Origin of the sequence: Pedobacter sp. (genome assembly GCF_037719805.1) — a bacterium.
Lineage (GTDB): Bacteria > Bacteroidota > Bacteroidia > Sphingobacteriales > Sphingobacteriaceae > Pedobacter.
On sequence record NZ_JBBJLZ010000004.1, the window covers coordinates 115343 to 576715 of the forward strand.

Below are 461373 nucleotides of genomic sequence, written 5' to 3' on the forward strand. Positions count from 1 at the left end.
AATCGCCATACCCTTGTATCACACTAAGCAATTAAATTTATGGAAATTAGTCTTCTCTTAACTTTACGTCACATGCCAGGAAATGAGGGAATGTTGACTTTTAAGAATCAACGCGACTGCGTACGCATTAGCAGGCTCTCAAACTCCCTGCGCTTCATGGGTAACATGAAACATTTAAGCCATGCGATTGACCATCAGGGGAAGCAGGATTGTGCTTACGAACTAACCAACTGGCTAGGTTTACAATGGGTGCTCAACTGCACCGTTAAAAGAGGAATCGTTGCCCTGGATCTGTGGTTCCAAAACCTTGGTTTTAAGGAGCAATTGAACACCCTGTTTTCCTGGGAAGGTACAGGCGAAGAATTAAGAGAAAGCATCAATCTCATGATTGACGGCGCAGGAAAATATAAATACTTCGTGAGAGGTTAAAGGAAAGCTGATACATATCGTCGTTAACCACAGCATAACAAGGTTACGGTCGCCATTCACCCATTAAAAAAAACAAAATATGGGAAAGTACAAAAAAGGCATCCTCGGCTATTTCAGAGGAAAAGTAGGAACCGTAATCGGTTCAATTTGGAAAGGTATTAACTACATGAAAAGTTTACCTGACGTGAGTAACAGCGAACCGACACCAGCACAGCTGAATGTGAGACTCAAGTTTGCCCTGATCATGGCCTGGTTCTCAAACATCAAAGGGTTGATCAACATCGGTTACCAAAAGTTCAACAAAGGGATTACGCCGATGAACGCGGCTACCTCTTACCACTTGAAGGCTGCAGTATCTGGGGTTGCACCAAACCTCATCCTCAACTTTAACAAAATCATCGTTAGCGTTGGTGATTTGGAAGACCTGCCAGGCATCACCATCACCGGTGGATCCGACGAGCTGATCTTTACCTGGAATGAAAATGTTGCCATGGAATATGGAAAGCCAACAGACCAGATCACCATCTTGGTCTACCATGAACTCACGTTCAAGTTTGCCCAGGTGCTTAAGGTGGTTCCAAGGTCTGCGCTGGGCTATACCATGTCTCTTCCGGCTGAGTTTGCCGGATCCGCTCTGCACTGTTATCTGGTGGTGACAAGCCTTGACGGCAAAGAGTGTAGCACAAGTCAGCACTCTGGTGCAATGGCGCTATAGTCTTTAACGCAGCACTTCAATAGCGCTGCTCTTTAAGCAAGCATGGCAGATGAATAGCATAACTGCCATGCTTGTTCTCTCATCTTTTAAACTAAATAAAATGAAAATCTTAAAATTAATAACTTCCAATGAGGGCTTCTCCTGGAGGGGCATGGAAAAATATCTGGTCGGTATTATCGGGATTCTTTCCTGGATAACGCTCCAGCGGGTCATCCAATCCGGAGATGTTTCCGTGGCTGTGATCGATCAAAGTATCTGGCTGCTGGTTTTGCTTAGCCTGATCTGTTTTGTAGCTGTTACCGGCATCAGCTACTGGATGCTAAAACGCTTCGCCGTTGTTATGGGCTTACCTACGGTAGGGAACCTGATCGTACAATTTAATTCACTGGAACTATGGCAGCAGCTAGGCTTCTATTGGGCATCCTTTGCTTTACTGCTATTGGCAGGAGTGGGGTCCCTCAGCGCAATCCTGTAGATGAGCTGATGAACGTTTCCCGCTCTCAACTGGGCGTCAGGGAGCTAACAGGGAAGAACGACGGGGTCAAGGTAGAAGCGTATCTTAAATACGTCGGCTTTCCTAAAGGGAATCCATGGTGTGCCGCTTATGTGAGCTGGGTGTTCAAAAAAGCGGGTTATCCAAAGCCTAAAACGGCATGGTCACCAGCACTGTTCCCTGCTGATCATGTGGTAAAAGAACCGGCTGCCGGGATGGTGTTCGGAATCTACTTCAGCGATTTGAAAAGAATCGCCCATTGCGGATTTGTTGAAAACACCCAGGGTGATTTCGTACTCACGATAGAGGGGAACACGAATGTGGAAGGGAGCCGGGAAGGGCAGGGGGTTTACCGCCGGCTCAGGCACAAAAGAACAATTAATAAATACGCGAACTGGTTATGACAATTGAAAAAATTATAGAGGCATCGGCCGTTAGCGTGCTGAACCTTGTCATTCGCTCCATGATGGAGCATTGCTTTTTACTTGCCCACGAAAACGAACTCTCCTTTCTGAAAGGTCTTATCCCGGCTGAACATATCGGCGAATTCAACGACGAAGCGGTGTTGGACTGGTCGGCCGATCTGGCGCTGTTAGCGCTCGTTCAGGATAAGCCGGTGGTTTACCTGGTGAATATGATCCGTAAGATCGAGCAGCACATCGGGATTTACATTAAAAACAACGGTCTGGACCGGGCAGAAATAGCCGACGATGAGGAGATTTCCGAACAGTCGCGTTCCACCTGGATGTATGTGATCGGAGAAATGAGGTACCAAAATTATGGAGAAATCCTAAATACACTGGGCTGGTTGATCGAATGCTACGGTATGGTCATCTGGAACCTTGCCCATCAGCAGATCCTCGGCCTGGATGATGTGTTCCTACAAACCGAGTTGGAGTACTATACCTGGGACGGCGACGTACCGGCGTTGGACATCAAAAATGAAAATGCGCAGTTCCTGTTGGGGATCTATACCGACATCCAGTTGGATGCGGCTCAAATTGAACAATTTAAAACTGACTATAATGGGAAAGTATAAAAATGGAGTAAACGGCGCCTTTTCTGGTAAAGTCGGAAGTGTGGTAGGCGTTACCAGGGCCGGAGTGGATTACATGCGCAGTGTTCCAGACTTCCGGGTTGATAATCCTTCGGAAAAACAGATCAGGCAACGAAACGTGATGGCCATGATCAGCCGCTGGCTCAGGCCACTCAAGTCACTGATTGCCATTGGTTTCAAGGTGCTTTCTGGAAGTAAGACTCCACTCAATGAAATATTCGCCTTGATTTCTAAAGAAGCGTTGATCGTTGACGGAAACGAAGTGAGCATTGATTATAAAAAAGTAGTGTTGAGCAGGGGAGAGCTATTGGTTTCTTTTGTATTTGAGATCCTTTCGCTTATTGATTCCCTGTTGCAGATCAAGTGGCAAAATTTGAACGCTTCGATCTACAATCAAGGTAACGATAAGGCCACATTTGTGTTAAACAATCCTGCCAAGGAGAAGTTCGTCACCTTCGTAGGTGTGGCAGAACGCGAAGCGGAGCAGGCAGAGTTGAAACTGCCGCCTGAGTTTTCAGGCGATACCGTGCATTGCTGGATGCAGTATGCAAGTGCAGCGGGCGACAAAGTAAGCACGAGTGCTTATTTGGGTGAAATTGTAGTAGGCTAAACAGGGGTGGTGTGTTTAATGCCTGCTGTGAAGCGGGCAAAAACGTTCTTTGACGTATTTTTTCTTTTATATTTTTAACCTGCCGGTAGTTCTACCCAAAAGGTAGTGCGCTCGTTAGGAGTACTCTCAAACCACATCCGACCCTTATTCTGCAGCACGGTATCGCGGCAGAGAATCAGTCCGAGGTGATTACCCTTTTCGCCCTGACTGCCTTCACTCATGGTCTGCGTCAGGTTGAATAATTTTGCCTGTTGTTCCAAACTAATTCCAGGCCCGGTATCACTGATGCTGATCAGCGTCTTGTCATGGGTTCTTTGCGCATTCAAGGTAATCTCGTCGCCGGGATTACAAAACTTTACACTGTTGGCTAATAAGTTACGGATAACCATATTGATCATATCCGGATCTGCCAGCACAAGCGTTTGCGGTTGCGCGTTATTTTTTACATTCAATTTCTTGTGTTCAATACGCCCGCTCCATAAACGAATATTCTCTTCAAAATAAGTATTCACATCAAAACTAACTGTATTGATCACCAGCCCTTCGAGCTGACTTTTCGCCCATTCCAATAGCGTATCGAGGAAGTCGCTGGTCGCTATCACATTATCCTCCAGGCTCGTCATGAGTTTAGACATTTCCTGCTCATCTAAATAACCTTCCCGATAGATCTCAAACATGGTTTGTAAATTGGCCAATGGCCCTCTTAGGTCGTGGGAAATGATCGCTAAGAACTTCGTCTTAATTTCATTGAGTTGTGCCAATTCCTGATTGATCACTGCGATTTCTTCTGCTTGCTGTAGCAGTCTTTGATTAGCGAGGTGTTTTTCCCTGTTGCGACGATACTGCAGGAGGATCAGCAATCCAGCGCCGATCATGATGATCAGGCACAGGACAATCAGATAGCCATAACGTTTAATTGTTGCGGCATTGCCAATATTTTGTCTACCCTTACTTTCAATGTCTTTCGTCAAATCCAGGTTTTCAGACCTGACCCGCCCATACTCCACCATGGTGATGTCTTTCAAGGCCTTTCTGGCAAGGACACTGTCTTTCGTAGCGATATAAGCAGATTGGTAACGAAAGGCGCGGGGTATATCATTTTTCAGTTGGTAAACCCTAACCAGTTTTTCCATGGATTCCGAAACACCTAATTCCGCTTTTATCTCGCGACAATCTGCAAGCGCTTGTAAAGCGCTTTTTTCTGCGTTGCGGGTATCTCCAGTTGCCAAGTACAGGTCTGTGAGGTCTAACAAAACCGCAGCCTGTTCATATTTATCTTGAATGGCCGAAACCATATTGTAAGCTTTTTTCAGGTGCAGCAAAGCCTGCGGATATTCCTTTTTGGAGGTATTTAAAAGCCCTAAGCCTTTATGAACCAATGCGACGCCATTGCTGTCGCCCTGTAGTTGCTTGATTGCCAAACTACGGGTATAATAATTTTCCGCCTTTGTAAAATCTCCTAACTGCGTGTAGCAATTCCCTAAGATTAAGAGAGAATAACCTATGCCAGAGGTATCCTTGCTGGCCATATAGCTTTTGTAGCATTGCTCATAATAGCTTTTGGCGAGCTTATATTGTTTAAGGTCATAGTAGATGGCACCAATGTTAATGCTACTTTGATTAATACCTTTTACAAAATTTAGTTTCTTAAAGATTGCGAGTGCCTCGAAATGATATTTAATAGATTCCCTGGAATCGTCCATTTTGTCGTACGCGAATCCTATATTGTTAAGGGCTCGTCCCATTCCTTCTAGATAATTTATCTTTTTAGCAACGTTATAACCCAGCTTCATGTTTAGAATTGCACTGTCGCCCAGGCCACGGATCCCATAGGACACGCCGATAGCGACAAGTGCGTCTGCGAGTGCTTCGTTGTCGTGTAATTTTATGGCAAGAACTTTTGATTTGGTTGCATACTTAAATTTAATAACCGGGTCTACGGAGGTATAGGCTGCACTGATCTCCCCGAGGAGACGTAGCCGCGTGGTATCAGGTATCTGTTGTTTTAGCTGGGTTTCGAGGGATTTAATCCTGGTAGTTTGAGCGAGGGAAACGTTTGCAAAGAGGAACAGATAGCATAAAAGGAGTGTCTTGAGATGTTTTGCAACGATGAGCATTTATTTTATATTGGTTAATAGCGCCCTAAAGATAACCGTTTTCTTCATGGGCTAAGCTTTAATTTTCTATTTAACAATATGTTCTTATTCTAAACGAAGGTAAAGTGCCGCAAAAATATTCATGTCATAACAAATCCAGGACTTAGGTTCTTATATTTACTTTATGGAATCACAGTACTCGCCAATGATCAAAACCGCTTACGAGGGATTTAATGAGAGAGACATAAATAAAGTCTTCTCTGTTATGGATGCCAATGTACTTTGGCCAAAGGCTTTTGAGGGAGGATATGTTGAAGGCTATGATGCAGTACGTGAGTACTGGTTAAGACAATGGAGTGAAATCAATCCGAACGTTGAACCAATATCTGTGAATGAGCGCCAGGATGGGAGGGTGGAAGTTATGGTCAATCAGCTGGTAAAAGACCTTGAAGGAAACGTTCTGTTTGATGGTCCAACGAAGCATGTTTACACCTTTGCTGGTACCACGATTTTACAGATGGACATTGAGGTTATTGACTGATTTCGTCGCTAATTAATGCCCGGTAGGCTGGGTCCGTATGTTTAAATATTTCTTCACCATCCAATAAGTAGGCACTCATGAAATGCGTTTTTGCTTTCTCGAGGTTATTCTGGACATAGAACACTTCACCCAGACAGAACCAGATGTAAGGATTGCCGGTCCCATCAGGAGACTGTAAAGCTTGCTGATAGGCGTCTAATGCTGCTTCAAACTCCTTTTGACTGAAGTGTGCATCTCCTAAGGCAACGTAGAGCCAGGTAGCCGCTTCCCAATCCGTTTTAGGTTCAGGAAGGAGTTCCAAAGCAAGCTGATATTTGCTGATCGCTGATCCGAAGATCTCGTTTTCCGCAAACTCATCACCGGCCTCTGCAAGAGTTACTATTTGCTCATAGACATCGTCGTTAAGTTCCATATCTTAATACTCATAAGGTGTTACAGGCAACAAAGATAGTTGTTTGACTCGTCTTCAAAGAAAATGCAGCTAGACTGTCCAAAGTAATTCGTGGGCGCTTTCGACTTTGATTTTCACTTTTAGAAAACCATTAAATTGTCTTACTTTAATATTCAGGTTGAAACCTTTGATAATTATAAATTAATTAACTTTAGTCTGCAACCTTTTAAATTTATCAACTAAGCAATGAAATTTAATTATTTACTTCTTTTCTTTTTTTTAACTTTTACGGCGTGTGATCCAGGTGGCCGGCATTATATTTTAATTAATGAAACCGGACATAACATCACTACATACCAGCCAAGAAACTTGCCATTAACGAATGACGTCCTCTACCAGGCGTTCAAACCCCGTGGTTCAGATAGTACGCAAATTCGATTTGATTTTTTCGTAAAAGCATTTTCTACTCGAGAAAATTTTAGCATGGGTTCTTTTGGGAGTCAATTTACTACTTCTGATGGTAAGTTGCATTTGTTTATACTTGATATGGACACCTTAAAATCACTCGCAAAAAATCATGCTTTGGACTCTATGTCTATTAAACAGGCAATTTTAAAGCATGCGGTTTACTCGCAAGAAGAATTAGAATCTACAGAAAGGAAGATAAAATATAGCAATTAGAAAAACATGCAAGAGCTAAAATACAATTGTCTTAAACAGGCATCAGAACATCATGATAGATTAACTGATTGATAAACCCTTCGATGAACCACCAACAACAAAACCTAATTCTTGTACACAGAGGATTCTATTCTAAAAATCAGCAAATGCATCCCGGATTTAAACTTACTTAGTAATTGACTGTAAATTTAAAACGTTTGGACACTATTTTAATATATAAACCTAACAAGCTATGATATTGCAACTCCTGACTCAAGAATTTGAACATGAAGTCACCGGCAGCCGCAAAATGTTACAAGCGTTCCCTGAAAAAGACCTGGGGTACAAGCCGTCAGAGATTTCCTGGTCCATGGCCGAACTGGCACAACATATTGCCACGATATATTACAGGTATGAAGGCGCGTGTACATTAGATAATTATGACCCGTCAGCAGACAATATGGAACTGAATGACCCTAATGATCTTAAAGCAACCCTTAAACTTTTTGAGACTAATGTTGAGAAAGCGAGAACTGCGTTGAGCGCAGTAACCGAAGAAAGTTTGAATGACCAGTGGAACCTGTCAGTGGGCGGACAAGTTATGTTTGGACCACTTCCTAAAGCAGTTGCAATCCGTAGCTTTTTATTTAATCACCTTTATCACCACCGCGGTGAAATGGTTGTCTATTGGCGTAGCACCGGGAATAAGGTTCCAGGTATGTATGGCCCGACCTATGAAGAGATCCAGGGAAGGTAGTGACTGTTGCAAGATGGCTCGTCACATTGCATCTATTTTGGATTTTAATTGTTTAAAGCCTCTAAGCAGGTAATGCTCCCCATCTGGCCATAAGGTTTGTCCTTTTACTAGCCAGGAAAAACCGAAGGCTTCCACTGCAATAGTTTCGAAAACATACACTATAGGAAATGGGTCTACATTTAGATTCGTATACGATTTAGCAATGAAGTATATTCCTAAAATAGACAGTGAGGCTATTATGGTCCATCCGCATATTCTAAATACCCGGTTACGTATCGTTTTTTGAGTAAGTGATCCATTGGATTTGAATGTATGATCTCCCGGGCGGCCTTTGGTAAAAAACATGAGGGACATAATGGCCAGACAAAAAAGGAATGTTGCTGCAAATGCAAAATGCCATCCTGTTCCAGCAAGAGTTTTGAACACCCCGCCATTATTGGTGTGCAAACTGAAATCGCATTTGTCACATCCCATTTTCGTTGGTACAAATGCGACACCGATGCCTGAGATGCCTGCAACGAATGTCAGTAGCCATTCTTTAAAACTGTAGCCGTAATAAGTGATCAGGAAAGTGCCTATAACACAGAGCATGACCACTAATATATCACCGCGATCCGTAAAATAATAATCACTAATAGATGCTTCCAAGCCGTAATATTTAGACGGTCTTGAAGGTAGAATAGCAAGTACAATAGGCAATAACATCCCGCCGAACCCAATCAGGTTTCTTAAGGTCAGATAGGATAATACCAGTTCATTTTGTTCTTCTTTAACCTTATCTGTATTTGGAGCTGTAGTTGTTAGTATTACTTTGAGTCCCATGTATCGCTATTTAATGACTGATCTACGTCAGAGCTGTGGGGTAAAAGGTTCTATTGGATCGTCCAGCCCTTTAGGATTATCACCATATTCATTAGTACCTTGCTCACCATCTTTAAACAGCATCCATATTCCATAAAACGGAATTAGTTGCCACCAACCACTGTTATCCAAATCATGACATCTTTTAGCGCCCTGAGCCCAAAGAAACCACCAAGCAGGAATGAAGGCTAAGTTAATAATATCGAATTCCCCGGGCTCTTGACGGCCCCTTGCTGCGGTAATCATAAAATAGACAATAGCATATATTATAATGCTTTGCCCGTATTCGCTTCTGCGAATCCGGCCTTCAAATGAAAATGGGTCTTGAAACATATAGAGCGTCTTTTTGAGTTAATCCAAAGTTTAGAATTCTTTTCCATAAAAGCAAGTTATTCTCTAGTGATCCGTCATTAGTTTAAGGAAATGATTTTCATGCTTCGCTCAAAAATTGCATGCAGTGGAATTGAATGATGATAATTTAAATTATTTCTTAACCGAAGTCAACGATTAGAGATCTTGCGATCAGGGAACTTTGATTTATAAAAAAAGAAAATGATCAAGTTTATTATTCTACTCAAAAGACGGTCTGGAACCACACACGATGAATTTGTGTCCTACCACAAGAACATTCATGCGCCATTGTTCGCTTCATTAAAAGAAGTCAAAGAAAATGTACGCAGCTATGTACAATGCCATTCGCTGCAAATCAATATACCAGGGCTTCCGCCTGACAAGTATGATGGTGTTACCGAACTTTGGTTTGACGATTTGGACTCCATTGGAAAAGTCTTTCATTCGGAGCGCTACCTGCAATTGATCAGGCCCGATGAGGAGAGGTTTCTCGATTTACAAGGGTGTGACTTTCTGATTTCACAGGAAAATCTGGTAATTTGATGCTTAACTCTGTCACGACCAATAGCATTTGTGGTATACACATACCGCAAATGCGTTGTAATGAAAATAGTTACCAGAATTTGTTGTTGCTTAAACTGGTATGCCAGAATCCATCAAAATATTTCAGCCCTGTACCGATGGCTCTGTCCATAGTTGAATGCGCGAGTAACATGATTCCAACCAGCATTAGCGTTTTGTTTCCTTTTGCAAGTCCATAAAGCCCGATAGCCACTGCCGTCCCTTTAAAGTGCACGATGTTATAAAGCACGGCGCCAACTGTCGGGTTAACGAGATAACCCCCCATGGCAAGATCAGGCACTAAAACCAGTGCGGGGAACCACCACCATTTCAGATCTAAACGTGAGAATAAATAGAGGCAACCAAGAAACATTGTTAGTTCTTCAATTTGAATAAGAGTTTCCATAATCGTTTTTTAAGTTTTGACGTGTTTAATTTTTAAGCCCGCTTCGCTATCTCGCCATATGCTGATGCTTTGCTGCTGGCTTTGGGGTGTGGAACAAAGATATAATGCGGCTATCGCCAGGAATTGTAAGAAAGCGAAATCAAATAATTAGACGACTAGTCATCATATTTAGAAAAGCAACTCCTACAAGGAGTAAACGGCATTTTTCTGCAATACTTAACACTGATTTAATATAGAATCTTCATTTTTGTATACCTATTGAAATTATATACTAATGAATAAACTATTACTCTATTGCAGCCTGGTTCTGGTAATTTCCGGTTGTTCAAAAAAGAAAGATCAAGCGCCGGAATTCGAGCCAGTTGTTCCAGTAGCTACTTATACAATCGTTGAAGATTTTGAGAATAATGCAGGTAAGCAAGCCTATGCGCCATTAAATATCAGTATGACAACCGGAAGTTGGAATCTTGATGATGCGGTAATCGGAAATTTAGCTACTGACTTAAAGAATGGTGCAAAGAGCGTGAGACTTAGATCCGGTAAATTGACCATGAACTTTGATATCGCTGGTTTAAAAACTTTGTACATTAAACATGGGAAATTTGGTAATGACGCGAACTTCAATTGGCAATTACTGATGTCGACAGATGGGGGAGTCACTTTCACTCAGGTTGGCGCTGATATTGTCGAAAATAATACAGCGTTGAAATTGGATTCATTTCAAGTTACGGCGAGCTCTAAAGTGAGGTTTCAGATCAAGAAGGTTGGAACAACCAGGGTTAACATTGATGATATCACTTTTAAAGGTACCGGTGATCCGGGAATTACAGTCGGCACACCTGATACTGATCCTGGAGATCCTACGCCAACTACCGGAATTCCCACAACTCCGAGAGGTATTACAACCGGGCCAGATGCTCAGCCTGTTATGGGAGACAATAGCAATTCTTTGTTTGGTAATCCTTCTAATGCCACCTTACTCACCCCCGATAACTATTTGTTAGATCAAAGCTATTATGTGGAATCTTACAGCACTAGTCGCAGTACACCTAACTGGGTCAGCTGGCATTTGGATGCAAGCACCTTTTCAGGCGCTACAGAACGACTAAACAATTTTGCAGGCTTTTCGGGGCTGCCCCAGGGCGCATATGTTGCTCAGAGCACCAGTTATCAGAACTCAGGGTTCGATAGGGGACATAATGCTCCCTCAGGAGATCGTACCAGTTCAGCGAACGCCAATAGTGCTACCTTCTTAATGACCAATATGATACCCCAAGCGCCACAAAATAACCAGGGTGCATGGGAACAATTAGAATCCTATTTACGTTTAAAAGTAACCGAGGGTAACGAGGTGTATATTATCATGGGTAGTTATGGACTAGGAGGAGTAGGAAACAACGGCCCTGCCACTACAATTGCAGAAGGAAAGATCGCAGTTCCATCAAATGTTTGGAAAGTAGCGGTAATCATCCCGACCGGAAATACGGATCTTAGCAGAGTAAGTTCTACCACAAGAGTAATTGCCGTCAATACATTGAATATTAACGCAACCGATAAAGACTGGAAGAAATACAGGGTGACTGTGAGAGATATCGAAAAGGTGACGGGATACAATTTGCTATCGAATTTACCACAGTCGATTCAAGATGTGATTGAGACAAAGGTTGATGTACTAAACTAGGCTTGGTGCTATTCAGATAGTATCCTGAATAATTCCATGTTTAGGTAGTAATTACCTTTTCCTATTACTCTTTTTTCAAGTACACCCATGTCTGCTAATTGGTCCAGGTATTTCCTGGCGGTATTTTCTGCATAGGTTTTGGTACCAACCAGATGTTTTACACGCGTATATGGTTGGGTAAAAATGGCGTTTACCAGAGACTCTGGTCTAGCGATATCTGTGTCTTCGACTATGGCATTTAATATAGCATCCTTTGCAGCTATGATGTCGTTTATCTTGTCATAAGTGATGTTTGAGGTTACTTCGACAGCCTTAAGCATGTACAATAGCCAAGTCTTCCAACTGCCTCTTTGAGTAATACCCGCCAGGCTTGAATAATAATCCTCTTTGTTATCCATGATATACCTGCTAAGAAATAATATTGGATAGTCCAATAGTCCTTTTTTTGTCAGGTAATGGATATTAAAGATCCTTCCGGTTCGTCCATTGGCGTCACGAAATGGGTGTATCGCTTCGAACTGGAAATGTGCGATAGCCATTTTAATCAATGGGTCCACGGGCTCCGTTTTGTCGTCGTTGATAAAGTCGATTAGGTTTCTCAATTTAATTTCAAGAATTCCTTTACCTCTGGGTGGGGTATAAGAGACCTTGCCAGAATTTGGCCCTGTGCCTCCTTCTTTAATAACGACCTGTGCAATCGGCGTTCTGATGCCATCGCTAAATTGGCTTATCGTTCTGTACATTTTGATGAAATAATTTTCATCAAAACACTCATTGCTTTTCAAGTACTCATAACCTCCCCACAACGCTTCCCGGTAGAATAATATTTCCTTTGCTGGTCCGCTTAACTGTTTCAGCTGCTCTTCACTGTAAGCTTGGTATAATTCATCATCAGTGGTGAAAATGTTCTCTATTGCGCTTGAGGCCTTAGCTTCTTGTAAGCTGATCGAATTGATCAACAACCCTTTATTCGGAATGGCGATGCTCCGGCCTTGTAATCGGGCTAGAGCCGCCTTTGAATTTCCCAATTGCGTATATAATTCGATATCTTCATAGATAGCTTTATCCACCGGTAATTCGGGTAGACCATTCCAAGGAAGATTTCTGTCTGGATTTATAGGATAAGACATTTCCAAATGTCAGTAAATTCATTAACATTAAAAAATTACAATTTTAATGTCAATAACAAGTGTATGCATTAAATTCCGCTTGCTATTATAAGGAAACCTTAAAATGTCAAGATTTTGAGGTAAATAAGGGTTATTGGCCTTAAAACGTATTACGCTACTCACTCATTTAATTAAGTACTGTAGCGTTTCTTACTATATTACCGTTATATAGTTATTAACCAAGATACTACGTCTATAGTCTTCAATTAAATTGCCTCTTATGAATCAGTTCAGAACTACTACCGCGTTCACATTAACGCTAAATACGGTTTTTACTTTACTAGTCCTTAGCGGACTCTTAGCCAGTTGTAAAAAAGATTACCCTACGAAAAAGGGTAATCCTAAGAACACCGATCTCCCCTTAGCCGGTGGACAGTCCATTTTGGTCATTAATGGGAATGTTCTTGTCAGCGGTTATTATTCAGTGAAAGGTCGGTTAAGTACAAAATATTGGATCAATGGCGAAAGTGCCGGGCAATCTAGATTTACTGAACTTGTAGGTAATCAATTGGGTTACCGCCAAGCTGTGGATGAGAAATATAGAACCGGATATACGTATAAAGACCGGGAAGGAAAAATTCAAACCTACCGCTTCGATCAGGGTTTTGGTGCTGGAGAAGGCCGGATGTTTTACTACAAAGACAATTTGATGGTGCGACTGGAGAATGACAACATTGGAGCCCTGACAACCGTTGCTTTTAATGATGACAAGCCTACTTTTGCTGGTACTTTGGGAGAGATGTCACCTGATATAACGGGTGGCATATCCTATCACCCTAAAACGGCTTTTATATGGGATGGTCGTTCTCCTTTGATCAAATTAGCGCTTCCTGTACAAAGCACTCTTTTCTGGGGGGTAAGCACGATGTATTCAAATAGTCCTAATGAATTTTATGTTGGAGGACTTTGCGGTATTCCTATGTATTGGAAAAATACCGATCCTGTTGTACTGGATGAACGTTTTGGCGAAGTTTGGCAAATCACTAAATCAGGTTCGGATATTTATGCAGTGGGATTAGTTAATAAAATCAATTCCAATAGCACAGGGCATACGGCAGCTTATTGGAAGAATAAAGTGCTTCACGAACTCCAGGACAATGCCCAGGCTTCTGGGATTTTTATTGATGGGGATGATGTTTATGTAACCGGCTCAGTTGGATACGTTCCTATCGATTACAGACCATGCTACTGGAAAAACGGGGTAAGGGTTGACCTTCCGATGTAAGGATTCCTAATCGGAACAAAATAACAGAACATTATCGAAATCACTCCGTATGGATGATTCTGCGTTTAACCGCATTAACACCTGTACGATAATATTTTATGGCCTTAATTCTAAGCAGGTCATACACCAATGCAAAAACCAAGATCAGTACCGGTGCGAAGAAAGACGAGAAACCAAAACGCTGAAACAGGTAGGCACCCGAAAGCGCCCCGGTCATGAAGAAGAAAATGATATACAGCCGCAGCCTGATCTTGGACCATAGGTCAGGCCGCCTGGCTTTATCACCGTGTGCCATCTGCGCGAGGTCAATCCCTAGATCAGTAAAGGTTCCGGTTAAGTGTGTGGTTCGCACCACTGAGCCGGATACCATCGAAACCAGCGCATTTTGCAGGCCCATGGCGAAAAGCAGGCTACCGGCAAAAAACTCTTTAGCGACCAACGTACCATTGTATTGATGTCCGTATAGGGCTGATATGAGCAAGATCAGTATCTCAATAATCACTGGGATAAAGTAAGAAAATCGCTGGTTTTCACCGGTGAAGGAAAGGACGAGGCTGGTAAAGAAGGCGCCGGCTAAAAAGAGAAACATCCAGAGCGAGATTACCGCCACTGTCCTCCAATCCTGGAAAGCTAGCCTTTCGGCAAGAAGGGCGGCATGTCCGGTTACATTGGTTGTAAGTATAGAAAAGCCTAAGAATCCTTCGGCATTCACAAAACCCGCCGTCAGCCCCAAAAGGGTGGCCAACTTCAAGTTATGATTAGGAGTTCTTTTTGCGCCTAAGTGCCTTAACATCTTTTAATTGTTTATGGCGGAAAATGCGTTGTTTTCCGCCAGAGATGAGATCAGCACAAAGATAACGGGTTTATATCTACTATTCAGAAAGTATTAAATGCCCTTATCGACCAGTTGCTTACTAGCTTCATCGTACCGGTCTCCGGTATTGGGATATTTGGCAATTAATTCTTCGATCTGTCGCAGGTGTTGCGCCGACAAAGAAACGTCCACGCTGTCTGCGTTGTCGGTAAGATTTTTTCGCTTTTTAGTGCCGGGAATAGGAATGATATGATCGCCCTGAGCAAGTATCCAGGCTAAAGCGAGCTGTGCCGGCGTGCAACTGATCTGTGTCGCCAGTTCTGCAAAGCCACCAGACAGCCTTTAGTTGTTATCCTGATATTCCTGTTGGTATCGCGGCAGCTTTCTACGGAAGTCATTATCACCCAGCTCACTGATGTTTAAGGTATTTGTCATTAACCCGCGTGCAAGCGGACTAAATGGGACAAAGGCAATACCGAGTTCTTTACAGGCAGGAAGAACGTTTTGCTCTACCTCTCTGGTTAATAACGAATATTCGCTTTGAACCGCAGCAATGGGATGTACAGCATGTGCCTTTCTAATAGAACTTACTGATGCCTCTGATAAGCCAAGATAGCGGACTTTGCCTTCCTGAACCAACTCTGCCATTGCGCCAACCATTTCTTCTACGGGTATGTTAGGGTCGATACGGTGCGCGTAGTAGAGATCAATGGTATCAATGTTCAGCCTTTTCAAACTTGCTTCAACTGCTTTTTTAATGTAAGCTGGAGAGCCGTCGAAAGTCATCTTGCCTGTTGCATCCTGGGTAAAACCAAACTTGGTAGCGATAAAGATCTTCTCCCGGTTAGTGGTTAATACTTTCGAAAGGAGCTCTTCATTCTTGCCACTGCCATAAGCGTCTGCAGTATCCCAAAAGTTGATACCTAAGTCTAACGCTGTATGCAGGGTTGCAATTGATTCTGTATCGTCGGGTACACCATAGGCATGGCTCATACTCATACAGCCGAGACCGATGGCTGATAGTTGTTCGTTGTTTCCAAGTTTCCTGTATTTCATCTGATGGGTTTTTTTAAGATTTCAATCTGTTTTCAAAGAACTGCAGCGTTGTAGCCCATGCTTCTTTCGCTGCCAGCGGATGATAGCTGCTTCTTTCATCGCAGTTGAATCCATGATCCGCGTAAGATATCACTGTACTGATGTATTCTTTTCCTGCCGCTTTTACTGCATTTATGATTCCATCAATGTTTTCCTGCTGAATATGAGTATCCTTCCCGCCCCAGAAGAACAAATGCGGTGAATTCAAGTTTACGGCCCTGTCTGCAAGGGCATCAACTCCACCACCGTAATAGGAAACCCCTGCTGCTAAGGGCAAAACAGTATTGGCTAAAAAAGAAACTCGTCCGCCGAGACAATAGCCCACGCTGCCGGTTTTCTCATGGTCAATATTTTGCTGTTGTTGCAGCCAGTCGTAGCAAGCCTTTAGATCGGCTTCCAATCCTTCGTTTGTTATCGCGGCGAAGTGCGGCTTAACCGAAGCGAAATCTGTATAGCTGACTTCCAGACGCTTTGCTGTACGATAAAACAGATCTGGAGCAATGACCACATAGCCCTCTCTACAAAATCGCTCAGCAACATTTCTTATATGCTGATTGACGCCGAAAGCTTCTTGTAAAACAATAATCGCAGGAAACATGCCTTCGCCGTCAGGCAAAGCGATATAGGCGTCCATTTCTTTGTCTTGAACAGACAGGGTTATAAAATCGTGGTTGGTCATGTTGTTAAGTTGATGGGTCCGGATAGTTTTGAACAGGCAATTTATGTCGAAAAGTACTGCATTTATTCAACTACATTTCTTTAGTGATAATGTTTCTGTTACAGCTCTTCCACCGACTATTAAGGAAGCAGCTCACCACAGTTAGCTACGCTACTATACAGACAAAATAAAATTAATTAGCTAATATGCGTAGTATTAAATTAATTACGATGAAACTGTTCTTGACACTCTTGATGGTACTTGGTTTTCAGATCAATTCCTTTAGCAGTACAATTAGCATAGATACTAATAAAACAGGTGTTGTACAACGAGCTTACCTTATAAAAACACTCTGTAAAATTGCCGATCCTGTATTGGTAGCGTTAAGTAAAAACGAACTTAAGAAAACAATGCCCGTTGAGTGTGCCCCGGGTACATTGGAGGGGAGGAAACAAGTTACCTATCTGGAAGCTTTTGGCAGATTGCTGGCCGGTATGGCTCCCTGGCTAGAGCTGGGGGCAGATGATACGGCAGAGGGAAAGCTTCGTAAAAAGTATTTGGACCTTGCATTAACAGGGCTCCATAATGCGACAAATCCTGCGGCAGCGGATTATATGAACTTTACTAAAGGCGGACAGCCGTTGGTGGATGCCGCCTTTTTATCGCAGGCACTGCTTAGGGCACCCACACAATTATGGGGAAAACTGGATAAGGTAACTCAGCAAAATGTGATCACTGCATTGAAATCGACTCGGGTAATACGGCCTTACGAAAGCAACTGGTTATTGTTTAGTGCAATGGTAGAAGCAGCGCTGTTAAAATTTGACGGTGCCGCAGATCAGATGCGTATAGATTATGCCGTGAGGCAGCATATGAAATGGTATAAAGGTGATGGTATTTATGGTGATGGAGAGAATTTTCATTATGATTATTACAACAGTTTTGTAATCCAGCCTATGTTGGTAGAAATACTGCAGACGACGGGAAATGAGAAAGGAATTTATAAAGAGGTTCTAAAACGCGCTCAGCGATATGCGGCTATTCAGGAAAGGCTAATCTCCCCGGAGGGAACCTTCCCAGCGATTGGACGTTCGCTCGCTTATCGTTTTGGTGCTTTTCAATCACTGGCACAAATCGCACTTTTGAAATCTTTACCAGCCGAAGTTAAATCACAGCAGGTCCGTGCGGCACTGTACACTGTGATCAAAAAACAGATTGAAGCTCCCGGCACGTTCGATGAAAAAGGCTGGCTGCAAATCGGCTTTTATGGTCACCAGCCGTCTATTGGTGAAACCTACATTTCTACCGGCAGTTTATACCTCTGTTCACAAGGATTTTTAATATTGGGATTAAATGCTGCAGATGATTTCTGGAAAGGTCCCGACGCGGATTGGACACAACGTAAAATATGGAATGGAACAGCAATTCCAATTGACCACAGTATTGACCATTGATCAGCAATTATCAAGAAAGAAGACCATAAAAGGAAAAATGATGAGAAGAAACAAGCTACTAAGCGTAATAGGACTGATTCTGTTCTGTATTTCGGTAAATGCACAGCGGTATAAAACCAACCGGCAATTGTCAAAAACAATTGATCAAAGTTTTCATGCGGGTGACGCACAGTATAAAGTGATGATGAAACAGTTAGGTCCCGATCAGTTTCCTAAGAGTTTTGATTCAAAAACCGGAAAGTCAGACAATAGTAATTCTGGCTGGTGGTGTAGTGGTTTTTATCCTGGGACTTTGCTTTATTTGTATGAAGAAACTAAAGATCCCGCATTGCTTACGGAAGCAAACAGGATTTTAAAGGTGCTGGAAAAAGAACAGTATAATAAAACAACACATGATCTGGGCTTTATGATGTATTGCAGTTTTGGAAATGCTTTAAAGATTGATCCTAAACCAGAATATAAACAAATTCTGATTAACAGTGCAAAATCATTGGCAAGCAGATTTGATCCAAAAGTTGGCTGTATCAAATCGTGGGATGGCAAAAAAAAAGAATACCTGGTGATTATTGATAACATGATGAACCTGGAGCTGCTATTTTGGGCTACACGCAAGACCGGCGATTCGAGCTATTACAAGATTGCGGTAACGCATGCAAATACGACTATGAAGAACCACTTTAGAGCGGATTATAGTTCTTATCATGTTATTAATTACAACCAGGAAACTGGGGAGGTACAAAAAAAACAGACCGCACAAGGTTATGCAGATGAATCTGCATGGGCTCGCGGACAAGCATGGGGATTATATGGTTATACTGTAATGTACCGTGAAACAAGAGATAAAAAATACCTGGACCAGGCAAATCATATTGCTTCGTTCCTTCTAAACCACCCTAATTTGCCGAAGGACAAAATTCCTTATTGGGATTTTAATGCACCAAATATTCCGAACGCGCTGCGTGATGCATCTGCGGGTTCTATAATGGCAGCGGCTTTTATGGAGCTCTGTACTTATGCAGATGAAAAAGCAGGAAGTCTGTATTTTAAAACAGGCGAAAAAATGATTAAAAGCCTTTCGGCAGCTCCTTATCAATCACTGCCAGGTACAAATGGTGGTTTTATGCTGCAGCACAGTGTTGGGCATATCCCTCAGAATACTGAAGTAGATGCGCCGCTTACCTATGCAGATTATTACTACGTAGAGGCAATGAAACGGTATGAGAATATAAAATAAAGACTTTGAAGTCATCTTTGTGACTGCCTTTGATAAGGAATACGCGTGTAATAGCTGATAGAATTCATTAATTGTTTCTTTCCAACGCTTTGCGCGAAGTTCCGAGCCTTGGGTTTTATTTGTGCTGGGATTTTGATTATATTTGGATATGCACTCCGCAGTTCAAACAAAACAATCGTTATTAGCACTACTTAAAGCTAATGGACAAAAACTAAGGTCCTTTGGTGTTTTAAACTTAAGTGTTTTTGGATCATTTATTACTGGCAAATTGCATGCTAATAGTGACGTTGACCTACTGGTAGAATTTGACCCACAACAGAAGAGTTACGATAATTTTATGGATTTGTCATTCTTCCTGGAAGATCTTCTAGGAAGAAAGGTTGAAGTCGTCACTCCACAATCTCTTAGTAAATATATTGGCCCACATATTTTAAGACAAGCTGAAAATGTTCCCTTCTAATGTTGAATTGTTAAGACATATTCTAGAAGAGGCCACCTTTGTTCTTGACGCTACGACTGGAAAAAGCAAGGAAGACGTAATTAATGACCCGGTTCTTCATGATTATTTTGGAATAGACTATGATATTGTTTGGGATATTATTAAAGCGAAGCTCCCAGATCTCAGGAATAATATTAGTGATATAATTTCAGGAAACTAATTTCTTTGTTGAACCGACGAGGTAGATGGTTTAGCTTAGGCCAGCAGGTCAGTGTGACTACTTGATCAGTGTTGCGGAATTGAAAAACAACTCGTTCTTTTTAGAAGTGAGCTCTGTAGGTACCCTGCAAATGAGCGTATATAATTTGCTCCCAATAAAGATCATCTGAAGGTATACTGTGTATTTGTTTGTGTTTTCTAGTCCTGAGACATTATAAGTGGTAAACGTATTCCACTTTCCGATTTTAATAGCTTCGAATTTATAATTTGGTCGTTGCAAGGCGATTCCGGACACAAGTTGTTCTGCGAACGTTGGATCGTCTTTTACTGAAGCCAAGGCAGCAGAATCCATCTTTGCAACTACGTTCATATCCATCGCGCCTGCACTATACACTACGCTGTCTTTCTCTTTGGACGTAAAGACTTCAATTCCGGTCCTGGTGACTTTCTGGGGTTCCGAGGGGAATTTTACCGACAGCCTTCCGTCTAGTGCTTTAGTGATCCATTTTTCTTGTGCGTTAGCTGCAATAGAGAACAACAACATGACAGCAAGTACCAATTGTGATTTTTTCAATTTGAACGGTTCTAAGGTTAATTTCCTGAATGTAAGTGTTTAGAGGCATTTAAACCAATTTTAAGATTGCAAAATGGCCTTAAACATCTTAATGGGATTAGCGCCCTGTGACGCCCGAGATCTACACAGTCTAATGAACGATAGCCGCCGGTATGGCAATGGCAAATACCGGCGATTGACTTCGTTATGGCTAATTAAAAAGCAAGCCGGCTTATTATCGTATTATTGTTGAATAGGGTACGATTATGTTCTTTTGACACAAGGTGTAATAGGGTGCTGGTTTTAGTCAAATACCAATCCATACCAGTAAGTTACTAATTACGTGTATGCCAGTTCATGTATAAACTGGATGTTTAAGGAAAATTAAATAATGAAAAAATTGATCATAGCGTTGCTCACTGGTTGCTTGTTAAGTTTACATTCTTTTGCCCAACTAAACGACGGCATTGATACCGCCAAAATCCGCCCTGCTAGGATATCTGAATTTGATCACTTATGGCGGCCAATCAACAGTCAAAAAAGGAATTTTCTAGATTACTTAGCTGTTTTGTTCCAAGAAAAAGAATATGATAAAGAGCTATATGCTGATGTTCAGGTAAAAATCACCAACCTTTCTAAAAATACACCTTATCGGATATATGTGAAAAACTTAGCTACTGATAATTATATCTTTATTTCAGACCGTTTGACATATAATAGTTGCGACTCCAGTGCTAAAATATCAATTGATCGCAAATTATTCAAGAGTCCATTAAGGTATGAAGTCTCCGTTATACCAATGTCTAAATTAGACGGTAAAACTTTTACACCATTAATTAAGAAGGTTACCTATAAAAGCCTTTTTGGGAAACCTGTAGGCTATTTTAATATAAATGAGCAGCACCGGGTGGGACAAAACTTAATATGGTTGTACGCATTTATAGCATACTTAGGGATAGCCCTTTATTATGGTTACAAGTTTAGATTAATAAACATCGCAAAGCAAAAGGAAAAAGCGCAACTTAAATTAGATGCAGTCCGGTCTCAATTGAACCCGCACTTTCTGTTTAATGCACTTGCCGGGATTCAAACCTTAATGAATACAAATCAAACAGAACAGGCAAACAAGTATTTAACTCGGTTTTCCCGTTTAACAAGGGCAGTGTTAAAAAGCACAGACCTTATCAGTCTGGACGAAGAGCGTGGTTTACTGGACGATTACCTTCAAATGGAACAATTAAGGTTCAATTTTAAATATGAGATCACAACAGATCCCAATCTTGATCTCCATAATACGGAAATACCTTCCATGCTATTGCAGCCATTTATTGAGAATGCTGTGAAACATGGCATTGCCAGCTTGGGCAGTGATGGACAAATCAATATTACTATCTTTAGAACCGATGATAACCTCATTCTTAGAATTGAAGATAATGGGAAGGGTTTTGACACCTCCAAAACTTATGAAGGGTTGGGTTTTAATTTAAGTACTAAACGGATTGCGCTTTTGAACAAGCTATACAAAAAGGATCCAATCCTATTAGGAATGGAATCCAAACCAGGAAAGTCAACTATAACTATCACTTTAAAAAAGTGGCTGTAAACTATGAAAGCGATAATAGTTGATGATGAGCCGGCCAATATTATAAATCTTACCGTTTTATTGAACAAATATTGTCCGCAAGTAGATATAGTAGGTGCCGCAAATAATAATCAAGACGCATTATCCCTGTTTGAATTACAGAAACCACACCTTATTTTTTTGGATATCCAATTGGACAATGATTCCGGTTTCAATTTGCTAAAATTACTTCCTAAGAAGGACTTCGAAGTCATCTTTGTGACTGCCTATGATAACTATGGCATACAGGCGATCAAGTTTGCGGCATTAGATTACATTTTAAAGCCTGTTGATATTGATGAGTTGGTTTCTGCAGTAAACAAAGCTGAAACGAAGCTAAAAGAGAAACAAACCATGCAGCTGGAATTTTTAATGAATCACATAAAACGAGATCACACTGTACCTCTCAAAATAGCTTTACCACAACAAAAAGAAATAATATATGTGTTGCTAAACAATATTGTGCGGTGCGAAGCAGAGGGCACTTACACATTTTTCTATCTGCAAAGTGGTGAGAAGATATTGGTCTCTAAAGTGCTTAAAGAGTATTCAGAACTTTTGGAGAATAATGGATTTATAAGAACACACCAAAGCCATCTTATAAATCTAACATTTGTAAAAAGCTGGTTAAAAGAAGATGGGGGTATGCTGCTGCTAGAAACCGGGGAGAAGATACCTGTATCTCGACCACATAAAGACAAAGTTAAGAGCCAACTGACAGGGTCAGCTTTGTAAGTTTAGAGCGATTTGGATGAGAAACAGAGTGATACCTAATAAGGAGTTACCGGAGTTTGTAGTCCCAAAAGCTGATCATTCACATCAATATCTAAACCCAATAACGGCTCCTGTACATACAGGCCATAAAATTTTTGAGGCACCACAATGCTGTCAGTGTTTTCGATAAGCATTATCTTCTTAGCTACCTTTGTTTTGGGAGAAGTTCTGACATAAGTAACCAGCCTTCGCTCCATTGGTTTTTTTGAAATCGCTACTGGTTTATCCTTTGGTTCAGGTCGCACATTGGTTAGGTTATTCTTAGCTTGTACCGGTATGACCTGTGCTTTGTCCGACTTATCAGCGTTGAAAAATATTAGACCTAAAGAGACTACAAAAACTAAGCAAGCTGCGATGGACAACTGCCTCGTCCTTAGACTAAAACCAACCGCAGGTTTCCTTGTTGCATAAAAATGTGCTTTTAGTTTCGCAGGTATTTCTGCTGCAGGCAGCAAGGTTTCATCATAGTCATGCGCACCACGAAGCGTATGTTTCAAAACGAGGTGATAAGCATTGTAACTTTCTTCAGTAAGAAACGCAGACACAAACAGGCGCTCCTCGGCATTCAGTGCTTCGAAAGTTTTACTCATCAAGAGCGATTCCAATTTTGGCTCTAATGTCTCCATTACTTCTTTTCTTTATAAGGATTAAAAATATCAAGTGCCGAGTTCAGCTTCTTTAAGGAATAAAATAATCTCGATTTCACCGTACCTTCTGCGCATTCCATCACCTCGCTGATTTCTTTTACAGAGAGATTGTCCTGATATCGCAATGCAAAGGTAAAACTATGTAAGTCATCCATTTTTGCCAATTCTTCAGCCAGTCTCTGATTGAACAGCTGTTGGTCGAACCTGTTAAATAGGGCAGAAGAACCGGTATCTATGATCGCTGTAAAATCAAAATCCATCACCTTGCTACCCCGGATTTCATTTTTTCTATATTCGTTTTTACACATGTTGCTGGCAATCGCATATATCCAAACCTTGAACCTCTTATCCTGATGATATAACCCGGCCTTTTCTATTACTTTCAGGAACAAGTCCTGCAAAAAATCCTGGGCTTTCTCCTCATCACGGTATAATTGCCTGTAAAAGAATCGCAATAGAGGCTTCGAGTACCTGTCATAGAGCTGTTCGAATGCAGGGTGGCGACCTTTTACCACATACGCCATCAACTCCTCATCGGAGCAAACGGCGTACGCTTTAGGCAAAAGTGAGCGCATCGAGTCTTGTTTCTAATATCAATTATTTAGATTCTTCAAAATTCATATTCCGTGGTTCAGAAATTGACGGTGATGTATCCAGTAGATTAGTGAGGGGCACACTTTTGTCCACCACTTCAAATTTCAAGTCGTCCAGCCAGACTTCTCCAGGGCCAGCTTGCAACACACCGAAAACAAAGCCGGTACTGCTCTCAGGCGCGTCCAATACGATCTCGTATTTTTTCCATGCCGTAGTACCGGTGATTGGTCTTTTCTGCATATTGTCAAAAGCGAGAGACTTAGTTTTGTCGGGACCATCTATTCTGAACCACATACCCGCCCAGTTTTTTACATCTTTAGTTTTGATATAGCCTGTAAGACGTACCCTTTTACCTAAATAGGTTGAAGGGTTGAAGCTCTGCATAATCGTTCCAAAGCCATCCACTTCCTTTTTCGACTTCAAAAAGGCAACGTTACCGTTCCTCTCCGCATCCTTTACCGTGCCGATTTCATAGCTTTCAGGGTTACTTCCCGCAAGGAACCAGCCCTTAATGTCTTCAACTGGTTTAAAAGCGAAGACAGTTGCCAGCGCCAAGAAAGAGGCAGCCACTGCGTAGAATTTCAATTTTTTCATGTTGTATTAGTGATTAATTAAATATAACTGATTATTGGAGGCTTTATACACTGTTTACTTTGTCAGAGGAACACTTTTGTCTACAATTTCAAATTTCAGATCATCCAGCCAAACTTCCCCGGTTCCGTTTTGCAGCACACCGAATGCAAAACCAATACTGTTTTCAGGTGCGTCCAATACAATTTCATATTTTTTCCATGCCGTAGTACCGGTGATTGGTCTTTTCTGCATATTGTCAAAACCAAGCGACTTACCTTTGTCCGGTCCATCTATCCTAAACCACATGCCGGCCCAATTTGTCACATCTTTTGATTTGATATAACCAGAAAGACGTACTCTTTTACCTAGGTAGTTTGAAGGGGTAAAGCTCTGCATAATTGTTCCAAAGCCGTCTACCGCTTCTTTTGACTTCAAAAAGGCAACGTTAGAATTTCTTTCTGCATCCTTTACTAAGCCAATTTCGTAGCTTTCCGGATTACTTCCTGTAAGGAACCAACCCTTGATTTCTTCCATCGGCTTAAAAGCGAAGACACTTGCGAGCGTCAGAAACGAGATGGCAGCAACGGAGTAGAGTTTTAATTTTCTCATGTGATTACGGTTAATTTGATTCTTATTTGATCCTTTATACACCCGAGTCGGACAAACGTTCAATTGAAATTCGAATATATTTACAAGCTTCCGTACGCTTGTATCTGATTCATCATAAACAGGTATAAAAACAATGATAGTACGGAATCCAGGCTATTGATACTCTTATTTGCTTTTCCTGTCAATAATATTTACTATTGATTAAACACAAAAATAATGTACAAATGGAACGATTACAATTAGTGAAGAGTAATACTTTTATATCTAATTTTAAGATTATTATGGTCTTAATACTGACCAGTTGGCTATTACCGGCAAATGCACAATCTTCACGAAATCGAAACGAGATGGAGGATAATAACAGGATCTTTTCCCTACTAACTGAAAAAATTGGTCCTATTGGTAATACTAGTATCACCTACTTCACCGGAGACTTTTATCCTGAAATTAAGGGTAAGATAAAATCGATTGGAAAAACTGATATTGCCTACTATACTGGAGACTTTTATCCGGAAATCAAAGCTAAACTAAAATCTATTGGAAAAACTAATATTATTTATTATACAGGAGATTTTTATCCAGAGATTAAGGGTAGGTTGAAAGCTGTTGGAAATACGAATATTATCTATTATACGGGAGACTTTTATCCAGAAATTAAAGGTAAGCTAAAAGCTGTTGGAGATGCGAAAATCACCTATTACACTGGAGATTTTTATCCAGAGATTAAAGGTAAAGTTAAATCAGTTGATGGAGACTTTCCTGAAAGCATTTTGTTCCTTTTTCCTGAATTGGGCATAATAAATTAATGTACTCAGAAGGCCTGGAGCAATCCTAATAAATGGGGTTTTATTCTTCTCATTTCAGTGGGTGTAATGCCTTCAAAACCTCAAACCCTACGGTATCACCGGTAGAAGCGTTATTTGTAAGCACGACCACCACAATGTGACGCTCGAGATCTACGCAGACTAAAGAACGATAGCCGCCGGTAGCGCCATTGTGCCAAACTATCTTCGGATTTCCACCTAAGAAGTGCCATCCCAGACCTATGCTGGCTTGTTCATCCTTGTAGGTCAATACATGAGTCAGTTTAATTGCTGTTGAAAGGGGAGTAGGAGCATCGCTTAGCTGAAGCTTGCCGTAAGCAAGCAGGTCCATCGCTGAACTTTTAAGCGCTCCGGCCGCTTGCATTGCCTTAAACTCCCAGGGCGCAGCAGGGATAAAAATTTCATTGTAGCCTTGAGCCAGGAGGGTGGTATCAGCTCCTTTGACAGTGAATTTCGTTTCGTTCAGCTTAGCTGGTTTAATAATGTATTTCGCTACCAGGTCAGCATAAGGAGATTTATATATCTTTTCCAGGATGACACCAAGCAGTCCGACAGCCGTATTGCTATATTCATATTTCGTGCCGGGCGAACGAATACTTTTGACGCTTTTTAGATAAGAAAAGAGGTGTTTGGTATCGTAGTTTGCATACGGCTGGCCGATGTGAGTAACAGTACGCTCCCAGTTAGTTACCATTTTGGGCAGTCCTGAAGTATGATTGGCTAATTGTAATAGTGTGATGCCTTTCAATGCAGGGTTACTCGCCACTGAGTCTGGTAAAAACTCTGTAATGGGACTGCTGAGTTTGACTTTCCCTTCGTTTACAGCTAAGGCAAGCAATGTGGACGTAAACGTCTTAGTGACGGATCCGATATCATAGAGCGTGCGGCTAGTCGGCAATTGCGAGTTACCGAGACGAGTCTCGCCATAATTAAAATAATAGTCCTTCCCACCGTAATGGATGCCTACACTTAAACCGACATTCCCTTTGGTTCGGATATAGGAAGATAAAGGCCCATTTACAGCGCTGTCCAGTCTAGTTTTTAAAGAATTATCTGTATTAAACGCTTTGGTAGAAACATCCTCCGTATAAGGCTGCCTATTAAACATTTCTATTCTATCATTTTGATCGATTGATACCAGAACTGAGATTTTCCTGACCTATATTTATTGATCCTGCCCTCGTTACCTAGGAATACGAAGTCAGCGAAAGGGGTGAGGGGATAAATGCTATTCTCCATGATCTTCTTCCAGGCATCGGGAGTAATCCCTTTCCTCGAGTTTTCTCCGGCAAGCAGGTAAGTGCTATCTGTTTTTTTCTCATTAATCAGCCGTATCATTTTCCGGGCTACTAAATCGGTTCTCTTTTCTTCGGCGCTCATTTCTGAACTCCCTGGTTCTTTTTTAACCATTTGAAAAGACATGTTGCTGATCTTGCCGAACCGGTCGATACTGAAGTACATCATCAAAGGCACTGTTCCTTTTATCCGGTATTGACTAAGCGAATCTTTTGACCTTTGAAAAGCAAGACCCCGCATGGGCAGTAAGGGAAATACAACGTCTTTAAATGAGGTTCGCCAGGCAGTAGGCGATAACTTTTTACGAAGTGATTCACCTGTCATTGAGTATAAGCTGTCGGCTAGTTTCTTATTGAGCAGGTCCACTGCGATCAGGGCTACCTCGTGGGTTGTTTTCTCGAGAGGCGTGACTTGTGCTGAAACTGAGAGGTAGTTGATGACAACTAGAGTGGTGACGAAAAAGAACTTTTTAATCATAAGTGAGAGCAGGTTAATTTTAGCAGCTAATTTACTATATTTAAGTATGCAAAATACTGCTATGATATTGCAACTCCTTACTCAAGAATTCGAACACGAAGTCACTAGCACCCGGAAACTGTTACAAGCGATCCCCGAGAAGGATTTGGCATTTAAGCCTTCAGACATCTCCTGGTCGATGGCCGAACTAGCGCAACACATTGCCACAATCTATTTCTGGTATGTAGGTACTTGTACTTTGGATAGTTATGATATGTTAGCAGATCCGATAGAGCGGAATGATCCGAATGACATCAAGGGAACACTTGCACTTTTTGAAAGTAATGTAGAGAAAGCAAGGGCTGCTTTAAGCTCAGTAACCGAAGAAGGTTTAAGTAATCAATGGACCATGAGAATGGGCGAGCAAGTAGTGCTTGGACCACTACCAAGAGCGGTTGTGATCCGTGGGTTTTTATTTAATCACCTCTATCACCACCGCGGTGAAATGGTTGTTTATCTCCGTAGCACCGGGAACAGGGTTCCAGGTATGTACGGCCCGACTTACGAGGAGAGCCAGGGAGGGTAGATTGCAGAGTAAGTTGCGCAAAGGTATCATGTGAATCTTTAAGTTTCCGATGGAGCACGTCCTTACAGCTCTTTAAAAATTATCCGGCTTATAACCGATACGTTGCCTTGAAGGGTTGGGGATTTCTTTCTTCTCCAATAACTCGTCGAGATAGCGAAATACGATTTCCATGTTTTTATCTTGATTGTCTAGCTTGTTTTTTACCTTTTCAATCTCTAAACGGATTTCTGTATTATCAGTAAGCAACAATCTTAGCTTGGTAAAAATGCGTATGATCTGAATACTAACATGGATTGCCCTTTCACTGTTCAATACACTCGACAACATTGCTACTCCCTGCTCGGTAAATACAAATGGTGTCGCTGGGCTAAATTTCGCTTTCTCAAGGAGGTTGTCACAGAGTGTGATAACCTCCTTCCACTCCTGTCTGTTTAATTGAAACATGAAATCTTCTAGAAATCTGACCATATTACGTTTAACGGCCTGCTTTAATGCCCTAGTTTCTACTTGATACAATATTGCCAAATCCATGTCTAGCATGACTTTTTGGTTCCGGATATAATAGATTTTTTCCATTACCATCTGGTCAGGCACTAAAATATTATTAATCGTATTACTCATTATACTATTCTGCTACTATGCTGGTATATCATGCTGTCCTAAATACAAATCTTCGTTAAACAAATAAAGCTATGTGACTAAGTTCCCGCTAAATATTCAGTTTATACAACCTGTGACGCAATTAATTAGGTGCTATCCGGTGAATCATTTCTTATTTATAAGTCCCCGAACTATGCCAAACGTGTTGTATGAAATGTAAATCGTCGCGGCCCCTAAGGACAAGGCAGTCTCCTGAAGTAATACAATGGGTAAAGCGGTATTCTGGAAAATCAGAAATAATACTTGTGTAATCATTGTGTAAGGTTAATATTAGTGGCTAATTTACTATAATTGTGTATACAAAATACTATTATAATAATGGAGTCGAAACAATATGGGCTGTAATAATTAGTAAGAAGAAAGGCCTATATAAACTAGACAGTATTCCCTTTTGCGACAAATTCAGATTTTATTAATGGCCTTTACTTTTATATCAACAATGTATACCAAATTTCTGATTCTGCTTTTTGTGGCATTTACGCATCAGGCATTGTCACAAAACAGTACCGACAGGGTTCCTATTTCGGAAACATTTTCTTCGAACGGTAAATTCTGGTTGGAATCTATTTCTTATGACAGTGAATTTCCAAACCTTAAAGGTGAATCTAAAGTTTCTTATTCTTATTTAAATAATGGGACAGAGGCAGGGAAAAATTATTACGAAATCAATAGGTCGTTTGATCTCTACGACGGGTATCCCTATTTTGCCGCCCTCAGTAATGATGGCAGAAAGATAATCTACATCAAGGATATGGTTTATAGCAAAGGGGATGAACAGAAGGATGTGACTTACTATGTAGATGGCAAGTTGCAAAAAACCTATACCACAGAAGAATTTATCAATTGTGATAGGTCCAAAGAAAAATGTGGAATGTTCTATAACAATCAAAACGAAATGTATACGGCAGTAAGATACTCATATAAACAATTTAGAAATAAGGTAACAGAGGATGATAAATTCTTGATCAAGAATTATGTCTTCAATAAAAACGACACTATTTATCTTGTTGATGCTAGAAAAAAAGTAACAATATACGACTTGGACAAGGATAGGTTTATCGGTAGAAATATTGATTTTGACTCTGTATATCCCCAGATAAGGGGTATTGAGGCTGTTAAGAGCAGTATCTCTTATTATGTATATCCATATAAATGGATCATAGATATCGAAAGTGTGAAATCTAGCGAGAAACTTTCAGAGACGATAAGCAAAACGTCAAACCTCAAATTCGTACACGTAAACGACGAAGATTTCTTCAAGTATAAGCTATACAGGATTTCCCTATCCGGATACCTGAACAGGGACGGGAAATTGGAAATCGAAAACTTTGAAGCCGATAAGATATTCGATAAAGATAAGATAGAAACTTATCTTGAAAATACAGTATTCAAAACCGAATTTATTCCAAAAGAGGTGAATAAGATATATGTAAAAAACTTCTATGGGGGATACAGGAATTTTGATGACAAAATAGCAGAGGAAGAGACACAGAAAGAGAAAGAACGAGCCCAGGAAGAGGCGAAGAAACGTTTAACACTGGAAAAGATTGGTGATGTTTACATTCCTAAGAATCTCCACGAATGCTTGACCGAATTAGATAAGATCGTAGATTTTGAAGGCAAGAAACAAGTACTGGACCCGAAGGATGCTTGGCAGTTAAATTCGCACATGGGTGGATTGGGAATGTGGATTCGTAACAATTGGGGCATTAACGGGGGCTCAAGGTTGTCGAAGTATTTTCATGACAGAAATATCGGTACAGGAACGTCTGGAAACGATGAAATTTCAGGTGTGATTATCACTCAATATATTAAATGGCTAAAAGGGGATAACAAATCGTGGAAGGAATGGGAGAAGGAGTATCCAATAAAACAATAAAAATGCTAAGATACTGTGAGGCCTTTATTTAAGGTAGCGCAAACATCATTCTAATCTTCCTATTTATGAATGATATCATTTACTATCCTAAAGGGGAGCTAGCGAACTCGAACAAAAAAAGTTCGTTTACTCACTTTAAAACAAGTTCGCGAATTACCTAAAAAACAGAAAACCATCTTTAAATAAAATAAAGATGGTTTTTGAAGTACTCTGTGATCCCGCTGGGACATGAACTTCGTTCAATTTTCAGCGTTTAAAGGCTATCTGGAAGATTTTTAAAAAATGACTCACCGAATCACTCACCTTTTTGTCTGTATTTTTTAGCTGCAATTGCTATAGATTAAATTTAGCTAATTATTTCAATAAATCAAATTATAGTTGATAATTATGGTTTTCCGTAAATGAATGACTTTTCTTTAATTAACTTCAACTCCAACCTTTTTAGTATCTATTGATAATTATGATTAGTTAACAGTAGATTAGAAGGGAAGTTTAATTAATACTTCAACGCAAAATCATTTCTGCATAGCTGAATACCATATGAGTTATTTTTCTACGAATTACAGTAAGATTAGCTATGCCATATCTGAAGATGGTGGTGTTGGTCTTCGGAATGCACAAATCGGTGCAATCCATGCAATTGGAGCGCACTTTTCGATCCATTCGAAGGAACCCGCATTAGTAGTAATGCCAACTGGATCTGGTAAAACGGCGGTACTGAATTTATCCGCCTATCTTTTAAGGGCAAAGCGTGTGTTGGTAATTAGCTCGAGTGTTATGGTTAGAGGCCAGATCAAGAATGAATTTACCACGCTTAGAACACTGAAAGGTTCTGGTGTATTTTCAAATAAGATAACACTGCCAAATGTTAAAGAAATCCGATCGCCGATCAGATCAATTGAAGAATGGAATTCATTAAAAGAATTTGATGTCGTAGTGGGAATTCCCAATAGTATCAATGAAGGAATAAATGCAATCTTTAGGCCAGAGGAGGATCTATTTGATCTCGTTTTGGTAGACGAAGCACATCATGTGCCCGCCTTTACATGGACTAACGTAATCAAGGCATTTCCAAATGCAAAAAAAATATTTTTTACCGCCACTCCTTTTAGGAGAGATAAGAAAGAAATCGAAGGTAGATTGGCTTTCAACTATCCATTGGCACGGGCGTACGAAGATAAGATATTTGGCGATATTGGTTATTATCCTGTTACCACAACTGACGCAGATCCAGACCTAGCTATTGCCAAGGAAACAGAAAAAGTTTTTAAAGATGATGCTGAAAAAGGATTTAGACATTTTTTGATGGTAAGGACTGAAACAAAGGATCATGCAGAGACCTTGAATGAACTATATGAGAAGAATACTGAACTAAGACTAAAAAAAGTAGACAGTACACAAACCTATAGTTCCATCAATAAAACTATAGAAAGATTGAAAGCAGGAGAATTGGATGGTATTATCTGTGTGGATATGCTTGGTGAAGGTTTTGACTTTCCAAATCTCAAGATTGCAGCAATCCACAGCCCCAAAAAGTCACTTGCTAATACGTTGCAATTTATTGGACGGTTTGCCAGAACAAATGCTGAAAACATAGGCGAGGCAAAATTCCTTGCTGTGCCCAATGACATAGAAATTGGCAAAAGAAAATTATATGCGGAAGGTGCTGTATGGAATGACATAATTAAGAATCTGAGCCAAGAAGTAATGGATGCCGAGGATGAGATCAAGCAAGTACTGGATACTTTTGAAAGTGAAGTGACGCCTCAGGATACGGAAAAAATCTCTTTTTATAATCTAAATCCGTACTGCCATGTGAAAGTTTACAAAGTAGATGGGGTTGATTTGGATATGGAGCTTGATATTTCGGGCCACGAAACCATACATCATGCTATCAGCACAGAATTGAATGCAGCAATCTTTATTACAAAAGAAACTGAGAAGCCGAAATGGATTTCGTCGGACGAACTTGTCAATGTGAAACACTATTTTTTTCTAGTCTATTTTGATGATGCTACCAAAATGCTTTTCTTGCATTCTTCGATAAAAACGCCACAGTTCTATGATACACTTGTAGAATTATTTGCTGACGGAGACTATGAACGGATATCTAAATATCAGATCAACAAAGTTTTGGTCGACATAACCGAGCCAGAATTTTTTAATATTGGGATGCAGAATAGGTCGGCAAACAGTGGCGAGTCATACCGTATCATTGCAGGACCAAACGCTGAAACGACCATTAAGAAGAGCCATGGTAAGAACTACGCCAATGGACATGTTTTCATGAAAGGGAAAGAGGCTGGTAACAAGGTTACAGTAGGTTATAGTAGCGGTTCGAAGATCTGGAGCAATTCTTACGAGAAGATACCCGATTATATCAAATGGTGCCAGGCGCTTGCACAAAAAATGGTTAGTAACAAGGATGTGAAAACAAATACGGCGTTTGATGATTTACCAATTGGAAAGACGGTTACTACATTTCCGTTGCAAGTACATAGCGCTATCTGGAACGGTGAAACTTTTAGTGATATTCCTCTCTTATATGGTTTGGTAGATGGGGAAATTGTGGAGAGCAACCAACTCTTGGATTTCGATATTGCAATAGATCATGGCGCAAGCAATCTTGGCTCAATAGTTATCCATCTCGCCTTAGATGACATTAGCCTTAAACTGGGCTATTCTTTTCAGGATCATTTTTACTACTTAGATGAGCCTGATATGTTATATGTAGTGGAAATAAATGGACATCAGACAGAATTGCTCTCATATTTGAACGACTCTCCATTGCAGTTCTTCCTAGATGATTTTGCAACAGTGAGCAATCATGAGTATTTTCCTCCACCTAATGAAGAGGATTTTCAGTTTGATAGCGCCAAAATACAGGCCATTAATTGGAATGGAGCAAATACTGATATAACTAAGGAGTTCTATGCTAATGCAGCAGCCAAGGCTGCTAATGGAAACCGAAATTCGATCCATGATACCCTTGAATCCAAATACATCACGAGTGCATATCCTGTTCTAATCTATGATCATGGAACTGGTGAAATTGCCGACTTCATATCCCTAGAAGAACATGCCGATCATATCGCAGTAAATTTGTGCCATGTGAAAGGATCAGGCGGTAATGACCCTGGCGATCGGGTAAATGATGTTTATGAAGTGTGTATGCAAGCAGTAAAATCACAAGCATGGACAGCCAATAAACAAACTTTCAAACAAAAAGTAGCTAATAGAGTAAACGGAAAAGGTCATAAATTTTTGCTTGGGACGCTTAATGAATTTAACAGGTTAATGGATTGTGGGAAAAGAATGGTATATCATTTTACGATTGTCCAGCCGGGTCTTTCAGAACAAGAATTTTCTCCGAAATTAAGCTATATACTTGCTGCGGCTGATGACTCGATTACTAATAATGGATTCGATCCGATAATAGTTATTGGTTCATAAGGTACTTAAAGAGTCAATGTTAAGGAGTGGCGTCAGGGGAGATAGATACATTTTTCTATTTTGACTGCCTTATTGAAAGAGGTTAGTGATGAGCAAATTAATTGACCATACTATAATCAGTTCTTTATATATGTACAATCAGCTTAAGTTCGAACAACAATGCTCTGGCCGGCGACTGCTTGCTGTTAACAAATAGTTTAAATTCTGTGTACTATAATCATTAATTTGTCGATAAGCTTGATAAACATCTTTTAGATTAAGAACCTCATTCTTTGACTTCCCGGGCCTAGAAAAAATAAGATGATCCCCATCTTTGCCGTTATTGTTGTAAATCGTTCCCTCGGGGCAAGAAAAAACTTTAAGTAAGGAGGCATCTTTGTGAAAACTAGAGTAGGACACGTTTTTATTGCTTTTTTGAATTCCAGATTTTTTTTGAGGTGCTTGCTGGTCTGCTAGTTGATATTTTATGCTGATAAACCTTGTCGAAAAAATAATCAACCTCCAACATATCTTTTAAGCCTAGCTCTTTAGCAATGTGTGAAATGTAGCTATAATAGAGTGCATAGTCCTTGTCTTTGTAGGTGTTGGGATAGGCATTGATCCTTGCACCAGCTTCTTTTATAAGAACGGTTACGGGATTGTTATTTAAGTTCGGCAGCCGCTTGTACTGGTAGGTCAGCATAATTTCTCCAATATAATTTGCTCCGGTTCCTTTCAACTGATCTGAGACTTCTTTGGCATAACTATAAATGACCTCCGGATTTTGTTTAAGATTGCTTTTAACGGCTAGAACCAACCTTCGGAATAGGTTTTTGTTGGCAAGGACACGGTTTATCTGTCTTGCCATTCCGCTTGAACTCCATAATTTAGGTTTATCGACACCCTGGTTGATTACCAGTTTCTTGAATTGCTGGGTGAACCTAGCGTCGGAAAGTGGACCACTAGCTATTTCATCTAAGATGAGTTTTGCCTGGTCATACTTTTGCTTCTTTTCTTTTAGCTCGTACTTAATAACGTTTTGATCAAGTTGATTGTAATGCTTTTTTAGATTTTTCAGGTCATAAAACAGATGTTCCCTAACGTCTGGAAACGGATCCGATTTGGTGATGATCGGATGTTGTTTCTTGTGATACTTAATATAAGCATCTAGAACCGGAAAGGTCAGGTAATCTGCATTTTCTCCATACAGGCATTGTTTAAAATACACCGATGCATCTTTCCATATTTGATCTTCTGTAGTGCAGTGGTGGTAGATTGAGCACTCATTGTTGGCCTGCGTTCCTCCATTGGTAAGGTTTGCAGAACCAATGATTATGTGGCACACACCTTTGGATCGAATCAGATAGATTTTAGGATGGAATATGATTTTGGAACTGAGCTTAGATAAGTAAACCCGACAGTTATCTCCATATCCCATCAAACCTTCCAGCGCCGTTGGATCAGTAATGCCAAAATTTGCACCGGCCATTATGGTGAATTTTTTACCTGCATCTAAATAGGGCTTCATAAACTTAATCCTGAATCTTTAAAGAAAGCTACGCCCATAAAAATCTCTGATGCTTTTGGTAGAAGTTTTTGTAGAAGGGAAAGGTGATTGTCTTTACCATTAAAATTATTAATGAGTTTGATCATGCTCGTTATTCAAATGCTTTCAGAAAGCGTTTATTTATATTCAGTTGCTTTATAGAATCTTACCCATTCCCTTTTTGCCATTGTTTTTGGGTCTTTGTCCCAGTCTCCATTTTCAGGGTAGAAATCGCGCTCACCCCAGATTAACCAGAACATTGTCAAACTGTTTTCTTTTAGGTAGGACTCCAGTATTGATTTGTCAAGGTAGGTAAATTCTTCTCCATCCCGATACTTGACTCGTGCCGTATGGGTAAATGCCCTAAGGTTACGATTGTTATCAAAGAGATCAGTGGAGCCTGCTTTAGTACGAAGTTTGGCCGAATCGATTATGTTTTTGCACACGTAATGTTCACCTTCAATGTCCACAACTGGGATAAAGACATCTAGTTTTTGAGTTACAGGCCTTTGTTCGGTGACGATTTCTGTTTCTTCTCTAATCTCTATACCCATGTTGTTTAAAGCTTTTTCATAATCGTCATCTTGGTCACTGGAAAAACTGATCATCACCCTGGGTACTCCGTATAGCATTTTGCGCGGCAGGGCCATAAAATGACTGCTGTTCAAAATGAGTTTCCAAATCCGGTCTGCCTGTTTTTCTGCAAGCTTTTTGCCTTTCCTGTACAGCGAAATGGTGGAATACTTGATCTCCTGCGCCTGATCTTTCAGGGAATAATTCCAGGTGGTGAATTCATTGTGCGGTATGGTATCCGCGTCGGGAATTTCATTCCTAAGGGCGTGTCTTACAGTTGGCTTATGTTCAGGTCCACGGCCGACCGCAGTTGGATGCGCGAAGGCTTCCCTTGCCCGTTTCAGGTTTTTATTCTTAACGAAGACCACATCCATAAGCACAAAGATTTGCCGCTCGTTTGACTCATCGATCTGGGAAATGTCGCCGTTGAGCAATACAAAGTCCCCGGTTCTTTCCCCAAGTCTTTCAATGGTTAGATACTCCATGACATCAGGGACCGAATGATCATTGCAGTACTTTTTCAAATGGATTTTGCTGTCTATAAAGTTACGGGTAACATATCTTTTGTTTGCCTGTACGTCTGTGTTTTCAAAAAGCAGATCAGGGTCGTGTTTGGGTTCAAAAGTCCTGATATAGCCTGAGTCTTCATGATTTCTGAACTTACCCATTCCCTCAAGATAGCCGCAATATTCAAGATGGGCAATTTCGATGTACTTATCTGCGTATCTGTAAGTATGCTGGTTTTCCTCCCCGAACCTTGAAAACCTGGCAATGGATTTATCAATATCTCCGAATAGGCCAAAGTCATACCCCAATTGATAGGCACGCCACCTAAGTTTTGCCTGGGTCTGCTTAAATTCAGGCGTGCGGTTATATTCGCTTCCTTTCCCCAGCATTATTTGCGGCATCTTATTTTTGTTAAAATAGTAGTCGATCAAGGAATTCCCATCCCTGTACTGGTTTTCATTTCTATCTATTTCTTCTTGCCAGTTGGTGATGCCAAGTTTTACAAAGCTACCTTTCAGTTCTTCCGATTGATGTTTTCTTATGCTTTCGCCGCTTCTCCTCTCCAACAGGCGCATTATGCTGTAGTTGTAATTTCGGGTCAGCAGGTGATTTGTCGCATGGAGTCCGTTTGCATGGAGAACGTTTGTTGATATAAAATCATATATCTCAGTCAACAGTTCTGTCGCTAAGGGTTGATTCAATTTAAGTAATGTGGTCAGTACATTGTACAGGATACTGCTCATCCACTCAAAAACCGTCGGATCATTGATACTGGCGCAGTAGAGATATCTTTCAAAGACAATGCCCGGATAACGTAGCCCAAATTCAAATAGACCATCGCTTGCGAGCTGCTTCAGGCTGGGCATGGTGGAGGTCAAAGTCCAGGACAGATAGTCAGCTACCAACCGCATTTTTGTGTATTGCTCCTGAGTATGTTCGGAGAGTTGCTGTAAGTCCTTGAGCTCAGCTACAAATTCAATGGTCTGCTCCTCATCGCACTCCCTAAGGTATTCCGACCAATAAATATCCCTGGTGTTCATAGGCAATCCGAGTAAGATCTGATCCCAGAACGTAAAGTTAAAGGGGTGATCGGAAACAAAACGAACACCTTCAGATCCCCTTAATAGAAGCGTTAGGTTCTGTGGGCGTTTTGCGAGATCCCTGACAAGTTGCACTTGCGCAGGGCTAATGTATTCGGGAGACAATAATATCATTGTCAAAATGGAACGTCCAAAAAGGCCGTTGGTCTTTGGATTCTGGTGTGGCGGCCTGCCCAACATGTCGTGCACAAACGTGCCTTTTTTGATCGGCAGCATGCTTAATAAGGCAGCAAGTATATCTTCATGGTTTGGATGCAACTCATTATATTTCTCGCTGAATAACCTTGTATCCGATTGATTCAAGAAGAACTTCTTAAAATCTGTTATCCCTTCATCGATCAGATGTCGGGCGATAAAGTAGCCTGCTATCATGTCATAGGTCAAGTAGGCAAGATCTTTACCGTCCTGCCAGTTTCTAATCAGTAGCAGCTCTTCATCAAAAAGGGCCTTGGCTACCGAATGCTGGTAGTCTACATTTGTACTCCCATCAGCGATTTCAATAAGCGTTTCTATTTCTATCCCCCTAGAAGGTTGTTCCCAAAGTAATTTCCCCAGTTTTTGCATGACCTGGCTAGCAAGTTTTTGATATTTCTTAATAGGGGCAATCTTACCATAACTAAGCAGGCGCTGATAGATGTTCTGGTTGCAGCGTTCAAGGAAGAGATCGAAGATAGTGTAGATCGAATCATAGCCGAGCGTAAGGGAAATGACTTTATCACGATTGGGATTTACCGATTCGCAGAACATCTTCAGGTAAAGTGGCTTAGTGAACTTTTCCAGTGACAAAAATGACAGGTCTGCCTGTATCTTGTATTCTTTAAAGTAACGGTTGATCAGCTTCTTTTTGTCTGTGATATTCGTAAAGCCGTAAAGACTGTGGAAACGGTCATTGTCCCGGTCCGCATTCCCCCAAATTGCCGCTTGGTAGGATGGCCTGCACGTCGTCAATAACACGATATTCCCATAGTTCAAAATCTCCGCCTCGATGCTGCCAATATCAAGGCGCAACCTTTTGTTCAGGTGGCCATTCTTGTCGATTGCTTCGTTCAGACCGTCCAGGATAAACGGGACGCGGATGTTATGGATTTTTCCCAGCGCATCAAGAGTAGCCAGAAAGTGAGAGAAGGTATAGGCGGAATGAATATCCAGTAGTTCTGTAATCTGGGCACTCAAAGAGTGATCTCCGCTGAACTTGATGGCAGGGATGAAAATCACTGGCAGTTTTCTTGATAGATGCTGCCGGGCAATGGACAGGCAGAAATTGGTTTTACCATCACCGGCATTTCCAAGGTAATGGGCAGTTCTCCATTTTTATGGGATTGTACTATGCGAAACATAGTATTTTAACTCCTCCAATAATTCTTTGAAAGCGGATTCTACTGGGTTGAATACCCTAGCCTGGTCCATATAGTTTTTTTGTTCCTTCTCATCTTCTGACGCAATATTCTTATGGTACCAGTCCCTTTTAAATTCGTCCCAAGAGTTCAGCATGCCAAAAATATTTTCGATTTCTGATACATAATCACCTTCACTGGTCTCAAAAATCCGATTTGGGCAAAGCTGGTTAAGCCTTTCATCGAGCTGGGGTTGTATTTTGATATAAGCGCCACTGATTTTTTCGAATTCCGCTATTGCATGATTGAATAGCGGACGCAGTTTTTCATTGGTATAACGTAGTTTTAGCAACGCGTCGGCTCCTTGCTGATTTAATTCCCTTAGTTTTCTAGGGTAGTAAGCGATCCTGTTTTCCTTATATTCCTCATTGATTAATATCGGGTTCACATACCAGTAAAAGAACTCTGAATTTTCAGTGTAAAGCTCCTCGTCAAATTTCTTTTCGACTAGGACAGATTGGTGATCAAAACGGCTGTCAAACCAGTCGGAAGATAGTTCCAATTCATTAAAAAAGGCCTGTTTTAATCCGTTGAACTCGGGGGTATTAAGATAACTATGTAATTCGTCCTCATGCCAGAGGATAATTTCCACCTTGCGGTTCGCTGGGATAAGTTGTTTCAGTTCTTGATCGATCCACTTATTTTCATCGACCGTCGGTACCATCGGAAGGCATAGGAACCAGTCGGTCATGTTGGGATGGATTTCCAGCGATTTTTTCAAGGAATCCTTGATCTTTGTTTTTCGGCTTGGAGATAGCCTGACGGGGTTCCCTTCATAATATTTGGCCTGCCAGCCATACTGAGTCTGATCTGACAGGGTCAGGTAAAATTCAACACCATCTCCGCCACCGGAATCGTCAATTGAAGTCATCAAACCCTGATCAGCATATAGTTTCCTGGCAATCTGATAACATAGTTGCTCAAAACTTTTGTCTTTTTTGGTTTTATATGGTTGAAGGGCGTTCCAGTTGATTAGCATGAATGGACTGTGGTCTTATAGTTGAAGCTTTAATGAATTTATTTTTGTGTATCCAATCCATGTCTTTGAAGTTGTCGGTTACTTTATCATATATCTTCCCAAGCATGGCCAGATTGGCTTCATATTGATGGTCTGCAGAAAAAATATCCAGACATACGGTATTGATCTCGTGGAAACAGGCAAGTGTCAACTGCATAGGGTCAACATAGCTTTACAGGTCCTGATCATGGCTGGTCTCAGATCTAGCATAGGTTTTAGAATGGCAGGTCGTCATCTTCCCCAGGTATAGAGGAGTCTTGTTGAACTGCCCCTTTTGGCAGGGGCACATTATTAACGATAAACAAATTTAAGATGTCGTTCCGATCCATAAACATTATCTGGCTTCTCTTGGAAGCGTCCAGTTTTCCGCCCAGCCAATTTCTCGCAGACTTTGTGATTTCCCCGCCAGCGATTATAAAGGCATGATCCACCAGTACCCGTTTTCCAATTTCCGGATCAAAAATCTCATGCCCTAGCATCATGCAAACCTGGTTGTGGATTTCTGCTACATTAGTATTGCGCGCTTTACTCATGCCAGATGAGTCAAGTTTGCCCTTTTTTACCTAAATACCAAAATATAGAATATGTTGAGTGGGAAGGGTATACTTCATCCAAATGTCTTTGCCATATTCAAGTGCCTTATCCTTATGTCCAGCGAAAGATATCCGATGGAATCCGATCTGTCTAAATAGTGGCATGAGTACTTCTTCGATTAATTCATCTTCCGAGCTTTTTTCCAAATAGCTGAGTAAAAGCTCTTGTCTTTTCTGTTCAGCAAGCGAAAGCGGTCTATGCGGATTTAATTCTGGCGAAGATATCAGGTTTGTTTTTGGTATTATCGTTACTCGTGATATGCCCTGATCTTCAAGATGGCGGATAGGCAGCGAAAAGCTACGCTCCAGTAGTTCTTCCCATTGGTTTAGATCTGCTCTAAGCTCTATGAATTTATTAACATCCAATTTCAGATAAATGGTATAATAATAAATCCCGCCGTTCCAATTATCATAACTGGTTTGTTCGACTGTAATTTCTGATCGTGAAAGAATTGATAAAATATTTTCATCGTTATCTGCTTCAGCAATCTTCTTAACAGTATCGATTAATGCCCTAAACCCGTGTTCATTATCCAGCATTGAGTAATTTTTGATGTTATTAAACTTAGTTATAAAACTAAAGTTACGTCTATCTTTTTATACACATCATAGTTGGGATACAGATTGGCTAAAATTTGTTAACAAAAGTTTTCCGATCATGAAATCAGAGTTTATTTTGCTAAATCCTAACTTAGCTAATTAAGAATGTTGCCTATGAAAACAAGCTACTTCAAACCACGCAAATCCTTCTCATTTTCTACCCATTCATATGATCTAGGAATATTTGAACTTGTGTAAACGTTGTTTTGAGAAAAGAAATTACAACCTTAAATAGATAGAATTATGGTTAAAGTATTAATTGATACCTGTGCCTGGTTAGATTGCCAAGGACCATAAACAACAGGCAATTCTTTCCGTTTTGAACGATCTAATTGAACTTAACAATATTGAACTAATTTTGCCACAGATCATCATTACGGAGTTTGAGAAGAACAAGGCTAGGATAGTCGAAGAAAATAAAAGAAGTTTGGTGGGGGTATTAAGCCGGGTTAAAGAAATGGTGAATAAGTTCGGAGATGATGTAGAAAGAGAAAAGGTACTTTCTCATCTTTCTGATATTCAACACATATCTCCAATTTTAGGAGAATATGCAGCACAAGGTTCCCTTAATTGGATTGAGACTTTATTCACTACGACAAAGCCTATCAAAATCACAAGTGCAGTCATGGTGAAAGGTCCTGAGCGGGCGATAGGAAAAATTGCTCCATTTCATCGAGCTAAAAACAATATGGCCGATGCGGTAATCATTGAAAGTTATTTTTCGGCAGTCAAATCGGATTATGATGATAAAAACAAGTATTTATTTGTAAACCATAATACGGAGGATTTTAGCCATCCCTTGGATAATAAAAAGCTAGCACATCCTGATTTTGATTCTTATTTTAGCTCAGCTAAATCTAAATATTACATAAACTTATCTGAGGCGCTAAAAAGTATATGGCCAAATCTTATCTCAAATATGCTGGTTGAAAGGGAAGAATTTGCTCAGAACCCACGCACACTATCACAGATTTTGGACGCAAAGAATGAACTTACGTCAAAAATTTGGTATAATCGGCATCAAATCAGAGTGGAGAAAATAAAGAATGGTAGTATTCGAATAATTGAGGATAAGTATTTCGATCCTAAGACAGCCCAAATTACGATTACGAAAAGCATTTGGAAGGGCGCTCAAAAAAGTGCGCTTAATGTGGAAAGGCGATTTAAAGTGGAGCAACTCGTGTGGAACGATTTCGAATGGGCTATGTTAAATGGCAAGCTTTCAGCCTTAAGGTGGGTGCTTGGTGAAGATTGGGATGAACTTTACACCTTGCTTGACTGGAATATAATATCTTTATAGTTGTAGTTAACAAAGAAATAATACGATCCCGTGTATCGTAGTTTTCATCAGATTATAGAATCCTCGAAACCAAAAGTCGACCATACATATTTAATGTATATTTTTATATTAACTAATGAATGCTCAGGAAAAGACAAATTTGATTAAGAACATAGAAAGTTTTGAAAACTGTATGGATGAGCTTTCTCCGCAGGATGCGGAGCTCATGCTTGTTGCTATCCTTACGCCTCTTCTTGGTTCGGAGGGGTATGATGTAAACTATCAAGGCGGTATTGGCGACCAGGGAATAGACTTACTTGCTTCCAAAGGAGAAACTAAAGTGGGTATAGAATATAAGCATTTCAAAGCGAAGTTGGGTGGCGATGCGATAAGGAATCTAGTCGGTGCAGCTGTTTTGAATAGTTTTGATAAGATGATTTTGATTTCTAAATCCGGTTTCTCTGAACACGCAAAAAGATTAGCAAATGTTGTCGATCCAATATCTGTTGAGCTGATAGACATTGATGGACTTAAGCATTGGACATCCAAGATTGAAGCGAATTATGATGAGTCGGAAGTTATCCATGTTATCCGTTCCTGTACTCAGAAGATTATTGAACTTATTACAAGAAGTACCAAAGCTTTAAGCGAATTAGAATGGAGGGATTTGGAAAGGGTGATTGCTGAAGTATTTAGTGGTATTGGTTTCGATGTTGAGTTAACTCCATCTTCAAAGGACGGCGGGAAGGATGTTATACTAGAATGTATTTCCAAAGGTACAAAAAAGACTTTTATAATAGAAATTAAGCATTGGCGCAGCGGCCAGAAAGTCGGTGAAAAAAAAGTGCGTGAATTTGTAAAAGTCTTGGCTACACAAAGTTCTTTTGTCTTTTCATGTAGAAAAGTAGGCTAAAATTGGCCTTCATAATCTAGCAATTAAAGGTTAAACAAAGATAGGTTTGCGACTAAAATTCTACAAGATGTACAGTTTATACGCCTGAATAATAATCGATTATGCTCCATTCGGTGAGTCAATTTTGAACCTTTTGCGTTACTCACCGAATCACTTACCAAAGTTTTGTGAATTCATGCGATTTTTGGCAGTCCATGAAAGCAAAAACCCTGCTAATCTCTCGATTGCAGGGTTCTAACCTTTGAAACTTTGTCTTGTGATCCCGCTGGGATTCGAACCCAGGACCACTACATTAAAAGTGTAATGCTCTACCAGCTGAGCTACGGAATCAAAGTTCTTTTGAGGAACTTTACTTCAAGCGTTTCCGTTTGAAGTGGTGCAAATATAGAAGTCCATTAAGTAATCTGCAAATTATTCTTTTCGAAATCACTTACCGTACTGATTGTTAGCCTAATTAATTATTCTTAGCCGAGAAAATTCAATAATAATTGGTTTAATTCGTCCTTATGAGTCAAGAATAAGCCATGTGGAGCGCCCTCCAAACGGTAGTATGCCGCATTCGGAAGTTGTAAAGATGTCAACTCACTCGTTGCTTTGATCGGAACCGTTTTGTCATCATCTCCATGTACAATCAGCACCGGAATAGTAATGGTACTCAAATCAGTCCTAAAGTCGGTTTCCGAGAAAGAACGAACACATTGTGCTGTGGCACGCGGACTAGCTACAATGGCCATGTTCCACATCCAGGTCTGGATCTCCTGGCTCACCGGCTTATTTAAAACACCTTCGCTAAAGAACTGCTTCCCAAACTCTGCCAGAAATGCTGGTCTGTCTCTATGGATGTTCGCAACGATCTCATCAAACATCTCGCGGGGAACGCCTTCTTCATGGTCTTCTGTTTGTACCAATAGGGGAACCACCGTGCTCACTAGAACCGCTTTAGCTACTCTTCCTGAGCCATAACGACCAAGGTACCTTACTACTTCACCACCACCCATCGAGAAGCCGACAAGGGTCACTTCCGTTAAGTTCAATGCCAATAGTACTTCATGTAAATCATCTGCCAGGGTATCGTAATCGTAATTGTCCCATGGTTTGTCCGACTGCCCGAATCCTCGTCTGTCGTAACTGATGCAACGGTAACCTGCTGCTACCAAAGCATTCACCTGGTATTCCCACATCTCGTGCGATACCGGCCAGCCGTGGATCAGTACTACGGGTTTACCGGTTCCCAGGTCTTCAAAGAAAAGGTTTACAGAATTGCTATTCTCAGCGTTCTTTTTAATGTATGGCATATTTGATTTTGTTTATGTTATTTAATGAACAGACAGCCTACCTTAATTGTTTATTCGGCGACTATCCTTCGCTATATTTATAATATATCGCCATATTTGGCTGCAATAACGAAAAGGTAAGATACAAAAAGAAGCATATGAATAAAGCTATATTTCTGGATAGGGACGGTGTGTTAAATCATGAGATCTACGATTACATCACCAGGGTTGAAGATTTTGAGGTACTTGAATACCAGATTCCCCCACTGAAAAAGTTGTATGATGAGGGCTATATGTTGATCATAATCACCAATCAGGGTGGGATAGCGCTTCAACGTTATACAGAGGAGGAGCTTGCTGAGATGCATGAGATTCTTTTCGATAAGTTCGAGGCCCTGGGTGCAGTGATCACTCACGCTTACTATTGTCCGCATCACCCATCGGTTGGCGGAGAATGTCCTTGTCGCAAACCCGCCTCCGGTATGTTATTCGATGCAATCGCTGCTTATGATATCGATCCTTCACTTTCCATTATGATCGGTGATAAACCCCGTGATGTAGAAGCAGCGAACGGAGCAGGGGTAAAGGGCATCCAGATCGTTCCAGATGAGCAAATCGATTATCATCTTGTTAAACGTGTGCTCTGCGGTACGGACATGATCACTTTTTCTGAAGCGATAACAAACCAAAGCAGCTAGTTGTACTTCAATGCATTCACCGGGTTCATCATCGCTGCACGATAAGCTTGGTGGCTCACAGTAAGCACAGTAAGCATCACGGAGATCAAGGCTGTTCCTGCAAATATCAGGTAAGGCATATCGATTCTATACGCGAAGCCAGACAACCAGTTGTTCATCAGAATGTAGGCGCCTACAAATGCAATACCGTTTGCGATGATCACCAGCACGACAAACTCTTTGTTTAAGAGCTGCAGTATTCCCGTTGTTGATGCTCCCAATACTTTCCTGACCGCAATCTCACGGGTTCTGGTCTTGGCGTTATAGGCTGCCAGCGCAAACAGTCCAAGTAGGGCAACGATCAAAGTGGCTGTGCTGAAGATCGACATCAGCTGTCCTTGTTCCGTATAGGACTTAATGTTTTTAGCGAAAGACTCGTCTACCCACTTGTAACGCATCGGGAAGCCTGGTTCAAGGGTTTTCCAGAGGGATTCCACCTGGCTAAGCGTTTCCTGCGGATGTTCTGTTTTGATGCGGACGAGTACATTGCTATAGTAAGTGAAGTTCCGGTTGAGGAAGAAATGCATTGGCTTTACTTCTTTTTCGAAACCCTTGTCGTTAAAGTCTTTTACCACTCCAATGATGGTGTAGTTCATATTACTTCGTTTGTAGACCTTGCCAACCGGATCTTCTATACCGAAAGCTTTGACTGCTGCCTCGTTGATTACCGCATGGTCTGTGGTATCTGAAAAATATCTTTCTCTGGTGAAATCTCTTCCTTCTTTGATCTTAATGCCCAGGGTTTTGAAGTAGTCAAAGTCAATGAAGTAATCGTTGATGATGCCCTGGTTTTCTTTATAGCTGGCATCTCCCATGGAGGAGTTGTTTGTCCATGGATCCAGACTGGTCCGCGTTACTTCGGATACCCCGTCAATCTTCTTAAAACGTGCTCTGATCTGTTCAAATTTGTCGGCCTCTAGCTCGTTAAACTTAGCAGTCTGCAGGTTTATAGACAACACCTGGTCTCTCGTCATACCAATATCGCGGTTTCTCATGTAATTCAACTGGTTGTACATGATGGCAAAGCAGATGATAAATGTACAGGTAATGACGAACTCCGTGATCACTAAGATTTTTCTAACGAAGATTCCTTTAGCGCTTCTTTCGAAATTGCCTTTCAAGACTTTTACAGGAAGGAAGCCGCTGAAATAGATCGCTGGATAGAGTCCGGCGCTTAAGGTTACGATGGTAAACACAAGAAGCACTTGCGCCATTATGGACCCGAGGTTGCTCGCTCCGAAAAAGCTTATTGAGGTGCCTAAGGTGCTGTTGAAATAGGGTAGAAGTAGTTCAACTAATACCAAACCTACCAGGAACGCAACAGTTGTTTGCATTAAGGTTTCGAACAGGAACTGTCTGACGAGGCCCTGCTTGTCAATTCCGAGTACTTTCTTTACCCCGATCTCTGTTGCTCTTTTACCCGCATGGGCGATGGTGAGGTTGGTGAAATTAATGCAGGCAATAGCAAGCAGAAATATCGCCAATCCGGAGAGTACATACAATGTTGCTCCTTTGCTTTTGCCGCTGAAGGCGGAGCCCAGGTGAATATTTCCCACTGGTTCAAAGATAAGTTTCATGGAAGAGCCTTGTGCAGAGAGGATCTTGTTTGCCTCTGCTTCAGTAAGCAAGCCTGGTGCCGTTATCTTTTTGGAGTCTTTCACAGACCAACGTGCTTTAGCGTCCAGAAAAAGCCTCCGCACTTTGGTAATTGCCGTTTGCGGATCAACGCCATCCTTGACTTTAAAATAGATAAGGTGACTAAAGTTGCCCCAGTGCTCCATATCAGGAGGTGCCAGGTTGGTAAATACCTCGGCTTGCAGGTGACTTGGATTCTTGCGCTCATCCCACACTCCCTTGATTAAAACGCTTTTATCTTCTGTGCCGAGGGATATTGATTTGCCTATTACTTCTTCCGTTCCGAAAATCTTCAATGCTGTTTTTCGATTGATGATGGCGGTGTTGGGATCATGGAGCGCTTTCTTCACATCACCCACGATGAAAGTAAAGGGGAAGCTGCTGAAGAAGCTGCTGTCGGCGCTTACAATGTCAACATCGTAAAAGAACTCTTGATCTTTCTTTACCAGATTTCCACCACCCTGACTACCCGAGATGCTTTCTATCTCAGGCGCCTTCTCTCTAACAAGTTTTACCAAACTGTAAGGCATCGTTTGCCAGGTCTCATCTACGTTTCCTTTTTTGAAACTAACGCCAACTTTGTATACCTGTTTTAGTTCGGGCGACCATTTATCATAACTTGTCTCCTTGTTGATATAAAGCAAGATGATGATGAATCCGGTAAGGCCCAGCGCCAGGCTAATCACATTGATAAACGAAGTGCTTTTGCTTTTCCAAAGGTTCCGCAATGCTATTTTCAGGTTCAGTCTAAACATGGTGTTGTATTTATCGTTGTTGTCTAGCTGATTTCAAAGCTGGTGCCAATGGATTTGTGTTTCGCTTGTTTACTGTTTATCAATTGATTACCAATTTCCTTGTTTTATTTCTGTTCAATTATGAACAGCTGCTGTGCAGTACTGAACAGAGATTCTTGCACAAAAAAAGAAGTGGTAACGATCTTCTCATTACCACTTCTCCATTAAATTATATCGCCTACTGTTGTGTTAATGATGCAGCAGCTTTTTTGTGATCTGATAAGAATGTAGCTAGTCCGTTATCAGTTAATGGGTGTTTCAATAATCCAAGAATTGCTGATAATGGTCCAGTCATCACGTCTGCGCCTAATTTAGCACATTCAATGATATGTAACGGTCCACGGATAGAGGCAGCTAAGATTTGTGTAGTGTAACCGTAGTTGTCAAAAATGGTACGGATATCTTCTACCAGGTTAAGTCCTTCAGAACCTATATCGTCTAAACGACCAAGGAATGGAGATACATAAGTAGCACCTGCTTTTGCAGCTAAAAGCGCCTGACCAGCAGAAAATATTAAAGTACAGTTCGTTTTAATTCCTTTTGAAGAGAAATATTTGATCGCTTTAATCCCGTCTTTGATCATCGGAACTTTAACAACGATCTTCGGATTTAAAGCAGCTAAAGCTTCACCTTCTGTGATGATCTCATCATAAGTAATGGCAATAACTTCCGCACTTACGTTATCGTCTACGATATCGCATATAGCTCTGTAATGTGCAGCGACGTTTTCTTCACCGGAAATTCCTTCTTTAGCCATAAGGCTTGGGTTAGTGGTTACACCATCTAAAACACCAAGGTCTTGTGCTTCTTTGATCTGGTCCAGGTTCGCGGTATCAATAAAAAATTTCATGCTTATTTAATTTAAGTATTTACTAATTAACAATATGGCTAATTTAGGTATTATGTAGTTAAATTACAGAGCCAGGTGTCTGTTTAATTTCATTTTATCCTTTTTCTCTGTCTACTGTTTAGCAACCCTTTTTACAGCCATAAGTTTTTCTACAACTTCTTTTAATTTCTTTGGATCATTTGCGTATTGCTCCAGATTGATGATCTCTACTTTTCTGAAGTCTATCGGGTGACTTTCGCTTTGTAGGGAGATCGTGCCGCTTTTTAATAAAGCACCTTCTTCTGCACCGCCAACAGGATCTTTCTGTGGTTGTTGATATCTTAATACTTCCTCGCCGTTTACGTAATGTACAACGGCTGAATCACCGAGCACGAGTACTTCGGCGCGTACCCATTGGTCTCCGTTGAAAGTAGGAGAGTTGGATTCCACACAGTGTGTTTTGATAACTTTTCCATGCTGAACGTACTGAGTGCCAGGAGTGCAAACGTTACAGGTTGGGCGTTTTCCTTTACCAGTACCACCTAACAGCTGAACTTCAATAGAATTTGGGAAGTCCTGTTCTTTACCCATTGTCTTTGGATCTTGTCCGTGGATCATGATTCCGCTGTTGCGAAAAGCCCATCCTTCACCACCAATTGCTTGATCTCCAACGAAGCGGTATTCCACACCTATAAGGTAATGCGAATATTGTTTTTTGTAAAATAGATGTCCGTATTGCTTGTCAAACTCTGTGTACTTATCATAGCGGACTTCTAATTGTCCTTTTTCTATACGGAACGTATTGTTGTAGTTGTCGTTTAGATCGTGTTTCCTGATTTTTATGTCCCAGCCTTTTAGGTCTTTCCCATTGAACATTTGCTCCCATTTGGGGAGGGGAGGTGTTGGCATTGTACTTCCCATAAATAGGATGGGAGCAGTAATGATGATCGCTGCCTTAAGTAAAGATGATTTAAAGTTTAGTTTCATTGCGTGTGTTTATATTCGACTAATTTAGGGAATATAAGACCAGATAAGCAAGAAGATGTTTTTTTGAAATGTTGTTGGGGTTTAGTGCTCCATTTTTACTTATAGGAAAGTAAAAATGGGCAAGCACCTCTTATCGCATCGCTACAACTTTCTACCCTTGCTTCGTTCCCGACCTGGGGGAGTTCAAAAGGAGCTGATCGTAAAAGACTTGCCCGGGACAAATGTAGCAATAGAATTGAATTCCCAAAAGGGAGAAGCGCTTTTTTTTGCGGTTTGAAGGATGTTGGGGTGTAAAGCGGTGATCAGCAAGGAGATGATTTTTGAGAGAGGGCGCGTAGAGCGATGGTTATGGCCGGTTCGGTATAGCCGGTTCGTTATGGTTCGCTCGTTATGGCCCGTTCGTTATGGTCTGTTCGTCATGGGCCGGTCGTCATGCTGAATTTATTTCAGCACCTCAGAGTAGTTAATACACTTGGCAGGGCCGAGGTACCGGCGTCCGCCGGCATGACGGGGCGGTGACGCACGACACGGCGGTCACACATGACGTCGCTGTTACCCATCACCGCGCGATTACACATGACTGGGCGCTCCCAACCCCCCTTACCTTCTAATCATTCTAAATAACGCTAATCACAATCTCGCAATAAATTAACCGTTATATTGTCAATATGTCAACAGGTTATCCCTACATTTCCAAACTACTGCCTGTATTTTAAAAAGACTGCCATTATTATAATACGTCATTTTTTATCCTTAACTTAGTGTTACAAATACACTACAACCAAACCAATAACTAAACGAGACTTATGGAACTAAACCAGGAGAACCAAGGGTTATACGACCAGCGTTTTGAGCACGACGCATGCGGTATTGGCTTTGTTGCCCACATCAAAGGCAGGAAGTCACAGCAAATCATTTCGGACGCAATAACCATTCTTGAAAATCTTGATCACCGCGGAGCCTGCGGAGCGGAAATTAATACTGGCGATGGTGCCGGTATCATGATCCAAATACCTCACGAATTCCTGTACGACGAATGCCTAAAAATAGGTTTTAGTCTGGAAGAGTCTGGTAACTACGGCGTGGGTATGTTATTCTTACCCAAGGATGTGAGAGCAAGAGAAGAGTGCAGAGAGATCATCTATCGTGCTGCTGAAAAGCTTAACCTTGAAGTACTAGGCTTCAGAAAAGTGATTACCAATACAGAAGGTATTGGAGATATGGCACTTTCTGTAGAGCCCGAAATGGAGCAAGTATTCATCGCGAAACCTAATGCCGTGGCTGCAGGTGCCGATTTCGAACGCAAGCTCTATGTATTCAAGAATTACCTGTTAAAAACGATCAATAATACAGTGAAGGGCATTAATGGCGATTTCTATATCGCTTCGTTCTCTTCCAGAACCATTGTATATAAAGGTCAGCTGACTTCGCTCCAGGTTAGAACTTACTTTACAGAACTTAGCGACAAACGTGTGGTTTCGGCATTTGGCCTGATCCACTCTCGTTTTGCTACCAATACTTTCCCTTCCTGGAAATTGGCTCAGCCGTTCAGGTATATCGCTCACAATGGGGAAATCAATACATTACAGGGTAACCTGAACTGGTTCCGTGCTGGTGTAAAGTCGTTTGCATCGCCATATTTTACGCCGGAAGAATTGAATATTTTACTTCCGGTAATCGATGAGACCAACTCGGATTCAGGATGTTTGGACAATGTTGTCGAGTTGCTATTGCACTCCGGTCGCTCATTGCCTCATGTGTTGATGATGCTGATCCCAGAAGCGTGGGATGGTAACGAGGACATGGATGAACTTAAACAACATTTCTATAAGTTCCATGCTACTTTGATGGAGCCTTGGGATGGACCAGCTGCTGTGTCCTTTACTGACGGAAACTTGATTGGTGCTACTTTAGACAGAAACGGATTACGTCCGCAACGTTACGCCATTACGGAAGATGATATCGTAATCATGGCTTCTGAAGCTGGTGCTTTGGCATTAGACCAAAGTAGGATCATTGAAAAAGGTCGTTTAACGCCTGGGAAGATGTTCGTTGTCGACATGGAGCAAGGTCGCATCATCTCTGATTCAGAAATAAAAGAACAAGTTTGTAGCCGCAAACCTTACGGGGAGTGGATCAATAAATACCAGATCAGACTGGAAGAGCTTCCTGAGCCCCGTGTGGTTTTTAGTGGGCTTTCCGAAGAATCTATTTTCCGTTACCAACAGGTATTTGGTTACAGCAGGGAAGATATCGACCTGGTGCTTAAACCAATGGCTGTTGAAGGTAAAGAAGCGATTGGTTCAATGGGTACTGATATTCCATTGGCAGTTCTTTCTCAAAAACCGCAACATCTTTCTTCTTATTTCAAGCAACTGTTCGCGCAGGTAACTAATCCTCCAATCGATCCGATCAGGGAAAAAGTGGTGATGAGTCTTGCAGGATTTATGGGTGCTAACGGGAATTTATTAGAAGAAGCTGCAATGCAGTGTCACTGTGTCGGCATCAAACACCCGATATTGACGAACAAGGAACTGGAGAAGCTAAGAAGTATAGATACTGGTGTATTCCAATCTAAAACGCTTCAGACGTATTTCAGGGCTGACGGCAAGCCAGGTTCTATGTCTAAAGGCATTGAACGTTTATGTCGTTATGCCGTTGATGCGGTTGAAGATGGCTTCCAGGTGATCATACTTTCTGATAGAGCTCTGGATTCTGAACATGCTGCGATTCCTTCTCTATTGGCTGTTTCTGCAGTTCACCATCACCTGATCCGTAAGGGATATCGTGGTGCTGTGGGTATTGTAGTGGAGGCTGGTGACGTTTGGGAAGTGCACCATTTTGCGACTTTGATTGGTTTTGGTGCAACAGCGGTTAATCCGTATTTGGCTTTAGAAACAATTACTGGTTTCGAAAAAGAGGAAAATGTACCAGCTGCCAAATTGATTAGTAACTATATCTATTCGATAAACGGCGGATTGTTAAAGATCTTCTCTAAAATGGGAATTTCTACTTTACAGTCTTACCATGGTGCACAGATCTTCGAAATCTTAGGGATCAATAAGACGGTAGTAGACAGGTACTTTAGTGGTGCTGTATCAAGAATAGGTGGATTAGGATTAGACGAGATCGCTCGCGAGACTTTGATCAAACACAACAGGATATTTAAGTTGGCAACTCGTCCGGATACTATTCTTCCGACAGGTGGTAAATACCAATGGAAACGTAAGGGAGAGCAACATTTGTTCAATCCTCAAACAATCCATTTGTTGCAAAATGCGACTCGTAAGAACGATTATAATACGTACAAACAATACGCTAAACTGGTTAATGAGCAGACGTTACAAGCTTACACGATTAGAGGTCTGTTTGAATTCAAATACAACCGTCCTGCTGTTCCAATATCTGAAGTCGAGCCGATAGAGAATATCCTTAAGCGCTTTGCAACAGGGGCGATGTCCTTCGGTTCCATATCACATGAGGCCCATTCTACACTGGCAATTGCCATGAATAGGATTGGTGGAAAGAGCAATACTGGAGAGGGGGGTGAAGATGAATTGCGTTATGAAACATTGCCAAACGGCGATTCCATGCGTTCTTCTATTAAACAAATCGCTTCTGCACGTTTCGGAGTAACCAGTTACTACCTAACTAACGCAGATGAATTGCAGATTAAAATGGCTCAGGGTGCTAAACCTGGAGAGGGTGGACAATTACCGGGTCACAAAGTGGATGATTGGATTGCAAAGGTTCGTCATGCTACACCTGGCGTTGGTCTGATCTCGCCTCCGCCTCACCATGATATCTATTCTATTGAAGATTTAGCACAGCTGATCTTCGACTTGAAGAATGCTAATCGTGCTGCGAGAATCAACGTTAAGTTGGTATCGAAGGCAGGTGTTGGCACCATTGCGGCAGGTGTAGCGAAAGCACATGCCGACGTAATTTTGGTTTCAGGCTTTGATGGTGGTACAGGTGCTTCACCTTTAACCTCTATCCAACATGCTGGTTTACCATGGGAACTAGGTTTAGCCGAAGCACACCAGACACTGGTTAAAAACAGATTGAGAAGCAGGGTAGTTCTTCAAACTGATGGACAGCTTAAAACTGGTAAGGACATCGCGATCGCAACTTTACTAGGTGCAGAAGAATGGGGTGTAGCAACTGCTGCATTGGTTACTGCAGGCTGTATCATGATGCGTAAGTGTCACTTGAATACTTGTCCTGTTGGGGTAGCTACTCAGGATCCAAATCTTCGAAAGTTATTTACCGGTGAGGCTGATCATGTCGTAAATCTATTCTATTTCCTTGCGGAAGAGCTTCGTGAAACTATGGCTGAGCTTGGTTTCCGTACGGTTCAAGAGATGGTTGGTCAGTCGGACGCCCTTGGTGTTCGTGCTGTAGCAGCGGAAGACTGGAAACAGAAAGATCTTGATTTGTCAGCGATCTTATTTAAAGCACCAGACAATGGTTTGAGTTTATATCAAACGGAAGTACAGGATCATGGATTAACAGACGTTCTTGATCACGATCTGATCAAAGCGGCTCAGCCGGCATTGGCAAGTAAAGAGCCAATTTACGCGGAGTTTGCTGTTAAGAACACCAACCGTGCGATAGGCACAATGCTATCTAACGAGGTATCCAAAGTATATAAGGGTCAAGGACTTCCGGCCGATACCATAAACTTTAAGTTTAAGGGTTCAGCTGGTCAGAGTTTCGGTGCATTCGCTGCAAAAGGTATTTCATTGCAACTGGAAGGCGAGGCGAATGACTATGTGGGTAAAGGGTTATCCGGAGCTCGCTTGTCGATCTATCCTTTCGGTAACGTGAAGTATGTCCCAGAGCAAAATATTATTTTAGGTAACGTTGCGCTATATGGTGCTACCTCTGGTGAATTGTTTGTTCGCGGACAAGCTGGAGAGCGCTTTGCGGTTCGTAACTCAGGCGCGACATCAGTTGTAGAGGGTTTAGGAGACCACGGTTGTGAATACATGACTGGCGGTGAAGTACTCGTCATTGGCAGTACAGGCTCCAACTTTGCGGCCGGTATGAGTGGTGGAGTCGCCTGGATCTACGATTCGAAAGGTGATTTCGCTGGAAAATGTAATAAGGAGATGGTTGACCTTGATCCGCTCGATGAGCAGGATGAATTGCGAATCAATCATTTATTAAAAATGCATGTGAAGCTGACTGATAGTAACTTAGCTAAGTTCTTGTTAAGTGATTGGGCAACTCAATCTGCACATTTCATCAAGGTATTCCCTAAAGAATACAAAGCAGTTTTATTAAGTAAAGCAAACCAACTAACAATATCTTAGGTAATGGGAAAAGTAACTGGATTTTTAGAATATGACAGAACGGCTCCTGCAAAAGAAGATGCAAGAGAGCGTTTAAAACATTATAACGAGTTTGTTAAGACCTTTGGGGAGGATCAAATAGGTAAGGAAGCGGCCAGATGTATGGACTGTGGCGTACCATTTTGCCAATCCGGTTGCCCATTGGGTAACGTTATCCCTGAATTTAATGATGCGGTGTACTCAGGGGACTGGCATTTGGCATCGAGTATCTTATTGAGTACTAATAACTTCCCAGAATTCACCGGAAGAATTTGTCCAGCTCCATGTGAATCTGCATGTGTATTGGGAATTAACAGATCTCCTGTTTCCATTGAAGAAATAGAGAAACATATTATTGAAATTGCCTTCTCTAAAGGCTATATCAAAGCAGAGCAACCACTGATTCGCACCGGTAAGAAAGTAGCGGTAATTGGCTCTGGTCCAGCGGGTATGGCTGCTGCAGCTCAACTTAATAAAGCTGGTCATGAAGTGGTAGTTTATGAACGTGACGACACGCCGGGTGGATTATTGAACTACGGTATACCTGACTTCAAACTTCAGAAGGATGTAGTTCGGAGACGTATCGCTTTAATGGAAAAAGAAGGTGTGGTGTTCAAGTGTAACTCAAACGTTGGCGTTAATGTTGAATTAAACACGTTATTAAGAGAATATCAATCGATCGTTTTAGCCGGTGGCTCTACAATTCCACGCGATTTACCTGCGCCAGGCAGAGATGCAAACGGTGTTCATTTTGCAATGGATTTCTTGAAACAACAGAATAAACGTGTCAGGAACTTTGATGTTGGCGGTGAACCCTTAACTGCGACTGGTAAAGATGTGATCGTAATTGGTGGTGGTGATACGGGATCTGACTGTGTGGGTACTTCAAACCGTCAGGGAGCGAGGTCGGTCATGCAGTTTGAGATTATGCCGATGCCATCTTCTTCCCGTACTCAAAGTATGCCTTGGCCAACATATCCAATGGTGCTTAAAGTGACTTCATCACATGAGGAAGGTTGCGAAAGAGGGTGGGGAATCAATACGAAAGAGTTTATAAAAGACGAAGAAGGTAACCTTAAAGCCGTCAAAGTGGTTGATGTACAATGGGAAATTGATTCGTTTGGCCGACCGTTGAACTTCAAAGAGACACCGGGAACCGAAAGAGATTTACCTTGTCAGTTGGTACTGTTAGCAATGGGTTTCTTACATCCTCAGAAAGAAGGATTAATCGAGAAGCTAGGAGTAGAGCTTGATGCTAGAGGTAATGTGAAAGCAGAAGAAGGAAAGTTCCAAACGAACATCGCTAAGATCTTCGCCGCTGGTGATATGCGCAGAGGACAATCGCTAGTAGTCTGGGCGATATCTGAAGGTCGTGAAGCCGCAAGAAAAGTAGATCAGTACTTAATGGGACATAGCAGTTTGCCGTCGAAAGATGGGATACCATACGCGTAGGAAGGTTTTATTTACGAAGCGGGTGTCGATGTTTGAGTTGACACCCGATTTTTTATGTGCTATCACCCGTCATCCCGGCGTAGGCCGGGACCTCGGAGTAATGCACTTTTTATGGTCGAGGTGCTGAAATAAATTCAGCATGACGATCGTTTATACAACGTATTACGATTTTTAGCATGACGATTTCAGCATGCGGAGTCGATCACCACCAACCTATTCCAGTTCGTCAAACAAGTCTTTCCAGCTTGGGTTCTCTGCGTTAATCAGATTGATCTTCCAAGCTCTTCGCCAGTTTTTAATTTGCTTTTCTCTTGCAATAGCCTCTTCGATCGAACTAAACTGCTCATAGAAGATCAATATTCCACAATTGTATTTTGCGCTAAAAGACTCTGGATAAAACTTTTCTTTGTGTTCTTTAATCCTAAAATACAATTCGGAAGTTACTCCCGTATAAAGCACAGTGTGCACTTTGTTAGTTAAAATGTAAACGCAGCCGCCTCTGTCCATAAACGAACCTCGACGTTTTAAAACTATAAATTTTACCTGGTTGTCGGGCTTTTCTTCTCAATCGACAACATCTCGATGGTTTTTTGAAGCCTGTTAACCCTTGTCGCCTCTTGTTTTGCGGTTAAAATCCACAATACATATTCTTTCTGGTGCGAATATGCTAACTCCTTGAAAAACACAGCAGCATTAGGGTGCTGCAAAAACATTGTAGATAAATCTGCTGGTGGATAAACTTTCTTATTGTCGACATCAATGAATTCTGAAAACTCATTTGCTTTAATCTGCGTGTTTCCAACTCCCGATGATTTAACATCTAAGATGGGCTTAATTCTGAGTCCCGTCCAGGTGTCATCTATAGATGCAGAACCACAAGGGCTTAACTGGTATTGATCCAACTCCTCCCATTTTGCCATCTTAAGATCTGTAGGTACGCCTGACGATTTCTTTGGATAGGCAATCCAAACGATTACTTCAAAAGTGATTTTGGAAGCCCAGGTGTTTAAAGCCTCTTTCAGCTCTGTGGAGTTTTTGACAAAGAGGAGAAGCGCATTAAAGGGTTCAGTAGGATTATTGATGAGCGTAATAGAAGAGGTATCTCCGAGTAATGACAAACCTTGTTCTGGAAGATTTCCGATAAGCACCTTGGAACCCGGTTTTAGGTACAGTTTCTTAAGCAATGCGTTTTCCATGTTCGATGAGTCTGAAGTAGGCTAAAGTAGCAATTTAAATTTTGATGCAAAGGCAGGGAATGAGATACCGGCCATCGCCGGCAAGACGGTAGTTTTACGTCAGAGCCTTAGCTTTGCGAAGAAATCCCAAAGCACGATACCCGCTGCGATAGTGATGTTGAAAGAATGCTTAGTTCCAAATTGAGGGATTTCTATGCACTTGTCTATTTCTTTCATGACCTCCTCGTCGACGCCGTTCACTTCGTTGCCTAGTATTAAAGCGTATTTTTGATCTTTATCGGGCATGAAGGTGTTGAGCATTGTACTGTTAGAAGCTTGCTCAACGGCGAGGATTTGATACCCATCACTTCTAAGCGTAGTTATGGCCTGTAATGTGGTCTCGAAGTACTTCCAATCGACCGATTGTGTAGCACCTAGTGCGGTCTTTTCAATTTCCCTATGCGGAGGTTGGGCCGTAATGCCACACAAAACGATGCTTTCGATGGAAAAGCCATCAGAAGTCCTGAATATAGAGCCGATATTATGCATACTCCTTACGTTATCTAGCACGACAACTACAGGAAGTTTCTCCTGGTTCTTGAATTCTTCAATTGTGACTCTGTTTAACTGGTCAAGCTTTAATTTTTCCAATAGGTAATGGATTTATTTGAAGTGACATTTTCACTATCGTCGCGGTGAAGACCGGGACCTAAGACTGGGTGGCGTTTCAGGAGCGAGGTCCTGAAATAAATTCAGGATGACGATATCTATAAAGACTGATGACGTCAACAAATAGGGAGCATAAGCAATTTAAATTGCACTTGCTCCGTTGCCGATTTCGCTGAAGTATACGGTTGTTGAGTAGCCTATACGTTCTGTATAATACTCCGCAAGTTCCTTTTCGAAATCTTCTTCATACCCCTTTTTCAGCAAAGCGATAGCACATCCGCCGAAGCCAGCTCCAGTCATTCGCGCGCCGATCACGTGGTCATAATCTCTGCAGAAATCAACAACTGTATCAAGTTCAGTTCCTGTAACTTCGTATAGATCTTTCAACGATTGATGAGAAGCATACATCAGGCGACCAAACTCTTCTAAGGCACCATCATTTAATGCTTTCGCCGCAAAATTAACACGATCGTTTTCTTTAATCACATGCGTTGCACGCTTTAATACAGTTTCATCTTCAATAAGGTGCTTGTGCAATGCAAACTTCTCATAACTGAGCTCGCAAAGATTATTCAGCTTAATTTCCTTATTTAAGTCGGCTAAGGCCTGTTGACATTCCGCAACTCGCTCATTATACTTTGACTCCGCAAGTTTCCGTCCTTTATTTGTATTTATGATTGCAAGCTTATAATCTCCAAGTTCACAAGCAACAATTTTGTATTTAAGGGTATCGCAGTTTAAAACGATTGCTTTATTTGCCTCGCCAAAAGCAACTGCGAACTGATCCATAATGCCACAGTTCACGCCTATAAACTCATTCTCTACCTTTTGTGAAAGCAAAGGGATTTGTATGCGCTCTAAACCAAGGTTGAAATAGTCGTTCAATGCATAAGTCATCACTACTTCAATGGAGGCAGAAGATGACAAACCCGATCCAATAGGAATGTTACCATAGAAAAGCATGTCCAAACCTGTCGGGATTTCATGGTCTTTCAACAACTCATTAAATACGCCCAACGGATAATTGTACCACTCTGGACCAGTTTTGATATATTGTTTTTTCAACTCAATAGCGGCCTCTTCTTCGAAATTCAAGCTTTTGAAGCGAAGCATCTTATCATTATTAGGCGCGATAATTAGCCACGTTCCTAAAGTAATCGCACAGGGCATTACCAACCCACCATTATAATCAATGTGTTCTCCAATCAGATTTACTCTTCCTGGTGTGAAATAATTTGCCGTCGCCTCCTGGTTAAACTTCTCAGAGAATTTTTTGGTTAATTCCGCTTTCATTGCAATTCTTTAAATTAATGTTTTAGTTTTATACAAGTATTGACAGTTAGCTATCGATACCAGAATCGGTCTCTAATATACAACTATGTACCGAATCGCGTAAGTTCATTCCATAAAATTTATAGTAAAGAGATGAAGACTAACTTAGTAAGAACAGGTAAAGCCATAGACGGTAAAGAAATTCTCGGCATAGAATTGACGAACACTAAGGGCAGTTACGTTAAAATATATAACTACGGTGCTATTGTGAACAAGTTTATCGTAACCAATGCCCATGGCGAGAAACAGGACATCGTACTAGGATTCGACGATATAGACGAGTATGTTGATCAGGAATACCTGGACGACTGTCCATATTTTGGTGCAATAATCGGTCGTTATGCCAATCGGATTAAAGGCGGACAATTCAGTATTGATGGCGAATCTTACCAGCTTTACACAACTGCAGATGGTAATTCCTTACATGGAGGAAAGGCTGGCTTCGACAAGAAAGTATGGGAAGTACTGTCGACGATAGACCCAAGCGTCACCTTACAGTATATCAGTCCGGCCGGCGAGGAAGGTTATCCCGGTAATTTAACTGTACAAGTGACTTTCAAACTTTCTGATGAGGACGAATTGATCATGGATTTTAAAGCATCAACAGATGCGCCAACTGCTGTTAACTTAACACATCACGGATATTTTAACCTTGCGCCGAACGGTGGGTCTGTTGGCAGTCATGTTCATAGAATTGCAGCCAGTAAATACTTAGAACAGGACGATGCCTATACCGCTACCGGAAATGTATTAACCGTTGAGGAAACAATCTATGATTTCCTGGGACCAAAACCGATTGGGCAAGATTGGGATCCGACTGAGGGTTACGACCAATCGTTCATTTTAGACAAAGCATATGGAGCAATGGGCCTGGCTTCGGAAACTACCGAAGCGCAAAGCGGCTTGAAATTATCTGTTTTTACAACAGAACCTGTCGCTCATTTTTATACTGCTAAGTATACTGATGTGAAAAATGGCAAGGACGGCAAGCATTATGCGCCCTTTAGTGCGTTCTGTATAGAAACGCAGCACGCACCAAACGCGATCAATATTCCTGAATTCACTGGCACTTTGTTAAGACCGGGCGAGATATTCTCGCAAACGACGATTTATAAAATAGAGCACCTGGGTTAGTTCAACCTACCCAGGTACTTGCTGGTTGCCACCAGAGTTCTATCTGCAGAAACAAACGACAAATAGACTTCCGCGCGAGATGTTCGGTATGGATCGGGCAATTCAACAAGCTGGGTTTTTATTCTGCGCTCAATGCCGTAAAAAAAGGATATTGACTCCTCAAATTCGGGGTAATGGAGTAAGATCATCGTCTGGTCAAAGCCGCTTACTGTTGAGTCTTCAACATTGTATGTCCAGTTAATAATTATTCCAGCTGCATCAGGGATGGCCGTATTTACCAGTGGCATTGGCAAATCGCCAGTACTGATCTGGACTTTCAGATAGTCAATTTCGATACTAGGATATTCCCCCTTCAAAGCGTGCAACTTGTGATAAGAAGTTGCAAGGTTGTGATAGTTTAGCCTGGTGCCATGGGCTTTTTGTCCATAACCTGCCTTTAATAAAGGTTGAATACTATTTAAAAAGTTAGCCGTAACAGCCATTCTTTGACAGTTTACCTTCTGTAAAAAGCTGAGATCTTCAAACTTAATTTCCTTTGTCCGCTTCATTTTCAAGACGTTTTGACCGTTTAGAATGTAGCTGATATTGTTTCCTACAGAACCGATTACCTGACCCTGAGGTCCATTAATTAATTTACCCATGTTTTTTATTTTAATTCAAACTGAACCTCTGCTAATTAAATTAATAAACCAACTTATCCCTAATATTTATTCATGTTTGCTTCTTCCTTTGAAAAGGGTTGTTAAACCGTTGGTAAAGCATCTCTAGGGCCGTGAGCCCTACCAACGCCCTAGCAAGGCCCTAGCAACCCCCTAGCAACGCGCTGGAAACCACAAATAAATGCAGTGTCTCGTCCGGAAATAGCTATACACTATTACCTGTATTTCTCCATTAAGTTGATGACGGGGCTTATAAAAAAAGGGATGGTTCTACGCCTCTTGCTGAACCGGTAGGGTTAGACTGATCAGGCAACGTTCCTCCTCACAATTTTCAAAGTGAAATTGGACGCTTCCTCCATATAACTGTTTATAATTATCTCCATATTCCTGAAGGTCTGCAATGAGGACTGGGTTGGCACGAAGGCTATAGTCCATTTCCAACAGTACACTTTCTTCTTCAATCAAAAGAATCATATTCAGCACAACAGGTTGATTGGAATGTGTCTTACAGAAAGGTTCTAAAATATTAACAAGTGCCAAAGGTGCAATTGACTTATCTCCGGGGTCTCCCTGTGTTTCCAGGTTGATGGTCAGGTTATTTTTATGCTTGTTTAAGTCTATGAAATGAATAAAGCTGTTTAAAGCATCAAGCTCTTCCTTCAATTTTGCACACTGTATGTGCTTGCTGTATAGACGGTACCTTAAAAGATCTGAAAAGGTAAGAATCGCCTCAGGGGTACTTTCCACCTGGTCTGCAGCCGATTGTTTCAATTGGGCCAAAGATCTCATTAAGAAATCAGGACTGATGTTTGTCTTCAGCATATCAAGTTTTACTTGTTCAATCTCCTGCTGTTCTTTCTCCATTTCAGAATCCGTGTGTCCTTCTTCGTTCTTTTCCATAAAGAAAAGCATCATAGAGAATATCAGGAAGTTAAGTAAGTAGTTACTTAAGTTCAAGACATAAGAGGCTATGAAACTGGGATTGGTATTTCTCCGGATACTTAAATGGACAAAGGTTTTATTGAATACTACATCAATTGCGGGTATAATTAAATAGGCAGCTAATACGATTGACCAGAATAAGACGTTTTTATTTCGCTTAAAAAAGTAGGGGATGAGGTAGAGACAATACGTATAGAAAAAGAACGCGATCAGGAGATTGTCCAGGAAAAAGTGATTGAAAAGAACGGACGCAGTGATCGGTACTTTGACCGCTAATAAAGTGCCGACAACGAGCACCCAGATCCAGTAACCAACATGCGCAACCCAGCGGTACCTTGCGAAATATACCAGCCGGTTCTTATTATTGATCTCTAATTCTACAATGTCTGCCATGCGCTAGAGGTTTATGGAAAGGTCTACTTCGAATCTGTCTTTTAGGCTATTGATGGCCAATTCATGTCTTAGCGGATACAAAATCTCCAGCCTGCGCTTCACATTTTTCAGCCCAATACCGCCTTTATATTCAGTGATCGCCTGGCCTACCTGGTCAAACGGCTTACTGTTTTGAAGTTTAAAGTGGATGAAATCTTCCGAAATATCAATTTGGAGGTTGATCCATGACTTTCCAAAACTCGTCTTGGTGCCATGTTTAAACGCATTCTCCAGAAAGTTGATCAACAGCAGAGGCGCGATCTTCTGAAGGCCAATCTCTCCATTAATCTGAACAGAAACTGCACACTGGTCATCTCTGTGCCTTAATTTCTCTAACGCAATATAACTGTCTGTGAATTTAAATTCATTTTCGAGTGGAACAAGGTCGGCTTTGCATTCATAAAGCATGTAATGTAAAAGAGACTCCAACCTTTCAATGATTACCTCTGTTTGCCCTGACTTTTTCATGCTCAGTGCATAAATGTTATTCAAAGTATTGAATAGAAAGTGCGGGTTGATCTGAGACTTCAAAAAACTACTTTCGAGGGCAATCTTTTGAGTTTTGTACGCTTGTAACTGCTTTAAGCTTTTTTGCTGGTCGTAGATGTCAACAAAATAGTAGAAGGCGATGAAGACACATAAAAAGAACAGATAACTCGGATAATGCCTGATTAGAAGATGTGAAAAGGTGTTGGTTTCAGCAGTTTGAGGAAGGGTAACTGACTTCAAGATCACTGTAAGGGCCACTACCAACACCAGGTACCAGAAAAGGATTCCGCCAAGAAGAGAGAACCAATAGGTATACTTGTTTCGTTTTTTGGAAAGCGGTACTACGAAGAACAAAAAAGTATAAGCAACGAAAAAAAACACAAGAAATCGCATTAAGAGAACGGCGAAGAGCGTGTTGTTGTCGTAAACCGGCTTTTTTAAGTTTGCGTTACTGGTATAGTTCAAGTAAAACCCAGCAAATAAAATCAGCCAAAAGACAAGATGAAGAACCCACCTATAGTTTTGAAATGTCCGGAAGGCGTGTTGTTTAAGTGTTGAGTTTGCCATCTGCGTTACCGGCAAATTTATCCATTAGTTTGAAAATAACTAAGGATTTAACATTTTTATCACATTTTTGAAATGGACATCCAGATGGTCCGTAAACTAGAGATAATAACGATAGCCGCCACGCCGATAAACATCTTTTTAATTGGTAGTTTACCGACAAGTTTCGCTGCTATTGGTGCTGCGAATACTCCTCCGATGATCAATCCTAAAATGGATCGCCAATGACTCACGCCGAGGATGAAGAAGAATGTAATTGCACTGGCCATGGTCACGAAAAACTCCGTTAAACTGACCGAACCGATCACGTATTTGGGAGTACGTCCTTTGGAAATTAGCGTTGATGTAACGAGCGGGCCCCAGCCACCGCCCCCAAAGGAGTCCAAAAAGCCACCGGCACCTGCAAGCCAACCCGCACGTTTCACTTTTTGTGGCTTTTGTTGCTTCTTAAATGCGTTGGATAGTATTCTAATTCCCAGTAGAAGCGTGTAGAACGATATAACGGGTCTAATCCATTTCGAAAATTCTTCTCCGGCATAGCCGAGCAATAATGCCCCTGCAATTGCGCCCAGGACACCCGGGATAAGTAGCGTTTTGAAAAGCTTCTTGTTTACGTTTCCAAAACGATAATGGCTGAAGCCGGATGCTCCACTTGAAAACATTTCGGCGGTATGAATGCTCCCGGAAATCACTGCTGGATTGAGTCCGCCGGAGATAAGTAAGGTCGTTGAAATTACGCCGTATCCCATACCCAGGGCGCCGTCTACGAGTTGCGCGAAGAAACCGACAAGTAGCATGTAGTAAAACTTATCATCAAGCTGGGCGTAGAAATCCTGGCCAAAAGTTTTAACGATATCGTAGGATAGATAGGTATAGGCAGCGATTCCAAGGAAGAGCGCAGTAAGTATAAACAAGCAGATGTAAGCTATTTTTCTCCATTTGCGTTCCTGGTATGTGTTATCAACTGTGGTCGTTTCCTCTGTATCGGGGGTAATCATATATTAGTCCTAGAGATTTAGTAGGCAATATTAGAAGAAGTTATTGGATAATCAAATTTAAAGTAGAAATAAATGGGGCGGGGGGGGTGTTTATGCTGCTTTACTTACTTCTCTTAGCAGTCTGGTCTTCTGTTGGAACCTGAAAAACAGCAGCACTGAAGCGGTTAGTAACCCAAACGTCAGGCCATACCAGATTCCATTAACTCCCATATTCCAGACTATTCCTAACAGGTAAGCCAGGGGTATGCCGATGATCCAGTAGGCTACAAACGTGATTACCGTAGGGATGTTCACATCACCGACGCCTCTTAAGATACCTAAGCCTACCACCTGAGTGCCATCGAACAGTTGAAAGAATCCGGCAATGATAAGGAGCTGAGCTGCAATGCCTATCACTGCCTGATCGTTAGTATAGATGTAGGGCAGCAGACCATTCGCTAAAGTAAAGAACACTGCAGTAACCGCCATAAAAACAATGATCACATGGTAGCTAGCAATGGCTGATCTTCTAAGATCTAGGAAGTTTCCCTTGCCAAGATTGTTACCAGTTTTAATGGTTGCTGCAGATGCAATGCCACTAGCCATCATATAGGTTACCGCGGCAAGGTTTATTGCTACCTGGTGAGCTGCCTGTTCTATCGCTCCAATTGTTCCAATTAAAATTGCCGCACCACTGAAGGCGCTAATTTCAAATGAGTACTGCAGCGCTACCGGAGCACCTATTTTAATGATCTTTAATGCCCGGATCCGGTCGATGAAAGTCACCCGGAAGCTTTGAATATATTTTTTGAAGTGGACGGAGCGCATCACATAAGTGGACATCACAATTGCCATAAGTATCCGGTCGACAAGTGTACTTAAACCTACTCCTTTAACTCCCATTGGAGCAATGCCAAACATGCCTCTGACAAATATCACTCCCAATATGACGTTGATGACGTTCCCCCAAATGGAGATGTACATCGCCTGTTTTGTAAAACCAAGTCCTTCTGTAAACTGCTTAAACGTTTGAAAGATCATCAGCGGTATGATAGAAAACCCAAGATAGGCGAGGTAAGGTTTAGCATAGGCGACAACTTCGGGCGATTGACCAATATGATCTATGACGAGTAAGGAGCCAAGTTGCACAAGGGCATAAAGTATAATAGATGTTATAAAATTAATGATCAAGCTGTTCGATAGTAACTTTCCACACTCGTCATAATTTTGACTGCCGTTTTCTCTGGCAATTAGGGGCGTGAGTCCATAAGATAGCCCCATACCCAGCACCAGGATCAGCATAAAAATACTGTTTACAAGAGAGACTGCGGCGAGCTGGATGGTGCCCGCAAAGTGACCTACGATAACGCTATCTGCTAAATGAACAAGCGTATGTCCGAGTTGGGAAACCACGATTGGCAAGGCAAGATGCAGGTTATCCTTATAGTAAGGTTTGTATTTATTGAAAAAAGTGCTCAACATTTTGGCAAAAGTCGGAAATTTTATGCTAAGCCTGACATTAAACTGCGATGTAATACTCTTCTTTTTCTGAAGTAACGGGCTTAATGATTCCACCTAGTATTAAACTTACCAGTACCGTTTGTGCCTGTTTGTAGGAGCTACGCGTAAGCTTACTGAACTGCTTTAACGTAATTCTACCTTCCCTGGTTAAGAATTCGAAAAGCTGTCGCTCCTGATCGGTATACCTGATCACATTTGTAGTGTTTTCATTACTTTTCTTAATCACATCTACAATGATCTTACTGGCAAGAATACTTTTGTCGTTTACCCGGTAATAGACCCACCATTTCTTTTGTTCATCTAAGGCATAGTGTGGTTTCGTGTCGCTTGCAGCGATTTTCACAACCAGCACAAGCTTATGATCAATGTATATCTCCTCGAACTCCGGTTCGATCGCTGGCTTACAATACTGGTGCGCAGATTTAGTGATCATGTAGCGCTCTTCATCTTCCGACTTAACGCCCTTTATTACCCCATCATCGGCTACGCCAATAAGCAATTGCCCGCCTTTGTTGTTCGCAAAAGCCACTAGGCTTTTCGCAATCTTTTCTACGCTGGTGATTGTTTTCTTAAAGTCTAATGTCGTTCCTTCACCCTGTAAAATCAATTTTTTCAGGTTCAAATTATATCCTCCCGATAGTTAATACGCAATACGAGGCTGTTCACCAAGATGCAGGTTTCTAATATAAACTTCATTAATAACGGTTGCACAAAGTTCTCCGGCTGAATTCGTTATCTCCATTGGGTAGGCTTTTATAAACTTACCCGATGTCCTTAACGCCAGAATAGCTTCGTTTAACATGTCGTCACTAACAGTAATTGTAAAAAAAAGATCAGTACGTCCAGGTTTAAGGTATTGAATGGAGGCACTCTTAAGCCAAACCCTCACCTTAAATCCCTCCCTTTGTAGCAGCTGGTCGAACAATAGCGCGTAAAAAGGATCGGTAGCAGCGTATATGGTGCCGCCGAATATGGAGTTATTATAATTTTTATTGAACAGGCTTTTGTTTATTTTGACATCCACTCCTTTAAATCCTTTGTGGAATCTTTTTACCCATATCCTTTGGAAGAGCATTGGCGGGTAAAGGCATAAGCCCCATTTAAGGGTTCTTTCGGAAACGATCATGATGGCTAAATATCTGAAAGTTATTGGCGATTATTAAAAAAATTAAAACTTAATAGGGACGACCTTGTTACTTTTGCAGTAAAACGCGTGAAAAACCCCAAATTATGAAAAAGATAATCTTAAATCTTGCTTTAGCAGGAACTATAATGATCGCAGCAGCATCATGTAACTCAACGAAAAGTGTTTCTGGCGGTGCAGATAGCACTATGACAGATTCAACAACTACTCCAGTAGATACAACAGCAGTACCAGTTGATACTACCAGAACTACACCTCCTGATACTACCATTAAGCCAATGTAATTATTTGCTTAGTGTTAATAGGAGCGTTAGTAATAATAGTCTGATCTAAGATTGTTATTGCTAACGCTTTTTTTGTATTTTCATCGGCCAAATAAACCTTTTATGGGTGCTACCGAAAATAACAAAAAGCTCTTCTTCCTCATTCTTGTAGCTTCTCTAGGCTACTTTGTCGACATCTACGACCTCCTTCTATTTCTTATCATTAAGAATAAAAGCCTCGCCGCACTGGGTGTGCCAGCGGATAAAATTACAGAAACAGGATTGTCTTTAATGAACTGGCAAATGGCCGGGTTGTTAATTGGCGGTATTTTTTGGGGTGTTCTAGGCGATAAAAAGGGTCGTCTGTCAGTCCTCTTTGGTTCCATCATCATGTATTCTATTGCCAATTTTGCTAACGGTTTTGTTACGAGCATTCCTATGTATGCACTTTTCAGGTTTATAGCAGGAATCGGACTAGCGGGAGAGCTTGGTGCCGGCATTACGCTGGTTAGCGAGAGCATGAGTAAAGAAAACCGCGGATACGGTACGATGATGGTTGCTGGTATCGGGCTAATGGGTGCCGTTGGAGCGTATATTGTTGGGGATCTTTTTGAATGGAGAACAGCATTTTTTGTAGGTGGCGGACTAGGGATTATTCTTCTGTTATTGAGATTTGGCGTATTTGAATCGGGCATGTTTGAGAAGATGGCGAAGAAGGATGTGGTGAAGGGAAACTTCTTTATGCTCTTTGCGACAAGAAAACGCTTCTTTAAATATTTGAATTGTATTTTAATCGCCGTACCGCTTTGGTATGTCGTTGGAATCCTGGTAGGCATTGCACCAGTCTTTGGAAAGGCCTTAGGGGCGGTTGATGTACTGGATAATGGCAAGGGGGTGATGTTCACCTATATTGGGATTTCACTGGGAGATTTTGCGAGTGGTGCCCTAAGTCAGATCTTTAAGACCCGGAAGAAAGTGGTGTTTGTTTCCATTACGCTAACGTTTATTACCATGCTAGTTTATCTTTTGAATACAGGCTGGACTGCAAACCAGTTTTATGTGCTCTGTTTATTCTTTGGATTGTTTACGGGTTACTGGGTAGTTTTTGTGACGATGTCTGCAGAGCATTTTGGTACAAATTTAAGGGCTACTGTGACGACAAGTGTTCCGAATATGGTTAGAGGCTCTTTGATTCTTGTGACCTTACTGTTTCAATTTCTAGTTAGCCATTTTGGTGTGGTTAATTCAGGTTTAATCGTCGCTGTGCTTACAGTATCGATCGCTTATATCGCGTTATACAATCTTGATGAGACCTATGGAAGGGACTTAAATTTCACCGAAGAATAGTGTCAGAAGATTGTACTATCTGGCAGTTTTGATCTTTTAAATTTCCATAAAGGTTAACTTTGAGTTCAATCAAGATTATGGCGTTTAGAGATGAAGTAGTAGCTGCTTATCAGAGGATTCAGGACGAGATTTGTCAGGATCTGGAGCTTGCTGATGGGAAGTCGAAGTTTGAAGAAGAAATATGGTCTCGTGACGGAGGCGGGGGCGGTCGTACGCGCGTCATGCAAAATGGAAATGTAATTGAGAAAGGTGGAGTAAACTTTTCTGCTGTTCATGGTAAGCTTCCAGATAATATAAAAAAGGCTTTTAAAGTTGAAAGTGATGAGTTTTTTGCTGCAGGGGTTTCGATCGTTATGCATCCTTCCAATCCTTTCGTTCCAATTATACATATGAACATCCGTTATTTCGAGATGGATGAGCAGACAAGATGGTTTGGAGGAGGAATTGATTTGACTCCTCATTACGTTGTGGATACGGATGTGAGGTACTTTCACCATCTGCTGAAGCAAACCTGCGATAGTTTTGATGCTTCGTTTTATCCTAAATTTAAGAAACAGGCGGATGATTACTTTTTTATCAAGCACCGTGACGAAACAAGGGGTGTGGGCGGCATATTCTATGATCGTTTAAAGCCAGAGAATACGGGCTTGAGTTATGAAGAGATCTTGAATTTCTCCATCGCTGTAGGGGAGACGTTTGCTCCCGTTTATACTGAGCTTATAGACCGAAATAAAGACCTTACCTATACACCAGAACATCAGGAATGGCAGTATTTACGTAGGAGCAGATATGCCGAATTTAACCTCGTTTATGATTCAGGCACCAAGTTCGGTTTGGAGACCAATGGTAGGATAGAGTCTATATTAATGAGTTTGCCTCCGATGGCTAAATGGGCTTACAACCATCAACCGGCGGTAGGGAGTTCAGAATCCGAGACTTTAAGCAAGTTGAAAAAGGGTATCGACTGGGTTTAAAATCTTTCAACATTTCGTCTTGTTGGCAGTTTTTTTAGTAGATTCGCAAGGTTACAGTATAACCAAATTTCAACGTTCTTAAGGAACATTAATATTTATGGCTGAAGATTTAGATAATCAACAAAACGACAAAATAATAAGAATAGATATTGACGAGCAAATGAAGTCGGCCTACATCGATTATTCGATGTCGGTAATTGTATCAAGGGCTTTGCCTGATGTACGCGACGGATTGAAACCAGTACACAGGCGTGTATTATATGGTATGCTTGATCTGGGTTTAGCGAATAATAAACCTTATAAAAAATCTGCCCGTATTGTGGGGGAGGTTCTTGGAAAGTACCACCCGCATGGTGACTCTTCGGTTTACAATACGATGGTAAGGATGGCTCAGGAGTGGAGTCTAAGGTACCTGATGGTGGAAGGACAAGGAAACTTTGGTTCGGTAGATGGTGATTCTCCGGCAGCAATGCGTTATACGGAGGCCCGTTTCCAAAAGATTGCTGAAGATATGCTTGCCGACATCAACAAGGATACAGTTGATTTTCAATTGAACTTTGATGATTCCCTAACGGAACCTACGGTTTTACCATCAAAAGTACCAAATCTACTGATTAATGGTTCTTCTGGTATTGCGGTTGGTATGGCTACAAATATGCCGCCACACAACATTACAGAGGTTATCAATGCCACTGTAGCTTTCATTGACAATAACGAGATTACCATTCCAGAGTTGATGAAGTATGTTAAGGCGCCAGATTTTCCTACTGGAGCTATTATATATGGTTATGCAGGCGTACAAGAAGCATTTGAGACTGGTAGAGGTCGAGTGATGATGCGTGCGAAAGCAGAAATCGAAACCAACAAAGACCGTGAAACAATCATCGTGACCGAAATCCCTTATCAGGTGAATAAAGCGATGATGATTGAGCGTACCGCGGAGCTTGTTAATGAGAAGAAGTTGGAGGGGATCTCCATGATTAAGGATGAGTCTAATAAAGATGGTATCCGGATCGTTTATGAGATTAAAAGAGATGCTAACGCTTCAATCGTTTTAAATAACCTGTTTAAGCAAACAGCTTTGCAAACGTCATTCAGTGTGAATAACATTGCTTTAGTAAAGGGGCGTCCACAGATGTTAAATCTGAAAGACCTGATCCATTACTTTGTTGAACACAGACATGAAGTTGTCGTAAGGCGTACAAAATTTGAGCTTGCAGAAGCTAAGAAACGTGCACACATACTAGAAGGATTACTGATTGCCTTAGATCATATTGAAGAAGTGATCAGATTAATTCGCGCTTCAAACACACCTGAGGAAGCAAGGGTGGGATTGATGGAGAAATTCGGTCTGAGTGACATTCAGGCAAGAGCGATTCTTGATATGACTTTGCGCAGGTTGACTGGACTGGAGCGTGATAAGATCAAAGAAGAGTACGAAGAGTTAATGAAAACTATCGAGTATTTACAGTCTATCCTGGACGATGAGGGTTTGCGTATGCAAATCATTAAAGACGAATTGGCTGAGATGCGTGAAAAGTACGGCGATGAGCGTAGGACTCAGATCATACATTCTGCGGAAGATATGAGCATGGAGGATTTCATCGAGGATGAAGACGTTGTAATCACCATTTCTCATGAAGGATACATTAAACGCACCCCGGCAACGGAATACCGTACTCAGGGAAGAGGTGGTAAAGGATCAAAAGGTAGTGACTCAAGAAATGAGGATTTCATTGAACACTTATTGATTGCATCTAACCATAATTACATGTTGTTCTTTACCGAGGCTGGTCGTTGTTTCTGGTTGAGAGTTTATGAAATTCCAGAAGGCTCCAGATTAAGTAAAGGAAGAGCGCTTCAGAACATCATTAATATCCCTAAGGAAGAGAAAATCAAGGCCTTTATCAAGGTTAAAAATCTTAAGGACCAGGAGTACCTGGAGAACAATTACATCATCATGTGTACCAAGAAGGGCACCATTAAGAAAACGTCGCTAGAGGCGTATTCAAGACCAAGGGTGAATGGTATAAATGCAATTAACATTAACGAAGGTGATCAGCTGATTGAGGCGAGTTTGACAACTGGATCGAGCGAAATTGTGATGGCTTTACGTTCTGGAAGAGCCATTAGATTTAATGAGGCTACTGTTAGACCGATGGGCAGAACTGCGACAGGAGTGAGGGGCGTTACACTGGCTCACGATAAGGATGAAGTAGTTGGCATGATTGCTGTAGAGGATTCGTCAGCAACTGTGCTGGTAGTATCAGAAAAAGGTTACGGTAAACGTACTGATATTGATGATTACCGCGTTACTAACAGAGGTGGTAAGGGTGTTAAAACCATTAATGTTACCGAGAAGACAGGTAATTTAGTAGCGATTAAAAACGTTACTGACGCAGATGACCTTATGATCATCAACAAGTCGGGTATCGTGATTCGCATAGTTGTAAGTCATCTTAGGGTGATGGGAAGAGCTACTCAAGGCGTTAGATTGATTAATTTGAAAGGTAACGATGCCATTGCATCTGTAGCTAAGATTGAACATGAAGACGATGCCGAGATTGACGAAGATGCAATTGTAGCAGTGCCTGAGGCCGAAGGAGATGAGATTGTGGCTGCTGATGACATTTCTGAAGATGCTGAAATTGAAGATGCTGAAGGTGAAGATGTAGACGACGAAGAGGCTGAAGATGATCAGGAAGAAGAAACCGAATAACTAACATAACTGTAGAACAAACAATAATTAAGATGAAGAAAGTACTTTTAAGTTTGATATTTGCCAGTACAGCTTTACTTGCAAATGCGCAAAAGGCAGAAATTGAAGCTGCCAAAAAGAGTTGGATGGATTATGCTAACAGCCAAAACGCTGTTAAAATTGATTTAGGAGCTCTAGCTAGCAAAATGAAAGTTAGCGCAGATAAAAAGAAAGAAGAAGAGAAACCTAAAGCGACTTTAGCTCAGGATCTAGCAATACTTAATGCTGGTTTCGCTCACACGGATCTTGCGATTGCTCATGAGAAATCAAAAGATTTGCCAACCGCATGGTCAATCAGAGCATTAATTGCTTCGAGAATTTCTTTAATCGATACTGCTGACATTCAGAATTCGATTGCTAAACAACAGGCTGCTTCTGAAGCGATCACTAAGGCAGAAGCCTTGAATGTGAAGAAGGATAAATCAGTTGAGAACGATGTTAAAGACGCGAAGGATTTCGTGGATAATGCAGTAGCGAACAGAGGGATGATTGCTTATAAAAAGAAAGATTATGCAACAGCATATAATGCTTTTAATGCAATGACCGTTAAAAATCCGCAAGACACTTCAATGTTCGTGAATGCAGGTTTAGTTGCCCGTTTATCGGAAAAATATCCTGAGGCAGTAGCAAGCTATAGAAAAGCAATCGACTTAGGATATAAAGATTCTTATTCTCTTTATAGCCAGATCGTTGATATCACTGGTACGAACTTAAAAGATAGTGCAAAATATCTGGAAGTTTTAAATGAGGCATCAGCCAAATATCCAGATAGTACTGCGTTTATTGGACGTATTACTGATTACTATACTAAGAAAGGTGACGTAGCTAAATCTCAGGAAATGTTGAAAAAGCTTGCAGAGAAAGATCCAAAGAATGCTGTTTATCAGTATTATATTGGTGAAACTTACTTCAAACAAGCGTTGACGCTTCAAGATAAAAGAAATGGTATTGACCAAAAGAAAAAGAAAGAGTATGATGATATGAGTGTTAAGATGATGGCTAACATTGATCTGGCATTACCATACTACAAAAAAGCACTGGAGATTGATCCAAAGTACGCTGATGCGGTTGATAAATTAAAGTCCATTTATGGCTTTAAGAGCGACACACCAAATTATGAAGCAATGAGCAAGCTGCTAATTGCATTAGACAAAAAATAAGATTGAATGAAAAGAGGGACAAAAAAATCCCTCTTTTTTTTTAGATTTGATATATGAAAAAGATATCTCTGTTAACCATCGTATTTCTGGTAGTCGTAAGCACTAACAGTGCTTTTTCTCAAAAAAGTCAACTACAGATTGCACGTAATAGCATTGGTAAACTTCAAGTTGCTATCAATAACAAAAAGGATAACAAGGCACAGTTAGATATTTTAGGCGAAGGAGTTAAGGCTGCCGAGATTGCCCAAAATGATAAGAAAACAAGGAAGTGGCCAGAAACCTGGGCCATTAAAGCTTATATCAGTTCTTACATTTCTATCCTTGATCCGGATGAAGGAAATTCCGACCGCTTTTACGGAATGGCTTTAGATGCAATTGACTCTGCAAAGAGAATAGATAAGTTTCAGGACAATGCCCGCTTAATTGAGGCATCTACGTATAACATTAACATTAAGAAACAAAATAAGGCGAATACAGCGTTTAAAAACAATGACTTTACCTTAGCCTTTAATTTGCTGAAGGAGGTTAGTGACTTTTTCCCAAAAGATACTTCGTTAGCAATCAACACCGCCTTGTCGGCACAAAATATCCGTGAATTTGACAACGCTTTAATTTACTTTAAACGAGCAAAGGATAATGGAGCTAAAGATCCGGCAATATTCCAGACGCTTTCAAAATTGTATACTTCAAAGTTCGAGCACGATAATTCGATAAAGTCCTTAGAAGAGGGAATTGCGGTTAACCCGTATAATGGTAATCTTACCAATGACTACATCAATTTACTTCTAGACAGTGAGAAATATCCTGAAGCAATCAGGACGATAGAACAGAATCTGAAGGTAACGACCAATAATAAATTATTGTTCTTCTTATACGGTTACTTGCATCAAAAAGCTGCCGGTTACACTACAGCAGAGCTGGCTTATAATAAAGCATTAGAATTGGATGAAAATTACTTCGATGCTTTATATCAATTAGGTTTAGCGTATGTAGATTCTGCGAACGAAGCTTTGAAAGCTAAAGCACCGGATAGTGGTCAGAAATTTTCAGCTTCTATTAATCGTGCTGAAGTAGCTTTATTGCAGGCGCATGAGATTAATCAAAATGATAAGTCTACTGTAGAATTGTTAATCGAGATCTATACCAGAAAGAATAAGTTAGACAAGGTTCAGGAATTGAAGTCTAAACTGGAAGAGTTTTAAATTGTCTGGCAAGTAGGTGCAACCCTGGATATCTAGAATACCTACTTAACATAATATTAATTATAGGACATTTATTATAATGTTACACCGACCCATTAGAAGCATTCAGGACTTCCTGCTTAGCACTTATGTAGCAGATGGTTTAAGGATAACATTTGGTGTACTTTGTCCCTCATTGATCCTTGCGCAGTTTGGAATGCTCAAACTCGGAATGACTTTGTCGTTAGGTGCACTTTGCGTTAGCGTTGTTGATTCTCCCGGACCTATAGTTCACCGCAGAAATGCTATGCTGGTCACCACCGGATTGATTTCAGTTATTTCTTTAGTAGTCGGACTAGGCAATAGTAATATTTATTTCATTGGAATATTATTGGTGATCTGCAGCTTTGTGTTCTCCATGTTCTTTGTATATGGCTTAAGAGCTGCATCTGTTGGAACCGCGTCGTTGCTGATTATGGTGTTAAGCATTGATGACATCAGACCATGGAATGAAGTATTGTTGTATTCAGCACTGATACTTGCAGGAAGTCTTTGGTACACCAGTTTGAGTTACTTGTTTTACCGTTTGCGACCATTTAGAATTGTGCAGCAAACGCTTAGCGATTCCATACATGAGATTAGTGAATTTCTAAGGGCGAAAGCTAAATTCTATCACCAAAACACAGATTACGATAAGAACTATGCAGAATTGCTGCAGTTGCAAGCACTGGTGCATGAAAAGCAAGATGCTGTGCGGGATGTGCTTTTTCGGACTCGAGAGATCATTAGAGATTCTACACCTGAAGGCCGATTTCTACTATTGGTCTTTGTTGACATGGTTGATCTTTTCGAGCAAATCATGTCAACTTATTACAATTATCAACAACTTCATGAGCAGTTTGATCAGTCAGGTATACTTTCGCGTTATGAACAAGTGATTATTCATATTGCAGACGAGTTGGAAGACAACGCTTTTGCGTTAAAAACCGGGGGCACCCCTATCCTACCGAAATCAATGTCTACCGAAGTTGCTAAGCTTAAGGAAGAGATTATTATTTTAGAAAGCAGTAATACCGATGGACGATATTCTACCTTAGGAATCATTGCATTAAAAAATATTGAAGTCAATATTGAAAATATCATTTCCCGGATAAGAACCGTGAATGGATACTTCAATAAGAAAGAGAAAAAGAATCTTAAGGCAAGAGATATTGAAGTCGATCGGTTTGTAACTAGAAAGAGTATTGATTTCAAGGAATTGCTGGAGAATATGACTTTTAGCTCGTCCATTTTTAGGCACTCGCTGAGGGTGGCGATTGTCATGCTGATTGGTTTCGTCGTCGCTAAAAGTTTCAGCTTTTCGCATAGTTACTGGATTTTACTCACAATATTAGTGATCTCAAAGCCTGGATTTAGTTTAACAAAACAACGGAATTATGAGCGATTGATCGGTACAGTCGCCGGTGCTTTTATTGGAATGGGCATTATCATGTACGTACATGACCGGAACTCCCTTTTTGTGATTTTATTAATCTGTATGATTGGCTGCTACAGTTTCCAAAGGAAGAATTATGTAGTCAGTGTGTTGTTTATGACGCCCTATATTTTGGTACTGTTTGATTTTCTCGGGATGGGCGGCCTTTCAGTAGCCAGAGAGCGGATTTATGACACTTTGATCGGTTCGGGTATCGCTTTATTAGCGAGTTATTCTTTGTTCCCTAATTGGGAGCATGAAAAGTTGAAAGAAGGAATGCTTGATATGCTGAAAGCAAATCTTCAATATTTTCAGGAGGTCACCTTGTTTTACAGCGAAAAGGTAACGGATTTCACGAATTATAAGGTTGCGCGAAAAGAGGTTTATGTTGCATCAGCTAACCTGGCATCCTTGTTCCAGCGTATGTTTTCTGAGCCAAAGAGCAAGCAAATCATGATTAAAGAATTACATCAGTTTACGGCACTTAACCATCATTTGTCATCGTACATCGCCACTCTGTCACTTTATAGCAAAGATCACTCCTTTGTATACGGTGATTTTGAGCAATTGAAACCGATTATTCAAAACACTACTTACTTACTAAATCTTTCAACGGACAATTTACTTAAGCCTAAAGAAGAATTAAGCAATGTTCCGTTAATCAGGCATTCTATTGTACCTGATTCAGAGCAAAATGGCGGAGTCGTAATTTTTGAGCAGTTTGAACTTATTCAAAAGGTGTCTTATGATATCTTTAAACTGTCAGAAAAGATCAAGCTGTGAAACTATAAGTCGGTTCTTGTGTTTTAACTACAACTATTAAACAGCAACATTATGGAAAAGTTATATACTGGCTCAGTAACGGCCACAGGTGGTAGAGATGGTCATGTGAAGTCAAGTGACGGTGTTATTGATTTTGAAATCAGAAAGCCAAGAGAACTAGGTGGACAAGGTGGTGCAACGAACCCAGAGCAGCTGTTCGCAGCAGCATGGGGATCATGCTATCTTGGTGCACTAGGATCTGTCGCCGAAAAAGATGGAGTAGACGTTTCTGAAGCAACCGTAAATGTCCAAGTTTCTTTCAATCAGGATGGCAATGCCTACTTGTTGTCAGCAGATCTGGATGTTCATATTCCGGGTATCTCCAGGGAAGAAGCTCAGCAACTTGCAGATAAGGCGCATAAAGGATGTCCTTACTCCAAAGCTACCAGAGGAAATGTAGAAACGAGAATTACAGCTATATAGCTGTAATCTCTTCCTGAGTAGTTATAGTATTAAGCGGTCTGCCATTTTTGAAGGCATCACGTGTTTTAAGGCCTAACAATTCGAACATTGCAATGTCATCTACAAAAGCAGGATTAGGCGTCGTAAGTAGCTTATCCCCTGCAAAAATAGAACTTGCGCCTGCCATGAAGCAAAAGGCTTGTTCTAATGTACTCATTTCATTTCTTCCGGCAGAAAGGCGTACTACTGAATTAGGCATTACTATTCTAGCAGTTGCGATCATTCTGACCATATCCCAAATAGGCACTCTAGGTTGATCTTCAAGTGGAGTGCCTTTTACTGGAACCAAAGCGTTTACTGGCACTGATTCTGGATGGACTTCCATATTGGCTAGTGTTTGCAACATTGAAACGCGGTCTTCTGTTGTTTCGCCCAGGCCAATTATCCCACCACTGCATACGCTGAGTTTAGCTTTACGAACGTTTTTAATAGTGTTTAAACGGTCATCGTAAGTACGCGTAGAGATAATACGTTTATAATCATCTTCAGAAGTATCTATATTATGGTTATAGGCATACAAACCTGCATCCGCCAGCCGCTGTGCCTGGTGTTCAGTTAACATTCCAAGCGTACAACAAACTTCCATGTCCATGTCGTTTACCGCTTTAACCATATCAATGACCCGGTCGAAGTCGCGGTTATCCCGAACTTCTCTCCAGGCAGCGCCCATACAGAGTCGTGAAGCTCCGCCTTCTTTGGCTTTTAAAGCTGCAGTTACCACTTGGCTAACCTGCATTAATGGCTGAACCTGAAGATCAGTATGGTAGCGGGCCGCTTGAGGACAGTACGAACAGTCTTCTGCACAACCACCTGTTTTTATCGATATTAAAGAACTCACCTGAACTTCATTGTAATCTTTATTCTCTCTATGGATGCTGGCCGCTTCATAGACAAGATCAAGAAAAGGCTTATGATATATGGCAGAGATCTCCTCTTTTGTCCAGTTGTGTTTTGTTGGTTGCATATGTAAAAATTATAATAAAAGTTTGCTGGCTAAGCCAAGTAAAAGCAAAAATCCGAAAACATCGGTAAAGGTGGTAATGATAATTGAAGAAGCAATAGCTGGGTCAATACCCACACGTTTTAAAATTAAAGGTATACTAGATCCTGTGATGCCCGCGATGAGCAGATTCCCTGTCATCGATAGGAAGATAACCACCCCGAGCATGAGACTTGAATCAAAGAAATATGCGAATATAAAGACAATTAAACCGGTTACGGCTCCGTTCACGGCACCGACGGTAAATTCTTTAATCACCGTTCTGTAGGCCTGATTGTCTGTTAGATCGTTTAGGGATATACGCCTGACTGTTACTGCCAACGCCTGTGTTGCGGCGTTCCCGCCCATACCTGCGATGATGACCATGTATGCAGATAGCAAAGGAAAAAGTTTAATTGTTGGATCAAAATAGCGGATTACGGCCGAAGCAAGAAAGGCGGTACCAAGATTCAAGACCAACCATGGTAAGCGTGACTTCACGGCTTCAACCCAGTTACCACTTAGTTCCTCGTCTTCGGATACCCCGGATATTTTCAAGATATCTTCGGTGTTTTCATCCTCCAATACATCGATTACGTCGTCAAATGTAACCCTGCCCAGCAGTTTCATTTCGGTATCTAATACTGGGATACTTGTGATGTTATACTGAGATATTAACCGGGCCACTTCCTCCTGATCCGTATCAGGATATACCCAGGCCACTTCGGCCTTAACAAGTTCTGTGATTTGAACATTGCCTTTTGCTTTAATGATATCCTTTAGAGAGACAATTCCCTGAAAAACGTTTTCATCATCTATAACAAAAATGGTGTAGAATTCTTCGATCTCTTCGCTCTGACGAATGATCTCATCAATGGCATCTTTTTTAGTAAGGTTAAGGTTGATCCTAATGAATTCGGTGTTCATCAAACCACCGGCAGTCTTCTCATCGTAACTCATTAGGTTACGAATGTTCAGCGCATCATCTTCATTAAGGTCTTCAAGAATTTCTTGTTGTTCCTGCTCATCCAGCTGAGAAATGATGTCACTGGCATCATCGTAATCCAGCTCTTCAACAATCTCTGTTCTCTTGTCGCGGTGCAGTCCGAGCAGTAGTTCTTCAGGATGGGATTCTTCATGCATCTCTGAAATAACTTCAGAAGCGATCTCAACGTCGAGCAAATTTATTATTCGCTGACGGTTTTCAGGTGTAATGCTTTCGAAAAGTATGGCGATCTCAGACGCGTGGTATTCTTCCAGAATGAACTGAAGTTGCTGATCATCACCACTTAAGGCGAGCTTTATCTTAGATACATCGGTTTTGTCTAGATCAAAGGATTGCATACGATGCGAAGGTAAGAATAATAGCAGCTATTTAAACCATCCCTTACGCCAGAAATATATGATTTGTGCCACTGCAATCGCACCCATAACTATCATTGTGTAGAGATAACCATGTTCCTGATAAAGTTCAGGCATGTTTTGAGGAAGCATTTTTCCGGAGACCGGATCCTGCTGGGCAAAATTCATCCCGTAGATCCCGGCGATAAAAGTAAGCGGTATGAAGATGGAAGAAATGATAGTTAGGACTTTCATTATCTCGTTCATTCTGTTGCTGATCACGGAGAGATACATGTCAATATTGCTGATGGAGATCTCTTTTAACGATTCTACAACGTCAATAATCTGAATGCAGTGGTCGTAGGCATCTTTTACGAACATCTTAGTTTGCTCACTGATGAGCGGACTATCTGTGCGGAGGATGTCATTAAGCTTGTCACGTTCGGGCCAGACTACTCTTCTTACACTAATCAGATGCCGCTTTATTACCTGCGTATCATACATGATGCTCTTATCTGGCTTTTCAAATAGGCGGTCTTCAATGGCATCCAGATCTTCACCCCAGTGTTTCAGTAATTCAAAGTAAGTATCCACTATCACATCCATCAGCGCGTACATCAGATAGCTACTTCCTGCAGACCTAATATTGCCTTTACCTGCAGAAAGTCTATTCCGAACCGCTTCCAGGCAATCCTCATAGTGCTCCTGGAATGTGATGATTGTATTTTTAGTGAGCACAAATGATACTTGTACGTCATCCAGGTCCTTGTTATCATCGAAACGTAGCATCCTGCTGATAGCGAAAACGTAGTCATCATACTCTTCAAGCTTCGGTCGCTGATAAGTTCTGGTAATGTCTTCGAGAATTAACTTATTAATATTTAAACCTGAATTTAGGGCTTCAAACATCTTAGCATCTCCGAAACCTTTGATCTCCAGCCAAAAGGTATAATTCGTATCCTTTATTAACTTAATAGCCTCGGCTATATCCTTAATGTCAGTTACATCGTAAGTGTCTGCATTATACCGGTAAAGCTTAATCTTGGGTTTAAGTGATTGCTCATCAATATAAACCAGACCAGGACTTGACCCCGCTTCAGGTAAGGAAATGCTTTTCCTGTGCTTTCGTTTTTTGAATATCGCCATTGCTTAAAAATAGGACTTTGCCTGAGGGCCTTGATTGAATAACAGGTCTACGATACTTAGGTTTGGTTTGAAGCCCTCCCTATCGTCAAAGACCTGGAAGTAAGGCTTCGCATCGCTCTCCAATTGTTTATCCTTTACCTTGAATTCAGACCGGAAGTCTGATTTATCTTCGTAAGTCTTAAAATATTCTGCTGTAAACTGCAAATCCAGGTTCAGTTTCAGCTGCTTCAGAAGCCATTGAAAGAGTTCCATGTTCAGATCGTAGAGAAATATATACTTTTTTTCGTAAAAGGTAGAGAATTCAGCCTCATAGTATTCAAAGTAGGCGGAGTTGCGGTAACAACTTTCGAAACTTTTCCAATGTAACCGTTGCCATTTGAATTCGTCACTTATTTTAACATCCTTAACTTTTGTATGAACCTTTGAACCCTTGATCACAGGGACCATCAGATCCAGTGTGCCATTGGGAGAGTATATGGATGCCCTGTTTCTGTAAGTTTGTTTGGGGAAGTGCTCTTGTACTTCAAGTTGAAAGTTGTAATTACATTGTTTAATACCAGAAAAGTAGGATACAGGGGGAATATAAAAAATTGGGAATATAGCTGAACTTTCCATCTGATAATTTATGTTTGCACTCTCAACCCGCAAAATAATGATAAAAAAAAGCTTTTCTTATATAGGAATCTCTTTTTTAAACTTTTTGTCGCTATTCCCCCTCTCCTTTCTCCATGTATTAGCAAAGGGAGGATATTACCTCATATATTACGTTTTTGGCTATAGAAGGCTGGTTGTCAGACAAAATTTAACAAACTCATTTCCTGCGAAATCAGCTCTTGAAATTGTGGCTATAGAGAAAACGTTTTACAGGTATTTAGCAGATTTAATAGTTGAGGTAATCAAGCTTTCCAGCATTTCTGAGTCGGCACTACTGAAACGGGTCAAATTCAATAACCTGGAGCTCGTTGAAGATTACTTGAAGACTGGGCAGAGTGTATTGGCATGTACCGGGCACTATGGCAATTGGGAACTTGGGATGGTTGCGCTTGGATTAAGGCTTAAATCTACAGCATACGTGATTTACAAACCCTTGTCAAATGCGACGTTCGACAAATGGTTTTACAAGATCAGGACTAGTACGAGCAATTTCTTTATTCCAATGAGGCAGACTTTAAGATCTATTGCATCAACACGCAATATGCTTACTATGTATTGCTTTGCGGGTGACCAAACGCCTGTGAAAGATGAGGCGAGAGTTTGGGTTGACTTTCTTAACCAGCCGACTCCGGTGCTTCAGGGGATTGAAAAAATTGCCTTACAAACCAACAGGCCAGTAATATATTTTAATATGCAACTGGTTAGAAAGGGATATTATGAAGTTGATTGCTATCTTATTGCAAAAAAGCCCTCCGAAACCAAAGAAGGTGAAATCACACGAAGAAACTTTGAAACGCTTGAACGAATCATAAACAACGAACCCGCTTACTGGCTATGGAGTCATAGGCGTTGGAAGCATAAACCTGAACATTTATAATGGTAAGTCCAAGTGTAGCGGTGGTCATCTTGAACTGGAACGGAAAAGAGCTGCTCAAGCAATTTCTACCAGGTGTAGTAAAATCTCAGTACGACAATTTACAGGTAATAGTTGGAGACAATGCTTCAAGCGATGGTTCTGTAGCGTATGTCGCAGAAAATTATCCCTCAGTGAGAATTATTCAAAACGACAAAAACTACGGTTTTGCAGAAGGATACAGGTTATTATTGGATCAGGTGAGCGCCGACTATTTTGTATTGTTGAATTCGGACGTAGAGGTTCCCGAAAACTGGATCCAGCCAGTTATTGCGATGATGGAGCGTGATCCGTTGATTGCAGTGGCACAGCCTAAAATCAAATGGCAAAAGCGTAAAAACTCTTTCGAATATGCAGGAGCTGCTGGCGGCTACCTTGATATGCATGGATATCCGTTTTGCAGAGGTCGGATATTCGACGAGATTGAGTTGGACAATGGACAGTATGACGATGCGAGGGAGATTTTCTGGGCGAGTGGAGCGGCGCTTTTTATTCGCAGTGATCAATGGAGAGAAGTTGGCGGACTTGATCCGGACTTCTTTGCACATATGGAAGAGATTGACCTGTGCTGGCGATTGAAGAATCTTGGTTACAAAATAGTATATTGTCCTGAAGCCGAAGTTTACCATGTTGGCGGAGGTACGCTCAGTGCCAACAATCCTTATAAGACGTATTTGAACTTTAGGAACAACCTGATTATATTACAGAAGAACCTGCCGCTAAGCGACGCGTATTTTAAAATATTAATCAGATTCTTCATGGACTTTATTGCATGGATTCATTTCATCCTTGAAGGGAAAACGGACTTTGCATTGGCTGTTACCAAAGCACATATCTACTTTTTCAGACAATTTTGGCATAATGCACGAAAGCGAACTGGCAGTCAGAAGCCATTCATGCGGCATACAGGCCAATACCATTCAAGTATCGTTTATGCCTTTTTTATTAAGAAGATAAGACACTTTTCACAGCTTCGATTTTAACTAGCCGTTTGTAGAAAGCTTTCAATAGCCAAACGGTATCCGTCCATTCCGAAGCCGGTGAGAACACCACGGCAATGTTTGCCAGTAAGCGACATGTGCCTGTATTCTTCCCTTGCGTAGATATTAGAAATATGAACTTCAATTACTGGTGTTTTTATGCCAGCAATGGCATCTGCTATGGCAATAGAGGTGTGTGTATAGGCGCCACCGTTAATAATGATTCCATCGTATTCAAAACCTACTGCATGAAGTTTATTAATGAGTTCTCCTTCCACATTGCTTTGAAAATAGTCAATTTGAATAATGCTGTACAACTCTTGTAAACCAATTAGATAGTCTTCAAAAGACTGACTTCCATATATACCAGGTTCGCGCAAACCCAGAAGATTTAAGTTCGGTCCGTTAATAATTTGTATCTTCATCTATCCAAACTTAGCCTTTAAAACTTAAAGATAAAAATTATTACGTGTCCAGTCCCTCCTATTTAAGATCTTTTAAGACCTATCTGCGACTGGAGCGATCGATGTCTACGCATACCATTAGCGCCTATTTGAATGATCTTGCGAAACTCGCTCAATACATGGAATTTGCTCACAAGAGTAATCACCTTGAGCAGGTTACAAATGAAAACATAAAGCAATTTATTACCTGGATTAATGAACTGGGAATGCAGGCGTCAACGCAAGCAAGAGTGCTATCAGGGTTGAAGTCTTTTTTTGGATTCCTTCTATTAGAAGGTGTGATCAAAGAAGATCCTACTCGCTTTATTGAGATGCCCAGGATCACTAAGAAGCTGCCAGATACGCTAAGTGTTGAGGAGATCAACGACATTATTTCAGCCGTAGATGCTTCTAAAGCAGAGGGAATTCGCGATAAAGCCCTTATCGAAGTGCTTTATGGATGTGGATTGAGAGTCAGTGAGTTGACTACGCTTAAAATCTCCAATCTATTTGTAAAAGAGGAATATCTAAAGGTAATTGGGAAAGGTAATAAAGAACGCATTGTACCCATTGGATCGACCGCGCTTAAGTTTCTAAGAATATACCTGGAAGAGGTTAGAGTTCACATTGCTATGAAGCCCAATAATGAAGATTACCTATTTTTAAATAGGCTAGGCACCTCCCTTTCCAGAATAAGCGTCTTCAATATTGTCAAAGACCTGGTATCAAGAGCGGGAATAAAGAAAGTGGTTAGCCCCCACACATTCCGGCATTCATTTGCGACACATTTGATTGAGGGTGGTGCAGACCTTCGCGCTGTGCAGGAAATGTTGGGACATTCCAGCATCATCACTACAGAAATCTACACTCATATTAACCGGGACTACTTAAAAGGAATCATCACAGAGTTTCATTCCAGAAATTAAGCGACTTTTCTAGCTTTTACAAATCTATCCTTCCCCTGCATATCTGAGATGATATGGACGTCGACAAAGCGTTTGATAGTTAACATGTTGGCGACTTCTTTTCCGAAGTTCGCATTGATTTCAAAGTAGAGCAGGCCATCATTTTGTAGATTCCGCATTGCGAAGTCTGCTATTGCAAGATAGAACTCAAGAGGGTTGTTGTCGCTAACGAACAAAGCTAAATGGGGTTCATGGTCCATCACGTTCTTATCCATTGAAAGCCCTTCCTTCTCGGTGATGTATGGCGGATTACTGATGATTATATTAAAGTTCGTGGAACTGGCATATTGCCTGATGTCTTCATTAAGAAGGGTAATAGTTGTTTGATTACTGAACGCGTTTTCCGCTGCAATTTCCAATGCCGGTGCAGAAATATCCATGGCAAAAATTTCGGCAGCAGGTAGATGATATTTCAATGAAATCGCTATACAACCGCTTCCGGTTCCAACGTCAAGTATCTTTAAATGACTGGAACTACTTTTAAAATCGTTGATGACCATATGAACGAGCTCTTCAGTTTCCTGCCTTGGAATTAGCACAGCACTGTTCACTTTAAACTTTAAGCCGTAGAAGAAGGCTTCTGATAGAATATACTGAAGCGGCTCCTGTTTCTCAAGTAGTTCCAATACAGATAGATATCTATCACTATTTAAAGCGCTTATTGGTTCACTTTTACGCAATGAAACCATGCTTCTGTTGAAGCCTGAGATATGATCAACTACTATATAGAAGACTGCTGTAATTTCTTCCTCATCATAGATCCCATGAAGCGACTCGTGGTATTTGTCAAGAATATCCTGTAAAGTCATAGCTGACAAAAGTAATCTAAATCGAACAATATACCTTACTTTTGCCGTGATGACTGACGAACAATATATGCAACGCTGCCTTGAAATTGCAGAAATGGGTATGGGACAAGTTAGTCCTAATCCAATGGTCGGTTGTGTTATTGTTCACCAGGACAAAATCATTGCGGAAGGTTACCATAAGAAGTTCGGCGAAGCACATGCAGAGGTTAATGCCATCCAGGCCGTCCTTGATAATCACCCTGAAGATGCGTTGAGCCTCCTATCAGATTCTACAGTTTATGTGAATTTAGAGCCCTGTGCTCACTTTGGTAAAACGCCACCCTGCGCGGATCTGCTTGTAAAGCATCGTGTAAAAAAGGTTGTTATAGGAAATAGGGATCCGTTTTTAGATGTGAATGGAAAAGGGATTGAGAAATTAGAAGCGGCAGGCATTGAAGTGGTTTCGGGTGTATTGGAGGCGCAATGCACAGCGCTGAACCGTCGGTTTTTTACCAGAGTTACTGAGCAGCGGCCATACTTGATCTTGAAATGGGCAGAAACTGCAAATGGATACTTCGCTCCTAAAAACACCCTTCAGGAGTGGATAAGCGGTCCCTTGGCTAAGAAACTGGTTCATAAATGGCGCACAGAAGAAGATGCGATCTTAATTGGTAAATACACAGCGATTAATGATAACCCTCAGCTGAGTGCCAGAGAATGGGAAGGGAAAAGCCCGATAAGAATAGTAATAGACAAAGAACTGCAGGTGCCAATTGACCATAACGTATTCAGTGGCAGCAGCAAGACAATCATATTTAATGAAGTGAAAACCGTTGTAAATGAGAATATTCACTACATACAGATGGAAGACATGCAATATTATCTTCCGCAAAAGATCGCGTTTCAACTATATTTAATGGACATTCAGTCCGTCATCATTGAAGGTGGCGCAAATTTACTTTCGCAATTCATCACTGCCGGTCTTTGGGATGAAGCGAGGGTGTTTACGTCTGCAACTTCCTGGCAAGAAGGAGTATTTGCACCGAATATTCGGGGAATAGTAGAAGCGCAGTTTAAGGTCGGAATGGACCGTTTAAGCGTGTACAAAAATAGTAAGCAATTATGATATTCTTAATCATTAGCATCATTTGTAGTGTCACGGTTTCTGTATTACTTAAACTGGCAAGAAGATACAAAATAAGTATTGTTCAGGCTGTAACCTGGAACTACCTTTTTGCTGTGATATTGGCAAGTATCTTTTTTAAGCCGAATATAGATGATCTGGGTTTTAGAAACGTCGATAGCACCTTTATCCTTTTAGGCATCCTATTGCCAGCTGTCTTTTGGTTTTTAGCAGCGTCTGTTAGAAATATTGGAATAGTAAAAACAGATATTGCCCAACGACTTTCGCTTTTTATACCCATTGTAGCCGCTTATTTTTGGTTTGATGATACCTTTTCTACCTTAAAAATAGTTGGGCTGGTTCTTGGTTTCTTAGCTATAGTGCTAACATTGGTTAAGCAATCAAATCAATCTATAACTGGGAACTGGCTTTATCCTATAGTTGTCTTTTTTGGCTTCGGATTTATAGATGTGCTGTTTAAGCAGGTTGCGCAGATTAAGACTATACCTTATACCACTTCTTTAATAATAATCTTTGCAATCGCGTTTGTGATTTCTTTAGGGGGTGTTGTCTATTGGCGGGTTGTTAAAAAAAGAAAGGTTCAGCTGGTAAATCTACTATGTGGATTTATACTTGGCTTTTTCAACTTCTTCAACATTCTCTTTTACCTTAAAGCACACCGTGCAATGGCTGATCATCCTTCAACAGTATTTACTGCTATGAATTTGGGAGTGATCATAGCGGGAACGTTAGTGGGTCTGTTGATATTTAAAGAGAAATTAAGCAGATTGAATTACATTGGCTTATTTCTGGCTGGTATCGCAATTGTCTGCATCACCCTATCTCAAATCAATGCTGTTTAATGATACTTATCAAACAGTAGCGGCTCCTGCTGAGGGCTTATTCAGGGACCGCGGGAGTAAATTCCTTGGCTATGTATATCCAATAGAATCAGAAGAACAAGTAAAGCTGCTGGTAAATGCTTTGCGTTTGGAACATCCAAAAGCCAGGCATTTCTGCTGGGCCTTGCGGTTATCACCCGACAGGTCAATCTTCAGGATCCAGGATGATGGTGAACCTTCGGGAACTGCAGGGAGACCAATACTTAATACGATACTTTCTGCAGACCTAACCAATGTCCTGATCGTTGTGGTCCGGTATTTCGGAGGTACGCTGTTAGGTGTTCCCGGATTAATCAATGCCTATAAATCAGCATCAGCTGAAGCAATCTCTTCAGCCGAAATCATTGAGAAGACCTTGAATGATGTTTATGAAATTCACTTCCCCTATTTGGGAATGAATGAAGTGATGCGGATTGTAAAAGACGAGCAGCCAGAGATACTTTCTCAAACCTTTGATAACGCATGTTGTATGCAGCTATCAATCAGGAAATCTTCTTTGAATTCAATTTTGAATAAGTTTGAAAAGGTTGACCAACTTAATATTAAGTATCTGTCATCTCAATCCTCTGCCTAAACAGTTACCCTAGCGTTATCTCGACTCGTATCTATATCGTAGCCTTTCAAGTTTAGAAATTCATTTTGAGGTGCAGACCCGTGTATTTTGGATATACAATTGAATTGGCTTTATGGCGTTTAACAAGTATATAAGTCGCCTTTTAGGCGCTTTTGGAATAAATAATTTCGGATATTGCCAAACAAAAATAAGTCAGTACTGTTGATTTTGTAAATATAACTTTAAGCGATATGTTCAATTCATTAAGAGACAAACTCACTTTATCCTTTGTGGATTCTATATTCAACTCCTATGAAACAGGCGAGCTTGATACAGGTAAAAGGTTGGTTTCTAGTGTTGCTGGAGTCTACTTACTTCAGAAAGCCATAAAGGACATCCCCAGACATCCCTATAAAGCTGCCCAGAAATTTGCGCTTAGTGGTTTATTGCTATACGCTGCCGCTAGCGGTTTAACTAAGAAGATTATTAAGAAACCTAAGGAATTGGCGGACATGAGAAGGAATCAAATACAAGGCAATGACCCTCATTCGGTCCCTGCTTTCGTCTAAAACACATTAATAAAAAGAGGTCCCGGCAATCTAACGATTACCGGGACCTCTGCTTTTTTGCGACTGGTCCCTACAACATCTTTGGCTTTGCTGTCATATAAAAAGTCAGTTTACCTCCACTTATAATATCACTATGTTTAATAGTTTGATTTGTAATTGGCTTTCCGTTCAATGATACTTTAGAAACGTATACATTCTTATCGCTTTGGTTCAATGCTTCAACGGTGAAAGTCTTGCCATTCTCTAATGTTAGCACTGCATTTTTTACAGCTGGACTACCCAACGAGTATTCGTCAGAACCTGGTGTTACAGGATAGAAACCAAGAGATGAGAACATATACCATGCGCTCATTTGCCCACAATCGTCATTTCCACCTAAGCCATCCGGTGTTGATTTGTACTGCATTTTTAAGATCATACGCACTCGCTGTTGCGTTTTCCAAGGTTGATCTATCCAGTTATATAGATAAGCCACATGGTGTGCCGGTTCATTTCCATGAACGTAACCACCGATTATTCCTTCTCTTGTGATGTCTTCAGTTTCAGCAAAGAATTTCTCCGGCAAATGCATGGTGAAGAGAGAATCTAATCTAAGTCCAACTTTCTTTTTCCCACCCATCTGAGAGATCATGCCGTTTGGATCTTGTGGAACAAAGAAGCTGTAGTTCCATGTGTTGCCTTCTATAAAGCCCTGTGCATGAGTACTCATCGCATCAAAATCTTTCTTGAAAGTTCCGTCTGCCATTTTTGGCCGCATGAACCCTATCGACTTGTCAAAATTATTAACCCAGTTTCCAGATCTTTTAAGGAAGCGATCATAAATATCTTGCTTACCCAACTTTTTGGCAATCTGAGCTATGCACCAATCGTCATAAGCATACTCTAAGGTGTTCGAAACAGAGGTACCGCTACGTTCTGCCGGTATGTAACCTAAATCGATGTAATCTCCTATACCTTCATAATTGCGATGGTCAGCGGTGGTTACGCATGCTTCCAGCGCCTTACCCGCATCTCCATCATATACACCTTTAATTATTGCGTCTGCTAAAACTGAAACACTATGGTACCCACTCATACACCAGTTGTCGTTTGCGTAATGCGACCAAATTGGAAGCATCTTTAAAGCACTTTGATCATAATGAGCCATCATAGATTTTACAACATCGTTGTTTCGGGATGGCTGCATGATGTTAAAAAACGGATGAAGTGCACGGTATGTATCCCATAAAGAAAAAGTAGTATAGTTAGTGAAACCATCAGCAGTATGAACGTTTTGGTCAAGTCCTTTATACTGTCCATTAACGTCTGTATAAGTTGTTGGGTTGATAAATGCATGATACATAGCGGTGTAAAAGTTAATTTTATCATCGCCTGATGCATCAATCTTAATTTTATTCAGTTCTTTATTCCAGTCGGACTGCGCCTGCTGTTTTACTTTGTTGAAGTCCCATCCCGGCGCCTCCGCCTTCATGTTCTCTATCGCATTTGCCTGACTAACGGGCGACAATGAGAACTTGATTTGAACTTTCTCCTGCTCTGCAGTTGTGAAATCAAAATACATACGAATCTTTTTCCCAGCAATTTCAGGGAAGTTCTTGTTTTGATCGAACTTTCGCCAAAAGCCTTTATACACCTGAGCTTCGTCGTAATTCTTTTGCCCATATGATTTAAACGGCTTAGAAAAAGTCATTGCAAAATACACTGTTCTTGTCCTTGCCCATCCACTGGTTTGCCTATAACCGGTAACTAATGTGTCGTTAACTACTCTTACATAAGTCCAGACGTTTTTGTCGTCATAATTATAGATGCCTGCCATTAGGTCAAGTATGATATGAGAATCGTCAGATTTTGGGAAGGTGTATTGGTGCATACCCACCCGGTTAGTAGCAGTTAGCTCGGCGGTAATATTGTCGTCATCCAGTTTAACTTTATAATATCCTGCCTCAACGGTTTCATTTTCATGACTATAGGCAGAACGGTATCCTGATTTAGTATTATTGGAAGTACCAGGATTTAATTGCAATTTTCCTTGAGTTGGCATAATTAGGAAATCGCCAAGATCTGAATGCCCGGTGCCGCTGAAGTGTGTATGACTGAAGCCTACTATTGTTTTGTCTTCATATTTATAGCCTGCACAATACTTGTAAACGTCACCGTTGTATTTTCCATTTAGCTCGTAAGATAAGGTGTCGGTATCCGGACTTAATTGAACTGCTCCGAAGGGAACGGTTGCACCAGGAAATGTATGACCCATTTTCTGTGTGCCAATTATTGGTTTCACATATTTAACCAAATCCTGCTGGGCACTTGCTGTAAAGCCAACAAACAATAGGCTAGTTATTAAAATTCTCTTCATTTATTATAAATAACGTGGTTTATGATGGTCCTAAGGTAAAAAATTATAGGTACACTTTGACAAGCATTTGACCTCGAAATGCCAATCTCTGAGTTAATTCAGCTACTTTTGTGCTTTAAAATTTCCAATGAGTAAAAAAGGCAGAATTCTGGTAGCCATGAGTGGCGGGGTTGATAGTTCGGTTGCAGCAGTGATGCTTCACGAAGAAGGATATGAAGTGATCGGCTTGACCATGAAGACCTGGGATTATGCAACTTCAGGAAGCAGTAGCAAAGAAACTGGCTGTTGTAGTCTCGACAGCATTAATGATGCCCGTACTTTAGCTGTAAATTACGGCTTTCCTCATTACATATTGGACATCAGAGATGAATTTGGTGGTTTCGTAATTGACAACTTTGTAGACGAGTATTTAGCCGGAAGGACACCTAACCCCTGCGTACTATGTAATACGCATATTAAATGGGAAGCTTTGTTAAAACGAGCCAATAAATTAGATTGCGAATTTATTGCTACCGGCCACTATGCAAATACCCGATTACAGGACAATGGAAGGCATGTAATTTCTAAAGGTAAGGACGAAAACAAAGACCAGTCTTACGTATTATGGGGGGTCTCGCAAGAGAACTTAGCCCGTACTAAGTTTCCGCTGGGTTCATTTGCAAAAGCAGATATCAGGCAAATGGCAATGGATATGGGGCAAGAAGAACTTGCTAAGAAAAGCGAGAGCTATGAAATTTGTTTTGTGCCTGACAACGATTATCGTGCCTTTTTAAAACATAAGGTCGAGGATTTAGAAGACCGCGTTGCTAACGGGAACTTCGTGCTCAGCAATGGGATGATTGTTGGTCAACATAAAGGATATCCGTTCTACACTATTGGTCAGCGAAAAGGCTTGGGAATCGCGTTTGGAGAGCCGATGTTTGTTTTGCAAATTCTTCCTGAAAGTAACACAGTCGTACTAGGAAGAGCTGATGAATTGGAACGTAGAGAAGCTATGGTACGTAACATCAACCTGGTTAAATATGCTAATATCAATGAACCATTGGATAATGTAATTACTAAGATCAGATATAAAGATGCTGGTACACTAAGCACTATTGTTCAAGAAAAGGACCGCATGCGTGTAGTATTTGACCATGCAGTATCAGCGATTGCACCAGGACAATCCGCAGTATTTTATGAAGGAAACGATCTTTTAGGGGGTGGTTTTCTCTGTTAATTAAGTGCTCAGTTTATTACTAATTAAGTAAGGCGACCCTGTCTTGACCCGCTTTCCTTTATATCTTTCGAAGTAGTAATCTACCCGACCAAGGTTAATTCCTGCGAATCCTACCTGGTTAATTGTTGTTACTTTACCGCTTAAATTCTCGACGTCTTCTGGCTGAGCCATAAAAGTGTGCGTATGTCCGCCAATAATGAGGTCAATATTCTTGTTGTTTTTTGCGAGTATCTTATCACTAACCCTGTTGTTGGAATACGTATAACCGATATGAGAAAGGCAAACGATTAAATCGCATTTCTTCTCATCTTTTAAAAAGTCAGCAGTTTCATTGGCCTTTTTTATTGGGTCAAGATAACGGGTATCGCCGTAACTTCGAACATCCACTATTCCTTCCAGCTCGATTCCAATACCGAAAACGCCAATTGTTATCCCTTCTTTATGGAACACTTTGTAAAATAATGTTGATTTCTCCATTATGGTATTCGAGAAGTCATAATTACTGCATAGTATTGGGAAATTAGCGTGAGGAAGCTGCTTGTAAAAGCCATTAAGTCCGTTATCGAAGTCGTGATTGCCCATTGTAGCAGCATCGTAGCCCATTGCTGTCATTAGCTTCATCTCAATCTCGCCACCAAATTTATTAAAATAAGGAGTGCCTTGAAAGATATCGCCAGCGTCGAAAAGTAAAACATTGCGTTCTTCCGCTCTTATTTTCTTAATCAATGCTGCACGTCTAGCAGTTCCCCCGAGTCCCTGATATTTAGACCCGTCCAATGGAAAGGGTTCAATTCTACTATGTACGTCATTGGTGTGAAGAATGCTGAGTTTTACAACGTCTCCAGACGCAATGGCTTGTAAAGGATTCAAATTTAATGCAGCGGCTACGCCGGCAACTTTGAGGAAGTCGCGGCGACTACTTTTTAGTAATTCTTCCATCTAACGTTGGGTTAATGCGTTTTCCGTCTCTTTCTAAGGACTGAACATAATTTATGAGCGCCGTTCTAACTTTTAGACCGAGAATCTTTTTATCTAACGGTTTTTTAAAGCTTTGATAGTTGTCGCCACCACCGGCAATATAATCGGTTGTAAGTACCCGATAAGTCTTTGAAGGATCGAAAGCCTTGTCATTAATTAAAACGTTAACAGGTTTTCTTTCTACAATCTTCATTTTCAAACCTGATGTCGGCTCTCCGTTATTTACTGCAATAGTATTAATCAGATCCTGAACATCTGCACCACTAAGGGTAAAGACGATTAATTCGTTCTCAAAGGGCATCGTTTCAAAAATGTTTGACATCGTCACCTCCCCTTTTGGAATGTCAACACGTAAACCACCTTTTGTTGTAGGCATTGCGAAATCAATGTTGCTGTCTATCTTTTTAGCCTCAAAAAAGGTAGCATCCGCAAAAAAGTTGCTTAACAGGCTTTCTGGATTCTTGTCACTTTCGACTTTTGACATTAATACATTAGAGTGTGCGATGACCTGATTCATTTCTGCCTCCATCTTTAACTTATAAGGAGTGTAGGTCTTAATAATAGTACTGTCCACCTCGAGACTGCTATTTATATTGTATTCTGTACGCTTGGCTTGAGCTATCTGATAATTGCTTTTACAAGCTAAAAAGCTGAGGACCGTTAAAAGGACGACGCCTTTCATCTGGAAATTACGGTAGATCATAATGGAAAGGAACCATATTAGTTAAACTAAGAATAAAGGTATAAAAAAAGAGAAACCCTGCTGAGGGTTTCTCTTTCTGTAATGATGAACATTACAGCTTAATTACAAATTCTTAGTTATTTCTGCACTTAATGGTGTTGTCTTAGAGCGAAAACGGTGTACCAGCTCTCCTTTTTCATTAATAAGAAACTTCTCGAAGTTCCAATTGATATCACCAGTAAAATCCGAATTAGCAGCTGTTGTCAGATATTTGAAAAGTGGAGAGATCTGAGTGCCTTTTACATTACTTTTTTCAGATAGCAAAAAGGTAACATCGTATTCGCCAGTACAGAACTTTTTAATTTCTGCATTTGTAGCCAACTCCTGGTCGTTAAAATTTGCTTGAGGAAAGCCAATGACGATAACCTTCTTACCATATTGTTTATGTAATTTTTCAAGGTCTTCATACTGTGGAGTGTATCCGCACTTAGAAGCAGTGTTCACAATGAGAATTTTCTTCCCTTTAAACTTTGAAAGTTTGATTTCTTTACCGTCAATCGTCTTGAACGAGAAATCATACACGCTCTTCGCTGGTGGTGCAAAGAACATGGTAAGCAGGATCAATAATGTGTTCATAATTCTGGGTTTAGAGTATGTACGAAGTTAAGTACAAATTGGATATAAATATATAACATGGAGGTAAAATTGGTATCAGAAATCCCAGGTGCGACACAATTAATAAAGCGAATTATACATGTAATTTTGAAGTTAGGCTTATTTATAGCTTTATTTGCAGAAAAACGTTCTGAATGGCGAAGAATTTATTGATAGTTGAGTCACCCGCAAAAGCTAAAACTATAGAAGGGTATTTAGGAAAAGATTTTCTTGTTAAATCAAGCTACGGGCACATCCGGGATTTGGTAAAAGGAGATATGGGTATCGATATCACAAATAATTTCTCTCAGACTTACGAGGTTCCTGCAGATAAAAAGCAGGTTGTAGCAGAGCTAAAGAAACTCGCGAAAGAAGCTGAAATGGTATGGCTTGCATCAGATGAAGACCGTGAAGGAGAAGCAATTAGCTGGCATTTATTTGAGACGTTAGGTTTAAAAGAGGCCAAAACTAAACGCATCGTTTTTCATGAAATCACTAAGCCCGCCATATTAAAGGCTATCGAAACTCCAAGGACAATTGATTATAATCTTGTACACGCTCAACAGGCCAGACGTGTATTAGACAGGCTGGTAGGTTTTGAACTCTCCCCTGTGCTATGGAAGAAGATTAAGCCCTCTTTATCTGCAGGTCGCGTACAATCGGTAGCTGTCAGACTAATTGTTGACAGGGAGCGTGAGGTAAATAAATTCAATGCTGTAGCGGCATATAAGATCAGTGCTCAATTTTTAACTGGTAAAGGTAAAGAACTGGTAAAAGCCGAACTTCCACATCGTTTTGAAAAGGAGGCTGATGCCGAAAAGTTTGTAAACGATTGTGTGGAGGCGAAGTTTGCAGTGGACAGTCTAGAGACGAAGCCAGCTAAGCGGAATCCTGCTGCACCATTTACCACTTCAACATTACAGCAAGAGGCTTCCAGAAAACTCGGATATTCCGTGTCCAGAACAATGCAAATTGCGCAACGCCTTTATGAAAGTGGTCACATCACTTATATGAGGACTGACTCTCTCAATCTTTCAGAAACTGCCCTTCAAGCAGCTGCAGCAGAAATCAATTCAGCTTGGGGACAGAAATACCATCATTTAAGAATATATAAGACTAAGTCAGCCGGCGCACAGGAAGCGCATGAGGCCATTCGACCTACATATTTTAATCATCACACCGTCCAGGGTGACAGTTCAGAGCAACGGCTTTATGAATTGATATGGAAGAGAGCTATTGCTTCTCAAATGAGTGAAGCTCTTTTTGAAAAAACAACGGCACAGATAACTATCAGTAAACGAAGCGAAAGATTGGTAGCAGAGGGTGAAGTTTTGAAGTTTGACGGTTTCCTTAAAGTTTACCTGGAATCAAGTGATGATGATGACCTTGATGATGCTGAAAAGGCTGGAATGTTACCACCTTTAAGCAAAGGACAAGAGTTGTTTTTAAAAGAGCTTAACGCTACACAAAGATTCTCACGGCCGCCGGCAAGATATACTGAGGCTAGCCTTGTCAAGAAGCTGGAAGAGTTAGGTATAGGACGACCATCGACCTATGCGCCAACAATTTCAACGATTCAAAATAGAGGGTATGTGGTAAAAGAAGAAAGAGATGGCAAGCAGCGCTCTTTCACAGCAATTACCCTCGCAGATGGAAAAGTAGAGAAACAAATTAGGACAGAAATCACTGGTGCTGAAAAAGGTAAACTTTTTCCGACAGACATCGGTGAGGTGGTTAATGACTTTTTAGTAGAGCATTTTAAAGATATAGTTGATTTTAACTTTACAGCTAATGTTGAAAAGGAATTCGATGAAATTGCACAGGGCTTGCAGGAATGGACGAAAATGCTCCACTCCTTCTATACTCCTTTTCATATTGAAGTCGAATCCACACTTGAAAATGCCGAGAGAGCCAACGGAGAAAGGCTGTTGGGAATAGACCCTGTCTCAGGTAAAAACGTCTACGCCAAGGTAGGCAAGTTCGGACCGTTAGTACAAATTGGTCAGAATGATGACGAAGAAAAGCCTAAGTATGCTAGTCTGGCAAAGTCGCAATCTGTTGGAACAGTGACCCTGGAAGATGCGCTCGAGCAATTTAAGCTACCTTTTCAGCTAGAAAACTATCAGGAAAAAGAAGTGTCGGTTGGCGTTGGAAGATTTGGTCCCTATGTTAAATGGGGCGAAGCATATATCTCCGTGCCAAAAAATGAGGATCCTTTGACGATAGATCTCGATCGTGCCATCGCTTTAATTGAAGAAAAGGTAACTGCTGATGCACCTATCGCTACGTTTCAGGATCTACCCGTTACTAAAGGAACCGGTCGTTTTGGACCTTTTATTAAATGGAATGACCTGTTTATTAACGTCCCGAAAGCTTACGACTTCGATAATTTAAAAACTTCTGACATTGAAGAGTTGATCAACAAAAAGCTAGACAAAGAAGCAAATCGATTTATTCAGCAATGGCAAACCGATAAGATCGCTCTTGAGAACGGTAGATGGGGACCTTTTATACGTTTCGGAAAAGAAATGTTAAAACTTCGTAAGAATCCTGCAACAAATGACAAGTATACCCCAGAAGAGTTGGGGACTTTGACTTTAGACGAGGTTAAAAAGTTGATAGTTGAACAGGTTCCTAATGCATTTGAGCCAAAAACTAAAAAGGTAGCCGTTAAGAAGACGGGCGTCGCCGCTAAGAAAACCGTTACTAAAAAACCTTCTGTTAAAAAGGCTGTTGCAAAGAAATAACCAGTTGCAAAGATGAAGAAAGACCTGCCGGCAAATTTTGTGGAAGATGTAGCGATAGCTGTTGTATTACTTAACGAAACACCTGAAGTTAAGAACTGGACGGTTTATGTTGTGAACCTCAAGGACATTCCGATAGATAATGTATTGATTAGCTCTAAAGGCTATGGAGAGAAAGATGGTAAAATGGTCAAGACCTCTGTTTTGAGACATTTCATTGGAGACTTAAAGGCAAATAGTTACGCAGGCGTCGAAGCAATTGACACAGAGGTTTTCGGGCTGACAAACGAATATTGGTTGAGTTATTATGTTGATGGAGTGATATACGACAAGAAGTTTATCTTCCTTCCTGAAAGCATTGTCGATGAAAACTTGATTAGAATACCTGTGGTCAATAGACCAGGTGTGATGATTAAATAGCACTTTTTAATTCATCATTAATAAGTATCTTCCTGCGCAATTATTAATTCTTGCGTATGGTGACCCAACGTTCTTCTTTTTTTAAAAACAAACAAACGTTTTTACTCGTTTCTGCGATAATTTTGTTGTTAGCAGCATTTGTTACGTTCCTTTTCCTACGTAAATCAAAGCCTGATAATTACAATCAGCAATATGTTAAATACATAGAGTCTTATACTTCAGGGACTATTTCTAAGAAAAGTACAATAAAGGTGCACCTTGCTGGTCAGGTAAGCACAATGAATAATCTGGGAAAAGCAGATGACCGCGATCTCTTCGAGTTCTCCCCCTCCATTAAAGGTAAAACATATTGGCTGGATGCCCAGACAGTTGAGTTCAGACCAGACGAGCCGCTTGAATCAGGTGAGACTTACGAAGCTACCTTCGCCTTAGAACGTGTTACCGAGACAGAGAAAGACTTGGGCGAGTTCAATTTCGATTTTCGCGTAATACGACCCGGGCTTGCTGTAATTCAGAATGGGCTTGTTTCACAAAATAACACTTCAATGGATTTTATGAAGCTGACCGGGGTAGTTACAACTTCAGATCAAGAAGACCCAAAAGCCATTGAAGAAACGTTAAATCTCAACTTTTCACAAAAGCTTAACGTTAAATGGCAACACAGCCCCGAAAAAAATTCTTATTCGTTTTCCATTGATAGTATTAGAAAGTCAAATAAATCCGAAAGCCTCAAGATAGATTGGTCTGGAGATGCAATTGATGCGGATGACAAAGGTTCTTTCAACATTGAGATACCACCTTCAGGGACATTTAAAGTACTAGCCGTCAAAGCAATTCAAGAGATGGAGGATTATGCGCTTATCCAGCTTTCAGAACCAGTAAACGTAGCACAGGATTTGACCGGTCTGGTTACGCTTAACAATCTATCTGACTTAAGGTTTACGATTGACAAAAGTCAGATAAAGGTCTACTCCACTCAAAATCTAGAAGGAAACTACACCTTAAATGTTGATGCTGGCATTGAAAACATTCAAAGTAAGAAACTGAACTCAGGTAAAACTGCAAATATTGTTTTTGAGAATAAAAATCCTTCAGTAACAATAGCAGGCAGTGGAACAATTCTTCCTAACTCAGGAAAACTTGTGCTTCCTTTTGAGGCCATTAACTTAAAGGCCGTAGACATTACTGTTATTAAGATTTATGAGAATACAATTCCTCAGTTCTTTCAAAGCAACGGGTATAAAGATGGTTCCGACCTGCGGCGTGTAGCAAAGCCAGTTGTTCAGAAAGTGCTTCGGCTTGATGAGGACAAAGGGTTAAACTTGAACAAGAAAAATCGATTCACATTGGATCTTGACAAATTAATTAAAGCAGAGCCGGGCGCTATGTATCGTGTAACAATAGGCTTTAGGCAAGCCTACAATGTTTTCGCATGTGCAGAATCCGAGACTGTAGCCACTAGTGAAACTGACGATGATTATAATGGTTACGGCGAAAAGATAGATGAAGATGATGATTTCTGGAATACCTACAATAGTTACTATCCCAGTGACTACCGATGGAATGATCGAGATAACCCATGCTCACCATCTTATTATACAAATGATAAGTGGGCCAGTCGAAATCTGATCGCCTCAAATATTGGCCTGGTGGCAAAGCGGGGTAATGATAATAGCATGGTCGTTATTGCCACTGATCTGCTTACTGCGAAGCCGATGGAAGCAGTCACTTTTGAATTGCTTGATTATCAGAACCAGATTATTCATACTACAAAATCAGATGCCGATGGCTTGGCTATTTTTGAGCTCAAACGTAAGCCTTTTTTGCTGATTGCAAAAAATGGAGATGAACGTGGCTATCTTAAAATGGACGATGGAGGTTCCCTCCCACTCAGCCGGTTCGACGTTAGCGGAGACGTAGTACAGAACGGATTAAAAGGATTCATTTATGGTGAACGCGGCGTTTGGCGGCCAGGCGACTCAGTCTTCGTATCTTTTATTCTGGAAGATAAGCTGAAGAAACTTCCCACTAATTATCCGGTGACTTTTGAGTTTTACAACCCTAAAGGACAACTTTCTAAAAAGATGATTAACGGAAAGCCACTTGATGGATTCTACGTTTTCAAAACAGCAACAGAGCGGGACGCCCCCACTGGTAACTGGCTTGTTAAAATCAAAGCGGGTGCTTCAAGCTTCAGCAAGACGATCAAGGTAGAGACTGTGATGCCGAATCGCTTAAAGATTAATTTCAACGTTGGCAATGCTGCCTACCTTGGAACAGGTGCTTCTTCTACTGCGACAATAACAGCAAACTGGTTGTTCGGAAATGTTGGTAAAAATCTTAAAGCCAAGGTCGATGTTAACTTAAATACCATGAAGACCACTTTCAAAGGATTTGAGGCCTATGAGTTTGATAATCCTACGGTAGCTTTTCAATCGCAAGTAAAAACAATATTTGAGGGAACACTTAATGAAAATGGCTCGGCTGTTATAAATACCAGTTTGAACGAAAACAGTACTGCACCTGGTGTCCTTAAAGCAAACTTCACAACTAAGGTATTTGAAGCCGGCGGGAATTTTAGTATGGACAACTTCAGCATCCCGTATCACTTTTACAAGAGTTATTATGGAATTAAGTCTCCTGAAGGAGACAAGTTGTCTGGTATGTTAGTAACTGGCAAAGACCACCTGCTAAACATAGTCAATGTAAACAGAAACGGCAAGCTTGTAACTGGTAGTAAAGGTGTAAATGTAGAAGTATATAAAGTACAATGGCGATGGTGGTGGGAACAGGATGAAGAGGATTCGTTTGCCAACTTCACTCAAAATAGCTATAACAAAATCGTCAGTAATACCTACGTCACTTTAAAAAATGGCAGGGCAAATTATAAGTTGCGTATTGACGAGCCTGAGTGGGGACGCTATCTCATTCTTGTCAGAGATGAAAATGGCGGTCACGTGACTGGTAAATCTGTTTATATCGACTGGCCGGGCTGGGCGCAAAGGGAGCAGTCCAGTAATCCTACTGAGGCGTCCATGCTATCGTTCACAGCTAACAAACCGAAATATAAAGTCGGCGAGGAGGTAGTACTTACAATTCCTTCTGGCAAAGGTGGACATGCATTGATCTCTATAGAAAACGGTAGTCGTGTACTCAAAACTTTCTGGACAAAGACCAATGTAGGACAAACGCAATTTAAGTTTAACGCAGAACGCAACATGGCACCGAATGTATTTGCTAATGTTACGCTCCTACAACCGCATGCACAGACCATAAATGACCTTCCTATCCGCATGTATGGAGCAATTCCAATTCTTGTAGAAGACCCCCAGACAATATTAAGCCCTACAATCAGAATGGCCGATAAGATGAAGCCAGAAGTGGAAAGTAGTATTACTGTAAGTGAGAAAAGTGGGAAAGAGATGACCTATACTATCGCTATTGTAGATGAAGGATTACTTGATCTAACTAGATTCAAAACTCCTGACGCTCATGCTGCCTTCTATGCGAAAGAGGGCTTGGGAGTAAAAACCTGGGATATGTTTGACTATGTACTTGGTGCCTGGGGTGGAAATCTCGAACGAATTCTTAGTATTGGCGGCGATGGTAGCATTAACAGAAACCTTAGTCCTGCCAAAGCAAACAGGTTTGTTCCCGTCGTAAAATACCTTGGCCCATTTCATATCAAAGGCGGCAGCAACACACACAAATTTAAGTTACCTCAATATATAGGAGCAGTGAGAGCAATGGTAATTGCCGGGCATAATGGAGCATATGGTTTTGCAGAGAAGTCTGTTCAGGTAAAGAAGCCACTAATGGTTTTGGCAACCTTACCTAGACTAATTGGCCCTGGCGAGCAATTCACACTTCCAGTAACCGTTTTCGCTACGGAGGCAAAATTAAAAAATGTGACACTAAGCCTCCAAGTTCAGAACCTCCAAATTAGCGGAAGCGCTGTGCAAACAATTGCTTTTCCTAAGCCGGGTGAGCGAATGGCGTACTTTGAGATTAAGGCACCAATGGCCATAGGGATTGCAAAAGTAAAGGTTACTGCAAAAAGCGGCACTGAACAAACTAGCTATGATGTTGAGATGGATATTAGAAATCCAAATCCATACATTACAAATGTAGTTTCGGCTACTGTGCAGCCAGGTACCAGTTTCACTCAAAGCTATCTTCCAATCGGAATGAACGGCACCAATTACGGAACAATTGAGTTCTCTTCCCTGCCACCTCTTAATTTAAAAAAGCGTTTGAGCTATCTCATGCAGTATCCACATGGCTGTGTGGAACAGACAACTTCGGCTGTGTTTCCTCAATTGTATCTGGATAGATTGATCTCTATGAATGAAAAGCAAAAAGCGAGTTCAGAAGCCAACATCAAAGCTGGTATAGGCAAGTTGAAAGGATTTCAGAACACTGATGGAGGGTTGTCTTACTGGCCAGGATCTGGGGACTCAGATGAATGGGGCACTAATTATGCATCACACTTCCTTATAGAATCACAAAGTATGGGTTACACTTTACCGGTTGGTATGTTTGACGGTGTAATTCGTTTCTTGAAAAATAAGGCTGCGAATTGGGTTCCAAACAGTAACAATTTCTATGGTGGCGACCTCTCCCAAGCTTACAGACTCTATGTTTTGGCATTAGCAAAGCGGGCAGATATAGCGGCCATGAACCGCCTTAGAACCTTTGAGTACTTATCCACCGCCTCGAAATGGCGTTTGGCGGCTACCTATAAATTAGCAGGACAGCAAGAAGCGGCTACTAAATTAATCGCCAATCTTGCCACCGAAGTTGAGCCTTACACACAATTAGGTGGAACATACGGATCGGATGTCAGAGACCAGGCAATGATCTTGGAGACATTAACCTTACTAGGCCGGAAATCTGAGGCTGCGCAGCTTTTACAACCTTTAGCAGCAAAGCTGGGCACTGAGGAATGGTATAGCACTCAGACAACAGCTTATTCTTTACTTGCCATCGCAAAATTCTGCGGAGCTAACAGTTCTTCTACTTTATTGAAATATAGTTACAGCATCAACGGAAAAACAATCAATGCCAGCTCAAAACAGTATTTTACCCAACAAGAGCTTCCCATAAGAGGGAATGTCATGATTAAGAACACCGGTGACAGAGTGCTTTTCGCAAGAATAATCTTACAGGGTCAGCCTTCAACGGGGCAAAATAACTTTCTACCAAATAGACCCGATGTTTTAGATATGGATGTTCAGTATAAACTGTTAAACGGAAAACCTTTAAATCCAGTAACTATCAAGCAGGGAACTGATTTTTACGCGGAGGTTAGCATTAAGAATCCAGGAAAGATGGGACTGTACGAACAAATGGCACTGACCCAAATATTCCCCTCCGGGTGGGAAATAATAAATATCAGAGTGAACGACAATGAAAGCATTTTAGCTTCATCTCCTTACAGCTACAGGGACATTCGCGACGATCGGGTGCTCACGTATTTCAATCTGAGGGAAAACCAGTCTGTGAAATATAAGGTTTTGCTTAATGCCTCATATATCGGTAAGTTTTACCTTTCCGCGCTTCATTGTGAGGCGATGTATAACAACAACATAAGCGCAAGTCGGACTGGGATGTGGGTTCAAGTAGTGAAATAACTATGCTGCAAAGCCATGTTAAAGCGTATTTAATATACGTTACAGATTTCCTATGTGTACTGTTAGTACTGGCATTCATTTCTTGCCTGCCTTCGCCACTTTTCCTGGCGCCGACGTCTTTCGTAATAGAGTCTGCCGAAGGATCACTGCTTAGCGCCTCAATTGCAAGGGACGGTCAGTGGCGATTCCCTGTGTCAGATACCGTTCCTCAAAAGTTTATAAAATGCATCACTGCCTACGAAGACAAAAGGTTTTACCAGCACCCAGGCATAGATTTCTTAGCTATGGGAAGGGCTATTCGTCAAAATTTCCAATCCAAAACGGTGGTAAGTGGTGGTAGTACGTTAACAATGCAGGTCATTAGGCTATCTCGAAAAAAAAGCAGAACTATTTTTCACAAGATACAGGAAGTTGTTCAGGCGTTCAGTTTAGAACTCGGTTACTCAAAAGATGAAATTTTGCAAATTTATGCGGCTAATGCACCTTTTGGAAGCAACGTAGTTGGTCTGGAAGCAGCAAGTTGGAGGTATTATGGTCGAAGTCCTATTACCTTGTCTTGGGGAGAAATGGCGACACTGGCGGTATTACCGAACAGTCCTTCCCTCGTCCGTCCAGGTAGGAATGCTGATAGACTTATCAGAAAGCGAAACGATTTGCTCGACAAGCTGACCAAATTAGGAATGATTGATAAACAGACCGCTAACCTATCAAAGCTGGAGCCCATTCCGGAGAAGCCTCTTCCTTTACCACAAAATGCCTCTCACTTGTTAAATCGTTTTAAGCAGGAAAAATCGCGCTTAGCCATTAAAAGCACCCGATTGAAATCTACCTTGAATGAAGACTTACAAATGAAGGTTATCGAAATTCTTAGACGATACAACAATAGGTATAAGGCAAACGGAATTAACAACATTGCGGCGATTGTTTTAGATGTTAAGACGGGAGCAGTTCGAAGTTATGTAGGAAATATCTATCAGCCCGAAGATCCGGAGATGGAAAGTCATGTCGATATGATTCGGGCGGCCAGAAGTCCAGGTAGTACGCTCAAGCCACTATTATACGCCAGCATGTTAAATGACGGCTTTATGCTTCCAAAGACTTTAGTCGCAGATGTACCAACGCAAATTAGTGGTTACTCCCCTCAAAACTACGATCTTGGTTATGATGGCGCTATTCCAGCTGATCGTGCTTTAAGCAGGTCGCTTAATGTTCCCGCTGTAAAAATGCTTCAGCGGTACAAATATCAGCGATTTTACGATAAGCTTAAGCAATTTCAGTTTAGCACCCTTAATATGCCAGCCGATCATTATGGCCTTTCTTTAATTCTAGGTGGCAGTGAGGTAACAATGTGGGACCTGTCTAAGGCTTATCTTGGAATGGCAAGATCATTAACTCACTTCAATGATTATCAAGGGAAATATAACGCCCATGACTATGATGACCCGGTATATGCCCAGGCGAATGCTTTGAGAGATAAGCGGTTTGACCAGTACGAAGCGCAGCTAAACTCAGTTGTTGACTACGGCTCTATCTGGAATACTTTTAATGCTATGGAAGAACTTATGAGGCCAGGCGAAGAAGGCCTTTGGGAACAGTTTGCCTCTTCCCAGCGACTCGCATGGAAAACGGGTACAAGTTTCGGCTTTCGAGATGCCTGGGCTATTGGAGTGACTCCTCAATTTGTAGTCTGTGTATGGGCAGGTAATGCAGACGGCGAAGGCAGACCTGGCCTCACGGGAATTGACATAGCAGCGCCGGTAATGTTTGATATTTTCAAACAGCTCCCAGCTGGACAATGGTTTCGAACTCCAAAAAATAACCTAAAGAAAATATTAACTTGCAAACAAAGTGGTTACAAAGCAAGTGAATATTGCACAGATAAAATTGAACAGCTTTCCAGCCCTATAGGTGTTAAAACCGTTATTTGTCCGTATCACAAGCTTATTCATCTTGATAAAAGTGAAAACTTCCAGGTTACAGATAATTGTTCTCCTGTATCTACTATGGTCCATAGGAAATGGTTCATTTTGCCGCCAACTATGGAATACTACTACAAAATAAAAAATAGTGATTATAAAACACTTCCGCCTCTGATGGAAGGATGTATAGGTGGGGAAAGGGATCTTGTGATGGAGATGATTTATCCAAAGAACAACGCGAGGGTTTATATTCCACTGGAATTTGATGGGCAAAGGGGAAGAATGGTGTTGACGGCAACCCACACAAATAGCCTCGCAAAGATATACTGGCACCTTGACAATTCTTTTATTGGTACCACAGAACATTCCCATAACTTTGCAATAAATCCGTCTGCAGGAAAACATGTGATCACCATAGTAGACGACAAAGGCGAAAGGCTGAATCAAAGTTTTACAATAATAGATAAAGAGAAGTAGTTTTATTCTTTTATCATTAACCTACGTTCAACCGCCCCTAACGTTATTAAATATTGCGCGGTCATATAAGTTATCATTATTAAGATTTTAGAACCGCCAAAGCTGAAGATAAACTTATCATATGCGAGTAAGGCATCGGAGGCGACAAAGCATAGGGCCCCGACTACTATTAGATTAAAACTCAGTTTGTTAACTCGCTGATTTCTAAATACAGCCATCAATACCAATAAGCTGATTATCAGAATGTATGCAAGCACAGGAACGCGCATGGCACCTAAATAAGGTCTTAAATAGAAGAAGAACACTGTACTGGAAATAGCAACAATGATCGTGGTCCATCTTGCCAGTTTCTTGTCCAGCTCGGGTGCAGATAGGAAGTCAAGATAGAATGCCCGTATATAGAATATATGACAAAGTGAAAAAGCAAAAATAACGTAGCTAAAGTATTTCTCATTAGAAGATGCACCTGAGAGCAGTAAATCGCCTATTAAAGCGAACACTAGGCCACTTAGTATTCTTTTGTGAAATCTACCTTTTATAGCAGTGGTTGCAATTAGGAATATAGCAAGACAAACTGTAATTAATGGCTTAGTGTAAACAATTAATACTTCGCTATCAATCAAGTGCCCTGTCAGTTGAAGCAATGCGATAATCACGAATACGGAGGTACAAACGAGGTGCCTTGTTAAAATAACCATCAGAGGGCTACAACTAATTAGCAAATAAAAAGGCAATAATCAAAGTTTCATTGATCATTGCCCTATATATTCTAAATTATTAAAATAAACAAGAATGCTAACTAGTAGCTTTTCTCAGTACGATTGTTGCGTTTAAAACCTCCGCCGCCGCCTGCACTTCCACCTGTATTTGGTTTCTCTTGTGCTTCAGCTACCTTGATTCTGTTACCGTTGTAATCGCCACCATTCATGCGTTTGATCGCTTCTCTTGCCTCTTCGTCAACAGGCATTTCAACAAATCCAAATCCACGACTTTGACCAGTCTCACGATCCTTGATTATTCTAAGTGATTTTACTTGACCGAAATCACCAAATACGGCTGTTAATTCATCTTCCCCTACTTCTAACGGAAGGCCTGTAATAAATATCTTCATTAATGTTTAAAAATTTTCACAAAGTTAAGCATTTTTTGCTTAAAAACCAATGCGTGTGTCAGTTATAAGTATAATTAAGTAAAATATTAACACCCGTAAAAGTCATAATGTTTGTCAAATAAATATTTTTTTTCCAAATAAAGAATCTAGTATCTTCGACCAACCAAGACGAAACTAAATGAAGAGATTTTTACCGCTTTTTTTATTACTAACAGTACTTCTTTGCTCCTGTAAAAATTCATCGAAATCCACGTCGTCAACCAGCAAATCGGATGCTACAATCAAGATTGTTCCTGAAGAAATCAACGTTGATCGTACTGCTAACAGAGATATGATGATCATACTCAGCATCTTGCCAGATACATTAAGTAGAGCGGTGCAATGGACTCGGGCGCAGCGAGGATACATGCGGCGAAGCGTAGAACAAAACGGTTACTTAGTAGATAGCAATGAAGTGTTTAAGTCAGTCAATATTTTTAAAAATAATCATATTGACCTCAATATGCCGGATGGGAGGTTTTTGCTGACGACCTATCAAATTAGTGATGGCCATTATGTAATCCTCACCGTTGAAACAATCAAGGAAAAACAAACCGTTAAAGCGTATGAACTTTACAAGTCAAGTGCAGCTGCACTTAGCCTCGATGATCTGTTAGGCAAATATTCGCTAAGCTATATGGTCGACCCATCTAATCAGTCCTGTCTGGGAATGTTGTATGATAAAAGTCCTGATTTCGATTTCTTAATTTCAGAGAATGATGAAGTCAAGATTAAAATTAAGAATTACAGTGAGGATGATTCCAAAGGATGTTTAAAAGGAAACTTATTGACCTTAAAGTTCAACCGAGTAAAAATGCCGTTTGATATAACGTCCCTTACCTGGGAAAACTAGGACCACGAATTACTTTTTTTCTTTCAATGGAGATAACAGAGCCCTCAGTTATAAAGATTGAAGCCGGCTCTGCATGGTTTAGGAATTCAAAATTGGCTCCATAGGTCAGTGAAAAGTCCACATCTATTTGGTAGGATTTAATCGCATACTGCTCCCATCGGGGATGCTTCACTTCATATTCATTAGTAACGGATTGATTGTATCTGGAATAACCCCAATAATGTTCAGTAATGAATTCAGTCTCCGAACCTACTGCAATTTCCATTAACTTTTTATCTGCACAAACGCTCAATGCCTGCCACTTTCCTTGAACCTTCCAACTATATTCTACCCGCATTTCATCATTGCTTGTCTCCCAGCTATGTTTCATTGGCAGTGTCTCATAATTTTCGTTGTAAAGTGTATTGGCGACAAAAGAGAGTGCATACTTAGGTACTATTTCTTTAATGAAGACTACGCCTCTTTTCCAAACACCCGCATCTCTGTAACGCACATAGAACCGTAAGTTTACTTCCTCGAAGTTAGTATGAAAAGGAATGGCAATGCCAAGCAGTTTGATATTTTTAAACAGGAAACCAATAAGGCTCACATAACATTTATTATCCCAGACATCCAGTTCGGTCCCTGCAGGCAAATAGGGTAATAATACTTCTGCATCAACTCGATAGTTTGCCATTATCAACTTTCGCCACTCCGCCTTTAAGAAACTCATTGTGCAAGTTAGTCAATAGAACTATTAACTCTTTTTTTTACTTTAGCAGCTAAGAATCAGAACTAAATACAAATGAACCTTAAAAACCTATCCCTCACAACTATTTTGCTTATCTCCATTTTAACAAGTGGATTTGCACAGAAGACATTGGAACTTAAATCTCCTGAAGGAGCAATCAAAGTAGTCCTCAACTTGACAGACAGGATCCATTACTCGGTTTCCTACAATGCAGATGAGCTTCTCTCTAAAAATAGTCTGTCATTGACATTAAGGAATGATGCTTTAGGAGTCAATCCGAAATTGATAAGTGCCAAGGCTTCAGCCGAAAGCAGCATAATAAAGCCCTACATCGCTTTAAAGTACTCCACGGTAACATCTAAATACAATAAATTGCTGCTAACGTTTAAAGGCAACTATGCCGTCGAGTTTCGTGCATTCAACAACGGGGTCGCTTATCGCTTTATCACCAGCAAAAAGGGTGAGGTTGAAGTACTAAACGAAGACGTCTCTTTAAACTTCCCTGCAAGCTACAATCTGCATGTGCAGCAACCTGGTAGCTTTAAAACCGCTTATGAAGAAAATTACTCGGCTGTAAGTTCTGAAAACTGGAACACTAAGATGAGTACATTGCCAATGTTAATTGATACAAAAAAACAATATAAGATTCTAGTAAGTGAATCAGATCTCAGTGATTATCCTTGTCTGTTTCTAAAAGGAAGTGGACAGAATATGGTCACTTCGACATTTCCTAAAGCGCCACTGGAATTTGGAGAAGATGGTGATCGCAGCTTAAAAATAACCAAGGAAGCCGATTACATCGCCAAAACCACTGGTACGCGTACCTTTCCATGGAGATACTTCGTAATTTCTACAGAAGATAAACAGCTTATGGAGAATACGATGACTTTAGAGCTAGCTTCGTCAAGCGTAATTAAGGATCCAAGTTGGGTGAAACCTGGTCAGGCTAGTTGGGAATGGTGGAATGACGCGGCTCCTTATGGGCCAGATGTAAATTTTGAATCAGGCTACAACCTCGCAACCTATAAATACTATATTGATTTCGCTGCCAAATTCGGTCTTAAATATATCATCATGGACGAAGGCTGGGCAAACAGCACGACCGATCCTTATACCCCAAACCCGGAAGTTGATGTACACGAACTGATCCGTTACGGTAAAGAGAAGAACGTTGGTGTCGTGCTGTGGCTAACCTGGTTAACGGTTCATAATCACATGGAGTTATTTAAAACTTTCAAAGACTGGGGTGTGAAAGGTGTTAAAATCGACTTCATGGACCGTAGTGATCAATGGATGGTAAATTACTACGAACGGGTAGCAAAAGAGGCCGCAAAACATGAATTGTTTGTCGACTTCCATGGCGCTTTTAAACCTGCAGGCCTAGAATATAAATATCCGAATTTGATCTCTTATGAAGGTGTTAGAGGAATGGAGCAGATGGGCGGAACGCACCCTAAAAATAGCTTATTCCTACCCTTTATGCGAAATGCTGTAGGGCCTATGGACTTTACGCCTGGTGCGATGATCAGTATGCAACCAGAATCATACAGCGCTCAAAGACCAAACGCAGGAAGTATCGGCACCCGTGCATATCAGATGGCACTCTTTGTGGTGTTCGAAAGTGGCATTCAAATGCTTGCAGATAACCCGACTTTGTATTACAGAAATCTGGATTGTACAGAATTCATGACTTCAGTGCCCACAACTTGGGACGAGACCAGAGCATTGGCTGGGAAAGTTGGCGAGGTCGCGGTAGTCGCTAAGCGGAAGGGCACCAAGTGGTTTATTGGAGGGATAACTAACGGCGCAGAGAAGGTGAGGAATCTACAGGTAAACCTGGACTTTCTTGAAAAAGACAGGAGTTATACAATGACATATTTTGAAGATGGAATCAATGCTGGTCGTCAAGCTATGGACTATAGAAAAAAGACCGTACCTATTAAAGCAGGTGATAAATTCGACATTAAAATGGTTAGAAATGGAGGTTTTGCAGGGGTTATAACGCAGAACTAACTGGCCAGCCCTTACGCCATTTCAAAGGTCTGATCAGAAGTTTTGACGTACCATGTTCTGCGGCTGAATAACCATGAAATATTAAATAATCTTTGTTATTAAAGTTGGCCACAGCATTGTGGCCAACTCCATACCAGTTCTTGTCGCCTTCCAGCACCAGCCGTCCACCCCCTTCGGTTAATTTTCTTCCTTTGTCATCAACAAATGGCCCGGAAACTTCTTTAGCCCTCCCTACAATCATTTTGTAAGTGCTTTTCTCTCCACGACAACAGAAGTCGATCGAGGCGAAGAGATAGAAATAATCACCTTTCTTAAACAGGAATGGCGCTTCAATTGCGTTTGTTCGGTCTCCCCTGCTTGCTATAGTTGGCAGAGCTGCGACCGATCCTGCGGGTTTTAATCGGTCTTTAGACAACTGAACCAACTTAAGCCCGTCCCAGAAGGACCCAAAGCTTAAGTAAGGATTGCCATCGCTGTCGGTGATTAAATTTGGATCTATGGCATTCCATTGAGATTTTCCTGAGACAGATTGAATGACCAGGCCATGGTCTATCCATTTATAAGACGATTCGGACGGATCTAAGGTAACGTTTGTTGCCACTCCTATTGCAGAAGTGTTCTTGCCAAAAGTGGATATTGAGTAATATAGATAATACTTGCCAGCATTAAAAGAAATGTCAGGGGCCCATATCACACCATCAAATCCAGGTACAGCCTCGACAGCCCACTTGGGTGCCGTGGAGAATACGGGAGGTTCAGACTTCCAATTTACACGATCAGAGGATGACCATACCGTAATGCCTTTTCCAGTGCAATATAGATAGTAAGTACTACCACTCCTGATCATTACTGGATCGTGAACGTTGATGTCTTTCTTAAGATTTTGTGACAAGACAATATTTACGTTGCATAATGCCATAAGCACAAGCGATAGCAGGAGTTTTTTTAGCATATTACAACAAAAATAACAATCTCTCTCGTCCAGAATGTATTATAAACTAAAAACCGTCTATATCTCACATTTCGTGTTGCGCATCACGCTCAACCTGGTGGTAACCGGTTATTTGTCCTACCTATTTTTGATAAAAGGCTTCGATAAATACCCACTCTACATGCTAACCTTACTATTCAAAAGTATCGGATATTTTCTCTGCGGTCTCATTGAGAAATTATTACACCCACATAGGCATCACTATTACCTAAACATGAATATTGGTTATACAAAATTACTTGGGACACTCTTCCTGTTGGATTTCACCTTAATGATAGTAATTCTTAGCATAATCTACTTATGTCAGAATTATATATAGATAGCGTCGCTCACCGATATGGAGTAAACCAGGTGATTAATAACGTATACCTCAAATGTGATGTTGGTGAGGTGGTCGGCTTATTGGGAAGAAACGGTTGTGGCAAGTCCACGCTGTTAAAGATTATTTTTGGAAGCGTAAATGCTCAATACAAACATCTAAAGATCAATGATGTGCTGATTGACAAGGGATACAAGACAGGTAATATCTCTTATCTGCCTCAGGGTGCGTTTATCCCAGGAAAATTAAAACTTAAAACCCTGTTAAAGTTGTATGTCAACATATATCAAAATGAGCTTCTGCAGGTAGACATTATAAAAGAGAATCTTGATGTGCCCTTAAGAAACCTTTCGGGGGGGCAGGCACGGTTAGTCGAAGCTTTGCTTGTTATGTATGGGGACAGTGAGTTCGTCCTCTTAGACGAACCATTTTCACAGCTTGCCCCATTAATTGCAGACGAGCTAAAAATGCACATCCTTAACTTGAAAGCACGGAAGGGATTTATTGTTACTGACCATCACTATAAACAGATACTTGATATTTCAACAAGGGTTGTAATGCTACATAATGGTGGAAATTATAACATTAGGACGGCAGAAGACCTTATAATTCACGGTTACTTACCTGCAGACCGTTAGTAGTCAGTTGCCAGAGCCTCACCATTACTGAAGTACAATCGCAGTCAAAGACAAACCGACTCCTACTTTAATCGCTTCAGCCTAATGTTTTTAAATTCGACCCTCATCTCAGGAGTCACGTGTGCCTGAAGCCCTAACAGACCAGAGCTTTTCCTATGTTTAACGTCATTATCTACCGCATCGCTCATCAACACGCCATTGATGTAATGCTGCATACGATTACCCTTTACAATTAAATGATATTCGTTCCAATCGTTCGGCTTTAACACTTTGGCTAATGAGTCAGAACGTCCCAATGATTGTTCAAGAGTTGGTTTTCCGGTTGCATCAACCATTACTTTCTCGCCTCTCTTAGCAATGAAACCTCTGCCACGCTCTTCGTAGTTCAAACCGGTATACTCGTTTTTGCCGTCTATGTCTGCTTGATAGCCTTTCAATCCGAAAGCGATTCCAGGTACCATTTGACTGCGGTACTGAATTCCGCTATTTCCGCCCTTTGAAATTTTATACTGAATTTTTAACTCAAAGTCCGCAACCTCGCCTCCATCCCATATTAAAAAGGTATTTTCCTTCAACTGTTTTTCCGCAGTAACGATCCCAACGATTACTCCTCCTTCTACCTTCCAGTGCTCTTTATCGCCTTTCCAACCTTTTAAGCTTTTACCATCAAAGATTTTGACAAAACCTGTTTCCTGACTTATCCCAGAGAAACTTAAAACACATAAAACAGCCGTAGCAACCACCTTTAGATTAAACTTCATACGTAACAATTTATGGTTTCAGCGTGGAAAAAACTATATTTTCTTTATTCCCACCAGAGACCAGGTAAGCTATTAAGTCCTTCAACTCTTCTTTATTCAAACTGTTAATCATTCCTGGCATCATAATCGAAAGCTTCGAAACCGAGGTTACCACCACATCCTTTTTACTAATAGAACGAAGGGTTTGAGGTGAGAACGGATTTTGAGAGATGAAGATCTTATCTTTCGTTTCATTCTTAAATCTACCTAATATCGAACTGCCGTCTTTAAGGTAATAAGCAGTTGCTGCATACTGATCTGAAATAACTTTATTTGGATCTATGATTGATTCTAATATATCTTTCTCTGAAAAGCGGGTTCCCAAATGTGTTAGATCTGGGCCGACAGATCCGCCCTCAGCTCCAATGCTATGGCAGGAACGGCACAACGTTGCAGCGAACATCATCTTTCCGTTTTCAAAGTTTCTGTTGATCAGGCTATCCTTCACCACCGCAACCGCCTGGTCAAGCTTCCACTCTTTACCGGGACCTTTGGGCTGTACAACATCTGCAAACTTCAACTGATTATTATCTACCAAATCATTTCCTGATATCTTGTTAAAATGGGCAAATAAATCTTTTGGTACGTTCGCTAAAGCGGTCTTCCTGGCAGCGTTAATATAGCCAACGTAACTATTTCCTCCTTTATAAGAAAAGGCCTTATAAAACCACTTGAAATACTTTTCACGTAAGGCCGGAGTCCAGCCCTGCTTTGCTTCACTTAACGCAACCGCGTAGTAGGTTTGCTGCGACGGAGGAGTTTTCGATAGCATTTTAGCGAGATCAAGTCCATACTGTGGATTTTTTAAGATCAAATCAGTAGAATTGGCGATAACTTTTTGACTCCCAACACCATCTGTTGCGCCATACAGCAACGAAAGTGTTTTGGCTACAACCTTGTCATCTCCTATATAAACTAAAAGCTTACTCAACATACGGTTCAAGTCATTGCTCTTGGCCGGGTATTGTGCATTTAAATAGGTGCTAAGCTTAATTTTTTCAGCGGCAATCGGCTGACCGGTTCGTAATAATGTTAGTTCCATGGCACGCATCAGATCAATTTGCTGTGCCTCATTCAGGCTGCCGAATCTCACCTTGACCAAAGCGCTTAACATTTTACTATTCATTTCCTTACCCGCGTTTCTTGCCAGAGCAATCATCGCCTGGGTCAATATGACAGGGTTAGTTTCTGAAAGCGCCTTTCCTTGCCATTCAATCAATGGTTGATGCTCCACTGCAATTCTTGCAGCATACCTGATATTTCTGTCTTTACTTTTCAAATTAGGCCATGCAGTCTCAATAGCTTTAGGGTTAGGTCCTTTATGAAACTCCTCAAGCTCCTTTCTTAACTTTTGCGCTTCCAGGTCAGCACCAGATAGCTTCGAAACCAGTGGTTCTTTCGAAAGCGAATTGTCACCGTAATACACCCGGTACAGGTCAGACTCTAGACTCCTCCCTCCCGTAAGAAAATATAATGCGCCATCCGGTCCAATTTTGCCATCTGTCAGCGGCAACGCCTGACCAGATAAGAACTCTTCAGCATTGGTTTTGTAAGACGCTCCGTCCGGCGTTAGGTGCACCGCATAGATAATACCGAATGTCCAGTCAAATGCCAATAAGCTTCTCCTATATTTCTCTGGGAATCTAGCGTCTTTGCCGCTAATTAGATTGGTTGGTGATCCCGGACCGATATTTAACATCGCAGGGAGGTTGTCAGGATAATCAGGAGACCAGGTACCTGTTCCCGTTCTCCATCCAAATTCACTTCCGCTTGTTGCATGAAGAATTCTGGTTGGTCGGTACCAGGGCGTCCCGAAATCCCATTCCATATCTCCATCATAGACAAACATCTCACCATCTTCATTGAAGGTGAAGTCAAAAGGATTTCTAAATCCTGCAGTAATTAAGTCCCACTCGGTACCGGTTTCATTTGTACGCGCGACAAATGCGCCTGGTGCATAACGGTCTGTGGCATGACCATTTGGATCCGTAATTAAAGGAAAAGCATTGTCCTCCTTCCAGGTATTAGGTAGCAGATATCTATTCATTGGAGGCATATCCGTATAATTTCCCGCTATCATGTAAATGGATTTCCCATCCGGGGACAATACTAAACTATGCGGCCCGTGCTCCCCCTCCCCGTTGAAGGCTTTAAGTAAGCTCACTTTATCGTACTGATCATCACCGTTTGTATCTTGTAAGCGATATAAGCCACTACCCTGCTTAAACTTGTCGTCACTATTGTGATTCACCATTACATACAAACTGTTAAAAGCATAAAGCAAGCCATGGGCATAACCCATACCAATCTTCGACACCGTCGTATCGCCAATAATTAGCTTCTCCACTTTAATCTTTACAGTGTTTGTGTCTGCGCCTATCGGAGGTATGACGATTCTGTACAAAAAGCCGCTTTGATCTGACGCGATCATTCTGCCTTTATCATCGAAAGTCATGGCAACCCATGAGCCATTCTTGTGTTCAGAAGGACTATATAAATGTTCTGCTTTAAAGTCAGGTAAAAGCTTCAGCTTGTCAACTTTAGGTCCGGGAACTATCTTTTTAAAGGCAGTGAAAGATACCGTGAAAATAATAAACGCAGAAAGACAGACGAGGAGTCCTGCCGACGTTTTCCGTTTGATGGTCATAATTTAGGTTCAAATGTGGTTATTACAAGTTTATAACCTATAATTCACAATAGCAACCTGTGCTGTCCTGTTTCTTTGTAACTTAATCACTGGCCTTCTTTCCAACGATGAAATTGAAGTAATTTATTTTATTATTGTAAGTGCTTTACTAATAACAAACATGCTGCTATCAATCGACTGGACTAAATTACTTATTGGAGAAGAAGACCTGGAGTTTCTACTAGAAATCTTCCTTCGTACAATTATCATGTACTTTATTATTCTTATTGGCTTAAGATTACTTGGTAAAAGAGGCGTTAAACAGCTTTCTATTTTCGAGCTGGTCGTTATAATCAGTCTAGGTTCTGCAGCTGGCGATCCAATGTTCTATAAGGAAGTAGGGCTCTTAACACCTATTGTCGTTTTCGCCGTAATTGTAGGTGCATATCGGTTTACCACTTTCTTAATGACTAAGAGTTCAAAGCTAGATGATCTGTTGGAGGGCAAGTGTGTGTACCTGATAAAGGAGGGGAAATTTGATATTGAAGGTTTCAGAAAAGAGAACTTTGCAACTGATGAGTTTTTCTCACAATTAAGGCAACAAAGTATATCACACCTGGGACAGATAGATAAAGTAATTCTTGAGACATCCGGCAATCTAAGTGTCTATTTTTATGAAGACAAAGACGTAAAACCCGGCCTGCCAATTCTACCGGAATTATTTACTAACTGCTTCAAAAAAGTTGTTCACTCTGGGCTTTATGCCTGCACATTTTGTGGCAATGTTGAACAGTTGCACCCGGGGCCTGAAAGCCACTGCCCTAAATGTAATCGCAAAACCTGGGTACAAGCGATTAGCAACTGCCGCATAAAGTAAAATATAACACGATAAAGCTCGAACCTATTTTTCGTATTGCGCAATCAAAGTGTCAATCTGCAGGTTTCCCCTCATTTCCTTAACTGCTTTAAAATCGGCCAGCGCACCTGGAACATCGTCCAACCTAAGTCTGCAGATTCCTCTTTTATACAAGGTACTTTCACTGTCTGGATAATTTTTCAAGGCAGCATCATAATATTGAACAGCAGTATTAAATTTTCCGTTATTATAGAACACATCTCCTTGACTAGTGTAAACATTTGAGGGCTGGATCATGGCGCTCGCCACATACTTCGCCTCAGCAAACATCCTCACCGCTACATTTTTTCCATTGAGTACAGCCGGTTTCCACCTATTCTTCACTTTCTTGAATATTTTTAGGTACATGTCATCATGAGCCTGCCATATCCCCCTGATAATTTTTATGCTATCCGCCACGCCATTTTTATCAACAATGAAGCTCATACGAAATAAGGCAGTACCCTGCTCCCCCACTTTATCTTTAAGTTCATCCATGGCATACGTTTCAAAGCCCGCTGGAAGATAGAATTTAGCATAAACAGCCGAAGATTGATTGTAGACGGTATCTGTTCCATTAACTGTAAAATCAGTACCTAAATTTTTCAAATGTGACTGCTGAAACAAGTTTTCGCGTACAAAAGTATACATTAACGCATCGGGATCAGCAAATCCCTTGTTTCCTTTTCTAAGGATCTTTAGCGTATCTGTACCCCTTTTGCTTATCAAAAAGTTATTTGAGATTTCTCCTAAAGCATTGTTAATAATGAGTTGATCTTTTTTTATCTGATAGTAGGTCAACGCACCTCTATTCTGTGCTTTGGTTGTGCTATACATCACATTTGCTTCATCAAATGTATATTTTACGAAAGTGTATTTTAAAAGATTTTCATCAGGTAATGCGGCCCCATCCTTAAAAGTAACACTACTTATTACCCAGGATCCAAAGATTTCTGAAGGTTTAACTTGAGCAGAGGTGGTTTTGTACAAAGTTAAAAAGCACAGTAGGAGCGCAAACTTATATTTGGTCATGCTACTAAAATAGAAAAAGAATCACAATGCACGAAACTTTCTTAACTAAGTTAATGTTAAGCATTTTAAACACAACTATGAATAACTTTTTTAGAGGACTGATAGCTGCCTGGGGGGCGAAGAAACTAGGTGGAGGCTGTTTATCTACGATAATAATTTTTGTATTAATCTATACCTTGCTTGGTAAATGCAATAATAATAACGCAAGGGCTTCCTCATTTAACACTAAAAAGACTGTTACGGCCGTCGCTAGGTAACTATAATAAACTTTTATTCCTTCTGAAATACCAGAAAATGTTGGATTGGCATAAATTGTCCGTTTTGGATGAGCTTAAACCCATTGGCGTTTAATTCCTTACTCACCTGCTTAACGGTCATTTTATGTTCTTCCTTTATTGCAACCTTGGGATCTTCTCCTTTATATTCGATTAGTACTAATTTTCCTTGTGGTTTCAATGATTTTTTAATCGCTTGCAAAACCTCTTTTGGAAATAGCAGTTCATGGTAGACGTCGACCATAACGGCTACATCTACACTGCTTTCTGGCAGTTCGGGAGACTTTTCAGAACCTTTAACAACCACCACATTATTAACCTTAAGTCCCTTACTTTTTTCTCTTAAGTAAGTCAACGCGTCGTTTTGAATCTCCACCGCATAGATTTGTTTTACCTTCGGAGCAATTCTAAAGGTGTAGAAGCCGGATCCGGCGCCTATATCCGCCACTACGCTTTTCTTAGTTATCGGTAATCTTGATATTGCTAAATCGGTATTTTCCTCAACTGATCTGGTATTCCGTTCCAACCAGGACACTCCTTCAAAACTCATTACCTGTGCAATCTCTCTGCCCATGTAAACTTTGCCCGTGCCGTTTGATGAGGGCTGTTTGGTTGAGTAGCTATTACTAGCCTGTTGAGCATTAAGCCACCCTGCTTGAATCAAGAGGGTCAATGTAATTATGTATCTCAGTTTAGTTAGCGTCATATGAACTACAAATTTATGGTGCCGCTTCAACCGAATCGGTCGGTGCTTTGTCTGACGTAAACGTGTTATTTTTATTGAGTAGGAAGTAGATAATACCGCCTAAAACTACAATAAGCAATACATATAGCCAAAACCTGCTTTTCCGTTTAACTTGTACATCTAAATCTGCCATGTCTAATCTTTATTCAATAACCCGCAATACGAACAATTGTTTTTTAGGCCTGGTCGGTTTCCGGGGAGACCACAGGGAGACTAAAGCTGAATGTCGATCCCCTTCCAAAGTCGCTGTCTACCCAAATTTCGCCTTCATGACGGTGAATAATTTCAGCACATAAATACAGTCCAATACCGAAGCCGGAGATCGAAAACATCTGCGTTCCTTCTACCCTATAATAGCGCTCAAATATTTTCGAAGCATCCTGTGGCTTGATGCCCATTCCCTCATCACGAACACTAATTAATGCTCTTGTTCCAACAGTTACACAGGCTACATATATAGTGGTCCCAGCTACTGAATACTTAACCGCATTGCTGATCAGGTTATTTATGACTTGCCCGATCTTATCCCGGTCTGCATTAACCATAGTAGTTTCAACTGGCGCAAAGATAATCTTATGGCTCGAAATGGTATTCAGTGACTCTTCCTCCGTTTCTTTTACCAGCTGAGCTAGATCAAACAATTTATGATCAATATGTATTTTTCCCGACTCTAATCTCGAAACATTTAAGAATCCATTGATCATCGTCGTCATTTTTCCGATCTGAGTGTTCGTCTTCTCCAGAGAGCTGACTACAAATTCATCATCTTGCTTCCTCATCTTTAAAAGAAGCATCTGTACATATCCTCTCATGGAGGTTAAGGGCGTTTTAAGCTCGTGGCTTACCATGCCTATAAAATCATTTTTTCGCTCTTCATCCTTACGTTTCTCCGTGATGTCATTTAAAACCCCGGTAAGAGCTTCTGTTCCATCAACGTTCTGCATCCGACCAACGGCTCTGACCCAGCGAGTTTGCCCATCGCTATACCCTAAAATCGGGTACTCCATGTCAAACTTTGTATTATTGGTAAACACAGCTTCTAAATTCTTTACAACCATGCTGCGATAGTCTTCGTGGATCTGATTAATTGCAGTTTCAAAAGAAATACTCTCATTTGAATCAACCCCAAAAAACGTCTTCATACTTGGCGACACTTTAAATTCTTTTGTTGCTGGATTGATGGAGAATGATCCAAGTCCGGCTGCCTCCATTGCCAAACGTAAGCTTTCTTCGGCACGTTGCAACTTCTTACGAGCCACAACCTTGTCCGTGACATCGATTCCAACAATCATAATTGCATAAGCCTTATTCTGCTCATCGAGCATCGGTTCGTATACAAAATCTACATTAACGATTTCCTCTTTACCGCTTCTAATCAACATCATTTCATGTTCATCGGCATGAAAGCTTGTGCCTGTGGCAAACACATTATTTATAATCGGCTCATAATGGACGGCTATCTCAGCATTTACTGTCCAGAATGGATTTACAGAAAGCTCCTCCCTCGTTTTTCCAATCAGGTTAAGAAATATATCGTTCACCTCAACGGCATAAAGGGGATCGCCTTGAACGATACACATGCCTACAGGAGCTTGATTGACCATATTTTTAATGTTTCCTTCCTGGGCTTTCAATCGGTCTAAGGCGACTTGCTTTTCAATCGCCTGCTCACGCATACGTTCCTGAATATCGATTAGCTCCTCATTAGCTACCGCTAATTCTTCATTCGATGAGACAAGTTTCTCGTTGGAAGCGTTTACCTCTAAAAGTTCATCATTGGTCACGTCGGTTGCAAAACAAAGCACTCCGGTAATACTTCCAAGCTCATTGCGCATCGCCTGAAAGTTGTAATTATAAATCACAATCTTTTTTTCATCGTTAAACAGTAATTCTACTGAATTCTTTATAGATTGATCAGCCTTGCCGCTGTCGTAGACTTCCTGAATTAGTGTGATTAAGGATTGTTCTGTATGCTCGGGCAGTGCATGTAAAAAGCGCATTCCCAGTATAGATTTGTCTTTACCCCAAACTTTTAAAGCAGCGTTATTAGCTACCGTAATCACAAGATCTTCTCCCGAGCACAAGTAGACTGGATATGGAGACGCTTCAACTATGCGCTCGTAAAGGCTTTCTGCTGATTTCAAGGTGTGCTGGTTAGTTTCGATATTTTGAGAACATGGTAATAACTAACAGCTATGCATTTTGTTTCCTATTAGGAACAAATAGGTACAAGTACTTATTGATCGTAGTTGTAAAAGCTACCTATAATCTGAAGCTATGAAATTTCGCAAAATTTGCTGTCAACGCTATTACCAATGAACAAACTAAGCTTATCCGCTTTACCTTTAATTTTCTTTTTGAGTTCCGGCACCTGCTCCTGAAAGTCCTTTAATACCTTCTCTATGTCCTGATTATCAGGAATATTGATGAAAATGTGATTGCGGTCACTCGCAATCAACCATCCGTCATACTTCTGTTTCTGCAGTAGTTGTATCCATTCCTCTTTATAAGCGCTCATAACGTAAAATTAGTAAATCCTCTGAGTAAAATTGGCTATGCGAACCTTAATATATTTTCGACTTTACTTTGTTGTTACCAGGGCGTTGCTAGGGCGTTGGTAGGGCCTTGCTAGGGCCTTGATAGGGCTAACGGCCCTAGCAACCCCCTGGCAAGGCCGGACCAAGGGCTTCCTAGGCATAGACATGCCTCCAAGACAAGCCAGGCGAGTATAAGAGTAAAGGATAGTTGGCAAGCGCTCGAATGGGAGTCTAATCTGGGAAAATTACTATTTCATTAGTCCAGCATGAACCGCTTTTCGCAAATCACCGACGTCAGTATCCGCTCCGTAATCCCAGTACATTGCACCCAACAAACCTCTTTTTAAAAGATGTTCACACTTTATCGCAATAGATCTTGAAGTTTCATAGGTTAGAACAAATTCGCCATTAGCATTCACCCAATAAGGGGCCTGTGCTTCTTCGTCCCACATGGGCTTAAACCTAGTTATTTTTATAATGTCTCTGTAATCAACGTAGTCACCCACACCATTTCTCCCATGACCATAAAATGGAATACCCAATACCAGTCTACCGATGGGCATCCCGGCATTAACATGAGCAGTAATTGCTTCATCAACGGAAATTCCGCTGGTAAACCTAGATTTAAATAAGCCAGCGTGATGATAGGGTGGGTTCGCCATATCATAAGCCATTATATTTACAAAGTCAACGATCGGATAGATCGCATTGAAATCGATGTATTTAGCGTCCGCAGCTGAAGCCAGTGTTAACAGTTTTTTTTTACCAATTTGAGCTCTGATTTCCTGCATCATCAAAGTGTAATTCTTGGTATCATCCGGAGAGTTCGAAATCTTCGCTGCATTGCTTGTTGGATATTCCCAGTCAATATCTATACCGTCAAGCTTGAACTCTTTAAGCACCCGCTGGCAGTCTTTGGCAAAGGACTTCCTATTTTCATGGGATGCCGCCATCTCACTAAATTTTCCACTGCCCCACCCTCCTATAGAAATCATGACCTTGAGATTTGGAAACTGATCTTTTAGGCTAACGATACTTTTCAGTCGACTTGGATTGTCAACTTTTATGCCGTTGAAAATGTCATTGACGTGTCCAAAAGCATAATTGATGTGGGTAACATAGTTAGGGTCGGGTATTACAGTGGTCCATGACGTTACATATGCCACTATAATTGGCTTCGGTTTAGCACAACATATATTGATTGTTAATGCAATGATTACTAGAAATTTAAAACCTTTCATAGGGTGAGTAATTTAATTAAAGATAAAAGTTATAATTAACATCATTTAACAACATGGTAAGTTCTCACCTGATATCTTTACTAAATATCCGTCGCCATGAAACGTCACCTTTTACTTTGTTTAATGATCATCTTACCCCTTCTTGGAATAGCTCAAAAAATAAACATACAAGGTGTTGTTCCACATCCCAAGGCAGACAAAATAATTTTTGAAAGGTTGAAAACCGATGCTTCCTGGAAAGTCTGGAAGGGATCTGTATATGAGGCAGATATTGACAGCAGCGGAAGATTTAGTTTGTCTTTCTCCATTGCGAATAATGGCTACTGGAAGATCTCGGTTGGCAAGAAGAAACTAAAGCTTCACCTGAATACCAGTCAGAATGTCTATCTGGAATTCGATAGCAATCTGGTAATCACAAAAATTATCAGACAAGAGTTGATTGACTCCCCAGTATCCGTTACGTTCTAAGTTTTACGAGCAAATTATCGGCTAATATCTCTTTCATTATTCCTTTTCTAAAAGGTATCTTTATTATAACCAAATACTTAATGCAATCTTTTATGAAACAGTGGCTCCTGATAATCTGTACTTTATTTATGATAAACAACTTAAAGGCACAAGACAGCGACTTCGTGGGAACCTGGCAACTGCACGTTGCTGATTTTGATACACGTGACGCCATCTTTACTAAAGTTTTTAATGCTAATGGCGAATTTTATAATTCCAGAAGTTATCAAGGAAAAACCCATACCACTCACAAAGGAAAGTATATAATTGATGATAAAGAACATTATACCGAACTCATTGAAGAAAGTGATCGCGAAATTTATCCCAAGAACCTTCCTGTTCCCAAGATAGAATACGAGTTTAGTAAAGACAAAAAGTTGTTGAGCCTTCGGGTTATTTTAACCGGAGCTGATGGTAAAAAATATACATATTGGGCTGAAGTATGGAAAAGAGTTGAGATTGACGTCTAACCTAAAACATGATGGGCAAGCACATTTTGAACATCAAATACGTTTACCGATTTATTAAATTTCTTTCTGACACTCGGAAGAGTTTCGCTACCTATCCATATTCTTAACTCTGCATCCAGATCAAAGGTGCCAGCGGTTTCCACACTAAACTTTGAAATACACTTGTATGCTATGGAAACGTATTCAGTTTTACTACCCGTGAGTCCTTGAACATCTACGATGATCAGGCGTTTGTTTGTAAAAATGAACGTATCTCTTATCAGTTTGAAGCCGAGTTCGATCTCTTCATTTGTAATCAGCAGATTGCCGTAGTCTTTGATCAGCGTTTTTGAATCTACTGTTCCTGCGTTGCCCATTAAGGCTGAAAATAGTCCCATATAATTTATTCTAGGGTGAATGTCGGTATTTAATTTAAAACATCCACTCTGCAAGTTTCCATAAACCAAATATCATTAAAGCAATAACAACAACGAAAATTGCTACTATAAGATAAATCACATTCTTACCACTCCCCTGATGCTTGTTTTCAAGATAATGCTCCTTCATTAACCTGATGTTTCTTGTGTTCGCTTTGTAGAAAAAGTCGAAAATCTGACCTATCACAGGAATTGCCCCGATAGTTGCGTCTAATAATATATTGACGCTCATCAGCACGACTAACTTGTTGCTAGCTCCTTTCTTTGCCATAGCCATCAGCAGTCCGCCAGAAATAACTAGTCCGGCCATGTCACCTACAAATGGAAACAAGTTTAGAATGGGATCAAGACCAAACCGGAACTGTGTGCCAGGAAACCGAAACTGTTCATCCATAAGATAGGAAAATCTTGAAATCCATGGGAATTGCGCTGATTTCGTATCTAGCTGAATATTTGCCGGTTTTTTCATATTAGGGTAACTCCTATGACTTAAAAAAGTTTTGTGCTATGTTTTATCAGAGATCCACTAAAGATGGTACTCAATTTGTAAAACATCTGAAGGCTTGAATACGACCGTTAAAATAAACGTGTAATAGTAACTTTAGAGAACCTATGAATTTGAAATTACCACTAAACTACCCGATACCAGCAAACGAAAAATTACGTTTACAAGCGGTTCGAAGCTACCAGATATTTGACACAGAAGAGGAGAAGGATTACGATGAGCTAACTTCACTGGCTTCTATGATTTGCCAAATGCCAGTTGCATTGATTACGTTTATTGACGAACATAGACAATGGTTCAAGTCTCATCACGGTACTGAAATCAAAGAGAATCTTCGTGAACATTCCTTTTGTACGCATGCTATTGCAGTCGAAGATGAGCTTATGGTTGTCAATGATGCCACACAAGATTTGCGTTTTAAAACAAACCCTATGGTAACTGGACCTACAAAAATAGCTTTTTATGCAGGTGTACCCTTAGTAAATTCAGACGGTTACGCTTTAGGCACATTATGTGTCCTGGACCAAAAACCCGGCGAATTGAGTCAGGAGCAAAAAAGTGCATTAGTCATACTAGCAAAACAGGTCATCGATAAGATTGAACTTCGCAGGAAAGTCTCCGAGCTGGCAATCGCTAATAGGGAGTTGGCGCAATCGGAACAACGTAAGGATGACTTCCTCAGCATTGTTAGTCATGAGCTTAAGACACCAATCACTACTTTAAAAGCCAATCTTCAGATGCTTGAAAGGATAAAGAACAATCCCCAAAGCGCGGTTTTCCCTAAGTTGGTAGAGTCATGTACTAAGAGTGTTGAAAAGATTAATATAATGGTTGACGACTTGTTGAACATGCATCGCTATAGTGAAAACCAGTTACTGCTGGACAAGACCACCTTCGGTATATATGACCTCATGCTTGTCTGCTGTAATCACGTGCGTATTGACGGCAAACACGAGCTGGTCGTTGAGGGAGATAAATCGATTTTAATCTATGCAGACGCGCATCGTATAGACCAGGTTTTAGTGAACTTTGTAAACAATGCTGTTAAATATGCGCCTGATTCGAGAACAATTAACCTCAAAATCTCTAGAGAAGAGCATTATGTGAGAATTGCTGTAACGGATTACGGTCCGGGCATACCAGATGAGTATCTGCCGCATTTGTTCGACCGTTATTGGAGAGCAAGCCATTCCGGTAAAAAGTATACCGGATTAGGGCTTGGACTCTTTATCTGTGCAGAAATAGTTCGCCGGCATAACGGCGAAATAGGGGTTGATAGTGAGCTAGGTAAGGGAAGTACGTTTTGGTTCACAATACCATCTGCGGTCTAATCCTCTTTTATGACTACAGTGCCTTCCGTTTGAACGGGTCTGTTGCCCCCTGTTCCATTGGTATTCGGTATAGCTTCCGATTTTTCATCTACTACTATCTTATCTAACTGTGAAGTTGGATTTACGTCATCCTGATTGTGTAACTTTTCTTCTGATTGAGTTTCCATAACATCGTTTTTTACAAGTAAACAGATGCTTGACTTAATGGTTTGAAAAACATTTATTGCATGACAAGACGCGCTTCCAAAGGTTAAAACATTAGGTAAACTTTAAATCCGAGGTTATTGATAATGCCATCGGTTGATAAGTTGAAGTTCGTATTATTTGTGGAGTAACTTTGATTGTCCCCGATCTCATCATATTTTGTCTCGCTGTAGAATAGTCCGGTAGAGATTAGGTTCGTCTCTAGGGCCCAGCGATTAGAAATGAACCAGGTAAGACCACCGGAAGCAAGAAGTGAATAATTGTTTGTGGTACTATTGCGATCGAATGCATTTGGCGACCTGGTTTCGCCTTTGGAGTTAAGGTACTGCCCAGAGGCCCCGGCGTATGCATAAAACGTTTTAACCAGGGGAAAGTAGCGCTGATAGCTCAAAGCGGCACCGAACCCCTCATCTTCTCTGTAATCAGAAGATCCGAAGTAATCACTTTTAGTCCGGTTATAAAGCAGCTCAACGCCAATTTTGTTATTGTCTTCCACAAAAAGTCCATACCCTAATTTGAAGACAGAGTTTGTCGTCTTGCTGATTTGATCTGTAGTGAGTGAATTGTTTCTTACTTCATTTGTGTTGGCGGAGATCCCAAGACTTAGAGTGCTCGTTCCTTTTGTTTGAGAATTACCATAAAGGCAAAAAAGTACTGCCGAAGCAGTGAGTAATAGTTTCTTCATATTTGGTGTATTTAAGCCACCAATATAGTTGATAAATACTTAAAGAGGAGAATGCGATTTAAAATGACTTAACCACTATTACTTCATTAAATCCAATTCCTGTTGCGTAAATGCCTTGTCTCTATTTTTGGAGCGAGTTCTAACATTGGAGACTTCTTTTACATCAACTTTATCCGAATTGTTTTGCCAGGACGACCTGAGGAAACTTAGCAACTGCGAAATGTCTTCATCATTAATGTCTTCCGCATGGGCAATTGCTGGCATATCCCCTGAAATTTCAGGTGCTTTATATACGTAACCATTCACTTTAATGGGTCCGGTTAGTCCAAAAAGCACAATGGAGATCAATTTTTCTTTATTGCCATTTACCCATTCCGACTTGTTTAATGGAGGGGCCAGGGATTTTATTCCGTTTCCGTCCGGGCCGTGACAGGTTTGACATGTAGACTCAAAGACCCTTAAGCCCTTCGGATAAAGCTTTGCTACCAACGCGGGATCCCTGTTCTTTTGTGCCGCTCTTATGTTATTCAGCACTTTTTGTAATTGCTTGTGAATTCTAACATTCGTGTCTGGAATCAGCGAAGTCATTTTTTGTTTAAACAGTTCTTCTTTATGGGCTAAATTGCTAATCACTGCATCTGCTACGAAATTATTATTCTTGTACTCGCTTGATAAGTTATAAAGAAGGCGATCCACAAAATCCGGATCGAAAGGTTTTAAATATTTTGCGGACGAGGCAAGATATGGCATCAGTCTTTCATCGCCATCATCAAACACTTGTTGCATTGCAGCCTTATAGCCGGAGGCAGACTGTTGGTTAACAACAGAAGAAAAAGCACTTAAAGCTTGTGCTTTAATATGCCAGTCGTTGCGCTTCAGCAAGCTCAAAACATCATTTGTTTCAAGGGCATTCATGGCCTCCAGCGTCCACATTGCATGGATCGACTTTAAGCTGCTTGAAGTATCTAGAACTGCCTGTTTCAAAAAAGGAATTGCAGCAGACAGTCGCCTATCCTGAATCGCTTGCTGAGCCATATCCCTGACAAACCCATTGTTACTACCCAACTGATCGACCAATTCTTTAGGATTAGTAGCAATAATAGTGTTTCGTATTTTGGTTCCTTTAGGCACAACCTTATAGATTCTTCCGCAGGAAAGCGGCGCAGATAAGTCTCTCGTTTTTATTTGATTAATTAAATATGGCGTTTCATAGGTCTTGTGTTGAATAATTCCCCGATACATGTCAAGCACGTACATCGCTCCGTCCGGCCCATTATATAAAGCAACCGGCCTGAAACGCTCATCAATGCTACTTAGAAATTCCTTTCCTGCATAAGCCTGTTTCCCCTTCACTGATACACCATCTTCCGTTAATATATTACGTTTGATCAGGTTAGCTGACGGCTCAGGAACAAAGGCATTAAAGTTGAAGTCGCTACCATAAAGACCGCCCCGATAAATCAACGGTCCACATGCAGCTGTAAAATTTACTAATCTTAAACTATCGTCTAACATTCCAGGCATATAACCTCTATTAATCCCAGGCGTTGGTCTTGCTGGATAAACACGGTTGTCAGCGACTGGGCGCTCATTGTACCCGCTTACCCCTTTCTGGTTTATATTTGATGAACCCAAGCCAGGGCTAAAGTAGTCGCCCTCTACGTTTGAAGAGTTGCCGTTGTAATACAGTCTGCCGTAATCATCCTGACTTATACCCCACTGACCACGGAAATGCGTTGTTTCAATTCGCCATCCATCACCAACCTTCCGATATCGTTTGCTAGATTTAGCATTGTAGATCCAGTTGTCAAGCGCCCTTAGCAAACCATTTGGCTGATGCTCCACATTGCCGTCGATGGCATATTGGGCATCAACTAACGTTTTCTTAACTGGCTTGTCACTTTCAATTGTAAAATACCACAAGTTTGGCGACTCCGCAACCAAAATACCATTGTCTATTAAACAAATTGCTCTTGGTAAAACCAATGAATCCAGAAATATCTTCCGGGTATCGAAAATACCGTCGTTATTCTGGTCTTCTAAAATAACGACTTTGCCATTTGGGATTTCTTCACCTCGACCGAGCGTATCAGGCATGTAACCCGACATTTCAACAACCCACATGCGCCCCTTAGCGTCGAAGGACATGGCTACAGGAGTACTTATGATTGGCTCAGAAGCGATCAGTTTGATTTCAAAACCTTCTTCCAATATCATTTTATCAATTGACTGTGAAGCAGGGACGACAGGAGACTTACTAAAATCTACTGCATGTTTGTCAATAACAGTAGATTGGCTTGCTTTCTTGTAGCTTTGACACTGATACAGTGTAAAAACGACAAAGGCCAGAATTATATAGATATATCGCTTCATTTATTTTGTGTTAAACAAATTTAAAAAGTTCTGCGATATTTTAAGAGGGATTATGATATCAGTCTTGTTACCAGAAGCCAGACAATGCTGGAAGTTATTTTGATTTAAGATGACATAAGTTTAAATTAAGATTTTCATATTTGCTAAATAGGGACACATACTATGAAACACATTTTTATCACACTACTGCTTCTGATCTCCGCTCAGCTGGCTTTTTCACAAGATCCGTTACCACGTTCGTTGCTTCCAAAAGCGGTTTTTTACAAGTTGGATGGCAAAGCCTTTTCCACTGAACAGATCGCAAAGGATAAAAAGTTTCTGATCATGTTTTATGACGCTACATGTGAACATTGTCAGCGAGTAGCCGCAAACCTTTCCAAAAGAAGTAAAGAACTTACGGGGATTAACCTTTATATGATCAGTCTTGATGAGCCACAATCCATTAAGTACTTCATGGGAACTTTCGGCAAACCATTATTGGCGTTGAAAACGGTCACTCTTTTACAAGATAAGGATATGATATTTATTCCTTTATTTCATCCGCAGCAGTACCCCTCACTTTACCTCTATGGTAAAGATAAGCGCCTTATATTTTTCTCTAGCAAAGAGAAGGAAGTCGGCAAGTTTTTCCCGCTCTTAAAGTAGCTAACTATTAAATGCCAACTGGCTTACTCGTTTTGTACGGGCGATTAATACCCATGCGAAACCAGCTCCAACAACGGCCATAAGTGACCCTACTAGCACTGGAGCCGTATAATCATATCCTGCAGCTAATGGAAGTCCGCCAAGAAACGCGCCAAGCGCATTTCCTATATTAAAGCTTGCCTGGCTAACGGAGGCGGCTAACATCTCGGAGCCTTTAGCTGTTTTAATCATTAACATCTGTATGGGGGATGCTGATGCGAAGGCGATAGCACCCGTTAAAAATGTCATGATCAAAGAAGCGGTTTGATTTGCTGATACATAATGCATAACTACTAATATGGCCGACATAGCCAATAGTAGCGCTATTGTAGCTTTTGCAGGCGAGAAAGTATCCGCTAGTTTGCCACCTATAAAATTACCGACCAACATCCCAAGACCTGCGACAACCAAAACGTAAGTAATTGCACCTGGAGCGAAGCCAGACACTTCAATAAGTAGTGGGGCAATATAACTATACCATGAAAATAAACCTCCTGTACCCACTGCAATCATGATTATGATTATCCAGGATTCAGGCTGTTTGAAAAAAGTAAGCTCCTGGCTAAGGTTTCTGTTTTTAGTAGCGGGCAAAGCTGGCATCCACGCTTTAATACTTAACATGGTGATGATGCCAACAACTACTATAATTACGAATGTGTATCTCCAGGAATAGTTGTGACCAATGTACGTACCAAGCGGTACTCCAACGACGTTGGCAATGGTTAGACCAGCAAACATCAATGATACCGATTGCGCTTCTTTCCCCTTTTCTGCTAGCCTGCTGGCAACGACAGATCCAACTCCGAAGAAAGCGCCATGGGGTAATCCCGCAAGAAGTCTTGCTGCAAACATCATATTGTAATCAGGTGCGAATGCAGAAAGGGCGTTAAATACGGTAAACATTAACATCAACACCATTAAGATCTTTTTTGGTGGATAGCTGCCAGCGATAACTACCAGCAGCGGGGCGCCAATCACTACCCCCAATGCATAGGCAGAGATAAGATGACCCGCTTGGGGTATAGAGATGGACAAATCTTTGGCAATATCTGGTAAGAGTCCCATCATCACAAATTCTGTGATACCAATACCAAGTCCTCCAAGGGTTAGTGTAAGCAGACTTTTCTTCATAAACAAGTATAGTTAGTGTATAAAATACACTGAACAAAAATAGTGCGATATTAAAAGATAACAGTCTGTTTACGGTAAAATTTAAATGATGAGGTTTGTGGCAACTATTACTCTTTTTTGGAAGAACTGTAAAAAAGCAAACGCTTTAAACACATTGGTACGGAATATGTTAAGATTATGAAAAACAAAATACTATGAACTACAAGAAATTATTATCTAATCGCGTCTCTGATTTATCCGGTTCTTCGAGTGACAAATCTGGAGCAGTAGTAGCACTTTTGGCTGGCTTAGCTGTTGGTGCCGTTTTAGGAATTCTTTTCGCGCCAGACAGCGGAAAAGTTACTAGAGAGAAAATCTCTGACAAAGCGTTAGACCTTACAGACAACGCTAAAGACAGCTTGCATTCAATCAAAGACAAGATCAGCTATGGTAAAGACAGCCTGGTAAGCTTAAAAGATCGCGTTGTTGATACTGTTAAGACGAAAGTTGAAGGCGCTACTCAGGAATTCAAAGAATTTAAAGATTCTGAACTATCTAAAGCTAGTGATGAAACACCTGATGAAAACAACATCGCATAAACTGGAACGCTTATAGAAACGTTTCGCCATAGTCTATGGTTCTGTTGATAATAAAATAGTTTTGAAATAATTTAAGTTTCCTCAACCACTCTATGATTATTTTGTAGAGACTTGTTTGATTTGATAACAAATCCAGAATACTTAACCAATTTAAACCTAGAATTCCCAACATGAAGAGCCAACCAAGAATCTGTGTGAAACAAAAAAAGTACAAATTAGAAGAATCATTAAACAGCCTTACCCATCATGAGTACAGGTTCGCTAGAAACGTATTACCTAAGATTATTGGGAAATGCAACAATACCTTAAACAATTACATTAACATACTTAGTGACTCCAGTGAAAAATCCCATATTCTGTAGGATTGAAACTGGAACAGTTCTTCGGCATAGAACATGGTGGAATGAGCCATGCGAAAGTAGAAGAGGTTCATTTCGAGCTTCTTTACAACGAGTGGCGTGATAAAAGAATTAATATTAACCTGGCCTCCGAGTAATACTGAGGCCACAGCTAATAAATTCTTAAAATGAACCGCATAGTATTAACTTTGCTACTGAATATGAGAGGGTGCATTTAGCACCCTCTTTTAGCATAAGTACATGATAGCAAAAGGACAATACAACGATTTAAGGATCATCAAAAAGACAGAGAACGGGCTGATTTTAACCGAAGGAGAAACGGAAGTACTACTGCCGTATTTTGATGTGCCAAAAAACGCTGAAATTGGAGATAACATCAACGTATTCGCTTACGTACAGAAAGATGGAAAGTTAGTTGCTACTACAAAAAAGCCGCTAGCCTGTGTTGGGGATTTCGCCTATCTAACCGTTGTTGATGATGATGAAGACGGCGCTTTCATGAGTCTTGGCCTTGACAAGGACATTTTTGTTCCGGCAAGAGAACAAAAGCGGCCTATGTTTAAGGGGGACAGTCACGTTGTCTATCTTTTTTTAGACGAAAGTAATGACAGAATGGTCGCATCATCAAAATTGGTTAATTTTGTAGAAGTTGATGACATCAACCTGGAAGAAGGAGATGAAGTGAGCTTGCTCATTGTTGATAAATCTGACTTAGGGTACAACGCTATTATCGACAATAAATATATCGGTTTGTTGTATGCAAATGAATTGTTTGATAGCTTGAATCCTGGTGAGACAAGAAAAGGCTGGATAAAGAAGATCAGAGTAGAAGGCAAAATTGATCTGAGCTTGCAACCCATGGGTTATGGTCATATTTTAGAAAGTAAAGATGCCATCCTCGAGGAGTTAAAATATTCGGGTGGTACCATACCTTTAGGTGATAAGAGCACACCTGAGGAAATATACAGCCGGTTTAAAATAAGTAAAAATGCTTTTAAAAAGGTAATCGGTGGCCTTTACAAAGATCGGATGATTACCATTTCTGATTACGAGATAAAAATTCTCGTGGATGATGAAGCTGAATAATTTTAAAAGCTGAAGCCAATTGACAAGTAAGGCATTGTTGCTTCTTTTGAAAATCCTACTGTAGCTTGTAGTAGAATTACCTCGCCGGGTAAGACATAAAGTCCACCGCCAAAACCCTGATGCCACACTCCTGAACGTTCACCTTTTTCCCAAACCCGGCCTACGTCGTTAAAACCAATCACACCGACCGTTCCAGGGACAAGATATGAGGTGAAATTGAATAGTTTTGCGCGAAAATCAATGTTGTGGTAGAACATCGTAGTTCCCGTAAAACGTCGCGTATTAAAGCCTCTGAGGCTATTAACACCACCGATTTGCATTTTTTGAAAGAAGGAAGGGTCACCCACAGCCGTACCAGCCCCTATTCTATTGGCGATAACAAGTCCGGACTTACCTGGATTTATAAAAAAACGAAACTCTGTGGTTACTGAACCGTAACGATGTGCTGCCCTGTCTATGCGCTGTTGGCCAATAAGCGAGGTTTTCCAGTAAATTCCTTTCGTTGGAATGGTAACGTTGTCCCGGGTATCATATGACCACCCTGCAACCAGACCGCCGTAATATTTGCTGGAAAAAATTTCTTCCTCGGGGTTAGCAGTATTGTAATCTTTGAAAAAGCGCTCCTCATTACCCGACAAGTTACTTGTATAAAAAGATCCAATTACACCAGCTTCGACTTTAAAAAATTTTGAAAGCTTTCTGCCTAAACGAACATCAGCATTTAAATAATCATATCGGTTCCTATAATAAGAAACACCGTCTTCACGTTCTTCAAGCTCTTCATCAAAGAAATCATCAGTATCAATAAACCTTGTATTATTCCCTAGCCCGAAAAAATTACTTAAGTTATTTGGGCCCAAGAAATTTGCATGAACGGTGATGTCATTCTTGCCTATTGCCTTTTTAAAGTCGCCCTGATAGTCTAATATGAATGATTGTCTGCCTGTCGAATAGTTCGCCCAAAATTCGTGTTTGGTTGCATAAGGCGTTTTCTGAAAGCCTTGCTTCTCTATTACGTAACCCACTCCTACTTGTAGACCCTGGTCCATGTTATAATTCAAATTGAAAAGCACGCCGGTGCGATCATATAGGAAACTATTCTTGTCGAACTTGTTCACCAGAGTATCATAGTCTAGACGATATCTCGCCAAGCCTTTAATTGGAAGCTTATTCTCCTCCGTCTTATTATCGTAAAGAAAGGGTTTATTAACTATCCCCTGTTCTACGTCAAAGCGATCATTGCCCTGGCCGCCAATAAGCCGAATCTTAATTTGAGAATCGTAATTACCAACCACATTAAAAACATCATCACCACCTATACCAAAAAGTCTAACCTCTTTAGTGACACTAGGCTGGAAATCACGATTATAAACCAATCTCCCTTTCTTTCCCTCTTTATTGATATTATATACCGTCACCCTAACACCACCATTATCCTTATTCTCAATTTCAAAGAATTCTTTTTTATCTGATGCAGGAATGTCGACATTAGTAGAAAGGAATTTGTAATAGTGCTGAGTAAGACTGTCGAGTTTTTGAAGGCGAGCGCTAAAGTTTCTCGTTAATTCAGCGCCGTTAAGTTTATAAATGGTATCCGGCATTCTCCTAAAAGCGTTACTAATGACCTCTGGGGAAAGTTTCGTTTGCAGAAAAACGGCGGCATCATGCCAATCCGTTTCCTGCATTTCATTTAAGAAATACCGATCCAGATAGCGCTCATTAAAACTCCAATGGTCTACATCTCTGATATCTTCACTATACGGTTGTAAATGAGTCTTAAGCCATTGGTGGTTCAAGATCCAGGGAAAAAAGCCCGACGTTTTGTAAAACACTTTGTCTCGATCCTTTGGAACAGGAATATAGGTAGTCTCTCCTTTACTCTTATCTTTTTTCTCCAGCCACCTCCAGTTGTCTTCATGTCTATCCCAATCACCCAATAGAAAATCAAGCATCCTTGCTTTTAACATCTGCTTCTGATCCACATGGGTATCATTGTCATCCTGTATCTTTTTCTGAACTTTAACTGTGTTATCGGTATCCTCTTCAAACGGAGATCTTGGCTCCAACAAATAAGCGGCATTCGCAAATTGTTTTTGATATTCACCCAGGGCAGGGTCATCTCCAACGTAAAATAGTTCAGGAGTAGCATAGGAGAGACCAAGTTCGCGGGCAAGGTCTGGAACAACCAATGCTGCATAAGGATGATTAGTGGAAACCTGATCTTGAACAATGTCTTTGGCAATAGTCGCCTTAAGACCTGCCGGTAATCCCTGTTCGGGATATTTTTGAATAGTACGTAATGCCCATTCTTTACCAGTAGGATCAACCATTCTTAAGGACCTGGTTTGCATTCCACCCCCGAGCTTTACCACTTTCAAGCCTCCCTTTTCTTTCCTGAGATCCGCAATCCGCATCTTTACCGGTGTCGCCCAAAGCTTTCGATAGCTTTCACCTAGTAAAAAACGATGGAAAGAACCTACGTCATTGTATTCAGGAGCAATTGCAATCGTGATTGAATCCTTCGACGTCTGTGCGTGAGTTGCAAATACCAACATTGTCAAACAGAACGTCAATACTGCTAAGACTTTTTTCATAAGAAATTAATAGCGCGTTTAAGACTTACGCCTACTCTAAGCGCCTTTAGACCTTCCACGCCTTGAAGCTCTTCAATTTCTAAATATTCAAGATCATCATTTAGCAAGCCTTCTCTTTGTAACTTTTTTATATATCCCAGGTATTCTTTAGCCTCTAAACTGTTAAAATAAACGATTGCTATTTTGTAAGGCTGTGTCAGACGTTCATCTTTACCTTTAATATGAGCCTTATCAATGCGCTTTTTAACCATTTGATAGCGTATATTATAACTTCCTTCTACATCGAATCGTTGTTCATCTATTCGGAAGCTCACATCTATTGGCTTGTCATAAACAAAGATGAGTTGGGTGGTTTCAAGAGGAAGTGAAAAGTAAGGGCCTAAATTGTTAGTAGTTTGGGCGATCTCCGCAAGTACCCTAAGTTGTTTTAATCGGAAACTACCTAGCAGTTCATTACTAAAAGGAATCTTCGGAGCAATAGATTGTCCTAAATAAATGTCAAACTCCACTCCATCAGTCCTGAATTTCTCAAAGTAGCATGGAAAGATATTTTGAAGCTCGGCATTGAAATCATCAAGATGTCTCGTTACGGCAACATTAATCATTTGCAGGCTCTTTTCATAACGTACTCTATGCTCGTACGTTTTCCCATCGGTTTTTGTTAGCTGGAAATACCTTTCGACTATAGGCGTTATTTTCGGGTGACTATCCTTCAAATTGTTTAAAGAGGTAGGAATTTGCCTTTGTAAGTAATCTTCTGTTTTCAATATTTCTCTGTCAGACAATTCCTCAAGATTTTTGAAGTTCCAAATGGACTCCTCATGCGGAATTTCATTTTCCTTACAAATGGTTATGGTCTGTTTTATAGCCGTAATTGTTTGTTGAAGAATTTCGAAATGATTGTAAAGATCATTTCTAATTGCAGTGTTTCGTTGGACACTGGAGTTTCTGATATCAACAGCTCCATAGAACGGATACACTTCTTTAAAGAAGACAGGCTCAATTGGCAAGTTTCGCTCCCTCGCACCAGATTGCATATAGTTGTATGCTGCTTCATGAAATCGCCACTGAACGGATGGTTGTAGGGCAGTAAACTTATCCGTTATAACATCTTGAATGTCATTATTGAAGTCTATGATAATGTTTTGAAACAACTGGGCCAATAAAGGGAACGCTGCCTCAATTTTAGTAAGGGTATTTCCATTGAACTCCTCCGCATTTTTAGTGTGTAGCTCCAGACAACCGACAAGTTTGCCGTTATAATACAGAGGAAATAATGCATATGAGGTTATTCCAACTAAGCCAAGTAATTTCAACATCGGATAATTCTCGTATTCTTCCGTACTGATCTCTGGAAAGATCAATGTTCTTGGATTGGTAAGGTAGTCATCTATCAACTCATCATATTGACCTTCATCATCAACCTGTTCTTTTGCAAGCTGTATTAAGATGCTCGTAAAACCCGATAGCTCGTTAATCTGTAACTTATTATTAAGTTTTATATATGGAACCAACCCAAAGTCAATCTGGTCCGTGCCAATAAGGGTTTTTAGCGCTATTGAAATGTCCTTAGGATACTGTCCTTTCTGCGAATCATTATGTTCAATAACTAAGTTCTTTATGCTTTCTAACGCGTATTCACTGGTCACGTCTGTTAGCGTAATTACCGATATTCCACTTATGGAGAAAATTTCCGGAGGTATAAGTTTGGTAAGGATTTTTAAAGTATTCCTTTCATCTTTAATATAGTCCTTAACGTCCTTTAAGTTATAATCTGGCAATTCAACACTGGTCTTTATTTCTAAAAAACGGGTGTCAACATTTAGTCTGTAATACTTTAAGAGATGTGTATGTTTATCAACAATGGAATTGACTACAACTTGGTTACCAGACATTGAAATGTTGTAAAACCTGTCCAGTATAATGTTATAGAACGCAGAAAGCATGTTCTTCTCTATCTCCCGTTTTGAAGGTAAATTAAGATCGCTGCGAATACTGCAACTACTCTGATCCATTAAAACGTTGTAGAAAGCATCTGTTCCATAATGAAAGCAACCGGATAAAGGAGTTCCTAATGCCCAGAATTGCTGACTCTCGTCGTTAATAATTGGTGATAGCGCTGTGTAAATGAGTTCGTAGAGATCGGTGTATTTTCCTGCATCTTCAATTGCAATAGGAAGCTGCAGCTCAGGAAACTGATTGAACTGTTGTATAATGTATTTATAAAAGTTGTTTTTGGAAGTCTTCTCGAGTTCTGCCCGCTTTGTGATGTATTGAATAAACGGTTTGAGCGATAATTGTATATTAGCCCCTAGTGCAGGTTTGATAATTTCCCGGGTACCGGTACTAGTGTTTGAAAGATTTAGCGTTATAGTTTGCATTCAGTGTAAAAAACCTTTTCAAATTTACCATCTGTTTGTGCATAATAAGTAAATCTAACGTAATTATTTATTAATTTATCCATAATAACGTAACCTGGTTTCGTAGAAGCATACAATGCATCTTTTCCCTTTCCTACATAGCTGTGCTTAGCACCAGATCCACTAACCACCTGAACCTGCTCATTTTTAATAAATTGCAGTCCATGATCATGCCCGGCAATATGGATCACTTTGTCATAGCCTTTAAACACCGCATCAATTTTCACAATCATCTTTTTATAAGAAAGGTGACCCTGATCCTCAGGATTTTTAAATACCGTTCTCATTAAAGGATATAGGGAGCCAATCACTGGTAGCGGTATATAAAGATTATGGTTGATTGCAGTGAATGGAAATATATGGTCCTTCCATGAAAAATACCCTCCATGACTCCCGTAGGTCTGGAAAGGATGATGTGAGGCTAGAACGATCGTTTTTCCGCGGTTCTTTTCCAAAAGCGTCTGAAATCGAGCAATCACTTGGTCTTCCGTATCGCAGTCGCAAACTCCTTTAGGATTCGTTTTGTCATAAGGAAACAGCCACCATTCACTATCAAAAGCTAACACCACAAGGTTTTCACTTAATGGAATCTCGACCGGACCCGGACAACCGTTGAGGGGTACTAAACCTAGCATGCTGTCCTGCTGCTCTTTTAAGAAGGCACCTTGACGTTGGATCTTTTCCAGTCCTAACGGCCCACTTTTATCCCAATCGTGGTTTCCGGGAATAAAATATACCGGAGCTTCTAACGCCTGAAATGGCTTAAATTGAGAAGTGATGATAGCTTTTGTCTCCGTTTCTTCCTTGCTACCAGGCAACCCCATCCCTCTTGGATAAATGTTATCACCCAAATAAAAGACTGTAGTTTTCCCTTGAATGACATTACCAGCCGCATGATTAACGACACCATCTTGCTGAATATCCAGTTCCCCGGCATCTCCAATAAGTATTAACCTGGTAACTATAGAGTCAACTGACTTGCCCAAGCGTTCTTGTCCGCTTGCTAAGTAGCAAGACATTAAAAGAATCGTAAAAGCGATGAAAGTCTTGTTTGAGAAATAGATCATTTTCTAATTATTCGTTTGCTTTACATACTTGAACTTAATAATGTTACCATCGGTAATCTCATCACCTTCATTAGATATGAAAAGATTATTTTGAGAGTCAAACGCCAGGCCTTCAGGTTGGTTAAAAACGGTAGAATTGAGCTTGTGTACCGCCTTAACCTTCCAACCGAGATCTGTTACAACCAGGAGTTTGTTAGCGCTAGATAAGATATACCACTCACTGGTAAGGCTATTTTTAGCAATTGCCGAAGGACTTAACGTCGCCTTTAATTTACGATTCAGTTGAGGTAACGGTTTTAAATCGATAACAAATGTGCCGATGGAATCCAAGTTCTTGTTCAACGCATCATAACGCAATTGATATCCGGTAACTTGCTTGTTTTTCTTATCCTGAGGACAACTTTTACACAACACGAATACGTCTTTCGATTGTTCATCAGCGTAGATGCTCTCGTATTCGGCCTTCGGGATCAGATCTTTAACTTCCTTAACCTGTTTAGTCTCCTTCTTGTCCGTCTCTACCAGTGGTAACATATAGAAACTACCATTGCTCTTCAATACTATTAAAGAATTATCAATTATAGTAAGGTCTTCAAAGTCCCCCTTGGACGCAAACTTAGTGTTCTTTTGCTTTTTGACGTCCCATTTTTGCTTATACACCTTACCATCTTCATCCTGGATACTATATACGGTATCACTGTTGGCCTTATTAAAGGCGATGCCGGAAATCTCCAATAGACTAGAAGGCATGTTAAACTTCTCACCTGCCTTAAGATCGTAGCCAGCGGGATTGCTATACCTATTGTCGTTCTTACAAGATAAAGTGATAGTTAAGAGCAAAAACATGAACAAACAAATGCGGTCAATACTATTGGTGAATATATTCATATCAATTCAAGTCTTTTAAAAATTTATAGGTAGAATACTGTTCCTCTGTCCCTAACTGAATGTTTAACAATTTAGATATAACATTCTTAATGTCTGTATCATATATCGGAAAACACACCTCTATTCTGCTGTATATATTGCGGTTCATCCAGTCGGCAGAGCCCATGAATAGTTGAGGTTCTCCATTATTTACAAACTTGAAAATGCGACCGTGTTCTAGATATCTATCTACAATTCTTTTTACCGTGATTTGCTCACTTAAACCGGGAATATTAGGTTTTAGACAGCATATTCCCCGGATGATGAGCTGAACAGGTACTCCGGCTGAAGAAGCCTCATAGAGTTTCGCTATGAGCTTTTGTTCTTCCAGATTATTTAGTTTTATAGTTATCCCTGACTTTAAGCCGGCTTTTGCATTCTTGATCTCTCTGTCTATAAGTTGTATAAATCGATCCTGCAAGTTGAATTGGGCCACTAAAAGGTGCTCAAAAAACAGCTTTTCTTCGGCTGCAGGCGACTTTTTTGTCTTAGCTAAAAACAAAAATAGTTCATTGAGCTCCTTAAGAAGCACCTGATTAGCCGTCAACAACACTTGATCGGTATAAAACCGCGCGGTAGTCTCATTTAGGTTTCCTGTTGCGAACAAGCCTAGAGCTGTAACCTTGCCGGCCACAGCACGTTTTACCAAAGCAACTTTGGCATGTACTTTAAGGTCCAGGCTACTGTACATTACCGTTACCCCAGCGTTTTTCATCTGTTTGGCCCATTTTATATTATTGGCCTCATCAAAGCGTGCTTTGAGTTCGACCATTACCACGACCTTCTTACCGTTCTTTGCAGCTGTTATGAGTGCGCTTACAATCTTCGAATTATTAGCAACCCGATATAAAGTGGTATAAATTTCTATAACATGAAGATCATTCGCCGCTTCGTTAAAAAAGCGGAGTACTGGATCGTAGCTTTGATAAGGAATATTAATTAAAATGTCCTTCTTAATAATTTCCAGGAACAAAGTACTATCAGCTGGTACGCTTACAGAAGAAATTGCATGCCATGGCATATAGGACAGGCTATCATCTTTAAGTGGGAAGGCAGCTAAGTCCTTTAAATTATGATATTTACCACCCTCAACGATAGATGCCCGTTGAAGGTTCATTTCATAAATCATATTGTAAAGCGTTCGAAGAGAAATTCCCGGCTCAGAAAGAAATCGTGTTGCCAGACCGAAATCACGACGTTCTAATTGCTTCTCAAGGGCCTCTGCTAAATCGCCAACATAATTCGGATTAATATCAAGCTGCGCATCACGCGTTATCTTCAAATTATATATGCCTGAAATCGTCTCCTCGGGAAACAAATACGATAAATTATCTTTTAATATGTCCTCTAAAAATACAACATATTTCCTTTCAGCACCCCGTATCTGGTAAAGCCTCGGAAGCGCATCCGTCGGTATATTGATTAACTTTACATGTTCATTCCCATCAGGATCTATTAAGACTATTGCCTGGTAGAGTTTGTTATTCTCAGCAAAAAAACCAGTCAGATCTTCTTTTATAGAAACTACATTAATGTAAGTCAGCAGGTCATTAAAAAACACCTCTTTAACCTTAACGCTTATTTCTAATGGAATATGCTCACCATATACCCAGTGAATTCCCTCAGCTGCGAGTCCTGGTAATATGCCGTTATAAATGATCACGCCGAAGAGTTGCTGTTGCCTGTTAATTTCAGCCTTAGCGATTTCATATATACTGGTCCCGGTAGAATTCGGTTGCGCAAGGGCCATCAGAACAGGAATCCTTACCCTATAGAATTCATCCAGATTAGAGGAGTAAATAGATAAGAACTTAATCCGCTCTAAAAGTGGAACGCTTTCTTTGGAAGCTTCTAACAGTACACGCTCATTAAAACTGAGCCAGCTTAGGTCCCTGTTACTAAAGATAGGCGAATCCATGCCCACCTATATGGTTATTATGGCAACTGCAAGTGTAAATGCTAAAACCGCCGCAATGATCCCGAACATAAATACATTATAGGCAATTCTTAGCAGTCGATACTTTCGGCCCAGAACAACCCCTTGCGCATATACATCTTTAATTAAGCTGCCATATAAAAACTCCCTATCCTCCATCAGTGCATGCATGCCCTTTTCATACTCAGGTAAGTTCATTCTGTAAAAGTTTCCAAAAAATAGCAGGTTGACACGCTTCTCTTTAATATCTTCTGAAGTGAATACGCCCGTAGGAATCGACGGCCTGGTTGCAAGGATTGAGAACACCATTGTAACTACGCAGATGATCAATAATAGCATCGTTGGAATGATCAAATGAGGATTGTCTTCCAGTTTTCTAAGCAGTAAACTCAAAATCACAGACAATATGATAGAGTTGGTAGAAATCATAATATGGGCCTTGTTATCAGCCATATCGCTTAAACGCTGGTGGTTAGTAGAAGTGATCCTAAACATGGTTTCAACGCCGCGTTCCGGTTTGTCTCCTTTTTCCTTCTTTCCTGTTTGCACGTCGTTGTTAGTACCAACCGGTGAGATGCTTTCTTTAGCCACGTGACTTTGATTTAAGGATTTGCTTTCAAGCTGAGCCATATTCTCCGACTTCTTCTGGTTTAACAATTGTTTAGCATATTCAGTATGGTAGTGATGCTTGCTTAAAAGACCTATGGTCTTTTCTCTCCAAAGGTCTTTATCATTGTTATCTGGAGTAAAAGCCTGTGCTTCTTTGCGCATCAGCTTATTGCGCTCCTTGAAGGAGCTAGTGCCCAGATGAAACAAGTCTGCATCACAAACTATTTCCTGCAATAAACCAATTGGTGACTGGGGCATCTTGGTAGCCATAATGCAGCCTGAAATCTTATCGATAACTTCCTTACTGACCTGTTTGTCCTGAAGAAACTCGGTGCATAATTCGGCACCTTTCGCCTCATGATCAGCTTTACTAAAAAGATAGCCAAGATCATGAAACCAACTAGCTGCCAGTACGATAAAGAAATCCTGATCAGAGAGTCGATAATGATTACCTAATTTAACGGCACTTTCAACTACACTCTCCGTATGGTCGAGATTGTGATATAAAAAACGTTTATCATTGTTCGATTGAAAAAGCCAGGTTACGTGTGCCCGGAGCTGTTCTAATATTTCACGGTAGTTCATTGAGTATAATAATTCATCGATTTGATAAAGATGAAGGTTTAATTTTAATCTACAAATTTTAAAGTTGCCAGCATTAGATTAACCCCAGTAAGTCGTCCTTTGATAAACTCTTGAATATAGACTCCTCGGACTTAATTAAATCGTTTGCTATGTCCATTTTTGAAGATTGCATCTTCATGATTTTCTCTTCTACCGTATCTGGACAAATTAGACGGACTGCTACCACATTTTTGTCTTGGCCAATGCGGTAAGCCCGATCAATCGCTTGATTCTCCACAGCAGGATTCCACCAGGGGTCAACCAGGTAAACATAATCTGCTTGTGTTAAGTTCAATCCTATTCCGCCTGCTTTCAAACTGATCAAAAATACCCTAATGTTCGGGTTGTTTTGAAACGAGTCAACAACTTTGCCACGGTCCTTCGTTTGGCCTGTCAGGTATTCATAAGGGATATCATTGCTAACTAATTCCGCTTTAATAAGGTCAAGCATTGTTACAAACTGCGAAAAGACCAGTATTTTATGGTTAGGAGCTTTATTCTGTATTTGTTCAATCAAAGCGTCCATCTTCGAGGAAGCATTACCATAATATTCATCGTTGTTCAACAAAGCGGTTGAATTGCAAATTTGTCTCAAACGGGTAATACCCTGTAGAACGTGCATGCTACTTTTAGCCAGCTCATCATCGGATCTGCCTAGGAGAAAATCCCGGATTTCGGTCCTTGCAGCATCATAAACCTCTCGTTGTCTTTGACCCATTTCACAAAAGATGGTCATTTCTGTCTTAGCTGGAAGTTCTTTTGCCACCTGCTGTTTAGTCCTTCGTAATATAAAAGGGTTGATCTTTCGCTGCAGTTCCTTGGCTCTTGTGCTATCCTTAAATTGATCAATAGGCACGGAGTACAACTGCTTAAATTGCTCCTTGGTCCCTAGTAAACCTGGACAAGCAAAAGAAAGTTGACCGTACAAATCAAAAGTATTGTTTTCTATAGGGGTTCCAGTTAGAACGACCTTGTTGCGGGATTGCAGCAGTCGTACGGCCTTGTATCGCTGTGATTCCGGGTTTTTGATGGTTTGAGATTCATCTAAAAAGATGTAATTAAACCGATATTCTTTTAAGAATTTAATATCTGACAGTAACGTGCCATAGGATGTTAATACGATGTCGTGCGCTGGAAACTCATCTACGATCTTCACGCGATCTGAGCCATACACGGTAAGCAAGCGAAGGCTCGGCGCAAACTTAGAAACTTCTTGTTGCCAATTTGTAATTAATGAGGCCGGAACTACTATCAAGTTAGTGTTATTGCCAATCTTCTCCTTTTGAGAAAGGATAAAGGCGATAACCTGAATGGTCTTCCCTAAGCCCATATCATCAGCTAAACAAGCGCCAAAGTTGAAGTCATCCAAAAAGTTGAGCCAGTTCAAGCCATCCTGCTGATACGGCCGGAGTTCTGCTTTCAGATCTTCAGGAACTTTAACCTGTTGAACGTGATCAAAGTCACCTAAGGCTTTTCGATAGATTACCAGCTGATCCTTAGTTTCCTGATTAAGCATTTCGTCCTCATACAATTCCTCTACAGCATTGTAATTGATCTTAGGGATCTTGATGATGTCATCAACTATCTCCCCTGCAGAGAAGTACTTTTCAAATTTCTTTATCCATTCATCAGGCACAATCCCCATTGTACCATCATCCAACTGAACGAACTTACTCTTGTTCCTGATTGACTTGTGTAAATGCTTTAGCGCAACGGTTTGCTTGTTAAATTTTACTTTAATAGCCGTTTCAAACCAATCCATCCCGCTAATTACGTTGATCGATATTTCGGCCTTATAAGGACTCAGCTTATTTTCTTTTAGTTCATTAAAGCCTAAAATGGCGATACCCTTACTTCTCCAAGCCTCAAAGGCGTCCAGAAACCATCCAGATTCTACAAACCTCTTTCTATGTAAATAGAAGCAGTCTGCATGCTTTTGTTCCTGAAACTCTTCCATTTGTTCTTGAAAGTAAGGGTGAGCTTTCCCAATGTCGGAGATCAATTGCAACTCCCTTTCTTGATCCCTGTCGAGCGTAAACACATTGCCGAGACGATCCTTCGACCTGATCTGTTTTTGTGATATCACCGGGATCTCAAGGCTTCCGTACCGCATCACGGGCGTGATTAAAACAAATTCACCTGATTCAGAGAGATAAACAATCTTCTCATTTTCCAAATCAAAGCCCTTTTCTTCAATCTGTTTCTTAGTAGCAGGCTTCAGGTAAGAGTAATTAATTCTGACCTTTTCTTCAATTTTCGATAAGATCTTTTCCTGAAACGCTTCGTACTCCGACTCATGTACGACGATAATGTCGCTATGTTGCTTGAAAAACTCCAGAACACTAAGAAAGTACGGATTGTCAATAAGGAAAAGACGTTCTTTGATTTGAATAAAGTAGTGATATTTAAGTTTAATATTAGTGATCGAGTAATCGGTATTGGCAAGGAAAAGCTTGCCAGATAGCTCGTAATACTCACCCTTTTTGTTAACAGTTAAGGTCAAGTTAATATCAAGTACATTGAGTTGGGCAGGCAGCAACGAGGCGGCATTTATGGTGCTCGATATCGTATCATCGTGAATATAGACTGGTAGTTTTAACGGATTGCGTGCTAAGGCCTTGAGTCCTTCCAGATCTGATTCTGATTTAACATCATTATAATTGTTTTTAAATTTAGCAACTCCACTGTAAAACTTTAATTCCTCCTGATCATTGGTCTTCCAAATAAAGTCCATTGCATCTAGAAACTTAAGTGGATTCTTTAACCTACCCGCATTTGTCATTGGTGCGAGGGCAAGTTCTACGACCAGGTTTCGGTAAAAACGGTGCTGACTAAAAATCAGCACCGTTTTATGATGATCGATTGTTAATTTGGGAATTGCAGAAGAACGATCTTCTGAAAGGATTCTTCCTAGTTTAGAAAAATCCATATGCTCCAAATTAAACCCCTCGTGTTCCTCCATGTATACTACGTTAAAGCCGACTCCGGTTTAAAGTTAGGAACATTTGCTAAATCGCAGCCTTAAAATGGTAAAGACACGTGAGCCATCATCCTATTTCCAGCAGTCGCCCTACCTCCAGCTAAATTCTGCGATGTTACTTTCTGAAAGTTCGCTCCAAAGGAAAGTCCCTTAAATGCAAACTCAGCACCTAAAACCAGGGATAAAGCATGTCCTCCGGAAACATCAACTGCATACTGGTCGTTTTCTACATCCTTGTCTGCGGTTTCGTACAACACACCAGCATTCGGAGCCACCGTAAATACATTTGCAATCCTGAACTTATGATAAAGCAATGCGTTTGCAGTGAGTTTATTTCCATAGCGGTATTCATGGCTATTCTCAGTATTCATCTTATACGTCACGTTTGTATTCAGGCCAAGATCATTATACCTCACATCATAAGCGGCATTAACGGTAAGGTCTGTACTCGCGGTACCCAATTGAAAGTTATTAGGAGATTCCTGAACCGCTAGTCGTTCCGATGGCTCATATCTTCCGGTCGGCGCTTTTACTCCTGCACCTATCCACAAGGATTGTACAAGCAAGCGTTCAGAAACAGTATTCATGTTGTCAAATAACTTGAAATATCCCATTACTGCAATATCTCCAAGCCCCCGCTTGTTGCCGTCTCCTGTCTGACTTTCCCTTCTATTGAAATTATAAGGCACGAACGCAAGTACCCGGAATCGTTTCCCAATATTCCAGCCTCCCCAAAGCTCAGTACTTTGGTAGGTTTCATCAGCAGTAAGCGGACTCCGCTCTCCCGATGGACCAAGGTGCGTACTTAAGGTCTTGTATTGGTATCTCAATCCCACAAAGCGTTTGTTGTACTCTGGAAGGATTCCCAAATAATAGCTTCCGACACCACAACCGCAGATATCACATGCTTTGGAGGTACCGAAACTTACAAGGAAAAGAAACAGTATTATATATTTTTTCTTCATTGTCTTTGTATTATTGCTCAGAGAGCAGTGTGTTATTAACGAAGTCAGTATCGTTCAATGTGTTCAAAAAAGCGGTCAACCTAAGCACCTCTTGATTAGTTAATGGAATTCCGGGTTTGCCGTCTTTCACCAGTTGTTGATCAAGATTAGGCGTGTTCTTTACCTCTTCCCTATAATGATTAAATACAGCGGTCAAGGAGAGGAATCTTCCGTCATGCATGTATGGCGCGGTGTACTGCAAATTTCTCAGAGAAGGAACTTTAAACTTATACTTATCTCCTTCCTGAAGGGTTGCAGTATACAATCCCATATCGTTAACATTACTGGCCGCAAGCCCATTGTTACGGAATGACCCATCTGTAAATAGCGGTTCTGAATGGCATCCAGCGCAATTGTTCTTAAAAAGAACGTAACCAGCTTGCTCCTCCTCCGTAAAGGCTGCGCCTTGCTCCTTACGCATCACCTTATCATACTTTGAATTGCTACTGATGCACATCAGCATAAACTGCGACAAGGCTTTCATAAAGCGGGTGGTATTGATGTCACTTGAGCCAAATGCCTGATTGAAAAGTGTTGTATACTTGGGCATTAGCCTAAGTTTGTTAAACACATTCTCTAACTGTTCATCCATTTCTTCATGTGCAGTAATCGGAACAATAGGTTGCAAGTCGAGATCATATACACCACCTCCCCACATAAACGCTTTGCTCCAGGCAAGATTCATTATTGGTGGAGAGTTTCTGGTCCCTAAGCGGTCATCAATGCCATGACTCACATCATGCCCATGCTGGGTAAAAGCTGAAGATTGAATGTGGCATGAGCCACAGCTTACCGTATTATTCCTGGACAATCTGGGCTCATAAAAAAGTGACCTACCTAATCCAAAACCGGCCTTAGTTACCGGATTGGCAGCAAACTTATATGCTGGATCTGGAAAGTTAACAGGACGTACAAATCCGCTAAAGCTGTCTAATACTTCGGTTAAAGGATTGTCCTTTTTACATGCCATAACAAAAGTTAAGACAGTCATAAGAACAATCCAGTGTTTTCTAACTGCCATCCTAGTTCTCCGTATGGTCGTGTTTGAACATTTCTGTCAGGTTTGCAGCGACTGAAGTACTAAAATCACTAAACATGACGGACGGATGTGCCGCAATGGAAAAGCTGTTTTTTCCGTTAAATACCTTCATTAAATCCACTAGCAAGTGAATATTACTTGTTCTGCCTGCTCTTACTTTAGCCAATCCGCCGGCATTTAAGTCGAGCGTTACCGTCTTAATGTTGTTTAGGGTTGGTGCCGAATAGCCACCAAACCCACCGATATGATACTTGAATTGATGTTTACCAGTTGGATCACCAGTTGCATCATTTGAAATGACACTGGAGTTCCCTTCAAACTTGAAGAAAATATAACCGGAGTTCCATCCCCAATACATTCCAGAAATATCATGGCCACCGCCGTAGGCCGGGTCTAAGACACCTGTACGTTTATCAACGTTCATCGTACTTCGCAAGCTATCAACGCCAAGTGTAAATTTTAATTTAGAATAATCACCTTCCGGAACTTTCACTTTTGCAAACCTCGTTGATTTATCAGCGCCACTAATTAAGAAATAGCTACTATCCTGGTTAACGGTATAAACCTTTCCATTAGTGGTAGTTACCTGTATGTTACTAATGAAGTACTGTAAGGATGATATGGAGAATTTTTCATTTGCACCATTAGTATAAAGGCTTCCTTGGTTGTCAAAAGTTAAGGTTCTATCGCCAACTATGTTCTCAAATTCTACAGATAGCGCCACCAGTTTTGACTCGTTAAAGTCAGGAGTTGCCTCATCATTCTTTGAGCAGGATGATAATAACAGTGCTACTAATAGTATAGTTAAATATATATTTTTCATGTTTTTTTTATTAAATGATTTACTGTCCCTTTTCTTGAAGGAGTACAACCATATCGTTAATTAATTTGCTCACGTCATTTTCGAGCGTTCCATCGTAAGCGCCACGTATACTTTTCTTTTGGTCAACCCTAATCAAGTATCCTTGATGCATAAAGCAGCCAGGTTACCCAGCCACTCACTTATTGAAGTTTTTAAGGTAATTGCCAGAACGCTCTATTTCCTTTTTGTAGAGGCTATCTATGGATGCAATCTTCTTTTTCTCTTGGTGAAAATAATTGACGGCTTCATCATTTGATTTCCCCGAAACGTCGGGTTCAAATTGATGCATCCAATCGTTCATATCTTCGTCAGCCCTAGCTAGGCTTCCAATAAGCGCTTTTAAGGTAATCGCTTCTTTAGCTGTGTCAATCACAGGAAACTTCTCTTTCAGCCCCTCCAGATCTTTCAGAAGGGTATCCATCTTCATTTGATTACGGACGATGATCGACTGATCTTCCATGACCTTGCCGTGAAATTGCATGACTTCATCCCTGACGACCTTATAGTCGTCTGATTTCTTTGGTTGGGCACAGCCCATAGCCACTCCTATCAAAAATAGGAACACTACTATCTTTCTCATAAATAAGGTACAGAATAATAAAAAGTAATTAATCTTAAGCGCAGAAATGCGCGATAATCGAACTTATGCCTCTTGAGGAGGATGGAATATAGCGTTCTTGATAGATTGGGGCATCCCTGTCGAAAGTGGAATATGTACTTCCACATTTGCAAAGGCGTAACGGTTAAACTTCAGCGGGCTAACAATAAGCGCATCCTGGAGTTGTGTCTTTTGCGCCTGACGTTCCTGCTTTTGCTCCTTATCTTGTGCCTGCTTTAGCTTTTTCATTAAGTAGCACTTACCGTTACAATGCAGATCAGGCTTATCCTTATTAACGCATAATTCGGCAGCAATGTACCGTTTGTTTATCTCAAAGCCCATATATACAAATACACCTGAACAATTCGCAACAAGCAAACTGAACAAAAGTAAAATAGCTATAGGCTTGGTAAACATTTGCGCAAATGTAATAAAAACGGCTTAATGATTTATCTTATAACACGCACAGGTTTTTTATTATCGTCGATGGCTACAAACGAAAACTCGCCAGTGACTGCCTTTTCACGATCTTCAGAATACATCTGCTCCGTAAAAATATCTACGCGAACTTTCATACTGGTATTTCCGACATGAACAACCCTCGCAACCAGCTCTACAAATGTACCAGCTGGAATCGGCTTGGTAAAATCGATCCTGTCACTGCTCACCGTAACCATGATCTGTCTGCTAAACCTGGTAGCAGCTATAAAAGCTACCTCATCCATCATCATCATTGCTGTACCACCAAAAAGCGTATCATAATGATTGGTCGTATTTGGAAATACAGCCTTAAAGACTCTCGTTTCCGAAGCCTCTATCTTCTCTTCTATTGTCATGATTAATTGGATTAAAATAATAACAAAGGCATCTAACCAGATCGGTGGTGTCACCCCTCCTCATTACCAAAAACGAACGCCCTTTCTAAGACGAAAATGTAAAAGTTAGCTTCTCAGCCAGGCCTAAGAATTTTTGCCTTTCTTCAAGGCAAAAGGTTCCAGACTGGGCGGAGAATGCTTGCTTTTTAAATTTGCTTCGCCCCCCTTAGTGAGCCCCACTTCAAATACGTCGCTCCCCATGAAAACCCAGCACCAAAAGCCGTTAGAATCATCTTATCGCCATACTTAAAGTCATCCTTGAAGTCCCATAAGCACAAAGGAATCGTTGCTGCAGTAGTATTTCCGTATCTATCGATATTCACTTTCACCTGGTCAGCTGTTAACCCAAGGTAATCACCTACAGATTGTATAATTCGTAAATTAGCCTGATGTGGAATCAGATAATTGATTTGTGAACTAAGCAGGTCGTTAGACTTCAATACTTCATTACAAGTATCAGTCATACCCTGTATGGCCGCTTTAAAAACAACCCGACCATCCTGACGCACAAAATGAAGTTTATCATCGATTGTTGCTTGAGAAGCCGGATTCTTGGACCCTCCCGCAGTTACGATAAGATTCTCTTTTCCGCTTCCATCTGTTCTGAAAAAACTGTCCATTAGCCCGACTGGTTCTTCAGTTTCCTCCAAAAGGACGGCGCCTGCGCCATCTCCAAATAAGATACAGGTATTGCGGTCAGTATAGTTGACTATAGAACTATTTTTATCGGCACCAATTACGACAACTTTCTTGCAGCGACCGCTTTCAATCATACTTGCACCCATTGTAAGGGCATAAAGAAATCCGCTACATGCTGCATTCGTATCAATGCCCCAGGCGTTCACAAGGCCTGCCTTTTCACAAACCATGCTGCCGGTTGAGACCATCACATAGTCAGGCGTTGAAGTAGAAACAATCACACAATCAATTTCATCAGGCCTTACATTACCGTCTTCCATTAATTTCTGCAACGCATAGGTGGCCATGTCAGAGGTGGCGATGTTAGGGTCATTAACGATCCTTCTCTCCCTAATCCCTGTCCTTGACTCAATCCATTCGCTATTCGTATCCACCATCTTCTCCAGGTCATGGTTACTTAAAATCGTATCCGGAACATATCCTCCAACCGCAGTAATTACTGCATTCTTCCTTATTCTCATTCGTATGCTTGTAGTTCATAAAAAAGGGCAAACAGCTACGCCTGCCCTTGTTTTCCTACAAAGTTACGGGTTCTTGCACAGAATTCCGCAGAACTTTTGCTGCTGCAACCATTTCGATCAAAGCTTTCTTAGTTTCATCCCAATGTCGTGTCTTCAAACCACAGTCCGGATTAACCCAAAGTTGATCGATAGGAATCACCTTTTTGGCTTTCTCTAGTAGCTTAACCATTTCATCCACAGAAGGAACACGAGGAGAATGGATGTCATAAACGCCTGGCCCAATCTCATTTGGATAGTTGAAGTTTGCAAAGGCATCAAGAAGCTCCATTTGTGATCTAGAGCATTCAATGGTAATGACATCAGCATCCATATCGGTAATGTTCTGTATGATGTCGTTAAACTCTGAGTAGCACATATGAGTGTGTATCTGTGTTTCATCGCAAACACCACTCGCGGAAATCCTGAACGCTTTAACTGCCCACTCTAAATATGCTTTCCAATCTTGTTTTCGTAAAGGAAGTCCTTCTCTGATTGCTGGCTCATCTATCTGAATGATTCTAATACCAGCTTTCTCCAGATCTACAACTTCGTCTCTTATAGCTAATGCAATCTGATTACAAGTCTCAGAACGGGCTTGGTCGTTGCGCACAAAGGACCACTGTAGAATAGTAACCGGACCAGTTAACATTCCTTTAACCCACTTTTTCGTTAGTGATTGTGCAAACGAAGCCCATTTTACCGTCATTGCCTTAGGTCGCCATACGTCACCATAAATCACCGGGGGCTTAACGCATCTTGAGCCATAACTTTGAACCCAGCCATTGCTTGTAAATGTAAAGCCCGCTAGTTGCTCACCGAAGTACTCCACCATATCATTACGCTCAAACTCCCCATGAACCAATACATCTATGCCACTATCCTCTTGAAAACGTATGGTCTCTTCGGTTTCCTTCTCCAGCAAAGCATTGTAGTCTTCGAGTGATAACTGCCCTTTTTTGAAACGTGCACGCCAGCTTCTTACTTCAGGAGTCTGGGGAAATGAACCGATTGTTGTCGTAGGGAACAAAGGCAACTGGAGCGCCTCGCGCTGCAAGATCTTCCTTACACTAAAATTGTTCTTGCGATGATCATCGTTAAAATGTATGTCCGCAACCCGTTTTTTAAGCTCAGTATTATTTATCAATCGAGAATCAGCTCGACGTCCAACAGATCTGATATTTTGATTTAGTTCATCTGCATCAATTGTCTCATCTACTGATAACTTAGCTATGTATACGATCTCTCTTAACTTCTGTTTAGCAAAAGCCAGCCAATCCTTGATTTCAGATGTTAAAATAGTATCATTAGTCTCGTTATCGAGATCACATGGAACGTGTAGTAGCGAACAAGAAGCACTTATAATCAATCCATTAAAAGGTATTGACAAAAGTGTTTGTTTAATAGTTAAAATGGACGATGAATATTCGCTCTTCCAGATATTTCTGCCATCAACCAATCCAAGTGATAACATTAAGTTAGCGGGCAGTTTAGCCAGAATGGCCTCTAACTGTTCAGGTCTTTTTACCAGATCGATATGCAGTGCCGTAACTGGAAGTGACAAGGCAAGTTCGGTATTCTCCCCCAAGCTCTCGAAATAGGTTGCCAATAAAATCTTAAGGTGCGGGAACTGCTTCCGAATCTCTGTATAAACATACTTAAAGGCGGATTTATCTTTATCTGTGAGATCCAGACATAGAAACGGTTCATCCATCTGAACCCATTCTACATGCTGTTCATCTAACTTTCTAAAGATCTCCAGATACACTGGTAGAAGACTTTTTACCAAATCAATCCTATCGAAACCCGGCTCTTTTTCTTTACCTAACAAGAGATAGCTAACAGGACCGATAATTACTGGTTTTGTATTGATGTCTAGTCTTTTAGCTTCATTATACTCATCAAGTAGTTTACTTGAAAATAGCTTAAACTGCTGATCTTTTGTAAACTCAGGAACGATATAATGGTAGTTTGTATCAAACCATTTGGTCATTTCCATTGCGGTAATATCCAGACCATTCTTCTGATAACCCCTGGCCATGGCGAAATACAAATCCAGTTCGTTGTTTTCCTCATTAAAAATAACTTCATGGTAACGCTTTGGTATGGCTCCAACCATCAAAGAAAGGTCTAACACCTGGTCATAAAATGAAAAGTCATTGGAAGGGATCAGATCTATGCCTGCTTCCTTTTGAAGTTCCCAGTTGTGCTTTCGGATGTCTCGCCCCACCTGCACTAAATTTTGGATTGTTGTTTTGCCCGACCAGTAGCTTTCGCAGGCTTTTTTGAGTTCTCGGTTGCTACCAATTCGCGGGTAGCCAAGATTGTTTGTTAGCATTGTTTTTGCAATTAATTGAAAAAATCAGTTAAAAGCCTTTGCAGCACTTCACAATGCTCTGCCTAAATGAAATAAAGAAAAATGTGACGCACGCAGCAAGCCCTGTTAATTACTTAACACGGTTTCTAATATGCATCAAACTTAACCCTTGCTTCAAATCGCGAAAGCATTGTCAAATCGGTTTAGGCAGGTCTCCTGACTTGTAACATCCTTACCATCCTTCCCATTTTCCAAGAAAACAGTGGATATGCTTTGGTAAAAACTTTTTGGTTACTTACAGTTGCGCGACAGCTCGTGATTTACACACGATTCCCTATTAATCTACAGCTAAGTAAAACCTATTCCGGTTGATGAAGAAATAAAGTAAAGAACTTGTTGTCGCAAACTTATGTAAAAAGGATATCAATACCAATTTGTACATTTGCCAGACAACATTTGAAATATGAAAACCAAAGAATTACCCTTGTTAAGCCTGTTGTTTTCCATCTTATTTTTAATCTCATCCTGTAAAGAAGATAAGCCACTTCCATTTATAAGTCCTGCACCTATAGCCAGCTTTAACTTTTTAAATCAAGACAGTGTAAGCATCACAAACCAGACTTTCAAAGGCAAAGTATATATCGCAGATTTCTTTTTTACCTCTTGTACCAGTATTTGTCCAACAATGCATAGAAAGTTGAAGGCCATTTTTGAAGAATACAAAGACGAACCTAATCTTATGTTCTTATCTCACACCATCGATTATAAGTATGATGTCCCCTCCAAGCTAAAACAATACGCAGAGAAATTGGGTGTTGATGGTCCAAAGTGGCAATTTGCCTATGGGACAAAAGACGCCATTTACAATATTGCAGAAAAAAGCTACCTATCGGCAGTAATTGAAGATCATAACGCAAAAGAAAACTACATCCATCAGGGATGGTTCTTATTGATTGATGGCAACGGCCGCATGCGTGGTGCGTATGACAGTACACGTGATGAGGAAATTGAGAAGCTTAATAATGATCTAGAGAACCTCCTATCGGAAACAAAAGCCAAATGATCTTGAGAAAATACCTTCTGGCCGCCATCGTTCTTTGCACTGTAGCATCTGTAATTTTCTCCTGTCAGGATGCCGGTAAGGTGCAACAAGATATGTACTACACCAATGGACGCGATCTCTACATTGCACATTGTCAGAACTGCCATGGTGCCAAAGGAGAAGGTTTGGCTAAACTTGCACCTCCGCTTACGGATACCCTATTCTTGAAAGCAAATAGGAAAAAGTTAGCCTGCTGGATAAAAAACGGTGTATCTGAGCCGATGGTTGTTGGCGGAGTAAAGTATGAGGGAAAGATGCCCGATCATAACTTTGCAAACATTGATATCGCACAGATCATTGTATACATCACCAATGATTTTGGAAATAAGCAAGGGAACTACACTCAACAGGAAGTAGCTGCTGATCTTTCTGATTGTAAGTAGTCTAAATCACCTTAAACCTTCTTTTAAATTGCTTCAGTACCAAAGTCGGTACTCGTTCGGGTCTGGCTTTGGTTGACGCCGGTATTTCGGCACTATGATTACACGGTGAGGCCGCCTTTTCCCTAGCAAAAGGCGGCCTCACCGTGGCCTCACTGCGGCCGCATGGCGGCCTCACTCAAAGCCAGACCCGAGTGTGAACCGATCTAATACAGACCTTCGTTATGAACCTTAAAATTGAAAACTTCCAGCATAATCGCGGAGATGGTCACGATACACCGTATGATAATGTATGCCTTGCGGGAAGACAGCTCCAGGCTGACAAATGAACTCTATCCAAACGCCAGGACCGTCGATCCGTACGTAATCAGTTCGTTTGTTCAAGTCTATATCCCCATAGAAGGAAATAAAAGTTTCATTGATTTCTGAAGTATAACTTTTCATAATTTCTTTAGCAGTTGTTTCACTGGCAACATGAACCCATTGTTTCATGGCAAAGATAACTTTGGCTTTCTGTTGAGCGGTCAGCTCAGAACCACTTAGCCCTGCTTTAACCGTCGGGAAGGCGCCATCTCTACCCGGACCAACAAACACGTCGCCATAGCCTTCCTTTAATCTTGCCTTGGCTACCTGATCAACAGATAGGGAATGCAATAAAGCAACCAACGCGTCATGGTTGCTTTTTAATGTTGTATTTTCAGGCGGCTCTAAACCCATAAATAACGGCGATGCGGATACCTGTTTACCCTCACTAAATGTAAGATTTACCGCCAAATGGTGACCGCCGATTTGTAATTGCCACTTACCTTTCCCATTTGGCATTCCTAAAAATGCGATGATGTAATTATCAGAAGAATATTCTGTTCGTCCCTTACCTAAAAAAGCATCGGCCTCCATGATCCCCATTACCTGGTCGTAACCCGCACCAGCAGATTCGCCTAATGCTGCTTTTGCTACGTTCTTAGCTAACAAAAGCTGCGCCGGTGACAAACTACCAAAGAGTATCCCTACCCTGCACTGCAAGCCACAGGGTAAGTTGGTCCATTTTACTGCATTTTCTCGACTATAGGAAACCACTGCCATCGTTTTTTGCTCGGGGCTTAGGGACCCTATAAATGCATCAGAAGCAGATTGCACGTCCTTATAAGCAAAAACGGACGCCTGTGTATAACCACAGATAAATAAAAGTCCAAATACCAACCAAACCACCCGATAAAACAGCAAATTTCCTATCTTTTCCATTGCCTTAAAATAACAAAAAAACCCTTCCAATCCCACCCTAATTTTTCCAACCCAAGAACAAAAATACCTTCTCAGAGAAGGCCTAGGAAATTTGGCCCTTTTCCGGGCCAAAGATTCCAGACTTCTAAGAGAACGGTTTTTTTGTATCTTCGTAGCAAAAATGCAAGCCGTTCTATCGCTGCGAACTCGTTTCGGAGAGGAAAGTCCGGGCAACATAGAGCATCTCGCTTCCTAACGGGAAGAGGTTTAGGAATGAATACCTGAATCATGGAAAGTGCCACAGAAAGCATACCGCCGATGGCCCTTAAAGCACAGGTAAGGTTGAAAACGTGAGGTAAGAGCTCACGATTTTTCCGGGAGACCGGAGGGATTGTAAACCCCGGGAGTTGAAAGACCAAATAGGCTAACGCATGTAGGGCTGCTCGTCCGATGTTAGTGGGTAGGTCGTTAGAGATAAATGGCAACATTTATACTGGATTAATGATAGAAGTCTGATTTATTGGATACAGAACCCGGCTTACAGGCTTGCATTTTTTTATATTCCATTTTAATTGTAATATATTAGCGCACTTATAAATTGAGATCAATACCTATGGCAAAACTGTTAATAATTGATGATGAGCGGGCGATTAGAAGCACTTTAAGAGAAATTCTGGAATACGAGAATTACGAAGTCGAAGATATTGACAATGGAATTGATGGACTTGAATTAATAAAGAAAAAGAAATTTGACCTGGTACTATGCGACATCAAAATGAACCGCATGGATGGTATGGAAGTTCTTGAGCAAGCGCATGCATTTAGTCCTGATCTTCCTTTCATCATGATCTCTGGCCATGGTACCGTCGAAACGGCGATTGAAGCTAGTAAGAAAGGTGCGTTCGACTTCATCTCTAAACCACCAGATCTGAACAGACTTTTGATTACAGTTAGAAATGCCCTCGACAGAGGAACATTAGTTACTGAAACGAAAGTTCTGAAACGTAAGGTCAGCAAGACAAAAGATATTTTAGGTACTTCTGACAATATCACCAAGATCAAAGAAACCATTGAGCGTGTAGCACCAACTGAGGCGAGGGTGTTGATCACTGGCGCTAATGGTAGCGGTAAAGAGCTCGTGGCGCGCTGGCTTCACGAAAAATCTAATCGTGCAGACAATCCACTGATCGAAGTTAACTGTGCTGCTATACCATCAGAGTTAATTGAAAGTGAATTGTTTGGCCATGAGAAAGGATCATTTACGTCGGCAGTAAAACAACGTATTGGTAAATTTGAACTTGCAAACGGTGGCACCCTTTTCCTGGATGAGATCGGTGACATGAGTTTATCGGCTCAAGCCAAAGTTCTGAGAGCGTTACAAGAACATAAAATTAGCCGTGTAGGTGGAGAAAAAGAACTTGAGGTTAACGTTCGAGTGTTGGCTGCAACGAATAAAGATCTGATGAAGGAGATTGAGGCTGGGAACTTCCGAATGGATTTGTATCATCGCCTTAATGTTATTAATATTCATGTTCCGCACTTGAGAGAGCGTATTGAAGACATCCCTGAAATTGCTCAGAGCTTTTTAGAAGACATTTGTAGAGATTACGGGATGCCTGTTAAGAAGATCAGTGAAGGCGGCATGACTGCTTTACAAGGTTTGCCATGGACAGGAAATGTTCGCGAGCTGCACAATATGATTGAACGTCTCATTATTTTGAGTGATAAAGTAATTACTGAGCATGATGTAATTGCCTTTGCCAACCCAGGTGGTGGAACTAACATCGGAGCTGCAGTAAGTAATGGAAGCCCAATGACAGTTTCCAATAACAGTCTTGATTATGAAAAGTTTACCAATTTCCAGGATTATAAAGACCACGCAGAACGCGAGTTCATTAAATTTAAACTGGAAAAGAACAACTGGAATGTATCAAAGACCGCTGACGACATTGACATTCAAAGAAGTCACCTATATAGTAAAATAGAGAAGTTTGGTTTAAAGAGAGTAGCTGAATAAGGCTACTCCATATAATCTGCTTGTCGGCTAAGGAGTGCCCTATATTTGTTAAAAATAGCCGTTTTGGATACAAATCCCAGATAGGTATCGTGGTCATCCAGAACTGGAAGCACCCATATATTTTCCCGTTCCATTATTTCAAGAACCGCTTTTACGTTGGTTTCGGGTGTCACTGTATAGGGTGCCAATTGTATTAAATCGTGCAGATGAAGCGAAGCTTCTTTATTCAAAGTGTTTCTTAAAATATCTTCTACGTAAATGATTCCTTGAAGGCTATTGTCTTTCTTCAGCACGGGAAAAATGTTTCGTTTGGATTGAAGAATATCAGGTAGTTTGCTAGCCAGTATGTCATCGGTTCTAAGAACCAGATAATCTTTTTCGATAAGAAATCTGAGTTTCATCATATTTAAAACTGTACTGTCTTTATCTTCATGCGACAGCAATTCACCTTTTTCGGCGAGGGGCTTAGTATAAATGGAGTATTTGTTTGCACTTCTATTGATCAAATAGGAAATCGCAGAAGTAATCATTAATGGTACCATCAGGACGTAGCCGCCGGTAATCTCTGCAATCAAGAAGATGCCTGTTAAGGGCGCGTGCATGATTGCACTTAGCGACGCGGCCATGCCTGCAACAATGAAGTTAGCCGTATTTAGCTGTGCTATCCCAAGAGTATTAGCCGTAAACGCTACCAGGAAGCCAATGAGGCCTCCCATGATTAGGCTTGGCGCGAAGATGCCTCCATTACCACCAGCTCCCAATGTTACCAATGTGGCCATAGATTTGGCGAAGACAGTAACGAGAGTGAACGCTATTATAAGCCATGGAAATGAACGGTACTCTGAGAATATGCTGTTTGAAATTACAGCTGCGTTGTTGCCACTAAGCAATTGCTTGATGGTGATGTAACCTTCACCATATAAAGTTGGAAATAAGAAGACCATTAGCCCTAGCAATAAACCTCCTATAGCCACCTTGTGATAAGGGTTTTTAATTTTGTAGAAGTTTGATTTGATCAGGTAGTTTGCTTTCGTAAAGTAAATTGAAAAGCCTCCAATTAAGATCGCCAGGATCACATAATAGATCAAAGCATCCATCTCCCATCCCCCGGTGACTAAAAAAAACAGTTGTTCGTTGAAGAAGAGTCTTCCTACTACTGCGGCGGTAGCTGATGCAAGCAATAACGGAATGAACGCTGGAATGGTGAACTCTGGAAGTAATATTTCGATTGCAAATACGATTCCCGCGATGGGACTATTAAATGCGGAGGATATGGCGCCTGCTGCTCCGCAAGCAAGCAACATAGTTGATTCCCGGTAGGAAAGACCCAGAAACCGACCAACTATGGAGCCTATCCCTGAACCGCTAGTTACAATTGGAGCTTCCAACCCTGTCGAACCTCCGAAACCAACAGTAAGCGCCGCCGTGATGATCTGGGAGTAGATGTTATGTGGCTCAATCTTGCTCGACTTTTTTGAGATCGTATACAGCAAGGGGGTCAGTCCGGTTTCAAACTTACTTTTCCTAATAAACTTTCTTACATACAATACAGAAAGAAGTATTCCAAAAAAGGGGAAAAAGAAGAAAAGGTAGTACTTATATTGCCATTGAAAACCGGATTGTAAAAACTCTTCGATATGATGTGTCAGCGTCTTTAAAAGTGCAGCCGCTAACCCTGATAACGCACCAACTACAAGCGCAGCAAAAACTAAAAAGTTTCTGTTGGATATTTTCTTTCTCCGGTAATGATTGAGCGCATCAACATAATTTACCAGTTTTGAGTACATAACCTGCCTTTAGGAATCGAACTTATCTAATAGCTTAATTAACGTTGCGAAATCTTTTGGATATGGAGCATCAATAAATATATCTTGATCGTCTAATCCTTTGAAGGTAACAAATCTGGCATGTAAGGCAAAACGTTTCATGATCGGCTGCTCTTCCTCATCCTTGGCGATGTGATATCCCTTTTTCATGGTCGACAGAAAAACAGGCTTCCCTTTGTACATGTGGTCACCAACGATGGCAGCACGCTGGGTAGCAAGGTGAATTCTGATCTGGTGCATTCGTCCTGTTATGGGCTTGCACGCTACCAAAGTATAATGACGGTAATGCTTAATTGTGTTGAATATGGTTTCTGCGCGCTTACCTTCTTTGCGATCAATTGTTACACTTTTATTGCCATCGTTCAATATAGGAAGGTCAATAAAAAGTTCGTCAAAGGTAAATTGTCCATCTACAACAGCATGATAGACTTTATTTACTCTGCGTTTTTCAAATTGAATGGCGACTGAGCGGTAGGCTTCAGGGTTTTTAGCGATGATAATAGCACCTGAGGTTTCTTTGTCCAGTCGGTGACAAACCTGTGCATCATCACTGTATTGTTTCGCTAGTCGGAGGATGTTAACTTCGCCGGAACCGCCCCGCTCATCAAGTGATGCAACAAAGGGCGGTTTATTAACGACGATGTAATCGTCGTTTTCAAATAATATTAGATCTTTAAAGGAAGGATATTTCAATATAGTGGATTTCTTGTACCTGCAAAAGTACTAAGAAAGTTCGAACTTATACCCCACTCCTTTTACTGTAGCGACATATGTGTCCCCTAACTTCTCACGAAGCTTACGGATATGAACGTCAATTGTGCGATTAGTAACTACCACCGAATCTTCCCAAATGTTCTTAAGTATTGATTCACGGGTATAAACTTTTCCTGGTTTAGAGGCGAGCAAATATAGAAGCTCAAATTCTTTTTTAGCAAGCACTACCTTTTCGCCGTTCTGGTAAACCAGGTATGCTTCTCTATCTATAACCAAATCACCAATTTCCACCTTGTTTTCTGAGATTTCATCGGGACTTGTATTTCTTCTAAGTATGGCATTGATACGGCTTACCAGTGCTCTAGGCTTAATAGGCTTAGCGATATAATCATCTGCACCTACATTAAAGCCTGCGATCTCAGAATACTCTTCGCTACGTGCCGTTAGGAATACCATGAAAGTGTTTTTAAACTCAGGGATAGCCCTCATGATGCGACATGCTTCTATCCCATCCATCTTAGGCATCATGATATCAAGAATAATCAAATCAGGATGAACCTTCTTTGCAACCGTAATACCTTCCTGACCGTTTGTTGCCAAAAACACCTGATAACCTTCTTTCTTTAAATTGTATTCGATTAACTCAAGAATATCTGGTTCGTCATCAACAATCAGTATTTTTTGTTTTACGGCGCTCATAGCTTTAATTATTTGTTACGAAAGTAGGTAATCAATTGTAACATACCGTTAAAGTGAGGTTAACAAATTGTTAACACCTACAGGTATCTTAACATGTATTTAGGGTTACTGTAACGTTTTAGTTAAGAAAGTAGTCAGCTCTTCCCCGTAGAGGTTCTTAGCAATGATATTTCCCTTGGTATCAAGGATATAGTTTGCTGGGATACCTTCAATTGCATAAAGCGGAACTACCTTGCTATCCCAGTATTTTAAGTCGGATACATGTGTCCATGTTAAATTATCCTTTTTAATTGCGGCAAGCCATTGGTCCTTTCCCCCCGGGCGGTCAAGTGATACACCAAGGATGGTAAAGTTTTTTCCTTTAAACCTATTGTATGCCGCCACTACGTTCGGATTTTCATTTCTGCAGGGACCGCACCAGGATGCCCAGAAATCTACCATTAGAAATTTACCTCTGAAGTCAGAAAGCTTAACCGCTTTATCATTTACATCATTCAGTTCAAAATCTGGTGCTGGTAAACCAATGTCCAGTTTCTTAATGGTTGCCATACGTTTTAGGAAGTCGTCGACCATTGGATTTCCTTTTATCTTATCTTGTATTTTATCTGAATAAGCAACCATCTCTTTTTTATAATCCATTGGACTCAACAAGTTGATGGCGTAGAAGCCGGCAAGCGTTCCTACATTATCTTCAGCAAACTTCAAAGTAGCTTTACTGCGCCCTTGAATCTCTGCCATGTATCTTGGCTGCATCTTCTCCAGAATTTTACTTCTTTCTGCAGGCTGAGCTTCTGAGGCCTCATTGAACTCATTCTGAATTAGCGCTATTCTTCCCGCGTATTGGTTCTGAATGGTATTTAATTCTTGCAATTTATCGGCCTCCATAGCGCCAGAGATATTGTAAGCGGCGTTTGCATCACTTAGATCCGCCGTTATGTTCACTTCATCTCCATTCTTTGCTATTAGGAGATATTCCTTTGTGTCTGCAGAAATTCGAAAGAAGTCACTACCAGGAGTGGCGTGTGAGAATTTAAACTCCCCTTTTTCTGAAAAAACAGTAGAGTCCAATGCGGTAGCATTCGCATCTTTTAAGCCGTACAGATAAACTTTACTCTGCGGAACGGCATTTGTGAATGTTCCGGCTATAACAAATTTATTTTTGTCTTTACAGGAGGTAAAACCTATGCATACTGCAACAACGCAGGTAAGTTTTGAGAATATGTTCATAAATTTATGAGTTTAATTTTTCGAGTAACACTTCATTTATCTTTTTGGGATCAGCCTTACCTTTTGCCAGTTTCATCACTTCGCCGACAAACAGTCCAAGAACCCCTTTTTTACCCTTCTTATAAGCTTGAACCTGAGCTTCGAAATTATTAAGGACCTGATCTACCAGTTCTTGTAAGCCGGCTGCATTATCTTCAATTAAAAGATTCATTTCTATTGCAAGCTGTTCTACTGGTTGTGCCGGATTTTCCAACAGTGCAGGCAGTAGTTTTTGTAAAGCGACTTGTTGCCCGATACGCTTACTGTCCACCAGATTTATAACCTCAGCAAGATGTAGTGCTGTTATTGGAAATCCAGCAATGGTCAATTGATGATCATGAAGAAAAGCCCTGATTGGGCCGGTTAACCAATTAATCAGACTCCTGGGCTGTTGAATGGTTCCCAGTGCTTGTGTGAAATAATGGAATAGTTCGTTGTCATCTGCAAGAACAGATGCCTCGGAGAGGCCGATGTTATAATCCTTAACTAGTTTTTTGAGTATTGCGGCCGGTAACTCAGGCATTTTAGTCTTAATATCAGCCAGCCATTCATCGGATATATGAATAGGCACCAGGTCAGGGTCAGGAAAATAACGGTAATCATTTGCCTCTTCCTTAGTTCGCATTGGAGAGGTTGTTCCGTGTTCAGCGTCAAAATTCAGTGTACTCTGAATGATTACACCGCCGTTACCAATCACCTCCTGTTGTCTTGCAAACTCAAAGTCCATCGCTCTTCTGACATTTCTAATAGAGTTTAAGTTTTTTACCTCGCAGCGTGTCCCGAAGTCGGCAGCATCCTTAGATCTGATGGAAATGTTGGCATCACAGCGTAAACTCCCTTCTTCCATGTTACCATCACTTACATTCAGGTGTCTAACCAGTTTTCTTATCTCCGTAAGTAGCACTGAGGCCTCTTCAGCGCTTCGAATATCCGGTTCTGTAACGATCTCAATGAGTGGAACTCCTGCCCTGTTTAGATCAACATAGGAAAAGGATTCTTCCTGGTCATGCAAGCTTTTACCCGCATCTTCTTCCAGGTGGATTCTGTTAATTCCAATACGCTTTTCCGTTCCATTACTTAAAGTAAGGTTGATAAATCCGTTTTGGCAAATCGGCTGATTGTCTTGTGTGATTTGGTACCCTTTTGGTAAATCAGCGTAGAAATAATTTTTCCGATCGAAGTAATTCAATTGGTTGATCTTGCAGTTAAGCGCTAAGCCTATACGAATGGCTTTTTCGACTACCTGCTTATTAAGCTTTGGAAGTGCACCCGGCAACGCTAGAGTAACTGCAGAAATATGTTCATTTGGCTTAGCGCCAAAAGACGCACTGTCTGACGAGAAAATCTTTGTGTTTGTGTTAAGTTGCACATGAATCTCCAGACCAGACACCAACTCAAAATCCGAAGAAGAAACGGCTGTTAGGTTACTCATTTGTAAGTGTAGCTTGTGTCAATTGTAATCCCTTTATGATACAAACATAACTAATAAAGCGTTATATGTGCAGCTTCAAAACCATAATTCTAGTTATGGCATAAACTTTGAACTAGTAATAACACACACTTAATTAACAGCGAATAGGGTTTAACCTCTTCGTAATTTTAGAAACCTAAATGATATATGTTATGAGAAAGTTCTTTTTAGTAGTAGTTGTCGCAGTAGTTGCAGCTTTTACATTACCCGCCGAAGCTCAGATTTCTGTGAACGTTAATATCGGCTCAAGACCACAATATGTACCTGTAAGGTATGTTAGTAGTGGTTACTATTATAATGCACCAGCCAGACCAGTTTACATAAATAACGTTTATAGAACTGAACATAGCAATTGGAGACCAGCGCGAACGCATTATGTGAGCAGGCCAGTGATGTACAAACAAAAGTATTATAAAAATGACCGTGGACACGGGCCCTCACATTATAAATTTAAATCACAAAAGCATGGTGGTAAAATGGGAAAGCAAAGAGGAAGAAGGTAAATGAAATAGGCCGAACAATTGTTCGGCCTATTTCATTTAGTTAAGCAAATACCTTTTCAAACAGGCCAAACGTTTCGTTCGCAGTGCTAATCGCTTGTTCCTCATCTCCGCTAGTAGCGGCTGCCTCATTCATTACTTCAGTAAAAACTCCCCACTTCTGGCCCGTTTCCTGACCGTAACCTGAAAAGAAGGACAAGCCATTTTGTATTCCAAGTTTCTCTAGCATTTGTATAATTATTCTGCCGCCCATTATTGATCCTTCCATAACGTATAGCGCGCCTAAGGCTTCGACTGCATTGGAGACTACCGGGACTTCAACGACTGGTGTTTCGTCTACACTACCACCTAATATCTGAATATCGGCTTTTATAAACGATGAGTTCCGTCTTTCTGCATGGTCGGGCAATAGCTGATCAGTGATGTATGGTGCGATAACCTTTTCTACCTGGCTAAAATAGGTGTAAAACTTCTTTAAAAACGCGGCATAGTCTTCGTCTGTTCTAATACCCTTTAGTTGCTGAACAACTAATTTCTCAAGTTTAAGATGCGCCGGCTTCGTCGCATCTTTTATATTTTCACTTAGCATCTTCCTTATCCGGGTTTAAATTCCCGCCTAATATCGGCATCCCTTTTTAGAAAATAGTAGACGGATCATATTCTTTCAACATAATGTATATTGCACTTAATTGAGTCAGGAAACGTTAACAATGTAATATGGAGACTAAACCTGCCACCAACAGAAAAGCCAACATTCTTAAATGGCTAAGGAAAATGGGGATCTGGGGCTTTCTGTTTTTCCTGGTAAAAGGATTGATATGGCTCGCTTTGGGCTACTGGGTTTTAAAGTAAAAGATTATTCTATATATTTAGATTATGAGAATAACTTTTAACGCAATCATCTTTCTTTCTTTAACATTTACAACAGGTCTTTCGTTTAGCCAGACTAAATCCTTATTTAACGGTAAGAACCTGCAGGGATGGCATATTGATGTACCTGAATTAGATAAGGATAAAGGCGCTACAATTCCCTTTATCATAAGAAATGGAATGCTCGTAAGTTTAGGAAGTCCGGGCGGGCATTTAATAACTGATTCGGTATTTAGCAATTATAAAATAGAGGTGCAATATAGGTTTGCGGGTAAACCTGGGAATTGTGGACTGCTTGTTCACGCATCAACACCAAGAGCACTTTATGGCATGTTCCCAAAGTCTATAGAGGTGCAGATTGAGCACACTAACGCAGGAGATTTTTGGTGTATTGAAGAAGACATCACCGTTCCGGACATGGAGATAAGAAGAGGTGACAAGTCCCGCTGGGGCATAAACGGAGACAAACTGCGTAAGGTGGAGCGGCTAGTTCAAAATGTAGAAAAGCCTGTAGGAGACTGGAACAAGATGGTTGTTGAATGTAAAAACGACGAGGTTATTGTTTGGGTAAACAATATTCTTGTAAATCATGGATACAATTGCACAGCAAGCTCAGGTCAGATCGCATTGCAGGCAGAAGGCTCAGAAGTGGAGTTTAGAAAAGTTAGTATCACTAAATTAAAGTGACACCAACTTCTCTACTTTTTCTAAGACAGACTTTAATCCTTCTTTATTCTTACCGCCAGCAGTAGCATAAAATGGCTGACCGCCTCCACCGCCTTGAATGTCTTTTGCCAGTTCCCTTACTATATTCGTAGCGTTTAATCCCCTTGACTGTACAAGATGCTCTGAAACCATTACTGTAATGCCTGGTTTATCATCAATTAGTGTGGTGAATACCAGCAGCAGATCGTCGACCAAATCTTTAACAGCAAAAGCAAGGGTTTTTACCGCTTCTGCGTTTGGGAGAGCGACATGCGTTGCGATAACATTTATCCCGTTCACCGATTTTATGTGGTGAACAATGTCATGTTTTAAGCTTGATGAATGCTCAGTCACCGCTTTCTCGGCTTCCTTTTTAAGCTTAGCATTCTCTTCCATTATTAAAGAAACCGTGGCAAGTAAATCTTTATTGCCCTTTAACAGGGATTTTAATGCTGTCAGCTCTCTATTTTGCGCCAGGATGAAAGCTTCTGCATTATCGGCCGTAATCGCTTCAATACGCCTCACCCCTGCTGCAACACCATTTTCTGATGTAATCTTGAAAAATCCGATCTGACCAGTAGCTTGTACATGCGTTCCACCGCATAGCTCTTTAGAATAATGATCATCAAAGGTGATGATTCTAACTAAGTCACCATATTTTTCTCCGAAGAGCGCAGTTACGCCACTTGAAATCGCCTGGTCATAGGGAACATAACGCTGTTCTTTTAAAGGAATATTCTCCCTAACTTTTTGGTTAACAATATGTTCAATGCGTGCCAGATCTTCGTCAGATACCTTTTCAAAATGTGAGAAGTCAAAACGCAGGTAGTCTGGATTTACCATTGAACCTTTTTGGTTAACATGGTTACCTAAAACTTTTTTAAGTGCTGCATGCAATAGATGCGTAGCGGTATGGTTAGCTTGAGAGAGCAATCGCTTGTCTTCGTCTATGACCGCACAGAATTGACCGTCTATGTCTTCTGGAAGCGTATCTGTGTAGTGCACAATAACACCATTCTCCTTTTTGGTATCATTGATGTCTACAAAAAACAGGCGACTATGATCTTCTAACCTACCCGTATCACCAACTTGTCCTCCACTTTCTGCATAAAAAGGTGTTTTACTTAGAACGATCTGGAATTGCTCCTTGCCTTTTGCAGTAACCTTCCGATACTTAATGATTTGTGTTTCCGCTTCAAAGTCATCGTATCCTACAAACTCTACTTCTAACTCTGGATTGACAAGAACCCAGTCACCGGTGTCAATTGCAGTAGCAGCCCTTGAGCGTTCTTTTTGTTTAAGTAATTCTTTATTGTACCCTTCCATATCTACAATCCAGTTTTGTTCCCTTGCCATCAACTCGGTTAGATCGATCGGGAAACCGTACGTATCTTGTAATTCAAAAGCGAATTCTCCAGAGATTACCATCTGGTCTTTTAAGATACTATGCACCCAGGCGTCAGTAAATCCTTTTTCTGGCTCAATCGCATTCTCCTGCATAAGATGTTCACCTTGTTTACGGGTATAGCCTTCGAAACGCTGAATACCTGTAGCTAATGTTCTTAGAAAGGATACCTCTTCTTCGAGAACAACCTTTTGGACAAAGTCTTGCTGGAGTACTAATTCTTCAAACACTCCTTTAAACTGTTCAGCGAGGACAGGTACCAGTTTATGCAGAAATGGTTCTTTGAGATCAAGAAATGTATAGGCATAACGCACTGCTCGGCGTAATATCCTCCTGATAACATACCCAGCCTTGTTATTGGACGGCAGTTGTCCATCCGCAATTACAAATGATATCGCGCGAATATGATCTGCCATAACTCGCATCGCGATATCGGTTTGCTCCCCAGCCCCATATTGGATGTTTGAGTGTTGTGCTATAAATTGAATTAAGGGTTGGAATACATCTGTATCATAGTTTGACGATTTTTGCTGTAGTACCCGAACCAGCCTTTCAAAACCCATTCCTGTATCTATATGGCGGGCAGGTAATGGTTGCAATGAGCCGTCTTTCAACCGGTTGTATTGCATAAACACATTGTTCCAGATCTCTATTACTTGCGGGTGATCGGCATTTACGAGTGACTTGCCTGATATTTCATTGCGCTCCATAAGCGGCCGGCAGTCCACATGTATCTCAGAGCAGGGTCCACATGGTCCGGTATCGCCCATTTCCCAGAAATTGTCTTTTTTATTACCTAAAACAATACGGTCTTCAGGAACATACTGTTTCCACAGCTCAAAAGCTTCAGTATCCATTTCAAGACCTTCGGGGTCTCCGCCAAAGACGGACACATAAAGTTGGTCTTTTGGGATCTTGTAGACTTCGGTAAGTAGTTCCCAGCTCCATGCGATTGCTTCTTTTTTGAAGTAGTCGCCAAAGCTCCAGTTACCCAGCATCTCAAACATGGTATGATGATAGGTATCAATTCCCACTTCTTCCAAATCATTATGCTTACCGGAAACGCGTAGGCACCGTTGAGTATCTGTTACTCTTGAATATTTAATTGGGGACTCACCGAGAAACAAGTCCTTAAACTGATTCATGCCAGCGTTAGTAAACATTAGCGAAGGATCATTTTTTACAACGATTGGCGCAGAAGGAACGATATGATGCTGTTTTGATTTAAAAAACTCCAAGTAGGCCTGTCTGATTTCTTTCGCTGTCATCATGATGTATGTTAGATGGCAAACTTAGATAAAACTGTTTGTAAATAAAACAATTTTATCTAAGTTTGAATACTTCAAATAAAAGCTGTAAGAGTCTAATAATCAACGCAAATTATGCCATATAAAGAACGGGAAATCAACAAAATGTATTACACGATGGGTGAGGTTACCGAAATGTTTGGGGTCAATGCGTCGCAAATCAGGTTTTATGAAAAGGAATTTACCGTTTTACAGCCTAAGAAAAACAAGAAGGGTAACCGGCTTTTTACTCCTGAAGACATTGAGAATCTTAAAATGATATTTCATTTGGTAGATGACAAGGGTTTTACCTTGAAGGGAGCAAAAGAACATTTGAAAAATAACGGTATGGAGGTCAAAGAAAATCAGCGTATTATTGCTTCGTTAGAGAAATTGAAAGACTTTCTTTTAAAACTTAACGAGGAAATATAAATCCCTGTAAGTTGGTTTCCTAAATTTGGATGGTGGTGATTTGGAATACCAATGTCAGCCAAAATTCTATTGCTCTTTATTGCCTTAAACTCCTTTTCTGCTATTGCGCAGGACAATTCCTTTATAAAAGATATTCTGGAGAGCGCTGCTGAGAATCTAGCTGAAGATGTGGATCTGTATGAGCTTACAGAGCGATTAAATCATATTCTTGCTCATCCTATTAATTTAAATCATACTTCAGCAGCGACTCTTAAACAGCTCATATTCCTTTCTCCGCTGCAAATCAATAACTTATTACGTCATCTTGAAGTCAATGGGAAATTGCTTGACCTTGCAGAGCTGCAGAGCATTGATGGTTTTGACCTGGTAACCGTTGGCCGGCTCCTACCATTTGTAATGCTTGATAAAAGTGGTAAAGGAAAAATTTCTTTGAAAAGTATGAGTAGTGTTGGCACGAATGATCTCATTGTAAGATACGGGCGTGTAATGGAAGTGCCTAAAGGCTTTATGGATCTTCCTGGAAGCCGATATCTAGGGTCTCCTGATAAAATGCTTTTGCGCTATAAATTTGCTTTTAATAACAAACTTACAGCTGGACTAGTGATGGAAAAAGATGCCGGCGAACGCTTTTCTCATGGCAAGGTATTGTCGGACCACTTCTCAGCGAACATGACAATCAATGATGTCGGACCGTTTAAGAAGATTGTCCTTGGCGATTACAGTCTTCAATTTGGACAGGGATTGACATTGTGGTCTGGATTCGGTTTTGGAAAGGGGCCAGATGTCACCAGTGTGGCCGCGAGAGACGTTGGCTTAAGGTCATACTCCTCTTCAAATGAAGCATCATTTTTCAGAGGAGTTGCAAATACACTCTCGATTATGAAAAACTTGGAGCTGACCTCTTTTGTATCTTATAGAAGACGCGATGGAAGTATCAAGTTGTGGCCTGATAGTTCAGCTACTATTCAAACGATCAATGATAGCGGCTATCATCGAACGGCGACGGAGCTTAAGAATCAAAACAGCCTTGGACAACTCGTATTTGGAGCGGCAGTCCAGTATTTGTCTGATAATTTGAATATCGGTATTGTAAGTTATCAATCTAGCTACGATCAAAACTTTGTTACCGGTAACTCCGCATACAACAAATATGCTTTTACTGGGAAAAGTCTTGAGAATGCCGGATTTCATTACAATTATACTTTTAAAAATGTGTATGCTTATGCTGAGGTGGCCCACAGTGTAGATGGTGGCGTGGCTGTTGTAAACGGATTATTAGCGAGCTTATCTCAGAAAGTTTCTGCTGTGGTCCTTTATAGGAGTTATGATCGCGACTATCGCAGTTTTTTCAGTAGTGCGGTTGGTGAAAATACAGATGTAAGTAATGAGAAAGGTTTTTATACAGGACTCAATTATGTCCCTTCCAAGCGTTTCCTTTTTTCTGTATATGTTGATGTATTTCGCTTTCCATGGCTGAAGTTTAGAGTTGATTCAGCATCAAGAGGTCATGAAATACTCGCTCAGGGAGTCTATGTTCCAAAGAAAACATTAAAGATACTATTAAGAATCAAGCGTGAATTGAAACAGCAAAACCCAGATGCCACAGACGACAGCGACGGGCTCAAGGATGTTTCAAAAGTAAGTGCCAGGGCTGCAATAGATTGGAGGTTAAATAAAAGTATTGATTTTCAGCAGCGGGTAGAAATATCTATCTATAAAAAAGGCAGTGTGGCTCAAGAAGTCGGAAAGCTGATTTATAGTGACTTCAACTATCACTTCTCCGCTAAGGTGTCTGGAAATCTCAGAATTGCTTTTTTTGATACTCCTTCCTATAACAGCAGGATCTATGCCTACGAAGACGACGTTCTTTACGGATCGAGCTTTGGCCTTTATTCAGATAAAGGTTTTAAATACTACAGCAATGTCAGGTACCGACTAACCAGGAAGATCGATCTATGGGCGCGGTATGCAATGATTGTATATCAAGGCAAAGAATCAATAAGTTTTGGTCTCGATGAAATCAAAGGAAATAAAAAATCTGATGCCAAAGTCCAGGTTCGTTACCAGTTCTGAAATATTTTACCTCAGGGCAATCATACCCTTTGCAGCTGGTATCATGTTTTTAAAGTTATGTCCCTTGGCCGCTATTACGCCGCTGCTTGTTATTCTGATCACTGGTTCTCTAATTGTCTTAATTACTACTTTGAATCTTTGGTATTTAAGATTGAAAGTTTACCGATACAAGTCTTTGATGACCTGCGGTTTCTATCTGATGCTTTTTGTCATTGGCTACGCATTGGCATTTAGTAAAAGCGAACTACTGCATGAAGACCATTTTAGCAATGGTAATTTCAAACACCTTAAGATTGTTGTAAATCAAGAACCTCAAATCCGTAACGGTATATTGATGTTTAACGCACGGGTTATTAAAGGATATGAAAATCAGTCACAAAAAAGAACGACTGGCAACCTTTTGGTAAGCATAAAAATCGATTCTGGTGTGGCACAGAGACCATCTTACGGAGACGTTCTGGTTATTCCGAATGTATCAAAGACGACAGTAACTAATCCCAATCCTGCGACTTTTAATTACAAAAGCTGGCTGGCGGCACAACACATACATCATCAAGCTTTTCTGCACCAACAAGCGATATTAGTGACTAACGAAAATAAAGGCAACTATCTCATTAAGCTTGCCCTTGATCTAAGAGCCAGGGAAGTCCGGTATTATCGAAAGATTTTGAAAGATGACAATGTATATTCAGTCGCTTCAACACTGATCCTTGGTTACCGGGCGGACCTTGACGAAGAAGTTCTTAGCTATTATGCAAAAACTGGCACTATTCACGCTTTATCCGTTTCTGGCATGCATGTAGGTTTGATTTATGTGGTTCTGGACTATATTTTCTCGTTTTTAAACCGTCGCCAAATTACACGAGTGTTTAAATTAGCCATTATTTTATTGCTTATATGGTCTTATACGCTCCTCACCGGCGTGTCACCATCGGTATTGAGGGCGTCTATTATGATTTCAGGTTTTATCATTGGTAAAGGTGTCAATCGTACATCAGGTGGGATTAACATATTGGCCTTTTCCGCTTTCTTGATTCTTATCCATGATCCCTACATTCTCTGGGACGTTGGATTTCAATTGTCGTACCTTGCGGTATTGGGATTAATCTTGTTGCACCCGATTATTGACGACTGGTTCTACTTCAAGAAGGCATTGTTTAGAAAAATCTGGTCAGCGTTGAGCATCTCGTTATCTGCGCAATTATTCACATTTCCTTTGAGTATCTATTACTTTCATCAATTTCCAACATACTTTCTAATCAGCAATCTCTTTATATTACTTCCTGTAACTGGAATCATGTATCTGGGAATTCTGGTATTACTATTCAGGCTCAGTTTCCTTGCAGAACTTCTGGAATGGCTAATACGTTTCACCAACTCCGGATTGAAATTTGTTGCTGATCTACCCTTTTCGAGTGTATCCTCCGTATGGATTACACCATTAGAACTACTACTACTCACTCTATCAATAGCGGGAGTACTGTTTGCACTTACCTTCTACAAGAAACCCTTACTGTTATATGCTCTCGCATTACTTCTTATGCTGCAAACGCTATCGTCAGTTGAGAAAATTAACAAATTAGGGCAACGAAAACTTGTGATATTTAATGTTAGGAACCATTACGCCGTTGCCTTTATTATAAGCAACGAAGCGATCCTCTTTACCAACTTAAGGGCTGATGATAAAATATTTAAGAGAAATATTCAGCCGTTTATGGACCGTGAGGGTATTTCAACAATCATTTGTACGGACGATCTTTCATCAATTAAGCGCCACTATCTTACAATTCAGGAAGATGATATTCGCTTTTACGACCATTTGATCAGTGGAGCTGAATTGGAACAATTCAAGATTGGTCTAAAGAATGCAATAATTAAGAAGATTGACTAAGGTAAGTTTATATGATATCACCATGCATTCTATATATTTGATTCGTTAAAGGTCAAACAAAGAATCCATGACAGAAGATGTTGTTCTATACTCAATTGCGGATCGTATCGCAACAATCACACTCAACAAACCTGATAAGCGAAACGCATTAAACCCGGAACTTGTTTCGAAACTTACAGCGTTCTTTATTGAGGCATCTGAAGATGAAGAGGTAAAAATAATTGTGCTCAAGGCGACTGGATCCACCTTTAGCGCGGGTGCTGACCTATCTTATCTGCAAGAGATTCAAAATAATAGTTACGAGGAGAATCTGGAAGATTCGGAAAATCTAAAGCGTTTATTTACGACCATATATTACCTCCCAAAGGTTGTTATTGCGCAAGTGGAAGGTCACGCGATAGCAGGCGGATGTGGGTTGGCGACAGTGTGCGACATCATATTCTCGGTTCCAGAGGCAAATTTCGGCTACACGGAAGTCAAACTAGGTTTTGTGCCTGCAATTGTTTCTTGCTTTCTGCTTAGAAAAACGAGTGAGACGATCGCAAAACGAATCCTATTAACCGGAGAGCTGTTCCCGGCTAACGAAGCACTAAATTTCGGTTTGATTACGTTTATTAAGGGCAGAGCCGAAATTGACAGTGAAGTACGTGAGTTTGCAAAGGGTTTATGTGAAACGGCTTCGTCAAATTCATTGATGATCACTAAGCAACTTGTTGGACAGACAACCAATCCATTATTGGAAAAAAGCTTATCTCTGGCAGTTCAAATTAATGCAAGGGTACGCGATAGCGATGATTTCAAAAGGGGAATTGCCGCATTTATTAAGAAGGATGAAATTAAATGGTAAATATAATGACAACAAAAAGTAAGTTTAAGATTAGGGCTAGAGCGCTCTCATTGGTAGTTCTAATGGTCACATTTGGATCTTCCGCTCTTAAGGCACAGAAGACAGTTAATCAGGGAACACTTACCTATGATATTACGTATGATCTTAATGAGGGCCAGAAAAAAACAATAGATGCAGAAAAACTTCCTTCTGTAACTAAAGTGAAGTTTAATGGAAATATGTCTAAAATGGAGATAGACATGGGCCTTGCAACCTTAAAGATGATTGTTGACGGCCCTGGAAAGCTAGCTGTTTTGCTAGTGGACGCCCCGCTGTTCCAAAAGCAATATGCTGCAAAATTTTCTAAGGAAGATCTCGAGAAACAAGGAGGCAATTTAACTTTCAAGAACTTTAAAGCCACCGGAGTGCGCCAAATCATAGGGGGATATGACGCCGTAAAGTACAACTATCAAGATAACAATAATGAAAATTATGAGGTTTGGATTGCTCCAGAACTGAAGCTGTCGCCCGGTGCTATCCTGCCGGAATTTTCCGGACTTAAAGGAACACCTGTTAAATATGTAAGTCTCCAATATGGCGTAAAGAATATTTTGACATTGAAAAGTGTTAAAGAAGAAAAGACTGGCCCCTTTACTTTAGAAGTTCCATCCGGTTATGAAGTGAAGACGGTTAAAGAAATGGATGAGATGTTTAGAATGCTAAATGGGCCAAATTAGTGTGTTGATATGCTAAACGGGCTTTTTTTCTTTGCTAGGTTACTTCTATTTTGGCTCTTATTTTTCTTCCTCGACCGACTGATCTTCCTGGCAATAAATATGGAAGCGTTGTCCTCCCTTCTACCTCCAGAAATAGCCGCTACCTTTTTTCATGCTTTTCTTTTGGATATTTCAATGGCGGCTTATCTGTTAGTCGTACCGGCTATCGCCTTTGTTATTTCGATGCTAAGCAGATGGAAGCTGGTGGAATTGAAATGGCTTTCCTACTACATTAACACACTTGTTGTACTATTTAGCATTATCTCAATTTTCAATTTTAATATATACAGGGAATGGGGAACAAAGATCAATGCCAAGGCCCTTGATGTTGCAATAACGACACCGAATGAAGCACTTGCTTCTGGAGCATCTTCTCCTGTGGGATTTTCTCTACTGGTACTGGTGCTCCTAATGTCGCTTGGCGTCGTTTTGCAACGATATCTTGTGCTTAAGAAACTCATCTTTAAAAAATCGTCAATATGGATAAGGTTGCCGATTGCTATACTGATTTTAGGGTTGAATTTTGTGCTGATTCGTGGGGGAATTGCAGGTTCACCGATCAACCAAAGTATGGCCTATTTCTCCAAATCACAGGTCTTAAATCTAGCTTCAGTCAATACAGAATGGAATTTATTATCCAGTCTTATCGCCGCAAATAAGACAAAGAGTAATCCGTACTTGTATGAGAATGCGAAGGAGGCGAACGCTTTGATCTCTAACCTGTATGCTGTAGATAAGGATAGTACAATTAGTGTATTGACTATGAAGCGTCCAAACATAGTAATATTTCTTATGGAGAGCTTTACTGCCGACCTAACTGCAACGCTGGGAAATATGAAAGATGTGACGCCAGGCTTCGACTCCCTTACACATCAAGGAATACTTTTCAGTAATATTTATTCAACCGGTAACAGGACTGACAAAGGCTTTATTGCGACACTTGCTGGTTTTCCTACGCTTGCAGCCGTCAACATTGTTAAATGGCCGGAGAAAACAGAAAAGCTGCCTTCTATTTCAAGATCTTTAAATAAGGTCGGCTACCATAATACGTTCTACTATGGCGGTGAATCTGAATTTGATAATTACAAAGCATTCCTTCTTAGCCACGACGTTCATAAGCTTACTGACCGGAATAATTTTGATGGAGGAGACGTTACAAGCTGGGGCCAGTTTGACGGGGCAGTGTTTAATCGTCAGCTTAACGAGACGCAAAATGCAACACAACCGTTTTTCACCACGATTTTAACATTAACCAACCATGAGCCTTTTGCTGTGCCGGGAAATCCTAGGTTTGGCTCTGCCAATAATGTAGACAAATTTAAAAGTACAGCATATTACACGGACTCCTGCATAACCTCGTATCTAAAAGAGGCAAAAAAGCAACCCTGGTATAAAAACACCCTCTTTTTGTTTATTGCCGACCATGGTCATATTTATCCAAAAAATAGAACAGACGTTTTTGTTCCCGAACGTTACCATATTCCATTTCTGATGTATGGTGAAGTGATTAAAAATGAATTTAAGGGTCGCGTCTTTGATGGGGTTGGTAGCCAGGCAGATGTGCCCGCGACTTTACTTGCCCAACTGCAACTGAACCCCCAGGAATTTAAGTGGAGTAAAAACTTACTTAATCCTAATGTCAAACCATTTGCATTTTTTAGTTGGGACAACGGAATGGGCTTTATCGATAACCAACAATGTGTTACATTTGACAACACAGGAAAAGTGATCTTATACAATAATTTGAGTTCAGATGCGGGAAAAACCGCTGCAACTTTAAAATTGGCAAAATCATATCTGCAGGTTGTTTATGAGGCATTTCTAAATCTCTAATGATGAATTTCAATAAATCACTATTAAAACTGGTTGTCTTTGTTTCTGTATCTCTATGTCTTGAATCTCAGGCTCAGGGAATTAAATGGGCCAAGGACGGTAACTCCTATTATCAGGCTTCGGGTGGTGAAATTATTTCCATTACCCTTCCAAAAAATGAACGTAAAATCATTCTAGGAAGAACTTTGCTGGAAAGCGCCAGCAATGATCTTGCAAGAATTAAAGACTTTGCCCTTTCGGAAGACGGGACTAAAGTGCTTATTTTTACCAATAGCAAAAAAGTATGGAGAGAAGAGACTCGCGGAGATTATTATCTTGCGGATCTTAAAAGTAATAATGTTGTTAAAATTGGGAAAGATAAACCCGCTGCCTCACTCATGTTCGCCAAATTATCTCCAGATGGAAGCAAAGTAGCGTATGTTAGCAAACACAATATTTATGTCGATGATGTAGGCACCGGGACAACGAAGCAACTAACCACAGACGGAACGGAAAACTTAATAAACGGAACATTTGACTGGGTGTATGAAGAAGAATTTTTCTGCAGGGACGGATTTAGATGGAGTCCGGATGGTCAGTCCATTGCTTACTGGCAATTAGATGCCAGCAATACAAAGAAGTTCTTAATGATTAACAACACAGATTCGATATATCCTTTTACTATACCAGTTGAATATCCCAAAGTTGGAGAGAATCCTTCCGCCTGTAGAGTTGGAATAGTCAACATCTCATCTGCATCGACTACATGGTTGAAAGTTCCCGGAGACTTAATTCAAAATTACATTCCGCGGATGGATTGGATACCGGGAAGCAATGAAGTCATACTACAACAGTTAAATCGAGCACAAAATACAAGTAAAATATACGTAGCGAATACAACTAACGGACAAATTCGAAACATCCTGACAGAAACGGATAAAGCATGGATTGATCCTATAAAAGAATGGACATGGCTTGATGGTGGAAAAGAATTTCTTTGGATTAGCGACAAAGATGGATGGAATCATTATTACCGCATTTCCAGGGATGGAAAAAAACAAACGCTAATTACAAAGGGTGATTACGATGTTATCGAAAAATCTCTCGTCGATGAAGATTCCGGTTATCTATATTTCCTGGCTTCTCCAACTAATTACACACAGAAATATTTGTATAAGACAAAGCTGGCTGGAGGAGGAAAATTAGAGATGGTTACCTCTTCCATTTTTACGGGAACGCATTCATACGACATTTCACCGACAGGCCATTTTGCCCGGCATACCTATCAAAGCACTACTATTCCTCCTATAGCTGAGTGGATGAATTTTGTGACGTTGAACCCTTTAACTATGGAGGGAAGTGTAACCAACCAATTAGGCTGGGTTAAGCCACCAAAAAATAAAGTGGAATTTTTCAAAGTAACCACTGAAGATGGTGTTGTCATAGATGGTTGGATGAAAAAGCCTGATGGCTTTGATCAGACTAAAAAGTACCCGGTAGTTTTCTACATTTATGGAGAACCTTGGGGCCAGACAGTAACTGATACCTACGGAGTAGCAGACAACCGTCTCTACGCTGGTGATATGGCAAAAGATGGATATATCTATATTTCCATTGACAACCGCGGGACGCCTGCACCAAGAGGCAGAGAATGGAGAAAAAGTATCTTCCAAAAAATAGGCACTCTAAACATTAGGGACCAGGCGATGGCAGCTAAAAAGGTACTTGAATGGCCTTTTGTTGACAAATCCAGGATTGCCGTCTGGGGCTGGAGCGGTGGCGGCTCTTCCACTCTTAATCTTTTATTTCAATACCCTGAAATCTTTCAGTCCGGTATCGCAGTAGCGGCCGTTGCTAACCAACTGACTTACGATAACATTTATCAGGAACGGTATATGGGTTCTCCGTTGCAAAGTAAAGCCGCATACATTAAAGGTTCGCCCCTTACTTACGCAAAGAATTTACGAGGAAATTTGCTATTGATACATGGCACAGGTGATGATAATGTTCACTATCAAAATGCAGAGCAGCTTACCAATGAGTTGATAAAAAACGCAAAAGTGTTCCAGATGATGTCCTATCCAAATCGTACTCATGCCATAAATGAGGGGGCGGGTACTTCGGAACATCTAAAACTTACCTTTACACAATTCTTACAAAAAAATTGTCCTCCAGGGGGCAGGTGATATTTAGTGGCGCACAATTTGATCAGCATAAGAAAATAATGAAACACGATATAAAAGCAATTTTGACATTAATATATGGATAGTAATACTGAAGTTCCAGGTAAACTCAGCAGGATGTTGCTTACCTTATATGATGTGTTTCAATTTATTGGGCGTTTTTTCAAGGAAGGATTTTTACCGCCATATGAAGGCAAAGAACTTTTGAAGCAGTGTTATGACATCGGCTATAAATCATTGGCATTAATTTCTTTAACTGGTTTTATAACTGGTGTGGTGTTTACTAAGCAATCAAGACCATCTCTTGCTGAGTTTGGAGCTACTTCCTGGCTACCGTCATTAGTTGGTATCGCATTATTAAGAACCCTCGCTCCCCTTTTAACATCTCTTATTGCTGCAGGAAAGGTAGGGTCTAGCATTGGAGCTGAATTGGGGTCTATGAGAGTTACGGAACAGATTGATGCCATGGAAGTATCGGCAACTAATCCCTTTAAATTCCTAGTGACAACGCGTGTATTGGCGGCAACCATTACTATACCAATTTTAACGTTTTATACGGCTATGGTTGGTATGCTGGGTGCACTTCTCAATGTATCAACAAGTGAAGGTACGAGTGCCAAGGCGTTCTTTCAGTCATCCTTAGAATCAATTACATTTTTAGACATTACTGCTTCGACAGTAAAAGCGATATTATTTGGTTTTACAATTGGAATGGTGGGTTGCTATCAGGGCTACAATTCGTCCAAAGGGACTGAAGGAGTTGGGAAAGCGGCTAATTCCGCTGTTGTTATTGGAATGTTTTTAATATTTATTGAAGAAGTAATATCTGTTCAGTTTTTTGGTCTATTTAGAACTTGATAAATGAGAGAAAAAGCAAAAACTGATAATACAGAAAAAGTTATTCAAATAAAAGGTCTCGTAAAATCTTTTGGAACATATGAGGTTCTAAAGGGAGTTGATCTTGACTTGTTTAAAGGTGAAAATTTAGTTGTTCTTGGCAAGTCAGGAACAGGTAAGTCGGTGCTTATTAAGATTGTTGTAGGCCTGCTAACCCCGGATCAAGGTGAGGTAAGAGTACTCAATCAGGTTGTAGATGAAATATCCTACAAAGAATTACTTGACCTTAGGCTTAAAGTTGGCTTTTCGTTCCAGAACAGTGCGCTGTATGACAGTATGACGATTAGAGAAAACCTGGAGTTTCCCTTAGTAAGGAATCAAAAGCATTTATCCAGAGGCGAGATTGATAAGTCTGTGGAAGAAATGCTGGATGCTGTTGGTTTGTCGCAGACCATTAATCAAATGCCTTCGGAGCTGTCTGGAGGACAGAGAAAAAGGATTGGTATTGCAAGAACACTTATTTTGCGACCTGAGATCATGCTTTATGATGAGCCAACCGCAGGACTGGATCCCATCACCTGCCTTGAAATTAACAACCTAATAAATGAGGTTCAGGAGCGGTTTCATACCAGTTCCATTATTATTACGCACGATCTTACCTGCGCAAAGGCTGTAGGTAATAGAGTTGCGATGTTGCTTGATGGTAAATTCGAACGTCAGGGTACTTTCGAAGAAGTTTTTAACACAAATGATAAGCGGGTTCAACCGTTTTATGATTACAATTTTATACAATAGAAAACATGCAGGCAAAAAATAACCGCCGTGGGATAACAGTTGGAGCTTTTATACTTCTTGGCTTAGTCATATTTGTTGCTGGAGTTTTTACTCTAGGTAGTCAGAAAAAGGCTTTCGTAAAAAGTTTCAGCATTGACGTAGTGTTCAACGACATTCAAGGACTAAAAACTGGGAACAACGTCTGGTTTTCAGGTGTTAAAATCGGTACGATCAAAAAAATCCAGTTTTACGGAACATCACAAGTTCAGGTGTTTTTAAGTATTGAGGAAGAGGCGCACAAGTACATTCATAAAAACGCTACAGCCAGCATAGGTTCTGACGGTTTAATAGGTAGTAAAATTATCGTCATTACTGGTGGAACTCCGACATACCCTTTTGTAGAAGACGGTGACCATTTACAAGTAAATACTACGCTATCTACTGATGATATCATGAAGACCTTCCAGGTAAATAATAAAAACTTGGTAGATGTTACATCTGACTTCAAATTGCTTGCAAGAGGATTAGTGGAAGGTAAAGGTACCGTTGGCTCATTATTAACGGACCAAAAAGTAGCTGATGATTTCAAGTCTATAGTTGCAAATTTGAAAGCGACCACTGCCTCTGCTGACAAAATGGCCAAAGAACTGGATCAATTCACGAAGACACTTAATACTAAAGGTGGTTTGGCGGACAACCTTCTGACTGACACAGCTGTATTTGCGAAACTGCAGCGTTCAGTTGATCAATTACAGAAAACCGCAGGATCAGCAGCGACGCTGACCGATAATTTAAATAAGGCCTCGGCGAAATTAAATCAGACAGATAATGCTATGGGCTTGCTACTTAATGACCAGGAAACTGCGGCTCAGGTTAAGTCTATAATGAAAAATCTAGAAACTAGTAGTAAGAAACTAGATGAGAATCTCGAAGCTTTGCAAAGCAACTTTTTACTACGCGGTTTCTTTAAGAAACGCGCGAAAGAGCAAGCTAAAGATAATCAATAGTTATGATCAGTCTGGAAAACGAATTCATTAAAGCAAGTTTCACTTCGAAAGGTGCTGAACTACAACAACTACTTAACGCAAAAAATGGTGAAAATTACCTATGGAGTGGCAATCCAGATTTCTGGGGTAAGTTTAGTCCGATACTGTTTCCAATCGTTGGTGGACTAAAAGAGAACTCCTACAGCTATAACGGTATCAATTATAATCTAAGCAGGCACGGCTTCGCCAGAGATAATGATTTTACTGTTGAACAACAAACTGCCACTGAGTTGTTATTTGTCCTTTCGGATAATTCAGCTACGCGAGAGGTTTATCCTTTTAATTTTAAGTTAGGAGTTCGTTATACGCTAGGAAACGCTACGCTTAGTTGTCGGTATGAAGTATTAAACACCGATGATAAAGAACTTTTATTTTCAATCGGCGGTCATCCTGCGTTCGCTATAAATACAGCTGCTGGCCTATCGTATTCTGACTACTTTTTTCAATTTAATAAAGACAACGCGATTGAGTATCATGAGATTAAAAACGATCTTATTAGCAATAACACAAATGTTTTGGACTTAAAGGATGGCAGACTTGCACTTCAACATGAACTTTTTTATAATGATGCGCTAGTATTTAAAACACTACAAAGCGACAAGATCACCTTAGGGAACGTTAAGAATAGCAATAGCTTAGAATTTGAGTTTCATGACTTCCCTTACTTTGGAATATGGGCAGCTAAGAATGCTGATTTTGTATGCCTTGAGCCTTGGTGCGGTATAGCAGATGTAGAGGGACATGACCAGGTTTTAGAAAATAAAGAGGGAATAGTAAAGTTGGCCTCAAAGGAATGTTTTTCCAGATCCTGGAGCGTAACCATTGTGTAATCTACATCACTTTGGCTACCCTTTTACTGGAAGTATGAACACTAAATATACCTAAAGCACCATTACTGATGTTCGATGGCGGATTTGCCGGCGCAACAGGTGGCCCCCCTTCTCCCGAATTCTGACCAAAAGCATAATAGTACCGATATACATTTCTATCCACACACTGCAGGTCGAGCTCAATCTCATCTCCAGGTTCCAAATCATTTAACTCATGGTAGATTGTATTGGCTACTTCGTTGCCATCGTTGAAACGGTCTTCGCTCACAAGGTCCTCCACAATCTTGCTTTTTACACTCAATACATATCGGTATTGGTTTTGAACCCCTACAGGGTCTTTGAAATTGGCCACTATGTGGGTTGAATTACTACCAAAGAAGGAAACTTCACGAAAGTTAAGTGAATCAAGTACAACCTTATCAGGCATTGTAGACATTGCTGAATACTTTTTCCCTTCCACTGAGACATCCAACGTATACTGAACACCGGCCCGACCGCGAAATCGTGGACTTTGGTACACACCAGGCGAAATCTCCGAATAATTGATCACACTTCCAGTCTGTGTAGTCACAATAACCCTGGCGCCAGTAACTGCGTTGAACTTGTTGGACTCAGTAAACTGGTAAGTCCGCGAGATTCTTACATATTGATTATCGCTCAGATCACTGATGTCGCCATACACAACTATAACTGGCTCTGAGTCTTTGAATTCTAATTCAATCACCTTTTCACAACCCGCCAAAGGAAGAAGACAAGTCATTGCTATTGTCAGAAATTTTAGTGTCGTACTCTTCATAATTTTAGAACTTAAAATTCCAGGTGACGGAAGGAATGATGCCGAATAGTGTGGTTCTAACAACCTGAGTTTTCGTGGCGTCGTCTGGATCATCTTCAAAATCAATAGCAAATGCATTTTGCCGGTTATAAACATTGTACAATCCAAACGACCAGCTTGATTGTAGCTTTTTACCGGGTTTACCTTCAAGCGTTGCCGAGACGTCCAGGCGGTGGTATGCTGGTGTTCTATAGCCATTCTTTTCGGAGTAATAAAAAGCAGTCCGGCCATTTAACTGATACTTCCCACTTGGGTATGTGACTGCATTTCCTGTGTTATAAACGAACACTGACGAAAAGCTCCAGCGCATGCTTGCCTTAAATATCCCGACTAAAGAAAGATCATGCGTTCTATCTTGCTTGGCATAAAACCAAGATGAATTATTAAGCTGATCAAATTGACGCTCGGTTTTAGATAGGGTATAACCTATCCAGCCATTAAACTTTCCAAATCGCTTCTTTAAAAAAAATTCGATACCGTACGCACGCCCCTTGCCATACAATAGATCTGCTTCAACGTTACTGTTCCCTCGCAAATCAGTTCCTGTACGATACTCAATTTGATTCTGTAACCATTTATAATAAAGTTCCACAGAAAACTCATAAGTGTCATCAAAGAAGTTTCTGAAGTAACCGCCAGCTATTTGGTCGGCTAGTTCTGGTTTCACATTGTTGCTGTTTAAAATGTACAGATCTGTTGGAGACGTAGTCGTGGAGTTTGACATCAGATGTATGTTTTGGACATTCCTTGTATATGCTGCTTTCAAAGACCCTGTGGTGCTCAGCTGATAGCTTAACGACAATCTTGGTTCAAGATAAAGGTAGGTTCTGATAACCTTACCTTTGCTATAAACAAGAGTATCGGTGGCGATACCATCTAAATCGTATGTTTTGAATGTTCCAGGGCCTAGCAAAGAGAATGAGCTTAATCTCAATCCGCCCACCATGTTAAACTTATCACTTATTGTCCATTCGTCGGAGACATATGCCGCAAGTTCTACTCCTCTTCTACTTTCGTTTGTAGTCTGGTTGACACTAGAGTTACCACTAGTAGTTAACTTTCCAGGAGCAATGGTATGGTGGATCGCATTAACCCCAAACTTCAGGCTATTTGTATTGCTGATGCTGTATTCATAGTCTTGCTTTAAATTGAAATCCTTTATGGAAGAGTTGAGCTCAAAGTCATTAACATCGTTCTTATTCTGAATCACGTAATTGTAATTACTATAAATTGCCGAGGTGTTCGAAAACAGCCTGTCTCCATATAAATGGTTCCAACGCATAGTGAAAGTAGCATTTCCCCAATTAAAACCAAAGGACTTGGAGATTCCCAGCTTATCCCGGCCAAAGTAGCCAGACAAGAAAAACGTATTCTTATCATCCAGCTGATAATTGGCTTTGGCGTTTACGTCGTAAAAAAATAATGTATTACTGTTGATAGCACTATCTGGAGAAAGCGACAAAAAAGCGTCTAAGTAGGTACGCCGGGCACTAATCATGAACGATCCCTTATCTTTTACAATTGGTCCCTCTACTTTTAGTCTGGAAGAAATCAGTCCGATCCCTCCTTCCATTTCATAACTTCTGCGGTTACCTTCATTCATTCTTATATCCAGAACTGATGACAAACGGCCACCATATTGTGCAGGCATTCCCCCCTTGTATACGCTCAGATCTTTAATGGCGTCTGAATTAAACGTGGAAAAGAAGCCTAACAAATGAGAGGCATTGTAGACGGGAGCTTCATCCAATAGGATGAGATTTTGATCAGTTGACCCTCCCCTCACATAGAAACCACTGTTACCTTCTCCCGCAGACTTAATACCTGGTAAGAGTTGAAGTGTCTTTAATACATCACGTTCACCAAGCAGTACCGGCACGTTACTAATTTCTCTCACGTTTACCTTTTGTAAGCCCATTTGAGGATTGCTAACATTATCATTACCTCTTGTAGAGGAGATCACAACCTCCGCTAGTTCATTATCGGCTGAAAGACTGAAATTGAGCTTTTCACTTTTGCTAACCTCTACACTTTGAATAAAAGTTTTATAGCCGATAAAGCTGACCGATATGTTATAAGTGCCCGAAGGAATATTAATGGAATAAAAGCCGTAGGAATTAGTGTTAATACCGGTGATTGTTGAACCAGTAAGCTTGACACTAGCTCCAATTAGTGTTTCACCACTGGCCTTATCTGAAACGGTTCCGCTTATTGTAAATCTACTTTGACCGTAACATACGGTAGAACATAAAAGCATTATAGCTACAAGTAGAGTACTTCGCAAGATATTTGGTTTTTTTATGTGTTTTCACAAAAATAGTAAAGAAAAGCATTAGTACATCAAGGTTAAATGTTAAAACTTTGTTACGTGTGCATATGTTACCTAAAAATGAGTTTGATTAAGTTCACTAATAAAGGCATATACTGTGAGCAGGGCGACTTTTATATTGACCCATGGCAGCCAGTCAATCTTGCAGTTACAACTCATGGTCATGCTGATCATGTCAAATGGGGTAATCAGGCCTATCTCTGCCACGAACTAACAAAACCAGTATTGGACCATCGACTTGGAGCCGGTCTTAAAATCGAAACGCTTCCTTATAACAAGCAAATCGATATCAATGGAGTTAAATTAAGTTTATTCCCTGCAGGGCACGTCATCGGGTCCTCGCAAATAAGGCTGGAATACAAAGGCGAGGTGTGCGTCGTTTCCGGGGATTACAAAGTAGAGTATGACGGCATTAGCACAGCCTTTGAACCGGTTAAATGCCACACCTTCGTTTCAGAAAGTACGTTTGGTCTGCCGATTTATAAATGGCAACCGCAGGAAGCTATATTTTCAAAGATTAAACAATGGATTTCGGATAATCATGACAGTAATAAAACAAGCGTTTTGGTTGCATACAGCTTGGGTAAAGCCCAACGGCTAATCAAGGGCTTAGATGGCTATAGTAATATATATGTCCACAATTCAATTGCGAATCTGAATGAGGGTTTCATAAATGCGGGTGTCAATTTGCCGGAAACCATACGGATTACTGCTGATACCAAGAAGGATGAATTGCAAAAGGGAATCGTCATCGTCCCACCTGCGTTAGCCGAAGGCAAGTGGATCAAAAATCTCACCAATGGAGCCACAGGAGTTTGCTCAGGCTGGATGCAGGTACGTGCAAGCAGAAGGTGGCGAAGTGCTGATGCGGGATTTGCCTTAAGCGATCACGCGGACTGGCCCGGACTCTTGTCTGCCATCGAAGCTACAGGAGCAGAAAAGGTATTCGTTACACATGGTTTTACGGCGACCTTCTCGAAATATTTAAATGAGATAGGGATAGCATCGGAGGAAGTTAAAACACAGTATGGCAATGAAGAAGAAGATGAGAAAGTCGAAGATCCAGCTCTTGTAAAGGAGGATTTAGCGTGAGAAGATTTACTGAACTAATCCAGCAGCTGGAGATGAGCAACAAGACAAACGACAAGATTGCGGCCTTAGTCAGTTACTTTAATGAGGCTGATGACCTCGACAAACCGTTTGTAATTGCGATGTTTACAGGTAAAAAGCCACGGCGTCCAGTTAATACGGCACTTATCCGTCAATGGGCCACGGAGCTCAGTGGCATTCCGGATTGGCTATTTGCAGAAAGCTACCATAGTGTGGGCGACTTGAGCGAAACGATTGCACTCGTTTTACCTCCCGCCGAGCATGTTACGAATCGCAAATTACATGAATGGATTAATGACCTGGCCAGCCTTTACAGCGAGAATGAAAGTGAGAAGAAGGCTTTCATTTTAAATGCGTGGAACAGTCTTGACACGCAGGAACGCTTTATCTTCAACAAACTAATATCAGGAAACTTTCGCATAGGCGTATCTAATAAAATGCTTGTGAACGCCTTAGCCAAACAAAGCGATACAGAGGCCAATAAGATTATGCACAGCATCATGGGTAAGTGGGAACCAAGAGAAATTACTTATCAGGATCTTGTTGGCGGTGCACATGTAAACACCGATAGTTCATGGCCCTATCCTTTCTGTCTCGCCTATGCACTGGAAATGGAACCGGCGTCATTGGGACAACCAGCAGAGTGGCAAGCGGAATGGAAGTGGGATGGCATCCGCGGACAAATTGTTAAGAGGAATGGTGAGCTGTTTATATGGTCGCGGGGAGAAGAGCTGGTAACAGCACAGTTTCCGGAACTACATTTCCTCGTGGAGGAGCTTGAGGATGGGACTGTATTAGATGGAGAAATTCTTTCTGTGAAGGATGGCAATGTCCAAGCATTCAGCATTCTACAGCAACGCCTAAATAGAAAGACTATTAATAAATCGCAACTGAACGATGCCCCTATTGGCTTTTATGCGTATGATATTTTGGAATATCAAGGAAACGATTTAAGGGAAGAAACAATGGCCGCTCGTCGTGAAATACTTGAACAGGTCGTAGAGCAGATTGGTGTAAAAGATGTGATTGTCCTTTCACCGATAGTAAAGTTTGACAGCTGGGAGCAACTCGCTGAGATGAGGCAAGGCGCTCGTGAACTAAACAGCGAGGGGCTTATGCTTAAGAAACTAGAGTCATTATATCATGCAGGTCGGAAACGGGGCGATTGGTGGAAATGGAAAATAAATCCATACACTGTGGACACTGTAATGATTTACGCACAAAAAGGTAGCGGAAGACGAGCGAACTTTTTCACCGACTATACTTTCGCAGTTCGGGATGGCGATAAGCTCATCACGATTGCAAAGGCCTATTCGGGTCTTACTGACAAGGAGATTAAAGAAGTGAATTCCTTCGTAGTAAAGAATGCAGTTGAAAAATTCGGTCCTGTCCGTACTGTTAAACCTGAGCTTGTGTTTGAGATTGCCTTTGAAGGTATTGCAGAAAGTAAAAGGCATAAAGCCGGTTTAGCCTTACGATTCCCCAGAATTGCCAGATGGAGAAAAGATAAAAAAGCCGACGAAATAAACACACTGGATGACCTGCGTCAGCTGTTGGCCTCAACCTTAGTAAACTCTTAGCATGGGTATAGAAACCAGCAAAGGATATAAACGGGTCATGAAATGGCTAAAAACAAGTAAGAAAAAGCCCTTTAAATTCCAAACAGACGCCTGGCAATATTATGCGGAGGGTTATAGCGGGTTAGTAAACGCTCCCACAGGCTTTGGAAAAACGTTTTCCTTGTTTCTGGCCGTTGTAATCGATGAGCTTAACGCTGCCGAAGACGCCATTAAAACCACCAAAAGCCCTGCGGTAATAGGCAAAATAAAAACTAAAAAAGCGCCGACTGGATTAAAAATGATTTGGATCACTCCACTCCGATCGCTGGCCAAAGATCTTTCAAGGGCTATGCGCGAGGTTTGCGAGCAGTTAGAGCTGGATTGGCATATCGGCGTAAGAAATGGAGACACTTCTCAAAATGACAAGTTAAAGCAGAAAAAACAGATGCCCGAGGTGTTAATCATTACGCCAGAAAGCATACACTTGCTCCTTGCGCAGAAGAGTACTTTTAATTACTTCGAACACCTCCAATGCATCGTTGCTGATGAATGGCACGAGTTGCTTGGAAGTAAGCGTGGGGTAATGGCAGAACTTGCGATATCCAGGATAAAGGGCCTTTTACACGAGAAACATCCTGAGCGATTGCTAAGAATCTGGGGAATCTCTGCAACAATTGGCAACATTGACCAGGCACTTGATGTTTTGGTGCCTTATCAGGACGTTCTAAAAGTTATCGTTAAAGCGGATATAGAAAAGAAAATAATCATTAAGTCCATATTACCAGACCATATCGATATGCTGCCTTGGGCGGGGCATCTAGGGCATAAATTAGCAGATAAGCTTTTGCCAATTATATATAAAAGCAAAACCACTCTTATATTTACGAATACCCGGGGTCAGGCCGAAATGTGGTACCAGACTTTGCTAGCTAAAGATGAAAATCTGGCTGGACAGCTGGCGATACACCACGGATCTATCGACTATGAACTACGTAATTGGATTGAAGACTCGATTCATACCGGAACTCTAAAAGCTGTTGTTAGCACTTCATCCCTGGATTTGGGCGTAGATTTTAAGCCCGTTGATACTGTAGTTCAAATCGGTTCCCCAAAAGGCGTTGCCCGCTTTTTGCAAAGAGCCGGACGAAGTGGACACTCCCCTTATGAAACTTCAAAAATCTATTTTTTACCTACTCATGCACTTGAGCTTGTAGAAGCAGCTGCAATTAAAGAAGCCGCAAGAACACAAAATATTGAAAGCAGGGATCCCATTGTAATGGCGTTTGACACTCTTATTCAATACCTGGTCACCCTTGCTGTTGGTGATGGATTCGACGAAGAAAAGATCCATAAAGAAGTAAAAGAGACGCATGCATTCCGGGAACTACTTCCGGAAGAATGGGCATGGATCATGCGATTCATTACAACAGGAGGAGAAAGCTTAACCGCTTATAATGAGTTTAGCAAGGTAAGTAAGGTTGACGGATTATGGAAAGTCGAGAGCCGACAAATCGCCATGCGCCATAGACTACACATTGGAACTATACTTAGTGATGCAATGATTAAAGTAAAGTACATATCCGGCGGGTTTGTTGGCATGGTAGAGGAGTCATTTGTCTCCAAGCTAAAAGTTGGGACAAGCTTTACGCTAGCAGGCCGTGTCCTGGAATTTGCTATGATCAAAGACATGATGGTGCTGGTCCGTAAAAGCAAGCAGAAGACTGCAATGAGCCCAAGTTGGATGGGCGGAAGGATGTCCTTAAGTGCTAATCTTGGCGTAATTCTACGGAAGAAATACAATGAGACCCTGGACAAGGAGCACGATGATGAAGAACTTGACTTCATTCTTCCGCTTTTCGAGCGACAAGCGAAGGTTTCACATGTCCCAAAAAGCGATGAATTTTTGATTGAACTAATCAACACTAGAGATGGTTATCATTTCTTTGCATATCCCTTTGAAGGAAGACAGGTTCATGAAATCATGGCATCGCTAATTGCTTACCGGCTCGGTAGAATAACCCCCATCAGTTTCTCGATAGCAATGAACGACTATGGCTTCGAATTGCTTAGTGAAAAACCTATTCCCCTCGACGAAGAAAATATAAAGGGACTTTTTAGCCCTACAAATTTGTCGGATGATATCATTGCAAGTATCAATGCGACTGAAATGGCTCGTAGAAAGTTTCGGGATATCGCTTGCATTTCGGGACTTGTGTTTCAAGGATATCCTGGAAAATATGTAGCTAACAAACACCTGCAATCTTCAGCGGCTTTATTTTTTAACGTTTTTAGTGATTATGATAAACATAACTTATTATTGCGTCAGGCTTACGACGAGGCGTTTTATCAACAGATAGAAGAACCAAGGCTAGCGGCTGCCTTACGCCGTATACAGGAAAGTAAGATAATTATAGTGAAGGCTGAAAGTTACACCCCATTGTGCTTTCCTATAAAGGTGGACAGTTTACGTGATAACATGAGTTCTGAAGAATTAAGCCAAAGAATTGAGAGAATGACTGCAGAAGCAGAAAAGAAAAGCGTGAGGAAGAAGAATGTTCGTTAATTGCCGTGAAGAGAGGTTGTACCTGAGTAAAGAAAGAGCAATCTATTGGGAAAGAGAGAGGATGCTAATTATTAGCGATTTGCACGTTGGGAAGTCTGCTCATTTTAGAAAATCAGGCATTCAAGTACCTGACACAGTTGGTAAAACTGATCTTGATAAACTAACTGCACTAATTATTGAATTCAAGCCTGTAACGTTACTTGTTACCGGAGACATGTTTCATAATAAGATTAATAGTGATGCAGAAGCTTTCTCTGAATGGCGACTCAGTCATGCTGAGCTAAAAGTTGTGTTAATAAAAGGAAATCATGATGAACTGAAACCGCAGGACTATGTAGGTTTGGATATTCAAGTGCATCAAAAGGAATTACTTTTACATCCTTTTAGGTTTATACACGATAAACCTAAAGTTTTTGATGAGTACTTTAACATTTGTGGTCACATCCACCCCGGCGTAGTTATTTATGGTCGGGCCCGTCAGCAGCTCAAATTCCCTTGCTTTTACTTTAACGAGACTTGTGGTATACTACCCGCTTTTAGTGTATTCACGGGTCTTTTTATATTGAAGCCTGAAAACGGAGATCGTTTTTATGCAATCACACCTGAAAAAGTGGTCGCTATCGCAGTTCCCAATTGATTAATCCAATGATGAAACATTTCCTCTTCAATCTTTACAACAATCCCGGCATGGTGCTCCCAATCTGGCGAGAACGTTTTTAGCTGGTTCAACATCTCTTCAAGATGTCCCTCCTCCTCTAGAATAATTGATTTAACAGTTACCCGGCTACCAGCCCGAGTCAACACTTCTTGATAAACCGGATACAGTTCATCTGCCCTTACTTCAATTGCATAGGTAACAAAAAGGTATGCTGCAAATTTTAAATCGAAACCAGACAATTTAAACTCTTGCTTTAGGTACCTACAGACGGCAATATCCAAGGCATTCAAATAAAAGCGTGTATGGTTTGGTGTGAGCAATTCATGGCTCTTGTATGTCTTGCATAAACCGCCTTCAAGCTTTTCAAGCTGTTTTTTGAGATAGTAGGCATGCCGATGTTCTTCTGCTGCGTGCTTCAAAATAATCAAACTTACATCTTCTTTATGTTCAGAAGCTGAAATCTTTTTCGCACCGGCATTTTCCATATAAGATAAGGTATTCAGCCATTTAGCATGTAGTTCATTGTCCTTTATAATAGCTTCTAAGATAAGTGTCAGTGTCATATTATAAGTCGTTTAAAGCTTGATGAATTGCCCCATAAATATATTCGAGATCTTGATCACTGATCACGTATGGTGGCAATATGTATATAATGTTGCCTAAGGGACGTAAAATGATTCCTCGGTCAAGGAAGTACGAATATAGCTTGTCTCTTAGCTCGCTTAAATAAGAAGTGTTGCCTCCGGTTTGCCATTCCATTGCCAAAATAGTTCCCGTTTGTCTAACATCTTTAAGTTTAGGATGCTCAGCAATGCTCTTTGCAAATAAGCTGTGTTTAGTGCTGATTCTTTGAATGTTCTCCATCGTTGCAGGATCCAGCAATATATCAAGACTTGCCAGAGAGGCAGCGATTGAAACGGGATTTGCAGTGAACGAGTGGCCGTGATAGAGCGTTTTTAGTTTGTCATCACTCAGAAAGGCCTCAAATATCTTCTTGTTACACGTCGTTACTCCAAGTGGCATAGTACCACCGGTTAGTCCCTTGGAAAGACAAAAAATATCGGGAGCATTGCTAAGTGCTTCGCAAGAGAATAACGTTCCAGTTCGTCCGAAACCAGTCATTACCTCATCTGCAATGGTTAAAATGCCATGTCTCTTACAGATACTTAAGAGCTGATCCAGATGTTCCGCTTCGTACATTAACATCCCTCCAGCACCAAGAACACGCGGCTCAAATATAAAGCAGGCGACTTCATTAGAAAGGTAGTTAATTTTTGACTTCAGCTGCTCGATATTCTGAGCGGTAGGCAGGTCTATAAATTCTACGTCGAAAAGTAAGGACTTAAAAGGATCGGTGAAGATGCTTCTGCTACTTACCGACATGGCACCAAAAGTATCGCCGTGATAAGCTTCCTTAAAAGCGATAATCTTAGTTCTCGGGGTAGCCGTAGTATTAACCCAAAACTGCAGACACATTTTAATGGCAACTTCAACAGCGGTTGAACCGTTATCACTATAAAATATCTTTTCTTGCTTACCTGGCAGCAATGGAAGTAATCGTTCAGCAAGAACAACAGCAGGTTCATGTGTAAATCCTGCAAAAATCACATGCTCAAGTACTCTTAACTGCTCTGCTACTTTTTCCGCTATATAAGGATGCGCATGTCCGTGGATGTTAACCCACCAGCTAGAAACCGCGTCTATATATTTTTTACCTGTTTCGTCAAAGAGGTACACGCCATCCCCTCTTACTATTGGAATGTTAGGCAGCGCCGCACTAATTTGCGTGTACGGATGCCAAATTACTTCCTTATCTCTTTCGGCTAATGTCATAAATCTACCTGTTTCAATAAAAGCTCAACTACAGTTTTGTCAGTTTTGAAAGTTACGTCTTCCGTCGTTAAAGCAGATAAATTCACCCACCTAAAAGACTGAAGCGAATCCTTGTCGAAATCGAATGCACTCGTCTTAAAACTTAAAATTAATGGTTTTAACTCTTTCACTAAATAATATATACTCAAAATCTGACTGTCATTGAACGACGATTGCTCATAGAAATCTGTCGTATAAAAATGACTTATTACTTCGATCTCCGCATTGCATTCTTCGATGAATTCTCTTTTAAGTGCATCAACCAGACCCTCTCCAAGTTCAAGTCCGCCGCCCGGAAACTTACTAAAAGTTCTGCCTCCCGATTGCTCGTCGGAGATCAGCACCTGATTGTGAGGGTTGATAAGAACACCATAAACTCTTACATTAAAATAACTCATTGGTCAAAGTGTTTCTGGTTCTTAGTTGCATTATTGATAGTCCATTCAATCTCTTGATGGAATGGATGCGCTCTGACCGGGCACTTTTGCATTTTGCAGTAATTACAGCAATCTGGTAAGCAGGGGTCAGTATGTATAAAGAGTTCTGTTTTGTGTGAAGCCTCAACATTTACGATCGCATCCAGATCAGAAATTTCCTGATGCACCAACTTAAGATCAAAATAATAAGGCATTGTGACGTGACAATCAATGTGTAGATCAGCACCGTACTGCTGTGCTCTCAGGTTATGGACATCGATCCACGGATCGCGCCGATTGGCTTGTAAAATTGAGATGATATCTTTTACAAGCACTGTATTACTTTCGTCCATCAATCCTCCAACTGATTTTCTGGTTAGTAAGTATCCATTATAAATGATATAAAGACCTAATAGTATTGAAATTATGCTGTCTAACCAAAGTATCTGGGTTAACTGGATTAGAATTATACCGACTACTAGCCCGGCACTCGTTATTGCATCTGTTAATAAATGTTTACCATCTGCCTCTAGTGTAATAGATCGATGTTTTTTCCCGGTGTTCACTAAATAATAACCAATCAGAAGATTAACTACCCCTGTGCCACCGATTATTAAAGCGCCCTCTAATAGCTGAAATATGGGTTTAGGAAAGACCAGGTCATAACTGGATTTAAGAATGATTAAGATTCCGGCGATACTGATTAACGTACCCTCCAGAAACGCAGAAAAGAATTCCACTTTACCATGGCCATATGGATGATTGGTATCCTTAGGTAAGGTTGCGAGGTATATACTATAAAAAGCGAAACTACTTGCTAGAACATTCACAATGCTCTCTAAAGCATCAGTAAGTATAGCGTTAGAATGTGTAATGAAGTACGCAACAAATTTTGCCAGCATGAGCAGTATGCTTACGCACAGTGCCAGAAGTATTGCTTTCTTTTTAGGTTGCAAGTTTGGGATGTTTAATGGCCAAAAATACGCTATACGATCCGAATTACGTTAAAAAGTATTTTTTTTAGTTCATAATTCCGTGAGGTTCATATATTTGCGTTCGCACAAAATTAAATTTGCTGAGCATTACATACTATGACATTTTTATCTAAAAGAATTAATAACCTATCTGAGTCGCAGACCATTAAAATGGCTAAGTTAGGGAGAGAGCTGTCCGCAAAAGGGATAGACGTTATCAACCTTAGTTTTGGTGAACCTGACTTTTTTACACCTGAATTCGTAAAGGAAGCAGCTAAAACAGCGATCGACGAAAACTTCTCTTATTACACACCTGTTTCTGGGTATCCAGACCTTAGAAAGTCTGTCGCCGACAAGCTTTCAAGAGAAAATGGTTTATCTTATACGTTCGATCAGATCGTCGTTTCTACTGGGGCAAAACAATCTTTGGCTAATGCCGTGATGTGTCTAGTCGACCCGGGAGATGAAGTAATTGTTCCAACCCCGTACTGGGTTTCTTATTCTGAAATGATTAAATTAGCAGAAGGCGAATCAGTGTTCATCAACGCAACAGTTGAAAATAATTTTAAGATTACCGGGTCGGAATTAGAGGCAGCAATTAGCCCTAAAACTAAGTTGTTTATGTTCTCTTCTCCATGCAACCCTACAGGGTCTGTTTACACCAGGGAAGAGCTTGCCGATTTAGTTGCGGTATTTGAAAAGTATCCGAATATTTATATTATTTCAGACGAGATTTATGAACACATCAATTTCGTAGGCAAACACACTTCAATCGCAGAGTTTAATTCAATAAAAGATAGAGTTATTCTGATTAACGGTTTCTCTAAATCCTATGCGATGACTGGATGGAGAGTAGGTTACATGGCTGCAAATAAGGAAATTGCAAATGCTTGCGATAAGTTGCAAGGCCAGATTACATCTGGCACTTCGTCCATCGCTCAGCGCGCAGCTTTAGCCGCTTATCAAGGTGGGTTAGAGACCGTCAACGAAATGGTTGCAGAATTTAAGAAACGTAGAGACCTTGTTTATGCCCTACTAACTGAAATCCCGGGAGTGAAGGTTAACCTTCCTGATGGAGCATTTTATTTCTTTCCTGAAGTAAAATCTTTTTTTGGTACTCGCATTGGTGATCTGGAAATTAATTCCGCAGAAGATCTCTCTTTATATCTTTTAAATGAAGCACACGTGTCCACCGTTACCGGCGAAGCTTTCGGTAATGAAGATTGTATAAGAATTTCTTATGCAGCTTCTGAAGAGCAACTTCGTAAAGCTGTTTCAAGAATTAAAGAGGCTTTGGCTAAACTTAGCTAATTAACACAATATATTAAACCAAGGCCGGTTCGCATTGATGTGAACCGGCCTTGTTGTGATTGTCTGTGGTTTTAAGTGAAGTGATGTAACGCTGCCTTTTTAAGATCTTATGGCTTCAACCGGATCTAGTCTTGATGCCGAAAAAGCCGGCCAAAAACCTGAGATCGTTCCGATAGCAACGGAAATACCTACTCCAAGAACGACGTTCTTAAAGAACAATATCATCTCAAACCCTGCTGCAGTTATCCCTAAAGTCAGCAGATACACTAACAACAGTCCCAACGCCCCGCCCATTAGGCACAAGGCGACTGCTTCAAATAAGAACTGCAAGAGTATAAAATAGTTTTTAGCACCCAGCGATTTCTGTATTCCGATAATGTTAGTTCTCTCCTTTACCGATACAAACATGATATTGGCAATACCAAATCCGCCGACTAATATAGAAAAGCCACCAATTATCCATCCAGCTATATCTACAGCACCAAACATCTGATCAAGTTGATTTGAAGCAATTGTACTTTTATTAAGGGCAAAGTCCTCTTCAGCGCCTGGTTTGATTCTTCTGATAGAACGCATCGCTCCCCTGATTTCGCTTTCTATCTCGTCAAGGTCTATGTGTTCATAACCCCTCACCGTGATTGTCGGATCATATCGTTCGCTTTCCACATCCATGATTCCTTTTGCGAAATTTAGATTCATCACGATATTTTTATCTTGAGACATCCCCATCATGTCCTCACCTTCTTTCTTAAAAACGCCCACAACCGTAAGCTTACGGCCCATTACCGTAATCGATTTGCCAATTGGATCATTGCCGTCGAACAATCCTTCGGCGACTTCCGCTCCAAGCAAGACTACTGGAGAACCAGCTTTGCCTTCATTCTCGGTAAAATACCTTCCATCTTGAAAATCAAGAGTCCAGGTCTTATTAAAATCCTGTGAGGCAGCCCTTATACCTACCCCTTCTACGGAGCTACTTCTATATTTAACTGTTCTTGAGTTCGCTGAGATTTCATACGAAACACCCTGGGCATATTCCAACCGATCTTTAAGCATATCGTAATCCCTTAGAGACGGTTCTGGACGATTAACATACTTCCACCACGGATAATCGCCGAACCCACCCCAAGGCCACTTTTGTACGAAAACAGTCTTCGATCCAAGTTTATCTACGCTTTCCTGAAGCTTACTTCTAAGTGTATCAACGGCTGAAAACACAAAGATAATCGTGAATATACCGATGGTAATCCCAAGCAGAGAAAGTATCGTGCGTGTTTTGTTTTGGCGGAGGGCATCAGCTGCAAACCGAAAACTTTCGCCTATTAGTCGGAAAATTATCATAATTGAAGGTTAGACCAAAAGTAATTAAAAAGGTTACAGCAGTGGTGTATATATTGGAAAAGATACATCGTTTAGTTAGAACTAACCATGCTAATTTATTTATAAAAAAGAAAATTATAATTCGTAAATTTGCGCCCTTAATTATCACATCGAAAATATGAAGTTATCTCAATTTAAGTTTAATTTACCAGAGTCTCTGGTCGCCAATACTCCCTCTGAGCAACGAGATGAAGCTCGTTTAATGGTTTTACATAAGGATAGCGGCAAAATTGAACACAAAATATTTAAGGACGTTTTAGGTTATTTTGACGACAAAGATGTGATGATCCTTAATAACACAAAAGTTTTTCCTGCCCGTCTTTACGGAAATAAGGAGAAAACTGGTGCAACTATCGAAGTATTCTTACTGCGTGAGTTGAACAAAGAACTTCGCTTATGGGACGTGCTAGTTGATCCGGCTCGTAAAATACGGGTGGGAAATAAACTTTATTTTGGCGACGACGACTTGTTAGTTGCTGAAGTCGTAGACAATACCACTTCCCGTGGTCGCACAATCCGTTTCCTATTTGATGGTACGGATGAAGAATTTAGAAAAAATATCGAAATACTCGGAGAAACTCCCCTTCCGAAATACATTAAACGCAAAGCAACTGCTCAGGACAAAGAGCGTTATCAAACTATTTTTGCTAAGCACGAAGGTGCTGTGGCCGCTCCGACTGCTGGCTTACACTTCAGCAGAGAGTTGATGAAGCGCCTGGAGTTAAAAGGTGTTAATTTTGCGGAGGTTACTTTGCATGTTGGTCTTGGAACATTCAGATCTGTCGAAGTTGAAGATCTTACTAAGCACAAGATGGATTCTGAACAGTACATTATTGAGCAAAAATCTGCTGATGTAGTAAACACAGCAATTGAAGAAAAAAGAAAGGTATGTGCCGTAGGTACTACCTCTATGCGTGCAATTGAATCTGCAGTTTCTTCTAACGGTAGATTGAAATCAGCGAATGACTGGACGAGCAAGTTTATCTTTCCTCCATACGAATTTAGTATCGCCAACTCTATGATTACCAATTTTCATACTCCAGAGTCAACCTTACTAATGATGGTTAGCGCATTTGGCGGCTACGATTATGTTAGAAATGCCTATGAAGTCGCGTTGAAAGAGAAGTACCGCTTCTACAGTTACGGCGATGCCATGTTGATAATCTAGTTCTTTTATGAACTATTATGCGGTGATTGTTGCCGGAGGTACAGGGAATAGAATGAAGAATTCTATTCCTAAACAATTTCTATTGTTAAATGGCCGTCCGGTAATGATGTATGCCATAGAAGTTTTTTATACGTGCCCTCAGCATCCAAAGATTATAGTAGTACTCCATGAGGACGTCCGTGAATATTGGCTTAGTCTCTGCAAGCAATATAATTTCACAATTCCACACCTTTTAGTCAACAGTGGTCCACAGCGTTTTCACTCAGTGAAAAATGGTCTTGCGGAAATTCAGGGTGATGGTATAGTTGCGATTCACGATGCTGCACGACCATTGGTATCCGAAGAAGTTGTTTGCAAATCTTTTGATTTCGCATTAGAAAATGGAAATTGTGTTGTTGGCATTACACCTGTTGATTCTGTGAGAACCTTTTATCCAAAAGGGAATTCGACAGCATTAAAGAGAGACGAGCTAAGACTTGTACAGACACCACAGACTTTTCAAGTGGATGAACTAAAGGAAGCCTACAAAGTGGAATATAACATCGATTTTACGGATGATGCTTCTGTGATGGAGGCATACGGTGTAGCTATCAATGTTACTGAAGGTAACCGCGAAAATATTAAGATTACATACCCCGAAGATCTGGATATTGCAACAATATTTTTGAAAAGAAAGCGCCCTATGTTCTAGGGCGCTTTCTTTATCTAAATGTGATTAGGCTGCCCTATTTATTACTTTCAATATTATAGCTATCACAGCGATAACCAATAGAATGTGAATTAGACCACCAACATTTGGTCCGAAGCCTTGAAAGAAAAAGCCAATTACCCATAGTATAACTAAGACAACGGCAACTAGATACAGTAGATTTCCCATAACGTTTTTTTTTTAGATTTCTGTTTTTTAAAGATTTTCCGGAAGCACACACTCCCATGACAATTCACAAACAATCATCGTTCCAAAAATAAGAAAGGCCACACCTAAATGCAGCCTTTATATCAATTATGACTAGTATTCGTCTTCGTTAAAGAAGAAGTCGTCCTTAGTTGGGTAGTCCGGCCAGATCTCCTCGATCGTCTCGTAGGGCTCACCATCATCCTCAAGTGCCTGAAGATTTTCAATCACCTCTACAGGTGCTCCCGATCTGATACCGTAATCAATCAATTCGTCTTTAGTTGCAGGCCATGGAGCGTCTTCCAAATGCGATGCGAGTTCTAGTGTCCAATACATATTTTGTTACCTAATTTATTTTAAATTAATGTCCGCAAAAGTATACTAAAATTACTGAGCGAAACAAACTTATTTTTCAACGTTTTATTGTCGTGGATTCCAGATGTTTTCTGGTGTTCCTTCATCAAGATTAAGCTTTCTTGCCAAAACAAATAAATAATCACTTAAACGGTTTAAGTAAACCGTCATTTTTTCGTCAACATGTGATTCCTGGCCTAAGTGTACAACTAAGCGCTCAGCTTTTCTACAAATACATCTTGCTAAATGGCAGTAGGAAACAATTGTATTTCCGCCAGGCAGAATAAAATGCTTTAATTCTGGCAGCTCAGCACCCATCTGATCCATCAGGTCCTCTAAGAACTTAATGTCCAATTCGTAAAGGTCAGGGATTTTCATGGTTGACTTCTCGGGATCAGAGGCAAGATAAGCTCCCACAGTAAAAAGTCTGTCTTGTATTTCTTTTAAATGCTCCTGGTAAAGCGGTAAGATGTTCTGACACGCTATAAGTCCAATATAGGAATTCAGCTCGTCTACCGTTCCGTAGCACTCTATCCTTAAGTCCGATTTTGGAACACGTGTTCCGCCAATCAATGAGGTTAAGCCCTTGTCACCAGTCTTAGTGTATATTTTCATGAAGTACTATTCAATTTTCTCAAAATCACCGCCTCTCTTCTCCAGATTGGATAGTCGTGGTGAAACCGTTTTAATATCGGTATTTAGATAATCTTTCTCAATTAAACCATCACGCATTCTAACGATCCGGTGTGCATGTTGAGCGATATCTTCCTCGTGAGTTACTAAAATGATTGTGTTTCCTTTACTATGAATTTCTTCCAGAAGTCCCATAATTTCAATTGACGTCTTGGTATCAAGGTTACCGGTCGGTTCATCGGCAAGTATAATAGAAGGATTATTTATTAATGCTCTTGCAACTGCAACCCTTTGACGCTGTCCACCAGACAACTCATTCGGCTTGTGGGTAACCCGATTACCAAGCCCTACGTTTTCCAAAGCTTTCTGAGATCGGGCGTCACGGTCCTTTTTATTCACGCCAGCATAAATTAAAGGCAACGCTACATTATCTAGAGAAGTGGATCGTGGCAGCAAATTGAAGGTCTGGAAGACGAAACCTATCTCTTTATTTCTTACTTCTGCAAGTTGATCATCGCTCATCTGGCTAACATTAATCCCGTTCAGAATATAATCCCCTTTACTTGGCGTATCCAGGCAACCTAGTATATTCATCAAAGTCGACTTTCCAGATCCGGACGGTCCCATTAACGCAACAAACTCGCCTTTAGAAATATCCAGGGATACCGACTTTAACGCATGAATTACTTCTGCCCCAATTACGTATTTACGGCCTATATCTCTAATATTTATTAATGCTTTATCCATTGCGGTTTTTTTCTTTAGACCTCTTTAAGGGTCGATATGTTACAATTAGTAGGAATAAAATGAGGCTACCTCTATTTCTCGATGATCTTTGGAACTAAAAAAAAGCGGTCGTTATGAATTGCTGCATTTTGTAGTCCTTCTTGTACCGTGATCTCCTGCTTTATCACATCCTCCCGCCACACGTTCTCATCAGTATTCATATAGATCAAGGGCTCAACTCCATTCGTATCAAGCTCATTTAGCTTTTCCATGAATGTTAAGATTTTATTCATATCTGTGATTAGTTCTTCGACATCGTTTTCATGAATGTCGATTCTGGCAAGGTTTGCAACTTTGGTAATGGTCTGCTTGTCTATAATCATTCTGAGATTTTAGTATTTATCATTTCAAAGATACGGTCTTTCAGCACATCTGAATCTTCAATATTTAGTTCTGCAGTTGATATCGGCTTGTGTATATAAATGTGACAAAGCCCGGGACGTGTCCCATACTTCGAGCCATCATCCCACATTTTCTTCCACACATCCTGGAGACTCACTGCAACGATAGAGATATTCTTTTCAATGGCAAGCCGAAAGGGACCATTTTTGAACGATTGCAAAACAGGTGGATAATGATCCTCATCAATCTTACCTTCCGGAAAAATGATCAAACTCATTCCTTTGTCAAGATTTTCACCCACTTTCTTAAAGGCCCTGAAAGAAGACATTTTGCTGTCACGGTTGACAGGAACGTCAATCGTGTTAAAAAACAATTTCAATACGGGATTATTTAAGAGTTCTTCCTTGCCCAGGAAATGAAATCTCCCCTTACCAATAATGCACAAAATCATAATGTCCAGATTAGAACTGTGATTGGCACAAAAGATATAAGCCTGATTGGTATCTAACTCGGTTTCATATTCAAACTTGTAAAATACGCCTATAAATAGACTGCATACCTTACTATGTAACTGCCGGGAACGGTTCAGTAAATTGTAATATCTTTCATTCCTTGAAAAGAGGTAATAAATGGGATAGAATAGAATGGAAAAGCTCAATATTACTAATATGGTGTAGAACCAATGGGCCTTCCTGAAAAACTTTATCATGAATCCAATATTACAAAATTGAAATTATAACCCGTCAACTTATCGTTTTTTATTAATTTCGACCCATGAAAGAAACTGTAGTTAGCGGAATCCGTCCGACAGGTCAATTGCATCTTGGTAATTATTTCGGTGCGGTAACAAACTTTGTTAAGATGCAATACGACTACAATTGTTTCTTTTTTATTGCAGATCTGCATTCTTTAACAACGCACCCAACCCCTCAAGACTTACATGGATATGTGAGACATGTATTGGTAGAATACCTTGCCTGTGGGATTGATCCAGAACAGAGCACAATTTATGTTCAGTCAGATGTACCCGAAGTCACTGAGCTTTATTTGTATTTAAACATGAATGCCTATTTGGGTGAACTAGAAAGAAGTACATCGTTTAAAGATAAGATCAGATCTCAGCCTGATAATGTAAATGCTGGACTGCTCACTTATCCGGCGTTAATGGCTGCCGATATCCTTCTACATAAGGCGGTTAAAGTTCCGGTTGGAAAAGATCAGGAACAGCACCTTGAGATGACCCGCACTTTCGGAAATCGATTCAATCGTTTATACCAATCTGAATACTTCCCTGAGCCTTTTGCCTTTAATTATTCAGAAAAGCTGGTTAAAGTTCCCGGACTGGATGGCAAAGGAAAGATGAGTAAATCTGAGGGCGATGCCAGTTGTATCTATCTGGCCGACACGCCAGAGGTCATCCGTAAAAAAGTGTCAAGGGCAGTTACCGATGCTGGTCCAACTGAAGAAAACCAATCGAAGCCCGAAGCTGTTCAGAACTTATTTGACTTGATGAAGATTGTTTCTTCCGAAGATACTCTTGCTCACTTTGAAAGCTTGTATAATGGAATGACCATTAGATACGGCGATTTCAAAAAGCAGTTGGCAGAGGACATGATTGTATTTAATGCACCGATCCGGGAACGGATTGAGGCTTTATCTGGAGACAACATTTACCTGGCTAAAGTTGCCAAGCTAGGTGCTGAAAAGGCACGCGAGAGTGCGCAAAAAACAATGAAGGAAGTTAGGACGCTTATTGGATTCAAATCCTTTTAGGTATTGACAAGAATAAACTACCGTAATACCTGTACATTACACAGGTAACTAGGGTCAAAAAAACAAATATGCACATAGCAATCGTTGGCAATATAGGCGCAGGAAAAACCACTTTAACAGGTTTACTTGCTAAACATTATAACTCAGAAGCCCTTTACGAGGCGGTCGAAAACAATCCCTATTTAGAAGACTTTTACAGCGACATGAAACGTTGGAGCTTTAATCTTCAGATCTATTTTTTAAATAGCAGGTTTCAGCAAATTGTTGATATTCAGAACTTTAACAGGAATGTAATTCAGGATCGTACAATTTATGAAGACGCCCATATTTTCGCTGATAATCTTCACGAGATGGGTTTAATGACCTCCAGGGACCATCAGAATTACAAAGCGATCTTTGCAAACATCACCTCTTTTATCAAGCCGCCAGACCTGTTGGTTTACCTTAGAGCATCGGTTCCCACCCTGGTTAACAACATTCAACGACGCGGAAGGGAGTATGAGGCAAGTATTAGAATCGATTACTTGTCGAAACTTAATGAAAAATATGAAGCATGGATCAAGGATTACCAACTTGGAAAATTGCTTATTTTAGATAAAGATAAGCTTGACTTTACCAACTCCCCAGAGGATCTTGGGATAATTATCCAAGCAATTGACGCAGAGATAAACGGACTTTTTTAGATGAACATACTCGGTATCATACCCGCAAGATTCGCTTCAACAAGATTTCCAGGAAAGCCGCTGGCACAAATCCAGGGCAAGAGTATGATACAGCGTGTATTTGAGCAGGCAAGCTTATCCACTTTGCTGTCTGAAGTGGTTGTCGCCACTGATGATAATCGCATTGCCGATGAGGTGAGCCGCTTTGGCGGAAGGTTCGTGATGACAGCAGGCACGCACATTAGCGGGACAGACAGATGTGCAGAAGTGATCAAAACACTTACCGGTTATGATGCTGTGATAAATATTCAGGGTGACGAGCCCTACATTGATCCCTTACAGATCGATTTACTATCGTCCTGCTTTGAAGATCATACTGTCCAACTGGCAACGTTGATTAAAAGAATCGATAATCAGGAAGACCTGTTTAATGAAAGTATACCGAAAGTGATTTTGAACGATCGGCAGGAAGCAATATATTTCAGCAGACAGACAATTCCATTTATAAGAAATGCTATAAAAGGCCAGTGGCTTAAAGAAGGTGTGTTCTATAAACATATAGGTATTTACGGCTACACTGTCAGAGCACTGCAAGACATTACCGAGCTAAAACCCTCAAGTCTGGAACTTGCTGAAAGTCTTGAACAACTTCGTTGGATCGAAGCGGGATATCGAATTAAGACACGGCTTACGACAATTGAAACATTAGCAATTGATACGCCTGAAGATCTACTTAAAATAAACGCCCTATGAAGATAATGCGATTTGTATTACTGATACCACTTCTGCTCATGCTCGGCTGTAACCAGGGAGGAAAAGGACCAGTGGAAATCTCGGGGACAAAACGCCAGGTCTTAAAGAATTTCAGTGATAGCTTGCTTGCCGATACATTTACAGTGATGGTAATTGGCTCCACTTTGGACAGTCAGATGGTAGACTTCAGAATACATAATTCAAAAGGCAGAGAAATATATCATGTCGATATCCCATCCTCAAGCTTATTAAAAAACTACGATGCGACAATTGACTTAAAAAAGAAGAAAAATCAGGCTGCGTTTCTTCAGTCCGAAATCGATCGTTTCTTTGATGAAGAGAACTTCCTCGAACCGGCGATTACCGAGTCAGAAACTCCTGACAAGAATGTTCCAGACCTGCTATTCTACCAGGAGTTGAAACAAAGCGGTCTTAATGGCTTTATATACCGCCTTGGCAAGGAAGATAAAATCTATATTGGATGGTCAGCCAAAGAAAGTAAGGCTAAAGCTTACTATAACTGTTGTAAATAGTTTCAGCAGGCTTTTATAACGAAGCAAAATATTTTTAAATAAAATTATGAGAATCATATTCTTTGTTATATATTTAACCATTAATCACCTGCTAAGAAGTTAATACTATAAGTTACCAGCATATTCTAACCAAATATATTTTAAAAATTGCCCGGTTCATCCGGGCTTTTTTTTGTCCTATATTTTCTGGAATGCAGTGAGCTTAGTTAAAGCTGTAGATGGAGTAAATGATAAGTTTTTCAGCCTTAACCGCTTACATCCTAGCCGCAAAATCTATATTAATTCCAAAAAACTGCATTTATTTACTAGCTTTGTATCCCGTACAAAAACAATAAAGTCTGTGTTTCAACACATGCTTTATATCACAAACTCACAACATGACTAAGTATATTTTTGTTACGGGCGGTGTTACTTCCTCTTTAGGTAAGGGCATCATCTCCGCTTCATTAGCTAAACTTCTACAAGCAAGAGGTTACAGTGTAACCATCCAAAAGTTCGATCCTTACATTAACATTGATCCAGGAACGTTAAATCCTTACGAACACGGCGAGTGCTATGTAACTGAAGACGGTGCGGAAACAGATCTGGATCTTGGTCATTATGAACGTTTTTTAAACGTACCTACTTCGCAGGCAAACAACATAACCACCGGAAGAATCTACCAAAATGTAATTAATAAAGAACGTCTTGGTGAGTACCTCGGGAAAACTGTACAGGTTGTTCCGCATATCACAGATGAAATTAAAAGGAACATGCGCATCCTTGGTGAAAGCGGTAAGTATGATATTGTTATCACTGAGCTTGGAGGAACTGTAGGCGATATTGAGTCCTTACCTTTCATTGAGGCTGTTCGTCAGTTTAAATGGGAAGAAGGCGCAAATAACGCTATAGTAATACATCTAACACTAATTCCTTTCCTTGCAGCAGCAGGAGAACTAAAGACTAAACCTACTCAACACTCGGTTAAGGCATTGCTGGAGTATGGTATTCAACCGGATATTTTAGTGTGCCGTACAGAGCACCATATTAACCAGGACATCCGCAAAAAGATAGCACTGTTTTGTAACGTAAATGTAAATGCTGTCATCGAATCGATTGATGCATCAACGATATATGATGTGCCCTTATTGATGATGAAAGAGCAACTTGATAAAACGGTACTAAGTAAACTGAAACTTGCCCAGAAAGAGCCGGACATGGAAAGCTGGAAAGATTTTCTCGGTCGACTAAAGAATCCAATATCTGATGTGGTCATCGGTGTTGTAGGTAAATATGTTGAATTGCCAGATGCTTACAAATCCATCACCGAATCGTTTGTGCATGCTGGTGCAAGAAATGAATGTAAAGTTAGAGTAGAATATATCCACTCTGAAGGCGTATATCCTGACAATGTTAAAGAGAAGTTAGGTCATCTTGACGGCCTCTTAGTTGCCCCAGGATTTGGTAGCAGAGGCATTGAAGGAAAAATTGATGCCATTAAGTATGTCCGTGAAAACAATATTCCTTTCTTTGGTATTTGCCTCGGAATGCAATGTGCGGTGATTGAGTTCGGGCGTAATGTTTTAGGACTTAACGCAGCAAATACGACTGAAATTGATGAGAACACTGAGAATCCGGTGATCAATATGATGGAAGAGCAGAAAAATGTAACCAGCAAAGGCGGTACAATGAGACTAGGTGCTTACGCCTGCGACCTTAAGAAAGGGACTAAGGCTTTCGCTGCTTATGGTAAACCTCACATTACTGAAAGGCACAGGCATCGTTATGAATTCAACAATGCCTACCTGGATCGTTACGAGGAAGCCGGAATGATCGCTTCCGGAGTCAATCCTGAAAGCAAGCTTGTCGAAATCGTAGAGCTTAAGAACCACCCATTCTTTGTGGGTGGACAATTTCACCCTGAATTAAAATCAACTGTTGCTAATCCTCACCCACTTTTTGTTAAATTTGTCGCCGCTGCGGTTGAGTTTACGAAAAAGAAAATTAAATAATACGCGTTTAAATAACAATAATGGATAGAAATACTTTTACAGGACTGTTCCTGATCATGATCGTTCTGGCAGGTTCGTTCTACTTTTTCAAGCCTTCTGAAGCCGAAATTAAAAAGGAGAAAGAGAGAATTGCTGCAGATTCAGTTAAATCTGGAAGTACAAACACAACACCAGCTCCAATTGCCCAAATAGCAACTCCTACAATCGACTCTGCTGCACTTAAAGGTCCTTTTGGGAACAGCATCTCAGGAACCGAAGCATCGTCTGTGCTTGAGAATGAAAGCTTAAAAATCACGTTCAGCAATAAAGGTGGCAAGATCGTTTCTGTACAAGTAAAAGGGCAGAAGACTTACGATGGTAAGCCCGTCATCTTATTTGATGGAACTCAAAACAAGTTCGGTCTAAACCTTAATGTAGGTGGGAAAATGGTAAATACGAACGACCTGTTTTTCGTAGCTACTAAAACTGGTTCTACTTTAAGTATGAAAGCGAACTATTTAGCTGAAAAGTACATAGCATTTAATTATGACTTAAAACCGAACAGTAGTAACGTTGCAATGAACATTGTCCTCAACGGAATGAACCAGATTATTCAAGGCAATTCTGTCTTGTTAAATTGGGAAACCACTTTACTGGAACAAGAAAAGTTAATCGAAAATGAGCAACGCTATTCAGCACCTTATTACAAGTATATTGATAAAGATCCCGACCATCTGAACGTAGCAAAAGATGAGAAGGAAGAGTTAAAAGAAGGCAAGGTTGAATGGTTTTCCTTTAAACAACACTTCTTTTCTGCAGTGCTTATTCCTGAAACTCCGTTTAATAGTGGTGATCTTGAAGTTAAAGTAAGTACTAAGCCGGGTGAAGTTAAATGGTATGCTGCCAACATGCAGTTACAATTCAACCAGCTTGCCGCACAAACTTATCCGATGAAGTTTTATTTCGGAACTAATAAGTTTTCAACTCTTAAAGATCAGGGTCATGAGATAGAAAAGCAAGTAGACATGGGCTACTGGCCATTGAAGTACATAAACAGATTTGTTGTTTTACCTGTATTCAATTGGTTGGAAAGTTTCAACTGGAGCTACGGTTTAATCATACTTCTATTGACAGTAGCCCTTAAATTGGTCATGTCTCCCCTAACCTACAAATCATATTTGTCTATGGCTAAGATGAGAATCCTTAAGCCGGAAATGGATGTGATCAAAGCTAAAGTCGGAGATGATAACCCTACCCTATTGCAACAGGAATACTTGAAGCTGTACAAGCAAGTCGGTGTAAATCCAATTGGAGGTTGTCTTCCCATGCTACTACAACTGCCTTTTGTAATGGCCTTTTTCTTCTTCTTTCCCAACCTATTTGAACTACGTGGAGAGAGTTTCTTATGGATGAAAGATTTGTCAACGTATGACGACTTCATCAAGTTTGGTGTTAACATTCCATTCATTGGAAACCACTTAAGTTTGATGTGTATCCTGATGACCATTTCTACACTAATCTATACCTATTTCAATAATCAGATTTCGGGTGCAACAGGCCAAATGAAATACATTGGTTATATCATGCCAATCGTTTTCCTTGGTGTACTTAACAGTTACCCTTCAGGCTTAAATTATTACTACTTCCTTGCAAATATGTTAACGTTTGCACAGCAGTTTTTAATCAAGTCAATGGTAGATGATGAAAAGATTCACAAGACTCTGCAGGATAACAAGACTAAACCTGTGGAACTGAAGAAGAAGTCGAAGTTTCAAACAAGATTAGACGATTATATGCGTCAGCAAAACCAGTTGAAGCAGAAAAAAGACAACTAGTATTCTTAATAATATTAAAAGCATCCTTCGGGATGCTTTTTTTTTGCTTAAACTTCTGCTTTATATGTAAAATTTGGCATACAAATTAAAACTTCGCTTTTTTTTTCCAATTTTTATAGCCGACAACTAGCAAACCAACAGAACCATCCATTTATGAAGAAAATACTTATAATAGCCTTGCTGCTCATTACAGGCACAGCCTATAGTCAGAAAAAGCCCTTAAATCATACTGTTTACGATACTTGGGAAGCTGTTTCTACTAAACAACTATCCAACAATGGCCAATGGGCATCTTATATAATTGCGCAACAGGAAGGGAACAACACGCTCTATTTTTACAACACATCCACAGGTGCAAAGGTCGTAATTCCCAGAGCCGAGGGTGTTCAATTCAGCGCTGACTCTAAGTACGCTGCTTTTAGCATCAAGCCTTTGTATTCAGATATGCGTTTGGCTAAAATAAAGAAGAAGAAGCCAGATGATATGCCTAAAGACTCCTTGGGAATCATCAATCTAACTTCCCTCGCTGTTACCAAAGTGCCAAGAGTAAAATCACTCAAATTTCCGGAGCAAGGGCTTCCAATCATCGCTTACCAACTGGAGAAGCCAATATCAGATACCAGCAAAACCGCAAAGCCCGCTGCGACGGCCAGTCCAAAAACAGATGAGGACCGTTTTTTTGCTGAAGAAGATCCAGGTAAGGCGAAGCCCGAAGGAACTGAGCTGGTTGCAAAGAATTTGATAACCGGTGTAGAATGGAAGTTCAAGTATGTAAATGAATACGCTTTCAGCAAAAATGGAAAGCAATTGGCTTATGCAACAACCGCCGCCAAGAAAGACAAAGCAGCTCTGGTCGGCGTCTACCTTTTCAATATTGAAAAAGGCAGTACCAAGACGCTTACAAAAGGACCTGGCAACTTCAAGAGCCTTACCTTTACAGAGGATGGTGATTCCTTTGTGTTCCTCGGAGAAAAAAGTCCGGAGAAAACCGAAATAAAAGACTTCAATGTTTACTATCATTCGAACTCACTTGATACTGCACAGGTGTTAGTGGACAATGCTGTTTCGGGGATGCCTTCAAAATGGGTAGTGAGCGGCGATGGAAAATTAAACTTTAGTAAAGATGGAAAGCGTTTGTTCTTTGGTATTGCTCCCATCAGGATACCAAAAGATACGACACTGGTAGAGTTTGAGAATGCAAAGCTTGACGTATGGGGATATAAAGACGATTATCTTCAGCCAATGCAGCTTAAAAACGCTGATCGCGAAGGCAAGAAGTCATACCTTACCGCTATTGAAATTTATACCAGTGACGTCAAAGTAGTTCCGCTAACCGACCAAAAGCTGCCTGATGCGGCATTAATAGACGAAGGAAACTTAAGTTTCGTATTGGCTTCTACTGATTATGGTAACAGAATCCCAGCACAATGGACCGCTGAAACGCTGAAAGACTATTATTTGATTGATACCAAAACTGGGGCTAGAAAGAAGATATTGGAATCCCTTGCAGGCAATGCGATGGCTTCGCCAAAGGGAAAGTATATCCTTTATTTTGAAAAGACAAAAGGCGAATGGTATAGCTATAATGTAGCTACAGCGGTCAAAACTCAGTTAACGAATAATACAAATGTGAAGTTTGTGGACGAGGATAATGATGTTCCCGATACGCCTTCCCCCTATGGTATTGCCGGTTGGACGGAAGACGATAAAGCTGTACTTATTTACGACAAATACGACATCTGGGAGTTCTCACCGGAGAACAAATATCCTGCAAAGAATATCACGAATGGATATGGACGCACAAATAAAATCACCTTTAGATATGAGCAAGTGGACCCGGAAAGTCGTTTTTTCGCTAAAAAAGAACTTGTATGGCTAAATGCTTTTAACAACGTTACTAAGGAAACAGGGTATTTTAAAAAGAACATTGCTGACACTAAGAATCCTGAACTGATCACTATGCAGCCCTTCCGGTATTCTAGATTGATCAAGGCGAAAAATGAGAATAAATACCTGTACGATAAAGGTAATTATATCAATTCACCTAACGTTTACACCTCGTCAGACTTAAAAGCGGAATCTAAATTAAGCAATACTAATCCACAACAGAACACGTACAACTGGGGCACTGCCGAACTTGTCAAATGGACTACACCTAAAGGCTATAAATCTGAAGGTATTCTTTACAAGCCAGAAAACTTTGACCCAAATAAAAAATACCCGATGATTGTTTACTTTTATGAGAAACTCTCAGACGGTCTCTATGCCTACCAACCGCCCGCACCGACTCCATCCCGGTTAAATATTCCCTATTTCGTGAGCAACGGTTATCTGGTGTTCGCACCAGATATCAGCTACGAGAACGGCTATCCCGGACGGTCCGCAGAAGAGTTTATTAACTCAGGAGTGGAATCCCTAAAACTCAACGCATGGGTTGACGGTACAAAAATAGGATTGCAAGGGCAAAGTTGGGGAGGATATCAGGTGGCACATTTGATCACCAGAACAAATAGGTATGCAGCCGCCTGGGCGGGAGCGCCGGTAGTAAACATGACTTCAGCCTACGGTGGTATCAGGTGGGAAACCGGCATGAACAGGCAGTTTCAATATGAGAAGACGCAAAGCAGAATCGGAGCAACACTCTGGGAAAAACCGGAGTTATATATTGAAAATTCACCGTTGTTTTCCTTACCAAAAGTATCTACACCAGTAGTGATTATGTCTAACGATGCCGATGGAGCAGTGCCATGGTATCAGGGAATTGAAATGTTTACCGGACTTAAGAGATTGGGCAAGCCAGTCTGGTTGCTTAACTATAACAATGAGGCGCACAACCTCGTGCTTCGTCAAAACAGGAAGGACATTCAGATCAGAGAACAACAGTTTTTTGACTATTACCTAAAAGGGGCTAAAGCGCCGGTATGGATGGTCGGTGGTATTCCGGCAATAGACAAAGGAAGAACATGGGGCTTTGATCTGACAGAGGAAAAGCCTTAAATGAATTTTGATTCTTTACTTCTAAATTACGCTGCATTTATAGAATCGGCCATTACTGATCGCTTCGTAAAGCATAATGTAGTGGAGCAACTTCTTGAACAACTGCCTTCAGACTTCAGGGTAGAAACTAAAGGATACTCAGAAGAAGGCCGTTCTCTCAACCTGGTCACATGGGGCAGAGGAAAATGTAAGATCTTTTTATGGAGCCAGATGCATGGAAACGAAGCAACTGGCACCATGTCCCTCTTTGATCTGATCAATTTTCTCAAAGACCCTGCCCAACAAGAGACGGCAGACACTATTGCTGACGAATGTACGCTGTATATGCTTCCAATGGTCAACCCTGACGGAGCAGAACGGTTTATTCGACGAAATGCTAATCAGATAGACATAAACAGAGATTTCATCGATACCTTAACTAAAGAAGCCAAAGTATTACGGAACCTAAGGGATGAGATCAACCCTGACTACGCATTCAATCTCCACGATCAGGATACACTCTGGAGCGTACAAGGCTCGTTGAAATCTGCGACACTCTCCTACCTGGCGCCTTCTTATGACGAAAATAGCTCTGTGAACGAGACCCGGACGAGGGCAATGCAGGTAGTCGCCGATATCTTTGAAACGCTAACGAACTTCTTACCCGGTCGAATCGGACTTTTCCAAGATGAGTTCGAACCACGGGCCTTCGGCGATAATTTTCAACTCGCCGGAACCTCTACTCTTCTTCTGGAATCCGGAGGTTTTAAAGAAGATGATGAAAAACAAGAGATCAGAAAGTACTTTTTCATATCTATCCTGAAAGGACTACTTTCTATTGCCACTGGATCTTTCAAAGAAAAGAATGTAGTGCAATACCAGGATATCCCAAAGAACAATAAGCAGATATTCCATGTTTTGATCCAAAACGTAGCAGTCAATGGTCTAACTACCAGTATAGGCTTAAATTATGAAGACGCCTTTAATCCGTCTGATCTTACCGTAAAGAGAACATATTACATCAAAGATATCGGCGATTTGCGTTATTGCAATGCTTATACAACGTATGAAGGCTCAAAGCTGACGATAAATGGATTTATATTAATAGATTCGCTGGCAACTTTGGATCTTTTTGAAAAAGATAGAAGAATATTATCATTCTCTTACGGAATCCTAGTCTAATACCTTAATTTAAACCGAAAATACAGCAAATGGCATTAAGTAGAATATGGTCTACCTTTATCATCGTAGCAATCGTAGTTGGCTCGATCAAATGTTTTTTCTTTGGGCAGTCAGACATATTCAACTTAATGATCATAGGGAAAGCGGATGATGCCGGAAACGTTCTTAAAGTTGATGGAGTAATAGAAACCTGCTGGACAGCTGTAAATATCTGTCTGAAATTAATTGGCATAATGGCTCTGTTTATGGGCTTTATGAGCATCGCAGAACGAGCGGGAGGAATTAGATTGCTCTCCAGAATTATTGGGCCTTTCTTTTCCAAGCTCTTCCCAGATATTCCAAAAGGACATCCTGCAACTGGTCACATGGTGATGAACTTCTCTGCCAACTTGTTGGGTCTCGACAATGCAGCCACTCCCTTTGGTCTAAAAGCTATGGAGAGCTTGCAAGAACTCAATCCTAACAAAGAAACGGCCTCGAATGCACAAATCATGTTTCTATGTCTTCATGCTTCAGGCCTTACCCTTATACCTGTTAGCATCATTGCCATACGTGCATCGCTTAACGCAGTGAACCCAACGGATATTTTCATCCCTTGTATGATTGCGACTTTCGTAGCTACAATGGCAGCGATGATTATTGTGTCATTCAAACAAAAAATCAATCTGCTACAACCCGCTATTCTTAGATGGGTGCTAAGCTTATCAATCGTAATAGCCTTGCTCGTTCTGTACCTGGTGAGTTTAAAAACTGCGGAACTTCAGTCGTTCTCTGGAATACTGAGTAATGGTTTACTGCTACTGATTTTCCTTTTGATAGTACTTGGCGGGGTGTATAAAAATATCGATGTGTTCGACGCTTTCATTGATGGAGCAAAAGGTGGGTTCGATACGGCGATCAGAATTATACCTTATCTGGTGGGCATGCTGATCGCCATAAGCTTGTTAAGAACGAGTGGAACATTTGAAATCATAATAAATGGACTTAAATACATTTGCACGGCTTTAGGTGCAGATTCAAGATTTATAGATGGAATCCCTACTGCGCTAATCAGGCCTCTAAGTGGCGGCGGTGCCAGAGGAATGATGGTGGATACAATCACTACCCATGGGGCCGACTCCTTTGCTGGTAGGTTATCAAGTATTTTACAGGGGTCATCAGACACCACGTTTTATGTAGTTGCCGTCTATTTTGGTGCAGTTAACATTAAAAATACGAGGTATGCAATTGGCGCAATGCTTTTGGCAGACCTTGTTGGAGTGTGTACAGCGATCGGGTTGTGTTACCTTTTCTTTGGATAGTTAATTAAGGCTTTCCTGCTTACCCATGGAAAGTTGAGAGATAATGTACTGAAGTACAGAGGGCTCTACTGAAGTGTTTTTAGAGGTTCTCCATGTTGAAGAACTGTCAACCCACACGCAGAATGAGTGATACCCATCTACAATTACAGCGTAGGTCTCGTGGAAATCATCTTGAATCCGCATACAGAACCCATTAATCGGCCTTCCCTGTACATCGAACTGGAAGTTTAGATAATTGCTTAACATATAAAAATTTGGTTAGTCATAACATAACAAATCTGCTTATTAAATGTTTCATTAATATAACGTACAGAATAACATTATGTTAAGCACAAAATCCTATATATGTCGTCAAACAGTATTACTGCAATAACTGAACTTGATAGATCTCACTATCGAACAAAAATTTATTCCGGAGGCCACTTTATTTACTCCGATGAGCCAGAAAGCGTTGGAGGATCTGATGAAGGTATGACCCCTGGAGCGTTGCTGTTAGCGAGTCTTGGAAGTTGCACAGCGATAACGATCCGTATGTATGCTGACCGAAAGCAAATACCTTTAGATGCCATAAAGATCGAACTTGAGATATGTGCTGAAGAAAATATGTCTGCACAAACAAGTATCAACCGAAAAATTGAATTGACTGGCGATCTGAGTTCTGAGCAACACGGTAGACTGATGGAAATCGCAGATAGATGCCCCATTCACAGGATTCTTAGTAACCCCATTAAAATCACGACAATAGCTTAAATAGCACTGTATACTATACAGAACAAGCGATAAAATATATTAATTAGTACAGCCAGGATTAAGCTGCGAATTGGGCTTTAACTTTTTTGATGAGATGATCAATATCGAAGGGCTTGGCCAGAAAATCATCGGGCGAGCCTTTTTCGGTTAAAAGGTTATGTAAATTGTGGCTTGCAGATATCATTACAATAGGAATGTCGCTCAACTTTGCGTCGCCTTTAATAGCCCTGCATATATCTCTGCCATCAATACCTCCGAGCATTACGTCAAGTAATATGAGATCAGGTCTCTGAAGAGATATTGTTTGCATTACCTCACGGCCGTTTGTTAGCGTTGAAACTTCATAACCTTCATCTTCTAGTATGATCTTAATGATGTCAACAATATCGCTGTCATCATCTACCTCTAATATCCTTCTCAACTTTTGCTAATTTCTTGTCTCATTTGTGACCAGACATTAGCTATAAATATGCCAATTGCCATTTTTTTCAAAAGTTTACACTAATACTAATTATATTAGCATCTTTACACCTCAAAAATCTGGGAAGATGTTATACGCAATAGTAGATATTGAAACGACGGGTGGGTTTGCCTCAGGCAACGGGATAACTGAAATTGCCATCATCATTCACAATGGATCGGAGGTGATTGACCGCTATGAGACACTCATTAACCCGATGCAGGAAATACCGCCCCACATTGAGGCACTTACAGGAATAAGTAACGTTATGGTGGAATCTGCACCGACTTTCAGCATGGTTGCTGAGCGAATTCAAGACTTACTTAACGATAAAATCTTTGTTGCTCATAATGTAAATTTTGATTATTCTTTCGTAAGACATCAACTAGCTATAGCAGGCTACGAGCTTCACTGCAAAAAGCTTTGCACAGTACGAATGAGTCGCAAAATCATTCCAGGCCACCGTTCTTACAGCTTAGGAAAACTTTGCAATGATCTAAAGATCCAGCTTAACAACCGACATCGAGCCGGAGGTGATGCGGATGCGACGGCTACCTTACTTCGCCATCTTTTAACTTGTGATTGTGATGGCCATATCAGCACTGCATTAAACAAATTTTCCAAGGATCATATCCTCCCTCCAAATCTCCAGAAGTCAGAAGTCGAGAAGCTGCCCGTAAGCACCGGTATTTACTACTTTAAAGATCAAAAAGGGAAGGTTCTTTATGTTGGTAAAGCAAAGAACTTGCGCAAACGCGTATGCTCTCATTTTACAGGAAATAACACTAGCCGTCAGCGTCAGAACTTTCTAAAAGAAATTCACACGATAGACTTTGAAGAATGTGGTACGGAGTTGATGGCATTCATACTAGAGGCTTCAGAAATTAAGAAGCTCTGGCCCCCATTCAACAGAGCGCTTAAAAGTTTCACGCAAAAGTATGGGCTTTACTCCTTCGAGGATCAAAAAGGTTACATACGACTTGGCATAGATAAATATAAAAAACAGACCGTTGCACTCTATAGCTTTGATACGGTGCTTGAAGGTCATAACTTATTACGGCTCTTGATAAAAGAGCATCTTTTGTGCGAAAAGCTATGTTTTGTACAAACTAACCGCAATGCTTGCACAGGCCATGAAGAAGGGAGATGCGCTGGAGCATGCTTAAATAAAGAATCCGCTGCTTCCTACAATGTGAGGGTAAAGTATGCACTGAATCAGCTAAAATCGATGCTCCCCTCCTACGCCGTTATCGATACAGGAAGAAATGAAGACGAACAGAGTTGCCTGCTTGTTGAAAAAGGCGTCTTTTACGGAATGGGCTACATCTCAAATTATAGTGATGTCAAAGAAGCTGGAGCCTTAAAATCGGCACTACAGCCTTATCAATCAAATGATTACATTTTGCATATGATTTCTTCTTATGTAGAACGGTTTCCAAACAAAAAAATATCCATCTAAGCCTTGCGCATTTACATCCTAACGCCTATATTTGCGCTTCTGAAAAGGAATGCATCCATAGCTCAGCTGGATAGAGCAACGGTTTTCTAAACCGTAGGTCATAGGTTCGAATCCTATTGGGTGTACAAGAGATTTATCTCTTAATTAGAGGCGACGTTGCTCCAGACGTCGCCTTTTTTTGTTTAAAGTCATGTTACGCGGCTTTAAACCCAAGAATCAAAGCTGACACATATCCGAACCCAACTAATCCAAGCCCGTCTTATTTCAGACCATTGTACCTTAACAAATCTTCAGTTGGCGCAATTTTGGCGCGCTGGTTTAAAATTATTTAATTAACTGTGTTGCTAATTTAAAGCATTATTTTGAATTACATGTGTCCGTCTTCCATCATACTCGAATAACCGTCTTTACTTATAATGAGATGGTCGAGCACGCTAATGTCTATAAGGTTTCCTCCTTCCTTCAGCTTTTTAGTTAACAGTAGATCTTGTTGACTCGGATCAAGCTTTTCACTTGGATGGTTGTGTGCTAGGATGAGTGCACTTGCTCCAGCTTTTAAAGCAATTACAAAGATCACCTTGGGGTCGACAACTGTTCCGCTTAACCCACCCATGGATATGTCAACTATCCCTAACACTGAATTTCTTCTGTTAAGTAGAAGCAGTTTGCTCTCTTCTAAGAACCCAATTCTTTCAAGTGACCATTGACGAAGGAAGATATCATAAGCATCCTTAGATGATGTAATAACAGGTCTTTCTGCTAGTTTGTACTTTGGCTTGTAAGTCAGTTGCACCTCGGCAACTTTAAATGTTTTGTGTACCATATGTGATTATATTAATATGGTACTTGGCAAGCTTTCAGGGAAACTAAGTCAAGAAGCAACGCAATAAATAGGTGGTGCGTGAGAGGCTACAGTGAGCGTTTATGGGGGAATTTCTTGAAACGTGTTGAGTTGACAAGCATAAATTTGAAGAGTCATTAATATATATCCTCCTTTCGTATCCGCATTTGCACCAATTTAAAACTCGACAGAGAAGTTAGTTATGGATTGCTCAGGATTGAAAGATATCAAACATTACATTTAAGATTGGAACCCGGAACAGGTATGAAATTAATAGCACAGGAGCTACAATTATGAAGGACTTAGCTTTACCTAGATTACCTTTCCTAAGGTTGATGTAGAAGCTTAGAATTAAAAAGGTTAAGGCAAGAATCAACGGTAACCATTCTGCAATGAAGATTGCAAAAGGTGACTCCAAAATACTGTCAGATGATGCACCGGAGCCATACATACCCCATAAGGTAAGTGGTATGATTAAGATGTAAATGAAAGTTGTGGTTAATAGCGTAGTGATCAACAATATCATTACTTGCCACCATCTAGTTTTGCTTGAGACGACTATTTCAATCTGGGTTTTCATGTTATTAGTTCTCGATGACTTGCTGAGCATCAAATACCAATGTACTTCATTTTCTTTGTATCCACAATTGAACATAAAAACAGTTATGAAGGGCAGGTTTAAATAAGGGATATTGTATGGTTTATATCCCCCCTTTTATAATTTGTCCAACTTATTTATTTTGATGCATGCTTGTTAGTACAAGTCATCATTGATCTACCGTCCTCGTTTATAAGGTAGAGGGGGGTATTTACGGTTTTTTACCTTGTAAACAGAAAGGGAAGCGCACTTGTGGTCGCTTAACGCATTAATAATTAACTTCATGTCCTTTTCAAATTATAATCTAAATTAGCTTAACTAAATAAGACTAACCAATGCTCTATTTTAAAACAGTACCGTTTCCTCACGGTACCAAACAACCAGATGTTGAAAAGGCTCTTAGGAGGTATTCTTTAAAAAGAACCTCTTCATTAGACTTCAAAAGTTCGGCTACTAACGTTGGTACTGATAAGCTTTTCCTTGGCTTAGAAGGTAAGAATTCTTTAAAGTTTACACGCCTTAAAACCTCGTTTGAAGTCTTGCTACCTAAATTAATAATTAGCCTCTCTAAAGATCAAACTACAGCAGCATATAGAATCAGACTAAGCGCAATCCCTTCTGCACTGTGCATTTTGCTATTATTTGGAGTCGTCTCGATTATAATAGGTTTGATAACTGGTAATGCGAAACTAGAAGGTGTCATTTTTGTAGTTGCTATGATTATTGTTTTTACTCTTCTTCTTAAGTTAGAGATTAGACTCTTATTATCAAGAGTTTCAAAGTGCATTAAGATAAGTGACAATACACTTCCTTAAACGCCAAAGGTAATCAATGAAGCTGGTGCACATTTCAAGTTTATGGGGTTATATAATAACTTAACTTACTTTTTTGTGCAGCTGAAGCCAGGCTGTTAAGCCTAGCTGAGTATGGAATCTATCCGTTTTAATCAAAGAAAAGACTTATTAAAGGGTATCACCTTCACATTGGATAACATCATAACGCTCCTACCCATATCCAAACTTCTGTTAATATTACCTATTTAGTACGCTGATACAAAATCTGGGATATTGAAGGGAGGTGCTGTTAAAAAGGTTAGCTGGAGGAAGTAGCTCCATGTCTTTGGTTTAAACGGTAGTACTTCGACGATCATCTAAAACTATCCGCCTTTTAAAAAGAAGAGCAAAATGTAATGTTTCTTCAATGCTTCAGCCTTATCAAAGGAGCGCTTTAAAGCATGTTAATTACAATAGGCCATTGCAAAGATGGAAACCTTACCGAGCTCTTCAATTGAGCCTGACCAGTCAGGCAGATCAATGTACCACCTATCGGATGGTGTTTTATAGAATCTAACTGTACCTATCATGTTGATGTGAAGTTAAATAAAAAGAGCCACACGTATGTGCAGCTTTAAATTGATTCGTGTTTGAGTTTTATTTACACTCATAAGTAAACTTGTATTCTGATGTATTCCCTCCAAATGCACTTGTAACCGATTTTATTTTACCTGAATCATAAGTATAGGTTAAGTTATAAACGGTTTGACCGGAACCTGGTTCATAAATAATGGTAGATGGTAAATTCTTGGATAGCTTACCAATGAATGGCGTAACACGATAGCCGATCTCATCAAAATCTATTACCTCGCCGAACACCCATCCGTAAACGACTTGGTTATTTGTCTCTACATTCCCATAGCTCATACTTATCCATGGTTTACCATTATAATCAGAGGAAGTTAAATTGCCCGTCTGATACTGGATGCTTTGCCTGTCTTCGCCAATACCAACTTCTATTAACTGACCATCCATATTGTATTTGAAATTAAGAGGTTCGTTTCCCTGTGTAACACTAGTAATCCGGCCGTTCACATCAAGGTTATATTGTTCAATATCGCCATTGACCCCTTTCCAGTTCACTTTACCAGCAGAATAAGTGAAAGTCTCAAACTCATTTGACTGTTGTTTGCCGTAGTCAATTCTGGTTATTCTATGGTCACTATCATAAATATAATAGTACTTATCTGTTACTATCTTATTGTTTTCAGAATAAAAATGTTCTACTAATGTCACCTTACATTTTACTTGTCCATCTGGCCAGGGATCGACTATCACTATTGGTTTTTTACAGGATAAAATCGTCATGAGTACTGTAACAGAGAGAATTAATTTTAGCGTTTTCATTATCTTTTTGGTTTAAGGATTGTGTTACCTATTGATTGCGGTGTGGCTGTAATTCTACCGTGCTTTCTTATGGCTGAATAGATATCATCTAAATCTAGCTCATACATCCCTAATCTTAGGTAGCTAGTTTTACCTGCGCCATTCTGATTTAAGGTATAGAACCCCAAGGTACTGTCCATGAGGTCAACTTCCCTTATTAGTACTATGTTACCGTTATTAATGGCTTTTGTATCTAAGTTACGGAATGGACTGTTAGAAACTTCATACAAAGGTCTAAAATAATATTTCACATCCAACCATGGCATATCACCAACATCCAGATGATAAAGTTCGATTTTTGCAACAAACTGCATAGCAGCTTCCACCTCTCTGTTAGTTAGCACTTTGTATGGAGAGGTGGCTTCCGTTCCAGCAATAGTATGATACGCTTCAAGACTTTTAAAGAGAGTGCCCTCGGTAGTAAGTTCCTTAACCGAGTTGATGTTTTGACTGGCCGTTGAGAAGGTAATATTATACTTAGGCTTTCGAGCTCTGAAGCTACTAGCTTCATTGTAATTATTCTTTCTTGTTGATCATTGAGATTTTCAAACATCTGAAGGGCATCCCCCTTGATGGCAACTGTATTAAGAAGTTTTATTGGCATGTTTTAAGAACGATCACTCTCGCCATCCATGAATCGTTTATAGAAGAAGTTGTGTACGTCCTTAGTGTAGCACCCCACCCTAACGCAGTCTTCAATGTTGATGTAGTTTCAATCCTTCATGGTATGTTTAAAGATGGAACGAAGCATTTTGTTATGTATGATGGTTGCGAATTTATCAATAGCCTCCGGGTCCGCTGTAAAATATAGACACAATACTTCCAGTCTTGCCCTTCGATAGCGTTAGTGTCCAGAAGTAGCAGAGTGCTTCTTTGACCAGGTTAGGATATCTTTCATTGCCCGCCTAATGACTAAATTAAGGTTCTTCTACTGCGAATTAAACAAGTCCGGGGCAGGCGGTTGATCCTGGTCCTTCCTGCCTTTACCTTTCTTGGTGGTGTTTTTAAACTTACGTTCCTTCGCCCTTGAAGGCGCTTGTTCCTCAGTGAAAAAACTTTGTTGCCGGGGTTCATCTTCAACCTCTTTCAATAAGCTTAAATCTTTGTTAGGTTTCTCTTTTGTTGATACCGCGTTCACCTTCTTACTCACACGATATCTGTTCATTAAATGATCAGGGTATGGAACACACAAGGCAAGCTTCTCCGCCGCCGACAATCTTTTGTTTAACCACATCATTTCACTGTTCTTCGGAAGAATCACGGGCATTCGCCTGGCTTCGTGGATTTCGCCAACTACCGTATTTGCTGCACAGGTCATAATTCCATAAGTACGATAAATCTCTCCACTCCCGGCGTCTACCCATTCCGTCCAGAGGCCTGCAAAACAAAACAGCTTCCGTTCCGTCAGAAAACGATATGGGCGCTTATCCGATGGAGTGACTTCTTCTGCTTCGTAAAATCCATCCGCAATGACAAGACAGGTATTTCCCTGTAATAGCAGCGGTGCAAATGTTGGTTTATCCAGCACCTCTTCGCTTACAATATTAAAGGACGCGAACTGCGGTACTTTGCTTTCTGCATCTGCTGGAACGATTCCAAAATTCATTCGTTGCACCACATTTGGCTCGTCAGCCGTAACTACAAAGCCAAAGTCAGTAATTGCTATATTTGGATCAGGCTTGTACTCCCCTACTATCGTATAAGCATTCTCCTTTAAAACCTCCTTCTCCTCAGCCGTAAGTGTATATCGCGCGCACATAAATTGAAATTCTTGTAATTAGGTAATCAATTGTTTGAACTAACAAACAACTATAGGTACTTGTTTATTTCCAGCTGTTGAGGCTTCTAAACACGACAACTGGTCGGGCCTCATCGCCTCGTTGCTTTTTGTTGATAGTAAGTGATCACTTTGTTTAGAAATTCCTCTCCCTTGACTTTTAGCTCTGCAATTTCCTTAGTAAACTGCTCCACTTTTTGATCAATAGCTTTGTGGTAGGCTACGTTTCCTCCCCTCGGATCCCGCATGACCATATTCTCCGTTAACGAGCGGACCTCAAATTCTTTCATCTCCTTATTTTGATAGTGCTGCTGAAACTCTTCAGGAGTATACCACCTGCCACTATACTTATTATACAACCATACGCCCTGTATCACCGCCTCTTTAACAATAGGCATAAGCTTAACGAAATCTCCCTTTTTACCGTCTGCGTGACTCAACTGATGAGTCTCTTCATATTCTTTCATCATATCACTTGGCCTGAACTATTATTACGTCTTCGATTCTTGTTGTATACCTGCGGGATAAAAACTCCTGACGCATAAACCACTTTTTTTCGAAACCCATAACGGCATATCGAATGGTGTCTTTGCCTAATGTCGCATTCATGGCGTCGACCGTTTTAATCATTAGCTGTAGCTTCTCGTTGTTTGAACCTGCCTCTGGGGCAAACATGGAGGACTGAACCTGACCTTCAGGCTTTAAGTCTCTAAGCTCTACCCCTACTTTTTGATACCTGTAGCCCTTGACATAAATCATTCTTAAGGCGGAGAGAGCTTCTGTGATGAGCTTACTGGTATCATTAGTGGCAAGCGGCAGTCTGACTATTTGTTCCGCGGAGTAACGGTCTGATACAACGGCGAACTTACTCGTATGGGCATAAACCAGCAGCTTGGCGCAAACCGAGCCTTGGGCACGCAACTTTAACGCCGCATTTGCTACATAAGTGGCTAGCGCTTCTTCCATCGGCTCTAACCGGGTCTCCGGAGTATTGAACGAGCGTGCCGTCGAGATACCTTCCTTATCCGGCCGATCAAATTCCATAGGGATGCACCGTTCTCCTTTCAGCTCTCTATACGTCCGCCTTCCCTGGATAGTCATCAGTTTTAACACATAATCTTCCGGAAGTTGTACGAAGTCATATGCATTATAAACGCCTTCCCGTATCAGCTTAATAGCGTACCTGGGCCCAATTCCCCAGACATCATCAATCTCCGTTCCTTTTAGACCTTTGGTGATCTTTGCCGCAGAGTCCATAACATAAACGCCGGTAGTCGCACTTTGCGTTTTAGCCAGTTTGTTAGCTAACTTTGCCAGGGTTTTAGTTGCTCCGATCCCAATGCAAACCGGAACGCCGGTATATTGAAGAATCTTCGCCCTTAGCTCCACTGCAAGTTTCTCCAGATCATGGTATTTAAACGTACTGAGGTCACAGAAGCATTCATCAATCGAATAAATTTCCTGATCTGGAAACGTCTTGCGAACGATACCCGTGATCCTGCGCATCATATCCTGATATAGAGTGTAGTTTGAAGATCGCCACCAGAGCAATCCTTGCTCCTGCTTTTCTCTCATCTCAAAATATGGCGTGCCCATCTTAATCTTCAGTTCCTGCTTGGCCTCATTGCTTCTGGAAATAGCGCAGCCATCGTTATTACTCAGTACACAGCCGGCCTTTGCCCGGAGCTCCGGTTGAAAGACCCGCTCGGCACTAACGTAGAAGTTGTTCGAATCGATTAATGCGAGCATTGTTCCTCCTTCGTTGATCCAAAACACTATGAGGTACCACTCCCCAAATTTCAAATGGTGTGAGCTCGTTTCGCTCGATGGGTTTGAAGTACTTATTGTCAGGCATCAAATACTCCTTCCCCGACTTCCGGTAATACGATCTTAAAATAAACTCATTTTCAATAATCCCTACTACAATATCACCAAGTCCGGGAGTTAGCGAACGATCCACTACCAGCAAATCGTTGGGATATATTCCGGATCCGATCATGCATTCCCCGGTTACCCTGGCAAAAAAGGTGGCCTCTGGATAGTTAGACACATAGGCATTCAGATCAATACTTGCCTCTTCGTAATCTGCCGCAGGGCTTTCAAAGCCGGCGTGGATGGCTTCTGCGTATAAAGGAATTAACGTTTTTGCAGTTCCCCGTGTAAATATTTTAAGTTCTTCCATAACAACAAATTGTAAGTTACCGCAAATCTATGCTAATTATATTAGTATTATGATAAGATTTTACTAACATAAATAGTTTTACTGGTTGATAAAATTTGTTAAATAGGTGGCCTGGGACGATTATAATAAAGCTGGCCGAGGCTTACTCATGCTTTTTTTCTTCCTGAAATTTTTAAAGGCGAAGCTGTTATTATTGTATCACTGCTATTTAAATGACTTTATGACTAAATACTTAAAAACTTTTTATGACAAACAATTATTCAATGGAATGCTTCTGAGTATGCCGAATTAGTAACGGCGCTATCAGGTATAAATGAATATGGAAGACGGAAAAACAGTAACTCAAACCAATAATCAATTGGATAATATTGAGAATCAGAATAAAATTATAATTCCGGTTATAGAAGAACAGATTCATATTGGAACCAGGACAGTGGAAACAGGTAAAGTCAACATTTCAAAGAAAGTATTCACTGAAACTTATACTGCAGATATCCCAGTTTCAAAGGAGGAAGTAATCGTTGAAAAGAAAACGATCAATCAATACATTGATGGTGAGGCGCCCGGAATGCGCCTCGACGGAGATACAACCATTATTCCTGTTGTGAAGGAGGTGATTGTAAAGCGCCTTCTTCTTGTGGAAGAAATTCATATAACCAAACGTCGGACGGAACAAACTGTGCCTGTAAGTGAAGTGCTGCGAAAGGAAGAGGTAACCATTATCCGGCAAGACAGCGCTATTTCCGGAACGTCGCAGGAGTAAACTTAGCAATCAACATCTATCTATAAACATTAAATTAAATTATTATGTCAAGAACAGTAATCGGAATTTTTGAAACGTTAAATCAGGCTCAGGAAGCCAAATCTTATCTGCAAACCAATGGATTTAGCAGTGAGCATGTAGACATCAGCAATGGCACGGGCACATCTTACGATGGCAGTTCCGCAGATACGAATGAGCAGGGCTTCGGAGATCGTATTGGTAATTTCTTCAAAAACATGTTCGACGATGAAGATGAGGCTTCATCTCATACTGCTGCTGCAAGAAACGGAATTACCGTTACCGTTCATGCCAGAACGGAAGATGAAACATTACAGGCTGTACAGATTTTAGATAATTTCGGGGCCCTTGATGTCAACGAGTTTTCGGAAAGATCAAAAATCGGCGGAAATGCAGCAACTGTAATACCGGTGATTGAGGAAGAACTTCATGTTGGTAAAAAAGAAGTTGAAACTGGAGGTGTACGCTTACGCAGCCGTATTGTGGAACGCCCCGTAGAAGAAAGCATCCGTCTGCGTGAAGAACATGTGAATATCGAACGTACACCAGTTGATCGTCTGGCTACATCGGCTGATTTTGATGGTTTAGAAGGAACCGTTGAATTAACTGAAACTGCTGAAAGAGCTGTAGTTGCAAAAGAAGCGCGTGTTGTTGAAGAAGTAAGCCTGGATAAAGAAGTAACTGAAAGGGAAGAAACGATCAGCGATACGGTGCGCCATACGGAAGTGGATACGGAAGAAATACCGGGCACCGAAAGGACTTTCCGTGATAGAAACGATCAAACTACACTATAATTAAACGTCTGCGGGCAATCTGCCCGCAGACTAATCTTTAAATACTAAATCAGAATATTATGGCTCACTTAGAAGTGAAACCCAAAAGCGGAACTCCTTGGTGGGTATGGCTTTTACTGGCTCTTGTAGCACTTGGAATTTTATATTTTCTGTTCAGAGGTAACGGAAACGACTCAACAGCTGTAGCTGGTACTGATTCAACAGGTACAACCGATACCTCAATGAACACCGGAAATGCGTTAGCTGCGACAGAGCCTGATTGGAGTACTGTAGATTTTAATTCACCGAAGTCTTCTGATCCGGACATTACTGACCAGGATGTAGCGGTAAGCGGGAATGATCAGTACACGATCTACACCCTGGGAGAAAACATACTTTTTGCTACAGATCAGAATTCAATTCAGGCCAGTGCAGATGCAAAGTTAAATCAGGTAGTATCATCATTGAATAAACGCTTCAAGGGAGCGACGATCGGTGTGTTTGGTAGTACCGATTCCACTGGAACAGCCGGACATAATAAGCAGCTTGGTGCTGAGCGTGCCGAGGCAGTAAAACAATGGCTGATTAAATCAGGTCTTGAAGAAGGAAGAGTTTCCATTCACTCTTTAGGTGAAAAGGAACCGGTAGCCAGCAATGCTACGGCCAGCGGCAGAGAACAAAACCGAAACGTGCAAATTGTAGCTTTCCCGGCAAAATAGATATCAAATTCTTAATTTAAACATGAGAAATGGCTTTAGAAGAAAACAAGCATGATCACCTGGTAGAACTTGGTGGCAGCGATTACGAAATTGTCGATGGCGAGCCCAATATTAAGGGATGGGACGTTAAGAATGAGTTTGGCGAGCTAATTGGCGAAGTTGACGAACTGCTCTTTGACCCTCAATCACGTCAGGTACGTTATCTGGTAGTTGATCTAAATGATAAAGTAGGCATGGATACGGATAAAAAAGTGTTGGTCCCTATCGGCTTGGCAGAACTTTATAAAGATGGTCACGCACAAGATGAGGATAGCAATATTGATCACAATGACCAGGTTGAAGAGGCTTATAACCCTTCTACTGATGGGAAGGTGGTTATTGTTCCTGTTACCACGGAGCAGTTAGCGGCGCTACCGTCCTATCAAAAAGGAAGTGTATCCCCGGAAACAGAGTCGACCGTAAGAGACATTTTTTCAGGCTTGGGCGCAGCAGGTATTGCCGCGGGCGCCGTTGCGTACAATAGAAATGAGTTTTATACGCATGACCACTTCAATGAAAATAACTTCTATGACCGTAATAAAAAACTTCCGGTGATTGAAGAGAACCTTGAAATAGGTAAAACGCAAGTACAAACAGGCGGTGCACGAATCACCAGTCGCATTGTTGAGCGTCCGGTCGAAGAAAGTATAAACTTACGGGAAGAGCATGTGAATGTTGAGCGTAATCCTGTGAACCGTCCTGTTAACTCATCTGACACAGGTGTTTTCCAAGAGCAGGAATTAGAACTCACCGAGAGCGCCGAAGTACCTGTGGTAGATAAGGAGGCCCGTGTTGTAGAGGAAGTTCACATTACAAAGAACGTGGAAGAGAGAGAGGAAACAATTCGGGAGACGCTTCGTAATACAGAAGTAGAAGCCGAACGAATCGATCCAAATAAAACAAAGCTCTCTTAAGTAGATAGAGATAAGTATTAATACCAAGCCGGTGGACATCTGCCGGCTTTTTTGTATAACATTAATAATCTATACCATTTAAATTGATTTCTATGAAAAAATTCATTCAAAGCCTGTTGATTGCCAGCATCGGATTATCAGCATTACAATTTAGTGCTTGCAAAAGCGGCAAGCAGGATAAATCTGCATCCGATACGATAAGCACTGATACAGTAGCGACCGCTGCACAGACCCCTGTAGAGATTTCTCCTGACCAGGAGCTCAACACCAGGATCAAAGATGCCACTAAAGACTTTCCAGGTGTTTCAGCTACAGTTTCAAACGGCGAGATCAATCTTACCGGAGAAATAAAAAGAGACAGATTGCCTCAATTAATGCAATCTTTAAGTGCGATCCAGGCCAAAAAAATCAACAACAACTTAACGATTAACTAGTATGGCACTACAAGAAAAGTATGCAGAATTGATCACAGCTGCCAAAAACGCTGGTATCACAAATTTACAGGTTCGTGAACAGAGCAATGTGCTTTATGTAGATGGTAGTACCTCAAGTGGCGCCGTAAAAGATTCGCTTTGGAGTATATACAATAAGATAGACCCGGATTTTAGAGCGGGCGATCTTATGCTTAACATAGATGCCACTGCTGCTGCCGGCACTAAAGCAAAAGTAGCAACCAAATCGTCAAATCTAAACATTAGAAAAGGACCAGGTACTGATCAGGAGGTTGTAGGAAAGGCTGCCCATGGCGAAACTCTGACAGTCGTTAGCAGAGCTAATGAGCAGTGGAGTTTAGTCCGTACCGATGGCGGCAAAGAAGGCTATTGTTATAGCCAGTATCTTACACAGGCTTAAGATGAATAGCCGGGCGGACATCCCCCCGGCTATTTTCAATAAACGGTCTAAAATCCCTTTAGCAAGCCTCCCAGATTTCCTAATCCTCCGCCCTTTCCCAAGGAAGATGTTATAGAATCCGCAGTAACACTGGTATCATTTGGATCATTAGCCTTATGAGCAAATTTCTCTAAAATCCCAGGGATAGCTCCCGCTATCGCTCCAGTAATTGCAGGAGACAAACCAAATTTACTTCCCAGTGATGACACTACTCCACCAGCAATAGCACCTGTTATCGGGCTTCCTGAAAGGCTTCCTGAAAGAGATGACAGTAAATCACCTACGCCACCTTTCTCAGCCGCCTGAGTTGCCAGACCGTTCTTAATCTGCCCGGCTATTTCTTCATGCACCTGATGTTGTTGTTCAGCGGGAATCTCATGATTTCCTACCTTTTCTTTTACGAGTTCTAAAATTTGTTCAAACATATCTATTAATTTAGGTTAGAATATTCATAGCTTTCAACACTCCCTAAAGCGCATTGTTTCATTTATAGAGACCCTTAACATGATAAACAGACTGCTTCAAAGCATGCAAAATATAATAACACTAAGCACCACAGAGAAAGACATCGTAACATCTCTGTTTAAAGAAAAAATCTACATAAAAGGCGATTTCTTTTTAGCAGAAGGACAAGTCTGTAAACATGTTGGGTTTGTAACAAAGGGATTATTGCGATACTATATCAATCATGATGGAGAAGATAAAACCTACGATTTTGCGCAAGAAAAGAATTTTGTTTGCAATTATGAAAGCTTTATTCCTCGCAGTGGGAACCATCATTCCGATCGTTGATATGCTTATTGTGTTATCGAAGAATTATACCGGCATCATACAAGCGATTCCACATATATCGGCAATCATCGTCTGCGCTGTAATCGCAACAATTTTATTAACACATAAAGCTTCAAACAAAACGTTATGAAAACACAGGGTTATATTAAGCTGATTAGTTCGGCAAATACAAATGAGGATAGTGTTATTCACTTTAATTCCATTCCAAACGAGAAAACACCATGGCATTACGACACAATTTCTAGAAACTTTTGATTGCGGAACGGAACGCTGAAAATTGGGGTAAAGAACTCTTTTCAACTATCTTGCGAAAAAAGCAATTAAAAATGGTCGTTTAAGAGAGCTGGAAAGTAAGTATTGTAGTTAACTACTTATTTGCTTGACCAAAGTCTCCGCTTGACAGCCAGCTTAGCCCTTTATTAAGGTAGAATAACGTTCCAACAGCTTCATATATTTATCTTTCCAATACGTATCATCTTTCAAGGGCACAGATTCTTCGACTTCCAAATCTACAACGACTACTTCTGACTTACCCGATGAAGCGTCATGAAGAATAGTACCAGATATCCTTTCCATTATAGATTCATCAATTACCTCCAGCTTAAACCAATTGTAAAGGGTTCTGCGACTAACGCCCAGTGCAGCGGCAATCTCAGTTATATTCAATCCCTTTCTTTTTATCGCTCTTTCCAGTAATTGACCCATATGAATTTCATCCATGAAACCATATACGACGTTATTGTAGATAAGTTTTGTAACGTTTTAGTATTTAACTTTTTTTAACAAATAGCGCTGACGCCGGGGAGCCATCAGAATCTACACAACATTCAAAGCGTCAAATATTTAAGTCTAATATTGACTATTGTCGCAATTACCCATGTTCTGTTGTTGGTATACTTTTATTTCTCAGCGCGTCTGATTGACCCATTACTTAGAATCACCTGGCATGTATTCAAATGGAAGCTGATCTCCAAGACGTTTAGTACCACAATATCTTCGAATTAGAAAACTTCGATAATCTACGACACTTCCTTTGCCGTCGATTAAGGCACTATCAAGGTAGGGAGCAATTATAGACGAATTTCAACCTCCGGTGAACCGGCACCACCAGCTGTCTCTCCGGCGTTACCACCGTTTACTGCAATATACTGTACATAAAGCGGCGCTGATAGCTTCCAGGTGAAATGCCATCTAACTTGAATTCGCCGTTTTCGCCTGAATAGGTCTTTCGTTCCGTTCCATTAAGGAAGATGGTAGCTGCTGGCAGCACACCATCTTCCAAATGTTTAACGGCCCCCGTAATTGAGTAGGTCACCTGAGCATAAGCCTGACTAAAAGAAGTCAGGATTAAGAAGGAAAACAATAATTTGGCCATCAATTTATACATTGTAGTTTATATAATCCGCATTCGAGTCGCCTGGTTTCATTATCACTATCTAATACCAAATGACTTTATTATCATAGACTTCAGATCAAACTGTACAGAATCTGAAATACCAGACTGCGCATGTTGGCGCGAGTTAAAAACTGATGCTGATTTCTTTGCCACTCCTCTCCTTTCTTTCCCAAAATAAACGATCTGGTCGGCCGTGATCGTGTAGGCATCAAAGTTGATCGTTGACCCAACTCCATACAGGGTAATCGCTTGCTTATCTTCATCAAATACCACAGAATCCTTAGCTACATAGGAAACCTGATCCTTTAGATCCTTAACTGTTGCGACTTTGCCGTTTGAGGGAGCTGTGATACGGTCATCATTTCTTCTTACGAGCGTGACCATTGCATTGTATTCCGTCCCAAATTTACTAGCCAATTTGCCAACTAACCTGGTGCCTGAAGATAAACTGAGATTCCAGTCCTTATAATCCTCTAAACCAATGCTGCTCATCAAGTTTTCTGGATACTGCTTACCCTCAATCAAAAACAGCAATTTGGAGCCTTTCTTAAGGCTTACCATCCCACCGGATCCTCGCCTATCCGTTTTAATCTGAACCTCATCGTACATGCTGCCATCTTGATTCTTTAAGGTATATCGGACATAAAATTTATCAACTGCCCTGGCTTTATTACGTATTCTCTGGTTTTGCCTATCGATTTCTGTCGCATACTCAATTTTATGATCATGTGTGGTCAACACTAGCTTACCATCATAAGAACGTTGAGTGATGACGCAACGAGGACTGATGCGATATAATATATCCGTCCCGTAACTTTTCCCATCAATTATAACCTTTGGATTCGCTCCTAAGCCGGTGTAATCAATCATTCTTAACGTATCAGACGGAAATTGTCGCACATTTATCTGAGCTGCGCTGGCATCCTTTTTAGACTTAGCAGGTATTAACATCATTGGAGTGATCTGAACGGCGCTCTCCAATTTTTCAGCGACTGTTTCCATAGGATTTGCATAGATAAATTGAACACCGAATGTCCAGGCAAGCAAAAATCCAAGAGGCAGAGCAGCGAAATAACTTAGCTTAGTAATATTTCGCGACTGCGTATTGAACAGCATTTTAATTCTTTTCTTAAGTGGCTTCTTTGCGAAGCTGTGGACCAAAACAGAGTTGCTTTTTACGGCAATTGCCAGTAAGAAACTTGCATAAGAGATATTGCCTACCGCCTTTGAACTTTGCTTGTCAGCCTCAAACTCATGCACTTGTTCGAGCGAATCATCATAAAGATATACTAGCGGATTAAACCATAACAGAGATTTAAAGAGACCAGTGATTATCTTATCCGCGGAGTGAAAACAGGAAACGTGCACACGCTCATGCCTGATAATCTGCGTAATCTCTTCGCTAGTTAAGGCTTGTTTATTTATAAATACATAGTTGAAAAACGAACAGTTTGTGAACCCCTTATTCTTGTAAATAAGCTTAAGTGACCCTATCTCCTCATCTATATGGCGCGTATACCACAACAACCTTGCAAGCTGAAACAAGAACATTCCAAAAGTACAGGCAGCGATAATCCAATCTCCCTGAACAACACGTTTCTGCCATGGAACGGCAAGTTCTCCAAGTTCAATCGGCACAGCATCCGCTCTGAAGACCTCTACTTTGCCTTCAACAGAACTATCTCGATAAAAACTTGATTCTTCCTTTACCAACAAGGGGTCATCGCCGGCACCTTTTAACTCGAGTTTTAAAGAAGGAATCAGCAAGCTAATGATCAAAGTGCTCATCAAATAGATCCGGTTGCCATTAAAGAAAGTAAGTCGTTGTAAAAAGATATAATAGAACGCATAAAATAAGGCTAGACATGCGCTTACTTTAAGAAGATAGATAAGCCATTCCATACTATTGTTTGTTTTTATTTATGATGGATTGTAGTTCATCGATATCTTCCATGGTGAGCGTTTGTTCCTTGACCATAAACGACAGCAAGCTTGACGGAGAACTATCGAAGTAGCTGGCAAATAGCTTAGAAAAGCTGGTCTTGGTGGACTCTTCTTTGCTAATCGCAGGAAAATATTCATAGGTTTTGCCATAAGCCTTGTAAGAAACGTACCCTTTTTTTTCAAGAAGCCTGACGATAGAGGAAATCGTGTTGTACGGAGGCTTCGGCTCCTCGTCTATCTCCTGAATAATATCCTTAACGAATGCTTTCTGGAGTTTCCAGAATATTTGCATGATTCGCTCTTCTGCTTTTGTTAATTCTTCCATTACATAAAGCTATAACTTAATTTTCAGTTTATCAACTGTTTTTTCAGTTGACATAGTAATATGTTGAATTTGTACTATAACTTCCGATTTTTAAAGTGATAGGTTTCAGTGGTTTTAGAAAAGCTAAAGTCCTTTAAGGCAGATAACACAGCACTAGTAGCGCCTTTCCGTAAGTTCTCATGAACCTCCACGATAATATTATCTGACTTCGAAATCCACTCCGTACTTCCTTCAAATACTTCTTTTTCCGAACCCTCTATATCTATTTTTAAGATATCAATTACTGCTGTTGGATGATCTTCCAGAAGGTCACTTACAGATATAGCCTTAATCACATTGTCTTCATCGGTCGTTTCTTCGACCATAAATCCCCAGTTGCCTTCAGTCGTATTTGTAATTTTTAACGCACACTTTTTACACCACAAGCCATTATGGTATCTAATAATATTAGGGTAATCGGATGTATTTAATTGCAGTAGTTCAAAATTTGTACTTTCAGGTTCAATGCTTATAATCCTGGCGCCTGGAAAAGCTCTTTGGAAGTATAATGCTGCTAAACCGATATTCGCACCAGCATCAATAATACATGCGGCATCGGTCTTCAAATGCATCTTATATACTTCATCAATGAACACTTCTTCGAATACGTAGAAGTCGGAAGACTGTCTTCTGAGGAAGATTGGATGCTCTAAATTAGGGATATGAAAGCTAATCCTACCTCTCGACCTGGAAAGACGAATTTTGAAAAACAGTTTTAACCCAGGGAATAGACCGAAGCGAGCAGCATATTGATAGATCCGTTTATTGATTAGCATAGTAAAACCCTCAACTAAATATAAAGAGTTCAAAGGAATAAAATCGCATGACTCCTAGACAATTACATTTTTACGATTACGATCCGGAGTTTATTATTTACCAAACTTTTATTAAATTAGTTATAACAATATTCCTAAGACGCTGATGCAAGATCAGTAAGGGACCATGAAAAATATTTGTAGGTAGAGGAACCTGCTTAATTTAAATGCACGTTGGAATGAGAGACGTTGACAATTACATATTACAATTTGAACCAGAGGTTCAAAGTAGATTAACAGCGATCAGGCAACTCTTCTTTGAAGTTTTTCCTGAAATAGAAGAAAGCATCAGTTACAATATGCCAGCTTATAAGGTTGGAAACCAACAGTTATATTTTGCAGCATATAAAAATCATATCGGCTTCTACCCTATTAAGGAATTACCAGAAATTGAAAATCAGCTGAAAGACTACAAAGCTATAGGAACTAAAGACACATTGCATTTCCTGCATAATAAACCGCTGCCAGTTAATTTAATAAAAAGAATTATAGAATTGAAATTCAACTGACTAAGTTAAACCACAACTATAATGTGTCATAAGCAAATAACGGATACCCCACCATATATTTCAGCTGAAATTGGTCTTAAACTAAATCCTTCTTCTAATAAGCCTAAATATAATATAGCCAACAACAATTAAAAGTACTATACTAAAGATGGGCCAGATGGTTGAGAGAAAATTCATAATCATTTTTATCTAAGATACTATTTAAAGTCATGATTCCGCCTCTCGCTAGTTGCTTTCTAACTCGATCGTTTTGGTATCAGTTAATTCAGCCGGCATATGCATAGATGCTTGCAGCACACTTTCCAACTCGCCCTGATCCGCCGGGATATAAAGTAGATAAAAAGCATATTCTCCTTTAACATCCTCAGACCCTAAAACATTAATTTTTGCAAGACTACTCATATTCGTTTCGATGACATGAACATCTTTATGATGAGACAGCCATTCATTTACTTCCGACTCGAGAATTTTAATCGATGGTGCGGCAAACATTTTTATCTTGTTCATGACTTCAGGGGTTGATCATATAGAAACGCAGAATCGAAAAATAAGTTTCAGCAACGTTGAGTTTTCTAGGTCACGCTAGCCTGCTTACTTCTGTTAAATCGCTTAAGTTGTCCCATGTGCTCCGTAGGTACATTATCACCTAGTAACTTGCCCCAAGGCTTCAAACCATTGATCCGATCAAAAATGATTTTTAACACCGCAATGAAAGGAATGGATAAAAACATGCCAGGGACTCCCCATAATGCGGCGCCAAGCAGAACTACCAGGATTGAGATCAGCGCGTTTATCTGCACTTTTGAAGAAACGATACGTGGAACGAAGATATTATTATCCAAAAATTGTATCACCCCATAAGCAGCGATAATGGATAACTGCGAGGTGTAACCGTCTTTTGTAACAGTAGCCATAAGAACTGGCAACGCAATAGCTACAAGTCCGCCTATATAGGGCAACAAATTTAAAATAGCACCAATTACACCAATTAAGATTGCATTCTGAATTCCTAATAACAACAGTGCGGCCGAGTTAAGTACAGCTACAATCGCAGTCTCAATAAGCAAACCAACAATATAGCTTTGGATAGCACCTTTAGTTTCGGTTAAAATTTCCGCTACTTTTGTCTGGTTCTCCTCAGAAAACACCTCATACAAGAAGTTTAAGATCAGAGTCTTATAAAGCATCAACAAGAATACATAGACGGGTATAAGAAAAAACACACTCAAAATCCCCAAAACACCAGTTAGGGTCTGCCCAATCATGCCTTTACTACTGTTGGCAGCATCATCGAGCAGCTTCGCCTGCTTACTTGCAGAAAAACCAAATGAAGTTTGCACCCAAACCTGAAGATCATGTAACAAGCTTCCTAAACGCGCCTTTATCGACTCAAGATCATCGAAAAAATGGGCCACTTGTGAAGAAAGAAAATACAGTAGTCCAGTTACCACGAGAATAGCAATCAACATTGACACTATGATTGCAAGTACTTTAGGAAGCTTTTTTTCTAACCGATTGCTTAGCGGATTTAACAATATGGCAATTAGAGCGGCAAATGCCAGCGGTACAAGGATATCCCTAAGCACCAATAAAATGTAAACTGAGATTACTATTCCCAATAAAATTACGGGGACTTTAATGTAAAATGGATATTCTTTTACCATATTTTTGTTTTTTAATAGATCGAAGGTTATTTAGCTTCGCATATGAATACAGGCGCTTGCAATATTTGTTTTAGCATAATTCCATCAATTTGACCAAAGAGCGATTTGAACTGTAAATTTCCAGGTATTATAGGTAATTTATACTGATACTTAATAATGTACTGAATATGCAAACAACCGATGTACACAATGAGCGAATGGCAAAAATGACCTTTTCGTCAGTATATCCACTATACTTACAAAAGGTCGAAAAAAAGGGCCGTACCAAAGAAGAGCTTGACCAGGTAATTTGCTGGCTAACGGGGTTTACCGGTGAACAGTTAAACGACCTCCTTCAAAAAAAGGTCACGTGTCAATCCTTTTTTATGCAATCCAGCCTCCATCCTCATGCACACCTCATAACTGGGATGATTTGCGGTTACCGGATAGAAGATATTGAGAATGCTTTAACAAAACAGGTCCGCTATTTAGACAAATTAGTAGACGAGCTTGCCAAGGGTAGAAAAATGGATAAAATCTTGCGGTAAACGATTGCTACCAAATTAAACATCCTTGGTAGGAATGGGAATAGGTCATACCTGGCTTTGGTCTGGTTTGGTTGCTCCCACAGTAAACCCGTAATGCTTCCACCTTGAATCCGCCTTTTCTCTAGGCAAAAGGCGGACGCAACGCGGGAGCATGGCGGATTCAAGGCGGGAGCAGTCAACGCCAGACCCGAGCAAGTCCTGAGCTCTTTATAGGCAGTGTTACTTAGGCTACCGGACTATTATTATAGCCTTTTAGACATAAATGTACCAAACTCTGAATAATTGTACTACACTATTGGGCTACTTAAAGCAATCACTATTTTCGCATGGATAACCAGAGGTTTAGACCGTGAGAATCTCATCAGTATTTGGTTCACCTTGCCCGAAGACAATATCTTGAACTCAGCCCTTTGATTTGAATTTATGGTTTGGCAGGTTTACTTTCTAGCGTAAAGTGGAAGTTCTACAAAGAATACCGTACCCACATCTTCTTTACTATCGAACCTGATTGTCCCCCCATGCCACTCCACGATCATTTTAACGATGGACATGCCCAATCCCGTAGAGACCTCTCCCCTAAGGCCGTTCCTTCTGGCAATGGTGAACTTATCAAATAAACAATTGTGAAAGGCTTCAGGAATGCCAATACCGGTGTCAGCAACCGTAATTAGTACGCTCTCGGACTGTTTGTAAAGATTTACATCTATTTCACCACCACTTGGAGTAAATTTTAAGGCGTTTGAAATCAAGTTATTTATGACCTGCATAAACTTATCTTCATCAAGTTCAATGTAAACCTTTTCAGAATTCGCGTTTATATTAAGCTTAATCCTTAATTCACTTTGACTTTCTGTATAGTTTGAATAGGCGATTTTAATTCGTTCAAATAAATCAACTCTCCTTTTAACCAGATTAACACTAGAGCTTTCTAAGAATTCCTGATCAAGGAAGGTATGAATAAGGTGGATACCACTTTTGCTAAGCTTTTCAATGGATTGAATAATTTTCGCCAGTTTTGGATTACCAGATTCTCCTGTCTCTCTGCTGAGAAGGGTTGCAAAACTTTGTATAGCGCCCAATGGTCCAGCGAGATCATGCGCTAGAATGGTTAAAATAGAATTCTTTTTATTGGTATGGGTATGTAGAACCTCTATGTTCAATTTTGCTGTCGTAATATCCTCAGCTTGTACTATCAACTGATTTTGACCGTCTTCATTTAATAAAAAAGGACTTACCCGTAACCAGCGGAAATATTTGCCCCGCAAAATTCGACATTCAGTGTCGGCAACGGTTTCGCCAGAAATACACTTTTCAACATTGCCCAAAACATAAGCTTTATCTTCATCATGGATCATACCTAGCAAATTCGCTGGAGTTGTATCTTCAAGACTTATGTTGAAAAAAGACTGACTAGCCGGATTCATGTAAGTAAAATGGTTAAACTTTAAATCGAAAATGAAAAAGAGCTCAGTCGAACGCTCAGCTAAGTAAAAAAGACTGTCCGATTCATTCATTAGCAACATGCAAAACGCTATTATCCCCCGGGGCGCTTTAAGTGCAAGTTATAACTTAATAACGAAACGGAGTTAAGTCTGCTGATTAGTCTTAAAAACTATTCCTGAAAAGAATTAAGCAAGGCATTGAATCTGTGGCTTTTATTCACATTTTATTGTGTAAACACCCTAGTTTAACGACATTAGAATTTAATTGACAGAATTATGCGAAAGGTCCTAATTATAATTTTAATCGTAATCACTACCATTGCACTTACTTATTTCCTGATTCAAAAAATCGGAATGAAAGGTTTTGCATTTGCCTGGGCACTTAATTTTCTTTTAATGGCGGGTGTACTGACGTTTACAGAAACCCTTAAAAGTCCGCTTACGGCTGCATATTTCGACGCAAAACCCTGGGAGAACGGAGGAAAAATCTACCAATCATTTGGCATAAATATTTTTAGAAAGGTATTAGTTTGGATCGGCTGGGAAAGATTAAATAAAAAGTCTAATCCTGTTGAAAAAAATACCGAAGCGCTAATGCAACTCCACTACAAAACAAAACAATCTGAAATAGGACATTTAATTATTTTAATTATAGTTACCGCATTTACTGTTTTCGTAGCCACTGAATATGGTTTTAAGAACTCTTTATGGTTAATACTGCTGAACGTCCTATTTAATTTGTACCCTATTTTACTTCAACGATTCAATAGGCCCAGAATTGGTAGAGCCTTAAATATCGCAAAGCAGAGGTGATTTGTTTTAGAAACCTCCCGCCCGTATTTTTTAATTTAAATATCTTTGGCACAAAAATTACTAATTACATCATATGCGTTTTTCCGCCAAGCATTTATACGTATTTCTTACTTTTTGTTTACTAATCGGGCGTACAAGCGAAGCATCCGCCCAACTCATTCCTGGACTATCAGGCAAAAACGATACTACTCCCACAAGTGAGGTTCCTGACGACTCGTTAGGCAGGCGAGATCCAAGGGGAACCGTTAGCGGCTTTATTCATTCTGTTGCAGAGCAAAACTTTATAAGGGCAAGCCAGTATTTAAATCTAGAGAAAGGCCACCGGAGTGATAAAGAACGCCAAAGGATCGTAAAAGTGCTTCAGCGATTACTGGATCAGGGTGGCAATGTGATGCCTTATTCCTGGCTCAGCAATAAGACTGAAGGAAGAATAGACGATGAACTTCCTTTGGAACAAGACTTAGTGGGTACTGTCACTGCAAATGGTAAAGTAATAAATTTGTATGTAGAGACTACCGGTACTCCGGAAGCACCAATATGGAAAATCTCTAAAGAAACCGTTGAAGCTATCGCTGCAATAACAAGCGATGATGAGCTATTGGTAGACAGAGTGCTTCCAAAGTACTTAAAAGATAATTTATGGGGCGGAGTTGCAATCGGTCATTGGCTGGCTGTAGTCGTGTTATTTGTCTTGGCCTATTTAGTCTCATGGATAGTGACCTGGTTTATCAGCTTCATTCTTCGACTTTCCTGGCCAAAAGCAAGGACGGAAGAAGGTCTGGGTGTAATACAGGCGTTCACGCTGCCGATTAAGCTCTACTTAGCGGTATGGCTTTTTGTCGCAGTTTCACAACAGGTAGGCATCTCGATTATCGTCAGACAAAGGTTTAGTACCGTAACATTAGTTATTGGATTAGTTGCGTTTGTTATTCTATTGTTACGCCTTACTGATCAGATCAGCAGTTTCAGTAAAGGTAGAATGACGCAAAGAGGCCGGGTCTCAGCTGTATCTATCATCCTTTTTTTACGAAGGGCGATTAAGATTGCAGTTATTATTTTTGGTATCGTTGCCATTCTTAGTACAATCGGCTTTGATGTTACTGCTGGGATAGCCGCATTAGGAATCGGTGGTATTGCGCTGGCATTAGGTGCTCAAAAGACCGTAGAGAACTTTGTAGGAAGTGTTACTTTAATTGCTGACCAGCCAGTTCGGGTAGGTGATTTTTGTAAAGTGGGCGATACCACCGGAACCGTTGAGCAGATAGGAATGCGCTCCACAAAGATCAGAACGGGGGAACGGACAGTCATTACTATTCCAAATGGAGAGTTTTCTTCTACAAAGATTGAGAATTATGCCCATCGCGACCGTTTCTTATTTGCTCCGGTTATCGATCTTAGATATGAAACCACACCTGATCAAATCAGATACCTACTAGTGGAACTTAGAAGTATTTTATATGCCCATCCAATGGTTAGTCCAGATCCCGCGCGGGTTCGCTTTGCCGGCTTTGGGCAGTCCTCGTTAAAACTTGAAGTTTGGTCATATGTTATCGCCCCGGATTTTGACTTGTTTCTTGAGGTTAAAGAAGATTTGTTACTAAGAATGATGGACGTGATTGCAGCAAGCGGAAGCGACTTTGCGTTCCCATCACAAACACTTTATTTCGCTAAAGATAAGGGACTTCCGGAGGACAAATCGAGGGAAGCGGCCGAAAGAGTGAAAGTCTGGAAAGAAAATAATGAGTTGCAAATTCCGGCTTTTCACCCGGAGAAGATTGAAAGCATCAAAAACACCATCTCATACCCACCTGAAGGGTCAGTGCTTAACAAACCGAAGGATGAAAATGACCTACCTGACTAATACGTTGGTCAGGTAGCGCTTAACGAGGATTGCCAAACCGCTTAACAGAAATTTTTCCACGGGCGCGTTGCCGGCTCTCCTTATTCTGTTTGCTTCTGACCTTATCTTTCTTACTGAAGAGCTTCATAAATAACTGACTAAACCCGTTACTTTGGCTCCATTTCTTACTATTGCGTAATTTGACCGATCCAGGCAAAATAGAAACGCTAGGAATCAAAGAGTGTGTTCCATTAGGATTAACCAGTATATTACCGTTTAATATGGAATGCGTACCATCGGAGTTGACCACGACATTGCCAGTGATCAAAGAATGCGACCCGTCACTATTTACGATCACCTGAGCCATACCAGATTTAATAAACGCAAAGGATAGGAGTATAAAAATTAAGAGAGATCTCATAAAAAGTTTTATGGTGTTAATTGTGTTCCAATATACACGATTTATGCTTAATAAAATTGTTATTATTCCTATATAATCGTAATATTGCTATATAGAAATATGGGACTTACAAAGACAGAGATTTTTACAGCAGATCAGAATCGGCTTGCACAGCTGTTGAAGGCCATGGCTCATCCTGCTAGAATAGCAATTTTGCAAAGAATTCTGGCCTCTAACACTTGCATCTGTGGTGACTTGGTGGAGGAATTGGGACTCGCGCAGGCGACAATTTCACAGCATTTAAAAGAACTGAAAACTGCTGGAATTATACAAGGTACTATCGAAGGAGTGAGTGTTTGTTACTGCATCAATCCTGAGACCTGGAAATCAATGGAAACACAGATCACAGCTTTCCTGTCTGCGTTTAAAGAAGTAGCCGACTGCTGCTAGTTGTGCTTTAATAATTGTTCATTTAAATAGTAAATTATTATTATGAAATTATCTGAAATCAAAGAAATTTTAAGTCAGGCCGACAGCGTAAACTTCCAGTTAGAGGATGGTAAAGCGGTACCGGCACACTTCCATGTAACTGAAGTAGGTGTCGTTACCAAAGACTTTATTGATTGTGGTGGTACCGTTAGAAATGAAAAAGTAGCTAACTTCCAGCTATGGGATGCGAATGACTACGAACATCGTTTAAAGGCAACCAAGCTACTTAACATCATCGTATTATCAGAGAAAGTATTAGGGATGGAAGATTTGGAGATTGAAGTCGAATACCAGACTGAAACCATCGGAAAATACAGCCTTAGGTATGATGGAAACAACTTTGTGCTCGTGGCAAAAACGACCGCATGTCTTGCACCTGATAAATGTGGCATTCCCGAGGTGAAGAAAAAAATACAATTACAAAACTTTGCAGTTTCCGGCCCGGTATGTTCACCTGGTGGCGGTTGTTGCTAATGATGCTTGGGATATGTTCTCTCCAAGTAGTACCAATTATTTATAGTTACAATTAGGTGTTATAACAATAAATCGCACATCTTTCAGTAGCTTTAGAACGATGCGAATTCCCTTTGTTCAAACATTAGTTCTTTTACTGTTTTCATTTACGGCCTCTGCTGCCGAACCAGCAGTGATCTCGGCATCAAGTAACTATGAAAATATTGGTAAACGCATAAGCATTTTAAAAGATGAGCACAATGCGTTTTCAATAGAACAGGTGATCCGCATGGGAAATGAAGGGAAATTCGTACGCTCCTCTAAGGCCATTTTAAATCTCGGCAACTCGACTGCTGCTTTCTGGATCAAGATTCCGTATCAAAATCTGAGTGACCAGACGGCTTATTTGATTCTTGACGTACCTAATATTGACCATGTTGATTTTTATTCAAAAGATAACCAAGGCAGTTTAATCCACATACGCACTGGCAGCGTCTCTCGACCAAACAAAAACGTAATAGCGACGAATCATTACATATTCAATCTGTTTCCAACGCGGGTTGAAGAGCGCGGAAGAGATGTTTATCTGAAAGTACGTACTGATAACATTATGCTAATAGCTTTGAAGATCACTGATGCTAAAACACTGATAACCACCAGTAATTATAGGATCGGCTTTGAATCCATCTATACCGGCATTTTAATCATGCTCTTTATTTTAAATGTCTTCCTGTTTATAAGTGTGAAAGACAAAACGTACCTCTATTACTCACTATATATAGCTGCATTATTCGCTTATGTGGTCCTGTATCTAAGGGGTTACAGCTACATTCTGGGACCTGATGTTCGAGTATTTGTAAATCTATATCCTCACGTATTTGCTGCTATTGCAACCATTGCTGGTTGTTTTTTCTCCTGGGAATTTTTAGGGATCAAAGAGCGGGTCCCAAAGATGGTTCCGGTCTATAAATTGTTGATAGGTTTATGGATTGTGTTATTAGTAATCGCAATTTTTGGCGGAAAGTCTGTATTGGCCTTCTTAGTCAATTACCTTACGGTTGTAAACTGTGGAGTCGCATGGTATACAGGGCTTTGCGCTTACCGAAGCGGCTTGAAACCTGCTCTATATTACTTAATTGCCTGGTTTACTGTAGGGCTCTCCTTTATCATCATATTGCTTAGCTTAACCGGTATAATACCCTATTATGACCTTACTTACGAAATAGTGCCTATTAGCACTACTATCGAAATGTTGTTCCTGTCATTTGCACTGGGTGACAGGTTTAACCACATCCGTCAGGAAAAGAACCGGATAAAACAAGAAAACTTGATACTCGTCTTATCCCAAAATGAGAGACTAGAGTCACTTGTGGAAGAGCGCACCCGAAAACTATCCAAAGCAAATGCAGAAAAGGACAAACTGTTTTCGATAATTGCCCATGACCTTAGAAGCCCTTTCAATAGTCTGGTAAGCATTCTGGAACTGAATGACAACGATATGCTAGATTTCAAAGAGCTCAAGATGCTACTTGGTGAAACGAGGAAGAATGTTGATCACATTCATCTCAACCTCAATAATCTACTATACTGGGCCAAAGGACAGATGGATTTACCAGGCTCAAATCCTGAAGAATTTGACTTATTACCCTTGGTTGAAAAGCTGATACTCGTATACCAACCCCTGTCAATGAGCAAACAGGTGAAGCTGTTAACAAATGTTTCTGGGTCATGTCAGGTCTTTGCCGATGTCAATGAAATAAATCTGGTTCTGCGTAACCTCATCGATAACGCTATAAAATTCAGTCCGCAAAACAGTAGCGTCAGTATTGATATAAAAGAGCAGGCAAAGCAAGTGATGGTTAGCGTTTGTAACATTGCTCCTGAAAATTGCACTGAAGTTTTAGTGCTTCACTCAGAAGCATTTTTAAGTACTCCAGGGACCAATAATGAACAAGGAATTGGATTGGGCTTGCACCTTTGTCGCGAATACGTTCAATCGAATGGAGGAGAGCTCGTGGCCGTTGTAGAAGATGGTTACGTAACCATATCATTTTCCTTGCCTTGTAGTTTAGTATAGGATACTTCTGTTTTGTGATGGACTGCGGTTTTACTATATTGTGTCAAAGTATCCCTTTCAATCTAACCTATTGTTAAATGTTAAAAAAAATAATTTCCGCCGATGAAAAAAACATTCACCGATTAAAGGATAATATAAGTCGCCTAAAGCTGCAAGTTTCTGAACTTAAAGCTGCTGCAAAGAAGAGAGATCGTTCAGAGCGGGAACATACAAGTAGCCAGAATAAATTCAAAACCGTTTTCGAACAATCGTCTCTTGGTCATAAATTTATAGATGCCGATTTAAAGATTATAAAAGTAAATAAAGCTTTAATAAAATTGTTAGGATATAGTAGAAAGGAGCTTTTAGGAACCTGTATTATAGATATCGCGGTACCAGAATTTGTCGAACACTGGAAGGAATTACAGCATGAGCTTTGGGAAAAAAGAAAACCTTCGTTTAGCTTCGATACCTGCATCATCAAGAAGAATAAAAGCGTCATCTGGTGCCATATCACCTCTATCTTATTGGAAGCTGATGGCAATACACTTGGATATACAATTCTGGAGGATGTAACGGAAAGAAAAATGCTGGAAAATGATTTGAAAGACGCTACTCATAGGGAACGGCTGTTTGGGGAGCAGCTACTGGAAACTACTATCAACACACAAGAAAAAGAACGGTCTCGCATCGCAGAAGATTTGCATAATAGCTTGGGACAATTGTTATACGCTGTGCGTTTAAACTTAGATCATGTTAAATTAGGTAAAGAAGACCAGCATAAACAAAACGCGCTTAATATTAAAACCACTAAAGACTTACTAGTTGCGTGTATTAAGGAATGCAGGCGTATTTCGCATGATTTAATGCCCGCTGTGTTAGAAGATTTTGGATTAAAAGAGGCAGTTCAGGACATTTGCAACCAATTAGGCAGAACAATTACCTTCAAATGCGAGTTTAAAGGTCTTGAAAATAGACTTCCTAAATATCTCGAAATAGCCATATATCGTATAATTCAGGAATTGGCCACAAACCTGGTAAAGCATGCGGATGCAACTAAGGCATCTCTGAAGTTAGGAATCAGCGAAAAAAGTATTTCTGTGAGAGTCGAAGATAACGGAAAAGGCTTTAATACATCAAACATTAAAGAAGATGACGGTATTGGCATACAGTCCATAAAAACTAAGCTTCATTTGTTAAAAGGTGAATTAGAAATCGATTCCACTCCAGGTAAAGGTACGATAGTCAGTATACGACTTCCAAGTAAAGTTTCTGAACTTAACTAAACAATAAGGTGATTTGCTGCTATTGATAGCCCCTTGCCTGCAGCTCAAAAAGTTCTGAGTATTTGCCTTTTTTAGCTAGTAAGTCTTGATGAGTACCAAGCTCAAGCAGCTCTCCGTTCTGTAGAACGAGTATCCTATCGGCAAGTCGGGCTGTTGAAAAGCGGTGAGAGATCAAGACCGCAGATTTACCTTTAGTTAGCTCGGCAAAGCGTTGAAACACTTCAAATTCAGCCCTTGCATCAAGCGCAGCGGTGGGTTCATCTAAAATCAGGAGTTGGGCGTCTTTCATGTATGCCCTAGCAAGAGCAACTTTCTGCCATTCGCCGCCCGACAGTTCGACCCCGTTATTGAAGCGTCTGCCCAGCCATTGCTCATAATGACCTGGTAGTTTTATAGCGACAGAATCCGCCAGGCTTTCTTTTGCAGCCTTTTTAATCAATGGATCATTATCAATCTGACTAATGTTACCAACGGCAATGTTTTGCGAAAGGGTCATCTGATAACGCAGGTAGTCTTGAAAAATGATCCCCAGGTTGAAACGAAGATCTTCAATGGCATAAAGTTTAAGATCATGTCCATCCAAAAGTATCCGCCCTTCCGTTGGGTCGTACAAACGGGCAAGGAGTTTCACCAAAGTGGTTTTGCCAGCACCGTTCTCTCCTACCAGCGCAAGCTTCTCCCCTGGATGAAGCGTAAAATTGAGGTGCCGGTTTGCCCAGAATTCAGAATTATGGTATTTAAAGCCCACATTTTCAAAAACGAAACCTTGTTTAATAGGGTGCGGAAAAGGTAGTGGCTTCTCTGAGATGCTAATCTTTGGCTTGATCTCGAAAAACTCAAGAAAGTCGTTCAGGTAAATAGCTCCTTGAGATACCACCGTAAATCTGTTTAACATTGCCTCCATGAGCGTGCTTAACTGTCTAAAAGAACCAGCGAGGAAAGTGAGTGTTCCAATGGTAATGATCCCAGTGATTGTCTGGTGAATAATCAGTCCATAAGCTCCATAGTACCCAATAGTCCCTACAATAGAAAACATAAGCCCCCATATGGAACGGCTTACCGCTAGTTTGCTATTGTCATTATAGAACTTGTCAGAGATAATTTTAAACCTTGTGATGATAAAGTCCGACAAGCCAAAGATCTTTACCTCTTTAGCGGTTTCATCACTCGCGCCTAAAAAGCGTACATAGTCCAACTCACGTCGCTCCGGTGTCTGACTTCTTGTAAGCGCATAATTTTGTCCGTTGAAATGAGATTCACCTAAAAAAGAAGGAAGTATAGCAAGGACCAGCAACAAGATCAGCCATGGATTAAAAGCGATGACTCCTGCAAGTAGAAAAAGCATAGATACCAGATCCTGAATTTGGGTCATCACCTGAGTAAGCAGCGCACTACGACCTATAGTTTGTTGTCTTGCCCGTTCCAGTTTATCGTAAAACACAGAGTCTTCAAACTGTTCCAGATCGAGCTTTGCTGCATGCGCCATTATTCTTACTGAAGTATGATTTGAAAACAAGTCACCTAAAAGGCTATCTGTTAATATAATAGCGCGGTTTAAGCCGTCTGTAACTATCGCCAGGACGAGCTCTAACAACACCAGCTCCCACAATTCTTGCTGGCTTCCACCCTGGCGGTTTAGAAAAACGACCTCGTCTATGATTAATTTCCCAACATAAAGCAGTGCAATTGGCATTGCTGAACGAAAAATGCGTAAGCAGAAACTTAGAACTGTTTTGGACGGGCTGCTTGCCCAAACCAACCGAAACAGCGCCGGAAGGTTCTTCAAAGCGGAGAACCGGTCGGAAAAGGAAATGTCAGTAATTTCGTTTATACGTTTAGCCATTGGCTTTTGAGGTCTTGATTTTGAAGATCGCTAAATTAGCAACCTCAATTAAAAGTATTAACTGCAAAAGGTAATTTTTTGACGGTTAATCTATCTAAAAATTAAATAGTACCTTCACCGAAGTTGAAAATCTAAAGATGCTAGCCAGCAATTTTCAATCGATCTTTTCACGGGACCTGGGCCCAGCTATTAGTTAATTACTAGTTTACCCAGCTTGGTGTCTGTTAGGTCTAAGCTTGGTGTCAGCTAGGTGTCTGCTTTGACTCCGCACTTAAGCGCCACGTAGGTTTGACCTAACTCCGAGCCACTCAAAATCCTTCCTTACGTAGCTCATATAGAGGCCTGACTGCATGGTAGTTTTGTTACCTGAGGCTTACTGTTAAGCAGCAGCCAATTAGCGCATCAGTCGGGCTTGTAGTCAAACTAAAATTTGAATTTTAAATAAATCAAAAGTCTTTTTGAAGCTTTAAATACGCGGATGGAGTTTTCCCTGTATAGCCTTTAAAATCTTTAAGAAAGTGGTTTGCGTCATAATAACCATTGGTTATGGCTATACGCATCAGATCAACATCCGCAGTTCCTAGCAACTCCTGGTAGGCATTGATGAAACGCTGAAGCTGAATATACTCCTTAGGAAGTAGTCCAATGTTCTTTGTAAAGGTCCTTTCCAGCCATTTGTAGTTAACACCAGTATCATCGCTTACATTCCGTACACTAACATTTCCTCTGTTGCTATGAATGTATTTGAGCGATTTAGCTAAAACTTCAGGAGCAGCTACCTCTTTAAAAGACTTTTGAACATAGGTTTCTACCAAATCTATTTTATCAGTAATAGAGTCCAGCTTGAAAAATCTTTTCAGATCGAACTGATTATCCCTGGCGATTGCCTCAAAAGGAGCTATTGGAAGATTTCTAAAGTATGGAGCTGCCAATCCAAATAACTTATAAAAGGCACCTGGATGAAACCGAACAATAAAAATTTCATCAGTTGTATTGTTATAATTGACATAAACATTCTTGATTGATCCAGCACTTGCCCATGCAGCTTTTACTTTGTACGGAGCGGTGTACCCTGTTACTTCTACGATGTCATCGCAATTTTGCAAAAACACTAGCACAGGAAAGCCATCATTAAAAATGAGTTGTGAATTGTCTTTTGGTTCTCTTGAAAAGACATAAAATCCCTCAATGATAGCATCAAGGGCTTTCGAAGGACTGATTCTGAAGCCACCGGCATTAAATTTCCCTAACTGTATCTGCTTCAGATAATTTATCGGCATGGGGCAAATTTACACAGAATGTTTATGGAAGAATAATTAAAGCGTGTCTAATATTTACTATGGGGCAAGTTAAAATACCAATAGCTTTGGCATTAAGCTGAAATATACAGATATGGTAATTAAAACGGAAGAAGAACTTCAAGGTATGCAAAAAGTCAGTGAGGCAGTTGCGTTCACTTTACTAAAAATGAAAGAGTATACCCAGATAGGAATGTCGACCAAACAAATTGATGAATATGGGCGGCAAATCTTAGAGGAAATGGGCGCAAAGTCGGCCCCTTTCGAGACTTACAAATTCCCAGGATATGCCTGCATTAGTGTCAACCACGAGTTTGCCCATGGTGTACCATCCGACAAGATCATTCTTAAAAATGGAGACATCATTAACATCGATGTGTCTGCAGAACTAGGGGGTTTCTGGTCCGATAATGGCTGCTCGTTCATTGTGGGCGAAGATCTTCAGGATTTACAACACCTTGTAGACACCTCACATACGATATTACTTGAGGCAATTTCACAAATCAGTGGAGGCGTTAAAATTGCTGAAATAGGTAAATTGATAGAAACCATGGCCAGAAAATCAGGATATACTGTTATCCGGGATCTTGGTGGCCATGGTGTTGGAAGAAGTCTTCATGAAGAGCCTGATGCGATAATGAATTATTACGACCGTCGAGATACCTCGAGGCGATTCAGAAAAGACTCAGTAGTTGCCATTGAAACGTTTATTTCAACAAAGTCAACAAATATTCAGACTGAAGCTGATGGCTGGACTTTTACAGGTAGCAAAGGTGGGTTCGTGGCTCAGCACGAACACACCATTTTAATTACTTCCGGCAAACCAATTATTTTAACAGCTTCAAATGGAATATAAAAGTTAAAATGAAACGATTAGTATTTATCTTTTTGTGATGAGGATAGCCGGCAGCAAGGACGCATCTATCGGCGCACCCCATATATTTGCATCCCAGCCTTCTGGCTTAACACTGTTTGGCGAAAGCCATGCATTATTTTGATAATTCGTTTTGTTATAATACCTCACTCTATTGTTCGTGACCTTACAATCCGAAGTTTTCCATCCGCCAATATCATTCACATATAAACCAACATTAGTAAATGCTTGCTGGATGCCGTAGATAGCGTTGTTTACGACAGTAATGTGATGACCGCCGGCTATTGCCATTCCAAACTGACCAGGGTTCACTACAATATTATCTGAAGCATACAAATAACCACCACCGTTATCACCAAGCATAATACCACCACCACTTTCACTAGGACCACCACCACGTATCCAATTTCCTTTGATTACAATCGGACTAGCAGATGTTCCTTCACTTTGATACAGACTGATAGCATCTTCCGCATAACTTTGTCCAATGACATTTTCGCCGCGGTTGTTGCTGATGGAACTACCAGCCCCTTTAACGTTGTTGAATTGTACAAACTGGCCTCTTGGGAAAGGACCCTGCATATTCAAAAACTGGTTATTGTTTACAATGATTCCGCCCTGTGTATGATCGGCATACACCCCTGTACTTACTTTAGTAAAGTAGTTATCCTCGATGGTAATGTTCTTACAATTGTATAAGTAAATACCTACGTCGCTTGAATTAGAAAGCTTGTTTCCGATGATGCGGATATTGTAACAATTGTTAAGTTTAATTAATGGTGCAGACCCACCGCTGAGGGATTTACCACTAATAGTGATGTCATGTTTACCGTAAAGATCAATGGTAGGCGAAGACCCGTAGGTGGGATCAACTGTTTCCGTATAAGCTTCCAAACGATTACCAGGTATTGGTGATTCGACTGTTCCGTTAGGCAACGTCCATTGAACCGCTAGATTTCCTCCGCCCCCACCTTGTTTGTGAAGTACCTCAATATAATATTTTTGCCCTGCCTGCAATGTGATCTCTTTGGCTTTTTGTGAGGCGAATTTATTCCATTCTCTGGTATTGTTCCAGCTCAATGTATGCGCGATCTTCACTTTATTTGCTGGTTTCGCATCAGTAGAGAGCCATAACTCTCCCGAATCATCTGCAGATATCCAGAAAGTATAGTTTCCGGTAGTTGGGGGTGTTAAGAAACCCCGGATCCTTACTCCATAATTCTCTCCAATGTTAACTGGTCCTTCAAATGAGGATAGTTGGCTGGTAGCAGAAGGTGTGGTTCCTAATGGGACCTGGGCAACATCATTGCCGATGTTATTATTCCAAACCTCTCTTACAATGTTACCGGCGGCAAGAAGTTGGATATCAGCGGCACGATCATTAACTTCCATAAGGTCTAAAGGAAGATCGAGGGCTTGATTTTCACTCTGGTCCTTGTGACAAGAAGTGGATAGGATACTGGTTCCAATCGCAGCTAATAATAGACTGTAACGAAACTTTCGCGTGATTCTTAGGGGTATGTTCATTTCTTAGGGATTTTTACGCAGTGGCCAGAGTAACACTGTTTTTGCGCAGACTTATCCCGAGCTGCTTACAACATAAAATTAGGGGTTTTGTATCAATTTTACAAATAAAGTTTCAAAAAAAGCATTTATTTACCATTTAGGCATGGAAGTTGTTACTGTAGCCCACTTTTATATAGACTAAAACCAATAGTAACGGTGCAAAATAGTGTTGAAACAAAACGATCTTTAACTAAGTTTGATAATCATGAATAAGTTTGGATTAATAGCAATGACGGCTATTGTAGCCTCAGTTGTAAGTTTTGGCACTGTTAAACTTGCATCGTTTTCGTCTGGCGATGACGCCGGCACTAACACTTTTGGCATCACTGGTGCAAGCGCGAAAGGTCGAATAACTGCTGAGGCGCCAAATTTCATTAACGCAGCAACTTTAGTGACGCAATCCATCGTTCATATAAAGGTGATGGTCAATAGAAGCACTTCCACGAGCGGCCGGTATGACCCCTATTTCGATAGTCCCCGTCAATCACAAGCAGTGATGGGTTCTGGTTCAGGTGTGATCTTTAGTTCAGACGGATATATTATTACTAATAACCATGTGATCGAAGGTGCCTCCGCAATTCAGGTTATTCTTACTGATAAAAGGATCTTTGAAGCCAAGCTTGTCGGTGCAGATCCGAATACTGATCTTGCCGTGTTGAAGATTGCTACCAAAGATTTGAAGCCTATTGTAGTCGGCAATTCAGATCAGGTTCAGGTTGGTGAATGGGTATTGGCCGCGGGCTATCCATTCTCACTGAATACAACAGTTACAGCTGGAATTGTAAGTGCAAAAGGTAGAAGCATAGGTAATAGGTCAGAGTGAGGAAGGACAACGTAGGGCTTTAGGCAATTCCACAACAATGGGGTCGGCAGTTGAAGCATTCATTCAGACTGATGCTGCTATAAACCCTGGAAACAGCGGTGGTGCTCTTGTTAATACAAGCGGTCAGCTAATCGGCATCAATGCCGCCATAGCTTCTCAAAGCGGCAGTTATGAAGGTTATGGTTTCGCAATCCCAGTAAATCTCGCCGACAAAATTGTTAAAGACCTGATCAAGTATGGCGCTGTACGACGCGGCTTATTGGGGGTAAGCTTTCCTCAACCTTCTACGGAGGATCAGTTTTTAATTGAACAAGGAATTAAGCCTGGGAGTATAAGAGGTGCTTATGTAACTGATGTTCAAACTGGAAGTGCTGCTGCTCAAGGAGGCTTAAAGGCCGGCGATATCATTCAAGGAATCGATGATGCAGTAGTGAGCTCTTCTGTTGAACTTTCCGAACGCATTGCCAGACATAATCCGGGTGATGTGGTCAAATTGAAATATAAACGTGGTGATCAGAATTCAACCATTAGTGTAACGCTTAAGGCACAAGAGGCAGCACCTAAATCATCGACGATGACTGATGCCGATGCCATTGCTTCGCAGCTAGGCGCTTCCTTTGCACCACTGTCCTCTGCATTTAAGCAGCGGTATGGTATGCCAAGTGGTCTTGGGATAAGTAAAGTTGAGGCAGACGGTCTCCTCGCAGAGATAGGCCTTCAAAGCGGCTCTATCATCCTGAGCGTAAACGGCTACAGGGTGAACAGTCTTGCTGATATGGTAAATATCTTCAAGGCTTCCAATAATGGTATTATGCGATTCGAATGCTTAACCTCCGAAGGACAAAGGGTGGTGTTTAACTTATCATTCGGGGCCTAAAACCTATTGCAATGAGACCAGCCTACTATCGTTGCGACAGATTAAGCCTTTGCTCCCTTACCCCTGGCTTTAAACCTAATATATGATATCACTGCTAATATGAATACACATACAAGTGTGATATAAACCCAGGAAGGTATCGGCACTGGATCACCCTGAGCATAAGAATGCAGACCTGTTAAATAGTAGTTCACACCGAAATAAGTCATGATGATTGTGGAGAATCCTATCAAAGACAACAAGTTGAAAAGATACTTGCTTCTTAAGCCTGGTATGAGTCGGGTATGTAGGATGAATGCATAAACGATCACTGAAATAAACGCCCAGGTTTCTTTAGGGTCCCAGCTCCAATATCTCCCCCAACTCTCGTTAGCCCAGATACCGCCTAAAAATGTGCCGACAGTAAGTAAGAATAGACCGATGGTTAACGACATCTCGTTCACAATAGCAAGTTCGGTTACTGAAGCTTTAACTTTAGCACTGATCTTATCGCTATCAATTACAAACAAGATTAAAACGACGGTACCAATAAGGGCGCTTAGGCCAAAAAAGCCATAGCTGGACGTAATAATAGCCACATGAATCATTAGCCAGTAAGATTTCAATACCGGCACCAACATGGTGATTTGAGGGTTCATTTGTGAACCTCCATGAGCAAAACCCATTAATATAACCGCGATTAAACAACCAGCCGCAGGGATAAAAGCATTACTGTTTCGGTACATCAATAAGCCTGAAAGCACGCCAATCCAACTAATAAATAGAACTGCTTCATAACCATTGCTCCAAGGTTCGTGACCAGATATGTACCAGCGAACGCCTAAGCCTACTGCTTGCAACGTAGCAGCGATAGCTATTAATATCAACACAAAAGATACTACTCTATTTAGAGTTTTTGAAGTTCTGAAAAGCTTTAAGAATGCCAGGGATAAAATTGCCGCTCCAAGTAATGCATAAGCGATCATCAAGTTTAAAAACAGATTCCAGGAGTTATAGCTTACTTCAAATGCTACCTTAGTTGAAGAAGGCACCACGCTTTTGCCATATTTCTGTTGTGCATCGCTGATGCTTTTAAGTTCAGAATCTGCAGCTTGCCAATTACCAGTCGCCTGACCCTGGTTAACAGCAGACACATACCTGTCAAAAGCATTTGGGGTAGCTGTACTGTCCATATTGATGGTAGACATCGCCTCCCAGGTGTTGTTTTTGTCGCCAACAATAGGAAACACACGCAGGTATTGTCCACGTATCAATTGTCCCATCGCTTCTAGCTTATCATTCAAATCAATCAGATCTTTATCATGGCTATCCTGGTCAGAAGCTTTTTTAGCAAAAGCTTTCATGTACTCTTCCCTTAACACAAATTCGGCACTACCATCGTCGTGCATCCGAATCAGATTTACCATAGAAGTATATCCCTCTGGCGTCGCATTTACGGATTTAAGAATATCTTTTCCTCCTTTGGTGTTGACCTTGAATATTGGCACATTGATCCAATTGAAGGGCCGGGTGGACATTGACAGGAAAAACTGATTGGCGTTTAAAGAATAAAAACGGTCTTTGCCATGAAGTTTCCGAAGGATCTCCAGTGCCATCGTATTTACCGGCTCAATCCTGCCATCAATGTTCTGAACCAACAGGTGACCGAACTTATCTGCATGGGCAGGATCTATCTTGAGTTCGGCTGCAAATTCAGCAGCATTCATGTTTTCTACTGGTACAAACGGTCTTACCGGAGATGCGGGAGCAGTTGGTGCCGGACCATGGTCGTGAACCTCTCCTGGCTTGTGCACATGTTCGGTTCCATCTTTTCCATGCATGTCAATTTCCTGACTGAAGGCTGAGCCAACCGGAAGGAAGAACAAAAGCAACAACACTGCTTTAGATTTTGAAAGCGATTTAAGCTGTTCATTTAGCTTAGAAAAATGAGTTCCTTTCCAGAAGAGCGTCACAAATAGTCCAAGAAATAAAAATGTATAACCGATATAAGTAACATTTGTACCTAGTTCGTCGTGATTAACAGACAATACTGTTCCCTTTTCATCCTGATCAAAGCTGGATTGGAAGAAACGATAACCAGAATGATCTAATACATGATTCATAAAGATTTTGTAAGGGGTCTCGTTAGGACCTTCTTGAATAAGTATATCTGATGAATATGCAGCTGGACTATTACTACCAGGATATTTCTCCATCGTAAATTTCGCTAATTTAAGTGCAAAAGGCGTTTTGTATATTTTTGAACCGTAAGCCATTGAGATCTTTAAGCCACCAACTTCACTTTGGTGCTGGAAGCTTGTTGTTCCTCTGCCTCCGGAAAAGGCGACAGTATCTACCGCGTTGGCCGTCGTGACTTCCACTTTTACCAAATCGAGATCGTTTTCATGAGTACGTTTATCTCCTTCGAAATACTCGACACTACCGTTGACCGCTGGTTCAGGAACTACAAAACCAAGGTCCCCATAAGTATATAAACTGCGGAGGTTAAATGGTTGCGGAACATTCTCACCTGTTACCACTTTTCTTTCCTGTGTCGCCATGATCATATAATTTCCTTCATATGGGGAAGAGATCCGGAATTCACCTGTAGTATTATCAATGTTAATTGCCCCGACAGTAGGTTTATTAAAACTGACTAGCAGGTTTTGTATTAAAAGAACAGTACCAGATGGTATATATTTATTGATACGCTTTCCACTTTCTGAGACTACCATATGTAGTATCGGCGTTCCTGAAGCATTGCGTACCAGGGTATCTTGAGCCCTTGAATAAAAATCAAGAACTTTTAGTTTTACGCGTTCTCCTTTATAATCGTACTCAGAAACGAAGGTCTTCTTAAATGGTTTTAAGTAGCTTGGAATTTTATTGGAGATCAAAATAGCACGTACATCATCATAAGCTAGAACGTCCTCACCTTTAGCAATCTGAACCTTAAAAAAAGTAGCGTCCGAAATGACATCACTACTTGAGTCACCTTCCCTGATGTGCATAGATCCTTCGAAACTAACATATCTGGTAATGTATCCCCCGATAAATATAATGATAAAGGCAAGGTGAAAGACTAATAAAGGCCACTTCTTACGCTGAGTTAACTGATATCTTTTAATATTCCCAACAAAGTTAAGTACTAAAATAAGCATGACCAACTCAAACCACCAGCAATTGTAGATCAACGCCTTTGCTACAGGTGTTCCGTAATCGTTCTCAACAAAGGTGGCCATGGCCATAGAAAAAGCATAGATTAAAAGCATTATGCCTGTAGTTCGGGTAGAGAAAAGGATTTTGGCTAGGGTTTTAAACATTAGTATTGTTAAATGAGGTTTCAAGTCAGTATTTGGCAAAGATGCCGCTAGAAAGTGACAAAAATAAAACACTTCTGTATTATGGCAAAAATAAGACTTTAATAGGCTTTACGATATATCTCTGAAGAACTGGTATATTCGCCCCTATTATGGGTTACGCAAAAGAAAGAGGAAAGCTTGAACAGCTACTAACAAAGATAAAAAATATCAGTATTTACGATGAAAAGAATCTTGCGATTCTTGTTGATTTTCATGAGAAATACTCCCATACCGTCCGGATTTTAAAAAACAAAGAACCTGAAACTTTTGAAGCACTTTATAAAGTGGAACTACAGTCTGTAAAAGACGGTCGTAAAGCCTTGAAAGAAAGTGAAACTGACGAAGCAAAACAGCGCAACTTCCTTGTTTATAAAGCTTCAATGGAAACAGCCTTAGAAAAGACCATTCAAGCGACTATCGATTCTTTGTAACGCAAAACAAATCCATTTTTGTCCTGTTTAGATGGTATAAAATCATTAAATATGGAAAACCAGGATCAAGAAAATACCGAAAATACGAAGGATAATAAGGATAACACCGGTTACAGTAAAGGTGAGTCAGAATATGCGGATGGAGCTGGGACACAACTTGATGATGCTATCGGACGTGAGAACATGGGTTCAAAAGAGAAGGAACAACAAAGTGGAACGTCTGAGGGGGAAGCTGACTTCGAAAGTCCAGATGACGACCCAGCTTAAGCATTAGAAATTCTATTAAGATAAGTCGAACCATAGCGTTCCACTTATCTTCTTCCTTGTACCATCCGGTACGACCCGTTCGACACTAGTCGTACATTCAGATCAAAGTATTTGCAAGTACTGACTAATGAACGACTGCCTTGGTATCATATGTAAATAACTGTAATCGCCCGAAAGTTGCTTGCGGTGTTTCAATTGGTATAGAAAGTGACCCCCAAGATCAACGATAATTGGTGACTGCGCTTGATACCATACCCGGTGTGGATGCTTCCAGCAAAACGAGTAGTAATGGGAAGTGAGCGGTATACTGCGTAATTCCGGATGATGAAACGTTAGTGATTTCGGCTTTCCCTGACCATTCATAATGTCTGATTTCCTGATCATTTTCAGATGATCAGAATGACAAAACTCATAACCAGCTAAACGAGTGTCGTTTATGTCTGGGAGACTTTTCAAGATCCTAAATCCTTTAAATTTCTTGCCATTTAGTATCCAGATTAGTTTAGGGTAGAAGGCTTCTCTACTCGTAAGTTCATCAATACAGATTGGAGAATTCTGGAACTCTAACGTAGTTCCGCAAGGCGTGTACACGTCTGCACGATGCAACTGACCTAATGCCTGGTCAGCAAAACTCACTTCCCTAAAACCAACTGGAAACGCGGTCTTCCAGTCCCGGTGCCATGGGGTTTCTCCAAAATATTGAACTTCTGCACTTACCACAGCACAAATCTATATTAAAAGTGTTAGTATTCAAAGTTTTTGAATGCATGTAAGAATTCTGATCCTAGCCTTAGTACTTTGTTGGTTGAAGTATTTTGGAAAACAAATTATATCCTTTACATTGGGAGACCTTTAAACCAACAAACAACTTGAAGTATAAATTTACAATTGACCAATATCCGGATGCTGCTTTTGAATTGGAATCGTCGGTCTGGACTGGGCGGTCATACTTATCCAAGGATGGGACAAGGCTTAAGCAAACAACAGAAAAAGGCTTTCCCTTTCTGATCCCCACCAAGAGTGGAATAGTTAAAGGGTATCCCAAATCGACTTTTCCAGATTTCGCACCCACTTTAATCATCGACGGAAGGAAACATCTGGTGGCACCAAAGCTGGAATGGTATCAGTTTGCACTAAGTGCATTACCGGTATTGCTTGTTTTTGTAGGAGGCGCCGTTGGTGGTGCTTTGGGAATTGCCGCAACAATATTTAATTTTCAGGCTTTTAGAAGTGAAACCAATCTAAGCACAAAATATGCTAGGGTTATCCTGACAAATGTCGCTGCTTACATCGTTTTCCTGGTCCTCGCTAATCTGGTATTGAAACAGCTCAACGGTTAATTGGTAATTGTATGAATGTATTCTTCAATTTTAATGTCCTTGTAAAAGATCTCGGCACCTTCTGACTGAAGTAAAATACGACCGCTGTCACGGCTAACATATTCACCTTCATTCACTAAAATGCCATTGACTAGAAAGTTGAATTTACCGTTTTTGGAGATGATTTCTACCTTATTCCATTCTCCATTCTTCCGCTCGCCATCTCTAATTTTCATCACCATCGCATAGTCTTTTGGCTCCGTCTTAATTCCATCAACAAACGCCGTAACACTATCTACCAACCATAAATCACCAACATCACCCTCCTGAATCTGACATTCTACAGATTTAGGCCAAATCTTATCCATCTTTTCTACGTTATAACAGACACCTGCGTCTCTTTTTTCACGTTCCCTGGGCGGGTACTTCTTTTCACCCCATTTAAATTCAAGAGAGAGATGAAAATCCTTATAGATCTTTTTTGTAGCGATATACCCAAATTCCTGACCTGAAACATGAAGCATACCATCTTCTATTTTAAAGACATTTTGCGGGTCCTTATCAACGCCCTGCTTTTGTAAAAACTTTGTCCAGCCTTCCAGATCTTTCCCATTAAAAATAGGTTGCATTTTATTAGTTTGAGCATTTAATACTGCACAGGGCAATAGAGCTAGTAAAAATAGAATTCGTTTCATAATGGTTTTACTAAAGTAAGGAATTAGTAAGTAAAGACGCAGTGATAGTTTGAATTTGCTAGCTTAGATTTTTAATATACTCATGAAACACATCCTTAATTTCAACGCTCATACCCACGACTTCTGGCCTATTTATGATGCCATTGTTAAATTCTACCCAATCGGCCTTAGGCGAGATGAGCAGTCAATCTTCTTTGAATACCCGGGGATTAAAGATCTTGAAAAAGTAGTGGTTGACGTAATTCACAGGGAAAATGAATTCTACCAATCTTGGTTGGCTTTTGAAAGGGACGCTGCAAGCACATTCAATAAAGAATGTCAGGGGACAACTATGGGTCAGCAACCGGCGCTCAGCACAGACCTAATTCTTGAAAAGACAGAATCGGAGAACTTTCTTAACATAAAAAAGCTAAGAATCAATCTCAGTTTAGTAGGGAACTTCTTCACCATTTATGGCATAGATGAATCTGCGTCTCTCGAACGACAAGACGGTCAGGTCACCCGAAGTTATTATGCGATTAACACGGTAACAGTTTCTCCTCACAAGGAATTCGAACAGCCTTTCAAAGAAGTGCAAAGCTTATTGGAAGCGCGCTTTAGCGAGTATAAATTCATCCCATTTGCTATACATTCAATGATAATTACTGGCTTGAGGGTAAGGTATTCAGATAAAGAAGTCTGTACGGTTTACGACGCCCTGTTCAATGGAAACTTAGACTATCTTGGCGAAATGACTTTTAAGCGTGGTGATATGTTTTATGGTTACGAAGAATATTGGAGAATTCCCAACACAGAGGATGAGGACATAATCGTTTCCATCTCACCTCCCCCAACCACTTAATTCTAAACGCTGCGGACTTCTATCAGCCATTCTTCATGAGCCTTTTCTAAAGTCTGCAAAAATGATTGTGGTGGCTGTGCGCCAGAAACAGCGTACTTCCTGTCAAAGACGAAAAAAGGAACACCCGTCACGCCAATTTCTCTTGCTTCGTTAATATCCGAACTTACCTGATAAGCATAATGATCGTTATTTAAGGCTTCCTCCACTTCGATAGAAGAAAGTCCCACTTCCAGGCCAATCTCCTTTAAGACGTCTGTATCACCAAAATCCTTACCTCCAATAAATGTAGCATGAAACAAACGTTCTTCAGCAAGATCTCCTAATCCCTTTTCTTTAGCTAAGGCAATAACACGATGCGCCTTGAATGAATTCGCCATAACAGATTTGTCTAAACGGTACTCCAGCCCGGCGTTTTTTGCCATTTCCGTCACTTGAGCATGCATGGCCTGAACTTGCGGCCGACTGATCCCTTTTCGAGAAGCGAGATATTCATAGACATCCAGATCTTTTGCACCTTCTGTAGGTAGCTCTGGATCCAGCTGATAACTCTTCCAAATCAATTCAATATCTTCTTTTGCTTCAAATTGCGCAACTGCCGTTTCATAGTTCCTTTTGCCAATGTAACAAAAGGGGCACATTACATCGCTCCAGACTTCCACTTTCATTCTACTTTCTGTACTCATATCCATTCCTTTATTAAAATTCAAATATCTGTTAACCATCTTGTATTTAACCGGCTTACGAGACTTTATTACACATTGAAAACAATTAAGTATCTACAAACAACATCAAATAATTACTTTTACGATATTGGAAAATCTAGATAAAACAATTGCAGCCAAAGGAGCAACAAAGGCCATATTTCTGGTATGTGGAATCGGCATCTCCAGCTGGGCACCGATGGTACCTTATGCAAAAGAGCGATTGGCATTGAATGATGCAAATCTTGGATTGCTGTTACTCTTGCTGGGCGGCGGTGCCATTGTGATGATGCCTGTCACAGGACTATTATCCCATAAGTTTGGTAGTAGAATTGTAATGCTATGGTCGGCCATTTTTATCGCAGTACTTTTACCACTCCTACTTTTCATAGATTCTACCTTTTGGATGGCGATTGCACTCTTCGCTTTCGGTGCCGCAATAGGCACTATTGATGTCGCGATGAACTCACATGCCGTGCAGGTACAAAACAAGTTTGGCAAACCCATCATGTCTTCCTTCCACGGTCTGTTCAGCGTTGGCGGTTTACTCGGTTCTCTAGGACTTGGTTTTCTTATAAAACTAGGCCTGGAACCACTGGTTGCTATTTTATCAGTCTCAGGAATGCTGCTCTTTATTGCCATTTGGAAGTACAGAAGCTTGTATACTTTCTCAATGGAGAAAGAAGTGATGGCAGAATTTACCGCAGCAATAACAGATGGTCCTGCGAAAAGATTCACCTGGCTGACCGCGAGTTTACTCTATTTAGGATTAATGTGTTTCGCTGTCTTCCTATCCGAAGGTGCAATGCTCGATTGGAGTGCGGTATTTCTGCGCGAAAACCGGGGTGTTGATCCTGCGTTGTCAGGCGTGGGATATGCTGCTTTTTCGGTAGCGATGGCCATTATGCGGTTGCTGGGTGATAAAATCGTTTTAAAGCTTAAAGGACCGATAGTGGTAATCGGTGGAGCACTTATCGCATCTACCGGCTTATTCCTGGTAGTGTTCAACACCTGGCTGCCAATGGTGCTTCTCGGGTTTGTACTCCTGGGTATTGGAGCAGCCAATATCGTCCCAATCTTCTTTAGCGAAGCAGGGCGTCTAAAAAACGTTCCTGCTTCGGTTGCGATTCCGGTAGTGACGGTTATGGGCTATACTGGCCAGCTGGCTGGTCCTGCCCTTTTGGGTTTCATTGCTTATCACTATTCGCTGGATGTTGCCATGGGCTTCACTGCATCGCTGCTGCTCCTGGTTGGAATCGCCTACACCTTAAAAAGCGCCGGCAAAACGACCAGTATGCCTTAACTATTTCGTGGCAATATCAATCGTACCCCCATTTTTAAACAGGTCGTGCGATACGAAATACCCTTTATTTAGTTTTCCATTTACCTTGATCGAGGTAATTGCTCTCCCCTTTCCTGGCTTTTTTATAGTAATTAATTTCCCATTGCTGGTTCTCCATTTCACTTCGTCAAACAACGGAGCGGTTACCAGATACTCAGGGTCAGTTGCAGAAAAAGTATACAAGCCCAGGGCACTGAATACATACCAGGCAGACATCTCACCGGCATCATCCATGCCTGAAAGTGCTAAACCTTCCTTGCCAATCCCGTAAAGATTATTCAAAATGGTATCCAGGATTTTCTGAGACTTTTCAGGCTTATTGATAAAGTAATACGCAAATGGAGCCTCGTGATCTGGCTGATTCCCATGACAATACTGACCGATCATAGTTTCAACGTTTCTAGCAATATGTTTAGGGTTCCATGGCAACGTAAACAGGGAGTCCAGTTTCGATTCAAAACCTGCCGGACCGCCATAAAGCTTGATTAAACCTGGCATATCATGAGGCGCAAAAAACGAGACTTGCCAGGCATTTGCCTCCCGGTACATATACTCATAATAAGGATACTGAGGATCAAAAGGCTTAATCCAGTCGCCATTTTCAAGTCTGCCTCTCATAAATCTTGTCGAGGGATCAAACATGTTTTTGTAATTCTGAGATCTTGCCATCAAGGATTTGTAATTTGCACTATCACCTAGTTTCTTTGCAATCTGTGCGAGAGAATAATCATCATAAGCGTACTCTAAAGTCTTAGAGACTCCAGCCTTAGCCTTAGTTTCTACATGTGGATTTGCAACATCGGGATCAGAAATATACCCTTTGGAGATGTATTCCGCTATATGCGGCCTTGCCCCTGGAGAAACATTTGCGTTTCGTAACAGGATATCGTAGGTTGCTTTGACATCAAAGCCGTCAATTCCTCTTAAATAGGCTCCCGCTATTGATGATGTGCCATGATCGCCGTGGAAGAAGGTGGGTATAAATCCCGTTTTCTCACCTACATTCTTCATAGACTTGATCACATCAAGCGTAACTTTTGGCGAGATCAGACCCAGCAGCACATCTTTGTTGCGATACGTATCCCACAAAGATGGTTCGGTGTAGTAATTGAAATCAGCCTTAGACACATTCCGTTTGGCATCTGTAAATTCTCCATTGATGTCACTACGAAGTGCAGGCCATAAAAATGAACGGTATAAACAGGAATAAAGCATTCCTTTTTGCTTATCAGTACCACCTTTAACCTGAACAGAAGAAAGCAGCGTTTCCCAGGTATCATTAGCAGTTTTACGAACCTGCTCAAACGTTTTACCAGCGATTTCTGCTTCCAGATTGAGTTTTGCATTTGCTACACTCACAAAGGAAAGTGCTATTTTAACCTCGACAGCTCCCGTCGAGCCATCACGAAGGTGCGCTATTGCAAAACCTGATCGCTTTCCTTCGTCTTTTTTCTCGAGCCTTTCTACAGGAGTGTTTACAACAGCGTAGAAGTAAATCCTTTCTCCAGCTTGCTGGAACCCCTTCAGAATGTTTGTTCCCTCTTGTTCTATATTCCAATTGCCAACTCGATTGTTGGCTCTTGCAAGATCAAATAGGATTTGCCTATCCGTGTTATTTTTATATTCATACTTATGGAAGCCGCATCTCAACGTGGATGTAAGACTTACATTAACCTGATAATCTTCCAAATACACCTGGTAGAATCCCGGTGATGAACTTTCATTCTGATGAGAAAACTTAGAACCAAACTTTGCGCCAGGACTAGACAGCGGTAACATTGGAATATTGCATAAATTCCAGTGTCCCTTATTTGTATGCGTGAAGCCATAGATCATATTGTCTTCATATTCATACCCTGCACCGGATCCGTACTCCGTCATTGGGCTCAGCTGTACCATTGCATTCGGAAGTGAAGTGCCTGGAAAGGTTAATCCTGCCCAGGAGCGCCACCCTTCTGGTAATTCATAACCTAAGATCTTTGGATCGGTAAGTGGTGCGGTACCTACAAAAGTGTTTACATATTTGGTATAGGTACTGTTTTTCTGACCATAGGAAAATGTGCTTAGTCCAGAAAGAAGTAGAAGTAAAAAAAGTAGGTTTTGTAATTGGTTGAGTTTTTTCATCAGTTCAGAGAATACTTTGTGTGTATCGTAAAGATATCATCTTTAAATAAAATAATTCCTAAAGCTTTATTATTAAAGCTTTACTGGTTTACCTTCCTTGGCAGATCGGTAAATGGCCTCCATAATTATATGGTCACGCAACCCCTCTTCTCCTGGTGTTTTCGGGTTCTTGTTGTTGATCAGGCAGTCAGAAAAGTAGTCCATCTCCTCAGCAAATTGATTCACCTCTTCCATACCAATCTCCTCCTGTCGCTCCAAACGGCCTTCTGCCCTTGCGGACTTCAGTTTTTGCCCCTTATATGCGTAAGCTTTGTCCATGCTTAACCAACCTTTATCACAAAGGACAGAATAGGTTCTCTTTTCGTGAACATTATAATCTGTGACGCAACTTGCAGTAACGCCACTTGGAAAACGCATCTGCCAGGATATGAGCTCTTCCACTTCAGTGAACAGAGGATTTCCGGGAGTACTGTATTGATAAGCAAATACCTCGTTAGGTTCCTCAGCCAATATAAAACGGGTAGTGTTCAAACAATAAAGGCCAATATCTGGAAGTGCACCACCACCGGCAAGGGCCTTCTTGTGTCGCCAATGATCTGGATTTGCACTACTTTGAGAGTTACAGGCCTCAACCAGCTTAGGATTACCAAATTGTTTATTTTGAATAAGCTCTTTAACTTTCAAATTGTGCGGTTCATACTGAATCCTATAAGCAATCATCAGTTTAACGTTCGCTTTCGCACAAGCATCAATCATAACCCGGCAATCTTTGGACGAAGTTGCCATCGGTTTTTCACACAAAATATGCTTTCCCGCCTTAGCTCCCCGCACCGTGTATTCTTTATGTAAAGCATTTGGAAGAACGATATAAATGACATCTACTTCCTGGTTCGTCTTCAATTGGTCGAAGGTATCATAACTGTAGCAGCTTGCCGGCTTGACCCCGTATTGCTCAGCGACCTTCTTCATTTTGTCTGGACTTCCACTTACAAGCGCAACAAGTTTAGATTTCTTACAACTACTTAAAGCAGGCAGGAGTTCTTCGAGCGTTAAATGTCCAAGTCCTACGACAGCATAACCAACCCGTTGATCTGGCGGGAGTGGTGTAGGTGTTGGTCCTGATTGTTGGTCGACGTCAGACTTCCAGCGTTCCAGCACAATGGGGTCTTGAGCACCAGCAGGTACTCGCGCTGGAGGGGAACTCACGTTGACTGAAGATTGTGCACTAAGTGAGCCGGGAGCAATCGTCTCTATTGCAATGCCTCCAACGGCACCTACAGCAAGTGATTTGCCAGCAAACGATAGAAAATCTTTTCTACTTAAAGGGTGATTTGGGTTTTCCATAAATCTGTTATCATTAGGTGATGATAACAGTTAACCATCTCGACTATAGAATGTTTAAGCGATAGTTCCGCTATTTCTGAAAGATCTCCGGATACTTCCGTATGAAATACACGGGGGTACAACTCCAGGCATGACAATAACTGTTCACTGGAAAGAAGTTATAAGGTGAAAGTTTATCGTTATCAGGGTCATAAGCTTCCCAGAAGGTGTCTGCTCCTTTTGCAACCATGCCGCCCCAATAGCTTTCCACGAGGGTTTTAGCCTCTTTGTTTAGTCCGGCTTTAATCATTGCAGCAACATAATAATGGGTCAAATATGGGGTGCCGGGCTTTACTGCACCTCGCACTTTTGCTATTTCTCTTAACGCCTTCTGTGCTTCCGCTTTGGTCGCTACATCGCTTAAAACCATCCACGACTGTGATGCATACGAAAGTTGTTTTGATGCTCCACTCGTAAAGAGGCCAGATGCCTTGTCATACAAAGAGGAACGTGCAGCTTTGGTCATCTTTGCAATCAGCATGGGTAATCCGGCAACTTCTTTCTCCTTGCCAAGCTGTTTAGCCAGGTTCAACGTTTCCTTCATAGCAAAGATAAGTATCCCCTGCAAAGCGGCTTGCTTGTCCAGTCCTTCCCGCCAATCAACAAATAACCACCAGCCATCCCGCTCAGCAGCAGTCGTATTAAAGAGTCCGTTTTCATCCAAATGTTTGGCAATATTTTCTGTCTGCTTTTTAGCCACCGGCCATAGATCTGTAGCAGTCTCTTTATCTCCAGTAGCGAGTAAATACTCTTTCAGGGTGACATTAAAGAATAATGAATATTCAAAGAGGAAAGGCTGACCTTCCTGGGCATGTAGCGTTGGAGTCTCGAAAGTGGTCGCATAGAGATAGCCGTTCTTCTGACTCAAGCCAGCGAGAATGTAAAGACATCTCTTGCTGAGGTTGTGATTTTTAAAAGAGTAGGTGTTGGCTATCGATTCCAGATATAGGTCGCCTATCCACAAGCGACGATCACGTTTAGGCCCGTCTTCGTAAACCGTCTGCATACACTCTTTCAAGGTATTTAAGCCTATGGCATCTATTTTAGAAATCAGAGGGCTGGTAGATGGTGACAAAGGAGCGGGTACAGCTGAAACACTGGTTGTCGCTTTAAAGCTCATATCACTGATAGCAAAGTCAAAGCCATTAGAACTACCTAAAAGGTCGATCTTTAAATATCTGAAAGCAAGTCGCCTCGGAATAGTGATGGTTGCAGGCAGATCTATTACTGTAACGGTTTCATCCTGTAACCATGCCCTGCTTAATCCGCCTGGATAGGGATCAAAAGGAGTGGCCAGCTCTGCGGGGACTTCCCCAAATGTGAGCTTGAAACGCAGAGGAGCATCAGGAAAATTGTGAATGGCTTTAATAGTGAAGGTGTAGTAACCGGTAAGGTGTTCGCCAAAGTCAACCACTACGCCCGATTGGCCTTTAAAGGAATTGTTATAAAGTTTGGCAATGGTATCGGAGGGAACGGCTCTCCAACCTTGAAATGCTTTCGCATCGGGGACCAGCTTTACAAGCCTCAAAGGCTTTATCTCTTTTTCAACTAACGCAGGTTTGCTAGTTTCGGCTTTAGAAAGCCACCTGGTCCGCTGTTCTGAAGTGTAGAAATCCTGCGCTCCAGCCAGCAACGGCATGATCAGACAGCAAATTATAATTCTAAATGATAAGTTCATAATACATTAGCTAAAAGCGTCTTGCTGATAGCTAATGTATAAAATATACTGCAGTGTTCTATACTTTCAATTTACCTTCGATGGAATCATCAAGGGTTTTGCCTATGGCAGCGCCGACTAGCATTTTTACTCCTGCAACAAAGTTACCGTGTTTATTATCCCAATAGTATCCGTTCGACGGCCTTACCTTTAGGACAGCTATTCTTGGATCATCTTCGCCTTCCGTAAACCAAGTTTTCAAAATGGGATTCCATAGTTCCTTGATCTTTTCTTTATCATGATGAATAAGCGCATCAGCGGTTATATACATAAAATTGGAATGCTTAGCGCCTTGAAAATAAAGCTTTACTCTCGAGTCTACGCTCACCTCCTGATAGGTATGACTGTCGTTTGCAATCATTAACCAAAGATTTCCTTCATCATCTGCCTGCTGAATGCTCATTGGTCTAACCCCTGCAGAAGGCCCTGTTGCGGCTTCTGTACAAAAGAAGCAGGTATCAGACAACTCTATCTGTTCTTTGATTTTAGTCCAGGCGTCCTGGCTCATTAAATTCTCCTTGTTGTCTTCCGGTTGATTTTCATTAATGCTGTTCATAGTAGCTGTAGGTGTTTTAATATATGTTATGCTAACAATAACTTATTACAAAAGTTTGTCGATTCTCGGCACAACCTTTGTTAAGTCTTAGCCGTCAGTAACTTGACAATTCATCTACCTATGAATTATATCATGAAGAAAAAGAGCATCTATATTGTCGAAGATAACAAGGATATTGGGTTTGTACTTCAATACTTTTTGAGTGACGAAGGATTCGATGTGGAACTTTTTGAAACAGTAGCAGACTTCCATACCCGCCTGCTTTCAAAGATTCCTGATCTTTTTCTCCTTGATGTAATGCTTCCTGATGGTGACGGCTTAAACGTTTGTTCAAAAATCAAGCACCATAGCAGTTACCGGGAAAAGCCAGTTCTGGTAATGTCGGCGCATCTTCCATCAGAGTTTGAAAAAACAAAATCTTGTGCGGACAGTTTTATTCCAAAGCCATTTGATCTTACAGTAATTTTAAATCTAGTGAATCATTTTTTATCCGCAGCATAACTTATCTTTTTGTTAGTATGAAAAGTCAGCTTAATAATTACGAACAAGAAAAAAAGAATAGCACTGAACATCAGACTGTGATCGTCGAAAACAATCTGACTGGAGAAACTGATGAACTCGATCCACTGTTTGAAAAGGATATCGATAGTTCAGGTAATGGAACAGAGAGCCAAAGTGAATCCGCTTAAGGATGATTTCAGTGGAAGTACTTCAGCAAGTATTGTTTCAATACGGCATATCTCAGAATCAGTTCAAGCAACGCCATACGGCACAGGATTAATTAATCAGACCTGTAAGATAGATACTCCCTCAGGCTCATTTATTTTACAGAAAATCAACACCGATGTTTTCCAGTTCCCCGAGCGTATTGATCATAACCTTAGCTTAATTCGAAGTCATCTTCACAATACTTTTCCAGAATATCTATTCGCTGGCCCAGTGCTGACGCTAGATGGAAAACTCTCAGTTACATTAACGCATGACATCTTTAGATTACAACCATTTGTAGCAGGGTCTCATACCGTTGACGCTGTTTCTTTTGAGAACCAGGCCTATCAAGCTGCTAAACAATTTGCCAGGTTTGGCAGGTTACTTAAGGATTTAAAACCTGCTGACTTCAGTTACCCATTAGAAAACTTTCATAACCTTGATCTTCGCATAGAACAATTTAATAAAGCACTTCAAGAGGCGACAGAAGAGCGGATTACTAGTGCAGGTAAAGAGATAGAAAAGGTCAAAAATAATCTCGATATCGCTTTACGTTACACTCAAATTGTTTCTGGTAATTTGATACCGCTTAGGATCATTCATCATGATACGAAGATCAGCAACGTACTATTTGATACGAATGGCACTGGCATTTGTGTAATAGATCTTGATACTGTAATGCCTGGATATTTTATCAGTGATGTAGGTGATATGATGCGTACTTATCTCTCCCAGGCCACCGAAGAGGAGCCAGACTTCGATAAGATAACGCTAAGGCACGAGATCTTCAATCAAATATATAAAGGTTATATGGAGGAAATGGGTGGAGAATTAACGGCGGTCGAAGAAGAACTATTTGTTTACAGCGGAAAATTCATGATCTATATGCAGGCGGTAAGATTCCTTACCGATTTCCTGAACGGCGACCGCTACTACCCTATCAAATATCCTCTACATAACTTAATGCGTGCTGGTAATCAGCTCGTATTACTGGAAAGATATATAGAAATGGAATCAGTGTTCCTTTAAAGTCCACTATCGTCTAGCGCAAAAGTATTCTTTCTATCTCTCCATTTCCCTTTTGTGAAGTCAGGAAACTCTTGCGGCATATTGCCTTCTTTTAGCGATTTAGTAGATAACGGGGTGATCACACTCATAGTCACTGAATCATATACGTCGATCGGTGTCTGCTTCTTTTGTTTTACTGCCTCAATAAAGCCATTAAATACAAACCAGTCCATCCCACCATGACCTGCGCTCACTGCTTCCTTTGCGTATTTCTTCCAAAGGGGATGGTCGTATTTATCAAACCATTCCTGTGCCGGATCCCATATATCGTGCTTCTTTGCTTGCTTCTCTATGTAAATCGATTTGTTTACATCCATCCAGATACCATTTGTTCCCTGAACCCTGAAGCCTAAAGAATAGGGTCTCGGTAAATGGGTATCATGACTTAACAAGACGGTTTCTCCATTTCCGCAGTTTATCATTGTAGTAGTTACATCACCGTTCTTGTAGTTAAGCTTAGCATTAGGATGACCGGGAGACAATTCTTCTACATAGGCTGCAAGTCCCCTGGCTTTAGAGCTGAAAGAAACAAGATTGGTGAAGCGATTGCCTCTGTTGATATTTGCATACTGCATAATTGGTCCAGCGCCATGGGTTGGGTAAAGATCACCGTCCTGGTCTACGTTAAACTGAGTTCTCCACTGCGCCTCGCTTAAAGCCTTTGGTCCGAACTCCACGCCACCGCCGTAATATTTCTTTCCGTCATTGAATAATACTTCTCTCAAGTTGTGCTGGTAACCCCCTTCAAAATGCAAGAGCTCGCCAAACAAACCCTGGCGTACCATGTTTAGTGCTGCCATCACATCTCTACGGTAACACACATTCTCTAGCGTCATATAAGGGATATTGGTCTTCTCTGAAGTATTGACAATGTCCCAATGGTCGTCTACAGTCAAACCTGCAATGACTTCACAGCCTACATACTTGCCAGCGTTCATTGCATAAATCGCCTGATCTTTATGGAACTGCCAGGGAGTAGCAATGATGACAGCATCAAGATCTTTTCGGTCAAGTAGTTTCTTATAGGCATCAGGACCTCCTGTGTATTCGGTCGCCGCCGGACGGCCTTTTTTGGCAATGAAAGCTCTGCAAGTGTTGAGGGACCGCTCCTGCGTATCACAGATAGCAAGAACCTCCACATCATCGCGCAATACACCCTCAGAAATGTGGCTCATACCCCTGGCGCCTACGCCGATGTAACCTAACCTAACTTTTCCTTTATCTGAAGCGAATAAACTGCCTGTTGGCAAAATTGAAAAGCCGGCTGTCGCGACTGATCCCTGTTTGATAAATGCTCTGCGTTCCATAATTCAATAGTACCTTTTTTCCGAGGGAATTGCAATTAGAGAGTTTCATTACTTTTTGATAGCTTTAACTAAAATCTAAGTCCTATGAAATTTAAATCTTTGTTGCTAACCACATTAATTGTCATTACAGGTCTTGGCGCATATAGCCAGCAGCAGTCAGCTGTTTTAAAAAGCAACCCCTGGTTAGCGTCAGAACTTCTTCAACCATTGGCTCTCGTTACGAAAATGAAAAGTGAAAAGGTATTAATATACAATATTGGAGTCGAAGATGACATTCAGGGTACCGTGCATATAGGTGCAGCTAGCGAACCTGAGAAATTGCAGCTTTTTAAGAACGCCATTAAAAGTGCGTCAAAAGATAAGATGGTTGTGATCTATTGTGGCTGCTGTCCGATGAATAAATGCCCCAACATCCGCCCTGCTTTTCAAGCGTTAAAGGCTGCCAAATTTAAGAAAGCCTACTTGTTAAACTTGCCGACTAACCTCAAAACTGACTGGATTAGCAAAGGACTTCCATTAGCTAAGAGCTAATTGTCGTCATTTCCATGATGCTTAGCAAAATATCGTCTGACAGCAAAATTAGCGATACCTTTTTCAAACTTGCGTTTTGTAGATAACACAACGATTGCCAACACCAGGAAGAAGATTGCAGCAACTCCAAACCCGGCAGTATAGCTATTAAAAAGCGAAGAAAAGTAGAAGGCTAAAGTGATTGCTCCGACTAAAAATGCAATCAGCATGAACACCATGACTAATGTGTTCGTAATGACATCTGCAACCAATCTAGATACGGTTTCAAAAGCCCTGAGTTTGTAATATTCTAACCTAAGCTCAAGAAATACTTTTGCTTCTGACCAGATCTCCGATATCGTTCTTGTAGATTTTTGTTGCATGACAATTTTTAAGATGACATTTGCTAATATAACTAGTCATCTTAAAAATTGTTTAAGCAAATATTAATTTTCGCTATCTAACGAATTATAGACACCGATAATATCATCTGAGCCGAACGCGGATGCTGCCGCTTGGTAGCTGTCTAATGCCGTTAAACCTAGAGGATAATTCAATCCAATATCTTTTGCAAGTTTCAAGTCCTTAAGGATATTATTCAGAGAAAACGCTGGCGCAAAATTACCGCTGACGATTGCATCTCCTTTTATCTTTAGAAAAGGGCTGGCCAGGGCGCTGTTGTTGAGAACGTTCATTAATTCCAACTGATTAACCTGCAAGTTTTCTGCAAAGCGCATTGCCTCTGCCAGTGCCTGAGCTTGAATAGCCAGCAAAGTGTTCACTATCAATTTTACACGGTTTCCTGAACCAATTTCTCCAAAACGAATGGCAAGTTTTCCAATGCTTTCTAAAACAGGTTTAACCTCTTCAAATACTGCCGAATTTCCACCAGCAATAATAACCAGGGTCGCTTCTGTAGCTTGTTTCACACTTCCTGACACAGGAGCATCAAGATAGTGGTTGCCTTGCGTAGTGCATAGTGCTTCCATTTCGATAGCAATCTCCGGAGATACCGTACTCATATTAATAATGGTCTTACCTTGCGCCTGGGCCGATAATAAGCCATTTTCGCCTTGAAAGATTTCCCTTACTGCTTTGTCATCCGTAACCATAATGATCACGATATCTACTCGAGCAATTAAATCCGCCGGGCTTTCTGCGACTGCTGCCCCTTGTTGTTTCAGCGTTTGAGTTTTTCCCGGGTTTCTGTTGTAGACAGTTAGTTCGTAACCGTCTTTGATCAGTGAGTTGGCCATGGGGATTCCCATAGTACCCAGACCTATCCATCCTATTGTAGATTTTATCATATAAATAGCTTTTAGCGTAATGGCAATGAAGTAACTTTTAAACTTTCACCGGCCTTGTGAATAATGATTGCTTTGCAAATCCCGTTATCATCTGTTTCAAATGCAATACCAGACTTACTATCGTACATTACTAGTGGAGCGCCAGAGTCCGTAATATCGGTTAGCTTGGCTACGGTATAGGCCTTTTGAATTTCTTGCAAAGAAGAAGAAACGCCTACCGCATCAGCAGTCTTAAACGCCGGTGAGGTTACACGGATCTGCCTAACTCTTGCTGCAGGATTGTCTCCGGTATCTCTTACTGTATAAATTGCTGTTGCGTAAGATTTAGGATCATGGTCTTTATACCAGATAGCCACGGCTTTTTGCATCGCCGCATCACCGGCATCTGGCTTGCCTAGTTCAGCATACACCTCTTCAGCGTTTTGATCGATACTCACCTTACCAGCTGAGGTACCCGGAACCAATAACAACGCTTTGTCCGATGACACTGAATCCGAAGTAGATACAATTGAAGAGTCTTTTGCAGCGGTAGCTTTGTTTTCGTCCGATGCGCAGGCGCTAAATAAACCTATTATTATAACCGCAGGAATTATTTTCTTAAATATTATCATATCGCTATATCTAACTAAGGAATGAAGTTGATGCTAAACACCTAATACTGTCTACTGTTTCAATCGCTGTCCTAATCTCGAAATTATTCCTATCGCGGCCTTAATAATATTCTATGGTAAACTGTATTTCAGGTTTCCTAAAGGCTGATTAATTGGCAAATAGAAGAATTACGTAAAAGATTTTAATCATAACAGAAGAATATTGAAAATCTCGATCAACGAATTAAATACGGCACAAACTTTGACTTGTTAGAGTTGACCAATATTAAGAAAAACTTTTCAGCAATCAGATCTATGAAACCAGCTTTTAAAACTCTTTACTATCTCGAAAACGGAACCTTAAGTATCGTGGAGATTAAGCGTACTGATCTTTCGGAAGATGCTGATCGGACGGACGTTTATAAATGGTTGCAGGTAGACAAATATTCGTTCGAGGTATCGCCGCTGTCATTCCGCTCGATGGATTCCTCTGATCATGTTGAAGAGCGTTTTTTTGATCAGGGATATTTAAAAATTAACCAGGATCAGGGAACATTCATAGAAAAATTTAATTCAGCACTGCACAATCTAAAGAATCATACAAGTAAGGAGTTGCCTTCTGAAGTACAGGGGGCGGTTGAGGCTTTCCTAAATTGATAATTCGTCATGCCGGCGAAGGCCGGTATCAGAACCTCACCATAGCGATTCCACCCATTCCGAGGTCGCGGCCTACTAAACAAGCACGGGGGTAGGATAACCTATCATTCAGGACGGTTATTACAACGCGACTTCAGAATCCCTGCATTTTACCACACGATTTTTTTATATTCGTTAATGCTCGCAGCCACTAACCAAACCACCTATTGGGACTTCTGGAAAAGATTTCGTACCCTGTTCGCAGTCTACTTCTTCTTCCTCATCTTCGATTTAACCAGCAGTGATGAACTGTTCCCTAGTTTCATCTATTCGTTACTAAATTACTACACCGTCTTTTGGAACTGGCTGGTACCATCGACGGGCGAACATATCTTACACTTGTCTTACCCGATAACCGTTAAACCGAACGGCAGTGGCGATACGACCTACAATTATGTCATGCAGCTATTGTGGTTGGTCTTCACAGTGATCATTGCGTTCGCCTGGACAATATTAGATAGAAAGCGACCTTCTTATATTCAATTCAGCTATTGGACCCGAATTGTAGCACGGTACTTCCTTGCCTACATGCTTTTTGTATACGGCTTCGTAAAAGTAATTAAAATCCAATTTCCCTATCCCAGTCTGGTGCGGCTTACAGAGACCTTTGGCGACTCAACCCCAATGGCCCTTGCATGGACATTTATCGGGTACTCCAGCGGATATAATATTTATATTGGTGGTGCAGAAGTCCTTGCCGGTGCCCTTTTGTTCTTCAAACGAACCACACTTTTAGGCGCGTTACTAGCCATGACGGTTATGGCAAATGTATTTGCAATGAACCTAGCTTATGATATTCCCGTAAAAATTTTCTCTCTAAACCTGCTTTTTCTTGCCATTTGGATTGCCTGGCGGGATATTGATCGACTCGTTGCCTTTTTCATCAACCATACGCCCGTTTTACCTCGACCCGATGTATATCCTTTCAAAACAAAGTGGAAGAAGATGATTCAGCTCTCCTTAAAAGTAATCGCCTTAACATTTACCGTATATTCCACAGCCTACAGCATGTATGAGTTGTCTCGAAAGTATGGCGACGATGCACCTAAGCCACCCTTATACGGGATCTACGACGTAATTAGTTTTACATTAAACGGAAAAGAAAGTCTACCACTAGTTACAGACGAAAAGCGGTGGAAGCGAATCATCATAAACTATCCTGGAAACGTACGCATCACAAAGATGAACGATAGTACAATGTGGATGAAACTTAAACTGGACTTAAAGGAGAAGACAGCTAATTTTACCTCGAGTAAAGACTCCAGTGATACCTTCAAATTGAAATTCATCAGACCAAGTAAAACGCAATTGTTTCTCAAAGGAAAGATGAGAAACCAGCTGGTACATATAGAATTTAAGCGCTTTGATGAAACCCAGTTTCGTCTAACCAAGACTGGGTTTCATTGGATAAATGAATATCCTAACAATTAGTAGTTGCTTACTTTTTCTTTGCTTTAGTCTCTTTAGGAACACAGTTTGGGACCTTCTTACCATCCTTGGTTTTCATGCCTACCTGTTCGTAATTCTTCCAGCAAGGGTCTTTCTCCTCTTTTTTATCTGCCATGATCATTAAGGTTTAATGCTATGAAAAAAACCTTCGCGCCGCTGTTTTGTTTAAAATTAAATCAATAATATACAGACCATGTTCACTCCACCAAAAGATAAACCGGTATACACAGACGAAGAAGTATCTTCAAAACAAGACAATGTTCAAAGCGACGAGGAAGTTGCTGAACAAGACTCGACAATAAAGTCCGATGTCAATAACAATGATGGTAGCGACAACGCATCGGACGATTTAAACGTCGATAATAGCGATGTTGGTCTAAACAGTGATCAAGGAGAAGATTTTCTATAAGCTTAGCAGGTAATTTAGCTCCAACTGGATTTGATTACCTCTATCGGCATTATACCATTTTTGTAATTCCGTCTTCATGGTTTCGAAATCGGCCCCTTCAGCTTTCAAATTGTTATACAGCACCTGACATTCCATTGGTCTTGGACCCCAAGACGAAATACTCTTCCCGGATTCATCTTGAATAACAAGTTTAGGAATCGCTTTGCTTCCATTTGTCAGGTGTTCATTGATTAGATAAGGTTCCGCGTCTCTCAACTGATAATCCACGGATATCAAAGGACTCAATTCAGCAATCATTTTTATGAAAGGTATGATCTGTGCGGCGTCACCGCACCAGGGCTCTGTAATCACGATCCAATGTTGTGGCTGTCTAATCCTTGACATCGTTTCTAAAATATCTGCGGACGGCAACGTCAGTTTTAGCCAACGGTTCATTCTAGACCAGTTGAGCTTTGCGTAATTGATATAATCAGGCTGATCGTAAGGCGCAGGCGGATTGTCAGTTGTTAGGAGCAACTCAAATTGTAACTGGTATGCTTCGAAAGTCATTGCTAAGAGTTAGCGTTATTTAAGTAAGCCTGTTGTTGCCGCGTATCTAATTAGTTTAGCAGTGTTTCTCGAGCCGGTTTTATCAAGTAGACTTTGTCGGTGACCCTCCACGGTTCTTTTACTAATAAAAAGCTTATCAGCCATTTCCAGGTTAGTTAACCCTTCTGCAATAAGATGAAGCACCTCAATTTCTCTTGAAGAGAAGTCCGCCTCGTTTACAGCTGATTCTTGTTCCAGACTACCGTGATGAATCAACTTGCTTAACAAGTTAAGTGACAATTCAGTACAAATATATTTTTTCCCGGTCTCTATCTGCTTTAGGGAGAATACCAATTCTTCAGCACTAATGTTTTTTAATAAGTAGCCAACAGCCCCCTGGATAAAGGATTGTGAAATGTATTTTTCATTGTCATGCATGGAGAGAATAACGACTTTCACATCGGGGCGTGCGGCCTTTAACTCTTTAGTCATGGAGATTCCATCCAGTTCAGGCATATTGATATCGGCTAAAACGATATCTGCTTCCCCCCCATTTTCAAAATATTCAAGAACCTCTCTTCCGTTAACAACTTCTCCAACAACATCAATGCTACTCTCAGTTTCTAAAAGCATTCTGATTCCATTTCTAACTATATTATGGTCTTCCGCTAACAATATTCTTAACATGATCTTCGTATTATTTATTTGGATTGTGATTCATTATCTATATCGCCTATTTTCAGCAACATATCTTTTAAACGTTCTATATGTACTTTTAGGTGGCTGGCTCTTTCTATTCTCTCCGGTTTCTCCGAATTTAACATACTGCCTAACAAATTCTTTCGCTCCTCCAGCATCCTTATGGCCACCCAAAGTGACTCCTCAATGCTTCTAATTTGTTCCGCCTCTAAAACAGACTCGGTAAATGTGTGTCCGGTATAACAGCGATACCTCACTATGCTCCCTTCATTTGACGTCTTTGCTAAAATACCTCCGCAATCAGGACACGTAAACGGCGTAAAATTACCAAGGGCTAGTTGGTCTTCCACGTTACTGGACATTCTTAAGGTAATTTGCGCTTCCAATTTAACATCATCCGGAACCTCCGTAGGCAAACACTCTGACCTACTAAATAAGTCTGAAAGAACGTGCCCTATCTCCTGAACAGGTAGCTCGTAATCTACCGTCATATTCCGCTGAACGTTAACTGGCATGTCAGGGAACTCTGCTTCCGATGTCTCCTGAATTATACAACGCCCACCACTTTTTTTAATAGCCAGCATTCCAGACGTTCCATCATCAAGCAAACCAGTAAGTACTACCCCAGTTACACAGGAAGAATAGGCAGCGGCTGCCGATCTAAACAAGACGTCTATCGAGGGCCTCCAGTGGTTTTCAAACGCGCCCTTTTTTACAATAATACGTCCGTGTTCAAGCATCATATGCCGATCTGCAGGGGCAAGATAGATTATATTATTTTCAATTAATTCACCGTCCACAGGAATTTTGCATATTAATGCTGTTGAACGTTGAATTTGACTCAGAATCACATGAGCAAGTGATTCCCGTCCAAGGTGTATAACAATAAAAACTGCTGCATCCAGATTTTCAGGGAAACTCTCAACTAATCTTGAAACCGCGGGAATACCCCCAGCTGAAGCTCCAATGGTAACTATATTTTTAACCTCTTCTAACATTTTAAATTAATTGTTAATTATTTATCATGGGCGACTGACTGCTTCTGAACTTAATACTCACCACCGTACCCTTGCCGGAAGTCTCCAGATCCATCGAACCTCCCAGAAGATAGATTCTATCTTTTATAGCTTTCAAACCGGAACCCTCAGAAAACGCCTGCTCTACGGGTAATTTAAATCCCCCACCATCATCTGATACGCTAATCATAATATGGTCGGTATCAGTAGTTACTTTAATGTGCGTTTGCGAAGCCGAAGTGTGTTTTAATGAATTGCTAATCAATTCCTGTATGACTCTAAACACATACAGCTGAACTTCTTTGTCAAGTAAATCAGCATTTCGATCTAAATGGGCGTAAATTTTCATTGCTCTTGAACTCATTCGCTGCGCCATCTCTTTAACGCCGGCTACAAAGCCAAAATCTCTTAATACGGAAGGCGTAAGTTCATATGATATGGCTCGAGTCTCCCGGATCGCCTCATCAAGCAGCAAACTGGCATCATTTAGTTCCTTCTTCTTATCAGAAGAAATTTGAATACCCTGAAGGTTAAGCCGGATCCCATAAAGTATCTGACAAACACTATCATGTAGCGCGTTGCTAATTTTAAACCGTTCTTTTTCTTGTGCGTTGAAAGTTGCGGACAAGACGGACCTTTGTTTGTCATTGTGAAGATCCGTTGCTTGTTTATCAAGCCGTTTTTTATCGGTGGTGTCCATAATGATACCGGCGAAGAAACTCGCATTGACTTTGCTTATCTGGTGACCTATTACAGAAAGGTTTTTAATGTCGCCACTTTTTGAAATAAACCTAAACTCAAAATCGAGCGAGCTAAAATTAGTGATAGAATGTTTAAACGCTTCCCTAACTGAAAGCTGGTCTTCCGGATGTATCAATTGAATAAATGCATTTAAACTCCCGTTAAAGTCAAGTGGGTTGATTTCAAATATAGAATAGCAAACATCGTCCATTGACAAAATATCTCCTGGGACCTCCATAGTCCATGTACCGGTCCCAGATGCCGATAAAGTCATCTCTAAGCGCTGGGTAGTGCTGATCAACCGTAGTTGAGCAAGTTTATTGTCTGTAATATCTATCGTAGTAACATAATACTGAAGCTTTCCAGAAACAGAGTTCCTAACCGCTCGGCCTTCGAGTCGCAGATACATCAGGTTAGCCGCACTTTCAATAACCATGATTTCACAATTTTGCTTCTCCGAATCATTTTTCATGCAGCTTAAAAAAACATAAAAACTCTCGAAAGAGGAGGGATTAATAAATCCTTTTAACGGCTTAGATAGCACTTTATCCTTTGAAACGCCTAACAGGTCTGCTCCCATTTGATTGGCCTCTTCCACAACACCCAAATGATCTAAAACAAAATATCCCACTGGTGCCAGGTCAAAAAAACCCGCTAGTTTCGATCTTTCATTTTCTATCAACTGGTAAGAAAGAGAAAGCTGCTCATTCTGCATCTCCAATTCCAGCTGATAAGCCTGCAGTTTTCCCTGCAGTTCCTGACTATTAATATTTGGTTCGTTATCCACTAGTGTGCTCTTTGAAACGTATAATAATCGATGCAGTATCACTCTTGTCCCTATAAATAAGACGTTCTACCGTTACAATCAATTTTTTATTACCCAACTCAGGAAAATCATGCTGCAGGTAAATCTCGCCATGTAAGGTATCATCATTAATTAAGGAGTCCAACTTGTAAGTGTTCCATTTGTTGTGAACAACCTCTAACAGAAATTGTTCTTTGATTTCAAATTCACGAAAGTTAAAAAGTTTCAAAAACGCATCGTTTGCCGCCAACACCTTCCTATCCTGGTCTAGTACTAATGCAGGATCGTCCAGGCTGCTAATGCTATCCCGAACAAAGCTCATTAGAGAAGATAACCGTTTTTCCAGTGCCTTTAATGGAGTAATTCGAGTAAAGGTCAGCACTGCGCCACTAATAAAGTTTTCTATAGTACGATAAGGCATAATTCGTAAGTTATACCAGTCATTTTGCTTCGTCTTAATCTCCAGTTCTTTTCCAAAGAGTTTTGCGATGACTTCAAGAATCACATGCTCAATAGCCGGATAGTCAAAGTTGGAAACAATATGATTGATCGACCGGCCGACGTCTGAGGAGATGACATTGAACAGCCTCGTGACCTGTGGGGTGAACCTCAAAATATTCAAGTGGTTGTCCAGAAAAATGGTACCTATTTCCGTATTGTCGAGCAGGTTCTTCATATCATTGTTTAAACGGGTAAGTTCTTCCGCTTTATTTTGATACTCATGATTGATGGTCATCAGCTCTTCATTTAAGGATTGCATTTCCTCTTTTGTCGTCAGCGCCTCCTCGTTAGTGCTTTGCAACTCCTCATTGGTGCTTTGTAATTCTTCATTGGTAGACCTCAACTCTTCTAAAGAAGTTTCCATCTGTTCAATAGTAGTATGTAATTGCTGCTTCGTATATATCAGCTCCTTTTCAAGTTCCTCCACCACCCCAACATGCAGCAGTTTTTGTTCTGATTTAGCCGAAGCCCGTTTTTTTATTTTGCCTTTGTCGGTAAAAGCAACAACCAGGCAACCTAATAATTTGAGGTCTTCAATATAATCTACAGCGAAGTCGATAAGATTAACCTGCCCATCGACAGACAATTTAATGTCCGTCACATTAACTGTGGCTTTCTGTAAGGACACCAGATGTATCGCATTGCCTAAAGCATACTTGATCTCTTCCCTGGCGATCTTATGGATATTTAATACCGCCTCCCCGGTTTGAAACTGTAAATATTTGTCTATCTTACCATTGACTTACAGAATATCGCCCTTGTCATTGACCAAAATCGAAGCGGGAGTATAACTTTCTAATAAAACCTTATGGAAGGCTTCGGTGATTATGCCTTTAGAAACGGGCTTGTTGGTCACATCGCGTTCTGATTTTCGGGGATTACTGATGTTGACTGGAAAGTCGACCATTTTACTCAAAGCAAATATGCCCTCTTTACGCTCATATAGCTTCCATTTGGAATCTATCACGTTAAAAGCATCTGTATAGATGCCGACAGACTCTGCAGGACCCAAAAACAACAACCCTTTTGCATTTAATGAATAATGGAACACGGGAAGTAATTTCCGCTGTAAGTCTGCTGTAAGATAAATCATTACGTTTCTACAGCAAAGTAGGTCAAGCTTTGTAAAAGGTGCGTCTTTAATTAGATTATGCTGCGCAAATACGATCATTTCTCGCACTTCTTTCTTTACCACAAAGCCATTGGCCTTTTTTACAAAGTATTGCTCCAACCTTTCCGGTGAAATCTCCGAAACTATATTAGAGAAGTAAAAGCCTGTGCGTGCGTGTTCAATGGCTTGTGGATCCAGGTCGGTCGCAAAGATCTGAACCTTTGGCAGGCGCTTTACTTTGAGTTTAGAAAGAAATTCTGTGAGCATGATTGCCAGTGAATAGGCTTCTTCGCCCGTTGAGCATCCAGCGATCCATACCCTTATCGAATCCTCTTCCGTCTTCTTAGTCAGTTTGGCATAGAGTGCATCTTTTAATACCTGAAAAGCGGGCGTATCTCTAAAGAACTTTGTTACGCCAATAAGCAACTCTCTAAAAAGCACGTCGATCTCATGAGGGTGCTCCCTCAAATAATCCACATAATGCAGATAATCTGGCAGCTGATGGAAGGCAATTCTTCTTTCAATGCGGCGCGTAATCGTGTTCTTCTTATACAGCATGAAATCATGCCCGGTGTGCGAACGCAGGAGCATAAGTATCTTTTGTAATTGATTTTGATTGTTCCTATCGTTAACAGAATCAGTAAAAATCGGCTTTAACATAACCGGGTGATTGAGGTATTGTAACAGCTTACCGGGCATTTCTACCGGTGGAAGGACATAATCTACCAGTCCACTTTTGATCGCTGCTTCAGGCATACTTTTATATTCCGCCGTCTCCGGATTCTGAACCATGACCATGCCTAGTTTCTCTTTTATCATCCTGACCCCTGTCTCGCCATCAGCACCCATACCTGAGAATATGATCGCAACCGCATAATTCCACTGGTCCTCCGCCAGACTTTCAAGAAAATAATCTATTGCCATATGCACTCCCCTTACACGGGATGCTTGAAATAACAACAGACGGCCATTATGTATGCCCATATCCTTATCAGGAGGAATAACACAGACTTGGTTTGGAACAACTTCAGTACCATCTGAAGCTTCAATTACAGGCATTATGGTAGAACTCTGTAACATCCCTGCCACGTCGAGATTAGTAAGTGGATCCAGGTGCATAATAACAACGAAAGCAAAACCGGTGTCAATTGGAGTATGGGTTAAGAACTTCTCGATATCGTGAAATGACCCCGCACTTCCTCCAAGGGTCACAATAGGGAAAAAGTGCTCTTGGTTACTTCTAGCCGTTTGTAAGGCTGCTAATTCAGATCCGTCCTGTTGAACGTCTTCCCCTTTTCCACCTGTTTGTATCATAATAAATATGTCATTATTAATAGAAAAGCTAAATTAACATATTAAACTAAGAGGAAGGATTTTCTACGATGCTTAAATTTTAATCGCTTACTTTGGAATAAGAATTGCGCCGTTTGGCTTGATCAAAACAAACGTTTTTAACCAAATAACAATTTATGAAATTAGTATCGTACTTTATTGGGCTTTGTATCGCACAAACGTTGTCAGGTTCACTGACGACTGATGTACAGGCTCAAACCTGGAAGCCTGTAGCTGGCAAAATCTCAAGCACCTGGGCAGAAAAGCTGAATCCTTCAAGTCCTCTTCCTGATTATCCCAGGCCACAGCTGGTTAGAAAAAACAACTGGAAAAACCTGAATGGTTTATGGGATTATGCTATAACATCAAAAGAAGAAACAGCACCAAAAGCATATCAGGGAAAGATTCTCGTACCTTTTGCAGTGGAATCCTCATTATCCGGAGTTGGGAAAACCATTGACAAAAACAACTTGTTATGGTACAGAACCTCGTTTACAATCCCTTCAAACATTAAGAACAGTGTATTGCTACACTTCGGGGCAGTCGACTGGAAAACTGATCTGTGGTTAAATGGTAAGAAAGTAGGTACACATGAAGGCGGATTTGATCCCTTTTCATTTGACATCACTCCTTTTATCAAAAAAGGTGGCAAACAGGAACTGGTACTGAGCGTCTGGGATCCGACAGATGGTGGTCCACAGCCAAGAGGCAAACAAGTCATGAAACCCGAAGGCATCTGGTATACTCCGGTATCAGGCATCTGGCAAACCGTATGGTTAGAGGGTGTAAGCAAAACGCACATCGCCTCCACTAAACAAACGCCTGATATTGATGCTAAAACTATCTCTGTATCAGCGGATGTAGAGGGCGTTCAAGCTGGAGATATGTTAAGAATAACAGCGTTCGACGGTACAGTTAAAGTAGGCGAAGCACAGGTTGCCGCGACAGAGACCGCTTCGATAAGCGTTCCAAATCCTAAACTATGGTCGCCAAACACACCTTATCTTTATGATTTAAAGGTAGCGGTTGTCCGCGGTGGTAAGGTTGTTGATGAAATCGGAAGTTACTTCGCGATGCGAAAATCATCAATGGGGCCGGATAAAAATGGCACTCAAAGAATGTTACTAAACAATGAATTCATATTTCAATATGGCCCGTTAGACCAGGGATGGTGGCCAGACGGATTGTATACCGCTCCGACTACAGAAGCGCTGGTATTTGATATCATCAAAACTAAGGAAATGGGCTTTAATATGATCCGTAAACATATCAAGGTAGAGCCAGCGCTTTGGTACTACAACTGCGATAAACTAGGTATTTTGGTATGGCAGGATATGCCAAGTGGTGATCTAGGTAACCAGTGGGAACCAAATTTAGGACAAATGGGTGGAACGGATAAAGACCGTACGCCAGCGTCAGAAGCGATCTACCGCAAAGAGTGGAACAAGATTATGGATGACCTGTACAATTTCCCGAGCATTGTAGTATGGGTTCCATTCAACGAAGCATGGGGACAGTTTAAAACTAAGGAAATTGCAGACTGGACTAAAAAGAAAGACCCCACAAGACTGGTCAACAGCGCAAGTGGTGGTAACCATGTTATTGCTGGAGACATCGTTGATTTACACCACTATCCAAATCCGGCAATGCCAAGACCAGACTTGTTCGGTCCGACTCATGTTGTTGTTTTAGGAGAGTATGGCGGTCTGGGATTGCCGGTACCCGAACACAATTGGTTAGAGAAGAACAATTGGGGCTACCAGACCTTTAAAACCGCTGATGAGCTCTTTGCAAAATACTCATCATTCATGGTTACAATGGAAGGCCTGATCAAAAAAGGCTTATCTGCAGCCGTTTACACGCAGACAACTGACGTAGAGAATGAGACGAACGGTTTGATGACCTATGATAGAAAGGTGATCAAAGTTCCAGTAGAGAAACTGAAAGGCGTGACAGAGAAATTGTACAATAAGTCGTTGGTAGAGTTGAAGTAGCACTCGGCCCTTCGTCTGCTAAACGAGAGGTCCTGAAATGAATTCAGGATCACGGGCGTATAACCTGTCATTTGCCACTTCCTTGTGTTTGCCGAAACAGTAAAATCTCAGGATGACGTAGGCTGAAGTCGCAAAACGACGGCTAAAAACCATTAATAAAACGCTGGTATTTAACATATACCAGCGTTTAATTTTTTAGTACATTTGGCGCAGAATTTTTTTTTATAAGCGATGAGCAGTCATAAACACGTACAGAAGTTAAGTGCAGCAGGTTTATTAATTAGTTTAGGTATCATCTACGGTGACATAGGAACCTCTCCCCTCTACGTCTTTAAAGCCATCATCGGTGAGCGTCTAATCACACAAGACCTCATACTCGGTGGGTTGTCCTGCATTTTCTGGACACTAACCCTCCAAACTACTATTAAATATGTTATCATCACACTACAAGCCGACAACAAAGGTGAAGGCGGAATTTTCTCGTTGTACTCCCTTGTCAAACGAAAGGCCAAGTGGCTAATAATCCCTGCGATGATTGGTGGAGCAGCACTGCTCGCAGATGGAATTATGACCCCAGCGGTAACTATTTCCTCTGCTATTGAAGGTCTCGATCTGATTTATCACGATCTCCCAACTGTACCAATCGTACTTGCCATCATTGTTGCACTATTCGTGCTGCAGCAGTTCGGCACCTCCCTGGTCGGGAAAGCCTTCGGTCCGATCATGTGGTTATGGTTTACCATGATCGCTGTTCTTGGCCTGGTATACGTCATTCAGATGCCGGAAATCCTCAAAGCGATTAATCCTTATTACGCTTACCATATTTTAACGACCAATCCAGAAGCGTTCCTCATCATAGGCGCCGTATTCCTTTGTACAACAGGTGCTGAAGCCTTATATTCAGATTTAGGCCACTGCGGTCGCGCCAACATCCGTACGAGTTGGGTGTATGTAAAGACCTGTCTTATCCTTAATTATTTTGGTCAGGGCGTCTGGCTGTGGAAGTTACAGGGAACGAAACTAGGCGATGTCAACCCATTCTATCATTTGATGCCAGACTGGTTCTTGCTTTACGGAATCCTGATTGCTACCGTTGCTGCCTCGATTGCAAGTCAGGCCTTAATCTCAGGCTCATTTACCCTAATTGCAGAAGCTGTTCGTTTAAACCTATGGCCGAAAGTGAAGATCAATTATCCAAGCGAACAAAAGGGACAACTTTACGTGCCATCAATGAATTGGATATTGATGGTTGGATGCATCGTGGTTGTATTGATATTCCAAAAATCAGTTAATATGGAGGCCGCCTATGGACTATCAATCACTGTGGCGATGCTAATGACTACCATCTTAGTGTCGGTCTTCCTTATGCGCAAGAAAGTACCGATGTACATAATTATATTCTTTCTGACTATTTACGGTATCATAGAGCTTACGTTTCTCGCTGGTAATGCGGCTAAAATTCTCCATGGGGGTTGGTTTACGCTAGTTCTTGGGCTTTCATTATTTGCAGTTATGTGGTCATGGGCTAACGGCCGCCGCATTCGTAACAGATACATGAAATTCGTCGATGTAGAGGAGTTTTTCCCTATCTTAAAGAACATCAGCGCCGATGAATCTATCCCTAAATACGCATCTAACCTAGTTTACCTCACCAGCGCCAACTTCAATACAGAGATCGAATCCTCAGTGATCTATTCTATCATCCAGAAACACCCTAAGCGTGCAGATGTATACTGGTTTCTGCATGTCGATGTAGCTGATGCGCCTTATACAATGGAATATGAAGTGGACTACCTTATTCCAGATAAATTGATAAGGATAGATTTCAGGCTAGGATTCAGAGTAGAACAACGCGTAAATGTACTCTTTAGAAAGGTTGTCGAAGAGATGGTTGCTGCCGGAGAGATAGACATTACCAGCAAGTACAAATCACTGGAAGCACAAAAGATTCCTGGCGATTTCCGTTTTGTAGTGATAGAGAAAATAATTTCCAATTCCAACAGCTTACGTTTTATTGAGCGCATTTCTATGTCTTGCCATCGGGTACTGAAGATGATGAGCATGTCGGAAAGGACGGGCTTTGGTTTAGATTCAAGCTTTGTAACTACAGAACAGGTGCCTTTGATTGTTGACATTCCTGAGCCAATTCGTTTAAAACGAATGAAATAAGTCAACGTCAATAATTATTTTTTATTTTATTGAGCAACATACAACTAAATTCCTATCTTTGCAGCCTCCTAAAAGGGGAATGATTCCGTAGCTCAGCTGGTAGAGCATTACACTTTTAATGTAGTGGTCCTGGGTTCGAATCCCAGCGGGATCACAAACAAATGAAACGCTTCTAAATCTAATTTAGGAGCGTTTTTGTTAAATAAACAAAATTCAGGTGTCTCTTTCCTTTTCGCAAACTATCTTCCTGCTTTTAGCATCTAATAACTGATGGATTCAATTACCTATTTCTAATCTGGACAATCTTTTTCATTTACTGCGATCTTTCTTGTCAACTCCATCCCTATCGATTCTCAATTTCACCAGGAATCTGTTGGCGTTTATAGGCACTGGTTTTACTTCTAAAAAGCCATTCCAGTTTTCCTTATCCGGTGCAATAAACGTCCAATTGCTGTTAGTAGGAAGCTTATTTTTCTCTTTCTTCCATTCCACCTTTTTCACGATTATCTTTTCTATCACTTTTTCAATCTCTTCTGCAGTTGTAGTGGAGGTCAATTCAAATTCTACTGTCCATTTATCTTTATTTCCAGACGTACTTAACAGCTTCACAGAAGAAATAGAAGGATGCCCCTCATCATCACCTTCGAAGATTTTGTTTAAATGTTTGTCTGCCAGTGATGCACGTGCGTAGTTATTGTCTGGTTTCCAATCATATTCTAGATTAAGCGCAATAGTTTGGGCGCTATATTTTCCTTTTAATTTCTCAACTATATGTAACGCTCCATCTATACCGGAAGATAAACCTGCAGTCGTAATAAACTTTCCGTTATCCACAAATCGTTGGTCTGAAATAACCTTTATTTTAGGGAAACTTTTCTCGAGTTCTGAGATAGCGTTATAAAAAGTAGTTGCTGTCAATCCATCCAATAATCGGGTGTCGGCTAAAATAAGGGCGCCATTACAAACAGACATCACTACCTCTGATTTTTCAGAAAATTGTTTTATCCATTGTATAACTTCGGGAGACTGCCTCGTTCTTGAAATATCGCCGCCTGGAATAACAAAAACATTTGCTTCAGGACAATTCGCAAAGGTAAAATCCGGATTAACGCTCATACCCATATTTGTCTTGATAGCAGGACTTGCCGCAACTGTTATGACCTTATATCCTGCCTGACCCAGAACTTCGAAAGGTCCAGTAAAGTCAATGATCTGAACTCCATCAAACAACAAGATTGCAACATCTGCTGCTTTCTTTTCTGGGGGACTTTCGGTCTTCCTAATCAAAGCCATATTACAATGAGGACAAATACCTGATTTGTCAAAAACCAGCTTATCACAATCACGACCGCAAGGAGAACAAACAAACATTTCTTTATGAGCTTGAGCAATGGCTAAAGACGAAAAGGAAATTAAAATTAATATGGTTAAGTACAATACTAAATTGGAAATGGAATGATAGGCACGTAATGAAAAGTTCATATATTTTGGTTAAGGTTAATTTCCTTCTGACATTAAGTCCTCTTCTGCACCCATCCGTTCAAATTAATTACTTGAATTGTTTTGCTAATCCAGCAAAAAATATTCTAATACAATATAAAGCTTTCATGCCATCTAGCACACAGAAACTAAGATGTTTTATTGACTTACCTCTAAATCTGCGACTTCTACTTTTTTATCCAGTTTCATGCCGGCAATGATGCGTTCTCGATGAGTAATCCCCCACTCTGCTATCGTATTGGTGAGTTGCTTAAGCGATTTCCCATACTCAGTTATCCGGTATTCTACAGCAACAGGCGCTGTGCTTAGCACATTCCGCTCAATCAATTCATTCATTTCTAAATCCTTCAACTCGCGACTGAGCATTTTGCCAGAAATGCCATTAACTTCCTTTAACAATTCAGAATAACGCATTGGCTTATAACACAAACACGCTATAATAGACATCTTCCATTTACCATTTAGAATGTCCATGGTATCACTGATCGCCAATATCTTGCCGCTGCAGTTTTTTATCAGATCGAAGTCTTGTCTCATTTGATTCACTTGGTTACCCGATTGTCACTATAACTTTTTGTCACTTGGTTACAAATCTAAACATGAAGGTGATAACTTTGACGCACAATATCAATTTATAAAAAGAAATGGAACTAATTAAGAGTTTACAGTGGCGTTATGCCGTTAAGAAATACACAGAAGACTTGGTCACCGAAGATAAGATCGACCAAATAATCGAAGCCATAAACCTCACCGCCTCTTCTTGCGGAATACAGCCTTATCGCTTATTCGTGATTACTAATCCGGAGGTAAGACAGAGATTAGCAGAAGGATCATTCAATACACAAATTAAGGCTTCCTCTCATCTTCTGGTTTTTGCAGGATTTAACAAAATAACCAGCGAATACATTGCAGAATATATCACGATGGTGGAAGAGCAACGTAATTTAGAGAAAGGAGCGCTAAAGGGACTAAGTGATAATTTGATTGCCTACTTCTCCACCCATACACCAGAACAAAATGCAATTTGGTCGAGCAAACAAGCTTATATAGGATTAGGAACAGCATTGATCGCAGCCGCAGAACTTAAAGTTGATGCAACCCCTATGGAAGGATTTGACCCGAAGTTATTTGACGAGGTGTTAGGATTGTCGGAAAAGGGTCTACATGCCTCAGTACTTCTTTCGTTGGGTTACCGCGATACAGTTAATGACTATCTGTCTTCGATGCCGAAAGTTCGTTTACCAATCAGCGAGTTTTCAACCAAGATTAGTTAAGTCATCATTAGGGCTAAGGGTGGTAATTTGATCGATAAATAAGGTTTTGATCAAGTCAACGTTCACAAGATCGTCTTTTGAAAACCTAGATTCTTTATCTAGATCATAATCATACATAACTATCACTTGCAGACGTTAATAGAGGAATAGGTTTATGAGATTATATGATTTCAAACAAGGCAATATTAGAAAAAGCAAATGCTGCTGTCACCAGAGGTGATAATGAGGGCTTCTTATCCTTCTGCACCGAGGATACGAAGTGGACATTTATTGGCGACCAAACTCTCCTTGGGAAGGAAGCTGTCCGACAGTATATGGCCACCGCATACATCGAACCGCCAGTATTCATGGTGGAAAGTTTAATTGCAGAGGGTGACTTCGTAACGGCAGTAGGCAGAATAACTATGAAGGATAAAGATGGAATTTCAGTCGATTACTCCTATTGTGATGTCTGGCGATTTCATGAAGGAAAGATGGCAGAATTGAAGGCTTTCGTAATAGAAACGCCTAACTATGAAATCAAGTGACACTTAAAATAGTGGTATTGCCATAATAGTAGTACATTTATTCATTTAAGGAATAGATTTTACGCACATTACAACCCGCGGGGTCTAAATAAGGCTCTGGTGGAAGATTCTCACAAGGTCTTATTCCTCACATGATATAAGACCTATGAAAGAACCGGAATACATCGTTGCCATTGGAGCCTCAGCTGGAGGATTAGATGCACTGTCGGCTTTTTTTGAGCACACGCCCATAGATAGTGTCTCGTATATAATCATCCCGCATCTTTCCCAGGACTTCAAAAGCAGAATGGCTGAAATACTATCGCGCCATAGTATACTTCAGATATTAGAGGCTGAAGAGGGAATGGAAATCGAAAGTAACAAGGTATACCTGATTCCCAACACCAAATACATGGGTATAAAAAAAGGACGGCTGTTTTTGATCGATAAGGAGGGCAAAGCTGGTCCTCACATGACAATAGACTCATTTTTTACTTCCCTTGCGCAGGAAAGCGGCCAAAACGCAATAGGCATTATCCTTTCTGGAGTCGGCAGTGATGGTTCGAATGGAGCAATCGCCATTGAAAATGCTGGCGGCGTCGTTATGGTACAAGATCCGGACGATGCTAAATTCGATGGTATGCCAAGATCGGCATTAAATGTTAGCGACACCCCCTATGTGTGTTCAGCAGAAGCTTTACCAGCGGCTATTCAGAGCTATATTCTTTCGAAAAGTGAAACAGGTGCAACAGCTCAACAGCCTATGAGAAAAGAAACGTTAACTAAGTTCCTGGAACTAATCCGAGATCATTACCCATTTGATTTCACGCATTATAAAAACGGGACACTGGAAAGACGGATTGCAAGGAGAATGGCACACCACAATCTACTTGAAGTTGATTCATTTTTTCTTTACCTGCAAGAAAATCCACAGGAAATTGAACTGCTAATTAGTGATTTCCTGATCGGTGTTACTTCGTTTTTTAGGGACGGGGAAGCCTATGAAGTGCTGGAACGGGACGTTATACCTAAAATCATTAACGCAAAACAAGAGAATGACCTGCTAAAAATTTGGGTTACCTGCTGTGCTACAGGCGAAGAAGCGTATTCCCTGGCAATCCTGGTAAAAGAATACCTGCTAGCCAATAGCGTTAATATCGAGGTCAAGATATTTGCGACAGATATTAATGAAATTGCGCTAAAACAGGCAGCAAGTGGCATTTTCTCCAAAAACATTACGAAGACAGTATCAAAGGAACGACTGGTTAATTTCTTTAGTAAAGAATCCGACAATTATAAGATCAAACCTGAAATAAGGGAGATGTTAATCTTCGCCAGGCACGATTTAACTAAGAATCCACCATATTGCTATGTAGACCTGATCAGTTGCCGGAACATGCTCATCTATATAAAACCGGTTTTACAGAAACAAATCCTCTCGAAACTGGCATTTGGCCTTCGCAAAAACGGATACCTCTTTCTTGGATCCAGTGAGAATATAACGGTCGCAAAGGATACATTTATAGAAGTAAGTGCAAAGTGGAAGATTTATCAAAACATCAGATCAGATCGTGCCATAGGCTTTAACGGACAGTTTACTGCGCCAATTCCCGGACTTGGTCTAAAATACGGAGAAAAAGAGCAGAGAGTGAAGACATCGGCAGACAATCCACTGCCTGCCCCGGATCTTACTGAAGCCATTCTTGTTGAAAGCGGCTTTTCCGGTGTTATAGTTGATGAACAGGGAAAAGTTGGCCATGCCTTTGGTGATCTTGGCCCTTATCTAAAGCAGGAAAGGTTCAAACTCAACCTGCCAGATCTTTTACCTGAAAACCTAAGCCTTGCGTTTAGTTCAACTCTCCAAAAGGTTCTCAGATCAAACCAGCGTGAAAGGATCAATAACATATCATTCGATGAACCCGAAACTGGCAAACACAGCAATGCCGATCTGATTGTGAGTCCCTATGTTGACCGCAAAGCAAATGTGAACGGAATGCTGGTTCTTTTCAAAAGACCAGACACTATTGATTTGAAAGAGAATGTAGTTGATTTTAAGATCGATGTACAGACCAAAGAATACATAGCACAATTGGAACACGACCTGATGCAAGTCAGGCAGGACCTTAATGCCTCTAATGACTTTCTTGAGACCTCAAGGGAAGCTATGCAGGCCTTTAATGAGGAACTGCTTTCTGCTAACGAAGAGATGCAAAGCGCCAATGAAGAGCTTCAGTCAATTAACGAAGAACTGGAAAGCGTCAACGCCGCGCATAAATATACCATAAGTGAACTCACCGATCTTAACGACGATTTAAACAACTATTTCCGTAGTAATATCAATGGACAGTTGTTTGTAGACAAAGATATCCTACTGAAGAAATATTCTCCTGGAGTCGTTAGCCACATCAACATCAGAGAAAGTGATCTCGGCAGGCCGCTGAGCAATATCACGACGAACATAAAGTTCGAAACGCTGATTGATGATATTAAAAAAGTTATCATTGATGGCGAAACCGTAATTAAGGAAATAGAAAATAACGAAGGAAGGCTGTATCAGGTAATGACCAGTCCCTATCTACGAAAAGGCAGTAATGTACCCAATGGTGCAGTCATTACTTTTTATGACGTCACTGATCTAAAGAAGACGCAATATGAATTGGACAAGAGCATAAAAATGCTCTCGCTGGCAACGGTTGCCTCAGAAATGGGCACTTGGTCTATTGATGTCAACAACAGAGATTTCTTTTGCTCTGTCCGTCTAAAAGAGATATTTGGCTTCGACGTTGATAAAATGCTTACCGTAAATGATATCATAAGCCGAATTGATAAATCTCACCAGCCTATTGTAACCGAAGCGATCCGGGCAGCAATTGTTGGTGTTGACCGGTTCGAGATTGAATTTCCAGTGATAAGGATGAAGGATGGCGTTCATTGCTGGATCAGGGCGATAGGGAACCTTTCCGATGAAAAGGATAAAAAGGGAGCATTTCTAACCGGAATAATGCATGATGTAACAGACCACAAGCTAGACGACCTGCGTAAAAATGATTTTATTGCAATCGTTAGTCATGAGCTGAAATCGCCCCTTACCTCCATCTATGGATATCTCCAACTAATGGATAGAAACGCACAAAAGGCAAAAGATGAATATGCCGTTGCTACCCTTAGTAAAACAATCAGGCAGGTCAAAAAAATGGAAGCACTCATCAGCGGCTTCCTCAATGTTTCCCGACTTAAATCCGGAAAGATCTACCTTAATAAGCAATCTTTCGAAATTGATATATTGACAAGAGAAATTGTTGCAGAAATCGCAATCACGAACCCTAACGCTACAATTGATGTATCTACTGACTGTTTCCAAAGCGTTGAGGCGGACCGTGATAAAATTGGACAGGTAATTACTAATATTTTGTCCAACGCAATAAAATATTCACCGGCAGGTTGCAAAATCACAGTCTGTTGCCGAACTTTGGGAGCGGCAATAGAGATCAGTATTTCCGATCAGGGAATGGGTATAAAGACAGAAGAACTCGAAAAGCTTTTTGATCGCTATTACCGTGTTGAAAGCGCCATTACAAAAACCATCTCAGGTTTTGGTATTGGACTTTACCTCTGTGCGGAGATCATCCATCGCCATAACGGAAAAATATGGGCCGAAAGTAAGTTCGGACAGGGCTCTACCTTCTTCTTTAACCTCCCAATTATTCTATGACCATCGCCTATACCATCTTCCATGAAAAAACCAGATCAAATTACAAGTAATCAAAACATTGACAAAGTCGTCGTCATAGGCACTTCCGCCGGCGGTATGAATGCGCTTATCAAGCTCATAGGGCAGCTCCCAAAAAGTTTTCCCGCACCCATACTGATCGTACAGCACATGTCTGCAGATACCACAGGTAATGTGCTATTAGACGCACTGAATAGCCAAAGCAGCCTGACATGTAAGCATGCAACCACCGGTTCTAAACTAATAAAGGGCCATGTCTACCTTGCCCCTTCCGACCATCACCTGATGATTGATCAGGAAAGAAGAATACTAGTGACCAAGGGAGCGCAGGAAAACAGGTCAAGACCGGCAATAGACCCTTTGTTTAGATCAGCAGCAGTTACTTTTGGCAATTGTGCAATAGGTATTATTTTAACGGGCTATCTCGACGACGGTACCGCAGGGATGATAGCCATAAAGAGATGTTTTGGTACCTGTATAGTGCAAGAACCAGGAGATGCAGAATATCCCGACATGCCAAGTAATGTGCTAAATCAATTAAAGGTGGACCATTGTATTCCTATAGCTGAAATGGGAACATTGCTCTATCAACTTCTCTCAGAAGAACCTAAGAAAAAAAAATCAATCCCTAAGGATGTAATCACGGAATATGAAATTGCCACGCGGGTACTCAGCGACCTTCCTGCAGTCAATTCGCTGGGGGAACAAGTGCCCTTCAACTGTCCGGGGTGTGGCGGTGTGCTTTGGAAAGTAAATAAGGGATCAGCACTAAGGTACAGATGCCATACTGGACACGCATATACGTCAAAATCACTACTTGCTGAACAGACCAAAAAGGTTGAAGAAACCATGTGGACAGCCCTCAGAATGTTCGAAGAAAGAAGAAATCTGCTTACAACTATTGCTAAAAGTCAGACCGGTGCATCAGCGAAATCTGCGCTGGAGCGCGCAGCCCTTTCCCAGGTACACATTGATCGCATCCGGGCAATACTTCTGTCTGATGACAAAGAAGCCACAAACGATCCGGGCTAATTAAATTATTTCATCTCTTACCTCGTTCTCGTCTTACTGGCGAATGCCGGTAGCGGGAACTTGGTATGGCTTGATCAAGATGATTATTTTGTATAAATCGCCAGTTCCTTACCCTGACGCATGTCATCGTAATTGATGAACCATCCTTTAAGGGGCTTTCTTCCGACCGTAAGTTTGTCCACATTCTTACCCTTTCCTTTTTTGGTAATTGTAAATGTCTTGCCGCCTCCAAGCTTCATTTCTACCTTATCGAAAATAGGGACCGAGACTATAAACTCTGGATCAGCGGGCGAATAAGGGTAGATACCCATCGCATTCAGCACATACCATCCAGTTAAAGATCCATAGTCATCCATGCCAGCTAAAGCCAATCCTTCAGGACCCATTCCGAAATAATCTGACATCAGTTTACTGAGTACCGCCTGCGACTTCTCTTGTTTGTTTACGAAATAGTAGAGATAAGGATAATTAAAGTTGGGCTGATTACCCATACAAAACTGTCCAAGAAAGGCTGATAGATTATCTTTTGCATACCCACCCCAAGGCACCGTAAACAGTGAATCGATTTTAAGCTCAAAGTCCCCTGGGCTTTTGTAAAGGGAAATAAGTCCTTTTGTATCATGAGGTACGAAGAACGATGCCTGCCAGGCGTTTGCCTCACGGTACATGAATTCATAGTAAGGATATCCGGTGTCGAAAGGTGTTACCCACTTGCCATCAGCGAGGCGGCCTCTCATAAATCCGGTCTGCGAATCGTACACATTCCTGTAGTTTTGGCCACGTTTTATCATGGTGCTATAGTTGTCATTTTCCCCCAAAGCTTTAGCGACTTGTGCAATCGAGTAATCCGAATACGCAAATTCCAGTGTCTTTGTGGTGCCGGCTGTAGATTTTGTCTCAGTGGTCGGATTCGGAATGTTTATTTCAGGAACATAACCAAGTTTAAGATACTGCTCATTATGAGGTCTAGGTCCTCTAACGCCAGTACTTGTAGGGGTATTGGCGTTGTTCAGCATTAAACGGTAAGCTTTCTTAATGTCAAAATCCCTTATTCCTCGGGCATAGGCACCTGCGATATATGATGAAGCGAAATCACCATGAAACGAAGTGGGCAGAAATCCTGAACGCTCCCCATTGAGGATCATAGACTTGATCACATTGTTGCTGACATCCGGTTCAATCATATCCAGAACAACTAACTGCGTACGGAAAACGTCCCAAAGCGGAGGGCTGGCATAGGTTTCAAATCCAGGAATCGTATCCCTTGGACCAGATGCCCGCGTGGGAGCAGCGCTTGAAGCTAGGCGTCTTGCGTCAAAGATGGCAATTTTACCATCCGCATCACTGGTAACACTGGGTAACAAAACTGTCTGTACAGGCAGGAATAGAACATCACTTTTTGCTTTTCAGTTCCTCCTGTAACCTTGATCTTGTTGAGAAGCATTTCCCAGGTCACATCAGCAGCTTTATAAACCTGATCGAAGTTCTTGCTTGCAATCTCCGCAGCATAGTTCAATTTTGCACCATCAAGGCTAACACGGGAGATCGCTATTTTAATTTCCAAAGGTTGGTCAGACTTTTCAAAACTGATTATCGGAATATCAATCTTTCCTGTAAGTTTTCGTTGACCTCCAGCGCCCTGTCCGCTAGGCGGAATATCTGGTTGGTTTGGATTGCGTTTATGAGTATCTATACTTTTAATCTTATGGTTCATCACCGCGTAGAAATAAAGGTTGCCCTGTTTTCCTGTAACGATGTTATCACCGGTCTTATTTAGTTCCCAGTCGCTGCTTCCACCGCCTGCGTGAACAAGGTCGAACGCAAGTTTCTTGTCTTGACCACCTGTATAAGTGTATTTATGGTACGCAGCTCTTTTTGTGGCAGTAAGTTCCGCCTTGATCTTGTAGCGATCAAGTAGAACCCTGTAGTATCCAGGATGTACTTCTTCGTTGGAATGGCTGTAGGTCGAAGCGAAATCATCAGCCGTAAAATTGCTACCTTCCAAAGGCATGATTGGGATATTAAGGTCTCCCCAGTGGTTTCCGCTGGTCTGAGCGAAAGCTTTTATCGTATTTACTTCATATTCATAACCACTACCGCTGCCATAGGTGGTGACGGCGACAGCTTGAACCATACCATGTGGAACCGTAGCGCCCGGCCCAACAAGGCCGTTCCAGGTGCGCCAAGGCGGATTGTAGCCGAGAAGAGCAGAGTCGGTCAAAACAGTTGTACCAATTAATGGGTTCACGTAACTTGTAAGGCGATTCTTGCGCTGTCCATAAACAACGGTGGACAGTATGACTCCTGCTAAAATTAGCTGGATGATTTTGTTTACAGTGGATTTCATTTAGCTGTGTTATAGCAAGGGTGATTTATCTTTGGTTATTGCTGTAATTTAAAGAAAAATATTAAGTCTAACCGCCAAATAACCGACACCGATTTTAAAAATATAATAATACGTCAAGGAACGATGCTGCACGCTTCACAGCGAGCATGAAAACCTAAATCAAGAGCAGCGTTTCAATTTTACACAGATTTCTAAATTAACTTTGGGCTTGCCAGGTTGATCAATCACGGGGCCTTGGAGAAAATACAGAAGCAGTAGAATCGACATACCATCATCAACCGACAATCGTAAGCAATCAGGAAAAGGTAGGAGTTTTTAAGGTCCAGCTTCAAGCTGGTCATTTCCAGATCTTGTGGTTTTGATCTGTTTTACTTAAAGGTTTAATGTAAATAGCGACCGCAAATTTGTTAGGCTGTGTTTAACGACGATAGTAATCAGCTTCGATCAAATGCAAATGGACTGCCCAAGCTAGTAACATTCCAATTCAGCGCATTTAACCTCAGATGCAAAGATACAGAAAATATAGTTAATATACAAATATTCTACAATTATGATAGGTGCGTTTCGCATGAAATATTAATAGTTTAACTTTAATCAAATTTTGCACAACTAGGGAACTTGTTGGGAACTCCTTCGGGACTCGTTGGGAAAAGCACCCCCTTTTCCCAACGAGTCCGCACGTATATACCTTTCAGTCCCGAATTAGTGCAAAGGGAGGTGTCTACTTGTTCTATTGATACAGATAACTGTATCTTTATGCTTTTTAAAGTCCAACTCGTATGCCCTTTACTTCCCTAGGTTTATCCCCGGCCTTGCTTAAGACTCTTCAAGATCAGAATTTCACAGAACCTACACCCATCCAGGAAATCGCCATACCTGCTATCTTAGATAAAAAAGACGTACTTGGTATTGCAAAAACAGGTTCTGGAAAAACCGCTGGTTATGTTTTGCCTCTGCTAATGAATCTTCAAGGTTCCACCAGATCGAAAAATCGCCATGCGAATGTGCTGGTACTGGTTCCTACGCGAGAATTGGCCGAGCAGGTGAAAGAGGTTTTCAAGATCTTTAGTAAAACACTGCCTGAACCTGTTAAAACAATGGCGGTCTATGGCGGTGTATCCATCAACCCTCAAATGATGGCTTTACAAGGCATCAATGTCTTGGTTGCTACGCCAGGTCGGTTGTTGGAACTTGCCAGTTTAAATGCAGTACACTTATCCGAAATTGAAACACTCGTCTTAGATGAGGCTGATAAAATGCTTAATCTTGGATTCAAAGAGGAACTCGATAAGATCCTGGCACTTTTACCAGCAAAACGGCAGAACGTACTATTTTCTGCCACCTTAAGCGAAGACATTGAGCATATTCATCAGATTTTATTACATGAGCCCGTAGTCATAAAGATCGAAGCTGAAGAAGCTTCATTAGATCTGATCAAACAGATTGCATACATTGTTTCCGCAGAGAAAAAAGGGCCTTTCCTGCGATACCTGATCAATCATCATGAAATGAAACAAGTGTTGGTTTTCGCCTCTTCCGTGCAACAAGTCGATGTTATCGTGAATAAGCTCCGTAAAAACAATATCGACGCAAAAGCCATTCACAGCAAGAAAAGCCAGGGAGCCAGAACAGATGCATTGGTGCATTTCAAATCTGGTAAACTAAGGGTCTTAGTCGCCACCGATCTAATGGCAAGAGGTATCGATATCGCTTTTCTTCCTTTTGTCATCAACTATGAATTGCCTAGATCACCAAAAGATTATGTTCATCGCATTGGAAGAACGGGCCGTGCAGACGCTCCAGGAGATGCCATTTCGTTACTCAGCGAAAGTGAGTTGCATCATTTTGAAGTAATACAAAAAAAGATGGGTAAGCAAGTCAGTCTGATCGACGGTGAATTGATTAAGATCTAACAGGATCAGTTTTCCTCTTGGAGCACTTCAACTCTTCCAGTAATTTCTTTTCGGTGTTCTAACCCCCAATCAGTCAAATTATTAATGATCGTCTGTAAGGTCTTACCATGGGCCGTAAGTTCGTACTGTACGGTGACCGGCTGGGTATCTAAAACCGTCCGCTTAACCAATTTGTTGACCTCCAGTTCCTTTAATTCTTTGCTCAGCATCTTGTTCGAGATACCGACAACATCATTCAAAACATCTGAAAACCGTCTTTTATTATAATGGCAGATAGAGGAAATGATATATATTTTCCACTTCCCACTCAAAACGTCCATCGCGTCGTGAATTGCCATCATTTCTTTCTTTCTATCTGTCTGAAAATTTCCCTCGCAAGCCATATGTTACTTTGTTACCTCTAGGTTACTGTTACTTTTAGATACAAAGTTACTTAAATAAACAAGACTATTCTACCTTTGCCCATACAAATTAAAGGGATAAAACATGAGTAAGCTAATAAACAAAGTAGCAATAGTTACAGGCGCTTCAAAAGGAATTGGTGCTTCCATCGCCAAGCACCTTGCCGCAGGTTTGCTTTTCTAAAGGTCATATGTAGGCGCCACTAGGCCTTCACCACTTGCACATTAGAAAAAATCGCTAAACAATAGTGAATTTATCTTGTTGAAACCATTACAATTTTCCCGATTAGATAAAAAGGGATTTTGAGAGCAAGTAATCAAATATGGAGAATTTAACGTTGCACAAAACTTACTTTAAGCCAGAAGACGTCAGCCCCTGTCCAGCTGATCGAATCTGGAAGATAAATCAGGAGTTTATTCAAAGAGTAGACGCTGTAGAATATCCATGTGTCGGTGCAAAATCTGCACTAAACACTTCACATTACCGTCTTGGAAGTTACGGTAGTATGGCAGATCCAGAGACGACAGCACATCTTGCGGATGACTTAAGGACCTATATAGAGGATACATTATCTTCTAATAGCAAGTACATGTCTATGATCGCTGTGTTTACAGATGAGATCACGTCTGAGCTGGACTTCGAAGAGAAGCTTTGGAAACAACTGCAGAGCTTGCACGACACGGAAGAAAATGTCAAATGGGATCCCTCAGTCAGCAGTGATCCAGACGATAAAAACTTTAGCTTTAGCTTCAACGGTTATGCCTTTTTCGTAGTAGGCCTACATCCTATGTCGAGTCGCAAAGCGCGTCAATTTGGCTTCCCTGCAATGGCATTCAACCTGCATCATCAATTTGAACAATTGCGGGAAAATGGTGTCTATGATAAAATGAAGAAGGTAATCCGGGAAAGGGAAGTTAGCTTTGACGGTAGCATTAACCCAATGCTGACCGACCATGGGGAAGGTTTAGAAGCTCCTCAATACAGCGGCAGAAAGGTAGACAGTAGCTGGAAATGCCCATTTCATAACCTTCATTAACAGATGATTCAAACTATAGCAAAACAAACCGGAGCAGCCTTTAAATTAAATAAGGGTGAGCGACTTAAAGTAATCGATCCACAAGGCGAACAAGTGAGCGACATGGTGCTTTTTAACGCATCAGACCTTAGAGAAAAAATATCCTCTGGTAAGACACTAGATTTCGAAAACACCATCTTGATTACTAAAGGCCACCATTTATGGAGCAACAGAAGTAAGCACATGATGGAAATTATGGAAGACACCAATGGTCGGAATGATTTTTTATTGGCACCCTGCAGCAAGGAGACTTTCGAGATATTATACAACAACCCGGAGTATCACCCGAGCTGTTTTGAGAACTTGTACACCAATCTTGCACAGTTCGGCATACAACCAGATGATATTCCCACTGCATTTAACATTTTTATGAATGTACAATTTGCAGCAGATGGGGAATTGTCTGTCGATCCTCCGCAAAGTAAGGCGGGAGATTACATGCTCTTTGAAGCAAAAATGGATTTGATTGTTGGGCTCACCGCCTGTTCAGCGGAGCAATCAAACAATTACTCGTTCAAGCCTATCCAATATGAGATCTTAAAATGAAGATCAGCTATGTCTTACCCATCAAATGGGATAAGAATATAGATGAACTTACTTCGTATTTGGAGTATATAGCTCCGAACGTGGATTTAATCATTGTAGACGGTTCAGAGCCTGTCAACTTTGAAGAACACAGGCTTGTCTGGTCTGCTCTCGGAAAGCACATTGCTCCATACACCCAGTTCCAGTTTTTGAACGGTAAAGTAAACGGCGTATTAACCGGCTTGATAGCGTCCGAAAACGCCCATATTATTATTGCCGATGATGATGTTAGGTACACGCTGGATCAGCTTCATGAACTTGACCAGCTGCTTCTCCAAAGCGAACTCATCGTTCCTCAAAACTATTTCGACCCTTGTCCCTGGCATGCGCAGTGGGATAGTTCCCGAAGCTTGCTCAATCTTGCTTTAGCACATGATTATCCAGGCACGTTAGCCGTTCAAAGAGATTTTATATTAGCTGTTGGAGGTTACGATGGAAACGTTCTATTTGAGAACCTTGAACTGATCAGAACGGTGAAAGCTGGCAATGGAAAGGTGCTGGGCAAACCAGAGCTTCTGATCCGCCGGCTTCCGCCCTCTTCAAAGCATTTCTGGTCACAACGTGTTAGGCAGGCCTATGATGACTATGCCCAGCCCGCAAGATGGCTGTTTTTTGTTGCGTTTATCCCTACTTTAATCGTTTTAGCGAGCTTTTCATTGTGGTTAATCTTGGTAATTGTCGTTGCTGCAATCGCAATTGCAGAGGTTGGCCGGCAGAAGTTTGGCGGCATCAAGGTATTTAGTATTAGCTGTTCATTTTTCGCTCCGGTATGGTTGTTAGAACGTGGCATCTGTACCTGGCTGGCAATCTTTAACAAATTTTTAAAGGGCGGCGTACGCTATAGCGGCTCCGTTATATCTAATGCAGCAAATCCAATTTCAAAGATCCGCCAGCGGTTAAAAACGATTAAGCCGCTTACCCGGACGATTACTTAACTGACTTTTATTGGATCTCCAACGACTGGAGAATCTGGATCGATCTCGTGGTCAGGCATTTTCTCATACGTACATAAGTATTTAAAGAACTCTTCATTCTTGCCAACCGGCTGATGAATTGATATCAGGCTTCCTGGATTGTTCTCCATAGGGTTGGCGAAGGTATGCGGAACTCCCCTCGGGATGAAAACCGTATCACCTGTTTTCACTGTAAGTACTTCCTTATCCAGCTGAATAAGGAACTCGCCGCTTGCAACAAAGAAAACCTCATCCTGATGTTTATGGATGTGTAATGGCGGACCGCCCTTGAAAGCGAAAGTCTTCTCTCCAGGCGCTACAATTAGCATTTGTCCTCCAGTATCGGCTGAGGATACCAAACACCTTCCAATCACATTCTTTACTGTTTTCTGCTGACCATCGAAACGGCTTTCATTGGCCCGGATCACGATGCCTTTTTTAGGAGGCGCGGTGTTTGTTAAATTTTCAAACTTAGCAAACACCGTCGCCGGGAGTGATAAAAGGGTGGTCAGTACAAAGTTTCTTCTTTTCATGGTTATTAAATTGGCTTTCACCAATTTAACAATTTTCATGATGAATGTTGATTATTCATTTCTACTTGACAAACTCAGGTTACCAGCTTTCAATGTTTTGCCTTTAACACTCAATTCTAAAGCTCCTCCTTTTTTGTTTGCCTGAACAATCACCACTAGCTTGCCGCTAAACAGTTTCATAGTTGGTTTAACAAAAGACTCCAATGAAGTCGCGTCTCCATTACAAACTGCTTTAAACGTTCCGGCACCTTTTACCTCAAAGTTCAGCGCATTGATGGCAGTCGGACAAGGATTGCCATTCTTATCTACTACAGAAACTGTTACATAGGAAAGGTCTTTTCCGTCAGCCTTTAATTCCGTTCTATCAGCAGTTAAAACGATCTTCTCCGGTTTTCCTGCAGTTGTGATCTGCTCTTCTTTAACAACTTTTCCAGTGCTATCAAAGGCTACAACTTTCAATGTTCCAGGTTCATACTTCACATCCATCCACATCAATCGGTAACGATTCTGAGGCGAAGATTTGTCTTTCTTCCTCACACCTAAGCTTTTACCATTCAGGAATAACTCTGCGCTGTCGTAATTGGTATATACAAACACAGGTGTTGTTTGCCCTTCTCGTCCCTCCCAATTCCAATGCGGAAGAATATGTAGCGTCGGCTCAGTTTTATTCCACCTGCTTTTGTACAGGTAGAAGCGGTCTTTCGGCAAACCCGCCAAATCATTGATTCCAAAATAAGAGCTCCTCGAAGGCCAGCTGGTATCATAAGGCGTTGGCTCTCCCAAATAATCGAAACCTGTCCACACAAATTCACCGATAACCCAAGGCTTATCGTCCTGCATCACGAAGTCATCATCTGGAAGATTTGACCAACTGCAGTATTCAAGATCATAGGACGAAGACTGGAAATCGTTATATTGTTTATCAATCCCTTTTACAACAGGAAATTTATAGATACCTCTTGAACTTACCGTTGATGCAGTTTCGGAACCAAGGATAAAGCCCTGGGGGAATGCCTTATAAGCATCTTCATACAAATGAACCCTATAGTTTAATCCGGGAACATCGAGTAGTCCACCAAAACCAGATTCCATAGTCGCTTTCACCTGATCCATACCAACGGTTACCGGACGAGTTGGATCTTCACGATGGAAGATCTCCTGAAGCCATTTGGCTCTCTTAACACCTTCGGAACCCCACTGATCTGGGACTTCATTACCAGAGCTCCACATCACGATGCATGGGTGGTTCTTTGTCGCCCTTACTAAATTGACAATGTCCTTCTCTGCATCAGTATCAAAATATAAATGGTATCCGTTTTCTACTTTAGGCTTTGCCCATTCATCAAAGCTTTCTGCAAGAAACATAAAGCCCATTTCGTCGCATAATTCCAGTTGCTCAGGCGAAGGCATATTGTGTGAGCTTCGGATAGCATCACAGCCCATTTCTTTTAAAATCGTTAATTGCCTTCTCAAAGCTGCCGTGTTAATAGCAGCACCCAGCGGACCAAGGTCATGGTGAAGACATACACCCCTGAATTTCCTCGTCTGACCATTCAAGCTAAATCCTGTTTTTGCACTATAGCTAATTTCCCTTACACCAAACCTTGTTTTCACTACATCTTTAAGCACATTTCCCTCATACACACTGGAAACTGAAGTATACAAATAAGGGGTTTCAGGGCTCCATAAAATTGGTTTAGTGATCTCCATATTCTGATCTGCTTCATGTCCAAAAATGGTTTTTGCAGTATCAATAGCTACCTGCTTCCCTGATTTGTCAAGAATCTGAGTAACCAGTCGGATATTAGTGCCAGATACTTTAGTCTTAATGTTCACTTTGGCAAATTCCTTCTCAACTACTGGAGTAGTCAAGCTGATCCCCCATTGTTCAATGCTTGTCTTGTCTTTTATAATCAAATGAACATTGCGATACAATCCAGCTCCCGGATACCAGCGAGAAGACAGAGGTTTGTTATTTAGATGTATGGCAAGCAAATTACCGCCCGATTTGATATCTTCAGTAATGTCTATGTAGAAGTAATTGTAGCCATAGTTCCACTGGCCGACAAGCTTTTCATTGAGATATACCCGCGGTTCGCTCATAGCACCATCAATCTGCAACAGTACCTGTTGAGATGGCTTAATTGCTTCGAGGTTCAGTGTTTTTCTATACCAGCCCTCTCCTATGTATGGCAAAGCTCCTGTCCTGCCTGTTTTTTCACTAGGCTTTGTCTCGCCGTTTTGCGTAATAGCGGTAACTTGTTTATCAATTTCCTTATCAAAGGGACCACTAATAGCCCAATCATGCGGAACAGCGACCGTTTGCCAGGCCTTGTCGTTAAAACTCAATTTAGAGGCATCTGGAAAACTTCCTTTAGAAAATTTCCATCCCTCATCCAACAAAATATCGGATCTTTGTGCTTCCGCCTGGACATAGCTCAGACAAGCAACTAAAGCCGCTACGTATATTTTTTTCAATCGAAACATTAGTTTTATTATTTAAGGAAGAAAAGCATCCATTGCCACTGTTGGCTTACCGCTATCATCAAAAGCACCTAATTTGTAGTTATTCCAACCGTAAGACTGTGGTTCCCAATAAAGCACACCTAGGCCCTTGTTATTCGGCAGTGATTTGTTCTTCATGATCAAATCTTTAATGAAATCCCTGGATGCGACCGCTTCAGAAACAGGCATTCCTACCTCTACGATCATCACCTCAGATCCATAACGGGAAACCATATCCGTCATATTTGCTAAACACTGTGTGTTTTTTGCGGCCCAGTCCGTTGCAGACGGATACATTGACATTCCAATCACATCCCATTTGGCTCCATTGTTTTTCAAACCATCAAACATCCACCGGAACAAACTATTGTCATATCCATTTGAAATGTGAACTATTACCTTTGATGTCGGATTAACAGCTTTAACGCCGTTGTATCCAGACAATACTAGCTCTGCAAAGTTTTTCATGTTTACAGATGCCTTCCCATCATTCCACAGCATCCCATCATTGGTCTCATTTCCAACCTGAACCCACTCAGGAACAATTTTATTATTCTTTAAAACGGTCAGCACCTCTACCGTATGGTTGTACACCGAGGTTTTTAAAGTAGCAAAGTCTTGTCCCACCCAGGCTGCAGGCTTGTTCTGTTGACCAGGATCTGCCCATGAATCGCTATAATGAAAATCTATCAAAACGCGCATATTCATTGCCTGAGCTCTTTTAGCTTTCGCCAAAACATCTGCCGTGTTGCTGTATCCCGAAGCCGGATTTACCCAAACTCTAAGCCTGATGGTATTGAGTCCCTTATCTTTCAGTAGTTTAAACAGATCTTGTTGTTCACCAGCTGCATTATAGAATTTCTTACCTGCTGCTTCCATTTCCGTGACCCAACTCACATCTGCTCCCAAGGCATAAGTGCCGATGGGATCTGGAGATGGATAAATCTGTGTTTCACCTTTTACGGTTTTTTTGCAAGCAGTCGTTGTGATTGTGATTAGCAATAAAAGGCTTAGCCATTTAGCACTGCTCGATTTTATATTCTTAAACATATCTAACTTATTTAATTGAATAGGTATAATTGCCATCTCCAGCGCTTAAGTCTAAAGTAATGGTGAACACTCCGGTTTTTGTAATTGGTATATTGATTCCGCCCCAGGTAGGTGCACCAGCATAAACCAATGCTCCGGCGGCATCTACTTTGTAACTGATGTCATAGCTACCATTAGCAGTAAAAACGAATGTTTTACCAGCTGTTAGTGGCACGTTCGCAGCCACCCATTTCATTGTACTGGCATTGTAAACCAGCGGTGTAGACGAAGTGCTCCAACCATTGTCATCACCAGTGATAAAGAATTTCACGGGTGTGTAGTTAATCGTCATCGCATTGACGTCCGCATTAACCTTCATATAAGAGGGCGACGGCGACAAGTATAAATTACCACCGCTTAAAGCTAATGTTGTTGAGGTACCGCCCCAGCCGTAGACTTTAGATGCCTCCGTAGAAGAGACCAGTTGAAAAGCGTCGCCACCATAACCATCGGCATTCGGGAGATCCAGATAACCTTCATATTTGGTATTAAACTTAGAGGAAGTCAATACGTATCCATTCGTCCTGACGCTTGGGGTTTTCCAGGAGTTCCCTCCCTTAACCAGCAAGGCAGGATACACAATTGTTGCCTTGTAAGGATTTACAGTCATGCTTAACGTAGTATAAATTGGCTTAATGGAGGAAGCTACCCCAGTGTTCTGGTTAACTTCCGCTTTCAATCTCACCACGAGGGTACTTACCGCACCTGTTGGCAACATCACTTGATTAGCCAATAGGGAATTGAAATCTGCACCCAGGTAGGATTTCTCTAACACACCCTCAGATAATTTAACTGTAATCGCGTTTCCCCAGGCAGCGGTTCCTACCGTGTCTGATGGAACATCGAACTCCAAAGAATAAGTTGGGATAATTGCTACACCATATTCAGCAGCCTTAAAACTAAAGGTTACCACATTAGCTGCATCTGTACTGGGCGATAAAATAACGCTTGATGTCGAACTCTTGAAGGACAATGAACTTGCAGCAGGCGAAGTCGCTATGTTTGTACTTGCTTCTTTCTCACATCCGAAGAGCACCGTGGATAAGAGTAAAGTAAGAATAGATATTTTTTTCATGATTATACTGGATTAATAACCTGGATTCTGAACTAAATTTGGATTTGCGGAAAGATCTGTCGGAGGCAACGGGAAAATATTGTACCTAATGTTCACTGCAGTTCCACCTCTAACACCACCTTTCCAGGCCCATAGGTAATTTCCTGTCGTGAACTTGCCATAACGGATTAAATCTGTTCTGCGGGTTGCTTCATACCACAATTCACGACCGCGTTCATCCAGAATAAAATCTGTTGTCAGTGCGCTGGACGTGATGTTACCTGCAGCGCTTCCATTATAAGCTCTTGTACGCAATTTGTTCACATATTCTAAAGCAGTGCCCAAACTACCACCAGACCCACCACGTAAAACTGCTTCTGCATAGGTTAAATAGGTTTCTCCTAAGCGAAATAGCGGAAAATCAATATCAGAGAAGTCTTTGGCTACATCCTGATGTGGGGCAGGACCACCTGCTCTGGTTTTATTTCTATACTTGGTGCTTGAATAGCCTTCACTCGATACGTATAAGTCGTTTACTTCCAGATTTTGTCCTGACATGTAAAATTGTGCCCTGGTATCAGTTGCACCAGTTTTATCAGAGAACAGGTTAACAAATTGTTGGGTAATCCTTAAACCTCCCCAACTGCCACTTGAACCAGAAACCTCTGCAGGAACGTTTGCCGGTCCATGCATAAGATAAGTAGTACCGCCATAATTTTGAGTACTCGTGCCATCGTAATTAATTGTCAAAATTAATTCATCTCTATTTAAATGGTTGTCGGCAATTGTCAACTCCCGATAATTTCCATGTAAGGTATAACCTGCAGCCGTGATCTTGTTGCAATAGGTAATTGCATCGGTATATCGTGCTGTGCCTGTATAAACTTCCGCATTTAAATATATCCTGGACAATAGTGCCCATGCTGCGGCTTTATCAGCGCGACCATACTCATTCGCTTTAGCGTCTGTCAGATCGTTTTCAATCGCTTTAAGTTCTGATTCTACGTAAGCAAACAAGTCTTTACGTGCGATTTGCTTTGGTAGATCCTTTCCTCCTATTTGAGTAGTTTCGGTAACCATTGGAGGATTTCCATAGATATCCATCAAAACAGCATACTGATAGGCCCTGATAAAACGAGCCTCTGCTCTAAACTTACGAACCTCATCAGCTTCAGCACCTGAAATTCCTCTTTTCCCTAAGTTATCGTCAGAAGACTGATTGATGAAATCATTACAAAGCGTGATCTGAAAATAGGAACGGTAGTACAGTCCGTTAATAATAGAATTGCTTGAACCCCAGCTCAGCTCGTGAATGCCCTGAATCCCCGCGTCATTTTGCCATGACCATACTGCCTCATCAGTAGTTAATTCCTGCAGATTCCAGTACAAGCGGAGAAAATCTGAATTACCTTCATCCTTAATGATCTCAGTAGGGATGTCTGGTAAGCCCACAGAGGCATTTCCGGTAAGGGCAAAAGCACCGTAAACTTTTGCCAGTGCTTGCTTGTAACCTGTTACTGACGTATATACTTTATCCGCAGTGAGGTCATTTGTAGGACTTAAGTCCAACTTATTGCACGACATTGTGAAGGTCACAATTGTAATAGCAACGGTGAATAATTGTAAAACACGTGGTTTCATATATTTTTTATTGAAGCAGTTCATATTCTAAAAATTAACATTTAGGCCCAGAGAAAAAATGCGTGGTCTTGGATAGAGGTTGTTGTCCACTCCAGAAGCAACCTCTGGATCTAATCCCTGATATTTAGTGATCACAAATACGTTCTGTGCACTAGCGGTTACTTGTAGGTTTGCTTTGCTCTTCAAGATTTGTCCGAAAGAATATCCTAGGTTAATGTTGTCCATTCTCAGGAAAGAAGCATTTTGAATATAATAATCGCTCAGCAGTTGTTGAGTTCTAAAATTTGTATTCAAGTAATCTGGCGAAGCGTTCAGGATTACAGGCGTTCCTATGATTTGTGATAAGGTTCCACCCTGACTGAAATTGTTGTTGTAAACATAGTTGCCGAGGTTCGCCCGAAGCGTGAAGGACATATTCCATTTTTTATAACTTAAGTTGTTACTAAAGCCTAAAAACACTTTTGGGTCTGACTGTTTTCCCTTTTTGAAGTCGTTTTCGTTAATTACTCCGTCACCGTTTTGATCAACATAAACGCCTTCAATCGGTTTGCCATTCTGGTCATACGTTTGTTCGTACAAATTGAATGTACTTTTTGGTCCACCAACAGCATTTATAAAAGCATTCTGTCCACCAATACCACCTGCAATTGTTCCGCCAGGGAATCCTGGATAATTGGGATCGTTCGGTACTACAGTTAAGTTTGTGATCTTATTTTTATTATAGGTCGCATTGAAGCTGAAATCCCAGTTCAGGTCACTCTCTCTTACCGGGTTAAAACCTAGTGTTAGTTCAACCCCTTTATTTTCCATGTCACCAACGTTTACGATTGCCGTAGCGGCAAAATTCGTTCCTGCAGGCTGTGGTATTCTATTTAGCAGATCTGTCGTTTTCTTCTTATAAAGATCTAAACTACCTGTAATGTGATTATCTAAGAGACCAAAATCTAAACCAAGGTTAGTTGTAGCCGTTTCTTCCCATTTGATATCAGCGATATAGCCACTTGGACGATACATCTGGTAGTACGTATCTCCAAACTGATAAGCGGCATTTAAGGAACTCAGCCCGTATGTAGACATGTAGCCATAATTGTCGATACCATCTTGCTGCCCGGTAATTCCATAACTGGCTCTCAATTTCAGAGCAGTGATAGTTTTGTTGTCTTTGAAGAAAGATTCGTTTTTAACCGTCCAGGCTAAAGCAACCGATGGAAAAACTCCATACTTATAATCAGGTCCGAATCGGGAGGAGCCATCACGACGAACGGTACCTGTTAACAAAAATCTTTCATCGAAGTTATAGTTCAATCTACCAAAGTAGGAGATGAGTCTGTACTGCGGCTTGTTTGAAGCAAACGCAGGGTCTGAATTTGCAACCTTATTTCCGTAAGCATCGAAGCTTGGATAATAGAATTGAGTGGTCAGATAGTCATTGTACGAGTATCCAGCAGTTGCATCTACCCTACTTTTGATCGACTCAAACTGTTTCACATAGTTGAGGTAGAAATCCAGTACCGTGTTTCTTCGGTTTTGCTTGTAATTATTGCTGATACCGTTATTTAGGATGGTCTCCGCTGCGTTTGGATCAACATAAACGGTTCCTTTACCAGTCGCAACATCATAACCTGCATTTAAATTAGCATGTAATTCTGGAAGAAAGTGAAACTTATAATCTAACTGAACATTACCAATACTACGTATCGGCTTCGATCGATCTTCCCGCTGCTCCAATAGACCTACCGGATTGCGACCCACCAAATTAACCAAACCGGTCGGTGTACTTGGATCCAGCCATTCCCAATAACCATTATAATCTGATCTGTTGGTATAAGTAGCTTGGGTTGGATCGAAGGTAACTGCAGCACCGATTGCAGAAGTATTTGCAAACCTCGTTTTCTGCACACTTCCTTTTAAATTTACATCAACTTTCAAGTGGTCGTCAAAAAACCTTGGATTGAGCACTAGAGCAGCAGATGTTTTTTGTAATTGATCCGTTCTCAACACGCCTGTTTGGTTCTGGTAGCCTAATGACAACCGGTAAGGAAGTTTCTTGACCCCCCCTGTTATGCTAACATTGTTATCTGTTGAAAGTCCATCTTGATAGATAAGGTCCTGCCAATTGGTATTCGAAGCACCAAGCAAAGCCTTCTGCGCTGTGGTGCCATTCGCATTTACAATAGAACGAATCTCATCAGCACTTAGAACGTCTAACTGCTTTGCCATTTTAGATAGGGAATTCACAGAATTGAAACTTACTTTCAATGCATCGCTTAACCCTTTCTTCGTGGTGATGATAATGACACCATTTGAGGCTCTTGCGCCATAGATCGCCGCTGCTGATGCATCTTTTAAAACGGTGAAGCTTTCAATATCATTGGGATTAATAAAACTTAAAGGATTCGAAGCTCCAGAAACACCTCCATTTTCTAGTGGCACTCCGTCGATCACGAATAGCGGATCATTACTTGCATTAAGTGAAGAACCACCACGGATCCTGATCGTACTTCCGCTGCCCGGCTGACCACTGTTAGAAGTAATTGCTACCCCTGAAACCTTACCTGAGAGCATTTGTTCTGGTGTACTGATGCTTCCTTTTTGGAAATCTTTAGCACCAATAACAGCAACCGATCCTGTTAGATCCTGTTTTCTAGTTGTTCCGTAACCAACAACGACCACATCGTTTAGGGTAGCTGCATCTTCTAATAAACTAATGTTTAAAGTAGTAGAACTGGATACTGAAACTTCCTGAGTTTTATAACCGACAAAGCTGAACTCCAGAATACCTGAAGCTGCCGGAATCTTAATAATGAAGTTCCCATTCGGATCTGTAGAAGTGGCCGTCGCTGTTCCTTTCAAACGAACGCTTACTCCGGGCATCCCTAAATTATCAGGTGCGGATTTTACCACGCCTGTTATGGTTGCCTGCTGTGCAAAAAGATATCCATGGGAAATAATCAAAAGTAATAACATGAGCTTCCGCTTGTTACTCCCGAGGAAAGATGTAATACTGTGCATATAAATATATCGGTTAGAATTATAGGTACAAAGCAAGTGTATATCCATCTTAACAGCTTGTTCTATCGTACACTTTTTTTGTGCTAATCATCATAATTTCGTTCATAACGCTGTGTTATGACGCTTCTAGGCCTACCTGATTGTGTTAACCTAATATAAACAGCTGTGACAAAGAAATTGTAATCCTGTTTCCTCGACTGTCAGATTGTGTTAACTAAATGTAAAGAACCCTTACAAAGAAACTGCGACCCGGGTGCAGAACGACTGTTCAAGAAAATATCTTTTATCTTTATCAGACTAAAACCGAATTACTAACACTTAATGACCATCATAAGCAGAATTTGTTTTCTTATTGCTTTTATATTTTTTGTAGAAAACAGCTCTGCCCAGAATCTGAAGTTCAAGCACATTGGTGTGGAAGATGGTTTGTCTAACAGCACCATTGAATGTATTTTTCAAGACTATCGGGGCTTCCTTTGGTTTGGTACCAGAGACGGTTTAAATAAATATGATGGCAGTCAAATCACAGTCTTTAAACACGACCAAACGCCCAACAGCTTAAGCGACAATTTCATTAGGTGCATTTTTGAAGACAAGAACCATACGCTCTGGATAGGTACTTCTGACGGATTGAATAAGTTTAATGCGGAGAAAAACAACTTCAGTACTTATAGAGCTAAAACTAAGAGCAGCGATAATACCATTACATCCATAGCCGAAACCGAAAAGGGAGTTTGGGTAAGTACTTACGGCTCCGGATTGAACCTGGTAGATAAACCCTCAAACACCTTCAGTCCCTACCTATACCAATCTAATTCGAAAGCCGGTCGGCAAGATCATGTGAACGATCTTTATGCGGATGGTGCTGGAAATGTCTGGATGGCGACAGATGCTGGTATCCAGGTTTTAAACTTTAAAAGTAAAGAGTCAAAGGCTATCATTGGATTAGAAAACTATACGATCCGTGGCATTAGCAAATCTAGTAATGGAACTCTTTGGCTAGCGACAGAAGAAAGTGGAATGATTCGTTTCCAGCTGAATACTGGTGCTATAAAAGCTTACCAGCACGAGGAGACCAGCAAAAATAGCATCGGTAGCGATTTGGTTAGGGCAATTGCCTTTGACAGGCAGGAAAAAATGTGGGTTGGTGGCATAAACGGTGGACTGGATTACTTCGATCCTATATCAGAGAAGTTTAGTCATTATCAAAACGAACCTGGAAATCCTTTTAGTTTATCTCAGCGAACAGTATCTGCACTATTCGTTGACAAACAGGGCAACCTATGGATCGGTACCCACCGCGGAGGGGTCAATCTATACAGTCCACAAGCAGAGAAGTTTAAATTAATTCGTCAGCAATCCAACAAGAATAGCTTGAGTTACAATGATGTCAGGGCTTTTTGCGAAGACCGACAGGGCCGGATTCTCATAGGAACTGACGGTGGCGGAATGGATGTTTATAATAAAACGACCGGAATATTTACCCATCACCGTTATAGTCCGTTCGACTCAAAAAGTATTGGAGCAGATGCTGTGTTAGATATCACCCAAACACGGGACGGGACTATCTTCGTTGGCACCTGGGCAGGCGGCCTGAACCTGATGAACAGCGACGGTTCTTTTACCCGGTATACGCACAATGCAAGCTCCACTTCTATATCGTCAGACTATGTGCAAAAGACGTTTGAAGACAGCAATAATAACATATGGATAGGCACCTATTACGGTGGACTGAACCTTTTTGATTCTAAGACCAAACAGTTTAAACGAATCAAAGAAGGTAGGTCGGGCACAAAGCTAACTGGGAACAACATTGTATCCATCAATGAAGACGAACAGAAAAACGTATGGATAGGTACCGATGACGGAGGGTTGAATTGTTATAATTTAACAACCCAGCTCTTCTCTCACTATTTTATTGGAGAAGCCAAGCAACCAGATTTGAGGGTGATCTTTTTAGATAGTAAAGGAAATCTTTGGATCGGACAGGCCGGGCTGTATCGTTTTGACCGATCAAAGAACAAATTCTACCTCTACACAACTAAAGCGGGATTAGGCTCAGAATTCATTAAAGGGATAATTGAAGATGCAAAAGGCAACTTCTGGATTTCGACCTCAAAGGGATTAACACAATTCAACCCACAGAATCAGGCCTTTAAGCAGTACAACACCGGAGACGGTCTGCAGAGCTCTGAGTTTGAAGCAAACGCATACATGAAGGCGAAAAATGGGGAGCTTTTTTTTGGTGGCATTAACGGTTTCAATTCCTTTTTTCCAGACCAAATCAAGTCTAACAGCTTTGCTCCTCCCGTGTACATTACAGAATTCCAAGTCTTTAATCAGAAGATTTTACCCAATACAGAGGGCTCTGTACTTGAAAAAGATATCTCTTATACTAATGAGATCAAGCTTGATTATGACCAGGCAACGATCTCCTTCCGCTTTGCGGGATTAAACTACGTCTCCAATGAGAACAATAACTACGCCTATAAACTAGATGGTGAAGACGAGGATTGGATCAATGTTGGCAATGTAAAGCAAGCATTTTATACCAACTTAGATCCTGGAACCTACACTTTCCGTGTACGGGCGTCGAATAATGACCAGGTTTGGAACAAAGAGGGAACCGCTGTAAAAGTAGTCATCTCCGCTCCTTTCTGGGCCACATGGTGGTTTAGAATTGGTGCAATCGCCTTAGGAGGTTACCTCGCTTATTCAGCGCTAAGTTTTAAACGCAGATTAGAGATCAGGAAGATTGAGGAAGATAAACGGGAAGAAATACACCAGACACAACTTCAGTTCTTCACTAACATCTCTCACGAATTCCGTACACCACTTTCTTTGATACTCGGTCCGATAGAACATTTGTTAAAGGAGGATACGCAGGAATCTTTTCAGAACTACTATAATACGATACATCGAAATGCCAATCGATTGCTGAGACTTATCAACGAATTGATGGATTTTAGAAAGACAGCTTCCGGAGCATTGAAGCTCAAGGTGATAAATGGAAACTTAAATCTTTTTATTAACGAGGTAGCCGAAGAATTCTCAGAAATGGCTGCCGATAAAGACATCAGTTTCACTGTTGAAAAAGAGAACATACCCGCTGAGGTCTGGTTTGACCGGCAGATCATAGAAAAGATTATATTGAACCTTGTCAATAACTCTTTAAAATACACGAAGCCTGGCGGGACTTTAAAGATCCAGGTGTTAACCTCACTGGAGAATTTCAAACCGCAATTCGCGAATCGGCTTAGCATCCGGAGTGATTACCAAGCAAAAGAATACATCTACTTCCGGGTAATTGATAGCGGCATTGGAATCTCTAAGGAATCGATCATACACCTTTTTGAGCGTTATTATCGCACCACAGAAACGCATTTGGGTTCTGGGGTAGGTTTGGCGTTTGTTAAAAGCCTGACACTACTCCATAAAGGCGTGATTGAAGTATCCAGCGAAAGACATCAGGGAACGGAAATTATTATTGGGATTCCAGCGAACAAAAGTGATTATAACCTCAATGAACAGTTTAGCCAGAATATGGAAGCTGGAGGTACAAGATTAGAAAGCATTACTTACAGTTCCGAAACGGAGGTAAGGCAAGCCGTAACAGACACCACTGAAGATAGATCAGAAGCATCCATTCTGATCGTGGATGACAATGATGAACTAAGAACGTTCCTGCGAGAGACCTTAAGTCCATATTATGAAATTATGGAGGCAAATGATGGAAGCTCAGGTCTGGATAAAGCAAAGAGCGACCTACCTGACCTCATCATCAGCGATGTCATGATGCCGGGGATGAATGGGACGGAATTGTGTAAACTGATAAAAGACGACATAGAGACCAGTCACATTCCATTCTTAATGCTAACAGCAAAGAGCAGTGTTGAAGCTGAAATCGAAGGTGCAGCTTCTGGTGCAGATTGGTATTTTACAAAACCAATAAACATTGACTTACTAAAAATTACCATCCGAAATATCTTCGAACAGCGCCGGAAACTAAAAGATCACTACCTTAAAACGAAAGAAACTCCACCAAAAGATCTTGCTTTTACAGATAAGGACAAGGTATTTATGTCAAAGCTCCTGGCAATCATTGAGGAGCAAATGGTAAATCCGGAAATGGATATCGATTACCTATGTCGAGAGGTGGGGATGAGCAGAACTAAGCTTTACAACAAGATAAAGTCTATCACCGGCCAATCCATTGGTGAATTTGTAAGGTCAGCAAGGCTTAGAAAGGCTACGGAAATCATGAAAACTGAGGATGTGTTGATGACGGAGGTCATGTACCGCATCGGTATCCAAACCCAATCTTATTTCACCAAAGCATTCAAGAAAGAGTTTGGTGTTACTCCTACCGGATATTTACAAAGCATTAAGGAAAAATAGCCCAGCGTTTTATTACTTTAGTTGGCAGAAAGAAGTTACAACAATTATCGATGAATGGATTATCTGACTTTATTAAGTCAAAAATTGCTATTAACCCATTGGATCTGGATATTATCCTGTCTCATTTTAAAACACGACAGGTTAAAAAAGGCCAGCTGATCTTGAAGCGTGGTCAGATCGCTTATCAGTACTTCTTTATCAAATCAGGGGTACTTCGCTTTTTCTTCGGGGAATTTGAAGAGCAGCTCACCGCCTGGATTGTCTTTCCAAATGAATTCTTTACAGAGATATCGAGCCTGAGCCCACAGAAGCCCACAAGGTTTAACATTGAGGCAGTGGAGGACACAGAATTGCTTTATATTGATATGGCCGACATGGAGAAGTTGTACAAACAGTTGCCTGCCTGGCAGGAGTTCGGAAGGATCACCTGGGAAGCAATGGCTGTAAGAATGATCGATCAAATCCTCAACTTTCAAACTCTTTCTGCAGAAGAGCGCTACCTGGACTTAATTAGCAACGCTAAAGTGACCCAAACGGTCCCCGTCAAACAAATTGCTTCATATCTGGGGATCACGCCTAATGCCCTTAGCCGGATCAGAAAGAACATCAAGTAACTTTTTTTATTTTACTACCATATGGTAGTTTCTTCAGTGCCCCGTTACCTTAGCTTTGCACCATACTTATGATAAACAAAATGGAAAAGCTAATACTGGTAGCGGGAGCTACAGGTAACCTAGGAATGCGCATTTGCCGCGAACTGACCAAAAGAAATGTAGCCGTTAGGGCCATGGTGCGTAACGGTAGCAAGCAAGAAAAGATTGATGCGCTGGAACAAATGGGCGTTGATGTATTTAAGGTCGACCTGGACAACGAGCAGGAAGTGATTGGCGCTTGTAATGGCGTTTCTTGCGTAGTATCTGCGCTGGCAGGTCTCCGGGACGTAATTGTTGACTTACAATCAAAAATATTAAAGGCCGCTGTTACCGCTGGTGTACCCCGTTTTATCGCTTCCGATTATTCTACCGATTTTACAGAAATTCCTTTAGGGGAGAACAGGAACTTCGACTTGCGTAAAGAATTTCATCAGATTCTAGATCAAAGCCCAATTCGCGCAACATCAATATTCAATGGTGCTTTTGCAGATATTTTGAGGTACAACATTCCGCTTTTTAACATGAAGCAACAGACAATCGCCTACTACGACGATAAAAAGGATTGGAAGATCGATTTTACGACGATGGATGACACCGCTTCCTTTACTGCAATGGCAGCCTTAGATGAAGAAAGTCCCCGATCGTTAAGAATTGCCAGCTTTAGCGTGAGTCCGAATGACTTGGAAGCCTTAAGCGAAAAATACAAAGGAGCCAAATTTGAACTTGTTGATATGGGTTCAATGGAAGCATTCTCGGCTTATAACAAGCAGCAGCGGGCGGCGAATCCCGAAGGAGAGCAAGAACTTTATTCCAGATGGCAACAATCGCAATATATTTATAGCATGTTCTTCGTTCCGCAGCAGAAACTTGATAATGACCGCTATGAAGGTCTAAGTTGGTCACCTATAGAAGCTAATATTTAAATACGGTCTTGATGAACGAAGAAAATAAAACACCTGCCCCATATTCTGATGAAGAGCTGATCAAACAATGGCCAGGGTTTGTAAACAAATATGCTACCGTGAATGGTGTGGAATTGCACTATGTGGATGGTGGCAGCGGAATGCCACTGATTTGCCTTCCAGGTTGGCCGCAAACCTGGTATTCTTATAAAAACATTGCGCCTTCACTGGCAGAAAAATACCGTGTTCTAGTGGTAGACATCCGTGGAATGGGGACTTCTGAAAAGCCGGAATCTGGGTACGACAAGAAAACGATGGCTCAGGATATTTACGAGCTCATGAAGCAGCTCGGCTTAGAAAAAGCGCATGTACTTGGTCATGACATTGGTGGAATGGTTGCCATGAGTATGGCCTTCAATCATCCGGATAGCATAGAAAAACTGGTCATAATGGACGGTGCTCATCCGAGCGAGGGCATTCTGCAGATGCCGTTAATACCAGCATCGGGTACGTTTAAAGAGAAAATGACAGGTGAAGCGCAGTATGTTTGGTGGATGGGCTTTAACCAAGTAAAGGGATTGCCGGAAAAGTTGCTGGAAGGAAGATTTCACCATTTGCTGGATTGGCTATTTGCTTATGTGATGATCGACGAAACGAAAATGCCAGCTTTCGAGCGGGAGGTTTATGGCTCGGCGTATAACCAGTCGGAAAGTATCCGTGCTTCAAATGCCTGGTACCAAACTTTTACACAGGACATTGCCGATGCTAAATCTTATCAGCAGTTAACCATGCCTGTTCTGGGCATTGGCAGCAATGTGAGTTATAACTTCATGAAAATGGGTTTGCCTTATGTTGCTAAAGATTGTACAGTGATTGGTTTGCTGGAAAGCGGACATTACATGAATGAAGAACAACCAGAGAAAGTGCTTGAAGCAGTCATTGCGTTTTTAGGCTAGGTTAAAACATCGAAAGCTTAAAGAAGAATCGGAAACGCATTCTCCTTTAAGCTTTTCCGTTTCTGTTAACGATAATTGTAAATGCCATTCATCATTGCTATGCCACAGGTTGTTTCAAATGCATTGCGAATACTTTCCGGTGTTCGCGTTCCCCAGATGTTCCACATCAAACCCTGAGAATTACGAATTGACCATGCCTGAGACGCATTAGCATCTAACCACGGGCCGTAGTTACTTGCCGTACCTGTGTTCTTTACAAAAAGAGTAGCCCAACGTGCGAAAATACTTTTCATACCTTGCGTATCGGCAACTCCATTTTCATCTTTTAAAATACCACCGGCTGTATTGCACATAGTGCTTCGAGCATAATCCATCGCTTTTGAACCCATTGCTAAATAATTGACCGCGGGATAAGATGAGCGCAGCAAATCACATGAACCTATAAAAGTACCCTGAGTATAAGATAGCGCACCTTCAGTAATTGTACCAGCCTTGTTAATGGCGCCTTTTACCTCTCCGCTTGATGCAACGTAGAGTTTAGTGACCATCCAATCCATTATTTGCTTTGCCTTTGTTTTGTAGCTTGCATCACCAGTTGCCTGGTACAAGAGCATCGCGCAAATAACTGCCGGTGCGTTTACACAAGTGTTTTTTGTTTGATTATCGGTAGTCCACCATAAACCACCACCCAGGAATTGTGTGTCGCAGCCGCGGTTCCACATCATGTTGAAATTATTCTTTGCCATATCCAACATGCCACCGTCATTCGTGATTTTAAACGCTCTCACACACATTATTGCGCCCCAAACGATATCGTCATTATAAATATTATTAGACCAGAGCAAACCATAGCCATCTCTTACACCGTTGTACAGATAAGAAATCTTGTTCTTAAGATCTGCACTAGGATTGATATTGTAAGCATCAATCAGCGTTTCTATGGCCTCCTGCTGCGTCCAGAAGTCCATACGACCGGTATGATTGTCATCTTTCCAATAGTAAGCCTTATAAGAGGATCCATATGTTCCGTATTGGTTATAAAAGTGATTGTTGTAGACTTGCATCGCTAGTAATGCTTCCGCTTTAGTGGGCAGTGTCACAGCCGCCAATGCAGCAGCATTTAACTGTTCACCTGTCACTGTGAGCACCGGAGTATCCCCGTCTATTTTCTCTTTTTTACAGCTGGCAAATAGGGCACTACATGCAATAGCAATCACTAGTAAAAATTTTGTCCTTACTTTGATTCTGAAAACGCTGGGAAGCACTCTCCCCTGCTTAACGCTTTTGTTCTCGCTCATACTTGGAAATTGATAGGGTTTATAAATGGTTAACGAGGGCGTTATTAATAAAGATAACTATTTTTAACTACCTAAACATGCTACCTCCTTGCTTATCTGCTTTAAGTTGTAATTAAAAATTAGTACTTTAACTGCACGTTATTATACGTAACCAAATATCGTTTTTCGCCGCTCTCATGAAGAATATTTCGCTCCTCCTATTCCTTTGCTTTGCCGCAACCTCTTTTTCTTACGCCCAAAATACCGCTTCGATAAAAGGTATCATAACGGACTCCTTAACTAAAAAACCGCTTGGCTTCTCTACAGTCGCAGTAGTAAACGCCAGTGATACATCATTGGTATCGTATACCGTTACAAAAGATGACGGCACTTTTCAACTTTCCAGATTGCCTGTTTCAAGGGCTTTAAAATTGATCGTCACCTATGTGGGTTACAACACTTTCCGTAAAGATCTGGATCTAAAACCCGGAATGCTTGACTTTGGTACCATCAGATTAAATGGAAGAAGTTTAGATGAGGTCGTAATTGCTGGTGCAAGATCGCCCGTGACGGTGAAAAAAGACACCATTGAGTTTAACGCCGAAGCCTTCAAAACCCGACCAAACGCAGCCGTCGAGGAGCTCTTTAGGCTGCTACCCGGAGTCCAGGTGAATAACAATGGAGAGATTCTAGTGAATGGTCGTGGGACCAGCAGGATTCTAATTGATGGTAAAGAGTTTTTCGGTACAAATCAACTCATAGCCCTTAAAAACTTAGATGCGGAGATGATCGATAAGATTCAAGTGTATCTGGATAGGGAGAACGATCCAGACAAAAGGGTAAATGAGATCAACTTACAGAACGTGATCAACCTGAAGTTAAAGAGCGCAGTTAAGAAAAGCACCATTGGCCGCTTTGCAGGCGGTATAGGCTCAAGGGAACGCTACGAAGCCAGCGGTATCTTGAGCAGTTTCAGAGATACCCTGCAATTCAGCGTGATGAGCAATGCAAATAATTTGAATAGTACCGGCTTTAGCAACGATGAATTGTACAGCATGGGCGGTTTTAACCGATCGGGCACTGATCAGATAGATAATGGCAACTTCGGCGGACAACAATCGGGCGGGCTGACCAATGTCAAATCAGGAGGGCTTAACGTGAATAATAACTACGGAACAGTGCTTAAGTTAAATCTGGCCTACTTCTATGGCAACACCATCCAGACGAATGAAACGAAAAATTTGAAGGAGCAATCGTTAGATAATACGATAGTCAGCTCGCTCCGTACCGATGAATACAGACGTAATTCTACCAGCCATTCTCTTGGCGGATTAGTAGAATGGAAACCGGATTCCAATACTACAGTACGCTATCGCCCTACCTTAAGCTTCTCTCCCAGCAGAAGCAACAACATCAGCGTTTTAAATCAGTCGAATAGCCTGGTTAGTCTATTAAGTAAGACAGAAGGCAGCAATAGCGACAAAGCTTACAGTGATGCGTTTTCACATAACCTTAATTATTATCGAAGGTTCAAAAAAGGAAGGTCATTAACCATCAATAATCTTTTGACTTTAGATGGTGGTGGCAGCGACTCCTACAACTTCAATCAGTTGAATTCCTTTACTCCTGACCTCCAATCTTCGTTATTCGACAGGTATACGAATTCAGGAAGCAAGACAAACTGGACAGGCCTGTCTGTGTTGTATAACTTACCTTTGACTAAAAAACTGACTGCGGAGTTTTTCTCCAACAGCAGATACTATTATTGGGCAGAGCCTCTTCTTACTTACGACAAGAATCCTTCCACCACACAATACGATCAGTTGTTAACGAATCAGAGTAATGATTTCGTGCGAACTGGTTTCTTTCAAAATATCAAGCCCTTACTAAACTATCAAATAACCAGTAAGCTGAGAGTCAGAGTCGGTTTAGATCTTGAAATTCAAGACGTGAAGAACAAGTTCAATTCTTCCGTTAGTGACATCCGGCAAAATTTTACTGTATGGTTCCCATCGCTATCAATAGACTATAGCGGATTTGCATTGTCGTATAACGAGTGGATGAATTTACCCTCGTTATACGACATTCAGCCGTTGGAACGACAAAGTTCTGCCCAATACACATTTGTCGGAAACCCCAATCTTAAAGCTGGCAGGGAAAGAATCTTGCGAGCTAACTTCTACAAATATATTACGCCGAGAACGCTTAGTTTCAGTGGCTATGCAAACATGAATTTCTATGAAGATAGCTTTGTTCAACGTGCCCTTATTGACACGAATGGCTTTACGACCGCTACTGTTGTAAATAAAGACGGAAGTTACGCCGCCAGTGGCGGCTTGTATTTCAGCAAGCAATTTAAGAAATCACAAGACTGGCAGTTTGGATTTGGCACTGGTCTAAATGGTTATTTCCGTGATTATGTGGTGTTTTTGAACAATGCAGAAGCAAGGCAAAAGACTCAATCAATGAATTTCTCGCAGGATATAGGTATGAACTATAAGTCGCTGGCAATCGTTAATCTTTTTTACCGTTACAACAGGTCAACTGTGGATTACAATAATCAAAGCTTTTCGAACATAGTTAACTATTCCCACAGTGTGGGGACCTCTGCCACTTTTAGACTTCCTAAAAGGATTGTATTGGAACCGAATTATTCGTATCGATTCAACCCACAGACTGCGCCTGGTTTCTCCCGCAGTTCTCATATTGTGAATGTCGCCCTGTCTATACTTACTCAAAAGAAGGATCGCGGGCAGTTTAAACTTTCCGTTTACGATCTTCTAAATCAAAACATATCAGTTAGTCGTTACGGTAACTTAAATGCCCTTATTACAAACGAGCAGCTCATTTTAAGGCGCTATGTCATGTTGAACTACCAGTATAAGTTCAGTATTATGCAGACCAAGTAGTGTGGCGCTATACGCATCTACTGCTTTATAAGTAAATCATCGCTTTGATTATCCCTTGTTCCGGTTCAAGCCATGTTTTAAATTCTGTTGCAACCTTCTCAAAGGCGGAGCGATGTGTAATGTATTGTGTGGGTTCGATCAGTTTGCTTTTAATCGCTGAAATCACCTGCTTGAAGTCGGCAGTGGTAGCATTTCTACTGCTCATCAACGTGGCTTCCCTTTTATGAAATTCTGGATGACTAAAGCAAATCTCCCCTTTTTGAAGGCCGATCAGCACGAATCTTCCACCATGAGCGACATAGGAAAAGGCAGCATTGATCGCTTTTAAATTACCAGTAGCGTCTATTACTACCTGCGGCATGTCTCCACTAGTAATTTCCAGAAGCCGTGCTTCCACATCCTCATTAGCCGCATTAATTAAGTAATCCACTTTTAAGTTATTGCGACAAAAGTCCAGCCTACTGGCATTGACATCCAACGCGATCACTTTAGCCCCAGCTATCCGGGCGAATTCCATCGTGCCTAGTCCGATCGGTCCTGCACCAATGACCAACACAAACTCGCCACTGCTAACAGCAGCGCGACGAATACCATGAGCGCCTATAGCAAGTGGTTCAATCAGGGCTAGTTCGTCCAGACTGAGTCCTTCGCTCTTGACAAGCAGCCAGGTGGGCACTTCAAGATACTCCGCCATTCCACCATCGCGATGCACACCAAATACCTGCATTTTAGCGCAGCAATTGGTTTTTCCATTTCGACAGGCCAGGCAATCGCCACAACTGAGATAAGGCATAATTGTCACCAGGTCTCCTGCTTTAAAATTGGCCGGATCACTACTCTCTACCACTTCGGCGGCGAGTTCATGACCCAACACCCGCGGGTAAGAAAAGTAAGGTTGAGTTCCACCAAAGGCATGGAGATCAGTCCCGCATATGCCAATACGCCTGATTTTAAGTAAGCTGTGGCCTTCTTTAGTTTCGCCCTGCGCTATGGTACTATAGTCGAGTTCCCCGGGCTGCTTACATACCAGTATTCTATTTTCTTTCATGTATGAAATAAGTAATTGTCGTCTATTAATTTTTGTCGACGCATCTCCTGCCAAAAGCTGGAAGGAATTTGGATGTCCTTTAATTTTATGTTCGATTCAATACGGTTTGGATTAGTTGTATTAAGTGCAACACTGTTTACACCAGGTGCATGAAATGCAAAAGAAGTACAGACCGCCGCAGGATTCAGCGAATACAATTTACAGAGGCTGTAAAAGCTGTCCCTCCATTCATACAGATCCGGTCGGTCGGCCTGACTAACCGGCTGGTAATTGTACCAATCCGATCCTGTTAGAAATCCTCCATTAAAGATAGCTGAATTGATGATCGTTACCTCTTGTTTTTGAAGCTTTTTCATAAACTCCATCAGCTCCATAGGATGGCTGTGAACAGTCATACTATTGGCAAACATCACCCAATCGAGCTGCACTTCTTCACTGATTTTCTGAATAGTCTTCCAGTCTTTGGCTCCTACCCCAATGGAGTCGACTTTGCCCTTGCTTTTTAACTCATGAAGTGCCACATAGGCGTCGAGAATATCTCGATAGCGCCCCTCATATTCATCCGCAGAAGATGAGCCTGCAAGGTATTCATCAGGATCATGCACGGAAAGCATTTTAGCTGGATAGTTACCTAACAATGTATTACCCTGCTCATAACATTCCAGAATGCCTTCATAACTGATCTTCTGCACTGCATCATGACGGAGATCTTTCCAAACACCCGGCTCAAATAGCGGTTCTTCCGTTAGCAGATCTGTACGTAGCCAGCCTAATTTATTACTGATCCGCACCTGTGCCGGATCCACCTGCAGATTTGCCAGGCTTTGTCCGAGTGATTCCAGCGCCAGTCCTGCTCCGTACTTACCGGCGGAATCAAAGACAGCGGGGTGTTCTGAATGTTTAAGGCATTCTTTAACAATCTGCAGCTTTATATCCTCATTGAGAGCAACATATAGATTTCCAAGGCCACTAGTGCCGAAGATTATAGAAGGAAGTTTAGTGGCCATCATTATGAGTTAAGTTACACAATTGTACCTTCGATCTTTCGCACAAATGCGTTTTCTCCTGGCAGTTGCTCTGGCAAGTTAACATTAGCCCCTCGCTGTTTAGCTGAAAAGTAAGCTTTCGCTTTATGAGTGTTCTCCGTTTCATATAATGTGGTTTACAATGACACCAAATGGTATTATGTTTATATTGGTTAATGATTTGTTCAGTAGGATTTCAAAAATACATGTGCTTTCATTGATAATAGTAGACAAAAGCAGACTAATATTTATCTAAAACAGACTTACTTTATTTATTACCTTAGTGTATGATCAAGCGCATCCTTACTCACAATTTTTCTCTGCTTAATGTGGCCCTGGTGAAACTGGATTCCCGCTGGAACTATAAGAACGTAGTTAGCCCCTATCACCGCGTTTATTACATTGCTGACGGAAAAGGAGAAATCTCCCATTTTGAGAAGAAATTGAGTCTTGAAGCTGGCTACCTCTATATCATCCCAAGTTTCACCTTGTGCAACTTAGTTTGCGACGGTTTCCTCGATCAGTATTTCGTACAATTTTTTGAAGAGTCATCAGATGGGATGTCGTTATTTACAGATCACAAGTCAATCTTTAAAGTGCAGGCCAGAGAGATTGATGTCACCAACTTTGAGCGGCTCGTCCACATCAATCCGGGACGAGGTATCAACCGCTCTGATGACCCAAAGATCTATGAAAAGGATGTCTATTATAAGGAGTACCAGCAATTGAACCATCAGCAGAGCACTGCTCAGTTTCTTGAAACCCAAGGGATTTTACTTCAGCTGATTTCACGCTTTGCACAAGCAGAAATATCTGCACAGAAAGAGAGGGATTACATTCCAATTAAGATTCTCGATACCATTAGTTTTATTGTGGTTAGTTTACATCTGCCGCTCTCGGTGAAATCACTGGCCAACAGGGTACATCAGAACTCTGAATACTTTTCCCGGCTTTTCCAGCAGTATACAGGCTCCCGTCCCCTAGCTTATATCACTGAAAAACGAATTGAGCGAGCTCAGTATTTGATCGTGACCAGCAGCTCTAAATATACAGATATCGCCAGGCAGATAGGCTTTGAAAGCCTCTCCCATTTCTCGAGGACATTCAAAAAGATCACGGGCATTAATCCGGGCGACTACAAAAAGAGATTCCGACATTAAGTGAGTTGATTGCGATATTTAAGAGTGGTGTTGTATACTAACGTTTTTACTTCCGTCGCCATGGTTCCTTTAAAACGTATAACCAAGGCTTAGTCCCGCAAAGTATGGAATAAAATCCCTTGAGTTAAATATCGGATTAAATCCTGCACGAAGAGAGAAACCACTATCTACAGGCTGTAAACGATAATTAAAACTCATTGTACCCAGCACTGTTCCTTCAGAATCATCATCGAATAATATGGATGTGCCCTCGCTTGATCCTATAAAAGTAGCTCCCAGTCCAATTTCAAAGAAATGCTTTCCTTTACCTAGTAAATAATTAAGTGCAATAGGAACGGTGGTCACATTTTCATCGTCTATAGATATATAGCCAATTCCAGCCCTTCCACCAAGACCATTTCTTTGTTTAAAAAAACGCGTGTCATAATTGGCAGTAAAAAGCAAACCTTGTCCGCCTATCTCTACGAAGACATTTTGTGCACGCTTTTCTACTACGGAGGCGTCTTGTGCAAATGAACTGCTGATTGAAAATCCAGCCAGAAGTAAGGAGAGTAATAATTTATTCATTTTGTGTATATAAGTTGTTAAACTGATGCTAATCGATGAATGTCTTTAATTTTCAAAAGCACTTAGGATGTGTGCGAAGGTGATTTTTTTGGAGAGCGTATTCATAATAGAGATTTGGTTATTAACGAATATAGAATTATTTATCGCAAGTTCAAACTTATTTAACATTTGCGAAAATCTAACCTTACAAGTTACGAAAACAATGCTTTTTAAGGAATGTTAAATCTATGGATATCCACCCATCTTAACGGTTAGAAAATCAGCAAACCGACCAGAAGGCTTAAAACTTAGATTACAAATACATGAGCGTCCTTGATATATTAGATGACATTAATGAAGAGTCAAAATTACTTATCGAAAGCGGCAAGCCATTCAAATTATGGATGCCTAAACGGGTTGTATTTACTGCTGACGCAATAAAAGAGCCTTACGGACAGCAGATCTACGAACGTGTACAAGCCTTAAACCTTCCAACTGAGATTGCTACCAATAACCGCATTACCGGTTTACGTGGCAAAGATGAGCGGGAAACCTATCGCATTGCAAAAAACACGCTGGCCATTGTTAATGCTCCGCCAAGCGCATTTAACCTCCGCCCGATACCGCCATCAGCAGACTGGCAGTTTCACCTTGCCGAAGGATGCCCTGCACATTGTCAGTATTGCTATCTCGCAGGCAGTTTATCCGGTCCGCCTGCCATTAGGGTGTTTGCTAACCTTCCGCAAATATTACAAAATACAATTCGCTTTCAACGGTTGAATCAGGTGGTTTCTTATGAGGCAAGCTGCTATACTGATCCATTAAGTCTGGAACACCTTACTGGTGGACTAAAGGAAACCATAAGTTTCTTCGCCGGTCAGCCAAACGTTCATCTTCGCTTTGTAACCAAGTTTAACAATGTCGACTCATTAATTGGATTAAACCACAACGGCAAAACCAGATTTCGTTGCAGTCTCAATGCAGAGGTGGTGGCTAAGCGTTTGGAAGGAGGTACTCCCCCTATCCCATCCCGACTCGCAGGATTGAGAAGCATGGCATTACCAAAATCGCTTGGCGGAGGTGGATACCCAATAGGAATAGTTCTTGCGCCGATTATGCCTATCCCAGATTGGGAGATCCACTACACCCAATTACTTGATGATATACAATCTCATTTAGACTTTGAGACCGATTTGACCTTCGAATTGATAACCCATCGCTTCACTCCCGGATCACGAGATGTTTTACTAGGCTGGTATCCCAATACGAGTCTTGATTTTGGAGAGGAAAACCGCGAAATTAAACGAAATAAGTTTGGCGGACAGAAGTACGTTTTTGTTAAAGAACTAATGACCCAGCTTAAAGCCTTCTTTGAGAAAGAAGTTTCGCGTCGCTTTCCAAAGGCCAAAGTTCTGTATTGGACTTGAGTAAACGTTTCTTCACTTAAAATGACTTTATTGTAAAGTACGTTTATCGCTATTACATTTATTCATAGCGATTTCTTTAATGAATCAAGGTTTGAAGTCCTTTTTGAATTCAATTCTGTATGCGATACCATCCTCAGTGCCTGAATTTTTTATTCCTGTTGGTCCTTCAGGACCACCTAGTTGCCCGATATTAGTGACCATTTGTGGTACATTGATGCTGTCGGTTACTACAAATTTTCCTTTTATATCTAAGTTGTATTGATAAATTGTGCAGGGTACGGCCGGTTTTGCAATCCACATGATGCTTTTCCATTTGTGTGTGTGGATAGGTTCTTTTTTGCCTGCGTCTAGAAGTACTTGCAATATTCTCAAGGTACTATCCTCGTAAACGACTTTGTGGTTCTCAGGTGCTGCTGTTACAGCATCCAAACTGTCGGGCCAGGTCCACTTCTCAGAAGATGAATTCTCACTCGTTGCTTTGTTGGTATCGCTAGTCTGCTGCTTAGTTCCTGCATAATATGCTGTCAAACCATAACCTAATAATCCACCAAGTACTATTCCGATAAGCAATTGTCCAAGTTTCATAGAATTGTTTTTAATTTGCTAACATACCTGTAAGTTAGACATTTGCTTCCTTATAAATTTATAAACTTGAATCATATTTATTTGTTAGCTTGATGTGGAACAGTATTCAGATATATCAGCAACCATTTTGTTAGTTGCTAACACCCGTGGCGCTGAAAAAAGCACTTGCCCTTCTGAAATTGCCCGCATGCTTTTTCCAGACGACTGGCGTACACATATGAAAGAAGTAGTTGATGTCGCTATTGATTTGCACAATCAAGGTAAAGTGGCTATTACACAAAAAGGCATACCAATTGACGTAAACCACATCAAAGGTCCTATTCGCATCAAGATCATCTAAGATAGGATACAACCAATAGCGATCGTATTAACACATATAACCATATCAGTCCGAGACATTATTAAGAGTTGTGTAGTTATTGAAGGATAATAGACGCCAGGTGTATAATTAATCCAGGATTATCAATTAATGGTGTATAGCCATATCAGTACGAGACAGTGTTTTTGTTCGTGGTTTACAGGGCGTTGCTAGGGCCTTGGTAGGGCGTTGCTAGGGCCTTGCTAGGGCTAGCGGCCCTAGCAAGGGTTAAGCAATGATCTACCAAAGGCTTATAAACCACCCGGAAGCCCTAGATTAAGGCCGAACTCGAACATAAAACAAGACATTCCCGTTGAATCGAAAACATTTTATATTGTCATTTGCCTTGATAAATGAGAACTCCCCTTACATACCGGCTCCCCGGCTCGCACATAGAGGACACATATGACTCACGAATAAAAGAGAAAGCGATAATGTTGGCTTATATATAAAGCCACTATCAACTGTATCCAAAAGTAATGACTGCTTACCAGGCGCAATCTTAATGACTTTAACTATTTTAAGGTAACATCCAAATAGACAGAGTGACGCCCGTAAGTTTCATAAAACGGTTTAAACACCACATCATCAATGCTAAACTGCAACTCTGACGCATCGCCTTTGATCGACTTGCTGATATCTATAGCATCCAGGGTAACCTTACGCCAATCTTTCCTGGCTTCAGGCTCCTGAGCCGCAAGTAAGATCGGTCCATAAAACAGACTGGCAATGTTCTGTTGATCCATCACGGGATCCAAGTGAAACTGGAAAGGCATTCTTAGTTCGATAACATCTCCATCTTTCCAACTGCGGCTGATCTTTAGATAACTGCCAGGTTCCTCCTGTAAGCTTTGCGCTTTTCCATTGATCGTTACAAAGAAACCTTTAGAGGCCCAGCCAGGTACACGAACATGAAGGTCAAACTTCCCAGAACCTTTAATTGTCAAACGAGTGTGGTCTTCTCTTGGGAAATCGGTGTGCTGCTCTATCGTGATCTTACGCTCTGTCCATTCCAATGTGGAGGGTATATATAAGTTTACGTATAGTGCCTTATCGTCCTTGCTCTTGAAATATATAGAGTTTTGCAACTTCGTACTGCTTTCAATAGCAGTCCCGTTGCAACAGGTAAAGCCTGACATATCAGCGTTTCCAAACTGCTTCATCGCACCCGGCCCTAGCGGCACGTGATAGGTATTGGCAGGACTATTCTCCGCAACGGAAGCCAGAATATGGTTATATAAACCCCGTTCATAATAGTCCATCAACTCAGTCCGCTGATCAAAAAGAAACAGATCACTCGTCAACTTTAGCATATTGTAGGTGGCACAGGTTTCGTTTTGTCCCCCGGCAGAAAAGCCGTTTTCATACAATGTGCCCGGCTGACTAATAAAACATTCCGCATTGGCGGGATTTCTGGCCCCTGCTACACCTCCTATGCTGTACATATAATCGTTGACGATCTTATACCAGAAGTTGTCCGCGATTTTGTAATACTCCGGCTTCTGGGAAACGTTGTACATTTCCATGCTTCCAACAATTTGAGGAATGTGCTGATTGGCGTGTAATCCCCTGAAATTATCTACGTTCTTAGCTAAGCCATTTGAATGTGCAGAATCACCAAAAAAGACTTTTACGTTATCAAATAATTGTGCTGTTTTAAGGTGTTCCTTTTTACCGGTGATGCGGTACATGCGTGCCATTACTTCATTCATACCACCAAATTCGCCTGCAATGTAGGTGTTCCACATCTTAATCAGCGTTTCCTGGGGCAATGCACTCAGCCGGGCATATACCCAGTCGCCCATATGAGTGGCAGTTTCAAGCGCTTTTTTATTTCCGCTCACTTCATACACATCCAGTAAGCCAGCTAATATTTTATGCAAAGTGTAGTAAGGCGCCCAAATCTGGGTCTTTTGGCCACCATATTTCGCTCCCTGTTCCAACATGATGAATTGATCAGGCGGATAGGCACTAATAAATCCCTTACCCCAATTCTGGTAGTCGCTACGGATACCCGCATCAGTAAGGTCGGAGTCAAAGTCTGACTTACCAGGCCCATGAGGTACGGCAGCTGGATCAGAGACATGTTTTGAACCTGCTTTGACGTTCCCCGACAACTGAGATAGGTCGTATAAAGTGTTGACCATGTACTCCATTTTCTTAGCGAAATTCGCTTGCAGTATTTTATCATAGCCAGTACCAGCATAAGCCTGCGCAATCGCAGTAAGGTAATGTCCAGTGGCGTGACCGCGTAATTTTGTATCCTGACTGTCCCAAACGCCCAGCGGTGTTGCTCCTTCAGGTTGTTTCTGACCAAAAGCATGACGGAACATGTACAAGAACGCGTCAGGGTTAGTTGTAGCTAGTGTGCCAATAAACTTGTCACGGTTCTGGATGAATTTAGTTTTGTGATCATGTTCGTCAGTATTGAGCGAGACCCTCGAAAGATCAAAGGCCATCAGTTTAGAGATTGGTGTAACCGATCCCTTTGAATCTTCGACAGTGACTATCGCCTTTGGCTGGAAACTTGTTCCAGAAACACGGCCGGTAATGGTGTATTTTCCCGGTTTTAAAACAGCAGTATTATCGACCGCTGATGGCCACAATACACGTACTTTCGGACCTTTCATCTCATTCCTGTAATTTCCTGCTATGAAAGCAGGCAAACGAGGCAGATCTCCTATCATTGTTTTAACTTGTACATCTGAAACTTGAGTCAGATAAGTGTTGTAGAGCTGCGCCTGGGTATCCGGGAATTTCTGGAGATCATCCTCCTTCTTGCCTACATTCACTGTAGATTGTGATACGCCTTTCAGTGCATTGTTATAAATACCATTGACCTGTCTTCTGCTTAAAGGAACACGGTAAATACGGAAATCATGTATTAACGCATTTAAGTTTGGGTTTCCGGATGATAGCGATTTACCGATATAGAGTACGTTCTTTTCATTGGCTTGCGAACTAAAAACTGCCGTTAGCTCCTTCGGAATATCCTTAGTTTCAGCAACTGTCTTACCGTCAATATAAGTCGCCATAGATTTAGAAGGAATGTCGATCACTACCGCGATGTGAACCCATTTGTTCAGTGTCAAAGTTGAAAAAGAAGGTGCTTTTGTAGTACTTTTCTCTGTTGTGATGAACGTCTGGAAACCCTCCTGAGCCAGTGTGCCTACAGGGGCCGTAAAGAAATGTTTGCTCGCATCCTTTCCAAAGTCAAAGAAGTGCTGACCTGGTTTTTTGGAACGCAGAGAAACCCATCCAGATATGCTCAATGATTCCAGGTCCGCTAAGGCTGCTTGTGGTATAGTTACATAGGAATTAGCCTCGCCTGAAAGGGATAAAACCTTACCAAACTGCTTGTCATCAACGAATGCTTGAGTACCCGGCGCTTTGGCGTGCAAAGTATTCCTAGACCAGTCCTTAAAATCTCCGTTGAACAGGTAGCGTGCAACCATTCCAGTCTCACCTATCCCGTCTAGTATCTGGTCGCCATTCTGTGCTTGAACCGTTGAAATTCCGCTATTTGCAACAACAATAAAGAGTAAAAAGGGCAGTAAAATTTTATATCTATTCATATTTTATGATCCGCCTTAAAGCTAGGAACAGTCCCTTTGATTATGTAGGTTTATTTTAGCTGATAGCTATAGAAAATTAACCGCCAGCAAAGCAAACCATTTAAAATAGCGTAGGTTTACTACCGTATAATTAACCAACTCTAACCAACTTAAACATGAGAGCAATCGGATTTAAAACCTCCCTACCCTTAACCGAAGCAGACAGCTTTGTAGAATTTGAGAAAGAAATCCCAGTACCGACAGGCCGACAATTACTAGTGAAAATCAAAGCGATCAGCGTTAATCCGGTTGATTATAAGATCCGTCAGAATAGTCTGAAAGATCAGATCGTTGATATCCCAAAAATCATTGGATGGGACGCTGCAGGGATTATAGAGGCTGTTGGAGAAGAAGCAGGTGAATTTCCATTGGCGATAAGGTGTATTATGCCGGAGACCTTAATAAGGACGGTTGTAATCAGGAATACCAATTGGTGGATCAAAACATCGTAGCTTTTGCACCCGGGAATCTCACAGCAGCGGAATCTGCAGCTTTGCCGCTTACCGCACTTACGGTTTATGAAATGCTGTATGACCGGATGCGCTTAGATGAGGAAAAAGAACAGGGAAAATCTATTCTTATCATTGGGGGTGCAGGTGGTGTAGGCTCAATGGCTATTCAAATTTGTAAGGAGAAATTTGGGATGACTGTTATTGCCACTGCATCCAGAGACAATTCCAGAGCGTGGTGTAAAAAAATGGGTGCAGACTATGTTGTGAATCACCATCAACTCTTGGCGGATATGAAAACGATAAACCATGAAGAAGTTGACTACATACTAGATTTTGTAGATCTTAACCAGTATTGGAATGCAATTGTACAACTTATTAAACCACAAGGTCAGGTAGGTTCAATAAGTGATCCAATAGAACCGGTCAACCTCCGCCAGTTAAAGGGAAAAAGCGTAAGTTTCCATTGGGAGCTCATGTTTACACGGTCCATGTTTCAAACTGCAGACATGGTACGCCAACACGAAATTTTGAATTTAGTTGCAGAAATGATTGAGTACGAGGAAATTGTAAGCACTGTAAATACAGTGCTTAAGGGATTTAATGTGAGCAACCTCAAAGAAGCTCACCGACAACTCGAATCTGGTACAACGATTGGAAAACTAGTTATTGAATTCTAATGATATTATTGGTAACCGGAGTGACTGGCTCACTTTACGGTTACCTTCTTTCTTCCTGTTCCAAACAAACCTCTCCTATCAGATCCCTCCAGACTAATGGTGTAACTCCCCACGGCGTCTGAGGTGTTGAACGAAACTCTGGCCTTACCTTCATCGTCAGTTATAACATTTGGTTCCCAAAATATAGTGGAACGGTTATCAGTTTGAGAGTCGTTCGAGCCAGTGGTGGTGTACTTCGGAGTATAGAACCTTTGAGCGTTCAATATGGGCAGTTGCCGGTAATAAACTATGTCAGGGCTCAATGGCCTAGACCAACCTCTACCATTAAGGGTGGTGATCTCAATCTTCGCGAAATCAAAGGGCTCAAGGATGCAGGTAGACTTTCTCTACCGGATTTACTTTTCCCCAGCTTGCCAGTGCTTTTATAATTTTGTCAATCGGATCTTCATTCCCAGGGATGAAGGCCATTACCGCCAGAAGAGGTACGAGCAGCAAAATAAGAGAGAAGCGTTTTGTGTTCATGGCTTTATTCGGTGTTATGTAACTAAAGGCAATCAAATAAGCAACATTGGGGACAAGCAGACAAAGCTTTACCTGGGATTGACATGAAGTAGTCTAAAAAAAGAAATATATTTGTCTTGGCTTTAGGGGTATTCTAAGAAGAATTGAGACAGTCCCTTTGAACCTGATGCGGTTAATACCGTCGTAGGGAAAAGCAAACAGATCACAGCCTTGTGTTTTGTTATCTTTTATTTCAAAGAATATATTCTAAGCCATTTATTTAATACCTAAACAATGGCAAAAGATCTTTGGAAACAGATTCAAACGGTACGTCAGGCATCGCCCCTGGTTCATAATATCACCAACTTCGTGGTCATGAATAATTCAGCCAACGCTTTATTGGCGATAGGCGCTTCGCCGATCATGTCCCACTCCCATTCAGAAGTGGAGGAAATGGTTAGTCTGTGCCAGTCTCTGGTGATTAACATTGGAACGCTGGATGAGTACTTTGTACAGTCGATGATGTTATCGGCTGATACCGCTAACAAACTTAATAGGCCCTGGGTTTTAGACCCGGTGGGTGCTGGAGCTACGACCTACAGGAACGAGGTACTTAGTCAGTTGATGGCTTTGAAGCCGAGCGTGATCAGGGGAAATGCCTCGGAGATTTTAGCACTGGCCATGGTAAACGGGGCAAATACAAAAGGGGTAGACAGCACAGCGAAGAGCAATGAAGCCATTGCGGCTGCCAACTATATCCATGAAAAGTATGGTGCTGTAGTATGTATTTCCGGTGAAACAGACATTGTAGTAAGCGATAAAAAGCAAACATTTATCCATAACGGAAGTGCTTTAATGACGAAAGTTACAGGCTTAGGCTGCTCCTCTACTGCTGTTATCGGCGCCTTTATTGCCGCCGTTGACAAACATCATGAAGCGGTAACGGCAGCCATGGCGTTATTCGGTGTATGTGGGCAGTTAGCCGCAGCACATAGCGACGGACCGGGGTCACTGCAGGTTAATTTACTCGACAAATTGTACAACATCACTGAACACGAATTCCTGGAAACTTTAAGGATCAGCGGAGATGAGTAGCCAGAGTTTTCCCTATAGGTTGTACCTGGTCGTGTCTGTGTCTGATTGTAAATCAGACATCCTGCATGTTGTGGAAGAAGCAATAATGGGGGGTGTAGATCTAGTTCAACTCAGAGAGAAAAATTTGAGTACGGAAGAGTATGTTTCACTGGCTTTGCGCTTAAAGGCGGTTACAAACAAGCATGATATCCCGCTCTTAATTAACGACAATTTAGAGGTAGCCCGCAGGGTTAATGCTCATGGAATTCATGTCGGTAATTCTGATTTGCCACCAACGGCAGTCCAGAAAGCATGGGAAGACTGCAATTGCATTGGCTATTCTATTGAATACCTCAAGCAACTAGATAACAAAGAAGCGCACCTGGCACATTACCTGGGGATCAGCCCTGTTTTCAGTACCCCTACCAAGACCGATACTATTGTAGAATGGGGCCTTGAGGGTGTTACAGCAATCAGGCAACTCAGCGGTAAACCGCTGGTAGCCATCGGGGGAATGAACATCAGCAATGTACGGGAGGTGATGATGGCCGGAGCAGATTGCATAGCTGTCGTATCCGCGATCTGTGCCGCTGATGATCCGAGAGCAGCGGCTTTAGAACTTAAAACTGAAATATTAAACGCTTTATGAAAAATTACAGTTATCCTTCCGTTTTAGCGATTGCCGGATTTGACGGAAGTGGTGGTGCAGGCATTCAAGCCGATATAAAAACGATCTCCGCCCTGGGGTGTTACGCAACATCGGTGCTAACGGCATTACCTGTACAAAATACTCAGGGTGTCCGCGCTATTTACCCCATCGCGACCAGCGCTGTAGCCGAACAAATTGAGAGTATTCTTGATGACATCTTCCCACAGGCGATCAAGATAGGCATGGTACATACAACGGAACTTGTACATGTGATTGTTGATACCTTGAAGAAGTATCCGGCAGTGCCCATTGTTTTCGACCCGGTAATGGTAGCTTCCAGCGGACATAGATTAATCGAAGAAGAAACCATTTCCGATATCATAGACAAGTTATTTCCATTGTCCAACTTGATTACTCCGAATATGGACGAAGCTGGAATATTAGCTGAGATGAAGGTAGAAACGCTGGAGAATATGTATGTCGCAGGGGAAAAAATCCTTAAGCTGGGGTGTAAGTCGCTCTTGTTGAAAGGTGGTCATTTAAAGACTTCTACAATCACATCCATTTATTTTGACGGTAAGGGCAATGTAGAGACTTTCGCATATGAAAAAGTACCGACCAATAATACACATGGTTCCGGTTGCACTTTATCCTCAGCAATCGCAAGTTACTTAGCGCAGGGCGATAAGCTTTCGAGTGCAATACTTCGTGGTCAGGACTATGTTCAACAGGCAATTTCTAGCGGTCAGGATGTATTGACAGGAAAGGGAAACGGACCGTTGAATCACTTTTTTAATCCACAAAAACTAATCAAGAATGAGCTGGTCTAAAGACGCATGGGAGAACATTGAGCCCATTTATAGAAGCATTATCGAAATGCCATTTATTAAAGAATTGATGGATGGTACATTGGAGAAAGAAAAATTCCAGTTCTACATTGCGCAGGATTCCACCTATCTGGAACATTTTGGAAGGGCATTGTCGCTAATTGCAGCGCGAGCTGATCAAATCGACGATTGCCTGGCATTTATCCGCTTCGCTGAAAACGCGGTTATTGTTGAGAATGTTTTACACGAATCCTATTTTAAAGATTTTGGGGTAACAGATAAGGGGATCGCGGAGCCCTCTTGTCACCACTATATCCATTTCATAAAAAGTACCGCTGCACTTGATGCTGTAGAAGTTTGAATGGCAAGCGTACTTCCATGTTTTTGGATATACAAAGCAGTTGGGGATTATATCCTGCAAAATCAAAGAGGAATGAATAATCCTATCAGCAATGGATTGATACTTATGGCGGAGAAGAGTTCTCTGATGCGGTATCCAGGGCGATTGGAATATGCGACAAAGCCGCTGAAGGAACTACAGAAAAAACAAGAACGAAGATGACGGAGGCGTTCATCACTGCGAGTCGGCTGGAGTACGATTTCTGGGACAGTGCTTATAAATTAAGAAGGTGGCATTAGTCTAAAGCATCAATCCAAGACCGTAAAGGAAGAGGTTAACGAATATAATTGCAGCGATTAGCTTGACATAAAAAGATTTATCCTTTTGGACAATGAGGCTTATTACAAAGATAATCAATAAGATCGCTGCTATCATGAGCGCAAGGATAACACCGAATGCTAAGCCTTCGCCCCTATGGTCCTGAATTCCTTCAGGGGCTGGATGCATTTTAATATTGATCAGGGAAACATAGACAATCGCCCAAGGCACTAGCATAAACACAAAACCGCCAAACGAAGCTGGATATTCTCTAAGTGTCTCCGATACTTTTCTTGCGAATGCCTTCATACTGGTTAATACCTTTTTAAGAGATAAGTAACCTTGGTACTCCGAGGTATTATGCCTGCGTTATTAATCGAAGCCCAGAACCGGATGGGGCTGGTAAAGTTCCTCCAGCTTTTGGATATCCTCTTTGGTCAAATTAACCGATAGAGCAGCGACCGCATCTTCGAGGTGACCCGTTTTACTGGCACCAATTATCGGAGCAGTTATAGCTGGCTTACTTAGCATCCAGGCCAGTGCAACCTGTGAATTGGGTAGACCTTTCTCGGCAGCTATCTCGCTGACCCGGTCCACTATAGCAAAATCAGTATCCTCTCCATAAAGCTTTTTCCCAAAAGCATCCGTCTTAGCCCGCTCCGTCTCGTTTCGTTCTTTAGACCTTTTGCCTGTAAGCAGTCCCCGTGCCAGCGGCGACCATGGGATCACGGCGATCTTTTGATCCATACAAAATGGAATCATCTCACGTTCTTCTTCACGGTATAGCAGGTTATAATGCGGCTGCATAGAAACAAATCTCGTCCAGCCGTTTAGATCTGCAGTGTATTGCGCCTGCGCAAATTGCCAGCTGTACATCGATGAGGCACCGATATAACGCACCTTACCGGATTTAACTACATCATGCAGCGCTTCCATTGTTTCTTCAATTGGGGTATCGTAATCCCAGCGATGTATCTGATAAAGGTCCACATAATCAGTACCTAAGCGTTTAAGACTGGCATCGATGGCACTTAAAATATGTTTGCGTGAGAGGCCTTTATCATTTGGCCCCGGACCCATGGGGTTAAAGACCTTCGTTGCTAACACGATCTCATCACGTTTCGCAAAGTCTTTCAAGGCCTTGCCTACGACTTCTTCACTCGCACCAGCCGAATAAACATCGGCTGTGTCAAAGAAATTGATACCCAGGTCGAGCGCTTTCTGTATAAAGGGCCTGCTTTGTTCTTCATCAAGTGCCCATGGCCATCTTTCAGTTGGCTTCCCGTAAGTCATTGTTCCAAGGCAAAGCTTAGAAACCATCATGCCAGTGTTCCCAAATCTTACATATTCCATACCTTCTCTTGTGTTTGAATTATTTGACTAGTTCCAGTTGGTTAAGATAGCCTGTGATCACCTCAATTTCTTCGGAGCTTAATTGACTATCAATGGCCTTTGCATTTTGTACCGCCTGATCTTTATTTCTTGCACCCACAAGTGTAATGGTAATGCCTGGTTGCTGCAAGGTCCAAAGGATAACCAATTGTCCAAGTGTGAGTTGCTTATCATCAGCAATGTATTTCACACGGTTTAGGAAATCGTTAGTTCGTTGTAAGTTTTCTTCTTTGAAGTAAGATAAGGTCTGGCGATGATCTCCGGATGCGAACTGATGTCCTGGCTTCATCTTTCCAGTCAGTAAACCACGTTCCAATGGACTGTAGGCTAAGATTGATTTTCCATGTTCAAGGCAATAGGGAACAAGCTCCGTTTCGATATCACGTTTAACCATGCTATATGGGACCTGATTAGATACCAGCCTAACATACTTTTCAGCTTCTGCCATCTGTGCAGCATCATAGTTGCAAACGCCTGCATACCTGACTTTACCCTGATCGATCAAGCGGGAAACCGCTTCCATTGTTTCGGAGATCGCTGTGGTGGACTCAGGCCAATGGATCTGGTAAAGATCGATATAATCGGTTCCCAGACGTTTCAGGCTATCTTCGCACTCTTTGATGATGCTGTCCTTGCCCGCGAATTTGTAAATATCGATGTCGTTCCCATCGTTGTCTTTACTGCTGAATCCAAAATCACCTTGTTTGAGATCCCAGCGCATTCCATATTTAGTAAGGATTTGGAACTGATCACGTGGCAAGTCCTTGATGGCTTCACCAACAATTTCCTCACTGGTACCTTGACCATAGATCGGTGCTGTATCTATTGCAGTGATGCCCATGTCGTATGCTGCCCGGATTGCCTCGATTGCATCACCACGTTCTGTACCACCCCACATCCAGCCACCCGCGGCCCATGCTCCGAAAGTTACTTCTGAAAGCTGTAATTCTGTATCTGCTAATTTTCTATATTTCATGATCTGATTTTTTAAATGGGTGCATTGCAGTATCACAATGCTTTTCCAATTAATTTATCAATTAAACACCCCGTTTAAAAAGATGTTCTTACATAATGATAGCAAATAACGTTACTATCTTATTTATCCGACCAAACAGCGAGCTGGTTTCCTGAAGGATCAAGAAAATGAAAACGGTGCCCACCGGGAAAAGAGAATATGTCTTTGGTAATTTTTCCCCCAGCTTGGATTATGTGACTCTTTATGACCTGCAGGTCTACATGATAAAGGACGATCAATACGCCATTGACAATTTCATCTGTGGATTTCTCAAAGCCTCCTTCAAGTCCGGAATCTGAAAAAGCGATGTAGTCTGGACCATAGTCTGTGAAGCTCCAATTGAAGGCCATGGAGTAAAATCTCTTTATCTCCGCAAGATCGTTTGCTTTGAATTCGATGTAATTAATGTGATTGTTTGACATACTTTGTAAATTTGTAGAAACTACAATACTTAATTTGTAGAATCAAAGCTTTATTCACTTTACTCCGGTGTTTGCAATAGCAGTTTACTTTAGCCAAATCTAACCACAGTCTGCTCTTCCTAGGGACTCCTTGCGTACTCCTTGCGAACTCCTTGCGAAAAGGCACCCCTTTTCGCAAGGAGTTCGCACCTATATAGCTTTGAGTGCACTGTTTGTCCCGACTGCAGTGGGAACTAATTTGGAGTTATTAAACTCGTGGCCACAATCAAAAGGCATTTTACCAAGGGCTGATTCCTGTTTCTGGGGCGTTGTCATCGCTAAAAAATTGCCCTGTTGCACCGTCAGACTTTAATGTTGCAGCTTTAACTACTCTTGCGGCAGCATCTTCAACTGTCCCCGGACCTGAATGGTGATTGAAATCTGTTGCGGTAAATCCCGGATCAACCGAATTCACCTTAAAAGAAGTGTCTTTCAATTCATAGGCTAAAGCAATGGTAAAGCCATTAAGTGCTGCTTTAGATGCTAAATAAGCAACTGGCTTCACGGAATAATATTTCCAGGTTGGATCCGAGTGTAACGTAAGTGAGCCTAATCCGGAAGTCACGTTCACAATTCTAGGTTCTTCGGCGTTTTTAAGAAGATCCATAAAGGCTTGCGTGACCTCAATGACTCCGAACACATTCGTATCAAACACTTGTCTGTATACGTTTGCATTAGTTTCAAGAACGTTCTGTGGGAAACCACCCGCAATCCCTGCATTGTTGATCAAAACATCAAGCGCAGATATTTTAGCACCTAACGCCAGTCTAGCTGACTTTACCGACTCAGGATTGTCAACATCGATTAGGATCGGCTCGACCTGGTCCAGACCTTCTACCCTTAACTGGCCGACCGCTTGTTCACCTTTTTCAAGATCCCGGCAGCCCAGATACACATAATATCCTTGCTGTAATAATTGTTTAGCGGTTTCGAAACCAATGCTCTTGTTTGCCCCTGTTATTAATACTGTTTTCATGTCTAATTGTTTTACAGTACAAATCTACCTTCGAAAGCCCTGGTCACTAGCACACATCGAATCGTTTTAATGGTACATTTCACGGATTTTTTCCCGGTACTGCGCTGGAGTCACCTCTGTTTCCCGTTTAAAGAATCGGTTAAAGTAGGATGCGTCAGAAAAACCGAGGTTATAGGCGATTTCTTTCAGCGAATCGTTGGTGTGAAAAAGTAAGCGCCTTGCCTCGAGTACCAGTCGCTCGTGAATATGCTTTATGGCTGGTTTTCCGCTTTGAAATTTTATCACCTCGCTTAGATGGCCAGCCGAAATGTTCAACTGTGCCGCGTAATCTGCTACCTCCTTCATCTCGCGAAAAGAGTCGTTAATCTTGGCCTGATAGTTTTTGAGTAGTACTTTCTCAGCTGAAGTGTCCAGTGCCGGAAATTGTTCTACATATAGCCGGCTTAAATAAGTAAGCAAGAGGGTAAGGTAAGCGGTCAGCATTCGCTGCTGCCATTCGTTTGGAGTGTTATACTCCATAGTTATTTTCGTTAACAGATCTTCTACGAAGTTGACATCTTCATCCTTCAAAAGTAATTCGTGTCCGCCTTGCCTACTTTCAATAATTGGGAGCTTGGCTAGCGATGCGTTTTCTTGCAGGGACAAAAACTCTTTAGTGAATGCAAGTCCCGTTGCCCAAAGCTTGTCTGTCCCTTCCTTTACGATGATGCGGTTAGGTACATAGAAATAAACCGCGTTACTTTTTAGCGTGTAAGGAGTCATATCCAGCCACTGGCGTGTGCCGCCTTTTCTCATCAAGACGATCAGATAATGGTTTTTCCGGTGCGGCAGCAGTAGATCTGCTTCATCAGGTAGGATGCCATCAAAATTGTAGACCCTGAATTCTTTGTTACCAGTTAACTTATCGGGAACCAGGGAATAAACAGGTAGCTGCTCAACTTGATCAGGAATATTCATAACGTAAAACTAGGACTAAATTTTTGGTTTAGAATAAGCGTCAGTGGTTATTTTAGTAGCATACCCCCCCGTCCTCAATTTATTTCAGGACCTCGGAAGAGCGGGGCCACCCAGTCCGAGGTCCCGGTCTTCACCGATACCATACCAACCTTGCTTTGCATACAACGTTCCTTGTTTTGCAAACATCAGCGCTCCTTATGGTACCGACCTTTGAATTATAAAATCACTATTATGGAAATCAAGAAAATTAATTTAGGAAGTCAGGGGCTTATTGTTCCCAACATCGGTTTGGGCTGCATGGGCATGACCGGGTTCGAGGATGCAAATATGTATGGCAAGGCTGATGAGACAGAGGCGATCGCTACCATTCATCGATCCTTCGAATTAGGCGGCACTTTCTTAGATACTGCGGATCTTTATGGACCCTTTAAAAACGAACAACTGATCGCAAAAGCTATGGGCGGAAACAGAGACCGCTATGTCATTGCAAGTAAGTTCGGCTGGGAAATAGACGACAACAACAAACTCACCTGGGCAATTAACGGAAAGAAAGATTACGTGAAAAAGTCAATTGAACGTTCACTTAAGAATCTGAAGACAGATTATATCGACTTATATTATATGCATCGTCTTGACAAGAATACTCCTGTAGAAGAAACTATTCAGGCTATGAGTGATCTTGTAAAAGAAGGCAAAATAGGCTACATCGGCTTATCAGAAGTATCTTCTGAAACTATAAAAAGAGCTCATTCCATCTACCCAATTACGGCAGTTCAAAGTGAGTATTCGCTGTTTGAACGCGGTGTAGAATCACGTGGCGTGCTAGAAACGTTAAAAGAGTTAGGTATTGGCTTCGTCGCGTATTCTCCTCTGGGCCGCGGCTTTTTATCGGGAGAGATCAGGAGTATTGACGACTTACCTGAAAATGACTTCCGCAGGGGGATCCCCCGTTTCCAGGAAGCTTATTTTCATAAAAATATTGAACTTGTTGAGGCAATTGAAGCCCTTGCGAAAGAAAAGATGGTAACGTCTTCACAATTAGCGCTGGCATGGATCATGAGCAAAGGGTTCCTTCCTATTCCAGGTACTAAGCGCAGAAAATATTTAGAGCAAAATCTTGCGGCTACTGAGATTATCTTGACTGAAGAAGAGCTAATTAAAATTGACAGCGTTGTACCGCTAGGCACTGATACCGGAAATCCATACGATGACTTTAGTATGGGACTTATCGATTAATTACTAAATTAGCTTAATAATGAATTCAATAAAATCAATATCAGAGTTCCACCGGCTTTTGTCCTTAGGAGAACCGAAGCATCCATTGGTAAGCGTAATCAATCTAGCGGATAGTATTTTTCTAGACGATGAAATATGGAAAGGTTTCGTAAATCGATTCTACTGCATAGCCCTTAAACGCGATGCAAAAGGTAAGATTAAGTACGGCCAGCAACACTATGATTACGATAAAGGAGTATTGAGCTTTACTGCACCTAATCAGGTGCAGTATCTTGATCTTCAAAACATGGAATGCGGATCGGGATACTTGTTGATCCTTCATCCGGATTTCCTTTTAAAGCATCCCCTTGCAACGAGTATTGATACCTATGGTTTCTTTTCCTACGCGGTAAATGAGGCTTTACACCTTTCGGCGGAAGAAGAGAGTGACCTGATTACTATTCTAAAAAAGATCGACAAAGAATGTCAGCACATCGACCGACATACGCAGGAAATCATCCTTTCTCAAATAGACTTGCTGTTAAACTATTCAAACCGCTTCTATGAACGACAATTTATCACACGGAAGAACAACAACCATGAATTGCTAACGAAATTTGAGCATTTTGTTAAAGAATATTACAATGGCACTAACATGAGTGATGAAGGATTGCTGACGGTACAGCGAATAGCTGAGCATATGAACTTATCGCCAAATTATCTCAGCGATCTGTTGAGGGTGCATACAGGACAAAATACGCAACAGCACATTCATGAGAAGTTGATTGAAAAAGCTAAAGAGCAGCTATGTACGACAAGCCTAACTATAAGTGAAATAGCTTACATGCTTGGCTTTGAACGTTCCCAGTCTTTCAGTACCTTGTTCAAGAAAAAGACCAACATGTCACCGGTAGCCTTCCGGCAGACATTTAACTAGTATGACCGTGTGTTTCAGGCGCGCGCTTGATTAACAGTTTCTTAGCTAAGGTGAATAGCGCTACAGCAACTAATCCTGCAACTAACCCTAACCCGAATTCCTTAACAATGGAGGGAACATTAGGTAAAAAGTGATGAAAGTATGCTATGTTATGAACAAAAATACCGCCTGAAACTAAAATCAAAGCTACCGTACCGCCGACGCTTAATACTCTGATGATGACTGGCAAAGACTTCACCAGCAGATTACCTAATGCAGCGAGAAATCCTTTTTCATTGGCGCGTTTAATCAAATGGTATCCCGCATCGTCCATTCTTACAATTAACATAACGATGCCGTACACGCCGACGGTAGCTAAAACTGCTACGACCGACACAGTGAATATTTGCACGGTTAGAGGTTCCCCAAGCACGGTTCCTAAGGCGATAATTACGATCTCAACAGAAAGGATAAAGTCGGTTACGACAGCTGATTTCACCTTTGCCTTTTCTGCTTCAGCACCATCTTGCTTAATCTCCTCCACCACTTCATGGCCTTCCTTTTTACGGTGAAAGAGGTATTCCACTATCTTCTCAACGCCCTCAAAGGCAAGATAGAAGCCTCCAAGTATTAAAATGAACTTGATAGCAATCGGAAAGAAAACGTTGAGCAATAAGGCGATCGGTACAATGATTAGCTTGTTGATCATTGAGCCTTTCGTAATAGCGAAAAGGACCGGCAGTTCACGTGAAGACAAGAACCCGGTAGCTTTTTCTGCGTTTACGGCAAGATCATCTGCCAGTATACCAGCAGTTTTTCGCGTAGCTATTTTAGCTGTTACCGCGACATCATCCATTAAGGCAGCTATATCATCTAAAATAGCAAAGAATCCTGAAGCCATATCATTTAGTAAGTTTGGCGCAAAATATTAAATCGGTTTGGAATTACCGACTAAAAACATGCATATGTTCAAAAATTAATGGGTTTGATAATTGGAACAGGCTACGCCTTAAACAAAGAAAGCCAGCTCGTCCTGGTTGGGATAGCTGGCTTTTTCTCATTACTAGAAATTATTCAGCTGCGGAGGCTGATGATACATGCGCCTCACGAATCAACGATTTGATATCAGATTTCGGTTTTTTAGCAACTGGTTCGTGGACTTCAGGCTCCTCAACTATCTCTTCAATCTCTTCTTCGTAGATACCCACCAGTTTCTTTGCTCCATCCGCTATTTTTGAACGCAAGTCACCACCATTTTCAGGAGCAAACAAGACACCTAGAACTGCACCAACTGCTAGTCCTGCAACTACAGCAAATGCTACTGGTCCTACATTTAATGATTTATGGGAAAGTGCTGATTTAAACAATTTTTCGATTTTCATAACATTAGGTTTTTTGACTTTAACATCCTTTATCCGATTTTGTTTACGTTACCTTATTTCTTGTTTCCAAGCAGCAATAAAATTGCCAATGAACCCAGAATCGCTCCGCCGGCAATGTATTTACGATGTGCTTTTGGCTTACCTGGGACTCCCCAGCCACCGTGCACTGCGTTTCCATAGGGAACTTCGTTGAAAACATTACCATCTGTTTTCGCGATGGTATCGGCTTGCTTTAAGTATCCTTTTATCACTGAACCTGCTATAGACCGGGTAATCCATGGAAACAGACCGTAAGAAAGCCTAAGAAGTACAGAAGCACTACCTATCATTGTTTCTGATTTTGGATGATCTGCGAGTTTTACAATTGCCATCGCTACCCTAATCGGATCATAAACTGGTGGAGCAGGCCTCAGTTGTTTGCCGGTATAGTTAGCCGCATGCTGGATTCCAGGTGTATCAAGAAAGGCGGGGAACGTATCACATACATGTATGTTTGGAAAGTCAATTAGCTCTGCCTTTAAAGCAGCCGAGAAACCTCTAAGTCCGAATTTGCTTGCTGAATATCCGACTCCGTAGGGTACGGGTAAAAAGCCGCCAATGGAAATATTGTTGATCAATATCCCTCTGCCCTGCTTTTTGAAATAGGGCAAGACCGCATGTGCTCCGTGGATGTAGCCCATCAGATTCGTCTTTATCACCTGATCCAGTACTTCAACAGGTGTCTCATCAAATGCGCCTACAGCGAGCACGCCGGCGTTGTTAACCCAGACATCAATGGAACCGGAAACGTCAGAGGCGGATGAAGCAAGGTTAATCATCGCCCCGGGTTCAGTAACGTCGCACGCCATGATTGTAACCCTTGCACCAAGTTCTTCACATTCATCTGCAACTTCTTGCAACTCCTTGAAGTTCCTTGAAGCGAGCACAAGGTTTTCCCTTTTTTCTGCAAATGCTAATGCGATAGCCCTTCCCGCTCCGCTTGATGCACCTGTTATTACTATTGTTTTAGACATACGCTCAAAGTATTTATATAAGATATAAACCCCTGGAGCATACGTTTTGTTAGTACTTAAAGTTTCTTAAGCAGTAGATATTTATGGTTTTAAGTTGATCGCCTACTATTCATTGTAGGTGACTACCGCTCTATTGTCTTCCGTATTGCGATCAACTAGCTTATATATTGGATCAATACCAACCCTTACTGGCTTATCCTTCAATCGGATAGTGATAGTGCTTTTTTCGGTAGCGAACTTATATTTAGTCAATACGGCAATCTTTTCTTTTCCATCCGCCCCAATCGTATAAACACCGACGTCGATGTAATCCTTAACTGGTGTTAACTTTTCATTACCCTCCCGGTCCGCATAGTACTTTAACGTTTGCACCGGAATGTTAACTTCGTATTGCTTGCCGATCTTTTTACCTGTTGGGTTAACTACCCTGTTTTCGAAAAGTGTGATCTTGCTGAACAGGTCATCGACCACATACTTCAGACTATCGGGAGCAACCTCTTTAAAATACCCTGTTAGCACATCTGTAGTAGGATAGTTGTCGCTGGTACCATAGTTCTGAACCAACTTTTTAAGCGCTTTATTTACATTTTCTTCGCCTATAAAATCTTGAAGTGCAAAATAGGCCAGTGTAGCCTTTTGATAGTGTATGTATTGCTGACCGTCACTATGATCTAATGGATTCTCTTTTTTCTTTTCAGAAGAGCGGCCTCTCAGATAGCCATCCAGTTCAAATTTAAGGTAACGGCTTAACTGTTCTTGTGTCAACGTATGCTTGAGCAACATCAATGCAGTATATTGAGCCAATCCTTCTGAATACATCTGTCCCCCTATGTTTCCTGATTCGCAAACCAGGTGCCCCCACCATTGGTGGGCGAGTTCATGGGCTGTCACGTAATAACCCATGTCGAGCTTCTCCGGATCATTTTTAAAGATGAAGCCAATAGATTCAGAGAAAGGAATGGTGTTAGAGAAGGACTGCGCAAACCCACGGTAGCGAGGAAATTCAATAATTCTAACTTGCTTGTATAGATAAGGTCCGAAATTCTTGGTATTGTAATCCAACCCTTTCTTCAGGGAATTAAACATTATATCCAGGTTAAAGGGATGGTCTTTATGGTAGTAAATTTCTAAAACAACATCATTCCACTTCTCCTTTTTTACAGCATATTCGCCTGAGATAATGTTAAAGAAATTAAATATCGGTTTATCCATTCTGTAATGGAAATAGGCTCTGTCGTTCTCTTTCCAGGACTTCAGTAGATATCCAGGAGACATCGCTGTTTGTCCGGAGGCAGTTCCGATTGTGATATCGAGCCCTGTACGTCCACGCTGTCCGAAAAGATTGATTCGTTTTGCTGAAGCATCAGAGATTGGAGGTAACCCTGCCTGTTCTTTCAAACCGTGACCCTTACGGTCTTTTGTGTCTGTAAGCTCTAAGCCTTTGTCATAACCCAGTTGTGGAAAGATATCGAAGTTATTTATGAATGTCCCGTTCTTGACGTAGGAGACATCGGCACCCGAGTTTTTAAACCCTTTATTGATCCTTTTACCTTCCAATTTGAGAACGATTGAATCGCCGGGCTGAAGCGCCTTATCCAATTGGTATACACTAAATTTGTATTGGGTGTGTTTTTTAACCAGCTTCATAGGTACAGAGAACTGCATCTTTTGAAAGCTGAGATCGTCATCAGCAGGCAACCTGACTAGTAGCTGAGTGATCGGATCTGGCATCAGGTTCTTGTAGGTGACCTCAGCTTTTAAGTCAAGATCGCCATTGGCTGGATAGAGCTCTACCTTGGCGACAATGTTGCTGACGCTTGGTTGTTCAATTTTCTCATACCGCTTTTTCAAGGTCTTTTCATAGTTGACCTGGAGATCTTTATCTTGTTCAGGGTTGCTGTACTTGTTCAATACGGTGGTATTGTAAATATAATATCCTGCCATTGATACCATGAGAAATAACCCTAGACAGAGAAATACGGCCTGCGGGCGCTTAAAACGTTGAGGCATATTGTCTAACCTGGAGCGGAAACTGGTTTCTGTGCCTTTCTCATAGAGCAGAACTCCCAGCACCATTAGTACCATACATATCCCGGCCCAGTAGGCTTTGAGCACTACAAATTTCTCCAATCCTGCTGCAAATCCATTCATGTCTGAATAATTGCCAAGATTGCCGCTATTAGGGATCAACAGATTGTTGAAGATCTTCATCTCACCAGAAAAAAGAATGTAGATGTAGAATAGGATGGATATAGCGAAACCAATGAATTTATTACTTACCACGCATTGCACAAAGAGCATAATGGCAAGGTAAATTAGCATAGAAATATACACCCTGCTTAGTAAAACCAGGAGATAAACGCCGGGTTCAATATGGGTGAATCCTTTAAAGAGCTGTATGGCCATCCCAATGGGGATAAAGCAAAGCAGATAGACCAATATCATACCTGCAAGTGCAATAAATTTACTGACTATTGGAATACCATAACTTAAGGGCAGTGAATCATAGATCTGATTGAAATTAAGCTGCTTCTCCTTCCAAACCATTTCGCCGGCATAGAATAAAGTCATAATAGAAATGATTGGGAAAATTTCGTCTGCAACAAAGCCAGCTATTAGTGAAGTCACAGGATATAATTCTTGTCCGTTCCATTGGCTGGCATAGCCTGCATCGACCAAAAGAATGATAATTCCGATAAGTCCAATGCCCAGGAATGGCACCGAACGGATGGTTTCTTTGAAATAAAGGCTGGATAAGGTGATCACTTTCTTAATCCCGGAAACTGAGGTATAGGAGGGCTTTACGAATGGGATCGGAGAAAGTACTGCGGCAACGTTTTCCTGAGTTTTGGCCTTTCTTCTTTTGAATAAAGGAGTTGGAATCGTCCTGAACTTAAATACCATATAAGTGATCGCGGCAATTATAACTGCCACTAATACCCATATTAGCCTGTTCTTAAGTAAGTAACCACTGAAAGGAACACTAAGCAGGTTTTTCTCTGCTACTGTCCAGTACCTCGTGTCGGCTGAAAAGGCATAGAAGCCAAATGGATCGAATATGCCTGCTTTCTCAATGTTTTCTATGTTACCGATTAAAGTCCCTGATATCAAATAGATTGCCAACAAAATAATCGCTTGCAGGTATACAAAAAGCATTTTTCTGCTTAGTGCCCCACTTGCAAAGAAGATGCAGGAATAGACGAAGATGTTAGGTACTATAAGCGTTAGCCATGGTCTTAGGTATTGCCCTAAGCCTACGTTAAGCAAGGTATCCTTGTCGACCCAGGGCATCTGGCACCCGAGTGCTGTCCCAATAAAGAATCCGGTACTAATAAATAACAATATGAGAAAGGAACCTATAAACCGGCCACCAAGATAGCTTAACTTATCGATGTTTGTGGTGAATATGAGCGACTCCATTTTATGTTCGAAATCTCTTAAAATTGGCACACCCATAATGGCGGATGCAAAGAACAAGCCCGGTAATATGGACAGTGTTCCGGCGATGCCGAATAAAACAATAGAGGAATTTTGCTTGATCTTACCGATATCCCCACCAACGTTTATCCCGTCCCATGATACGGAAAGGAAGGATAGGATTAAAAATATGGCAAAGTAAATATAGGTAGCAGGCCTGTTCAAGCGATACTTGAGTTCGAATTTAATAACTTCTAATAACATGATCCTAAGAATTAGAAGTTATCACTTGAGGTTTTATTTTTGAAATAAATGAGAAGTACACATCCTCCAGATCGGGTTCAACCCCCTCGAAGCCAGAGCCCGGATCCGTATCTGATAACACATGCAAGGTAGGCTTTCCAGATACCAGCTTATTGGAGATTACATTTAGCGTTGAGGCGTAGCTATCCGCCTCCCCTTTCTCAACACGCTTGCGCCAGATCTTACCTTTGATATCATTTAATGCCAAGAGCGGGTGACCTTGCATCAACACTTCGCCTTTATTGATGATAGCCATATCCGTACAAAGCTCTTTTACATCTTCCACAATATGCGTGGAGAGTATAACAATGGTATCCTCGCTCAACTCTCCCAGGAGGTTGAGGAAGCGGTTTCGTTCTGCAGGATCTAAGCCTGCTGTCGGCTCATCCACAATGATTAGCGTTGGATTAGACAGCAAAGCCTGGGCAATACCAAATCTTTGCTTCATTCCGCCAGAATATCCGGAAAGGTGTTTTTTGCGGTCGTTGTATAAGTTGGTTTTGTGAAGAAGGCTTGTAACCAGATCTTTCCTGGCTGCATTGCTGTTGATCCCCTTAAGCACAGCCAGATGATTTAAAAGGTCTTCGGCTGAAATTTTAGGATATACGCCGAACTCCTGAGGTAAGTAACCTAACGTCCTCCTTAACGCATCTTTTTGAGTAAGTACATCGATGGATCCAAGTTGAATGCTACCGGAATCGGGCTCCTGTAAAGTAGAGATTGTCCGCATAAGACTTGACTTTCCCGCACCATTTGGCCCTAATAAGCCAAACATTCCCGAGTTAATGGTCAAGTTGATATTTTTTAAGGCATGTACGCCATTTGCATACGTCTTGGAGAGATTGGTGATAGTTAATTTCATCAGTTGGTCGGCTTATTATCAGCAATTTATAATAATAACCTGAAATAGTAATTCCTTTTAAAATAATTAGAGGAAATTCTTTCTCTTTCTGAAAATAAACTATTTAATCGCGCTGCGAAATACAAAACTGTTACTTTCTGTATAATCAACTGGAAACTTGTTGTTATAATGAGGAATGCCCATGGTGTGTGTGACTACTCCCTTGCCCATGATAAGCTTGTCTCCTTTTCTTAAAAAAATGATAGGATTTCGTTTCCATACTGGTAACCAGTATCGTTGAAAATGGTACTCTCCCATCAGCGTATCGCCTTTTATGAACCCTTTCACATTGCCTGAATCCTTGTATCCGCTCTTGTATCGAATCTCTAATACCCCCTTGAACAGTGACTTAGACTCCTCGATAGTCGCGATGGCGGTGTCGCCTTTCAAAGAGGCAATGTAAGTGACTTTGGGAAGATGGACCGGCTGTCCGGAATCGCAAGCTAAGACTACCCCTGATAAGATAATGAAACCGACAAGTCTTATGTATTTTTGGAACCAGGTTGGCATAGGCTACGATATTTTGGGTATAAAAAAAGCCTGTTCTTGTGAACAGGCTTTTTTTAACTAGCGAGCTAGATTACATGCTAGTTGTATCTGTAGTCGTAGTTGCTGCAGTATCCATTGTTGCAGTGTCAGTTGTCATTGAAGTATCAACAGTTGACATACTTGTGTCAGTCATAGTTGAATCAGTTGCTTCGCCTGATTTATCAGATGAACAAGCAGCTGCAGATAAAGAAATTGCTAGAGCTAAAAAGCCGAATTTAAATAGATTTTTCATAATGTTTTGTTTTAAGTTTTGACTAAGTTTCATGGGTTAATACCAGTTAGTAAAAAAGGTAACCCAACAAAATTACTTTTCTGCTATTAATTTATTTATCGTGCTTTCTAGGTTTGCCTTATACGTTAAAAAATATTCACCGGTGCCCGGGCCATAGAAAGATGTGTTAATCTCTTTTATTACACCTTTTTTATCAAGTATGAGTGAAGTGGGAAATACTTTGATCTCTGAAAGCTGGGGCAACGTCTTCTCAGTTCGCTGTTTATCACCAACAGTGACGCCTGTATTTAAGATCGGATACTCAACATTGAATTGTTTTTGGAATCTTTGAAGACTTTTCCGAGACCTTTCTTTATCAGTGCTCAATTCATAAGCTAGAGCGATCACTTCTACTCCCCTGCTCTTATTCTTCCGGTAATAGTCACTTAAAAAAGCCATTTCATCCATACAATTGGGGCACCACGAACCCATTAGCTGAATAATCACAACTTTGTTCTTGTATCGGTCGCTTTGTAAAGAAACTTCTTTTCCCTCGAGATCAAGATAGCTAAATGCAAGTTTCCCGTCACTTCCTTCTTTAATGGTAGTAACCGGTGCATCCAATTTCACCTTTTCATCCTTAACTGCAGTCCAGGACTCAACTGGTGAAACACTACTATAAAAGTTACCGGAGATGGTATCAGCGGCAATTTTGCCTTCGAACAATAGCGCATGAACACCATCGAAGGTAGAGAGCGTAAGCGAATTGCCTTCAACAACACCAGCCATGAAACGATAGTCGCCCGTTGGCGTGAGAACCGAACCAGATAACAGGTTGCCTTTTTGGGTAAGGTTGCCAATTGCAGGCCTTTTAGTTTGATCCGGTTTGGTAAACTGTATATCCCATTTTCCAGTAAGGTTTTTGGATGCAGGCTTTTCAACTGTAGAATTTGTACTTGCTACAGCCTGAGCGTGAAAGGGAACGACAATATCTTTAACCGAACCTCCTTTTACCCACTTGCCATTTAGCTTGTTGTTACCAGAAAGTTTAAATTTGAACCAAGATTCGAAAACAGGCATTCTAATAATTATTGAATCTCCTTCAACTACCGGAGCATCAGTCTTTAACTTTTCTGAACCGTTAACAATATATATAGCTTGTTTAGCATTTTTAGTTTCAACGAGGAGTTGAATCGGGATGTTGTGCCCATCTTCGCGTTTTAAAGAAGCAAGCCATTTTCCAGCTTTCAACTGTGTTTGGGCACTAGTGTATTGGGTTGATGATACCAAAAGGCATAGCATCAGCAGTATCTTTCTCATAGTTTATAGGGAATAAATTACGATACAAAGATACCGATTAGAATAACTATTTCTTCAGGTACTTCCTAACGCCATCAACTGTCGGACCTATCGCTTTAACCGCCTGTTTTAACACTTCTGGCTTAACATCGAATTTGTTGGCCCAGTATTCTACCACATAATATTCTTCCATATTGATGTTTTCACTATCTATCCAGCGGACTTCTTGTTTATAATGCATGTCTAATTTATCTTGGTAATCATGTAAACACATATTAATTAGAATTGTTTAAATGGCAAAAGGGTAATAGTAATCCTAAACTATAAAATAATTATGAGCAAAAAGGCAATTGTTGCAGGTGCTTCGGGACTCATCGGTTCTGAGCTTTTAAAGATCTTACTGGAAGACGCAGAATACTCAGAAGTTGTGGCGTTAGTGAGAACTCCTATCGGACATACCCACACCAAGTTAAATCAGATTGCCATTGATTTTGACAAGTTAAATGATTACGCACATCTCCTTAATGGTAATGTTATTTTCTGCTGTCTGGGATCAACTAGAAAGAAAACACCTGATCTAAGTCAATATAGAAAGATTGATCACGATTATCCGGTTAAGCTCGCTGAGCTAGCAGTCGCAAATGGTATTGATCAGTTTCACCTGGTGTCATCAATTGGTGCCAACAAAGATTCATCAAACTTTTATACTAAAATGAAAGGAGAAACTGAAGAGGATGTTAGCGCAGCAAAAGTTCATGGATTAGTAATATACCGCCCTTCACTTCTTACCGGTGAACGAAAAGAACAACGTTTTGCCGAAGGGCTGATGCAGGGGTTGAGCAAAATAATAAACCCTTTAATGATTGGAGGCTTGAAAAAATACAGGAGCATAGCCGCAAGAACCGTTGCTATGGCGATGGCAAAGGTCTCAAAAACAGAGTTAGTAGGTTTTTATGTTTATGAGTCGGATGCAATTCAAGGTCTTGTGCCTGGTTAAAAAACGACCCAAATGGCCGCGTTTCCATTTATTAAAAACATTCTCTTAACATAAGGTGAACAATATTTGTATTTTTGGCACGAAAAGCAAACCGAGCACCATGGCAGTATTACATAATAAAGAGCAAAAGATTGAGGACGTTTTAAGTAAACTTCCTAAGAAATATAACGACAAACAGTTTGTAGAAATGTTCATACAGTTGTATTCAAAGGACTGGGGAAAGATTAAAGCAAATTACATTAAGCAGTCACAAGATAAGGAGCCGGGGACTGTGATTACGATGCCGAAGCCGGAGCTTTATTTGAAAAGCATTCTGGAGACTTATCTATCGAATCTTAAATAGAGCGCTGTTCGAGGTACATCTTTAAAAGGATTGTTATCAGTAATATTTAATTATTTTTAGAAATAATGCTATAATCCAATTATAAGTGTATATTTGTGAATATTTAATTTACAATATAATGCAACAAGGAACAGTAAAATTTTTCAATGAGACAAAAGGTTTTGGATTTATCGTACCAGCTAATGGTGACGCTGAAATCTTTGTACACACTTCAGGCCTAATCGATAGTATTCGTGAGAATGATTCAGTTAGCTACGACGTTGAGCAAGGTAAAAAAGGCTTAAACGCTATTAATGTTAAGATCAGTTAATTAAACTCATTTTATAAATTAATAAAGCATCCTCAAAAGGGATGCTTTTTTTGTTGGTAAACATTTCGACGCCTTCCCTTGTTCTAAACACAGAAAGCAACAATATAATGAACAGAACAATAGGACTCGTAATGATTTTACTTGGCATAGTGATGCTGGTATGGACTGGTTTCACTTATACCCAGAAAAAAAAGCTAGTCGACGCGGGACCGATTCAAATCTCCGCAGATAGAGAAAAGAGTGTAAACTGGCCTCCTTATGTCGGAGGTATTATTCTAATAGCAGGCGTAGTGGTACTGACGGCCTCTAGAAAAAGACGCTGAGCTTTCCAGTCGATTATTAACGAAGAATGCTCAACGTCTGATGCGTTATTTGCAGTCTGACGAGGAGAAATTAAATCTACCACGTTCGAAATTAATACGTTTATTATCTACAAATGAAGATTTCCCAAGAAAGGTTTCGATTTGACCAACTCCCATAAACAGTTTATTTTCCTTCTTTAAAAAGGCAAGCGGGTTTTTGTAAAACGTTTTATTCGTCGAACCGATTTGGAACGAATAATCTACGAAAAGTGTATCACCATGAAACTTGCCAATGAGGTCGCCGTGGCTGTCGCCCTTGTCCTGATAATTGATAACCAGGGAGCCTGTGACTTTACCCTCTTTATCTGTTATCAGATTTAAACTTGCAGAATTGACACTATCAACAGCAGTATAGCATTGCATATTAGCAGAATCGAGCTTTGTTGCACCTTCTTCTTTTTTCTTTTCAGATCCCTGCGAACAGCTGTAAAGCGCTCCGGCTGTTAATACACCTAGTATGTAAATTGATTTTCTCATATACGATTTAACTAATGATGAACTTTACCAGCCGATTCCATAATCCTCTCCGTGATTACTCGAACCACCCCAAAGTGTATTGTGCTTCCAATCAAAATAGATTGCGTTAATTGGTCCGCTGGTTCTGTCGTCAAAACTAAGAATATAACCCATCTTTTTCAATTCCTCCCTAACGGCATCTTTCGTAGTGTCCTTTAAGAGAAGCTGACCGGGTTTAGGCATTCTATCTTCGCTTTTTGTGCCGCCTAGTGACAACCAGAGTTGGTTGGTATTGAAGTTTGCAGCTTCCGTAGCCTGTTGAACATTCATCCCGAATTCTGTGACGTTTAAAAAGAATTGAAGTAAGTTCTGATCCTGAGTGTCCCCGCCTTGAACCGCAGAGGCTAGAAAAGGCTTGCCGTCTTTTAAAGCCAATGAAGGAGACAGGGTAACCCTCGGTCTTTTACCCGGAGCTACTACGTTAAAAGGGTTCAACGTGGAATCGAGCACGAAGCTTTGCATCCGTTGACTCATCCCCACGCCTGTTTTCCCTGCGATACAGGCAGGAAGCCATCCGCCGCTTGGAGTGATTGAAACTACCCATCCCTCTTTATCAGCAGCTTCTATGGAAGTAGTGCCTCTCCACAACCTGTCTTGATAATCTTCATTGGTCGAGTTATTTCCCAAATCATGTTTCGGTGCAAAATTACGTTTGGTCGTATCTAATTCAAAGCCGCGGCCTTTCAACAGCTTGATATAGGGATTGGTCTTACCTTCATAAGGATATGGGTTTCCGGGACCAATGGTGACATCGTTTTTTAGGTTCTGGATCAGTTTAGCTCTGTCTTTTGCATATTCTTTGCTCAACAAACCTGTAATGGGCTCGCTAGGTTGCAGGTAAGGATCACCATAATAGAAGTCCCGGTCTGCGAAGGCAAGATTCATCGCCTGATATACAGTGTGAATGTATTTTGCACTGTTATAACCCATGGATTTCAAGTCAAAGTTTTCCAGGATATTGAGTGCTTGAAGCATTACCGGCCCTTGAGTCCATTGTTGCATTTTATACACCTCAACCCCTTTATAGTTTACGCTAAGTGCAGACTCTTCGATAGGCTTCCAATTAGCCAAATCATTCATGGTGATCAATCCACCCTGCTCCTGACAGCCTCGTACAAATTCCCTTGCAATATCTCCTTTATAAAATCTGTCATAGGCGGCCATTAATGCATCCTTACGTGATTTACCTTGCTTAAGTGCTGCCCTTTCAGATTCTACCATCTTAGTCAGCGTATTTAAGAGATCTTTCTGGATGAATACTTCCCCTGCTTCCGGTGCTTCACGCTTCTCTCCTGGATGAGTTAGAAAAACTTTTTTACTATAAGGCCACTCTTTAATCATGGCCTTCTGTCTTTCCATCGTGTTTGCAGCCTGGGCTTCAATTGGATATCCGGAAGCCATTTCCATTGCTGGCGCTAGGACTTTCTCCAGGCTCATGGTGCCGTAGTTAGACAGCATATAAATTATTCCGCCTGGCGTACCTGGAGTTGTTGCAGCAAGGGGACCATATTCTGGCGGGAAATTATAGCCTTTGTCTTTAAAGAATTTCACAGTGGCTCCTGTAGGTGCAAATCCCATTGCGTTTATAGCAGTTACTTTTTTAGTCTTAGGATTATAGAGTAGTACTTGCGTTTCGCCACCCCAGCTTAGGGTATCCCACATGGTACACGTAGCAGCCAACATTGCACATGCAGCGTCTACTGCATTACCGCCTTGCTGAAAAACCATAGAACCAGCCGTCGCTGCCAAGGGTTTCCCAGTAATCGCCATCCAGTTTTTCCCATGGAGGACTGGTTTTTGAGTCTGCTGTGCATTTAAATTAGAAAAAGCGGTGAATAGTAGGATAAAAACAAATAAGTACCTCATAAAAAAACATTAAGGATGTAATCTAGGAAAAATAACACAAAAAATCCCTCAAAAAGATACGATCTTCTTAAGGGATTAGTGTTTTTAAAGACCTTTGCGTCCCGTCCTTAGATTAGTGTTTTGGCAAACACAAGGAAGTGGCAATGACAGGTTCAAACCCCGTCATCCTGAATTTATTTCAGTACCTCGGAATAGCGATTCTACCCCGTTCCGGGATCCCCGCGTCCGGCAAGACGATCGTAAACGCGGGATCTTACAATCTAAATGAGATTCCGAAGTTTATAGAATAGTCCGCAAATGCAGCATCGCCCCTTGCAAAGACACCGGATCTGGCACTTCTAATCTTATCGGTTACACTCTGGGTCCTATTTCTATACAAAGCAGTTGGCACCGTAACATATAAGTTCACTTTGTTGGCTTGATAATTCAGTCCAGGCTCAACAGATACCACATACCCTGGTCTGCGGAATGCTCCGCTTTTGCCAATCACATCATAAACAGGAATACCTTCTATTCTTGCTCCAGCAGATGCGATAATTTTATTTGATACCGCATAATTAGCGCCAACTCTCGCCATGTACTGATCTGGAACACTCATGTAATATTCATCTACAAGAGCCGCCGAGACGAGTTCTCTAAAGGTCCTCACCCCATTCTGCTCACGTGGATTACTTAGATAGTATACATTACCATATAGGCCCAGGTTTCTTACAGGATTAAAATAGGTATTCAATTCTGCTGTAATGCCAGTACCACCATCGCCTAGTTGAATGGACTGATCTACTGAGCGCAGTTCAGGTGTTCCCCCTGGTCCAACGTTTTGCCAAAAATCTGTGTACTTGTAGTCACCAGTAGGAAGCTTGAAACCTAGTCCCAACTGAACGTTGAAATTATGGCTTTTTTCCGGATTAATTAACCAGCGGTATACGGCCAGTCTAACGTCTCCTAATCCAAAAGAGTGCATGCTATGTCGCTCTGTGCGACCGTGTTCATATAATGAAGAACGGGCATTAGAGATAATAGGGATATCAATCATGGCAGACCAACGGTTGTTAAACACTCTGGTTAGTGCCAGGTCAAAAGCAAACTGATGGTTAATCACTTCTGTCTTATTCTCTATTCTTTCTTTTTGATATACGTCTCCGTTGTAGTGTTTGTTCGACATGAAATAACGGGTATTCATATTGAAGACCCAACTTCCGTCGACCATTTCTGTGCTGTACGGGTGCCCTGTAAGTGTACACATTCCGCCAGTGCTTCTTATTGCTACACATCCTTGAGAGTAGGCATCTGCAGCGATGAAAAACACGATTAATAGTGTTAAAATTCTTTTCATTTTCGTTTGGTTTGGTTATGGTTTATATGAAATTAAAGTGGTGTGCGTTTCTTGAATTGGAAAGCCTTTACTTCCTCCTGATTTATTCCGAATATTAGAGTGCGATTCAAAACTATAGCACTCCTCACGTCGCCACGAATGTCTAGTCCGGATAAGTGCTGTGGCACATAAATAAAGCTACCTTTTCCATTGCCTTTAAGAAGAATGCCATGGTTGGCGTCATATTTTCCAAACCTTAGTCTGGATTGGTTGATGTTCCCGCAAAGCACTAAATCCTTAAAGCCATCTCCATCAAAATCACCTGGTGTTATGGTAAATACTGGTGAAAACTGAGCTTGTATAGGAAGTGGCTTCTCAATAAATCTCCCATCCTTGCCGCTCTCAAAGTAAGCAGTCTTTAAATAAGTAGCCTTAAGTTTTTTAGCATCTTTAAGTTCTTCTTCTGTAAAGATCTCCTCCATGCCCGCATTCGCATAGCTTGTGTAATCTGGAAATCTAGGACGCATCACACTCATCTGGTCCAACAGCTCATCCCGGGTAATGTAGGGATAACTTTTACCCATGATATAAAAACACATGATCGGATCAACTGCCCCATTGTCGTCAAAGTCTTTGTAAATCATTTCTGCGGGCTCTTTTTCAGTCGCCTTACACTGACTATTTAAACCATGGTTACCTAAAATTAAATCTGGCTTTCCATCTCCGTTCATGTCTTCCACTTTCAACCGGTTCCAAAAGCCAGCATATTCTTTAGCGAAGTATTTGGTCGACTTATCCTGCAGCCTACCATTGCTATTGATCATTGCTTTAATGGGCATCCACTCTCCTATGATCAGTAGATCTTGCTTTTTATCGCCATTCATGTCAATCCAGGCCGCATCCGTAACCATACCTACTCGCTTAAGCTCCGGTGCGATCTTATTTAACTGGTCCGTGAAATGACCTTTACCATCATTTATCAGCAGATAGCTTTCAGGTGCTTCGGGATACCTTGATGGTATGACCCTCCCGCCTACAAACACATCAGGTTTACCATCGCCATTGAAATCTCCTACCCGCGCACAGCTCTTGCTGGAGCGCATGCTCGGAAGGGAATTCCCGCTCTTTTTAAACATTCCTTTCCCATCATTGAGATACAGCCTGTCTTGAAGGAGCACATCATCGACGACAAAACTATTATAGCCGCCGCTAGCCACATAAAGATCAAGGAAACCGTCATTATTGGCGTCAAAGAAAACTGCATCAGCATCCTCACTAGCCTTATCAACCTCAAGACCCTCTGTGCTACCTTTAAACTGACCGTTCTTTTGCTGAATATAGATTGTACCCGCGGTGTTGATGTCCCCACCTACAAAGACATCTTCTAAGCCATCCCCATTTACATCGGCTTTTGCCATACAAGGACCAAAAAAGGATAGCGCGTTTACGAGCAGCGTCTGCCGTTTAAAATCGTTTATTGTGTTTGGTTTTTGATGACTAGCGATCGGAGCATTAACCTTCTCAAATAGTGGCAGAGGCGACTTCATTGCTTTGTAAGTTCCGGCAGCCTCAGCTTCATTAACGTATAACGTTAAATCAGCCTGTACTTTTTTTATAACTTGTTGTTTTCCCGTAACCCAAACCACCCTGACTGAGTCTACAAATTTTTCTTTTCCAAGACCGAAGTGCAGCAAGGAAGAAACGCTCGATAGGTATCCTTTTGCAGGCATCTGGTCAACAAGCTGAAGTTTGTCCTTATAGTATACGGTAACCTTTGCGCCCAGTCCGTCCGTGTTACCTTTAAGCCCCTTTAACTTAACCTTAAGATAGTGTTTAGTAGAGTCACTTTGATTTTGATAAACAAATGCAGCTTTGTTTAGATTGTTTACGATTAAATCAAGGTCTCCATCGTCATCCAGATCTGAGTACACTGCTCCGCTGCTATTTGAGCCGGCATCAAATCCCCAACTAGCAACCTTATTTGTAAAGGTTAGATCTCCGTTGTTTTTATAGATATAATTCTTGACGTCTGATGAAGGAAGTTTGCTGAGCATTTCCATAATATGCTTTGATTCGACCTCTCCCCCAATACTGCGAAAGTAATTTTCATTGTATTTCACTACATCCATATTGGTAAAATCATGCAAGTAACCATTAGTTACGAAGAGATCCTTCCAGCCATCATTGTCAAAGTCGGCAAACAAAGGCGCCCAGCTCCAATCTGTGTTAGAGACCCCTGATAGTTGTCCGACCTCACTAAAAGTTCCATTGCCATTATTGATGTGCAACATGTTCCTCATATATTGATAATACAAGCCGTTTCTTAAATTCAAATAAAAGAATTCATAGTTATCAAAGCCCTGGAGAAGCTTCTGCCGTTTGTTATCTTCAGGAATCATATCTAAAGTGTAGATATCAGGCTTCCCGTCATTATTGATATCCGAGATGTTGTTTCCCATGGAGTACATGGAAATGTGATCCAGATTGGAGCTCAGTTTATCTGTAAAGGTTCCGTTTTTATTATTTATATATAAATGATCTTGTATGGAATAGTCATTTGATATGTACATATCTGGCCATCCATCACCATTAACATCTGAAATTGAGGCGCTTAAGCCATACGAGAGTACGGAATGATTTATGCCCGACTTTGCAGTGACATCGACAAAGTGATTGTTATCATTTCTAAAGAACTTACATCCTGAAAGCGGATCTGATTTCTTCCTTAACTCCTGAATTGTTATGTCGTCAAGATTACTTAGAACCTTGATGTTTTCGTTGACCAGGAGCATATCCAGATCACCGTCCCTATCATAATCAAAAAAGTAGGATTGAGTACTGTAAGCGGGGTCTGCCAATCCATATGCTTCAGCTTCGTCCTTAAAGGTCGGCATCCCATCGGCATTTAAACCTTGATTTATAAACAACTGATTTCTACGGGTATCTTCGTCAAAATCACCAGAATAACAGACATAGATGTCAAGCTTTCCATCGCCATTGACGTCGACCATGTTTACACCGTTCCTCCATCCTTCTACTCTACCAGCAGTACCGGATAAGTCGGTGATGTCTACAAACTGCATTCCACCCTGGTTGAAATACAACTTATTGCCGCCCATGTTTCCAGAAAGATAGACTTCATCTCTACCGTCGCCATTTAAATCCCCAACAGCAACACCACTGCCGTTATAAAAAGCTGGATAATTGAAGATATTTCTGTCGAAACTCTCCGTAATCCGGTTACTAAAATGGATGTTTGTTTTGGTTGAATCCAGGAGTAAAAACAGGGGTTTTTCTGCCGGATCTGTGGCGTCATTAGCACTAGGAGATTTGCAGCCCACCCCTAAAAAAAGGCCGGCAATTATAATATAAGCTCTGTTCATTCAGTTGTTCGCGTTGAAAAATGTCAGTTGTTTAGCGGGAAGTAAACAACGGGGTTATCCCTTAAGACAATTTATGTCAAGAAAAGTCCTATAATAAATAAAGAGTGGAAGATTATTGTGTGAACAATTTACAGGGGAAGAGAATGTCATACTGGTTTTCTTTGGTTAGAAGCAAGCTAGCTACTTTTATTTTACCACCAAAATAAAAGTGGGAGTTTCTGTTACGGAAAGTGTAAGCTTCCCATTTACAACAGACACGGTTTTGCTGCTCATCACATCAGAGCCTGGAAGCGGGTTGTAGATTATCGCTTGCTTTACGCCAGGTAATGAAAGGTCGTAGGGTACAGAACTGCCATCTTCGGTTGGCTTTGTTAATATATAAATCTTTTTAGCGCCTGATTTGTAAGTTTCAGCAATTACAGTGGAGGAACGCTCTAAAACCTGATCAAACAGATAGGACCCCATTAGCTTATTGACCTGAACCAGGTAGTCGGCGGCGGGCTTTCTGGTCTTATTGGTATTCAGTAGCCCCGAGGAAGAGAACTTGCCTACCAGCTCCGCATTGTCGTCGTACGTTTGATAAAGAAATACTCTGTCGACCCCGTTTCTTAAATGGAGTAGAATGGTTCTGAGTATCCAATCTGCTTGTGTTTGCTCTGCTGTTTTGTTTCCAATAGGAATCGCTTTTAGTGGGCTACCCTGGTTAACATCATAACCCGTCTCCGTAATCCACACAGGCATATTATTTGCAAATTGCTGCGATACGGCAACGAATTCTTTAGCGATTCGCTCCGCATTCGATAGTTCAGGTGCTTTGCCTCTTCCATATTCTCCGCCGGTTGGGGAACTGTCATCTCCTGTGTAATAGTGATAATTGATAACGTCCCAACAAAGATTTATTGAACCGTCCTTATTATAGCCGCGATGTATACGACACCATTCAATCATTTCTTTCAAATAGTTAACATCGGGCTTTGCGAGACCTCCCATCACCACTTTAATATTTGGGTCTGCATTTTTTACGCCAACTCCAGGACCCATAGTATTCCTATTGCCATCATAAAATGCGGAAAGATTTGCTGCGAAATTCTTACCGGAACTGAATGCCTTTGGCCCTTTCCACCACTTGTCACGCTCGTTATCACACTCAATATATTGGATTAGATTGAGGCCTAAACGTACCTTATTAACCTGATCGTTGTCCCACCTGGGCTTCTCATTAACACTTACGAGTTTCAAGTCCACTTTGGTATTGCTGCCATAACGTGCGACAAATTGAAAAGCGACTTTAGCTTGTTCAATATACGAGTTGGGATCAGCGAAACTTTTCCCAAATTTAACAGGAACATTTTCAGCGTCCCTTTGATCTTCAGGCCAGGATGCTTGCATCCATTTGGGTATTGTTTTCAGACAGGCTAAAACGGCTATACCTTCTTTTTTACATCTTTCATAAAGCGCATCATAATTCCAACCCCCACTACCAGTAGGATTAAAGGTATAGCTTCCTTCAACCGATTCGAGCTTTTCCCAATCCATGTAGTGCCTGATTGCTGTGAAGGACTTCATGGCCGCTAATTGCTGCTCATTTATAACCAAAGAGTTCTTAGCGTCTTCGAAATCCCATTCGAAAGCGTTGACTCCAAAGCCCTGACTCATCGTAATCCGTTTTGGCGGATGTGTCTTTTGAGCGACTACATGAAGACCGAAAAATATAAGAAGGGTAAAGATGATGGCCTTCATAACTATAAAGATATTAATTTATCGGAGAGGCGCAACAGACCTAAACGCATATCCTGTGTTTCAAGTAAACATTTGATAAATAATCTTGTTTAGTCAGATAGAAAATGAACCTTATTATGGAACAGTTTAAATTAGAAGTGGCTCGGGATGGTCATGCTTACACTTACGACGTTCATTCCTTAGGAGACAATAGATATGAAATATTTAAAGGCGACACTCGCGTAGGTACGTTGCAACTAGATGAAAAGAATCATCAACACTGTGAAGCGATAGATTGCGAGCTCGACCTGCCAATAATGAATTCAATAAGAGAAGGAATTTTACTACATGAAGATGTCTCCTACTAAAAAAATAGTGATCGTTGGCGGTGGTTTCGCCGGATTAAACCTAGCAAAAAAGCTGGCCGACCATGATGGGTATGAAGTGACATTAGTAGATAGAAATAACTACCACTTCTTTCCACCTCTACTATATCAAGTCTCGACCGCTTTTATCGAGGCTTCTAATATTAGTTACCCATTCAGGCGAATGTTTCAGGGTAAGAGAAACCTTTCTTTTTTCATGGGTGGGTTAACAAATCTTGATCAGGCCAATAATACTATTGAAACAGAGAACGGTTCATTAACTTACGATTACCTCGTATTGGCAATGGGTACGGAAACAAATTTCTTTGGTATGGAAAACGTTAAAGACAAGGCCTTACCTATGAAGACCATTGATGACGCACTGCAAATGAGAAATCATGTTTTATTGCGTCTCGAGGAAGCAGTACGCGCAACTGATCCACGCGATAAGGAACGCCTGGCAAATGTGGTGATCGCCGGTGGCGGACCGACTGGAGTTGAACTTGCAGGCATGTTAGCTGAAATGGGAACAAATATTATCACTAAGGACTATCCTACTGCGAAGAAGGGCCAGAAAAGGATCTTCCTTGTTGATGCTGGAGATACGCTGCTTGGCCCTATGAGCAAGAAATCTCAGGAAGAAGCATACAAAGTCCTGAACAAGCTAGGTGTAAATATCCTGATGAAGACTTTGGTTAAAGACTATGTGGAAGACAAAGTAATTCTTGGCAATGGCGAAACGATTAGCACTGCTACATTAATATGGGCATCCGGAGTTATCGCGAGAGCTGTTCCTGGCTTACCAGCAGAGGCAGTTGGACGTGGCCGTAGACTTTTAGTTGACCAACATAACAAGCTCTTAAATTCAGAAAATATATTTGCTATTGGAGACCAATGCATGATGGTCACTGATGAAAAGTTCCCTGGTGGACATCCACAACTTGCACAAGTGGCGATTCAACAAGGTAAACTTTTGGCAGGTAACTTGTTGAACTTGCAAAAAGGCGAACCTATGAAGGCCTTCCGCTACCATGATAAGGGCAGCATGGCCATCATTGCCAAATTCAAGGCTGTGGTTGATCTGCCTAAAGGATTTTTCAAAGGATTCTTTGCCTGGATCGTTTGGCTATTTATTCATATTATACCTATAGCAGGTTTCAGAAATAAAGGTAAGCTAGCTTTTAATTGGTTCTGGAGTTTCGTCACCAATGATCCAACGCTGAGATTAATCATCAGACCTCAAAAAGAAGCCAGAAAACTTTAATAGGTTAGCGCTTAGTAGTTAACACCAATACCCAATCGTTATTGTTGCCCTTTGAAGGCGGACTAAAAACCATTTCCGCCTTTTTAACCTTTTTCACGGGAACACCAAATGATCCATTTTTAGGGTTATACCACTTTTCGTAAAGGGTGGTTCCAGCTAATGAAGATGTATTAATGGTCAAGTCTTTGCCTGTCGGCGTATAAATAAACGCATAGTGACCATCTGATGCTCTCGTAGCAGCACAATACTCAGATGTATTTGGATTCTCTCCTACAATTAAAGATTGGTCCGGAATTCGGTCCAGGAAACTTTGAGAAAGCATCAGCGTCTTTACGTATCCCATCTGGGTCGCCCCAGGAAGATCTATTGCCTCATTCCAGGGTCGCTGTGGTGCATTAACCGGTTCCCTGCCAGCTGCATAAAATTGCCAGACTGCATGACAACCGTACGTATGTCCGAATGCGCCTGCGAATACTTGCCAATAAGCAAGTTTACGGATGTCGTCTGCTACGGAGAAGCCGTTCTTTTTCCAGTCAAAACAAATGGGATGGTCTTCATAAAGAGGCTCTCCATCTATAACTGGCTTTGCAGGCTTAAGGTTATAATCATAGGCGATTTTCAAGTAATTGGTGCCGTTTGTACAGTGGCCAGTCTGCATCATGTTAAAGCTTAACCACTTTTCATTGTGAAACCATGTGGATGAGCCCCCATTCTCTTTTGGTTGCGGATGATAGGTCATTAATGGCTGGTGATCAGTACCGACTCCTTCTGTTATTCCTTGAGCAAGGGCATTCCAAAGTTCAACATCATTATTGTCCCGTGGGTTACGGTCGCCGCCAAGGATCCATATAATGTTCTTTTGATCTTTATACCGACTGCCAAGGAACTTTCCATATGCCCTCACATTCTCACGGTTAAATACCTCCGGCCCTTTTCCCCAGGAGCTCTTAAAGACTTTGTCCGCCCAGGTAGGCAACAGACCGATATACAAACCTTTGCTGGCGGCCAATTGAATGAAAGCGTCAATGTCTTTAAAATAGTCTTCGTTGAGTTTCGAAGGATTATGATCTCTCATTGGCGTATGTCCCATTGCATTAGGCTCATCTATGCCATCCAGCTCGGCAAGTACTACAGCTTGCAACACAGTAAATCCTTTGCTCCTCCTGTTCTCCATATAGACGTCTGCTTCTTTTAATGTAAGGCGGTGAAATAGCTCCCAGGCGGTATCTCCAAGGTAAAAAAATGGCTTGCCGTCTTCATAGACTAAGAATCGGTTGTTTGCCGAGACCTTTAGAGATTGCATTTTGTAGTTTCTTACTGGAGAATGCTGAGCTTTTAATGGTATGGAACTACTCACAACTAAAAGTATGCAAGCAAATAGGAAAGCTCTCATGTAGATTAATTTGGTTCTTTTAAAAATAGTCATTTTTTTAGCGTATAGTAAAAACTTAAAAACATTTAATTATCTTAACTGTTGAAAATACAAACAAAGACAAAGTATTATGGGATTGATAAAAACAGCTTTAATCGGCGCCGCAGTTTACGGAGCGATTAAATATATTACAAAGAAAGATCAGGCTACAGGAAGATCTATTGCTGATGATTTGAAGGACAAAGCTCCGGAATGGATCGATAAAGCAAAAGCGTACAAACAAGACGCTGAAACTCGTTACAAGAACTTTGCAAACGAGTATCCAGAGCAATAAAAAATATTATCGACAGCAAAGTGAGTCTTAAGTACTTACTTTGCTGTCTAATAGTAAATCCAGTGGCGCTTCTTCAAGTATAATACGCTTTGGAATTCCTTCTCCTGACTTCCACTTTACCAAACGGATTACTCCTTCCGCGATTTCAATTCCAGTGATATCGCCATCGCTATAGCAACAACAACCACTATTAAAGTAGGTATTCTTTGAATTTTCAATACGTTGGCTGCGTTCACCACTTATCTTTCCTGCTATAAGTTCGGCCTCTAAACTTTGTATAGTAGCCTTATCCTTATTATTCCTTGCCTCATCAAGCTTAATATAAACACGTTCCAAATGTGTCAGAGAATTGAACACAGGTTGATGGGTATGACCGGTGATCAAAGCAAGATTTGATTGCTTTGCAGTCCATGAATACATAATTGAGTTGTGTGCTGACTTTAATTGATTGTCGTATGCCGGAGTGTTTGGGTTCAAACTTAGAAATGATTGTAGCGGTGCCCAAACGGTAGAAACAAACCACTTGCTAAACCAATTTCCATCACTTTGCAGGTCGCCTTGATGCCCATGAGTCAAAAAGATTGACAATGGTGTACCGGCAATTGACATCCGGAATATTGCGCCTTCATAAATCCTGACACGTTCCCCATAAATTCTATTGAGTTGAAACCAAGACAAGGGATCGTTATCCCAATAAAGATCATGGTTACCGAAAAGCTTTATATAAGCCTTTCTTTTCAGAAAGCGCTTTTCAGCCTCAAATGTCGCTGTGTTTGCACTGAGCACACCGAAAAGTTGGTTCTTCCAAAGCTCCTCGCTATCTCCAAGATTACAATAGATATATTGTTGGTCATCATAATACTGCAAAGCCCCCAGATATGTAGGTTCAGAAAGAGCAAAGTCGTCGCTAGTATTTCTGGTTCCCTTATGCTGATCGGATAGAATGATTAATTTGTCGGTCTCCAAAAGATCAAGTATCAATCCTCTTTTTCCCGGTTCTAGTTGAATGCGATTATAGAGCGCGGTTAGTGATTCATGAACCCGCAACGCGTCAGGTCTTGAGCTATACTTGTTAGCCAGCCGAATGACCATACCTGAAAATAGTTTCTGTAAAAGTTTACGCATAGCCGTCAAATGTATCAATTCTACTCTATTTTGCTTACTGAATTTAAATCTCTAAATTTGCACTTATCTCAGCGAAATAAAATTTAGGCAAGGGATAGGATCAAAGCATGGAAAAAGAAGAGTTGCTATCCTCCGGAATATTGGAACTTTACGTACTAGGTGTAACTGAGCCCAGTGAGAATACACTCATTGAGGATCTTATCACCCTTTACCCAGATATTCGTCAAGAAATCAATGCTATCGAATTAGCTTTAGAGCAATACGCAGTTGCAGAAGCCGTGAAGCCAGATCCTATTATCAAGCCCTTCCTCATGGCTACCCTTGACTATATAGATCGCATGAAGGCGGGTGAAATCTTTGTAGCTCCGCCCATTCTGAATGAAGATTCCAGTATCGAAGAGTATTTACCATGGTTAAACCGCCCGGACATGACGCTTCCTGACAATTTTGATGACGTCTTTGCTAAAATACTTTACAACGATGCGAAGGGCATGACTGCGATTGCATGGATCAAGTCTATGGCACCACAAGAAGTACATGATCACGAATATGAAAAGTTTTTGATCATAGAAGGCACTTGCTCCATCCACATTGAAGATGATGTACACAAGCTCCTACCTGGCGATTACCTCACCATTCCGCTACGGAAAAGGCATCATGTTTTAGTGACTTCTTCTATCCCCTGCAAAGTTATTCTCCAGAGAATTGCGGCTTAACAAATTAAAACCTACCAGTTCATTAGGTTATTAACTCTTCGAAATTCATCACTAATCTCTGCAGTTAAGGCTATTGTTTCACCAGTTACAGGATGCTTAAACGTTAATTCCGAAGCATGCAATAACATGGTAGTCATGTCCCACTGCTCCTTAAAAAACCTGTTCTGCTTATTACATCCATGTTTTCTGTCTCCAATGATAGGATAAAAAATATGTGCAAAGTGTCTGCGCAGTTGGTGCATTCTTCCAGTTGTCGGGGAAGCTTCAACCAGAGAGTATCTGGAAGTTTCATGTTTCCCGAAGGGGATATTTAACTCTGCTCGCTTCAGTGTAAAAAACGACGTAAAAGCCTCTTGTATGGTTCCGTTTTCTTTGGCCAGAGGATAGTCGATCTCTTGATGATCCGGACTATGGCCTCTCAGTAAAGCTAGATATTTCTTTATGACCTGGCCGTTCTGGAATTGTTGATGTAAGGCGATCTCTACGTCCTTTTCAAACGCAAAAAGCAATAAGCCTCCAGTTTTGCGATCAAGCCTATGGACCGGACTCACATGCCTGCCTACCTGATCCCTTAGAAGCTGCAAAGCAAATTCTTTCGCATCATTTGCAATGGAGGAGCGATGGACCAATAATCCATGAGGCTTATTTATAGCGATGATATGGTCATCCTGATATACAATTTCAAGCATCCGCGAAGTTAAGACTTCGCTTTCCATTCTACAACGACTGTCTCCTCTGACTTTAAATAAGAGGCCGTCTCTGAAAACGTGCTTGAAGGATCTGAGCTGAAAGCAATGCCCACATAGTTCAACCCATTAATATCTAATTGTAAATTCTGATTAGCGCCTGATTTATTTACAAGCACCGATAAGTACCGTGAGCCGTTTCGAATCAGCTTCAATATGACGCCTGGCTGATGAACAGAAAAACTTAAGGGAAGCTCAACGATGATGTCTTTCAACTCTTCATGCAAGAACGAGCAAAGATCTTCGTAGTCCCCAGTAATTCTTGATCCAAGTCCCAAAAGCGAAGGGATCCATACCACGCGGCCCTTTCCGAAATAATTTCTGCAGCCATAGATCTCGGCTTCAACCAAGTCAAGCTCAGTCTTTGCTATTGATACAGCAGTGTCTAATTGTAGCGTACCCCGCCACAAATGAGATTGTAATATAAGATTACCGACATCAATCGGCAGGTCGAATAAGTCGTCAACCAACTTGAACTCGCGCACTGAGGCACCGAAGCAGGCTTTAAAAGGAAAACCTGATCCCAGTAAGCAATAGGCATTTTCATCGTAGTACGCAGTTAAGCCATCAATGATCAACTTACCTCCCTTAGCTACAAAATTCATTAACGGATCCCAATACCTTGAAGGGATACTTATTTGATGGGAAAGAATGATTGCTTGTCCACTGAAATCGCTTTTTTCGAAATCATATTCTCCGATCTCGTTAAATGAGGCATGAATACCCAATTCGGACAATGCTTCAAAGTAACTTAGTGCTGATTTGATAACGCCTCCAACCATTCTACCTTCCAGGTCCACTCCTTTAATTTGAAGCGCCTCCTCTATCCATAAAGACTCCTTCGTATAAAGCACGCTAATCCCAGAATCTTCCACCTTAAAATCTGAAAAGAAATCATCATATGCAGAAACCGTATGGCTCACTTGTGCGGCCATCAGTAAACGATCAGTCGGCTCGTTGAAATAATCAAGCATGGCCCACTCTCCTGCTTCGAAGCCTGACCTCCTAGGATTTAGACACCAAAACATGCCACCTCGACTCCCCGAACCTATGTTGATCCAAAGCCATTGGGCAATTTCCTCTTTGGTCGGACATAATGGGCGCTTTCCACTATAGGTATTGTTTCCTCCTTGTAGTTCGGTCATAAACCATGGTATCGGTCCGGCGCCAGACCGCAGCATTTCGGCATTTGCTGACATTGCGACTGCAAATTGAGCCCGATCGAAGTAATCAAAGTGCCAACTTGCATGTGCAGAACCACCTAAACTTGTTAAAAATTCACGCCAGGAAGGAAAATCATATTCAGCAGCATTCCTAAAAATGTCATGGTTATTAACATGGATGGGCCTTCCCAAATCATATCTCCTGATCTCTTCAGTAAGCCATTTGATGAACCAGGTATTGTGACTGACCAGAAATCTTTTCTTTGACAGATCCAGCGTTACAAAGCCCCTTGAGTCATAAAACGGCTTTTGCCAGCGGTCTTTCCATTCCTGAAACATATCACCAGTAAACACCCCCTCCGGAAAGTATCCAGAGCCCGGTTCATTAATCGGAACCCAACCGTACAATGAGCTAAACTGATCAAAGTGCTGCACAACGTGTTGAATATAATTGGCAATTTCAATCAAATGCGCTTTCGTTTCAGGGAATTTAAAACCACCTACATCAGAGAAATCAGTCTTAGGAAACAAGTTGGCATAAATCTTAATCTCATACTTTTCTGCCGCCTTAAAAGCAATGTCAAACAGGCTAAAGTCCCACACCTCTCCCTGTCGCATGTAGTTCTCAAACATCCGTACCCGGGTAAGCCTTAGCCCATATTTCTGCATGGTTTCAAACCAACTATAAATCTCTGACTCCGTCTGACCGGGTTCAATGAATATCTCCGCACCAATCAACATCATTTGAATAGTTTGTCCAGTGCAGTATAAGTCATAGGATGATAGTTGGCCCGGGCGACTTTATAGATTTCTTTAGCCCGCTTTTTTCCTTCCGGGGACTTCAATAGTTCTTTATATAGCGGAATGATGTGCCACATCCGCCCGTTCTCTACTAAATATTGAGCGATACGTTTATTTGCGGGCGTGTATTTATGTCGTATGGCAAGCAGGTACCAGGCAAGTTGTATATCTGTGTTGTTTGATGCACTGAAATTGAATGTCTTATCCATATAATCCATCTGCTCATAAGTCACATTTTCTGGAAGCCTGCTTAGCAAATACTTCTTCGCATTGCTGGTAACCACTTCCTCCCTGAATACCATGGGATTATACATCGGGTTATTATTCCAGATCAGCAGCATTTCATCAATCTTAGCGAATTGACCTCCCTCTTTGAAAAGATTCTTACTATAGACGATATTAGATGGTATTCCAGGTCCGTAAACCCAGTCCTTCGCTCTAATTTTCTTTTCAATCGCCATATCCCCATTAATCAGGTGCTGATTAAGGTAAGTCATGAAATTTTCAGTAGATACAGACTTAAATGCATGTGCATCAAAATACCCTTTCAAAAAAGCGTCAAACTTCTTTCTTCCCACAGCGTCTTCAATTACTCTCAGAAAAAAATAGCCTTTTTCGTAAGCAATGTCATTCGTCCCCTCGTCTGGATTTCTTCCTTTATAAATTGTCTTTAGATAAGTATCTTCAGGATGTTCGGCCAACTCGTTGACAGCCTCTCCCAACGCCCTTCTTGCAAATTCCTCCTGCATCTCTGCTTCTTCTTTACCGTAGAGTGCCTCATCTATACGGCGTTCAAAGTAGTTCGTGAAGCCTTCATTTAGCCAGAAATCATTCCAGGTAGCATTCGTAACCAAATTACCGCTCCAGCTATGGGCTAACTCATGACAAATGATACTGACTAATGACCGGTCACCAGCAATAATGGTAGGCGTAATGAAGTTAAGGTTAGGATTTTCCATACCACCAAATGGAAAGCTTGGTGGCAAGACCAGCAAATCATACCTGCCCCAGCGATAAGGACCATATAGCTTTTCTGCTACAGTGACCATCTTGCCCATATCTGCAAATTCGTAGGCGGCCTTATCCAAAACCGCTGGTTCAGCATAAACACCGGTACGATCATCAACTTTTTTAAACGCGATATCTCCTACAGCCAGTGCAAGCAAATAAGATGGAATAGCTTTGGTCTGCCTGAATTGGTAGCTACCCTTGTCGTTCTTAACCTGAGGGTTCTCTGCACTCATCAAAGCCAGAAGTTGTGTAGGCACAGTGACGGTTGCATTGTAAGTAAAGCGAATACCGGGACTGTCCTGACAAGGAATCCAGCTACGCGCAGCTATGCTTTCTGACTGTGTAAAAAGGTAGGGCTGTTTTTTACCTGCAGTTTGCTGAGGATTGAGCCATTGAAGTGCTGCCGCGTGTGCGTTAGTAGTATAATATATGTTTATAATTTTGGTATCTTTTTCAATAGCAACATGTAATGGAGTCCCTAAATACGCTTCTTTTGTGCCAAGCTTGAAGGTAGTTTCCTGTTCCTCTTTGCCAAGCGTTATTTTACTAATGCTTAAGTTGTTGTTATCAAAAACAATATCTGTACCTGCACTCACATTGTCGATCGTCCATGTCGCTTTACCACCAATCTGTTGCTTAGCAAAGTCGACGTTAACAACTAAATCCAGATGTTTAACTACGGCTAGATCAGGCCTGGAGAATGAATGGGGATCAGCGCGGTCTGCCTGACTATTCTCCTTTACTTTTTCTTTACAGGAGCCCATCAGCATTATGCTAAACAACAGCAGGAACATTCGTTTTATCATGCACGAAAATAATGGAATTTGTTAAAACTTCCTACTCGCATTCCCAAACAACTACTTAAGGGTTGGCAGTGGAACATCCATTCTGAACGGCACCTGCTTTCTTAACATTTTACCAGCATAGCCTGATAAATATAAATAGTAATCTGATGGAATATCTTCTTCAAAGGTAACAAAGGTGCTTGCTCCCTGCGGTGGTGTCTTAGAGATCTTAAAGACTGCGGTTCCTTCATCCACTTCATCGAACATCGCAATGTAAAGCATTTGAGCGCCATTGCTTACCGCACCTGCAATTTGTCTCCAGAAGAATCTACCCCGATCTCTGGGGATCTGATTGCTCGGTGATTTAGGATTCATATTGTGCCAACTAAAACCTGGAAAGACCACACCTACATATTCTATTCTTTCCTTAGTGCACCAGGCGATATCTTTCTTCTGAACCTCCGAATATTGCTCATACGCTTCTGCACTCGCATAACGTCCCACCGTCCATGGATGGACAATATCGACTTTCTTAATCAATTCATGTAGCGCAGGATTCTTCTCTGTATCGTTTCCAAACTCTCTCCAGTAGGTCGGGACGCCGAGCATCACTGAACAACCACCATAGACAGGGTCATTTTGTAGAAAATCCACCATCCTGGCAACGTCTTTAAGCGTATATTTTCTATTGTCATTGAACCCTACCCCCCATAATACAACCATTGGCTTACCATTGTGGTAGAGATAAGGCTGATCGTTACCCTGTTGCGTTATTTTCATGCTGTCGACCAGGTTCTTCCAATCGTTTATCAACACTGGAACGTCAACGCTGTCCCTGCAACCGGATAAATCATACATGACAGAAATGGCTCTTCCGTATTTACGTGCAGATTTCAAAGCGTTAGACAACACGGCATTAAAATGATGCCTTCCGGATCTTCCTCTAATCTCTGTAACAAAGCGTTGCATAAACACACCATCCAGGCCATATTCTTTCATCCATCTAAAATGTACATCTGAAGTAGAGGCGTCATGTGCACTCTGAAGAAAAGCCGGACTACCGTCGCTATTTAAAAAAGGAGTCTTATATACCTTTTTGTACTCAGTTGTTTCTGGCCAGAGATCAACATTAGTGTTCCCAGGTTCAAACTTCCCTTTATTAGTATAATGATACCAACCCCTACCTGCACCATCTTCGGGCGCATTATGCCAGCCTTGGTATCCGGCCATAACCAGTCCCTTATAGGACTTAAATTTAGCCGTCTTTGAGTGCCGAAGTTGCGCAATCGATCCTGCCGACGAAAATACCAGAACACTTAATAGCGTAAATGTAATAAGTGTGAAAGATCGCAGCGTATGGGCGAGATTGTCTTGCATAACTTCCAGTAGGTAGGTTGTTTAACAATATCATTAAAAAAAACCTGAATATATATAGAAACGACTATTTTTGGCTAACCCGACATTCTAAGTAATGTTGATACGGGGTGACTAATCATATCTGTTCTATGAAAATGACCAAGCTAATTGCAGTCCTACTGATTTTAATCAATGCTAACGCTGCCTTTGCGCAGGAGCTAAATGTAGCTACATTTAATATAAGGTATAAAAACAATGGAGATAAAAAAGACGGAAATGGCTGGGATCTGCGGGGACCGGTGATCGCCGACCTGATAAAATTCCATGACTTCGATATCTTTGGTGCTCAGGAAGTTTTGCATGAACAACTGACCGACCTTTCCAATAGCCTTCCAGAGTATGAACACCTGGGCGTTGGTCGGGATAACGGTAAAGAAGCAGGTGAGTATGCACCCATATTTTTCAAGAAGTCAAAGTTCAAATTATTAAATAACGGACATTTCTGGCTATCGGAGAAGACAGAAACACCTAACAAAGGTTGGGATGCCGCTTTACCTCGTATATGCACATGGGGCCAGTTTCAGGATGTTGCTTCAGGACTTAAATTTTATTTCTTCAATACACATTTCGACCATGTTGGAGTTAAGGCAAGACGGGAAAGTTCGAAGTTGATCTTGAGAAAGATAAAGGAGCTTGCAGGAGAGGAACCGACTATTCTAACAGGTGATTTTAATGTGGATCAGAACGATGAAAGCTTTAGCATATTAAGTGGCTCTGCTTTGAAGGACGCTTATAGAACCACTCAAATCAAGTATGCAACAAACGGAACCTTTAACCGCTTCGATCCTTCAGCGATGACAGACAGCCGCATAGATCATATATTTTTATCCAATTGCGCTGTTGTTAAGCGTTACGGCATCTTAACTGATACCTATAGAACGCCAGCGGCCAAAGAGGAAAACGTTAACACAAATGGTAACTTTCCAAAAGAGCTGAAACTTAAAGCTTTTGAGGCCCGACTACCGTCGGATCATTTCCCTGTGATGATCGTTGTTGAACTCCAGAAATGCAAATGAAAGCTTTAAAGGCAATTGCACTTTTCATCTTAATGTCTACTTGCGCGGCTGCGCAGCGTAGTTACGTGGAGTTCAGCACCACCAAAGGAAACATTGTTATAATGCTTTACGACAAAACGCCTAAGCATAAAAAGATGTTTTTAAATGAAGTGCGAAAAGGAACCTATAAGCAGGCTCAATTCAACAGGGTTATAAAAGACTTCGTGAGCCAGGCAGGCGAACTAGATGAGCCTATTTTGGCTGAAGAAAAATTACACCCCGAGCAAACACCGCTTAGATTGCCTGCAGAGATTGACAGCAACCTGATTCATAAGCGAGGCGCATTGGGTGCCGGAAGGGATGATAATCCAGCGAAAAGCTCCTACTTTAATCAAATCTACCTCGTTTCCGGGAAAGTTTGGACAGATGAACAACTTGACGAATTAGAAAAGAAAACAGGCAGGAAAATGTCTTCAGAAACCCGCGAGATTTATAAAACTAAGGGAGGTATTCCACGGCTTGATTATGATTATACTATTTTCGGAGAGGTCGTGGTCGGTCTGGATGTTGCAGAGCAGATCAATAAGGCACAAACGGACAAACAAGACGTGCCTATAGAATCAATTGTTTTTAATGCCAGGGTATTAAGCAAACGCGATATAAAAGCGGCAAAGAGATTGAAATAATGAACCATCAACTAGACTTATATAAGAAAGCTGCTGAACTCGCGAAAATTGGAATATGGGAACTCGACCTGGCAAGCAATGTTGTGTTTTGGGATTTTATCACCAAACAACTTTTCGAAACTCCTGAAAACTACACTCCTACTATTCAAGAAGCGCTATCGTTCTATGTACCCGTATTCATGACGGACACCATTGAGGATCAAATGAAGAACCTGATTGCAACTGGCGAGGCAATGTCTAGCCAGTTTCAGATTAAGACAGCAAAGGGAAATTTTAAATGGGTTGAAATGCATTCACAAGCTGAGTTCTTAGGCGAACAATGCATCAAGCTCGTTGGTACGCTACAGGACATTACTCCTCAGAGACGGTTGATCGAAAAACTGGAGTTGAATCACAATAAGTTCCAGACTGCCTTTGACCATGCACCCATAGGTATGGCATTGGTCTCTCTAGAAGGGAATTGGATTGAAGTTAACAGCAGTCTTTGTGCTATTCTTGACTATTCGCGGGACGAGTTTATGAAACTCACTTTCCAAAGCATTACCCATCCAGAAGACCTAGCAGAAGATCTTGCACATGTAAAACGCCTAATAAAGGGCGAAGCTGATACTTATGCCATGAGCAAGCGCTTTGTCCACAAAGATGGCCACGTTGTGTGGATTTCGTTGACTGTAGCCATTGTAAGAAGTCCTGATGCAAAGCCCTTGTACTTCATATCCCAGTTGAAAGACATTACCGAACGGATAAAGAATTCCGAGCGACTCCAAAAAGAAAGGCAGCGACTAAACAATGTCATCGAAAGTACTCAAATCGCAACCTGGGAATGGAATGTTGCAATAGACAAGATAACAAACGACAGCAGATGCTTCAATATGATCGGCTTTGAAGTGGGAGAAATCCCTATTCACAACATTGATGCAATGTTTAAGCGATTACATCCCGAAGACGTTCAGTCCGTAAATCTTAGCATGAATGACTGTTTTACCAAAAAAACAGACTATTACCAGTGTGAGTACCGCGTGCGTCACAAAGATGACAGCTGGGTTTGGATACTAAGCAATGGTAAAGTAATCAAATGGTCGGTTGACGATAAGCCATTGGTTATGCTTGGGACTTTAGAAGACATCTCAAAACGTAAACAACTTGAAGAAGTCCAATTGAAGACAATGGCGATCATTAGTGATCAGAATAAACGTTTGATTAACTTCGCACACATCGTTTCTCACAATTTGAGGTCACACGCCGGGAACTTTCAAATGTTACTGGAACTTTTGGAAATGGAAAAGGACGAAAAAGAGAAAGGCCACATGCTTACCCTGTTAAGGCAGAATGCAGACAATCTTTTTGAAACGATTGCAAACCTGAATGAAATTGTAAGCTTCCAACTTAATGATAAAAAGCAAACCAAGGCCATAAACTTAAAGGAACAAATAAAAAAGACACTGACCGCGATCAGGGCATTAGCGGAAAAGCAGCGGGCAGAATTCAGAATATTCGTGGATACAGATCTACACATTAATTATAATCCAGCCTACCTGGAAAGCATACTCCTCAACTTTTTTACCAATGCAATAAAATATAAACACCCAGAACGCGATCCAAGAATCAAGATAAGCGCCTTTGTTGATGATGGCAGGGTTATCCTGGAGATAAAGGACAACGGAATTGGGATTGACCTTGAGCAACACGGAAAGAAATTATTCGGTATGTACAAGACCTTCCATGAGCATGCAGACGCGAGGGGCATCGGACTATTTATCACTAAAAATCAAGTTGAAGCTCTCGGTGGAACGATTTCTGTGGATAGCGAGGTTGGTATAGGTACTACTTTTAAGTTATCTTTATTGAATTAGTTACATATTTACCAAATATCAACCCATGAAACTTAAGTCTTTTTTATTAACCATTCTGACTGCTTCCTCTGCCCTTTCTTATACTTTTGCGCAGAGCGACAGCAATACGCCGACGCTCTTCAATCCCGATGACCTTGAAAAGGTATCAACTAATTATGCCTTTACTGAAGGTTGCTCGGCTGATAAAGACGGAAATGTATTCTTTACCGACCAACCAAATGATAAGGTCTGGAAATTTGGAACTGACGGAAAAGTCACCTTATTCCTTGAGAAAACTGGCCGTGCAAACGGCACCTTCTTTGACAAGAAAGGCAACCTGATCCTTTGTGCAGATGAAAAAGGAGAACTTTGGTCGGTAGATAAAAAAGGTAAGGCAAAAGTAATTGCTAAAAGTTTCGAAGGCAAACAACTGAACGGGCCTAACGACCTATGGATTGATCCAGCGGGAAATACCTTTATCACAGACCCTTATTATCAGCGCGAATACTGGACAAGGCAAACAGCAGAAATCCCACACCAAAGCGTTTATATAATTCCTAAAGGCAGTAACAAAATTATACTTGCTGCAGACAGTTTAAATCAACCAAACGGAATTGTTGGCTCCCCTGATGGCAAGTACCTATATATAGCCGATGCTGGGGCGGGTAAAATATATAGATATACCATTGGAGAAAAAGGAAAGCTGTCGGCTAAGCGGCTTTTAATCAACCGTGGTTCTGATGGGATGACCCTAGATAATAAAGGAAATATCTACCTTACCGGAAATGGCATCACAATCTACACCAGTGAAGGTCAACAGATCGCACAAATTAAAGTGCCTGAAGGCACCTCGAATGTGTGTTTTGGTGGTAAAGAGAAGAACATCCTGTTTATAACCGCAAGAACGTCGCTATATACGATCCCAATGTCTGTTAAGGGTGTTGAATAAAACGTTCTAAAGAATTCTAAACTCCGCTTTGTTATTCGGTAGTCCTATTCTGTAAACTGCGTTTCCAGTAAAGCATGTAAAGCAATGCGATAAAAGTGATTGCTGCAGAGGCGTATAATATGTTGGGTATCATGCTGATCACATCCTGATAGAACCAACCTGCGGTCAGCGCCCCCAGGCCAATTCCCGCCTCTAGAAAGATATACATAGTTGCCACCGCTTTACCCCTATGGTGAGGATCACTTAGATCTATTGTCCAAGCGTTTAGTGCAGGTGAAAGGATTCCCGTGCCTATTCCGTAAAATATCGCTCCAATAAACAGTCCCATCTGGCTTTCGTTAAAACCAATGACAATCAATGATATACAGAGAATGGCCAGTCCGGCAATGGTAACATTCAACCGTCCATGCTTGTCTGAAACCTTACCTGCTAAAAATCTGATCAGCAATGAGGCGATGGTGAAGATCATAAAGAAAATACCTTTATTAACCAGTCCAAGATGACCACCCCAATCTGGAATCAGCGTCAATATTGCGCCATAACCAATATAGGAAAGCAGCGTTACGATTGCAGCCGGAAGCACTTTTACGTCAATGATATCACGTTTAGACAGCTTGAAAGCATCAAGACTGAGCTTTTGCTTATCTTTCAAAGTCTCCTTCATGTTCATCAATATAATGATAGACATTAAGGCAAAGAGTGATGAACAATAGAACAATACGTTGATGGAATAGGTGCCGCTGATGTAACTTCCTATCGCAGGACCAATTGCCATGCCCGTACTAAAACAAAGGCCGTGGATTCCAAGTGCCTCACCCCAGCGCTCCCTTGGAACAATATCGGCCACATATGCGGAGGTAGCCGTAGGTTTGAACCCGGTAGAAAACCCGTGAATAAGCCTCAGAAATAAAAAGCCTGAAACACTAGTCAGGACTGGATATAAGAACCCGCATAGGAAACAAACCACAGAACCGACTGCCATGACCGGGACACGACCAATAGTATCGGTTAGCTTGCCACTAAAAGGTCTTGAAATTCCTGCTGTAAGTGTGAATAAGGCGATGATCAAACCCTTATATTCTGCCCCTCCAAGCGTCGTCAGGTATTCCGGCAAATCGGGAATGAGCATATTGAAACTTGCCGAAAAAAGTAATGAACTTAAGCAAAGTAGCAGAAATGATAAATTTAAAATCGGGTCTTTGGGAGGGGAAGCTGTCATTGAAGCCTCAAAAGTACTTATTTAATTGATTTTCCCTGCAGCTGCTGCCGTGTTTTCCTTTAACCAAATTCTGTAGAGTTCAAAGAAAGTCGCTGCATCCAAAAGCTCTACTTCAGGGTTGCTCTTCTTCAATTCTGCCATAACGGCCACGTACCATCCCGGATCTTTTAATATGTTTCTAAACCAATGGAAGTGAACAGGCCTGTTCCTGATGCGGTTATGAATTGCAGTCGCTGCCTCTGCAGGATTCCCTTGGTTAATGTCTGCATCAGCACGTAAAACCGGCATATCTCCGTGTAAAAAAGTTAGCGGAGTTTTTTGAGGCACAATCCCATTTGGACTAAACTTAGCGTAAGCGTCAAAGCCTCTTTCATTTAAGCCAGGCGCCTGTCCATCAATGATGAATCCACTTATGGTGAGGTCCCATTTTCTATAATATGGAATATTGTGTTTAACCCAGGCATCCAGCCCGTCAGCTAATCCTGATATTGGTCTTGGAGCTTGTAACATACCTGGCATCAAATAACCAGCACCGTTATCTGCAGCGGCAAAATAATCGTTTGGCGAGGCACTTTCCCGCAGATAAGCCAAAGCCATCGGAACACGTTCCTGTAATACCGGACTGATACTCCACATCAAAGGAAGCTTCCCCCGATCTTTACTATCCCACAAATATGGTGTCATCTGCGACACCCATGAGGAAGCGTCGTAATCCCCCACATAAAAGATCATAAAATCACGACCTTTAAAATCAACCTTCCCCTCAGCACTGAGATACCCCCTCCTCTTTAGGTCGGTCTCCGTTACCCATTTCTGTTCGTACTTAGCCTTTAATGGAAAATGTTGCCAGAACGAGGAGTTGGCCAAGGCCCCGTAACCGATAGCATCTGCGTCTTTGAAGGCATTATAGGCACTGATGATGCGTGAATATTCCCATTCCGTTGGAACATCATCATGACTGCCACCGGCATGTTTAGTGTATTTAAATGCCCAGGGCGGGAAGCCACCTAAATAGGCAAATGTCTGTCCTTTATTCTGCTTATATGCTGCCAGCAACAACTCTTTTAGCGTGTTGAGGTCAGTACCAACTTTCTGAGAAGGCTCATCTGTAGCTGCCTCATCGCCCCAGGGACTCAAGTCAAAGAAAAAGCCTTTCTTACTTACAAAGAAATCGTGATTGGAAAGCGTGTGGTGGTTCCTGCCGGCCACTTGCGGCTTGTTAAGCCATTCCTGATCTATATAATATGCACCATACCTTGTATTACATCTTCCTGTTTTCATATACTTTTCCAGAAACCATAAGTACGCATCATTCTTAGGCGATCCTGTAGAAGCTCTTTTTGTTCCGGGAATCGTTCCTGTACCTTTGAATAGAGACGACCCATCCCAATTAATTAACCATGCTTTAACGCGAAGCATGGGCCCACCCATTACTAGCCTTGAATACAAACTATTAGGATCTTTATCGTACCTAACGGCTATCAGATTTTCTATCCCGGAAACAGATGAAGCTACGTTGCTGGTCGCCGCCACTTTGGGATCATAAACTACTACGCCATTGATCTGGTTCTTGTAAGCATTGACTACTTCGATGATGTCTTTAAAAACCACGGTGTCCCTCCCTTGAAGCCACTTACCTTGTTTGCGGTACCTATTCCACCAGTATTGATCAATGTTTACAGCACCGTTTTCGACGAACTTAATATACAACTGCGGACTATTACGATTTACAATTCCTTGTAAGGTTGCGATTAAATGTACATCTTCCCAAGCGGTCTTTAGCTGTTGGGGATCTTTTAAGTCTGAGACCAGCGTATACTTCAAATCAAATATGCCAATTGGGCTTTTACGCTGTGCGATAGCCAAAAATGGAGGCAATAATAGCAGTAAAAGGAAGCCGAATCTTGTATATACATGTTTCATTAAAAGCCAAGATAACAGATTTATGTTTAGGATTATACTGTATATTTAGAAATCCATGATCACTGCTACAAAGATTTACCGGCTAGCCTCCTGCTTGTTATTAATACTCGTTACTTTTCAATCATCGGGGCAAGACCTAAGAAAATTACCAACCAATTCTATTTCTTCGTCCAGTTCTGCTGGCACCTGGTATGCCACGGATGGCTTTGGAAGAAAGATCGATCCTGCTTTATACCCTTTGGAAAAAGCGGGCAAATATGTAGGAATATTCTACTTTGTATGGCAGGGCGCACATGGTTACGATCAGCACCAGGCAGGTGCGGCCGACGGTGGTGTGATGGCAAAAAAGCCTTCGGATACATTGAGTCCTTATGATATCACTCAAATGTTAAAAAAAGATCCGCTCAATCCAAAGTACGGACCCATTCATGCATTCCACCACTGGGGTGAGCCCTACTTTGGTTATTACCTGGCAGATGATGAGTGGGTAATTAGAAAACACGCACAACTTTTATCTGACGCTGGAGTAGACGTCATTATTCTGGATGCCACAAATGCTGCAATCTATCTTCCGCAGGTTACAAAAATTGCAACTGTATATGCCAAGTTAAGAGCTTCAGGAATCAGTACGCCGTCCATCTCGTTTATCGTCAATAGTGTAGCAAAACAAACAGTTAATCAGCTATATCAGCAAATTTATGCAAAAGGTTTATTCAAAGAGCTGTGGTTTAACTGGAAAGGAAAGCCGCTACTTCTTTGTCCCCCTGAGGCACTGGATGAAGCGCAAAGCCAGTTCTTCTCCAGCAGACAATCCTGGGCATGGACTAAGAAGCAGGAATGGTTCGGAGATGGAAAAGATAAATGGCCCTGGCTGGATCACTATCCGCAAAATTACGGCTGGCATGAGTCAAAAGATAAACCGGAGCAGGTTAGTGTTAGCGTCGCACAGCATCCCATGTCGAACATCGGCAGAAGCTTTCAGGATGGTTTTGAGCCGAAAGTCAAACAAACTGAAAAAGGGCTTTACTTTCAGGAACAATGGAACCGCGCCTTGGCTGTCGACCCGGAATTCATATTTGTGACAGGCTGGAATGAATGGGTTGCGATGCGCTTTGATGATGGCGCATCCGCGAGCTTTCTTGGCAAGAAGATAAATAAAGGCGAAACCTACTTTGTAGATTTATATAACGCGGAGTTTAGCAGAGACGCAGAGCCGGAAAAAGGCGAAACGCAAGACCACTACTATTATCAATTGGCCGATAACATCCGTAAGTTTAAGGGCGTTAAAAAGTCTGTAGCAGAACATAGAAAACATCGCATAACGATTGATGGTAGGTTCTCTGACTGGCGTAAAGTGGGAGCACAATACAAGGATGATGCTGGCGACACTTATCACAGAAAGCACCCCGGATGGGGCCGGATTGTACAATATGTGAACACTTCCGGAAGGAACGATATCGTCGAGTGTAAAGTCAGTTCGGACAATTCCCATCTCTACTTTTATGTAAAAACGAATGACGCAATGAGTACTTGGGATGACGCAGACTGGATGCAACTGTTTATTTCTGTCGAAGGCGCTAAAAGCGCTGGTTGGCTTGGCTTCCAATATGTTCTTAATTCGAAAGTATTGAATGATAAAACCACTTCTTTACACCGATTGACTGGAACTGCAAGCGAACTTTTAAAGGCACAGCTTAATTACCGAAAAAGCGGAAATGAGATGGAGGTTGCAATCCCTCTCAAATGCCTTGACATTAAGGGCCCTACTTTTTCAATCAATTTTAAGTGGGCAGACAATTGTCAACTGGCCGGTGATCCAATGCACTGGATGGATAATGGTGATGCAGCGCCCAATGGCAGGTTTACTTATCACTACCAGTCATTACCTTAAAAGAGTGATGCTGCCAGTAAAGGGGTTGCATTCGTTCGTTAGTTTAATGACGTAATAATAGACCCCTGAAGGCAGGTCGTTACCGTCTTTCTTTCCATCAAATGAACGGGTCGTCTCTGTACTCTGATAAACAATGACGCCATATCTGTTGAAGATCTTAACATCAGCAGTGTTATAAATTTCAATACCTTTAAGTACCCAGGTATCATTAGTGCCGTCATTATTGGGCGTGAACGATGAAGGAATCTTTATAGCCACCTCACCGACCGAAACCTTAAAAGCGGTTCTTGGGCTTTCACAGGAACCTTTGCCTAACGCACCATAATACGTCATATTATCTTGTACGTTAAGCATGAAGTTCTTGCCCGTACTTTCATAGATCAGTTTGCCATTTTGATCATAAATTCGATACAACGGGGCGGTTTCAGCGAAACTTATTAATATATCAGTGGCAGAACAGACAAATTTATCAGCTAAAACCGGTGCCAGTAATTGAGTTTCAATGTTCTGAACAGTATAAGAAAAGGATTTCGAACAAGCAGGATTTCGGATGGTTAAAACATACTCCCCTGAGCTGACGTTTCTTAGATCAGGATTAGTAGAAATTTCCTTGCCGCTGGCATCCGTCCATGAATATCGAATGCCTGATGCAATCACCCTTGCTCCTAGTATGCTCCCCTTAGACAAGTTGCAACTGTCGTTTTGTATCACAGGCACTGAAGACATCACAATTGGCTGGTCCCCCGCCTTAACATGGAACGGTCCCAGGGTCTCCTGACAACCGAAGTCGTTAGACAAAATGAGCTCGTAGTATCCTTCTTTGACGTTGATCATATCCAAGGTGGTGGCCACTGTGTTTCCGTTAACATCAATCCACCTAAAAGAAGTTGCATTCGTTTTGACTCCTGTAATTCCTCCATTTGGCAACTCACAATCTGCGTTCTTGGACACAAACGAAGTTGTGGAACTGGTCAGTGGGTTTCTTTGCTTAACTTCTATTTCCGCTGAAACCGCTTCACACTCACCGGTGCTGAGCCTGGCAGTTAAACGGTATTTTCCAGCGGGAGCATTCCTTAGATCTAACTCATTACTCACCGCTACTCCGGCAGAGTTTCTCCAGATATAGGTAAGTGACCCGGGATCCGTCGATGTAACAGTCACCCCTAAAATGGAACCATCAGGGGACAAACATCCTGAGGTTGCAACTACTTCCCGACTTCGATCAATGATAGGTCTGGCAGATGCAGCTTTAATCCTTATTCTCGCTTTATTGGAAGAGCAACCATTAGCATCGGTTACTGTCAGAAAATATTGTCCGGCTGGTAAGTTTATGAACTCTGTAGAACCGACAGGTCTTCCAGTTGCATTTTCCCATTGATAGCTTGATATAGTAGTGGTCGAAAATACATCCGCACGGACCCGCAGAAAGGTCTGATCGCAAGGGATAACTAAATCATCCTGACTGGCCGCATTTGGATAGGCTTGTAAAACTGGGATGGTTAAAGTGTAAGGATCGCTGCCGTTAACCCGGTAAGTAAGCGTGTAGTTCCCGGCTGGAAGATTGCTGATTTGTCTTAAAGAACCCCGGGAAGTGCCTGAAGCGTCTACCCATGACAAAATAAAACCAGCACCTTTATTTTGCTTTAAAGTGATGGAACCATTTGCCATGCAAGAAGCATCAACTACTGTAAAATCAGATATAATAAGAGGATCCTCAAAGGTTGCGATTTTCCAGGTAGCACCCCTTACATTGACGAATATCAACACGCATAACGTTAAAAGTATGCTACACCTGGAAATCATTTATATTGCTCGGTTAGAAACTACAATATAAAAAATAGTTTCAAGAACTTATTTCTTAAGTCTGTTGATATACTTCACGAGGCGCCCGCCTAATTTCGCACCTGTCTTGCTTGAAATAAAAGTAACTGCCGCCTTTGTGATGAAACCTGAGCCTTTAAAGATTGTTTTATTCAGGATAATTGGCAAGGCCAATGAAAGTATCTTACCTGAAAGCATAGCGCTGCTGTCTGGCTTTTTTAGGCTTATATTCAAAACTGGCTCTGGCTTTCTTTTAATCAAATTACTTAACGAGAAGTCTTGTACATAGGACTTTGAATCCATTAAAACCGCTTCGGCATGCATATCTGACTCCGCCAATAAAGCCATCTGTCTGGCCTTAAGTCCGTTCAAGTCATTAATCTCATATTTATTTTTCATATAAACTATTTTTTTTACCTTCATCAAAAATTAAAACATGGAAAATCAGCAATCTGCCCAGGGACTTCAAACGCTAATCATACTATTAATTGTAGTTGCAATTATCATCTGCACAGCGTTTTATCTTTCTTTTATTAAAAAGAACAACTCGGGGCACTAGTGTACGTCACCTGCTTCTAAGAGTTCTACTTGTTCACCAATTTGGTCAACCAGGCGCTGTTCAATGTCGTCCTTTGTAATCCAGTACCTTTTGCCAGCTGTTTCAGTGCTTGTAATATGTCCTGTTCTCTCTCCATTTATATATACCACATAATCCCCTTCTTTAGGTACTTCAACGCGTACCGCGTGAGGCTCTGCGTTAATATCTAAAGTAAACTCGTAAGGGTTAAGGTCTTTTTCTTGCGTATTTTCCATTGCTATCAGTGTTTATTGCTCTAAAACAACGACTTTCGCCTATTGTTTCAATGGAAGAAAGCGCGACTCACAACTTATCCTTAAATTTAGCTGTTGAGAAAGATAATCCATATTGATATGGACGCATTCTATGCATCGGTAGAACAGCGTGATTTTCCTGAGTACAGAGGAAAGCCAATTGTTGTTGGAGGTTCCCCTGAAGGACGCGGAGTAGTGGCTACTGCAAGTTACGAAGCAAGGAAGTTTGGCATTAAATCAGCGATGCCTTCAAGACAAGCGCAGCAGCTTTGTCCACAAGTTTTATTTGTGAGACCGAGGTTCGATGCCTACAAGGCAGCTTCGGTAGCCATCCGGGAAATCTTTAGTCGTTTCACCGATCTGATCGAACCCTTATCACTGGATGAGGCCTATTTAGATGTTACAAATGACAAATTAGCGATTGGTTCTGCGCTGGACATCGCGAAAATGATAAAGCAAGCCATTAAAGAAGAGTTGAATTTAACAGCATCTGCTGGGGTATCTTCCAATAAATTCGTAGCTAAGATAGCTTCAGATATGAATAAGCCTGATGGCCTTACTTTTATTGGGCCATCAAAGATTGAAGCATTTATGGAGGCCTTGCCTGTCGAAAAGTTCTTTGGTGTAGGTAAAGTGACTGCAAAGAAGATGAAAAGCATGCATCTCCATACAGGTGGCGACTTAAAGCAACTTTCGGAACAGGTGCTTACAACCTATTTTGGTAAGTCGGGCAAATTCTATTATCGAATCGTTCGCGGTATAGATGAACGCCCCGTTCAGCCCTTCCGTGAGACGAAATCGCTTGCGGCAGAAGATACGTTTGAACATGATCTGATTTCTCCCGAAGAGATGCATACGGAGCTAAAAAAGCTGGCTGAAAAAGTTACGTTGAGGTTAGAGAAACAAAATCTAAAAGGTAGAACGGTGACGCTTAAATTGAAATTTAGTGACTTTAAGCAAATTACCAGAAATCTTTCTTTACCTGAGCCGGTCTACAAGTACGATGAAATTTTCGGCACCGCTGTACAGTTGTTGGAAAATGTTGATCTGTTTGAAAAGTCGGTCAGGCTTTTAGGGATCTCCATTTCGAATTTCAATGACGTTCCAAACCATCCGCGATCGGGTGATCCCTACCAATTGCTCTTATTTGAATAACAGAGTTTAGTCTGAACCTGTGTGTTTTCACAGTTGATGCGTACAAGAGCAATGTTTAGGTTTACTCCTAGTCATCCGTTACTTGTTTCATACGTAGCAACCCCTAAATCCCTCTCAATAAAGGCAAAGATTAAACGTGAAAACGGCTTACATCTTTGCTTATTTCTTTTTATCTCTTTCCATCATTCGCGTAACCCGATTAAAGTACCTGGTCCAGCACTAACAGCGGACTCACTGCGATATAACAGGGGATTCATTGGGAAAAGGCCCCCCTTTTCCCAATGAGTGCGCTCTGATATACCTAGGAGTTCCCTAGTTGTTCTTTATTAAACCGGCGGTTTAATAAAGATATTAAATACTTGTTTTGAGGCAGATATCCATATAAATCATTAGGTTATGTCATTTAATTTTCGTATCTTGTAAGTATAAGTATTTATTGATCTAGGCCTAAATTGTAACTTATAGTGGGAGATTTGTTGAAAGGAAATCATTCAGTTTCTATTTTGCTTAACTACAAATTAACGCAAGAAGCTTATGAATGTTCGCTGAGAAGCGTGCAAGATCGTTCGTTGACGTATTAAATTATTATGTAATTTTGGACATAAAGAATACAATCCATGGATGAGCGATTTAACAATAAGGCATCAAATGAAGAGATCAGGGATCGGTTTGATAAAGATGTAGCCCGTTTCTCAAATCTTGACACTGGTCAATTAACTACGCTTGATGCAGCACTTACTATGGAACTGTGCACGGATGCAGCGAAGGCCGTTACTCCAGCTGCAAAGAATTTGTTAGACATTGGTTGTGGAGCAGGAAACTATACCTTGAAAATGCTTACCAAGATCCCTGACCTAAATTGTACATTGAACGACCTAAGTTCAGCGATGTTAGATAAGGCGAAGGAGCGTGTAAGCCCGGAAACTGCAGGAAGTGTGCGCACCATACAGTTAGACATGCGGGAACTGGATTTGGGAACAGAATCCTTTGATATCGTTCTTGCCGCTGCCACGCTGCACCATTTGCGTGACGATCAGGACTGGACAAACGTTTTCAGCAAGATCTATCAGGCATTGACGCCAGGAGGAAGTTTCTGGATCTCAGACCTCATCAGTCATGATAGTGAAGTGCTGAACGAACTCTTTAAAACGCATTATGGTAAATACATAGAAAGTCTTGGCGGACCGGAATACCGACAGAAAGTTTTCGATTATATCGCCTACGAGGATACGCCAAGGTCAATCGAATACCAACTCGCTTTAATGAAAAGCGTAGGTTTCAAAAACGTCGAGATACTTCACAAAAACTTATGTTTTGCTGCGTTTGGTGGTGTAAAGTAGAAAACAGAGCGATTAAGCGCCATATATCTAGCTTAACGGCTACTTCCCGACTGTATTTGCGTAAGCATCCAAACCACTTTGTAGAAACATCGCATAATCGCTTGCATTAAAGATCGCACCTTGCGGTGTAACCAATGGCTTCAAATCATGACCTGCCAATACATAAAACGGTTGTGAATTGGTGTTGTAATTTGTCGCCTGGAAATCTGCATTCCACCAGCCCAGGTCGTCCGTCTTGTGTTTCAAAATCTTTGAATAATGGATCTTATCTGCTGGCATCTTGGTCTTACGCTCATCAACATACAATTGAATCAAAACGTATTTCTTGATTAGATTGCCTACTTCAGGCTTGATCCAAACATTGTCCTCCATCTTGCGACAGTTCACACAGGCCCAGCCTGTAAAGTCGATCATTACCGGTTTATTGACTTTCTTGGCATAGGCCAGTCCTTCTTCCAGGTCAAAGAAAGGCGTAAAGCCAACAGGCTTTTTAAACACCTTGTCGTATTTTACTTCCGTTGGAAAATTGGTATCTGCAGGAGCTGAAGCTGAGCCACCTGGAGTGAGGATGAAGTCCTGGGTATTCATTGGTGGCGCTAAACCACTTAATACGCTAACAGGCGCTCCCCATAAACCGGGGATCATGTAAATTGCAAATGCGAAGGAGAACATAGCTAAAAATAATCTTGGAACAGATACAAAAGGTAAATCACTATCATGTGAGAATTTCAGTTTTCCCAGCAGGTAAAAGCCCATCAACAGGAAGATCACGATCCACAGGACCAGGAAAACCTCTCTATCAAACCATTCCCAGTGCCATACCAGATCTGCGGCAGAAAGGAACTTCAAAGCGAAAGCAAGTTCAAGGAAACCAAGGCATACTTTAACGCTATTCAGCCATCCGCCTGATTTAGGCATGGAACTTAGAAAGCCCGGGAAGATCGCCGAAATGGTGAATGGTAGTGATAGTGCTAAAGCAAAGCCAAACATGCCCACTGCCGGACCTAACAACGTTCCTTTGGAGCTGGCCTCCACAAGTAAGGTACCGATAATTGGACCTGTACAAGAAAAGGAAACCAGGGCCAGTGAAGCCGCCATAAAGAAGATACCGCCTAAACCTTTACTGGTATCGGCTTTCTGGTCTATTTTATTAACAAAAGCACTTGGTAATGTGATTTCAAAAGCGCCAAAGAAAGAAATCGCAAAAGTGACCAGAACAAGAAAAAAGAAGAAGTTAAACAGGCCACTGGAACTAAAAGCGTTCAAACCTGCGGAACCAAACAATACCGTGATCAGCAAACCAAAAGCAACATAGATCACAATGATAGAAAGGCCGTAGATCATGGCCTGACCTATACCCTTTTGCTTACTGCCTGCACGCTTGGTAAAATAACTGATTGTCAAAGGTACCATTGGAAAGATACAAGGCATAATGAAGGCTAAAAAGCCGCCTATTAATCCGGCAATGAAAGTTTGCCAAAGGGTTTTCTGAGCCTCTTGTTTTAATGAAAGTGGCTTTACTTCCGCTCTATCCTGACTGTCTGAGACAACTGTTGTGCTAGCTTCCGCTACCGTATCAGTGCTGGTTGTATCTGCAACGATCTCCGTAAATTCATCATTTGATATCGTTGTATCCGTTTGCGAAAAAACGGTAGAAGTGCTACCTAAAAAAAAGAGTACCCCGATAAGGAGCACTCTAAATGTATTTTTGAAATGTAATGTGATCATTGTATTAGCTTACCGGGATTGAAAACTCAACTGTCTCTGGAGGTAAACATTGATGGTCATCACAGACCATAAATTCTACGGATCCTTTAATAACAGTTTTGCCACCTACCAGCTTCACTTTTTGTTGAAAGGTAACCGACTTCTCAAAAAAAGCAACATTCATATCAAAGGTCTTCTCAAATTTACTGATCGGCTTTGGCTCAACAGTTTTACCTACCAAAGAAAAAGCTTTTGCAGGCTTGAAGCTGAATGAAGTTTTAATCGGACCACCATCCGGAACAGTCTGAGAATAGATATGCCATCCATTATCAATCGTTGCTCTGATCAGAAGAGTTGCTTCAGTTTTTGAAGTTTTCTTAGCTAAATAACTCCATTTAACCGGCTTTAATATTTGGCTGCTAGCTGTGAAGCTGAACATAACGCCTAACGCAATTAAAAATAAATTCTTCATGTGTTGCTTATAAGTATCTGCGCAAACTTACGTAATTACTTCTATTTCCGTTTCCAATTCACCGTCAGCTTTACAAAATTTACCTACAGTTTATAATCGACGCCTAGCTCCCACCACCCAAAGCACGGTAAAGTTCTACAGCAGCGGAGAGTTCTGCAGCCTTAACAGAAGCAAGCTCCAACTCACTTTGTAAAGAATTACTTTGTGCAGTGATGACTTCAAGGTAAGTCGCCATACCGTTTTTAAACAGCAGATTTGCGTTTCTAACTGCTGTTTGAAGGGTAACTACTCGTTGTTGAGATAAATCAAACTGCTGTTTCAATTTGTCAATTTTCACCAGTTCATCAGATACTTCTCCAAGAGCTACCAGAACAGACTGACGAAATTGTATGACTACACGCTCCCTGTCAATTACAGCCAGGTCATATTGAGTTTTCAATTGCTTTCTCTGGAATAACGGTTGAGCAATACCTCCGGCCACATTACCAAACAAGGATGCAGGAATAGTGAACCAGTTACTTGCCTTTAACGAGTTCAATCCACCATTAGCCGTTATGGTTAGCGAAGGGTACATCCCTGCTTTGGTGATTCCAACCCTGCCATTTGCAACATGCAAAGCAAGTTCTGCAACACGAACATCGGGCCTGGTTGCCACCATTTCTGAGGGTACACCGGCCGACAAGTGTTCTGGCACAGACAGGCTCTCCAATTTTGAGCTGCGTGAGATCGCACCCGGGACTTTACCTGTCAATATGCTCAACGCATTTTCCTGCAACACGATAGCTTGTTCCAGTCTGGGAATGATGCTTGCTGCAACTAACCGCTGTGCCTCTGCTTGTTGAATCGCTAGTGAAGTAACTTGTCCGGCATCAAACTGTAAGCGGATCATGTTTAGCGTACTGTCATTAAGTGCCAGGTTTCTTTGGGCAACCCTCATTTGGGCATCCATCATAAGCAATTGATAAAAGCCCTGAGCAACGTTAGCAACAATTCGGGTTTGCACTGCTTTCTTTACTTCAGCAGATTGCAAGTAGCTAGCGTAAGCCGCTTGTTTCTGACTTCTGATCTTTCCCCAGATATCAGCTTCCCAACTCAGACCTAGAACCGCGTTGTAGTCTTCAATATGTTTGGTACCTAAAAACTGACTGGTACTTAATCCGTTTAAGCTGTTATCAGATGGACGGTTTGAACTTGCGCTGATCAGGAGGTTAACAGCAGGAAGATTCCCCAATCTGCTTTGTTTAAATAATTGTTCTGCTGATTCTATGTTCTTTAGTGCCACCTGAATATCCAGGTTTCTGAGCAAAGCAGTGTCTATGAGACGAAGGATATCCTCGTCTTTGAAAAACTCTCTGATTTTTAACGTTGCAATGCTGCTGCCTTCGGTTGCTGCCGCCCCACGGTAAACTTCGGGGGCAGCATTTGCAGGCGCAACAACATCTTTAGAGACTTTACATCCTTCTAAGATCAAAAGAGAAGCAATAAAGATGTATATTATATTATGCGATTTCATGAACGGGTTCTTTAACATGGTGTGCGTGATTTACTGATTTTAAGTGCATTGGCTTAATCTTTTCTTGCAAATATTGAAAGATGATAAATAGTACCGGAATGATTAACAAGCCCAGTATTACTCCCGAAATCATTCCTCCGGCAGCGCCGATACTAATAGAGTGATTTCCCTGAGCCGACGGTCCGGATGCATTCATCATTGGAATCAATCCGACTACGAAGGCCAGTGAAGTCATGATGATTGGTCTTAACCTCAGTTTTGATGCTTCGAGTGCAGCTGCTACCAAGGGCTGACCAGCTCGTCTTCTTTGAACAGCAAACTCAATAATCAAAATCGCGTTCTTGGCAAGCAAACCGATGAGCATGATCAAAGCGACCTGGACATAGATATTGTTTACAATACCAGTTAAGCCGATTGCGACGAAGACTCCGAAGACTCCGACAGGGATAGAAAAGATAACCGCTAAAGGCAATATATAACTCTCATACTGAGCGGCCAGCAAGAAGTAGATAAAGGTTAAACACAATAAGAAGATAACGGTCGATTGTCCACCTGAAGATATCTCTTCTCTGGTTTGTCCTGAAAACTCCTGTACAAAGCCTGATGGCAATTTAGAAGCCACTTCCTGAATAGCTTTAATGGCATCACCGGAGCTGTAACCAGGTTTCGGGATGGCATTAATTTGAATTGAATTAAACAGGTTATATCTGGACACGGTCTCAGAACCGTAGATGCGGTTAAGTTTTACCAGTGTTTTGATGGGCACCATTTCTCCTGTTTTGTTGCGAACAAACACCCTGTCTATGGAAGTTGGATCAGCACGATCAGCCACATCTGCCTGAACAATTACACGGTAGTATTTACCGAATCTGTTGAAGTCTGAGGCCTGCGCACTTCCGAAATAGGTTTGCATCGTTTGCAAAATATCTTTGATACTTACGCCCAATTGGTTGGCTTTTTCGTCATTGATCTCCAATTGCAATTGCGGGTAATCGGCTTTGAAACTAGTAAATGCATAAGCGATTTCAGGACGCTTCATGAGGTCGCCAATGAATCCATTTGCGATACCACTGAAGTTATCAAGCTTACCACCTGTTTTGTCTTGTAAAACAAGGTCAAGTGCTTCCACATTACTGAAACCCGGAACTGTAGGAAAACTAAAGACGAAGAATTGTCCACCGGTAATACTGCCTAGCTTAGCGCGGACCTGCTCCATGATGGCGTCAATATTCTTGACCTCACCACGATCCTCTGTAGGCTTCAAAAGAACGAAGACTACGGCAGAAGAAGGACTGGTAGAGTTGGTAAGCAAGTTGAAACCAGAGATAGCAGTCACAAACCGTGATGCAGGCAGCTCATTCAGCTTTGTTTCTGCATCTGTCATGACCTTTTGAGTTCCATTAAGAGAAGTTCCGGAGGGCGTAGACACAGATATGGCGATAAATCCTTGATCTTCTGTAGGAATGAAACCTGCAGGAGTAGTGTTTACCATCCAAATTGTTGCGAGGGTAATTACTGCCAATCCGCCCAAACTAACCCATTTATTCTTGATCAGGAATTTCAGCGCACCAACATAGCGGTTAGTAAGTGAGTCAAAGCTTCTGTTAAACCCAGAGAAGAATTTCTCTGAAAACGTCTGCTTTCTCTCGCCTTTACTTGCATGATTGTTTTTTAAAAATAAGGCAGCAAGCGCTGGACTAAGCGTTAGCGCGTTAACAGCGGAGATGACAATGGCTATTGCCATAGTAAAAGCAAACTGCCTGTAAAACACACCTGTTGAACCTTCCATAAACCCGACCGGTAAGAACACTGCGGCCATGACGAGGGTGATGGAAATAATTGCACCTGTAATCTCATGCATGGCTTCGGTGGTCGCCTGCTTAGCGTCCATGTGCGAATGCTCCATTTTAGCATGGACGGCCTCCACTACCACAATCGCATCATCCACTACAATACCTATAGCAAGGATTAAAGCGAACAAGGTTAACAGGTTGATAGAGAAGCCAAATAACTGCATAAAGAAGAAGGTACCTAAAATTGCTACCGGAACTGCTATGGCAGGAATCAGCGTAGATCTGAAATCCTGAAGGAAGATAAATACAACAACAAACACCAATAGGAAAGCTTCCAGTAGCGTGTGTTTAACCTGGTCGATAGATTGATCCAATGCTACTTTAGTGCTGTAGAATATATTATGCTTAATGCCAGTGGGGAAATCTTTCGCCGACTTTTCCATCAGCTTGTTGATGGCAATCTGAATCTCGTTTGAGTTGGAACCGGCAAGCTGAATCACTCCAATAACGATACCTTTTTTACCGTTTAAACGAGTTAAACTAGAGTAAGAATAAGCACCAAATTCAATTCTCGCCACATCTTTCAATCGCAATACAGAACCATCTTGATTCGCACGAATAGCGATGTTCTCATATTCTTCAGGTTTGGTAAGCTTTCCTTTGTATTTGATTACATATTCAAAAACCTCGTTACTTTTTTCACCAAATCTTCCCGGTGCCGCTTCCAAACTTTTATCCTTAATGGCGCCCATCACTTCATCAGGCGTTACCTGATAGGTAGACATTTGTGTAGGGTTCAACCACACCCGCATAGAGTAATCTTTAACACCTCCAAATATGTTCGCTGCACCAACTCCAGGGATACGTTTGATCTCTGGAATAATGTTGATTTGGGCATAATTCGCAACGAAGGTCTGGTCGTACTTTGACTCGTCTTCAGTGAACATACCGATAGCCATAATAAAGCTATTCTGTTGTTTGGCAGTGATTACACCTTGCTGCACAACTTCTGCCGGAAGCTGACTGGTAGCTTGTGCCACCCTATTCTGAACGTTCACAGCAGCCTGATCCGGATCAGTACCCAGTTTAAAGAATACGGTAATCGCCAGGGAACCATCATTACTGGCTGTAGAACTCATGTAACTCATGTTTTCTACTCCATTGATCGATTCTTCGAGTGAAGGTGCAACCGATCTTAGCACGGTTTCAGCATTGGCACCAGGGTAAACCGCAGTCACCAATACGGAAGGTGGAGCAATGTCTGGAAACTGTTGTAAGGGTAATTTTGAGAGGCCAAGTATACCGAGTATGACCAGTAAAATGGATATAACTGTGGCCAATACAGGCCTCTGTATGAATATTTTAAACATTACGATAGTTACTATTGTGTAATTAATTTTGCGACTTTATCCGCTTTTTTATCCGGGTTAATAACTTCTCCTTCTTTAAGTCTGTCTAAGCCACTAAGTACGATTTGGTCACCAGCTTTAATCCCATCTTTAACAAGGTAGTTGGGTCCGCTTTTACCTGAGATTACGATTGGCGTCTTTTTCACTTTATTGCTATCAGCAACTGTGAAAACGAAGATCTTATCTTGCATCTCAACGGTTGCCGACTGAGGGATCACCAACGCATCTGCATGCAACAACCCTAATCGTATTTTGCCAGTGTTACCTGATCTCAGAAGACCTTTGGCATTTGGGAAAGTAGCTCTTAAAGAGATAGATCCAGTGCTTTTGTCAAATTGACCATCAACCATGTCGATTTTTCCTTTCTGCTGATAAACCGTATTGTCTGTCAGCACCAAAGAAACTGCAGGAAGATGACTGATTCTATCTGTCATTGATTTGCCTGCATAGTTGGTGTTAAAGGCAATAAAGTCTTCTTCACTCAATGAAAAGTAAATGTGCACCTCATGTGCATCTGATAATAAGGTAAGAGGAGCAACATCAGTATTACTAACCAAACTACCTTGTTTTTTAGGAAGTCGACCTACAAAACCACTGACAGGAGCTTTTATCACCGTATAACTTAGATTGATATTGGCAGTAGAAACGGCTGCTTTAGCTTGCTCAACGTTCGCTTTAGCCGACTCGAACGTAGCTTTTGCACTTTTAAGTTGATATTCAGACACTACCTTATTGGCAACTAAGGGTGTTAATTTATCAATTTCCAGCTGGGCGTTCAATTGTGAAGCTTTAGCAGACATTAGTGACGCTTTAGCGTTGTTCAAAGCTTCTCTGAAAGGCTGTTCGTTGATTTTAAATAGAATTTGTCCTTTTGTTACTGGAGCACCCTCATTGACATAGATCTTATCTAATGATCCGGACACCTGTGGCCTGATTTCTAAATCTACTGCTCCTTCTATGGAAGCCGGATAGTCGATATAGGTTGTTTCTGAACTGTTATTAATGGCTACGACAGGAAGCGTCTGTACCACAGGAGCGGCAACTTGCATTTTGTTTCCCTCTCCACAACCGGAGAATGTTAGGATAGTAAAAAGGGATAAAACACCCATAACGGTATTATATGATTTAACACCGTTAAATAACTGACTGTAAGAATGGTAAGTTTTCATGATTATTGGAGTAATTGTTTGTTTGTAACGTATTTAATTAATTTAACAGCGTTAAGTTGCCGTCGGTAAAAAAGGCTCAGTGATTTGAGCCTTATGCTATCTATTCGTTAATAAATTTGATAATTCCTTTTATTGCATCTTTTAAGATCAGTTCATTCATTTCCTGGCCTCTGCCCTTGTTTACCAGATTAATTGAAATTAACCCGTGGATGATTGACCAAAAGGTATAGAACTTACGACAAACGAATTCTTCCGTATTATTTTGCGGTTCAACCAACCTTTCAATAGTTTCAAAAAAGAGTCTGTTACTGGCTTCTGCTTCAGGCATCGATTTCTTCATTTCGCAGCAGACCATGTCTACTCCGTACATCAACCTATACAATTCTTTGTTTTCAAAAGCAAAGTTCCAGTAAGCGATCCACATAGCTTCCAGCTGCACTGCCGGCTCAGTCGATATTGCCATCGTAGCTCGTAAATCTGTACCCAGTATAATGTATCCGGTACGGGTAAGTTCCATAAGGATACCTTCCTTATTGGCAAAATATTCATAAATAATTGGGGCAGTATACTCTATCTTATCTGCAATCTTTCTCATACTTAAAGACTGCCATCCCTCTTCTTTCACGATCTCAAGAGCAGCGTCCAGAATGTTCTCTCTGGTCTCCTCTTTTAACCGCGCTATTCGCTCTTTACTTCCCATTGTTATCCCTTATAAATAATCTAACACCGTTAAGCAAATGTATAAAGGGTATTTATATTATGTATCATATATTTGTCAAATACATTCTTGTGTTTAATAACCGGGTATTGTAGACTTAATATGAACAATAATATCACTCTTAAGGACCTTGCACGGGCACTTGACCTCTCTATCTCAACAATTTCAAAGGCATTGAATGATAGTTATGAGATCAGTGTTGAGACAAAAAAGAAGGTTCAGGAGTATGCTAAAGCCAACAATTACTCGCCGAATAGACTTGCTAAAGGTCTTAAAGAAGGAAGGAGCCGTTCAATTGGCGTAGTAGTGTGCTCACTGGAGAACAATTTCGTTGCTCAAATGCTCGACGGGATTGACAGCTATAGTTCAGATAAAAGTTATCAGATCATCATCATGCAGAGTAAAGAATCGCATAAACAGGAGTGCGACTGCCTCTCATTGTTGTATGCTGGTGGTGTCGATGGCATATTAATTTCTCCTGCCTGTGAAAATGTTGACCTGAGCTACTTGGTTTCTCTGCAACAAAAAGGGTTGCCAGTTGTGCTTTTTGACCGGCTAAGTGAGGAGATACAAACACATAAGGTTGGAGCAGATAACTTTCGGGGCGCATATGACGCAACGCAGCATCTTATTTCACAAGGCTACAAAAGTATCGCACACTTAAATACCAATACAAACTTAAACATTGCAACGGATAGGTTAAACGGCTATAGACAGGCATTGCTCGATGAAGGAATCGCATTCAGACCTGAACTACTCAGATCCTGCGATTATACGGACTCGGGAAAACTGGCGAAAGACCTTGAAGCTGCGATACATTTCTATATGAACCTAAAGGATCGTCCAGACGCCATTTTTACTGCGACAGATCAAATTACCACAAAATGCCTTGCCATATTAAATAAACTCGGCTACAACATTCCCGAAGATGTTGCAGTAATCGGCTTTACCAACACAGATCTTGCAGAAGCTTTAAATCCATCATTAAGTACGGTTTATCAACCTGCCTTTGAAATCGGCCAGCTTGCAGCAGCCAAACTGATTGAGTTGATTGAGAAAAAGCACAATGATATTGAGTTTGAGACCATCGTGCTGCCTACAGAAGTTCACGTTAGGAACTCCACGCGAAAACGTTTGCGTTCTTAGCGTAAAGAACCCCTGGTACTTTAAAGCTAATACATGTATTATTGTATAACGTATCTTTAATATATGGGACAGGACCACGATATCTTAGTTTTCGGTGAATTATTGATCAGACTTAGTTCTGCAACTGATGATTTTTTGAGTCCTGATTGCGGAGCATCCTTATATCCCGGGGGATCTGAAGCTAATGTGGCTGCTTCGTTAGGTCATTTCGGAAGATCTGTTTCCTACCTAACTGCTGCACCAGACAACCTTTTGACCGTAAGTGCATTAAAACACCTATCTGATGCCGGTGTAGACACAGGCAAAGTTTCAAAGCAAGGATCAAGGTTAGGTCTTTATTTTCTACTTTCAGCAAACGGTTTAAGCAGTGGCGAAGTCGTATATGACAGGAAATATTCTTCCTTTAGCGCCTTAACACCAGGGTCGATAAATTGGGAGGAAGTGATGGAAGGCCACACTTGGTTCCATTGGTCTGCCCTCACTCCTGCTTTAAACAGTGATCTTGCAATCGTTATGCTAGAGGCTTTGGAAGCTGCGAGCAAAAAGGGTCTAAAGATTTCTGTAGACCTTAATTATAGAAGCAGGCTCTGGGATTACGGCAAGCAACCCATCGAAGTTATGCCCGCCCTTGTTCAATATTGTCACGTGATTATGGGGAACATCTGGGCGGCCGACAAAATGCTTGGGGCGGGAATTGACACCACATTGGACAGAAATACGTCTTCAGGGGTATACTTCAAAGAGGCTTGTAGGTCAGCCGAAAATATATTTAAGACCTATGCGAATTGTGAGCATGTTGCCAACACATTCAGGTTTATGGATAATCCCAGACACAATCTCTTCTACGGGACCTACCATACTAAAGAAAACAGCTTCATTTCAGAGGTATTAGAAACAGAGGAAGTCGTTGACCGAATAGGTAGCGGAGATGCATTTATGGCAGGTTTGATCCACGGGCTAGTGGAGAACATTGACGGACAGCTGATTGTAGATCGGGCAACTGCAGCTGGATTTCAAAAGCTGTTTGTAAAAGGCGATTTTGGTAACCGTTCTCTTTAACAACAGATATTATGAGCTTAAAAAATAACATACTGGACCAGATCATATCTCACCCAGTAATCCCTGTTTACTACAATGATGACCCAGAAACCTGCTTAGCTGTTATGAGCGCTTGTTATTATGGAGGCATCAGGGTGTTCGAATTCACCGACCGGGGAGAGAAGGCTTTGGAGAACTTTAAGGTAATACAGCAAAGGCGCGATGAAGAGTATCCTGATCTTTTGTTAGGAATTGGAACCATAAAAACCGCTGATCAAGCTAAAGCTTACATTAAGCTTAACGCAGATTTCATAGTTAGTCCGATTGTAAACAAAGAACTTGCGGAGATTACCAAGCAACATCAAGTATTCTGGATTCCAGGTTGTATGACTCCTTCGGAGATTGCAGTGGCGGAAGAACTGGGCGCAAGTTTAGTAAAGCTTTTTCCGGGAAACCTGCTAGGCACCTCGTTTTTAAAGTCAATAAAGCCCTTATTTCCAAACCTCTTATTTATGCCTACCGGTGGAGTTGAACTATCTACAGAAGAGATCACGAGCTGGCTTCAAGCTGGCGTATCAGCTTTAGGTTTTGGATCGGCATTATTTAATTCACCATCGGATGCCGTCGATTACGAATGGTTGATTCAAAGGTGTAAGAAAATTGGCGACGTAGTGATGTCTGGAATTTAAAAAGCTACTTTTTGCTTTGTCTCAAAATGAATATCACAAGCATTGCAGCTACAGATAAGCCTGATATCCCAGGAAACAAAATGAACAAATAGAGTACGCCACATACACCTACCAGTGACAGCATGAACAATGCACCCTTCATTGGGGATTCCATTTTAAACGCGGCAATTAACGCGAATAAGAAAAAGACAAACGCTAGGCTGTATAAAAACATATGCAAAGATGCACTTTCAATGTTAATTTAATGTTAAATACTTCAGGCCGCTATTTGCTCATTGGTATTCTTAAGATGGAAGCATTTTGAGGACCAACACTTAGATTAACATAGCCTTCTAGATTAAGCGCTTTGTTTTCAAAAAGTTCCTCTCCATGATAACTCGTTTTCGGAAGGCCTAATTTCTTTAAAGGAATATTGAATACATGCTCTGTTTTAGTATAGTTGAGTAGCGCCACGTATAAGAAACCATTGATCTTCCTGTAGAAAACGCCATTTGCCTTGTTCCCAGTATTCCCGTCTAAAGGCATAAAAGCCTTCCCCGACCTTGCAATATCCAAAAGTTCTTTGTTTTGCAGTAAGCTTGACGCTGCTTGATCCCACTCCCCTGGTATTGAAAAGTCATCACCAGTGATCAAGGTCCCAGTGATCAGGCCAGAGGTCAGTCTCGCTTTGTTACTTCCAGTGTCTTCTTTAGAAAAGACGATGTGATCTGCATCAATGAAGTTGTATAGGTAGGTTTGCCACCAACCATAATTTAGGCTGTTTAGGGTATATTCTGTGTCCTTGATCGTTTTCCATGCATCGCAGGCGATCCTCCTGGTATGCGCGTATCTTCCAGTAGCCATGCTTGGTGAAATTGCAGCGTAAATCAGCATCTGACCATCCATTCGTTTTACAAGATACTCCATACCAACACGGTAACCCTGCATACCCGTTCTAACTTTCGGGTCGTAAAAATGCGTGGATTCAGCGGCTGCATGTCCGAGGAAGTCGATCTTTATCATTTTGAAACCGCATGCTTTTAGTTTATCAATGATATAGTCAATCCGCCTAAGCGTGCCCGGATGAGTTGGATCCAGCGCTCTTGCACCGTCGAAATCATGATATCCCGTGCCTACTTTAATCCACATTTCAGAGAACTTGTAAGTGCTTCCTTCTGCCTCACGCTCATTTCGGGACTTAAAACCCCAGTCAGTAAAGGGTGCCCAATATGCTCCGGGCTCCAAACCTTTACTTTTACAGTAATCAGCGAACTCCTTCAGCTTGCTATAATCGCCCCTCATTCCGCCGGTAAAGTTATCCCAAAAAGAGTCCAGGTCTATATAAGCAGTCTCCCCGTTTCTAAAGTCGGGAAGCTTCTCAGCAAAGTAGTCAACAACTTTAATTGCCTTTTCAAAGCTGAGCTTTTCCTGAATTACTCCCCAGCTGTTCCAGCCAAAGGGTACTGGTTTAGTCCAATTGAACACGAACGGAGTTTCTGCAAGCCTGTTTACTTTTCCGTAATCTTCTAAGCCAACCCTCCAGTCATCATAATAACCCACGAATACTTTGGGTGACTTCAATACATCCCCCGAAAGCGCCGCATGAGGTATCTGATCTCTCGTCACTTGTTGGTCTGAGTATCCCCCGAAGACCTGCAGTTCTTTCAATTGGTCATCTTTGCCTTCTGAAAGCACGCCAGTTTTCCATACCATATGTTCTATTGAACCTGTAATCAGACCTTTGCGACTCGTGTTATCATAAAAAGCACCAAGTTCGGAACTTGCGTTTTTAAGGTTTGAGGACGTGGATTTGGCATCATAACGGATGAAAGTATCATTATCAAAGGGTACGAAGAGGTTCCGGTTATCGCCTTTTGCATGAAGCATTACTTGGTTTGAACTGAGCGGCGACATGTAATTACTGTTCAGTTTCTCACCCGCGAGTATTACTTCTACAAAAAAGTATGGTAAGCTGTTGTATACGTAAAATACCTGTTGGAGGTCTGGCAGGCCTTGTTTTTTTAAAGTAAAAACGTATTTCTTTCCAACGCCAAACTGATCTTTCAGACCAAAGATCTTGTTGCTGACCGTAGCATAAGCTGTACTTCTCAGGACTTGATCCCCGTTTTTCACCTCTGCGAAAGCATCATTTATAATTTGAAGCTTTCCCTGGTAAAGGTCATATAAGCCTGTGTTTTTATCATAAACAATCCTGGAGCTTTTTCCATAAGGAATACTGATTAGCTTGGAAGCAGGAGGTTGCGCTACTGATGCGCTTATACTACAAGGAATAATTAATAACTGGAGGAGACCTCTAAAGAAAGTAGTTAGGGTTATGTGCATTAAGTTGATATTTTACCTGTAACAAAGAAAAGGGATATAGTCATTTCAAATTCTATCCTACTGTCAATGTATTCAGCACAACTGTCAAAGTACTATAAGTCTGTGATCAACTTATACTTCGGTACCAGTGATTTCATGATGACCCAGGCAATCAAATAAGCTACGGCACAAATAGTGAACATAATGGTATAACCCGTTTCAATATGCCCTAAGGCCTTATATTTATCGAAGAGCGCTCCACCAAGCTTGGTGATAATTACGCCACCCAAACCACCGACCATTCCTCCGATCCCCACTACAGATCCTATCGCTTTCTTGGGGAACATATCTGAAACCGTAGTAAAAAGATTAGCTGACCATGCCTGGTGCGCTGAAGCGCCAATACCAATTAGAATAACCGGCATCCAGAAACTAATGTGACCTAATGGCTGAGCTCCTAAAACCACCAGTGGAACAATGGCGATCAGCAACATAGCTTTCATCCTTGCATCGTAGGGTGCATAGCCTTTATTGATGAAATACATTGGAAACCAACCCCCACCAACGCTTCCAATCATCGTCATACTATACAAAACGGCCAGAGGGATCATCACCTGGGTATCAACCATTCCATATTGATCCTTTAAATAAGCGGGAAGCCAGAAAAGGAAAAACCACCAGACACCATCAGTCATGAATTTACCAACCACAAAAGCCCAGGTCTGACGATACCCCAAAAGCTTGACCCAGGAAATCTTATTGTCTGCATAAGCTGCCTCTTTGATCGGCTCAAACCCTTCTATTTCCTCATTATTGATGTACATTAATTCTTCTGGAGACATTCGTTTCTGTTCTTCAGGTTTATCATAGTACTTAAGCCAGAAAATAAGCCACAAAAAGCCCACTGCCCCAATCAAGAGAAAAGCGGCTTCCCAGCCCCATTCCTTGGCGATAAAAGGTACTGTTAATGGCGCAAGGACGGCACCTACATTACTACCAGAGTTGAATATGCCAGTTGCAAATGAGCGCTCCTTCTTCGGAAAGTACTCTGCGGTAGCCTTAATCGCGGCCGGAAAGTTACCAGCTTCCCCAAAGCCAAGCAAAGCCCTTGAAAACATGAAACCAGCAATAGAAACTGATATGCTCGCTACCCCTACAAAGCCCATTACAGTAGCGATTCCTTCTCCTATAGGGATGGCAAGCGCATGCACAATAGCACCAATAGACCAAATAATTATTGCCCAGACGTATCCCTTTTTTGTGCCTAGTTTATCAACAATCCGACCAGCGAAAATCATTGAGATTGCATAAGTAAACTGAAATACGGAAGCTATGTTCGCATAGTCGCTATTACTCCATCCAAAGATATCTTCAAGATGTGGTTTTAAGAGACTTAGAACTTGTCTATCAAGGTAGTTGACGGTAGTCGCAAAAAATAAAAGCGCACAGATCGTCCACCTGTAATTGGTTACCTTTTTAACAGTCATTATATTTGGTTATTTGTTTAATTTATCGAATCAGCGCCAGTGCGGCGACAACCCCATTTGTTGTAATATATGTAAAATATCTTTCTACAGCTGCTTTAAAGCCTTCAAAAGCAGTAAGATCTAAACCCCAAAGGCTTTGATCACTCAAGACAGCATACACAAAATCAGCTTTATCAATACCATTGATATAGCCTGCCTGATCGTCCGTGACGGAATAGCCCACCCCTGCTACTTCTTTTCCAGTGCTAAAAGCAAGGTACGCTGCAAAGCCAAACGCAATCCGTTCAGGGACCAGGTTAGAAAGGCTATAGTGCTGTTTGAGGACAGGAACTACCCGGATCTTCAATTTCATCGTGTATTGAAAAGTAATATTTATCCATTGATGCTTGATGAAGGGATTTGCGAAGCGGTCTAATACGACCTTCGCAAAAGCTTCTGGTTCACCTGTAGTCATAGCATAAGGTATGGCAGGAATGATTTCTTCTTGCATGACCTCCTCGATATACTTTCGCAATGCATGATCTGACATGGCATCAGCGACGGTATCAATACCTGCGAGATAAGCGATTCCACAGGCTAGTGTATGAGTTCCGTTTAAAAGACGGACTTTTAATTCCCTGAACACCTCGATATCAGTTTTGACTATAAGCCCATCGTCAACACCATCAAGGTCAAGTAAATCTACAATCTTTTGATCACCTTCAATTGCCCACAGCCGGTAAGGTTCTGCCATGATTAGCAGATCATCGCTATATCCCAAATCTTTTTCAATGGCTGCGAGCGAATTCTTTTCAGGTGTACCGGGAACAATGCGATCAACCAGTGAATTGCAAAAGCTAACCTTTGCTTCAACCCACGTAACGAAGCTGTCTTCCAATGAATTGTAAGTTGAAAGTTCAAGTACTATGTTCTGCAACACTTTACCATTATCAGGCACAAGTTCTGTAGCAATAACAACAAGCTCTCCTGCTTGCTCTCCTAAAGCTTTGAAACGTGCGTAAAGCAGCGCTAAGAGCTTACCGGGATAGGACTTAGGAGCAGATGAAGTCAAGTGTTCGTTTAATAGTACCAGGCCAACCTCGGTTGTATTAGAAACGATAAACTTCAACTCCGGATTTAAAGCAACTGCTATTATGGCATCCCAGTCTGCGTTTGCATCTAATACACGGCTTATCGCAGAAGAAACAACGTTCTTTTCCACAACTTCAGCATTTTCAATGCCTCTGATGCAGATGGTGTAAAGACAGTCTTGTTCTTTAAACCTGGTCAAATCCCCTTTAACAGTCGACTTGACCACCACAATTCGTCCATTGAACGTGTTCTTACTATTAGCTTTATTAATGAAATAATCTGGAAGCCCACGTAAAAGCACTCCCGTTCCAAATTGTAGAACTTTTTCAGGGAGTTCAAATTCAACTAACTGGGGAAGGATGACGCTAGCTGACGGGATGTCGCTTAAGCTACGTTTAGATAAAATCATGCGAAAAGTTCATACAGTGCTAAACAAGTCTACATAATATTAATAACGTATAAATGCTTTGTCCCGAAATTATTTACGCAATCGTTATCGCTAAAATTTAACCAAAAAGGTCGCTGCTCAGGTAGCGATCACCCCTGTCGCAGGCTATGAAAACAATTAATCCAGACTCTAGTTCCTCCGCAAGTTTAAGTGCACAAGATAAAGCGCCTCCACTACTCATACCGGCAAAGATTCCTTCAGTCTTAGCCAGCTTCCTTGCCATTTCTGTCGCTTCGCCTTGCGACACATCCATGATACGGTCCACTCTTGAAGCGTCGAAGATCTTCGGTAAGTACGCCTCAGGCCACCTTCTAATACCCGGAATCGAAGAGTCCTCTGTTGGCTGACATCCCACTATTTGTATCTCGGGATTCTTTTCTTTCAGATACATGGAGTTACCCATGATACTGCCAGTTGTACCCATCGAACTCACGAAATGAGTGATTTTACCTTCCGTATCTCTCCATATCTCCGGACCAGTAGTCTTATAATGAGCAAGATAATTATCTGGGTTGGCAAACTGGTTCATTAGATAATAGCCGGGTTGAGCACCTTTATCCTCCGCGTAATCTCGGCAAACTTCAATGGATTCCATCAAAGTAACTTTCGCTCCGTAAGCTTCCATAGTCAGCGTACGTTCCCGGGTCGAATTTGATGGCATCACCAATTCTATTTCCAGATCATACAAACTAGCAATCATTGCCAGTGCAATGCCTGTATTTCCACTGGTTGCTTCGATGAGTTTTGTACCCGGCTTTATGTCGCCACGCTCTATGCCGCTCCTGATCATATTCAAGGCAGCACGATCTTTAACACTTCCACCGGGGTTATTTCCTTCCAGTTTCGCGAAGATTTTAACATTAGGTCTGGTATTTAACCGTTGAATCTCGACGATTGGCGTGTTCCCTACAAAATCTATGATACTTCCCATATGCTAGCCTATTTTTTTTGTCTCCACCACTTTAATCGTTGATTGATGATAAACTGTGGAATGAGCGGGCACACTTTTAGTCAACCAAACGTTACCTCCAATTACACAGGATTCTCCTATCAGCGTATCTCCACCTAAAATAGTGGCGCCTGAATAAATAATTACATGGTCTCCAATAGTTGGATGACGCTTTGTATTCGCCCGGTCCTTATCAACACTCAGGGCGCCTAGCGTCACCCCCTGATACAGCTTCACATGATTACCTATTATAGTCGTCTCACCCACCACTACACCCGTTCCATGGTCAATGAATAAATGCTCACCAATTGAAGCAGCCGGATGGATGTCTATTCCAGTCATCGAATGCGCGTATTCCGTTAGTATTCTTGGAACGATCGGAATTCCGGCTTTAAGGAGATCATTCGCAATTCTGTATAAGGCTATCCCTAAAAAACCGGGATAAACTCTAATTACTTCAAATTCACTTTGAGCAGCAGGATCACCTACATAAATAGCGGTAATGTCATTGTTCATCTTCCGATACAACTCAGGCACCCGTTCAAAGAACTCCTTTGCAGATCCTTCGTTGTCACTTTGTTCCAAAACTTTAATAGCATTCAGAATCCTAACCAACTCCTTCTCCAGTTTTTGAAACAATCTTTTAATTTCATTTACGGAATAATCCGGAGTCGTCAAACGCTCGGGATAGAGGAGATTAAGGAGATTGACGGCCCATTGCGACACTTCCTCATTGGAAGGCACAGCAGCGATCGCAGTCTGTTTGCTATGTATATTTTGGAAAAAGTCTTCGTTCATAACAGTATAGTTTAAAAGCGATATTTTATTAAAAAGTTTTGCTAAGACAGCAATACCAGTTGATTGTGAAGTTTAATGAGCGTATGTTCCGGTTGATTACAATAACCAGGATGGACACGTGAGGTTTGTATAGTTGTACTTCGGATTGCAGTTAGCCATCTAAATCGCGAGGCCGGGTCCAGGTCGGCTATCGGTCCTCCCGTCTTCAGTCCGGCACAAATGTTTTGAAAAGCGATCAAATGCGCTTCCAATTCTTCGAAATCGAACAATGAATTGAAGGCAGCAAGCCTTGCATTGTCCAGATGATAGTTCATATAGAGCTGCTTCTTTCTGGAACAGTAAAGTATGATTCCGATGTTTACAAACTCATCCCGCTCGACCTGGGGAACCCAGCGAATTACTGCATACTCATATAAATGTTGCTCTTGCATTGTTGGCTTCGTTTATAAAAGTTTCAGAATTTGTAATGCGTAACTTCAAAAATTGCGCGTAGATCTCGCGCATTTCTTCAGCAGTTTCAGCTGCCCCCTGATGCTGTAGGAAGTCATCCGGGATTAAAGCCACTACCTTATCGATGACTTCATCGGTAAGAATAGCCTTGAACTCCGTATTCACTTCCTCCAGTAATGATGCTTGGGGAAGCAAAACGTGATCCTTGATCAACGCAAAAGGCTTAACGGCTTGTTCTTTCCAGTTTCCCATGGCATGGTGAAAATACAGGCAAGCTCCATGGTCTATCAACCAAAGCTCTTTATGCCATATCAACATATTGGTATTTCGGGGTGTACGGTCCATGTTTGTCAACAAACAATCAAGCCATACAATTTGAGAGGCGAGCTTAGGTTCGATCTTGACAACGGCCGGATCATAAGTGATAGAACCGGATAAGTAATGAAGACCAAGGTTTAATCCTATACTCGCTTTTAGCAAGTCCTGAATTTCTTCATCAGGTTCTGTGCGCCCAAAAGCTTCATCTAAATGAACATAAACAAGTTCAGGGACCTTAAAGCCTAATTGCCGGGCTATCTCACCACCGATGATCTCAGCAACTAAAGCTTTTGTGCCTTGCCCAGCGCCTCTAAATTTGACTACATAGAGAAACTCATCATCAGCCTCGGCTATCGCAGGCATAGAACCACCCTCACGTAGCGGGGTAACATACCTGATGACATTGACAGTTCTTAAATTTGAAGGATCGTGCTTCATGACCCGAAATTTAGACCTAATTTCCGGAAAAGCACTAATATTTACAAAAAATGACTACCCGTCAATCTGTTTATCTACGCGGATTTTGTTTACCAAAACACGCTCTTGCTTTTTACCTTTAGTTGCCCAGAAGTATTTTAACGGTACCCACAACATTCCAAAACACTCACCCTCTTCTTTTCCGAGGTGCTTATGATGCATTTTGTGCGCCCTTCGAATGGCCTGAAAGTACCAATGGTCCGAATTCCTGAACACCTTAAATCGTTGGTGAATGAAGATATCATGAATAAAGAAATACGCTGCTCCATATAAGGTAATTCCGATCCCGATATATAGCGCTACTGCATATCCAGCCAATGAACCAAATGCTAAACAAAGTATGCCGGGTATGGCGAAGATCAAGAAGAAGGAATCGTTAAATTCAAGAAATCCTTCAGTATCTTTCTTATGATGATCTTCATGTAAGACCCACAACCAGCCATGCATCAAATACTTATGCGTAAGCCATGCCACTCCTTCCATCCCTATAAATGTAGCGGCAACAATTAAAAAGCCTCTAAAAAATTCTCCCATTATAATAAACGTTTATTACTTTCCTGTACCTGTTTAAAACAAATCTTTAACCATTCGCTGTAGTCGTCCGGGTTCATGTCAATATCTTTTGAAAGTGATTCCATAGACATATATTTATAGGCTGCAACTTCTGCTGTATCTGGAAGAGGCACTTCATCACTTAGGCCAAAATAAACATGGTCATATTCATACTCTTCAATTCCTTCTAACAGCTCCGCTTTGTAGGTAAAATTAAATGCATAGGTAAGCTCACATTTCATGCCCATTTCTTCACCTAACCTTCGGTGTGCAGCCGCAAGCGTTTCCTCTCCCATTCTCGGGTGACTACAACAAGTATTCGTCCATTTACCTCCTGAATGGTACTTTTCCAGGGCCCGCTGCTGAAGCAGGAGCTCACCAGAACCGTTAAATATGAACACCGAAAACGCCCGATGGAGCTTTCCCATCACGTGGGCATCCATCTTATCCATCGTACCCAAAACATTATCTTCAACATCAACCAGGATCACCTGTTCAGTCATCTTTTTATCTTTTTTAATTCCGCAACAGTACAATATTTAGACGCAGTCAGGTAATTTACAACGCATTGCCTTAATTCATCGTCCTTGATACTGCTGTACCCGTTAATTAATTTCACTTTATCAGCGGAGATCGCCTGGTCATACCCTAAAAACTCCGGTAAATTGCTTTGAATAGAAAACCTGAGGAACCTAAGTTCCAAATCGTTCGGATCACGTTTAATGGATTTTTCAATTAGAGTTTTTCCCGTCTTGAACTTTTGGAGTTTGCTAAATGGACTTAATACATGCTTTGCCTGCATCATCTCCGCCACACCTTTATAGCATACCAACACCGGACTCGAATTATTATCTACCACAGACAAGGCGTTTAAAAACTTCTTCGCTGATGTTTTGTCTTTCGCAGCCTGATAGAAAAGGCTTCTTACCGTATCGATTTTCGGCTGATCCTTTGTAACCATTCCCATTAAAATACCTGTGATCAGTAATAAGGTCTTCATATCGCATTCATTTTATAACGCAGCATAGAATCGAACATTAAACCGAATTTCTGCCTGTTGGAAATTCTGATTCTCTCTGACATAACCTTTTCTGCATTACACTTTTTAATCTTTTTAAAAAGCTCCTTGTAGTAGATATATGCAAGGTAAACACCGTTTCCAGAAGCTGAAGGTAATCTTTTTATACCCTCCAAGCCCTCTTTAAAGTCCTGCTCTATATCCTGTTCTATTAACATTTTCTCCTCGTTACTAAATTTTGAAAGATCTAGATTAGGAAAGTAATTACGGCTAAGGTTTTGATAATCGGCCTTAACATCTCTCAAAAAGTTAATCTTTTGAAATGCAGAACCAAGTTTCATTGCTGAATGCCTTAACTTTTCATAGGCAACATCATCCCCATTTGTAAAAACCCTCAAACACATGAGCCCGACTACCTGAGCAGAACCAAGGATATATTCGTCGAACTTCTCTAAAGTGTATACCGTTTCCTGCAAATCCATTTTCATACTGTGAAGAAAAAGCTCAATGAGTTCCAATTCTATCCCGAACTCATTAACCACTTGCTGGAAAGAGTTCAATACGGGATTTAAGCTAATTCCATGTTCTATAGCTTCCAGGCAATCGGACCTGAACTTTTCGAGTAAATACTCCTTATCGTAATCATGAAAGCTATCAACAATCTCATCTGCCAAACGAACAAAGCCATAGATCGAGTATATCGGACCACGCAATTTCTTATTTAGAAACATGATACCAAGGGAAAAGCTCGTACTATAGCGTTTGGTGGTGAGCTTACTGCAATCGGCAGATAGTTTATCGAAGATCTCTTTCATAAGTAGGCTTAAGATAGTTAATTAATTGTTTAGCAGCGACATTACCAGATATTATAGAGGGTGGAACTCCAGGTCCAGGCACGGTAAGCTGCCCAGCGTAATACAAATTGGTAATCTTTTTATTCCGGATCGACGGTTTTAGATTAGCCGTTTGCATTAGTGTATTCGCCAAACCATAGGCATTACCTTTATAAGAGTTATAGTCTTGCTTAAAGTCTGCAACGCAGTAACTCTTTTTATAGTCAATATGTTTTCTAATTCCGTTACCAGTATACTTTTCCAGCCGGTTCATCATCAGCTCAAAGTATCTTTCACGCAGCGCTTCTGTATCTTCAAGATCAGGTGCCAACGGCATTAAAAGAAAAATGTTTTCATGACCTGCCGGGGCAACACTGTCGTCCGTTTTTGACGGACAACACACATAGAATAAAGGCTTAGCAGGCCATTTAGGATCCTTATAGATTTCGACGGCATGCTGTTTTAAGTCTTCGTCAAAGAACAAGGTGTGGTGGTTTAACCGATCCACTCGTTCCGTAACGCCGATATAAAAGATCAAACAGGAAGGCGCCAATACCCGCTTATCCCAGTAGCTTTCTTCATAATTATTCTGACCGTCCCCTAATAGCTTTTCTTCTACATGGTGATAATCTGCAGATGCAATAACGCCATCGTAGCTTTTCTTACCGGAACTAAATTCCAATTCGATTGTAGAACTTGATGAAGGCTGTCGGATTGACGTAACCGGTTGGCCAAGATGAAATTTCACACCCTGCTCTTCCGCAACACGCTTCATTCCTTCAATTACTTTACCGAAGCCTCCTTTAGGATACCAGGTACCTAATTTTAAACCCGCATAATTCATTAAGCTGTAAAGCGCAGGGGTATCTTCAGGCATAGCACCTAGAAACAGAACAGGAAACTCCATCAGCGCAATTAGTTTTGGGTGCGTAAAAAACTTGCGCACATGCTTACTAAACGAGGTAAAGACCTGTAATTTAAATACACCCTTGATCAGCTCTGCATCGAAAAACTCAAATATGGACAGGCCAGGTTTGTAAACCAGTTTGTCAATACCAACCTTGTATTTGAATGCTGCTTCTTCCAGGAAAACCTTCAGGCGTTCAGCGCTTCCAATTTCTATGCTTTCAAAAAGTGAACATAAGGCATCAAAGTCAGCAGGTATGTCCAGTACATCTTCCATACCATATACTACAGTAAACCCGGGATCCAAAAGCTCAAGCTCATAAAAATCAGAGGTCTTGTAACCAAAGTCACTAAAAAACTTGTCGAACACATCTGGCATCCAATACCAGCTAGGTCCCATGTCAAACGTATAACCGTTGTCCGTATCAAGTTGCCTCGCCCTACCTCCTACCTGGTTGTTCTTCTCGAAGACATCAACGGCACAGCCACCTTTAGCAAGGTATGCCGCCGCACTTATTCCTGCGAATCCTGCACCAATAACCGCTGTATTTTTCACATTGCTCTTGTTACTAGTTGGCATGGTTCGTCATATTTATTTGGTTTTCAAGCTCTTCAATAGAGTTCAAAGATCTTATATTGCCCTCGCTTTTCCTATCGCTGAGCACCCGGGTATTTCCAGCTACATAAATAAGCTGGTCAGGGAAGTTATCAGAAAGCGTGGTTAAATAATCAGTGCCAGCATGACCAGGAGGATTTTTGACCATAAATAATAGAAGATAATCCACTTTTATAGTATTCAGCACATTTTTTAAGGAATCTATCGGAACTTTTGCACCAAGATAAATAACTTTTAGACCAGACAACTTCAGCAGGTAATTAGCGAATAATAATCCGATATCGTGGTCTTCATCCTCAGGGAGAAATAAAACCCATGTTGACGTTGAAGCAAGGTCTTGTGGGATCTCATTGGTAGCAGCAGAAATCTTTTGTCTGATGATATTGGACAAAAAGTGTTCTTGCGCAGGACAGATGTTATCACTTCTCCACATTAAACCAAGTCTGACGAGAAGTGGATACATAATGTTCGTATAGGTTGTCTTGAGTCCATACTCATCAAGCGCCGTACAAATAAGGGCATTAAATGCAACTTCGTCGTATGCTAAACCAACGCTTAGCAGTTGAGATATATAATACTCATACTTCGCAACTGGAGATTCTAATTGATCTAGCTCCTTATTTAGTAATTCATTCATTTCTAGCTCCGTAAGGGAACAGACATGAGAAATCTTTAAGCCCGACTTACTCAAGCTCACAATGTTTAATAATCTTCTAAGCTGAATACCATCATAAAGGCGTGTATTTCCAGCGGACCTCATAGGTTCTAAAGCGTTGTAACGCCGCTCCCAAATCCTGATGGTATGGCTTTGAACTCCCGAAAGCTGTTCAAGGTCTGAAATAGAATAGGTCATGGTTGTCTAGATTTCTGAGCTTATATTTAGACAAACATATCAAACATTAGGTTGTTTTCCTATTTGACTAACTAAAAACATCAAATGCCCGAAGGTCCATCTATTCTTATACTCAAAGAAATACTGGAAGACCTTAATCTTAAAGGACATACGATAGTTGAAACCGATGGCAATGCAACAATTGAGTTCGAAAAAATAGAAAATAAAAAAGTTGTTACATTTAAAAGCTGGGGAAAGCATCTGCTTATTTGTCTGGAAGACGTTACCATACGAATTCATTTGATGATGTTTGGCACTTATATGATCAACGATCGTAAATCCACACCTTTAAAGCTAAGGCTATCATTCGATGATACTGAATTGAACTTTTATTCTTGTGTGGTGAAACTAATTGAGGGAGACCTCAACGAGGCTTACGACTGGTCAGCAGATCTCATGTCTCCATCATGGAGTACCCCTAAGGCTTTAAAAAAGCTTAAAGAATACCCAGAAAGCCTGATCTCTGATATCCTTTTGGACCAGGAGATCTTCGCAGGTTTAGGAAATATCATAAAGAACGAAGCACTTTACAGAGCGAGGATTCATCCAGGTAGTAAAACGTCTACCATTCCTTCAGCTAAACTCAAAAAGCTGGTTAACGAGGCCAGGGCTTACAGCTTTGACTTCTTTATCTGGCGGAAAGAAAAGACGCTAACAAAGCATTGGGAAGTTTATTCAAAAAAGAAGTGCCCATTTGGACATTCCATTAAAAAGAAAAACATAGGTAAAACCAAACGCAGCTCATATGTTTGCGAGGTTTGTCAGCCTCTTTACACTTAATACAGCTTCTTCGAGTCTGTCATGAACACCCTGGTGCTCTCTGTATATTCCCCACCCTTTGCATCCTTATATTTTAAATTCACATAGAAAGCGTGGTACCCTGAACTTGGGAACTGTTCAAGCCGCTCCACAGTAGATTTGTTCTTAATTCCTAAAGTTGTCGATTGCCATTGATCATTCCTGAAATCCATATCCGTAGAGTTAGCGTGCCACACGATGACATCCACTAACTTGTCTGCCGTTGCCTTGATCGCTACTTTGACCCCCTTGGCACTTACAGAAGAAGTCCATTTGCATATCGGATATGGCTGCCTGGCCAATGTGTAACCGAAAAACGCACTAAGGCTCGTTAAGGCCTCCGAACCATCGCCCAGATTGTGCCCTACATTTGGAACGTAGTGGATCAAATTTTGACCGGGTATGCTATCATAATAGTTTTTAATATTGTCAATAGGCCAATACTCGTCATTTGTTCCCATGATGATCATTTTAGGCATAGTTAGCATTTTACGATAAGCATAGGGATCAATCATCGTAGTCAGCGCGTTGCTCGTCCCCGAACCGACATCTTTCAGCAGGCCTAGTTTCACATAATCCTGAATTTGAACACTGTAATCTTTCCAAACTTCAACCTGATAATTCATACTCACCGGCATATTTAGCATATCAATCACCATGGGTGCGATAGCCGTAACGCGCTTGTCTACAGCGCCTGTAAGCCAGGTCGTCCAACCCCGCTTTGAAGCTCCGGATACCAGAAATCTGCTGATCTTTAATTTTGATTTTTGCTGAACAACTTCTTGAACTGCGGTCATGGCACTTGTTGCAGACTTAACCATAGGGAACAACAAAGGCCAGCTGTAATCTCCGTCTTTTTCAAAATTATGCAGGGTGTAAGAGATGAGTGCGTCTTCAGTCAGGCCATTGTATAGCGGCTGGTTAGGGGTTTGCTTCAACACCGCTACCACCGCATTGTTCTTTTTTGCGATCATGCCCATCCCAAGTATTTCTCCATTCGTTTTGGAACTCCAGTTTGGCAAACCTTGCTTATCGACGCTCCCACCTGTGATAAATAGTAAAGCACCATCGTTTTTAGCTCCTTTTGGAACCATCACAGTAAGTTGATGCGTCCAAACATATTCCCGCCATTTCTGAGAAGTCAATAATAAATTATAAACAGTTACATCGGCCACCTCAAAGGTTTCTTTGGCTTCCCATTTGTAAGTTCTGTCACTATTATCCACATAACGTTTTAAGGCCGTCGCAGGAGTAATGTCTGCTTGAGCATAACCCCCAAAATAGCTGACCAACAGTAGTAGTATAATATTTAGAACTGATTTGCAGTTGACGTTCATAGGTGCTTAATTATTTTATTGTACTTGATTTTTTCCCTTGTGCAATGAATTTACAGGATTATTAATCGGCTAACAGCAATACTTCAATGCTTGTTTAAGTTCGTTATCAACGGATGTTAAAAACAAAAATGTTGCTGACTATCATCACTAGTAATAATAAATCACTTTAATGATGGCAATCAGCAACAGATGGTAATGATTATAATGTAGAACCCAGATAAATAGTATCTCCTACAGTTTTTTTATCCAAACTATTGAAATGCATATAAAAGTGCAGTTCCGCGTTCACATCAACAGGTGATAATGGTACATTGAAAGTTAAAGCACCACGGGAGGCGATATCAGTCCCGTATGAAGCATTACCTGTTAATGCATTCCAAATCACATACCCTGCCCTGTCAGTGAATTGACCATTTACTGACTGCGGATAGGCAAGCCAGCTAAATGTGCAGGTATTGTCATTGTTGCGCACAACCGTGCCGCAATTCGGACCATAGACAGGTCCAACACTGTATTTCAGCGCTGGAAAATTAAGCTTAATCCGATCCGTTAAATCCAAAACCGCAGCCCCCTCACCTCGCTGTGCAATAGAGAATGCATGATTGTAATTATACTGGAAAGCAGCCTCAAATGGACCTTGATGTTGTTTCTTTTTCTTAAACCCAGCCTTTACCAGCTCTGGAAAAGTCAAGAAGAAATCTCTCAGCAGCTTAAATTTGTATCGTTGCTCCGCCTGCTCATCAGAAGCAGCTTTTGGCGTATCTTCCCGTAACGCTGTAATTATATTTTGCCCCCTTGAGATTTTTCCAATTACCGCCCCTGTGGTATTAAGCATGGGCCCAAGTATACCTCTGGTTAAAATGCCCATTATGATAAGTTTAGGGAACCAGCGTAAACACTCTCCGAAACATCGTTTCTGTCGGCAGATATAAAAGAAATAAATAAATGCATCTCCTTAGTTAACATTGGCGTACTTACTGGCAAGATTGCTGCTCCTAATGACCTTTGAGGCCCATAAAGTACATGAAGCGCTTTTTCTTCCTCAGGAAAGTAGACCAGGAGCATTGCCTGATCAGTAGCATCTGGCCAGCGCTGCTCTGGGTCTAACGCCCATTTAAAGGCTATGCCGCTGGGTACAATCTCCAGAGATACGCCTTCTGCGACAGTGAGCTTGCCTTTACTTAGCTTTATGGTTTCGAAATTAATGGCGGTATCAGGATAAACGCCTTTTAACCCATTTAGCTTGACTTCAGATGTTGCCCTGTTATAAGCGGTACCGCCTGCCTCCACTTTATAGGTCCTAAATCCCAAATTTGTAAATTGAAGCACCGGAGTTAAAAACTTTGATACAACCCCCATTTTTAGCCTGTTTGCGGCTTGCAACGGACTCGCGGGTTTCGTTACTGTAGCTTGCTTTCTGCTGACGTTCTTACCAAGCCTGGTATAAAACACAAGACCATCAATTTTCCCTTGAACATGACCAGTCAAGCCATTCTTTAAAATTCCCATTTAATTTTTATTTTAAGTTATACACATGTATTGTTACAATATACGAAATATAAGCCACTTTAAAGTAAAATGTGATAAATATAAAAGAAACACAAGCTCGTATCACGCCTTGAGTGAATTCAGTCAGACCTCAGTAAGAAGTCTGATTGAACTCTGCTCCTCTTCGGTCCCTCTTCGGTATCTCCTCGGTCCCTCCTCGCTTGCTCTTCGGCTCAGAGCCGAGCAGCAACCGACTAAAAGCCGTAAAGGAAACAACCAAAGACCTTATAGGGGTAAAGCTCTATCTGTGGTCAATCTGAAGTCTGGCTGTGTTCACTATGAAGAACAGGTAGTGGAAGCTATAGGTTCTTCATCTGCCATACCTTGCTTTGTCATACCACTACGCGATGTAACATTTTTCAAGAGGTCGTATCTTACCAGAAATCAAAGAATATTAACGGTGAACATGCACGATTTTGAGCACATTTATAAAACCTATTCTCCACAGATATTTCGCGTATGTATGGGTTATGTCAATGACCACGACAAGGCGAAGGATCTCGTGCAAGAAACTTTCATTGCAGTCTGGAAAAATCTTTCGGGGTTTAGAAATGAATCCAAATTGAGCACCTGGATCTATCGCATTGCCACAAACCACTGTTTACGTGCATTAGAAAAGGATAAAAGAGTTACAAAGGTAGAAATGCCAGAACACCTCGCGGTTACAGAGGATGATTCTCCTGAAGAAAAGCTTGCCTTTCTATATACCGCAATTGCTGGTTTACCTGAAATAGAAAGGATTATTATATCGCTGGAACTGGAAGGCCTGCCCCAGGCACAAATTGCCGAAATCACCGGTATGGGAGCCGTAAATATTAGGGTAAGAATTCATCGGATAAAAGAAAAACTCGCTAATAAATTTAAAGAACATGGAAGATTTGAATAACCTACATAACCTGTGGAAATCTGCGAAACCGGCTAGTCTCCCCGACGTAGCTGAAATGCAGAAGAATATGAAGCAATTCCGTAGTCAGAAGTTGCGAAATAAAATGCGTTCGGTGACCGTTACGGTCTTAATCGTTATACTTTCAATAGTGGTATTAATAACCGTTAAAAGTTTATGGTTCAGCACACAGGTAGCTATAGTTCTTAATATCGCTGCATGTATGGTCTTGGCGGCTACTAATTTGCGCTCGATGAAAAGATTTATTGGTCTGAAAGATTTAAGCAATCTGGAATTCCTCGCATTTTTACAACAGACGCGTCGCAACCAGCTTCGGTATTATCGGCGAACTGAAATTATAGGTCTGACTTTAATCAGCGCTTCTACCCTATTGTTCCCTTATCAATTTACTAAAGAGAATATGGTGATTGCGACCGTCTTATACCTTCTAGCAATTGCCTGGTTGCTGATATTATGGGTGTACATCAGGCCGAGGAGCTTCCGTAGGCAAACAACCAAGTTAAATGCAGAGCTGTCACGCTTTGAGGAGATCGTACAACAAACAGTATAACCCAGCAAGACTTTCACTAGAAAACAATCGCCCTAAATATGGAGGATTTTGAAGTTTGTCGTTAGGTATTGTCTCCTTAAAACAAAGTATAGGAACCCGGCAATGGTATTACAAAATAAGAGCCCTATACACCACATTACCTTTTCAACGCTTCTAACCCGTGGTGAAGATAAAATTTCAATAGCAATGAAGATGGTGTAAACGATTGTGGAGATCAACGCGATTGCTGATAGAAATGGAATGAAAGAACCCATATGAAGTATCTTTAAAACAATCCACGCAATAGTGCTAAACAAGGAAATACCATATGAAATTTTTAGGAGAAGGTCTTTAGTCATGAGGGCTGAAATAATTAAGAAGTTAATAAACAATATCGGGTACTGCAATAGATGGGATCTTCTAATGAAATAAATAAAGCTATGACATAAAAAAAGCCCCCTTTTCAGGAGGCTTTAAATTCATAAATTTATATTATTCAACAATCAAAGTGCCTTTCATCATGGTGTAATGACCAGGGAAGGAGCAAATGAAAGTGTAAGTGCCTTTTTCTGGAATAGTGAAAGTGATCGTGTCCTCTTCACCGCCACCTAAAAGCTTAGTGTGTGCAATGATTGAAGCCGCTTCAGATTTAGGAATATATTGGTTGTCTTTCGCCTCCAACGCTTTCAGTGAAAATTGCTCAACATCAGTTCCCGGTTTCAAAATAACAACATTGTGTCCCATTGCAGTAATAGGGAATTTACCAGTATGCTTCAATGTTAATTTAATTGGCTGACCAGCAGTTGCCTTAAGCTCTGTCAAATTGAATTTCATCTGGTCAGTAGCCTCAAGATTTAGTACCGTTTCTGTCACAGGAGCTTCCGAAACAACAGCAGGATCTGCGGAAGATATAGTTGCTGAATTTCCAACTGGTGCAGTAGTTTTTTGTTCATTTCCACAAGATGCAAGTGTAGCTGCAGCAAAAAGAAAGGAAAGGATTTTAATTGAATTTTTCATATGTTTAATATGGTGTTTGTGCCTTACGACGTTAAAGCGTGGCAAAGCTATGAATTTTTGCTTTTTTAAATAGAAAAATCATACTATAGTTTCAAAAGGATTAATAACTTGACAGCGTTGTGAAGGTTTATCTAAGCAGCTCCTCTTGTAGTATGTATAGAATGAGGAAGCGGAATTGAGACGCATAAAAAGTAGTAAATTATAATTGACAAGCGATATGAAAAAGGTAACAGGAATAGGAGGTATATTTTTCAAAACTGATGATCCTAAAGCAACAAATGACTGGTATGCAAAAAATCTTGGACTAGATACAAGCGATTACGGAACAACGTTTGAATGGAAAGATGCAGATGAAGTAGGCAATTCAGGCTCTACAACCTGGTGCACTTTCCCTACAGACTCTGAAAATTTCCATCCCTCTAAAAAACCCTTCATGATCAATTACCGTGTAGTCAATTTGGCTATGCTATTGGAAGAACTAAAGAAGGAAAACGTGACCATCGTTGACAAAATCACCGAGTATGAGTACGGTAAGTTCTTACACATTCTGGATCCCGAAGGCAACATTATTGAGCTTTGGGAACCGAAGGATTAGTTGCCCACTATTTCTTATCCGCTACGATCTTATATAAAGCAGCTTTTCCTGATTCTAGCATTGCAGTTGCCATATACAGCTCTCCTGCCTGATCTTCGCCAAAGCTGGTGATTTGCCAGTAGCCGGCGTCTTTAGAAATAGATAACTTTTCTCTTTTCCATTGTGGCTTTTTAGTGTCTGTTAGCGTCCAAAGTGGACCCATCCAGTCCGCGAACACATACTTACCCACGAGAGCAGGAATCTGTTTTCCACGATAGACAAATCCACCTGTGATACTAATTCCTTCTTTATGCGCGTAATCTGTTATCGGGCTAATAGGACTCTTAGGTGCAGGATCGCCATTGTATTTTGCGTTCTCATGAAGTCCTTCTCTTACTCTCCAGCCGTAATTACCACCCTTTGTGATGATGTCAACCTCTTCCCAGACATTCTGTCCTACATCTCCTGCAAACAATCTTCCGTTGGCTTTGTCGAAACTGATCCTCCAGGGGTTACGTAATCCATACGCATAGATCTCTGGCTTCGTGTTTTGCTGGCCCACGAACGGATTGTCTTTAGGTACAACATATGGCGCAGTATTCACATCAATTCTTAAGATCTTTCCAAGTAGCGTATTTAAATTCTGACCGTTTCCGATCTCGCCGTGGCGGTCATCGCCTCCACCGCCATCACCGACTGCGATATATAAAAAGCCATCCGGACCGAACTTGATGTCTCCGCCATTGTGGTTAGACTCTGGCTCATTAAATTCCAGAACAACTTTACCGCTTTTCATATCGGTTACATCAGGGTTTTGTGCCGAAGCAGTAAATTCTTTCACGATACTGTGGTGGTCTACCCCAGGCGTCTTTGCAATTCTGGAGCTATAATATATATAGTACTTGTGATTTTTAGCGTAATTGGGGTGAAAAGCCAGTCCCAGTAAACCGCGCTCGTCAGAGCCTTCTCTTTTTAATACATCTTCCTTAATATTAAGGAATGGAGTTGGTAGCAATGCTCCTTTTTTAATAATGCGGATGCGTCCCTCTTGCTCACAAATAAATAATCTGCCCGATTGGTCCTTTGGCTCAGCAAAAGAGGTTAGGCTCGTCAAATTATCTGTGATCAGTTGTACCTTGAGTTTTATAGGAGAGTTCCCTACCTGACCGTAAGCCATAGTAAAACCTGAGATTAAGGAACATAGTACCGTAGTGCGGAAGATCGATTTATTCATAATAGTCGTTTAACAACAATAACCAACTGTTTGTTCGTTGCCAATAGCATTTAATGTTTGGCCAATCCTATGTATCAGCATACAAGTAATTAAACCTTATTTCGTAAGATAAACATAAACTCAGTTTAAATGAAAATAAAATCCTTAGTACTTACTGCCTTTCTCTTTGCAAGTATCGCTTTGAATGCTCAGGCACAACTACTCAGCCCTGGCCCTGAAGCCGCAAAACTAAATACATTGCAACAACGGTTTGTAGACGATCGTTTTGGAATGTTTATTCATTTTAACATGCCTACTTACCTCAATCAGGATTGGCCAGATCCGGAGGCTTCACCAGAACTGTTTAACCCTAAAAAAATGGATGCAAATCAATGGGCTAAAGCGGCTAAATCGGCAAACATGACATATGGATGCTTGACTACCAAGCACCACAGTGGATTTTGTATCTGGGATACCAAAAGCACCGATTATAATGTCATGAACAGTCCCTACAAAAAGGATGTGGTAAAACAGTTTGCTGATGCTTTCCGTGCTAATGGACTAAAGGTGATGCTCTACTACTCCATTTTAGATACGCATCATAAACTGCGCCCTAACCAGATCACTCCTGATCATATTAAAATGATCAAGACACAGATCACGGAACTATTGACCAAATATGGTAAAATCGAAGCCCTAATTATCGATGGATGGGATGCGCCATGGTCTAGGATATCTTATGATGACGTACCTTTTGACGACATCTATCACCTGGTAAAATCCTTGCAACCGGAGTGCTTGATGATGGACTTGAACGGAGCAAAATATCCAGCTGAAGGTTTATACTATACCGATATCAAAACCTATGAAATGGGTGCCGGACAACGTATGTCTGCCGACGCCAAAAGAATGCCGTCCTTGGCATGCCTTCCAATAAATACCTCCTGGTTTTGGAAAACCGATTTCCCTACAGTCCCGGTTAGAGATATCGACAAATTAGTAACAGAGACGATTGTTCCTTTAAATAACAATAGCTGTAATTTCATTTTGAATGTAGCGCCAAACCGTGATGGGTTAATTGACGAAAATGCCTTAGAAGGATTGAAGAAAATCGGTAAACTATGGAAAAATGAGGGTCCGACTGTTAAACTGGCTCCACTAGACCTGCCGATTATTGCCAGTAATATTGCTTTGAAGCAAGCTGCGAATTCAAGCTGGAGCAACGATATGGATATTATGGACTTTGCAACTGATGATGACTACCATTCATCCTGGCGCTCCAGTCCAACAGTTAAAAAACCCTGGTTTGAGCTCGATTTTAAGAATGGAAAGGGATTCAATACGATCGTTGTTGCAGAGCAAAAGGCAAATATCAAAAGCTATAAGCTTGATTATTGGGATGGTGCAGCCTGGAAAGAAATTTTTAATGGAGAGAACGTTTCGCAGATTAAGCTGCACAGGTTTCAACGGGTATGGGGCAGTAAAGTGAGAATTCAGATAGAAACGTATAATAGTACTCCTTCTATCGCAGAGTTTCAAGTGTTTGATGAAAGGAGATAGCCTAAGGCTATCTCCTTAAAAGATTAAAGTGTTGCAATGTCAATTACAAAACGATAGCGTACATCACCTTTTTCCATGCGCTCATAAGCTTTCTGGATATCTTTGATATCGATCATTTCAATTTCTGAAACAATGTTATGCTCTGCACAGAAGTCAAGCATTTCCTGAGTTTCGGCAATACCGCCGATACCAGAGCCAACTAAGCTTTTTCGTCCGCCTAATAAGCTGAATGCCGATATTGCGGCAGGCTTAGATGGAGCGCCTACGCAAATGTGAACTCCATCTGTTTTTAAAAGTGACAAGTACATGTTGAAATCATGTTCAGCAGATACTGTGTCAAGAATAAAATCGAAAGAACCCATTGCCGCTTTTACCTGTGCTTCATCTTTTGTAACCACAAAGTGATGAGCACCTAGCTTTTTAGCATCTTCTTCTTTAGCAGGTGAGGTGCTTAACACCGTAACCTCAGCTCCAAAGGCAACCCCGAATTTCACTGCCATGTGACCAAGACCGCCTAATCCAAGTACTGCAAGTTTATGGCCTTCTCCTACTTTCCAATGTCTTAAAGGAGAATAGGTAGTGATACCAGCGCACAATAGTGGCGCTACTGCTGCCAAGTCCAGTTTATCTGAAATGTGTAATACAAATTCTTCCCTCACTACTATGGTTTTTGAATAACCACCGTAGGTTGGCGATGAGCCGTCACGTTCCATACTGTTGTAAGTTCCGGTATTTCCTTCCAGACAATACTGCTCAAGGTCTTTTTTACAGTTCTCACAAGTCTGACAAGAGTCAACCATGCAACCTGTTCCGGCAAGATCTCCTACTTTAAAGTTCGTTACGTCGCTGCCTACTTTTACCACACGGCCAACTATCTCATGCCCTGGTACCATAGGGAAGATCCCTGGAAACCAGTCATTATTTACCTGATGTAAGTCTGAATGACAAACCCCACAGAACAGGATGTCGAATTGTACATCATTCGGACCAACTTCGCGGCGCTCAAAATCCCATGCTGCTAAGTCTATACCCGGCGTTTGAGCTGCGAATCCTTTTGTTGCTATCATATTATTTTAATTTTTATTTACTTGTTGTGAAGTATTATGAACAAGTTTTACTTGTAAAGATCAGGATCTCCAGCGAGTAAACTTCAATAATCTAAACCTTTGTTTCTATAAAATGTTTGCAATTCACATTACTTAAAATCTAATTATGGAAAAAATTAAAACTATGGGCTACGGTGCTTCCGGATCCCTGATTGGCGGCAAAACGCTAAAGCCAATGGAGTTCGAAAGAGAGCAGCCTAAAGTTGATGAAGTACTGATAGAGGTAATGTATTGCGGTGTTTGTCACTCTGATCTTCACCAGGTAAACAACGATTGGAAGAACACAATTTATCCCTGTGTTCCCGGCCACGAAATTGTTGGAAAAGTTACTAACACCGGTTCAGCAGTGTCTAAATTTAAAGTTGGAGATATTGTCGGTGTGGGATGCATGATCGACTCATGTAAGCATTGCGAACCATGTTTGGAGGGAGAAGAACAATTTTGCGAAGGGCCGGTTGGTCAGACGATGACGTACAACGGTTACTGGCGGCCGGATGGTTCAGGTTTTAACTCTTATGGAGGTTATGCGACCAATATTGTTGTTCAGGAGAAGTTTGTGATGAGCATACCTGAGACCCTGGATGTTAAGGCAGTGGCACCAATTCTTTGTGCTGGTGTTACAACTTACTCACCGCTAAAGCATTTTGGCGTTAAAGCAGGACACAAAGTAGGTGTGATTGGGATTGGTGGATTGGGACACATGGGAGTTAAGATCGCTAAGGCGATGGGCGCTTCTGTTACTGCTATCACCCGCGATGAAACAAAAAAAGAAGCAGCTTTAGCGTTGGGCGCTGATGACGTTCTTCTCTCTGAAGACGAGGATGCCATGGAAGCAAGTGCGGCCAAGTTTGATTTTTTGCTTTGTACTATTCCCTACCCATTTGATGTGAATGATTATATACCCTTGATGAGACGTCGCGGTGCGATGGTTACTGTGGGCTTATTAGGACCATACGACAATGCAACTAATAACATGGAACTGGCTAAGGTGTGTACTACGGTTGGTGGATCAATGATTGGTGGCACGACAGAAACACAGGAAGTATTGGACTTTTGTGCCGAGCACAATATCCTACCCGATGTTGAGATGATCGATATGAAAGATATCAATGATGCATTACAGAAAGTAAAAGATGAAGAAGTTCGCTTTAGATATGTAATTGATATGGCTACTTTGAAAAAGTAATACGATCTGTAAGTAAGCTGCATTAGATTACAGCGTTATGCAGTATATTTCTGATAGGTCTAGGTGGGATGGCACAAGAGCCAAATACATTGGCTTTACCAAATACCCGGCTTATTAGAAATATACCGTATGCGCTGAACGGTCACAAACTACGTTTTTCTGACCTTTCTGTAACTCAAAACGCCACCAAACCGATGACTTTACCGCTTTGGATCCATGGTGGCGACAGGCAAGTTTTAAAATAGGCTTGAAATCAGTCGATGGGATTGTAACTGATCTCCCAATAATTGTTTTCAGGGTCGGTGATGATACCGGAATAACCACCCCAGAATACCTGAGAAGGCTTCCTAATTACGTTTACTTGCTTTATTTCAAGCTCCACAAATATTTCATCAGTCTCTTTTAACGAATTTGTATTAATGGTAAAGTAGGTTTTCGATATGCCATCAATCCCTTGATCATGACGGTCAAGATATTTTGAATGTTGTTGCTGTTGGTAGATAGTAAATGACAGCCCATTTTTCAGCCGGAATATCACAAAATCTTCAGATTCACTTTTGATCTGCCAGCCGAAAGTCTTGAGATAGAAGTTTTTTAACAGGCTTAGATCATTTGCAGCAATAGTTATAGCGTTTATTTGAGCTCTCATACAAGGGTTGACTTACTTATCCAAATATACCGAATTCAGGTAGCATTCTTATCTTACTGAAACGTCACTTTTTAGAAATAATTGCAATTTTGCCCACCCTAATCAAAGCGAGGAGGAAACACCTAAGCGCAAATACGTATACTTATTTTGATAATAAATATTATAAGGGTCTTCCCCATAATATCCTACAGCAGCCATTAGGAAAGCCTTATGCATAAATAGAAAACTGTAATGGAAGGCGGATTCTATATTAATACGTTTTTTAAGGGCTGTAGCTTTATACCCGTCCATTTTATTGATTGCATAAGAAAGCTCGGATATGAACCGCCAGTTTTCATGTTGAACGGTAGATTGTTGCACAGAAAATCGATAGTTCAATCTTGTAAATCCATAATCGTTCTCTAGGGCATTTTCATAATCAAACCAACGGTGCCATTCTAATCCGACTTCATGATTCAATAAAAAGGTTTTAAGATCTACAGACTTCCGCTTTCCAAAATGATAGCTTAGCGTCAGGAAATTGGTGCTAAAATTGCCCGTTCTGGTGTTTACATGGCCATCCGGGTTAAGTGCCTCTCCGTCTTGTCCATTTGAATGATGTGTGAACCGCAATGATGCATACTTATATTCATTCAAATCCTTGTTTAGTTGATAATAAAGCATTCCACCCAATTTTAGACTTGGCGTCCTCACTCCTACAGAACGCTCATCAATTACCTTTACCGTAAAATCTGGTATGAGTGCAAATGAAAGTCTTGAGGAGGTAAATAAAAAATACGAAGTTGTCAATCTTCCTATAAGTACAAAACTAACAGGAGAGCCTATCTCTCCTTTCGGTGAGGTATAGGACATTTCTCTGTTAGCTTTGTAGATCTCCAGAAAAGAGGAATCAATTACAGGCTCATCTGTTAGATTAGCTTCACTTGATAATTGAGCATACGAAGGAACAGTAAACAACAGCCAGCCAACGACTAAATAATATATTCTTTGCACTGCTGTGTTGGCTAATTCGCCAATCGATTTGACATTTCTGTATAACTATCTTTAATATTGATGGTTCTTGCACCTCCTGAATTTCCTTTCTGAATTTTCAGTAGCTTTTTAGACGAGAAAAGAGTGCTGATCACCCCACCTAATGCAATTCCAGCAAGTAAAACTACCGTAAGTTTACCGCTTTGCTTCGTGTCCTGTGCAAGTAAACCTGCTATGGAATCTTTAAATTTCATGACTGTATAAGTTATTTACCAATTATTCGTCTTTTGCATCAGTATTTCCAGCAGCATTTCCTGCAAGACCCTGAGCGTCATCATCTTCTTCCCCCTGATCTATAGTTTCACCTAAACCGTCGTCTATTAACGGCTTTTTGTGACTCTACCCGGAGGTATCAGGTGTAGAAGTATAGTGGCTTTCTTCGTTCTCGGATTTACCGTCTTGTTGATTTTCCATGGTCGTAGATTTATAGTTATACAACAACGCTGTTGCAAAAGGGTTTCCCGATTGATCTGAATATTTCGAGCTCAGGGATCCGCCGCTTATCTTCTATCTTAGCTATTAGAAAGATGTGCTAATATTATCTATTTTAGAGCAAACTTTAGCCTCTTGAGTAACAGCAGCACTTCTTCATCCTCCTTTAGTATTTACGCACTAAATGAACAATCCATAACCGTTGAGTTTGGCAATAGAATGGATCAGCAGGTGTTGCGGACTATAAAAAACTTCGAAGAGCAAATATATGCGAGCCCGTTCCCGGGTCTTGTAACCACAGTAATTGCTTACGTCACTCTAACTGTTCATTACAATGTTGAGCAGGTACTAAATTCTAATATGCAAGGACAAAGTGGCTTTGATAAGGTTTCTAAATATCTTGGTTCAATAAGGGTCCTTGATGGATTAACCGAAGGTATTGAACACGAGCTGATAATGGTTCCAGTTTGCTACGGTTCTGTAAACGGCCCTGACTTAACAAAACTTGCAAAGGACAAGGGTATAGAAGAGTCTTTATTTATAAATCTTCATTCTGCGGCAATCTACAGGGTTTATATGGTTGGTTTTGTACCGGGATTCGCCTATCTGGGAGGTATGGATCCCCTATTGTCCGCTCCCAGAAAAGACAGCCCACGCGCAAAGGTTGCCGCAGGTTCAGTTGGAATCGCAGGACAACAAACCGGAATCTACCCAATGACTACCCCTGGAGGGTGGCAATTGATAGGTAGAACACCTTTGCGGTTATTTGATTCCTCGAAAGCTCAACCAGCCCTATTTAAAGCAGGGGATCTTTTAAAATTCTACCCGATCAGTGTTGAAGAATTTAAATCGCTATCAAACTTCTCGGATGCAGATCACCATTGTTAAACCGGGAATTTTTACTACAGTTCAGGATTTAGGCAGAGTTGCGTATTTGGGTCAGGGTGTTCCTTTGTCAGGCGCAATGGATCGAACATCATGTATCCTTTCTAATCTGGCAGTTGGGAATACTGAGAATGAAGCGACTCTTGAATTTACTTATGCTAATGCTGCATTTACGGCTGATACCGACTTGATGATTTCTTATTGTGGCTATGGCGCAACATTATCGATTAATAACATGTTGATTCCGTCTGTCCGGCCAATATTCATACCAAAAGGCAGTACTGTAAAGCTCGAGAACAACACCACTGGAACCAGAACCTATGTTGCTATTGCAGGTGGTTGGGAACTACCAGAAATTATGGGGAGCAAAAGCACCTATATTACCGGTAACTTTGGGGGCTTCAAGGGTAGATCACTTCTGAAGGGTGATGTTTTAACTTCGGGGAACCCGATGACTTCGACCTCTGAAAAGATTTTCAGCGATTTGTCTAAAGTGAACCCAAACTATCCTTCTTGGTATATCACGCATAGAATACCGAAACCTTATAATGACACCATTCAACTGCGGATAGTTCCCGGACCAGAATTCAGTTGGTTTGACAGCGATTCTATCTTAAGTTTTTTCTCTGAAACGTATACTATCGGCAGAAACGGTAACCGGATGGGCCTGAACTTGAAAGGGAAGAAAATCATCAGAAAGGGCATAGCCGAATTGCTTAGTACAGCAGTTGCACCAGGCACTATTCAAGTATCAGGAGACGGAAGTATAATCATACTGATGTCGGATTGTCAAACTATAGGCGGATACCCAAGAATTGCTCAGGTGGCGGCAGTTGACCTTTCTATATGCGGTCAATTAAAGCCTGATGATAAGATTGAATTCATTGCTATCAGCAAAGAAGAGGCGGAAATTCTTTATCTTGACCAAAGAAAGGATTTTACGAAAATAGCAGCCTCCATAGCCATCAAATATTAAAGATATACATGCTACGAATTGACTTGAATTGCGATATGGGCGAAGGATTTGGGAAATACCAAATGGCCAATGATGAGAAATTGATGGACTATATCACCTCCGCAAATATTGCTTGTGGCTTTCATGCTGGTGACCCTGCAACAATGTACACCACTGTAAAATTGGCCTTGCAAAAGGGTGTGGCCATTGGTGCTCATCCTGGGTTACCAGATCTCCAAGGTTTCGGTCGACGTGAACTAGAAATTACCGACGCCGAAGCCTACCAACTTTGCTTGTATCAAATGGGTGCATTGGATGGTTTTGTGAAAGCGTTAGGTGGATTACTTAATCATGTAAAACCGCATGGAGCCTTATACAATATGGCTGCAAAAGACCTGAATATAGCAAGGGCTCTTGCAACATCTATTAAAGACTTTAATCCAAATCTTAAGCTATACGCTTTAGCGGGGAGTCAAATGATCACTGCAGCGGAAGAAATTGGATTGACAGCAATTTCTGAAGTATTTGCTGATCGGACCTATCAGGATGACGGTAGCTTAACGCCGAGATCAAGTCCAAACGCACTAATTGCAGACAAAAGATTAGCCGCGGAACAGGTTTTAATGATGGTAAAAGAGGGTAAAGTGGTTTCTCAGAATAACCATGTTGTGGCAATTGTTGCTGAAACCATTTGTTTACATGGTGATGCTGAACACGCACTCCCATTTGCCCAGTCGGTGGCGTTTGCACTTAAAAATGAAGGCATCAACATCAAAGCCAGAGATGACGACTAAGAAAAGCAATTGGAGCATTTTGCTGGGCGCAGCTTTCCTGATGGCCTCATCAGCAATAGGACCTGGCTTTTTAACACAAACGGCAGTCTTCACAGAGCAGTTAGGTGCAAGCTTCGCATTTGTGATCTTGCTTTCTATCCTACTTGATGCGATTGCTCAACTGAATATCTGGCGAATCATTGCGGTGGCAGATCAACCTGCGCAGGAAATCGCAAATAAGGTGTTTCCCGGGCTAGGGTACTTCCTTTCCTTTCTTGTATTTCTTGGTGGTCTAGCCTTCAATATAGGTAACATCGCCGGCGCAGGCCTGGGATTAAATGTATTGTTCGGTATAAGCGTTACCCACGGTGCCATGATCAGTGCAATTATAGCGATCGGGATCTTCTATTATAAAGAAGCGGGGAAAGCAATGGACACTTTTGCAAAAACAATGGGGCTACTAAAAATATTCCTTGCTTTATTTATTGCTTACATCAGTGACCCCCCACTGGCCGAGGCGGCTGCCAGGGCGTTCAATCCGACCAAATTTAGTTTCACAGCAGTACTAACCATTGTTGGAGGGACTGTGGGTGGTTACATCACATTTTCTGGAGCTCACCGACTGCTTGACGCAAGGCAGACCGGGATCCATAACTTACCATCGGTAAACAAAGGGGCACTAAGTGCAATTGGACTAGCTTCAGTCATGCGGCTATTGCTTTTCATCGCTGCTTTGGGTGTGGTAAGTACAGGAGCAAAGCTAGATCCTGCAAATCCAGCGGCTTCGGTTTTTCAGTTGGCTAGCGGTGCTTTCGGTTATAAAGTATTTGGATTGGTGATTTGGGCGGCTGGCATTTCATCCGTTGTAGGATCCGCTTACACTTCGATCTCTTTTATAAAGAGTTTTCATCCGACAATCTTGAAATTCAACAGAGAAATAATCACTGGTTTTATTGTAACCTCCTGCCTGATATTCGTGCTTATTGGAAAGCCTATAAAAATTTTGATCGCTGTTGGTGCGATTAACGGCTTGATATTACCTATCGCGTTAGGAGTGATGTTGCTTGCGGCCTACCAGCATAAAATTGTTAGCCAATACAAACAGCCCCTATGGTTGACCATTTCCGGGGCTGCTGTGGTAATAACGATGATTTGGATGGGCTACGGTACTATAATTCAGATGTTCGGCGAATAGTACTTATAATGTCCAGTCAGGTCTCTCGAAATGACAGGTATAGCCATACGGATTCTTTTGCAAGTAATCTTGATGCTCCGCTTCTGCACTCCAAAACTCCGCCTCTGGAACTACCTCGGTAACAATCTTACCCGGCCATTTCCCTGAAGCTTCCATTTCAGTAATTAACGCCTTCGCTGTATCACGTTGATCGTCGTTTGAATAGAAGATCGCGGAACGATAGGATGCCCCAATATCATTTCCTTGTCTATTGCGTGTGGTTGGGTCATGTATTTGAAAGAAGTATTCCAATAACTTGCGATAAGATAACTGCTCAGGATCGAATGTAATTTCTATACCCTCTGCATGATTACCATGATTTCTATAAGTTGCATTAGGAACTTCACCTCCGGTGTACCCTACTACAGTAGATTTTACTCCTGGATAATGGCGGAACAGCTCTTCCACTCCCCAAAAACAACCTCCTGCTAAAACAGCTTTTTCTGTACTCATATATGTGATGATATTTTATTTAAAGTTAGTGTTTTGACATTGGCAAAGATAAATCTAATTGCCTTTGGAATGTAAAAACTCAGACTGCCGCCCTCAACAATTCCCGTCGGCCCATGATCTTCTGTACCAACATTCTTAATTTCGATCGGTAATCATCTTTCAGCCACTCCGTGTAGTTTTTAGTTACCTTACCTAAACATTTTCCATATTGTTTAATCCGCCAGTCAATTTCCTTTTCTAATTCATTACAAAGTGCCAATGCCTCTGTAACCGACTTGCTGTTGTCTACGCACATTAAAGCATGTTGACGAATAGAATCTCTGATAACAATTTTTGCTTTTTGCCCTTTTTCCAAAGCGGTTTGATGAGCGGTTTGTATATCGAATGACAGTTCAACTGTGTTAGGAAATTTGCTGCGCATTTCGGACGGCACCTGATGCGCCTCATAAGTCGTTTTAATACTCATACCCTCGTGATAAGCCTCGGGATGTTCGAAAACCTGTTGCCAGTCAATGGATGCATTCCATTCACCAAAGCGGTCTGTATTATTACCTAAATCAATAATGGAAAATGATTTCTTATTTGGTAGTCTTCTGGACCCCCTGCCAATCATCTGGTGATAAAGCGTAAGTGATGTAGTAGCTCTATTTAAAATTACCGTTTGAATACTTGGCTCATCGAATCCGGTAGTAAGAATTGATACGGAAGTGAGTATTGCCCCTTTTGTTTTCTTTAGCCACTTCAAAATTTCAGCTCTTTCAGAAGGACTCGTCTTGTTATCTAAGTGCCTGATCGGATATCCCAATTTTGTAAAGGTCTCTTCTACGCGCCTCGAAGTAAATATACCATTGTTAAAAATTAAAGTCTTTTTATTACGGGAATGTTGCTGATAGGCATGAACAAGCAAGTCAAGCATAGCTGGTGAGGAATACAACTCGTCTGAAGTACTAACGGTATAATCACCGTGTATGCCTGTTTTGAGTGTATTCAGTTCCACATCGTATCTCCAATTGGTCGGTTTTGCCAGAAATCCCTGCTCAATTAATGACCCTATTTGCTCACCTACTACAAGTTCAGCATAATTTTTATGCATCGGAAGATTTATATCAGAGCTAAATGGGGTTGCGGTAACTCCAATTACCGCCGCGTTCTTAAATTTACCGAAAAGCTTATGAAAGGAATTATGATGCGCTTCATCTACTATTAGCAAACCAATATCATCGGTAATGAATAGCCCTTCGCTGATGCGGTTTTTAAGCGTTTCTACCATAGCTACATAACATTGGTAGCTATCTTTTTTTGGAATTTTCTTTATGGCACTATTTATAATCTTGTTTGCAGTTCCGGTCATTCTTAACGCAGCGGAAGTTTGATTACACAATTCCGTTCTATGAGTTAAAACAATGACTTTCTTGTTGTATTTGGCGATAAAGCGAGCGGCTATTTCTGAGAAGATCACCGTTTTGCCGCCGCCTGTGGGCAACTGGTATAACAGCCTATAGTTTGACATATTCTGTTCCAGCTTTTCGAACAGCGTGCTAATATCACTCTCCTGATAATGGTATAGTCTCTTTGTCGGAATCCGGTTCATTCTTCTTGTTGAAATTTCCATAAGCCTATAACGAGTATTCAAAAAAAATGTTTTTAGCATTTCGGCAGACGGCAGGACCTTAAAATCCAAATGATAAAGTTGTCAAACAAACAAGGGAGCATTGCTGTTATTTCAGATAAAAAAACCCTAACTATGGAAACTACAACAGTTTTAAATCAACTTATCGAACTCAACAATGACCGCTTCGAAGGATTTCAAAAAGCAACTGCTGATATTAAAGATCAGAATATTGACCTCAAATTGATCTTTCAGGAATATAGCGGACAGAGCCATAAGTTTGGTCAGGAATTGACTGCACTTGTTGCGGCATCGGGTGCAGAAGTCGAAACTGGGAACAGTGTTACAGGAACGCTTCACAGAGCATGGATCGACGTTAAGGCTTTATTTGGCGGCGATGACCGTGAAAGTATCTTAAATGAGGCAGAACGCGGAGAAGATGCTATCAAAGCAGCATACAAGTTAGCACTTGAAAGTGGTAATTTGAGTGGAGAAGCACTTACGGTGGTGAGTAGCCAGGCGGAGGCAATTAAAACAGCCCATGACGTCATCAAAGGTCTTAGAGACGCAGCAAAGATTTGATTTACAACAAGTATGTAATAGGAGCCACCTCAGCGTGGCTCTTTTTTTTGTCTAAGAAATAATATATTTGGGTGACCAAATAATATTATATGACAGCTTTACACACCATTTATCAGCACTCGCTAATCACCACAGCGGATATGGAAACTATTTGTAAGGCGCATCGAAGAATACATATATGTAAAGACGACTTCCTGCTACAAAAGGGAGATACTGCCAAATCATACGTCTGTGTTGAAGAGGGACTAGTCCGTTCCTATGTGTATGACTATGATGGTAATGATATCACTACAGGATTTATTGGTAAAAATGAGATTGCAATTGATGTCGTTTCGTTATTTAATCAGGTACCTACAGTGGAATACTTCCAGGCGCTTACGGACTGCTCCTGTTTCATCATTGAATTTCATGAATTTCAATTGTTATACCATTCTATCAAAGGTTTTAATGAGTGGGGCCGCTCCTGGATGTCTGAAACTTTATTCCAGCTCAAACATCGGACAATTTCTATAATTACAGATTCGGCAGCAGAACGTTATCGTAGATTGAGAAGGGAGCATCCACAAATTTTACAACAAGCACCACTAAAATATATCGCAAGTTATTTGGGAATTACCGATACCTCGCTTTCTAGAATAAGGAAGGAGTTGGTTAATGAAATTTAGTTTCATTTCTTGCCTTATGGCAAGTGTGATTTGAAACTGTCATGCTAGATTTGGTTAAATTAATTTTAACATTATGAAAATCAACCCGTATCTTAACTTCAATGGAAACGCAAAAGAAGCATTCCAGTTTTATCAATCTGTATTTGGTGGAGAACTGTTTGAAATGAAAATGGAAAACACCCCTGGGGCAGAAAACCTTCCAGAACAGGAGAAGGAACTGATGATGCACGTTTCCCTGCCAATTGGAGATGGACAATTCCTAATGGCATCAGATTGCTTAGAATCTCAAGGCCACACACTCACTGTTGGCAATAACAACTACATCTCTATAATGCCGGATACCAGAGAGGAGGCTACCAAAATATTTAACGGGTTATCAGAAGGCGGTGCAGTTGAAATGCCTATGGAAGATATGTTCTGGGGCGAGTATTTCGGTTCCTTCAAAGATAAGTTTGGAGTATCATGGATGATTAATTTTAACAATCAAGCGGGAGTGTAATTATGGAAAGTCAAATATATCCCTGCATCTGGTTCGATGGCAATGCGCATCAGGCTGCCGAGTTATACACGGCAGCCTTTACCAACTCTAGGATCATATCGACTAATCCAATGGTCGTTATTTTTGAGATCATGGGCAAGAAATTCATGGGCTTAAATGGCGGTTTAAGTCATAAACCCAATCCATCGATATCTTTTTCTATAACATTCACGTCAAAGGATGAACTGGATTTAGCCTGGAATCTTCTAATACTTGATGGACAGCCATTGATGCCTCTTGATCAATATCCCTGGAGTGATTATTATGGATGGCTGCAAGACAAATATGGAGTCTCCTGGCAGTTGAGTGTAGGTCTGCCCGGAGGAACTCCACAACAAGATATATTTCCAAGTCTGTTATTTGTAGGCGAACAAAATGGTAAAGCCGAAAGAGCACTCAACTTTTATACGTCACTCTTTGATGATTCTAAAGTGGAGATTATAGCGAGGTACGAAAGCGGGGATCATGACATTGAAGACAATATCAAGTTCGCTCAGTTTAGCATTAATGGACAGCGGATGTCGGTAATGGACAGTTCGCACAACCATGATTTTAGTTTCAATCCAGGCATTAGTCTTGTAGTCAATTGCGATACTCAGGAAGAAATTGATTACCTGTGGTTAAATCTTACTGAAGGCGGTCGGGAGGACAGATGTGGCTGGTGCCAGGATTCTTTCGGGGTAAGCTGGCAGATAGTTCCTACAATCCTTGGAGAGCTCATGAGTAATCCAAATAAAGCACCCAAGGTAGTTGAAGCATTTATGAAAATGAGCAAGTTTAATATTCAGGAGCTGGAAGATGCAGCATTATAACTAAAAAATAAGATATGAAAAATAAGATTTTGTTTATAGTTTGTTTACTGTTCGGATTAATGTTTATCAATGCAGGATTGAATAAATTTTTAAACTACATGCCTGTCCCAACTGATCTTCCAGAAAGTATGATGAAGGTGATGGGTGCTTTCATGCAAATCACATGGTTGATGCCACTAGTTGGTATCATTGAAATCCTTGGAGGCATATTAATTATGATTCCAAAATACCGCGCGTTGGGGTCCATAATTATTTTGCCGGTGATGGTAGGGATATTATTACTAAACATTTTTGATGCACCATCTGGGCTACCGATTGCGTTGGTCTTACTCGCAATAAATATTTGGGTAATCATTGACAACAGATCGAAGTTTAGGCACCTGATAAACTAAGTTATTAAAGATAAAGCCCGATGCCTCCGGCTCCGGGCTTATCAACCTTAAAAAACCTCATAGAAAAATCTGTTTATATAAACGCTGTGTTTAGTTAGACAGATGTGGCTGAAAATAAGAATTACTCATCGATGACAATTGAATACTAGACCTACTACTTTTATTTGTCTAAATTTTTTGAACGTGGTTTTCTAATTAAATTCTTTGACGCTTCTGAACTCTTATTTTTATCCTTATCTCCTATCTTAACAGTCAATTTCCGACCCCGTAAATCACTTCCGCTCAATGCTGCTACGGCACGTTCAGCAGCTTTTAAACTCTTCATTTGTATAAAAGCATAGCCCTTACTTTGCCCGGTTTTAGGGTCTTCAACAATATTTAAATTCTCGACAGTCCCGTATTGTGAAAACAATTCCAGTAAAGTCATTGGTGTCGTATCTTTTGGAAATCCAACAATAAAAATGCTTGTCATAATCTTTAATAGCTCTTAATGCCAAAGATACTGTTTTAGACATGTAAGAAGAATCTATGAGAATTAACAGCAAATAGACTTGTTTCGGCTGAGTTTTGTAGGATTAATTCGTAGTGGTTCCACGATCATTTTGGTGACGGGTAAAGTGTGCATCTTCAAAATGGCCATGGATGTAAAAGTCCTCAGGATGGTTATCGTAAACGACCGCACTGGCATTTGGTAGTGCAGCATTTCCAAGAAACGCATGGCGCACTGCCAGCTCTTCAACCGGAGAAATAATTTTTCCTGACTCATACTCCGGTAAACTTAAAAGTTGGCTAAGGGCGAAATTCTCAATTACAACCTCTTCATCATCATTGTCAAGAACGACGACACCAATTGGCAATAGGACAATCTTCCTAAAAAAGCTTTTACCGTCTTCTGCTTCAAAATCAAGGTCAGCGACGATATAACGCACTTTTCGAGCACTACTGTCAAATATTAAGTCCTTCACCTCGCCTATTTCATTACCTAGTGAGTCAATAATTTCCCAACCATTAATATCGGGCTGATGATCTGCAATTTCAAAGTCACTCTCACTTAATTCCTGTAAATAAGTGGTTCTGTTGATTTCATTATTCTCCATGATTTCTTAATTTGGTAGCGGCTATCGCCATGGTTGTACGTCTAAGTCGGCCATGGTATAATTAGCCACTGTTGCCTAATAACTTCAATTAAGCAGGATTGTTTTAAACATCAGCAGGCTTCTTAGAGACGAAAGAGATCTTTTTCAAACACTTTTCATGAGATGCTTGTTAAATGTTTTGATTAAAATATATTATTATGGCAGATGACAAAAACAAGCAGGACGGTCGTGACGATAGTAAGATAGATGCGAACGATAGCAGCGAGGTATCTTACGCTGCGAAAGAGTTTGGTGTTTCTTCTTCAGAAATACGAAAGGCGATTGAAGAAGTTGGTAGCTCGAGGGCAGACGTTAAAAAATACCTCAACCGACAATGAGTAAGCCAGCTTCCAGGGATTCCTTTTTCTATAGAAACGGATTGACAATAGTTTTCATGTCCTTGTTTGTAATAACTTTGATTGGCCAAGGACTCACAGGTTGGAAGCAGCATAATCAGGATTTACAAGAGGAAAATGCAAAGGGTATCACGCTGAGCACCTATCTTCAAAGTGGACACTTCATTTCTGCGACGTTCGAGAACTTCGAGAGTGAATTTCTTCAAATGGCACTTTATGTGATAATGACCATATCCTTACGACAGATTGGATCTGCTGAAAGTAAGAAGCTAGATGAGCATGAAGAAGTGGATCGAGAGCCGAAGGTGTCTGCTAATGCGCCTTGGGCTGTCAAAAAAGGTGGTTGGATATTAAAGATTTATAAAAACTCATTATCGTTATGTTTCGGCATATTATTCTTCTTTAGTTGGGGCATGCACCTTTATGGGAGCTGGCAGAATCATAATGTGGAGCAGCTGGCTAAACATTTGCCTAGAGACACTGTAATTGCCTACTTAGGTCAACCAGAATTTTGGTTCGAGACATTCCAAAACTGGCAAAGTGAATTCCTATCGGTTGCTTCTATTGTATTTTTCACGATATATCTGCGTCAGCAAGGCTCGTCAGAGTCTAAGCCTGTAGACGCACCTAACATGGAAACTGGCAAATGATCGAATTGAAAGTTCTTAAAGCAGGCGCAATAGTGCTTGATAATAGTGCTCCAACGAATCGGGATCGGTATCGAGAAACAAGTAGGGCTCAATGAGCTCCAATTCCATCAGGATTAGCTCGTCGTTGATAACCGCCGCATCGACACGCGCATATAAACAGTCTTTCGCAAACAAATCTATGTATACCTGTGCTTTATCAGTTATTTCTGTAGTCGGTTTTTGCGGATGTACGCTCCCGCCGAAGGTCGATTGAACTCTAAAGTCGCCACTAGCTGCCTTTTTAACCACCGCATGACTAAAGTTGCCGCCAAAAAACAGGAAAGACCATTCTCCTGCTACTTCTATCTCGTTTAAGAAAGGCTGGACGATGAAGTCTTCAAATTGAAGTAGCTGATTAATTTTAGTGGTATGTTCTTCCACTGTCGCCAGATTCACTTTAAAAGTGTTTTTTGCTCCGCCAGAAACAACTGGTTTTATAATTAGGTCATCTGTTCCAAACGCAACAAAATAGTCACTAATATTAACCGTTTGTCCTTGCGCCAAATAAACAGTTGGAGTTACTGGAAGGCCGGCATTCTCAATGTCTATCAGATAATGTTTATCTGCGTTCCATCTTAGTATTGTTGCAGGGTTCAACAACCTGATACTCAACTTTTCCATTTGATCCAGCCAACTATAGAACTCTTTAATTTGATCGAAATAATCCCATGGAGATTTAATGATCGCAAGATCATAATTCTCCCATACCACATTATGGTCATTCCAAATTTCTTTTGTGATAATTAACCCTTTTGACTGAAGGAAAGCTATTACCTGTTCATCTTCGTTTGAAACGTTGATTGCATGGTACGCTCCTTTATCCAGATAGGTTACTAAGGCAATGTTCATGATGCGAATTTTGCTCCGAAGGTAAAGATTAAATCACGACTCTAAAAGTTAGGTTCAGCCGTGCTTTCATGGGCTTAACAGATTTTGCAATGCGGTGCTCCCAATTCTGTTGGAGATCCCCTTTCATTACTACCAGCGCCCCGCTCTCCAGCTTAATTGAATATTTTTCATAATGGTTGGTCTTATTACGTATGTCGAACAAGCGCACCTGCCCAAAGCTGACTGATGCTATAATTGGATGTGTACCCAGGGCCTTTTCATTGTCACTATGCCAAGCCACGGAATCATTTCCGTCTCTGTAATAGTTTAGCAGCACGCTATTAAACTTCGTTCCTGTTATATGCTCAACTTTAGCGTTGATCATCAGTAACTCCGGGGTCCAGCCATTTAGAGGAGAACTTTTGAAGGATGTATAATCATAAGTATCCGCATTTGCGTACCATGCTGTCAGCCTTGGGGTGATCACTTCTTTATCATACATTTTCACGATTTTCTGCTGCCAGGGTGTATCTGCAATTAACTTCTCAAGTAGCGCATTACTTTCCTGATCTGAAAATAACTCTGGTTGATAATCGAGCAGACACTTAGGCAGCCCTGGCGTTTGTCCTTCTTCCTTAAAAAAACTAAGCTGTTCCATGATGTTGCTATTGAACAAGTTGACCTTGCTTTACCAATACCTGAAAATCAGCAGACATCTCTGCATCGTAAACCTTGAACAAAATCTCCCAACGATCTTTTATAAGGGTACTAATGTAAGTTTTGAATAGTTTCTCGAAGTGATTAAAGTCTATATCTGGCAAGCAGACGATCAAATACTGATCATCACCTTGTATAATTACCTGCCGGATAAACATAGGCCAATGCGTTTCCAATTCTTCAGGGAGCTTGTTGAAATGCTGCAAATCAATGAACTTTCCTATGCTTTCAACCAGGCCCTCTACAAGTACAGAATTGCGGTTAGCTACCCATATCCCATCTATTTTAACAATACTTCCTAATAGCTCACCACCGTGAACAATACGCCAGGACTGGCCCGGTCGGAATTGGGTAACCTGAAAGACCTGAGTGGAATTTTCAAAATAAGTTAGTTCAATCATTGCCATAATCTTGCTAATTTTTAGACCTGGGCAAAGTTATACTAATATTTTTAGTATTTCAACAGAATAATAAAGCTTTATTTATCTTCTAGTTTTTCACTCATTCCATTAAGATTCATAAGGAATTGCGAGCTTTCATCGGGACTAAATGATTTCGTTTTGTCATGCCATTCTGCGAACTTCTGTTTGTTGCTAAGTTTAAAATACATAAACGCCATGTTGTACGCAATCTCAGTTTTATCCTTCTGAACAGTACAATATTCAAGTGCCTTAAGATAAGCTGCCTCCGCCTCTAAAGTTTTTTTAGACGCCATGTAGGCATAACCTAGTTCTCTAAAAAACCAGAAGTCTTTAGGGCTAGCGGCAATAGCAGCATTTAGAACGAGTATCGCTTTCTCGAATTGAAGTGACGCATTGTATGCGTAAGATAATTCGAACTCTAAACCACGATAGTGGGGATCTTTAGCATATGCAGGCAAAAGGTACTCAAGAGCTTTTTCGTAAGCTCCAACATGATTGTAGTGTTTGCCCCAGGCCACCATCGTAGGCAAGAGCTTAGGATCAACCTTATAAGTTTTTAGCCAATCAGGTTCGACCGTTAAGCCCAATTCGGCAAGCCGGGTAGCACTTAATACAGCAACATCTCTGGTATTTGCTTCCAGCCGATACTTCATCGAGGCATTGCTGGGGTTCGGACGGGGTAATAACTTAGCGTCCTTGCCAACCTTAAAAGTCCCTTTAAAATCAAATGTAAAGCCCGCCATTTGATCAATATATAAGAAGCCATAACTGTAAACGGTATCAGTCGGTAGTTTAGGAAATGTTATCCATTTGTTTTCGGCATTATAAAACTTAGTGCTTAATACCAAGTCCGAGGGCTCGGAGACCTGCTGTGCCAGTAATTGAAACGGGATGAATAACAAAAGGAACAGGGAGCGGGTAAAATATTTCATAGGTATAGCTTTAAAATTTACAACATTAATACCGCTCTAAAGCCCCTGGCTGCATAGTAAGATTCTGCGCCATTATGGTAGACGAAAGTTTTCCCATAACGGAAATCTGCAAACAAAGCGCCGTTGAGGGCTCTTACATCTGATGGGGTAAGGATCCAACTGGACGTTTTCTGGTCGAACTTTCCCAGGTCTTGTAATTCTCTGTATTGCTCTTCAGTAAGGAGCTGTACTCCCATTTCATTTGCCATATTGATGGCGCTATCTGCGGGTTTGTTCGCTTTTCTTGAATTTAGAGCTGCATGATCATAACAGATACTTCTGCGACCCGCGGGACTTTCAGGCGAACAATCAAAGAAAAGGAAAGTACCAGACGCGTTATCGAGACCGACTACATCGGGTTCACCGCCGGTTTCTTCCATTCTGGTTAAGGACTGAAGTTTCATCGGGCTGTCTTCAAGTTTTGCGAGTACATCTTCCCATTTGATTCCATTATGACGGTGCGGATGCTTATCAAAGCGCAATCTTAAGGTGCTGAGTAACACTGAATTCATGGTGTGGTTGGTTTGGTTAACGAATTTAACAAAAAAATGGAATTCAGAGCATCGACATAGTGATTCTTAACACCTGCTTAACGCGTTAGTATCTTTATTAAGAAGTTTGCGTAATTTGCGATCAGCAATTCCTGAATTTAGCTTGACTTCGTTTAACAATAAGCTAGAGTTTTGCAGCTTATGAAGAAAGACATTGAAACATCAAAAGACATCGCGTTACTTGTTGAAACATTTTACACCGAGATCATGCAAGATGAACTCCTTGGCCCGGTCTTTCTGCAGCACAACTTCAATTTAGAAGGACACCTGCCTGTGATGATTTCTTTTTGGGAAGGTATTTTATTTGACATTCATACTTACAAAGGTAATCCGGTTCGGGTGCATCAGGAAATGAATGCCTTCTCTCCTCTGCTTCCCCTGCATTTTAAACGCTGGCTCACCATCTGGTCAGCAACTGCAAACAAATTATTTGCCGGAGCCAGAACGGAAGAGGTGGTTGCTCGTGCAAAAACAATAGCATCTATACTTGAAGCAAAATTGATCGCCTAAAATTACCAATATGTTCGAAACCTTATTTCATCACATTGAACTAAAAGTATTGGTTACACCGCAGGAGAAATCGCTTATAGAGGCTTTTTTGTTACCAAAGAAGCTGAAGAAAAGACAATATCTACTCCAGCAAGGTGACCATTGTAAATTCTTCACGTTTGTAGCCAAAGGCTTGTTGAAGTCTTACAATATTGATGAAAAAGGCGCAGAACATATAAGTGTATTTGCTTGGGAGGGCTGGTGGATATCAGATATGTGGAGTTTCTTTCATGGCAAAGATGCAAATGTCAATATTGAAGCCATTGAAGATTCAGATCTGCTCATGATCAGCTTGCAAAATTATAATAAACTTTTGGAGCAGGTTCCCGTGATGGAACGCTATTTCCGAATTCTATATCAAAATAGTTTACTAACGAAAGATTTGCGATTGTTAAGCGCTGCGACTCACACAGCGGAAGAAAAGTACCTCAGACTGCTTAGTTCCCAGCCCGAACTCATGCAACGGGTTCGTCAAAGTCTTATTGCGTCTTATCTCGGACTAGCGCCAGAAACGATCAGTCGCATAAAACAGAAGCTAATCCGCAACTCCCCGATTGACCGAGATCAATAGTAATAATTGACCTGCATCAAGTGCTGCTTATTTTTTGCCACCTATTTTTGTGATGTGATAGAGTCATAGGATTAAGAACTCAAATCCTTTTAAACTGTTGTCGCAATAATTATAAATAGCAAATTATGGAAAAAGTAGCATTGGTAGTTGGAGCAACCGGAATCACCGGGAGCGCATTAACTGAAAAACTCATCGAAAAGGGATGGACTACCTACGGATTATCACGTTCAGCTAATAGCAATATTAAGGGCCTAAAAACGATATCCGCAAATCTTCTAGACAAAGAGGATTTGCTTCTAAAGCTTAAGGATGTCAATCCTACACATGTTTTTATAACAACCTGGATGCGTCAGGAGACTGAGGCGGAAAACATTCGTGTGAATAGTTTGATGGTTAGAAACATACTTGACAGTTTATCTGATAAAAGAACAGTCATGCATGTGGCCTTAGTAACGGGCTTAAAACACTATTTAGGACCTTTCGACGCATATGCAAAATCGGGGACTTTTCCAGAAACTCCTGTTAGGGAAGAGCATCCCAGATTAGAACTTGAAAACTTCTATTATGCGCAAGAGGATGAAGTATTCGCAGCAGCTGAAAGAGATGGTTTTGCCTGGAGCGTTCATCGTCCGCATACTGTTATCGGCAATGCTGTTGGTAATCTAATGAACATGGGGACTACCCTGGCGGTTTTCGCATCTATTTGCAAAGAAACCGGAAGACCTTTCCAATTCCCGGGATCATCCGCTCAATGGAACGGCTTGTCGGATGTTACTGATGCCTACGTTCTCGCAGAACAAATGATTTGGGCAAGCATAACAGAACAGGCACATAACCAGGCATTTAATGTGACCAATGGTGATTTGTTTCGCTGGAGCTGGTTATGGAAGCAATTGGCCGCCTACTTTGATATTGAAGCTGTAAGCTTTGATGGGACTATCAATCCCCTGGAATCGCAAATGGCTAATGATGATCAGCTATGGAGAGAACTAGCTGCACAGCATGATTTAAAGGAAATTGACTTAAGCAAACTCACTTCGGCCTGGCATACAGATCTCGATTTAGGTCGCCCCTTAGAGGTAATGACGGATATGTCTAAAAGTAGAAAATTAGGCTTCACCGTATATCAAGAGACACGTGAGTCCTTTTTTACATTATTTGATAAACTTCGCCAGGAACAATTGATCCCATAAAAACTTAGATAACGCTTATTTTACACCAATGGAGATAAATAAGCGTTATCTTGTTTTACTATAGCCGCGCAAATGAAACAAATCACCCTCTTACTATTAGCATTTTTTACTATGGTTGCATATTCTTATGGCCAAAGTGTCAACAAAGCTCCTAAAATAGAACTCTTGATGATAGACGGGAAAAAATCACCCAGTGTGGTGCCTTTAAATCCTGGGGAAAAATACTTAGTCAAAGTTACGGTGACTGATCCAGAGCATGATGTGCTAAAAGCAAAATGGGAATTATTTGAAAAGTCTGAACTTAGTAAAGCTAACGGAGAAAAGAGAAAACCCGTGGCTTTACCTGATATGGTAACCGGTTCTTTGCAAAACGTCATGCTTGATGTCCCTGTCCATCCAGGAGATTACAAGCTAACATTAACTGTGAGCGACAGCAATAAAAACACCAGTACTGCAAGTATTGAGCTTCGAGTACTTTGAACAGGTGCAACACGAATACAACCTACGCCATAGCCCCATTAGCAGCAATGATTTGACCTGAGATCCATTTCGCCTCATCTGAAGCAAGGAAAAGTACAACTTTTGTTATGTCTGCAGGCTCTGCAATACGGTTAAATGCATTAGAACCCGCAAGCCTTTCGAGTACTTCATCTGATTTACCATTGAGAAAAAGCTCAGTTTTAGTTGGCCCAGGTGCAATCGCATTTACAGAGATGCCTCTGCCAACTTCTTTTGCGAAGATGCGGGTTAACTGGTCAACGGCAGTTTTCGTTGCAGTGTATATGGCGTAACCAGGAAATAACATGCGTGTTGCTGAAGAGGAAACGTTGATGATAACGCCATTGTCTGCCAATTTATCCGCAGCCTGTTTAAGAGCGAAAAACGTTCCCTTAACGTTGATGTCAAACTGAAAATCAAAGTCTTCTTCTGAGTGATCCTTCAGCGCTTTTGCTTGCATTACCCCTGCATTATTAATTAAAACGTCGATCTTCCCATAACGTGCTATACTTTGATCAAATAGAGCTATTACCTCAGATTCTTTGCTCACATCTGCTTTTATTAAAAAGGCGTCACCACCCTGACTACCAATTTCTGCAAGAACGTTTTCTGCTTCAAGCTGACTACTAGAGTAGTTGATAATAACTTTAGCGCCTTTGGCCGCGAATGTCTTTGCCATGTCTGCACCAAGCCCCTTTGATGCGCCGGTAATGAGGACTACTTTTCCTGTTAAACTTTCCATTGTATCTACCTGACTGCTACTTAAGGCTAAAATTGCTGAACGTCGCCGACTTGTCTGGTGTCCCCAACACTGTTACCCCTACTCTGAGTGCCCTATCCCATGGAGGAAGGAAACTGCCGTCCACAGGCTCGGTATTAATTATTGTAAAAGGCATCTTACCCATAGCATAAGAAAAAGTAAAAAGATGATTTTGCTTAGCTTGTAGTCGCAGTTTTACAGGAGATGACTTTCGATCTCTTTCGGAAGGTAATGAAATTGTCTTGATGACAGTAGTTTCACCATTTTTCACCTGTTTCAACTTGATTTCCCCGTTCGTTACGGAAGCGAAAATAATATGTTTATCATCTCCTATAATAGCGATTCCAGCTTCTGTGTCGGATTTTTTAACAATCGCCTCAGCGACATATTCGGAATGGTAAACTGGTTGCGCTATATAAGCCCCCGAAACATCTGGAAGCGCTGAGATTTGAACTGATTTTTTAGCAAGCTGCCTTTTGAAGTCTTTAAATATACTCCATTGCCAGTCAAGACTCAAGTCTTTTCCCTTGAACCTGTCAGACTTTTCAACTCTTTTATGAGCCGTTTTATTGTCATTTTGTTTAAACTTAATCCAACCATCTGGTGTAAATTCAAACTCGATCAACAGTCCTTGTCTACCTGCATACACACTTTCCTGAGCGCTATATCCATGATATAAGAAAAAGTTTTTCCCATCTTTCTGAACCGCGGTACCATGACCAGGACAAGTCCAGTCATCGGTGCTGGCTAACACGGGGTTATTTGCATATTTCTCCCAGGGACCGAGCAAACTTTTACTTCGAGCAATCCCTGTCCCGTAATTGCATTTAATACCACAGCAGCCTGCGGCAGCATAAATAGCATAAAAGTATTCGCCATTTTTTACCATGGAGACACCCTCTACAAGCCCATTTTCCCAAGCTTGGTCTCCTCTAAAAAGTTCTTTCTTTTCACCTATCAACGCAGTACGATCTTCTTTCATCTCCATCGCCCAGATCGGCGTAGGCTGTTGAACACTATTTCCATCCTCCTTCCAGATCATGTACAGTTTACCATCATTATCACGCATAGGGAACGCATCAATGGAGCCTGCAGGCTGACACATTAAAGGACCTAAATCTGTATACTCACCATCTGGCTTATCGGCCACAGCCACTCCTATGCACAAATTACCACCTTTTTTATGGGCTGTATAGTACATGTAAACCTTTCCATTATCGTATGTAATTTCTGGAGCCCAAAGATAGAAATCTGCCCATTGTGGAACTACTTTAAAGGCCACGCTCTTTTTTGTCCATTTTTTCAAATCTTTTGAGTGATAGATCGGAAACGCGGGCATCCAGTTGGATGTCGTAGCCATCGCCCAATAATCCTCCCCAATCTTAACCATAGAAGGGTCTGGATGGTCACCAGGAAGTACAAGTTCTTGAGAATAGGTTCTTCCGAAAACTAATAGGAAAACGAGAATAAGGGGTAGCCTTAGGTCTTTCATTATGCTAGTTTAATAGTGATTAATAATGTCCGACAATTTACTAAAAACCTTTAAATAGCGCTCATATCTGATGCTAAATTTAGCTGAAGCCATGTTTTAAGTTATAAACCTCACCCTTATACTGGCCTTTCAAAATCTGTACTGCCATTCTGCTGCGTTGCCCAGTCTGACAAACAAACACGATAGTGCTACTATCAGGTAAAGACTCAAACTTCGACTGAAGCTCATATAAAGGAATGTTTACCCCTCCAATATTACGTTCTTCAAATTCATAAGCTTCCCTTACGTCAACTATCATCACTTGTTTATTGGCATCCAAGGTCCACTGATCTAAAGTTTCACGAGTAATCTCAACTATAGCTTCAGGCTTGCGCTTAACAGTAATTATGGACGACTCTATTCTTTTTGCAATCGTAAAGTAGTTTGTTGAGTTATCAAGTGCACTTATCGTCATTAGTTTGCCGGACAGTGTCTCGCCAACTTCACAAATGATTTTGATGGCTTCATTCGCCATGTACAGCCCAATAATTCCAGGAAGAACACCGAGAACACCAATGTCTGCGCAATTTGGGACTTCGTTTGAAGCTGGAGGTTCTGGAAAAAGGTCTCTATAATTAGGCCCATCGAATAAATTGAACACGGAGAGTTGCCCTTCAAACTTAAATATAGAACCAAATACTAAAGTTTTGTTTAGAGAAACACAGGTGTCGTTAACTAGGTAACGCGTCTCAAAATTATCAGAACCATCAATAATGAGTTCATACTTGGCCATAATGTTCGACGCATTATCAGATGTTAACCGTTCCACAAAAGCGGTAACTTTCACATAAGGGTTTAAATGCTGCAATTTAACTGTTGCAACCGTGGCTTTGGATTTTCCAATGTCTTCCGCAGAGTATAGGATCTGCCTGTGTAGATTGGTTATATCTACCTTATCATCGTCAACAATTCCTATCTCACCTACTCCAGCCGCAGCAAGGTACTGAAGTATCGGGCATCCCAATCCTCCGGCACCGACAACCAAAACCTTCGCAGATTTGAGCTTCAGTTGTCCCTCGAGTCCAATCTCAGGCAATATGATCTGCCTACTATATCTCTTATGTTCCTCTCTGTCCAGCATCTCTACATAGTTAAACTATTATCCCAATCTTTCCAAACCGGCTCATAGCCTTTTGCAACTATCATTCCGGCAATTTGTTCCGGACTGCGCTCATCACTAATCTCGAATTGTTCAAGCGATTCTGGTTCCACCGCATACCCGCCTGGGTTTGTTTTGGAACCGGCACTGATTGCTGTGATGCCCAGCTTGATGATATTATCTCGAAAAACCGGAGACTCTCTCGTTGAAATCGACAGCTCAACTTCTTCGTTGAAAAGCCGGTAAGCGCAGATCAGCTGTACCAGTTCCCTATCGCTCATTACAACTTTCGGTTCTAAGCCACCACTGAAGGGTCTTAGTCGTGGAAAGGAGAGACTATACTTGCTTTGCCAGTACTTCTTTTCCAGGTAATTCAAATGTAAGGCTGTAAAAAATGAATCCGTGCGCCAGTCTTCGAGCCCGATTAATACGCCCAGTCCCATTTTATGTACACCCGCTTCACCTAATCGGTCTGGAGTTTCTAACCGGTATTCAAAGTTGGACTTTTTCCCTTTTGGATGGTGCTTTTTGTAATCTTCCTGATGGTAAGTCTCCTGATAAACGAGAACGGTGTTAAGCCCATAAGGGATGAGTTTTTGGTAATCCTGTACATCCATAGGCTGTACTTCCATTGAGATCTGGGCGAAATGTGGCTTTAGCAGCGCCAACACTTTCTTGAAGTATGCTACATCAACAGTTTGGTTTGCCTCACCGGTTACTAATAAGATATGCTCATAACCCATCTTTTTGATTACCGCAACTTCCTGCATAATTTCCACTGAGGACAATGTCTTACGCCTCACCTTATTGTCATAGCTGAAGCCACAATAGGTACAAATGTTATTGCATTCATTGGAGAGGTATAAGGGCACATACATCTGTACTACGTTACCAAAGCGCTTTTTAGTCAGGTGCTGACTGATGCTTGCCATTTGCTCCAGGTAATCAGAGGCGGCTGGCGAGATTAGTGCTTTGAAATCGTCCAGTGATTTTAATAGCGAATTTAAAGCCCGCTCCACGTCTGCAGAAGTTTTAGAATAAATGCTTGACTTCGTCTCTTCCCAATCAAAGGTTTTGAAGATATCTGTGAATTTATTCATCTAGAAAGGCAGTTAATGGGCTACTTTGCATTGCATAACTTGAGGGCATTGCCAACCGCGCTTCATAAGCCATTCTTCCTGCTTCCACTGCGATTTTAAAGGCTCTTGCCATCATAACAGGATTCCCTGAAACGGCTATGGCGGTGTTGACCAGCACGGCATCCGCGCCGATTTCCATAGCTTTTGCTGCATCTGATGGTGATCCGATTCCTGCATCAATGATGACGGCTACACTACTTTGACTGATGATGATTTCCAAGAAATCAATGGTCTTTAGTCCTTTGTTGCTTCCTATTGGTGAACCAAGGGGCATCACGGCGGCTGTACCAACATCTTCCAGTCTTTTACAAAGCACAGGATCAGCATGAATATAGGGCAAGACTATGAAACCGAGCTTAGCCAGTTCTTCTGTTGCTCTCAAGGTCTCTATTGGATCGGGCATTAAATACTTAGGATCTGGATGAATTTCCAGTTTAATCCAATTCGTTTCCAGTGCCTCCCTCGCAAGCTGCGCTGCAAAAATTGCTTCTCTAGCGTTTCTAGCACCAGAAGTATTGGGCAACAGATTCTGATTTGGATGTCTTAACCTGATGAGCAGGTCGTCTTGTTCATTATTTTTTACGTCTATGCGCTTAAGCGCCACAGTGACTAGTTCTGAACCGGAGGCAAGTAAAGCTTCTTCCATCAATACCGAAGAACTGAATTTGCCAGTACCCGTAAATAATCGGGAGTTAAATGTTTTATCTGCTATTGTTAACATGCGCTGTTGATTGTTGAGTAAATTGATCGGACAGTTTCCTGGCAATCGGCCGCTAAGGTTAACGCTGCCGATACCGCCACACCATGAACGCCCGCGTCTATTAGCCACTTAATGTCCTCAGGTAATATGCCGCCAATTGCAATCACCGGGATGTCTAAATTGGCTCTTTTCATCTGTTTTAATATCTCTTGATATCCCCTTAAGCCTAAAAGTGGACTCAGCTTTTCTTTTGTTTTTGTGAAGCGAAAAGGCCCCAATCCGACGTAATCTGCACCCTCATTTACACGTTGTTGTACCTGATCAAAGGTATTGGCAGTCCCACCGATGATCATTTCAGCACCTACTATTTGTCTGGCTAATGATATTGGCATATCATCCAGTCCAAGGTGAAGACCATCCACTTGAGCTTTCAAGGCGATTTCCGGGTAATCATTGACAATCAATTTAGCGGAGTATGCCTCACAAAGTGTTTTTGCGGCAATGGCATAAGCCAAAACTTTTTCTTCAGTCTGATCCTTGACCCGAAGTTGAATCCATTGGCAACCTGCATCGAGTGCCTGTTGTATAGCAGTAAGGTGGGAGCCATCACTGGCTTGTTGAGATATATAATGTACTTTATCTATGCTTTTCATTTGATATTTCCTGCTTTAAATCGTTAAACATTTTTAAGGCATTTGAAGGGTCGTTCCACAAGGCGCCAAGAACTGCTGCACCATCAAAACCCATGGACCCTATTTGATTTATGTTGTCTGCGCTTATGCCACCTAACGCCATTACCTTAGTTTTGATCTTAGTATCCAGCTCAAAATCTGGTGAGATCACCGCTCCATAATCTGGTTTAGAAATACTGTTGAACACCGGACTGAAAAAAACGTAATCAAACCCATTCAGATCATATAAGTCTTCCAGGCAGTGAGCCGAGGTACTTAGTAAGTATGCCTGTTCAGAGTACCCCGTGAAACCAGGACTACCCCATTCCCTCCGCTTATTTTCTGGCAGATGGAGTCGGTCAATCCCATAATCGGCGGCTATTTCATGACACTGATGTAAGGCGATGCTTGGACAATATTTCGGATCAATCTCTTTTAGCAACGCCCTAATATCTTGATGGCTACAACCTGGCTTTCGTAAATGGAAAAATTTCAAGCCCGATTCGAAGAGGCTGTTAATGATTTTAGCTTCATCAACTACAGGAACCGGGCTTGAAATAACAATCAATTCCATTAGAGATAGATTTCACTTCCCTTTTGTAAGAATTCTTTTGACTTCTCTTCCATTCCTTTAGAAAGTGCATCGTCATCAGCCAATCCATTTTCATTCGCATAATCACGAACATCCTGACTGATCTTCATAGAACAGAAGTTAGGGCCACACATGGAACAGAAGTGGGCGATTTTTGCGCCATCTGCAGGGAGTGTTTCGTCATGGAACTCTCTGGCAGTATCCGGATCAAGGGATAGATTAAACTGGTCTTCCCATCTAAATTCAAATCTCGCCTTACTTAATGCATTATCACGATACTGAGCTCCCGGATGGCCTTTAGCTAAGTCGGCAGCATGAGCCGCGATCTTGTAGGTGATTACACCATCTTTTACGTCCTTCTTATTAGGTAATCCAAGGTGTTCTTTAGGAGTAACATAACAAAGCATGGCCGTTCCGAACCAACCAATCATTGCGGCTCCTATGGCTGAAGTGATGTGGTCATATCCGGGAGCAATGTCTGTGGTGAGCGGACCCAAGGTATAAAAAGGTGCCTCTCCGCAATGGACCAGTTGTTTATCCATGTTCTCTTTAATCATGTGCATTGGGATGTGTCCAGGACCTTCAATAATCGTTTGAATATCGTGTTTCCAAGCAATCTTAGTCAGTTCGCCGAGGGTTTCCAGTTCTCCAAACTGCGCGGCATCGTTGGCATCGGCTATGCAGCCAGGTCTCAATCCATCTCCTAAAGAAAAGGCAACATCATAAGATTTCATGATCTCGCATATCTCCTCAAAATGAGTGTAAAGGAAATTCTCTTTATGATGCGCAAGACACCATTTGGCCATGATCGATCCTCCTCGGGATACGATGCCAGTTATTCGCTTGGCAGTAAGCGGCACATATCGTAAAAGCACGCCCGCATGAATGGTAAAGTAATCAACACCTTGTTCTGCCTGCTCGATTAAAGTATCTCTAAAAAGCTCCCAGGTCAAGTCTTCAGCTTTTCCGTTTACTTTCTCTAAGGCCTGATAGATCGGAACAGTTCCGATGGGAACAGGGGAATTACGGATAATCCATTCCCTCGTTTCATGTATGTTCTTACCGGTCGACAAATCCATAATGGTGTCTGCACCCCAGCGACAAGCCCAAACTGCCTTTTCAACCTCTTCTTCAATACTGGAAGTGACCGCTGAATTCCCAATGTTGGCATTTATCTTTACCAGGAAGTTCCGCCCGATGATCATGGGCTCCAGCTCTGGATGATTAATGTTGCAAGGAATAACCGCTCTGCCAGCCGCAACTTCAGACCTTACGAATTCCGGTGTGATATATCCTTTTGGCGTGTTTGCACCGAAACTTTGTCCCTGATGTTGTTGAGACATTACCTGATACTGATCTTGCAATTGTTCCTGTAGCAAGTCGATGCGTTGATTTTCTCTTATCGCTATATATTCCATTTCAGGGGTAATGATCCCCTTTCTGGCATAGTGCATCTGTGATACATTCATTCCTGGCTTTGCTTTGTAGGGCTTGCTAATGTGTGCAAACCTTAAGGCATCTAAATTTTGATCATTAGCCCGCTGATTTCCATAATCCGAGGTAATTGCGCTAAGTTGATCTACATCACCACGATTTAAAATCCATTGCTCTCTTAAGCGGGATACTCCTTTTTTTACGTCTATTTCTATGTCGGGATCCGTATAGGGACCACTTGTATCATAGATGGTAACAGGGGAATTGGGTTCGGTTTCACCAAACCTGCCGTGCAGCTTTGTTTCACTCAAAATTACCTCTCGCATGGCGACCTCAATGTCATGAAGTTTGCCTTTAACATACACTTTACGCGATCCGGGGAAGGGTGACCTGCTGATGAGCTGATCTGTTGGTGTTCTTTCATTTTTCATAAATCGTTCTTATTAGCCGCCTTGGGTTGCTTTGATGATGGTAAGATGGTCTCCGGGTTTAAGAAGGTAAGAATCCCAGCGTTCCTTAGCTATAATTTCCTGATTTACAGCCACAGCGATGCCAGCAGAAGGCAGCTTGAGGTTAAGGCCGACTACCTGCTGCAAGGAGCAGATATCGTCTACGAGATAATTTTCTTGATTTACGGTTATTTCCATGTTGCCAGAATTTCTAACTATAGGAATGCACCCGTATTAAGGAAGGAAAAACGAATTGAATTCGTTCTACTTTTCCCTTCGGCAGTACTAACTGCATCAGGTTCAAAGGGTATTTCTCAGCACAAGGCACCCCTAAAGTTTTCACTAAGGTATATAAAAAAATGTATTAGGGCACAATTGAACCTTAATCTTATGTTATCTTTACATAAAGTCTTGCATTATGAAAATCACTTATGTACTTCTTCTGGTTCTTGTTACCGGAATGAGCGTCAAAGCACAGGTTGCAAAGGATAAAAAACAGATTGAGGCGAGCGTGACAGCTTTTTTTGAAGGAATGAGCGTACTTAGCGAAACTCAGATGAAAACAGAATTAACCCCTGATTTTATTTTAGTTGAACATGGATTAATCTGGAATGCAGATTCATTGATAAGCCACTTAAAGCCTATGATAGGCAGAAATGTTAAACGTTTGAATCGTTTAGTATTCGACAAAACTAGTCAGACAGGAGACCTGGCAACTGTAGTATACCACAACTCTGCTGATTTTATTACGGGCGAAAAGAAGCAAACAGTCAATTGGTTGGAAAGCGCCGTTTTAGTCAAGCAATCAGGAAGATGGAAAATTAAACTATTGCATTCAACTACATTAAAATAGACCTAATCGCCCCTAGTTTTATTGACGACTAACTTAATTTTTTAGTTTTAAGCTCTTCCAAATATACTCACCGACCTTTCTACCCTGAATAGCGCCTTGATCGACACTATTTTTGAAATGTATACCCCCGTAATAACGACTCATAGAGGTTTCATCTGAAGCCGTTAAGAAAGACTTAAAATGTCGCTGGATTCCAATATAACGAAGGTCGCTCGTGTCCTGATACTCAAAATTATCGCCAAAAATATGCGTCAGAATAACTGCAGCAGCCCCGCTAATGTCGCTGTGCCCGCTAGGATACTCTGGGAACGGTGGTGTCTGTAATACAGGTAGCCAGTGAAGATCAATTGTTTGATTGATGACGGTGACCGGACGAATGTAAGCTGTGGTATACTTGACCTGCCAGCCGCAGATGAACGCATCATACAAGGCGATTGAAGTTAGCGCGTAACTTTGGGCTGTTTTCAATGCATCGGCTTTCGTTTGCTTACATGCGATCGCAGTTATCCCTATCCAATGACCGCCGGGTGTGATTTTTTTATTCGCAAACGTAGTATGTCCTTTGTGTTCGATAACAAAGGGGTTGTCATCCCAGAAGACCGCCATCTCACGTTGGTCGGGCGTCAAGGTTTTACTTTGTTCGTAAACCGCAACTGCCTGTTTGTAGTATTCACTATTTTTATCCTCGCTGTAAGTCGGCGGTGCAGGCAGTGGAAAATCCTGCGATGACTTTACGACAAATGGTTGCTGTGTACCCCAGCAAAATTCTACCCCTTCCAGATAATCTGGCGCCGTCGGGCGCCATTTCCCGTTATCATTACTCCCCAAAAAGCGAACCTTACCTCGGCTTTTCGCGTAACCATCGTTGTTGGCACGGGCCAGCACAGCATTACCAATCTGTTCGCCGAAAGCCAGCGACCTTGCGAAGGTACTGTCGTCTAGGTTTTCCTGATACATTTTAAGCACTTGACTCTCATATTTCTTAAGCGTATCTATGGAGAAGGTTACTTTATGGGCGACAGTAAAAAACGCCATCGAAGCCGCAAGTGTGTAGTTATACTTTTTAGATTTTCGAGGCTTTGGCATCGGCTGGAATCCTGGAATCTGCTCAGCAATTGAAGCAAATTCCTCGTTCTCAAACCTGATGGCCTCAAAGGCGGCAAGTGATGTGTAGCCATAGATTCGACTGGCTACGGGTGGACTAAACGCGTCGTAAATGATAAGCTGCGTAAGGTGATCTACATTTTGGTGAAGCACCTCGGAGTCGGCAAGCATTTTTATTCTCTTATTGCTGCAGCTGAACAAAGAGAGGACAAACGCAATTAAGATTAGAAGTTTGAATGAACTTATATGAACAAAGGTCATTGAAGCTACTTGTTAAGTGACGTGATCCAGCTGGCAATCATGCGGGCGTCCTGAGCCGAAACCTGCGGCATTGGAGGCATCGGTGTAGAATAGTCAGGCCAATGCTCCGGTTTAGGGTTTTTAATCAGTTGCATGATCTCCTCAATAGTGTACTTTCGCTTGGCGATATCCTTGAATGCAGGCCCCACTTGTTTAACATTAGGGTTATGGCATGCCGAGCATGTGTTTTTCATTAGTAAGGGTTTAACCTCCTCATAGGTAGGGACTTTTTTTACAGCTGCCGTCGCCGTTTTGAGATTCACATTCGGCTTTGCAGTATTAAGTGCCATGGCTTTCGAATTTTTAGTACTCAAGACCTTCAGATCCAGCTTGTCTCCACTGGGAATATTGTTTAATGTGTAATAAGCAGTTGGGTGCAGGAGTTTTAAATTTTCTGTATCCCTCAGGCCATCAATCGTAATCGTATGAATGAAGTTCTTCCGGAGATTGGCGACAACTATGCGTGCCCTTAGGCCATCTTCAGATACTTTCACCCCTGAAATATTACATTTTAGATTACCAACCGGCGGACTACCATAAACACCTTGATACTTATAAGTGAAACTTTCTATCGAATAAGATGCGAGGTCTTCTGCGAGTTTTTTGTCTACGGGTTTAGTAAATTCTATCTCAAACCCATCCGGCTTAGCACGTATGGCCAGCATCTCAAAGGGGATATTATTGTTCCATACTAAGCGCTCCAGGCCCATTGTCTCTTCGCCTGCCGATCCCCAGCCCCTGTTTGTTTCACCGGTAACCAAGGAGCCGTCTGGCAACCATGCTAAGCGGACAATACCCGACTGAAAACCACTTCTAAAAGCCCAGGCAGCTCCTTGAGATTCACCGTTTACTTCTTCCAGAAAAATTCTGCTCACTATACTTTGCCCCTGATCGCCAACTAATAGTTGTCCTGAAAAAGGGCCAAAAACGCCTTGAGGTATCTTTACTATTTCTGAATTTGAAATTCCTAAGATCCCATGGGGTAACCAAACGGCTGGTAACTGCAATTCAGGGATCTCCTTTTTTGCATCGGCTAAGGTGCGGTATTTTTCCTCCACGATGTTTTGAGGCTTAAATGGCTGACCGCTCTGATCAAACTCTATACGTGCGTTGTTATTAGCGAAAAACTTTTCCGTAGTTAGTTTCACTGGAGAATTCGATAAATTACTCCAGGCCAAGCTGGCGGGATGGCCCATAAATGCCCCTTTTTTTACCTTCATGATACTGCCCGATCCAACCCAGTCTCCTTGGTTGTCAGTATACCACAGTTCACCGTCAATCATGCTAATTCCGCATGGGGAACGGAAACCCGCTGTCCAAGGTGTTACGACTCCCTTATCCGTAATGTTAAGTGCCCAGCCTCTAAAAGGTACCATGGCTTTAGGATGCCACCAATCAGGCGGAAAGCCGAGGTTAAGTGTGACGAAAAACGATCCGTCGGGTGCTAACCTCGGGCCAAAACTGTACTCATGATAGTTGCCCGATAATGGCCATGCATATACCGTTTCAAATACGTCTGCCTTACCATCCATATCCGTGTCAACGAGCTTAGTTAATTCGCCGCGTTGAACCACGTAAAGCGCACCATCCTTATAAGCTGCGCCCAGCGCCTCATGCAACCCAGCTGCAAATTTGCGAAAGTAAGGGCGCTGACTTGTGGGGTTCTCCACCATAAAAACATCACCCCGGCGAGTGGTTACCGCTATCGTTCCATTTGGAAGCGTGCACAAACCACCAACCTCAAGGATAGTTCCCTCCGGAGCGGGGATTTTCATCATCTTGAAATAATTTTCTTCTGTGGGCAATTCCGCCTGAGCCAACACCTTATTGTTCGCGGCCATTAACGAGCCTACAATAAAAACATTTACGAATAGCTTTCTAATCATTTGATTACTTAATTTTCTCATTACCATCCCTTTATAAAATGATAGAATAGGTTAATATTTGTTTTATGGGTATAATTAACTCCTGCATTCCTAAAGAAGTTCGTACTAACGGTTTTTCAGTCGTAGAATCGTCTAAGTTGATGTAATAGCTGTCATCGATACTGTAAAGTCCTTTCTTAATCATTGTAACCTTGCTACCAACAGCAAGCCGTACGAACGCTTTGTCAATCGGAGATTGTATACTAAGGACCCGGCGTATTCCTTTGCCTCCTGTCGTTACTGCGCTGGCATCATTTACCAAGGTGCCGTGTATTGAATACTTAAAAGTAGGGCGTCCATCCTTATCAAGCGAATAACCTTTTGGCTGATAGCCAGTACCTGTAGTATCTGTGATCCAGGCGGCGCCCGCAGTTGCTAACAAGCTGATCTCTGGTGCTGGCTTACCAAAATATTGCAGGGAACCGGCTGGGCGGGACGATCCGTCGCCGCGTTCATGCCACATGGGGGTAGCGTCAAGAAAATTGCCGCGCCATAGCTGAACAATCATTCCATTGTCCAAATCGTAGGTATAATGCAATTGTTCTATGCTACCAACACCCACTCCGTGAATAACACGGACGTTACCAGGTAGATCTGTAAAACTTCGTAACACCATATTTTCCTCAGCACTGATAAGGATTGGACTAACAGCCTCTGCTGAAACTACATTAGCATCGCTTAGTAAATACTCACGAATACCAGGCCCAGCGACAGAAAGGCTTAAGGCGGTCTTAGCCCAGTCTACGTTTTTGGTATAAAATATTTCGAAGGGAAGATTACCAGACTGTAAATTAACAATTCCCTCACCTTTGAAGTCTTTAGCATCAACGGCCTTGATGCCATCTATTTTCAGTGTTCCTTTTCCACCGGGCACGCCTAATTTAAATTCATATTCGCCTGGTTGGTCAATACGGATCATCCCGGTATACTTTAATACAAATTCATTGTCTAACTTAACTTCATTAGAGCTGAGCGCCAAGGGATTGCCCTGCGCCTCTGGTTTCAATA

At 41.2% G+C, this 461373-nt stretch carries 439 protein-coding genes, 3 tRNA genes, 2 other RNA genes, 1 pseudogene and 3 riboswitches (1 of these 448 running past the window's edge); of the genes and pseudogenes, 198 read left to right on the forward strand and 247 right to left on the reverse strand.

All coding sequences use genetic code 11. From position 1 onward, the window contains the following. Positions 1–39: 39 nt before the first annotated feature. The 6 genes from WKF66_RS13610 (at position 40) to WKF66_RS13635 (ending at position 3304) form a co-directional block, all read left to right on the forward strand. Entirely contained in the window at positions 40–429 is a 390-nt protein-coding gene (locus WKF66_RS13610; RefSeq protein WP_489675015.1) for a hypothetical protein, read from the forward strand. A gap of 79 nt (positions 430–508) precedes the next feature. Next, entirely contained in the window at positions 509–1144 is a 636-nt protein-coding gene (locus WKF66_RS13615; RefSeq protein ID WP_489675016.1) for a DUF6266 family protein, read from the forward strand. A 100-nt stretch (positions 1145–1244) separates the two neighbouring features. Beyond that, positions 1245–1619, forward strand: a complete 375-nt coding sequence (locus tag WKF66_RS13620; protein WP_489675017.1) for a hypothetical protein — start codon at positions 1245–1247, stop codon at positions 1617–1619. Continuing rightward, the gene (locus tag WKF66_RS13625) at positions 1538–2041 is read left to right on the forward strand and encodes a C40 family peptidase (protein ID WP_489675018.1); all 504 of its coding nucleotides are present in this window, start codon (positions 1538–1540) and stop codon (positions 2039–2041) included. Before WKF66_RS13620 ends, WKF66_RS13625 begins: the two co-directional genes overlap by 82 nt. A gap of 59 nt (positions 2042–2100) precedes the next feature. Then, positions 2101–2676, forward strand: coding sequence for a hypothetical protein (locus tag WKF66_RS13630; protein ID WP_489675019.1), 576 nt, complete (start codon positions 2101–2103; stop codon positions 2674–2676). Further along, on the forward strand, positions 2663–3304 hold the full coding sequence (locus WKF66_RS13635) for a DUF6266 family protein (protein ID WP_489675020.1): 642 nt from the start codon (positions 2663–2665) through the stop codon (positions 3302–3304). Before WKF66_RS13630 ends, WKF66_RS13635 begins: the two co-directional genes overlap by 14 nt. Before the next feature lie 74 nt (positions 3305–3378). Here WKF66_RS13635 and WKF66_RS13640 read toward each other — a convergent pair whose 3' ends face one another. Beyond that, positions 3379–5421, reverse strand: coding sequence for a tetratricopeptide repeat-containing sensor histidine kinase (locus WKF66_RS13640; RefSeq protein ID WP_489675021.1), 2043 nt, complete (start codon positions 5419–5421; stop codon positions 3379–3381). A 163-nt stretch (positions 5422–5584) separates the two neighbouring features. Here WKF66_RS13640 and WKF66_RS13645 point away from each other — a divergent pair, with 163 nt between their 5' ends. After that, positions 5585–5941: a nuclear transport factor 2-like protein gene (locus tag WKF66_RS13645; RefSeq protein WP_489675022.1), complete on the forward strand. Its 357-nt coding sequence runs from the start codon at positions 5585–5587 to the stop codon at positions 5939–5941. Here the strand turns inward: WKF66_RS13645 and WKF66_RS13650 are convergent. Further along, positions 5931–6353 carry a tetratricopeptide repeat protein gene (locus WKF66_RS13650; protein WP_489675023.1) on the reverse strand — a complete coding sequence of 141 codons (423 nt, stop codon included), beginning with the start codon at positions 6351–6353 and terminating at the stop codon, positions 5931–5933. The two genes, WKF66_RS13645 and WKF66_RS13650, sit on opposite strands and share 11 nt — an antisense overlap. A 225-nt stretch (positions 6354–6578) precedes the next feature. Between WKF66_RS13650 and WKF66_RS13655 the strand changes: the two genes are divergently transcribed. Both WKF66_RS13655 and WKF66_RS13660 read left to right on the forward strand, forming a co-directional pair. Then, a complete protein-coding gene (locus tag WKF66_RS13655; protein WP_489675024.1) occupies positions 6579–7013 on the forward strand; it encodes a hypothetical protein in 435 nt (144 codons plus the stop codon). A 232-nt stretch (positions 7014–7245) separates the two neighbouring features. Continuing rightward, complete coding sequence (locus WKF66_RS13660; protein WP_489675025.1) at positions 7246–7749, forward strand: DinB family protein; 504 nt, start codon at positions 7246–7248, stop codon at positions 7747–7749. 21 nt (positions 7750–7770) lie between these two features. Here the strand turns inward: WKF66_RS13660 and WKF66_RS13665 are convergent, their stop codons facing one another. Together WKF66_RS13665 and WKF66_RS13670 are read right to left on the reverse strand one after the other, a co-directional pair. Continuing rightward, positions 7771–8571 (reverse strand): hypothetical protein, encoded by an 801-nt coding sequence (locus tag WKF66_RS13665; RefSeq protein WP_489675026.1) that lies wholly within the window; start codon positions 8569–8571, stop codon positions 7771–7773. A 27-nt stretch (positions 8572–8598) separates the two neighbouring features. Beyond that, complete coding sequence (locus WKF66_RS13670; protein ID WP_489675027.1) at positions 8599–8943, reverse strand: DUF805 domain-containing protein; 345 nt, start codon at positions 8941–8943, stop codon at positions 8599–8601. Positions 8944–9162: 219 nt separating this feature from the next. Here WKF66_RS13670 and WKF66_RS13675 point away from each other — a divergent pair, with 219 nt between their 5' ends. Further along, positions 9163–9504 (forward strand): EthD domain-containing protein, encoded by a 342-nt coding sequence (locus tag WKF66_RS13675; RefSeq protein ID WP_489675028.1) that lies wholly within the window; start codon positions 9163–9165, stop codon positions 9502–9504. 70 nt (positions 9505–9574) lie between these two features. On the opposite strand, the gene WKF66_RS13680 is transcribed toward WKF66_RS13675, so the two are convergent. Next, positions 9575–9928 carry a DUF4260 domain-containing protein gene (locus WKF66_RS13680; protein WP_489675029.1) on the reverse strand — a complete coding sequence of 118 codons (354 nt, stop codon included), beginning with the start codon at positions 9926–9928 and terminating at the stop codon, positions 9575–9577. 274 nt (positions 9929–10202) lie between these two features. Here WKF66_RS13680 and WKF66_RS13685 point away from each other — a divergent pair, with 274 nt between their 5' ends. Further along, positions 10203–11609 (forward strand): DNA/RNA non-specific endonuclease, encoded by a 1407-nt coding sequence (locus WKF66_RS13685; RefSeq protein ID WP_489675030.1) that lies wholly within the window; start codon positions 10203–10205, stop codon positions 11607–11609. 8 nt (positions 11610–11617) lie between these two features. Here WKF66_RS13685 and WKF66_RS13690 read toward each other — a convergent pair whose 3' ends face one another. After that, positions 11618–12739 (reverse strand): Fic family protein, encoded by a 1122-nt coding sequence (locus WKF66_RS13690; RefSeq protein WP_489675031.1) that lies wholly within the window; start codon positions 12737–12739, stop codon positions 11618–11620. Positions 12740–12998: 259 nt separating this feature from the next. Here WKF66_RS13690 and WKF66_RS13695 point away from each other — a divergent pair, with 259 nt between their 5' ends. Continuing rightward, the gene (locus WKF66_RS13695; protein ID WP_489675032.1) at positions 12999–14003 is read left to right on the forward strand and encodes a hypothetical protein; all 1005 of its coding nucleotides are present in this window, start codon (positions 12999–13001) and stop codon (positions 14001–14003) included. Positions 14004–14043: 40 nt separating this feature from the next. Here WKF66_RS13695 and WKF66_RS13700 read toward each other — a convergent pair whose 3' ends face one another. The 3 genes and pseudogenes from WKF66_RS13700 to WKF66_RS13710 form a co-directional block, all read right to left on the reverse strand. Then, positions 14044–14796, reverse strand: coding sequence for a YoaK family protein (locus tag WKF66_RS13700; RefSeq protein ID WP_489675033.1), 753 nt, complete (start codon positions 14794–14796; stop codon positions 14044–14046). A 93-nt stretch (positions 14797–14889) separates the two neighbouring features. Continuing rightward, positions 14890–15873 (reverse strand): annotated as a pseudogene (locus WKF66_RS13705) (aldo/keto reductase). A gap of 13 nt (positions 15874–15886) precedes the next feature. Next, positions 15887–16591, reverse strand: coding sequence for a dienelactone hydrolase family protein (locus WKF66_RS13710; RefSeq protein WP_489675034.1), 705 nt, complete (start codon positions 16589–16591; stop codon positions 15887–15889). A gap of 209 nt (positions 16592–16800) precedes the next feature. Between WKF66_RS13710 and WKF66_RS13715 the strand changes: the two genes are divergently transcribed. From WKF66_RS13715 to WKF66_RS13730, 4 genes are all read left to right on the forward strand, one after another. After that, the gene (locus WKF66_RS13715) at positions 16801–18024 is read left to right on the forward strand and encodes a DUF2264 domain-containing protein (protein ID WP_489675035.1); all 1224 of its coding nucleotides are present in this window, start codon (positions 16801–16803) and stop codon (positions 18022–18024) included. Positions 18025–18061: 37 nt separating this feature from the next. Beyond that, entirely contained in the window at positions 18062–19258 is a 1197-nt protein-coding gene (locus WKF66_RS13720) for a glycoside hydrolase family 88 protein (protein WP_489675557.1), read from the forward strand. 148 nt (positions 19259–19406) lie between these two features. Beyond that, positions 19407–19718 carry a nucleotidyltransferase family protein gene (locus WKF66_RS13725; protein WP_489675036.1) on the forward strand — a complete coding sequence of 104 codons (312 nt, stop codon included), beginning with the start codon at positions 19407–19409 and terminating at the stop codon, positions 19716–19718. After that, a complete protein-coding gene (locus WKF66_RS13730) occupies positions 19705–19917 on the forward strand; it encodes a HepT-like ribonuclease domain-containing protein (RefSeq protein ID WP_489675037.1) in 213 nt (70 codons plus the stop codon). Before WKF66_RS13725 ends, WKF66_RS13730 begins: the two co-directional genes overlap by 14 nt. A gap of 57 nt (positions 19918–19974) precedes the next feature. On the opposite strand, the gene WKF66_RS13735 is transcribed toward WKF66_RS13730, so the two are convergent. After that, a complete protein-coding gene (locus WKF66_RS13735; RefSeq protein WP_489675038.1) occupies positions 19975–20490 on the reverse strand; it encodes a hypothetical protein in 516 nt (171 codons plus the stop codon). Positions 20491–20860: 370 nt separating this feature from the next. Between WKF66_RS13735 and WKF66_RS13740 the strand changes: the two genes are divergently transcribed. Together WKF66_RS13740 and WKF66_RS13745 are read left to right on the forward strand one after the other, a co-directional pair. Beyond that, on the forward strand, positions 20861–22072 hold the full coding sequence (locus WKF66_RS13740; protein ID WP_489675039.1) for a sensor histidine kinase: 1212 nt from the start codon (positions 20861–20863) through the stop codon (positions 22070–22072). 3 nt (positions 22073–22075) lie between these two features. Further along, a complete protein-coding gene (locus WKF66_RS13745) occupies positions 22076–22825 on the forward strand; it encodes a LytR/AlgR family response regulator transcription factor (RefSeq protein ID WP_489675040.1) in 750 nt (249 codons plus the stop codon). 35 nt (positions 22826–22860) lie between these two features. On the opposite strand, the gene WKF66_RS13750 is transcribed toward WKF66_RS13745, so the two are convergent. Genes WKF66_RS13750 through WKF66_RS13765 form a run of 4 tightly spaced genes read right to left on the reverse strand, consistent with a single transcriptional unit; the run spans position 22861 to position 25287 of the window. After that, entirely contained in the window at positions 22861–23490 is a 630-nt protein-coding gene (locus tag WKF66_RS13750) for a hypothetical protein (protein ID WP_489675041.1), read from the reverse strand. Further along, entirely contained in the window at positions 23490–24086 is a 597-nt protein-coding gene (locus WKF66_RS13755) for an RNA polymerase sigma factor (protein WP_489675042.1), read from the reverse strand. The genes WKF66_RS13750 and WKF66_RS13755 overlap by 1 nt, the downstream gene beginning before the upstream one ends. 22 nt (positions 24087–24108) lie before the next feature. After that, positions 24109–24699 (reverse strand): hypothetical protein, encoded by a 591-nt coding sequence (locus tag WKF66_RS13760; RefSeq protein ID WP_489675043.1) that lies wholly within the window; start codon positions 24697–24699, stop codon positions 24109–24111. 54 nt (positions 24700–24753) lie between these two features. Further along, positions 24754–25287, reverse strand: a complete 534-nt coding sequence (locus tag WKF66_RS13765) for a hypothetical protein (protein ID WP_489675044.1) — start codon at positions 25285–25287, stop codon at positions 24754–24756. Positions 25288–25634: 347 nt separating this feature from the next. Between WKF66_RS13765 and WKF66_RS13770 the strand changes: the two genes are divergently transcribed. Further along, a complete protein-coding gene (locus tag WKF66_RS13770) occupies positions 25635–26093 on the forward strand; it encodes a hypothetical protein (RefSeq protein ID WP_489675045.1) in 459 nt (152 codons plus the stop codon). 49 nt (positions 26094–26142) lie between these two features. Here the strand turns inward: WKF66_RS13770 and WKF66_RS13775 are convergent, their stop codons facing one another. Continuing rightward, complete coding sequence (locus WKF66_RS13775; protein WP_489675046.1) at positions 26143–27219, reverse strand: serine hydrolase domain-containing protein; 1077 nt, start codon at positions 27217–27219, stop codon at positions 26143–26145. Positions 27220–27221: 2 nt separating this feature from the next. Next, positions 27222–27884 (reverse strand): hypothetical protein, encoded by a 663-nt coding sequence (locus WKF66_RS13780; protein WP_489675047.1) that lies wholly within the window; start codon positions 27882–27884, stop codon positions 27222–27224. A gap of 46 nt (positions 27885–27930) precedes the next feature. On the opposite strand from WKF66_RS13780, the gene WKF66_RS13785 reads away from it, so the two are divergent. Then, positions 27931–28449 (forward strand): DinB family protein, encoded by a 519-nt coding sequence (locus WKF66_RS13785; protein ID WP_489675048.1) that lies wholly within the window; start codon positions 27931–27933, stop codon positions 28447–28449. Between the two features lie 72 nt (positions 28450–28521). Here WKF66_RS13785 and WKF66_RS13790 read toward each other — a convergent pair whose 3' ends face one another. Then, on the reverse strand, positions 28522–29070 hold the full coding sequence (locus WKF66_RS13790) for an ORF6N domain-containing protein (RefSeq protein WP_489675049.1): 549 nt from the start codon (positions 29068–29070) through the stop codon (positions 28522–28524). Between the two features lie 478 nt (positions 29071–29548). On the opposite strand from WKF66_RS13790, the gene WKF66_RS13795 reads away from it, so the two are divergent. Next, positions 29549–30988, forward strand: coding sequence for a DUF6794 domain-containing protein (locus WKF66_RS13795; protein WP_489675050.1), 1440 nt, complete (start codon positions 29549–29551; stop codon positions 30986–30988). A 540-nt stretch (positions 30989–31528) separates the two neighbouring features. Beyond that, positions 31529–34441 carry a DEAD/DEAH box helicase gene (locus WKF66_RS13800; protein WP_489675051.1) on the forward strand — a complete coding sequence of 971 codons (2913 nt, stop codon included), beginning with the start codon at positions 31529–31531 and terminating at the stop codon, positions 34439–34441. A gap of 403 nt (positions 34442–34844) precedes the next feature. On the opposite strand, the gene WKF66_RS13805 is transcribed toward WKF66_RS13800, so the two are convergent. The 6 genes from WKF66_RS13805 to WKF66_RS13830 all read right to left on the reverse strand — a co-directional run bounded on the left by WKF66_RS13805 (position 34845) and on the right by WKF66_RS13830 (position 41691). Continuing rightward, positions 34845–35948 carry a hypothetical protein gene (locus WKF66_RS13805; RefSeq protein ID WP_489675052.1) on the reverse strand — a complete coding sequence of 368 codons (1104 nt, stop codon included), beginning with the start codon at positions 35946–35948 and terminating at the stop codon, positions 34845–34847. Positions 35949–36103: 155 nt separating this feature from the next. Further along, complete coding sequence (locus WKF66_RS13810) at positions 36104–39361, reverse strand: hypothetical protein (protein WP_489675053.1); 3258 nt, start codon at positions 39359–39361, stop codon at positions 36104–36106. Positions 39362–39457: 96 nt separating this feature from the next. After that, positions 39458–40519 carry a hypothetical protein gene (locus WKF66_RS13815; protein ID WP_489675054.1) on the reverse strand — a complete coding sequence of 354 codons (1062 nt, stop codon included), beginning with the start codon at positions 40517–40519 and terminating at the stop codon, positions 39458–39460. After that, complete coding sequence (locus tag WKF66_RS13820) at positions 40485–40715, reverse strand: hypothetical protein (RefSeq protein WP_489675055.1); 231 nt, start codon at positions 40713–40715, stop codon at positions 40485–40487. Before WKF66_RS13820 ends, WKF66_RS13815 begins: the two co-directional genes overlap by 35 nt. Before the next feature lie 58 nt (positions 40716–40773). After that, positions 40774–41091, reverse strand: coding sequence for a hypothetical protein (locus WKF66_RS13825; protein ID WP_489675056.1), 318 nt, complete (start codon positions 41089–41091; stop codon positions 40774–40776). 30 nt (positions 41092–41121) lie between these two features. Next, complete coding sequence (locus tag WKF66_RS13830) at positions 41122–41691, reverse strand: hypothetical protein (protein WP_489675058.1); 570 nt, start codon at positions 41689–41691, stop codon at positions 41122–41124. Between the two features lie 367 nt (positions 41692–42058). Here WKF66_RS13830 and WKF66_RS13835 point away from each other — a divergent pair, with 367 nt between their 5' ends. Next, a complete protein-coding gene (locus tag WKF66_RS13835; protein ID WP_489675558.1) occupies positions 42059–43051 on the forward strand; it encodes a PIN domain-containing protein in 993 nt (330 codons plus the stop codon). Between the two features lie 115 nt (positions 43052–43166). After that, positions 43167–43943, forward strand: coding sequence for a restriction endonuclease (locus WKF66_RS13840; RefSeq protein ID WP_489675060.1), 777 nt, complete (start codon positions 43167–43169; stop codon positions 43941–43943). 257 nt (positions 43944–44200) lie between these two features. On the opposite strand, the gene WKF66_RS13845 is transcribed toward WKF66_RS13840, so the two are convergent. Then, positions 44201–44273 (reverse strand) — tRNA-Lys (locus WKF66_RS13845). 134 nt (positions 44274–44407) lie between these two features. Continuing rightward, on the reverse strand, positions 44408–45238 hold the full coding sequence (locus WKF66_RS13850) for an alpha/beta fold hydrolase (protein WP_489675061.1): 831 nt from the start codon (positions 45236–45238) through the stop codon (positions 44408–44410). A gap of 137 nt (positions 45239–45375) precedes the next feature. On the opposite strand from WKF66_RS13850, the gene WKF66_RS13855 reads away from it, so the two are divergent. After that, positions 45376–45915: a D-glycero-alpha-D-manno-heptose-1,7-bisphosphate 7-phosphatase gene (locus WKF66_RS13855; RefSeq protein ID WP_489675062.1), complete on the forward strand. Its 540-nt coding sequence runs from the start codon at positions 45376–45378 to the stop codon at positions 45913–45915. On the opposite strand, the gene WKF66_RS13860 is transcribed toward WKF66_RS13855, so the two are convergent. The 4 genes from WKF66_RS13860 to ffs all read right to left on the reverse strand — a co-directional run bounded on the left by WKF66_RS13860 (position 45912) and on the right by ffs (position 50413). Further along, positions 45912–48344 carry an ABC transporter permease gene (locus tag WKF66_RS13860; RefSeq protein ID WP_489675063.1) on the reverse strand — a complete coding sequence of 811 codons (2433 nt, stop codon included), beginning with the start codon at positions 48342–48344 and terminating at the stop codon, positions 45912–45914. The two genes, WKF66_RS13855 and WKF66_RS13860, sit on opposite strands and share 4 nt — an antisense overlap. A 217-nt stretch (positions 48345–48561) precedes the next feature. Further along, the gene (fsa, locus tag WKF66_RS13865) at positions 48562–49233 is read right to left on the reverse strand and encodes a fructose-6-phosphate aldolase (protein WP_489675064.1); all 672 of its coding nucleotides are present in this window, start codon (positions 49231–49233) and stop codon (positions 48562–48564) included. Between the two features lie 111 nt (positions 49234–49344). After that, on the reverse strand, positions 49345–50199 hold the full coding sequence (locus WKF66_RS13870) for a 3-keto-disaccharide hydrolase (RefSeq protein ID WP_489675065.1): 855 nt from the start codon (positions 50197–50199) through the stop codon (positions 49345–49347). A 114-nt stretch (positions 50200–50313) separates the two neighbouring features. Beyond that, positions 50314–50413, reverse strand: an RNA gene (ffs, locus tag WKF66_RS13875) — signal recognition particle sRNA small type. 592 nt (positions 50414–51005) lie between these two features. On the opposite strand from ffs, the gene gltB reads away from it, so the two are divergent. Together gltB and WKF66_RS13885 are read left to right on the forward strand one after the other, a co-directional pair. Beyond that, positions 51006–55517 (forward strand): glutamate synthase large subunit, encoded by a 4512-nt coding sequence (gene gltB / locus WKF66_RS13880; protein ID WP_489675066.1) that lies wholly within the window; start codon positions 51006–51008, stop codon positions 55515–55517. Between the two features lie 3 nt (positions 55518–55520). Then, positions 55521–56987, forward strand: a complete 1467-nt coding sequence (locus tag WKF66_RS13885; protein ID WP_489675067.1) for a glutamate synthase subunit beta — start codon at positions 55521–55523, stop codon at positions 56985–56987. Positions 56988–57200: 213 nt separating this feature from the next. Here WKF66_RS13885 and WKF66_RS13890 read toward each other — a convergent pair whose 3' ends face one another. The 4 genes from WKF66_RS13890 to WKF66_RS13905 form a co-directional block, all read right to left on the reverse strand. Next, on the reverse strand, positions 57201–57494 hold the full coding sequence (locus WKF66_RS13890; RefSeq protein WP_489675068.1) for a GIY-YIG nuclease family protein: 294 nt from the start codon (positions 57492–57494) through the stop codon (positions 57201–57203). 32 nt (positions 57495–57526) lie between these two features. After that, positions 57527–58183, reverse strand: a complete 657-nt coding sequence (locus tag WKF66_RS13895) for a YdeI/OmpD-associated family protein (RefSeq protein ID WP_489675069.1) — start codon at positions 58181–58183, stop codon at positions 57527–57529. A 99-nt stretch (positions 58184–58282) separates the two neighbouring features. Continuing rightward, positions 58283–58813: an RNA methyltransferase gene (locus WKF66_RS13900; protein WP_489675070.1), complete on the reverse strand. Its 531-nt coding sequence runs from the start codon at positions 58811–58813 to the stop codon at positions 58283–58285. A gap of 159 nt (positions 58814–58972) precedes the next feature. Continuing rightward, the gene (locus tag WKF66_RS13905) at positions 58973–60124 is read right to left on the reverse strand and encodes a galactokinase (RefSeq protein ID WP_489675071.1); all 1152 of its coding nucleotides are present in this window, start codon (positions 60122–60124) and stop codon (positions 58973–58975) included. A gap of 132 nt (positions 60125–60256) precedes the next feature. On the opposite strand from WKF66_RS13905, the gene WKF66_RS13910 reads away from it, so the two are divergent. Then, the gene (locus WKF66_RS13910) at positions 60257–61297 is read left to right on the forward strand and encodes an aldose epimerase family protein (protein WP_489675072.1); all 1041 of its coding nucleotides are present in this window, start codon (positions 60257–60259) and stop codon (positions 61295–61297) included. Here WKF66_RS13910 and WKF66_RS13915 read toward each other — a convergent pair. The 7 genes from WKF66_RS13915 to WKF66_RS13945 form a co-directional block, all read right to left on the reverse strand. After that, complete coding sequence (locus WKF66_RS13915; protein ID WP_489675073.1) at positions 61294–61938, reverse strand: DUF6266 family protein; 645 nt, start codon at positions 61936–61938, stop codon at positions 61294–61296. The genes WKF66_RS13910 and WKF66_RS13915 overlap by 4 nt on opposite strands. Positions 61939–62226: 288 nt before the next feature. Beyond that, entirely contained in the window at positions 62227–63291 is a 1065-nt protein-coding gene (locus tag WKF66_RS13920) for a histidine kinase (RefSeq protein ID WP_489675075.1), read from the reverse strand. Between the two features lie 3 nt (positions 63292–63294). Then, a complete protein-coding gene (locus WKF66_RS13925; protein WP_489675076.1) occupies positions 63295–64386 on the reverse strand; it encodes a sensor histidine kinase in 1092 nt (363 codons plus the stop codon). Positions 64387–64445: 59 nt separating this feature from the next. After that, a complete protein-coding gene (locus WKF66_RS13930) occupies positions 64446–65381 on the reverse strand; it encodes a sulfite exporter TauE/SafE family protein (RefSeq protein WP_489675077.1) in 936 nt (311 codons plus the stop codon). Positions 65382–65471: 90 nt separating this feature from the next. Further along, positions 65472–66842 (reverse strand): MATE family efflux transporter, encoded by a 1371-nt coding sequence (locus WKF66_RS13935; RefSeq protein ID WP_489675078.1) that lies wholly within the window; start codon positions 66840–66842, stop codon positions 65472–65474. Between the two features lie 37 nt (positions 66843–66879). After that, positions 66880–67503, reverse strand: a complete 624-nt coding sequence (locus WKF66_RS13940) for an AlbA family DNA-binding domain-containing protein (protein ID WP_489675079.1) — start codon at positions 67501–67503, stop codon at positions 66880–66882. An 18-nt stretch (positions 67504–67521) separates the two neighbouring features. Further along, positions 67522–68007, reverse strand: coding sequence for a DUF4442 domain-containing protein (locus tag WKF66_RS13945; protein WP_489675080.1), 486 nt, complete (start codon positions 68005–68007; stop codon positions 67522–67524). A gap of 104 nt (positions 68008–68111) precedes the next feature. Between WKF66_RS13945 and WKF66_RS13950 the strand changes: the two genes are divergently transcribed. The 8 genes from WKF66_RS13950 (at position 68112) to WKF66_RS13985 (ending at position 78427) form a co-directional block, all read left to right on the forward strand. Further along, on the forward strand, positions 68112–68309 hold the full coding sequence (locus WKF66_RS13950; RefSeq protein ID WP_489675081.1) for a coproporphyrinogen III oxidase: 198 nt from the start codon (positions 68112–68114) through the stop codon (positions 68307–68309). 102 nt (positions 68310–68411) lie between these two features. Continuing rightward, a complete protein-coding gene (locus WKF66_RS13955) occupies positions 68412–69635 on the forward strand; it encodes an MFS transporter (RefSeq protein ID WP_489675082.1) in 1224 nt (407 codons plus the stop codon). A gap of 77 nt (positions 69636–69712) precedes the next feature. Then, complete coding sequence (gene hemF / locus WKF66_RS13960) at positions 69713–70609, forward strand: oxygen-dependent coproporphyrinogen oxidase (protein WP_489675559.1); 897 nt, start codon at positions 69713–69715, stop codon at positions 70607–70609. Positions 70610–70706: 97 nt separating this feature from the next. After that, the gene (gene gyrA, locus WKF66_RS13965) at positions 70707–73328 is read left to right on the forward strand and encodes a DNA gyrase subunit A (protein ID WP_489675083.1); all 2622 of its coding nucleotides are present in this window, start codon (positions 70707–70709) and stop codon (positions 73326–73328) included. A 32-nt stretch (positions 73329–73360) separates the two neighbouring features. After that, on the forward strand, positions 73361–74527 hold the full coding sequence (locus WKF66_RS13970; RefSeq protein ID WP_489675084.1) for a tetratricopeptide repeat protein: 1167 nt from the start codon (positions 73361–73363) through the stop codon (positions 74525–74527). Between the two features lie 53 nt (positions 74528–74580). Beyond that, positions 74581–75729 (forward strand): tetratricopeptide repeat protein, encoded by a 1149-nt coding sequence (locus tag WKF66_RS13975; protein WP_489675085.1) that lies wholly within the window; start codon positions 74581–74583, stop codon positions 75727–75729. 79 nt (positions 75730–75808) lie between these two features. Beyond that, on the forward strand, positions 75809–77965 hold the full coding sequence (locus tag WKF66_RS13980; RefSeq protein WP_489675086.1) for an FUSC family protein: 2157 nt from the start codon (positions 75809–75811) through the stop codon (positions 77963–77965). A gap of 51 nt (positions 77966–78016) precedes the next feature. Beyond that, positions 78017–78427 carry an organic hydroperoxide resistance protein gene (locus WKF66_RS13985; protein ID WP_489675087.1) on the forward strand — a complete coding sequence of 137 codons (411 nt, stop codon included), beginning with the start codon at positions 78017–78019 and terminating at the stop codon, positions 78425–78427. Here the strand turns inward: WKF66_RS13985 and bioB are convergent. From bioB to WKF66_RS14005, 4 genes are read right to left on the reverse strand one after another with little or no spacing between them, the layout of a single operon-like run. Further along, positions 78420–79430 carry a biotin synthase BioB gene (gene bioB, locus WKF66_RS13990; protein WP_489675088.1) on the reverse strand — a complete coding sequence of 337 codons (1011 nt, stop codon included), beginning with the start codon at positions 79428–79430 and terminating at the stop codon, positions 78420–78422. The genes WKF66_RS13985 and bioB overlap by 8 nt on opposite strands. Positions 79431–79439: 9 nt before the next feature. Further along, the gene (gene mgtE / locus WKF66_RS13995; RefSeq protein WP_489675089.1) at positions 79440–80789 is read right to left on the reverse strand and encodes a magnesium transporter; all 1350 of its coding nucleotides are present in this window, start codon (positions 80787–80789) and stop codon (positions 79440–79442) included. A gap of 27 nt (positions 80790–80816) precedes the next feature. Further along, positions 80817–81932 (reverse strand): magnesium/cobalt transporter CorA, encoded by a 1116-nt coding sequence (gene corA / locus WKF66_RS14000; protein WP_489675090.1) that lies wholly within the window; start codon positions 81930–81932, stop codon positions 80817–80819. Positions 81933–81935: 3 nt separating this feature from the next. Further along, complete coding sequence (locus WKF66_RS14005) at positions 81936–82547, reverse strand: WbqC family protein (protein ID WP_489675091.1); 612 nt, start codon at positions 82545–82547, stop codon at positions 81936–81938. A 37-nt stretch (positions 82548–82584) separates the two neighbouring features. Here WKF66_RS14005 and WKF66_RS14010 point away from each other — a divergent pair, with 37 nt between their 5' ends. After that, the gene (locus tag WKF66_RS14010; RefSeq protein WP_489675092.1) at positions 82585–83463 is read left to right on the forward strand and encodes a lysophospholipid acyltransferase family protein; all 879 of its coding nucleotides are present in this window, start codon (positions 82585–82587) and stop codon (positions 83461–83463) included. Further along, complete coding sequence (locus WKF66_RS14015) at positions 83463–84482, forward strand: glycosyltransferase family 2 protein (protein WP_489675093.1); 1020 nt, start codon at positions 83463–83465, stop codon at positions 84480–84482. The genes WKF66_RS14010 and WKF66_RS14015 overlap by 1 nt, the downstream gene beginning before the upstream one ends. Here WKF66_RS14015 and aroQ read toward each other — a convergent pair. Then, a complete protein-coding gene (aroQ, locus tag WKF66_RS14020; RefSeq protein WP_489675094.1) occupies positions 84479–84904 on the reverse strand; it encodes a type II 3-dehydroquinate dehydratase in 426 nt (141 codons plus the stop codon). The genes WKF66_RS14015 and aroQ overlap by 4 nt on opposite strands. 44 nt (positions 84905–84948) lie before the next feature. Between aroQ and xerD the strand changes: the two genes are divergently transcribed. After that, positions 84949–85848, forward strand: a complete 900-nt coding sequence (gene xerD, locus WKF66_RS14025) for a site-specific tyrosine recombinase XerD (RefSeq protein ID WP_489675095.1) — start codon at positions 84949–84951, stop codon at positions 85846–85848. Here the strand turns inward: xerD and prmC are convergent. Further along, entirely contained in the window at positions 85845–86696 is an 852-nt protein-coding gene (gene prmC, locus WKF66_RS14030; protein WP_489675096.1) for a peptide chain release factor N(5)-glutamine methyltransferase, read from the reverse strand. The genes xerD and prmC overlap by 4 nt on opposite strands. A 49-nt stretch (positions 86697–86745) precedes the next feature. Between prmC and ribD the strand changes: the two genes are divergently transcribed. The 4 genes from ribD (at position 86746) to WKF66_RS14050 (ending at position 89822) form a co-directional block, all read left to right on the forward strand. Continuing rightward, positions 86746–87801: a bifunctional diaminohydroxyphosphoribosylaminopyrimidine deaminase/5-amino-6-(5-phosphoribosylamino)uracil reductase RibD gene (gene ribD / locus WKF66_RS14035; protein ID WP_489675097.1), complete on the forward strand. Its 1056-nt coding sequence runs from the start codon at positions 86746–86748 to the stop codon at positions 87799–87801. Beyond that, entirely contained in the window at positions 87798–88661 is an 864-nt protein-coding gene (locus WKF66_RS14040) for an EamA family transporter (RefSeq protein ID WP_489675098.1), read from the forward strand. Before ribD ends, WKF66_RS14040 begins: the two co-directional genes overlap by 4 nt. Continuing rightward, positions 88651–89274 (forward strand): IMPACT family protein, encoded by a 624-nt coding sequence (locus WKF66_RS14045; protein WP_489675099.1) that lies wholly within the window; start codon positions 88651–88653, stop codon positions 89272–89274. The genes WKF66_RS14040 and WKF66_RS14045 overlap by 11 nt, the downstream gene beginning before the upstream one ends. Positions 89275–89504: 230 nt before the next feature. Next, on the forward strand, positions 89505–89822 hold the full coding sequence (locus WKF66_RS14050; protein ID WP_489675100.1) for a hypothetical protein: 318 nt from the start codon (positions 89505–89507) through the stop codon (positions 89820–89822). 70 nt (positions 89823–89892) lie between these two features. Here the strand turns inward: WKF66_RS14050 and WKF66_RS14055 are convergent, their stop codons facing one another. Beyond that, positions 89893–92178 carry a GH92 family glycosyl hydrolase gene (locus tag WKF66_RS14055; protein WP_489675101.1) on the reverse strand — a complete coding sequence of 762 codons (2286 nt, stop codon included), beginning with the start codon at positions 92176–92178 and terminating at the stop codon, positions 89893–89895. Between the two features lie 127 nt (positions 92179–92305). On the opposite strand from WKF66_RS14055, the gene mnmA reads away from it, so the two are divergent. Beyond that, complete coding sequence (mnmA, locus tag WKF66_RS14060) at positions 92306–93397, forward strand: tRNA 2-thiouridine(34) synthase MnmA (protein ID WP_489675102.1); 1092 nt, start codon at positions 92306–92308, stop codon at positions 93395–93397. On the opposite strand, the gene WKF66_RS14065 is transcribed toward mnmA, so the two are convergent. The 3 genes from WKF66_RS14065 to WKF66_RS14075 all read right to left on the reverse strand — a co-directional run bounded on the left by WKF66_RS14065 (position 93398) and on the right by WKF66_RS14075 (position 95693). Then, on the reverse strand, positions 93398–94336 hold the full coding sequence (locus tag WKF66_RS14065; RefSeq protein ID WP_489675103.1) for a metallophosphoesterase: 939 nt from the start codon (positions 94334–94336) through the stop codon (positions 93398–93400). Further along, entirely contained in the window at positions 94314–95078 is a 765-nt protein-coding gene (locus WKF66_RS14070) for a 5'-nucleotidase C-terminal domain-containing protein (RefSeq protein ID WP_489675104.1), read from the reverse strand. The genes WKF66_RS14065 and WKF66_RS14070 overlap by 23 nt, the downstream gene beginning before the upstream one ends. Before the next feature lie 102 nt (positions 95079–95180). Next, positions 95181–95693 (reverse strand): glutathione peroxidase, encoded by a 513-nt coding sequence (locus WKF66_RS14075; protein WP_489675105.1) that lies wholly within the window; start codon positions 95691–95693, stop codon positions 95181–95183. A gap of 173 nt (positions 95694–95866) precedes the next feature. On the opposite strand from WKF66_RS14075, the gene topA reads away from it, so the two are divergent. Genes topA through pbpC form a run of 4 tightly spaced genes read left to right on the forward strand, consistent with a single transcriptional unit; the run spans position 95867 to position 106904 of the window. Continuing rightward, a complete protein-coding gene (gene topA, locus WKF66_RS14080) occupies positions 95867–98458 on the forward strand; it encodes a type I DNA topoisomerase (protein WP_489675106.1) in 2592 nt (863 codons plus the stop codon). 12 nt (positions 98459–98470) lie between these two features. Continuing rightward, positions 98471–98875, forward strand: coding sequence for a hypothetical protein (locus WKF66_RS14085; protein WP_489675107.1), 405 nt, complete (start codon positions 98471–98473; stop codon positions 98873–98875). Positions 98876–98931: 56 nt separating this feature from the next. Next, complete coding sequence (locus tag WKF66_RS14090; RefSeq protein ID WP_489675108.1) at positions 98932–104508, forward strand: alpha-2-macroglobulin family protein; 5577 nt, start codon at positions 98932–98934, stop codon at positions 104506–104508. 2 nt (positions 104509–104510) lie between these two features. Continuing rightward, entirely contained in the window at positions 104511–106904 is a 2394-nt protein-coding gene (gene pbpC, locus WKF66_RS14095) for a penicillin-binding protein 1C (RefSeq protein ID WP_489675109.1), read from the forward strand. Between the two features lie 2 nt (positions 106905–106906). Here pbpC and WKF66_RS14100 read toward each other — a convergent pair whose 3' ends face one another. Together WKF66_RS14100 and WKF66_RS14105 are read right to left on the reverse strand one after the other, a co-directional pair. Further along, the gene (locus tag WKF66_RS14100; RefSeq protein ID WP_489675110.1) at positions 106907–107602 is read right to left on the reverse strand and encodes a lysoplasmalogenase; all 696 of its coding nucleotides are present in this window, start codon (positions 107600–107602) and stop codon (positions 106907–106909) included. Positions 107603–107703: 101 nt separating this feature from the next. Then, positions 107704–108015 carry an RNA recognition motif domain-containing protein gene (locus tag WKF66_RS14105; RefSeq protein WP_489675111.1) on the reverse strand — a complete coding sequence of 104 codons (312 nt, stop codon included), beginning with the start codon at positions 108013–108015 and terminating at the stop codon, positions 107704–107706. Between the two features lie 178 nt (positions 108016–108193). Here WKF66_RS14105 and WKF66_RS14110 point away from each other — a divergent pair, with 178 nt between their 5' ends. Further along, positions 108194–108907, forward strand: coding sequence for a hypothetical protein (locus tag WKF66_RS14110; RefSeq protein ID WP_489675112.1), 714 nt, complete (start codon positions 108194–108196; stop codon positions 108905–108907). On the opposite strand, the gene WKF66_RS14115 is transcribed toward WKF66_RS14110, so the two are convergent. Beyond that, the gene (locus WKF66_RS14115) at positions 108891–109619 is read right to left on the reverse strand and encodes a YqjF family protein (RefSeq protein ID WP_489675113.1); all 729 of its coding nucleotides are present in this window, start codon (positions 109617–109619) and stop codon (positions 108891–108893) included. The genes WKF66_RS14110 and WKF66_RS14115 overlap by 17 nt on opposite strands. A 72-nt stretch (positions 109620–109691) precedes the next feature. Here WKF66_RS14115 and WKF66_RS14120 point away from each other — a divergent pair, with 72 nt between their 5' ends. Beyond that, a complete protein-coding gene (locus tag WKF66_RS14120) occupies positions 109692–111650 on the forward strand; it encodes a glycoside hydrolase family 97 protein (protein ID WP_489675114.1) in 1959 nt (652 codons plus the stop codon). Here the strand turns inward: WKF66_RS14120 and WKF66_RS14125 are convergent. Then, a complete protein-coding gene (locus WKF66_RS14125) occupies positions 111634–112602 on the reverse strand; it encodes a family 43 glycosylhydrolase (RefSeq protein ID WP_489675115.1) in 969 nt (322 codons plus the stop codon). The two genes, WKF66_RS14120 and WKF66_RS14125, sit on opposite strands and share 17 nt — an antisense overlap. Before the next feature lie 339 nt (positions 112603–112941). On the opposite strand from WKF66_RS14125, the gene WKF66_RS14130 reads away from it, so the two are divergent. After that, a complete protein-coding gene (locus WKF66_RS14130) occupies positions 112942–113598 on the forward strand; it encodes an ATP-binding cassette domain-containing protein (RefSeq protein WP_489675116.1) in 657 nt (218 codons plus the stop codon). A 62-nt stretch (positions 113599–113660) separates the two neighbouring features. On the opposite strand, the gene WKF66_RS14135 is transcribed toward WKF66_RS14130, so the two are convergent. Both WKF66_RS14135 and WKF66_RS14140 read right to left on the reverse strand, forming a co-directional pair. Next, positions 113661–114359, reverse strand: a complete 699-nt coding sequence (locus WKF66_RS14135) for a 3-keto-disaccharide hydrolase (protein WP_489675117.1) — start codon at positions 114357–114359, stop codon at positions 113661–113663. A gap of 10 nt (positions 114360–114369) precedes the next feature. After that, positions 114370–117045, reverse strand: a complete 2676-nt coding sequence (locus tag WKF66_RS14140) for a c-type cytochrome (RefSeq protein ID WP_489675118.1) — start codon at positions 117043–117045, stop codon at positions 114370–114372. Between the two features lie 160 nt (positions 117046–117205). Here WKF66_RS14140 and WKF66_RS14145 point away from each other — a divergent pair, with 160 nt between their 5' ends. After that, positions 117206–117901 carry a DUF421 domain-containing protein gene (locus tag WKF66_RS14145; protein ID WP_489675119.1) on the forward strand — a complete coding sequence of 232 codons (696 nt, stop codon included), beginning with the start codon at positions 117206–117208 and terminating at the stop codon, positions 117899–117901. 24 nt (positions 117902–117925) lie between these two features. Here WKF66_RS14145 and WKF66_RS14150 read toward each other — a convergent pair whose 3' ends face one another. The 6 genes from WKF66_RS14150 to WKF66_RS14175 form a co-directional block, all read right to left on the reverse strand. Beyond that, entirely contained in the window at positions 117926–118951 is a 1026-nt protein-coding gene (locus WKF66_RS14150; protein ID WP_489675120.1) for a tetratricopeptide repeat protein, read from the reverse strand. 270 nt (positions 118952–119221) lie between these two features. Then, positions 119222–119932 carry a class I SAM-dependent methyltransferase gene (locus WKF66_RS14155; RefSeq protein WP_489675121.1) on the reverse strand — a complete coding sequence of 237 codons (711 nt, stop codon included), beginning with the start codon at positions 119930–119932 and terminating at the stop codon, positions 119222–119224. Between the two features lie 13 nt (positions 119933–119945). Beyond that, on the reverse strand, positions 119946–120104 hold the full coding sequence (locus WKF66_RS14160; RefSeq protein WP_489675122.1) for a hypothetical protein: 159 nt from the start codon (positions 120102–120104) through the stop codon (positions 119946–119948). A 43-nt stretch (positions 120105–120147) separates the two neighbouring features. Beyond that, positions 120148–122115: an ATP-binding protein gene (locus WKF66_RS14165; protein ID WP_489675123.1), complete on the reverse strand. Its 1968-nt coding sequence runs from the start codon at positions 122113–122115 to the stop codon at positions 120148–120150. A 131-nt stretch (positions 122116–122246) separates the two neighbouring features. Then, the gene (locus WKF66_RS14170) at positions 122247–122489 is read right to left on the reverse strand and encodes a hypothetical protein (protein WP_489675124.1); all 243 of its coding nucleotides are present in this window, start codon (positions 122487–122489) and stop codon (positions 122247–122249) included. Between the two features lie 267 nt (positions 122490–122756). After that, the gene (locus WKF66_RS14175; RefSeq protein ID WP_489675125.1) at positions 122757–123749 is read right to left on the reverse strand and encodes a glycoside hydrolase family 18 protein; all 993 of its coding nucleotides are present in this window, start codon (positions 123747–123749) and stop codon (positions 122757–122759) included. A gap of 96 nt (positions 123750–123845) precedes the next feature. Between WKF66_RS14175 and WKF66_RS14180 the strand changes: the two genes are divergently transcribed. Both WKF66_RS14180 and WKF66_RS14185 read left to right on the forward strand, forming a co-directional pair. After that, the gene (locus WKF66_RS14180; protein ID WP_489675126.1) at positions 123846–124217 is read left to right on the forward strand and encodes a hypothetical protein; all 372 of its coding nucleotides are present in this window, start codon (positions 123846–123848) and stop codon (positions 124215–124217) included. 128 nt (positions 124218–124345) lie between these two features. Further along, positions 124346–124726, forward strand: a complete 381-nt coding sequence (locus WKF66_RS14185; protein ID WP_489675127.1) for a DUF4488 domain-containing protein — start codon at positions 124346–124348, stop codon at positions 124724–124726. Here WKF66_RS14185 and WKF66_RS14190 read toward each other — a convergent pair. Both WKF66_RS14190 and WKF66_RS14195 read right to left on the reverse strand, forming a co-directional pair. Further along, on the reverse strand, positions 124723–125103 hold the full coding sequence (locus WKF66_RS14190) for a PH domain-containing protein (protein ID WP_489675128.1): 381 nt from the start codon (positions 125101–125103) through the stop codon (positions 124723–124725). The genes WKF66_RS14185 and WKF66_RS14190 overlap by 4 nt on opposite strands. A 34-nt stretch (positions 125104–125137) precedes the next feature. After that, on the reverse strand, positions 125138–125611 hold the full coding sequence (locus WKF66_RS14195) for a DUF4112 domain-containing protein (RefSeq protein ID WP_489675129.1): 474 nt from the start codon (positions 125609–125611) through the stop codon (positions 125138–125140). A gap of 143 nt (positions 125612–125754) precedes the next feature. Here WKF66_RS14195 and WKF66_RS14200 point away from each other — a divergent pair, with 143 nt between their 5' ends. Continuing rightward, positions 125755–126978 (forward strand): GAF domain-containing sensor histidine kinase, encoded by a 1224-nt coding sequence (locus tag WKF66_RS14200; protein WP_489675130.1) that lies wholly within the window; start codon positions 125755–125757, stop codon positions 126976–126978. Here WKF66_RS14200 and WKF66_RS14205 read toward each other — a convergent pair. From WKF66_RS14205 to WKF66_RS14215, 3 genes are all read right to left on the reverse strand, one after another. After that, complete coding sequence (locus WKF66_RS14205; RefSeq protein WP_489675131.1) at positions 126975–127145, reverse strand: hypothetical protein; 171 nt, start codon at positions 127143–127145, stop codon at positions 126975–126977. The genes WKF66_RS14200 and WKF66_RS14205 overlap by 4 nt on opposite strands. A gap of 83 nt (positions 127146–127228) precedes the next feature. Then, positions 127229–127867, reverse strand: coding sequence for a hypothetical protein (locus WKF66_RS14210; RefSeq protein ID WP_489675132.1), 639 nt, complete (start codon positions 127865–127867; stop codon positions 127229–127231). A gap of 78 nt (positions 127868–127945) precedes the next feature. After that, complete coding sequence (locus tag WKF66_RS14215) at positions 127946–130240, reverse strand: DUF7133 domain-containing protein (protein ID WP_489675133.1); 2295 nt, start codon at positions 130238–130240, stop codon at positions 127946–127948. A gap of 162 nt (positions 130241–130402) precedes the next feature. On the opposite strand from WKF66_RS14215, the gene WKF66_RS14220 reads away from it, so the two are divergent. Further along, positions 130403–130885, forward strand: coding sequence for a redoxin domain-containing protein (locus tag WKF66_RS14220; RefSeq protein WP_489675134.1), 483 nt, complete (start codon positions 130403–130405; stop codon positions 130883–130885). Here the strand turns inward: WKF66_RS14220 and WKF66_RS14225 are convergent, their stop codons facing one another. Beyond that, a complete protein-coding gene (locus WKF66_RS14225) occupies positions 130886–132055 on the reverse strand; it encodes an MFS transporter (protein ID WP_489675135.1) in 1170 nt (389 codons plus the stop codon). Between the two features lie 194 nt (positions 132056–132249). Here WKF66_RS14225 and WKF66_RS14230 point away from each other — a divergent pair, with 194 nt between their 5' ends. The 3 genes from WKF66_RS14230 to WKF66_RS14240 all read left to right on the forward strand — a co-directional run bounded on the left by WKF66_RS14230 (position 132250) and on the right by WKF66_RS14240 (position 134078). After that, complete coding sequence (locus WKF66_RS14230; RefSeq protein WP_489675136.1) at positions 132250–132633, forward strand: YtxH domain-containing protein; 384 nt, start codon at positions 132250–132252, stop codon at positions 132631–132633. A 364-nt stretch (positions 132634–132997) separates the two neighbouring features. Beyond that, complete coding sequence (locus WKF66_RS14235; protein ID WP_489675137.1) at positions 132998–133129, forward strand: hypothetical protein; 132 nt, start codon at positions 132998–133000, stop codon at positions 133127–133129. A 103-nt stretch (positions 133130–133232) separates the two neighbouring features. Beyond that, positions 133233–134078 (forward strand): CvfB family protein, encoded by an 846-nt coding sequence (locus tag WKF66_RS14240; RefSeq protein ID WP_489675138.1) that lies wholly within the window; start codon positions 133233–133235, stop codon positions 134076–134078. Positions 134079–134080: 2 nt separating this feature from the next. Here WKF66_RS14240 and WKF66_RS14245 read toward each other — a convergent pair whose 3' ends face one another. From WKF66_RS14245 to metE, 16 genes are all read right to left on the reverse strand, one after another. Continuing rightward, the gene (locus tag WKF66_RS14245) at positions 134081–136672 is read right to left on the reverse strand and encodes a BamA/TamA family outer membrane protein (RefSeq protein ID WP_489675139.1); all 2592 of its coding nucleotides are present in this window, start codon (positions 136670–136672) and stop codon (positions 134081–134083) included. Next, on the reverse strand, positions 136669–139053 hold the full coding sequence (locus tag WKF66_RS14250) for a GAF domain-containing protein (protein WP_489675140.1): 2385 nt from the start codon (positions 139051–139053) through the stop codon (positions 136669–136671). Before WKF66_RS14250 ends, WKF66_RS14245 begins: the two co-directional genes overlap by 4 nt. Further along, the gene (locus WKF66_RS14255; RefSeq protein WP_489675141.1) at positions 139041–140159 is read right to left on the reverse strand and encodes a metallophosphoesterase; all 1119 of its coding nucleotides are present in this window, start codon (positions 140157–140159) and stop codon (positions 139041–139043) included. The genes WKF66_RS14250 and WKF66_RS14255 overlap by 13 nt, the downstream gene beginning before the upstream one ends. A gap of 3 nt (positions 140160–140162) precedes the next feature. Continuing rightward, complete coding sequence (locus WKF66_RS14260) at positions 140163–141047, reverse strand: SdiA-regulated domain-containing protein (protein WP_489675142.1); 885 nt, start codon at positions 141045–141047, stop codon at positions 140163–140165. Between the two features lies 1 nt (position 141048). After that, positions 141049–143004 (reverse strand): polyphosphate kinase 1, encoded by a 1956-nt coding sequence (ppk1, locus tag WKF66_RS14265; RefSeq protein WP_489675143.1) that lies wholly within the window; start codon positions 143002–143004, stop codon positions 141049–141051. A 6-nt stretch (positions 143005–143010) separates the two neighbouring features. Next, positions 143011–144216, reverse strand: a complete 1206-nt coding sequence (locus WKF66_RS14270; RefSeq protein ID WP_489675144.1) for a Pycsar system effector family protein — start codon at positions 144214–144216, stop codon at positions 143011–143013. Between the two features lie 73 nt (positions 144217–144289). After that, complete coding sequence (locus tag WKF66_RS14275; protein WP_489675145.1) at positions 144290–147217, reverse strand: DEAD/DEAH box helicase; 2928 nt, start codon at positions 147215–147217, stop codon at positions 144290–144292. A 59-nt stretch (positions 147218–147276) separates the two neighbouring features. Beyond that, entirely contained in the window at positions 147277–148200 is a 924-nt protein-coding gene (locus tag WKF66_RS14280; RefSeq protein WP_489675146.1) for a transporter family protein, read from the reverse strand. A gap of 10 nt (positions 148201–148210) precedes the next feature. Further along, on the reverse strand, positions 148211–149209 hold the full coding sequence (locus WKF66_RS14285) for a cytochrome-c peroxidase (RefSeq protein ID WP_489675147.1): 999 nt from the start codon (positions 149207–149209) through the stop codon (positions 148211–148213). Positions 149210–149261: 52 nt separating this feature from the next. Further along, complete coding sequence (locus WKF66_RS14290) at positions 149262–150101, reverse strand: MbnP family protein (RefSeq protein ID WP_489675148.1); 840 nt, start codon at positions 150099–150101, stop codon at positions 149262–149264. A gap of 19 nt (positions 150102–150120) precedes the next feature. Then, on the reverse strand, positions 150121–150252 hold the full coding sequence (locus tag WKF66_RS14295; protein WP_489675149.1) for a hypothetical protein: 132 nt from the start codon (positions 150250–150252) through the stop codon (positions 150121–150123). 24 nt (positions 150253–150276) lie between these two features. Then, positions 150277–150720, reverse strand: a complete 444-nt coding sequence (locus WKF66_RS14300) for a hypothetical protein (RefSeq protein ID WP_489675150.1) — start codon at positions 150718–150720, stop codon at positions 150277–150279. A 63-nt stretch (positions 150721–150783) separates the two neighbouring features. Next, positions 150784–150987: a hypothetical protein gene (locus WKF66_RS14305; protein ID WP_489675151.1), complete on the reverse strand. Its 204-nt coding sequence runs from the start codon at positions 150985–150987 to the stop codon at positions 150784–150786. 200 nt (positions 150988–151187) lie between these two features. Continuing rightward, on the reverse strand, positions 151188–151574 hold the full coding sequence (locus WKF66_RS14310; protein WP_489675152.1) for an acyl-CoA thioesterase: 387 nt from the start codon (positions 151572–151574) through the stop codon (positions 151188–151190). Positions 151575–151759: 185 nt separating this feature from the next. Continuing rightward, positions 151760–152773, reverse strand: a complete 1014-nt coding sequence (locus WKF66_RS14315) for a beta-ketoacyl-ACP synthase III (RefSeq protein WP_489675153.1) — start codon at positions 152771–152773, stop codon at positions 151760–151762. 55 nt (positions 152774–152828) lie between these two features. Beyond that, positions 152829–155147 carry a 5-methyltetrahydropteroyltriglutamate--homocysteine S-methyltransferase gene (gene metE, locus WKF66_RS14320; protein WP_489675154.1) on the reverse strand — a complete coding sequence of 773 codons (2319 nt, stop codon included), beginning with the start codon at positions 155145–155147 and terminating at the stop codon, positions 152829–152831. Between the two features lie 168 nt (positions 155148–155315). Beyond that, positions 155316–155504: riboswitch (cobalamin riboswitch) on the reverse strand. Between the two features lie 85 nt (positions 155505–155589). Here metE and WKF66_RS14325 point away from each other — a divergent pair. Continuing rightward, positions 155590–156189: an SCO family protein gene (locus WKF66_RS14325; protein ID WP_489675155.1), complete on the forward strand. Its 600-nt coding sequence runs from the start codon at positions 155590–155592 to the stop codon at positions 156187–156189. After that, positions 156186–156611 (forward strand): c-type cytochrome, encoded by a 426-nt coding sequence (locus WKF66_RS14330; RefSeq protein WP_489675156.1) that lies wholly within the window; start codon positions 156186–156188, stop codon positions 156609–156611. Before WKF66_RS14325 ends, WKF66_RS14330 begins: the two co-directional genes overlap by 4 nt. Positions 156612–156839: 228 nt before the next feature. On the opposite strand, the gene WKF66_RS14335 is transcribed toward WKF66_RS14330, so the two are convergent. Then, a complete protein-coding gene (locus WKF66_RS14335) occupies positions 156840–157850 on the reverse strand; it encodes a DUF3500 domain-containing protein (RefSeq protein ID WP_489675157.1) in 1011 nt (336 codons plus the stop codon). A 159-nt stretch (positions 157851–158009) separates the two neighbouring features. On the opposite strand from WKF66_RS14335, the gene rnpB reads away from it, so the two are divergent. Both rnpB and WKF66_RS14345 read left to right on the forward strand, forming a co-directional pair. Beyond that, positions 158010–158386, forward strand: an RNA gene (rnpB, locus tag WKF66_RS14340) — RNase P RNA component class A. Between the two features lie 56 nt (positions 158387–158442). Next, positions 158443–159846 (forward strand): sigma-54-dependent transcriptional regulator, encoded by a 1404-nt coding sequence (locus WKF66_RS14345; RefSeq protein ID WP_489675158.1) that lies wholly within the window; start codon positions 158443–158445, stop codon positions 159844–159846. A 2-nt stretch (positions 159847–159848) separates the two neighbouring features. Here WKF66_RS14345 and WKF66_RS14350 read toward each other — a convergent pair whose 3' ends face one another. The 5 genes from WKF66_RS14350 to gatB all read right to left on the reverse strand — a co-directional run bounded on the left by WKF66_RS14350 (position 159849) and on the right by gatB (position 165783). Next, positions 159849–161633: a chloride channel protein gene (locus WKF66_RS14350; RefSeq protein ID WP_489675159.1), complete on the reverse strand. Its 1785-nt coding sequence runs from the start codon at positions 161631–161633 to the stop codon at positions 159849–159851. 9 nt (positions 161634–161642) lie between these two features. Beyond that, a complete protein-coding gene (locus tag WKF66_RS14355) occupies positions 161643–162365 on the reverse strand; it encodes an RluA family pseudouridine synthase (RefSeq protein WP_489675160.1) in 723 nt (240 codons plus the stop codon). A gap of 30 nt (positions 162366–162395) precedes the next feature. Continuing rightward, positions 162396–163085, reverse strand: coding sequence for a response regulator transcription factor (locus WKF66_RS14360; protein ID WP_489675161.1), 690 nt, complete (start codon positions 163083–163085; stop codon positions 162396–162398). 105 nt (positions 163086–163190) lie between these two features. Further along, the gene (locus WKF66_RS14365) at positions 163191–164312 is read right to left on the reverse strand and encodes a redoxin domain-containing protein (RefSeq protein ID WP_489675162.1); all 1122 of its coding nucleotides are present in this window, start codon (positions 164310–164312) and stop codon (positions 163191–163193) included. Between the two features lie 4 nt (positions 164313–164316). Beyond that, positions 164317–165783: an Asp-tRNA(Asn)/Glu-tRNA(Gln) amidotransferase subunit GatB gene (gene gatB, locus WKF66_RS14370; protein WP_489675163.1), complete on the reverse strand. Its 1467-nt coding sequence runs from the start codon at positions 165781–165783 to the stop codon at positions 164317–164319. Between the two features lie 191 nt (positions 165784–165974). On the opposite strand from gatB, the gene WKF66_RS14375 reads away from it, so the two are divergent. After that, the gene (locus WKF66_RS14375) at positions 165975–166325 is read left to right on the forward strand and encodes a hypothetical protein (RefSeq protein WP_489675164.1); all 351 of its coding nucleotides are present in this window, start codon (positions 165975–165977) and stop codon (positions 166323–166325) included. Between the two features lie 40 nt (positions 166326–166365). Here WKF66_RS14375 and WKF66_RS14380 read toward each other — a convergent pair whose 3' ends face one another. Beyond that, complete coding sequence (locus WKF66_RS14380) at positions 166366–166911, reverse strand: biliverdin-producing heme oxygenase (protein ID WP_489675165.1); 546 nt, start codon at positions 166909–166911, stop codon at positions 166366–166368. A 128-nt stretch (positions 166912–167039) separates the two neighbouring features. Between WKF66_RS14380 and WKF66_RS14385 the strand changes: the two genes are divergently transcribed. After that, on the forward strand, positions 167040–167174 hold the full coding sequence (locus tag WKF66_RS14385; protein WP_489675166.1) for an alanyl-tRNA synthetase: 135 nt from the start codon (positions 167040–167042) through the stop codon (positions 167172–167174). A 24-nt stretch (positions 167175–167198) separates the two neighbouring features. Next, complete coding sequence (locus WKF66_RS14390; protein ID WP_489675167.1) at positions 167199–167879, forward strand: 3-keto-disaccharide hydrolase; 681 nt, start codon at positions 167199–167201, stop codon at positions 167877–167879. On the opposite strand, the gene alaS is transcribed toward WKF66_RS14390, so the two are convergent. Beyond that, positions 167871–170570, reverse strand: coding sequence for an alanine--tRNA ligase (gene alaS, locus WKF66_RS14395; protein WP_489675560.1), 2700 nt, complete (start codon positions 170568–170570; stop codon positions 167871–167873). The two genes, WKF66_RS14390 and alaS, sit on opposite strands and share 9 nt — an antisense overlap. A 114-nt stretch (positions 170571–170684) precedes the next feature. Between alaS and WKF66_RS14400 the strand changes: the two genes are divergently transcribed. The 11 genes from WKF66_RS14400 to WKF66_RS14450 all read left to right on the forward strand — a co-directional run bounded on the left by WKF66_RS14400 (position 170685) and on the right by WKF66_RS14450 (position 184068). Beyond that, the gene (locus WKF66_RS14400) at positions 170685–171020 is read left to right on the forward strand and encodes a MerR family transcriptional regulator (protein ID WP_489675168.1); all 336 of its coding nucleotides are present in this window, start codon (positions 170685–170687) and stop codon (positions 171018–171020) included. A 51-nt stretch (positions 171021–171071) separates the two neighbouring features. Continuing rightward, on the forward strand, positions 171072–173093 hold the full coding sequence (locus WKF66_RS14405; RefSeq protein ID WP_489675169.1) for a helix-hairpin-helix domain-containing protein: 2022 nt from the start codon (positions 171072–171074) through the stop codon (positions 173091–173093). Beyond that, complete coding sequence (locus WKF66_RS14410) at positions 173035–174984, forward strand: ComEC/Rec2 family competence protein (RefSeq protein ID WP_489675170.1); 1950 nt, start codon at positions 173035–173037, stop codon at positions 174982–174984. The genes WKF66_RS14405 and WKF66_RS14410 overlap by 59 nt, the downstream gene beginning before the upstream one ends. 67 nt (positions 174985–175051) lie before the next feature. After that, positions 175052–175831: an enoyl-CoA hydratase/isomerase family protein gene (locus WKF66_RS14415; protein WP_489675171.1), complete on the forward strand. Its 780-nt coding sequence runs from the start codon at positions 175052–175054 to the stop codon at positions 175829–175831. A gap of 5 nt (positions 175832–175836) precedes the next feature. Then, the gene (locus WKF66_RS14420) at positions 175837–176547 is read left to right on the forward strand and encodes a hypothetical protein (RefSeq protein ID WP_489675172.1); all 711 of its coding nucleotides are present in this window, start codon (positions 175837–175839) and stop codon (positions 176545–176547) included. Between the two features lie 99 nt (positions 176548–176646). Then, on the forward strand, positions 176647–178419 hold the full coding sequence (locus WKF66_RS14425) for an LTA synthase family protein (RefSeq protein ID WP_489675173.1): 1773 nt from the start codon (positions 176647–176649) through the stop codon (positions 178417–178419). Continuing rightward, on the forward strand, positions 178419–180584 hold the full coding sequence (locus WKF66_RS14430) for a S9 family peptidase (RefSeq protein ID WP_489675174.1): 2166 nt from the start codon (positions 178419–178421) through the stop codon (positions 180582–180584). Before WKF66_RS14425 ends, WKF66_RS14430 begins: the two co-directional genes overlap by 1 nt. 75 nt (positions 180585–180659) lie before the next feature. Further along, positions 180660–181439, forward strand: coding sequence for an MlaE family ABC transporter permease (locus WKF66_RS14435; RefSeq protein WP_489675175.1), 780 nt, complete (start codon positions 180660–180662; stop codon positions 181437–181439). A gap of 3 nt (positions 181440–181442) precedes the next feature. After that, on the forward strand, positions 181443–182213 hold the full coding sequence (locus WKF66_RS14440) for an ABC transporter ATP-binding protein (RefSeq protein WP_489675176.1): 771 nt from the start codon (positions 181443–181445) through the stop codon (positions 182211–182213). A 5-nt stretch (positions 182214–182218) separates the two neighbouring features. Continuing rightward, the gene (locus WKF66_RS14445) at positions 182219–183199 is read left to right on the forward strand and encodes an MlaD family protein (RefSeq protein WP_489675177.1); all 981 of its coding nucleotides are present in this window, start codon (positions 182219–182221) and stop codon (positions 183197–183199) included. 2 nt (positions 183200–183201) lie between these two features. After that, complete coding sequence (locus tag WKF66_RS14450; RefSeq protein WP_489675178.1) at positions 183202–184068, forward strand: aldose 1-epimerase family protein; 867 nt, start codon at positions 183202–183204, stop codon at positions 184066–184068. A gap of 1 nt (position 184069) precedes the next feature. Here WKF66_RS14450 and WKF66_RS14455 read toward each other — a convergent pair whose 3' ends face one another. Together WKF66_RS14455 and WKF66_RS14460 are read right to left on the reverse strand one after the other, a co-directional pair. Further along, entirely contained in the window at positions 184070–184864 is a 795-nt protein-coding gene (locus tag WKF66_RS14455) for a DUF4249 domain-containing protein (protein ID WP_489675179.1), read from the reverse strand. A 4-nt stretch (positions 184865–184868) separates the two neighbouring features. Beyond that, a complete protein-coding gene (locus WKF66_RS14460) occupies positions 184869–187160 on the reverse strand; it encodes a TonB-dependent receptor (RefSeq protein WP_489675561.1) in 2292 nt (763 codons plus the stop codon). 132 nt (positions 187161–187292) lie between these two features. Here WKF66_RS14460 and WKF66_RS14465 point away from each other — a divergent pair, with 132 nt between their 5' ends. The 4 genes from WKF66_RS14465 to pdeM are packed head-to-tail and all read left to right on the forward strand — an operon-like array spanning position 187293 to position 193101. After that, complete coding sequence (locus WKF66_RS14465; RefSeq protein ID WP_489675180.1) at positions 187293–188324, forward strand: ligase-associated DNA damage response exonuclease; 1032 nt, start codon at positions 187293–187295, stop codon at positions 188322–188324. After that, a complete protein-coding gene (locus tag WKF66_RS14470) occupies positions 188321–189922 on the forward strand; it encodes an ATP-dependent DNA ligase (protein WP_489675181.1) in 1602 nt (533 codons plus the stop codon). The genes WKF66_RS14465 and WKF66_RS14470 overlap by 4 nt, the downstream gene beginning before the upstream one ends. A gap of 1 nt (position 189923) precedes the next feature. Continuing rightward, positions 189924–192464, forward strand: a complete 2541-nt coding sequence (locus tag WKF66_RS14475) for a ligase-associated DNA damage response DEXH box helicase (RefSeq protein WP_489675182.1) — start codon at positions 189924–189926, stop codon at positions 192462–192464. After that, positions 192454–193101 carry a ligase-associated DNA damage response endonuclease PdeM gene (pdeM, locus tag WKF66_RS14480; RefSeq protein ID WP_489675183.1) on the forward strand — a complete coding sequence of 216 codons (648 nt, stop codon included), beginning with the start codon at positions 192454–192456 and terminating at the stop codon, positions 193099–193101. Before WKF66_RS14475 ends, pdeM begins: the two co-directional genes overlap by 11 nt. On the opposite strand, the gene WKF66_RS14485 is transcribed toward pdeM, so the two are convergent. From WKF66_RS14485 to WKF66_RS14500, 4 genes are read right to left on the reverse strand one after another with little or no spacing between them, the layout of a single operon-like run. After that, entirely contained in the window at positions 193053–193685 is a 633-nt protein-coding gene (locus WKF66_RS14485) for a hypothetical protein (protein ID WP_489675184.1), read from the reverse strand. The two genes, pdeM and WKF66_RS14485, sit on opposite strands and share 49 nt — an antisense overlap. 1 nt (position 193686) lies before the next feature. Then, positions 193687–194955: an adenosylmethionine--8-amino-7-oxononanoate transaminase gene (bioA, locus tag WKF66_RS14490; RefSeq protein ID WP_489675185.1), complete on the reverse strand. Its 1269-nt coding sequence runs from the start codon at positions 194953–194955 to the stop codon at positions 193687–193689. Beyond that, entirely contained in the window at positions 194952–195392 is a 441-nt protein-coding gene (locus WKF66_RS14495; protein WP_489675186.1) for an NUDIX domain-containing protein, read from the reverse strand. The genes bioA and WKF66_RS14495 overlap by 4 nt, the downstream gene beginning before the upstream one ends. Further along, entirely contained in the window at positions 195389–196312 is a 924-nt protein-coding gene (locus WKF66_RS14500) for a cation diffusion facilitator family transporter (protein WP_489675187.1), read from the reverse strand. Before WKF66_RS14500 ends, WKF66_RS14495 begins: the two co-directional genes overlap by 4 nt. A gap of 189 nt (positions 196313–196501) precedes the next feature. On the opposite strand from WKF66_RS14500, the gene WKF66_RS14505 reads away from it, so the two are divergent. Continuing rightward, positions 196502–197695, forward strand: a complete 1194-nt coding sequence (locus WKF66_RS14505; RefSeq protein ID WP_489675188.1) for a pyridoxal phosphate-dependent aminotransferase — start codon at positions 196502–196504, stop codon at positions 197693–197695. A 99-nt stretch (positions 197696–197794) separates the two neighbouring features. Here the strand turns inward: WKF66_RS14505 and WKF66_RS14510 are convergent, their stop codons facing one another. Further along, on the reverse strand, positions 197795–199036 hold the full coding sequence (locus tag WKF66_RS14510) for an ABC transporter permease (RefSeq protein WP_489675189.1): 1242 nt from the start codon (positions 199034–199036) through the stop codon (positions 197795–197797). 157 nt (positions 199037–199193) lie between these two features. On the opposite strand from WKF66_RS14510, the gene queA reads away from it, so the two are divergent. Next, complete coding sequence (gene queA / locus WKF66_RS14515; protein WP_489675190.1) at positions 199194–200243, forward strand: tRNA preQ1(34) S-adenosylmethionine ribosyltransferase-isomerase QueA; 1050 nt, start codon at positions 199194–199196, stop codon at positions 200241–200243. 7 nt (positions 200244–200250) lie between these two features. Further along, positions 200251–200934 carry a 2-C-methyl-D-erythritol 4-phosphate cytidylyltransferase gene (locus WKF66_RS14520; RefSeq protein ID WP_489675191.1) on the forward strand — a complete coding sequence of 228 codons (684 nt, stop codon included), beginning with the start codon at positions 200251–200253 and terminating at the stop codon, positions 200932–200934. A 24-nt stretch (positions 200935–200958) separates the two neighbouring features. On the opposite strand, the gene WKF66_RS14525 is transcribed toward WKF66_RS14520, so the two are convergent. The 6 genes from WKF66_RS14525 to WKF66_RS14550 form a co-directional block, all read right to left on the reverse strand. After that, positions 200959–201120: a lmo0937 family membrane protein gene (locus WKF66_RS14525; RefSeq protein WP_131596424.1), complete on the reverse strand. Its 162-nt coding sequence runs from the start codon at positions 201118–201120 to the stop codon at positions 200959–200961. Positions 201121–201252: 132 nt separating this feature from the next. Beyond that, positions 201253–201474 carry a DUF2795 domain-containing protein gene (locus WKF66_RS14530; RefSeq protein ID WP_008240955.1) on the reverse strand — a complete coding sequence of 74 codons (222 nt, stop codon included), beginning with the start codon at positions 201472–201474 and terminating at the stop codon, positions 201253–201255. Between the two features lie 84 nt (positions 201475–201558). Further along, entirely contained in the window at positions 201559–202107 is a 549-nt protein-coding gene (locus tag WKF66_RS14535; RefSeq protein ID WP_489675192.1) for a cob(I)yrinic acid a,c-diamide adenosyltransferase, read from the reverse strand. Between the two features lie 6 nt (positions 202108–202113). Further along, positions 202114–202872: an ABC transporter ATP-binding protein gene (locus WKF66_RS14540; protein WP_489675193.1), complete on the reverse strand. Its 759-nt coding sequence runs from the start codon at positions 202870–202872 to the stop codon at positions 202114–202116. A gap of 71 nt (positions 202873–202943) precedes the next feature. Further along, positions 202944–203234: an Asp-tRNA(Asn)/Glu-tRNA(Gln) amidotransferase subunit GatC gene (gatC, locus tag WKF66_RS14545; RefSeq protein ID WP_489675194.1), complete on the reverse strand. Its 291-nt coding sequence runs from the start codon at positions 203232–203234 to the stop codon at positions 202944–202946. Beyond that, positions 203231–203962 (reverse strand): lysophospholipid acyltransferase family protein, encoded by a 732-nt coding sequence (locus tag WKF66_RS14550; RefSeq protein WP_489675195.1) that lies wholly within the window; start codon positions 203960–203962, stop codon positions 203231–203233. Before WKF66_RS14550 ends, gatC begins: the two co-directional genes overlap by 4 nt. 65 nt (positions 203963–204027) lie before the next feature. On the opposite strand from WKF66_RS14550, the gene trpS reads away from it, so the two are divergent. The 9 genes from trpS to WKF66_RS14595 all read left to right on the forward strand — a co-directional run bounded on the left by trpS (position 204028) and on the right by WKF66_RS14595 (position 216238). Next, positions 204028–205026, forward strand: a complete 999-nt coding sequence (gene trpS / locus WKF66_RS14555; protein WP_489675196.1) for a tryptophan--tRNA ligase — start codon at positions 204028–204030, stop codon at positions 205024–205026. Between the two features lie 68 nt (positions 205027–205094). After that, the gene (locus WKF66_RS14560) at positions 205095–205709 is read left to right on the forward strand and encodes a deoxynucleoside kinase (RefSeq protein ID WP_489675197.1); all 615 of its coding nucleotides are present in this window, start codon (positions 205095–205097) and stop codon (positions 205707–205709) included. After that, positions 205710–206441: a 3-deoxy-manno-octulosonate cytidylyltransferase gene (gene kdsB / locus WKF66_RS14565; RefSeq protein WP_489675198.1), complete on the forward strand. Its 732-nt coding sequence runs from the start codon at positions 205710–205712 to the stop codon at positions 206439–206441. Then, complete coding sequence (locus tag WKF66_RS14570) at positions 206438–206974, forward strand: hypothetical protein (RefSeq protein ID WP_489675199.1); 537 nt, start codon at positions 206438–206440, stop codon at positions 206972–206974. Before kdsB ends, WKF66_RS14570 begins: the two co-directional genes overlap by 4 nt. Positions 206975–207351: 377 nt before the next feature. Then, a complete protein-coding gene (gene pyrG / locus WKF66_RS14575; protein ID WP_489675200.1) occupies positions 207352–208965 on the forward strand; it encodes a CTP synthase in 1614 nt (537 codons plus the stop codon). 20 nt (positions 208966–208985) lie between these two features. Further along, positions 208986–210779 (forward strand): membrane protein insertase YidC, encoded by a 1794-nt coding sequence (gene yidC / locus WKF66_RS14580; protein WP_489675201.1) that lies wholly within the window; start codon positions 208986–208988, stop codon positions 210777–210779. Between the two features lie 153 nt (positions 210780–210932). Further along, positions 210933–213776, forward strand: coding sequence for a S9 family peptidase (locus WKF66_RS14585; RefSeq protein WP_489675202.1), 2844 nt, complete (start codon positions 210933–210935; stop codon positions 213774–213776). Beyond that, positions 213777–214937, forward strand: coding sequence for a M14 family zinc carboxypeptidase (locus WKF66_RS14590; RefSeq protein ID WP_489675203.1), 1161 nt, complete (start codon positions 213777–213779; stop codon positions 214935–214937). Between the two features lie 29 nt (positions 214938–214966). Next, positions 214967–216238, forward strand: a complete 1272-nt coding sequence (locus WKF66_RS14595) for a nucleoside recognition domain-containing protein (protein WP_489675204.1) — start codon at positions 214967–214969, stop codon at positions 216236–216238. On the opposite strand, the gene WKF66_RS14600 is transcribed toward WKF66_RS14595, so the two are convergent. Further along, complete coding sequence (locus tag WKF66_RS14600; protein WP_489675205.1) at positions 216239–216484, reverse strand: hypothetical protein; 246 nt, start codon at positions 216482–216484, stop codon at positions 216239–216241. Positions 216485–216583: 99 nt separating this feature from the next. On the opposite strand from WKF66_RS14600, the gene WKF66_RS14605 reads away from it, so the two are divergent. Beyond that, on the forward strand, positions 216584–216988 hold the full coding sequence (locus WKF66_RS14605; protein WP_489675206.1) for an OsmC family protein: 405 nt from the start codon (positions 216584–216586) through the stop codon (positions 216986–216988). Positions 216989–217046: 58 nt separating this feature from the next. Here the strand turns inward: WKF66_RS14605 and WKF66_RS14610 are convergent, their stop codons facing one another. Further along, complete coding sequence (locus WKF66_RS14610; protein WP_489675207.1) at positions 217047–217409, reverse strand: response regulator; 363 nt, start codon at positions 217407–217409, stop codon at positions 217047–217049. A gap of 127 nt (positions 217410–217536) precedes the next feature. On the opposite strand from WKF66_RS14610, the gene WKF66_RS14615 reads away from it, so the two are divergent. Continuing rightward, a complete protein-coding gene (locus tag WKF66_RS14615; RefSeq protein ID WP_489675208.1) occupies positions 217537–218907 on the forward strand; it encodes an exonuclease domain-containing protein in 1371 nt (456 codons plus the stop codon). Positions 218908–218958: 51 nt separating this feature from the next. Continuing rightward, positions 218959–219032: transfer RNA gene (locus WKF66_RS14620), tRNA-Arg, on the forward strand. A gap of 242 nt (positions 219033–219274) precedes the next feature. Here WKF66_RS14620 and WKF66_RS14625 read toward each other — a convergent pair. Continuing rightward, positions 219275–219730, reverse strand: a complete 456-nt coding sequence (locus WKF66_RS14625) for a JAB domain-containing protein (RefSeq protein WP_489675209.1) — start codon at positions 219728–219730, stop codon at positions 219275–219277. Between the two features lie 229 nt (positions 219731–219959). Beyond that, positions 219960–220328: a hypothetical protein gene (locus WKF66_RS14630; protein ID WP_489675210.1), complete on the reverse strand. Its 369-nt coding sequence runs from the start codon at positions 220326–220328 to the stop codon at positions 219960–219962. Between the two features lie 353 nt (positions 220329–220681). Here WKF66_RS14630 and WKF66_RS14635 point away from each other — a divergent pair, with 353 nt between their 5' ends. Then, positions 220682–221161 carry a hypothetical protein gene (locus tag WKF66_RS14635; RefSeq protein WP_489675211.1) on the forward strand — a complete coding sequence of 160 codons (480 nt, stop codon included), beginning with the start codon at positions 220682–220684 and terminating at the stop codon, positions 221159–221161. A 422-nt stretch (positions 221162–221583) separates the two neighbouring features. On the opposite strand, the gene WKF66_RS14640 is transcribed toward WKF66_RS14635, so the two are convergent. The 7 genes from WKF66_RS14640 to WKF66_RS14670 form a co-directional block, all read right to left on the reverse strand. Continuing rightward, positions 221584–221709 carry a DUF6717 family protein gene (locus tag WKF66_RS14640; protein WP_489675212.1) on the reverse strand — a complete coding sequence of 42 codons (126 nt, stop codon included), beginning with the start codon at positions 221707–221709 and terminating at the stop codon, positions 221584–221586. A gap of 67 nt (positions 221710–221776) precedes the next feature. Next, the gene (locus WKF66_RS14645) at positions 221777–222526 is read right to left on the reverse strand and encodes a hypothetical protein (RefSeq protein ID WP_489675213.1); all 750 of its coding nucleotides are present in this window, start codon (positions 222524–222526) and stop codon (positions 221777–221779) included. After that, a complete protein-coding gene (locus WKF66_RS14650) occupies positions 222526–222909 on the reverse strand; it encodes a hypothetical protein (RefSeq protein WP_489675214.1) in 384 nt (127 codons plus the stop codon). The genes WKF66_RS14645 and WKF66_RS14650 overlap by 1 nt, the downstream gene beginning before the upstream one ends. A 584-nt stretch (positions 222910–223493) precedes the next feature. Beyond that, positions 223494–224324, reverse strand: a complete 831-nt coding sequence (locus WKF66_RS14655; protein WP_489675215.1) for an SOS response-associated peptidase — start codon at positions 224322–224324, stop codon at positions 223494–223496. A gap of 110 nt (positions 224325–224434) precedes the next feature. After that, positions 224435–224812: a hypothetical protein gene (locus WKF66_RS14660; RefSeq protein WP_489675216.1), complete on the reverse strand. Its 378-nt coding sequence runs from the start codon at positions 224810–224812 to the stop codon at positions 224435–224437. A 1-nt stretch (position 224813) separates the two neighbouring features. Beyond that, complete coding sequence (locus WKF66_RS14665; protein ID WP_489675217.1) at positions 224814–226091, reverse strand: Y-family DNA polymerase; 1278 nt, start codon at positions 226089–226091, stop codon at positions 224814–224816. Beyond that, positions 226054–226524 (reverse strand): LexA family protein, encoded by a 471-nt coding sequence (locus WKF66_RS14670; RefSeq protein WP_489675218.1) that lies wholly within the window; start codon positions 226522–226524, stop codon positions 226054–226056. Before WKF66_RS14670 ends, WKF66_RS14665 begins: the two co-directional genes overlap by 38 nt. Before the next feature lie 313 nt (positions 226525–226837). Between WKF66_RS14670 and WKF66_RS14675 the strand changes: the two genes are divergently transcribed. The 6 genes from WKF66_RS14675 (at position 226838) to WKF66_RS14700 (ending at position 230602) form a co-directional block, all read left to right on the forward strand. Then, entirely contained in the window at positions 226838–227287 is a 450-nt protein-coding gene (locus WKF66_RS14675; protein WP_489675219.1) for a YsnF/AvaK domain-containing protein, read from the forward strand. Positions 227288–227331: 44 nt separating this feature from the next. Beyond that, positions 227332–228099 (forward strand): YsnF/AvaK domain-containing protein, encoded by a 768-nt coding sequence (locus WKF66_RS14680; protein ID WP_489675220.1) that lies wholly within the window; start codon positions 227332–227334, stop codon positions 228097–228099. Positions 228100–228158: 59 nt separating this feature from the next. Continuing rightward, on the forward strand, positions 228159–228797 hold the full coding sequence (locus WKF66_RS14685) for an OmpA family protein (protein ID WP_489675221.1): 639 nt from the start codon (positions 228159–228161) through the stop codon (positions 228795–228797). 29 nt (positions 228798–228826) lie between these two features. Beyond that, entirely contained in the window at positions 228827–229750 is a 924-nt protein-coding gene (locus WKF66_RS14690; RefSeq protein ID WP_489675222.1) for a DUF2382 domain-containing protein, read from the forward strand. A gap of 92 nt (positions 229751–229842) precedes the next feature. Beyond that, on the forward strand, positions 229843–230184 hold the full coding sequence (locus WKF66_RS14695; RefSeq protein WP_489675223.1) for a hypothetical protein: 342 nt from the start codon (positions 229843–229845) through the stop codon (positions 230182–230184). A 1-nt stretch (position 230185) separates the two neighbouring features. Continuing rightward, positions 230186–230602, forward strand: a complete 417-nt coding sequence (locus WKF66_RS14700) for an SH3 domain-containing protein (protein WP_489675224.1) — start codon at positions 230186–230188, stop codon at positions 230600–230602. Between the two features lie 47 nt (positions 230603–230649). Here the strand turns inward: WKF66_RS14700 and WKF66_RS14705 are convergent, their stop codons facing one another. Continuing rightward, positions 230650–231066 carry a DUF937 domain-containing protein gene (locus WKF66_RS14705; RefSeq protein WP_489675225.1) on the reverse strand — a complete coding sequence of 139 codons (417 nt, stop codon included), beginning with the start codon at positions 231064–231066 and terminating at the stop codon, positions 230650–230652. A gap of 103 nt (positions 231067–231169) precedes the next feature. Between WKF66_RS14705 and WKF66_RS14710 the strand changes: the two genes are divergently transcribed. After that, complete coding sequence (locus WKF66_RS14710; RefSeq protein ID WP_489675226.1) at positions 231170–231433, forward strand: hypothetical protein; 264 nt, start codon at positions 231170–231172, stop codon at positions 231431–231433. Between the two features lie 408 nt (positions 231434–231841). Here the strand turns inward: WKF66_RS14710 and WKF66_RS14715 are convergent, their stop codons facing one another. From WKF66_RS14715 to WKF66_RS14735, 5 genes are all read right to left on the reverse strand, one after another. Beyond that, the gene (locus WKF66_RS14715) at positions 231842–232153 is read right to left on the reverse strand and encodes a helix-turn-helix domain-containing protein (RefSeq protein ID WP_489675227.1); all 312 of its coding nucleotides are present in this window, start codon (positions 232151–232153) and stop codon (positions 231842–231844) included. Positions 232154–232568: 415 nt separating this feature from the next. Next, a complete protein-coding gene (locus tag WKF66_RS14720) occupies positions 232569–232808 on the reverse strand; it encodes a peptidase associated/transthyretin-like domain-containing protein (protein ID WP_489675228.1) in 240 nt (79 codons plus the stop codon). A 57-nt stretch (positions 232809–232865) separates the two neighbouring features. Then, positions 232866–234731 carry a M56 family metallopeptidase gene (locus WKF66_RS14725; RefSeq protein WP_489675229.1) on the reverse strand — a complete coding sequence of 622 codons (1866 nt, stop codon included), beginning with the start codon at positions 234729–234731 and terminating at the stop codon, positions 232866–232868. 1 nt (position 234732) lies between these two features. After that, the gene (locus WKF66_RS14730) at positions 234733–235098 is read right to left on the reverse strand and encodes a BlaI/MecI/CopY family transcriptional regulator (RefSeq protein ID WP_489675230.1); all 366 of its coding nucleotides are present in this window, start codon (positions 235096–235098) and stop codon (positions 234733–234735) included. Positions 235099–235172: 74 nt separating this feature from the next. Next, positions 235173–235913, reverse strand: coding sequence for an FkbM family methyltransferase (locus WKF66_RS14735; protein WP_489675231.1), 741 nt, complete (start codon positions 235911–235913; stop codon positions 235173–235175). A gap of 218 nt (positions 235914–236131) precedes the next feature. Between WKF66_RS14735 and WKF66_RS14740 the strand changes: the two genes are divergently transcribed. Then, positions 236132–236461 (forward strand): iron chaperone, encoded by a 330-nt coding sequence (locus WKF66_RS14740; protein ID WP_489675232.1) that lies wholly within the window; start codon positions 236132–236134, stop codon positions 236459–236461. Positions 236462–236686: 225 nt separating this feature from the next. Here WKF66_RS14740 and WKF66_RS14745 read toward each other — a convergent pair whose 3' ends face one another. Both WKF66_RS14745 and WKF66_RS14750 read right to left on the reverse strand, forming a co-directional pair. Further along, positions 236687–236968, reverse strand: a complete 282-nt coding sequence (locus tag WKF66_RS14745) for a hypothetical protein (protein ID WP_489675233.1) — start codon at positions 236966–236968, stop codon at positions 236687–236689. A 65-nt stretch (positions 236969–237033) separates the two neighbouring features. Further along, a complete protein-coding gene (locus WKF66_RS14750; RefSeq protein ID WP_489675234.1) occupies positions 237034–238125 on the reverse strand; it encodes an AI-2E family transporter in 1092 nt (363 codons plus the stop codon). A gap of 167 nt (positions 238126–238292) precedes the next feature. Here WKF66_RS14750 and WKF66_RS14755 point away from each other — a divergent pair, with 167 nt between their 5' ends. Then, complete coding sequence (locus tag WKF66_RS14755) at positions 238293–238652, forward strand: DUF2200 domain-containing protein (protein WP_489675235.1); 360 nt, start codon at positions 238293–238295, stop codon at positions 238650–238652. Positions 238653–239089: 437 nt separating this feature from the next. Here the strand turns inward: WKF66_RS14755 and WKF66_RS14760 are convergent, their stop codons facing one another. Then, complete coding sequence (locus WKF66_RS14760; protein WP_489675236.1) at positions 239090–240166, reverse strand: PAS domain-containing sensor histidine kinase; 1077 nt, start codon at positions 240164–240166, stop codon at positions 239090–239092. A 204-nt stretch (positions 240167–240370) separates the two neighbouring features. Between WKF66_RS14760 and WKF66_RS14765 the strand changes: the two genes are divergently transcribed. Beyond that, entirely contained in the window at positions 240371–240907 is a 537-nt protein-coding gene (locus WKF66_RS14765; RefSeq protein ID WP_489675237.1) for a glycosyl-4,4'-diaponeurosporenoate acyltransferase CrtO family protein, read from the forward strand. 73 nt (positions 240908–240980) lie between these two features. Beyond that, positions 240981–242768, forward strand: coding sequence for a mechanosensitive ion channel family protein (locus WKF66_RS14770; RefSeq protein ID WP_489675238.1), 1788 nt, complete (start codon positions 240981–240983; stop codon positions 242766–242768). A gap of 19 nt (positions 242769–242787) precedes the next feature. On the opposite strand, the gene WKF66_RS14775 is transcribed toward WKF66_RS14770, so the two are convergent. After that, the gene (locus WKF66_RS14775) at positions 242788–243168 is read right to left on the reverse strand and encodes a hypothetical protein (protein ID WP_489675239.1); all 381 of its coding nucleotides are present in this window, start codon (positions 243166–243168) and stop codon (positions 242788–242790) included. A gap of 99 nt (positions 243169–243267) precedes the next feature. Between WKF66_RS14775 and WKF66_RS14780 the strand changes: the two genes are divergently transcribed. The 4 genes from WKF66_RS14780 (at position 243268) to WKF66_RS14795 (ending at position 247431) form a co-directional block, all read left to right on the forward strand. Further along, a complete protein-coding gene (locus WKF66_RS14780; RefSeq protein ID WP_489675240.1) occupies positions 243268–243597 on the forward strand; it encodes an ArsR/SmtB family transcription factor in 330 nt (109 codons plus the stop codon). Positions 243598–243639: 42 nt separating this feature from the next. After that, positions 243640–244110, forward strand: a complete 471-nt coding sequence (locus tag WKF66_RS14785) for a DUF6428 family protein (protein ID WP_489675241.1) — start codon at positions 243640–243642, stop codon at positions 244108–244110. 100 nt (positions 244111–244210) lie between these two features. Beyond that, positions 244211–246166: a sensor histidine kinase gene (locus WKF66_RS14790; RefSeq protein WP_489675242.1), complete on the forward strand. Its 1956-nt coding sequence runs from the start codon at positions 244211–244213 to the stop codon at positions 246164–246166. Between the two features lie 77 nt (positions 246167–246243). Further along, positions 246244–247431, forward strand: a complete 1188-nt coding sequence (locus WKF66_RS14795) for a PAS domain-containing sensor histidine kinase (RefSeq protein ID WP_489675243.1) — start codon at positions 246244–246246, stop codon at positions 247429–247431. Between the two features lie 19 nt (positions 247432–247450). On the opposite strand, the gene WKF66_RS14800 is transcribed toward WKF66_RS14795, so the two are convergent. Both WKF66_RS14800 and WKF66_RS14805 read right to left on the reverse strand, forming a co-directional pair. After that, positions 247451–249274 carry an ABC transporter ATP-binding protein gene (locus tag WKF66_RS14800; protein ID WP_489675244.1) on the reverse strand — a complete coding sequence of 608 codons (1824 nt, stop codon included), beginning with the start codon at positions 249272–249274 and terminating at the stop codon, positions 247451–247453. A gap of 446 nt (positions 249275–249720) precedes the next feature. Further along, a complete protein-coding gene (locus tag WKF66_RS14805; RefSeq protein ID WP_489675245.1) occupies positions 249721–250554 on the reverse strand; it encodes a helix-turn-helix domain-containing protein in 834 nt (277 codons plus the stop codon). Between the two features lie 112 nt (positions 250555–250666). Between WKF66_RS14805 and map the strand changes: the two genes are divergently transcribed. Then, positions 250667–251428, forward strand: coding sequence for a type I methionyl aminopeptidase (gene map, locus WKF66_RS14810; protein WP_489675246.1), 762 nt, complete (start codon positions 250667–250669; stop codon positions 251426–251428). A 24-nt stretch (positions 251429–251452) separates the two neighbouring features. On the opposite strand, the gene WKF66_RS14815 is transcribed toward map, so the two are convergent. Then, positions 251453–252973 (reverse strand): PA14 domain-containing protein, encoded by a 1521-nt coding sequence (locus tag WKF66_RS14815; protein ID WP_489675247.1) that lies wholly within the window; start codon positions 252971–252973, stop codon positions 251453–251455. Between the two features lie 244 nt (positions 252974–253217). Here WKF66_RS14815 and WKF66_RS14820 point away from each other — a divergent pair, with 244 nt between their 5' ends. Both WKF66_RS14820 and WKF66_RS14825 read left to right on the forward strand, forming a co-directional pair. Then, positions 253218–253835 (forward strand): S1C family serine protease, encoded by a 618-nt coding sequence (locus WKF66_RS14820; RefSeq protein WP_489675248.1) that lies wholly within the window; start codon positions 253218–253220, stop codon positions 253833–253835. 37 nt (positions 253836–253872) lie between these two features. Beyond that, positions 253873–254712, forward strand: coding sequence for a PDZ domain-containing protein (locus WKF66_RS14825; RefSeq protein WP_489675249.1), 840 nt, complete (start codon positions 253873–253875; stop codon positions 254710–254712). Positions 254713–254753: 41 nt separating this feature from the next. On the opposite strand, the gene ccsB is transcribed toward WKF66_RS14825, so the two are convergent. Beyond that, a complete protein-coding gene (gene ccsB, locus WKF66_RS14830; protein WP_489675250.1) occupies positions 254754–258014 on the reverse strand; it encodes a c-type cytochrome biogenesis protein CcsB in 3261 nt (1086 codons plus the stop codon). 149 nt (positions 258015–258163) lie between these two features. On the opposite strand from ccsB, the gene WKF66_RS14835 reads away from it, so the two are divergent. Next, positions 258164–258484, forward strand: coding sequence for a hypothetical protein (locus WKF66_RS14835; RefSeq protein WP_489675251.1), 321 nt, complete (start codon positions 258164–258166; stop codon positions 258482–258484). A gap of 51 nt (positions 258485–258535) precedes the next feature. Continuing rightward, positions 258536–258751 (forward strand): hypothetical protein, encoded by a 216-nt coding sequence (locus WKF66_RS14840; RefSeq protein ID WP_489675252.1) that lies wholly within the window; start codon positions 258536–258538, stop codon positions 258749–258751. A gap of 102 nt (positions 258752–258853) precedes the next feature. Here the strand turns inward: WKF66_RS14840 and WKF66_RS14845 are convergent, their stop codons facing one another. Next, the gene (locus WKF66_RS14845; protein WP_489675253.1) at positions 258854–259471 is read right to left on the reverse strand and encodes a competence protein CoiA family protein; all 618 of its coding nucleotides are present in this window, start codon (positions 259469–259471) and stop codon (positions 258854–258856) included. A 149-nt stretch (positions 259472–259620) separates the two neighbouring features. On the opposite strand from WKF66_RS14845, the gene WKF66_RS14850 reads away from it, so the two are divergent. Then, the gene (locus tag WKF66_RS14850) at positions 259621–260091 is read left to right on the forward strand and encodes a hypothetical protein (protein ID WP_489675254.1); all 471 of its coding nucleotides are present in this window, start codon (positions 259621–259623) and stop codon (positions 260089–260091) included. Here WKF66_RS14850 and WKF66_RS14855 read toward each other — a convergent pair. Continuing rightward, positions 260088–260765, reverse strand: coding sequence for a 3-keto-disaccharide hydrolase (locus WKF66_RS14855; protein ID WP_489675255.1), 678 nt, complete (start codon positions 260763–260765; stop codon positions 260088–260090). The genes WKF66_RS14850 and WKF66_RS14855 overlap by 4 nt on opposite strands. 82 nt (positions 260766–260847) lie before the next feature. On the opposite strand from WKF66_RS14855, the gene WKF66_RS14860 reads away from it, so the two are divergent. After that, the gene (locus tag WKF66_RS14860) at positions 260848–261606 is read left to right on the forward strand and encodes a hypothetical protein (RefSeq protein ID WP_489675256.1); all 759 of its coding nucleotides are present in this window, start codon (positions 260848–260850) and stop codon (positions 261604–261606) included. A 2-nt stretch (positions 261607–261608) separates the two neighbouring features. On the opposite strand, the gene WKF66_RS14865 is transcribed toward WKF66_RS14860, so the two are convergent. Further along, positions 261609–262289, reverse strand: a complete 681-nt coding sequence (locus WKF66_RS14865; RefSeq protein WP_489675257.1) for a DsbA family oxidoreductase — start codon at positions 262287–262289, stop codon at positions 261609–261611. A gap of 127 nt (positions 262290–262416) precedes the next feature. On the opposite strand from WKF66_RS14865, the gene WKF66_RS14870 reads away from it, so the two are divergent. Continuing rightward, positions 262417–263610: an MFS transporter gene (locus tag WKF66_RS14870; RefSeq protein ID WP_489675258.1), complete on the forward strand. Its 1194-nt coding sequence runs from the start codon at positions 262417–262419 to the stop codon at positions 263608–263610. Here WKF66_RS14870 and WKF66_RS14875 read toward each other — a convergent pair whose 3' ends face one another. From WKF66_RS14875 to WKF66_RS14890, 4 genes are all read right to left on the reverse strand, one after another. After that, a complete protein-coding gene (locus tag WKF66_RS14875) occupies positions 263611–265773 on the reverse strand; it encodes a GH92 family glycosyl hydrolase (protein WP_489675259.1) in 2163 nt (720 codons plus the stop codon). A 72-nt stretch (positions 265774–265845) separates the two neighbouring features. Continuing rightward, a complete protein-coding gene (locus WKF66_RS14880) occupies positions 265846–267117 on the reverse strand; it encodes a Gfo/Idh/MocA family protein (protein WP_489675260.1) in 1272 nt (423 codons plus the stop codon). A gap of 70 nt (positions 267118–267187) precedes the next feature. Then, positions 267188–268834: an alpha-L-rhamnosidase-related protein gene (locus WKF66_RS14885; protein ID WP_489675261.1), complete on the reverse strand. Its 1647-nt coding sequence runs from the start codon at positions 268832–268834 to the stop codon at positions 267188–267190. Between the two features lie 58 nt (positions 268835–268892). After that, a complete protein-coding gene (locus tag WKF66_RS14890) occupies positions 268893–269429 on the reverse strand; it encodes a pyridoxamine 5'-phosphate oxidase family protein (protein WP_489675262.1) in 537 nt (178 codons plus the stop codon). Positions 269430–269561: 132 nt separating this feature from the next. On the opposite strand from WKF66_RS14890, the gene WKF66_RS14895 reads away from it, so the two are divergent. Genes WKF66_RS14895 through WKF66_RS14905 form a run of 3 tightly spaced genes read left to right on the forward strand, consistent with a single transcriptional unit; the run spans position 269562 to position 271166 of the window. Further along, complete coding sequence (locus WKF66_RS14895; RefSeq protein ID WP_489675263.1) at positions 269562–269930, forward strand: response regulator transcription factor; 369 nt, start codon at positions 269562–269564, stop codon at positions 269928–269930. Positions 269931–269947: 17 nt separating this feature from the next. Continuing rightward, positions 269948–270118 (forward strand): hypothetical protein, encoded by a 171-nt coding sequence (locus WKF66_RS14900; protein ID WP_489675264.1) that lies wholly within the window; start codon positions 269948–269950, stop codon positions 270116–270118. Continuing rightward, entirely contained in the window at positions 270087–271166 is a 1080-nt protein-coding gene (locus tag WKF66_RS14905; RefSeq protein WP_489675265.1) for a phosphotransferase enzyme family protein, read from the forward strand. Before WKF66_RS14900 ends, WKF66_RS14905 begins: the two co-directional genes overlap by 32 nt. Here the strand turns inward: WKF66_RS14905 and WKF66_RS14910 are convergent. Further along, positions 271163–272512, reverse strand: coding sequence for a Gfo/Idh/MocA family protein (locus tag WKF66_RS14910; protein WP_489675266.1), 1350 nt, complete (start codon positions 272510–272512; stop codon positions 271163–271165). The two genes, WKF66_RS14905 and WKF66_RS14910, sit on opposite strands and share 4 nt — an antisense overlap. Positions 272513–272596: 84 nt before the next feature. Between WKF66_RS14910 and WKF66_RS14915 the strand changes: the two genes are divergently transcribed. Next, positions 272597–273043 carry a rhodanese-like domain-containing protein gene (locus WKF66_RS14915; RefSeq protein WP_489675267.1) on the forward strand — a complete coding sequence of 149 codons (447 nt, stop codon included), beginning with the start codon at positions 272597–272599 and terminating at the stop codon, positions 273041–273043. Here WKF66_RS14915 and WKF66_RS14920 read toward each other — a convergent pair. The 3 genes from WKF66_RS14920 to WKF66_RS14930 all read right to left on the reverse strand — a co-directional run bounded on the left by WKF66_RS14920 (position 273040) and on the right by WKF66_RS14930 (position 274940). Beyond that, complete coding sequence (locus WKF66_RS14920) at positions 273040–273405, reverse strand: hypothetical protein (RefSeq protein WP_489675268.1); 366 nt, start codon at positions 273403–273405, stop codon at positions 273040–273042. The genes WKF66_RS14915 and WKF66_RS14920 overlap by 4 nt on opposite strands. A 63-nt stretch (positions 273406–273468) precedes the next feature. Further along, positions 273469–274329: an NAD(P)-dependent oxidoreductase gene (locus WKF66_RS14925; protein WP_489675269.1), complete on the reverse strand. Its 861-nt coding sequence runs from the start codon at positions 274327–274329 to the stop codon at positions 273469–273471. Positions 274330–274340: 11 nt separating this feature from the next. Next, the gene (locus tag WKF66_RS14930) at positions 274341–274940 is read right to left on the reverse strand and encodes a hypothetical protein (protein WP_489675270.1); all 600 of its coding nucleotides are present in this window, start codon (positions 274938–274940) and stop codon (positions 274341–274343) included. A gap of 294 nt (positions 274941–275234) precedes the next feature. Between WKF66_RS14930 and WKF66_RS14935 the strand changes: the two genes are divergently transcribed. Further along, positions 275235–275576, forward strand: a complete 342-nt coding sequence (locus WKF66_RS14935) for a hypothetical protein (protein ID WP_489675271.1) — start codon at positions 275235–275237, stop codon at positions 275574–275576. Between the two features lie 177 nt (positions 275577–275753). Further along, positions 275754–277046, forward strand: a complete 1293-nt coding sequence (locus WKF66_RS14940; protein WP_489675272.1) for a hypothetical protein — start codon at positions 275754–275756, stop codon at positions 277044–277046. Between the two features lie 7 nt (positions 277047–277053). Here the strand turns inward: WKF66_RS14940 and WKF66_RS14945 are convergent, their stop codons facing one another. Continuing rightward, complete coding sequence (locus WKF66_RS14945; protein WP_489675273.1) at positions 277054–277179, reverse strand: hypothetical protein; 126 nt, start codon at positions 277177–277179, stop codon at positions 277054–277056. Between the two features lie 78 nt (positions 277180–277257). Between WKF66_RS14945 and WKF66_RS14950 the strand changes: the two genes are divergently transcribed. Beyond that, entirely contained in the window at positions 277258–277473 is a 216-nt protein-coding gene (locus WKF66_RS14950) for a hypothetical protein (RefSeq protein WP_489675274.1), read from the forward strand. On the opposite strand, the gene WKF66_RS14955 is transcribed toward WKF66_RS14950, so the two are convergent. The 6 genes from WKF66_RS14955 to WKF66_RS14980 form a co-directional block, all read right to left on the reverse strand. Further along, complete coding sequence (locus WKF66_RS14955) at positions 277468–278022, reverse strand: thioredoxin family protein (protein ID WP_489675275.1); 555 nt, start codon at positions 278020–278022, stop codon at positions 277468–277470. The genes WKF66_RS14950 and WKF66_RS14955 overlap by 6 nt on opposite strands. Before the next feature lie 15 nt (positions 278023–278037). Then, positions 278038–278688: a response regulator gene (locus tag WKF66_RS14960; RefSeq protein WP_489675276.1), complete on the reverse strand. Its 651-nt coding sequence runs from the start codon at positions 278686–278688 to the stop codon at positions 278038–278040. A gap of 14 nt (positions 278689–278702) precedes the next feature. Further along, positions 278703–279698: a chemotaxis protein CheB gene (locus WKF66_RS14965; protein ID WP_489675277.1), complete on the reverse strand. Its 996-nt coding sequence runs from the start codon at positions 279696–279698 to the stop codon at positions 278703–278705. Positions 279699–279711: 13 nt separating this feature from the next. Next, positions 279712–281244: a PAS domain-containing sensor histidine kinase gene (locus WKF66_RS14970; protein WP_489675278.1), complete on the reverse strand. Its 1533-nt coding sequence runs from the start codon at positions 281242–281244 to the stop codon at positions 279712–279714. After that, positions 281237–282364 carry a PAS domain-containing protein gene (locus WKF66_RS14975; protein ID WP_489675279.1) on the reverse strand — a complete coding sequence of 376 codons (1128 nt, stop codon included), beginning with the start codon at positions 282362–282364 and terminating at the stop codon, positions 281237–281239. Before WKF66_RS14975 ends, WKF66_RS14970 begins: the two co-directional genes overlap by 8 nt. Positions 282365–282505: 141 nt before the next feature. Beyond that, the gene (locus WKF66_RS14980; protein WP_489675280.1) at positions 282506–284188 is read right to left on the reverse strand and encodes a CheR family methyltransferase; all 1683 of its coding nucleotides are present in this window, start codon (positions 284186–284188) and stop codon (positions 282506–282508) included. A gap of 155 nt (positions 284189–284343) precedes the next feature. On the opposite strand from WKF66_RS14980, the gene WKF66_RS14985 reads away from it, so the two are divergent. The 3 genes from WKF66_RS14985 (at position 284344) to WKF66_RS14995 (ending at position 288523) form a co-directional block, all read left to right on the forward strand. Beyond that, positions 284344–286200, forward strand: a complete 1857-nt coding sequence (locus WKF66_RS14985; RefSeq protein ID WP_489675281.1) for a glycoside hydrolase family 2 protein — start codon at positions 284344–284346, stop codon at positions 286198–286200. 231 nt (positions 286201–286431) lie between these two features. Beyond that, entirely contained in the window at positions 286432–288369 is a 1938-nt protein-coding gene (locus WKF66_RS14990) for a KUP/HAK/KT family potassium transporter (protein WP_489675282.1), read from the forward strand. 81 nt (positions 288370–288450) lie between these two features. Continuing rightward, positions 288451–288523, forward strand: a tRNA-Lys gene (locus tag WKF66_RS14995). 155 nt (positions 288524–288678) lie between these two features. On the opposite strand, the gene WKF66_RS15000 is transcribed toward WKF66_RS14995, so the two are convergent. Both WKF66_RS15000 and WKF66_RS15005 read right to left on the reverse strand, forming a co-directional pair. Further along, positions 288679–289851, reverse strand: a complete 1173-nt coding sequence (locus WKF66_RS15000) for a DJ-1/PfpI family protein (protein ID WP_489675283.1) — start codon at positions 289849–289851, stop codon at positions 288679–288681. 156 nt (positions 289852–290007) lie between these two features. Further along, positions 290008–290406, reverse strand: coding sequence for a winged helix-turn-helix transcriptional regulator (locus tag WKF66_RS15005; RefSeq protein ID WP_489675284.1), 399 nt, complete (start codon positions 290404–290406; stop codon positions 290008–290010). A gap of 107 nt (positions 290407–290513) precedes the next feature. Here WKF66_RS15005 and WKF66_RS15010 point away from each other — a divergent pair, with 107 nt between their 5' ends. From WKF66_RS15010 to WKF66_RS15025, 4 genes are all read left to right on the forward strand, one after another. After that, a complete protein-coding gene (locus WKF66_RS15010; RefSeq protein WP_489675285.1) occupies positions 290514–291143 on the forward strand; it encodes a nitroreductase family protein in 630 nt (209 codons plus the stop codon). Positions 291144–291307: 164 nt separating this feature from the next. Beyond that, positions 291308–291670, forward strand: a complete 363-nt coding sequence (locus WKF66_RS15015; RefSeq protein ID WP_489675286.1) for a nuclear transport factor 2 family protein — start codon at positions 291308–291310, stop codon at positions 291668–291670. Between the two features lie 145 nt (positions 291671–291815). Further along, entirely contained in the window at positions 291816–295361 is a 3546-nt protein-coding gene (locus WKF66_RS15020; RefSeq protein ID WP_489675287.1) for a CheR family methyltransferase, read from the forward strand. Between the two features lie 21 nt (positions 295362–295382). Next, positions 295383–296411, forward strand: coding sequence for a chemotaxis protein CheB (locus WKF66_RS15025; RefSeq protein ID WP_489675288.1), 1029 nt, complete (start codon positions 295383–295385; stop codon positions 296409–296411). An 83-nt stretch (positions 296412–296494) separates the two neighbouring features. Here the strand turns inward: WKF66_RS15025 and WKF66_RS15030 are convergent, their stop codons facing one another. Together WKF66_RS15030 and WKF66_RS15035 are read right to left on the reverse strand one after the other, a co-directional pair. Beyond that, positions 296495–297775 (reverse strand): glycoside hydrolase family 92 protein, encoded by a 1281-nt coding sequence (locus WKF66_RS15030; protein ID WP_489675289.1) that lies wholly within the window; start codon positions 297773–297775, stop codon positions 296495–296497. Further along, positions 297712–298758 (reverse strand): glycoside hydrolase domain-containing protein, encoded by a 1047-nt coding sequence (locus WKF66_RS15035; protein ID WP_489675290.1) that lies wholly within the window; start codon positions 298756–298758, stop codon positions 297712–297714. Before WKF66_RS15035 ends, WKF66_RS15030 begins: the two co-directional genes overlap by 64 nt. A 779-nt stretch (positions 298759–299537) precedes the next feature. On the opposite strand from WKF66_RS15035, the gene WKF66_RS15040 reads away from it, so the two are divergent. Beyond that, a complete protein-coding gene (locus tag WKF66_RS15040) occupies positions 299538–300671 on the forward strand; it encodes a DEAD/DEAH box helicase (protein ID WP_489675291.1) in 1134 nt (377 codons plus the stop codon). Positions 300672–300676: 5 nt separating this feature from the next. On the opposite strand, the gene WKF66_RS15045 is transcribed toward WKF66_RS15040, so the two are convergent. Next, a complete protein-coding gene (locus WKF66_RS15045; RefSeq protein ID WP_489675292.1) occupies positions 300677–301054 on the reverse strand; it encodes a winged helix-turn-helix transcriptional regulator in 378 nt (125 codons plus the stop codon). Between the two features lie 341 nt (positions 301055–301395). On the opposite strand from WKF66_RS15045, the gene gntA reads away from it, so the two are divergent. The 3 genes from gntA to WKF66_RS15060 are packed head-to-tail and all read left to right on the forward strand — an operon-like array spanning position 301396 to position 303668. Then, positions 301396–302109 carry a guanitoxin biosynthesis heme-dependent pre-guanitoxin N-hydroxylase GntA gene (gntA, locus tag WKF66_RS15050; protein WP_489675293.1) on the forward strand — a complete coding sequence of 238 codons (714 nt, stop codon included), beginning with the start codon at positions 301396–301398 and terminating at the stop codon, positions 302107–302109. 3 nt (positions 302110–302112) lie between these two features. Further along, positions 302113–302694 (forward strand): DUF1989 domain-containing protein, encoded by a 582-nt coding sequence (locus tag WKF66_RS15055; RefSeq protein ID WP_489675294.1) that lies wholly within the window; start codon positions 302113–302115, stop codon positions 302692–302694. Further along, positions 302691–303668 (forward strand): glycosyltransferase family 2 protein, encoded by a 978-nt coding sequence (locus tag WKF66_RS15060; RefSeq protein WP_489675295.1) that lies wholly within the window; start codon positions 302691–302693, stop codon positions 303666–303668. The genes WKF66_RS15055 and WKF66_RS15060 overlap by 4 nt, the downstream gene beginning before the upstream one ends. Here the strand turns inward: WKF66_RS15060 and WKF66_RS15065 are convergent. From WKF66_RS15065 to WKF66_RS15090, 6 genes are read right to left on the reverse strand one after another with little or no spacing between them, the layout of a single operon-like run. After that, positions 303665–304258, reverse strand: a complete 594-nt coding sequence (locus WKF66_RS15065; protein WP_489675296.1) for a cupin domain-containing protein — start codon at positions 304256–304258, stop codon at positions 303665–303667. The genes WKF66_RS15060 and WKF66_RS15065 overlap by 4 nt on opposite strands. A 12-nt stretch (positions 304259–304270) precedes the next feature. After that, positions 304271–306706 (reverse strand): DUF4982 domain-containing protein, encoded by a 2436-nt coding sequence (locus WKF66_RS15070; protein ID WP_489675297.1) that lies wholly within the window; start codon positions 306704–306706, stop codon positions 304271–304273. Positions 306707–306718: 12 nt separating this feature from the next. Beyond that, positions 306719–307774, reverse strand: coding sequence for a glycoside hydrolase family 53 protein (locus WKF66_RS15075; protein WP_489675298.1), 1056 nt, complete (start codon positions 307772–307774; stop codon positions 306719–306721). 7 nt (positions 307775–307781) lie between these two features. Then, the gene (locus tag WKF66_RS15080) at positions 307782–308888 is read right to left on the reverse strand and encodes a SusE domain-containing protein (protein ID WP_489675299.1); all 1107 of its coding nucleotides are present in this window, start codon (positions 308886–308888) and stop codon (positions 307782–307784) included. A gap of 12 nt (positions 308889–308900) precedes the next feature. Next, complete coding sequence (locus WKF66_RS15085; protein WP_489675300.1) at positions 308901–310508, reverse strand: RagB/SusD family nutrient uptake outer membrane protein; 1608 nt, start codon at positions 310506–310508, stop codon at positions 308901–308903. A 27-nt stretch (positions 310509–310535) separates the two neighbouring features. Beyond that, on the reverse strand, positions 310536–313520 hold the full coding sequence (locus tag WKF66_RS15090) for a SusC/RagA family TonB-linked outer membrane protein (protein WP_489675301.1): 2985 nt from the start codon (positions 313518–313520) through the stop codon (positions 310536–310538). A gap of 321 nt (positions 313521–313841) precedes the next feature. Between WKF66_RS15090 and WKF66_RS15095 the strand changes: the two genes are divergently transcribed. The 4 genes from WKF66_RS15095 (at position 313842) to WKF66_RS15110 (ending at position 320429) form a co-directional block, all read left to right on the forward strand. Further along, the gene (locus WKF66_RS15095) at positions 313842–317918 is read left to right on the forward strand and encodes a two-component regulator propeller domain-containing protein (RefSeq protein WP_489675302.1); all 4077 of its coding nucleotides are present in this window, start codon (positions 313842–313844) and stop codon (positions 317916–317918) included. Between the two features lie 50 nt (positions 317919–317968). Continuing rightward, positions 317969–318532, forward strand: coding sequence for a Crp/Fnr family transcriptional regulator (locus WKF66_RS15100; RefSeq protein WP_489675303.1), 564 nt, complete (start codon positions 317969–317971; stop codon positions 318530–318532). A gap of 80 nt (positions 318533–318612) precedes the next feature. Beyond that, positions 318613–319494: an NmrA family NAD(P)-binding protein gene (locus WKF66_RS15105; RefSeq protein ID WP_489675304.1), complete on the forward strand. Its 882-nt coding sequence runs from the start codon at positions 318613–318615 to the stop codon at positions 319492–319494. 11 nt (positions 319495–319505) lie between these two features. Continuing rightward, on the forward strand, positions 319506–320429 hold the full coding sequence (locus tag WKF66_RS15110) for an alpha/beta fold hydrolase (RefSeq protein WP_489675305.1): 924 nt from the start codon (positions 319506–319508) through the stop codon (positions 320427–320429). Positions 320430–320494: 65 nt separating this feature from the next. Here WKF66_RS15110 and WKF66_RS15115 read toward each other — a convergent pair whose 3' ends face one another. Beyond that, the gene (locus WKF66_RS15115) at positions 320495–321727 is read right to left on the reverse strand and encodes a glycoside hydrolase family 76 protein (RefSeq protein WP_489675306.1); all 1233 of its coding nucleotides are present in this window, start codon (positions 321725–321727) and stop codon (positions 320495–320497) included. A gap of 176 nt (positions 321728–321903) precedes the next feature. Here WKF66_RS15115 and WKF66_RS15120 point away from each other — a divergent pair, with 176 nt between their 5' ends. After that, positions 321904–324615 (forward strand): outer membrane beta-barrel protein, encoded by a 2712-nt coding sequence (locus tag WKF66_RS15120; protein WP_489675307.1) that lies wholly within the window; start codon positions 321904–321906, stop codon positions 324613–324615. Between the two features lie 25 nt (positions 324616–324640). Here WKF66_RS15120 and WKF66_RS15125 read toward each other — a convergent pair whose 3' ends face one another. Next, positions 324641–325663 (reverse strand): zinc-binding alcohol dehydrogenase family protein, encoded by a 1023-nt coding sequence (locus WKF66_RS15125; RefSeq protein ID WP_489675308.1) that lies wholly within the window; start codon positions 325661–325663, stop codon positions 324641–324643. Beyond that, on the reverse strand, positions 325660–326673 hold the full coding sequence (locus WKF66_RS15130) for an aldo/keto reductase (RefSeq protein WP_489675309.1): 1014 nt from the start codon (positions 326671–326673) through the stop codon (positions 325660–325662). Before WKF66_RS15130 ends, WKF66_RS15125 begins: the two co-directional genes overlap by 4 nt. Positions 326674–326975: 302 nt before the next feature. On the opposite strand from WKF66_RS15130, the gene WKF66_RS15135 reads away from it, so the two are divergent. Then, positions 326976–327848, forward strand: coding sequence for a helix-turn-helix domain-containing protein (locus tag WKF66_RS15135; protein ID WP_489675310.1), 873 nt, complete (start codon positions 326976–326978; stop codon positions 327846–327848). 69 nt (positions 327849–327917) lie between these two features. On the opposite strand, the gene WKF66_RS15140 is transcribed toward WKF66_RS15135, so the two are convergent. Then, positions 327918–328415, reverse strand: coding sequence for a hypothetical protein (locus WKF66_RS15140; protein WP_489675311.1), 498 nt, complete (start codon positions 328413–328415; stop codon positions 327918–327920). A gap of 302 nt (positions 328416–328717) precedes the next feature. Here WKF66_RS15140 and WKF66_RS15145 point away from each other — a divergent pair, with 302 nt between their 5' ends. Continuing rightward, positions 328718–329821: an SPL family radical SAM protein gene (locus WKF66_RS15145; RefSeq protein ID WP_489675312.1), complete on the forward strand. Its 1104-nt coding sequence runs from the start codon at positions 328718–328720 to the stop codon at positions 329819–329821. An 84-nt stretch (positions 329822–329905) separates the two neighbouring features. Here the strand turns inward: WKF66_RS15145 and WKF66_RS15150 are convergent, their stop codons facing one another. Continuing rightward, positions 329906–330406, reverse strand: a complete 501-nt coding sequence (locus tag WKF66_RS15150; protein WP_489675313.1) for a hypothetical protein — start codon at positions 330404–330406, stop codon at positions 329906–329908. 94 nt (positions 330407–330500) lie between these two features. Here WKF66_RS15150 and WKF66_RS15155 point away from each other — a divergent pair, with 94 nt between their 5' ends. Continuing rightward, a complete protein-coding gene (locus tag WKF66_RS15155; RefSeq protein WP_489675314.1) occupies positions 330501–330746 on the forward strand; it encodes a DUF3253 domain-containing protein in 246 nt (81 codons plus the stop codon). A 533-nt stretch (positions 330747–331279) separates the two neighbouring features. Here WKF66_RS15155 and WKF66_RS15160 read toward each other — a convergent pair. Next, positions 331280–334339 (reverse strand): beta-L-arabinofuranosidase domain-containing protein, encoded by a 3060-nt coding sequence (locus tag WKF66_RS15160; RefSeq protein ID WP_489675315.1) that lies wholly within the window; start codon positions 334337–334339, stop codon positions 331280–331282. A gap of 155 nt (positions 334340–334494) precedes the next feature. On the opposite strand from WKF66_RS15160, the gene WKF66_RS15165 reads away from it, so the two are divergent. Together WKF66_RS15165 and WKF66_RS15170 are read left to right on the forward strand one after the other, a co-directional pair. Next, complete coding sequence (locus WKF66_RS15165; RefSeq protein WP_489675316.1) at positions 334495–334830, forward strand: alcohol dehydrogenase catalytic domain-containing protein; 336 nt, start codon at positions 334495–334497, stop codon at positions 334828–334830. Then, positions 334758–335507, forward strand: a complete 750-nt coding sequence (locus WKF66_RS15170; protein WP_489675317.1) for a zinc-binding alcohol dehydrogenase family protein — start codon at positions 334758–334760, stop codon at positions 335505–335507. Before WKF66_RS15165 ends, WKF66_RS15170 begins: the two co-directional genes overlap by 73 nt. A 29-nt stretch (positions 335508–335536) precedes the next feature. Here WKF66_RS15170 and WKF66_RS15175 read toward each other — a convergent pair whose 3' ends face one another. After that, on the reverse strand, positions 335537–335770 hold the full coding sequence (locus WKF66_RS15175) for a hypothetical protein (RefSeq protein WP_489675318.1): 234 nt from the start codon (positions 335768–335770) through the stop codon (positions 335537–335539). A gap of 100 nt (positions 335771–335870) precedes the next feature. Then, positions 335871–336029 (reverse strand): hypothetical protein, encoded by a 159-nt coding sequence (locus WKF66_RS15180; protein ID WP_489675319.1) that lies wholly within the window; start codon positions 336027–336029, stop codon positions 335871–335873. A 114-nt stretch (positions 336030–336143) separates the two neighbouring features. Next, positions 336144–336236: riboswitch (TPP riboswitch) on the forward strand. A gap of 66 nt (positions 336237–336302) precedes the next feature. Here WKF66_RS15180 and thiM point away from each other — a divergent pair. The 6 genes from thiM to WKF66_RS15210 all read left to right on the forward strand — a co-directional run bounded on the left by thiM (position 336303) and on the right by WKF66_RS15210 (position 339197). Then, complete coding sequence (gene thiM, locus WKF66_RS15185) at positions 336303–337103, forward strand: hydroxyethylthiazole kinase (protein ID WP_489675320.1); 801 nt, start codon at positions 336303–336305, stop codon at positions 337101–337103. Further along, positions 337096–337731 (forward strand): thiamine phosphate synthase, encoded by a 636-nt coding sequence (gene thiE, locus WKF66_RS15190; protein ID WP_489675321.1) that lies wholly within the window; start codon positions 337096–337098, stop codon positions 337729–337731. The genes thiM and thiE overlap by 8 nt, the downstream gene beginning before the upstream one ends. Then, positions 337728–338561 (forward strand): bifunctional hydroxymethylpyrimidine kinase/phosphomethylpyrimidine kinase, encoded by an 834-nt coding sequence (thiD, locus tag WKF66_RS15195; RefSeq protein ID WP_489675322.1) that lies wholly within the window; start codon positions 337728–337730, stop codon positions 338559–338561. The genes thiE and thiD overlap by 4 nt, the downstream gene beginning before the upstream one ends. After that, positions 338548–338919, forward strand: a complete 372-nt coding sequence (locus WKF66_RS15200; RefSeq protein WP_489675323.1) for a thiaminase II/PqqC family protein — start codon at positions 338548–338550, stop codon at positions 338917–338919. The genes thiD and WKF66_RS15200 overlap by 14 nt, the downstream gene beginning before the upstream one ends. Positions 338920–338991: 72 nt before the next feature. Beyond that, positions 338992–339120 (forward strand): hypothetical protein, encoded by a 129-nt coding sequence (locus WKF66_RS15205; RefSeq protein ID WP_489675324.1) that lies wholly within the window; start codon positions 338992–338994, stop codon positions 339118–339120. Beyond that, positions 339063–339197, forward strand: a complete 135-nt coding sequence (locus tag WKF66_RS15210; protein ID WP_489675562.1) for a hypothetical protein — start codon at positions 339063–339065, stop codon at positions 339195–339197. Before WKF66_RS15205 ends, WKF66_RS15210 begins: the two co-directional genes overlap by 58 nt. Position 339198: 1 nt before the next feature. Here the strand turns inward: WKF66_RS15210 and WKF66_RS15215 are convergent, their stop codons facing one another. The 6 genes from WKF66_RS15215 to WKF66_RS15240 all read right to left on the reverse strand — a co-directional run bounded on the left by WKF66_RS15215 (position 339199) and on the right by WKF66_RS15240 (position 344017). Further along, positions 339199–339525, reverse strand: coding sequence for a hypothetical protein (locus tag WKF66_RS15215; protein WP_489675325.1), 327 nt, complete (start codon positions 339523–339525; stop codon positions 339199–339201). 63 nt (positions 339526–339588) lie between these two features. Then, the gene (locus WKF66_RS15220) at positions 339589–340569 is read right to left on the reverse strand and encodes an aldo/keto reductase (RefSeq protein ID WP_489675326.1); all 981 of its coding nucleotides are present in this window, start codon (positions 340567–340569) and stop codon (positions 339589–339591) included. Between the two features lie 19 nt (positions 340570–340588). Further along, positions 340589–341584, reverse strand: a complete 996-nt coding sequence (locus tag WKF66_RS15225; protein WP_489675327.1) for an aldo/keto reductase — start codon at positions 341582–341584, stop codon at positions 340589–340591. Positions 341585–341703: 119 nt separating this feature from the next. Further along, a complete protein-coding gene (locus tag WKF66_RS15230; RefSeq protein ID WP_489675328.1) occupies positions 341704–342045 on the reverse strand; it encodes a VOC family protein in 342 nt (113 codons plus the stop codon). 277 nt (positions 342046–342322) lie between these two features. Then, entirely contained in the window at positions 342323–343060 is a 738-nt protein-coding gene (locus WKF66_RS15235; protein WP_489675329.1) for an SDR family oxidoreductase, read from the reverse strand. Between the two features lie 66 nt (positions 343061–343126). Continuing rightward, the gene (locus WKF66_RS15240) at positions 343127–344017 is read right to left on the reverse strand and encodes a helix-turn-helix domain-containing protein (RefSeq protein ID WP_489675330.1); all 891 of its coding nucleotides are present in this window, start codon (positions 344015–344017) and stop codon (positions 343127–343129) included. A 231-nt stretch (positions 344018–344248) separates the two neighbouring features. On the opposite strand from WKF66_RS15240, the gene WKF66_RS15245 reads away from it, so the two are divergent. Then, positions 344249–345253 carry an aldo/keto reductase gene (locus WKF66_RS15245; protein WP_489675331.1) on the forward strand — a complete coding sequence of 335 codons (1005 nt, stop codon included), beginning with the start codon at positions 344249–344251 and terminating at the stop codon, positions 345251–345253. Between the two features lie 19 nt (positions 345254–345272). After that, complete coding sequence (locus WKF66_RS15250; RefSeq protein ID WP_489675332.1) at positions 345273–346169, forward strand: helix-turn-helix domain-containing protein; 897 nt, start codon at positions 345273–345275, stop codon at positions 346167–346169. Here WKF66_RS15250 and WKF66_RS15255 read toward each other — a convergent pair. The 9 genes from WKF66_RS15255 to WKF66_RS15295 form a co-directional block, all read right to left on the reverse strand. Continuing rightward, positions 346162–347049, reverse strand: coding sequence for a DUF808 domain-containing protein (locus tag WKF66_RS15255; RefSeq protein ID WP_489675333.1), 888 nt, complete (start codon positions 347047–347049; stop codon positions 346162–346164). The genes WKF66_RS15250 and WKF66_RS15255 overlap by 8 nt on opposite strands. Before the next feature lie 169 nt (positions 347050–347218). After that, the gene (locus WKF66_RS15260) at positions 347219–347530 is read right to left on the reverse strand and encodes a YtxH domain-containing protein (RefSeq protein ID WP_489675334.1); all 312 of its coding nucleotides are present in this window, start codon (positions 347528–347530) and stop codon (positions 347219–347221) included. 53 nt (positions 347531–347583) lie between these two features. Further along, positions 347584–348543, reverse strand: coding sequence for an SDR family oxidoreductase (locus tag WKF66_RS15265; RefSeq protein WP_489675335.1), 960 nt, complete (start codon positions 348541–348543; stop codon positions 347584–347586). Positions 348544–348648: 105 nt separating this feature from the next. Beyond that, entirely contained in the window at positions 348649–352224 is a 3576-nt protein-coding gene (locus WKF66_RS15270) for a M1 family aminopeptidase (RefSeq protein WP_489675336.1), read from the reverse strand. A gap of 4 nt (positions 352225–352228) precedes the next feature. Then, complete coding sequence (locus tag WKF66_RS15275) at positions 352229–353125, reverse strand: ABC transporter ATP-binding protein (RefSeq protein WP_489675337.1); 897 nt, start codon at positions 353123–353125, stop codon at positions 352229–352231. Positions 353126–353224: 99 nt separating this feature from the next. After that, the gene (locus WKF66_RS15280) at positions 353225–353674 is read right to left on the reverse strand and encodes a hypothetical protein (RefSeq protein WP_489675338.1); all 450 of its coding nucleotides are present in this window, start codon (positions 353672–353674) and stop codon (positions 353225–353227) included. 70 nt (positions 353675–353744) lie between these two features. Then, positions 353745–353978 carry a hypothetical protein gene (locus WKF66_RS15285; protein ID WP_489675339.1) on the reverse strand — a complete coding sequence of 78 codons (234 nt, stop codon included), beginning with the start codon at positions 353976–353978 and terminating at the stop codon, positions 353745–353747. 39 nt (positions 353979–354017) lie between these two features. Then, positions 354018–355244, reverse strand: a complete 1227-nt coding sequence (locus WKF66_RS15290; protein ID WP_489675340.1) for a peroxiredoxin family protein — start codon at positions 355242–355244, stop codon at positions 354018–354020. Positions 355245–355290: 46 nt separating this feature from the next. Then, entirely contained in the window at positions 355291–355464 is a 174-nt protein-coding gene (locus WKF66_RS15295; RefSeq protein ID WP_489675341.1) for a DUF3606 domain-containing protein, read from the reverse strand. 93 nt (positions 355465–355557) lie between these two features. On the opposite strand from WKF66_RS15295, the gene WKF66_RS15300 reads away from it, so the two are divergent. The 4 genes from WKF66_RS15300 (at position 355558) to WKF66_RS15315 (ending at position 357196) form a co-directional block, all read left to right on the forward strand. Then, the gene (locus WKF66_RS15300; protein ID WP_489675342.1) at positions 355558–356220 is read left to right on the forward strand and encodes an oxidoreductase; all 663 of its coding nucleotides are present in this window, start codon (positions 355558–355560) and stop codon (positions 356218–356220) included. Between the two features lie 100 nt (positions 356221–356320). Next, positions 356321–356563, forward strand: a complete 243-nt coding sequence (locus tag WKF66_RS15305; protein WP_489675343.1) for a hypothetical protein — start codon at positions 356321–356323, stop codon at positions 356561–356563. Positions 356564–356681: 118 nt separating this feature from the next. Further along, entirely contained in the window at positions 356682–356873 is a 192-nt protein-coding gene (locus tag WKF66_RS15310) for a cold-shock protein (protein ID WP_410887682.1), read from the forward strand. Between the two features lie 107 nt (positions 356874–356980). Then, complete coding sequence (locus WKF66_RS15315) at positions 356981–357196, forward strand: YidH family protein (protein WP_489675344.1); 216 nt, start codon at positions 356981–356983, stop codon at positions 357194–357196. 45 nt (positions 357197–357241) lie between these two features. On the opposite strand, the gene WKF66_RS15320 is transcribed toward WKF66_RS15315, so the two are convergent. From WKF66_RS15320 to WKF66_RS15340, 5 genes are all read right to left on the reverse strand, one after another. After that, positions 357242–357712 (reverse strand): hypothetical protein, encoded by a 471-nt coding sequence (locus WKF66_RS15320; RefSeq protein WP_489675345.1) that lies wholly within the window; start codon positions 357710–357712, stop codon positions 357242–357244. Positions 357713–357736: 24 nt separating this feature from the next. Then, positions 357737–359617 (reverse strand): gamma-glutamyltransferase family protein, encoded by a 1881-nt coding sequence (locus WKF66_RS15325; protein ID WP_489675346.1) that lies wholly within the window; start codon positions 359615–359617, stop codon positions 357737–357739. A 253-nt stretch (positions 359618–359870) separates the two neighbouring features. Beyond that, the gene (locus WKF66_RS15330) at positions 359871–360953 is read right to left on the reverse strand and encodes a transporter (RefSeq protein ID WP_489675347.1); all 1083 of its coding nucleotides are present in this window, start codon (positions 360951–360953) and stop codon (positions 359871–359873) included. A gap of 32 nt (positions 360954–360985) precedes the next feature. Further along, positions 360986–364315: a VCBS repeat-containing protein gene (locus WKF66_RS15335; RefSeq protein ID WP_489675348.1), complete on the reverse strand. Its 3330-nt coding sequence runs from the start codon at positions 364313–364315 to the stop codon at positions 360986–360988. Positions 364316–364501: 186 nt separating this feature from the next. After that, a complete protein-coding gene (locus tag WKF66_RS15340) occupies positions 364502–366055 on the reverse strand; it encodes a glycoside hydrolase family protein (protein WP_489675349.1) in 1554 nt (517 codons plus the stop codon). 116 nt (positions 366056–366171) lie between these two features. Between WKF66_RS15340 and WKF66_RS15345 the strand changes: the two genes are divergently transcribed. Both WKF66_RS15345 and WKF66_RS15350 read left to right on the forward strand, forming a co-directional pair. Next, the gene (locus WKF66_RS15345) at positions 366172–366402 is read left to right on the forward strand and encodes a hypothetical protein (protein ID WP_489675350.1); all 231 of its coding nucleotides are present in this window, start codon (positions 366172–366174) and stop codon (positions 366400–366402) included. Further along, positions 366389–367663: an NAD(P)/FAD-dependent oxidoreductase gene (locus tag WKF66_RS15350; protein ID WP_489675351.1), complete on the forward strand. Its 1275-nt coding sequence runs from the start codon at positions 366389–366391 to the stop codon at positions 367661–367663. Before WKF66_RS15345 ends, WKF66_RS15350 begins: the two co-directional genes overlap by 14 nt. Positions 367664–367667: 4 nt before the next feature. Here WKF66_RS15350 and WKF66_RS15355 read toward each other — a convergent pair whose 3' ends face one another. After that, on the reverse strand, positions 367668–369056 hold the full coding sequence (locus tag WKF66_RS15355; protein ID WP_489675352.1) for a glycoside hydrolase family 140 protein: 1389 nt from the start codon (positions 369054–369056) through the stop codon (positions 367668–367670). 109 nt (positions 369057–369165) lie between these two features. Here WKF66_RS15355 and WKF66_RS15360 point away from each other — a divergent pair, with 109 nt between their 5' ends. Then, the gene (locus WKF66_RS15360) at positions 369166–369369 is read left to right on the forward strand and encodes a YtxH domain-containing protein (RefSeq protein WP_489675353.1); all 204 of its coding nucleotides are present in this window, start codon (positions 369166–369168) and stop codon (positions 369367–369369) included. 27 nt (positions 369370–369396) lie between these two features. On the opposite strand, the gene WKF66_RS15365 is transcribed toward WKF66_RS15360, so the two are convergent. After that, positions 369397–370494 carry a metallophosphoesterase gene (locus tag WKF66_RS15365; RefSeq protein WP_489675354.1) on the reverse strand — a complete coding sequence of 366 codons (1098 nt, stop codon included), beginning with the start codon at positions 370492–370494 and terminating at the stop codon, positions 369397–369399. A gap of 107 nt (positions 370495–370601) precedes the next feature. Between WKF66_RS15365 and WKF66_RS15370 the strand changes: the two genes are divergently transcribed. Beyond that, positions 370602–371210 carry a cupin domain-containing protein gene (locus WKF66_RS15370; protein WP_489675355.1) on the forward strand — a complete coding sequence of 203 codons (609 nt, stop codon included), beginning with the start codon at positions 370602–370604 and terminating at the stop codon, positions 371208–371210. A gap of 11 nt (positions 371211–371221) precedes the next feature. Here WKF66_RS15370 and WKF66_RS15375 read toward each other — a convergent pair whose 3' ends face one another. From WKF66_RS15375 to WKF66_RS15390, 4 genes are read right to left on the reverse strand one after another with little or no spacing between them, the layout of a single operon-like run. Then, positions 371222–371899: a pseudouridine synthase gene (locus tag WKF66_RS15375; RefSeq protein WP_489675356.1), complete on the reverse strand. Its 678-nt coding sequence runs from the start codon at positions 371897–371899 to the stop codon at positions 371222–371224. Positions 371900–371907: 8 nt separating this feature from the next. Beyond that, on the reverse strand, positions 371908–373863 hold the full coding sequence (locus tag WKF66_RS15380) for a beta-galactosidase trimerization domain-containing protein (protein ID WP_489675357.1): 1956 nt from the start codon (positions 373861–373863) through the stop codon (positions 371908–371910). Next, positions 373860–375737, reverse strand: a complete 1878-nt coding sequence (locus WKF66_RS15385) for a M1 family metallopeptidase (protein ID WP_489675358.1) — start codon at positions 375735–375737, stop codon at positions 373860–373862. The genes WKF66_RS15380 and WKF66_RS15385 overlap by 4 nt, the downstream gene beginning before the upstream one ends. A 51-nt stretch (positions 375738–375788) precedes the next feature. Further along, complete coding sequence (locus WKF66_RS15390) at positions 375789–377093, reverse strand: glycoside hydrolase family 99 protein (protein WP_489675359.1); 1305 nt, start codon at positions 377091–377093, stop codon at positions 375789–375791. 128 nt (positions 377094–377221) lie between these two features. On the opposite strand from WKF66_RS15390, the gene WKF66_RS15395 reads away from it, so the two are divergent. From WKF66_RS15395 to WKF66_RS15410, 4 genes are read left to right on the forward strand one after another with little or no spacing between them, the layout of a single operon-like run. Beyond that, positions 377222–378148 carry an endonuclease/exonuclease/phosphatase family protein gene (locus tag WKF66_RS15395; protein WP_489675360.1) on the forward strand — a complete coding sequence of 309 codons (927 nt, stop codon included), beginning with the start codon at positions 377222–377224 and terminating at the stop codon, positions 378146–378148. Next, positions 378145–378813: a peptidylprolyl isomerase gene (locus WKF66_RS15400; protein WP_489675361.1), complete on the forward strand. Its 669-nt coding sequence runs from the start codon at positions 378145–378147 to the stop codon at positions 378811–378813. The genes WKF66_RS15395 and WKF66_RS15400 overlap by 4 nt, the downstream gene beginning before the upstream one ends. Further along, the gene (locus tag WKF66_RS15405; protein WP_489675362.1) at positions 378813–380666 is read left to right on the forward strand and encodes a PAS domain-containing sensor histidine kinase; all 1854 of its coding nucleotides are present in this window, start codon (positions 378813–378815) and stop codon (positions 380664–380666) included. Before WKF66_RS15400 ends, WKF66_RS15405 begins: the two co-directional genes overlap by 1 nt. A 25-nt stretch (positions 380667–380691) precedes the next feature. Beyond that, the gene (locus tag WKF66_RS15410) at positions 380692–381594 is read left to right on the forward strand and encodes an SMP-30/gluconolactonase/LRE family protein (RefSeq protein ID WP_489675363.1); all 903 of its coding nucleotides are present in this window, start codon (positions 380692–380694) and stop codon (positions 381592–381594) included. A gap of 31 nt (positions 381595–381625) precedes the next feature. On the opposite strand, the gene WKF66_RS15415 is transcribed toward WKF66_RS15410, so the two are convergent. Both WKF66_RS15415 and WKF66_RS15420 read right to left on the reverse strand, forming a co-directional pair. Beyond that, complete coding sequence (locus tag WKF66_RS15415) at positions 381626–382813, reverse strand: MFS transporter (RefSeq protein ID WP_489675364.1); 1188 nt, start codon at positions 382811–382813, stop codon at positions 381626–381628. Between the two features lie 21 nt (positions 382814–382834). After that, a complete protein-coding gene (locus WKF66_RS15420; RefSeq protein WP_489675365.1) occupies positions 382835–384736 on the reverse strand; it encodes a GxGYxYP domain-containing protein in 1902 nt (633 codons plus the stop codon). Positions 384737–384791: 55 nt separating this feature from the next. Between WKF66_RS15420 and WKF66_RS15425 the strand changes: the two genes are divergently transcribed. Beyond that, positions 384792–386627: a hypothetical protein gene (locus tag WKF66_RS15425; protein WP_489675366.1), complete on the forward strand. Its 1836-nt coding sequence runs from the start codon at positions 384792–384794 to the stop codon at positions 386625–386627. Here the strand turns inward: WKF66_RS15425 and WKF66_RS15430 are convergent. Further along, positions 386619–388394, reverse strand: a complete 1776-nt coding sequence (locus WKF66_RS15430; RefSeq protein ID WP_489675367.1) for a T9SS type B sorting domain-containing protein — start codon at positions 388392–388394, stop codon at positions 386619–386621. The two genes, WKF66_RS15425 and WKF66_RS15430, sit on opposite strands and share 9 nt — an antisense overlap. 84 nt (positions 388395–388478) lie before the next feature. Continuing rightward, the gene (locus WKF66_RS15435; protein ID WP_489675368.1) at positions 388479–388847 is read right to left on the reverse strand and encodes a hypothetical protein; all 369 of its coding nucleotides are present in this window, start codon (positions 388845–388847) and stop codon (positions 388479–388481) included. A gap of 37 nt (positions 388848–388884) precedes the next feature. Here WKF66_RS15435 and WKF66_RS15440 point away from each other — a divergent pair, with 37 nt between their 5' ends. Continuing rightward, entirely contained in the window at positions 388885–389007 is a 123-nt protein-coding gene (locus WKF66_RS15440; protein WP_489675369.1) for a hypothetical protein, read from the forward strand. Here the strand turns inward: WKF66_RS15440 and WKF66_RS15445 are convergent. After that, the gene (locus WKF66_RS15445; RefSeq protein WP_489675370.1) at positions 389004–389261 is read right to left on the reverse strand and encodes a hypothetical protein; all 258 of its coding nucleotides are present in this window, start codon (positions 389259–389261) and stop codon (positions 389004–389006) included. The genes WKF66_RS15440 and WKF66_RS15445 overlap by 4 nt on opposite strands. 117 nt (positions 389262–389378) lie before the next feature. Between WKF66_RS15445 and dinB the strand changes: the two genes are divergently transcribed. Together dinB and WKF66_RS15455 are read left to right on the forward strand one after the other, a co-directional pair. After that, positions 389379–390434 carry a DNA polymerase IV gene (gene dinB, locus WKF66_RS15450; RefSeq protein ID WP_489675563.1) on the forward strand — a complete coding sequence of 352 codons (1056 nt, stop codon included), beginning with the start codon at positions 389379–389381 and terminating at the stop codon, positions 390432–390434. Positions 390435–391051: 617 nt separating this feature from the next. Further along, complete coding sequence (locus WKF66_RS15455) at positions 391052–391774, forward strand: class I SAM-dependent methyltransferase (protein ID WP_489675371.1); 723 nt, start codon at positions 391052–391054, stop codon at positions 391772–391774. 39 nt (positions 391775–391813) lie between these two features. Here WKF66_RS15455 and WKF66_RS15460 read toward each other — a convergent pair whose 3' ends face one another. From WKF66_RS15460 to WKF66_RS15485, 6 genes are all read right to left on the reverse strand, one after another. Next, positions 391814–393502 (reverse strand): protein-disulfide reductase DsbD family protein, encoded by a 1689-nt coding sequence (locus tag WKF66_RS15460; RefSeq protein ID WP_489675372.1) that lies wholly within the window; start codon positions 393500–393502, stop codon positions 391814–391816. Positions 393503–393506: 4 nt separating this feature from the next. Continuing rightward, the gene (locus tag WKF66_RS15465) at positions 393507–393953 is read right to left on the reverse strand and encodes a protein-disulfide reductase DsbD N-terminal domain-containing protein (protein ID WP_489675373.1); all 447 of its coding nucleotides are present in this window, start codon (positions 393951–393953) and stop codon (positions 393507–393509) included. A 103-nt stretch (positions 393954–394056) separates the two neighbouring features. After that, the gene (locus WKF66_RS15470; protein ID WP_489675374.1) at positions 394057–395466 is read right to left on the reverse strand and encodes an efflux transporter outer membrane subunit; all 1410 of its coding nucleotides are present in this window, start codon (positions 395464–395466) and stop codon (positions 394057–394059) included. Beyond that, positions 395453–398629, reverse strand: a complete 3177-nt coding sequence (locus WKF66_RS15475; protein WP_489675375.1) for an efflux RND transporter permease subunit — start codon at positions 398627–398629, stop codon at positions 395453–395455. The genes WKF66_RS15470 and WKF66_RS15475 overlap by 14 nt, the downstream gene beginning before the upstream one ends. Before the next feature lie 11 nt (positions 398630–398640). Then, positions 398641–399837 carry an efflux RND transporter periplasmic adaptor subunit gene (locus WKF66_RS15480; RefSeq protein ID WP_489675376.1) on the reverse strand — a complete coding sequence of 399 codons (1197 nt, stop codon included), beginning with the start codon at positions 399835–399837 and terminating at the stop codon, positions 398641–398643. A 100-nt stretch (positions 399838–399937) separates the two neighbouring features. Next, positions 399938–400537, reverse strand: a complete 600-nt coding sequence (locus WKF66_RS15485; protein ID WP_489675377.1) for a TetR/AcrR family transcriptional regulator — start codon at positions 400535–400537, stop codon at positions 399938–399940. Between the two features lie 120 nt (positions 400538–400657). Between WKF66_RS15485 and WKF66_RS15490 the strand changes: the two genes are divergently transcribed. From WKF66_RS15490 to WKF66_RS15500, 3 genes are all read left to right on the forward strand, one after another. Continuing rightward, positions 400658–401701, forward strand: a complete 1044-nt coding sequence (locus WKF66_RS15490) for a LacI family DNA-binding transcriptional regulator (protein ID WP_489675378.1) — start codon at positions 400658–400660, stop codon at positions 401699–401701. 63 nt (positions 401702–401764) lie between these two features. Further along, positions 401765–402760 carry a PfkB family carbohydrate kinase gene (locus WKF66_RS15495; protein ID WP_489675379.1) on the forward strand — a complete coding sequence of 332 codons (996 nt, stop codon included), beginning with the start codon at positions 401765–401767 and terminating at the stop codon, positions 402758–402760. A gap of 11 nt (positions 402761–402771) precedes the next feature. Next, positions 402772–403428 carry a bifunctional 4-hydroxy-2-oxoglutarate aldolase/2-dehydro-3-deoxy-phosphogluconate aldolase gene (locus WKF66_RS15500; protein ID WP_489675380.1) on the forward strand — a complete coding sequence of 219 codons (657 nt, stop codon included), beginning with the start codon at positions 402772–402774 and terminating at the stop codon, positions 403426–403428. A 264-nt stretch (positions 403429–403692) separates the two neighbouring features. Here WKF66_RS15500 and WKF66_RS15505 read toward each other — a convergent pair whose 3' ends face one another. The 13 genes from WKF66_RS15505 to WKF66_RS15565 form a co-directional block, all read right to left on the reverse strand. After that, positions 403693–405750: an alpha-amylase family protein gene (locus WKF66_RS15505; RefSeq protein WP_489675381.1), complete on the reverse strand. Its 2058-nt coding sequence runs from the start codon at positions 405748–405750 to the stop codon at positions 403693–403695. A gap of 92 nt (positions 405751–405842) precedes the next feature. Further along, entirely contained in the window at positions 405843–407216 is a 1374-nt protein-coding gene (locus tag WKF66_RS15510; RefSeq protein ID WP_489675382.1) for an MFS transporter, read from the reverse strand. Between the two features lie 22 nt (positions 407217–407238). Continuing rightward, complete coding sequence (locus tag WKF66_RS15515) at positions 407239–408696, reverse strand: tagaturonate reductase (RefSeq protein ID WP_489675383.1); 1458 nt, start codon at positions 408694–408696, stop codon at positions 407239–407241. Positions 408697–408793: 97 nt separating this feature from the next. Beyond that, a complete protein-coding gene (gene cysM / locus WKF66_RS15520; protein ID WP_489675384.1) occupies positions 408794–409666 on the reverse strand; it encodes a cysteine synthase CysM in 873 nt (290 codons plus the stop codon). 3 nt (positions 409667–409669) lie between these two features. Next, positions 409670–410482, reverse strand: a complete 813-nt coding sequence (gene epsC / locus WKF66_RS15525) for a serine O-acetyltransferase EpsC (RefSeq protein ID WP_489675385.1) — start codon at positions 410480–410482, stop codon at positions 409670–409672. 41 nt (positions 410483–410523) lie between these two features. Continuing rightward, positions 410524–410913, reverse strand: a complete 390-nt coding sequence (locus WKF66_RS15530; protein WP_489675386.1) for a DUF3037 domain-containing protein — start codon at positions 410911–410913, stop codon at positions 410524–410526. Next, a complete protein-coding gene (locus tag WKF66_RS15535; protein ID WP_489675387.1) occupies positions 410891–411688 on the reverse strand; it encodes a HipA family kinase in 798 nt (265 codons plus the stop codon). The genes WKF66_RS15530 and WKF66_RS15535 overlap by 23 nt, the downstream gene beginning before the upstream one ends. Before the next feature lie 54 nt (positions 411689–411742). Then, positions 411743–412261 carry a sterol desaturase family protein gene (locus WKF66_RS15540; protein WP_489675388.1) on the reverse strand — a complete coding sequence of 173 codons (519 nt, stop codon included), beginning with the start codon at positions 412259–412261 and terminating at the stop codon, positions 411743–411745. Then, positions 412261–412782: an isopentenyl-diphosphate Delta-isomerase gene (gene idi, locus WKF66_RS15545; protein ID WP_489675389.1), complete on the reverse strand. Its 522-nt coding sequence runs from the start codon at positions 412780–412782 to the stop codon at positions 412261–412263. The genes WKF66_RS15540 and idi overlap by 1 nt, the downstream gene beginning before the upstream one ends. Continuing rightward, on the reverse strand, positions 412779–413279 hold the full coding sequence (locus tag WKF66_RS15550) for a hypothetical protein (RefSeq protein WP_489675390.1): 501 nt from the start codon (positions 413277–413279) through the stop codon (positions 412779–412781). The genes idi and WKF66_RS15550 overlap by 4 nt, the downstream gene beginning before the upstream one ends. Next, positions 413276–414112, reverse strand: coding sequence for a phytoene/squalene synthase family protein (locus WKF66_RS15555; protein ID WP_489675391.1), 837 nt, complete (start codon positions 414110–414112; stop codon positions 413276–413278). Before WKF66_RS15555 ends, WKF66_RS15550 begins: the two co-directional genes overlap by 4 nt. Next, positions 414093–415616, reverse strand: a complete 1524-nt coding sequence (locus WKF66_RS15560) for a phytoene desaturase family protein (protein ID WP_489675392.1) — start codon at positions 415614–415616, stop codon at positions 414093–414095. Before WKF66_RS15560 ends, WKF66_RS15555 begins: the two co-directional genes overlap by 20 nt. Continuing rightward, on the reverse strand, positions 415606–416505 hold the full coding sequence (locus tag WKF66_RS15565; RefSeq protein WP_489675393.1) for a MerR family transcriptional regulator: 900 nt from the start codon (positions 416503–416505) through the stop codon (positions 415606–415608). Before WKF66_RS15565 ends, WKF66_RS15560 begins: the two co-directional genes overlap by 11 nt. An 84-nt stretch (positions 416506–416589) precedes the next feature. On the opposite strand from WKF66_RS15565, the gene WKF66_RS15570 reads away from it, so the two are divergent. Further along, positions 416590–417324, forward strand: a complete 735-nt coding sequence (locus WKF66_RS15570) for a DNA-formamidopyrimidine glycosylase family protein (RefSeq protein ID WP_489675394.1) — start codon at positions 416590–416592, stop codon at positions 417322–417324. Here the strand turns inward: WKF66_RS15570 and WKF66_RS15575 are convergent. The 3 genes from WKF66_RS15575 to WKF66_RS15585 form a co-directional block, all read right to left on the reverse strand. Further along, positions 417321–418679: a PhoPQ-activated pathogenicity-related family protein gene (locus WKF66_RS15575; protein ID WP_489675395.1), complete on the reverse strand. Its 1359-nt coding sequence runs from the start codon at positions 418677–418679 to the stop codon at positions 417321–417323. The two genes, WKF66_RS15570 and WKF66_RS15575, sit on opposite strands and share 4 nt — an antisense overlap. A gap of 199 nt (positions 418680–418878) precedes the next feature. Beyond that, complete coding sequence (locus tag WKF66_RS15580; RefSeq protein WP_489675396.1) at positions 418879–419547, reverse strand: DUF6266 family protein; 669 nt, start codon at positions 419545–419547, stop codon at positions 418879–418881. Then, a complete protein-coding gene (locus tag WKF66_RS15585; RefSeq protein WP_489675397.1) occupies positions 419547–420188 on the reverse strand; it encodes a DUF6266 family protein in 642 nt (213 codons plus the stop codon). Before WKF66_RS15585 ends, WKF66_RS15580 begins: the two co-directional genes overlap by 1 nt. A 109-nt stretch (positions 420189–420297) precedes the next feature. Between WKF66_RS15585 and WKF66_RS15590 the strand changes: the two genes are divergently transcribed. Together WKF66_RS15590 and WKF66_RS15595 are read left to right on the forward strand one after the other, a co-directional pair. Then, positions 420298–421113: an RNA polymerase sigma factor gene (locus WKF66_RS15590; protein ID WP_489675398.1), complete on the forward strand. Its 816-nt coding sequence runs from the start codon at positions 420298–420300 to the stop codon at positions 421111–421113. Continuing rightward, positions 421097–421681: a hypothetical protein gene (locus tag WKF66_RS15595; protein ID WP_489675399.1), complete on the forward strand. Its 585-nt coding sequence runs from the start codon at positions 421097–421099 to the stop codon at positions 421679–421681. The genes WKF66_RS15590 and WKF66_RS15595 overlap by 17 nt, the downstream gene beginning before the upstream one ends. A 471-nt stretch (positions 421682–422152) precedes the next feature. Here the strand turns inward: WKF66_RS15595 and azu are convergent, their stop codons facing one another. Then, positions 422153–422677, reverse strand: coding sequence for an azurin (gene azu, locus WKF66_RS15600; protein WP_489675400.1), 525 nt, complete (start codon positions 422675–422677; stop codon positions 422153–422155). A 217-nt stretch (positions 422678–422894) separates the two neighbouring features. Here azu and WKF66_RS15605 point away from each other — a divergent pair, with 217 nt between their 5' ends. Then, a complete protein-coding gene (locus tag WKF66_RS15605; protein WP_489675401.1) occupies positions 422895–423272 on the forward strand; it encodes a VOC family protein in 378 nt (125 codons plus the stop codon). Positions 423273–423279: 7 nt separating this feature from the next. On the opposite strand, the gene WKF66_RS15610 is transcribed toward WKF66_RS15605, so the two are convergent. Then, the gene (locus tag WKF66_RS15610) at positions 423280–424485 is read right to left on the reverse strand and encodes a PQQ-dependent sugar dehydrogenase (RefSeq protein ID WP_489675402.1); all 1206 of its coding nucleotides are present in this window, start codon (positions 424483–424485) and stop codon (positions 423280–423282) included. A gap of 129 nt (positions 424486–424614) precedes the next feature. Here WKF66_RS15610 and WKF66_RS15615 point away from each other — a divergent pair, with 129 nt between their 5' ends. After that, positions 424615–426024, forward strand: a complete 1410-nt coding sequence (locus WKF66_RS15615; RefSeq protein WP_489675403.1) for an alpha-L-fucosidase — start codon at positions 424615–424617, stop codon at positions 426022–426024. 23 nt (positions 426025–426047) lie between these two features. Here the strand turns inward: WKF66_RS15615 and WKF66_RS15620 are convergent, their stop codons facing one another. Next, positions 426048–427091, reverse strand: a complete 1044-nt coding sequence (locus tag WKF66_RS15620; protein WP_489675404.1) for an NAD(P)-dependent alcohol dehydrogenase — start codon at positions 427089–427091, stop codon at positions 426048–426050. A 145-nt stretch (positions 427092–427236) separates the two neighbouring features. On the opposite strand from WKF66_RS15620, the gene WKF66_RS15625 reads away from it, so the two are divergent. Continuing rightward, positions 427237–428316, forward strand: coding sequence for an NAD(P)-dependent alcohol dehydrogenase (locus tag WKF66_RS15625; protein WP_489675405.1), 1080 nt, complete (start codon positions 427237–427239; stop codon positions 428314–428316). 68 nt (positions 428317–428384) lie between these two features. Next, complete coding sequence (locus WKF66_RS15630) at positions 428385–428561, forward strand: hypothetical protein (RefSeq protein ID WP_489675406.1); 177 nt, start codon at positions 428385–428387, stop codon at positions 428559–428561. 8 nt (positions 428562–428569) lie between these two features. Here the strand turns inward: WKF66_RS15630 and WKF66_RS15635 are convergent, their stop codons facing one another. From WKF66_RS15635 to WKF66_RS15645, 3 genes are all read right to left on the reverse strand, one after another. Continuing rightward, positions 428570–428965 (reverse strand): VOC family protein, encoded by a 396-nt coding sequence (locus WKF66_RS15635; protein WP_489675407.1) that lies wholly within the window; start codon positions 428963–428965, stop codon positions 428570–428572. A 102-nt stretch (positions 428966–429067) separates the two neighbouring features. Then, the gene (locus tag WKF66_RS15640; RefSeq protein ID WP_489675408.1) at positions 429068–429958 is read right to left on the reverse strand and encodes a hypothetical protein; all 891 of its coding nucleotides are present in this window, start codon (positions 429956–429958) and stop codon (positions 429068–429070) included. An 11-nt stretch (positions 429959–429969) separates the two neighbouring features. Then, on the reverse strand, positions 429970–430191 hold the full coding sequence (locus WKF66_RS15645) for a hypothetical protein (RefSeq protein WP_489675409.1): 222 nt from the start codon (positions 430189–430191) through the stop codon (positions 429970–429972). 373 nt (positions 430192–430564) lie between these two features. Here WKF66_RS15645 and pxpB point away from each other — a divergent pair, with 373 nt between their 5' ends. The 4 genes from pxpB to WKF66_RS15665 are packed head-to-tail and all read left to right on the forward strand — an operon-like array spanning position 430565 to position 434237. Continuing rightward, the gene (pxpB, locus tag WKF66_RS15650) at positions 430565–431317 is read left to right on the forward strand and encodes a 5-oxoprolinase subunit PxpB (RefSeq protein ID WP_489675410.1); all 753 of its coding nucleotides are present in this window, start codon (positions 430565–430567) and stop codon (positions 431315–431317) included. Beyond that, positions 431298–432290 carry a 5-oxoprolinase subunit C family protein gene (locus WKF66_RS15655; RefSeq protein WP_489675411.1) on the forward strand — a complete coding sequence of 331 codons (993 nt, stop codon included), beginning with the start codon at positions 431298–431300 and terminating at the stop codon, positions 432288–432290. Before pxpB ends, WKF66_RS15655 begins: the two co-directional genes overlap by 20 nt. Before the next feature lie 8 nt (positions 432291–432298). After that, positions 432299–433063, forward strand: a complete 765-nt coding sequence (locus tag WKF66_RS15660; protein WP_489675412.1) for a LamB/YcsF family protein — start codon at positions 432299–432301, stop codon at positions 433061–433063. Further along, positions 433026–434237, forward strand: a complete 1212-nt coding sequence (locus tag WKF66_RS15665) for an NRAMP family divalent metal transporter (RefSeq protein ID WP_489675413.1) — start codon at positions 433026–433028, stop codon at positions 434235–434237. Before WKF66_RS15660 ends, WKF66_RS15665 begins: the two co-directional genes overlap by 38 nt. A gap of 3 nt (positions 434238–434240) precedes the next feature. Here the strand turns inward: WKF66_RS15665 and msrA are convergent, their stop codons facing one another. Together msrA and WKF66_RS15675 are read right to left on the reverse strand one after the other, a co-directional pair. Next, positions 434241–434729, reverse strand: coding sequence for a peptide-methionine (S)-S-oxide reductase MsrA (gene msrA, locus WKF66_RS15670; RefSeq protein WP_489675414.1), 489 nt, complete (start codon positions 434727–434729; stop codon positions 434241–434243). A 79-nt stretch (positions 434730–434808) separates the two neighbouring features. Continuing rightward, a complete protein-coding gene (locus WKF66_RS15675; protein WP_489675415.1) occupies positions 434809–436341 on the reverse strand; it encodes a DEAD/DEAH box helicase in 1533 nt (510 codons plus the stop codon). 132 nt (positions 436342–436473) lie between these two features. Here WKF66_RS15675 and WKF66_RS15680 point away from each other — a divergent pair, with 132 nt between their 5' ends. The 5 genes from WKF66_RS15680 to WKF66_RS15700 all read left to right on the forward strand — a co-directional run bounded on the left by WKF66_RS15680 (position 436474) and on the right by WKF66_RS15700 (position 439327). Continuing rightward, positions 436474–436920, forward strand: coding sequence for a ferritin-like domain-containing protein (locus tag WKF66_RS15680; RefSeq protein WP_489675416.1), 447 nt, complete (start codon positions 436474–436476; stop codon positions 436918–436920). An 89-nt stretch (positions 436921–437009) separates the two neighbouring features. Continuing rightward, positions 437010–437585, forward strand: a complete 576-nt coding sequence (locus WKF66_RS15685; RefSeq protein ID WP_489675417.1) for a Crp/Fnr family transcriptional regulator — start codon at positions 437010–437012, stop codon at positions 437583–437585. Between the two features lie 73 nt (positions 437586–437658). Then, positions 437659–438084 carry a VOC family protein gene (locus WKF66_RS15690; RefSeq protein WP_489675418.1) on the forward strand — a complete coding sequence of 142 codons (426 nt, stop codon included), beginning with the start codon at positions 437659–437661 and terminating at the stop codon, positions 438082–438084. 2 nt (positions 438085–438086) lie between these two features. Next, on the forward strand, positions 438087–438935 hold the full coding sequence (locus tag WKF66_RS15695) for a VOC family protein (RefSeq protein WP_489675419.1): 849 nt from the start codon (positions 438087–438089) through the stop codon (positions 438933–438935). 14 nt (positions 438936–438949) lie between these two features. Further along, a complete protein-coding gene (locus WKF66_RS15700; RefSeq protein WP_489675420.1) occupies positions 438950–439327 on the forward strand; it encodes a DoxX family membrane protein in 378 nt (125 codons plus the stop codon). A gap of 160 nt (positions 439328–439487) precedes the next feature. Here the strand turns inward: WKF66_RS15700 and WKF66_RS15705 are convergent, their stop codons facing one another. Together WKF66_RS15705 and WKF66_RS15710 are read right to left on the reverse strand one after the other, a co-directional pair. Continuing rightward, positions 439488–439799 (reverse strand): RNA recognition motif domain-containing protein, encoded by a 312-nt coding sequence (locus tag WKF66_RS15705; RefSeq protein ID WP_489675421.1) that lies wholly within the window; start codon positions 439797–439799, stop codon positions 439488–439490. A gap of 103 nt (positions 439800–439902) precedes the next feature. Beyond that, entirely contained in the window at positions 439903–440424 is a 522-nt protein-coding gene (locus WKF66_RS15710) for a PRC-barrel domain-containing protein (protein WP_489675422.1), read from the reverse strand. Between the two features lie 197 nt (positions 440425–440621). On the opposite strand from WKF66_RS15710, the gene WKF66_RS15715 reads away from it, so the two are divergent. After that, entirely contained in the window at positions 440622–440801 is a 180-nt protein-coding gene (locus WKF66_RS15715) for a DUF3606 domain-containing protein (protein ID WP_489675423.1), read from the forward strand. Next, the gene (locus WKF66_RS15720; RefSeq protein WP_489675424.1) at positions 440798–441469 is read left to right on the forward strand and encodes a DUF6766 family protein; all 672 of its coding nucleotides are present in this window, start codon (positions 440798–440800) and stop codon (positions 441467–441469) included. Before WKF66_RS15715 ends, WKF66_RS15720 begins: the two co-directional genes overlap by 4 nt. A gap of 15 nt (positions 441470–441484) precedes the next feature. Here WKF66_RS15720 and WKF66_RS15725 read toward each other — a convergent pair whose 3' ends face one another. The 5 genes from WKF66_RS15725 to WKF66_RS15745 all read right to left on the reverse strand — a co-directional run bounded on the left by WKF66_RS15725 (position 441485) and on the right by WKF66_RS15745 (position 444958). Next, positions 441485–442357 (reverse strand): ATP-grasp domain-containing protein, encoded by an 873-nt coding sequence (locus WKF66_RS15725; RefSeq protein ID WP_489675425.1) that lies wholly within the window; start codon positions 442355–442357, stop codon positions 441485–441487. 28 nt (positions 442358–442385) lie between these two features. Further along, positions 442386–442994, reverse strand: a complete 609-nt coding sequence (locus tag WKF66_RS15730; RefSeq protein ID WP_489675426.1) for an alpha-ketoglutarate-dependent dioxygenase AlkB family protein — start codon at positions 442992–442994, stop codon at positions 442386–442388. A gap of 7 nt (positions 442995–443001) precedes the next feature. After that, positions 443002–443454: a hypothetical protein gene (locus WKF66_RS15735; RefSeq protein ID WP_489675427.1), complete on the reverse strand. Its 453-nt coding sequence runs from the start codon at positions 443452–443454 to the stop codon at positions 443002–443004. A gap of 77 nt (positions 443455–443531) precedes the next feature. Then, positions 443532–444407 carry a tetratricopeptide repeat protein gene (locus WKF66_RS15740; RefSeq protein WP_489675428.1) on the reverse strand — a complete coding sequence of 292 codons (876 nt, stop codon included), beginning with the start codon at positions 444405–444407 and terminating at the stop codon, positions 443532–443534. Positions 444408–444424: 17 nt separating this feature from the next. Beyond that, complete coding sequence (locus tag WKF66_RS15745) at positions 444425–444958, reverse strand: DUF4256 domain-containing protein (RefSeq protein ID WP_489675429.1); 534 nt, start codon at positions 444956–444958, stop codon at positions 444425–444427. Positions 444959–445138: 180 nt separating this feature from the next. Here WKF66_RS15745 and WKF66_RS15750 point away from each other — a divergent pair, with 180 nt between their 5' ends. The 4 genes from WKF66_RS15750 to WKF66_RS15765 all read left to right on the forward strand — a co-directional run bounded on the left by WKF66_RS15750 (position 445139) and on the right by WKF66_RS15765 (position 447790). Beyond that, the gene (locus WKF66_RS15750) at positions 445139–445507 is read left to right on the forward strand and encodes a group III truncated hemoglobin (RefSeq protein WP_489675430.1); all 369 of its coding nucleotides are present in this window, start codon (positions 445139–445141) and stop codon (positions 445505–445507) included. 10 nt (positions 445508–445517) lie between these two features. Further along, positions 445518–446117: a Crp/Fnr family transcriptional regulator gene (locus WKF66_RS15755; RefSeq protein WP_489675431.1), complete on the forward strand. Its 600-nt coding sequence runs from the start codon at positions 445518–445520 to the stop codon at positions 446115–446117. Positions 446118–446242: 125 nt separating this feature from the next. Next, on the forward strand, positions 446243–447310 hold the full coding sequence (locus WKF66_RS15760) for an SDR family oxidoreductase (protein ID WP_489675432.1): 1068 nt from the start codon (positions 446243–446245) through the stop codon (positions 447308–447310). A gap of 72 nt (positions 447311–447382) precedes the next feature. Continuing rightward, positions 447383–447790 (forward strand): PKD domain-containing protein, encoded by a 408-nt coding sequence (locus WKF66_RS15765; protein ID WP_489675434.1) that lies wholly within the window; start codon positions 447383–447385, stop codon positions 447788–447790. A gap of 22 nt (positions 447791–447812) precedes the next feature. Here WKF66_RS15765 and WKF66_RS15770 read toward each other — a convergent pair whose 3' ends face one another. The 9 genes from WKF66_RS15770 to thiS form a co-directional block, all read right to left on the reverse strand. Next, a complete protein-coding gene (locus tag WKF66_RS15770) occupies positions 447813–448550 on the reverse strand; it encodes an SDR family oxidoreductase (protein WP_489675435.1) in 738 nt (245 codons plus the stop codon). Positions 448551–448566: 16 nt separating this feature from the next. Next, positions 448567–450060 carry a glycoside hydrolase family 43 protein gene (locus WKF66_RS15775; RefSeq protein WP_489675436.1) on the reverse strand — a complete coding sequence of 498 codons (1494 nt, stop codon included), beginning with the start codon at positions 450058–450060 and terminating at the stop codon, positions 448567–448569. Between the two features lie 79 nt (positions 450061–450139). Further along, positions 450140–451180: a molybdopterin-synthase adenylyltransferase MoeB gene (gene moeB, locus WKF66_RS15780; protein WP_489675437.1), complete on the reverse strand. Its 1041-nt coding sequence runs from the start codon at positions 451178–451180 to the stop codon at positions 450140–450142. A gap of 2 nt (positions 451181–451182) precedes the next feature. Beyond that, positions 451183–452298: a 2-iminoacetate synthase ThiH gene (gene thiH, locus WKF66_RS15785; RefSeq protein ID WP_489675438.1), complete on the reverse strand. Its 1116-nt coding sequence runs from the start codon at positions 452296–452298 to the stop codon at positions 451183–451185. After that, entirely contained in the window at positions 452291–453058 is a 768-nt protein-coding gene (locus WKF66_RS15790; protein WP_489675439.1) for a thiazole synthase, read from the reverse strand. The genes thiH and WKF66_RS15790 overlap by 8 nt, the downstream gene beginning before the upstream one ends. Continuing rightward, positions 453052–453690 (reverse strand): thiamine phosphate synthase, encoded by a 639-nt coding sequence (locus WKF66_RS15795; protein WP_489675440.1) that lies wholly within the window; start codon positions 453688–453690, stop codon positions 453052–453054. The genes WKF66_RS15790 and WKF66_RS15795 overlap by 7 nt, the downstream gene beginning before the upstream one ends. Continuing rightward, the gene (locus tag WKF66_RS15800; RefSeq protein ID WP_489675441.1) at positions 453674–454282 is read right to left on the reverse strand and encodes a thiamine phosphate synthase; all 609 of its coding nucleotides are present in this window, start codon (positions 454280–454282) and stop codon (positions 453674–453676) included. Before WKF66_RS15800 ends, WKF66_RS15795 begins: the two co-directional genes overlap by 17 nt. Continuing rightward, positions 454282–456165, reverse strand: a complete 1884-nt coding sequence (gene thiC / locus WKF66_RS15805; RefSeq protein WP_489675442.1) for a phosphomethylpyrimidine synthase ThiC — start codon at positions 456163–456165, stop codon at positions 454282–454284. The genes WKF66_RS15800 and thiC overlap by 1 nt, the downstream gene beginning before the upstream one ends. Before the next feature lie 12 nt (positions 456166–456177). Next, entirely contained in the window at positions 456178–456381 is a 204-nt protein-coding gene (gene thiS, locus WKF66_RS15810; protein ID WP_489675443.1) for a sulfur carrier protein ThiS, read from the reverse strand. Positions 456382–456437: 56 nt separating this feature from the next. After that, positions 456438–456525: riboswitch (TPP riboswitch) on the reverse strand. A 76-nt stretch (positions 456526–456601) separates the two neighbouring features. Between thiS and WKF66_RS15815 the strand changes: the two genes are divergently transcribed. Further along, positions 456602–457036: a nuclear transport factor 2 family protein gene (locus WKF66_RS15815; protein ID WP_489675444.1), complete on the forward strand. Its 435-nt coding sequence runs from the start codon at positions 456602–456604 to the stop codon at positions 457034–457036. 33 nt (positions 457037–457069) lie between these two features. On the opposite strand, the gene WKF66_RS15820 is transcribed toward WKF66_RS15815, so the two are convergent. The 3 genes in view from WKF66_RS15820 to WKF66_RS15830 are tightly spaced (at most 10 nt apart) and all read right to left on the reverse strand, a layout consistent with a single transcriptional unit that may run on beyond the window. Then, positions 457070–458401, reverse strand: coding sequence for a vanadium-dependent haloperoxidase (locus WKF66_RS15820; protein WP_489675445.1), 1332 nt, complete (start codon positions 458399–458401; stop codon positions 457070–457072). A gap of 5 nt (positions 458402–458406) precedes the next feature. Next, positions 458407–460347 (reverse strand): c-type cytochrome, encoded by a 1941-nt coding sequence (locus WKF66_RS15825; protein ID WP_489675446.1) that lies wholly within the window; start codon positions 460345–460347, stop codon positions 458407–458409. A gap of 10 nt (positions 460348–460357) precedes the next feature. Further along, positions 460358–461373, reverse strand: the 3' portion of a protein-coding gene (locus WKF66_RS15830; protein ID WP_489675447.1) for a 3-keto-alpha-glucoside-1,2-lyase-like domain-containing protein. Its footprint extends 817 nt past the window's final position; the window shows 1016 of its 1833 coding nt (coding positions 818–1833); the start codon falls outside the window, past its right edge — the gene reads right to left on this strand; its stop codon occupies positions 460358–460360.

Excerpts from the sequence above, each read along its gene's own strand:
- WKF66_RS15440 (WP_489675369.1), top strand. The coding sequence starts at position 388,885 with ATGGAAAATCAGCAATCTGCCCAGGGACTTCAAACGCTAATCATACTA.
- dinB (WP_489675563.1), top strand. The coding sequence starts at position 389,379 with ATGGACGCATTCTATGCATCGGTAGAACAGCGTGATTTTCCTGAGTAC.
- WKF66_RS14240 (WP_489675138.1), top strand. The coding sequence starts at position 133,233 with ATGATAGCAAAAGGACAATACAACGATTTAAGGATCATCAAAAAGACA.
- WKF66_RS14670 (WP_489675218.1), bottom strand. The coding sequence starts at position 226,524 with ATGGAAGAACTTAAAATATTTACACGGGGAACTGCAAAAACGTTAATT.
- WKF66_RS13975 (WP_489675085.1), top strand. The coding sequence starts at position 74,581 with ATGAAAAAGATATCTCTGTTAACCATCGTATTTCTGGTAGTCGTAAGC.
- WKF66_RS15105 (WP_489675304.1), top strand. The coding sequence starts at position 318,613 with ATGGAAAAGCTAATACTGGTAGCGGGAGCTACAGGTAACCTAGGAATG.
- WKF66_RS14110 (WP_489675112.1), top strand. The coding sequence starts at position 108,194 with ATGAAGAGATTTTTACCGCTTTTTTTATTACTAACAGTACTTCTTTGC.
- WKF66_RS15715 (WP_489675423.1), top strand. The coding sequence starts at position 440,622 with ATGGCAGATGACAAAAACAAGCAGGACGGTCGTGACGATAGTAAGATA.
- WKF66_RS14540 (WP_489675193.1), bottom strand. The coding sequence starts at position 202,872 with ATGGATAAAGCATTAATAAATATTAGAGATATAGGCCGTAAATACGTA.
- WKF66_RS14045 (WP_489675099.1), top strand. The coding sequence starts at position 88,651 with ATGCTGTTTAATGATACTTATCAAACAGTAGCGGCTCCTGCTGAGGGC.
- bioB (WP_489675088.1), bottom strand. The coding sequence starts at position 79,430 with ATGCAACCAACAAAACACAACTGGACAAAAGAGGAGATCTCTGCCATA.
- WKF66_RS15230 (WP_489675328.1), bottom strand. The coding sequence starts at position 342,045 with ATGTCAAACAATCACATTAATTACATCGAATTCAAAGCAAACGATCTT.
- WKF66_RS14750 (WP_489675234.1), bottom strand. The coding sequence starts at position 238,125 with ATGGTAAAAGAATATCCATTTTACATTAAAGTCCCCGTAATTTTATTG.
- WKF66_RS14105 (WP_489675111.1), bottom strand. The coding sequence starts at position 108,015 with ATGAAGATATTTATTACAGGCCTTCCGTTAGAAGTAGGGGAAGATGAA.
- WKF66_RS14330 (WP_489675156.1), top strand. The coding sequence starts at position 156,186 with ATGATCTTGAGAAAATACCTTCTGGCCGCCATCGTTCTTTGCACTGTA.
- WKF66_RS15565 (WP_489675393.1), bottom strand. The coding sequence starts at position 416,505 with ATGACCTATTCTATTTCAGACCTTGAACAGCTTTCGGGAGTTCAAAGC.
- WKF66_RS15495 (WP_489675379.1), top strand. The coding sequence starts at position 401,765 with ATGGGACAGGACCACGATATCTTAGTTTTCGGTGAATTATTGATCAGA.
- WKF66_RS15695 (WP_489675419.1), top strand. The coding sequence starts at position 438,087 with ATGGAAAGTCAAATATATCCCTGCATCTGGTTCGATGGCAATGCGCAT.
- WKF66_RS14800 (WP_489675244.1), bottom strand. The coding sequence starts at position 249,274 with ATGGCTAAACGTATAAACGAAATTACTGACATTTCCTTTTCCGACCGG.
- WKF66_RS15125 (WP_489675308.1), bottom strand. The coding sequence starts at position 325,663 with ATGAAAGAAAATAGAATACTGGTATGTAAGCAGCCCGGGGAACTCGAC.
- kdsB (WP_489675198.1), top strand. The coding sequence starts at position 205,710 with ATGAACATACTCGGTATCATACCCGCAAGATTCGCTTCAACAAGATTT.
- WKF66_RS13950 (WP_489675081.1), top strand. The coding sequence starts at position 68,112 with ATGAAAAAGATAATCTTAAATCTTGCTTTAGCAGGAACTATAATGATC.
- WKF66_RS13985 (WP_489675087.1), top strand. The coding sequence starts at position 78,017 with ATGGAAAAGTTATATACTGGCTCAGTAACGGCCACAGGTGGTAGAGAT.
- WKF66_RS15585 (WP_489675397.1), bottom strand. The coding sequence starts at position 420,188 with ATGGGAATTTTAAAGAATGGCTTGACTGGTCATGTTCAAGGGAAAATT.
- WKF66_RS14495 (WP_489675186.1), bottom strand. The coding sequence starts at position 195,392 with ATGAGTTATTTTAATGTAAGAGTTTATGGTGTTCTTATCAACCCTCAC.
- WKF66_RS14655 (WP_489675215.1), bottom strand. The coding sequence starts at position 224,324 with ATGTGCGCGCGATATACACTTACGGCTGAGGAGAAGGAGGTTTTAAAG.
- WKF66_RS14505 (WP_489675188.1), top strand. The coding sequence starts at position 196,502 with ATGACATTTTTATCTAAAAGAATTAATAACCTATCTGAGTCGCAGACC.
- WKF66_RS14090 (WP_489675108.1), top strand. The coding sequence starts at position 98,932 with ATGGTGACCCAACGTTCTTCTTTTTTTAAAAACAAACAAACGTTTTTA.
- WKF66_RS13645 (WP_489675022.1), top strand. The coding sequence starts at position 5,585 with ATGGAATCACAGTACTCGCCAATGATCAAAACCGCTTACGAGGGATTT.
- WKF66_RS14420 (WP_489675172.1), top strand. The coding sequence starts at position 175,837 with ATGACAACAAAAAGTAAGTTTAAGATTAGGGCTAGAGCGCTCTCATTG.
- WKF66_RS14900 (WP_489675264.1), top strand. The coding sequence starts at position 269,948 with ATGAAAAGTCAGCTTAATAATTACGAACAAGAAAAAAAGAATAGCACT.
- aroQ (WP_489675094.1), bottom strand. The coding sequence starts at position 84,904 with ATGAAGATACAAATTATTAACGGACCGAACTTAAATCTTCTGGGTTTG.
- WKF66_RS13800 (WP_489675051.1), top strand. The coding sequence starts at position 31,529 with ATGAGTTATTTTTCTACGAATTACAGTAAGATTAGCTATGCCATATCT.
- WKF66_RS14170 (WP_489675124.1), bottom strand. The coding sequence starts at position 122,489 with ATGAGCGCTTATAAAGAGGAATGGATACAACTACTGCAGAAACAGAAG.
- WKF66_RS15625 (WP_489675405.1), top strand. The coding sequence starts at position 427,237 with ATGGAAAAAATTAAAACTATGGGCTACGGTGCTTCCGGATCCCTGATT.
- WKF66_RS15180 (WP_489675319.1), bottom strand. The coding sequence starts at position 336,029 with ATGAACACAAAACGCTTCTCTCTTATTTTGCTGCTCGTACCTCTTCTG.
- WKF66_RS15425 (WP_489675366.1), top strand. The coding sequence starts at position 384,792 with ATGATCACTGCTACAAAGATTTACCGGCTAGCCTCCTGCTTGTTATTA.
- gatC (WP_489675194.1), bottom strand. The coding sequence starts at position 203,234 with ATGATTATAGACAAGCAGACCATTACCAAAGTTGCAAACCTTGCCAGA.
- WKF66_RS14230 (WP_489675136.1), top strand. The coding sequence starts at position 132,250 with ATGAACTACAAGAAATTATTATCTAATCGCGTCTCTGATTTATCCGGT.
- WKF66_RS15010 (WP_489675285.1), top strand. The coding sequence starts at position 290,514 with ATGGAACTAATTAAGAGTTTACAGTGGCGTTATGCCGTTAAGAAATAC.
- WKF66_RS14285 (WP_489675147.1), bottom strand. The coding sequence starts at position 149,209 with ATGGCATGTAAAAAGGACAATCCTTTAACCGAAGTATTAGACAGCTTT.
- WKF66_RS14465 (WP_489675180.1), top strand. The coding sequence starts at position 187,293 with ATGAGTTTGATTAAGTTCACTAATAAAGGCATATACTGTGAGCAGGGC.
- WKF66_RS14190 (WP_489675128.1), bottom strand. The coding sequence starts at position 125,103 with ATGGGACTATTTTCAGCCTTAATGGGCAACGCAGGAACAGTAGATTCA.
- WKF66_RS14440 (WP_489675176.1), top strand. The coding sequence starts at position 181,443 with ATGAGAGAAAAAGCAAAAACTGATAATACAGAAAAAGTTATTCAAATA.
- WKF66_RS14185 (WP_489675127.1), top strand. The coding sequence starts at position 124,346 with ATGATAAACAACTTAAAGGCACAAGACAGCGACTTCGTGGGAACCTGG.
- WKF66_RS13925 (WP_489675076.1), bottom strand. The coding sequence starts at position 64,386 with ATGGCAAACTCAACACTTAAACAACACGCCTTCCGGACATTTCAAAAC.
- WKF66_RS14315 (WP_489675153.1), bottom strand. The coding sequence starts at position 152,773 with ATGAGAATAAGGAAGAATGCAGTAATTACTGCGGTTGGAGGATATGTT.
- WKF66_RS14040 (WP_489675098.1), top strand. The coding sequence starts at position 87,798 with ATGATATTCTTAATCATTAGCATCATTTGTAGTGTCACGGTTTCTGTA.
- WKF66_RS14100 (WP_489675110.1), bottom strand. The coding sequence starts at position 107,602 with ATGGTTATTTTAACAAGGCACCTCGTTTGTACCTCCGTATTCGTGATT.
- WKF66_RS15380 (WP_489675357.1), bottom strand. The coding sequence starts at position 373,863 with ATGATGTTGATTGGTGCGGAGATATTCATTGAACCCGGTCAGACGGAG.
- WKF66_RS15500 (WP_489675380.1), top strand. The coding sequence starts at position 402,772 with ATGAGCTTAAAAAATAACATACTGGACCAGATCATATCTCACCCAGTA.
- pbpC (WP_489675109.1), top strand. The coding sequence starts at position 104,511 with ATGCTGCAAAGCCATGTTAAAGCGTATTTAATATACGTTACAGATTTC.
- WKF66_RS14860 (WP_489675256.1), top strand. The coding sequence starts at position 260,848 with ATGAAACACATCCTTAATTTCAACGCTCATACCCACGACTTCTGGCCT.
- WKF66_RS15570 (WP_489675394.1), top strand. The coding sequence starts at position 416,590 with ATGCCCGAAGGTCCATCTATTCTTATACTCAAAGAAATACTGGAAGAC.
- WKF66_RS15455 (WP_489675371.1), top strand. The coding sequence starts at position 391,052 with ATGGATGAGCGATTTAACAATAAGGCATCAAATGAAGAGATCAGGGAT.
- WKF66_RS14935 (WP_489675271.1), top strand. The coding sequence starts at position 275,235 with ATGAAACCAGCTTTTAAAACTCTTTACTATCTCGAAAACGGAACCTTA.
- WKF66_RS13630 (WP_489675019.1), top strand. The coding sequence starts at position 2,101 with ATGATGGAGCATTGCTTTTTACTTGCCCACGAAAACGAACTCTCCTTT.
- WKF66_RS15315 (WP_489675344.1), top strand. The coding sequence starts at position 356,981 with ATGAACAGAACAATAGGACTCGTAATGATTTTACTTGGCATAGTGATG.
- WKF66_RS15415 (WP_489675364.1), bottom strand. The coding sequence starts at position 382,813 with ATGACAGCTTCCCCTCCCAAAGACCCGATTTTAAATTTATCATTTCTG.
- WKF66_RS13825 (WP_489675056.1), bottom strand. The coding sequence starts at position 41,091 with ATGAGTAAAGCGCGCAATACTAATGTAGCAGAAATCCACAACCAGGTT.
- WKF66_RS13675 (WP_489675028.1), top strand. The coding sequence starts at position 9,163 with ATGATCAAGTTTATTATTCTACTCAAAAGACGGTCTGGAACCACACAC.
- WKF66_RS13870 (WP_489675065.1), bottom strand. The coding sequence starts at position 50,199 with ATGAAACTAAACTTTAAATCATCTTTACTTAAGGCAGCGATCATCATT.
- WKF66_RS15445 (WP_489675370.1), bottom strand. The coding sequence starts at position 389,261 with ATGGAAAATACGCAAGAAAAAGACCTTAACCCTTACGAGTTTACTTTA.
- WKF66_RS14305 (WP_489675151.1), bottom strand. The coding sequence starts at position 150,987 with ATGAAAAAGCTAAAGCAGGCACAAGATAAGGAGCAAAAGCAGGAACGT.
- WKF66_RS14410 (WP_489675170.1), top strand. The coding sequence starts at position 173,035 with ATGAAATCAAAGGAAATAAAAAATCTGATGCCAAAGTCCAGGTTCGTT.
- map (WP_489675246.1), top strand. The coding sequence starts at position 250,667 with ATGGTAATTAAAACGGAAGAAGAACTTCAAGGTATGCAAAAAGTCAGT.
- WKF66_RS14560 (WP_489675197.1), top strand. The coding sequence starts at position 205,095 with ATGCACATAGCAATCGTTGGCAATATAGGCGCAGGAAAAACCACTTTA.
- WKF66_RS15255 (WP_489675333.1), bottom strand. The coding sequence starts at position 347,049 with ATGGCTTCAGGATTCTTTGCTATTTTAGATGATATAGCTGCCTTAATG.
- WKF66_RS14415 (WP_489675171.1), top strand. The coding sequence starts at position 175,052 with ATGACAGAAGATGTTGTTCTATACTCAATTGCGGATCGTATCGCAACA.
- WKF66_RS14710 (WP_489675226.1), top strand. The coding sequence starts at position 231,170 with ATGCAAAATATAATAACACTAAGCACCACAGAGAAAGACATCGTAACA.
- WKF66_RS13885 (WP_489675067.1), top strand. The coding sequence starts at position 55,521 with ATGGGAAAAGTAACTGGATTTTTAGAATATGACAGAACGGCTCCTGCA.
- WKF66_RS14885 (WP_489675261.1), bottom strand. The coding sequence starts at position 268,834 with ATGAACTTATCATTTAGAATTATAATTTGCTGTCTGATCATGCCGTTG.
- WKF66_RS14910 (WP_489675266.1), bottom strand. The coding sequence starts at position 272,512 with ATGGAACGCAGAGCATTTATCAAACAGGGATCAGTCGCGACAGCCGGC.
- epsC (WP_489675385.1), bottom strand. The coding sequence starts at position 410,482 with ATGAACGAAGACTTTTTCCAAAATATACATAGCAAACAGACTGCGATC.
- WKF66_RS13805 (WP_489675052.1), bottom strand. The coding sequence starts at position 35,948 with ATGAAGCCCTATTTAGATGCAGGTAAAAAATTCACCATAATGGCCGGT.
- WKF66_RS15540 (WP_489675388.1), bottom strand. The coding sequence starts at position 412,261 with ATGGGAGAATTTTTTAGAGGCTTTTTAATTGTTGCCGCTACATTTATA.
- WKF66_RS15775 (WP_489675436.1), bottom strand. The coding sequence starts at position 450,060 with ATGAAAGACCTAAGGCTACCCCTTATTCTCGTTTTCCTATTAGTTTTC.
- WKF66_RS14275 (WP_489675145.1), bottom strand. The coding sequence starts at position 147,217 with ATGGAGGAACACGAGGGGTTTAATTTGGAGCATATGGATTTTTCTAAA.
- WKF66_RS14195 (WP_489675129.1), bottom strand. The coding sequence starts at position 125,611 with ATGAAAAAACCGGCAAATATTCAGCTAGATACGAAATCAGCGCAATTC.
- WKF66_RS15015 (WP_489675286.1), top strand. The coding sequence starts at position 291,308 with ATGATTTCAAACAAGGCAATATTAGAAAAAGCAAATGCTGCTGTCACC.
- WKF66_RS14965 (WP_489675277.1), bottom strand. The coding sequence starts at position 279,698 with ATGTTAGAAGAGGTTAAAAATATAGTTACCATTGGAGCTTCAGCTGGG.
- WKF66_RS15140 (WP_489675311.1), bottom strand. The coding sequence starts at position 328,415 with ATGAATAAATTATTACTCTCCTTACTTCTGGCTGGATTTTCAATCAGC.
- WKF66_RS14140 (WP_489675118.1), bottom strand. The coding sequence starts at position 117,045 with ATGACCATCAAACGGAAAACGTCGGCAGGACTCCTCGTCTGTCTTTCT.
- WKF66_RS15605 (WP_489675401.1), top strand. The coding sequence starts at position 422,895 with ATGAAAAAGGTAACAGGAATAGGAGGTATATTTTTCAAAACTGATGAT.
- WKF66_RS15660 (WP_489675412.1), top strand. The coding sequence starts at position 432,299 with ATGCTACGAATTGACTTGAATTGCGATATGGGCGAAGGATTTGGGAAA.
- WKF66_RS14345 (WP_489675158.1), top strand. The coding sequence starts at position 158,443 with ATGGCAAAACTGTTAATAATTGATGATGAGCGGGCGATTAGAAGCACT.
- ccsB (WP_489675250.1), bottom strand. The coding sequence starts at position 258,014 with ATGTTTAAAACCCTAGCCAAAATCCTTTTCTCTACCCGAACTACAGGC.
- WKF66_RS14425 (WP_489675173.1), top strand. The coding sequence starts at position 176,647 with ATGGAAGCGTTGTCCTCCCTTCTACCTCCAGAAATAGCCGCTACCTTT.
- pdeM (WP_489675183.1), top strand. The coding sequence starts at position 192,454 with ATGTTCGTTAATTGCCGTGAAGAGAGGTTGTACCTGAGTAAAGAAAGA.
- WKF66_RS14785 (WP_489675241.1), top strand. The coding sequence starts at position 243,640 with ATGAAATTATCTGAAATCAAAGAAATTTTAAGTCAGGCCGACAGCGTA.
- WKF66_RS15535 (WP_489675387.1), bottom strand. The coding sequence starts at position 411,688 with ATGAAGCACGATCCTTCAAATTTAAGAACTGTCAATGTCATCAGGTAT.
- WKF66_RS13655 (WP_489675024.1), top strand. The coding sequence starts at position 6,579 with ATGAAATTTAATTATTTACTTCTTTTCTTTTTTTTAACTTTTACGGCG.
- WKF66_RS14895 (WP_489675263.1), top strand. The coding sequence starts at position 269,562 with ATGAAGAAAAAGAGCATCTATATTGTCGAAGATAACAAGGATATTGGG.
- WKF66_RS14200 (WP_489675130.1), top strand. The coding sequence starts at position 125,755 with ATGAATTTGAAATTACCACTAAACTACCCGATACCAGCAAACGAAAAA.
- WKF66_RS14220 (WP_489675134.1), top strand. The coding sequence starts at position 130,403 with ATGAAACACATTTTTATCACACTACTGCTTCTGATCTCCGCTCAGCTG.
- WKF66_RS14225 (WP_489675135.1), bottom strand. The coding sequence starts at position 132,055 with ATGAAGAAAAGTCTGCTTACACTAACCCTTGGAGGACTTGGTATTGGT.
- WKF66_RS14010 (WP_489675092.1), top strand. The coding sequence starts at position 82,585 with ATGATAAAAAAAAGCTTTTCTTATATAGGAATCTCTTTTTTAAACTTT.
- WKF66_RS14055 (WP_489675101.1), bottom strand. The coding sequence starts at position 92,178 with ATGAAGAGAATTTTAATAACTAGCCTATTGTTTGTTGGCTTTACAGCA.
- WKF66_RS14645 (WP_489675213.1), bottom strand. The coding sequence starts at position 222,526 with ATGAAAACGCTAAAATTAATTCTCTCTGTTACAGTACTCATGACGATT.
- WKF66_RS14600 (WP_489675205.1), bottom strand. The coding sequence starts at position 216,484 with ATGTTAAGCAATTATCTAAACTTCCAGTTCGATGTACAGGGAAGGCCG.
- WKF66_RS14960 (WP_489675276.1), bottom strand. The coding sequence starts at position 278,688 with ATGTTAAGAATATTGTTAGCGGAAGACCATAATATAGTTAGAAATGGA.
- WKF66_RS14015 (WP_489675093.1), top strand. The coding sequence starts at position 83,463 with ATGGTAAGTCCAAGTGTAGCGGTGGTCATCTTGAACTGGAACGGAAAA.
- WKF66_RS15685 (WP_489675417.1), top strand. The coding sequence starts at position 437,010 with ATGACAGCTTTACACACCATTTATCAGCACTCGCTAATCACCACAGCG.
- WKF66_RS15705 (WP_489675421.1), bottom strand. The coding sequence starts at position 439,799 with ATGACAAGCATTTTTATTGTTGGATTTCCAAAAGATACGACACCAATG.
- WKF66_RS15060 (WP_489675295.1), top strand. The coding sequence starts at position 302,691 with ATGAAGATCAGCTATGTCTTACCCATCAAATGGGATAAGAATATAGAT.
- WKF66_RS15635 (WP_489675407.1), bottom strand. The coding sequence starts at position 428,965 with ATGAGAGCTCAAATAAACGCTATAACTATTGCTGCAAATGATCTAAGC.
- WKF66_RS15470 (WP_489675374.1), bottom strand. The coding sequence starts at position 395,466 with ATGAAATCGCATAATATAATATACATCTTTATTGCTTCTCTTTTGATC.
- WKF66_RS14730 (WP_489675230.1), bottom strand. The coding sequence starts at position 235,098 with ATGGAAGAATTAACAAAAGCAGAAGAGCGAATCATGCAAATATTCTGG.
- WKF66_RS14920 (WP_489675268.1), bottom strand. The coding sequence starts at position 273,405 with ATGCAACAAAAATCTACAAGAACGATATCGGAGATCTGGTCAGAAGCA.
- WKF66_RS15070 (WP_489675297.1), bottom strand. The coding sequence starts at position 306,706 with ATGTTTCGATTGAAAAAAATATACGTAGCGGCTTTAGTTGCTTGTCTG.
- WKF66_RS15265 (WP_489675335.1), bottom strand. The coding sequence starts at position 348,543 with ATGTCTAAAACAATAGTAATAACAGGTGCATCAAGCGGAGCGGGAAGG.
- WKF66_RS14775 (WP_489675239.1), bottom strand. The coding sequence starts at position 243,168 with ATGAGATCTCTCTTAATTTTTATACTCCTATCCTTTGCGTTTATTAAA.
- WKF66_RS14665 (WP_489675217.1), bottom strand. The coding sequence starts at position 226,091 with ATGCTCGCATTAATCGATTCGAACAACTTCTACGTTAGTGCCGAGCGG.
- WKF66_RS15250 (WP_489675332.1), top strand. The coding sequence starts at position 345,273 with ATGAATTCAATAAAATCAATATCAGAGTTCCACCGGCTTTTGTCCTTA.
- WKF66_RS15040 (WP_489675291.1), top strand. The coding sequence starts at position 299,538 with ATGCCCTTTACTTCCCTAGGTTTATCCCCGGCCTTGCTTAAGACTCTT.
- WKF66_RS14390 (WP_489675167.1), top strand. The coding sequence starts at position 167,199 with ATGAGAATAACTTTTAACGCAATCATCTTTCTTTCTTTAACATTTACA.
- WKF66_RS15460 (WP_489675372.1), bottom strand. The coding sequence starts at position 393,502 with ATGATCACATTACATTTCAAAAATACATTTAGAGTGCTCCTTATCGGG.
- WKF66_RS13765 (WP_489675044.1), bottom strand. The coding sequence starts at position 25,287 with ATGAGAAAATTAAAACTCTACTCCGTTGCTGCCATCTCGTTTCTGACG.
- yidC (WP_489675201.1), top strand. The coding sequence starts at position 208,986 with ATGGATAGAAATACTTTTACAGGACTGTTCCTGATCATGATCGTTCTG.
- WKF66_RS14720 (WP_489675228.1), bottom strand. The coding sequence starts at position 232,808 with ATGGCCAAATTATTGTTTTCCTTCTTAATCCTGACTTCTTTTAGTCAG.
- WKF66_RS13775 (WP_489675046.1), bottom strand. The coding sequence starts at position 27,219 with ATGTTTAATAGGCAGCCTTATACGGAGGATGTTTCTACCAAAGCGTTT.
- WKF66_RS15145 (WP_489675312.1), top strand. The coding sequence starts at position 328,718 with ATGAGCGTCCTTGATATATTAGATGACATTAATGAAGAGTCAAAATTA.
- WKF66_RS14075 (WP_489675105.1), bottom strand. The coding sequence starts at position 95,693 with ATGAACACATTATTGATCCTGCTTACCATGTTCTTTGCACCACCAGCG.
- WKF66_RS15745 (WP_489675429.1), bottom strand. The coding sequence starts at position 444,958 with ATGAATTCAGTGTTACTCAGCACCTTAAGATTGCGCTTTGATAAGCAT.
- WKF66_RS15205 (WP_489675324.1), top strand. The coding sequence starts at position 338,992 with ATGAATAATCCTATCAGCAATGGATTGATACTTATGGCGGAGAAGAGT.
- WKF66_RS15490 (WP_489675378.1), top strand. The coding sequence starts at position 400,658 with ATGAACAATAATATCACTCTTAAGGACCTTGCACGGGCACTTGACCTC.
- pyrG (WP_489675200.1), top strand. The coding sequence starts at position 207,352 with ATGACTAAGTATATTTTTGTTACGGGCGGTGTTACTTCCTCTTTAGGT.
- WKF66_RS13635 (WP_489675020.1), top strand. The coding sequence starts at position 2,663 with ATGGGAAAGTATAAAAATGGAGTAAACGGCGCCTTTTCTGGTAAAGTC.
- queA (WP_489675190.1), top strand. The coding sequence starts at position 199,194 with ATGAAGTTATCTCAATTTAAGTTTAATTTACCAGAGTCTCTGGTCGCC.
- WKF66_RS14945 (WP_489675273.1), bottom strand. The coding sequence starts at position 277,179 with ATGGCAGATAAAAAAGAGGAGAAAGACCCTTGCTGGAAGAATTACGAA.
- WKF66_RS15135 (WP_489675310.1), top strand. The coding sequence starts at position 326,976 with ATGATCAAGCGCATCCTTACTCACAATTTTTCTCTGCTTAATGTGGCC.
- mgtE (WP_489675089.1), bottom strand. The coding sequence starts at position 80,789 with ATGCAATCCTTTGATCTAGACAAAACCGATGTATCTAAGATAAAGCTC.
- WKF66_RS14820 (WP_489675248.1), top strand. The coding sequence starts at position 253,218 with ATGAATAAGTTTGGATTAATAGCAATGACGGCTATTGTAGCCTCAGTT.
- WKF66_RS14685 (WP_489675221.1), top strand. The coding sequence starts at position 228,159 with ATGGCTCACTTAGAAGTGAAACCCAAAAGCGGAACTCCTTGGTGGGTA.
- WKF66_RS13680 (WP_489675029.1), bottom strand. The coding sequence starts at position 9,928 with ATGGAAACTCTTATTCAAATTGAAGAACTAACAATGTTTCTTGGTTGC.
- WKF66_RS15485 (WP_489675377.1), bottom strand. The coding sequence starts at position 400,537 with ATGGGAAGTAAAGAGCGAATAGCGCGGTTAAAAGAGGAGACCAGAGAG.
- WKF66_RS14925 (WP_489675269.1), bottom strand. The coding sequence starts at position 274,329 with ATGATAAAATCTACAATAGGATGGATAGGTCTGGGTACTATGGGAATC.
- WKF66_RS15245 (WP_489675331.1), top strand. The coding sequence starts at position 344,249 with ATGGAAATCAAGAAAATTAATTTAGGAAGTCAGGGGCTTATTGTTCCC.
- WKF66_RS13795 (WP_489675050.1), top strand. The coding sequence starts at position 29,549 with ATGTATACCAAATTTCTGATTCTGCTTTTTGTGGCATTTACGCATCAG.
- WKF66_RS13890 (WP_489675068.1), bottom strand. The coding sequence starts at position 57,494 with ATGGACAGAGGCGGCTGCGTTTACATTTTAACTAACAAAGTGCACACT.
- WKF66_RS15080 (WP_489675299.1), bottom strand. The coding sequence starts at position 308,888 with ATGAAAAAAATATCTATTCTTACTTTACTCTTATCCACGGTGCTCTTC.
- WKF66_RS13920 (WP_489675075.1), bottom strand. The coding sequence starts at position 63,291 with ATGGCAGACATTGTAGAATTAGAGATCAATAATAAGAACCGGCTGGTA.
- WKF66_RS13815 (WP_489675054.1), bottom strand. The coding sequence starts at position 40,519 with ATGCTAATCAACTGGAACGCCCTTCAACCATATAAAACCAAAAAAGAC.
- prmC (WP_489675096.1), bottom strand. The coding sequence starts at position 86,696 with ATGACTTTACAGGATATTCTTGACAAATACCACGAGTCGCTTCATGGG.
- WKF66_RS14115 (WP_489675113.1), bottom strand. The coding sequence starts at position 109,619 with ATGAGTTTCTTAAAGGCGGAGTGGCGAAAGTTGATAATGGCAAACTAT.
- ribD (WP_489675097.1), top strand. The coding sequence starts at position 86,746 with ATGACTGACGAACAATATATGCAACGCTGCCTTGAAATTGCAGAAATG.
- WKF66_RS15410 (WP_489675363.1), top strand. The coding sequence starts at position 380,692 with ATGAAACTTAAGTCTTTTTTATTAACCATTCTGACTGCTTCCTCTGCC.
- msrA (WP_489675414.1), bottom strand. The coding sequence starts at position 434,729 with ATGAGTACAGAAAAAGCTGTTTTAGCAGGAGGTTGTTTTTGGGGAGTG.
- WKF66_RS14175 (WP_489675125.1), bottom strand. The coding sequence starts at position 123,749 with ATGAAAGGTTTTAAATTTCTAGTAATCATTGCATTAACAATCAATATA.
- WKF66_RS14530 (WP_008240955.1), bottom strand. The coding sequence starts at position 201,474 with ATGTATTGGACACTAGAACTCGCATCGCATTTGGAAGACGCTCCATGG.
- WKF66_RS14500 (WP_489675187.1), bottom strand. The coding sequence starts at position 196,312 with ATGCTGGCAAAATTTGTTGCGTACTTCATTACACATTCTAACGCTATA.
- WKF66_RS15390 (WP_489675359.1), bottom strand. The coding sequence starts at position 377,093 with ATGCAAGACAATCTCGCCCATACGCTGCGATCTTTCACACTTATTACA.
- WKF66_RS14380 (WP_489675165.1), bottom strand. The coding sequence starts at position 166,911 with ATGCTAAGTGAAAATATAAAAGATGCGACGAAGCCGGCGCATCTTAAA.
- WKF66_RS13650 (WP_489675023.1), bottom strand. The coding sequence starts at position 6,353 with ATGGAACTTAACGACGATGTCTATGAGCAAATAGTAACTCTTGCAGAG.
- WKF66_RS14400 (WP_489675168.1), top strand. The coding sequence starts at position 170,685 with ATGCCATATAAAGAACGGGAAATCAACAAAATGTATTACACGATGGGT.
- WKF66_RS15435 (WP_489675368.1), bottom strand. The coding sequence starts at position 388,847 with ATGAAAAATAAATATGAGATTAATGACTTGAACGGACTTAAGGCCAGA.
- WKF66_RS15345 (WP_489675350.1), top strand. The coding sequence starts at position 366,172 with ATGGAACAGTTTAAATTAGAAGTGGCTCGGGATGGTCATGCTTACACT.
- WKF66_RS14630 (WP_489675210.1), bottom strand. The coding sequence starts at position 220,328 with ATGAAAACCCAGATTGAAATAGTCGTCTCAAGCAAAACTAGATGGTGG.
- WKF66_RS14150 (WP_489675120.1), bottom strand. The coding sequence starts at position 118,951 with ATGACCAAATATAAGTTTGCGCTCCTACTGTGCTTTTTAACTTTGTAC.
- thiD (WP_489675322.1), top strand. The coding sequence starts at position 337,728 with ATGAAAAATTACAGTTATCCTTCCGTTTTAGCGATTGCCGGATTTGAC.
- WKF66_RS15515 (WP_489675383.1), bottom strand. The coding sequence starts at position 408,696 with ATGATTTTATCTAAACGTAGCTTAAGCGACATCCCGTCAGCTAGCGTC.
- WKF66_RS14180 (WP_489675126.1), top strand. The coding sequence starts at position 123,846 with ATGAAACGTCACCTTTTACTTTGTTTAATGATCATCTTACCCCTTCTT.
- WKF66_RS15340 (WP_489675349.1), bottom strand. The coding sequence starts at position 366,055 with ATGAAGGCCATCATCTTTACCCTTCTTATATTTTTCGGTCTTCATGTA.
- WKF66_RS14790 (WP_489675242.1), top strand. The coding sequence starts at position 244,211 with ATGCGAATTCCCTTTGTTCAAACATTAGTTCTTTTACTGTTTTCATTT.
- WKF66_RS14635 (WP_489675211.1), top strand. The coding sequence starts at position 220,682 with ATGCTCTATTTTAAAACAGTACCGTTTCCTCACGGTACCAAACAACCA.
- WKF66_RS13715 (WP_489675035.1), top strand. The coding sequence starts at position 16,801 with ATGAAACTGTTCTTGACACTCTTGATGGTACTTGGTTTTCAGATCAAT.
- WKF66_RS15750 (WP_489675430.1), top strand. The coding sequence starts at position 445,139 with ATGAAGAAAGACATTGAAACATCAAAAGACATCGCGTTACTTGTTGAA.
- WKF66_RS14950 (WP_489675274.1), top strand. The coding sequence starts at position 277,258 with ATGTTCACTCCACCAAAAGATAAACCGGTATACACAGACGAAGAAGTA.
- WKF66_RS14245 (WP_489675139.1), bottom strand. The coding sequence starts at position 136,672 with ATGAAAAAAGTCTTAGCAGTATTGACGTTCTGTTTGACAATGTTGGTA.
- WKF66_RS14085 (WP_489675107.1), top strand. The coding sequence starts at position 98,471 with ATGAAGAAAGACCTGCCGGCAAATTTTGTGGAAGATGTAGCGATAGCT.
- WKF66_RS13970 (WP_489675084.1), top strand. The coding sequence starts at position 73,361 with ATGAAGAAAGTACTTTTAAGTTTGATATTTGCCAGTACAGCTTTACTT.
- WKF66_RS15160 (WP_489675315.1), bottom strand. The coding sequence starts at position 334,339 with ATGAATAGATATAAAATTTTACTGCCCTTTTTACTCTTTATTGTTGTT.
- WKF66_RS14445 (WP_489675177.1), top strand. The coding sequence starts at position 182,219 with ATGCAGGCAAAAAATAACCGCCGTGGGATAACAGTTGGAGCTTTTATA.
- thiH (WP_489675438.1), bottom strand. The coding sequence starts at position 452,298 with ATGAATAAATTCACAGATATCTTCAAAACCTTTGATTGGGAAGAGACG.
- WKF66_RS15130 (WP_489675309.1), bottom strand. The coding sequence starts at position 326,673 with ATGATGGCCACTAAACTTCCTTCTATAATCTTCGGCACTAGTGGCCTT.
- WKF66_RS13730 (WP_489675037.1), top strand. The coding sequence starts at position 19,705 with ATGTTCCCTTCTAATGTTGAATTGTTAAGACATATTCTAGAAGAGGCC.
- WKF66_RS14890 (WP_489675262.1), bottom strand. The coding sequence starts at position 269,429 with ATGAACAGCATTAATGAAAATCAACCGGAAGACAACAAGGAGAATTTA.
- WKF66_RS15335 (WP_489675348.1), bottom strand. The coding sequence starts at position 364,315 with ATGAACAGAGCTTATATTATAATTGCCGGCCTTTTTTTAGGGGTGGGC.
- WKF66_RS15055 (WP_489675294.1), top strand. The coding sequence starts at position 302,113 with ATGATTCAAACTATAGCAAAACAAACCGGAGCAGCCTTTAAATTAAAT.
- WKF66_RS14825 (WP_489675249.1), top strand. The coding sequence starts at position 253,873 with ATGGGGTCGGCAGTTGAAGCATTCATTCAGACTGATGCTGCTATAAAC.
- WKF66_RS14765 (WP_489675237.1), top strand. The coding sequence starts at position 240,371 with ATGCGAAAGGTCCTAATTATAATTTTAATCGTAATCACTACCATTGCA.
- WKF66_RS14840 (WP_489675252.1), top strand. The coding sequence starts at position 258,536 with ATGGAAAACCAGGATCAAGAAAATACCGAAAATACGAAGGATAATAAG.
- moeB (WP_489675437.1), bottom strand. The coding sequence starts at position 451,180 with ATGCTGGACAGAGAGGAACATAAGAGATATAGTAGGCAGATCATATTG.
- WKF66_RS15330 (WP_489675347.1), bottom strand. The coding sequence starts at position 360,953 with ATGAAAAGAATTTTAACACTATTAATCGTGTTTTTCATCGCTGCAGAT.
- WKF66_RS15240 (WP_489675330.1), bottom strand. The coding sequence starts at position 344,017 with ATGAATATTCCTGATCAAGTTGAGCAGCTACCTGTTTATTCCCTGGTT.
- WKF66_RS13860 (WP_489675063.1), bottom strand. The coding sequence starts at position 48,344 with ATGTTTAGACTGAACCTGAAAATAGCATTGCGGAACCTTTGGAAAAGC.
- WKF66_RS15090 (WP_489675301.1), bottom strand. The coding sequence starts at position 313,520 with ATGCACAGTATTACATCTTTCCTCGGGAGTAACAAGCGGAAGCTCATG.
- WKF66_RS14865 (WP_489675257.1), bottom strand. The coding sequence starts at position 262,289 with ATGAGTACAGAAAGTAGAATGAAAGTGGAAGTCTGGAGCGATGTAATG.
- metE (WP_489675154.1), bottom strand. The coding sequence starts at position 155,147 with ATGCTAACAAACAATCTTGGCTACCCGCGAATTGGTAGCAACCGAGAA.
- WKF66_RS15465 (WP_489675373.1), bottom strand. The coding sequence starts at position 393,953 with ATGAAGAATTTATTTTTAATTGCGTTAGGCGTTATGTTCAGCTTCACA.
- WKF66_RS13745 (WP_489675040.1), top strand. The coding sequence starts at position 22,076 with ATGAAAGCGATAATAGTTGATGATGAGCCGGCCAATATTATAAATCTT.
- WKF66_RS14250 (WP_489675140.1), bottom strand. The coding sequence starts at position 139,053 with ATGCAAACTATAACGCTAAATCTTTCAAACACTAGTACCGGTACCCGG.
- WKF66_RS14270 (WP_489675144.1), bottom strand. The coding sequence starts at position 144,216 with ATGAACTACCGTGAAATATTAGAACAGCTCCGGGCACACGTAACCTGG.
- WKF66_RS15300 (WP_489675342.1), top strand. The coding sequence starts at position 355,558 with ATGAGCAAAAAGGCAATTGTTGCAGGTGCTTCGGGACTCATCGGTTCT.
- WKF66_RS14595 (WP_489675204.1), top strand. The coding sequence starts at position 214,967 with ATGGCATTAAGTAGAATATGGTCTACCTTTATCATCGTAGCAATCGTA.
- WKF66_RS13640 (WP_489675021.1), bottom strand. The coding sequence starts at position 5,421 with ATGCTCATCGTTGCAAAACATCTCAAGACACTCCTTTTATGCTATCTG.
- WKF66_RS15825 (WP_489675446.1), bottom strand. The coding sequence starts at position 460,347 with ATGAGAAAATTAAGTAATCAAATGATTAGAAAGCTATTCGTAAATGTT.
- WKF66_RS14680 (WP_489675220.1), top strand. The coding sequence starts at position 227,332 with ATGTCAAGAACAGTAATCGGAATTTTTGAAACGTTAAATCAGGCTCAG.
- WKF66_RS15035 (WP_489675290.1), bottom strand. The coding sequence starts at position 298,758 with ATGAAATCCACTGTAAACAAAATCATCCAGCTAATTTTAGCAGGAGTC.
- WKF66_RS14050 (WP_489675100.1), top strand. The coding sequence starts at position 89,505 with ATGTTCAATTCATTAAGAGACAAACTCACTTTATCCTTTGTGGATTCT.
- WKF66_RS14915 (WP_489675267.1), top strand. The coding sequence starts at position 272,597 with ATGAAATTTAAATCTTTGTTGCTAACCACATTAATTGTCATTACAGGT.
- WKF66_RS15020 (WP_489675287.1), top strand. The coding sequence starts at position 291,816 with ATGAAAGAACCGGAATACATCGTTGCCATTGGAGCCTCAGCTGGAGGA.
- WKF66_RS15270 (WP_489675336.1), bottom strand. The coding sequence starts at position 352,224 with ATGTTATTAGAAGTTATTAAATTCGAACTCAAGTATCGCTTGAACAGG.
- WKF66_RS14715 (WP_489675227.1), bottom strand. The coding sequence starts at position 232,153 with ATGGATGAAATTCATATGGGTCAATTACTGGAAAGAGCGATAAAAAGA.
- WKF66_RS14005 (WP_489675091.1), bottom strand. The coding sequence starts at position 82,547 with ATGGAAAGTTCAGCTATATTCCCAATTTTTTATATTCCCCCTGTATCC.
- WKF66_RS14955 (WP_489675275.1), bottom strand. The coding sequence starts at position 278,022 with ATGACTTTCGAAGCATACCAGTTACAATTTGAGTTGCTCCTAACAACT.
- WKF66_RS15385 (WP_489675358.1), bottom strand. The coding sequence starts at position 375,737 with ATGATAAAACGAATGTTCCTGCTGTTGTTTAGCATAATGCTGATGGGC.
- WKF66_RS14280 (WP_489675146.1), bottom strand. The coding sequence starts at position 148,200 with ATGAAGAAAAAATATATAATACTGTTTCTTTTCCTTGTAAGTTTCGGT.
- WKF66_RS15150 (WP_489675313.1), bottom strand. The coding sequence starts at position 330,406 with ATGAAACTTGGACAATTGCTTATCGGAATAGTACTTGGTGGATTATTA.
- gatB (WP_489675163.1), bottom strand. The coding sequence starts at position 165,783 with ATGAGTAACCTAACAGCCGTTTCTTCTTCGGATTTTGAGTTGGTGTCT.
- cysM (WP_489675384.1), bottom strand. The coding sequence starts at position 409,666 with ATGGGAAGTATCATAGATTTTGTAGGGAACACGCCAATCGTCGAGATT.
- alaS (WP_489675560.1), bottom strand. The coding sequence starts at position 170,570 with ATGACAGCGAAAGAAATCAGACAGGCCTACTTGGAGTTTTTTAAATCA.
- WKF66_RS13910 (WP_489675072.1), top strand. The coding sequence starts at position 60,257 with ATGAAGACTAACTTAGTAAGAACAGGTAAAGCCATAGACGGTAAAGAA.
- WKF66_RS14605 (WP_489675206.1), top strand. The coding sequence starts at position 216,584 with ATGTCGTCAAACAGTATTACTGCAATAACTGAACTTGATAGATCTCAC.
- WKF66_RS13945 (WP_489675080.1), bottom strand. The coding sequence starts at position 68,007 with ATGATCGTTTCCGAAAGAACCCTTAAATGGGGCTTATGCCTTTACCCG.
- WKF66_RS13660 (WP_489675025.1), top strand. The coding sequence starts at position 7,246 with ATGATATTGCAACTCCTGACTCAAGAATTTGAACATGAAGTCACCGGC.
- WKF66_RS14760 (WP_489675236.1), bottom strand. The coding sequence starts at position 240,166 with ATGAATGAATCGGACAGTCTTTTTTACTTAGCTGAGCGTTCGACTGAG.
- WKF66_RS14460 (WP_489675561.1), bottom strand. The coding sequence starts at position 187,160 with ATGCTTTTATGTTCTACCGTATGTTACGGTCAAAGTAGATTTACAATA.
- WKF66_RS15260 (WP_489675334.1), bottom strand. The coding sequence starts at position 347,530 with ATGAAAATCGAAAAATTGTTTAAATCAGCACTTTCCCATAAATCATTA.
- WKF66_RS15675 (WP_489675415.1), bottom strand. The coding sequence starts at position 436,341 with ATGGAAATTTCAACAAGAAGAATGAACCGGATTCCGACAAAGAGACTA.
- WKF66_RS15710 (WP_489675422.1), bottom strand. The coding sequence starts at position 440,424 with ATGGAGAATAATGAAATCAACAGAACCACTTATTTACAGGAATTAAGT.
- hemF (WP_489675559.1), top strand. The coding sequence starts at position 69,713 with ATGGCGTTTAGAGATGAAGTAGTAGCTGCTTATCAGAGGATTCAGGAC.
- WKF66_RS13790 (WP_489675049.1), bottom strand. The coding sequence starts at position 29,070 with ATGAGTAATACGATTAATAATATTTTAGTGCCTGACCAGATGGTAATG.
- WKF66_RS15005 (WP_489675284.1), bottom strand. The coding sequence starts at position 290,406 with ATGAGACAAGACTTCGATCTGATAAAAAACTGCAGCGGCAAGATATTG.
- WKF66_RS14160 (WP_489675122.1), bottom strand. The coding sequence starts at position 120,104 with ATGGCAGATTTAGATGTACAAGTTAAACGGAAAAGCAGGTTTTGGCTA.
- WKF66_RS15310 (WP_410887682.1), top strand. The coding sequence starts at position 356,682 with ATGCAACAAGGAACAGTAAAATTTTTCAATGAGACAAAAGGTTTTGGA.
- WKF66_RS14295 (WP_489675149.1), bottom strand. The coding sequence starts at position 150,252 with ATGCATCAAGGATACTTGATTAGGGTTGACCAAAAGAAAAGTATACGT.
- WKF66_RS15405 (WP_489675362.1), top strand. The coding sequence starts at position 378,813 with ATGAACCATCAACTAGACTTATATAAGAAAGCTGCTGAACTCGCGAAA.
- WKF66_RS15735 (WP_489675427.1), bottom strand. The coding sequence starts at position 443,454 with ATGATTGAACTAACTTATTTTGAAAATTCCACTCAGGTCTTTCAGGTT.
- WKF66_RS14880 (WP_489675260.1), bottom strand. The coding sequence starts at position 267,117 with ATGGAAAACCCAAATCACCCTTTAAGTAGAAAAGATTTTCTATCGTTT.
- WKF66_RS15755 (WP_489675431.1), top strand. The coding sequence starts at position 445,518 with ATGTTCGAAACCTTATTTCATCACATTGAACTAAAAGTATTGGTTACA.
- WKF66_RS14725 (WP_489675229.1), bottom strand. The coding sequence starts at position 234,731 with ATGGAATGGCTTATCTATCTTCTTAAAGTAAGCGCATGTCTAGCCTTA.
- WKF66_RS14450 (WP_489675178.1), top strand. The coding sequence starts at position 183,202 with ATGATCAGTCTGGAAAACGAATTCATTAAAGCAAGTTTCACTTCGAAA.
- WKF66_RS15395 (WP_489675360.1), top strand. The coding sequence starts at position 377,222 with ATGAAAATGACCAAGCTAATTGCAGTCCTACTGATTTTAATCAATGCT.
- WKF66_RS13670 (WP_489675027.1), bottom strand. The coding sequence starts at position 8,943 with ATGTTTCAAGACCCATTTTCATTTGAAGGCCGGATTCGCAGAAGCGAA.
- WKF66_RS15065 (WP_489675296.1), bottom strand. The coding sequence starts at position 304,258 with ATGAAAATTGTTAAATTGGTGAAAGCCAATTTAATAACCATGAAAAGA.
- WKF66_RS15655 (WP_489675411.1), top strand. The coding sequence starts at position 431,298 with ATGCAGATCACCATTGTTAAACCGGGAATTTTTACTACAGTTCAGGAT.
- WKF66_RS15420 (WP_489675365.1), bottom strand. The coding sequence starts at position 384,736 with ATGAAACATGTATATACAAGATTCGGCTTCCTTTTACTGCTATTATTG.
- WKF66_RS14535 (WP_489675192.1), bottom strand. The coding sequence starts at position 202,107 with ATGAAAATATACACTAAGACTGGTGACAAGGGCTTAACCTCATTGATT.
- WKF66_RS15370 (WP_489675355.1), top strand. The coding sequence starts at position 370,602 with ATGGAAAAAGAAGAGTTGCTATCCTCCGGAATATTGGAACTTTACGTA.
- WKF66_RS13665 (WP_489675026.1), bottom strand. The coding sequence starts at position 8,571 with ATGGGACTCAAAGTAATACTAACAACTACAGCTCCAAATACAGATAAG.
- WKF66_RS15725 (WP_489675425.1), bottom strand. The coding sequence starts at position 442,357 with ATGAACATTGCCTTAGTAACCTATCTGGATAAAGGAGCGTACCATGCA.
- WKF66_RS15595 (WP_489675399.1), top strand. The coding sequence starts at position 421,097 with ATGGAAGATTTGAATAACCTACATAACCTGTGGAAATCTGCGAAACCG.
- WKF66_RS13830 (WP_489675058.1), bottom strand. The coding sequence starts at position 41,691 with ATGCTGGATAATGAACACGGGTTTAGGGCATTAATCGATACTGTTAAG.
- WKF66_RS15480 (WP_489675376.1), bottom strand. The coding sequence starts at position 399,837 with ATGAAAACTTACCATTCTTACAGTCAGTTATTTAACGGTGTTAAATCA.
- WKF66_RS14525 (WP_131596424.1), bottom strand. The coding sequence starts at position 201,120 with ATGGGAAATCTACTGTATCTAGTTGCCGTTGTCTTAGTTATACTATGG.
- WKF66_RS15550 (WP_489675390.1), bottom strand. The coding sequence starts at position 413,279 with ATGAAGACCTTATTACTGATCACAGGTATTTTAATGGGAATGGTTACA.
- WKF66_RS14640 (WP_489675212.1), bottom strand. The coding sequence starts at position 221,709 with ATGATAGGTACAGTTAGATTCTATAAAACACCATCCGATAGGTGGTAC.
- WKF66_RS15680 (WP_489675416.1), top strand. The coding sequence starts at position 436,474 with ATGGAAACTACAACAGTTTTAAATCAACTTATCGAACTCAACAATGAC.
- WKF66_RS15350 (WP_489675351.1), top strand. The coding sequence starts at position 366,389 with ATGTCTCCTACTAAAAAAATAGTGATCGTTGGCGGTGGTTTCGCCGGA.
- WKF66_RS13610 (WP_489675015.1), top strand. The coding sequence starts at position 40 with ATGGAAATTAGTCTTCTCTTAACTTTACGTCACATGCCAGGAAATGAG.
- WKF66_RS14120 (WP_489675114.1), top strand. The coding sequence starts at position 109,692 with ATGAACCTTAAAAACCTATCCCTCACAACTATTTTGCTTATCTCCATT.
- mnmA (WP_489675102.1), top strand. The coding sequence starts at position 92,306 with ATGAGTAAAAAAGGCAGAATTCTGGTAGCCATGAGTGGCGGGGTTGAT.
- WKF66_RS13750 (WP_489675041.1), bottom strand. The coding sequence starts at position 23,490 with ATGGAGACATTAGAGCCAAAATTGGAATCGCTCTTGATGAGTAAAACT.
- WKF66_RS14615 (WP_489675208.1), top strand. The coding sequence starts at position 217,537 with ATGTTATACGCAATAGTAGATATTGAAACGACGGGTGGGTTTGCCTCA.
- WKF66_RS13840 (WP_489675060.1), top strand. The coding sequence starts at position 43,167 with ATGAATGCTCAGGAAAAGACAAATTTGATTAAGAACATAGAAAGTTTT.
- WKF66_RS15800 (WP_489675441.1), bottom strand. The coding sequence starts at position 454,282 with ATGGAATTGATTGTTATTTCAAGCCCGGTTCCTGTAGTTGATGAAGCT.
- corA (WP_489675090.1), bottom strand. The coding sequence starts at position 81,932 with ATGGCGATATTCAAAAAACGAAAGCACAGGAAAAGCATTTCCTTACCT.
- WKF66_RS15760 (WP_489675432.1), top strand. The coding sequence starts at position 446,243 with ATGGAAAAAGTAGCATTGGTAGTTGGAGCAACCGGAATCACCGGGAGC.
- WKF66_RS15580 (WP_489675396.1), bottom strand. The coding sequence starts at position 419,547 with ATGGGCATTTTAACCAGAGGTATACTTGGGCCCATGCTTAATACCACA.
- WKF66_RS15560 (WP_489675392.1), bottom strand. The coding sequence starts at position 415,616 with ATGCCAACTAGTAACAAGAGCAATGTGAAAAATACAGCGGTTATTGGT.
- gltB (WP_489675066.1), top strand. The coding sequence starts at position 51,006 with ATGGAACTAAACCAGGAGAACCAAGGGTTATACGACCAGCGTTTTGAG.
- thiC (WP_489675442.1), bottom strand. The coding sequence starts at position 456,165 with ATGAAAAATGAAAGAACACCAACAGATCAGCTCATCAGCAGGTCACCC.
- WKF66_RS14065 (WP_489675103.1), bottom strand. The coding sequence starts at position 94,336 with ATGGAAGAATTACTAAAAAGTAGTCGCCGCGACTTCCTCAAAGTTGCC.
- WKF66_RS13725 (WP_489675036.1), top strand. The coding sequence starts at position 19,407 with ATGCACTCCGCAGTTCAAACAAAACAATCGTTATTAGCACTACTTAAA.
- WKF66_RS14430 (WP_489675174.1), top strand. The coding sequence starts at position 178,419 with ATGATGAATTTCAATAAATCACTATTAAAACTGGTTGTCTTTGTTTCT.
- WKF66_RS13850 (WP_489675061.1), bottom strand. The coding sequence starts at position 45,238 with ATGCCATACATTAAAAAGAACGCTGAGAATAGCAATTCTGTAAACCTT.
- WKF66_RS15610 (WP_489675402.1), bottom strand. The coding sequence starts at position 424,485 with ATGAATAAATCGATCTTCCGCACTACGGTACTATGTTCCTTAATCTCA.
- WKF66_RS13905 (WP_489675071.1), bottom strand. The coding sequence starts at position 60,124 with ATGAAAGCGGAATTAACCAAAAAATTCTCTGAGAAGTTTAACCAGGAG.
- WKF66_RS15690 (WP_489675418.1), top strand. The coding sequence starts at position 437,659 with ATGAAAATCAACCCGTATCTTAACTTCAATGGAAACGCAAAAGAAGCA.
- WKF66_RS15790 (WP_489675439.1), bottom strand. The coding sequence starts at position 453,058 with ATGTTAACAATAGCAGATAAAACATTTAACTCCCGATTATTTACGGGT.
- WKF66_RS14985 (WP_489675281.1), top strand. The coding sequence starts at position 284,344 with ATGAAATTAGTATCGTACTTTATTGGGCTTTGTATCGCACAAACGTTG.
- WKF66_RS13780 (WP_489675047.1), bottom strand. The coding sequence starts at position 27,884 with ATGATTAAAAAGTTCTTTTTCGTCACCACTCTAGTTGTCATCAACTAC.
- WKF66_RS14325 (WP_489675155.1), top strand. The coding sequence starts at position 155,590 with ATGAAAACCAAAGAATTACCCTTGTTAAGCCTGTTGTTTTCCATCTTA.
- WKF66_RS14310 (WP_489675152.1), bottom strand. The coding sequence starts at position 151,574 with ATGACAATAGAAGAGAAGATAGAGGCTTCGGAAACGAGAGTCTTTAAG.
- WKF66_RS15530 (WP_489675386.1), bottom strand. The coding sequence starts at position 410,913 with ATGCAAGAGCAACATTTATATGAGTATGCAGTAATTCGCTGGGTTCCC.
- gyrA (WP_489675083.1), top strand. The coding sequence starts at position 70,707 with ATGGCTGAAGATTTAGATAATCAACAAAACGACAAAATAATAAGAATA.
- WKF66_RS14385 (WP_489675166.1), top strand. The coding sequence starts at position 167,040 with ATGGAGACTAAACCTGCCACCAACAGAAAAGCCAACATTCTTAAATGG.
- WKF66_RS15225 (WP_489675327.1), bottom strand. The coding sequence starts at position 341,584 with ATGAAATATAGAAAATTAGCAGATACAGAATTACAGCTTTCAGAAGTA.
- WKF66_RS14210 (WP_489675132.1), bottom strand. The coding sequence starts at position 127,867 with ATGAAGAAACTATTACTCACTGCTTCGGCAGTACTTTTTTGCCTTTAT.
- ppk1 (WP_489675143.1), bottom strand. The coding sequence starts at position 143,004 with ATGGATTCGCCTATCTTTAGTAACAGGGACCTAAGCTGGCTCAGTTTT.
- WKF66_RS14455 (WP_489675179.1), bottom strand. The coding sequence starts at position 184,864 with ATGAAGAGTACGACACTAAAATTTCTGACAATAGCAATGACTTGTCTT.
- WKF66_RS13785 (WP_489675048.1), top strand. The coding sequence starts at position 27,931 with ATGCAAAATACTGCTATGATATTGCAACTCCTTACTCAAGAATTCGAA.
- WKF66_RS15075 (WP_489675298.1), bottom strand. The coding sequence starts at position 307,774 with ATGTTTAAGAATATAAAATCGAGCAGTGCTAAATGGCTAAGCCTTTTA.
- WKF66_RS13935 (WP_489675078.1), bottom strand. The coding sequence starts at position 66,842 with ATGTTGAGCACTTTTTTCAATAAATACAAACCTTACTATAAGGATAAC.
- WKF66_RS13695 (WP_489675032.1), top strand. The coding sequence starts at position 12,999 with ATGAATCAGTTCAGAACTACTACCGCGTTCACATTAACGCTAAATACG.
- WKF66_RS14805 (WP_489675245.1), bottom strand. The coding sequence starts at position 250,554 with ATGCCGATAAATTATCTGAAGCAGATACAGTTAGGGAAATTTAATGCC.
- WKF66_RS14660 (WP_489675216.1), bottom strand. The coding sequence starts at position 224,812 with ATGATGAAAGAATATGAAGAGACTCATCAGTTGAGTCACGCAGACGGT.
- WKF66_RS14875 (WP_489675259.1), bottom strand. The coding sequence starts at position 265,773 with ATGAAAAAACTCAACCAATTACAAAACCTACTTTTTTTACTTCTACTT.
- WKF66_RS14205 (WP_489675131.1), bottom strand. The coding sequence starts at position 127,145 with ATGGAAACTCAATCAGAAGAAAAGTTACACAATCAGGATGACGTAAAT.
- WKF66_RS13855 (WP_489675062.1), top strand. The coding sequence starts at position 45,376 with ATGAATAAAGCTATATTTCTGGATAGGGACGGTGTGTTAAATCATGAG.
- WKF66_RS14300 (WP_489675150.1), bottom strand. The coding sequence starts at position 150,720 with ATGAGAAAGATAGTAGTGTTCCTATTTTTGATAGGAGTGGCTATGGGC.
- WKF66_RS14815 (WP_489675247.1), bottom strand. The coding sequence starts at position 252,973 with ATGAACATACCCCTAAGAATCACGCGAAAGTTTCGTTACAGTCTATTA.
- WKF66_RS14990 (WP_489675282.1), top strand. The coding sequence starts at position 286,432 with ATGAGCAGTCATAAACACGTACAGAAGTTAAGTGCAGCAGGTTTATTA.
- WKF66_RS15285 (WP_489675339.1), bottom strand. The coding sequence starts at position 353,978 with ATGAAACTTAGTCAAAACTTAAAACAAAACATTATGAAAAATCTATTT.
- WKF66_RS15220 (WP_489675326.1), bottom strand. The coding sequence starts at position 340,569 with ATGGAATATGTAAGATTTGGGAACACTGGCATGATGGTTTCTAAGCTT.
- WKF66_RS13915 (WP_489675073.1), bottom strand. The coding sequence starts at position 61,938 with ATGGGTAAATTAATTAATGGACCTCAGGGTCAGGTAATCGGTTCTGTA.
- WKF66_RS14365 (WP_489675162.1), bottom strand. The coding sequence starts at position 164,312 with ATGAACATATTCTCAAAACTTACCTGCGTTGTTGCAGTATGCATAGGT.
- WKF66_RS15615 (WP_489675403.1), top strand. The coding sequence starts at position 424,615 with ATGAAAATAAAATCCTTAGTACTTACTGCCTTTCTCTTTGCAAGTATC.
- bioA (WP_489675185.1), bottom strand. The coding sequence starts at position 194,955 with ATGACATTAGCCGAAAGAGATAAGGAAGTAATTTGGCATCCGTACACG.
- WKF66_RS15115 (WP_489675306.1), bottom strand. The coding sequence starts at position 321,727 with ATGAGCGAGAACAAAAGCGTTAAGCAGGGGAGAGTGCTTCCCAGCGTT.
- WKF66_RS14255 (WP_489675141.1), bottom strand. The coding sequence starts at position 140,159 with ATGATCTATTTCTCAAACAAGACTTTCATCGCTTTTACGATTCTTTTA.
- WKF66_RS15665 (WP_489675413.1), top strand. The coding sequence starts at position 433,026 with ATGAAGGCATCAACATCAAAGCCAGAGATGACGACTAAGAAAAGCAAT.
- thiE (WP_489675321.1), top strand. The coding sequence starts at position 337,096 with ATGAGTAGCCAGAGTTTTCCCTATAGGTTGTACCTGGTCGTGTCTGTG.
- WKF66_RS14405 (WP_489675169.1), top strand. The coding sequence starts at position 171,072 with ATGTCAGCCAAAATTCTATTGCTCTTTATTGCCTTAAACTCCTTTTCT.
- WKF66_RS14360 (WP_489675161.1), bottom strand. The coding sequence starts at position 163,085 with ATGAGCGCCGTAAAACAAAAAATACTGATTGTTGATGACGAACCAGAT.
- WKF66_RS13895 (WP_489675069.1), bottom strand. The coding sequence starts at position 58,183 with ATGGAAAACGCATTGCTTAAGAAACTGTACCTAAAACCGGGTTCCAAG.
- WKF66_RS15475 (WP_489675375.1), bottom strand. The coding sequence starts at position 398,629 with ATGTTTAAAATATTCATACAGAGGCCTGTATTGGCCACAGTTATATCC.
- WKF66_RS14930 (WP_489675270.1), bottom strand. The coding sequence starts at position 274,940 with ATGATAATATTTAAGAAAATAATTCCTGCGGTTATAATAATAGGTTTA.
- WKF66_RS14940 (WP_489675272.1), top strand. The coding sequence starts at position 275,754 with ATGCTCGCAGCCACTAACCAAACCACCTATTGGGACTTCTGGAAAAGA.
- WKF66_RS14145 (WP_489675119.1), top strand. The coding sequence starts at position 117,206 with ATGCTGCTATCAATCGACTGGACTAAATTACTTATTGGAGAAGAAGAC.
- WKF66_RS14520 (WP_489675191.1), top strand. The coding sequence starts at position 200,251 with ATGAACTATTATGCGGTGATTGTTGCCGGAGGTACAGGGAATAGAATG.
- WKF66_RS15815 (WP_489675444.1), top strand. The coding sequence starts at position 456,602 with ATGAAAATCACTTATGTACTTCTTCTGGTTCTTGTTACCGGAATGAGC.
- WKF66_RS15645 (WP_489675409.1), bottom strand. The coding sequence starts at position 430,191 with ATGAAATTTAAAGATTCCATAGCAGGTTTACTTGCACAGGACACGAAG.
- WKF66_RS15280 (WP_489675338.1), bottom strand. The coding sequence starts at position 353,674 with ATGCCAACCTGGTTCCAAAAATACATAAGACTTGTCGGTTTCATTATC.
- WKF66_RS14745 (WP_489675233.1), bottom strand. The coding sequence starts at position 236,968 with ATGAACAAGATAAAAATGTTTGCCGCACCATCGATTAAAATTCTCGAG.
- WKF66_RS15085 (WP_489675300.1), bottom strand. The coding sequence starts at position 310,508 with ATGAAACCACGTGTTTTACAATTATTCACCGTTGCTATTACAATTGTG.
- WKF66_RS14350 (WP_489675159.1), bottom strand. The coding sequence starts at position 161,633 with ATGTACTCAAAACTGGTAAATTATGTTGATGCGCTCAATCATTACCGG.
- WKF66_RS14510 (WP_489675189.1), bottom strand. The coding sequence starts at position 199,036 with ATGATAATTTTCCGACTAATAGGCGAAAGTTTTCGGTTTGCAGCTGAT.
- WKF66_RS15365 (WP_489675354.1), bottom strand. The coding sequence starts at position 370,494 with ATGCGTAAACTTTTACAGAAACTATTTTCAGGTATGGTCATTCGGCTG.
- WKF66_RS15575 (WP_489675395.1), bottom strand. The coding sequence starts at position 418,679 with ATGAACGTCAACTGCAAATCAGTTCTAAATATTATACTACTACTGTTG.
- WKF66_RS13710 (WP_489675034.1), bottom strand. The coding sequence starts at position 16,591 with ATGACCAACCACGATTTTATAACCCTGTCTGTTCAAGACAAAGAAATG.
- idi (WP_489675389.1), bottom strand. The coding sequence starts at position 412,782 with ATGACTGAACAGGTGATCCTGGTTGATGTTGAAGATAATGTTTTGGGT.
- WKF66_RS15355 (WP_489675352.1), bottom strand. The coding sequence starts at position 369,056 with ATGAGAGCTTTCCTATTTGCTTGCATACTTTTAGTTGTGAGTAGTTCC.
- fsa (WP_489675064.1), bottom strand. The coding sequence starts at position 49,233 with ATGAAATTTTTTATTGATACCGCGAACCTGGACCAGATCAAAGAAGCA.
- thiS (WP_489675443.1), bottom strand. The coding sequence starts at position 456,381 with ATGGAAATAACCGTAAATCAAGAAAATTATCTCGTAGACGATATCTGC.
- WKF66_RS15215 (WP_489675325.1), bottom strand. The coding sequence starts at position 339,525 with ATGAAGGCATTCGCAAGAAAAGTATCGGAGACACTTAGAGAATATCCA.
- WKF66_RS15555 (WP_489675391.1), bottom strand. The coding sequence starts at position 414,112 with ATGAAAGAGATCTTCGATAAACTATCTGCCGATTGCAGTAAGCTCACC.
- WKF66_RS13690 (WP_489675031.1), bottom strand. The coding sequence starts at position 12,739 with ATGTCTTATCCTATAAATCCAGACAGAAATCTTCCTTGGAATGGTCTA.
- WKF66_RS14585 (WP_489675202.1), top strand. The coding sequence starts at position 210,933 with ATGAAGAAAATACTTATAATAGCCTTGCTGCTCATTACAGGCACAGCC.
- WKF66_RS15000 (WP_489675283.1), bottom strand. The coding sequence starts at position 289,851 with ATGAACTTTTCATTACGTGCCTATCATTCCATTTCCAATTTAGTATTG.
- WKF66_RS14260 (WP_489675142.1), bottom strand. The coding sequence starts at position 141,047 with ATGAATATATTCACCAATAGTATTGACCGCATTTGTTTGTTCATGTTT.
- WKF66_RS14135 (WP_489675117.1), bottom strand. The coding sequence starts at position 114,359 with ATGAAGTTTAATCTAAAGGTGGTTGCTACGGCTGTTTTATGTGTTTTA.
- WKF66_RS15275 (WP_489675337.1), bottom strand. The coding sequence starts at position 353,125 with ATGAAATTAACTATCACCAATCTCTCCAAGACGTATGCAAATGGCGTA.
- WKF66_RS13685 (WP_489675030.1), top strand. The coding sequence starts at position 10,203 with ATGAATAAACTATTACTCTATTGCAGCCTGGTTCTGGTAATTTCCGGT.
- WKF66_RS14770 (WP_489675238.1), top strand. The coding sequence starts at position 240,981 with ATGCGTTTTTCCGCCAAGCATTTATACGTATTTCTTACTTTTTGTTTA.
- WKF66_RS15730 (WP_489675426.1), bottom strand. The coding sequence starts at position 442,994 with ATGGAACAGCTTAGTTTTTTTAAGGAAGAAGGACAAACGCCAGGGCTG.
- WKF66_RS15100 (WP_489675303.1), top strand. The coding sequence starts at position 317,969 with ATGAATGGATTATCTGACTTTATTAAGTCAAAAATTGCTATTAACCCA.
- WKF66_RS15325 (WP_489675346.1), bottom strand. The coding sequence starts at position 359,617 with ATGAGGTACTTATTTGTTTTTATCCTACTATTCACCGCTTTTTCTAAT.
- WKF66_RS15165 (WP_489675316.1), top strand. The coding sequence starts at position 334,495 with ATGAGAGCAATCGGATTTAAAACCTCCCTACCCTTAACCGAAGCAGAC.
- WKF66_RS14855 (WP_489675255.1), bottom strand. The coding sequence starts at position 260,765 with ATGAAACGAATTCTATTTTTACTAGCTCTATTGCCCTGTGCAGTATTA.
- WKF66_RS14070 (WP_489675104.1), bottom strand. The coding sequence starts at position 95,078 with ATGATCTACCGTAATTTCCAGATGAAAGGCGTCGTCCTTTTAACGGTC.
- WKF66_RS13930 (WP_489675077.1), bottom strand. The coding sequence starts at position 65,381 with ATGATTACCCCCGATACAGAGGAAACGACCACAGTTGATAACACATAC.
- WKF66_RS14695 (WP_489675223.1), top strand. The coding sequence starts at position 229,843 with ATGAAAAAATTCATTCAAAGCCTGTTGATTGCCAGCATCGGATTATCA.
- WKF66_RS15375 (WP_489675356.1), bottom strand. The coding sequence starts at position 371,899 with ATGCTTGAAATTGTATATCAGGATGACCATATCATCGCTATAAATAAG.
- WKF66_RS15770 (WP_489675435.1), bottom strand. The coding sequence starts at position 448,550 with ATGGAAAGTTTAACAGGAAAAGTAGTCCTCATTACCGGCGCATCAAAG.
- WKF66_RS14700 (WP_489675224.1), top strand. The coding sequence starts at position 230,186 with ATGGCACTACAAGAAAAGTATGCAGAATTGATCACAGCTGCCAAAAAC.
- azu (WP_489675400.1), bottom strand. The coding sequence starts at position 422,677 with ATGAAAAATTCAATTAAAATCCTTTCCTTTCTTTTTGCTGCAGCTACA.
- WKF66_RS13615 (WP_489675016.1), top strand. The coding sequence starts at position 509 with ATGGGAAAGTACAAAAAAGGCATCCTCGGCTATTTCAGAGGAAAAGTA.
- WKF66_RS13760 (WP_489675043.1), bottom strand. The coding sequence starts at position 24,699 with ATGAAAAAATTGAAATTCTACGCAGTGGCTGCCTCTTTCTTGGCGCTG.
- trpS (WP_489675196.1), top strand. The coding sequence starts at position 204,028 with ATGAAAGAAACTGTAGTTAGCGGAATCCGTCCGACAGGTCAATTGCAT.
- WKF66_RS15510 (WP_489675382.1), bottom strand. The coding sequence starts at position 407,216 with ATGACTGTTAAAAAGGTAACCAATTACAGGTGGACGATCTGTGCGCTT.
- WKF66_RS13720 (WP_489675557.1), top strand. The coding sequence starts at position 18,062 with ATGATGAGAAGAAACAAGCTACTAAGCGTAATAGGACTGATTCTGTTC.
- WKF66_RS15505 (WP_489675381.1), bottom strand. The coding sequence starts at position 405,750 with ATGCACATAACCCTAACTACTTTCTTTAGAGGTCTCCTCCAGTTATTA.
- WKF66_RS15620 (WP_489675404.1), bottom strand. The coding sequence starts at position 427,091 with ATGATAGCAACAAAAGGATTCGCAGCTCAAACGCCGGGTATAGACTTA.
- WKF66_RS14905 (WP_489675265.1), top strand. The coding sequence starts at position 270,087 with ATGGAACAGAGAGCCAAAGTGAATCCGCTTAAGGATGATTTCAGTGGA.
- WKF66_RS15320 (WP_489675345.1), bottom strand. The coding sequence starts at position 357,712 with ATGAGAAAATCAATTTACATACTAGGTGTATTAACAGCCGGAGCGCTT.
- WKF66_RS14705 (WP_489675225.1), bottom strand. The coding sequence starts at position 231,066 with ATGTTTGAACAAATTTTAGAACTCGTAAAAGAAAAGGTAGGAAATCAT.
- WKF66_RS14780 (WP_489675240.1), top strand. The coding sequence starts at position 243,268 with ATGGGACTTACAAAGACAGAGATTTTTACAGCAGATCAGAATCGGCTT.
- WKF66_RS14435 (WP_489675175.1), top strand. The coding sequence starts at position 180,660 with ATGGATAGTAATACTGAAGTTCCAGGTAAACTCAGCAGGATGTTGCTT.
- WKF66_RS15700 (WP_489675420.1), top strand. The coding sequence starts at position 438,950 with ATGAAAAATAAGATTTTGTTTATAGTTTGTTTACTGTTCGGATTAATG.
- WKF66_RS15630 (WP_489675406.1), top strand. The coding sequence starts at position 428,385 with ATGGCACAAGAGCCAAATACATTGGCTTTACCAAATACCCGGCTTATT.
- WKF66_RS13980 (WP_489675086.1), top strand. The coding sequence starts at position 75,809 with ATGTTACACCGACCCATTAGAAGCATTCAGGACTTCCTGCTTAGCACT.
- WKF66_RS14130 (WP_489675116.1), top strand. The coding sequence starts at position 112,942 with ATGTCAGAATTATATATAGATAGCGTCGCTCACCGATATGGAGTAAAC.
- WKF66_RS15235 (WP_489675329.1), bottom strand. The coding sequence starts at position 343,060 with ATGAAAACAGTATTAATAACAGGGGCAAACAAGAGCATTGGTTTCGAA.
- WKF66_RS15045 (WP_489675292.1), bottom strand. The coding sequence starts at position 301,054 with ATGGCTTGCGAGGGAAATTTTCAGACAGATAGAAAGAAAGAAATGATG.
- WKF66_RS13820 (WP_489675055.1), bottom strand. The coding sequence starts at position 40,715 with ATGCAGTTGACACTTGCCTGTTTCCACGAGATCAATACCGTATGTCTG.
- WKF66_RS13740 (WP_489675039.1), top strand. The coding sequence starts at position 20,861 with ATGAAAAAATTGATCATAGCGTTGCTCACTGGTTGCTTGTTAAGTTTA.
- WKF66_RS14290 (WP_489675148.1), bottom strand. The coding sequence starts at position 150,101 with ATGAAAAATATATATTTAACTATACTATTAGTAGCACTGTTATTATCA.
- WKF66_RS15295 (WP_489675341.1), bottom strand. The coding sequence starts at position 355,464 with ATGCATTATAAACAAGAAGTCCGCTGGATAGATAGTGAAAACATCAAT.
- WKF66_RS14475 (WP_489675182.1), top strand. The coding sequence starts at position 189,924 with ATGGGTATAGAAACCAGCAAAGGATATAAACGGGTCATGAAATGGCTA.
- WKF66_RS15025 (WP_489675288.1), top strand. The coding sequence starts at position 295,383 with ATGAAAAAACCAGATCAAATTACAAGTAATCAAAACATTGACAAAGTC.
- WKF66_RS14215 (WP_489675133.1), bottom strand. The coding sequence starts at position 130,240 with ATGAAGCGATATATCTATATAATTCTGGCCTTTGTCGTTTTTACACTG.
- WKF66_RS14835 (WP_489675251.1), top strand. The coding sequence starts at position 258,164 with ATGGGTTACGCAAAAGAAAGAGGAAAGCTTGAACAGCTACTAACAAAG.
- WKF66_RS15820 (WP_489675445.1), bottom strand. The coding sequence starts at position 458,401 with ATGACCTTTGTTCATATAAGTTCATTCAAACTTCTAATCTTAATTGCG.
- WKF66_RS13770 (WP_489675045.1), top strand. The coding sequence starts at position 25,635 with ATGGAGGATAATAACAGGATCTTTTCCCTACTAACTGAAAAAATTGGT.
- WKF66_RS15720 (WP_489675424.1), top strand. The coding sequence starts at position 440,798 with ATGAGTAAGCCAGCTTCCAGGGATTCCTTTTTCTATAGAAACGGATTG.
- WKF66_RS14690 (WP_489675222.1), top strand. The coding sequence starts at position 228,827 with ATGGCTTTAGAAGAAAACAAGCATGATCACCTGGTAGAACTTGGTGGC.
- WKF66_RS14550 (WP_489675195.1), bottom strand. The coding sequence starts at position 203,962 with ATGATAAAGTTTTTCAGGAAGGCCCATTGGTTCTACACCATATTAGTA.
- WKF66_RS15795 (WP_489675440.1), bottom strand. The coding sequence starts at position 453,690 with ATGAAAAGCATAGATAAAGTACATTATATATCTCAACAAGCCAGTGAT.
- WKF66_RS15120 (WP_489675307.1), top strand. The coding sequence starts at position 321,904 with ATGAAGAATATTTCGCTCCTCCTATTCCTTTGCTTTGCCGCAACCTCT.
- WKF66_RS13955 (WP_489675082.1), top strand. The coding sequence starts at position 68,412 with ATGGGTGCTACCGAAAATAACAAAAAGCTCTTCTTCCTCATTCTTGTA.
- WKF66_RS14980 (WP_489675280.1), bottom strand. The coding sequence starts at position 284,188 with ATGATACAAACAGGTGGAAAAGGGGAAGACGTTCAACAGGACGGATCT.
- WKF66_RS14125 (WP_489675115.1), bottom strand. The coding sequence starts at position 112,602 with ATGCTAAAAAAACTCCTGCTATCGCTTGTGCTTATGGCATTATGCAAC.
- WKF66_RS15110 (WP_489675305.1), top strand. The coding sequence starts at position 319,506 with ATGAACGAAGAAAATAAAACACCTGCCCCATATTCTGATGAAGAGCTG.
- WKF66_RS14795 (WP_489675243.1), top strand. The coding sequence starts at position 246,244 with ATGTTAAAAAAAATAATTTCCGCCGATGAAAAAAACATTCACCGATTA.
- WKF66_RS15095 (WP_489675302.1), top strand. The coding sequence starts at position 313,842 with ATGACCATCATAAGCAGAATTTGTTTTCTTATTGCTTTTATATTTTTT.
- WKF66_RS13700 (WP_489675033.1), bottom strand. The coding sequence starts at position 14,796 with ATGTTAAGGCACTTAGGCGCAAAAAGAACTCCTAATCATAACTTGAAG.
- WKF66_RS14735 (WP_489675231.1), bottom strand. The coding sequence starts at position 235,913 with ATGCTAATCAATAAACGGATCTATCAATATGCTGCTCGCTTCGGTCTA.
- WKF66_RS14155 (WP_489675121.1), bottom strand. The coding sequence starts at position 119,932 with ATGACGCTAACTAAACTGAGATACATAATTACATTGACCCTCTTGATT.
- topA (WP_489675106.1), top strand. The coding sequence starts at position 95,867 with ATGGCGAAGAATTTATTGATAGTTGAGTCACCCGCAAAAGCTAAAACT.
- WKF66_RS13620 (WP_489675017.1), top strand. The coding sequence starts at position 1,245 with ATGAAAATCTTAAAATTAATAACTTCCAATGAGGGCTTCTCCTGGAGG.
- WKF66_RS14625 (WP_489675209.1), bottom strand. The coding sequence starts at position 219,730 with ATGGTACACAAAACATTTAAAGTTGCCGAGGTGCAACTGACTTACAAG.
- WKF66_RS15765 (WP_489675434.1), top strand. The coding sequence starts at position 447,383 with ATGAAACAAATCACCCTCTTACTATTAGCATTTTTTACTATGGTTGCA.
- WKF66_RS15200 (WP_489675323.1), top strand. The coding sequence starts at position 338,548 with ATGAGCTGGTCTAAAGACGCATGGGAGAACATTGAGCCCATTTATAGA.
- WKF66_RS13625 (WP_489675018.1), top strand. The coding sequence starts at position 1,538 with ATGGCAGCAGCTAGGCTTCTATTGGGCATCCTTTGCTTTACTGCTATT.
- WKF66_RS15400 (WP_489675361.1), top strand. The coding sequence starts at position 378,145 with ATGAAAGCTTTAAAGGCAATTGCACTTTTCATCTTAATGTCTACTTGC.
- gntA (WP_489675293.1), top strand. The coding sequence starts at position 301,396 with ATGGAGAATTTAACGTTGCACAAAACTTACTTTAAGCCAGAAGACGTC.
- WKF66_RS14335 (WP_489675157.1), bottom strand. The coding sequence starts at position 157,850 with ATGGAAAAGATAGGAAATTTGCTGTTTTATCGGGTGGTTTGGTTGGTA.
- WKF66_RS15305 (WP_489675343.1), top strand. The coding sequence starts at position 356,321 with ATGGCAGTATTACATAATAAAGAGCAAAAGATTGAGGACGTTTTAAGT.
- WKF66_RS14590 (WP_489675203.1), top strand. The coding sequence starts at position 213,777 with ATGAATTTTGATTCTTTACTTCTAAATTACGCTGCATTTATAGAATCG.
- thiM (WP_489675320.1), top strand. The coding sequence starts at position 336,303 with ATGGCAAAAGATCTTTGGAAACAGATTCAAACGGTACGTCAGGCATCG.
- WKF66_RS14485 (WP_489675184.1), bottom strand. The coding sequence starts at position 193,685 with ATGACACTGACACTTATCTTAGAAGCTATTATAAAGGACAATGAACTA.
- WKF66_RS13755 (WP_489675042.1), bottom strand. The coding sequence starts at position 24,086 with ATGCGCTCACTTTTGCCTAAAGCGTACGCCGTTTGCTCCGATGAGGAG.
- WKF66_RS14740 (WP_489675232.1), top strand. The coding sequence starts at position 236,132 with ATGAGAGACGTTGACAATTACATATTACAATTTGAACCAGAGGTTCAA.
- WKF66_RS15290 (WP_489675340.1), bottom strand. The coding sequence starts at position 355,244 with ATGAGAAAGATACTGCTGATGCTATGCCTTTTGGTATCATCAACCCAA.
- WKF66_RS14375 (WP_489675164.1), top strand. The coding sequence starts at position 165,975 with ATGAGAAAGTTCTTTTTAGTAGTAGTTGTCGCAGTAGTTGCAGCTTTT.
- WKF66_RS14755 (WP_489675235.1), top strand. The coding sequence starts at position 238,293 with ATGCAAACAACCGATGTACACAATGAGCGAATGGCAAAAATGACCTTT.
- WKF66_RS14570 (WP_489675199.1), top strand. The coding sequence starts at position 206,438 with ATGAAGATAATGCGATTTGTATTACTGATACCACTTCTGCTCATGCTC.
- WKF66_RS14675 (WP_489675219.1), top strand. The coding sequence starts at position 226,838 with ATGAATATGGAAGACGGAAAAACAGTAACTCAAACCAATAATCAATTG.
- WKF66_RS15360 (WP_489675353.1), top strand. The coding sequence starts at position 369,166 with ATGGGATTGATAAAAACAGCTTTAATCGGCGCCGCAGTTTACGGAGCG.
- WKF66_RS15740 (WP_489675428.1), bottom strand. The coding sequence starts at position 444,407 with ATGAAATATTTTACCCGCTCCCTGTTCCTTTTGTTATTCATCCCGTTT.